General features: G+C 40.4%; 441 protein-coding genes, 1 tRNA gene, 5 pseudogenes and 1 riboswitch (2 of these 448 running past the window's edge). Of the genes and pseudogenes, 283 read left to right on the top strand and 164 right to left on the bottom strand.

The window, feature by feature from the left end; translation table 11 throughout:
* Window positions 1–454, bottom strand: the 5' portion of a protein-coding gene (locus NG55_RS03450; RefSeq protein ID WP_005204696.1) for a glycine zipper 2TM domain-containing protein. The gene continues 59 nt to the left of window position 1, outside the view; the window shows 454 of its 513 coding nt (coding positions 1–454); its start codon is at window positions 452–454; its stop codon lies off the left edge, out of view.
* Between the two features lie 247 nt (window positions 455–701).
* On the opposite strand from NG55_RS03450, the gene NG55_RS03445 reads away from it, so the two are divergent.
* On the top strand, window positions 702–1,424 hold the full coding sequence (locus tag NG55_RS03445; RefSeq protein WP_065342341.1) for a pseudouridine synthase: 723 nt from the start codon (window positions 702–704) through the stop codon (window positions 1,422–1,424).
* Here the strand turns inward: NG55_RS03445 and NG55_RS03440 are convergent.
* The 4 genes from NG55_RS03440 to NG55_RS03425 all read right to left on the bottom strand — a co-directional run bounded on the left by NG55_RS03440 (window position 1,416) and on the right by NG55_RS03425 (window position 3,599).
* Entirely contained in the window at window positions 1,416–1,859 is a 444-nt protein-coding gene (locus NG55_RS03440) for a GNAT family N-acetyltransferase (RefSeq protein WP_004654380.1), read from the bottom strand. The two genes, NG55_RS03445 and NG55_RS03440, sit on opposite strands and share 9 nt — an antisense overlap.
* Window positions 1,860–1,957: 98 nt before the next feature.
* A complete protein-coding gene (locus tag NG55_RS03435) occupies window positions 1,958–2,266 on the bottom strand; it encodes a type II toxin-antitoxin system RelB/DinJ family antitoxin (RefSeq protein ID WP_016540979.1) in 309 nt (102 codons plus the stop codon).
* A gap of 61 nt (window positions 2,267–2,327) precedes the next feature.
* On the bottom strand, window positions 2,328–3,287 hold the full coding sequence (locus NG55_RS03430; RefSeq protein WP_065342340.1) for a pseudouridine synthase: 960 nt from the start codon (window positions 3,285–3,287) through the stop codon (window positions 2,328–2,330).
* 18 nt (window positions 3,288–3,305) lie between these two features.
* Window positions 3,306–3,599 (bottom strand): hypothetical protein, encoded by a 294-nt coding sequence (locus tag NG55_RS03425; protein ID WP_023270252.1) that lies wholly within the window; start codon window positions 3,597–3,599, stop codon window positions 3,306–3,308.
* 120 nt (window positions 3,600–3,719) lie between these two features.
* Here NG55_RS03425 and tsaE point away from each other — a divergent pair, with 120 nt between their 5' ends.
* From tsaE to NG55_RS03400, 5 genes are all read left to right on the top strand, one after another.
* A complete protein-coding gene (tsaE, locus tag NG55_RS03420; protein WP_023270251.1) occupies window positions 3,720–4,196 on the top strand; it encodes a tRNA (adenosine(37)-N6)-threonylcarbamoyltransferase complex ATPase subunit type 1 TsaE in 477 nt (158 codons plus the stop codon).
* The gene (gene mutL / locus NG55_RS03415) at window positions 4,186–6,126 is read left to right on the top strand and encodes a DNA mismatch repair endonuclease MutL (RefSeq protein WP_065342339.1); all 1,941 of its coding nucleotides are present in this window, start codon (window positions 4,186–4,188) and stop codon (window positions 6,124–6,126) included. The genes tsaE and mutL overlap by 11 nt, the downstream gene beginning before the upstream one ends.
* Window positions 6,127–6,132: 6 nt before the next feature.
* Entirely contained in the window at window positions 6,133–7,077 is a 945-nt protein-coding gene (miaA, locus tag NG55_RS03410; RefSeq protein ID WP_065342338.1) for a tRNA (adenosine(37)-N6)-dimethylallyltransferase MiaA, read from the top strand.
* 91 nt (window positions 7,078–7,168) lie between these two features.
* Complete coding sequence (gene hfq, locus NG55_RS03405; protein ID WP_016540984.1) at window positions 7,169–7,684, top strand: RNA chaperone Hfq; 516 nt, start codon at window positions 7,169–7,171, stop codon at window positions 7,682–7,684.
* 81 nt (window positions 7,685–7,765) lie between these two features.
* Window positions 7,766–8,626, top strand: coding sequence for an EamA family transporter (locus tag NG55_RS03400; protein WP_065342337.1), 861 nt, complete (start codon window positions 7,766–7,768; stop codon window positions 8,624–8,626).
* Window positions 8,627–8,666: 40 nt separating this feature from the next.
* Here the strand turns inward: NG55_RS03400 and nfsB are convergent, their stop codons facing one another.
* The 6 genes from nfsB to NG55_RS03370 all read right to left on the bottom strand — a co-directional run bounded on the left by nfsB (window position 8,667) and on the right by NG55_RS03370 (window position 12,742).
* Window positions 8,667–9,320 carry an oxygen-insensitive NAD(P)H nitroreductase gene (gene nfsB / locus NG55_RS03395; RefSeq protein WP_065342336.1) on the bottom strand — a complete coding sequence of 218 codons (654 nt, stop codon included), beginning with the start codon at window positions 9,318–9,320 and terminating at the stop codon, window positions 8,667–8,669.
* Between the two features lie 168 nt (window positions 9,321–9,488).
* Window positions 9,489–9,926, bottom strand: a complete 438-nt coding sequence (locus NG55_RS03390; protein WP_228704149.1) for a hypothetical protein — start codon at window positions 9,924–9,926, stop codon at window positions 9,489–9,491.
* Entirely contained in the window at window positions 9,913–10,197 is a 285-nt protein-coding gene (locus tag NG55_RS03385; RefSeq protein WP_016540988.1) for a hypothetical protein, read from the bottom strand. Before NG55_RS03385 ends, NG55_RS03390 begins: the two co-directional genes overlap by 14 nt.
* Before the next feature lie 235 nt (window positions 10,198–10,432).
* Window positions 10,433–11,329 (bottom strand): S1 family peptidase, encoded by an 897-nt coding sequence (locus NG55_RS03380; RefSeq protein WP_228704148.1) that lies wholly within the window; start codon window positions 11,327–11,329, stop codon window positions 10,433–10,435.
* 165 nt (window positions 11,330–11,494) lie between these two features.
* Window positions 11,495–12,211, bottom strand: coding sequence for a UDP-2,3-diacylglucosamine diphosphatase (locus NG55_RS03375; RefSeq protein WP_065342335.1), 717 nt, complete (start codon window positions 12,209–12,211; stop codon window positions 11,495–11,497).
* A gap of 21 nt (window positions 12,212–12,232) precedes the next feature.
* On the bottom strand, window positions 12,233–12,742 hold the full coding sequence (locus NG55_RS03370) for a peptidylprolyl isomerase (RefSeq protein ID WP_004661403.1): 510 nt from the start codon (window positions 12,740–12,742) through the stop codon (window positions 12,233–12,235).
* Between the two features lie 167 nt (window positions 12,743–12,909).
* Here NG55_RS03370 and NG55_RS03365 point away from each other — a divergent pair, with 167 nt between their 5' ends.
* Entirely contained in the window at window positions 12,910–14,637 is a 1,728-nt protein-coding gene (locus tag NG55_RS03365; protein ID WP_016540991.1) for a glutamine--tRNA ligase/YqeY domain fusion protein, read from the top strand.
* 139 nt (window positions 14,638–14,776) lie between these two features.
* Here NG55_RS03365 and NG55_RS03360 read toward each other — a convergent pair whose 3' ends face one another.
* A complete protein-coding gene (locus NG55_RS03360; protein ID WP_065342334.1) occupies window positions 14,777–15,685 on the bottom strand; it encodes an alpha/beta fold hydrolase in 909 nt (302 codons plus the stop codon).
* A gap of 90 nt (window positions 15,686–15,775) precedes the next feature.
* Between NG55_RS03360 and NG55_RS03355 the strand changes: the two genes are divergently transcribed.
* Entirely contained in the window at window positions 15,776–16,189 is a 414-nt protein-coding gene (locus NG55_RS03355; protein ID WP_023270241.1) for a MarR family winged helix-turn-helix transcriptional regulator, read from the top strand.
* 12 nt (window positions 16,190–16,201) lie between these two features.
* Window positions 16,202–16,627 carry a hypothetical protein gene (locus NG55_RS03350; protein ID WP_016164150.1) on the top strand — a complete coding sequence of 142 codons (426 nt, stop codon included), beginning with the start codon at window positions 16,202–16,204 and terminating at the stop codon, window positions 16,625–16,627.
* Between the two features lie 87 nt (window positions 16,628–16,714).
* Here NG55_RS03350 and NG55_RS03345 read toward each other — a convergent pair whose 3' ends face one another.
* The 5 genes from NG55_RS03345 to exaC form a co-directional block, all read right to left on the bottom strand.
* The gene (locus tag NG55_RS03345) at window positions 16,715–17,425 is read right to left on the bottom strand and encodes a glutamine amidotransferase (RefSeq protein WP_065342333.1); all 711 of its coding nucleotides are present in this window, start codon (window positions 17,423–17,425) and stop codon (window positions 16,715–16,717) included.
* Window positions 17,426–17,541: 116 nt separating this feature from the next.
* On the bottom strand, window positions 17,542–18,354 hold the full coding sequence (gene eutC / locus NG55_RS03340) for an ethanolamine ammonia-lyase subunit EutC (RefSeq protein ID WP_065342332.1): 813 nt from the start codon (window positions 18,352–18,354) through the stop codon (window positions 17,542–17,544).
* 15 nt (window positions 18,355–18,369) lie between these two features.
* On the bottom strand, window positions 18,370–19,755 hold the full coding sequence (locus NG55_RS03335) for an ethanolamine ammonia-lyase subunit EutB (RefSeq protein ID WP_065342331.1): 1,386 nt from the start codon (window positions 19,753–19,755) through the stop codon (window positions 18,370–18,372).
* A gap of 23 nt (window positions 19,756–19,778) precedes the next feature.
* A complete protein-coding gene (gene eat, locus NG55_RS03330; protein WP_016540995.1) occupies window positions 19,779–21,209 on the bottom strand; it encodes an ethanolamine permease in 1,431 nt (476 codons plus the stop codon).
* A 208-nt stretch (window positions 21,210–21,417) separates the two neighbouring features.
* Window positions 21,418–22,929, bottom strand: a complete 1,512-nt coding sequence (gene exaC / locus NG55_RS03325; protein ID WP_016540997.1) for an acetaldehyde dehydrogenase ExaC — start codon at window positions 22,927–22,929, stop codon at window positions 21,418–21,420.
* A gap of 127 nt (window positions 22,930–23,056) precedes the next feature.
* Here exaC and NG55_RS03320 point away from each other — a divergent pair, with 127 nt between their 5' ends.
* Window positions 23,057–24,235 (top strand): transcriptional regulator, encoded by a 1,179-nt coding sequence (locus NG55_RS03320; RefSeq protein WP_065342330.1) that lies wholly within the window; start codon window positions 23,057–23,059, stop codon window positions 24,233–24,235.
* A gap of 30 nt (window positions 24,236–24,265) precedes the next feature.
* Here the strand turns inward: NG55_RS03320 and NG55_RS03315 are convergent, their stop codons facing one another.
* Window positions 24,266–25,231 (bottom strand): alpha/beta hydrolase, encoded by a 966-nt coding sequence (locus NG55_RS03315; protein WP_065342329.1) that lies wholly within the window; start codon window positions 25,229–25,231, stop codon window positions 24,266–24,268.
* A 194-nt stretch (window positions 25,232–25,425) separates the two neighbouring features.
* Here NG55_RS03315 and NG55_RS03310 point away from each other — a divergent pair, with 194 nt between their 5' ends.
* The 18 genes and pseudogenes from NG55_RS03310 (at window position 25,426) to NG55_RS03225 (ending at window position 44,904) form a co-directional block, all read left to right on the top strand.
* Window positions 25,426–27,138 carry an AAA family ATPase gene (locus NG55_RS03310; RefSeq protein ID WP_016660291.1) on the top strand — a complete coding sequence of 571 codons (1,713 nt, stop codon included), beginning with the start codon at window positions 25,426–25,428 and terminating at the stop codon, window positions 27,136–27,138.
* Between the two features lie 13 nt (window positions 27,139–27,151).
* Complete coding sequence (locus NG55_RS03305; RefSeq protein WP_065342328.1) at window positions 27,152–27,514, top strand: 5-carboxymethyl-2-hydroxymuconate Delta-isomerase; 363 nt, start codon at window positions 27,152–27,154, stop codon at window positions 27,512–27,514.
* A 239-nt stretch (window positions 27,515–27,753) separates the two neighbouring features.
* Window positions 27,754–30,951, top strand: a complete 3,198-nt coding sequence (locus tag NG55_RS03300) for a type VI secretion system Vgr family protein (RefSeq protein ID WP_065342327.1) — start codon at window positions 27,754–27,756, stop codon at window positions 30,949–30,951.
* Between the two features lie 70 nt (window positions 30,952–31,021).
* A complete protein-coding gene (locus NG55_RS03295) occupies window positions 31,022–35,866 on the top strand; it encodes an RHS repeat-associated core domain-containing protein (RefSeq protein WP_065342326.1) in 4,845 nt (1,614 codons plus the stop codon).
* 2 nt (window positions 35,867–35,868) lie between these two features.
* A complete protein-coding gene (locus NG55_RS03290) occupies window positions 35,869–36,300 on the top strand; it encodes a hypothetical protein (protein WP_065342325.1) in 432 nt (143 codons plus the stop codon).
* A gap of 4 nt (window positions 36,301–36,304) precedes the next feature.
* The gene (locus NG55_RS03285) at window positions 36,305–36,736 is read left to right on the top strand and encodes a hypothetical protein (protein WP_065342324.1); all 432 of its coding nucleotides are present in this window, start codon (window positions 36,305–36,307) and stop codon (window positions 36,734–36,736) included.
* Window positions 36,720–37,172, top strand: a pseudogene (locus NG55_RS03280) (hypothetical protein). The gene NG55_RS03285 and the pseudogene NG55_RS03280 overlap by 17 nt, the downstream one beginning before the upstream one ends.
* A 756-nt stretch (window positions 37,173–37,928) precedes the next feature.
* Window positions 37,929–38,807: a tetratricopeptide repeat protein gene (locus tag NG55_RS03275; RefSeq protein ID WP_228704147.1), complete on the top strand. Its 879-nt coding sequence runs from the start codon at window positions 37,929–37,931 to the stop codon at window positions 38,805–38,807.
* Window positions 38,808–38,921: 114 nt separating this feature from the next.
* Complete coding sequence (locus tag NG55_RS21200) at window positions 38,922–39,110, top strand: hypothetical protein (RefSeq protein WP_228704146.1); 189 nt, start codon at window positions 38,922–38,924, stop codon at window positions 39,108–39,110.
* Window positions 39,111–39,331: 221 nt separating this feature from the next.
* Window positions 39,332–39,643: a hypothetical protein gene (locus NG55_RS03265; protein WP_065342321.1), complete on the top strand. Its 312-nt coding sequence runs from the start codon at window positions 39,332–39,334 to the stop codon at window positions 39,641–39,643.
* 163 nt (window positions 39,644–39,806) lie between these two features.
* A pseudogene (locus NG55_RS03260) lies at window positions 39,807–40,289 on the top strand (tetratricopeptide repeat protein).
* Between the two features lie 183 nt (window positions 40,290–40,472).
* Window positions 40,473–40,652 carry a hypothetical protein gene (locus NG55_RS03255; protein ID WP_065342320.1) on the top strand — a complete coding sequence of 60 codons (180 nt, stop codon included), beginning with the start codon at window positions 40,473–40,475 and terminating at the stop codon, window positions 40,650–40,652.
* Between the two features lie 105 nt (window positions 40,653–40,757).
* Window positions 40,758–41,207: a hypothetical protein gene (locus NG55_RS03250; RefSeq protein WP_228704144.1), complete on the top strand. Its 450-nt coding sequence runs from the start codon at window positions 40,758–40,760 to the stop codon at window positions 41,205–41,207.
* Between the two features lie 57 nt (window positions 41,208–41,264).
* A complete protein-coding gene (locus NG55_RS03245) occupies window positions 41,265–41,732 on the top strand; it encodes a hypothetical protein (RefSeq protein ID WP_065342319.1) in 468 nt (155 codons plus the stop codon).
* A gap of 179 nt (window positions 41,733–41,911) precedes the next feature.
* Window positions 41,912–42,370: a hypothetical protein gene (locus tag NG55_RS03240; RefSeq protein WP_065342318.1), complete on the top strand. Its 459-nt coding sequence runs from the start codon at window positions 41,912–41,914 to the stop codon at window positions 42,368–42,370.
* A gap of 51 nt (window positions 42,371–42,421) precedes the next feature.
* Complete coding sequence (locus NG55_RS03235) at window positions 42,422–42,865, top strand: hypothetical protein (protein ID WP_228704143.1); 444 nt, start codon at window positions 42,422–42,424, stop codon at window positions 42,863–42,865.
* Between the two features lie 281 nt (window positions 42,866–43,146).
* A complete protein-coding gene (locus tag NG55_RS03230; protein ID WP_065342317.1) occupies window positions 43,147–44,127 on the top strand; it encodes a hypothetical protein in 981 nt (326 codons plus the stop codon).
* A gap of 72 nt (window positions 44,128–44,199) precedes the next feature.
* On the top strand, window positions 44,200–44,904 hold the full coding sequence (locus NG55_RS03225; protein WP_065342316.1) for a GAD-like domain-containing protein: 705 nt from the start codon (window positions 44,200–44,202) through the stop codon (window positions 44,902–44,904).
* A gap of 98 nt (window positions 44,905–45,002) precedes the next feature.
* Here NG55_RS03225 and NG55_RS03220 read toward each other — a convergent pair whose 3' ends face one another.
* Window positions 45,003–45,854, bottom strand: a complete 852-nt coding sequence (locus tag NG55_RS03220) for a tetratricopeptide repeat protein (RefSeq protein ID WP_065342315.1) — start codon at window positions 45,852–45,854, stop codon at window positions 45,003–45,005.
* Window positions 45,855–45,988: 134 nt separating this feature from the next.
* Between NG55_RS03220 and NG55_RS03215 the strand changes: the two genes are divergently transcribed.
* The 6 genes from NG55_RS03215 (at window position 45,989) to NG55_RS03190 (ending at window position 51,436) form a co-directional block, all read left to right on the top strand.
* On the top strand, window positions 45,989–46,987 hold the full coding sequence (locus NG55_RS03215; RefSeq protein WP_065342700.1) for a tetratricopeptide repeat protein: 999 nt from the start codon (window positions 45,989–45,991) through the stop codon (window positions 46,985–46,987).
* 108 nt (window positions 46,988–47,095) lie between these two features.
* The gene (locus NG55_RS03210) at window positions 47,096–47,479 is read left to right on the top strand and encodes a hypothetical protein (protein WP_065342314.1); all 384 of its coding nucleotides are present in this window, start codon (window positions 47,096–47,098) and stop codon (window positions 47,477–47,479) included.
* Window positions 47,480–47,498: 19 nt separating this feature from the next.
* On the top strand, window positions 47,499–48,323 hold the full coding sequence (locus NG55_RS03205; protein ID WP_065342313.1) for a tetratricopeptide repeat protein: 825 nt from the start codon (window positions 47,499–47,501) through the stop codon (window positions 48,321–48,323).
* Between the two features lie 267 nt (window positions 48,324–48,590).
* Window positions 48,591–49,028 (top strand): hypothetical protein, encoded by a 438-nt coding sequence (locus NG55_RS03200; RefSeq protein ID WP_228704142.1) that lies wholly within the window; start codon window positions 48,591–48,593, stop codon window positions 49,026–49,028.
* A gap of 88 nt (window positions 49,029–49,116) precedes the next feature.
* Complete coding sequence (locus NG55_RS03195) at window positions 49,117–50,064, top strand: RDD family protein (RefSeq protein WP_065342311.1); 948 nt, start codon at window positions 49,117–49,119, stop codon at window positions 50,062–50,064.
* Window positions 50,065–50,251: 187 nt separating this feature from the next.
* Window positions 50,252–51,436, top strand: coding sequence for a porin (locus tag NG55_RS03190; protein WP_065342310.1), 1,185 nt, complete (start codon window positions 50,252–50,254; stop codon window positions 51,434–51,436).
* Window positions 51,437–51,488: 52 nt separating this feature from the next.
* On the opposite strand, the gene NG55_RS03185 is transcribed toward NG55_RS03190, so the two are convergent.
* Together NG55_RS03185 and NG55_RS03180 are read right to left on the bottom strand one after the other, a co-directional pair.
* On the bottom strand, window positions 51,489–52,322 hold the full coding sequence (locus NG55_RS03185; protein ID WP_065342309.1) for an EamA family transporter: 834 nt from the start codon (window positions 52,320–52,322) through the stop codon (window positions 51,489–51,491).
* A 75-nt stretch (window positions 52,323–52,397) separates the two neighbouring features.
* On the bottom strand, window positions 52,398–53,378 hold the full coding sequence (locus tag NG55_RS03180) for a LysR family transcriptional regulator (RefSeq protein ID WP_005217117.1): 981 nt from the start codon (window positions 53,376–53,378) through the stop codon (window positions 52,398–52,400).
* A 100-nt stretch (window positions 53,379–53,478) separates the two neighbouring features.
* On the opposite strand from NG55_RS03180, the gene NG55_RS03175 reads away from it, so the two are divergent.
* From NG55_RS03175 to cntB, 6 genes are all read left to right on the top strand, one after another.
* Window positions 53,479–54,591: a tartrate dehydrogenase gene (locus NG55_RS03175; RefSeq protein WP_065342308.1), complete on the top strand. Its 1,113-nt coding sequence runs from the start codon at window positions 53,479–53,481 to the stop codon at window positions 54,589–54,591.
* 39 nt (window positions 54,592–54,630) lie between these two features.
* Window positions 54,631–56,286, top strand: coding sequence for a BCCT family transporter (locus NG55_RS03170; protein ID WP_171257932.1), 1,656 nt, complete (start codon window positions 54,631–54,633; stop codon window positions 56,284–56,286).
* Entirely contained in the window at window positions 56,283–57,236 is a 954-nt protein-coding gene (locus NG55_RS03165; RefSeq protein WP_065342306.1) for an alpha/beta hydrolase, read from the top strand. Before NG55_RS03170 ends, NG55_RS03165 begins: the two co-directional genes overlap by 4 nt.
* 64 nt (window positions 57,237–57,300) lie before the next feature.
* Window positions 57,301–58,416 carry a carnitine monooxygenase subunit alpha gene (gene cntA / locus NG55_RS03160; RefSeq protein ID WP_005274384.1) on the top strand — a complete coding sequence of 372 codons (1,116 nt, stop codon included), beginning with the start codon at window positions 57,301–57,303 and terminating at the stop codon, window positions 58,414–58,416.
* A 75-nt stretch (window positions 58,417–58,491) separates the two neighbouring features.
* Window positions 58,492–59,943 carry an NAD-dependent succinate-semialdehyde dehydrogenase gene (locus NG55_RS03155; protein WP_065342305.1) on the top strand — a complete coding sequence of 484 codons (1,452 nt, stop codon included), beginning with the start codon at window positions 58,492–58,494 and terminating at the stop codon, window positions 59,941–59,943.
* Window positions 59,944–60,047: 104 nt separating this feature from the next.
* Window positions 60,048–61,004 carry a carnitine monooxygenase, reductase subunit CntB gene (cntB, locus tag NG55_RS03150; protein WP_065342304.1) on the top strand — a complete coding sequence of 319 codons (957 nt, stop codon included), beginning with the start codon at window positions 60,048–60,050 and terminating at the stop codon, window positions 61,002–61,004.
* Window positions 61,005–61,082: 78 nt separating this feature from the next.
* Here the strand turns inward: cntB and NG55_RS03145 are convergent, their stop codons facing one another.
* From NG55_RS03145 to pcaU, 3 genes are all read right to left on the bottom strand, one after another.
* Window positions 61,083–62,684, bottom strand: coding sequence for a bifunctional aspartate transaminase/aspartate 4-decarboxylase (locus tag NG55_RS03145; protein WP_065342303.1), 1,602 nt, complete (start codon window positions 62,682–62,684; stop codon window positions 61,083–61,085).
* Window positions 62,685–62,738: 54 nt separating this feature from the next.
* On the bottom strand, window positions 62,739–64,424 hold the full coding sequence (aspT, locus tag NG55_RS03140) for an aspartate-alanine antiporter (RefSeq protein ID WP_016542898.1): 1,686 nt from the start codon (window positions 64,422–64,424) through the stop codon (window positions 62,739–62,741).
* A 561-nt stretch (window positions 64,425–64,985) separates the two neighbouring features.
* On the bottom strand, window positions 64,986–65,810 hold the full coding sequence (pcaU, locus tag NG55_RS03135; RefSeq protein WP_065342302.1) for an IclR family transcriptional regulator PcaU: 825 nt from the start codon (window positions 65,808–65,810) through the stop codon (window positions 64,986–64,988).
* Between the two features lie 248 nt (window positions 65,811–66,058).
* Here pcaU and NG55_RS03130 point away from each other — a divergent pair, with 248 nt between their 5' ends.
* From NG55_RS03130 to NG55_RS03070, 13 genes and pseudogenes are all read left to right on the top strand, one after another.
* Complete coding sequence (locus tag NG55_RS03130) at window positions 66,059–66,742, top strand: 3-oxoacid CoA-transferase subunit A (protein ID WP_065342301.1); 684 nt, start codon at window positions 66,059–66,061, stop codon at window positions 66,740–66,742.
* Between the two features lie 2 nt (window positions 66,743–66,744).
* Window positions 66,745–67,400, top strand: a pseudogene (locus NG55_RS03125) (3-oxoacid CoA-transferase subunit B).
* A 213-nt stretch (window positions 67,401–67,613) separates the two neighbouring features.
* Window positions 67,614–68,822, top strand: a complete 1,209-nt coding sequence (pcaF, locus tag NG55_RS03120) for a 3-oxoadipyl-CoA thiolase (protein ID WP_065342300.1) — start codon at window positions 67,614–67,616, stop codon at window positions 68,820–68,822.
* Window positions 68,823–68,830: 8 nt separating this feature from the next.
* A complete protein-coding gene (locus NG55_RS03115; RefSeq protein WP_065342299.1) occupies window positions 68,831–70,180 on the top strand; it encodes a 3-carboxy-cis,cis-muconate cycloisomerase in 1,350 nt (449 codons plus the stop codon).
* Window positions 70,181–70,184: 4 nt separating this feature from the next.
* Entirely contained in the window at window positions 70,185–70,970 is a 786-nt protein-coding gene (gene pcaD / locus NG55_RS03110; RefSeq protein WP_065342298.1) for a 3-oxoadipate enol-lactonase, read from the top strand.
* A 41-nt stretch (window positions 70,971–71,011) separates the two neighbouring features.
* The gene (locus NG55_RS03105) at window positions 71,012–72,364 is read left to right on the top strand and encodes a 4-hydroxybenzoate transporter PcaK (protein WP_065342297.1); all 1,353 of its coding nucleotides are present in this window, start codon (window positions 71,012–71,014) and stop codon (window positions 72,362–72,364) included.
* Window positions 72,365–72,396: 32 nt separating this feature from the next.
* Window positions 72,397–72,810 (top strand): 4-carboxymuconolactone decarboxylase, encoded by a 414-nt coding sequence (pcaC, locus tag NG55_RS03100; protein ID WP_023270418.1) that lies wholly within the window; start codon window positions 72,397–72,399, stop codon window positions 72,808–72,810.
* 10 nt (window positions 72,811–72,820) lie between these two features.
* Window positions 72,821–73,546, top strand: coding sequence for a protocatechuate 3,4-dioxygenase subunit beta (gene pcaH / locus NG55_RS03095; RefSeq protein ID WP_004806145.1), 726 nt, complete (start codon window positions 72,821–72,823; stop codon window positions 73,544–73,546).
* A 12-nt stretch (window positions 73,547–73,558) separates the two neighbouring features.
* Window positions 73,559–74,188, top strand: coding sequence for a protocatechuate 3,4-dioxygenase subunit alpha (gene pcaG / locus NG55_RS03090; protein ID WP_065342296.1), 630 nt, complete (start codon window positions 73,559–73,561; stop codon window positions 74,186–74,188).
* 419 nt (window positions 74,189–74,607) lie between these two features.
* Window positions 74,608–75,396, top strand: coding sequence for a type I 3-dehydroquinate dehydratase (gene aroD, locus NG55_RS03085; protein WP_407638696.1), 789 nt, complete (start codon window positions 74,608–74,610; stop codon window positions 75,394–75,396).
* A 21-nt stretch (window positions 75,397–75,417) separates the two neighbouring features.
* Complete coding sequence (locus NG55_RS03080) at window positions 75,418–76,878, top strand: right-handed parallel beta-helix repeat-containing protein (RefSeq protein ID WP_065342294.1); 1,461 nt, start codon at window positions 75,418–75,420, stop codon at window positions 76,876–76,878.
* Window positions 76,879–76,896: 18 nt separating this feature from the next.
* Window positions 76,897–78,225: a carbohydrate porin gene (locus NG55_RS03075; protein ID WP_065342293.1), complete on the top strand. Its 1,329-nt coding sequence runs from the start codon at window positions 76,897–76,899 to the stop codon at window positions 78,223–78,225.
* A gap of 16 nt (window positions 78,226–78,241) precedes the next feature.
* Window positions 78,242–80,665 (top strand): glucose/quinate/shikimate family membrane-bound PQQ-dependent dehydrogenase, encoded by a 2,424-nt coding sequence (locus NG55_RS03070; protein ID WP_065342292.1) that lies wholly within the window; start codon window positions 78,242–78,244, stop codon window positions 80,663–80,665.
* A gap of 61 nt (window positions 80,666–80,726) precedes the next feature.
* Here NG55_RS03070 and NG55_RS03065 read toward each other — a convergent pair whose 3' ends face one another.
* Entirely contained in the window at window positions 80,727–81,851 is a 1,125-nt protein-coding gene (locus NG55_RS03065; RefSeq protein ID WP_065342291.1) for a linear amide C-N hydrolase, read from the bottom strand.
* A gap of 346 nt (window positions 81,852–82,197) precedes the next feature.
* On the opposite strand from NG55_RS03065, the gene uraD reads away from it, so the two are divergent.
* From uraD to NG55_RS03040, 5 genes are all read left to right on the top strand, one after another.
* Window positions 82,198–82,698 carry a 2-oxo-4-hydroxy-4-carboxy-5-ureidoimidazoline decarboxylase gene (gene uraD, locus NG55_RS03060; RefSeq protein WP_065342290.1) on the top strand — a complete coding sequence of 167 codons (501 nt, stop codon included), beginning with the start codon at window positions 82,198–82,200 and terminating at the stop codon, window positions 82,696–82,698.
* Window positions 82,698–83,033, top strand: coding sequence for a hydroxyisourate hydrolase (gene uraH, locus NG55_RS03055; RefSeq protein ID WP_065342289.1), 336 nt, complete (start codon window positions 82,698–82,700; stop codon window positions 83,031–83,033). The genes uraD and uraH overlap by 1 nt, the downstream gene beginning before the upstream one ends.
* Before the next feature lie 50 nt (window positions 83,034–83,083).
* Window positions 83,084–84,451 carry a nucleobase:cation symporter-2 family protein gene (locus tag NG55_RS03050; protein WP_065342288.1) on the top strand — a complete coding sequence of 456 codons (1,368 nt, stop codon included), beginning with the start codon at window positions 83,084–83,086 and terminating at the stop codon, window positions 84,449–84,451.
* A gap of 200 nt (window positions 84,452–84,651) precedes the next feature.
* Window positions 84,652–85,947 carry an OprD family outer membrane porin gene (locus NG55_RS03045; RefSeq protein ID WP_065342287.1) on the top strand — a complete coding sequence of 432 codons (1,296 nt, stop codon included), beginning with the start codon at window positions 84,652–84,654 and terminating at the stop codon, window positions 85,945–85,947.
* Between the two features lie 17 nt (window positions 85,948–85,964).
* Complete coding sequence (locus NG55_RS03040) at window positions 85,965–87,338, top strand: 8-oxoguanine deaminase (protein WP_065342699.1); 1,374 nt, start codon at window positions 85,965–85,967, stop codon at window positions 87,336–87,338.
* Window positions 87,339–87,388: 50 nt separating this feature from the next.
* On the opposite strand, the gene hpxO is transcribed toward NG55_RS03040, so the two are convergent.
* Together hpxO and NG55_RS03030 are read right to left on the bottom strand one after the other, a co-directional pair.
* Window positions 87,389–88,546 (bottom strand): FAD-dependent urate hydroxylase HpxO, encoded by a 1,158-nt coding sequence (gene hpxO / locus NG55_RS03035; protein WP_065342286.1) that lies wholly within the window; start codon window positions 88,544–88,546, stop codon window positions 87,389–87,391.
* Between the two features lie 181 nt (window positions 88,547–88,727).
* Window positions 88,728–89,444 (bottom strand): FadR/GntR family transcriptional regulator, encoded by a 717-nt coding sequence (locus NG55_RS03030; RefSeq protein ID WP_065342285.1) that lies wholly within the window; start codon window positions 89,442–89,444, stop codon window positions 88,728–88,730.
* 164 nt (window positions 89,445–89,608) lie between these two features.
* Here NG55_RS03030 and alc point away from each other — a divergent pair, with 164 nt between their 5' ends.
* From alc to NG55_RS03015, 3 genes are all read left to right on the top strand, one after another.
* Window positions 89,609–90,622, top strand: coding sequence for an allantoicase (alc, locus tag NG55_RS03025; RefSeq protein ID WP_065342284.1), 1,014 nt, complete (start codon window positions 89,609–89,611; stop codon window positions 90,620–90,622).
* Between the two features lie 199 nt (window positions 90,623–90,821).
* Window positions 90,822–91,358 carry an ureidoglycolate lyase gene (locus NG55_RS03020; protein WP_065342283.1) on the top strand — a complete coding sequence of 179 codons (537 nt, stop codon included), beginning with the start codon at window positions 90,822–90,824 and terminating at the stop codon, window positions 91,356–91,358.
* Window positions 91,359–91,508: 150 nt separating this feature from the next.
* Window positions 91,509–92,300: a hypothetical protein gene (locus NG55_RS03015; protein ID WP_065342282.1), complete on the top strand. Its 792-nt coding sequence runs from the start codon at window positions 91,509–91,511 to the stop codon at window positions 92,298–92,300.
* Between the two features lie 93 nt (window positions 92,301–92,393).
* On the opposite strand, the gene NG55_RS03010 is transcribed toward NG55_RS03015, so the two are convergent.
* The gene (locus NG55_RS03010; protein WP_065342281.1) at window positions 92,394–93,407 is read right to left on the bottom strand and encodes an isopenicillin N synthase family dioxygenase; all 1,014 of its coding nucleotides are present in this window, start codon (window positions 93,405–93,407) and stop codon (window positions 92,394–92,396) included.
* A 365-nt stretch (window positions 93,408–93,772) separates the two neighbouring features.
* Here NG55_RS03010 and NG55_RS03005 point away from each other — a divergent pair, with 365 nt between their 5' ends.
* The 6 genes from NG55_RS03005 to NG55_RS02980 all read left to right on the top strand — a co-directional run bounded on the left by NG55_RS03005 (window position 93,773) and on the right by NG55_RS02980 (window position 99,728).
* Window positions 93,773–94,228, top strand: a complete 456-nt coding sequence (locus NG55_RS03005) for a hypothetical protein (protein WP_065342280.1) — start codon at window positions 93,773–93,775, stop codon at window positions 94,226–94,228.
* A gap of 440 nt (window positions 94,229–94,668) precedes the next feature.
* Window positions 94,669–95,661 carry an ABC transporter substrate-binding protein gene (locus NG55_RS03000; RefSeq protein WP_016542925.1) on the top strand — a complete coding sequence of 331 codons (993 nt, stop codon included), beginning with the start codon at window positions 94,669–94,671 and terminating at the stop codon, window positions 95,659–95,661.
* Window positions 95,662–95,738: 77 nt separating this feature from the next.
* Window positions 95,739–96,560: an ABC transporter ATP-binding protein gene (locus NG55_RS02995; protein ID WP_065342279.1), complete on the top strand. Its 822-nt coding sequence runs from the start codon at window positions 95,739–95,741 to the stop codon at window positions 96,558–96,560.
* Window positions 96,553–97,347 (top strand): ABC transporter permease, encoded by a 795-nt coding sequence (locus tag NG55_RS02990; protein WP_065342698.1) that lies wholly within the window; start codon window positions 96,553–96,555, stop codon window positions 97,345–97,347. Before NG55_RS02995 ends, NG55_RS02990 begins: the two co-directional genes overlap by 8 nt.
* A complete protein-coding gene (locus tag NG55_RS02985; protein ID WP_065342278.1) occupies window positions 97,344–98,798 on the top strand; it encodes an amidohydrolase family protein in 1,455 nt (484 codons plus the stop codon). Before NG55_RS02990 ends, NG55_RS02985 begins: the two co-directional genes overlap by 4 nt.
* A gap of 282 nt (window positions 98,799–99,080) precedes the next feature.
* On the top strand, window positions 99,081–99,728 hold the full coding sequence (locus tag NG55_RS02980) for a DUF5710 domain-containing protein (RefSeq protein WP_065342277.1): 648 nt from the start codon (window positions 99,081–99,083) through the stop codon (window positions 99,726–99,728).
* A gap of 240 nt (window positions 99,729–99,968) precedes the next feature.
* On the opposite strand, the gene puuE is transcribed toward NG55_RS02980, so the two are convergent.
* Both puuE and NG55_RS02970 read right to left on the bottom strand, forming a co-directional pair.
* Window positions 99,969–100,919: an allantoinase PuuE gene (puuE, locus tag NG55_RS02975; RefSeq protein WP_065342276.1), complete on the bottom strand. Its 951-nt coding sequence runs from the start codon at window positions 100,917–100,919 to the stop codon at window positions 99,969–99,971.
* A gap of 127 nt (window positions 100,920–101,046) precedes the next feature.
* Entirely contained in the window at window positions 101,047–101,979 is a 933-nt protein-coding gene (locus tag NG55_RS02970; RefSeq protein ID WP_065342275.1) for a LysR family transcriptional regulator, read from the bottom strand.
* Between the two features lie 165 nt (window positions 101,980–102,144).
* Here NG55_RS02970 and NG55_RS02965 point away from each other — a divergent pair, with 165 nt between their 5' ends.
* The 22 genes from NG55_RS02965 to NG55_RS02865 all read left to right on the top strand — a co-directional run bounded on the left by NG55_RS02965 (window position 102,145) and on the right by NG55_RS02865 (window position 125,096).
* Window positions 102,145–103,200 carry an aromatic ring-hydroxylating oxygenase subunit alpha gene (locus NG55_RS02965; protein ID WP_065342274.1) on the top strand — a complete coding sequence of 352 codons (1,056 nt, stop codon included), beginning with the start codon at window positions 102,145–102,147 and terminating at the stop codon, window positions 103,198–103,200.
* A 274-nt stretch (window positions 103,201–103,474) separates the two neighbouring features.
* Window positions 103,475–106,564 (top strand): type VI secretion system Vgr family protein, encoded by a 3,090-nt coding sequence (locus NG55_RS02960; RefSeq protein WP_081408950.1) that lies wholly within the window; start codon window positions 103,475–103,477, stop codon window positions 106,562–106,564.
* A 70-nt stretch (window positions 106,565–106,634) separates the two neighbouring features.
* Window positions 106,635–111,611 carry an RHS repeat-associated core domain-containing protein gene (locus tag NG55_RS02955; protein WP_065342273.1) on the top strand — a complete coding sequence of 1,659 codons (4,977 nt, stop codon included), beginning with the start codon at window positions 106,635–106,637 and terminating at the stop codon, window positions 111,609–111,611.
* A gap of 9 nt (window positions 111,612–111,620) precedes the next feature.
* On the top strand, window positions 111,621–111,884 hold the full coding sequence (locus tag NG55_RS02950; protein ID WP_065342272.1) for a hypothetical protein: 264 nt from the start codon (window positions 111,621–111,623) through the stop codon (window positions 111,882–111,884).
* 12 nt (window positions 111,885–111,896) lie between these two features.
* Complete coding sequence (locus NG55_RS02945) at window positions 111,897–112,163, top strand: hypothetical protein (protein WP_065342271.1); 267 nt, start codon at window positions 111,897–111,899, stop codon at window positions 112,161–112,163.
* Between the two features lie 3 nt (window positions 112,164–112,166).
* Complete coding sequence (locus tag NG55_RS02940) at window positions 112,167–112,439, top strand: hypothetical protein (RefSeq protein ID WP_016542105.1); 273 nt, start codon at window positions 112,167–112,169, stop codon at window positions 112,437–112,439.
* 79 nt (window positions 112,440–112,518) lie between these two features.
* Entirely contained in the window at window positions 112,519–112,749 is a 231-nt protein-coding gene (locus tag NG55_RS02935; protein WP_065342270.1) for a hypothetical protein, read from the top strand.
* 9 nt (window positions 112,750–112,758) lie between these two features.
* Window positions 112,759–113,022: a hypothetical protein gene (locus NG55_RS02930; protein WP_065342269.1), complete on the top strand. Its 264-nt coding sequence runs from the start codon at window positions 112,759–112,761 to the stop codon at window positions 113,020–113,022.
* A gap of 1 nt (window position 113,023) precedes the next feature.
* Window positions 113,024–113,287, top strand: coding sequence for a hypothetical protein (locus tag NG55_RS02925; RefSeq protein ID WP_065342268.1), 264 nt, complete (start codon window positions 113,024–113,026; stop codon window positions 113,285–113,287).
* A gap of 36 nt (window positions 113,288–113,323) precedes the next feature.
* On the top strand, window positions 113,324–113,566 hold the full coding sequence (locus NG55_RS02920) for a hypothetical protein (RefSeq protein ID WP_065342267.1): 243 nt from the start codon (window positions 113,324–113,326) through the stop codon (window positions 113,564–113,566).
* 3 nt (window positions 113,567–113,569) lie between these two features.
* The gene (locus NG55_RS02915; RefSeq protein ID WP_065342266.1) at window positions 113,570–113,845 is read left to right on the top strand and encodes a hypothetical protein; all 276 of its coding nucleotides are present in this window, start codon (window positions 113,570–113,572) and stop codon (window positions 113,843–113,845) included.
* A gap of 115 nt (window positions 113,846–113,960) precedes the next feature.
* Window positions 113,961–114,125 carry a hypothetical protein gene (locus tag NG55_RS20460; RefSeq protein ID WP_228704141.1) on the top strand — a complete coding sequence of 55 codons (165 nt, stop codon included), beginning with the start codon at window positions 113,961–113,963 and terminating at the stop codon, window positions 114,123–114,125.
* Window positions 114,126–114,134: 9 nt separating this feature from the next.
* Window positions 114,135–114,398 (top strand): hypothetical protein, encoded by a 264-nt coding sequence (locus tag NG55_RS20955; RefSeq protein WP_065342265.1) that lies wholly within the window; start codon window positions 114,135–114,137, stop codon window positions 114,396–114,398.
* Window positions 114,399–114,605: 207 nt separating this feature from the next.
* A complete protein-coding gene (locus tag NG55_RS02905) occupies window positions 114,606–114,857 on the top strand; it encodes a hypothetical protein (protein WP_016660085.1) in 252 nt (83 codons plus the stop codon).
* Window positions 114,858–115,237: 380 nt separating this feature from the next.
* Window positions 115,238–115,990: a histidine utilization repressor gene (hutC, locus tag NG55_RS02900; protein WP_004654214.1), complete on the top strand. Its 753-nt coding sequence runs from the start codon at window positions 115,238–115,240 to the stop codon at window positions 115,988–115,990.
* Complete coding sequence (locus NG55_RS02895; RefSeq protein WP_065342264.1) at window positions 115,987–116,568, top strand: HutD/Ves family protein; 582 nt, start codon at window positions 115,987–115,989, stop codon at window positions 116,566–116,568. Before hutC ends, NG55_RS02895 begins: the two co-directional genes overlap by 4 nt.
* 238 nt (window positions 116,569–116,806) lie before the next feature.
* Window positions 116,807–118,483: a urocanate hydratase gene (gene hutU, locus NG55_RS02890; protein ID WP_016542108.1), complete on the top strand. Its 1,677-nt coding sequence runs from the start codon at window positions 116,807–116,809 to the stop codon at window positions 118,481–118,483.
* Window positions 118,484–118,567: 84 nt separating this feature from the next.
* Window positions 118,568–120,106 (top strand): histidine ammonia-lyase, encoded by a 1,539-nt coding sequence (hutH, locus tag NG55_RS02885; protein ID WP_016542109.1) that lies wholly within the window; start codon window positions 118,568–118,570, stop codon window positions 120,104–120,106.
* A 64-nt stretch (window positions 120,107–120,170) separates the two neighbouring features.
* Window positions 120,171–121,583: an amino acid permease gene (locus NG55_RS02880; protein ID WP_065342263.1), complete on the top strand. Its 1,413-nt coding sequence runs from the start codon at window positions 120,171–120,173 to the stop codon at window positions 121,581–121,583.
* 52 nt (window positions 121,584–121,635) lie between these two features.
* A complete protein-coding gene (gene hutI / locus NG55_RS02875; protein WP_065342262.1) occupies window positions 121,636–122,841 on the top strand; it encodes an imidazolonepropionase in 1,206 nt (401 codons plus the stop codon).
* A gap of 30 nt (window positions 122,842–122,871) precedes the next feature.
* The gene (gene hutG, locus NG55_RS02870) at window positions 122,872–123,792 is read left to right on the top strand and encodes a formimidoylglutamase (RefSeq protein WP_065342261.1); all 921 of its coding nucleotides are present in this window, start codon (window positions 122,872–122,874) and stop codon (window positions 123,790–123,792) included.
* A 32-nt stretch (window positions 123,793–123,824) separates the two neighbouring features.
* Window positions 123,825–125,096 carry a Glu/Leu/Phe/Val family dehydrogenase gene (locus tag NG55_RS02865; protein ID WP_016542113.1) on the top strand — a complete coding sequence of 424 codons (1,272 nt, stop codon included), beginning with the start codon at window positions 123,825–123,827 and terminating at the stop codon, window positions 125,094–125,096.
* A 67-nt stretch (window positions 125,097–125,163) separates the two neighbouring features.
* On the opposite strand, the gene NG55_RS02860 is transcribed toward NG55_RS02865, so the two are convergent.
* Window positions 125,164–125,991 carry an SDR family oxidoreductase gene (locus NG55_RS02860; protein WP_065342260.1) on the bottom strand — a complete coding sequence of 276 codons (828 nt, stop codon included), beginning with the start codon at window positions 125,989–125,991 and terminating at the stop codon, window positions 125,164–125,166.
* A gap of 36 nt (window positions 125,992–126,027) precedes the next feature.
* A complete protein-coding gene (locus NG55_RS02855; protein ID WP_065342259.1) occupies window positions 126,028–126,744 on the bottom strand; it encodes an enoyl-CoA hydratase/isomerase family protein in 717 nt (238 codons plus the stop codon).
* 119 nt (window positions 126,745–126,863) lie between these two features.
* On the opposite strand from NG55_RS02855, the gene NG55_RS02850 reads away from it, so the two are divergent.
* Window positions 126,864–127,946 (top strand): AraC family transcriptional regulator, encoded by a 1,083-nt coding sequence (locus tag NG55_RS02850; RefSeq protein ID WP_016542116.1) that lies wholly within the window; start codon window positions 126,864–126,866, stop codon window positions 127,944–127,946.
* Here the strand turns inward: NG55_RS02850 and NG55_RS02845 are convergent.
* Genes NG55_RS02845 through NG55_RS02835 form a run of 4 tightly spaced genes read right to left on the bottom strand, consistent with a single transcriptional unit; the run spans window position 127,907 to window position 131,975 of the window.
* Window positions 127,907–129,337, bottom strand: a complete 1,431-nt coding sequence (locus NG55_RS02845) for an aminotransferase-like domain-containing protein (RefSeq protein WP_065342258.1) — start codon at window positions 129,335–129,337, stop codon at window positions 127,907–127,909. The two genes, NG55_RS02850 and NG55_RS02845, sit on opposite strands and share 40 nt — an antisense overlap.
* A gap of 59 nt (window positions 129,338–129,396) precedes the next feature.
* A complete protein-coding gene (locus NG55_RS21345) occupies window positions 129,397–129,519 on the bottom strand; it encodes a hypothetical protein (RefSeq protein WP_005154018.1) in 123 nt (40 codons plus the stop codon).
* A gap of 13 nt (window positions 129,520–129,532) precedes the next feature.
* Window positions 129,533–130,537: a cytochrome d ubiquinol oxidase subunit II gene (cydB, locus tag NG55_RS02840; protein ID WP_065342257.1), complete on the bottom strand. Its 1,005-nt coding sequence runs from the start codon at window positions 130,535–130,537 to the stop codon at window positions 129,533–129,535.
* Window positions 130,530–131,975 (bottom strand): cytochrome ubiquinol oxidase subunit I, encoded by a 1,446-nt coding sequence (locus NG55_RS02835; RefSeq protein ID WP_065342256.1) that lies wholly within the window; start codon window positions 131,973–131,975, stop codon window positions 130,530–130,532. Before NG55_RS02835 ends, cydB (NG55_RS02840) begins: the two co-directional genes overlap by 8 nt.
* Window positions 131,976–132,322: 347 nt before the next feature.
* Here NG55_RS02835 and NG55_RS02830 point away from each other — a divergent pair, with 347 nt between their 5' ends.
* Both NG55_RS02830 and NG55_RS20800 read left to right on the top strand, forming a co-directional pair.
* A complete protein-coding gene (locus tag NG55_RS02830; protein ID WP_065342255.1) occupies window positions 132,323–133,147 on the top strand; it encodes a hypothetical protein in 825 nt (274 codons plus the stop codon).
* A 42-nt stretch (window positions 133,148–133,189) separates the two neighbouring features.
* Window positions 133,190–133,363 (top strand): cbb3-type cytochrome oxidase assembly protein, encoded by a 174-nt coding sequence (locus NG55_RS20800; RefSeq protein ID WP_016542121.1) that lies wholly within the window; start codon window positions 133,190–133,192, stop codon window positions 133,361–133,363.
* Window positions 133,364–133,468: 105 nt separating this feature from the next.
* On the opposite strand, the gene NG55_RS02825 is transcribed toward NG55_RS20800, so the two are convergent.
* Window positions 133,469–134,488 (bottom strand): helix-turn-helix transcriptional regulator, encoded by a 1,020-nt coding sequence (locus tag NG55_RS02825; protein WP_407638667.1) that lies wholly within the window; start codon window positions 134,486–134,488, stop codon window positions 133,469–133,471.
* A gap of 159 nt (window positions 134,489–134,647) precedes the next feature.
* On the opposite strand from NG55_RS02825, the gene NG55_RS02820 reads away from it, so the two are divergent.
* From NG55_RS02820 to NG55_RS02795, 6 genes are all read left to right on the top strand, one after another.
* The gene (locus NG55_RS02820) at window positions 134,648–135,649 is read left to right on the top strand and encodes a putative solute-binding protein (RefSeq protein ID WP_065342254.1); all 1,002 of its coding nucleotides are present in this window, start codon (window positions 134,648–134,650) and stop codon (window positions 135,647–135,649) included.
* A 53-nt stretch (window positions 135,650–135,702) separates the two neighbouring features.
* Entirely contained in the window at window positions 135,703–136,614 is a 912-nt protein-coding gene (locus NG55_RS02815; RefSeq protein ID WP_016542124.1) for a metal-dependent hydrolase, read from the top strand.
* Window positions 136,615–136,695: 81 nt separating this feature from the next.
* The gene (locus NG55_RS02810; protein ID WP_065342253.1) at window positions 136,696–137,703 is read left to right on the top strand and encodes a putative solute-binding protein; all 1,008 of its coding nucleotides are present in this window, start codon (window positions 136,696–136,698) and stop codon (window positions 137,701–137,703) included.
* Between the two features lie 166 nt (window positions 137,704–137,869).
* Window positions 137,870–140,278: an FdhF/YdeP family oxidoreductase gene (locus tag NG55_RS02805; RefSeq protein WP_171257931.1), complete on the top strand. Its 2,409-nt coding sequence runs from the start codon at window positions 137,870–137,872 to the stop codon at window positions 140,276–140,278.
* A 32-nt stretch (window positions 140,279–140,310) separates the two neighbouring features.
* Complete coding sequence (gene fdhD / locus NG55_RS02800; protein WP_016542127.1) at window positions 140,311–141,099, top strand: formate dehydrogenase accessory sulfurtransferase FdhD; 789 nt, start codon at window positions 140,311–140,313, stop codon at window positions 141,097–141,099.
* Window positions 141,100–141,183: 84 nt separating this feature from the next.
* Entirely contained in the window at window positions 141,184–142,125 is a 942-nt protein-coding gene (locus tag NG55_RS02795) for a Dyp-type peroxidase (RefSeq protein WP_016542128.1), read from the top strand.
* Window positions 142,126–142,169: 44 nt separating this feature from the next.
* On the opposite strand, the gene NG55_RS02790 is transcribed toward NG55_RS02795, so the two are convergent.
* The 5 genes from NG55_RS02790 to NG55_RS02770 form a co-directional block, all read right to left on the bottom strand.
* Window positions 142,170–142,565 carry an acyl-CoA thioesterase gene (locus NG55_RS02790; protein WP_065342251.1) on the bottom strand — a complete coding sequence of 132 codons (396 nt, stop codon included), beginning with the start codon at window positions 142,563–142,565 and terminating at the stop codon, window positions 142,170–142,172.
* A gap of 78 nt (window positions 142,566–142,643) precedes the next feature.
* Window positions 142,644–144,149, bottom strand: a complete 1,506-nt coding sequence (locus NG55_RS02785) for a flavin-containing monooxygenase (RefSeq protein WP_065342250.1) — start codon at window positions 144,147–144,149, stop codon at window positions 142,644–142,646.
* A gap of 56 nt (window positions 144,150–144,205) precedes the next feature.
* Window positions 144,206–145,102, bottom strand: a complete 897-nt coding sequence (locus tag NG55_RS02780) for an alpha/beta fold hydrolase (RefSeq protein ID WP_065342249.1) — start codon at window positions 145,100–145,102, stop codon at window positions 144,206–144,208.
* Window positions 145,103–145,109: 7 nt separating this feature from the next.
* Window positions 145,110–146,057: a metal-dependent hydrolase gene (locus NG55_RS02775; RefSeq protein ID WP_065342248.1), complete on the bottom strand. Its 948-nt coding sequence runs from the start codon at window positions 146,055–146,057 to the stop codon at window positions 145,110–145,112.
* 23 nt (window positions 146,058–146,080) lie between these two features.
* Window positions 146,081–147,121, bottom strand: coding sequence for an NAD-dependent epimerase/dehydratase family protein (locus NG55_RS02770; protein WP_065342247.1), 1,041 nt, complete (start codon window positions 147,119–147,121; stop codon window positions 146,081–146,083).
* Between the two features lie 166 nt (window positions 147,122–147,287).
* On the opposite strand from NG55_RS02770, the gene NG55_RS02765 reads away from it, so the two are divergent.
* On the top strand, window positions 147,288–148,310 hold the full coding sequence (locus NG55_RS02765; protein ID WP_065342246.1) for an AraC family transcriptional regulator: 1,023 nt from the start codon (window positions 147,288–147,290) through the stop codon (window positions 148,308–148,310).
* 73 nt (window positions 148,311–148,383) lie between these two features.
* Here the strand turns inward: NG55_RS02765 and adeC are convergent, their stop codons facing one another.
* The 3 genes from adeC to NG55_RS02750 all read right to left on the bottom strand — a co-directional run bounded on the left by adeC (window position 148,384) and on the right by NG55_RS02750 (window position 154,122).
* Complete coding sequence (gene adeC, locus NG55_RS02760; RefSeq protein ID WP_065342245.1) at window positions 148,384–149,787, bottom strand: AdeC/AdeK/OprM family multidrug efflux complex outer membrane factor; 1,404 nt, start codon at window positions 149,785–149,787, stop codon at window positions 148,384–148,386.
* Between the two features lie 79 nt (window positions 149,788–149,866).
* Complete coding sequence (locus NG55_RS02755; protein WP_023270472.1) at window positions 149,867–152,977, bottom strand: efflux RND transporter permease subunit; 3,111 nt, start codon at window positions 152,975–152,977, stop codon at window positions 149,867–149,869.
* On the bottom strand, window positions 152,977–154,122 hold the full coding sequence (locus NG55_RS02750) for an efflux RND transporter periplasmic adaptor subunit (protein ID WP_023270473.1): 1,146 nt from the start codon (window positions 154,120–154,122) through the stop codon (window positions 152,977–152,979). The genes NG55_RS02755 and NG55_RS02750 overlap by 1 nt, the downstream gene beginning before the upstream one ends.
* 143 nt (window positions 154,123–154,265) lie before the next feature.
* On the opposite strand from NG55_RS02750, the gene adeR reads away from it, so the two are divergent.
* The 17 genes and pseudogenes from adeR (at window position 154,266) to NG55_RS02665 (ending at window position 172,400) form a co-directional block, all read left to right on the top strand.
* The gene (gene adeR / locus NG55_RS02745) at window positions 154,266–154,997 is read left to right on the top strand and encodes an efflux system response regulator transcription factor AdeR (RefSeq protein ID WP_065342244.1); all 732 of its coding nucleotides are present in this window, start codon (window positions 154,266–154,268) and stop codon (window positions 154,995–154,997) included.
* 44 nt (window positions 154,998–155,041) lie between these two features.
* Window positions 155,042–156,121 carry a two-component sensor histidine kinase AdeS gene (gene adeS, locus NG55_RS02740; RefSeq protein ID WP_065342243.1) on the top strand — a complete coding sequence of 360 codons (1,080 nt, stop codon included), beginning with the start codon at window positions 155,042–155,044 and terminating at the stop codon, window positions 156,119–156,121.
* Window positions 156,122–156,342: 221 nt separating this feature from the next.
* Window positions 156,343–157,698, top strand: a complete 1,356-nt coding sequence (locus NG55_RS02735; RefSeq protein WP_065342242.1) for an LLM class flavin-dependent oxidoreductase — start codon at window positions 156,343–156,345, stop codon at window positions 157,696–157,698.
* An 89-nt stretch (window positions 157,699–157,787) separates the two neighbouring features.
* Complete coding sequence (locus NG55_RS02730) at window positions 157,788–158,837, top strand: NADP(H)-dependent aldo-keto reductase (RefSeq protein ID WP_065342241.1); 1,050 nt, start codon at window positions 157,788–157,790, stop codon at window positions 158,835–158,837.
* Window positions 158,838–159,302: 465 nt separating this feature from the next.
* Entirely contained in the window at window positions 159,303–160,802 is a 1,500-nt protein-coding gene (locus NG55_RS02725) for a porin family protein (protein WP_065342696.1), read from the top strand.
* A 24-nt stretch (window positions 160,803–160,826) separates the two neighbouring features.
* The gene (locus NG55_RS02720; protein ID WP_065342240.1) at window positions 160,827–161,894 is read left to right on the top strand and encodes an ABC transporter substrate-binding protein; all 1,068 of its coding nucleotides are present in this window, start codon (window positions 160,827–160,829) and stop codon (window positions 161,892–161,894) included.
* A gap of 77 nt (window positions 161,895–161,971) precedes the next feature.
* Window positions 161,972–163,226 (top strand): annotated as a pseudogene (locus NG55_RS02715) (MFS transporter).
* 1 nt (window position 163,227) lies between these two features.
* A complete protein-coding gene (locus NG55_RS02710; RefSeq protein ID WP_065342239.1) occupies window positions 163,228–164,067 on the top strand; it encodes an ABC transporter permease in 840 nt (279 codons plus the stop codon).
* Between the two features lie 13 nt (window positions 164,068–164,080).
* Window positions 164,081–164,869, top strand: a complete 789-nt coding sequence (locus NG55_RS02705; RefSeq protein ID WP_065342238.1) for an ABC transporter permease — start codon at window positions 164,081–164,083, stop codon at window positions 164,867–164,869.
* 12 nt (window positions 164,870–164,881) lie between these two features.
* Window positions 164,882–165,967 (top strand): ABC transporter substrate-binding protein, encoded by a 1,086-nt coding sequence (locus tag NG55_RS02700; protein ID WP_065342237.1) that lies wholly within the window; start codon window positions 164,882–164,884, stop codon window positions 165,965–165,967.
* Entirely contained in the window at window positions 165,964–166,794 is an 831-nt protein-coding gene (locus NG55_RS02695) for an ABC transporter ATP-binding protein (protein WP_065342236.1), read from the top strand. The genes NG55_RS02700 and NG55_RS02695 overlap by 4 nt, the downstream gene beginning before the upstream one ends.
* A gap of 36 nt (window positions 166,795–166,830) precedes the next feature.
* A complete protein-coding gene (locus tag NG55_RS02690) occupies window positions 166,831–167,688 on the top strand; it encodes an ABC transporter permease (RefSeq protein ID WP_065342235.1) in 858 nt (285 codons plus the stop codon).
* 13 nt (window positions 167,689–167,701) lie between these two features.
* Entirely contained in the window at window positions 167,702–168,721 is a 1,020-nt protein-coding gene (locus NG55_RS02685) for an ABC transporter substrate-binding protein (protein ID WP_407638666.1), read from the top strand.
* 138 nt (window positions 168,722–168,859) lie between these two features.
* The gene (locus tag NG55_RS02680) at window positions 168,860–169,987 is read left to right on the top strand and encodes a sigma-54 interaction domain-containing protein (protein ID WP_065342233.1); all 1,128 of its coding nucleotides are present in this window, start codon (window positions 168,860–168,862) and stop codon (window positions 169,985–169,987) included.
* Window positions 169,988–170,184: 197 nt separating this feature from the next.
* Window positions 170,185–170,400, top strand: a complete 216-nt coding sequence (locus NG55_RS02675; RefSeq protein WP_004654121.1) for a TOBE domain-containing protein — start codon at window positions 170,185–170,187, stop codon at window positions 170,398–170,400.
* 70 nt (window positions 170,401–170,470) lie between these two features.
* Window positions 170,471–171,295 carry an ABC transporter ATP-binding protein gene (locus NG55_RS02670; protein WP_065342232.1) on the top strand — a complete coding sequence of 275 codons (825 nt, stop codon included), beginning with the start codon at window positions 170,471–170,473 and terminating at the stop codon, window positions 171,293–171,295.
* 172 nt (window positions 171,296–171,467) lie between these two features.
* On the top strand, window positions 171,468–172,400 hold the full coding sequence (locus NG55_RS02665; RefSeq protein WP_065342231.1) for a TauD/TfdA dioxygenase family protein: 933 nt from the start codon (window positions 171,468–171,470) through the stop codon (window positions 172,398–172,400).
* A gap of 28 nt (window positions 172,401–172,428) precedes the next feature.
* Here NG55_RS02665 and NG55_RS02660 read toward each other — a convergent pair whose 3' ends face one another.
* Entirely contained in the window at window positions 172,429–173,046 is a 618-nt protein-coding gene (locus tag NG55_RS02660) for a TetR/AcrR family transcriptional regulator (RefSeq protein ID WP_016542161.1), read from the bottom strand.
* 490 nt (window positions 173,047–173,536) lie between these two features.
* Between NG55_RS02660 and NG55_RS02655 the strand changes: the two genes are divergently transcribed.
* From NG55_RS02655 to NG55_RS02635, 5 genes are all read left to right on the top strand, one after another.
* Window positions 173,537–174,496, top strand: coding sequence for a metal-dependent hydrolase (locus tag NG55_RS02655; RefSeq protein ID WP_016542162.1), 960 nt, complete (start codon window positions 173,537–173,539; stop codon window positions 174,494–174,496).
* A gap of 192 nt (window positions 174,497–174,688) precedes the next feature.
* Complete coding sequence (locus NG55_RS02650; RefSeq protein WP_065342230.1) at window positions 174,689–175,663, top strand: metal-dependent hydrolase; 975 nt, start codon at window positions 174,689–174,691, stop codon at window positions 175,661–175,663.
* A gap of 38 nt (window positions 175,664–175,701) precedes the next feature.
* A complete protein-coding gene (locus NG55_RS02645) occupies window positions 175,702–176,526 on the top strand; it encodes an SDR family NAD(P)-dependent oxidoreductase (RefSeq protein WP_065342229.1) in 825 nt (274 codons plus the stop codon).
* 93 nt (window positions 176,527–176,619) lie between these two features.
* On the top strand, window positions 176,620–178,140 hold the full coding sequence (locus tag NG55_RS02640) for a flavin-containing monooxygenase (RefSeq protein WP_065342228.1): 1,521 nt from the start codon (window positions 176,620–176,622) through the stop codon (window positions 178,138–178,140).
* 94 nt (window positions 178,141–178,234) lie between these two features.
* Window positions 178,235–179,113: a class I SAM-dependent methyltransferase gene (locus tag NG55_RS02635; RefSeq protein ID WP_016542166.1), complete on the top strand. Its 879-nt coding sequence runs from the start codon at window positions 178,235–178,237 to the stop codon at window positions 179,111–179,113.
* A gap of 59 nt (window positions 179,114–179,172) precedes the next feature.
* On the opposite strand, the gene NG55_RS02630 is transcribed toward NG55_RS02635, so the two are convergent.
* Window positions 179,173–179,952, bottom strand: coding sequence for a M48 family metallopeptidase (locus NG55_RS02630; protein WP_016542167.1), 780 nt, complete (start codon window positions 179,950–179,952; stop codon window positions 179,173–179,175).
* A 197-nt stretch (window positions 179,953–180,149) separates the two neighbouring features.
* On the bottom strand, window positions 180,150–180,857 hold the full coding sequence (gene crp, locus NG55_RS02625; RefSeq protein WP_016542168.1) for a cAMP-activated global transcriptional regulator CRP: 708 nt from the start codon (window positions 180,855–180,857) through the stop codon (window positions 180,150–180,152).
* Window positions 180,858–181,005: 148 nt separating this feature from the next.
* Between crp and NG55_RS02620 the strand changes: the two genes are divergently transcribed.
* Window positions 181,006–181,428, top strand: a complete 423-nt coding sequence (locus NG55_RS02620) for an OsmC family protein (protein ID WP_016542169.1) — start codon at window positions 181,006–181,008, stop codon at window positions 181,426–181,428.
* A gap of 71 nt (window positions 181,429–181,499) precedes the next feature.
* Here the strand turns inward: NG55_RS02620 and NG55_RS02615 are convergent, their stop codons facing one another.
* On the bottom strand, window positions 181,500–182,300 hold the full coding sequence (locus NG55_RS02615; protein ID WP_065342227.1) for a peptidoglycan DD-metalloendopeptidase family protein: 801 nt from the start codon (window positions 182,298–182,300) through the stop codon (window positions 181,500–181,502).
* Window positions 182,301–182,563: 263 nt separating this feature from the next.
* Between NG55_RS02615 and clpB the strand changes: the two genes are divergently transcribed.
* Both clpB and NG55_RS02605 read left to right on the top strand, forming a co-directional pair.
* On the top strand, window positions 182,564–185,143 hold the full coding sequence (gene clpB / locus NG55_RS02610) for an ATP-dependent chaperone ClpB (protein WP_016542171.1): 2,580 nt from the start codon (window positions 182,564–182,566) through the stop codon (window positions 185,141–185,143).
* 167 nt (window positions 185,144–185,310) lie between these two features.
* On the top strand, window positions 185,311–185,751 hold the full coding sequence (locus NG55_RS02605; RefSeq protein ID WP_016660091.1) for a hypothetical protein: 441 nt from the start codon (window positions 185,311–185,313) through the stop codon (window positions 185,749–185,751).
* On the opposite strand, the gene rlmKL is transcribed toward NG55_RS02605, so the two are convergent.
* Entirely contained in the window at window positions 185,744–187,948 is a 2,205-nt protein-coding gene (gene rlmKL, locus NG55_RS02600; protein ID WP_023270486.1) for a bifunctional 23S rRNA (guanine(2069)-N(7))-methyltransferase RlmK/23S rRNA (guanine(2445)-N(2))-methyltransferase RlmL, read from the bottom strand. The two genes, NG55_RS02605 and rlmKL, sit on opposite strands and share 8 nt — an antisense overlap.
* Before the next feature lie 285 nt (window positions 187,949–188,233).
* Between rlmKL and NG55_RS02595 the strand changes: the two genes are divergently transcribed.
* The 10 genes from NG55_RS02595 to NG55_RS02550 all read left to right on the top strand — a co-directional run bounded on the left by NG55_RS02595 (window position 188,234) and on the right by NG55_RS02550 (window position 200,403).
* Window positions 188,234–188,605, top strand: coding sequence for a hypothetical protein (locus tag NG55_RS02595; RefSeq protein ID WP_016542174.1), 372 nt, complete (start codon window positions 188,234–188,236; stop codon window positions 188,603–188,605).
* A gap of 249 nt (window positions 188,606–188,854) precedes the next feature.
* Window positions 188,855–189,871, top strand: coding sequence for an aspartate carbamoyltransferase catalytic subunit (locus tag NG55_RS02590; RefSeq protein ID WP_016542175.1), 1,017 nt, complete (start codon window positions 188,855–188,857; stop codon window positions 189,869–189,871).
* Between the two features lie 12 nt (window positions 189,872–189,883).
* Window positions 189,884–191,116: a dihydroorotase gene (locus NG55_RS02585; RefSeq protein ID WP_016542176.1), complete on the top strand. Its 1,233-nt coding sequence runs from the start codon at window positions 189,884–189,886 to the stop codon at window positions 191,114–191,116.
* 197 nt (window positions 191,117–191,313) lie between these two features.
* Window positions 191,314–191,886, top strand: a complete 573-nt coding sequence (locus tag NG55_RS02580) for a hypothetical protein (protein ID WP_065342226.1) — start codon at window positions 191,314–191,316, stop codon at window positions 191,884–191,886.
* Between the two features lie 235 nt (window positions 191,887–192,121).
* Window positions 192,122–193,549: an OmpA family protein gene (locus NG55_RS02575; RefSeq protein ID WP_065342225.1), complete on the top strand. Its 1,428-nt coding sequence runs from the start codon at window positions 192,122–192,124 to the stop codon at window positions 193,547–193,549.
* A gap of 181 nt (window positions 193,550–193,730) precedes the next feature.
* Window positions 193,731–194,777 carry a hypothetical protein gene (locus tag NG55_RS02570; protein ID WP_065342224.1) on the top strand — a complete coding sequence of 349 codons (1,047 nt, stop codon included), beginning with the start codon at window positions 193,731–193,733 and terminating at the stop codon, window positions 194,775–194,777.
* A gap of 83 nt (window positions 194,778–194,860) precedes the next feature.
* Window positions 194,861–195,634: a Rossmann-like and DUF2520 domain-containing protein gene (locus NG55_RS02565; protein WP_065342223.1), complete on the top strand. Its 774-nt coding sequence runs from the start codon at window positions 194,861–194,863 to the stop codon at window positions 195,632–195,634.
* An 87-nt stretch (window positions 195,635–195,721) separates the two neighbouring features.
* A complete protein-coding gene (locus NG55_RS02560; protein WP_065342222.1) occupies window positions 195,722–198,853 on the top strand; it encodes a type VI secretion system Vgr family protein in 3,132 nt (1,043 codons plus the stop codon).
* 2 nt (window positions 198,854–198,855) lie between these two features.
* Window positions 198,856–199,605 (top strand): hypothetical protein, encoded by a 750-nt coding sequence (locus NG55_RS02555; protein ID WP_023270223.1) that lies wholly within the window; start codon window positions 198,856–198,858, stop codon window positions 199,603–199,605.
* Window positions 199,606–199,620: 15 nt separating this feature from the next.
* Window positions 199,621–200,403: a tetratricopeptide repeat protein gene (locus NG55_RS02550; RefSeq protein ID WP_065342221.1), complete on the top strand. Its 783-nt coding sequence runs from the start codon at window positions 199,621–199,623 to the stop codon at window positions 200,401–200,403.
* On the opposite strand, the gene NG55_RS02545 is transcribed toward NG55_RS02550, so the two are convergent.
* Window positions 200,400–200,930, bottom strand: coding sequence for a hypothetical protein (locus NG55_RS02545; protein ID WP_065342220.1), 531 nt, complete (start codon window positions 200,928–200,930; stop codon window positions 200,400–200,402). The two genes, NG55_RS02550 and NG55_RS02545, sit on opposite strands and share 4 nt — an antisense overlap.
* A 623-nt stretch (window positions 200,931–201,553) precedes the next feature.
* Between NG55_RS02545 and NG55_RS02540 the strand changes: the two genes are divergently transcribed.
* Both NG55_RS02540 and NG55_RS02535 read left to right on the top strand, forming a co-directional pair.
* Entirely contained in the window at window positions 201,554–202,201 is a 648-nt protein-coding gene (locus NG55_RS02540) for a hypothetical protein (RefSeq protein WP_065342219.1), read from the top strand.
* Window positions 202,202–202,413: 212 nt separating this feature from the next.
* Window positions 202,414–203,121, top strand: a complete 708-nt coding sequence (locus tag NG55_RS02535; RefSeq protein WP_065342218.1) for a hypothetical protein — start codon at window positions 202,414–202,416, stop codon at window positions 203,119–203,121.
* 644 nt (window positions 203,122–203,765) lie between these two features.
* Here the strand turns inward: NG55_RS02535 and NG55_RS02530 are convergent.
* The gene (locus NG55_RS02530) at window positions 203,766–204,338 is read right to left on the bottom strand and encodes an HD domain-containing protein (protein WP_065342217.1); all 573 of its coding nucleotides are present in this window, start codon (window positions 204,336–204,338) and stop codon (window positions 203,766–203,768) included.
* 83 nt (window positions 204,339–204,421) lie between these two features.
* Window positions 204,422–205,411 carry an adenosine deaminase gene (add, locus tag NG55_RS02525; protein WP_065342216.1) on the bottom strand — a complete coding sequence of 330 codons (990 nt, stop codon included), beginning with the start codon at window positions 205,409–205,411 and terminating at the stop codon, window positions 204,422–204,424.
* A 297-nt stretch (window positions 205,412–205,708) separates the two neighbouring features.
* On the opposite strand from add, the gene NG55_RS02520 reads away from it, so the two are divergent.
* Window positions 205,709–206,395: a Crp/Fnr family transcriptional regulator gene (locus NG55_RS02520; protein ID WP_081408948.1), complete on the top strand. Its 687-nt coding sequence runs from the start codon at window positions 205,709–205,711 to the stop codon at window positions 206,393–206,395.
* Between the two features lie 209 nt (window positions 206,396–206,604).
* The gene (locus NG55_RS21195) at window positions 206,605–206,802 is read left to right on the top strand and encodes a hypothetical protein (RefSeq protein WP_016660685.1); all 198 of its coding nucleotides are present in this window, start codon (window positions 206,605–206,607) and stop codon (window positions 206,800–206,802) included.
* Between the two features lie 319 nt (window positions 206,803–207,121).
* Here NG55_RS21195 and trmB read toward each other — a convergent pair whose 3' ends face one another.
* Window positions 207,122–207,838, bottom strand: a complete 717-nt coding sequence (gene trmB / locus NG55_RS02510) for a tRNA (guanosine(46)-N7)-methyltransferase TrmB (protein ID WP_004654068.1) — start codon at window positions 207,836–207,838, stop codon at window positions 207,122–207,124.
* Window positions 207,839–208,020: 182 nt separating this feature from the next.
* Here trmB and NG55_RS02505 point away from each other — a divergent pair, with 182 nt between their 5' ends.
* Complete coding sequence (locus NG55_RS02505; RefSeq protein ID WP_065342215.1) at window positions 208,021–210,459, top strand: ExeM/NucH family extracellular endonuclease; 2,439 nt, start codon at window positions 208,021–208,023, stop codon at window positions 210,457–210,459.
* A gap of 206 nt (window positions 210,460–210,665) precedes the next feature.
* Window positions 210,666–211,277, top strand: a complete 612-nt coding sequence (locus NG55_RS02500; RefSeq protein WP_016542190.1) for a glutathione binding-like protein — start codon at window positions 210,666–210,668, stop codon at window positions 211,275–211,277.
* A gap of 53 nt (window positions 211,278–211,330) precedes the next feature.
* Here NG55_RS02500 and NG55_RS02495 read toward each other — a convergent pair whose 3' ends face one another.
* Both NG55_RS02495 and ahpF read right to left on the bottom strand, forming a co-directional pair.
* Window positions 211,331–211,675 carry a hypothetical protein gene (locus NG55_RS02495; protein WP_016542191.1) on the bottom strand — a complete coding sequence of 115 codons (345 nt, stop codon included), beginning with the start codon at window positions 211,673–211,675 and terminating at the stop codon, window positions 211,331–211,333.
* Between the two features lie 157 nt (window positions 211,676–211,832).
* Window positions 211,833–213,408, bottom strand: a pseudogene (ahpF, locus tag NG55_RS02490) (alkyl hydroperoxide reductase subunit F).
* A 231-nt stretch (window positions 213,409–213,639) separates the two neighbouring features.
* On the opposite strand from ahpF, the gene NG55_RS02485 reads away from it, so the two are divergent.
* Together NG55_RS02485 and NG55_RS02480 are read left to right on the top strand one after the other, a co-directional pair.
* Window positions 213,640–213,858, top strand: a complete 219-nt coding sequence (locus NG55_RS02485) for a DUF1653 domain-containing protein (protein WP_023270230.1) — start codon at window positions 213,640–213,642, stop codon at window positions 213,856–213,858.
* 41 nt (window positions 213,859–213,899) lie between these two features.
* Entirely contained in the window at window positions 213,900–214,487 is a 588-nt protein-coding gene (locus NG55_RS02480; protein WP_016539764.1) for an O-methyltransferase, read from the top strand.
* Here NG55_RS02480 and NG55_RS02475 read toward each other — a convergent pair.
* Window positions 214,464–215,513 (bottom strand): helix-turn-helix domain-containing protein, encoded by a 1,050-nt coding sequence (locus NG55_RS02475; protein ID WP_065342214.1) that lies wholly within the window; start codon window positions 215,511–215,513, stop codon window positions 214,464–214,466. The two genes, NG55_RS02480 and NG55_RS02475, sit on opposite strands and share 24 nt — an antisense overlap.
* A gap of 122 nt (window positions 215,514–215,635) precedes the next feature.
* On the opposite strand from NG55_RS02475, the gene NG55_RS02470 reads away from it, so the two are divergent.
* Complete coding sequence (locus tag NG55_RS02470) at window positions 215,636–216,829, top strand: alkane 1-monooxygenase (protein WP_065342213.1); 1,194 nt, start codon at window positions 215,636–215,638, stop codon at window positions 216,827–216,829.
* A gap of 53 nt (window positions 216,830–216,882) precedes the next feature.
* On the opposite strand, the gene NG55_RS02465 is transcribed toward NG55_RS02470, so the two are convergent.
* Both NG55_RS02465 and ahpC read right to left on the bottom strand, forming a co-directional pair.
* Window positions 216,883–217,092: a KTSC domain-containing protein gene (locus NG55_RS02465; RefSeq protein WP_003652651.1), complete on the bottom strand. Its 210-nt coding sequence runs from the start codon at window positions 217,090–217,092 to the stop codon at window positions 216,883–216,885.
* 254 nt (window positions 217,093–217,346) lie between these two features.
* Window positions 217,347–217,910 carry an alkyl hydroperoxide reductase subunit C gene (ahpC, locus tag NG55_RS02460; RefSeq protein WP_016539767.1) on the bottom strand — a complete coding sequence of 188 codons (564 nt, stop codon included), beginning with the start codon at window positions 217,908–217,910 and terminating at the stop codon, window positions 217,347–217,349.
* A 477-nt stretch (window positions 217,911–218,387) separates the two neighbouring features.
* Here ahpC and hrpA point away from each other — a divergent pair, with 477 nt between their 5' ends.
* The 3 genes from hrpA to NG55_RS02445 all read left to right on the top strand — a co-directional run bounded on the left by hrpA (window position 218,388) and on the right by NG55_RS02445 (window position 224,164).
* Window positions 218,388–222,323: an ATP-dependent RNA helicase HrpA gene (gene hrpA, locus NG55_RS02455; protein ID WP_065342212.1), complete on the top strand. Its 3,936-nt coding sequence runs from the start codon at window positions 218,388–218,390 to the stop codon at window positions 222,321–222,323.
* A gap of 45 nt (window positions 222,324–222,368) precedes the next feature.
* On the top strand, window positions 222,369–223,475 hold the full coding sequence (locus tag NG55_RS02450) for a beta-ketoacyl-ACP synthase III (protein WP_004654045.1): 1,107 nt from the start codon (window positions 222,369–222,371) through the stop codon (window positions 223,473–223,475).
* A 62-nt stretch (window positions 223,476–223,537) separates the two neighbouring features.
* Window positions 223,538–224,164 carry a hypothetical protein gene (locus tag NG55_RS02445; RefSeq protein ID WP_065342211.1) on the top strand — a complete coding sequence of 209 codons (627 nt, stop codon included), beginning with the start codon at window positions 223,538–223,540 and terminating at the stop codon, window positions 224,162–224,164.
* Window positions 224,165–224,224: 60 nt separating this feature from the next.
* On the opposite strand, the gene lipA is transcribed toward NG55_RS02445, so the two are convergent.
* Window positions 224,225–225,238 (bottom strand): lipoyl synthase, encoded by a 1,014-nt coding sequence (gene lipA / locus NG55_RS02440; RefSeq protein ID WP_016539771.1) that lies wholly within the window; start codon window positions 225,236–225,238, stop codon window positions 224,225–224,227.
* Between the two features lie 189 nt (window positions 225,239–225,427).
* Between lipA and sthA the strand changes: the two genes are divergently transcribed.
* On the top strand, window positions 225,428–226,843 hold the full coding sequence (gene sthA, locus NG55_RS02435; protein WP_004654041.1) for a Si-specific NAD(P)(+) transhydrogenase: 1,416 nt from the start codon (window positions 225,428–225,430) through the stop codon (window positions 226,841–226,843).
* A 79-nt stretch (window positions 226,844–226,922) separates the two neighbouring features.
* A complete protein-coding gene (locus NG55_RS02430; RefSeq protein WP_065342210.1) occupies window positions 226,923–227,396 on the top strand; it encodes a DUF3465 domain-containing protein in 474 nt (157 codons plus the stop codon).
* Window positions 227,397–227,498: 102 nt separating this feature from the next.
* On the opposite strand, the gene NG55_RS02425 is transcribed toward NG55_RS02430, so the two are convergent.
* The 12 genes from NG55_RS02425 to NG55_RS02370 all read right to left on the bottom strand — a co-directional run bounded on the left by NG55_RS02425 (window position 227,499) and on the right by NG55_RS02370 (window position 236,663).
* Window positions 227,499–227,837 carry a hypothetical protein gene (locus NG55_RS02425; protein WP_228704140.1) on the bottom strand — a complete coding sequence of 113 codons (339 nt, stop codon included), beginning with the start codon at window positions 227,835–227,837 and terminating at the stop codon, window positions 227,499–227,501.
* Window positions 227,838–227,888: 51 nt separating this feature from the next.
* Window positions 227,889–228,341: an Mpo1 family 2-hydroxy fatty acid dioxygenase gene (locus NG55_RS02420; RefSeq protein ID WP_004654035.1), complete on the bottom strand. Its 453-nt coding sequence runs from the start codon at window positions 228,339–228,341 to the stop codon at window positions 227,889–227,891.
* Between the two features lie 135 nt (window positions 228,342–228,476).
* The gene (locus NG55_RS02415) at window positions 228,477–229,088 is read right to left on the bottom strand and encodes a septal ring lytic transglycosylase RlpA family protein (RefSeq protein WP_016539775.1); all 612 of its coding nucleotides are present in this window, start codon (window positions 229,086–229,088) and stop codon (window positions 228,477–228,479) included.
* 289 nt (window positions 229,089–229,377) lie between these two features.
* Window positions 229,378–230,379: a lytic murein transglycosylase B gene (gene mltB, locus NG55_RS02410; protein WP_016539776.1), complete on the bottom strand. Its 1,002-nt coding sequence runs from the start codon at window positions 230,377–230,379 to the stop codon at window positions 229,378–229,380.
* A gap of 19 nt (window positions 230,380–230,398) precedes the next feature.
* Window positions 230,399–231,541, bottom strand: a complete 1,143-nt coding sequence (gene rodA, locus NG55_RS02405; protein WP_016539777.1) for a rod shape-determining protein RodA — start codon at window positions 231,539–231,541, stop codon at window positions 230,399–230,401.
* A 154-nt stretch (window positions 231,542–231,695) separates the two neighbouring features.
* The gene (locus NG55_RS02400; RefSeq protein WP_016539778.1) at window positions 231,696–232,355 is read right to left on the bottom strand and encodes a hypothetical protein; all 660 of its coding nucleotides are present in this window, start codon (window positions 232,353–232,355) and stop codon (window positions 231,696–231,698) included.
* A gap of 33 nt (window positions 232,356–232,388) precedes the next feature.
* A complete protein-coding gene (queF, locus tag NG55_RS02395) occupies window positions 232,389–233,204 on the bottom strand; it encodes an NADPH-dependent 7-cyano-7-deazaguanine reductase QueF (protein WP_016539779.1) in 816 nt (271 codons plus the stop codon).
* Complete coding sequence (locus NG55_RS02390; RefSeq protein WP_016539780.1) at window positions 233,201–233,974, bottom strand: ABC transporter permease; 774 nt, start codon at window positions 233,972–233,974, stop codon at window positions 233,201–233,203. Before NG55_RS02390 ends, queF begins: the two co-directional genes overlap by 4 nt.
* On the bottom strand, window positions 233,971–234,906 hold the full coding sequence (locus NG55_RS02385) for an ABC transporter ATP-binding protein (protein WP_005204396.1): 936 nt from the start codon (window positions 234,904–234,906) through the stop codon (window positions 233,971–233,973). The genes NG55_RS02390 and NG55_RS02385 overlap by 4 nt, the downstream gene beginning before the upstream one ends.
* Window positions 234,907–235,045: 139 nt before the next feature.
* Window positions 235,046–235,121 (bottom strand) — tRNA-Arg (locus NG55_RS02380).
* 121 nt (window positions 235,122–235,242) lie between these two features.
* Window positions 235,243–235,830 carry a hypothetical protein gene (locus NG55_RS02375; RefSeq protein ID WP_016539781.1) on the bottom strand — a complete coding sequence of 196 codons (588 nt, stop codon included), beginning with the start codon at window positions 235,828–235,830 and terminating at the stop codon, window positions 235,243–235,245.
* A gap of 149 nt (window positions 235,831–235,979) precedes the next feature.
* On the bottom strand, window positions 235,980–236,663 hold the full coding sequence (locus NG55_RS02370) for a putative quorum-sensing-regulated virulence factor (protein ID WP_016539782.1): 684 nt from the start codon (window positions 236,661–236,663) through the stop codon (window positions 235,980–235,982).
* A gap of 254 nt (window positions 236,664–236,917) precedes the next feature.
* Here NG55_RS02370 and NG55_RS02365 point away from each other — a divergent pair, with 254 nt between their 5' ends.
* Complete coding sequence (locus NG55_RS02365; protein ID WP_032860322.1) at window positions 236,918–238,156, top strand: alpha/beta hydrolase family protein; 1,239 nt, start codon at window positions 236,918–236,920, stop codon at window positions 238,154–238,156.
* Window positions 238,157–238,398: 242 nt separating this feature from the next.
* A complete protein-coding gene (glyA, locus tag NG55_RS02360; protein WP_065342209.1) occupies window positions 238,399–239,652 on the top strand; it encodes a serine hydroxymethyltransferase in 1,254 nt (417 codons plus the stop codon).
* A gap of 62 nt (window positions 239,653–239,714) precedes the next feature.
* Here glyA and NG55_RS21190 read toward each other — a convergent pair whose 3' ends face one another.
* From NG55_RS21190 to NG55_RS02325, 7 genes are all read right to left on the bottom strand, one after another.
* Window positions 239,715–239,897 (bottom strand): SCO4402 family protein, encoded by a 183-nt coding sequence (locus NG55_RS21190; protein WP_228704139.1) that lies wholly within the window; start codon window positions 239,895–239,897, stop codon window positions 239,715–239,717.
* A gap of 311 nt (window positions 239,898–240,208) precedes the next feature.
* Complete coding sequence (locus NG55_RS02350; RefSeq protein WP_065342208.1) at window positions 240,209–240,445, bottom strand: hypothetical protein; 237 nt, start codon at window positions 240,443–240,445, stop codon at window positions 240,209–240,211.
* 54 nt (window positions 240,446–240,499) lie between these two features.
* A complete protein-coding gene (locus tag NG55_RS02345; RefSeq protein WP_228704138.1) occupies window positions 240,500–240,721 on the bottom strand; it encodes a hypothetical protein in 222 nt (73 codons plus the stop codon).
* Window positions 240,722–240,802: 81 nt separating this feature from the next.
* Window positions 240,803–241,072 (bottom strand): hypothetical protein, encoded by a 270-nt coding sequence (locus NG55_RS02340; protein WP_065342207.1) that lies wholly within the window; start codon window positions 241,070–241,072, stop codon window positions 240,803–240,805.
* 172 nt (window positions 241,073–241,244) lie between these two features.
* Complete coding sequence (locus NG55_RS02335) at window positions 241,245–241,502, bottom strand: hypothetical protein (protein ID WP_065342206.1); 258 nt, start codon at window positions 241,500–241,502, stop codon at window positions 241,245–241,247.
* A 514-nt stretch (window positions 241,503–242,016) separates the two neighbouring features.
* The gene (locus tag NG55_RS02330) at window positions 242,017–242,955 is read right to left on the bottom strand and encodes a hypothetical protein (protein ID WP_065342205.1); all 939 of its coding nucleotides are present in this window, start codon (window positions 242,953–242,955) and stop codon (window positions 242,017–242,019) included.
* A 91-nt stretch (window positions 242,956–243,046) separates the two neighbouring features.
* Window positions 243,047–247,525 carry an RHS repeat-associated core domain-containing protein gene (locus tag NG55_RS02325; protein WP_065342204.1) on the bottom strand — a complete coding sequence of 1,493 codons (4,479 nt, stop codon included), beginning with the start codon at window positions 247,523–247,525 and terminating at the stop codon, window positions 243,047–243,049.
* A 517-nt stretch (window positions 247,526–248,042) separates the two neighbouring features.
* Window positions 248,043–248,144, top strand: a riboswitch (guanidine-I (ykkC/yxkD leader).
* Between the two features lie 46 nt (window positions 248,145–248,190).
* Here NG55_RS02325 and NG55_RS02320 point away from each other — a divergent pair.
* The 5 genes from NG55_RS02320 (at window position 248,191) to NG55_RS02300 (ending at window position 255,058) form a co-directional block, all read left to right on the top strand.
* Window positions 248,191–248,928: an urea amidolyase associated protein UAAP1 gene (locus tag NG55_RS02320; RefSeq protein ID WP_065342203.1), complete on the top strand. Its 738-nt coding sequence runs from the start codon at window positions 248,191–248,193 to the stop codon at window positions 248,926–248,928.
* A 16-nt stretch (window positions 248,929–248,944) separates the two neighbouring features.
* Window positions 248,945–249,589 carry an urea amidolyase associated protein UAAP2 gene (locus NG55_RS02315; RefSeq protein WP_016539793.1) on the top strand — a complete coding sequence of 215 codons (645 nt, stop codon included), beginning with the start codon at window positions 248,945–248,947 and terminating at the stop codon, window positions 249,587–249,589.
* A gap of 9 nt (window positions 249,590–249,598) precedes the next feature.
* A complete protein-coding gene (gene uca / locus NG55_RS02310; RefSeq protein ID WP_065342202.1) occupies window positions 249,599–253,204 on the top strand; it encodes an urea carboxylase in 3,606 nt (1,201 codons plus the stop codon).
* Window positions 253,205–253,502: 298 nt separating this feature from the next.
* Window positions 253,503–253,943 (top strand): CopG family ribbon-helix-helix protein, encoded by a 441-nt coding sequence (locus NG55_RS02305; protein WP_065342201.1) that lies wholly within the window; start codon window positions 253,503–253,505, stop codon window positions 253,941–253,943.
* Between the two features lie 83 nt (window positions 253,944–254,026).
* Entirely contained in the window at window positions 254,027–255,058 is a 1,032-nt protein-coding gene (locus NG55_RS02300; RefSeq protein WP_065342200.1) for an ABC transporter substrate-binding protein, read from the top strand.
* 122 nt (window positions 255,059–255,180) lie between these two features.
* Here NG55_RS02300 and NG55_RS02295 read toward each other — a convergent pair whose 3' ends face one another.
* From NG55_RS02295 to yiaA, 8 genes are all read right to left on the bottom strand, one after another.
* On the bottom strand, window positions 255,181–256,056 hold the full coding sequence (locus tag NG55_RS02295; RefSeq protein WP_065342199.1) for a hypothetical protein: 876 nt from the start codon (window positions 256,054–256,056) through the stop codon (window positions 255,181–255,183).
* Window positions 256,053–257,069 carry an isopenicillin N synthase family dioxygenase gene (locus NG55_RS02290; RefSeq protein ID WP_065342198.1) on the bottom strand — a complete coding sequence of 339 codons (1,017 nt, stop codon included), beginning with the start codon at window positions 257,067–257,069 and terminating at the stop codon, window positions 256,053–256,055. The genes NG55_RS02295 and NG55_RS02290 overlap by 4 nt, the downstream gene beginning before the upstream one ends.
* A 53-nt stretch (window positions 257,070–257,122) precedes the next feature.
* Window positions 257,123–258,001: an ABC transporter ATP-binding protein gene (locus NG55_RS02285; protein ID WP_065342197.1), complete on the bottom strand. Its 879-nt coding sequence runs from the start codon at window positions 257,999–258,001 to the stop codon at window positions 257,123–257,125.
* Window positions 258,002–258,003: 2 nt separating this feature from the next.
* Window positions 258,004–258,939 carry an ABC transporter permease gene (locus NG55_RS02280; protein ID WP_065342196.1) on the bottom strand — a complete coding sequence of 312 codons (936 nt, stop codon included), beginning with the start codon at window positions 258,937–258,939 and terminating at the stop codon, window positions 258,004–258,006.
* Window positions 258,940–259,109: 170 nt separating this feature from the next.
* Window positions 259,110–259,364: a YfhL family 4Fe-4S dicluster ferredoxin gene (locus tag NG55_RS02275; protein WP_065342195.1), complete on the bottom strand. Its 255-nt coding sequence runs from the start codon at window positions 259,362–259,364 to the stop codon at window positions 259,110–259,112.
* A gap of 1 nt (window position 259,365) precedes the next feature.
* On the bottom strand, window positions 259,366–260,733 hold the full coding sequence (trhP, locus tag NG55_RS02270; protein WP_065342194.1) for a prephenate-dependent tRNA uridine(34) hydroxylase TrhP: 1,368 nt from the start codon (window positions 260,731–260,733) through the stop codon (window positions 259,366–259,368).
* A 144-nt stretch (window positions 260,734–260,877) separates the two neighbouring features.
* On the bottom strand, window positions 260,878–261,306 hold the full coding sequence (locus NG55_RS02265) for a hypothetical protein (protein WP_016539803.1): 429 nt from the start codon (window positions 261,304–261,306) through the stop codon (window positions 260,878–260,880).
* A gap of 237 nt (window positions 261,307–261,543) precedes the next feature.
* On the bottom strand, window positions 261,544–262,011 hold the full coding sequence (yiaA, locus tag NG55_RS02260; protein ID WP_016539804.1) for an inner membrane protein YiaA: 468 nt from the start codon (window positions 262,009–262,011) through the stop codon (window positions 261,544–261,546).
* A gap of 238 nt (window positions 262,012–262,249) precedes the next feature.
* Here yiaA and prfA point away from each other — a divergent pair, with 238 nt between their 5' ends.
* The gene (gene prfA, locus NG55_RS02255) at window positions 262,250–263,338 is read left to right on the top strand and encodes a peptide chain release factor 1 (RefSeq protein WP_005212840.1); all 1,089 of its coding nucleotides are present in this window, start codon (window positions 262,250–262,252) and stop codon (window positions 263,336–263,338) included.
* Window positions 263,338–264,153 carry a peptide chain release factor N(5)-glutamine methyltransferase gene (gene prmC / locus NG55_RS02250; protein ID WP_065342193.1) on the top strand — a complete coding sequence of 272 codons (816 nt, stop codon included), beginning with the start codon at window positions 263,338–263,340 and terminating at the stop codon, window positions 264,151–264,153. The genes prfA and prmC overlap by 1 nt, the downstream gene beginning before the upstream one ends.
* Here prmC and NG55_RS02245 read toward each other — a convergent pair.
* The 4 genes from NG55_RS02245 to NG55_RS02230 form a co-directional block, all read right to left on the bottom strand.
* Window positions 264,150–264,995: an ABC transporter permease gene (locus NG55_RS02245; RefSeq protein WP_065342192.1), complete on the bottom strand. Its 846-nt coding sequence runs from the start codon at window positions 264,993–264,995 to the stop codon at window positions 264,150–264,152. The genes prmC and NG55_RS02245 overlap by 4 nt on opposite strands.
* A 3-nt stretch (window positions 264,996–264,998) precedes the next feature.
* Window positions 264,999–265,973, bottom strand: a complete 975-nt coding sequence (locus NG55_RS02240; protein WP_065342191.1) for an aliphatic sulfonate ABC transporter substrate-binding protein — start codon at window positions 265,971–265,973, stop codon at window positions 264,999–265,001.
* A 194-nt stretch (window positions 265,974–266,167) separates the two neighbouring features.
* A complete protein-coding gene (locus NG55_RS02235) occupies window positions 266,168–266,800 on the bottom strand; it encodes an FMN-binding negative transcriptional regulator (RefSeq protein ID WP_065342190.1) in 633 nt (210 codons plus the stop codon).
* Between the two features lie 15 nt (window positions 266,801–266,815).
* A complete protein-coding gene (locus NG55_RS02230) occupies window positions 266,816–267,874 on the bottom strand; it encodes an AraC family transcriptional regulator (RefSeq protein WP_065342189.1) in 1,059 nt (352 codons plus the stop codon).
* 143 nt (window positions 267,875–268,017) lie between these two features.
* On the opposite strand from NG55_RS02230, the gene NG55_RS02225 reads away from it, so the two are divergent.
* Both NG55_RS02225 and NG55_RS02220 read left to right on the top strand, forming a co-directional pair.
* Window positions 268,018–268,788, top strand: coding sequence for a 3-hydroxyacyl-CoA dehydrogenase (locus NG55_RS02225; protein WP_065342188.1), 771 nt, complete (start codon window positions 268,018–268,020; stop codon window positions 268,786–268,788).
* A gap of 149 nt (window positions 268,789–268,937) precedes the next feature.
* The gene (locus tag NG55_RS02220) at window positions 268,938–269,507 is read left to right on the top strand and encodes a hypothetical protein (protein WP_016539811.1); all 570 of its coding nucleotides are present in this window, start codon (window positions 268,938–268,940) and stop codon (window positions 269,505–269,507) included.
* Between the two features lie 42 nt (window positions 269,508–269,549).
* Here NG55_RS02220 and NG55_RS02215 read toward each other — a convergent pair whose 3' ends face one another.
* Window positions 269,550–270,125, bottom strand: coding sequence for a flavin reductase family protein (locus NG55_RS02215; protein ID WP_065342187.1), 576 nt, complete (start codon window positions 270,123–270,125; stop codon window positions 269,550–269,552).
* Between the two features lie 56 nt (window positions 270,126–270,181).
* The gene (locus tag NG55_RS02210) at window positions 270,182–271,201 is read right to left on the bottom strand and encodes an AraC family transcriptional regulator (RefSeq protein ID WP_065342186.1); all 1,020 of its coding nucleotides are present in this window, start codon (window positions 271,199–271,201) and stop codon (window positions 270,182–270,184) included.
* A 278-nt stretch (window positions 271,202–271,479) separates the two neighbouring features.
* Here NG55_RS02210 and NG55_RS02205 point away from each other — a divergent pair, with 278 nt between their 5' ends.
* The 9 genes from NG55_RS02205 to NG55_RS02165 all read left to right on the top strand — a co-directional run bounded on the left by NG55_RS02205 (window position 271,480) and on the right by NG55_RS02165 (window position 278,572).
* The gene (locus NG55_RS02205) at window positions 271,480–272,496 is read left to right on the top strand and encodes a lipase family alpha/beta hydrolase (protein ID WP_016539814.1); all 1,017 of its coding nucleotides are present in this window, start codon (window positions 271,480–271,482) and stop codon (window positions 272,494–272,496) included.
* A gap of 84 nt (window positions 272,497–272,580) precedes the next feature.
* Complete coding sequence (locus NG55_RS02200) at window positions 272,581–273,612, top strand: lipase secretion chaperone (RefSeq protein ID WP_065342694.1); 1,032 nt, start codon at window positions 272,581–272,583, stop codon at window positions 273,610–273,612.
* A 57-nt stretch (window positions 273,613–273,669) separates the two neighbouring features.
* A complete protein-coding gene (locus tag NG55_RS02195; RefSeq protein WP_065342185.1) occupies window positions 273,670–274,113 on the top strand; it encodes a hypothetical protein in 444 nt (147 codons plus the stop codon).
* A 299-nt stretch (window positions 274,114–274,412) separates the two neighbouring features.
* Complete coding sequence (locus NG55_RS02190) at window positions 274,413–275,219, top strand: HesA/MoeB/ThiF family protein (protein ID WP_407638665.1); 807 nt, start codon at window positions 274,413–274,415, stop codon at window positions 275,217–275,219.
* 56 nt (window positions 275,220–275,275) lie between these two features.
* Window positions 275,276–276,574, top strand: a complete 1,299-nt coding sequence (locus NG55_RS02185; protein ID WP_065342183.1) for an ABC1 kinase family protein — start codon at window positions 275,276–275,278, stop codon at window positions 276,572–276,574.
* Window positions 276,575–276,600: 26 nt separating this feature from the next.
* Complete coding sequence (gene folB / locus NG55_RS02180; protein ID WP_016539818.1) at window positions 276,601–276,981, top strand: dihydroneopterin aldolase; 381 nt, start codon at window positions 276,601–276,603, stop codon at window positions 276,979–276,981.
* A complete protein-coding gene (locus NG55_RS02175) occupies window positions 276,938–277,372 on the top strand; it encodes a 2-amino-4-hydroxy-6-hydroxymethyldihydropteridine diphosphokinase (protein ID WP_016539819.1) in 435 nt (144 codons plus the stop codon). Before folB ends, NG55_RS02175 begins: the two co-directional genes overlap by 44 nt.
* 43 nt (window positions 277,373–277,415) lie before the next feature.
* Window positions 277,416–277,967 (top strand): DUF2799 domain-containing protein, encoded by a 552-nt coding sequence (locus NG55_RS02170; RefSeq protein WP_023269538.1) that lies wholly within the window; start codon window positions 277,416–277,418, stop codon window positions 277,965–277,967.
* A gap of 143 nt (window positions 277,968–278,110) precedes the next feature.
* The gene (locus tag NG55_RS02165) at window positions 278,111–278,572 is read left to right on the top strand and encodes a hypothetical protein (RefSeq protein WP_065342182.1); all 462 of its coding nucleotides are present in this window, start codon (window positions 278,111–278,113) and stop codon (window positions 278,570–278,572) included.
* A 59-nt stretch (window positions 278,573–278,631) separates the two neighbouring features.
* Here the strand turns inward: NG55_RS02165 and coq7 are convergent, their stop codons facing one another.
* Window positions 278,632–279,267, bottom strand: a complete 636-nt coding sequence (gene coq7, locus NG55_RS02160) for a 2-polyprenyl-3-methyl-6-methoxy-1,4-benzoquinone monooxygenase (protein ID WP_023269540.1) — start codon at window positions 279,265–279,267, stop codon at window positions 278,632–278,634.
* Between the two features lie 3 nt (window positions 279,268–279,270).
* A complete protein-coding gene (locus tag NG55_RS02155) occupies window positions 279,271–280,593 on the bottom strand; it encodes an MFS transporter (protein ID WP_141669875.1) in 1,323 nt (440 codons plus the stop codon).
* A 159-nt stretch (window positions 280,594–280,752) separates the two neighbouring features.
* Here NG55_RS02155 and NG55_RS02150 point away from each other — a divergent pair, with 159 nt between their 5' ends.
* The 7 genes from NG55_RS02150 (at window position 280,753) to NG55_RS02120 (ending at window position 294,710) form a co-directional block, all read left to right on the top strand.
* Window positions 280,753–283,467, top strand: coding sequence for an autotransporter assembly complex protein TamA (locus NG55_RS02150; RefSeq protein ID WP_065342181.1), 2,715 nt, complete (start codon window positions 280,753–280,755; stop codon window positions 283,465–283,467).
* 50 nt (window positions 283,468–283,517) lie between these two features.
* Window positions 283,518–288,023, top strand: a complete 4,506-nt coding sequence (locus tag NG55_RS02145) for a translocation/assembly module TamB domain-containing protein (protein WP_065342180.1) — start codon at window positions 283,518–283,520, stop codon at window positions 288,021–288,023.
* 248 nt (window positions 288,024–288,271) lie between these two features.
* Window positions 288,272–288,757: a DUF4124 domain-containing protein gene (locus NG55_RS02140; RefSeq protein WP_065342179.1), complete on the top strand. Its 486-nt coding sequence runs from the start codon at window positions 288,272–288,274 to the stop codon at window positions 288,755–288,757.
* 102 nt (window positions 288,758–288,859) lie between these two features.
* Complete coding sequence (locus NG55_RS02135) at window positions 288,860–289,219, top strand: hypothetical protein (protein ID WP_004806476.1); 360 nt, start codon at window positions 288,860–288,862, stop codon at window positions 289,217–289,219.
* A 260-nt stretch (window positions 289,220–289,479) separates the two neighbouring features.
* On the top strand, window positions 289,480–292,119 hold the full coding sequence (locus NG55_RS02130) for a bifunctional aconitate hydratase 2/2-methylisocitrate dehydratase (protein WP_065342178.1): 2,640 nt from the start codon (window positions 289,480–289,482) through the stop codon (window positions 292,117–292,119).
* 322 nt (window positions 292,120–292,441) lie between these two features.
* On the top strand, window positions 292,442–293,869 hold the full coding sequence (locus NG55_RS02125) for a formylglycine-generating enzyme family protein (protein ID WP_065342177.1): 1,428 nt from the start codon (window positions 292,442–292,444) through the stop codon (window positions 293,867–293,869).
* 115 nt (window positions 293,870–293,984) lie between these two features.
* Window positions 293,985–294,710, top strand: a complete 726-nt coding sequence (locus NG55_RS02120; protein ID WP_065342176.1) for a hypothetical protein — start codon at window positions 293,985–293,987, stop codon at window positions 294,708–294,710.
* Between the two features lie 69 nt (window positions 294,711–294,779).
* Here NG55_RS02120 and NG55_RS02115 read toward each other — a convergent pair whose 3' ends face one another.
* Entirely contained in the window at window positions 294,780–296,237 is a 1,458-nt protein-coding gene (locus tag NG55_RS02115; protein WP_065342175.1) for a DASS family sodium-coupled anion symporter, read from the bottom strand.
* A gap of 268 nt (window positions 296,238–296,505) precedes the next feature.
* Here NG55_RS02115 and NG55_RS02110 point away from each other — a divergent pair, with 268 nt between their 5' ends.
* The 6 genes from NG55_RS02110 (at window position 296,506) to NG55_RS02085 (ending at window position 302,106) form a co-directional block, all read left to right on the top strand.
* A complete protein-coding gene (locus tag NG55_RS02110; protein ID WP_065342174.1) occupies window positions 296,506–297,489 on the top strand; it encodes an ion transporter in 984 nt (327 codons plus the stop codon).
* A gap of 292 nt (window positions 297,490–297,781) precedes the next feature.
* Complete coding sequence (locus NG55_RS02105) at window positions 297,782–298,738, top strand: ABC transporter permease (protein WP_065342173.1); 957 nt, start codon at window positions 297,782–297,784, stop codon at window positions 298,736–298,738.
* Complete coding sequence (locus tag NG55_RS02100; protein ID WP_065342172.1) at window positions 298,728–299,684, top strand: iron chelate uptake ABC transporter family permease subunit; 957 nt, start codon at window positions 298,728–298,730, stop codon at window positions 299,682–299,684. Before NG55_RS02105 ends, NG55_RS02100 begins: the two co-directional genes overlap by 11 nt.
* Window positions 299,675–300,439: an iron ABC transporter ATP-binding protein gene (locus NG55_RS02095; protein WP_065342171.1), complete on the top strand. Its 765-nt coding sequence runs from the start codon at window positions 299,675–299,677 to the stop codon at window positions 300,437–300,439. The genes NG55_RS02100 and NG55_RS02095 overlap by 10 nt, the downstream gene beginning before the upstream one ends.
* Window positions 300,440–300,448: 9 nt before the next feature.
* On the top strand, window positions 300,449–301,402 hold the full coding sequence (locus NG55_RS02090) for a siderophore ABC transporter substrate-binding protein (RefSeq protein WP_065342170.1): 954 nt from the start codon (window positions 300,449–300,451) through the stop codon (window positions 301,400–301,402).
* Between the two features lie 95 nt (window positions 301,403–301,497).
* Window positions 301,498–302,106 (top strand): DUF2238 domain-containing protein, encoded by a 609-nt coding sequence (locus NG55_RS02085; protein ID WP_065342169.1) that lies wholly within the window; start codon window positions 301,498–301,500, stop codon window positions 302,104–302,106.
* A 21-nt stretch (window positions 302,107–302,127) separates the two neighbouring features.
* Here the strand turns inward: NG55_RS02085 and NG55_RS02080 are convergent, their stop codons facing one another.
* The gene (locus NG55_RS02080) at window positions 302,128–303,348 is read right to left on the bottom strand and encodes an MFS transporter (RefSeq protein WP_065342168.1); all 1,221 of its coding nucleotides are present in this window, start codon (window positions 303,346–303,348) and stop codon (window positions 302,128–302,130) included.
* 194 nt (window positions 303,349–303,542) lie between these two features.
* On the opposite strand from NG55_RS02080, the gene NG55_RS02075 reads away from it, so the two are divergent.
* A complete protein-coding gene (locus NG55_RS02075; RefSeq protein ID WP_065342167.1) occupies window positions 303,543–304,334 on the top strand; it encodes a DUF4198 domain-containing protein in 792 nt (263 codons plus the stop codon).
* Window positions 304,335–304,385: 51 nt separating this feature from the next.
* Here the strand turns inward: NG55_RS02075 and NG55_RS02070 are convergent, their stop codons facing one another.
* Entirely contained in the window at window positions 304,386–305,072 is a 687-nt protein-coding gene (locus NG55_RS02070; protein WP_065342166.1) for an epoxyqueuosine reductase QueH, read from the bottom strand.
* 251 nt (window positions 305,073–305,323) lie between these two features.
* Here NG55_RS02070 and NG55_RS02065 point away from each other — a divergent pair, with 251 nt between their 5' ends.
* Window positions 305,324–306,244: a LysR family transcriptional regulator gene (locus tag NG55_RS02065; protein ID WP_167539922.1), complete on the top strand. Its 921-nt coding sequence runs from the start codon at window positions 305,324–305,326 to the stop codon at window positions 306,242–306,244.
* 87 nt (window positions 306,245–306,331) lie between these two features.
* Here NG55_RS02065 and NG55_RS02060 read toward each other — a convergent pair whose 3' ends face one another.
* On the bottom strand, window positions 306,332–306,787 hold the full coding sequence (locus NG55_RS02060; protein WP_004653942.1) for a DUF441 domain-containing protein: 456 nt from the start codon (window positions 306,785–306,787) through the stop codon (window positions 306,332–306,334).
* Window positions 306,788–306,969: 182 nt separating this feature from the next.
* On the bottom strand, window positions 306,970–307,824 hold the full coding sequence (locus tag NG55_RS02055; RefSeq protein WP_016539840.1) for a hypothetical protein: 855 nt from the start codon (window positions 307,822–307,824) through the stop codon (window positions 306,970–306,972).
* Window positions 307,825–308,271: 447 nt separating this feature from the next.
* Here NG55_RS02055 and NG55_RS02050 point away from each other — a divergent pair, with 447 nt between their 5' ends.
* Window positions 308,272–308,832 (top strand): TetR/AcrR family transcriptional regulator, encoded by a 561-nt coding sequence (locus NG55_RS02050; RefSeq protein WP_065342165.1) that lies wholly within the window; start codon window positions 308,272–308,274, stop codon window positions 308,830–308,832.
* A 51-nt stretch (window positions 308,833–308,883) separates the two neighbouring features.
* Here NG55_RS02050 and NG55_RS02045 read toward each other — a convergent pair whose 3' ends face one another.
* Window positions 308,884–309,807 (bottom strand): hypothetical protein, encoded by a 924-nt coding sequence (locus NG55_RS02045; RefSeq protein WP_065342164.1) that lies wholly within the window; start codon window positions 309,805–309,807, stop codon window positions 308,884–308,886.
* A 64-nt stretch (window positions 309,808–309,871) separates the two neighbouring features.
* On the bottom strand, window positions 309,872–310,651 hold the full coding sequence (locus NG55_RS02040) for a ferredoxin--NADP reductase (RefSeq protein WP_005153604.1): 780 nt from the start codon (window positions 310,649–310,651) through the stop codon (window positions 309,872–309,874).
* A gap of 118 nt (window positions 310,652–310,769) precedes the next feature.
* Here NG55_RS02040 and tsaA point away from each other — a divergent pair, with 118 nt between their 5' ends.
* The 5 genes from tsaA (at window position 310,770) to NG55_RS02015 (ending at window position 315,867) form a co-directional block, all read left to right on the top strand.
* A complete protein-coding gene (gene tsaA, locus NG55_RS02035; protein WP_171257928.1) occupies window positions 310,770–311,483 on the top strand; it encodes a tRNA (N6-threonylcarbamoyladenosine(37)-N6)-methyltransferase TrmO in 714 nt (237 codons plus the stop codon).
* 47 nt (window positions 311,484–311,530) lie between these two features.
* Window positions 311,531–313,309 (top strand): type IV pilus assembly ATPase TfpB, encoded by a 1,779-nt coding sequence (locus NG55_RS02030; protein WP_065342692.1) that lies wholly within the window; start codon window positions 311,531–311,533, stop codon window positions 313,307–313,309.
* Window positions 313,310–313,397: 88 nt separating this feature from the next.
* Window positions 313,398–313,763, top strand: a complete 366-nt coding sequence (locus tag NG55_RS02025; RefSeq protein WP_004653936.1) for a NirD/YgiW/YdeI family stress tolerance protein — start codon at window positions 313,398–313,400, stop codon at window positions 313,761–313,763.
* Window positions 313,764–313,865: 102 nt separating this feature from the next.
* Window positions 313,866–314,525: a response regulator transcription factor gene (locus NG55_RS02020; protein ID WP_065342162.1), complete on the top strand. Its 660-nt coding sequence runs from the start codon at window positions 313,866–313,868 to the stop codon at window positions 314,523–314,525.
* Window positions 314,526–314,529: 4 nt separating this feature from the next.
* A complete protein-coding gene (locus NG55_RS02015; RefSeq protein ID WP_065342161.1) occupies window positions 314,530–315,867 on the top strand; it encodes a sensor histidine kinase in 1,338 nt (445 codons plus the stop codon).
* A gap of 77 nt (window positions 315,868–315,944) precedes the next feature.
* On the opposite strand, the gene hemP is transcribed toward NG55_RS02015, so the two are convergent.
* Entirely contained in the window at window positions 315,945–316,115 is a 171-nt protein-coding gene (gene hemP, locus NG55_RS02010; protein WP_004653932.1) for a hemin uptake protein HemP, read from the bottom strand.
* 177 nt (window positions 316,116–316,292) lie between these two features.
* On the opposite strand from hemP, the gene NG55_RS02005 reads away from it, so the two are divergent.
* Window positions 316,293–317,204: a thiamine phosphate synthase gene (locus tag NG55_RS02005; RefSeq protein ID WP_065342160.1), complete on the top strand. Its 912-nt coding sequence runs from the start codon at window positions 316,293–316,295 to the stop codon at window positions 317,202–317,204.
* Window positions 317,205–317,206: 2 nt separating this feature from the next.
* Here the strand turns inward: NG55_RS02005 and NG55_RS02000 are convergent, their stop codons facing one another.
* Together NG55_RS02000 and mrcB are read right to left on the bottom strand one after the other, a co-directional pair.
* Complete coding sequence (locus NG55_RS02000; protein WP_065342159.1) at window positions 317,207–317,752, bottom strand: tetratricopeptide repeat protein; 546 nt, start codon at window positions 317,750–317,752, stop codon at window positions 317,207–317,209.
* Window positions 317,753–317,771: 19 nt separating this feature from the next.
* On the bottom strand, window positions 317,772–320,180 hold the full coding sequence (gene mrcB, locus NG55_RS01995) for a penicillin-binding protein 1B (RefSeq protein WP_016539849.1): 2,409 nt from the start codon (window positions 320,178–320,180) through the stop codon (window positions 317,772–317,774).
* Between the two features lie 234 nt (window positions 320,181–320,414).
* On the opposite strand from mrcB, the gene NG55_RS01990 reads away from it, so the two are divergent.
* On the top strand, window positions 320,415–321,323 hold the full coding sequence (locus tag NG55_RS01990) for an NAD(+) kinase (RefSeq protein WP_016539850.1): 909 nt from the start codon (window positions 320,415–320,417) through the stop codon (window positions 321,321–321,323).
* Window positions 321,320–321,592, top strand: coding sequence for a YeaC family protein (locus tag NG55_RS01985; protein WP_016539851.1), 273 nt, complete (start codon window positions 321,320–321,322; stop codon window positions 321,590–321,592). The genes NG55_RS01990 and NG55_RS01985 overlap by 4 nt, the downstream gene beginning before the upstream one ends.
* A 91-nt stretch (window positions 321,593–321,683) precedes the next feature.
* On the opposite strand, the gene NG55_RS01980 is transcribed toward NG55_RS01985, so the two are convergent.
* Window positions 321,684–322,103, bottom strand: coding sequence for a hypothetical protein (locus tag NG55_RS01980; protein WP_016660304.1), 420 nt, complete (start codon window positions 322,101–322,103; stop codon window positions 321,684–321,686).
* Between the two features lie 57 nt (window positions 322,104–322,160).
* Entirely contained in the window at window positions 322,161–322,619 is a 459-nt protein-coding gene (locus NG55_RS01975; RefSeq protein ID WP_228704137.1) for a tetratricopeptide repeat protein, read from the bottom strand.
* 298 nt (window positions 322,620–322,917) lie between these two features.
* On the opposite strand from NG55_RS01975, the gene NG55_RS01970 reads away from it, so the two are divergent.
* Window positions 322,918–323,328, top strand: coding sequence for a hypothetical protein (locus tag NG55_RS01970; RefSeq protein WP_065342691.1), 411 nt, complete (start codon window positions 322,918–322,920; stop codon window positions 323,326–323,328).
* A gap of 59 nt (window positions 323,329–323,387) precedes the next feature.
* Complete coding sequence (locus NG55_RS01965; protein WP_228704136.1) at window positions 323,388–323,897, top strand: hypothetical protein; 510 nt, start codon at window positions 323,388–323,390, stop codon at window positions 323,895–323,897.
* Window positions 323,898–323,954: 57 nt separating this feature from the next.
* On the opposite strand, the gene NG55_RS01960 is transcribed toward NG55_RS01965, so the two are convergent.
* On the bottom strand, window positions 323,955–324,953 hold the full coding sequence (locus NG55_RS01960; RefSeq protein WP_065342689.1) for a glycosyl transferase family protein: 999 nt from the start codon (window positions 324,951–324,953) through the stop codon (window positions 323,955–323,957).
* A 247-nt stretch (window positions 324,954–325,200) separates the two neighbouring features.
* On the opposite strand from NG55_RS01960, the gene NG55_RS01955 reads away from it, so the two are divergent.
* Window positions 325,201–326,346 (top strand): acyl-CoA dehydrogenase family protein, encoded by a 1,146-nt coding sequence (locus NG55_RS01955; RefSeq protein WP_016539856.1) that lies wholly within the window; start codon window positions 325,201–325,203, stop codon window positions 326,344–326,346.
* Window positions 326,347–326,399: 53 nt separating this feature from the next.
* Here the strand turns inward: NG55_RS01955 and NG55_RS01950 are convergent, their stop codons facing one another.
* Together NG55_RS01950 and NG55_RS01945 are read right to left on the bottom strand one after the other, a co-directional pair.
* Window positions 326,400–327,026: a hypothetical protein gene (locus NG55_RS01950; RefSeq protein WP_065342158.1), complete on the bottom strand. Its 627-nt coding sequence runs from the start codon at window positions 327,024–327,026 to the stop codon at window positions 326,400–326,402.
* Window positions 327,027–327,142: 116 nt separating this feature from the next.
* Window positions 327,143–328,078: an alpha/beta hydrolase gene (locus NG55_RS01945; RefSeq protein WP_065342157.1), complete on the bottom strand. Its 936-nt coding sequence runs from the start codon at window positions 328,076–328,078 to the stop codon at window positions 327,143–327,145.
* A gap of 191 nt (window positions 328,079–328,269) precedes the next feature.
* Here NG55_RS01945 and pheA point away from each other — a divergent pair, with 191 nt between their 5' ends.
* The 4 genes from pheA to NG55_RS01925 all read left to right on the top strand — a co-directional run bounded on the left by pheA (window position 328,270) and on the right by NG55_RS01925 (window position 333,942).
* On the top strand, window positions 328,270–329,379 hold the full coding sequence (pheA, locus tag NG55_RS01940; RefSeq protein ID WP_005153565.1) for a prephenate dehydratase: 1,110 nt from the start codon (window positions 328,270–328,272) through the stop codon (window positions 329,377–329,379).
* Window positions 329,380–329,454: 75 nt separating this feature from the next.
* Window positions 329,455–331,704 carry a bifunctional prephenate dehydrogenase/3-phosphoshikimate 1-carboxyvinyltransferase gene (locus tag NG55_RS01935; protein ID WP_023269567.1) on the top strand — a complete coding sequence of 750 codons (2,250 nt, stop codon included), beginning with the start codon at window positions 329,455–329,457 and terminating at the stop codon, window positions 331,702–331,704.
* Between the two features lie 290 nt (window positions 331,705–331,994).
* Window positions 331,995–332,378 carry a hypothetical protein gene (locus tag NG55_RS01930; protein WP_004653914.1) on the top strand — a complete coding sequence of 128 codons (384 nt, stop codon included), beginning with the start codon at window positions 331,995–331,997 and terminating at the stop codon, window positions 332,376–332,378.
* A 103-nt stretch (window positions 332,379–332,481) separates the two neighbouring features.
* Window positions 332,482–333,942 carry an aminoacyl-histidine dipeptidase gene (locus tag NG55_RS01925; RefSeq protein WP_065342156.1) on the top strand — a complete coding sequence of 487 codons (1,461 nt, stop codon included), beginning with the start codon at window positions 332,482–332,484 and terminating at the stop codon, window positions 333,940–333,942.
* Window positions 333,943–333,960: 18 nt separating this feature from the next.
* On the opposite strand, the gene NG55_RS01920 is transcribed toward NG55_RS01925, so the two are convergent.
* From NG55_RS01920 to NG55_RS01895, 6 genes are all read right to left on the bottom strand, one after another.
* Window positions 333,961–334,530, bottom strand: a complete 570-nt coding sequence (locus NG55_RS01920) for an RNA 2'-phosphotransferase (RefSeq protein ID WP_016539861.1) — start codon at window positions 334,528–334,530, stop codon at window positions 333,961–333,963.
* Window positions 334,531–334,542: 12 nt separating this feature from the next.
* Window positions 334,543–335,562 (bottom strand): RNA 3'-terminal phosphate cyclase, encoded by a 1,020-nt coding sequence (gene rtcA / locus NG55_RS01915; RefSeq protein WP_065342155.1) that lies wholly within the window; start codon window positions 335,560–335,562, stop codon window positions 334,543–334,545.
* Window positions 335,559–336,638, bottom strand: a complete 1,080-nt coding sequence (locus NG55_RS21080; protein WP_065342154.1) for a hypothetical protein — start codon at window positions 336,636–336,638, stop codon at window positions 335,559–335,561. Before NG55_RS21080 ends, rtcA begins: the two co-directional genes overlap by 4 nt.
* 253 nt (window positions 336,639–336,891) lie before the next feature.
* Window positions 336,892–337,350 (bottom strand): DIP1984 family protein, encoded by a 459-nt coding sequence (locus NG55_RS01905; protein ID WP_016539863.1) that lies wholly within the window; start codon window positions 337,348–337,350, stop codon window positions 336,892–336,894.
* Between the two features lie 27 nt (window positions 337,351–337,377).
* On the bottom strand, window positions 337,378–337,935 hold the full coding sequence (locus NG55_RS01900) for a hypothetical protein (protein WP_065342153.1): 558 nt from the start codon (window positions 337,933–337,935) through the stop codon (window positions 337,378–337,380).
* Between the two features lie 29 nt (window positions 337,936–337,964).
* Complete coding sequence (locus NG55_RS01895) at window positions 337,965–339,236, bottom strand: RtcB family protein (RefSeq protein ID WP_065342152.1); 1,272 nt, start codon at window positions 339,234–339,236, stop codon at window positions 337,965–337,967.
* Between the two features lie 537 nt (window positions 339,237–339,773).
* Here NG55_RS01895 and NG55_RS01890 point away from each other — a divergent pair.
* Window positions 339,774–340,064 carry a hypothetical protein gene (locus NG55_RS01890; RefSeq protein WP_065342151.1) on the top strand — a complete coding sequence of 97 codons (291 nt, stop codon included), beginning with the start codon at window positions 339,774–339,776 and terminating at the stop codon, window positions 340,062–340,064.
* A gap of 910 nt (window positions 340,065–340,974) precedes the next feature.
* On the opposite strand, the gene NG55_RS01885 is transcribed toward NG55_RS01890, so the two are convergent.
* Window positions 340,975–342,588, bottom strand: coding sequence for a TROVE domain-containing protein (locus tag NG55_RS01885; protein ID WP_065342150.1), 1,614 nt, complete (start codon window positions 342,586–342,588; stop codon window positions 340,975–340,977).
* 256 nt (window positions 342,589–342,844) lie between these two features.
* Window positions 342,845–343,807 (bottom strand): ribonuclease Z, encoded by a 963-nt coding sequence (locus tag NG55_RS01880; protein WP_065342149.1) that lies wholly within the window; start codon window positions 343,805–343,807, stop codon window positions 342,845–342,847.
* A 113-nt stretch (window positions 343,808–343,920) separates the two neighbouring features.
* Here NG55_RS01880 and NG55_RS01875 point away from each other — a divergent pair, with 113 nt between their 5' ends.
* Window positions 343,921–344,244 carry a hypothetical protein gene (locus NG55_RS01875; RefSeq protein ID WP_065342148.1) on the top strand — a complete coding sequence of 108 codons (324 nt, stop codon included), beginning with the start codon at window positions 343,921–343,923 and terminating at the stop codon, window positions 344,242–344,244.
* The gene (rtcR, locus tag NG55_RS01870) at window positions 344,241–345,836 is read left to right on the top strand and encodes an RNA repair transcriptional activator RtcR (protein ID WP_065342147.1); all 1,596 of its coding nucleotides are present in this window, start codon (window positions 344,241–344,243) and stop codon (window positions 345,834–345,836) included. The genes NG55_RS01875 and rtcR overlap by 4 nt, the downstream gene beginning before the upstream one ends.
* On the opposite strand, the gene NG55_RS01865 is transcribed toward rtcR, so the two are convergent.
* Together NG55_RS01865 and NG55_RS01860 are read right to left on the bottom strand one after the other, a co-directional pair.
* The gene (locus NG55_RS01865) at window positions 345,837–346,907 is read right to left on the bottom strand and encodes a DUF2157 domain-containing protein (RefSeq protein WP_016539870.1); all 1,071 of its coding nucleotides are present in this window, start codon (window positions 346,905–346,907) and stop codon (window positions 345,837–345,839) included. It lies immediately after the preceding gene.
* Window positions 346,908–347,000: 93 nt separating this feature from the next.
* Window positions 347,001–347,630, bottom strand: coding sequence for an alpha/beta hydrolase (locus tag NG55_RS01860; protein ID WP_023269578.1), 630 nt, complete (start codon window positions 347,628–347,630; stop codon window positions 347,001–347,003).
* A 125-nt stretch (window positions 347,631–347,755) separates the two neighbouring features.
* Between NG55_RS01860 and yaaA the strand changes: the two genes are divergently transcribed.
* The 4 genes from yaaA to NG55_RS01840 are packed head-to-tail and all read left to right on the top strand — an operon-like array spanning window position 347,756 to window position 350,162.
* On the top strand, window positions 347,756–348,538 hold the full coding sequence (gene yaaA, locus NG55_RS01855; RefSeq protein WP_065342146.1) for a peroxide stress protein YaaA: 783 nt from the start codon (window positions 347,756–347,758) through the stop codon (window positions 348,536–348,538).
* 21 nt (window positions 348,539–348,559) lie between these two features.
* Complete coding sequence (locus tag NG55_RS01850) at window positions 348,560–348,823, top strand: hypothetical protein (RefSeq protein ID WP_005313397.1); 264 nt, start codon at window positions 348,560–348,562, stop codon at window positions 348,821–348,823.
* A 9-nt stretch (window positions 348,824–348,832) separates the two neighbouring features.
* Window positions 348,833–349,453 carry an HD domain-containing protein gene (locus NG55_RS01845; protein ID WP_065342145.1) on the top strand — a complete coding sequence of 207 codons (621 nt, stop codon included), beginning with the start codon at window positions 348,833–348,835 and terminating at the stop codon, window positions 349,451–349,453.
* A 16-nt stretch (window positions 349,454–349,469) separates the two neighbouring features.
* Complete coding sequence (locus NG55_RS01840) at window positions 349,470–350,162, top strand: hypothetical protein (protein WP_065342688.1); 693 nt, start codon at window positions 349,470–349,472, stop codon at window positions 350,160–350,162.
* A gap of 66 nt (window positions 350,163–350,228) precedes the next feature.
* Here NG55_RS01840 and NG55_RS01835 read toward each other — a convergent pair whose 3' ends face one another.
* From NG55_RS01835 to NG55_RS01815, 5 genes are all read right to left on the bottom strand, one after another.
* A complete protein-coding gene (locus NG55_RS01835) occupies window positions 350,229–351,014 on the bottom strand; it encodes a thiazole synthase (protein WP_004653899.1) in 786 nt (261 codons plus the stop codon).
* Window positions 351,015–351,037: 23 nt separating this feature from the next.
* Window positions 351,038–351,235, bottom strand: coding sequence for a sulfur carrier protein ThiS (gene thiS, locus NG55_RS01830; protein WP_004911577.1), 198 nt, complete (start codon window positions 351,233–351,235; stop codon window positions 351,038–351,040).
* Between the two features lie 9 nt (window positions 351,236–351,244).
* Window positions 351,245–351,610: a DUF423 domain-containing protein gene (locus NG55_RS01825; RefSeq protein WP_065342144.1), complete on the bottom strand. Its 366-nt coding sequence runs from the start codon at window positions 351,608–351,610 to the stop codon at window positions 351,245–351,247.
* Between the two features lie 107 nt (window positions 351,611–351,717).
* Entirely contained in the window at window positions 351,718–352,587 is an 870-nt protein-coding gene (gene rpoH, locus NG55_RS01820) for an RNA polymerase sigma factor RpoH (protein WP_004653896.1), read from the bottom strand.
* Between the two features lie 131 nt (window positions 352,588–352,718).
* A complete protein-coding gene (locus NG55_RS01815) occupies window positions 352,719–352,958 on the bottom strand; it encodes a sulfurtransferase TusA family protein (protein WP_032860420.1) in 240 nt (79 codons plus the stop codon).
* Window positions 352,959–353,315: 357 nt separating this feature from the next.
* On the opposite strand from NG55_RS01815, the gene NG55_RS01810 reads away from it, so the two are divergent.
* From NG55_RS01810 to fba, 3 genes are all read left to right on the top strand, one after another.
* A complete protein-coding gene (locus NG55_RS01810; protein ID WP_004653893.1) occupies window positions 353,316–353,528 on the top strand; it encodes a cold-shock protein in 213 nt (70 codons plus the stop codon).
* 111 nt (window positions 353,529–353,639) lie between these two features.
* Window positions 353,640–354,791, top strand: a complete 1,152-nt coding sequence (gene rhlB, locus NG55_RS01805) for an ATP-dependent RNA helicase RhlB (protein WP_016539877.1) — start codon at window positions 353,640–353,642, stop codon at window positions 354,789–354,791.
* Window positions 354,792–355,001: 210 nt separating this feature from the next.
* Complete coding sequence (gene fba, locus NG55_RS01800; RefSeq protein WP_004653891.1) at window positions 355,002–356,039, top strand: class II fructose-bisphosphate aldolase; 1,038 nt, start codon at window positions 355,002–355,004, stop codon at window positions 356,037–356,039.
* Between the two features lie 109 nt (window positions 356,040–356,148).
* Here fba and NG55_RS01795 read toward each other — a convergent pair whose 3' ends face one another.
* Window positions 356,149–357,462 (bottom strand): peptidylprolyl isomerase, encoded by a 1,314-nt coding sequence (locus NG55_RS01795; RefSeq protein WP_065342143.1) that lies wholly within the window; start codon window positions 357,460–357,462, stop codon window positions 356,149–356,151.
* Complete coding sequence (locus NG55_RS01790) at window positions 357,462–359,936, bottom strand: LPS-assembly protein LptD (protein WP_016539879.1); 2,475 nt, start codon at window positions 359,934–359,936, stop codon at window positions 357,462–357,464. The genes NG55_RS01795 and NG55_RS01790 overlap by 1 nt, the downstream gene beginning before the upstream one ends.
* A 118-nt stretch (window positions 359,937–360,054) precedes the next feature.
* Between NG55_RS01790 and NG55_RS01785 the strand changes: the two genes are divergently transcribed.
* The 13 genes from NG55_RS01785 to NG55_RS01725 all read left to right on the top strand — a co-directional run bounded on the left by NG55_RS01785 (window position 360,055) and on the right by NG55_RS01725 (window position 371,071).
* The gene (locus NG55_RS01785) at window positions 360,055–361,068 is read left to right on the top strand and encodes an aminoglycoside phosphotransferase family protein (RefSeq protein ID WP_065342142.1); all 1,014 of its coding nucleotides are present in this window, start codon (window positions 360,055–360,057) and stop codon (window positions 361,066–361,068) included.
* Window positions 361,068–361,757, top strand: coding sequence for an N-acetylmuramate alpha-1-phosphate uridylyltransferase MurU (murU, locus tag NG55_RS01780; RefSeq protein WP_065342141.1), 690 nt, complete (start codon window positions 361,068–361,070; stop codon window positions 361,755–361,757). Before NG55_RS01785 ends, murU begins: the two co-directional genes overlap by 1 nt.
* A gap of 174 nt (window positions 361,758–361,931) precedes the next feature.
* Window positions 361,932–362,567 (top strand): 16S rRNA (guanine(527)-N(7))-methyltransferase RsmG, encoded by a 636-nt coding sequence (gene rsmG / locus NG55_RS01775; RefSeq protein ID WP_065342140.1) that lies wholly within the window; start codon window positions 361,932–361,934, stop codon window positions 362,565–362,567.
* Between the two features lie 17 nt (window positions 362,568–362,584).
* Window positions 362,585–363,367: a ParA family protein gene (locus NG55_RS01770; protein WP_016539883.1), complete on the top strand. Its 783-nt coding sequence runs from the start codon at window positions 362,585–362,587 to the stop codon at window positions 363,365–363,367.
* Complete coding sequence (locus tag NG55_RS01765; protein ID WP_016539884.1) at window positions 363,364–364,251, top strand: ParB/RepB/Spo0J family partition protein; 888 nt, start codon at window positions 363,364–363,366, stop codon at window positions 364,249–364,251. Before NG55_RS01770 ends, NG55_RS01765 begins: the two co-directional genes overlap by 4 nt.
* A gap of 98 nt (window positions 364,252–364,349) precedes the next feature.
* The gene (locus NG55_RS01760) at window positions 364,350–364,979 is read left to right on the top strand and encodes a MotA/TolQ/ExbB proton channel family protein (protein ID WP_065342139.1); all 630 of its coding nucleotides are present in this window, start codon (window positions 364,350–364,352) and stop codon (window positions 364,977–364,979) included.
* 14 nt (window positions 364,980–364,993) lie between these two features.
* Window positions 364,994–365,422, top strand: coding sequence for an ExbD/TolR family protein (locus tag NG55_RS01755; protein WP_004806616.1), 429 nt, complete (start codon window positions 364,994–364,996; stop codon window positions 365,420–365,422).
* Entirely contained in the window at window positions 365,419–367,146 is a 1,728-nt protein-coding gene (gene msbA, locus NG55_RS01750; protein ID WP_016539886.1) for a lipid A export permease/ATP-binding protein MsbA, read from the top strand. Before NG55_RS01755 ends, msbA begins: the two co-directional genes overlap by 4 nt.
* Window positions 367,147–367,148: 2 nt before the next feature.
* On the top strand, window positions 367,149–368,156 hold the full coding sequence (gene lpxK, locus NG55_RS01745) for a tetraacyldisaccharide 4'-kinase (protein ID WP_065342138.1): 1,008 nt from the start codon (window positions 367,149–367,151) through the stop codon (window positions 368,154–368,156).
* A 9-nt stretch (window positions 368,157–368,165) separates the two neighbouring features.
* Window positions 368,166–368,927, top strand: coding sequence for a 3-deoxy-manno-octulosonate cytidylyltransferase (kdsB, locus tag NG55_RS01740; RefSeq protein WP_016539888.1), 762 nt, complete (start codon window positions 368,166–368,168; stop codon window positions 368,925–368,927).
* Window positions 368,928–368,929: 2 nt separating this feature from the next.
* Entirely contained in the window at window positions 368,930–369,913 is a 984-nt protein-coding gene (locus NG55_RS01735; protein ID WP_016539889.1) for a DNA polymerase III delta prime subunit, read from the top strand.
* A 184-nt stretch (window positions 369,914–370,097) separates the two neighbouring features.
* Window positions 370,098–370,403 carry a hypothetical protein gene (locus NG55_RS01730; protein ID WP_065342137.1) on the top strand — a complete coding sequence of 102 codons (306 nt, stop codon included), beginning with the start codon at window positions 370,098–370,100 and terminating at the stop codon, window positions 370,401–370,403.
* A gap of 158 nt (window positions 370,404–370,561) precedes the next feature.
* Window positions 370,562–371,071: a hypothetical protein gene (locus NG55_RS01725; RefSeq protein ID WP_016660311.1), complete on the top strand. Its 510-nt coding sequence runs from the start codon at window positions 370,562–370,564 to the stop codon at window positions 371,069–371,071.
* Between the two features lie 54 nt (window positions 371,072–371,125).
* Here the strand turns inward: NG55_RS01725 and NG55_RS01720 are convergent, their stop codons facing one another.
* Window positions 371,126–371,629, bottom strand: a complete 504-nt coding sequence (locus NG55_RS01720) for a hypothetical protein (RefSeq protein WP_016660312.1) — start codon at window positions 371,627–371,629, stop codon at window positions 371,126–371,128.
* Window positions 371,630–371,965: 336 nt separating this feature from the next.
* On the opposite strand from NG55_RS01720, the gene NG55_RS01715 reads away from it, so the two are divergent.
* The 16 genes from NG55_RS01715 (at window position 371,966) to NG55_RS01640 (ending at window position 383,525) form a co-directional block, all read left to right on the top strand.
* Entirely contained in the window at window positions 371,966–372,310 is a 345-nt protein-coding gene (locus NG55_RS01715) for a PilZ domain-containing protein (protein WP_004806631.1), read from the top strand.
* A 24-nt stretch (window positions 372,311–372,334) separates the two neighbouring features.
* A complete protein-coding gene (locus tag NG55_RS01710) occupies window positions 372,335–373,108 on the top strand; it encodes a TatD family hydrolase (RefSeq protein WP_065342136.1) in 774 nt (257 codons plus the stop codon).
* Window positions 373,109–373,149: 41 nt separating this feature from the next.
* Complete coding sequence (locus NG55_RS01705; protein WP_016660313.1) at window positions 373,150–373,758, top strand: TetR/AcrR family transcriptional regulator; 609 nt, start codon at window positions 373,150–373,152, stop codon at window positions 373,756–373,758.
* A gap of 11 nt (window positions 373,759–373,769) precedes the next feature.
* Window positions 373,770–374,318, top strand: a complete 549-nt coding sequence (locus NG55_RS01700; RefSeq protein ID WP_065342135.1) for a pilus assembly FimT family protein — start codon at window positions 373,770–373,772, stop codon at window positions 374,316–374,318.
* A 262-nt stretch (window positions 374,319–374,580) separates the two neighbouring features.
* Complete coding sequence (gene gspI / locus NG55_RS01695; protein WP_228704161.1) at window positions 374,581–374,985, top strand: type II secretion system minor pseudopilin GspI; 405 nt, start codon at window positions 374,581–374,583, stop codon at window positions 374,983–374,985.
* Window positions 374,982–375,626: a type II secretion system minor pseudopilin GspJ gene (gene gspJ, locus NG55_RS01690; protein WP_065342134.1), complete on the top strand. Its 645-nt coding sequence runs from the start codon at window positions 374,982–374,984 to the stop codon at window positions 375,624–375,626. The genes gspI and gspJ overlap by 4 nt, the downstream gene beginning before the upstream one ends.
* 5 nt (window positions 375,627–375,631) lie before the next feature.
* On the top strand, window positions 375,632–376,591 hold the full coding sequence (gene gspK / locus NG55_RS01685; protein ID WP_065342133.1) for a type II secretion system minor pseudopilin GspK: 960 nt from the start codon (window positions 375,632–375,634) through the stop codon (window positions 376,589–376,591).
* 108 nt (window positions 376,592–376,699) lie between these two features.
* Complete coding sequence (locus NG55_RS01680) at window positions 376,700–377,296, top strand: 6-pyruvoyl trahydropterin synthase family protein (RefSeq protein WP_016539899.1); 597 nt, start codon at window positions 376,700–376,702, stop codon at window positions 377,294–377,296.
* Between the two features lie 44 nt (window positions 377,297–377,340).
* Window positions 377,341–378,054, top strand: a complete 714-nt coding sequence (gene ung, locus NG55_RS01675; protein ID WP_016539900.1) for a uracil-DNA glycosylase — start codon at window positions 377,341–377,343, stop codon at window positions 378,052–378,054.
* Window positions 378,051–379,175 (top strand): enoyl-CoA hydratase/isomerase family protein, encoded by a 1,125-nt coding sequence (locus NG55_RS01670; protein ID WP_171068284.1) that lies wholly within the window; start codon window positions 378,051–378,053, stop codon window positions 379,173–379,175. The genes ung and NG55_RS01670 overlap by 4 nt, the downstream gene beginning before the upstream one ends.
* A gap of 5 nt (window positions 379,176–379,180) precedes the next feature.
* Entirely contained in the window at window positions 379,181–379,690 is a 510-nt protein-coding gene (tadA, locus tag NG55_RS01665; RefSeq protein WP_016539902.1) for a tRNA adenosine(34) deaminase TadA, read from the top strand.
* 66 nt (window positions 379,691–379,756) lie between these two features.
* Window positions 379,757–380,197, top strand: a complete 441-nt coding sequence (locus NG55_RS01660; RefSeq protein WP_004653858.1) for an SRPBCC family protein — start codon at window positions 379,757–379,759, stop codon at window positions 380,195–380,197.
* 9 nt (window positions 380,198–380,206) lie between these two features.
* On the top strand, window positions 380,207–380,887 hold the full coding sequence (gene cmk / locus NG55_RS01655) for a (d)CMP kinase (RefSeq protein ID WP_065342132.1): 681 nt from the start codon (window positions 380,207–380,209) through the stop codon (window positions 380,885–380,887).
* Between the two features lie 115 nt (window positions 380,888–381,002).
* Entirely contained in the window at window positions 381,003–382,685 is a 1,683-nt protein-coding gene (gene rpsA / locus NG55_RS01650) for a 30S ribosomal protein S1 (RefSeq protein ID WP_016539904.1), read from the top strand.
* A 157-nt stretch (window positions 382,686–382,842) separates the two neighbouring features.
* On the top strand, window positions 382,843–383,145 hold the full coding sequence (locus NG55_RS01645) for an integration host factor subunit beta (protein WP_004653854.1): 303 nt from the start codon (window positions 382,843–382,845) through the stop codon (window positions 383,143–383,145).
* A 14-nt stretch (window positions 383,146–383,159) separates the two neighbouring features.
* A complete protein-coding gene (locus NG55_RS01640; RefSeq protein WP_016539905.1) occupies window positions 383,160–383,525 on the top strand; it encodes a lipopolysaccharide assembly protein LapA domain-containing protein in 366 nt (121 codons plus the stop codon).
* An 84-nt stretch (window positions 383,526–383,609) separates the two neighbouring features.
* On the opposite strand, the gene NG55_RS01635 is transcribed toward NG55_RS01640, so the two are convergent.
* A complete protein-coding gene (locus NG55_RS01635) occupies window positions 383,610–383,936 on the bottom strand; it encodes an AzlD domain-containing protein (RefSeq protein ID WP_065342131.1) in 327 nt (108 codons plus the stop codon).
* Window positions 383,933–384,589, bottom strand: a complete 657-nt coding sequence (locus NG55_RS01630; RefSeq protein ID WP_065342130.1) for an AzlC family ABC transporter permease — start codon at window positions 384,587–384,589, stop codon at window positions 383,933–383,935. The genes NG55_RS01635 and NG55_RS01630 overlap by 4 nt, the downstream gene beginning before the upstream one ends.
* 89 nt (window positions 384,590–384,678) lie before the next feature.
* On the opposite strand from NG55_RS01630, the gene NG55_RS01625 reads away from it, so the two are divergent.
* The gene (locus tag NG55_RS01625) at window positions 384,679–385,227 is read left to right on the top strand and encodes a helix-turn-helix domain-containing protein (protein WP_016539908.1); all 549 of its coding nucleotides are present in this window, start codon (window positions 384,679–384,681) and stop codon (window positions 385,225–385,227) included.
* 112 nt (window positions 385,228–385,339) lie between these two features.
* Window positions 385,340–386,020, top strand: a complete 681-nt coding sequence (pyrF, locus tag NG55_RS01620; RefSeq protein ID WP_065342129.1) for an orotidine-5'-phosphate decarboxylase — start codon at window positions 385,340–385,342, stop codon at window positions 386,018–386,020.
* 16 nt (window positions 386,021–386,036) lie between these two features.
* Here pyrF and NG55_RS01615 read toward each other — a convergent pair whose 3' ends face one another.
* Window positions 386,037–386,954: a LysO family transporter gene (locus NG55_RS01615; RefSeq protein ID WP_065342128.1), complete on the bottom strand. Its 918-nt coding sequence runs from the start codon at window positions 386,952–386,954 to the stop codon at window positions 386,037–386,039.
* A 215-nt stretch (window positions 386,955–387,169) separates the two neighbouring features.
* On the opposite strand from NG55_RS01615, the gene NG55_RS01610 reads away from it, so the two are divergent.
* Complete coding sequence (locus tag NG55_RS01610) at window positions 387,170–387,739, top strand: TetR/AcrR family transcriptional regulator (protein ID WP_065342127.1); 570 nt, start codon at window positions 387,170–387,172, stop codon at window positions 387,737–387,739.
* Between the two features lie 34 nt (window positions 387,740–387,773).
* Here the strand turns inward: NG55_RS01610 and NG55_RS01605 are convergent, their stop codons facing one another.
* Window positions 387,774–389,000, bottom strand: a complete 1,227-nt coding sequence (locus NG55_RS01605; protein WP_065342126.1) for a multidrug effflux MFS transporter — start codon at window positions 388,998–389,000, stop codon at window positions 387,774–387,776.
* 200 nt (window positions 389,001–389,200) lie between these two features.
* Complete coding sequence (locus NG55_RS01600) at window positions 389,201–390,715, bottom strand: flavin-containing monooxygenase (RefSeq protein WP_023269604.1); 1,515 nt, start codon at window positions 390,713–390,715, stop codon at window positions 389,201–389,203.
* A gap of 155 nt (window positions 390,716–390,870) precedes the next feature.
* Here NG55_RS01600 and NG55_RS01595 point away from each other — a divergent pair, with 155 nt between their 5' ends.
* From NG55_RS01595 to NG55_RS01570, 6 genes are all read left to right on the top strand, one after another.
* Entirely contained in the window at window positions 390,871–391,890 is a 1,020-nt protein-coding gene (locus NG55_RS01595) for an AraC family transcriptional regulator (RefSeq protein WP_016660316.1), read from the top strand.
* A 118-nt stretch (window positions 391,891–392,008) separates the two neighbouring features.
* On the top strand, window positions 392,009–393,154 hold the full coding sequence (gene zapE, locus NG55_RS01590) for a cell division protein ZapE (protein WP_065342125.1): 1,146 nt from the start codon (window positions 392,009–392,011) through the stop codon (window positions 393,152–393,154).
* A 290-nt stretch (window positions 393,155–393,444) separates the two neighbouring features.
* Entirely contained in the window at window positions 393,445–395,607 is a 2,163-nt protein-coding gene (locus NG55_RS01585; RefSeq protein WP_016539916.1) for a malate synthase G, read from the top strand.
* 70 nt (window positions 395,608–395,677) lie between these two features.
* The gene (locus NG55_RS01580; protein ID WP_065342124.1) at window positions 395,678–396,187 is read left to right on the top strand and encodes a hypothetical protein; all 510 of its coding nucleotides are present in this window, start codon (window positions 395,678–395,680) and stop codon (window positions 396,185–396,187) included.
* A gap of 65 nt (window positions 396,188–396,252) precedes the next feature.
* Window positions 396,253–396,873, top strand: a complete 621-nt coding sequence (locus NG55_RS01575) for a 2OG-Fe(II) oxygenase (RefSeq protein WP_016539918.1) — start codon at window positions 396,253–396,255, stop codon at window positions 396,871–396,873.
* A gap of 76 nt (window positions 396,874–396,949) precedes the next feature.
* Complete coding sequence (locus NG55_RS01570) at window positions 396,950–397,612, top strand: SOS response-associated peptidase (RefSeq protein WP_065342123.1); 663 nt, start codon at window positions 396,950–396,952, stop codon at window positions 397,610–397,612.
* 70 nt (window positions 397,613–397,682) lie between these two features.
* Here the strand turns inward: NG55_RS01570 and NG55_RS01565 are convergent, their stop codons facing one another.
* Both NG55_RS01565 and NG55_RS01560 read right to left on the bottom strand, forming a co-directional pair.
* On the bottom strand, window positions 397,683–398,147 hold the full coding sequence (locus tag NG55_RS01565; protein ID WP_016539920.1) for a MarR family winged helix-turn-helix transcriptional regulator: 465 nt from the start codon (window positions 398,145–398,147) through the stop codon (window positions 397,683–397,685).
* 695 nt (window positions 398,148–398,842) lie between these two features.
* On the bottom strand, window positions 398,843–399,700 hold the full coding sequence (locus tag NG55_RS01560; RefSeq protein ID WP_065342122.1) for an alpha/beta hydrolase family protein: 858 nt from the start codon (window positions 399,698–399,700) through the stop codon (window positions 398,843–398,845).
* Window positions 399,701–399,835: 135 nt separating this feature from the next.
* On the opposite strand from NG55_RS01560, the gene NG55_RS01555 reads away from it, so the two are divergent.
* The gene (locus NG55_RS01555; RefSeq protein WP_065342121.1) at window positions 399,836–400,291 is read left to right on the top strand and encodes a hypothetical protein; all 456 of its coding nucleotides are present in this window, start codon (window positions 399,836–399,838) and stop codon (window positions 400,289–400,291) included.
* Window positions 400,292–400,303: 12 nt separating this feature from the next.
* Here NG55_RS01555 and NG55_RS01550 read toward each other — a convergent pair whose 3' ends face one another.
* Entirely contained in the window at window positions 400,304–400,564 is a 261-nt protein-coding gene (locus NG55_RS01550) for a hypothetical protein (protein WP_016539923.1), read from the bottom strand.
* Window positions 400,565–400,971: 407 nt separating this feature from the next.
* A complete protein-coding gene (gene brnQ / locus NG55_RS01545; protein WP_016539924.1) occupies window positions 400,972–402,273 on the bottom strand; it encodes a branched-chain amino acid transport system II carrier protein in 1,302 nt (433 codons plus the stop codon).
* A gap of 360 nt (window positions 402,274–402,633) precedes the next feature.
* Here brnQ and map point away from each other — a divergent pair, with 360 nt between their 5' ends.
* Window positions 402,634–403,428, top strand: coding sequence for a type I methionyl aminopeptidase (gene map, locus NG55_RS01540; protein ID WP_016539926.1), 795 nt, complete (start codon window positions 402,634–402,636; stop codon window positions 403,426–403,428).
* 27 nt (window positions 403,429–403,455) lie between these two features.
* Here map and NG55_RS01535 read toward each other — a convergent pair whose 3' ends face one another.
* Complete coding sequence (locus NG55_RS01535) at window positions 403,456–404,376, bottom strand: LysR family transcriptional regulator (protein ID WP_004653784.1); 921 nt, start codon at window positions 404,374–404,376, stop codon at window positions 403,456–403,458.
* A 55-nt stretch (window positions 404,377–404,431) separates the two neighbouring features.
* A complete protein-coding gene (locus NG55_RS01530; protein WP_065342120.1) occupies window positions 404,432–404,860 on the bottom strand; it encodes an HD domain-containing protein in 429 nt (142 codons plus the stop codon).
* A gap of 80 nt (window positions 404,861–404,940) precedes the next feature.
* Between NG55_RS01530 and NG55_RS01525 the strand changes: the two genes are divergently transcribed.
* The gene (locus NG55_RS01525) at window positions 404,941–405,264 is read left to right on the top strand and encodes a hypothetical protein (RefSeq protein WP_016539928.1); all 324 of its coding nucleotides are present in this window, start codon (window positions 404,941–404,943) and stop codon (window positions 405,262–405,264) included.
* Between the two features lie 51 nt (window positions 405,265–405,315).
* Here NG55_RS01525 and grxD read toward each other — a convergent pair whose 3' ends face one another.
* Entirely contained in the window at window positions 405,316–405,657 is a 342-nt protein-coding gene (gene grxD / locus NG55_RS01520; RefSeq protein ID WP_004639270.1) for a Grx4 family monothiol glutaredoxin, read from the bottom strand.
* Between the two features lie 163 nt (window positions 405,658–405,820).
* On the opposite strand from grxD, the gene NG55_RS01515 reads away from it, so the two are divergent.
* Window positions 405,821–407,035: an aspartate aminotransferase family protein gene (locus NG55_RS01515; protein WP_065342119.1), complete on the top strand. Its 1,215-nt coding sequence runs from the start codon at window positions 405,821–405,823 to the stop codon at window positions 407,033–407,035.
* 61 nt (window positions 407,036–407,096) lie between these two features.
* Here NG55_RS01515 and NG55_RS01510 read toward each other — a convergent pair whose 3' ends face one another.
* From NG55_RS01510 to NG55_RS01500, 3 genes are all read right to left on the bottom strand, one after another.
* Window positions 407,097–407,528: a CBS domain-containing protein gene (locus tag NG55_RS01510; RefSeq protein ID WP_016539930.1), complete on the bottom strand. Its 432-nt coding sequence runs from the start codon at window positions 407,526–407,528 to the stop codon at window positions 407,097–407,099.
* A gap of 138 nt (window positions 407,529–407,666) precedes the next feature.
* Window positions 407,667–408,044: a DUF2750 domain-containing protein gene (locus NG55_RS01505; RefSeq protein ID WP_016539931.1), complete on the bottom strand. Its 378-nt coding sequence runs from the start codon at window positions 408,042–408,044 to the stop codon at window positions 407,667–407,669.
* 227 nt (window positions 408,045–408,271) lie between these two features.
* Window positions 408,272–408,505, bottom strand: a complete 234-nt coding sequence (locus tag NG55_RS01500; protein ID WP_004653777.1) for an SEL1-like repeat protein — start codon at window positions 408,503–408,505, stop codon at window positions 408,272–408,274.
* A 226-nt stretch (window positions 408,506–408,731) separates the two neighbouring features.
* Here NG55_RS01500 and NG55_RS01495 point away from each other — a divergent pair, with 226 nt between their 5' ends.
* From NG55_RS01495 to NG55_RS01465, 7 genes are all read left to right on the top strand, one after another.
* On the top strand, window positions 408,732–409,091 hold the full coding sequence (locus tag NG55_RS01495; protein ID WP_016539932.1) for a hypothetical protein: 360 nt from the start codon (window positions 408,732–408,734) through the stop codon (window positions 409,089–409,091).
* Between the two features lie 111 nt (window positions 409,092–409,202).
* Window positions 409,203–409,532, top strand: coding sequence for a hypothetical protein (locus NG55_RS01490; RefSeq protein ID WP_065342118.1), 330 nt, complete (start codon window positions 409,203–409,205; stop codon window positions 409,530–409,532).
* A gap of 118 nt (window positions 409,533–409,650) precedes the next feature.
* On the top strand, window positions 409,651–410,766 hold the full coding sequence (gene ftsY, locus NG55_RS01485; protein WP_065342117.1) for a signal recognition particle-docking protein FtsY: 1,116 nt from the start codon (window positions 409,651–409,653) through the stop codon (window positions 410,764–410,766).
* 90 nt (window positions 410,767–410,856) lie between these two features.
* Complete coding sequence (locus NG55_RS01480; protein ID WP_065342116.1) at window positions 410,857–411,672, top strand: tetratricopeptide repeat protein; 816 nt, start codon at window positions 410,857–410,859, stop codon at window positions 411,670–411,672.
* Window positions 411,673–411,807: 135 nt separating this feature from the next.
* Complete coding sequence (locus NG55_RS01475; RefSeq protein WP_016539937.1) at window positions 411,808–412,404, top strand: nitroreductase family protein; 597 nt, start codon at window positions 411,808–411,810, stop codon at window positions 412,402–412,404.
* 223 nt (window positions 412,405–412,627) lie between these two features.
* Complete coding sequence (locus NG55_RS01470; protein ID WP_065342115.1) at window positions 412,628–413,311, top strand: YccT family protein; 684 nt, start codon at window positions 412,628–412,630, stop codon at window positions 413,309–413,311.
* A gap of 62 nt (window positions 413,312–413,373) precedes the next feature.
* Entirely contained in the window at window positions 413,374–413,892 is a 519-nt protein-coding gene (locus NG55_RS01465; RefSeq protein WP_065342114.1) for a GNAT family N-acetyltransferase, read from the top strand.
* 54 nt (window positions 413,893–413,946) lie between these two features.
* On the opposite strand, the gene NG55_RS01460 is transcribed toward NG55_RS01465, so the two are convergent.
* Genes NG55_RS01460 through NG55_RS21415 form a run of 3 tightly spaced genes read right to left on the bottom strand, consistent with a single transcriptional unit; the run spans window position 413,947 to window position 416,155 of the window.
* Window positions 413,947–415,608, bottom strand: a complete 1,662-nt coding sequence (locus NG55_RS01460) for a PepSY-associated TM helix domain-containing protein (RefSeq protein WP_065342113.1) — start codon at window positions 415,606–415,608, stop codon at window positions 413,947–413,949.
* 1 nt (window position 415,609) lies between these two features.
* Window positions 415,610–415,897, bottom strand: a complete 288-nt coding sequence (locus tag NG55_RS01455) for a hypothetical protein (protein WP_016539941.1) — start codon at window positions 415,895–415,897, stop codon at window positions 415,610–415,612.
* Window positions 415,898–416,155, bottom strand: a complete 258-nt coding sequence (locus tag NG55_RS21415) for a hypothetical protein (RefSeq protein ID WP_081408946.1) — start codon at window positions 416,153–416,155, stop codon at window positions 415,898–415,900.
* Between the two features lie 170 nt (window positions 416,156–416,325).
* Between NG55_RS21415 and NG55_RS01445 the strand changes: the two genes are divergently transcribed.
* Window positions 416,326–418,599, top strand: coding sequence for a TonB-dependent siderophore receptor (locus tag NG55_RS01445; protein WP_065342111.1), 2,274 nt, complete (start codon window positions 416,326–416,328; stop codon window positions 418,597–418,599).
* Window positions 418,600–418,657: 58 nt separating this feature from the next.
* Here the strand turns inward: NG55_RS01445 and NG55_RS01440 are convergent, their stop codons facing one another.
* From NG55_RS01440 to NG55_RS01405, 8 genes are all read right to left on the bottom strand, one after another.
* Entirely contained in the window at window positions 418,658–418,954 is a 297-nt protein-coding gene (locus NG55_RS01440; RefSeq protein WP_004806745.1) for a cyd operon YbgE family protein, read from the bottom strand.
* Between the two features lie 4 nt (window positions 418,955–418,958).
* Window positions 418,959–419,060 (bottom strand): cytochrome bd-I oxidase subunit CydX, encoded by a 102-nt coding sequence (gene cydX, locus NG55_RS01435; protein WP_004653762.1) that lies wholly within the window; start codon window positions 419,058–419,060, stop codon window positions 418,959–418,961.
* Window positions 419,061–419,074: 14 nt separating this feature from the next.
* Window positions 419,075–420,220 (bottom strand): cytochrome d ubiquinol oxidase subunit II, encoded by a 1,146-nt coding sequence (cydB, locus tag NG55_RS01430; RefSeq protein WP_005212610.1) that lies wholly within the window; start codon window positions 420,218–420,220, stop codon window positions 419,075–419,077.
* A complete protein-coding gene (locus tag NG55_RS01425; protein WP_016539945.1) occupies window positions 420,217–421,794 on the bottom strand; it encodes a cytochrome ubiquinol oxidase subunit I in 1,578 nt (525 codons plus the stop codon). Before NG55_RS01425 ends, cydB (NG55_RS01430) begins: the two co-directional genes overlap by 4 nt.
* A complete protein-coding gene (gene cydP / locus NG55_RS01420) occupies window positions 421,794–421,985 on the bottom strand; it encodes a cytochrome oxidase putative small subunit CydP (RefSeq protein WP_004653758.1) in 192 nt (63 codons plus the stop codon). Before cydP ends, NG55_RS01425 begins: the two co-directional genes overlap by 1 nt.
* A gap of 554 nt (window positions 421,986–422,539) precedes the next feature.
* On the bottom strand, window positions 422,540–423,151 hold the full coding sequence (locus tag NG55_RS01415) for an OB-fold-containig protein (RefSeq protein WP_171257927.1): 612 nt from the start codon (window positions 423,149–423,151) through the stop codon (window positions 422,540–422,542).
* A 22-nt stretch (window positions 423,152–423,173) separates the two neighbouring features.
* Window positions 423,174–423,479, bottom strand: coding sequence for a Rieske (2Fe-2S) protein (locus NG55_RS01410; protein ID WP_141669874.1), 306 nt, complete (start codon window positions 423,477–423,479; stop codon window positions 423,174–423,176).
* A 16-nt stretch (window positions 423,480–423,495) separates the two neighbouring features.
* Window positions 423,496–424,509 (bottom strand): adenosine kinase, encoded by a 1,014-nt coding sequence (locus NG55_RS01405; protein WP_016539947.1) that lies wholly within the window; start codon window positions 424,507–424,509, stop codon window positions 423,496–423,498.
* A 117-nt stretch (window positions 424,510–424,626) separates the two neighbouring features.
* Here NG55_RS01405 and NG55_RS01400 point away from each other — a divergent pair, with 117 nt between their 5' ends.
* The 4 genes from NG55_RS01400 (at window position 424,627) to NG55_RS01385 (ending at window position 429,869) form a co-directional block, all read left to right on the top strand.
* Window positions 424,627–425,076, top strand: coding sequence for a GNAT family N-acetyltransferase (locus tag NG55_RS01400; protein ID WP_081408945.1), 450 nt, complete (start codon window positions 424,627–424,629; stop codon window positions 425,074–425,076).
* A 132-nt stretch (window positions 425,077–425,208) separates the two neighbouring features.
* A complete protein-coding gene (locus NG55_RS01395) occupies window positions 425,209–428,148 on the top strand; it encodes an insulinase family protein (protein WP_065342108.1) in 2,940 nt (979 codons plus the stop codon).
* A gap of 23 nt (window positions 428,149–428,171) precedes the next feature.
* A complete protein-coding gene (locus tag NG55_RS01390; RefSeq protein ID WP_016539950.1) occupies window positions 428,172–429,341 on the top strand; it encodes a phospholipase A in 1,170 nt (389 codons plus the stop codon).
* Window positions 429,342–429,869: a cysteine peptidase family C39 domain-containing protein gene (locus tag NG55_RS01385; RefSeq protein WP_065342107.1), complete on the top strand. Its 528-nt coding sequence runs from the start codon at window positions 429,342–429,344 to the stop codon at window positions 429,867–429,869. It begins immediately after the preceding gene.
* On the opposite strand, the gene NG55_RS01380 is transcribed toward NG55_RS01385, so the two are convergent.
* The 3 genes from NG55_RS01380 to ilvA all read right to left on the bottom strand — a co-directional run bounded on the left by NG55_RS01380 (window position 429,857) and on the right by ilvA (window position 433,549).
* A complete protein-coding gene (locus NG55_RS01380; RefSeq protein ID WP_016539952.1) occupies window positions 429,857–431,194 on the bottom strand; it encodes a TrkH family potassium uptake protein in 1,338 nt (445 codons plus the stop codon). The two genes, NG55_RS01385 and NG55_RS01380, sit on opposite strands and share 13 nt — an antisense overlap.
* Before the next feature lies 1 nt (window position 431,195).
* Entirely contained in the window at window positions 431,196–431,846 is a 651-nt protein-coding gene (locus NG55_RS01375; protein ID WP_016539953.1) for a potassium channel family protein, read from the bottom strand.
* 158 nt (window positions 431,847–432,004) lie between these two features.
* Complete coding sequence (gene ilvA / locus NG55_RS01370; RefSeq protein WP_171257915.1) at window positions 432,005–433,549, bottom strand: threonine ammonia-lyase, biosynthetic; 1,545 nt, start codon at window positions 433,547–433,549, stop codon at window positions 432,005–432,007.
* A 98-nt stretch (window positions 433,550–433,647) separates the two neighbouring features.
* Here ilvA and rpiA point away from each other — a divergent pair, with 98 nt between their 5' ends.
* A complete protein-coding gene (rpiA, locus tag NG55_RS01365) occupies window positions 433,648–434,319 on the top strand; it encodes a ribose-5-phosphate isomerase RpiA (RefSeq protein ID WP_016539956.1) in 672 nt (223 codons plus the stop codon).
* The gene (locus NG55_RS01360) at window positions 434,319–435,011 is read left to right on the top strand and encodes a M48 family metallopeptidase (protein ID WP_065342105.1); all 693 of its coding nucleotides are present in this window, start codon (window positions 434,319–434,321) and stop codon (window positions 435,009–435,011) included. Before rpiA ends, NG55_RS01360 begins: the two co-directional genes overlap by 1 nt.
* A gap of 6 nt (window positions 435,012–435,017) precedes the next feature.
* On the opposite strand, the gene NG55_RS01355 is transcribed toward NG55_RS01360, so the two are convergent.
* Complete coding sequence (locus NG55_RS01355; RefSeq protein ID WP_065342104.1) at window positions 435,018–435,629, bottom strand: CDP-alcohol phosphatidyltransferase family protein; 612 nt, start codon at window positions 435,627–435,629, stop codon at window positions 435,018–435,020.
* Window positions 435,630–435,825: 196 nt separating this feature from the next.
* Window positions 435,826–437,343: a hypothetical protein gene (locus NG55_RS01350; protein ID WP_065342103.1), complete on the bottom strand. Its 1,518-nt coding sequence runs from the start codon at window positions 437,341–437,343 to the stop codon at window positions 435,826–435,828.
* A gap of 274 nt (window positions 437,344–437,617) precedes the next feature.
* Here NG55_RS01350 and argC point away from each other — a divergent pair, with 274 nt between their 5' ends.
* From argC to NG55_RS01320, 6 genes are all read left to right on the top strand, one after another.
* A complete protein-coding gene (gene argC / locus NG55_RS01345; RefSeq protein ID WP_065342687.1) occupies window positions 437,618–438,667 on the top strand; it encodes an N-acetyl-gamma-glutamyl-phosphate reductase in 1,050 nt (349 codons plus the stop codon).
* Window positions 438,668–438,748: 81 nt separating this feature from the next.
* Window positions 438,749–439,498 carry a DUF6776 family protein gene (locus tag NG55_RS01340; protein ID WP_016539961.1) on the top strand — a complete coding sequence of 250 codons (750 nt, stop codon included), beginning with the start codon at window positions 438,749–438,751 and terminating at the stop codon, window positions 439,496–439,498.
* Between the two features lie 22 nt (window positions 439,499–439,520).
* Entirely contained in the window at window positions 439,521–439,934 is a 414-nt protein-coding gene (gene clpS / locus NG55_RS01335; RefSeq protein WP_171068280.1) for an ATP-dependent Clp protease adapter ClpS, read from the top strand.
* A 472-nt stretch (window positions 439,935–440,406) separates the two neighbouring features.
* Complete coding sequence (locus NG55_RS20785; protein WP_065342102.1) at window positions 440,407–440,706, top strand: ATP-dependent Clp protease adaptor ClpS; 300 nt, start codon at window positions 440,407–440,409, stop codon at window positions 440,704–440,706.
* Entirely contained in the window at window positions 440,663–442,948 is a 2,286-nt protein-coding gene (gene clpA, locus NG55_RS01325; protein ID WP_004806787.1) for an ATP-dependent Clp protease ATP-binding subunit ClpA, read from the top strand. The genes NG55_RS20785 and clpA overlap by 44 nt, the downstream gene beginning before the upstream one ends.
* The gene (locus tag NG55_RS01320) at window positions 442,948–443,310 is read left to right on the top strand and encodes a YnfA family protein (protein ID WP_005204046.1); all 363 of its coding nucleotides are present in this window, start codon (window positions 442,948–442,950) and stop codon (window positions 443,308–443,310) included. The genes clpA and NG55_RS01320 overlap by 1 nt, the downstream gene beginning before the upstream one ends.
* 50 nt (window positions 443,311–443,360) lie before the next feature.
* Here the strand turns inward: NG55_RS01320 and NG55_RS01315 are convergent, their stop codons facing one another.
* On the bottom strand, window positions 443,361–444,935 hold the full coding sequence (locus NG55_RS01315) for an ATP-binding cassette domain-containing protein (protein WP_065342101.1): 1,575 nt from the start codon (window positions 444,933–444,935) through the stop codon (window positions 443,361–443,363).
* 617 nt (window positions 444,936–445,552) lie between these two features.
* Here NG55_RS01315 and NG55_RS01310 point away from each other — a divergent pair.
* Window positions 445,553–446,596, top strand: coding sequence for a 3-deoxy-7-phosphoheptulonate synthase (locus NG55_RS01310; protein WP_065342100.1), 1,044 nt, complete (start codon window positions 445,553–445,555; stop codon window positions 446,594–446,596).
* 53 nt (window positions 446,597–446,649) lie between these two features.
* Here the strand turns inward: NG55_RS01310 and NG55_RS01305 are convergent, their stop codons facing one another.
* Entirely contained in the window at window positions 446,650–447,570 is a 921-nt protein-coding gene (locus NG55_RS01305; RefSeq protein WP_016539966.1) for an alpha/beta fold hydrolase, read from the bottom strand.
* Complete coding sequence (locus NG55_RS01300; RefSeq protein WP_065342099.1) at window positions 447,570–448,130, bottom strand: PadR family transcriptional regulator; 561 nt, start codon at window positions 448,128–448,130, stop codon at window positions 447,570–447,572. Before NG55_RS01300 ends, NG55_RS01305 begins: the two co-directional genes overlap by 1 nt.
* Before the next feature lie 124 nt (window positions 448,131–448,254).
* On the opposite strand from NG55_RS01300, the gene NG55_RS01295 reads away from it, so the two are divergent.
* The 4 genes from NG55_RS01295 (at window position 448,255) to NG55_RS01280 (ending at window position 452,622) form a co-directional block, all read left to right on the top strand.
* The gene (locus NG55_RS01295; protein WP_065342098.1) at window positions 448,255–450,279 is read left to right on the top strand and encodes an NADPH-dependent 2,4-dienoyl-CoA reductase; all 2,025 of its coding nucleotides are present in this window, start codon (window positions 448,255–448,257) and stop codon (window positions 450,277–450,279) included.
* 71 nt (window positions 450,280–450,350) lie between these two features.
* The gene (locus NG55_RS01290; RefSeq protein WP_065342097.1) at window positions 450,351–450,758 is read left to right on the top strand and encodes a nuclear transport factor 2 family protein; all 408 of its coding nucleotides are present in this window, start codon (window positions 450,351–450,353) and stop codon (window positions 450,756–450,758) included.
* A gap of 39 nt (window positions 450,759–450,797) precedes the next feature.
* Complete coding sequence (locus tag NG55_RS01285) at window positions 450,798–451,517, top strand: SGNH/GDSL hydrolase family protein (protein ID WP_065342096.1); 720 nt, start codon at window positions 450,798–450,800, stop codon at window positions 451,515–451,517.
* Between the two features lie 19 nt (window positions 451,518–451,536).
* A complete protein-coding gene (locus NG55_RS01280; RefSeq protein WP_016539971.1) occupies window positions 451,537–452,622 on the top strand; it encodes a YheT family hydrolase in 1,086 nt (361 codons plus the stop codon).
* A gap of 59 nt (window positions 452,623–452,681) precedes the next feature.
* Here NG55_RS01280 and NG55_RS01275 read toward each other — a convergent pair whose 3' ends face one another.
* The gene (locus NG55_RS01275; protein ID WP_065342095.1) at window positions 452,682–453,134 is read right to left on the bottom strand and encodes an internalin; all 453 of its coding nucleotides are present in this window, start codon (window positions 453,132–453,134) and stop codon (window positions 452,682–452,684) included.
* Between the two features lie 370 nt (window positions 453,135–453,504).
* Between NG55_RS01275 and NG55_RS01270 the strand changes: the two genes are divergently transcribed.
* From NG55_RS01270 to NG55_RS01245, 6 genes are all read left to right on the top strand, one after another.
* Window positions 453,505–455,136, top strand: a complete 1,632-nt coding sequence (locus NG55_RS01270) for a CTP synthase (RefSeq protein ID WP_065342094.1) — start codon at window positions 453,505–453,507, stop codon at window positions 455,134–455,136.
* Between the two features lie 33 nt (window positions 455,137–455,169).
* Window positions 455,170–456,027, top strand: coding sequence for a 3-deoxy-8-phosphooctulonate synthase (kdsA, locus tag NG55_RS01265; RefSeq protein ID WP_016539974.1), 858 nt, complete (start codon window positions 455,170–455,172; stop codon window positions 456,025–456,027).
* Between the two features lie 45 nt (window positions 456,028–456,072).
* Window positions 456,073–457,362, top strand: coding sequence for a phosphopyruvate hydratase (eno, locus tag NG55_RS01260; protein ID WP_016539975.1), 1,290 nt, complete (start codon window positions 456,073–456,075; stop codon window positions 457,360–457,362).
* 126 nt (window positions 457,363–457,488) lie between these two features.
* Entirely contained in the window at window positions 457,489–457,860 is a 372-nt protein-coding gene (gene ftsB / locus NG55_RS01255) for a cell division protein FtsB (RefSeq protein WP_004653719.1), read from the top strand.
* The gene (gene ispD / locus NG55_RS01250; RefSeq protein ID WP_065342093.1) at window positions 457,844–458,542 is read left to right on the top strand and encodes a 2-C-methyl-D-erythritol 4-phosphate cytidylyltransferase; all 699 of its coding nucleotides are present in this window, start codon (window positions 457,844–457,846) and stop codon (window positions 458,540–458,542) included. The genes ftsB and ispD overlap by 17 nt, the downstream gene beginning before the upstream one ends.
* A 156-nt stretch (window positions 458,543–458,698) precedes the next feature.
* Window positions 458,699–459,175: a DUF6438 domain-containing protein gene (locus NG55_RS01245; RefSeq protein ID WP_065342092.1), complete on the top strand. Its 477-nt coding sequence runs from the start codon at window positions 458,699–458,701 to the stop codon at window positions 459,173–459,175.
* Between the two features lie 530 nt (window positions 459,176–459,705).
* Here the strand turns inward: NG55_RS01245 and NG55_RS01240 are convergent.
* Window positions 459,706–460,602, bottom strand: a complete 897-nt coding sequence (locus NG55_RS01240; protein WP_065342091.1) for a LysR family transcriptional regulator — start codon at window positions 460,600–460,602, stop codon at window positions 459,706–459,708.
* 128 nt (window positions 460,603–460,730) lie between these two features.
* Here NG55_RS01240 and NG55_RS01235 point away from each other — a divergent pair, with 128 nt between their 5' ends.
* Window positions 460,731–461,373, top strand: the 5' portion of a protein-coding gene (locus tag NG55_RS01235) for a zinc-dependent alcohol dehydrogenase family protein (protein WP_065342090.1). The gene runs 338 nt beyond the window's last position; the window shows 643 of its 981 coding nt (coding positions 1–643); it begins with the start codon at window positions 460,731–460,733; the stop codon falls past the right edge of the window.

The raw sequence follows: 461,373 nt of genomic DNA, 5'->3' as shown, positions 1-461,373 counted from the left end.
AATTATAATAACGACGGTCATCATAAGAACGGCGGTTGTCATAACGGCGGTCGTAACGACGATCATCATAACGGCGATCCGCATCGCGGTCTTGACCTACCTTTTGACCTAAGGCAGCACCACCAGCAGCACCGAGTGCAGCACCAATATAGCCACCATTGCTTCCACCCATATTACGGCCAACGGTATAACCGCCCACGCCACCTAAACCACCACCAATAGCAGCTTCAGTGCGATCACGTCGATTACTTGAAGCAGCTGCGCCACCCGCACCGCCAATGGCTGACCCAATCATGGCACCAGTATCACCACCGAGTTGTTTACCTAGGGCAGTACCCACTACACTACCTAGGGCTGAGGTTGCTGCAACACGTGTAGTATTGTCGGCATGTGCAACAGTCATCATTGAAGACGCTGCTAAGATAACGCTACATAACCACATATTCGATTTCATGGTGAAACTCCTTATCCATTCTTTTGGACAATATTCTTTTTGCTTGCGACAAATGTAACAAGACTTTTAAGCGAAAATATGGAGTGCAATATCTGGATTGAGAGAGTTTGACGATGGTTTTGTATGGGTTGTATTACAAGTGAAGAGATTGTGAATAAATTATAAAAATAAAGAATGAATGCGTAGTAGCCAACGATGAACGTGGGAATCGGGTACAATAGCCGTAGTTTAGAATTAGGGCGTATGTATGCTGCTGGAAAAAATTTTGCAATCACAAGGTTTTGGTTCACGTAAGTATTGCCAGCAGTTAATAAAAAATGGTTCTGTTCAGATCGATAATCAGATCTGCGACAATCCCAAGCAGAATATTGCCACGGATCAACTTCGCTTTCAGGTATTCGGCGAAGAATATCAATATCGAGAGCATGTCTACATTGTTTTAAATAAACCTCAGGGTTATGAATGTTCGCATCAGGCCACGCATCATAAGAGTGTCTTTAGCCTTTTCCCTGAAATTTTGCTTCATCGTGGTATTCAATGTGTCGGTCGTCTGGATCAGGACACGACGGGTTTATTGTTACTGACTGACGATGGTCAATATCTACAAGCATTGACTCATCCACGTAAACATGTGCCGAAAGTCTATCATGTCACCACTGCTGATCCTGTCACAGCTGAGCAGAAGATTGGATTAGAGCAGGGCGTTGAACTTCGAAATGAAAAAGGGGTGTATGCTGCAACAGATGTCCAGCTTTTCTCAAACCATCAATTGGCGATGACCATTCATCAGGGGGTCTATCACCAAGTCAAAAGAATGTTGGCTGCGGTAGGTAATAAGGTTGAAACTTTACACCGTCATCAAGTGGGTTTACTTGAGTTGCCTGAATTAAAACAAGGTGAATGGATGTATCTTACGCCTTCGCAAAAAAAGTTAAGCCAAAATATTGCGCTTGAGCAGCCGTCACTTTAAAAAACAATGAAAGGTTTTGAACTCACTGTCTTGGATAAAGCCCATTTGTTCATAAAGACGGTGAGATTGATAATTGTTCTTTTGCGTTTCAAGACTGATGCGTTGTGCATTTTCATGGCGTGCAAACAAAATAGCTGTATCAATCAATTGTTTTGCGGAGCCTTGTTTGCGGTAAGATGGCGTGACATAAACATCATCGAGGATGTAATAAGTTTCACAAGCCACTGAAGAAAAAGCCAGATAGAGCAAGACAAAGCCTGTAAATACGTCATCTTTAACATGAATAAAAATAACACTGTCTTTGTTGTCAAAGCGATGTTTTAAAAATTGATACGATTGTTCAATATTTGATGATGCACCGTAGAACTGACGGTATTCGTCAAACAAGACAGCAAGTTGATGAAGATCTTCCTTTGTTGCTCGCTTAACAATCATTCCTGTCCATCCTTACACTTATAATTTTATTAGGACTGTCAGGATAGCGAAAAAAATTCAGCTTAAAAAATAAAAACTTGTTTATAAATGCAACATTGTTAAGTTTTGTCACTCTCACCAAGCAGTGCATTCAACTCTTCAAATAAATCTTCATGATCATCTTCAATCTCGGTTAGAGATGGATTTTCAGCATTGGCTGCGGCTTTAGATTTACGCAGTTTAAGCAACTGTTCCATGTTGATGTTCTGGTTTTCAATCGCAAAAGGAATTGACTTGGTCAGCACCACTTGTTTGAAGAAAAGGCGAACAGCTTGAGCAGGGGAGATCCCTAGCTGTTTAAATACAGCAAAAGCTTGCTTCTTTTCCTGTGAATCGAGGCGAACCTGATAAACTTCTGTTTTTCGCATGAAGAAAGTAACCACATATTTTTAGTTATCGTCATGTATTTTAAACCATTGCAATGTAATTTCAATATTTTTGAAGTGAAAAAATAGAATTTTTGTCATTACGTTGTGGTGGCAATGCAAGTTCAAAGTGAGAGCTAAAGCGCATTTCCTGTTTTAAAATTGGGTCAAAAAATTGAATTTCTTTGGCCAGTAATTGTAAAGGTTGGCTAAAATCATCTTCTGCTTTATGTTGAATATTTGGGTAAAAAGAATCATTAAGTATTGGAATATTCAGATAATTTAAATGAACACGCAATTGATGTTGTTTGCCTGTTTTAGGGCTGAGTTTATATTTGGCATAGCATTGATCATGCATCAATAATTCAAGCAAAGTTTCAGTATTAGCTGGTTTTTTTGGATCAATTTGCATGGTGTAAAAAGGCTGACTTTTTTCTAAATGGAGCTGCAAAATTTGCGGAAAATGCAGTTCAGAGCGATAAGCTGCGATTGCATGGTAGGTTTTTTGCACTTTTCTGTCGGCAAAAAGTTGTTGATAGATGCCTCTTGAGCTTGCCTTTTTACAGAATAGAACCACACCTGCAGTTTCACGATCAAGTCGATGAATGGGGGTAAGGTCGACGTAGCCTGTTTGTTTTTTTAGTCTGACCAAAAGGGTTTCTTGCACATATTGACCTGTCGGACTCATGGTTAAAAAGTGCGGTTTGTCGACGACAAGTAGATCATCATTTTCAAATAAAATTTCATGCTGAAATGGCACATGAATTTCGTGAGCAAGGAAACGATAGTAGAAAATATGCGTATTGGGGGTATAGGGGCTGTCAAATTTGAGTTTGGTCCCATCTGCTGCATAAATTAGCTCATCTGCAAAACGCTGTTGCCATTCGCTCGCTAGAATATGGGGGAAGTGTTGGCAGAGATAATCAAAAATGGTATGTACCGAAACATCATGAGGTAAAAAGACTTTACTGGCGCTGACACCATTGATGAGCGGGGGATGGAAGAGAATTGTAGAATCAATCATATTTAGTAAATAGCAGCTTTATGAAGATTGCAGAACTGGGTAGATATCATGTTTACTCTTTATCTCGTTATAGCATTGAGTGCATACAACAGTCATTTTATTAAAATTATGAAACTTATCTGTCATACCATTTTCTTGAGTAAAAACATATTCACATGCTAAACACCATCCTTGCAGATTTGTTGGGTTTGAAACATTTTCAATAAAGCCTAGAGGTTGATTATTGTTATTACGAATCAAATGTCCACATACAACTGCAGCGTAATTTTGACCATGACATTCACACTCTATATATAAAGATTCGGAAGACATTTCTATCCTTTAAAATTGAAATAGTAATTGGATTAAAAAGTAGCAACTTCTTTCTATGGATTAGGCTTTAAAGCAGGGCAATGTTATCATAGCTGCCATTCCAATTTTGTTTTATTTGCCATGTCATCTTCAGTGAAATTTACTCTAAATCATGAACAAGACACTCAACATTTTGCACAAATACTGTCTCAGCATGTGCACTCAGGCATTATTTATTTAATTGGTGATTTGGGTGCAGGAAAAACCACATTTACCCGTTATTTTCTACAAAATTTAGGGCACCAGGGTTCGGTCAAAAGTCCAACTTATACCTTGGTTGAACCTTATACCATTCAAGGTAAAGAGATCTTTCATTTTGACCTGTATCGTTTGAATGATCCCTATGAGTTAGAGTTAATGGGTATCCGTGATTATTTAGATACACCTGATGCTTTATTTTTATTTGAATGGCCATCGAAAGGTGGTGATGAAATTCCAAAACCAGATATTGTGATTGATATTCAAAAATCGGAAGATGAATTGACTCGATTCGTGACTTTGACCACGGCGTCTGATGCTTTATCTCAAACTTTGCAGGAACAATTGAATGGCGCATGATTCAACTCGTCGTATTCATACCCTAGATGCTGCCTTAGCCAACCAGATTGCTGCGGGTGAGGTGATTGAACGTCCCTCATCAGTAGTCAAAGAATTATTAGAAAACTCGATTGATGCTGGTGCAACTGAACTGATTATTCGAGTGGCACAAGGCGGCTCGACCCTGATTGAAATCATTGATAATGGTAATGGTATTCACGCTGAGGATTTACCTTTGGCTGTGATGCGTCATGCCACCAGTAAAATTCAAACTGCAGATGATTTACATGCCATTGTTAGTTTAGGATTCCGTGGTGAGGCATTAGCATCAATCGCAGCTGTATCACGCTTAACTTTGACCAGTAGCCAAGATGAGCAGGGTGTAGGATATCAGGTTGAAGTGAATGGTACGGCATTCGATCATCAACAGATCCAAGCAGTGGCTGCTCAAAAAGGCACGCATATTCGTGTCCAAGATCTTTTTTTTAATGTACCAGCGCGTCGTAAATTCTTAAAAAAACCAAGCACTGAATTTAATCATATTGAAGAAATTGTGCGCCGTTTGGCATTGACGCATTTTGATATTCGCTTTGTACTGGAACATAACGATAATATTCGTTTAAATCTGCCTGTGGCGGATAGCGGTGAGTTACGTTATCAACGTGTTCAGCAATTATTGGGTCAACAGTTTATTCAAAATGCCTACTGGATTGATGCTGAAAGTATCAATATGCGTTTGTCGGGCTGGTTGGGACATCCTTCTGATGCACGTGCGCAAGCTGACATGCAATATGTCTATGTGAATGGTCGTATTGTCAAAGATAAAACCATTTCACACGCTTTACGTATGGCCTATGAAGGGATTTTGCATGGTCATCAACATTCATCTTATTTATTGTTTTTAGAAGTTGATCCTGAAAATATTGATGTGAATGTACATCCGACCAAGCATGAAATTCGTTTTTTAAATCAGCGTGAAGTACATGAATTTGTACGTCACTATGCTAAAGCAACTTTGTCTCAATTTCAGACCGCCAGTGCAGATTTAGCACAGGCAATGAAAACAGATGAGGGTGCAACAGAACACTTTAATTATCAGCCTCAACCTAAATACCAAGAACAATTTAATTTGCATCGAGCAGTCGCTGAGCCTGAGCGACAAGCCAATCAGCAGGTTGCTGTTTCGACAGATTTATTGACTGAGTTTAATCAAAGCCGTCCACAAGCAGTGCAGTATAATTCAACACCACAAGAACCACGTTATAACAGCTCTGCACAGTTAAATAATGCACTCAAAAGCTATTTAGCGCCTTTACGTGAAGAAACAGAAGATGGAAATGATCAAGGACCATCACGTGTGGATGAGTTTCCTTTAGGAATCGCAATCGCACAACTGCATGGCATCTATATTTTGGCGCAAAATACTGAAGGCCTGATTATTGTGGACATGCATGCAGCACATGAACGTATTTTGTTGCAGCAGATGAAGTCGGCATGGGATAAACCTGAATTCTGGACCTCACAGCAACTATTGATTCCTAAAGTTGTTTCGATTACGCGAATGCAAGCGACTCGCGTTGAAGATTTACAACCACAATTGCAGCGTTTAGGTCTGGAAATTGATCAGTATGGCGATGAGCAGGTGATTGTGCGTGGTGTACCTGCGATTTTGCATAAAGCTGATTTCGGAAATTTAGTTCCTGAATTGTTAAATGATCTTGATCCGAATGACGAGGCGCGAGGTTTATTGCAAAAACGTGATGAGCTACTTGCGGGTATGGCGTGTCATGGTGCTGTACGTGCACATCGCCAGTTAAGCCTATCTGAAATGAATGCTTTATTGCGTCAAATGGAACAAACCGAATTTGCCAGTCAATGTAATCATGGTCGTCCGACTTGGCGCGCATTTCCACTTCATCAATTAGATAAATTATTTGCTCGAGGAGAGTAGTTTTACATGTCAAATCAATTGCCCGTCATCAATTTAATGGGGCCTACCGCAAGTGGTAAAACTGCATTGGCATGTGAACTCTATGAGCGTGGTAATTTCGAGCTGATTTCGGTAGATTCGGCTTTAGTGTATAAAGATATGGATATTGGCACAGCAAAGCCAACCAAAGTAGAGCAACAACAATATCCGCATCATTTGATTGATATTATTACGCCTTTAGAGGTTTATTCAGCAGCACAATTTGTTGAAGATGTCTGCCCATTGGTCGATGATATGCATGCACGCGGTAAAACCCCGATTTTAGTCGGTGGCACAATGCTATATTTTAAAGCACTGTTAGAAGGGCTAGCGAATAATTTGCCAAATGCTGACCAAGCAATCCGTGATGCAATTGTTGCTAAGGCTGATCATGAAGGCTGGCAAGCGGTTTATGATGAGTTAGTAGCTGTTGATCCTGTTGCAGGGCAAAAATTTAAAGTCTCAGATAAACAACGGATTATTCGAGCATTGGAAGTCTATCGAATTACAGGCGAGCCGATAACAAAACTACAAGCTGAACAGCCCAAAAATCAACCATATCGTTACATATTTCATAACTACGCATTGATGCCAGATCGTTTAGAATTACATCAACGCATTGAGCAAAGATTAAGCAAAATGTGGAACATTGGTTTTTTAAATGAAGTAGAGGAATTGATTAAAAAATACGATTTAAATGATAATTTACCGTCCATGCGGTCCGTCGGTTATCGTCAAGCTTTGGATTTTTTACTAAAAAGTGACCTAAGTCTCAAAAATAAAGTAGAAATGGAGAACAAAGCCCTTTTTGCGACGAGGCAATTAGCCAAACGTCAATACACTTGGTTACGTTCTTTGCAAGAATTACACGATTTTAAAACTTACGTGACGATAAAGCAGGCGAAAGAAGACTTGCGAAACTTCTTTGGATAAAGCAAAATTCGCAGGCTGTCTTTTTATAATTTTTAGTTGAAAAATAAAGATAGTTTTTTTGCGCTGATTTAAAAATTTTTTGGAGTTAAAAATGTCTAAAGGTCAAACTTTACAAGATCCGTTCTTAAATTCTCTCCGTAAAGAACGTATTCCAGTTTCTATTTTCCTTGTAAACGGTATCAAATTGCAGGGTCATATTGAGTCATTTGACCAATATGTTGTTTTGTTGAAAAACACTGTAAGTCAAATGGTTTATAAACACGCGATTTCTACAGTTGTTCCTGCGCGTAACCCACGTCCAGCTGGTGCTCAAGGTACTGCTGGTGGCTTCCCTGCACAAGGTGCGACTGGTGGCTTCGGTGGTCAAGGCGCTGCTGGTGGCTTCGGTGGTCAAGGTGGCGGCTTCGGTGGTCAAGGCGGCTTCGGCGGTCAAGGCGGCGGCTTCGGTGGTCAAGGTGGCTTTGGTGGTCAAGGTGGCTTCGGTGGTCAAGGCGGCGGCTTCGGCGGTCAAGGTGGCTTCGGTGGTCAAGGTGGCTTCGGTCATCAAGGTGGCTTCGACGGCGAAACTAAATTTGAAGATGGTCAAGAAGACGAAAACAATCGTTAATTGATCGATGATCTTTAATAAAATGCCAGTCTTAGAATAGACTGGCATTTTTTTGTCTATGAGAAAGCTAGAATAAATACTATGGAAATGATTGTAGCCGCGGCATGTTGTAGTGTATTGGTTTCGATTTTACTGAAATACCTAAAAGCAAAGGGATTCGATGTTTTTCAAATGATTGCGTGGAATTATTTAAGCGCAAGTCTCTTATGTTTTTATTGGTTTAAAACTGATATTACACATATCTCTTTAAATAATACCCCATGGTGGTTAATTCTCACTTTAGCCGTGTTATTGCCCAGTATATTTTTATGCTTAGCAAAGTCTTTGCAATTTGCTGGGATTCTGAAAACGGAGATTGCTCAGCGCTTAGCCGTGATACTTTCGTTATTAGCAGCCTATTTTATTTTTGGCGAGCAGTTTAGCCAATTAAAATTAATTGGAGTGGGGCTAGGAATCATCGCGATTTTAGCGATTATCATCGGTCAAGCCACGGAACAGGCAAGTAAAGGCGTGAATTTAAAATCAGCCTTGTTTTTGTTTAGTGTCTGGGCGGGTTATGCTGCGATTGATGTATTGCTAAAATATAGTAGTAGCTTAGGTTTACAGTTTGCGGTCACGCTGAATTTAACGTTTATTGCAGCCTTCATTCTATCCATTGCTTATATCGCAATTACTCAGCCGAACTGGCAGCCTAAAAACATTTTTACCGGTTTGTTTTTAGGTGTGCTGAATTTTGCCAATATCGCCTTATATGTAAAAGCCCACATGCTATTTAAAGAAACTCCTGCGATTGTTTTTGCGGGCATGAATATTCTTGTCGTGGTATTGGGGGTACTCAGTGGCGTGGTACTATTTAAAGAACGGTTAAAGGCCTATACCTGGATTGGATTGATCAGTGGGATGGTCGCAGTTCTGTGTTTGGCCAAAGCAATGATGAAATAAAATAAGGGAGTAAGCAGCGTTACTCCCTGAGAATAAATCATTAGAGACGGGTAAAAACAACCTCATCTGGGAGTCGTGATTTAGGTAGTTTGGCATTGAAGTCCGTTTCGCTGCGATAACCTAAAGCAACAACCACAGAGGCTTTTAGCCCTTTTTCGGTTAATCCAAACTCTTGATCAATCAGTGTTCGGTCAAATCCTTCCATTGGGGTGGCATCAATGCCTTCTAAACCTGCTGCAAACAACAGTTGTCCGAGTGCAAGGTAAGTCTGGTTTTCCATCCATGCAGGAAGATTTTTAAGTTCATTACGATAAAACTCAACATAACCAGAACGGGTATCTCGCTGGCCTTGTTTTGCTGCTTCATCTTTAAAGCGACCACTGAGATCATCTTGCTGTAAGAGTTGCTCTAGGTACTCAGCAGAAATATCAGTACGGGTACAAAATACGAGCGTATGTGAAGAGTTGAGAACTTTGGCAGCGTTATAGATGTAATTGCCTGTCAATGCTGATGCGATACGCTGCTTTGCTTGATCAGATTCAGCAACCAAGAAGTGCCAAGGTTGAATATTTACCGAAGAAGGGCTGAAACGTAAAATTTCGAGTAGTTTTTCAAACTGCGCTTGAGGAATTTTTTTCTCTGCATCATAAGCTTTTGTGGCGTAACGTGTTTTTGCTGTAGCTAAAGTATCCATCCGTCATTTACTCGATTTTAAAATTTAAGGCTGTACTAGATTAGCATAATGCAAATCTAGTACAGCCTTAAATTTTTATGAAACAAAGCTACTTATATTGAATAACTTGGCAGGAACATGATCTTGACATCATGTCCTGCCATTGTTATTTACCCTATGTTTATAAATTTATTGTCCATAGATCCAAACGATTTCTTTTTTATTTAAACAATCATAATAAGGAATGTTTAAAGTAGAGATTGCATTATCTACTGAAGTTACATGTCCTATTGCCATGATTTTTTGGCCAATTTCAAGTTCGATATTCCCATCTGAAATAATATTATTTTTTACTTTAAAACTATTTGGAAAAATAATAGGGATATCTCTCTGTCCAGTGGAAATATAGATACACTTATTTATATCCTTCTGAAGTACACCCAAAATAAAAGTGAGTCGGGACCCTTTGCCCATTTTCTGGTATGTCATTAAGTTGATTTCATTCTGTGAAATATTTTCTACCTGAGGTATAGGTGTGCTTGCAGATTTCGATTTAGTGGTACAGCCACTAAATACAAAACAAGAAAGCCCTATTATGAATAGTTGGGGTAATTTATTGTGTAACAATGGCAGTACCTATAGAATTTAAATAATCGAGACTTGTATAGATCGCTATAGTCACTGGTGTAGAAGAGTTATTTTGTGTTTGCCATGCACAGCTATGCATGATTCCATACCCAGTGGTTAATGCAAACCAAGGACCGCCGCTGTCTCCAGGATAGCAACGTAAAGAACCTTGTCCAGTTGTATGATCATGCCCTGCATTCCCATTGGTATTTTTTACAACAACAAATGTATTGCCATTACCATCTGCATTCGAGCTATTTATACTATCCACCTCACCACAACTTTGTGTAAGTGTACTTACAAGTTCACCTGTTTTGCCCAAATGGCAAATATATGCACCATTAACTGTACCATTATCATATGGAGTTCCTGTACGAGTTTTTGTCGCTGTTAACTTTCGAAAATTGACACTTGAATCTGCATAAAATTCGGCTTTAGCGGCTTGGGCTGTAGATGTTCCTGCTGGAAGAAATCCAAGGTCGGCAACACTGTCATCACGCCATCCACTAGTAATGGGCTGATTCGCAGGTAGGGTGTTTATTGAATATGTCGTCCCATCTTTTATCAGTATATTGATAATTAGAGTAGTTTTTATCATTTGCACAATGACCAGCTGTAATTATGCCCAACTTATTATCAGAAAGGCGTTTACCTATAAAGCCACTAAAACAAACAGGAATATTCGAGCTTTTTAAAGGTGACCCTCCTCGAGTAGCCACTCTTCCCCCAAAAGGAACAACACTAATCTCAACAGGAACAGCTAAAAGATCTTCTGCTATTTGTTTTGCATTGCCTTTATCAGATTTAACATAGACTTTAGCATGTCCTGTTTTCTCATCGTCATAGACTAATTGTAGTTCTGGGAGTGATTTTTTTAGCTGCTCTCGTTTAGATTCAATATTCTTTAAACGTTGTTCTTTTGTTTTATAATTTTGTTGACTGAAATTAATAGGAGCAGACAATGGTTGTGAATATTGTGTAGCCACTGTTCTGATGTCTGCATCGCTAATATTAAATTGTTTTCTTAAATTAGAATTGCCTTTACTAGATATAATGCTTTGGACTGCTTGTGAAGTCTTAGGTTTAACCGTTAATGACGTTGGTAAATTTTTAGCATAATTCGCGACATTCACTTTTAAAGCAAAGTCATTTTTACTGTTGTCAAAATACATTCCTTGTAGATCACCTTTTACATTGTTTCTAATATTGGAAATATCAGAAGATGTCCCATGCATAATCAATAATCTTCGTATGGCCTCATCATAAGGTACATCATATGAAGCTGCATAGAATTTTGCATCAATTGCTAAAGCTTCTGCCTCATTTATGAGATTTGAGTCATCTGCGAAAGCAGAGTTGGTCGAAATAATTAACAAAGTGAGAAAAGACATTCTTTTTAGCATCGAAAATTCATCCTGAATTGTGTAGTATAAATTCAATATAGGTGAATATTGTTAAGTTATGCTAAATAAAATGAAACTAAAAATTGCAGCTATGTGATATGGATAGTAAATTCTATTTAAATAAATTTATATTAATTTATTGATTTTACTTACATTTCTTGTGTATTAATAATGCCACTGTTTAAAATCTAATTGATAATTTTCTTGTGGGTTGAGTTCTAAAATCCAAGCTGAATCTGCTCGCCAGTCCCCCAAAACAATACGTTGTTTATTCAGGACATGATGAATCTCTGGACGATGGGTATGACCGTGAATTAAATAATCAACGCGTTCAATCACGGATTCGACTGCTTGAGCATTGACATCCATAATGTCATAGCTTTTCAGCTGTTTGGTTTCGCTACTTTTTTTCCGGAAACCATTGGCCAGTTTTTGTCTAAAGCTGAGTGGCAAGCTTTTCAGAAAGCCGAGTAGTAGAGGGTTTCGAATCACTTTACGAAAACGTTGATAAGCAACATCATCGGTACAGAGCGCATCTCCATGTTCCAGTCGGAACGTATGTTGCTGAATATTTAAGGTATAAACGTCAGGCAGTAAGATGCCATCGAATTGTTTTAAGAATTTTTGACCTAAGGCAAAATCACGATTACCCACTTGGAAATAAACTTGGTTATTCGCTGCGGTGAATTTTTGCAAAGCGCTGACAATTTCATCTAACCATGGGGCGGTGTAATCATCCCCAATCCAAGCGTTAAACCAATCACCCAAAATATAGAGCTGCGTGTTTTTATCCTGATATTGTTTCAATAAAGCTAAAAACCCTCGAACGAGTCGAGGGTGATCAGGTGACAAGTGTAGATCTGAAATAAACAGATAAGTCACAAAGAATCCTGTTGGATAAAATTATTCAGAGATAATTTTAGCAGATTCAATAACAACGTTCTCTAAAGGAACGTCTGCGTGATAACCACGGTTACCTGTACGTACGCCTTTGATCGCTTCTACGATATCAAGACCTTCAACAACTTTACCAAATACTGCATAACCCCAGCCTTGTGCTGTTTTACCAGTGTGGTTTAAGAAAGAGTTGTTTTTAACATTGATAAAGAATTGAGCAGATGCAGAGTGCGGAGCTTGAGTACGCGCCATTGCAATTGTGCCTTCATCGTTGCTTAAGCCGTTGTCAGCTTCGTTTTCGATTGAATCACGGGTTGCTTTTTCTTTGAAGTTTTCGTCCATGCCACCGCCTTGGATCATAAAACCATCAATCACGCGGTGGAAAATTACGCCGTCATAGAAACCGTCACGTACATATTCTAAGAAATTTGCAACCGTTTTTGGTGCTTTTTCAGCGTTAAGCTCAAGAACAATACGACCTTTGTTGGTGTTTAATTCGACTTGAGGAAAACTCATTACATTAATCTCCTAAACATGGGCAAATTGACCATGGGTTTTTGGTTGAGAGAAGCATAAGCAAACTGTAAACTACAAGGCAAGTAAAAAACGTTAAAATCTTTCATAAATAGCAAAGATTGCGTTTTTATTTCCCATTTTTAACTGTAAGAAGTGATTTACACCCTATGAAGCCAAATGATGTTGTTTCTGAACTGCCAAAGACCCCGACGCCGAATACCCATGCCTCTGTCGATGCCGCGCAGCAAGAACAACAGGCAGGCTTAGACTTTGTTCGTCAAGTGATTACCGATGATCTTAAAGAAGGTCGTACCCAAAAAGTAGTGACACGTTTCCCGCCTGAGCCAAATGGTTATCTACATATTGGTCACGTGAAAGCGATTTGTTTGAACTTTGGTATCGCTGAAGAGTTCGAAGGTTTATGTAATTTACGCTTCGATGACACGAATCCAGATGCCGAAGAGCAAGAATACGTTGATGGTATTGCCAATGATGTGAAATGGTTGGGCTTTAACTGGAATGGTGAGCCTCGTTATGCATCAGGTTATTTCGATCAACTTTATACATGGGCTGTTCAATTGATTGAACAAGGGGATGCTTATGTTGATTTGCAAACCCCAGAAGAAATCAAGCTGAACCGTGGTAATTTCGTTGAGCCAGGTAAAAACTCGCCGTATCGCGATGCAACCGTTGCAGAGAACCTTGCGCGTTTTGAACAAATGCGTAATGGTGAAATTCAAGAGGGTGGTGCTGTCCTCCGTGCCAAAATTGATATGGCTAGCCCGAACGTGCATATGCGTGATCCGATTCTTTATCGTGTATTGCATTCAGAGCATCACCAAACCGGTGATAAATGGAAAATGTACCCAATGTATGACTATGCTCATCCATTGTCGGATGCGATTGAAGGTATTACTCACTCATTGTGTACTTTAGAATTCCAAGACCATCGTCCATTCTATGACTGGATTGTAGAGAAAGTGCATTCGCAAGCCGTACCGCGTCAGTATGAATCTTCACGTTTAAATATTGACTATACAATTACTTCTAAACGTAAATTGCGTAAATTGGTTGAAGGCAATTATGTACAGGGCTGGGATGATCCACGCATGCCAACGGTTGTGGGAATGCGTCGTCGTGGTTTTACCGCTGAAGGTCTGCGTGATTTCTGTAAGCGTGTTGGTGTTTCTAAAACGGATGGTATTGTCGATGTGGCAATGCTTGAGTTCTGTATTCGTCAGTCATTGGAAAATACCGCCGCACGTGGCATGGCAGTACTCAATCCATTGAAAGTAACCTTGACCAATTTACCTGAAGAATTGGATCTCACTCATGCACGTCATCCAAACGTGGATATGGGCGAACGTATTATTCCGTTAACGCGTGAACTTTATATTGATCGTAAAGATTTTGAAGAAGTACCACCAAAAGGTTTCAAACGTTTGATTCCTGAGGGTGAAGTGCGTTTACGCCATGCTTATGTGATCAAGTGCGATGAAGTGATTAAAGATGCGAATGGTGAAGTGGTTGAGTTGAAGTGTTCAATCGACCCTGAAACTTTAGGTAAAAACCCTGAAGGGCGTAAAGTGAAAGGTGTGGTTCATTGGGTCTCTGCGAGCAAAGGTGTACCTGCGGAAGTTCGTATTTACGATCGTTTGTTTAACGAAGCAGCACCAGATGCAGATGATGATTTCTTGGTACATTTAAATCCAGAATCGCTGCAAGTGGTACAAGCGGTGATTGAGCCTGCTTTAGCCCAAGCAAAACCTGAAGATCGTTTCCAGTTTGAACGTGAAGGTTATTTTGTTGCGGATCAATATGATCATCAAACGGATAAGCCGGTGTTTAACCGTATTTTGGATCTGAAAGATAGCTTTAAAGCTGACAAGAAATAAGTTTTGAATTTATTGTCTTGATCTTAATAAAGCCGATTTGTTTTCAAATCGGCTTTTTATTTCTGCTGCTAATGGGTTTTTTAAGCATTTTATTTTAAATCGGTGTATCGCATTGTGCGATTGTTGGTCGGTCGGTTTGTTACTGATCTTGGTGATGCCTTGCTTGTTGGATGTGGGCAGCAATCGCATCGATGATGAATTGATAGAGATCAGTTGGCAAATCATGTCCCATACCCTCAATTTTTAACAGCTTTGCGCCAGAAATAGACTTTGCGCTATCTTGGCCGCATGCAATCGGGATTAATAAATCCTCTGTGCCATGAATCACCAGTGTCGGGGCAATGATGCAGGCGAGGTATGAGCGAATATCACCGGTTGCTGCAATTGCAGCAATTTGCCTTTTTAGTCCATCTGGATCGTAATTGCGGTCATATTCCTCCGAAATAAGTTTTAAATATGCATTTTCGTCAAAACTAAATCGAGGGCTCGAGATATATTTTGCAAAATGCAGTTTATGCAGAAAAAAATCAGTTTTATTCAAATGTGGATCTGGACTGGGGCAGGTGAGCAGCGCCATAACATCAGCTTGGGCACTTGGAAGCGCTGGGTTTCCTGTACTCGACATAATGGATATCAAGCTCTTGACTCTTTTAGGGTAAGTACTTGCCATCAGTTGGGCAATCATCCCACCCATAGAGCGTCCAATAATGTGGACTTGATCAATTGCTAAAGCATCAAGTAATCCCACTGTATCTTCAACCATATCGTGAAGCGTATAAGCAATCTTAATGTTCTCGCCATTTTGGCTAGCATGGATCAGATCATTCAATTCTGGAGCGGGTTGATCATGCAAATGTGTTGACAAACCAACATCTCGATTATCAAATCGAATGACTCGAAAGCCTCTTTGAGCAAGCATTTGACAGAATAAATCACGCCAATGAATCATCTGAGTACCTAATCCTGAAATTAATAGAATGGTATTTTCATGCTCAGCGCCAAAGATATCGTAGTGGAGATAGAGATTGTTTGTAGAGACCTCATTCATGCTTCATCTCAAAAAAGTAAGATACAATGCTTGCAATATACTTGAGTTGTCAAGTATATTGCAAGCATTGTGTCGGTATTGAAATTAGTTATGAATAAGCTTGAATTATTACTGGATCAACACCTTGTTGGTTCTTTATTGAGTAAAAAACTTGATCTGGCGCTTAGCGTACACGGAATTAATCTGACGGAATTCATTCTGATGTATCACCTTGGTCTGGTGCCTGAGGTGGGATTAAATCGAATCTCATTGGCCCATAAAGTTGCACTAACAGCTTCTGGTGTCACCAGAGTGTTACAACCTATGGAAAAAACTGGACTGATCGTAAAGACGGTTCATCCACGCGATGCGAGACAAAGCTTTGTTGTACTGAGTGTAAGTGGTCAAGAACTTCTTAGCAATGCGATCACGACGGTCGAGCATACGGTTGATTCTATCTTTGCATTATTCAATCAAGAGGAAATCAAGACGCTACAGCTTTTGTTAAATAAATTAAAAGTTTAAAGGGGAGGCAAAATGAAAGACGCGTATATTTTTCCAACACAAGAGGATGGAATTCGTTTATTTAAGCGACATCTTCAAGGGGAGGTCGTCATGTTGAACTTGCTTCGATTGAAGCAAGTGGCGGATTATTCAGATTGTCCAGATTTAGCACCAGCAACCCCAATTACAGGGCGAGAGGCTTTTCAGCGCTATATCGACCATACACGTCCATTTCTACAGCAAACGGGTGGCGATATTTTACTGCTTGCCAATGCAGGTGAATTTTTTATCGGCCCCTCTGATGAGTATTGGGACATTGTGATGTTGGTAAAACAAACATCCATTGATAGTTTTATGTCGTTTGCACAGAACCCAGAGTGCATGAAGGGAAATGGACATCGTATTGCAGCAATTCAGGATTCTCGATTACTGCCAATGCAGACAACAACACAGCTTTAACATTGGTGCAACAGACTTTATGGATGAACCATCAAAAAGCCCAGCGATTTAATGTTGGGCTTTATTACAGTTCTAAAATAGCAAGCTTTAAACATTCAGATGGTCTAAGAATGTTTGAATGACCAATCGGCACTGCTGTTCCAACTGTGCTGCATAAGCTTGATTATCTTGACGCAATTGAGGAATGGATAAGCCTGCATGGCGTATTTCACAGGTATGCCCGATCAGCCATTTCTCAAAACTTTGCCCAACCACCTCAAGATGAAATTGCAGTGCCAAAATATTGTTGCCAATAGAAAAAGCTTGGTTTGGATAAATTGCAGAACTTGCTAATAAAGTTGCATTTGGAGGCAAATCAAAGGTATCGCCATGCCAATGCAGGACTTCGACATTTTCCAGTGCAGTTAAAGGATTATGTTCAACTACTTTAATGTCCAACTGACTCCAACCGATTTCTTTTTGGTGTCCTGCATAGACTTTTGCACCCAATGCATGCGCAATCAGTTGTGCACCTAAGCAAATCCCAATCGTTGGTTTATTGGCTTTTAAACGTTGTTTTAAACCTGCAATTTCATCTACTAAAAATGGATAGTCCTCGGTTTCATAGACGCCGATTGGACCGCCAAGAATTACGGTTAAGCCTTCATAATTAAGTGCAGGACTCAGATCATCGACACCCGCTTCGAAATAACGGACACGGAAACCGAATTGATAAAAAATATCTTCTAATGAGCCTAGGTCTTCAAAAGCAAGATGTTGAATGGCATAAACAGTTTTGAGATGAGCGGCGAGGGTCATAACCGAGTACCAATTGGATAAAAATTATGTTGTATCTTAAATCATTTTTAAGACAGATGTCTTGATGTTGTACGCTGTGGGCGGCGCTTAAAAATAGTATTGCCCACATCGCCATTTTAAAAAAGCAGTTTAGGTTGATGATTGTCTTCTAGAGTTGGAATAACATGTTCATCCTTCAAGTCAACGCCAGAAAGCCCCAGTCGTTTGGAGTTATGCATTAAAGCCAATAAGCGTTGAGTAGCAATCGGAATACTTAATCCTGCGGGACGAATATTGGAAATACAGTTGCGTTGTGAATCCAGACAGCCACTGAATGCATCCAAGGTGTAATAGAGCCCCATGCTATCAGGCGAACTGAGACCGGGACGCTCACCAATCAGCATAATCAGCATACCTGCCTGAAAAATTTCAGCGACTTCATCACCTAAAGCAACACGACTGCCTGTGGCAATCACAACGGGTGCTAAAGACCATTGTTGTTCTGCAAAAGGCTGGATTAGTGCCTGTATAAAAGGCAGTGCATTTTCTTCAATGGCGCGGGCAGATAAACCATCACCAATCACGATGCAGACATCATAACTCTGCTGAAGTTGTTGCATCTGCTGAAGTTGTTGCATCGAATCGGTTGAAAGTAAACGTCCTAAATCAGGTCGTTTTAAATACAGCTCTTTATGTTCTGCCTGACTTTGCACATGGATGGGATTGAGCCCCAATTGCTGTAATTGCTCAGTCAGCAATTCAACATTTAAGCACTGAAAAACCGCATCTTTGGCCTGAGCATGGCTGAGTTGGAAATCCAGTAAAGCGCGGGTTGGGATACTGCAACCTGCACGTCCAATGGCAATACGGGCATCGGTAAACTGTTTTAGGGTTTCCCACGGGTCTTGATGCGCCTGTGCAGGAAATTGAATGTCTTTGGAAAGTTTCATTTGATTCTCCTCAATTCAATGCATCAATAACTTGGAGAATTGAGCAGGCATCTGTTCTGCCCAATGAATATGCTGTTGTTGCTGTTTTAAAATACCTTGCTGTTCTAACCAAGATGCAAACTCAGGTGCAGGCTGTAGCCCAAGCAGTTGTCTGAGGTATAGTGCATCATGGAAGGAAGTGGTTTGATAATTCAGCATCACATCGTCTGAACCCGGAATGCCCATAATAAAATTAATTCCCGCCGTACCAAATAGGGTCAGCAGCACATCCATATCGTTTTGGTCGGCATCAGCATGATTGGTATAGCAAATATCACAGCCCATCGGCAGACCGAGCAGTTTGCCGCAGAAATGATCTTCCAGACCCGCACGGATAATTTGTTTGCCGTCATACAGATATTCAGGGCCAATAAAACCAACTACGGTATTGACCAATAAAGGATTGTATTTACGCGCCACGGCATAGGCACGCGCTTCAATGGTTTGTTGATCTACGCCGTGGTGTGCATTGCTGGACAGGGCACTGCCTTGGCCTGTTTCAAAGTACATCACATTGTTGCCGAGCGTACCGCGGTTTAAAGCCAACGTCGCTTCATAACCTTCTTGTAGCATGGCAAGAGAAATACCAAAACCCTCATTGGCTTTCTGTGTACCTGCGATGGATTGAAACATCAGGTCAATTGGAACATTTTTTTCTGCCAGTTGAATGCCTGAACTGATATGGGTCAGAACACAAGACTGGGTCGGAATTTGATATTCCTGAATGACGTGATCGATCAGTTTTAACAGTTCAGATAAATTATGCAGATTATCGGTTGCAGGATTAATCCCGATCACCGCATCACCATTGCCATACATTAAACCATCCAAAATACTGGCGGAAATGCCCAGTACATCATCGGTAGGATGGTTGGGTTGCAGTCGGGTGGATAAATGTCCCTTCAAGCCAATAGTATTACGGAACTTGGTCACCACTTCACATTTGCTTGCAACATAAATCAAGTCTTGATTGCGCATAATTTTACTGACAGCTGCAACCATTTCAGGTGTGAGACCTGCTGCAAGTTGTTGCAGTTTGTCTGTAGTTGCATCTTCACTTAGTAACCAGTTGCGGAAATCACCCACTGTAAAATGTGCAATCGGTGCAAACAGATCAGCACGATGTTCATCAATAATCAGACGGGTAATTTCATCGCTTTCGTAGTCCACCACGGTTTCATTTAAAAAGTTTTTTAAAGGCACATCTGCCAGCGTAATTTGTGCAGCAACACGTTCAGTTGCATCCTGTGCCGCAACGCCTGCTAGTTGATCGCCAGAACGTAAAGGGGTGGCTTTTGCCAGCAAGGTTTTAAGATCAGCAAACTGATAGTGTTGTTGGGCGACGATTTGACGGTAACGCATGCGCTTCTCCTTAATCTTCCTGATTATTGCTTTTCATCTGCGGTGATCTGGGCAAACTCTTCTTCTGGCGTTCCTTGAATGAGTTGATGGCGGCTATAAAAGATAAAATAGGCAATAAAGACCATATAAATGCCTGCTGCAATACACCACACTTTAGGATTGACCAGAAAACCTGCGACAACTGCGATGGCAGCTAAAATTAAGGCAATGCTCGAGGTTACGATACCACCAGGTGTTTTATAGGGGCGGTGCATTAAGGGCCGAGATACGCGGAGCTTAATATGTGACAGCATCATCAAGACATAAGAAATGGTCGCACCGAAGACTGCAATTAAAATCAGTAAATCTCCTTCTTTAGTTAAGGACAAGAAGAATCCAATAATGCCAGGAATAATGATGGCTAAATAAGGGGCATGATTTTTATTGGTCAATGACAGCGATGTAGGTAAATAGCCGGCACGGGAGAGGGCGAAAATTTGGCGTGAATAAGCATAGATAATCGAAAAGAAACTGGCGATGAGTCCAGCAAGGCCGACAAAATTGACAAAGTTTGCCAACCATGTGCCTTGACCATAGACTTTGACGAGCGCATCGACTAATGGTGCACTGGAGTGTTGCAAGGTACTGGCACCGGCTGCACCTGCGCCCAAAAATAAAATCAGTAGGGCAAATGCGGTTAAAATTAACATCGCACCAATCAGTCCGCGTGGCAGTGATTTGGCCGGATCTTTAGCTTCTTCTGCGGCTAAGGGCACACCTTCAACAGCCAAGAAAAACCAAATTGCATAGGGAACAGCTGCCCAAATGCCTAAATAGCCATAGGGTAAAAAGCTGCTTGCGCCAAATTGTTGCCCCGCAGGAATATCAAACAAATTCTGCGAATTAAAATGAGGCAGCATCGCAGCAATAAAAACAGCCAGTGCAATTGCCGCAACCAATGTGATGGCAAACATAATTTTGAGGGCTTCACCAGCACCTTTGAGATGAATACCCATAAAAATGAGATAACAGGCTAAATAAACTTGCCAGCCGCCAATGCCAAATAACGATTCACAATAGGCACCAATAAAGACCGCAATCGCTGCAGGTGCAATCGCGTATTCAATCAGAATTGCGGTACCTGTTAAATAACCACCGAGTGGGCCAAATGCGATACGCGCAAAACTATAACCGCCACCCGCTGTTGGCAGCATGGTCGCCATTTCAGACATGGCAAGGCATAGGCACAGATACATCACGGCAACAACTGCGGTGGCAACAAACATGCCACCCCAACCGCCTTGTGCAATACCAAAATTCCAGCCAGCGAAATCACCTGAAATGACATAGGCGACCCCTAAACCGATCAGTAATAACCAGCCCACGGCACCTTGCTTGAGTTTTCTTTGGGCAAAATAGTCTTCGGAAGATGTTGTTGATGCTGAAAGTGCAGAAATAGGGTCTTGATTGTTCATACAAAGCTCCGTGTATGGGTCTCATCAGCAAGATGCAAAAGCAATGCCGATGTTGCACACCTTGTGCCAAAATTTAATTTTTATTCGCTTGGATCATCCAGTTTTGTGGGGGAAAGAGCGTGTTTATTGAGCAATGAACATCAGGTTGTCGAATACCGTATAAGCTCTTTTCGCAAGACTTATACGGTATTTTTATCGTTCGACAAACTTAGAAAAAGCCCATCGCTTTGGTTGAATAACTCACCAACAAGTTTTTGGTTTGTTGATAATGATCGAGCATCATTTTATGATTTTCACGGCCTACACCTGACTTTTTATAGCCTCCAAATGCAGCATGAGCTGGGTAGATGTGATAACAATTGGTCCAAACTCGACCCGCTTCAATGGCTCGACCAGCACGATAGGCGGTATGGGTTGAACGTGACCAGACCCCAGCACCTAAACCATACATGGTGTCATTGGCGATCTGGATGGCTTCATCAAAATCCTTAAATGTAGTGACAGACAGCACCGGACCAAAAATTTCCTCCTGAAATACTTGCATCTGGTTATGACCTTTGAAGATGGTCGGTTCGATGTAATAACCATTACCTACCTCGTTACGACCATGCCCACCTAAGAGTATTTCAGCACCTTCTTGTCGGCCTGTATCAATACAACGTAGAATTTTTTCTTGTTGTTCTAAGGATGCTTGTGCGCCGACCATGGTGTCGGTATCGAGTGGATGTCCAAGCTTAATTCGCTTGACCCGTTCGATGGCTTTTTCCATAAATTGATCGGCGATACTTTCTTGAATCAAAGCACGAGATGGGCAGGTGCAGACTTCACCCTGATTCAGCGCAAACATCGCGAAACCTTCAAGGGTTTTATCAAGAAAATCATCATCATGATCCATCACATCGGCAAAGAATACATTCGGTGATTTTCCGCCGAGCTCCAAAGTCACAGGAATAATGTTTTCCGTGGCATATTGCATAATCAATTGCCCAACTTGGGTTGAGCCAGTAAACGCAATTTTGGCAATGCGTGGGCTGGTGGCCAGTGGGCGACCAACTTCAGCACCATAACCATTGACGATATTGAGGACACCTGCTGGTAATAGATCCTGTATCAGTTCCGCCACCAATAAAATACCGACTGGGGTTTGTTCGGCAGGTTTGATTACTACACAGTTACCTGCTGCCAATGCGGGGGCCAGTTTCCATGCCGCCATCAAAATCGGGAAGTTCCAAGGGATGATTTGCCCCACCACACCGAGTGGCTCATGAAAATGGTAGGCGATGGTATCTTCATCAATTTCGGAGATACCACCTTCCTGAGCACGGATACAGCCTGCAAAATAACGGAAATGGTCAATGGCTAATGGGATATCTGCTGCTAGTGTTTCGCGGACTGGCTTACCGTTATCCCAGGTTTCAGCAACCGCCAACATTTCCAAATTGGCTTCCATGCGGTCTGCAATTTTTAGTAGCAAATTAGAGCGTGTGGTCGGAGAGGATTTGTTCCATTCTTTTTTGGCTTTATGGGCAGCATCCAGTGCCAGTTCAATGTCTTCGGCACTGGAGCGAGGAATACGGGTAAAACTTTTGCCATCGACAGGGGAAATATTGTCAAAGTAAACTCCTTTGACTGGTGCAACCCATTGCCCACCGATAAAGTTTTCATACTGGTCTTTGAAATGGATTTTTGAACCAGATTGATTGGGATCAATATAGCGCATAGACATACTCCTTTATGTGTTGTGATATTTTTAAATAAAGTACCAAGTACGTTATTAACACTGAACATATCGCGGCAAAGGTTGGAAAAAGGTTGGAATTGCATGTCAAGGACGTAGGGAATTACAAATGCATACAAAAAAGGAATTATTGCAACAGCGCAAGCAGGTTGAACAACTGAGAACGCAAAGTAGCCTCAACCCGCAGCATGCTGAAAAAATGGAACAGAGTATTGCCAGCTCATGGGAGCGTTCGAGTTTGGCTGATATTCCTAAAGAACGTCTGGCTGCCCCTTTATCTAATCAATTGACTGAACCAAGAAGTTCACTCAGCTTGGCCTTGCAAGCTTGTCGGGAAGATCTTAAACATATTGCAGAACAGTCTTCAATGGTGCTTGCTGTCGGTGATATGGGCAGTACCATAATCTGGACAGCATCTTGCACACAGATGCGCAATGCTGCTGAACAAGTTCACTTTGTTGCAGGGGGGCAGTGGCAGGAAGAGTTGGTTGGTACCAATGCTTTGGCACTTTCACTCAAAACCCGTAAATCGAGTTGTGTATTTTCCAATGAACACTATATGGCATCGGTGCATGATTGGGTTTGTTATGCTGCACCGATTATTGACCCTTATTCCAAGCAGGTTTTAGGTGTGGTGGATTTATCGACCACATGGGAAAACCACAATAGTTTAGGGCTATTAGCGGTCGAGCGTTGTGCCGCAATTTTGCAAATGGCGGTGCAGGAGTTACAACAGCAGCATCTGTATTTTCGGACTTTAAATACGGCACAGGTCTTGCTGAACGGACGGAATTTAACTTTAACTCCAAGACAAATTGAAATTCTGGTGATTTTGGCCTTGTGCCCGCAGGGATTGAATTTAGAGAATTTACATCAGGCTCTCTATGGTGAGCGTAAAGTTAGTATTGGGACCTTAAAGGCAGAAATGTCGCATTTAAGGGATCGTTTGGGTGATGCACTTGGTTCACGACCTTATCGTCTCAACGTTGCCATTGAGGCAGATTTCTTGCAACTTGAGCAAGCCTTGGATGCCGGTTATATCAGTACCGCACTGCAATGTTATACGGGCATCTTTTTGGCCAAAACTGAAAGCCCATTTTTATGTGCATGGCGAGATGGCTTGGAATCCCGTTTGAGTCATGCGATTTTTCAGACACAGGGCAGTGACGTTTTATTGAAGCATTTGGCCTATTCACCTGAAGCGGTGGATGCCGCTGAACGTTTACTGGAATTACTGCCAGCTTCGCATCCTGCTAAAAATATGCTCAGCAAGTACCATGACCACTGAGCATCCTGATATTGAGAAGGGTCGTCAGTATTACTGGATTTTTTCTGCTAACCAAGCAAACAGATCTTTATAAACCTGTGCACGCACAGGCGGTGCGGATAACACCAAATCATGCAGACCATTTTGAATGGACAGGGTTTGTACATCACCTTTCATTTTCTTGGCATTCTGGGTCATGTCTTTGACATCGAGAATCACATCGCTTTGTTGAGCGTCGATTCCCCATTTTCTTGGATTATTGGATTGATGTGAATGCATGATCAAAGTCGGTACATTTAAAGTCACACCTTGATGAATTTCTTTTTGCGCTTCGTGAATCGCCGTCACAAAAGACAAGTGCACAAAAGGCATGGTTTTTGGTTTCCAATCCAGATTGAAATCCCACTCACCATAAAAATCTTTATGTAAGCTTGGGGTATACCATTGGTTTAGACCACTTGGAAATTTGCCATTCGGTAGGCGTTTGCCTACTTCGCTCAAGAGTGGAATCCCCACTTTTTTCTCAAGCACACTTTTATAGAAATCATAGAATGGACTGTTGTTCCAGACTGCTTTGATTAAGCGATGGTCTGGATAATGTGCAGCATATAAGGTGGCAATTAGACCGCCAGTTGAATGGCCTGCCAGTAGCACTTGATTGTGATTTTCTTGACCGATAATTTCCAGTGCTTTGCTGATCTCAGCATCGTATTCACGTAAATCAAGCACATAGTAAAATTTTTGGTGAGGGAGGTGAGAGCGACCATATTTTCTCAGGTCAAGAGCGTAAAAATCGTAGCCATGCTGATTAAATTGTTCAGCCATTTCTTTTTGGAAAAAATAGTCTGCAAAACCATGAATATATAAAACCGCTTTTTTGGTCGCTTCAGCAGCCTTCTTGCGAACCAAAGTAGCAACAACTTTTCCATCATAATCATCAGCGAAATTTAAGGTCAGTTGCTGATAATCTTGGCCTAGTATATCTGTTTGATATGTATAGAGATTTGAAGTAGTCATTTTTATAGATCAAGTCTGAATTCATTAACAACCACATTAAATGAAATCATCTGTATGTCAATGCAATTATGCGACATCAAGCGTTCAACAATGTTGGAGATTAGGTAAGGAAATTCGGTGAGATTTCGCTTTGCATTTTTATTTTGGGTAAAAAATCGTTAAGCTATGCGCTGTTGATTTTGACTGAAGAAATTATGAAACAAGAGACTGCACTCAAGTTACTTAAAGCTGGCGAAAATGTTTTTTTAACGGGCTCAGCAGGTGCAGGAAAAACCTATACGCTTAATCAATACATCCATTATCTCAAAGCGCGTAAAGTACCTGTGGCAATTACCGCTTCGACAGGGATCGCGGCAACCCATATGAATGGTATGACTATTCACACTTGGGCAGGGATTGGAATTAAAGATCGTTTGAGTGATGATGACCTCAAGCGAATGAAAGAACGTAAATATTTAAAAGAGCATTTAGAAAATGCCCAAGTTCTGATTATTGATGAAATTTCCATGTTGCACGCCAAGCAACTGAATCTGGTCAATCAAGTCCTGAAATACTTTAAAGAAAGTGACGAAGCCTTTGGTGGGATTCAGGTGATTGTGGCAGGTGATTTCTTTCAGTTACCGCCCGTTGGTAAAAAGGATGAAAGCAATCGCGATAAATTCTGCTTTATGTCTGATGCATGGGTCGAAGCTAAATTCCGTGTCTGCTATTTAACGGAACAGCATCGTCAGGATGATGAAATTCTCAATCAGATTTTAAATGCGATTCGTGCCCAGAATATTCAAAGCAACCATATTAGTGCTTTGCAGCAATCGCGCCAGCACGATATTGGCGAGACCTTTACCCGTTTATATACGCACAATATGGATGTCGATAATATTAATTATCAGCATCTCAATGAAATCGACAATGAAAGCCATCAGTTCAATGCGGTTATCGATGGCAATGAAAAGTTGATGGAAACCTTAAAATCATCGGTGCGTGCGCCTGAAGAACTGACCTTAAAGAAAAATGCCAAAGTGATGTTTGTCAAAAACAACTTTGATATGGGTTATATCAATGGCAGCTTGGGTGAAGTGATTGGTTTTGAAGAAGATGATAAACAGGGAATCTTGCCTAAAGTGAAATTGACCGATGGCACAACCTTCTTGGTTGAGCCTGAAACATGGTCGATTGAAAATGAAGCAGGGAAGGCGATTGCCAGTTTCCAACAAATTCCTTTGCGTTTGGCTTGGGCGATTACGATCCATAAAAGTCAGGGAATGACTTTGGAAGCCGCAGAGATTAATCTGACTCATACCTTTGAAAAAGGTCAGGGCTATGTCGCTTTATCACGTTTAAAATCACTGACGGGGCTGAAACTACTTGGCTTTAATGAACAGGCACTTGAACTAGATAGCTTGGCGATTAAAGCAGATCGCCGTTTTCAGGAATTATCGACTGAAGCAGAAACCAACTTTGAAAATATTGATTTAACCACCCAGCATAATGCTTTTATTCGACATTGTGGTGGCACATTGAATGCCACTGAAATTGCCCGTAATGAAAAGAAAATTGCCAAGGGTGCCAAACAGAACTATGCCGCAGCGACCTTGGATGAAACCCGTACTTTATTTGAAGAGGGTTATGAAATTGAAGATATTGCACATGAGCGTGGTTTAACCCCTGCAACGATTATCAATCATCTAGCACGTCTGCATAAAGAGCAGGGCTTGGATATTTCGGTGGCCAGTCCAGGCGATGAAGTGATTGAAGAAGTGCGCAAGATTTATAAGCGTCTGCATAAACGTAAAAATCCTGAACATTTTACTGATGATGGTGCAATTAAATTACGTCCTATTGTGGAAGCTACTAGTCCGCGAATGGCGTATGATCAAGTCCGTTTAGCCTTATTATTTATTGAATAGGAATGATAAAAAAATGCCGCATTTGATTGCCAACTATTCAGCCAATTTAACTGAATTAAATCCGCATCAATTATTAAAAGATGCGAATATTGCATTGGTTGAAACGGAATTGTTTATCGCAAATGATATTAAATCCCGTGCATTTAAGGATGACGTATTTTTAATTGGTTTGAATGAAACAGAAGAGGCCTATATTCATTTAAAGCTGTATATATTGAGTGGACGAACGCAGGCGCAGAAGCAAGCAGCGGGTGCGGCATTGTTGCGTCAACTACAGCAAAAAAGCTATATGCAATCTGAGGTCAGCTATCCCGTTCAACTCTGTGTTGAAGTGATTGATATGCCCAAAGAAGATTATTTTAAAGCGACAGTTTAGTTTTGAAAACATCGCTGTTTTATCAAATAGGGAGAATTGGCCTTATTTGATAAAACATATTGATTGATGTGTGTCTTTGTTTAATGATCTTTAAAAAAATATTGCTAATTATTCTAATCGTTTATATTAAAATAAAGGGCTTATTTCGATATTCGTTGCAGAACATAACATTAAAAATATAGACAGATTTGTATGCTGTTTATAAAATGACGTAAATTTTAGTTAATATTTTTAAAATAATGTTGAGTAATATATTTCAGGCCTTGGACAGTTTGGGCCTTACAGCACAAAAACGTGCAATCCATATTCAGTTTTCCAATCAAGATTTAAATACTCAAGTCTTCCTACAACGCATTGATGGACAGCATCAACTGAATGCGGGCTTTAAAGCAGAATTAATTTGCTTGTCGACCAATGCGACCATTCCACTAAAACAATTTATTGGTAGCCAAGCGGCAATTGATACGGTGACCGATAATGGACAATTGACCCGTGTCACAGGGATTATTACTCAAGCCTTACAAGGGCAATCGGATGGTAGCCTAACTGTCTATAAGCTGACTTTAGAAGATCCCACCGCATTGTGGAAACAACGCCGTAACAGCCGCGTGTTTATGAACAAGAGCGTGCCTGATGTCGTGCAACTTATCTTCAAGGAGTGGCAGCAGAAGAGTTCTTTATTTGCGTCAAGCTTAACTTTGGACTTAAGTGGACTGCGTCAAGATTACGATATCCGTCCTTTTATTATGCAATATAATCAATCAGATGAAGAGTTTTTAACATCTTTGATGCGTAGCGAAGGGATTAGCTGGTTAATTGATGAAGCCGAGCGAATTGTTCCGCAAAGCAGTGTCGCGATTCAGCCGCAAAAACTACGCTTGATTGATGACAATAGCCAATACCAAGCGCTAGACAGAAGAATGATTCGTTACCACCGTAGCAGTGCCACCGAACAATACGACAGCATGACCAGTCTGGTCGGGCAACGCAGCTTACAACCGAGCAGCGTGCATGTACAGCGTTGGCAAGCTGATGTACTGGAACAAGAAGATGGCGCAGGCAGCGTCCAAAGTACACATAAACACAGTGCTCAATATGACAATGCCAGTTTAGGGCTGGAACAGGCATGGCATTTTTCACCCGCGTGGATGCAAGACCTGAATGGTGAAGATGGTGCAACCCCATCGGGCAATGCCCAAATTGAAAAGCTGAATCGGAACTTGGGTCAATACTACGACTTACAATCCAAACAATTTACAGCCCATACCACCGTCCGCGATACCCATGTGGGTTACTGGTTTGAATTGGTTGAACATCCTGAAATTGATCAACATGCTGGCAGCGATAAAGAATTCCTGATTACAGGCAAAAACTTCTATAACCAAAACAACTTGCCTAAAGATCTACATCAGCAGATCAATCAATTATTAGCACAAAGCAATTGGCAGCCAACTCAATCTAATAACACAGAAGAACGCCAAGCCAATCAACTGACACTACAACGCCGCAGCATTAAAACCGTACCCGAATTTAATCCCTTACAACACCGTCCAACAGCCTCACCGCAACGTGCCAAAGTGGTTGGGCCAAGCGGCGAAGAAATTCATGTCGATGAATGGGGTCGAATCAAAGTCCGTTTCCTATTCACCCGTAACGATGACCACAGCCATGATGGTGGTGCGGGTGCCAATGACAATGACACCGATTCAGCTTGGGTTGATGTACTGACCCCTTGGGCAGGTGAAGGCTATGGTGCACGTTTCTTACCGCGTATTGGAGAAATCGTAGTCATCGACTTCTTTGATGGCAATATTGACCGTCCATTTGTAGTGGGAAGAATTCATGAAGGCCAGCGTAGTCCAACCAAGTTTGATCATGTAGGTAAGCTGCCAGACACCAAGAAACTGGCAGGGATCAAATCGAAAGAATATCAGGGCGAAGGCTTTAACCAACTGCGCTTTGATGACACCACAGGACAGATCAGCGCCCAGTTGCAAAGCAGTCATGCCGCCAGCCAACTGAATCTGGGTAAACTCAGCCATCCCAAAGACAAGGCTGAAAGTGAAGACCGAGGTGAAGGTTTTGAGCTACGTACCGACCAATGGGGTGCAGTGCGGGCAGGCGATGGTTTATTGCTTTCCACCTATAAACAGGATCAAGCGCAAGGTGAACACCTCGATGCCCAAGTTGCTAAACAGCAGCTCGAAGGCAATCAAAACAATGCCAAAGCCTTAAGTGAAGTTGCCAAGAACCAACAGACCGATGAAATAGAATCGCTGGATCAACTTAAAGAGTTTGCGGAGCAGATCCAAGAGAAAATCGCACAATTTAAAAAATCATTATTATTGCTGAACTCACCTGCGGGTATTGGTTTAAGTAGCAATGAAGATATTCATCTCTCTGCGGATGGACAGATCAACCAGTTTGCAGGCGATAGTATCAATCTAAGTACGCAGAAAAATCTGATTACGCATGCGCAAAATAGAATCAGTGTGTTTGCTGCGCAGAATGGCATTAAACAGGTGGCTGCCAAAGGTAAGTTTGAAGTCCAAGCGCAGTCGGATGGCATGGATTTACTTGCCAAGCAAGGCATCCAGATTATTTCGACTGAAGATCGCATTGAGATCAGTAGCCCAAAAGAGATTGTGATTACTGCGGGTGGTTCTCAGATTAAGCTGAATGGTTCAGGTATTTTCCCTGTGACCAGTGGCAAGTTTGAAGCAAAAGCAGGGCAGCATTTACTGGCCTCAGGCGCGAGTGCAAGCCGCAATGCACCCCAGTTACCACAAGCAAAATCACTGAAAGGCGCGCTACAGTTATTAAGAAGTTATGGGGGAGATAATTTCTTTAAGCAGAACAGCTATAAAGTGATTGACTCTTTAGGTAAGCAACTGACTGGCAAACTGGATGGAAATGGTTTTGCTCAAGTGACAGGCATTGCACCAGGCGCAGCTAAGGTTATTTTTGAAAAAGATGAGACCAGTGCATGGGCAGCAAGTAGTGACTTTAAACGTGATTATACTTGGGCAGAGCCGGTAGAAAAAGTTACCGCCTCATTAAGCAGTGCATTGGGACAGAACATGAAGCAACAGCTAAGCAGCAGTTTGCTTTCGATGGATAAAAATAGTCTTAAAAACATAGGTAAAAACACCTTAAATGGTTTGGTTGAGCAGACGGTTGGACAAATCAAGGATCAAGTTAGCAATACCGCTTTAAGTGCTGTTTCAAAGCAACTGAACCTTAATATTTCTCCAGATCAAATGAAAAGTCTGGCACAACTCGCCATGAATCCGAGCCAGTCGGTTGACATGGTCAAAGCACAGGGTGTGGGTTTTGTAAAAGATCAAGCAACTGCAAAATTGGCGGAGGCCACCCAAATGGATTCGATCCTTCAACAAGGCATCGTTGATCGTTTTCATGGTCAAAACAAGGGCTAGGACAGATTTTAATTCACGCGCAGCAATTTAAAAAATAGATGTATTGAAATAAATTAAGGGTTTGAGATTGATGGCTACGGAAAAAACACAACAGGCAACAGATCAAAAAGCGTCGAAGGTTGAACTTGCTGTTTTTAATTTGGACAGCGTACACACGGTAACTGACCTGCAAATGATTGCCAAGCAAATCCAGCTTTATTTACAGGTGTGTGGGAATACCAGTTTAGAACAATTACAAGGCAGTACGAATACGGCAACGGTAGCCAATATTTTTGCTTTAACAGGCAGTGTGCTGGATTTAATTCTATACGCGACTGATATTAAGACAGAGGATGCTGCGGTACAACAGGGTGCATTGCTCGCTGCAAATTTAATTGGGTTATTTGCAGAACCAAACAATGAAGCACATGCGCGTATGGCATTACGTCCGATGTTTGGTCTAATGTCGCAATGTTTATATCCAGAAAATGGAAAGATTAAAGACGCGGATATTAAACGCTTGGGTCTGCATCTGAATGCGATGGTCGCAGGTGATTTAGAAAAGTTTTTACAAGAAACACAAGCCAAATTAGCGACCTTACTCTCACAGGCAACGATCTTAGGCAGCAGTATTCTTACGAGCTTGTCTGTGCCTACGACACCAATAAGTGCGAACATGGCTGCAACGTCGGCAGCTGCAACAGCAGAGAAAAGAGACCCCAAACTCAAATTTAGCAATTGGGCTGCACCTCTCATTGATTTAATCGGTAAACCGAGTCAGGCAGATTTAACCCCTAAACTACAACCCGATATTCAAACACGCCTGCAACAGAAAGCAACACAAGCAATTGCAACTTTAAGCCAGACTTTACAGCAGCAAGCCAATGCAGGGCAGAAATACAGCTTGGCTTGGTTATTACAACAAACTTTAACTGCGATTCAGGCCAGCGAAAATAAAGGCAATGCCAGTGTGCCGATTAATCAGACGGGAGAATATGAGCGCCATACCAAAGGGGATACCTTGGAGTTTGTGAGCTTACAGGCGGATGCGTTGAATGCACCACCTTGTGAAGGTGATGGTTCAGAGACTAGTAAGAGTATCAGTTATTCAATTGGTGCAGAGCGGGTTCAGCATGCTGATTTCTATTTACCGAAAGTTGGTTTTGTATTTAGCCGTCAATATAACTCGCAAATGGATGAGTTTGATCAGGGGATGATGGGCGCTCGTTGGATGATGCCTTTTTCCAATGTGATTCTGCCAAAAGAACAAGGCTATATCTTCATTGATGCGAAAGGTCGTAAACATGCCTTACCATCCACGATTTTGCAACAGGCTTACACTGTGCCTTATGAAGGAATGACGGTTCACCCAATTGAAAATGGGGATTTACTGTTAAATTTTGGTGGTGACTGGAGTTTTCATTTTCATCAATTTAGTTTTGGTCAGCCCTATCATTTAATTCAACAATTCAATGAAAACACCAAGGACAAAATTAGCCTAAGTTACCTTTTGGCAGATGGTGTTGCTTATCTTCAAGCCATTGATTTTCAATTTGAACAGGCTCAGCATCAACTAAAATTTGCCTTTAATGAGCAAGTTAAGATTATTGCTGTATTTGTGGATGATCAAGTTGAGCCTTGGGCGCGCTATCACTATGATGCACAAGGTAACCTGATCACAGCTTTTGATCAAAATGGGCACGCACGTCAATACGAATATAATCAGGCGCATCAGCTAACGCGCTATACTGATCGTACAGGCCGAGGACAAAATATCCGTTATGAATCGACGTTGCCAAAAGCCAAAGCCATTGAAGAATGGGCGGATGACGGCAGTTTCCATACCAAGCTAAAATGGCATCCACGTTTACGCCAAGTTGCGGTTTACGATGCTTATGATGTAGCAACCTATTATTATTTTGATTTGGATGGTTTTACCTATCGGACTCGTTTAGCCGATGGTCGAGAGTCTTGGTATTCTCGTGATGGTGAAAAACGTATTACCCGACAAATTGACTTTGAAGGTCGAGAAACTCAACAAGAATATAATGATCAGGGCCAACTGGCGAAAATTGTACAGCCGAATGGTGGTGTGATTCGCTTTGCATATAATAAGAATAACAAGCCAATTGAAATTAAGGATCCAGAAGGTAATATCTGGAAACGGGAATATGATGCACAAGGTAATGTCAGTAAAGAAATTAATCCTTTAGGTCATGTCACTCAATATAAATATAACAATGACAATCAGTTGGTTGAAGTGATCGATGCCAAGGGTGGTGTTAAGAAAATCCAATACAACGATCAAGGACAAATGCTGTCTTATACCGATTGTTCAGGTAAAAGTAATACATGGAAATATGATGAAGAGGGCATATTACTTTCTCAAAATTCTGCTGATATGCAAGAAGTGCAATTTCTCTATAGTACTAATGGCAAAGACAAAGGACAGCTAAAGACAGTTGCTTATCCAGATGGGTTAAAAGAATATTTTGACCATGATGAAGAGGGACGTTTACTTAAATATACTGATACGAAAGGGCAAGTTACTCAATATCATTACAATCCTACAGGGCTGCTTGAACAACGAATTGATGCAAATCAAAATCGTATCGGTTATCAATGGGACAAACAAGGGCGCATTCAGAAACTGATTAATCAAAATCATGCGGAATATTTATTTGACTATAATCAATATGGTCAATTGATTAAAGAAAAAGCCTTTGATGGTGAAGAGCGGTATTTTAAGTACAATGAAGAAGGTTATGTGGATGAAACTCGCCAAGGTAATTTATTGACAAAATTTGGTTACCATGCTGATGGACAAGTTGCATCTAAGACATTCACTCATTTACAAACAGGGTTAAGTCAAACAGAAAAATTTGATTATAATCTTAATAATCAGCTGATTCGTGCGAGTAATACACTTAGCCAAATAGATTTTTACCATGACTCACTTGGTCAATTGGTTAGAGAACACCTAAATTATAAAATACCAAATCTAACGTCTAGTACAGCGGTACTTCGTTATGAGTATGATGAGCTTGGTAATTTAAGCAAAACGATCCGACCTGATGGACAACAGCAGACGAATCTGAGCTATGGTTCAGGACATATCTACGGAATTGCGTTTAACCAGCAGGATGTTGTTTCTTTCCAGCGTGATGATTTGCATCGTGAAACGGTACGTTTCTTGGCAAATGGTTTGATGCAAACTAAGCATTATAATGATGTCGGACTACTGATTTCTCAACAGATTGAGCCTGAGCAAGAAAGCTCAGATCGACTCCGTTACCAAGCGCATAGACATTATCAATACGATAAAAATTATTTGCTCACCCAAGTTGAAGACAGTCGTTTAGGACAGCTGAATTATCAATATGATCCGATTGGACGTTTGATTTCAACCCAGAGCCAGCACAAAAACGAAAGTTTTAAGTTTGATCCTGCTGGTAATTTAATTGATCCTGTTTCAGTATCAAGCACAGTTCAAATTAAAAATAATCTTATTAAAAGCTATCAGGGGAAACATTACCAATATGATGCACAAGGTAATGTCGTTGAAACCCGTAAAGCAGGTAAAACACTTAAGCTAACATGGGACAATCTTAATCGCTTGGTTCGTAGTGAAAATAATGGAAAAGTGACTGAGTATGGCTATGATGTCTTTGGCCGTCGTTTATATAAGAAATCATCAAACCAAGATTTCACTTTATTTGGTTGGGATGGTGATTTGATGATTTGGGAATCCAGTCAAAATTCGAACCATCCCGAGAATAGCTATACCAAACATTATGTTTATGAGCCTGACAGCTTTATACCGTTAATACAAGCGGGATATCAGGGCTTTATTCAATTGATTGAAACCCCAGATTATAGCGAATACCTCAATAAACCTTATTCAGTTTATAAAGATCCGATCTGGAGCAGTGATACACGTAAGAACCGAGTGGCTTTAGAACAAACTGTTTTTTATCATTGTGATCAGGTGGGAACACCGCAAACACTGAGTAATGCCGCAGGTGAATGTGTTTGGGAAATTACTCAGGATACATGGGGGACTGCACTCGAGATTCAAATGCTCAATAAGGACAATCCATTTGAGCAGAGTAATCTTAGATTCCAAGGTCAGTATTACGATAATGAAACAGGACTGCATTATAACCGTTATCGTTATTATGAGCCGTATAGTGCAAGGTATATAAGTAAAGATCCAATCGACTTATATGCAGGTTTGAACCATCATGCTTATGTGATTAATCCGACATTGTGGGTGGATGCACAGGGTTTATCTCCAGCTTATGGAGGAGCATTTTTGGGATATAGTCAACAAGCCTCTCAAAACATAGAATATCGAGGCTATGTTGATCATGATTGTTGGTTAAAAACAGGAGAAATATGTAGGCTTAAAGCTGCCCCTTTATTTGATTATGTGTATTGCTCAGGAGGTGTAGGTCCTTTTGCCTATGCAGAGATCACCAATTTACATAATGGTAAAGTTTTCCAAGTTGGCGCACTTTCAACGCCCGAGGTTAAAGGGGCTAAAGCAATTGGACGTAATGCAATTGCTATGATAGATGGTAGTCGAAAACTGGGTGCATCGGATCTTTCTAAGTTGAAAGGTAAGTTCTCAGCAAGTTGTATGGCGGGTTATATTTTTAATAAACCAACTAAAGAAACATTAGCAGACAGTACTGATCAATTTTTAACAGGGTTAGCTGGAAGTGCTAGCGGAGGAATCTGGGGGATACGAGCGGGTGTTGTACTTCCTCTTGATACTGGTCCAGATACTATTTATAAAAAGGTTCTAAAATATTTTTCAGCAAGTACAATGAAGGGGTTAGAAGTGGGTGTAGGTACACCAGGTGCAGATTTTAATGCTGGCTATGGTGTTGAAGCACAAGGTCGGACAATTACAGGAACTATTAAGGACTAAATATGAGTGTAAGTAAATTCGGTCTAAGTATTGCTATTATATCACTATTAATAGGTTGTAGTCATCGTGTTTATGAGCAACCTTCAGATAAGTATCCATTTGAAGCGAAAATGAAAGAACTATTAGGGGATGACCTTCAAATTGTAAACTCGTTGAGTAAATCAGAAGTAGAAATTTCTTCTTTTGATTTACCAAAAAAAACTAATGAAATAGATAGAGTACTTAAGCAATTACAAAGGGATGGTTGGGTATTAAAGGGGAAAGGAATAGGGGTTGATACCTACTGTTTAGGTCGGAATAATAAAATAAATATTGTCGTTCCAATATCAAAAGGTGTTTATGATTACAAAGGAGGGCAGTTGAATATAACAGACTATAGTATTGATGGTATTTCTTATAGCTATAATAAATGGGGATTAGATATGTGTGAGTGATTTTATGATAAACCTATTTAAACCTATAGTCTTATTTGCTTTGTTTTTACAAGTCGGTTGCACTGATGCTATTTATGAGCAACCTTCAGATAAGTATCCATTTGAAAATAAAATGAAAGAATTGTTAGGTAGTGATATAGAAATTGTAGACTCATTACACAAAGCTGAAGTTCAGATTTCTTATTTTGAACTACCAAAGAACTCGAATAAAATAGAAAGCGTAGTAAATCTGCTAAAACAGGATGGATGGGTTTTAAAAGGAAAAGGTCAAGGAGTTGATACTTATTGTTTAGGTTTAAATAATAGAGTTAATATTGTTGTTCCTGTCTTTGGCGGACTGTATGATTTTAAAGGTGGGAAATTAAGTAGAACTGATTATAGTGTTAATGCTGTTTTATATTCTTATGATAAGTGGGGCGATGATCTGTGCGAATGATTTTATGAAAATTCTACTTAAATCCATAGTCTTATTTATTTTATTTTTGCAAGTTGGCTGCACTGATGCTATTTATGAGCAACCTTCTGATAAATATCCATTTTAAAATAAAATGAAAGAATTGTTGGGTAGTGATATAGAAATTATAGACTCATTACACAAAACTGAAGTTCAAATTTCCGTTTTTAGATTTGAAAAAGACCCTGAAAAATTAAAAAAAGTAATTAGTCAGTTGGAAAAAGATGGCTGGGTATTAAAAGGACATGGGCAAGGAGTAGATACCTACTGTTTGGGAGCTAATAATAGTATTAATATTGTTAGTCCTAATATAATAGGTGTTTATGATTTTCAAGGAGGAAAGCTAAATATAACAGATTATAATTCTGATGCGGTATCTTATAGTTATAATAAATGGGGCGATGATATATGTGAGTAATTTTATGATAAATCTATTTGAACCCATAGTCTTATTTTCTTTGTTTTTACAAGTAGGTTGCTCTGATAAGATTGATGAGCGACTCTAGGATAAATACTCTTTGAAAAAAATTAACAAATGCTTTCTTAATAGTTATATTGCTTTTGAGGGGTTAGGGTAAATGTCAGATGGGTTTGTTTTATTTTTATTTTTATCCTCATTAATTTTATATGTTGTTTTGTTTTGCATAGTTAGATTTTATTTGTTTAAATATTTTGTTAATAAAAGCATTGTGAGTGATTATTTTGGTTTTAACTTGAAAAGTTATAAACATACTAAATATCTTTATAGGATAGTATTTAAAAATTTTGACAATTGTGATTTTTATGCAAAGAGAATAAGGTTTTTTTATTTTATACAAATTGCTTTTTTGTTTTTATTTGTTTTTTCATTTTTCTTAATGTTGAGATAATTTATGAGATTTAATATTTGTTTTTTTAATTTAGTCTATTTTTTAAATGTTCAATGTGTTAAGTTTTGATGGTTTGAAATAAAAATGTGAAAGATAGCTATTGTGTGGGTTATTATTGTGGGGGTTCATATTTGATTGCAAAATAGAATCAGAAATTGTGACCTTACTAATTTTTATTTAAATAGGGCTGCTAATTATTTTTATCCAACTTATTAGTCACTAGGTCATTTATACTATTTGCAAGAAGATCTAATGAATTCTAAAAAATTTTTGTTTCGGCTGGATTTTCAAGAGGTTTTTATAAGGTGCTGAAAAATAAATTATTGTTGAGTCTAACGGTAAGTATTTTCATTACTGCATGTAATGCTTCAAATACATCATCTGATTTAAATATGACATTTGAACAAGCAGAAGAATTAAGGTCACAAGCAGAAGCAGCTCCATCAAATTCAGATGAAAAGAAAAAATATTATAAAAGACTCGAAACTATTTATGAAAATTTAGCAAAAGAAGGGAATAGTGATGCTCAACTCATATTGGCTGATATTTACTTTAAAGCGCTGAGTGGAACTTATGATGCTGAAAAATCATTTGAGTGGACAAAAAAATCGGCAGATAATGGAAATATTTCTGCTATGTATAATACGGGTTTTAAATACTATACTGGGGTTGGAGTCCAAAAAAATATAGAAAATGCAAAAAAATATTATCTTAAAGCTGCTAAATTGAATGATGTTGATGCAATGGGCTCTATAGGTTCTATTTATATTGAAGAAGGAAATACTGAAGAAGGGTTGATTTATTTAAAGAGGGCTGCTGAAAAGAATGATGCACTTTCCCTGTTTGAGTTAGGGTTGATATATTGCGATGGTGTGGTTGTAAAAAAAGACTATAAACTTTGTAATGATTATTGGGAAAAATCTGCATTATTAAATAATGCAGAAGCTGCTCTAAATTCAGGTATTAACTTAATGAATGGTAAGGGTGTCCCTAAAGATGTGGATAGGGCTATTAAGTATTTTGAAATAGCTAGTAAATTGAGTAAAGGACAAGCATCTTACAACTTAGGGGTTATATATTCATCTCCAAATTACAATAAGTTAAATGAAAGCTTATCTCAGTTTTATTTTAATAAAGCATATGAGCAAGGCATATCAAATGCTAAAGAAAAGATAAAACAGTAAGTATTAATATGATTAAATATTGTTGTACAAGAGACAATGTGGGAATAATCATCGGAGAAAATATGTTCCATAATTATGCTCCTATTAAATTAATTAATACTGGGAGAGAAAATAATGAGTGAAAATGTTAATGAGAGACTAAGAAGTGTAGCCAAAAAAGTTGTTGCTTACCAGTTTTTTTCTATAATAATACTTATACTTTTTACAGTAGTTGGTAGTGAATATGATCTTAATGTTTTAGTGTTTTTAGGTTTTTTTATTGTGGCAGTATATAGTATATATATTAAAAAAATTGATTTTTGATGAAAATATTTACCCGAATTGTAATAAAAGTTTTTTTAAAAAAGAAGGTAGTTTATCTAATCTTGGGTTTAGTATTTATACTAAAAAGTGTACTAATTGTGGGTACAAGCTTCAAAAATAATTTTAGCTTATTTTTTAAATTTTACTCAGAGAAAATCTTATTTTGCATTCTTTTTAACTATTTTTTGTAAATATTCAGGTAGAGAGGAGAGTAATGCTTTATGAAAAAAATGGTTTCAATGTTATTAGTGGTTTTAACAGGTTGTAGTTCATCGGTATATAAACCTATTGATGAAAGATTTTTAGATTTTGAGAAGATTTCTAATGAGTTTTTTTCAAAATATGATTTTGATTTTGAAAGCCGTTTAAATAAAAGTAATATTGTGACAAGTAATGTTTTTATTAGAGGAGATGAATTTTTAAATTCTGATTTTGAAAAGGTTAAACTAAAAATAGATAAGACTTGGAGGTTGGTTTACTCATCACAAGATCAGTATGTTTACTGTTATAATAGATACAATGAATGGCAATAATAAATCCAAAGCATTTGAATTATTACAATAAATTTTCAGAGAAATTATATCTTACTAGGGAGGATGTTGGAAATTGGGTGGTTTTATTTACATATGATGAGGATGGGACAGCTTATTGTAAAGATGAAGAATTTAATTAACTCTATAGGTTTCAGTGGTTTTTATGTTTGATTTTCTTAAATGTAGTCAGTTGTTTGGTTTAAGTCTACTTTTTTGTGCTTGTACAAATAGTGCCCCGTACGAAAATAGTCATGAATTTAAATTAGCAGAAACTGGTAATGTTGATGCGCAATATAATGTTGCAATAAATTTTTTAAATGGTGATGAAGGTTACCCAAAAGATTATGATCAAGCTAAGCGATGGCTTGAAATGGCTTCTGAACAAGGTGATACTTCTGCGCAAAATGCTTTAGGCATTATTTATTTTAGAGGCCTAGGTTGTGATAAAAATCTAATTAAATCAAAGTATTATTACAGATTAGCGGCAAATAAAAATCATGAAAATGCACAATTACAATTAGCTCTCATTCTATTAAATAATAAAAAAGATGGGGGAGTAAAGTAAGCTAAAGAATGGTTAGAAAAGGCTAGCTTACAAGGGAATACTGAGGCAAAGGATAAGCTGAAGGAGTTAGAAGGCAGGTAATTTATTCTTAATATAGTAATATGGATTTATTTTTATAAATATTCTCCATTTTACCATAGGAGTAATCCATTCTTTTGATAAGTCATAAGTTTGTAAATGGAGATGAATATTCATTTGGTGTAGTATTTTTAATCTTACTGCTAGATATAGGTGTAGATGGCACATATATATACTTAAGTAGATATGCAAGGAATAATAAATGCCGATGTAGATATTAAGAAAATATCTCAATTACTTGGTTGGCAATGTAGTTTAGGGTTTATTTATAATGGCAGTGGAACAAGTGCTGGAGACAAAGTTGATAATTTTTTAAGAGGCGGTACTGGTGGAGTAGGAGAAACATTTTTGGTGATCGGATCTTAGATAGACATTCATTCTCATCTTATAATGCAGATAGGTTAATATTTAAAATCCATAGTATTGATAGTTAGTATTGTTTTAATATGGTTTTAATATGGTTTTAATTTGATGATAAAATTTATAAAACTGATGTCTATCTTTGCTTTTAGCATCGGTTTATTTGGATGTAATAATGACAGTAATGAGATTGATGTTAAAATGGAGGTCGAGCGAATTTTTAAAAACTATAATTACGATTTCAAAGAAGGAATGAAGAGGGGCTCTGTTAGTTATTACAATATTTTTGTTTCAAAGCAAGATTTATCACTAGATGAATTTGAGATGGTTAAAAGAGTAATTGAGAAAAAATGGAAATTAGTCTATTTTTCGGAGGATCAATACGTATTCTGCTATGATAATTATAATCAAATGACTATTCTGTATCCAAGAAAAGTTGAATATTTTGACAAATTTGGACAGAAACTTTATATTAAATCAAGTAGTCTTGATAAGTGGGGAGTTAGTTTGAAATATATTCAAGATGGTACCTCTTATTGTAAGGATGAAAAATTCAATTAGTTCTATATGTTGTATTGATTTAAGTGTCTGTTTAAGCTTGTTTTGTGATTGAAAATAATGAAATTATTAAAAATAAATTACTTTTTAATTTTTACTATATGCCTTTATTCTTGCACTAGCGTTGACGAAACTCAACAAGGTAGGTATTTTACACATGTCATTAATCAATACTTTGGGGAATATCAACCAAATGAAAAAAATTGGGTTGATAAGCCAGAAAGTAAATATTCAATTACTAAAATAAAAAAATCAAATCTTTCTTTAAATGATTTTTCTAATATTCGTAAGAAGTTGGAAGTTGATGGTTGGAAACTTATTTCTGATCAAGATAGTTACTATGAGTATTGTTTGGGTAAGAAAATACATATAGGTATACTTTATCCAATACGACCACATCATTACAACTCTGAAGGGCGTGAAGTTAAATATACAGATATTAATGACTGGTTAGTAGGGTTATCTTATGGAGAAAGTGGAGTGAATCAATGTAGAAAAGATGAGATACCCGTAATTAAATTAGATTAATTTAAAAAGATAATTTGAACAAGTTTTTAAATTCTGTCTTTAGACATATTCTAATATTTTCTTAGAGATAATATCAGCATATATAAAACAATAGAAATAGATTTTGGCTGAGAAATAGATGCTGGTGCTTCGATTAGTGTTTTATTTTTAAATATAGATTAAATATTAAGAGTAAATTTATGAAAGTTATTTCAATATTGTTTTTATCTGTTTTACTGACTGCATGTTCTAGTACTGAGGAAAAACAGCAAAATCAATATTTTTATAATGTAGTTAATAAATACTTTGGGAAGTACAGCCCGAAAGAGAAATTTTGGATTGATAAGCCTGTGAATAAGTATGCAACGGCAGAGGTGGAAAAATCAAAAATGTCATTTGGTGATTTTGAAAGTATTCAAAAAAAATTGCAAGATGATGGTTGGGTGCTAATATCAAGTCATGATAGTTTTTTTGAATATTGTTTTGATAAAAAAATATACATGGGAGTGTTGTATCCAATAAATGCAAAACACTATGGTTATGATGGTGGGGAAATAAAATATGAAAATATAGATGAGTGGTCAGTTGGATTGTCATATAGTGAAGCAGGGGTTAAGCATTGTATTAAAGATGAAATTCCAGTAATTAAGTTGGACTAAATGTGTTTTAATATTCTAAATGTATGTTTTTTTAGTATAATGGTTACTTGAGTGAAGAAATTTATTAAAATAAATCTTTTATTGGTTCTTGTTTTGTCTGCTTTATCTTGTACAAGCGAACGAGAAAATTCTAAAATTGTGGATTTTGAAGATATCATATCTAAATATTTTAAATCTTATGATCCTGTTTTTGAACCATCTATTAGGCGCTCTGGAAATCATGCCGGAACAATTTTAATTGATAAGAAAAAACTATCAAAGATAGAAATGAATGATATAAAAAATAAAATAAAATCAGATGGGTGGGGTGAAATAGAGAATTCTGAGAACTATTCGCTGTATTGTCTCAGTCATTATCAGCTTATTGGGATTTTGTATCCTAATGATTTGATTGATAGAAACAAGAAAGGTGAGGAAATTACTTATGAGGATATAAACTCTTGGAATATAGGGTTGTACTATAACAAAAATGGTGTGAATAGTTGTGAGAGATAGGTTGGATAGCTTTACTTAAGCTAACTAATTTTTTATTTTTTAATCTTATTTTACACCATTACCATAATTATAAGCTTGACCTAAAATAAATTGTCCAGAAAAATTAGCAAACCTAATTAAGAAATTTTGTATGTAGAAATTACTTTTGTCATTGAGAATTTATCATTGGCTAAAATTACCTAACTAGGAATGTAGCTACGAAGCCAGTGGTAGAATGTAAGAATTCAATCTATAAATATCCTTCGATCAGGAATCAAAGAGTTGTATCTGAGTATTATGAGATGAAAAAAAGATCTATTACTTTTACTACAGGGTGTGCAATTAGTGCCAATAATTTCTGTTTATCGGCAAATATTGATGAATTAGATACATGGGATTACTTTAGTAAAATAATTATTTATAAAAATTTAGAACAACAAAAATGGTCATGTTTGGACTTGAAGGGGTGGAAAGTTATTTCAGTTGCTTATCAGGACAGAGATGGTCATCCTTCCATTATATCACTTGATCAAGTGGGTGATGTTGGCATATTTCAAAAGAATAATAATGAACATCAAGAGATTAGACATAAAATAGAAGATAAAATTTATGGACAATTTAATCGTATACGTATAATTAACGGTGATTTATATGCTTGTGGTGATGGCAGCCAAGTGTATAAAAATAATCAGAATCAATGGAAGCCTATTGGTTTAGAGTTTATAGAAGCTCCACTTGAAGTAAAAAAAATAGATAGATCATTCTTAGAAGATAAATATGATCTATCATTCGATAGATGTATATATGATATCAATGGATTTGATAATAATAGTATATACATATGTGGAGTGAAGAGTGATGAAGGATTTATTGCATTTTTTAATGGACATGAATGGGTAGAGGCTCAAACACTTACTACATCATTCTTATATGGAATAACATTGTGTCCAGACGAGACCAATGTTTTAATTTCAGGACAATTCGGTACGCTTCTGAAAGGAAATATGTATGAGGGATTCAAGAACTTAAAGGATATACATATAAATTCGACTTTTTATGGTACAGCATTTTATCAAGAAATTATATACATAGCCTCAGAGCAGGGGCTATATAAATACGAAAATTCAGAGTACTCAATTGTTCCTGAATTAAGTGACCTACAAGGAATTATTGCTGTGGAGGAAAAAGAAGGAGCACTTTGGATTCTTAGTCATAAGTATTTGGTTCGGTTTAATGGAAAAACATGGGATAGAATCAATCATCCAGATAATAATGCAATATGATGAATAGTAAAGCCTCGGTTGAAGTGTTGCATGCTTAACTAAAATTACTATGGAATTAGAGAGATATACATAATGTTATCTGATGAGATGCTCAAGCTAATTAATGATCATCTAGTTTTTTTTAATATACGCTTTAGGAATATTAAAGTAGCTAGAAAACCAACCACTGAATTTATAGCTCAATATCAACAAACTTATCCTAACTATTTATTTTATATTTGGGATAATCTAGGTTTTGCTGGTTTTGAAGATGGTGGTTTCTGGTTGGTCAATCCAGCTGACTATATTGACATTTTGAATTTGTGTTTGAAACATACTGATTTTACTAATCATGATGACTTTTATGTATTTGGTAGGTCAGCATATGGAAATTTGTACGTTATGAATAAAAAAACGAGTTCAAAATTGACAATAGATATCGTAAATTTGAGAATTTATCCAAATATTGATGTGCATAGTTCATTCGATGAAATGGATCATGTTAAGACTTTCCTTGCAACGATCGTTACTAGAGCGAAAAATGAAGATATTGATATTTATGATAATAACGAAAATTTTCTTTTTGAACGTTGCTTAGCGAATTTTGGTGAGCTAAAAGACCATGAAATCTATGCGTTCGAACCACCTGCAGTATTAGGTGGGCAGAAAATGCTTGAGAATATGAAAAAAGCAAATCTATTCGAATATATTCCATTTGTAGCTAATTTAGATAATTTTCAAGTGATGTTAGATATTTGCAAAGAATTAGATCGTTTAGAGATTAAACCAATAAATTAAAGTATTACAATGAATTGTGAATAAAATAAAAGTATGAAATCACACTTTTATTGTCGTAAATTATATTTTATATACTTTAATTCTTCTGATGATAAAATTTATTCTGTTTTATCTGGATTTCTATCGTACTTGTTTTTCCAGAGTAAAAACTCCTTTTCATTCTTTTGTTCTTTATAGGCTATAGCTAAATTATACTGAGCAGTGGCATTACCATCTTCAGCTATTGGTTTGAGTAAGCCAATCGCTTTGTTCAAATCTTTTGATGTGCCTTTAGCATTTGCGTATAAATTTGCTAACTGTATTGATGCTGTTTCATAGTTTTGATCTGAAGACTTTGTGTACCATTCAAAGGCTTTTTTATAATCTTTTTTTACACCATGACCATAATAATAAGCTTGACCTAAATTAAATTGTCCAGAGGCATTGCCATGGTCCGCTGCTATCCTAAATTTTCGTACTGCTTTGACTGAATCTTGTGGAAAAAGAATACCATTAGCATAATATATGCCAATAAAATTAACAGCCTCATAAGAATCAAATTTTGCTGCCTTTTCGAAAAAATTCAATGCTTTTCGATAATCTTCCTCATTTTTTGCTTTATTAAATTCTATTAATCCTAAGTTATGTATAGATGCAGCATGATTTTGCTTAGCAGCTAAAGTGTACCAAGAGATCGCTTTTTCTTCATTGGTTTCACCATTAAATCCATATTGATAGCTTGCGCCAATATCATTTTGTGCAGTGGGATTTCCTTGATTGGCAAGCTTCAAGAGTATTGAAAAGGCCTTATCATATTGATCATTATCAATAAAGTATTCTGCTTGTTTAAGTTTTTTATTGGTTTCTTCGTCATAGATATATACTTTTTCTGTATTTGAACTAGGGTCTTTGGTGGTATTGCCACAAGAAGCTAAAAAGATAAGAAAAGAAAGAGCGAAAATATTTTTCATCAAAATTGAAAGTATTGCTATAACATATGGTTTCTTATTTTATTGTTAATTTATATAATTAACAATAATTAAAAGATATAATAATTGTTCGCTAATGTTTTTCATAAAATATGTCTTGGGCTATAGGACTAAGAATGAAATTTTTGTTTTCTGTATTTGTATTAATGTTAAGTTTGACAGGGTGTGATGTAAAGGCTGGTCAAGCTCATGATAAAAAAATAAGTATAGATTTATCTAAAATAAATGAGGTAATGAAGCGTAATGATGAAAAGGAAAAGAAACAATTCTTTAGCGGATTAGTCATTACAGCTGGAAAAGACGATGCTATCGCTCAAAACTTGATGGGCGTGATATATGAGAATGGATATTTAGATCAAAAAAAAGATATGAACAAAGCAATTTACTGGTATACGCAAGCAGTTAAAAATAATAATGGTTTTGCCGAAAATAATTTAGGGAGTTTATATGCACATGGTATCGGTGTGGAGCAAGATTATAGAAAAGCATATGAATACTATAAAAATGCTATGGAGAAAAATATACCTGAAGCAATAAACTCGATTGGTTTTATGTATTTCAATGGATTCTATCTCAAACAGGATTTAAAGAAAGCATGTGAATATTATCAAAAAGCTGCAGATCTAGGGCATCTACTTGCTCAGGCAAATGTAGCGAACTGCTACTACAATGGTTCAGGTGGAACAAAAAGCCTCAATAAGTATTTTGAATATTCTCTAAAAGCAGCAGAGCAGGGATATGCCCCATCACAATTTAATGTTGCAGCGATGTACAAGAAGGGGGAAGTTATTGATAAGTCAATTGAGAAATCTGTGTATTGGTATAAAAAAGCAATAGAAAACAGTGAACCTCGTGCTGCTTATAATTTGGCATCATTATATGAAAAAGGTGATGGGGTAAAGCAAGATTTTGATCTTGCATATGCTTATTATACTTTAGCAAAAGAGTTTGGATTGGGTGCAGCTCAAAAAAAATTACTGGAACTAGATAGTAAAGTTTTAAATGGGAATATTAGAATTTTAAGAACTGATGAGGGTATTAAAATTGCTGTAGATGACTCTAATCATAACAGAGGGGTTGTGGAAGTTAATGATTTTTTGAATTTAAATAATTAATTTTATTATCTTTTTTAAAATTTTTTAAAATTTTTTAATTTTTTTATAAGTTGTCTTGAGTGCGACCTTTTAATTAGACTTTTATAAATATTTTGGATAGTTGATGCTATGCTCATTAAAAAATTATTAATGATTTATTTAATAATATCTATTGTACTATGGGCTATATTCCATCAATTAGCATCGAGATATGTGAATAAAAATGAAGATTTAAAAAGTATTTTTTATGGTGACTTGTATAAAAACAAAAAAATTAATGTTGCTAATATTGAAACGATAATTTTAGCTATTATTTTTGTTAATACTATTTTCTGGTTTTCATATAAAAATTTAAAAAATTTTTTTGAAGAAAGGAGGTTATTCTATGGCTTAGATTTTAAATCCGCAATGGTGGTGATAGAGCAACATAAAAAATTATGGTCTTATGTTAAGTTATCAATGTTTTTTGGCTTTGTGATAGTTGTAAGCTCATTCATGATGTTTTTTCTTTAAATTTTATACGGTTAAACTTATGAAATATCAATTTTGTTTTATTTTAATTATTGTTGTAGCTGGTGCTTGTAGCTCGAACAATGAGAGAAGTATTTCTAAAGTAGAAGAAAATAAACTCATTTCAAAATATGAAAAAGAAATGAGTCAATCAAATTATAAAGAAGCATATAATACGCTTAACAATTTGGTTCATTATAAAAGTGATTTTGCAAAAAATGAAATGGGCTATTTTTATGAAAATGGTCTACATGTCAACAAGGATATGAAGAAAGCAATTAGCTTATATGCTGAAGCGGGCAATAATGATTACACTCCTGCTGTATATAATATAGGTAGATTAAGACTCGAAAGTAATCATGGGGCTGAAGCTTTTTCAATCTTAAAAAAAGCAGCATCTAACGATTATGCCCCAGCAATCAATCTTATAGGTGTTATGTATAACAATGGAGAATATGTTGCGAAAGATTTAAATAAAGCACTTTCTTACTATAGTAAAGCTGCTAGTTTAGGAAATCCAGATGCTCAATTCAATTTGGGGCAAATGTACTTTTATGGTGAGGGAGTGAAGCAGAATTATAAAACATCTTTTTACTGGTACGATGCTTCTGCAAAACAAGATTATGATTTTGCTAAAATTCAGTTAGCTACCTTATATTACAAAGGCTATGGTGTTAAAAGAGATGTTGGGAAAGCTATAGATATTATTCAGGAAATGGCAGAAAATGGCGACACCAATGCAATCTACAATATTAGACTCTATTACAAAGCGGCCGATGATCTTACTGGCTATGAATATTGGGATAAAAAATGCCAGAGTAATATAGCCTGTACAAAAGTTGATTAAGAAAGCTATCCTATAATTATAAATATTTAAGGATTGATTGTTTTGAATTTTCTTTTAATTTTTCTAGTATTTTCTTTATCTACTATTTTATTAAATAGAGATAAAATTGAAGTGTTAGCAGAAGCTAAAGCTTAGTTATGGAAAGCTCATCTTCTTAGAAATATTGAAGCAAAAACTAAGTTTGATGAGCTAAATGATGAAAATTAATTTTATAAGTTATTGTATTTTATGTTTAATTTTCTGTTAGAGAAAGAAATACCAAAGCACATGAAGATATTACTCATTGTTCTAATGTTTGTTCCTCTGTCAAGTTGTTCTTTATTAGAGGAAAAATCATGCATCCATAATTTTAATAAGCGAGTGGTGGAACTCAGCTATGATATAAAAGTACAGCAAGCAATCCGTCGTATTGATCAGAATATTTTTTGTGGAAACCTAACTTATACTGAGTTCTATAATCACGTAGATGTGTTACTAGAGGATTTGAGTGATACTCAAAAACAAGATTTTTATACAGTTTTATTTTTTGCTGAATTCCATCGCAATGAAAATGGCGGTGAGTATGTTGAATTTTTGAATAAAAATAATATTAATATATATAAACAGTATAAACGAAAAATCAGTGATCAAAATTTATTGGCTAAAATGAAATATACAGATGAAGAGTTTTTGAATATAAAAGCCTTGGGTGAGATGCTTCATTAATGTATTTTATTCGGATTTATTATATAATCTTGAAATTTTAGTTTGATAGCTAAAGTTAAAAATTTTAATTAAATATAAAGGGTATGTTTTGTCTTCTGTAAAATTTTCTTATATTGCTGGTTTTTGGCGTCGATCATTCGCTTTTCTTATTGATTTATTACTGGTAGGAGGTTTCTGCTGGAGTACGATTCGACTTTTATCTAATTTTTTGCATCAATTCCCAGTTATATCTATTTTTATTGGATATTTCTTTGTTGTTTTATATTTTGGTTTGTTAAACAGTCATTTACACTCTGGACAAACTTTTGGCAAACAGCTTTTAAAAATCAGAGTGGCTGGCATACATGGGAAAGATCTTGCTGTAATCCCATCATTGCTTCGTTCAGCCATCTTGTTCGCGCCATCATGCCTTATGTCATTAAGTGGTTATTTTCCGATTTTACTATTATCTGAATTATTCAATCTGTTGTTGGCCTGCTTACAAATTTTGCTTATTTATTTTTATATTTTTAACCGACAAAACCGCCGTTCCATTCATGACTTCGTTGCGGGTTCAATGGTGATTAATTTTAAAAAAGATGATCAAGAACAGCAAGTTCCAGAGATGTGGCCTAAGCATAAGATTTTTGCAGCATTGATTACGTTGGTGGGTTTAGGTATTGGAATTTCGTCTTTCAATTTGTTTGACCGTAATAATACTGTTGAAATTAAAAAGTTTAAGAACAGTCAACCAGAAATTATCCATGTAAAACGGATTTCAGAAACGGAAGAAGAATCAGAGGCTCAACTCATTTTATTCGATGTGCAGATCAATGATCTAACAAAGCTTAATAATTCATTTTTCGCACAAGAGTTCGCAGATCATCTACAGATACTCGAGCCACAGTTAATAAATGACAGCAGTAACATTTCAATTCTTTTGAGCACGCGGCTTCAATTTGGCTTAGCCTCATCAATGGATTTGAATATGTACTCGGTTAAAAAAACGCAGCAAGGATTAAAGGTTGTAGAAGAGATTTCTACTGTAAATTTCTAAACCATAAAAAAGAGCTAAAGCTATCTATTGCATGAATTAAACCTTTAGATTTACGTGTAGATAGCTTCAGCATTTCTAAACCTGTTTCATTAAACACACTCTGTAAAGACCGACTTTATAGTTTAAGCGTTGTTTGTCTGCATGAATTTCTTCATTTTCTTATGAGGTTAAACAAGGACGTACAACAATGAAAAAAGCACTATTTCTCTTGGGTTCAATGGGTATCTTGGCAAATACGCCAGTCTTGGCTGCCGATTTCAGTATCGGTGATCCGAAAACACAAGCGGGTGAACTGAAACTGACAGGCGCAATCCGTACCCGCTATATCCATAAAGACTATATTGTCGAAGCCAATGAAGGTTCCAAAAACGATGACTGGCGACTGGCAGATATCAAAGCGGTACTCAGTTATGAAAACCCAGACTGGATTGCATCGATGGATGTGCGTTGCTACCAATATGACCGCTTATGTGATGCACTCTTTTTAAAAGATGCTTGGGCAGGCTATAAGTTTTCAGATCAGCAACGACTGACAGTCGGTTTTCAGTCGGTTGATTTTGGCTTCGGGCGACTCTGGGGTAATAGCTATTATGAAACTTTGCTGAATACCGTTGGACTGGAAGATATCCAAAATCTTGGAGTGAAGTATCAGTTTAAGGACAATCTGTATAACTTCATTCTCGGTTTTTACCCGACTGATGGTGGTAATTACAAAGGCACCTCCAAAGATTCAAGTCGTTATAGCGGTAACTTTGTTCGAGCCGATGATTTGACCCAAGGTACCGATATTGATGAAAAGAATATGTGGGTGACGCGCTTATCTCGAAAGTTTGAGCTCGATCAATCTCAGAATTTCTCCACGGAAATTGGCGGCTCTTACTGGTATTCGGAATTGGAAAATAATCGTACCAATAAAGACGGGCATCGTAGTACATGGAGCATTTTTAGTACCACCAACTATCAGGCATGGCAATGGTTGTTCTTGGCAGGAGAGCAGGACATTAAAAATGCAGATGACCTTTTACCAAAAAGTTCGACCATTGGTGCATTTGATTATCCCTATCAGGTGGCCAACAAAGGCAAATATATGGCCAATGAAATTAATTACACCTTTGCCAAGCCATTCCATCAGTTAGAAAATATTAAACCCTATGTCTCGTATAGCCGTTTTTATAAAGATGAGTCAGGTTATCAAGATTCGGATCGTTTAATTGCAGGCTTGTATTTTAATTATAAAAAAGTCGGCATACAGGGTGAATATATCTGGAGTCGAAATGACCCAATGACGGGCAGTGGTGCGGATGGCCTTGCTCAAGGTGACAGCAATCAATGGAATAAATTGTTCTATTTATCGTTGGGTTATTACTTCTAAACTCAGCGTTGAAAATGAGCCAGTCTGTTTGCGATAGACTGGCTTTTTTCGTTTAGGCGGTTCTTAAGATTAAAGCACCAACTAAAATGAGACATGAGGAGATAATCCGTACCGCATTGATGCGTTCTTTTAGAATAAAGATTGAGATCAGTGTGGCAAATAGAATTGAGGTTTCTCTTAGTGCGGCAACAATCGCAACAGGTGCAAGCGTCATTGCCCATAGCGCCAAACCATAAGAGAAAAATGAACCGATGCCACCAATTAAGCCCAAATGCCAATTACGACGGAAATATGCACCCATCTGACGATATTGCATTCTCAATGCAAACATAAAAAAGATCAGACCAGACAGCACGAAACTCCACAGGATATAAGCAATTGGCGAACCAGACAGGCGAATCCCATGACCATCCAGCAAGGTATATCCTGCAATCAAGACGGCATTCAGCAAAGCCAGACCAATACCTTTACGTCCCGTTTGGGGAGCAGCCAGAATCATCGATAAAATGCCGATGGAAATGGTGATGATGCCAAGCCATGCATTGAACTGTAGTTTTTCATGCAGCAAAAATGTACCTAGAATTGCCACAATCAGCGGCGCTGTGCCACGCATTAAGGGGTAGGTCAGCCCCATATCGGCAACGCGATAGATTTTAGCCACCATGCCAAAATACAGAATTTGTATTGCCGTTGAAGCCAGAATATAAGGCCAGCTATCGCTGTGCGGCATTGGGAAGAAGGGCAAGAGCAGCGCTGCTAAAACTGCTGCTGATGCAGTGACCAATACCGTGGTTAAAAACTTATTTGTCCCTGCTTTTACAATGGCATTCCATGTGGCATGGCATACCGCTGCGATTAAAATAAGGACAAATATTGCCGTGCTCATAGGCTGCCTGCTGATTCATGATCTCGCTAATGTGCATGATGTTGGTGAAAAAAGAAAGCAGGCAGCTTATCGCGATTATAAAAAGACTTTTTCCGTATTCGGATTGATTGGCTCAATCGGCTGGATCAACTGACCTCGAGTCAGATTCTGAACATGTTGTAAGCGGTTGATCAATTCATTCTGAATAAACAAGATACAGGTCTGTAGTTTAGACGAGCTTTTTAAGCGCGAAGGATACACTGCCCAAACATCGGCATCTTGCCAGTATTCAGGCAAGATATGCTGCAATTCACCGCTAATTAGTTCATCGGCGACATCCCAGATTGAACGTAAGATAATGCCATGTCCTTCAATGGCCAGTTGATGAATAATCTCGCCATTATTGGAGATAAAGCGCGGCGTGACATGTACCGACCGATCTTCCGAAGGATGACGTAATTTCCATAATACTGAGGATTGGTCACGCTCACTGATGGTCAGGCAATCGTGGTTGCGTAAATCTTCCAGACTTTCAGGCATGCCATGTTTTAACAGATAACTGGGTGCTGCGCAGAAAATTCGAAAATTTGAGACCAGTTTTTTCGCGATCATATTCGGGGCAATGTCGTTGCCAATGCGAATATCTAGATCAATGCTATGTTGAATCAGGTCTTTGGTGTTGTCGATGGTATCGAATTGAATTTCCAGTTTGGGATACATGGTCATCAATTTAGACAAGATGGGCGCAACATGTTTACGGCCAAAACCAAAGCTGCTGACAATGTCGAGATGACCTGTGGGCGTGCTTAAGGGGTTATTCACCAGCTCACTGATTTCATCAAACTCATCCAGAATATTCGAGACTCGATCCAAAATCAGTTTGCCATCTTCGGTCAAACTGACATGGCGGGTGCTGCGATGGAACAGTTTGCAATTTAGGTTGGTTTCTAAAATGTTGATGCGTTTACTGATAAATGCAGGTGAAGCACCCAGCTCCTCAGCTGAATCGACAAAACTCTTGCGTTTTGCGACTGTGCAAAAAACCTTTAAATCCGATAGGTTAGGTAGATTATTCACGATCCGTGTCCATTGGGGTGATAGTTTTCTTATTGATCATTGTTGCTGAAAACAGCATGTTTACAGCTAAGGATATTAACCAAAGGTGTAAGGGAGCGTTATGGCAAAAAAGTATAAAGTTGCCACGATTGCGGGTGATGGGATTGGTTTAGAAGTTCTACCAGAAGGCATCAAGGTTGTAAAGGCAGCAGCAGACAAATATGGCATTCAAGTTCAAATGGATAGCTTCGATTGGGCCAGCTGTGATTACTACCTTGAACACGGCAAAATGATGCCGGATAACTGGTTTGAGGTCCTGCAGGAATATGATGCAATCTTCTTTGGTGCGGTGGGATGGCCTGAAAAGGTGCCTGATCACATTTCACTATGGGGATCATTGCTGCAGTTCCGTCGTCGTTTTGATCAGTATGTGAATTTACGCCCTGTTCGGTTAATGCCTGGGGTGAAATGCCCACTTGCTGGCAAACAACCCGGCGATATCGATTTTTATGTGGTACGTGAAAACAGCGAAGGTGAATATTCAGCGATTGGTGGTAAAGCTTTTGAAGGCACCGATCGTGAGTTTGTGTTGCAGGAAGCGGTGTTTACCCGTCATGGTGTCGATCGTATTTTAAAATATGCGTTTGAATTTGCGGATCAGCGTGAGGCTAAAAAAATCACGGCTGCAACCAAATCTAATGGTATTGCAGTCAGCATGCCGTATTGGGATGAACGTGTCGATGCAATGGCCAAAAATTATCCGCAGATCAAGGCAGATAAGCAACATGTTGATATTTTAGCGGCACGTTTTGTCTTACAGCCTGAGCGTTTTGATGTGGTGGTGGCATCGAATTTATTTGGTGACATCTTGTCGGATTTAGGCCCTGCATGTACCGGCACCATTGGTTTGGCGGCTTCAGCCAACCTCAACCCTGAACGTAAGTTTCCTTCGCTATTTGAACCTGTACATGGTTCAGCACCAGATATTTACGGACAACAAATTGCCAACCCAATTGCGGCGATCTGGTCGGGTGCCATGATGCTGGATTTCTTGGCAGATGGAGATGAGCAGGTGATTCAGGCAGGACAAGAGATTATGCAGGCGATTGAGCATGTGTTGGTACATGGCCCGAAAACGCCTGATGTCGGTGGTACTGCCAAGACTTATGAAGTGGGTGATGCGATTGCATCCTGTGTGACTCAGCAAAAAATGGATTTATTCGCGATGGAGTAAGTACCCCTGAGGGAATAGTCACTATCCGAGATGGATTGAATAGATATGGATAATCAAATTACAAAGCCTTATACAGATAAGACGCTTGCGATCACCAGTCTTGCCGTTGTATTTATTTCGGTGGCTGGGTTAGCAATCTACTCCTCTGAATCAATACAACTGGCTGCAAAATGGATGCAGTGGACCACGTCGGTGTTTACCACGCCAGTCCTATTATTTGCTTTTTTATCAATTATTTTTACCTTCGGTTTGGCCTTTAGTAAATACGGCAAAATCAAGCTTGGTGAGGGGAAGCCCCAATACAGCACCATGTCATGGATTTTCATGTTCATTTTGTCGGGGATTGGATCTTCAACCCTGTATTGGGGCTTTTTAGACTGGGCCTATTATTATCAGACCCCGGGTTTGAATTTAGCCCCTGAATCGGCAGAAGCCCTGAAATACAGTGTGGCTTATTCCTTCTTTCACTCTGGTCTAAGTGCGTGGTCGATTTATGCCTTGGCATCGATTTCACTGTGTTACAGCTACCATGTCAGAAAGAATAAAGGCCTGAGCTTAGCCTCAATGGTCGAAGCGGTCACTGGCTTTAAAGCGACAGGTCCCGTTGGACGTGTGGTCGACTTGATGTTTTTGCTGTGTATGTTTGGTGCTTTGACCATTTCACTGGTACTGACAGCGGTCACTTTTACCAACATTCTGTCGCAACTCACGGGTATTCCGAATACCTTCATGACCAAAGTCATCATTATCTTGGCGGTGTCGGTACTATTCGCACTCAGCTCTTATGTTGGTATGGATAAAGGCATGCAGCGTTTGAGTCATATGGTGTGTTTGGGCGTGGTGCTGTTTGCGATCTATGTGCTGTGCTTTGGACCAACTCAATTCATTATGAATAATTCATTGATGAGCTTTGGCCTGATGGCGACCAACTTTGTCGATATGAGTCTGTTTACCGATCCGATGGGCGATGGAAAGTTCACCCGTGAATGGACTGTATTTTATTGGTTATGGTGGATTTCTTATGCACCTGGTGTGGCGTTGTTTGTGACTCGTGTATCTAAAGGACGCACCATTAAAGAAGTGATTCTTGCCATGGTCATCGGCGGTAGCGTTGGTTTATGGTTCATCTTTGGGGTGTTTGAAAATTACAGCGTTCACAGCTTCATTCACGGCATGGTCAATGTGCCGCAAATCTTGAGCCAACAGGGCGGTGAAGTGGCGATTGGTCAACTGCTCGGTTTATTGCCAGCAGGTAAGCTGATGATGTGGTTGTTCCTTGGCATTATGGTGATTTTCCTTGCAGCACATATGGATGCGGTGGGCTATGCGGTTTCTGCAACCTGTACCCGTGGCCTAAGTGAAGGGCAAGATCCATCTCCGAATGCGCGTTTGTTTTGGTGTCTGATGTTAACTCTAGTGCCGATTGCGATGATTTTCTCTAAAGCACCTTTAGATACCATGAAAACTGCCACCATTGTGACTGCCTTACCGTTTATTGTGATTATTCTGGTACAGACCTATGGCTTGGTGAAATGGTTGATTGAGGATTATTCCAAAGTGCCATCGCATTTGATCGAGCAGAATAGCTTTAATGACTTGGAAGCGCTTGAGCATACTGACCCAAATCAACAGATGCAGATTGATATTGCGGCAACCGCACTGGCACATAAAAGTAGTCAAAAGGAATTGTCATGACACAGCAACCGAACATGCGCTATGAATTAAGTGAAGAAATGCAAAGTCTGGTGTACTGGTGCAGCATTTATTCAGCAGCGGATAACGATATTGATTCAATTCGTGCAGCCTATGATGCCATGTGCCAGCACTACACTTTACCTCGCGATGGTACGGTGAAGATTGAAGATAAAACCGTTGTGCATGCCACCCATCCCGTCAATGTTCGGTTGTATTCACCCTTGGGTGAGGCCCCTGTTGCTGGTTGGCCTTGCGTGCTGTTTATTCACGGTGGTGGCTGGATGCTGGGAAATCTGGATTCACATGAATTTATCACTCGCTATTTATGTCGTGATCTGAATGTTGCAGTCCTGAGTGTGGATTATCGGTTGGTGCCAGAACATCATTTTCCAGCCGCTTATGAAGACTGTGAAACGGTCTATCAATGGCTACGTGAGCATGGCGCAGACTGGAACATTGATCCAACGCAGATTGCCTTAGCAGGAGATAGTGCAGGCGGCAATTTAGCTGCAGCACTGGCAGTTCAGCTACAGCATACAGGTGTGCAGGCCTGTGGTTTGGCCTTGATTTATCCCTGTTTGGGCAGCAGTTTTGATACCGCGTCTTGCGAGCAGCATGCACAGGCGCCGTTATTGACACTCGAGGAAATGCATTATTACCTGAAGGAATATGCACCGAATACAAGCGATTGGCAGGACACACGTTTAGCACCGCTGTTGGCAGAAGAGTTCAGTGATATGCCACGTAGCTTTGTTGCGGTGGCTGAATACGATCCACTAAGTGATGACGGACGTATTTTTGTGGACAAGTTAAAGCAAGCCAATATTGCCGCCGAGTTTTATCTCGGCAAAGGATTACTGCATGGCAGTTTACGTTTAGTACGGGACTGTCCTGTAGTGCAGGATTTATATCAGCACATGCTGAGTTCGTTAAAGCAAATGTTCAAGTGATTTGAACATCAGCCAATTTTGATAAAACGGTCGTTAGGACAAAACAGTTTAATGGAGTAAAACCATGAATGCAGTTGAAAAATTACCAGAAGATTTCTGTTCAAACCCAGATGTGGCATGGACCTTTCCAAAAGTGTTCTATACCTCATCTCAGGTATTTGAGCGTGAAAAAGAAGAAATTTTTGCGAAAAGCTGGATTTGCGTGGCACATGGCAGTGAAGTTGCCCAAGCGAATGACTATATTACCCGTAAGGTAATTGGTGAAAATATTATCGTGATTCGTGGCAAAGATAGCGTATTACGTGCCTTTTATAATGTCTGTCCGCATCGTGGTCATGAATTGTTAAGTGGTAGTGGTAAAGCGAAAAACGTGATTACCTGTCCGTATCATGCATGGACGTTTAAGCTGGATGGTAGTTTGGCATTGGCACGTAACTGTGATCATGTTGAGTCTTTCGACAAGCAAAACTCCAGCATGGTGCCATTAAAAGTGGAAGAATATGGCGGTTTTGTCTTTATCAATATGGATGAAAATGCCACTTGTGTTGAAGATCAGTTGCCTGAGTTTGCACAAAAACTGAATGAAGCTTGTGCAGTCATCAAAGACTTGAAACTGGCTGCACGTTTCGTCACGGAAACACCTGCCAACTGGAAAGTAATCGTGGATAACTATTTAGAATGTTATCACTGTGGTCCAGCACATCCGGGTTTTGCTGATTCAGTACAGGTGGATAAATACTGGCACACCACGCATCAAAACTGGACGCTGCAATATGGTTATGCACGTTCTTCAGAAAAATCATTCAAGCTTGATCCATCGGTTAAAGACCCGACCTTTAGTGGTTTCTGGACGTGGCCGTGCACCATGTTTAACGTACCACCGGGTGCAAACTTCATGACCGTGATTTATGAGTTCCCGATGGATGCGGAAACTACTTTGCAGCACTATGACATTTTCTTTACCAATGAAGAGTTGACCCAAGATCAGAAAGATTTGATTGAATGGTATCGCAATGTCTTCCGCCCTGAAGATCTTGAACTGGTTGAAAGTGTACAACGTGGTTTAAAATCACGGGGTTATCGTGGTCAGGGGCGTATCATGACCGACAAGCAACGTTCGGGAATCAGTGAACATGGTATTGCTTATTTCCAGAATCTGGTTGCGCAACATCACAAGTAATTCTGTCTCAGGCATCAGATAATTTAAGGTGCGGTGATCAGGCCGTACCTTGCTTTCAATCGATAGGAACATGACATGTCAAGTTTGCAAGCAAGTCCGTTATTTCAACAACGCGGACTGATCAATGGTCAATGGGTGAGTGCACAATCCGATGCCACCATTGCTGTGACCAACCCTGCAACAGGTGAAGAAATTGGCGTTATTCCCAATATGGGGGCAGACGAAGCCACCGAAGCAGTCGAAGTGGCGTATCAGGCTTTAGCTGAATGGAAAGGCTTGACTGCACAAAAACGTGCAGACCTGTTATTGGCTTGGTATCAATTGGTTTTGTCACATGCCGATGAACTGGCGCGAATCATGACCATTGAACAAGGTAAACCCTTAGCTGAAGCTTTGGGTGAAGTGAAATATGCGGCTTCATTTATTCAATGGTTTGCCGAAGAAGGCAAGCGTGTTTATGGCGATGTGATTCCAACCACCAATAGCCAACAGCGTTTTATTATCACCAAAGAACCTGTCGGTGTGGTGGCTGCGATTACGCCGTGGAATTTCCCGATTGCGATGATTACCCGTAAAGCAGCACCTGCGTTAGCTGCGGGCTGTACCATCGTAATTAAGCCTGCCAATGAAACGCCGTATTGCGCACTTGCGCTTGCCAAACTGGCGGAAATGGCTGGCATCCCAGCGGGTGTCATTAATGTTGTTACAGGCAAATCACAAGACATTGGTTCGGTCTTTAGCAGCCATGAAAAAGTCAAAAAATTGACCTTTACCGGTTCTACACCAGTGGGGCGTTTATTGATGCAGCAATGCTCAGGCACCATTAAGAAGTTGGCGTTGGAACTGGGTGGCAATGCACCATTGATCGTATTTGATGATGCAGATCTGGATAAAGCGGTACAAGGTGCAATCTTTGCCAAGTTCCGCAATGCAGGTCAAACCTGTGTCTGCGCTAATCGAATCTATGTGCATGACAAGGTTTATCAAGCATTTACCGAGAAATTTGTGCAAGAGGTACAGAAATTCAAAATCGGCAATGGTCTGGAACAGAATGTACAGATCGGACCGTTAATCAATGACAAGGCGGTACTGAAAGCAAAACAATTGATTGATGATGCCTGTGGCAAAGGTGCAAAAGTCGCTTGTGGTGGTCAACAGCATTCTTTGGGTCAGACCTTCTTTGAACCGACAGTTTTAACTGATGTGTCTCGTGAGATGGATATTGTTCAGGAAGAAATTTTTGGGCCTGTGGCACCGTTGATTCGCTTTACTGAGGAAGCCGATGTGGTAGCGCAAGCCAACGATACCATATTTGGTTTGGCCGCTTATGTGTATAGCGAAAACATTTCACGGATTTGGCGTGTCGCTGAACAGCTGGAATATGGCATGGTCGGGATGAACTCAACCGCGATTTCCAATGAAGTGGTGCCATTTGGTGGCGTTAAGCAATCTGGTGTTGGCCGTGAAGGTTCAAAATACGGTTTAGAAGAGTTTATGACTATTAAATATATGTGTTTAGGGTTATAGCAACAATGCCTGTGAGGACTCTCTTCACCGAGGGTCAACAGGCAATATGCACTTAAAATTAGAAAATGCTTAGATGAGCAGCAGGCGGTAAAGAGGATTTAGACATGGCTAGTCATTATGAAATGTTTGCATCAGTGGTCACACGGGTAGAACAACTAACACCACTGATCAAACGGTTTACATTTAAACGTCAGGACGGACAAAATTTCCCTCAATTCAATGGTGGCAGTCATATCATTGTGAAAATGAATGATCAACTGTCCAATGCCTATTCACTGATGAGCTGTGCTCAAGATCTATCAACTTACCAAGTCTGTGTCCGTAAAGATATTGAAGGTAAAGGTGGTTCAGTCTATATGCATGATCAGTGCAATGAAGGCTGTGAAATTCTGATTTCTGAACCCAAGAACCTATTTCCATTGGCGGCAGATGGTGAGAAACATATTTTGATTGCGGGTGGAATTGGGATTACGCCATTTGTACCACAAATGGATGAGTTGGCTGCGCGTGGTGTCGACTATGAATTGCATTATGCCTACCGTTCACCAGAGCATGCGGCACTGTTGGAAGAACTCAAGCAAAAACATGCTGAACATATTTTTAGCTATATCGATTCGGATGGAAAATGTCTGGACCTCGATCAACTGATTGGCGCTCAACCGAAAGGCACGCACGTCTATGTGTGTGGACCTAAACCAATGATTGATGCGGTGATCGATCGTTGTAATTACCATCGTTACCGCGATGAATATATCCATTGGGAACAGTTTGCATCTACGATACCCGAAGAAGGTGAAGCATTTACGGTGGTCTTGGCAAAATCCAATCAGCAAGTCGAAGTGCAAGGCAATCAAACCATTTTACAAGCAATTGAATTGCTCAATATTGATGTGGAATGTTTATGCCGTGAAGGAGTCTGTGGCACGTGTGAAACGACGATTCTGGAAGGTGAAGCTGAGCATTTTGACCAATATCTGAGCGATGATGAAAAAGCCTCACAGCAATCGATGATGATCTGTGTATCGCGGGCTAAAGGTAAAAAGCTGGTACTTGATCTTTAATTTAAAATTTTGATTCTGAAAGTATAAAAAAAGCAGCTGAAGCTGCTTTTTTTATTGATCATGAACATTGATTCGGATTTATTTTTTGCCTTTCTTGGTTTTTAAGTACTCTTGATAGGCTTCTTCGGCAAAACGTCTTAACGAGTCTCCAATGGCAGCATATTGGTATTCATTCAGATTGGCCAATGACGCACGGGCAGAAGGATGCTGTACCCCAAAGCCAGAACCAGGTAAGAGCACCACACCTGTTTCATCAGCAACGCGGAATAATAATTCGGTCGGATTCTTATTTTTCATGACCCAATCTGCAAACTCATCGCCATAGAGGGTTCGAGAGGTATTTTCTAAATTCACCAAAGTATAGTAATCGACTGAGTTTGGATCAGATGGGACTGCAACCCCCAATTGACGATATAGAGCCGCATCACGTTCACGCACCACGGATTTGACTGCTTTTTTATAGTTCTGTTGCGAATCCATCATATTGAACAGGGCAAACAGGATCATTTGTACTTGCTGTGGTGTAGAAAGACCCGCCGTGTGGTTGAGGGCCACATTGCGGCTATCCGCGACCAGACGATCAATAAATTTGATCTTGGCTGGATCGGTAGTTAAAGATGAATAGCGTTCTTCCAGTTCTTTCTTGTCTTTTTTCGACAGTGCCGCCAGTTTTTGATCCAGAATATTATTGTTTGAGAGCGCAATCACGCCCAATCTCCAACCGGTTGCCCCAAAATATTTCGAGAATGAATAGACCAAAATGGTATTGTCTGGGCAGATCGCAAACAGTGATTTGAAATTGTCTGCAAAAGTACCGTACACATCATCCGTTAAAATAATCAGGCCAGGTCGTTTTTTCACGATATCAGCCAAGATTGCCAAGCCTTCATCACTCAGCTTTACTGAAGGAGGGTTACTTGGATTGACGAGGAAGAAGGCTTTAATCGATGGGTCTTCCAGTTTTCGTAGTTCAGATTCAGGATATTGCCAACCAAGGTTTGGATCGGCTTCAATGAGGACTTCTTCTAGCTGATAGTCGTTCAGTTTTGGAATTTCTAGATAGGGTGTGAAAATGGGGCTGCCAATTGCAATCCGATCGCCATTGGCAATAATTTTATTCTCTTTTAAAGAGTTAAAAATATAGGCCATTGCCGCCGTTCCACCTTCGACAGCAAACAAGTCCAAACCCTCTTTAGGCATCCCTTGGACGCCCATTTCACGCAATATATATTCTTTGATAATTGATTCGCTGATGCGCAACATTCGGTCTGGAACAGGGTAGTTACAACCTAAAATTCCCTCGACCATTTCCAGTAGAAAAGCATCTGGGTCTAAGCCAAGCTGATCTCGGACATAGGAAATGGCTTTGCCGAGAAAGACCACACCAGGTTTATCCCGATTGTGCATAATGAAGTTATCGAAGCGAGATTGCAGACCAACTGGGCGAGGGAAGCCGCCTAAGCCTTCAGGCATATAAGAGAACGAAAACTCTGATTCGGTGGTTGAAAATAGCCCCAATTGGAAGAATGCCCGACGTGGAATGGTGGCTAAAAAGTTCGGATTGCCGCGTCCTGCATTCAGCATCATTCTGTCTGTTTTGCTTTGGGCAAGTTCGATTAAATTATCCTTGAGTTCGAATGGACTGAGTTTTGAGTATTTTGAATAATCAACGTTCCCCATGGGAAGTCTCCTTAATTATAGTTGACGCAATAAGTGATTGAATACAAATTATCTTTAGGCAAGGCCGACGATGAGGGGGCCAAGCAAGGTCAAGAATACGTTTGCCAGTGCATAAGTAATGGCGAATGGAACCGTGGGAATGGAATTTCCTGCTTTATCTAAAATCGCACCAAAGGCTGGGTTGGCACTGCGTGAACCTGATAATGCCCCTGCCATAACCGCAACGTTGTCATAACGCAGCACGTAGCGTGCGAAAAGCATGGACAGAATCAGTGGAACTAAGGTAACCACAACACCAATCATAAATAGGGACAGACCACTATCTTTAATGGTTTGAATGGCTTGTAGACCTGATTGCAAGCCAACTGCAGCCACGAATCCTGCCAGACCCAAATCTTTAAGCAGTTGTGATGCGGCTAAAGGCATGTTGCCATGAACCTGATTGCGACTGCGTAACCAACCAAATAGAAGGCCTGAGAGTAGCGCACCGCCACCTGCACCCAGTGTTAGAGGGACATCGCCAATACGCATTACAAACAGACCGATCAGTAAGCCGACAACCAGACCTGCACCATGGAAAATCCAGTCGGTTTTTAAGCTTTCTGGCAGTGCTGTACCTGCTTCTTTGACTAAACGATCAAGGTCACTTTTGGTGCCATAAACGGTGATGACATCACCTTGTTGCAGCACGGTATCATCACTCAAGCTTTGGGTTTCATCGTTACGTTTAATCGCCAGTACGTAAATCCCATGCTTTAAATAGGCAGGCGTATTGGCTTTGATATCACCCAAACTACGATTGATATATTTGGAATTTCGCAGGATCACATCGGTGGTGTCCATAATCATTTCCATGCCTTGTGAGGACTGTAACTCAGGACCAATTTGGTCTGAAACAGCCACCACACTGGCACGACGTCCGACCAATAACAGTACATCATCGGTTTGCAAAATAACTTCGGGTGCAACATCCACAAACTGATCTTTACGTTTTAGTCTTTCTATGGTGATGCTGCTTTGTTGAGCTTCAAGCTCTGCCACTGTTTGCCCATTGGCTTGTTTGACTTTATAGATGCGACCAACAATTTCAGGCATTGCAAGTTCTTGACCAGGCGCTAATTCAAAAGCACCCTTGAGACGTTCAGACTGTGCTTTTAAAGCATCATCGTGAATTTCTTTGCCCATAAATTTAGGCAGGATATTCACACAGACAATAATGGCACCCAGTGAACCAAAAATATAAGTCACGGCATAGCCGATGGCGACATTGGCTTGCAGCTTTTGAATCTCAGCTAAAGGGAGATCGAGGCGGGAAATCGCATCACCCGCAGTACCGATAATTGCAGATTGGGTCATGCCACCAGCGGCCAGCCCAGCTGCTAAGCCTTTATCAAGGTGGAACAGCTTTGCCATCACCAATACCGTAATTAAGCCACTGACTGCCATAAAGACAGCTAACAGAATTTCTTTAATTGATTGGGGACCGAGAGATTTAAAAAACTGGGGACCGCTTTCAAAACCAACTGCATAAATGAATAATGCAAATAGAATGGCCTTAACCCCATTATCAACAGGGACACCGATTAGACTTAACACGACTGCAACAAGTAGGGAACCTGCTACACCACCGAACTGAAATTTTCCGAATTGAAATTGACCAATCCAGAAACCGATTGCCAAAGATAAGAACAATAAAATCTCTGGACTATGTTTTAATTCGCCTTGTAACCATTCAATCATTTTTCGATCTCACTTTTATTATTCGATCTATCTTTCTTTAGGTTTGAATTTATTTATTTTTCATGTTTTTTTAAAATACTATGCTTCTCTAGCGAATACAAATGAATAGGTTTTCAAGGTATTGTTTTTATTAAATTATTTATATATCAACAAGTTGTTTAGTTATAAGAGGATATGCGTGATGCATAAACTTCAAATTTAATGTGTTTGTTACATGATGTTGTTTTTTTATACAAAAAATAACATTTAAGGCCAAGCTTTATATTGTGTGAAATACATATCAAATAAGGTGAATAGTGTTAAATATTAGTTGGATCTAAACCTTTTTTCTAAAAATTATTTAGTTTAAAACGTGTGTCGCTTCATTTCTGAATTTAATATTTTGCTGACATAAGCTTGTACTGAAAAATTGAAATATCGATGTACTAGTAAAAAATATAATGAATGTTCACTAAATTAATGTTCATTTAAGCAAAGGTGATTAATTTAAAGATACGGACATAAGCCGTAGCAGCAATACACCTTTCGCCACATTTCCAGATGTGGCTTTTTTTTGTCTGATTAAATCACTTGACGTAAGTCACGAGCTGTTTCTTGTAGTAAAGGTAAAATATGGGCAATTAAATAATCTTTGGTGGTGCGCATAGTGGGGGATACGATATTTAAGGCAGCAACAACGGCTGCATTGGAATCATAAATCGGTACGGCCACAGCATGCACGCCCAATTCGTGTTCTTCACAGGAATAGCACCAGTCTTGCTCTTTGATTTCATGCAGTAATTCTAAAAATAGACCAGTTTCGGTATGGGTATATTTGGTTAGACGTTTTAACGGGTATTTTTCTAACCATCGCTTTTGTGCTTCAGGGGTTAAATGAGCCAGTAAAATCTTTCCGGCAGAGGTTGCATGGGCAGGAAGGCGATTGCCTAAGTGTAAACCGTACGGATTGACCCGATCGGTTTGTTGATGAGCGGCACTACGGGCAATGGTAATCGCTTCATAACCATCTAAAACCATCACCGAATAAATCAGCGAAGTTTGATTGGTTAAAAGGTTTAATAAAGGCTGACAGATTTTAGGAAGTGGGGAGCCATCTAAATAAGCCCCAGAGAATTTAAGGATCTTGGGCGATAAATAATAATAATGTCCGTCGAAATCCAAATAGCCTAAGTATTCTAACGTCAATAAATGCCGTCGCGCAGCAGCACGTGTCATGCCTGTTTTTTCTGCTGCGGTACTCATGTTGAGACGATGACGGTCAGGCCCAAAGCATTCCAAAATTGCTAAGCCTTTAGTGATTCCTGCAATAAAGTCTTCATGCCGAATGGTCTTTTTACTTTCGTTATGATGAATCAAACGTGGATTCTTTTCCTGATCATTTTCCATAATTTAGACATCCTTGCTAAAACGGGTTCTGTATAAAACATTCTAAGCGAAAGATGACTATTTTACTTGGATAATGTTCGATCATCGAACATAAAAATTAATCATCGAACAAAATGCACTTTTAAACCTAGAACTCAGCACAGAATTTATCAAGAATAAATAGAAGAAATCCGAACAAAACACTCGACTTAATTTCATCGGTTTTCAGGATGAAAATACGAGTGATGCATCGTACAGGAAGTAGGTAGATGATTGATAAAAGTAAGCTCTCATTGACTGAGGCATTGTCACAAATCAAGGATGGCGCCACCATCATGATTGGTGGCTTTGGCACCGCAGGACAAGCCGCTGAATTGATTGATGGATTAATCGAACTCGGGATCAAGGACTTGGTCATCGTCAATAATAATGCTGGTAATGGCGATTATGGTTTGGCCAAACTGCTTAAAACAGGTGCGGTACGTAAAATCATCTGTTCCTTCCCACGTCAATCTGATTCATGGGTCTTCGATGAACTGTACCGTGCGGGCAAGATTGAATTGGAGTTAGTGCCACAAGGCAATCTGGCGTGTCGTATTCAAGCGGCAGGTATGGGACTCGGTGCTGTGTTTACCCCAACAGGTTTTGGAACACTCTTGGCGGAAGGCAAAGAAACCCGTCATATCGAGGGTAAAGACTATGTACTGGAATATCCGATCAAAGCCGATTTTGCTTTGATCAAAGCACACAAAGGCGATCGCTGGGGCAATTTGGTCTACAACAAATCTGCGCGTAACTTTGGCCCAATCATGGCGATGGCGGCGGATGTCACTATTGCTCAAGTGTCTGAACTGGTCGAACTCGGTCAACTTGATCCTGAACATATCATTACCCCAGGGATTTTTGTCCAGCATGTGGTCGCTGTTGATGCGACGATTGGTGCAGGAGCATAAACATGAGCTATCAAAAACTAAGCCGTGACCAAATTGCTGAACGTGTGGCACAAGATATTCCTGATGGCGCTTATGTCAATTTAGGCATCGGCCTACCAACCAAGATTTCCAATTATCTTCCTGCGGATAAAGATGTATTCCTGCATTCGGAAAATGGCTTGCTGGCATTTGGGCCACCGCCTGCCAAAGGTGAAGAAGATCCTGAGCTGATCAATGCAGGTAAAGAATACGTCACCAATGCTCACTGGTGGGCAGCTTTTTCCATCATGGCGACTCCTTTGCCATGATGCGTGGCGGGCATTTAGATATCGCGGTATTGGGTGCTTTCCAAGTGGCAGCCAATGGTGATCTGGCCAACTGGCATACTGGTGCAGCAGATGCGATTCCTGCAGTCGGTGGTGCCATGGATTTAGCAGTAGGTGCCAAGAAAGTATTTATCACCACCGATCACAACACCAAGCAAGGTGAACCGAAGATTGTTGAAGCGCTTTCATATCCAGCAACAGGATTGAAATGTGTCGATCGAATTTATACCGACCTGTGTGTGATTGATGTGACTGCTGACGGTTTAAAAGTGATTGAGAAAGTAGACGGTCTGAGCTTTGAGGAATTGCAAGCTTTGACGGGTGCAAAACTGATTGATGCAATTGATCCATAAAACCAGCACTGCCACAAATTATGGTCATGCTCAAAAGCTTTTTGTATAGGCGAGATCTTACTTTTCAAAGATGAAAAGTAACAAAAATCTTTGTTGGACTGATGGTATATCCATATACCACAGTCCAACAGGCGACATCCATGTCGCCGCCGCGAAACACTTAGAGCGAAATTGAGTCTAAATGAGCCAGACATGGATTAAAGGGAAAAACACATGAAAAACGCTTATATCATTGATGCTATCCGTACCCCATTCGGTCGTTATGCTGGCGGTCTTGCACTTGTACGTGCTGATGACTTGGGTGCCATTCCAATTCAGGCTTTGATGCAACGCAACCCAAGTGTCGATTGGCAACACGTCGATGATGTGATCTATGGCTGTGCCAACCAAGCGGGTGAAGACAACCGTAATGTGGGACGTATGTCTGCACTATTGGCAGGCTTGCCTTATCAAGTGCCCGCCACCACAGTGAACCGTTTATGCGGTTCATCACTGGATGCCATTGCCATGGCTGCCCGTGCCATTAAAGCCAATGAGGCTGATCTGATTATTGCGGGTGGTGTGGAAAGTATGAGCCGTGCGCCCTATGTGATGGGTAAATCTGACAGTGCTTTTGGACGTAGTCAAAAGATTGAAGATACCACCATGGGTTGGCGTTTTATCAATCCAAAACTGAAAGAACGGTATGGTGTGGATAGCATGCCACAAACCGCGGAAAACGTGGCGGAACAATTCAACATTAATCGTGCCGATCAAGATCAGTTTGCTTTAAACAGCCAGCAATGTACTGCAACTGCACAAGCCAAAGGCTTCTTCAGCAATGAAATCGTGCCTGTCAGTATTCCACAGCGTAAGGGTGATGCGATTGTGGTAGATGCAGATGAGCATCCACGTGCATCAACGACTTTAGAAGCACTAACTAAACTTAAGGGTGTGGTTAAAGCCGAAGGTACCGTCACGGCGGGCAATGCCTCTGGAATTAACGATGGCGCTGCTGCCTTGCTCATTGCTTCGGATCAAGCGGTGGAAAAATATCAATTAAAACCCCGTGCCAAAATCATTGCAGCCACCACTGTCGGTGTTGAACCACGGATTATGGGTTTTGCACCTGCGCCTGCCATCAAGAAATTACTAAAACAGGCCAATCTCACGCTAGAACAAATGGATGTGATTGAACTAAACGAAGCTTTTGCAGCACAAGCTTTAGCCGTCACTCGTGATTTAGGTTTGGCGGATGATGATGCACGAATTAATCCGAATGGCGGTGCGATTGCGTTAGGTCATCCTTTAGGTGCCTCTGGTGCGCGATTGGTGACAACCGCCTTGAATCAACTTGAACAAATCAAAGGTCAGTACGCCCTGTGTTCGATGTGTATTGGTGTTGGTCAGGGTATTGCCTTGATTATTCAACGTGTTGAGTGAGGTCTGTCATGAGCCAGTTATACGCCAGCTTATTTTATCAGCCTGAAGTCACTACCATTTTTAGTGATCAAGCTTTATTGAGTTATATGATTCAAGCCGAAGTGGCTTTAGCCAAAGCTCAGGCACAGGTCAATGTGATTCCTGCTTCAGCGGCAACGATGATTGAACAGGTCGGCCAAAATGCCGTAACACAAATCGATTTGGATGCGTTGGCTACAGCAGCAGGGCTGGCAGGTAATGTGGCGATTCCATTGGTCAAGCAATTCACTGCTTTGGTGAAACAGCAGGATGAAGATGCTGCTCGCTATGTGCATTGGGGTGCGACCAGTCAAGACATCATTGATACGGCAACGATTTTGCAGAGTCGTGATGCTTTGGCATTGATCGAAAAGCAACTGCAACAGGCCTATCAAACGTCCTTAACGCAAGCCCAGCAATACCGCCATCAGGTCATGATTGGACGGACTTGGTTACAGCAAGCGTTGCCGATTACTTTGGGACATAAATTTGCGCGTTGGGCAGCAGCCTTGAAACGTGATCTTGATCGCTTACAGGCAATGAAAAGTCGTGTATTGACTGCACAACTCGGTGGTGCAGCAGGCTCACTGGCATCTTTACAAGATCAAGGTTCAGCGGTAGTTGAAGCTTTTGCTGCGCAACTTCATTTAACCGTACCAGAATGTACTTGGCATGGTGAACGCGACCGTATGGTTGAACTTGCCAGTATGCTTGCTTTGATCGTTGGAAATGTTGGCAAGATAGCGAAAGACTGGTCATTGCTGATGCAAACTGAAATCGCAGAAGTTTTTGAACCAGCAGCAAAAGGGCGTGGTGGTTCATCAACCATGCCGCATAAGCGTAATCCTGTTGCCGCAGCCTCAATTCTTGCCGCAGCCAATCGTGTGCCTGCCTTAATGGCGAGTGTCTATCAAAGCATGCTGCAAGAGCATGAGCGTGCTTTGGGTGCATGGCATGCAGAATGGCTGGCAATCCCAGAAATTTTCCAGTTATGTGCGGGTGCTTTAGAACGTAGCTGCGATGTGCTTGAGCATCTGCAAGTCAATGCAGAGGCAATGCAACGCAATCTTGAATGTACACAAGGTTTGATCATGGCCGAAGCGGTAATGATGGCGTTGGCACCAAAGCTTGGGCGTATGAATGCGCATCATCTGGTTGAGCAAGCATGTCAGCAGGCGGTTGCTCAACAGCAGCATTTAAAAATCGTGTTATCCAGCATGGATGAAGTCAACACTCATTTTAATGATCAGGCCTTGGATGAGCTGTTCCAGCCAGCAACTTATCTGGGAAATATTCAGGCGCAAATTGATGCCGTGCTACACGCAGCAAAAGGAGAGTAGGCACATGATCACGCATATCAATAATCGCCAAGGACATCCGCTTGCCGTTCAAGTGCAAGGTTCGAAAGATGCACCTGTGATTATGTTCTCTAATTCTTTGGGAACTGATCATGGTATGTGGCAGGCGCAAGTGACAGCTTTGGCTGAGCATTATCAGGTCATCACCTATGACACACGTGGACATGGTGCAAGCGCAGTCATTGCCGATACGACCTTGCAAAACCTAGCAGAAGATGTGATCGATATTCTAGATGCCTTAGCCATTGAAAAAGTTCATTTCTGTGGCATTTCAATGGGCGGGATTACTGCATTGGCTTTAGCGATCTATCATGCAGAACGTTTTCACAGTATTAGCGTGGCAAATTCAGCTGCAAAAATTGGTACTGCCGAAGCGTGGAATAGCCGTGCAGAGAGTGTTGAACAAAACGGCTTGGCCGAAATTGTAAAGACCACGCATACACGTTGGTTTAGTGAACATTTTGATTATGCGCATGATGTTTTAGCGCAAAAGACGATTCAAAGTCTTGCGCTGACACCTGCACCGGGTTATGTCAATGCATGTCGTGCTTTAGCGGATGCTGATGTTCGAGATCAACTGCTTCAAATTCAGATTCCCACTTTAATTATTGCAGGGCAGTACGATCCTGTCACAACGGTTCAAGATGCAGAGTTTACGCATCAACTCATTGCAACCAGTCAGCTTGAAATCTTGGCGGCGTCGCATTTATCCAATATTGAACAACCGCAAGTGTTCAATCAGACATTGTCCAAGTTTATTCAAAACATATAACCAGAAGGGTTAGAAAGGAATTCGCCTACAAGGAGGCAACTATGGCACAGGAATTTGCTGCCCAAAAAAACAGTATGGATGCACAGGCACTGATTAATGAGGCACCTGTGAGCAAGTATCAATGGATGATCGCAATTATTTGTTTTCTCATTGTATTTGTCGATGGAATCGATACTGCCGCAATGGGTTTTATTGCACCCGCGTTGGCTCAGGATTGGGGCATTGATCGCTCTCAACTCGGGCCAGTCATGAGTGCTGCACTCGGTGGCATGATCATTGGAGCACTGGTTTCAGGACCAACAGCGGATCGATTTGGACGAAAAATCGTTTTAACCATCTCTATGTTGATTTTTGGTGGTTTTACCTTGGCTTCGGCTTATGCGCCAGACTTAAATAGTTTGGTGGTATTGCGCTTTTTAACAGGTATTGGTTTAGGCGCGGCGATGCCGAATGCGACCACTTTATTTTCAGAATATTGCCCGCAACGGAGTCGCTCTTTACTGGTGACCTGTATGTTCTGTGGCTATAACTTAGGTATGGCAACAGGCGGTTTTATCAGCAGTTGGCTGATTCCGACTTATGGTTGGCATAGTCTGTTTTTATTGGGTGGATGGACGCCATTAATTCTGATGGTCTTGGTGATTTTCTTATTACCTGAGTCCTATCGTTTCCTCATCGTGAAAGGTCAAGACCCTGCAAAAGTCCGCAAAATTTTAAGTCATATTGCTCCTGAAAAAGTTCAAACAGTCGAACATTTCCATATTCCAGAAGAACAGTCTGCTGTTGCAGAAAAGAAAAATGTATTTGGCATGCTGTTCTCCAAACAATATGCCAAAGGCACGGTTTTATTGTGGTCGACCTATTTTATGGGCTTGGTGGTGATTTATTTGCTGACCAGTTGGTTACCAACTTTAATGCGTGAAACAGGTGCAACCATGGAGCGCGCTGCGTTTATCGGCGGATTGTTCCAATTCGGTGGCGTACTCAGTGCCTTGTTCATTGGTTGGGCAATGGATCGTTTTAATCCAAATCGCATTATTTCGGGCTTCTATTTTATTGCAGGTTTATTTGCCGTTGCTGTTGGGCAAAGCCTGAGCAATCCAACTTTATTGGCTGTGTTGGTGCTCTGTGCAGGCATTGCCATTAATGGTGCGCAATCGTCTATGCCTGCCTTAAGTGCACGTTTCTATCCAACCCAATGTCGTGCAACGGGTATTGCGTGGATGACTGGGATTGGCCGTTTCGGTGCCGTGTTTGGTGCATGGATTGGTGCAGTGTTATTGGGCAATGACTGGTCGTTTACCGCCATTCTTAGTTTATTGATGATTCCTGCTACGGCAGCGGCCATCGCAATTTTTGTTAAATCTCTCGTTGCTCATACCGATGCAACTTAAGGCTCATATTTTCAAAATGAGGAGCAACCTTCATGAATGATGAACAACGTTATCAACAAGGACTGAAAGTCCGTACTGAAGTACTGGGTGAAACACATGTCGGCCGCTCTTTAGCGAACCTCAATGATTTCAATCAGGATTTCCAGAATTTTATTAGTCGTTTTGCGTGGGGCGAAGTCTGGTCACGTGAAGGCTTGCCACGTCATACCCGTAGTTTGGTCACGATTGCCATCTTATTGGCTTTGGGTCGTGAAGACGAACTCAGAATGCATTTACGTGCCTGCTTCAATAACGGTGTGACTAAAGATGAATTAAAGGAACTGATTTTACATAGTGCTTTATATGCTGGTTTGCCCGCAGCCAATGCGGCGATGCATATGGCCGAAGAAGTCTTTAAAGAACTTGGCATCGACGTGCAACCCGTTGCAGCACAACCACAGGATTAAGGAGACAGGCATGTTAAAGCATACATTAGGGGCATACCCACAACGTAATACCGATGATCATCCGCCAGCATATACACCTGGTTATAAGACCAGTGTATTACGCTCGCCCAAGAATGCCTTGATCTCAATTAATGAGACCTTGACTGAAGTCACATCACCGCATTTTTCACCGAGTATTTTTGGCCCTAAAGATAATGACCTGATCTTGAATTACGCCAAAGAAGGTCTACCTGTTGGTGAACGGATTATTGTGCATGGATATGTGCGTGATCAGTTTGGTCGTCCTGTGAAAAATGCCTTATTAGAAGTGTGGCAGGCCAATGCATCAGGCCGTTATCGTCATCCAAATGACAAATTTATTGGTGCGATGGACCCTAACTTTGGGGGCTGTGGTCGTACCTTAACTGATGAAAATGGTTTTTATATCTTCCGCACCATTAAACCCGGCCCTTATCCTTGGCGTAACCGGATTAATGAGTGGCGCCCAGCACATATTCATTTCTCCCTGATTGCAGATGGTTGGGCTCAGCGTTTGATTTCGCAGTTCTATTTTGAAGGCGATACCTTGATTGATACTTGCCCGATTTTAAAAACCATTCCATCTGAAGACCAACGTCGTGCCTTGATCGCACTGGAAGATAAAAACAATTTCATTGAAGCAGATAGTCGTTGTTACCGCTTTGATATTCATCTTCGTGGTCGTCGTGCGACTTATTTTGAAAATGATTTGACTTAAGGGAGACATACGATGAATGCATGGAATTTTCAGGAATTGAAGGAAACCCCATCACAAACGGGTGGTCCTTATGTACATATCGGTCTACTACCGCAACAAGCCAATATCGAAGTATTTGAGCATAATTTCAATCACCAGTTGGTGGATGAGCAAACTCAAGGTCAACGGATTCGTCTGGAAGGTCAAGTGTTTGACGGGCTGGGTTTGCCATTACGAGATGTATTGCTGGAAATCTGGCAGGCGGATGCCAATGGGGTTTATCCAAGTCAGGCTGATACCCAAGGTAAAACAGCCGATCCGCATTTTCTAGGTTGGGGTCGTACAGGAGCCAATTTTGAAACAGGCTTCTGGCGATTTAATACGGTAAAACCGGGCGCTGTTGCAGGCCGTAAAGGCTCAATTCAAGCACCGCATATTGCTGTCGCAGTTTTTGCCCGCGGTATCAATATTGGTTTGCATACCCGTATTTATTTTGAAGATGAAGTGGATGCCAATGCCAATGATCCAATTCTAAACAGCATTGAATGGGCGGTACGTCGCCAGACTTTAATCGCCAAACGCAGTGAAGTGGATGGTGAAGTGGTTTATCGCTTTGATATTCGTATTCAGGGTGATGATGAAACCGTGTTTTTTGATATTTGAGGGTTATGGCTAATAGCGGAGTCTTATTGAGTTCTCATCTTATCTTAGGATAAGCCGTCGGCTCGACCTGAGAAGCGTTTAAAGCTTCGTAAGTATTTCGGGATGAGGAGCGAAGCTACGCAAGGGCAACCATCTTGCGCAGCTAAATCGCTGCTCACCGCAAAACTCGTTCCAGACCAGCACGTCTCGATGCTATCGCAGAAAATGCATTTTATTGGTTTGGTCCTGATTCAGACAGTTGCGGATGACGTCTCCGAGTATCAGATATCACACAAGTGTTTATGTGGAAAACCTATTAAAGAGTTTGAAACACCATACTCTTTGGTTTCCATATCTATATAGGGACATATTAAAAAAGGAAAATCTTCATGGATAGGAAAAAAATTGCAGCATTCATCTTTGCATTGAGCCCCTTATTGATGGTTCAAAGCGTACAAGCGCAAGATCATCAACAAAAGCAGGTCGAGTTAGCTGAACTGGCAAAGCTGCCTGTCAAAACTATTGTACCCATCACAGCCAAAACCAAAGAGCAGGCAATTGCTCAGGCAAAAGTGATTGCCGCGAATCCTGATGCTGATCTCGCGGAGTTTCGGATTGATTTACTCAATTTTGCCAATGATAGCAAGCAAGTGATTGCCTTGGGCCAAGAGCTAAAACAGATTCTGGGCGCTAAGCCGATGATTGCCACGATTCGTACTCATAATGAAGGTGGACAGCTAACCATTAGCGATGCAGATTATGGCAAGACCTATCAAGCGTATTTACAGCAGCCATTTATGGACATGCTTGATGTGGAAATGTTCCGTGATCAGCAAGTTGTGAAGAATACGGTCAAATTAGCGCATGCAAAAAAAGTGCTGATTGTGATGTCCAATCATGATTTTCAAAAAACACCACCTGAGGCCGAAATCATCCAGCGCCTACTCAAGCAGGATGAGTTAGGCGCAGATATTCTTAAAATTGCAGTGATGCCGCAAAGCAAACAAGACGTATTTACCCTGATGAATGCGACTTTAAACGTCAGTCAACAATCTAAAAAGCCATTGCTCACTATGTCGATGGGTAAACTCGGGACAATTTCTCGGATTGCCACTGCAAATATGGGTGGCAGTTTCAGTTTTGGCATGATTGGCGAAGCTTCGGCACCTGGTCAGATTGACGTCACGCAACTGAAACAGTTTTTAAAAACGGTTCAACCGACACAATAATTTAAAAAGGATTTTTTAGACATGAAAACAACTTATGTACGTTTAAGTACTTTAGCCATCGCTATGGCCGTTTCGGGTTGGGCAGCAGCAGAAACTTATATCGTCGATCGTTATCAAGATGACAATGATAAAGGTTCTTTACGTTGGGCGATTGAACAAGCCAATCGCAAACCGACAGAAGCCAGTGAGATTCTGATTCAAGCGGTAGGGAAAGCACCCTATGCAATCAAGGTCAACAGTCCATTACCTGAAATCAAAGCGCCTGTAAAATTGATCGGTACACAATGGGCAAAAACGGGTGAATTTATCGCGGTCGATGGATCAAATTATATTAAAGGCACAGGGGTAGAAGCTTGCCCAGGTGCAGTCGAAGGACAATTCGGCACCAATGTCCGTACAACCACTTTGCCGGGCATCGTATTACGCGACATTAATGGGGTCACCATCCAAGGCTTAGAAATCCGTCATTTCTGTATTGGGATTTTGATGAACCGTGCCAGCAATAGCCTGATTCAAAACAACCGTATTATGCATAACTATGGTGGTGCAGGGGTGATGCTGACAGGTGATGATGGCAAGGGTAATCCTACAGCGACCACCACCAATAACAACAAAGTATTGAACAACTACTTTCAGGACAATGGTGACGGGCTTGAACTGACTCGTGGCGCAGCATTTAACTTGGTCGCCAATAACCATTTTATTTCTACAGCAGCAAATCCTGAACCATCACAAGGGATTGAGATTCTGTGGGGCAATGACAATGCCGTGATTGGCAATAAATTTGAAAATTACTCAGATGGTTTACAGATCAACTGGGGTAAGCGCAACTACATTGCCTATAACGAACTGACCAATAACTCCAATGGTTTTAACCTGACCGGTGAGGGCAATATTTTTGACAGCAATAAAGTACATGGCAATCGGGTGGGAATCGCGATCCGCTCTGAAAAAGATGCCAATGCCCACATTACTCTGACCAAAAACTTAATCTGGAATAATGGCAAAGACATTAAACGTTGTGAGGCGGGTGGAAGTTGCGTACCGAATCAACGCGTTGGTGCGATTATCTTCGATATTCCGGGTTTAGAGCATGCACATTTCGTCGGTTCACGTGGTCATGGGGTCAAGATTGATCCTGCCAATTTGCAAAAAACCTGCAACACACCCGATGAGCAAGGCTGTAATGCTCAACCCAACCAGAATATTCAGGCACCGAAATTAAGCTTGTCCAAAGGACAAATTTCAGTCGAGGTCAAAGGCCAGCCGAACAAGCGTTATCAGGTCGAGTTTTTTGGCAACACATCAGTAAATTCAAATGAAGCAGAGCTTTATTTAGGTTCAGCGGTTGCTGCAACCAATGCACAAGGAACCGCAATGCTGACTTGGAAACCAACAATCCAAGTGGCTTCAGTGACAGCAACGATCACTGACCGTGTAGGTGCAACATCTGAACTCAGTTCAGCTGTAAAACTGAAATAAACGGCAAGGAGGCCGAATATGAAGTCGAATGCATTATTGCTCAAAATGAGCTGTCTGGCAGTTGCTATCTGTGCTGCTCAATCTAGTTTTGCGGATCAGCCGTGGTCACAGGATCGTCAATGGTTACTCGGTGATTGGAATGGTCAGCGTCAGCAATTGGAAAAAGAAGGCTATAAATTTACTGCCTCGATCATGAGTCAAAGTGCCACCAACTTGGATGGAGGCTATAACGATGACAATGCCTTTAAAAATGCTGCACAACTGTCGTTAGGTGCTAATTTCGATTTAGAGAAAATTGCGGGCTGGAAAGATACCAGTGCCAGCCTTTTAATCACCAAACGTGATGGTAATGCCGTAACCTTGGATCGAATTAAAGATCCGCGTTCTAGCGCACTAGGCAATTCACAGGAAATCTATGGTCGCGGCAAAATCTGGCGTTTGAGTCAGGCATGGGTGAAAAAGGGCTTTGTGGATAATACGGTGCAGTTCAAGATTGGCCGTATGGGCATGTCAGAAGATTTTAATGGCTCGCAATGCGAATTTCAGAACCTGTTACTGTGTGGTGGTCAGCTTGGGAAGTCGATTGGTTCAATTTGGTACAACTTACCTGTTGGATTATGGGGTGCCAATGTTAAATATCAATTTGCACCTGAATGGACGTTAGGTGTCGGTGTCTACGAAGTTAATCCAGATAATATTAAAACTGATCGCAATCGTGATGGGTTTAATCTGGATATGGACCATGTCAAAGGTGCGACTATTCCTGTCGAACTGGCATGGCGACCAAAACTTGCAGCCTTTAATGGCTTATCAGGCGAATATAAAATCGGTGCATTGTATTCAACAGCCCAAGCCAATGATATTGCGACCCTGGGCAAGGTACATGATGGTAAACATAGTTTCTGGATAAATGCACAACAACAACTGAGTCAAACAGGCAATGATCCAAAGCGTGGTTTGTACGTCAGTTTCAATGCCGTAATTAATGATAAAGCCACCACAGCAGTTCAAAGTACGCAGCAATTAGCTCTCTGGTACAAAGGACCTTTTGATGGTCGTCCAAATGACTCATTTGGTTTTGGTATTGCCAATTATCTCGTCAATGATCGTTATAAAAATCGTCAAATTGCACTCAATGAAACTCGCGGTTATCAGCAATACGATGCGCTTGCTGCAGATTATGTACCCGTTCAGCGTGATGAGCTCAATGTTGAACTGAATTACACCTATCAGTGGTCACCTGCGGTGATGTTGAGACCGAACTTGCAATATATCCATCAACCTGCGGGTGTTAAAGAGGTCGATGATGCATGGGTTGCAGGCCTGAGCATGCGCGTGAATTTCTAATATAGGAGAATGAGCGATGACTGAAACTTCAAGTTCACAGACCATACTCAAAATATGGTGCTTTATTTTGGCCTTAGTTTTGTTACTCACGGGCTTGTTTTTTACAGTCGGTGGGTTTCAACTCGCGACGTTGGGTGGATCATGGTATTTCGTGATCTCGGGTGTATTCACGCTGATCTCTGCTGTTTTTATTTTTAAGAAAAAAGCGCTGGGTGTCTGGTTATTCAGTCTGGTTTTTGTAGGAACGATCATCTGGTCATTGATTGATGCGGGTTGGGAATTCTGGCCTTTATTTTCAAGACTGATGTTCCCAGCAGGCTTATTTGCCGCGCTGATGTTTACTTTACCTGCCATTCGCCGTTATCAATTTCAGCCGAGTGCAGATCTACCTGCTTATGGTTTGGGAATATTGACGGTTATCGGCATGGTGATTGGTTTTTATCAGATGTTCCAGCCACATCCAACGGTTGCTGCCTCTGGTCAGGCCTTGCCTTTGGTTGCTGTGAAAACTGATATGAAACAGACCAACTGGCAGCATTATGGTCAAGATTCAGGGGGGAGCCGTTTTGCTGCATTGGATCAGATCACACGAGATAATGTACATCAATTAAAAGAGGTCTGGCGTTTCCGAACGGGTGATTTCACCACAGGTTCGGGAAATGGTGCAGAAGACCAAATGACACCATTACAAGTGGGTAATAAGATTTTCTTATGTACGCCGCATAACAATATTTTTGCCTTGGAAGCGGACTCTGGTAAACAACTTTGGAAAGCAGAAGTCAATTCCAAGTCGGATGCATGGGAACGTTGCCGTGGTGTTGCTTATTTTGATTCTACCCAAGCCTTGGTTCAGCCGACTCTGGCTGGAGCGACACAGGTAAAAGCGGTGGCAAATAATACTTCATGCTTACGTCGAGTCTATACCAATACACCAGATGGTCGCTTAATCGCAGTCAATGCAGATACTGGCGAACGTTGTAAAGATTTTGGTGTAGAGGGAACAGTAGATCTTCTGAAAGGTCTAGGTGAGGGCACCACTGCACCACGTTTTGAGGTGACATCTGCGCCAACCATTGCAGGAACTGTAATTGTGGTGGGTAGCCGTATTGCCGATAACTTTGCCGCCGATATGCCGGGTGGGGTGATTCGTGCATACGATGTCATTACAGGTGAATTACGTTGGGCTTTTGATCCACGTAATCCTGATCCAAACCATGTGTTAAAAGAAGGCGAAACCTATAAACGCAGTTCTGCCAACTCTTGGGCAGCCATGTCTTATGATCCGCAGATGAACACGGTATTCTTGCCAATGGGTAGCTCATCTGTGGATGTATGGGGCGGTAATCGTCAACCTTTAGACCATAAATATAATTCTTCTGTTCTGGCTTTAGATGCGACCACGGGGAAGGAAAAGTGGGTCTATCAGACCGTTCATAATGACCTTTGGGATTTTGATTTGCCAATGCAACCCAGCTTGGTGGATTTCCCAATGCAAGATGGCAGCAATAAACCTGCTGTGGTGATTGGCACCAAATCAGGTCAGTTCTTTGTCTTGGATCGTGTCACAGGCCAACCACTCACCAAAGTGATTGAGCAGCCAGTGAAACCTGCCGATATCAAAGGTGAGCAATACAGCCCGACTCAACCACGTTCGGTGGAAATGCCACAGATTGGCAATCAAACCTTAACCGAATCGGATATGTGGGGTGCAACACCATTTGACCAGTTGATGTGCCGTATCAACTTCAAATCAATGCGTTATGAAGGCTTATTTACTGCACCAGGTACCGATAAGTCATTGAGCTTCCCAGGTTCTTTGGGCGGCATGAACTGGGGCAGTATTGCCTTTGATCCAAGCCATCAATATATGTTCGTCAATGACATGCGCTTAGGCTTATGGATTCAGTTGATTGAACAAACCCCAGAAGACTTGGCTGTTCAGGCCAATGGTGGTGAAAAAGTCAATACGGGTATGGGTGCGGTGCCAATGAAAGGAACACCTTACAAAGTCAATAAAGATCGTTTCTGGTCGAAATTGATGATTCCTTGTCAAAAACCACCATATGGCACCATGACGGCAGTGGATATGAAAACCCGTCAGGTGGCGTGGCAAGTACCTATGGGAACCGTGCAGGATACTGGCCCAATGGGAATCAAAATGGGTTTACCTGTTCCAATTGGCATGCCGACCATTGGTGGTCCAATGGCAACTCAAGGTGGGGTGGTCTTCTTTGCTGCGACTCAAGATTATTACTTGCGTGCATTGGATTCATCCTCGGGCAAAGAGCTTTGGAAAGCGCGTTTACCTGTGGGTAGCCAAGGCACACCGATCAGCTATGTATCGCCTAAATCAGGTAAGCAGTATGTACTGATTACCGCGGGTGGTGCACGTCAGTCGCCTGATCATGGTGATTATGTGATTGCATATAGTTTGAATTAAGCTGAAATTGAAATAAACAAAACGGCAATCTTAGTGATTGCCGTTTTTTATTGATTTGATCTTAAGCCGTCGCCTTTAACACGGGCATATCTGTCGCATCAGAAATCACAGCAAATTGTAGTTGAGCATTTTGCCCCAGTTGGTAATCCGAGAAGTTAATTTGCCAAAAACCTAAGCTTGCGGTTGTTGCGATATAGAAAACCTGATTGCTGTGATCACGAATAATTTCCCATTGAGTATAGTCACCTTTGATATTGCCACTTTGGTCAATGCATTGTTCGCGAGTAACATAGATGCCTTTAATCACATTCATTACATGGGCAATCGCGGCAGTATTACTTGGGCGTTGTGTTTGGTTTAACCAAGGAATAGAGTAATTCAGGGTGAAGGCTGTACGTAAGAATCGATCAGAAGGTAATGCAGAAGAAGAGAGCCCGATTGAACCCCCACCATTACCCGCTTTATTCACATTGAGACCAATGATGGTCTGGCTGTTCGTTTCAACATTGGTAACGCCCAGATAATTTTCCAAGTTGGTACGATGCCATTCAATAAATGGGGTATTGGTCATGACCCCAATATCGGTATTGTCGGTAATTGATAATTGCCCATCACGAAATTCAAGTACCAGACTCGCCCCAGTTTTATCGTGAAACTGGAAATGAATCGGGATTAAATTTTTGAGTTCATCCGTGTGATTAAACTCGCTGTGCTCAGAAAATTGTAGCGGATCCCAAAAATATAAGACTTCCCCTAGCGAAGTGGGCTGTCCTTGTTGAATGGCGTATAAATCTTTTTTTAAGGTTTCAACTGAGTTGTAGTTAGACGCAGCCCAGCCACAAATATCCAACGCGGAAATCAATTTGGCATTTGGTGGTGCATCAGTTTTTTTAGGATAACGGGAAGGTGGTAACCAAAGTGCAGCTGCCGAAAATCCTTCTGTATTCATGGCATCACATAGTTTGGTATCAAGCAGATTTAAAGGGAGCTTAATCCCAATCCCCATAAAACCATATTTTGCAGTCCAGTGATAAGCAGGTGCATTGGGGCTTAAAGTATCAATTGCCTTTAAGGGTGTTGCCAATGGGATTGCAGCCAGTTGCCAAGTAAAGGTGGCGGCAAAATCCATAGTACGTCCAGAGATGCGATAGCCTGTTGCTTGAGGTAGAATAAACTCGGTACACATATTATTTTCTCTTTTGATTATTAGAATAAATCATGATTTTTGGTTTTTATTTGATCTTAAATTATTATGTAAGTGCTCTAAATACATAAGATCGTCTGAGCATTTAAAAAACTAGCAGAGGATATTTTGATAGTCAAATAGTTTTAATATAAATATAGGGTTCTATTTTTAAATATTATTTTAAATAAAAATAAATAATTAGATGCTGTATTTTCTAGTTTAAATCATTCGTACATTACAGTCAGAAAGTCGATATTGCGTGTGGGTAAGTAGAGTTGGCATATTCATTGCTTAATTTATGATATCTGGTCTGACCAGTCAGACAATGCGTTAAATTGGAGCAGCGATGCAACTCGAAACATTCAATCAGCTAGATTCAGATACGGCCAAACGGGTTTTGCAAGGCTGTGTGCACATTCCCAATTGGATTTCTGAACTGCTACAGCAACGTCCATACAGCTCTAAAGAACAGCTTTATCAAACTGCGCTTGCACAAGCGCAAACCTGGCAATGGCCTGAAATTTCTGCGGCCTTGGCGCAACATCCACGTATTGGTGAGAAAAAAGCGGCAGCGGTGTTGTCTGAAAAAGAACAGCAGTTTTCTCAGCAAGAGCAAGGGCAGATCCAAACCGATGCAGTGCTGCAACTGGCACTTTATCAGGGCAATTTAGATTATGAGCACAAATTTGGGCATATCTATCTGATTCGTGCAGCAGGTCGTTCCGGGCAACAGATACTGTCTGAGCTGCAACGCAGACTCAAAAACACAGCAGAACAAGAGCAAGCCGAAGTGAAGCAGCAATTAGGGGAAATTGCACTGCTTCGTTTAAATCAGGAGATTCAATAATGGCGGGTATCAGCACACATATTTTAAATGCATCACTGGGTCAGCCTGCGTCAAAGGTTCTAGTGAAATTACTGCAGCAAGTGGATCAAGGCTATGTGTTATTAGATCAGCAAGTTACCGATGCCGATGGTCGTATTAAAACATTCAACCTCGAGGTATTTGTGCAGAGCAATTACCAATTAATTTTTGAAGTTGCCGATTATTTTCAAGCTTTAAATACCGCAAGTTTTTATCCACGCGTATGTATTGATTTTAAGGTCATGGATATTCAACAGCACTATCACGTGCCGTTATTAATCAGTCCGTTTTCATATTCAACCTATCGTGGCAGTTAAACCAATTCAAGCAATGTGGACATTATGAATTTAATTTGAGGAATTAACCCATGCAGCAAGACAACCTAGACCGTGAGGCTCACGGATCAGCAGAACATCAATATTTAGGCATGAACAAAAACCTGATTTATGGTTTGCAACATGTCTTGACCATGTATGGCGGCATCATTGCACCGCCGCTCATTATTGGTGCTGCGGCGGGCTTGCAAGCCTCTGAAATTGGACTATTGGTGGCGGCTGCATTATTTGTTGGGGGAATTGCCACCGTTTTACAAACCGTTGGTTTCAAGCATTTTGGGGCGAAATTGCCGATTGTTCAGGGCGTCTCTTTCGCAGGTGTCGCCACGATTCTCGCCATTGTAACCACAGGTGGTGGTTTGGCCTCGGCGTTTGGTGCTGTGATTGTGGCGTCGATTATTGGCCTGTTGCTTACGCCATTTTTCGCAAAAATTATCCGTTTCTTTCCACCGGTGGTGACGGGTTGTGTAATTACCATGATCGGTATTTCGCTGACGCCTGTGGCAATCCGCTGGATTATGGGCGGCAATCCAAAAGCTGAAAACTGGGGGGATCCAGCCAATGTCGGTTTGGCATTAATGACCTTAGCGATTGTGATTATTTTTAGTATGTTACGCAGTCAAATCTTGCGTCGGCTTGCGATTTTGATTGCCATTGTGTTGGGAACCGTGCTGGCTTATTTTGCAGGATTCACTGATTTTTCCAATGTCGGTTCAGGTTCTATTTTTGCTTTACCGAGCTTTTTCCACTTTGGTTCTCCTGTCTTTGACTTTTCTGCCATTCTGTCCATGGTGATTGTGACCTTGGTGGTGATGACGGAAACCACCGCAGATATTATTGCGATTGGTGAAATCGTGGGCAGCAAAGTCGATTCTAAACGGATAGGGGATGGTTTACGTGCCGACATGTTATCGAGTGCAATCTCACCGATCTTTGGTTCATTTATGCAAACGGCATTTGCACAGAATGTTGGACTGGTGGCGATTACTGGAATTAAAAGCCGATTTGTGGTGGCAACTGCAGGCGGAATTCTGATTGTTTTAGGTTTGCTGCCGATTGTGGGGCGTTTAGTCGCATCCATTCCGATGCCCGTATTAGGCGGAGCGGGGATTGTCCTGTTTGGAACAGTCGCAGCCAGTGGAATTCGCACTTTAGCGAAAGTGGATTATAACGAGCATAAGAACCTGATTATTGTCGCGACCTCATTGGCGATCGGCATGATTCCGATTGTAAACCATGAGTTTTATGCACAATTTCCTGTTTCTGTGCAGATGTTATTACACTCTGGGATCAGTTCGACCTGCATCACTGCAATTCTACTCAACATCATTTTCAATCATCTTCCATTCACTAAAAAATCAGTGGAAGTGGCAAGCTTGCCCTTGAACTCAGGGCATTAATCATCACGGATTCAGGCTTGAATGTTCAAACTGAATCCTGCTTTTTACCTGCACATCGTTAAAAGTCGCTTATTTAATTTTGAATAGGTCTGGGGGCGTTTTTGGCTTTAAAAAAGTGCAAAGCAAGATTTTTAAAGCATCAGCAGGTCGGTTTTAAAGGTTTTAAATCAATTTTTAGATCAAAGATCTAGGGGATAACTATGCAAAAAATTCGCTTAACATCGGTTGCTTTCGCAGTCGCTATGGGGACAACATTACCAGCATGGGCTGCCGATACCAGCTTAAATGCTTTATTTAATCTGCAACAAGATTGTCAGCCTCAGGACAATTCAATTGAATCGATCTCTGCTGTATTGGCCTGTGGCAGTGTGCATGGCGTGGTCAAGTCTACGTATTATTCACTCAATAATGGTTATTTTGTGAATAATTTAAATCAAGATACCACGGTGATTGGCGGCTATATCAAATATGAAACAGCGCCTTTTTATGGGGTACAGGCAGGGGTTGGCTATGATATTCAGCGTCGTTTGGATGAGAAAAACAAGAATGATGAAGTCTCTGAATTAAAAGAAGATCGTGATGGTTTAGCAGAAGCCTATCTGACGTGGAAAAATGATTTGGCGCGGGTGACCGTCGGTAATCAGCGTCTCAATTTGCCTTTTATGGGAGATTATGCGGACCGCCGTGTCTTGATGTTCTTATATCAAGCTGCGGATGTACAGATCGGGAATAACAATGATTTCCTACGCCTGACCAAAGTGAATAAATATAAAAGTTATGCAGAAGATGAGTTCACCAAAAGCTCACGTCAAAACCCAAACTTGCAAACTGATGGGGTCTGGTCGATTGGTGCAGGGAAACGTTTTGCATTAGCGGATGATAAGACCCTAAAAACCCAACTGTGGTATCAGGATTATGATGATTATCTGCGTTTGATCTATACCCAAGCGGATCTGACATTTCCAAGATTGAATTATGCTCCTGAATTGTCACTGCAATATATGTCTGGCAAGGATCAGGGCAAGGCACTTGCAGGCGAGATCAATAGTCAGGTTTGGGGTGTTCAAGCTGCGTTGAAAGTTTTACCGGCTGCCAGTTTGAAGCTGGCCTATAACTATATTAAGCCCGATCAAAAGAGCTATTTAAATGGTGCGCTGCTTATGCCTTATGCCAGTCAGACATCGTCTGGTGAAATCTTTGCACAACCTTTTTTTACCAGTACCCAAGATCTAGGCGCGGGCAATGCCTTGATGCTGTCTTTGGAGGGCAAACTCACCGATCAAGTGATTGCTGGGGCACGTTATTCATTTATGGATTTAAAGGAGGCAGAGAATGTCGCCAGTCGAAACCAATCTGAATACATGCTGTTTGGCATTTATAACTTCACGGGTGCTTTGAAAGGTTTTAGTGTCAGTAATTTTGCGGGGATTCAGACATCACCGCGCTATGACAAGAATTTCTTACAAAACCGTTTTGCACTGAGCTACAAATTTTAAAGGACGAGGTAATGACAATGATGGCCAGCTTAAATAGCCGTTCAAGAATCTGGATTAAACAACCACTCGCAATTTATACCGCGAATCAACTCGATGCGAGTAATGGCTTGGTGATTGAAAATAATAAAATCATTGAGGTTTTGGCAAAGGACCAGCAACCCAGTCAGCCCTGTGATGAGGTATTCGATGCCAAAGACCTGGTGGTGATTCCTGGCTTGGTAAATAGCCACCATCATTTTTATCAAACCTTGACTCGAGCTTGGGCACCTGTGGTTAATCTCCCTTTATTTCCATGGTTGGTTAATCTGTATCCGGTATGGGCACGTCTAAATCCAGAGCAGTTACATGTCGCGACTCAAGTGGCTTTGGCCGAGTTGTTGTTATCGGGTTGTACCTTTGCTGCGGATCATCATTATTTATTCCCGCAACAATTGACCGATGCGATTGATATTCAAGTTAATGCCGCACAGCAATTGGGAATGCGGGTGATGTTAACCCGAGGTTCGATGAGTCTTGGACAAGAACAGGGTGGTTTACCGCCACAGCATACCGTGCAAAGTATGGAGGTCATTTTAAGGGACAGTGAACGCTTGGTGCAGACCTATCATCAACGCGGGGATAATGGCATGGTCAATATTGCCTTAGCCCCATGCTCACCTTTTTCGGTGACACAGGAGATTATGCGAGAAAGCGCGCAACTCGCTCAGACACTGGATGTTCGATTGCATACACACCTCGCAGAAACCTTGGATGAGGAAAGCTTCTGTCTGGAAAAGTTTGGCATGCGCACGGTGGATTATTTAGAACACGTGGGTTGGCTAAATGAACGGACTTGGTTAGCACATGGTATTCATTTTAATGCAGATGAAATTCAGCGTTTAGGGCAGGCGGGTGTGGGAATCTGTCATTGTCCACATTCCAATATGCGCCTCGCCTCAGGGATTTGCCCAACCCTCGATTTAATGCAGGCAGGTGCCAATGTGGGGCTGGGCGTTGATGGTTCCGCCTCTGGAGATGCTTCAAATTTAATTCTGGAAGTTCGTCAGGCCATGTATTTACAACGTTTAAAATACGGTGCTGAAAGGATTACTCCTGAGTTGGCCTTGCATTGGGGAACCCACGGTTCCGCACAGCTATTAGGGCGTGGACAACATTTAGGACAATTTGCACCTGATTATCAGGCCGATTTGGCCTGTTATAAGCTCGATGAATTGAAATTTTCAGGCAGTCATGACCCGATTGCAGCCTTACTCTTGTGTGGTGCCGATAAAGCGGAACATGTGATGGTTGCAGGCCAGTGGCAAGTTAAACATGGCGAGATTCATGGACTTGATTTAGAAGAACTGAAAGCAAAACATCGTGCTGCAGCAAAAGCCTTATTGGCGGCTTAAGAAATCGTGATTGATTTAAAGGAGGGGGCTGATAAGCGCCCCTTTTTAATTTAATCGAGTGGATTGCCAATAATATTACTGATAATCCCTTGCATGATATGTGAGCCTTGTTCTTGGTACAGCGATTGATACCATTCTTCAGTCACTTGAGGATCTTTCATATGGGTGACATCGCAACGCTTACGGGCTCGGAGCACCATTTCTTTGGTGCGATCATTGCGCTTGTTTTGATAACGCGCCAATGCATCCTCTAAACCAAAGGTATTGATTTGTAAGGCGCGGGCGAGGTAAATCGCATCTTCCATGGCTTGACAGCCGCCTTGTCCGATATCAGGGGTGGTGCTATGCGCTGCATCACCGAGTAGCACCACACGTCCTCTATAAAAATCCATAAACGGTTCAATGTCATGAATTTCGACACGATTGGTTTTTTGCGCATCTAAACGTTCAATCAGTTTTTGTACAGGTTCACACCAACCGCTGAAATGGGATTTCAGGTCTTGTTGATATTGTTCACGCTGATTTTCCAAACCAGCCGCTAGCGGCACATCAAAGAAAAAATAGAAACGATTTTGGGCAACGGGCATCAGTGAAACACGCTTACCTTCACCGATATACGTCGTCCATTGCATGGCAGGTGCAATCGCTTCATCAATATCAACCAAACCATTCCAATTCACATAACCTGCATAGCGACGTTCAACTTGGTAACCGAGGACAAATTTTCGGGTGAGCGAATGTGTGCCATCTGCACCAATCAGTAAATCGGCTGTAATTTGTGAGCCATCCTGAAAATGAAGGGTGACATCATCTTGATGGCTTTCAATCTCGGTCATTTTCATGCCCAGCTTGATATCTGCCAGACCAAATTGTTGCATTAATAATTGTTGTAGATCAGCTCGGGCGACAGGATAGGCATGTTGTCCGACTTCTTTATATAATGGTGATAAGCTAAATTGAGTCATGGTTTGTTGGCTCAGTCCATCCACATAGGCCAAAGATTCCATTTGTCCACCAAGCGCCTGAATTTGATCGGTTAAGCCAAGATAGTTGAGGCACTTCACCCCATTTGACCACAGTGAAATAGCGGCGCCGACGGGTAAGATTTCGGCAGCTTGTTCATAGATCGTGACCTGATGACCAAATTTTTTTAAAGCGATACCAGCAGTCAAACCGCCCATACCTGCACCTACAATCGCAATATTCATCGTTCAGACCCTAAAATATAAATAAGTTTCTAAACAGTTCTAAGCGAGAAGTGTGCCAATTTTAGCAACTGGTTTTACTGGTCATACCAGATAATTTGCTTTATTAAAAAGCAAAAATAGAAAGGCTGCATGGATATGGTTCAAAGCATGGGGCAAAGTGGTGCAGATTTAATTTTCGTGTTTAGATTGAGCTGTTATGCCGAGAAAAGTACACACCCGCCCGTTGTGCAGCACCAATAATATGCGCTTGCATGGCTTTTTCAGCCGCAGCTGCATCCTGATGAAATAAGGCTTGCAGAATTAACTCATGTTCTTGAATAGTTTTAAATGCCAGATTAGGTTGAACAAAAGGTAGGATCTGACTTTTTTTAATCCATTCAGTATGCATTTTAAGTGTTTGAATAATTGATTGATTATGGCTAAGTTCAATAATGTGCTGATGAAAAGCATAATCAAATTCAGAGGCTGCCTGCCAGTTTTGTTCTTTGATTGCACTGGCAAGGGACTGGTAGTGTTGCTGCAGGGTCGACTTATCCTGTTCGGTTAAATATTCACATGCAAGCAGGGCACAGAAACCTTCCAGTACATAACGTAATTGATAGAAATCTTTAAGCGAAACACGGTGTTCGCCATCCCATTGTTCTGCGGCTTGGCTATGCTGTGAAATCACATAAACCCCTTTACCCGCCTTGATTTCCAATAAGCCTAAAGCGGCAAGACGGGTTAATGCCTCACGTAAAGAAGCACGACTGATTCCCAACTGGAGCGCAAGATCACGTTGCGAGGGTAAGGCAGAGCCGACTGCATACGTATTTTGTTGAATGCGTTGATGAATCACTTCCACCGCTTGCTCAGTCACCTGAGATGATTTTCCATTGAGCATCGCCTGTGGACTCATCAGCAACACACCTTAAATATAAAAATAAACAGTTTGATTCTACACAAAATTTATCTTTTTGTTGGCGCTGTTGATTAAAAATAGCTATATTTTTAATAACAGGTCAGACCAGTTGGACTGGATCTTGCATAATAGAATAGAAATGAAACCTTCAGGAATGATCAATGACAGTGCATGTTGCTAAAACCGTAGCTTTACCGACCCATTTGCAGGCGTCCACCAATCTTGCTGATGCCAGAATTGGTGCAAGTATCGTCAGTTGTTCTGATGAGTTTTTTGCAGAAGCGGCAAGAATGTTGCAAAGCACACCCGCTCAATTCATTGAAGGAAAATATGATGACAATGGCAAATGGATGGATGGGTGGGAAACGCGACGTAAACGTGAGTCTGGTTATGATTGGTGTATTGTTCGTTTAGGTGCAACAGGGACTGTATCTGGATTTGATATTGATACCTCATTCTTTACAGGTAATTATCCAGCCTCTGCTTCTATTGAGGGCTGCTATGCACCAGATAATCAATTAGAAGGTATCACTTGGACGACGTTATTAGAAAATTCGGTTTTATCTCCAGATCAGCATCATTTTTTCGACTGCGCTGCTCAGAAAATTACCCATATTCGCATTAATATTTTCCCTGATGGCGGTATTGCCCGTTTAAGAGTCTATGGCCGTGTACTGCTCGAAAATGTCGATACAACCCAGCAGATGGATTTGATTGGTTTAAAAAATGGCGGGCGTATTGTGGCCTTTAGCGATGCGCATTTTGGCCATCCGAATAATTTACTCAGCCCTGATCGTGGTTTAAATATGGGCGATGGTTGGGAGACCAAACGTCGCCGTGCTCCTGGTTTTGACTGGTGCATTATTGCCTTGGGACAAACCGGGCAGATTGAAAAAATTGACGTCGATACCGCGTATTTTAAAGGGAATTTTCCCGCTTTTTGTTCGATTCAAGCCGCTTATGTTGAAGATGCGACTGATGCGCAACTTATTCCGCAGAGTATGTTCTGGCCTTTTGTATTGGAACAGCAGCCTTTGAGCATGGACAATATTCATGAATATGTTGCAGAAGTGCTTCAACATCAAAAAGTGAATTATATTCGCGTCAATATGATTCCCGATGGCGGTATTAGCCGGATTCGTTTATGGGGGAAAGCGGCACTGGTTGCAAAATGATTTTTCAGGGGTTTAAGGGGCGAAGCCCCTTAGCACACCCTCAAAAACCAATGGCGCAGCCATTGGTTTTTGAGCTTTTGATTTTAATTTGATTGCATAATCTGTAGTTATTTTTAAGCAAAATAAAGCAACAGCGCAAAAGTTGCCTTGCGCGACAGTGTTGCTCACGCGATGCAACTGATCTAAAGAGAATCAACCTATGCATGAAAAAAATATTGAAATTCGGCCTTTAACTCAAGACAGTTTTGCTGCTTTTGGTGATGTGATTGAAAAGAGCAATAAAGACTTTATCCCGATTAATCAAGGACTCACTGAACGCTATCATGCCTTATCGTTTGCACAGGTGTCAGGCGATCAGGTCGCCGTAGGGATGAGTATTTTTCATAATCTGTTTGCAACTCCCATTCCATTTCAGATTGAGATCTTAGAACGACATCCTTATGGTTCACAGTCTTTTATTCCATTACAGCAACAGAGGTTTATTGTTGTTGTGGCGTTGCCTTTTGATCAAACACGACCTGATGAGCAACGGATTCAAGCTTTTATCAGCAATGGGCAGCAGGGTGTTACCTATCATCAAGGGGTATGGCATCATCCTTTAATTACTTTGGAAGCAGATAGTGATTTTCTGGTCGTAGATCGTATTGGTGGTGGCAGTAATTGTGATGTCCATCATTTATCTCACATCTGTTGGATCACTGAAGCTTTAGTACAGTCAGAGATTGTGAATCTCTGACTGTATAAATTTTATAAAAAGAAGATATGTACATTTAAAATGTTGGAGGGTTGCTCATTTTAATTTAGAATTCTCGACTCTATGAATATTCGCGTATCTTTATTATTTTCTAATTAAGATTATTATATAAAACATAAATATTGATTTTCTATGTCAACAAAACGTTATGTAGCAAGAGAATTGCTTGAACAGCACACAAAGCAAAAGAAGCAAGAAAAATTAGAACAAAGGCGCTTAGCGCTTGAACAACGAGCTAAAGAAAAAAGAAAAGCGAAAGTACAGATTGCTTTTTTGATTATCGTATTCATTTTACCGTTATTTTTATTTCCAGCATATCCACGCAATCAGTGGCAGTATGAGATTTATCGTTATATTACAGAGCAGATGTTGATTACGGTGGGAACCAAAGGTCCTCTGCCATTTTTTACTATTCTTTCAAGTATTTATTATACGATTATAACATCTGTTTTCGGCGGTTATTTGTGTTTTCTATTTATTAAGAGAGTGGGTTTGGGCAAGGTGTTTCAGGAAAAAATTTATAGTAAATTTTTTCAGGCCGAGTTTGATGCATCGAAGAAATATCCATGGCTGGAGAAACCATTAATTAAAAAAACGATTGTTTCAGGGATGTTTTTCTTATTCCTCTTAATCGGTATCCTACATTTTATCCATGATGAAATTTCCTTTCAGGATGGTAGCCGTAGAGGTGCATTCATCCAGTTAAGTTATAATTATCGGATTGGTGTACTTTTTTGGGAAGCATGTATTAGCACTATTACGATATTCCCATTTTTCTATTTCGGTTTTTTATTCATTTATCTTGTTAACTATTTTTTCCGAGGATTAGGTACTGGAAAAATTATTATGCCCCCAAAAAAGACACCTAAAAAAACCAAGAATAGATCTAGAAAAAGATCAGAAACGAGAAAAATCAATCGATAATTTTTTAATAGCAGACAGAGACAATTTGCCTCTGTCTACAATGAATTAACGATTAGATAGGATTCGAAAATTACTTCAACTCTATCTAAATCATTAGTATTTCCCTTTAAAATTTGCACTAATTCTTTGTTTTAAATATTCCTTCGCTGTAATTGCTGGATATTTCTGTTGTGGGCTTTCAATCAGCACATCTTCATTGGCTTGGCAGAAGAAGGCGAGGCTATAACGTGCGCCTTGATATTCATCTGCTTCTGGATTTTTGACACGGTGGAAATTAGATGGCAATTGATCATCACTCCAACGCATCAACATATCGCCGATATTACAGGTGATGACATCATCCCGTGGTTCGATACTGGTCCATTGCTGTTGTTCCATATCTTTACCTGGACAGACTTGCAGACCACCTTGACCATTCCGTTGGAATAATAAGGTTAAACAATCAAAATCGGTATGTGCGCCTGCACGCCATAGACCTAATTGATCTTTTAAAGCTGGATCAATGGCATAGTAATGCAGCATTCTTAAAGTGCTTTGATAACTGTCTTGTTCAGGATCATGGGCAAGGCTAAAGAAGTTATCAGCAAAACCCAGTTTATAAGCAAAACAGGAGAGTATTTTCATACCCACATGCCAACACGCCTGTTCAAATTCAAGCATGGTATTTTTAAAGTCAGGTAGCTCTTGCTCTGTTGGATAAAGCCCATCCATACGTGGACGAGTAATTTGGTAGGATTCTTTTTGGTCTGGGGTACTGGTCGATGGACGGACTTGGGCCTTACTTTCCCAACCTGCATTTCGATGGAGTGGGTAGCGTGCTTTGACCGGCTCAGGCAGAGCAAAAAACTGTTGTGTCATGTCAAATGCAGTTTGAATCTGCTCAAGTGGAATACCATGATGCGAGACCTGAAAGAAACCAATATCAGTGGCAGCCGCCCAGAGTTGTTCCGCAATTTCATATTTACGTTGTTCAAAGTCAGATAAATCAATCACTCGAACTTCGCGTTCAAAGGTTTCTTGACCCAAAGCTCCCATACGCGCTTCTTTTTGCAGTTCTTCTAAGCTGTAGTCATGTTCAGCGATTGGAGTCATATTGGCGCTATTCATATTTCAACCTCATCTTTTGGATAAACCGTGACCCAATCAAATAGATTGAAAGAGACGGGGCCACATTCAAAAAAGAGCCGCACTTTTTCCATAAGAGAAAGCATTATAAAAAAGTGAGCTGATTTCTGAGCAATGACCCACATAGCAGTCGATGTAACTGACTATGCTGAACGCTTCTACTCTGACAGAAAGAATGAAGCACTTTTTGTGCCAGTTTATAAAGTGAAATAGATTGATGCTAAGATTGGTCTGAATTTTGAGCTATGTTGAATGGTTTAGTTCGGGGTGTGTTTCATTTAAATATAAGGCGTCAATCGGGCGTAGAATAAAACCAAGAGCTAGGCTATCTGCAATACAGGACAGTAATGAGTGTATTTAATCGGCATACAATAAATTGCCCACCATTTGGATTATTGAAATATGGCAGTGCACATTGGCTGGGAGAGGTTGAACTTGATGCATTCGAAGGGATGCTTCGGGTTATTGTTCGAGCAAAACGTGATGGTCCAACAGATGTGCAGATTGCAGCAATGACGCGTTTGCTTTCTGATGTTGCGACCATCAAGACATTGGCAAGTAAGGCAATGGTTGATGTTTTTGTGGATTGTGAACTTCTTCCAAGCGACTTTGGTTCTGATGTGCATCATATCTGGCAGTATCTTTCCCCTTGTGAAATAGAGGTCTCCGATGAAAATTATTTTGGCGGTGGTGATAATCGGATCAATATAATGATTCTTTTTGAGTCACCACAACATTTAGATTTTTTACCCGCTATAGTGACGATTGATGGGTACTTTGAGGAATGTATTTCGGGAACTTGATGGCGACTTATTTTTTTAAATCTAATTTCAGAATGATTGTCGACATGTAACCTCGTTATTTAAAAGATCAATTTATTCGGTCGCATAGTTCATTTAGAGTGCATCTGTACTTACTTAACGCACCATTAAACTGCATACAAAACCAAAGACTCAATGCAGTTGATTCATCTAAAAACAACTAATAATAAATCCAACCTAGAGAATTGCTATAAAAAACAAGATCAAATCAATCTTGGCACAGAGCTTGCTAAATCATGATTGAGTATAAGCGGTCAGTATGTTGCAAACATACGGGACATTGCTCTACAGCGTTTGCTGTTCCTCTTTTGGGGACAAAGCCAATTGATTTTTTGGTTTTGAGAGAAATGTGTAGCTTATACATTGATTGACCCCCTAAAAAGAACAGCAAGATGAATCCATACAGATTTAGGGGTCTTAATATGAATATTCAGCACTATGTGGGCAAAGGGCGACGTACTGTTATCGCGGGCGCGTTATTGGGGCTAGGTACAGTGCTCAGCTCAACCAGTTTTGCAGCCGATAAACTGGTTTTACAAACCACTTGGTTTGCACAAGCCGAGCAAGGGGGATATTACCAAGCATTGGCACAAGGAATTTATAAAAAATACGGGCTTGATGTCGATATTAAAATTGGTGGCCCACAGGTCAATAACATGACCTTATTATTGTCAAAACGTGCCGACATTATTATTAATTATGATCTACAGGTCTTAAAAGGCATCGAAAGTAACTTTCCCATCAAAGCGGTGGCAGCACCATTTCAATTTGATCCACAAGGTGTGTTAACTCACAGCGATGTAAAGTCTTTGGCCGATCTCAAAAGCAAAACCATTCTAGTCTCGACCAGCGGACAAGCAAGCTGGTGGCCTTGGTTAAAAGGCAAATATAAATTAGATGCCGCGCAGGCACGCCCTTATACCTTCAATATGCAGCCATTCTTAGCAGGCAAAAATGTAGTCCAGCAAGCCTATGCCACCTCGGAAGTGTTTCAGGCGAAAAAAGCAGAACCTTCGAGTAATTTCTTTTTATTTGCTGATGCGGGTTATCCAGCCTATGGCGGCATTTTAGTGACTCGCAATGATGTCATTCAAAATAAACCTGATGTACTGCGCCGTTTTGTTCAGGCATCGATGGAAGGATGGAAAAACTATTTAGCCGATCCACGTTTGGGCAATAGCATCATTAAAAAAGAAAATCCAAATATGAATGATGAACTACTGACTTTTGCAGTCGGGCAAATGCGCAAATTAAAACTGATTGATGGTGGAGATGCTAAGACCCAAGGCATTGGCGTGATGACAGATGCACGTTGGAAAGCAACCCGAGATTTTATGGTGAACGCAGGTTTACTCAAAGCCCAAACCAATTGGAAAGCCGCTTATACCACGCAGTTTGTTAAAGCTGCCAAATAATCTTAGATACTTGCCTGAAAAGTAAGTCAGGGTGAAAGGGTGAACAAAATAGGGCACTCGCACGAAGGGGAAACCACATGAATTCTGCTTTACCAATTGATACGCCAATACATGAATCTTCAACCTTTATCACGCCGATGATTATGGCGAGAGGGGTTGAAAAAACCTATCCCAATGGCACCAATGCCTTACAGCGACTGGATTTAAATATTGCCCGCGGTGAAATTGTTTCATTACTGGGACCGTCAGGCTGCGGTAAAAGTACCTTGCTAAAAATGTTTGCCGATCTGGAACAGCCTTCAGCAGGTTTGGTGCGCTGGAATGGCAAGGCTGAAATGCAATCTCAATGCAAAATGGCCATGGTATTTCAGGAAGCAACACTGATGCCGTGGGCCAATATTGAAGACAATGTGCGTTTACCTTTGGATTTACAGCATATTGCCAAATCAACCAGTACGCCCAAAGTCCAAGCTGCTTTAAAAGCCGTTGGTTTAGAAAAATTCGGCAAAGTTTATCCGCGTGAACTTTCGGGTGGCATGCAAATGCGTGCCTCTTTGGCTAGAGCCTTGGTGACTGAACCTGATCTATTACTGATGGATGAACCTTTTGGCGCATTGGATGAATTTACCCGCCATAAACTCGACAGTGATATCCGTCAATTATGGTCTGAACGAGATCTCACGGTGGTATTTGTTACGCATAGTATTTACGAAGCGGTGTATCTGTCTTCAAGGGTCATTGTGATGGGTGCACGACCAGGACGTGTAGTGGCGGATTTAAATATTAATGGGCCTTATCAACGCGATGAGTCTTTCCGAAGCTCAGACATTTTTATTCAACAATGTTCGCATCTATCGCAATTATTGGCTGAGGCAAGCGGAGGGCATGCTCATGATTAAACCATTGCTACAACATCCAACCGTACAACGTATTGCCGCTCCACTTGGGCTTGGTCTGATTTTTCTCATGTTTTGGCAACTGAGTTTTCAACAACTGGAAGTGCCTGTTTATGTCGTACCTAAACCTAGTGATATTGTCATGGCGCTGATTAATCAGTCTAGTGTGCTATTCAGTAGTTTATGGGTAACTTTAAAAATCACTTTATTGGCTTTTGTCTGCGCTGTGATCATTGGCACATTGATCGCTTTTGTATTTGTACAAAGTCGTGTGCTCGAAGCCTGTTTTATGCCGTATGCCATTTTATTTCAGGTCACACCGATTGTTGCAATCGCACCTCTGGTGATCATCTGGATTCAAAATACCACTTTGGCTTTGGTGGTGTGTGCCATGTTAGTCGCGGTTTTTCCAATACTGACCAATACCACCTTGGGTCTGCGTAGTGTCAATAAAGGGTTGCTTAATCTTTTTCAAATCAATAAAGCCAGTCGATGGCAGATTTTGATGCGTTTACGTCTGCCGAATGCTTTGCCTTATTTCTTTGGTGGCTTACGAATTTCCTGTGGCTTGGCGCTGATTGGTGCTGTGGTTTCCGAGTTTGTTGCAGGTGCGGGTGGCACCAGTGCGGGCTTGGCTTATCAAATCTTACAAGCAGGTTTTCAGTTGGATTTACCCTTGATGTTTGCTGCATTATTCCTGATTACTTGTACGGGTCTGGGCTTATTTGTATTGATGTCTTTATTAAGCCAGTTGTTTTTAAGCAAATGGCATGAGAGTGAGCAAGTATGAGTTCAGTGTCTTTAAATAATAGTTATTTAATTCAAAATGCCCATGCCATTTTGACTGGTTTAACTGGTGAAGCAGCGCGCTGCACATCCACCGATATCCGTATCCAATCAGGAAAAATTACGGAAATAGGGCGGCTAATCGCTCAGCCGAATGAACAGGTTGTGAATGCCAAAGATTGCGTGATTTACCCAGCATGGGTGAATACCCATCATCATTTATTTCAGTCTTTACTCAAGGGTGAACCACAAGGGCTGAACCAAAACCTGACCTCATGGCTTGCCAGTACGCCGTATCGGTTCCGTGGCGCATTTGATGAAGCGACTTTTCGGATTGCTGTACGTATTGGTTTGATTGAATTATTACGTTCAGGTTGTGCAACGGTAGCAGACCATCATTATTTATATTGGCCACAAATGCCGTTTGATGGTGCTGCAATTTTATTTGATGAAGCCGAAAAATTGGGTATGCGCTTTGTGTTGTGTCGCGGTGGTGCAACCTTAACGCGTGGTTTGGAAAGTGAGTTACCTCAAGCCTTACGTCCAGAGAAATTTGAAGACTATATAGCGGATATTGAGCGTTTGGTGCAGCACTATCATCAGCCAGATTCAAATGCTTTCCGAAAAATCGTGATGGCACCCACTTCAACTTTGCATTCGACCACAGCACAGCAGTTGCGTGAAAGTGCCAAAATCGCCAGACAATTGGGGATTCGGATGCATAGTCATTTATCCGAAACAGTGGATTATCTGGATGCAGCTAGAGCCAAGTTTGCTATGACCCCAGTCCAATTCTGTGCTGAACAGGACTGGATTGGCAGTGATGTGTGGTTTGCCCATTTGGTAAAATTATTGCCAGAAGAAATTCAGTTGTTGGGCCAAACTCAAACAGGAATCGCACACTGTCCGCAGAGTAATGCTCGTTTGGGTAGCGGTATTGCTGATCTGGTTGCTCTGGAACAGGCAGGCATGACTATTTCGATTGGGGTGGATGGGGCGGGTTCCAATGAAGCCGCAGATATGTTGTCTGAAACCCATGCCGCTTGGTTGTTACAACGAGCCAGGAAGGGGATGTTGGCCACACCACAATATGAAGGAGGACTATTTGAAGGTGGTGCAGATGCTGCCAGTATTGAGGATGCGATTCGTTGGGGAACGGTGGGTGGTGCGAAAATCTTGGGACTTGATCAAGTCGGTACAATTGAGGTGGGGCAACAGGCTGACTTGGTCATTTATCAGTTAGATGACCCTCGTTATTTTGGCTTGCATGATATGGCAATTGGGCCTGTGGCAAGTGGCGGACGAGCGCATATTAAGGCCATGTTTGTAGCAGGGAAAATGGTGATGGAAAATGATCAGATTCCTGATCTGGATATGATGGAGTTGGCTTGGCAAGCCGCGCAAGCGGTGAAGCTGTTACAACAGCGGAGTGTAGAAATGGCAAAAATAGCCTAAATTTTATTATACAAATTTAGGCTTCTATTCGTATTTAGAGGTTAAAAGGATCAATATTCATAGAGTATTTCTACTTAATATTCAGTCCAGCTTAATTAGAGTAATATAAATGAGTAATTGAGATAAGGACTCTAGCGATTAAAAAGCGATAGCTCTTGTATAATCACTTTTTTGATCAGCTAAAAATATTAGAGCTATGATATATTCTTCTTAGTAATGCAGCTCAGATTTTAGTAATGTCTGAAAACTAGGATCGATATTATGGGTTAAAAGGATAAAAAAATGGCAAGAACGGATTTAAAAGTACCCTTTGCTGAGAAAGATCAAGCCAAATCACTTGGTGCCAAATGGGATGTTCAAAATAAAGTTTGGTATGTGCCAGAAGGTATATCTCCAATAGCATTCCAAAAATGGTTACCACAAAATAATTATAACATTCAAGCAGACAAATTTTATATTGCAATATCAAATTGCAATTGTTGGAAATGTGCAGAACTTACCTCCGTTTATTGTTTTGCTGTTCCAGCAAATGCTATATTCCGAGAATATCAGGATGATGAAGATGAACTAGAATGGGTAAGTAATGTGCATGATCAGCATACTTTTATTAGCTATCTAAAGGAAGTAACTCCTAATGCTGAGCGAGCACTAAAAGCTGTAACGACGAAATACTTCTCTGATTTCAGTAAAACTATTAATTCGTCGTATTGGATGAATCACTGTGAACATTGCGGTATGAAACAAGGTGACTTCGAGCTGCATAGTGAATCAGATGCTATATTCTTTCCAATTTACTCAGAAACTGCAGAACTCATAACATTATTAGAAATAAATGAACCATTTGCTGGTAATGGAGATGGTTATGGAAATGTCACTTCCAATATGGATGATATTTTTCCATTAATGAAGATTATATCTACATTAACCTGAGTTTAGGATAAGAAATAAGATGTCCTAGCGCATACCTGAACTTAAAGTTATTGAAGTTTGATTAAGGCTGTCAGGTTATATTTGAGCGAGTACACAATAAATCCATCTAGTGTACTCGCTGCAAAATATTGTACTTTCATCCTGATCATCTCCTTATTTTAAAGGAGTATCTTAGAACTTATTTCCTTTGGAAAAATTGTTTAAATCGGATATACTACACGTGATGACGTTTTAAAAAGCCTAAGCTTGAAAAGGATGATGTCTATACCAATGCTCGGCAATCTGCTGACGGGTACAAATCCAGACCCGATCATGATTTTGTACATAATCCAAGAAGCGTTGCAGCGCCTTAAAGCGGGCAGGACGTCCTAAAATGCGGCAATGCATACCAATAGACAACATTTTCGGATGAGTTGCTCCCTCTGCATAGAGAACATCAAAAGCATCTTTTAAATATTCAAAAAAATCCTCACTACGATTAAAACCCGTAGGAGACGCAAACTTCATATCATTGGTATCAAGTGTATAGGGAATAATTAAATGCGGACGGATTGCACCCGCTGCATTGCGGAGTGTTGTCCAAAAAGGTAAGTCATCGCCGTAATAATCACTGTCATATTGCACCTGATCATATTCCGCCAATAACTGACGGGTATTGGGGCTATCGCGGCCTGTATACCAACCCGTTGGCATTTCACCAAACAAATCTTTGAGGGTATGCATGGCTTCATGCATATGTTGTTTCTCAGTTTCAATATCCATATTTTGATAATGAATCCAGCGCAAGCCATGCGATACCACATCATAGTGATGCTGTTTGATCGCTTCGACCACCAATGGATTCCGTTGCAAAGCCATTGCCACAGCAAAAATGGTCATGGGTAATTGGCGTTTGGCAAATTCCTGCTGAATGCGCCAAAAACCGACCCGTGAGCCATATTCATAAATCGAGTCCATCGAAAGATGCCGCGCAGGATAACTTTCTGCACCACTGATTTCAGACAAAAACTGCTCTGATCCTTCATCGCCATGCAAAATATGTTTTTCACCACCTTCTTCATAGTTCAGCACAAACTGCACCGCAATTTTCGCTTGATTGGGCCATTGGGCATGGGGGGGGTGATCGGCATAACCGACCATATCACGTGGATAATCTGCTGTTAAATGAGTGTCTGTATTGGGCCAAACCATAGCAATGCCTAAATCGTAAAAAGGTGAATCTTCACATCAACTTACCCGATTAAATCTTTGAGTGTCAAACATTATATTGATTTAAATCAACAACTTGTTTGTTTTATTTTGGTGCAAAAGTACCATGTTATTGATGAATGTTCTTTAACATGCGCGATTTTAGTGCTTCCATCTCGATAATGATTTGATTCATCATGATTTGCGCAATCCGAGAAAGTTGCCGTTTTGGTGCAACACAAAGTGCTACCGTAATTGGATGTAGGCCATGGTCATTGATTGCTCTAAATTCAAACTCACCATTTTCAATATAAGGGGCTGCATCCAGATAACTCATAATGCTGATGCCTAAGTTTTGTCTGAGCAAGGAGATCATCATATGGATATCATTGCACTCGATAGTATGACGTGGGTGAAAGTCCTGCTTTTTATATAAGGCCGTAACATGGTCATGAATGACCAAAGGCTCGGCGGGAATAATATGATTGAATTCCAGTGTATCGGAGAAGTAGATTTTTTCTTTATGGGCTAAAGGATGCTGTTTGGGAATCACGAAACCCAAGGGCATTTCAATAAAGGCGCTGATTTGTAATTGGTGCTGATGTTTAGGGTTCAGAATCAAACCAAAGTCGAGTTCAGCATTGATCACCAGATCCGCGATACGATCACTGTCCAAGACACGAACCTTAAAATTAATCCACGGATATTGCTCAATAATGGACTGCATCACCGCACTGACAAAGCTTTCACTCAGTGCTGCAATCATCCCAAAATCAATTGAACCGCGTTGTATGCCTTGGATTTCATTCAAACGTTTCTGGGTGATTTGAAACTCTTTTTGCCAGCTGCGTAGATCGGCATAGAGTAATTCGCCAGCCAAAGTCAGCTTGAGTCCACTGGGTAATCGTTCAAATAAAGCCACGCCGAGTTCTTCTTCTGCCAGCACGATCTGCCGATGCACGGCGGAGACAGAAATAAACAGTTGATCGGCCGCTTTTCTTAAACTGCCTGTTTTGGCAACGGCAATAAAATAATCGGCAAAACGTGAAAATGGCAGCGCCATTGTAAACTCACTTGAGATAAAGCAGGTTTCAATACAAAAGCAATTTTAGTGCCTAGACTGTTCTAATTTTTAGAATGAGTCATGTAAATCATTCTAATAGACGAAAATAATGATCTATTCCACACTACAAACAACAGCGGAAAGACGAAATCACGAGCACAGGATATGAACGCAATTCCATTCATCAATCTTCCAAATAAGCCATGCCATAGCCAATTTGATGATCAGGATTGGCAGATTCTTGCACAACATTGGTATCCCGTGGCACGTATTGAAGATGTGAGCAGTAAACCGCAGCAAGTGACCTTATTGGATATGAACCTGGCTTTGTATAAGACCGAAACAGGGCAGATTCACTTGGCTCGAGATATTTGCCCACATCGTGGTGTGCCTTTGAGTAAAGGCTGGGTTGAGGGAGACACTTTGATCTGTCCTTATCATGGACTTCATTTTAATGAGGATGGCAAATGCACTAAAATTCCAGCCCAACCTGATTTAACTAAAATCTCGGAGCGTTTTTCCCTGACCAAGTTTCCTGTTGTTTTAAAATATGGATTGGTCTGGACCAGTATTCTCGGCAGAGATGAAAGTTTGGCGAATTTTCCCGTGTTAGAGACATGGGAGAGTGCGGCACATCAAGCCATCTTGCCGCCGTCAGTCGATATTGCAGGTTCAAGTGGTCGTCAATTGGAAGGCTTTATTGATGTGGCACATTTTGCTTGGGTGCATCATCAGGCTTTTGCCGATCGAGATAATCCGGTGGTACCTAAATATTCGACTGAACGCACCGATTATGGCTTGCATACAAACTACACCAGCAATGTCAGCAACTATCCGCATGGCATGCAGCATTTAGCACCCGATGATTTTTTATGGGAACGGATCTTTGATGTTTATCCGCCATTTTCAGCCGTGCTGACCATTCATTTTCCGAATGACGGGGTACTCAAGATTTTAAATGCCTGTTGTCCCATCTCGCATAATAAGACCCGTTTATTTGTACCGTTAACCCGTAATTTTGATACCACAGGTGATTTACAGGCAGTGTATGATTTTAATGCGCAGATTTTTGCCGAAGATCAAGAGATGGTAGAGGCGCAAAAGCCAGAAGAATTACCTCTAGATATTAGTATGGAAGCGCATTTTGAAGCTGACCGTTCTTCGACCATGTATCGCCGTATCTTGGCGGAGTGGGGGTTAAGCAAACGATATACGGTATAGACTTCAATCCCATTTTAGCTAGAAACGGATAATATACTTAGAAAAGTAAGGGTTGAAATGGGAGAAAGATAAGAATACATAATTTATGTGTTAGCACTCTATTTTTAAATCTTAGATACGAAAACTATTACGAGTTAGAAATATATTTTCAACATGAAATATTAAAATGCTAAACACATTATGACAATCTTATATGAATAGACAGAATTGTATGGACGATAAAATTGCATTCTGATTAATATGCATTAAATTTAATCAAATATTCTATGTACAGATGCTGAATAATATCTATCAAGCTTTAGAGAGTCTCGGCCTTACAGCACAAAAACGTGCAATCCATATTCAGTTTTCCAATCAAGATTTAAATACTCAAGTCTTCCTACAGCGTATTGATGGACAGCATCAACTGAATGACGGATTTAAGGCAGAACTGATCTGTCTATCGACCAATGCGACCATTCCACTTAAACAATTTATTGGCAGCCAAGCGGCAATTGATACGGTGACCGATAATGGACAATTGACCCGTGTCACAGGGATTATTACTCAAGCCTTACAAGGGCAATCGGATGGTAGCCTAACTGTCTATAAGCTGACTTTAGAAGATCCCACCGCATTGTGGAAACAACGCCGTAACAGCCGTGTGTTTATGAACAAGAGCGTACCTGATGTTGTGCAACTTATCTTCAAGGAGTGGCAGCAAAAGAGTTCCTTATTTGCGTCAAGCTTAACTTTGGACTTAGGTGGACTGCGTCAAGATTACGATATCCGTCCTTTTATTATGCAATATAATCAATCAGATGAAGAGTTTTTAACATCTTTGATGCGTAGCGAAGGGATTAGCTGGTTAATTGATGAAGCCGAGCGAATTGTTCCGCAAAGCAGTGTCGCGATTCAGCCGCAAAAACTACGCTTGATTGATGACAATAGCCAATACCAAGCGCTAGACAGAAGAACGATTCGTTACCACCGCAGCAGTGCTACAGAGCAATATGACAGCATGACCAGTTTGGTCGGGCAACGCAGCTTACAACCAAGCAGCGTGCATGTACAACGTTGGCAAGCCGATGTACTGGAACAAGAAGATGGCGCAGGCAGTGTGCAGAGCACACATAAACACAGTGCTCAATACGACAATGCCAGTTTAGGGCTGGAACAGGCATGGCATTTTTCACCGGCATGGATGCAAGACCTGAATGGTGAAGATGGTGCAACCGCATCGGGCAATGCACAAATTGAAAAACTGAATCAGAATCTCGGTCAATATTACGACTTACAATCCAAGCAATTTATCGCCGATACCACTGTCCGCGACACGCATGTGGGTTACTGGTTTGAATTGGTTGAACATCCTGAAATTGATCAACATGCTGGCAGCGATAAAGAATTCCTGATTACAGGCAAAAACTTCTATAACCAAAACAATTTGCCTAAAGATCTACATCAGCAGATCAATCAATTATTAGCACAAAGCAATTGGCAGCTCACTCAATCTAATAACACAGAAGAACGCCAAGCCAATCAACTGACACTACAACGCCGCAGCATTAAAACCGTACCCGAATTTAATCCCTTACAACACCGTCCAACAGCCTCACCGCAACGTGCCAAAGTGGTTGGGCCAAGCGGCGAAGAAATTCATGTGGATGAATGGGGGCGGATTAAAGTCCGTTTCCTATTTACCCGTAACGATGACCATAGCCACGATGGTGGTGCGGGTGCCAATGACAATGACACGGACTCAGCTTGGGTTGATGTACTGACCCCTTGGGCAGGTGAAGGCTATGGTGCACGTTTCTTACCACGTATTGGAGAAATCGTGGTGATTGACTTCTTTGATGGCAATATTGACCGTCCCTTTGTAGTGGGAAGAATTCATGAAGGCCAGCGTAGCCCGACCAAGTTTGATCAAGTAGGTAAGCTGCCAGACACCAAGAAACTGGCAGGGATTAAGTCCAAAGAAGTTCAAGGTGAAGGTTTTAACCAACTACGCTTTGATGACACCACAGGACAGATCAGTGCTCAACTACAAAGCAGTCATGCCGCCAGCCAACTGAATCTGGGTAAACTCAGTCATCCTAAAGACAAGGCTGAAAGTGAAGACCGCGGCGAAGGTTTCGAGTTACGCACCGACCAATGGGGTGCAGTACGTGCAGGCGAGGGTCTTCTCGTTTCCACCTATAAACAGGATCAAGGTCAAGGTGAACATTTAGATACCGAAGAAACTCAGATACAACTAACAAGTAGTTTGAATAATGCCCAAGCTCTAAGTGAAGTTGCTAAGAACCAACAGACTGATGAAATTGAATCAGTTGAACAGTTAAAGGCATTCGCTGAGTACTTAGAAAAAAATGTAGCAAGTTTTAAAAAATCACTTTTATTACTCAATTCACCAGCAGGCATTGGCCTAAGCAGTAATGAGGACATTCATGTCTCTGCAGATGGGCAAATCAATCAATTCGCAGGTAACAGTATCAACCTGAGCACACAAAAAAACTTCATTGGTCATGCCTTAAATAAAGTCAGTTTATTTGCAATTCAGGGAAATTTTAATCTTGTGGCTGCACAGGGAAAGTTTAGTATTCAGGCCCAATCCAGCGCATTGGATGTATTGGCAAAACTTGGAGTTTGCATTGCGTCAACTGAAGATCGGATTGAAATTAGCAGCCCTAAAGAGGTGTTAATTACAGGAGCATCCTCACAAATTGCTTTAAATGGTTCGGGTATTTTTCCGAAAACTGGGGGGAAGTTTGAGAGCAAGGCAGGGCAGCATATGTTTATGGCGGGTGAGAGTGCAAATCAAATGGCCCAACTCCCACAGGCAAAACCATTAAAAGGTGCACTTGAACTTTTGAAAAGTTATGGTGGGCAAGACTTCTTTCAAGATACGAGCTTTAAAGTTTTGGATTCACTCGGTAAACAGGTGTTAGGAAGACTGGATAAAAATGGATATGCAGTTGTAACTGGTATTGCACCCGGCCCTGCAAAAGTTGAGTTTGAACGAGATCTGCGAAGTGCTTGGGAAGAGAAAAGTCATTTTAGTGAGCGTGATTATACATGGTCAGATGAAATCATTAGTGGAATAACGGCTCATGTACAGAATGCACTTGATGGCATAGGACAAAATATGATGTCACAACTAAAAACTCAATTATTCTCAGGCCAGATCAGTAATCTCAAAGAAATGGGTAAACATGCATTACAGGATTTAGGTCAGCAGACCATCGCGCAATTTAAAGATCAGACGAGTCATTATGTTCTGAGTGCCATTTCATCTCAACTTAATGCCAATTTATCCCTTGATCAGATCATGATGATGAAACAGATCGGAATAAACCCCAAAAGTTCCGTACAAGATGGATAAAAAACGAATTATCAAATTAAAAAAGCTCTATGACAAAGATGCGTCCGCATAAATAAAAGGTTTTAGTTTTATGACGACAAAAAATATTGAACAGATCAAAGAACAAAGACAATCTGTAGTTCAACTGGCTATTTTTAACTTAGAAAGTATTACAGATGTGGCGGATTTGCAAATGACTGCAAATCAAATCCAGCATTATTTAAATGTTTATGGAAATACCAGTCTTCAACAATTAAAAAGTGGTGCAAATATCCCAACAGTGGCAAATATTTTTGCTTTGACTGAGAGTATTTTAGGCTTATTGCACTATACAAGAGAAACAGAGAGTGGAGATGTAGGTGTTCAGCAAGTTGCAATACTTGGCGCAAACTTAATCGGTTTATTTGTGGAGCCTTATCATCAAGCGCATGTGCGTATGGCCTTACGTCCGATGCTTGGATTAATGGCGGATAGTTTATATTCTGAGAATGGCAAAATTACATCAGCACAAATTAAACGTTTGAGTTTGCACTTGAATGCCATGATTGCGGGGGATTTAGAAAAATTCTTGCATGAAACACAAATGAAGCTTCCTGAGTTGTTAGAGCAAGCCAGTGTTTTAGCCACCACAATTTTACAAAGTTTTGTCACAGCCCCATCGGGAACGTCATTTGAAAAAAAGATTATAGCGACTGGCGTAAGTGCGGAAAAAAGAGACCCTAAGCTTAAATTTACGAATTGGGCAGTCCCTTTAATCCATTTATTAGAGGCCCCAACTCAAACGGACATAAGTACAAAAATCGAAACTCAAAAGGGTAGCTCGCTCATTCAGGGCGTAACACAAGCACTTACGACTTTAGATCGTGCTTTGCAACAACAAGCAAATGTAGATCAAAAATATACCTTGGCTTGGTTAATACAAGAATGTTTAAACACAATCCAAACTCAAAACAAAAAAACAAATGCGAGTGTACCTGCCAACCAAACTGGAGAACATGAACAACATACCAATGGGGATATTTTAGAGTTTTTAAGTTTACAGATAGATGCAATCAATGCACCTCCATGTTCAGGTACGGATTCGCAATCTGAAAATAGTATTCGTTACTCGATTGGAACGGAACAAATCCAAGATATTGATTTCTATTTAACTAAAATCGATTTTACTTTTAGTCGTCAATATAATTCACAACGAGATGGCTTAGATCTCGAGATGATAGGAGCACGATGGATAACCCCCTTTTCTTATGTGATTACACAAAATACGCAAGGTTATTTGTTTATTGATGCAATGGGGCGTAAACACCAACTCCCATCTTCAATTATAACGAGTCGCTATAGCATGCCTTTTGAGCGCTTTAGCATAGAGCCGTTGGAAGATGGAGACTTAATTTTAAACGTTGGTACAGACTGGGATCTTTATTTTCATAGTTTTAATCAAGGTAAAAGCTATCAATTGATTCAACAGTTGAATCAAAAAACAGAAGAACGTATTCAGTTCAATTATCTGTTGATTAATCAACTTGCATATTTACAGGCTGTAGATTTTCAATTTAAAAGAGCCAAGCAAACACTCAAGTTTGCTTTTAATGATCAAGTCAAAATTATAGCTATATTTGTAGATGAACAACCTGAACCTTTAGCTCGTTATGAATATGATATAAAAGGTAATTTAGTCAAGGCTTATGATCAAAATGGCTATTTCCGTCAGTATGAATATAATCATGCTCATCAACTAACACGTTATACGGATCGTACTGGACGTGGGCACAATATTCGTTATGACTCAACCGCTGCAACTGCAAGAGCCATTGAAGAGTGGGCAGATGATGGCAGTTTTCATACCACACTAAAATGGCATCCCCGTTTAAGGCAAGTCACTGTTTTTGATGCTTATGATACACCGACGTATTATTATTTTGACCTTCATGGTTTTACCTATCGTATCCGCTTAGCTGATGGGCGGGAATCGTGGTATTCCCGAGATAAGCAAAAACGGATTACCCGACAGATCGATTTTGAAGGACGTGAAACTCAGCAGGAATATAATGATCTTGGTCAACTGGCAAAGATTATACAGCCAAATGGTGGTGTGATTCGTTTTGCTTACGATGTGCAAGGGCATCTAAGCGAAATTAAAGACCCCGAAGGAAATATTTGGAAGCGTGAATATGATACGCAAGGTAATTTGAGCAAAGAAATTAATCCACAAGGGCTGGTGACTCAATATAAATACAATAACGATAACCAACTGATAGAACTAACCGATGCCATAGGTGGAACAAAAAAATTTAAATATAACGATTTAGGACAAATATTGTCTTATACAGACTGCTCAGGGAAAAGCAGTCATTGGGACTATGATGAAACAAGTCAGCTCAAATCACAACAGTCTGCTGAAGAGCAACGTATTGAATATCAATATAGTACACAGGGTAAAGATAAGGGGCAGTTGCAAACGATCGTTTACCCTGATGGGTTGAACGAGCATTTTGAACATGATGAAGAAGGTCGCCTACTTAAACATACTGATACCAAGGGATTAATCACACGATATCAATATAATGCTGTGGGGCTGCTTGAACGTCGGGTTGATGCTAATCATGATCAGATACGTTACCAATGGGATAAAAAAGGGCGTATTCACAGGCTTTTCAATCAAAATCAAGCGGTGTACCAGTTTGACTATAATCATTATGGTCAGCTTATTCGTGAACAAGCGTTTGATGGTGAAGAAAAACATTTTATCTATAATGAAAATGGACAACTTTTCCAGATTCAGCAATCGAATATCCAGACGCAGTTCTATTATCATGCAGATGGACACATTGCATCTAAAGATTATATTGATCTGGAAACAAGGCAACCTTATACAGAGACTTTTGAATACAATTTAAATCAGCAGTTGAGTAAAGTAAGTAATGGTCTCAGCCAAATTGATCTTTATTATGATGCTTTAGGGCAATTGGTCAGAGAACATCAACATTATAAAATACCAGATCATCCAGCATTAACAGCAGTCTTGCGTTATGAATATGATGAATTGGGACATTTAATCAAAACGATTCGACCCGATGGGCAAATTCAAACCCATTTAAATTATGGGGCTGGGCATGTTTATGGGATCGCCTTTAATAAACAGGAAATGGTAGCTTTTCAGCGAGATGGTCTTCATCGAGAACGTGTGCGTTTACTCGCCAATGGGTTAATTCAAACCAAGCAATATAATCAGGTTGGATTACTTTGTTCACAGCGTATTGATACTGAGCAAGACTCAGATTCTTTCAATCAACTTTCTACAGCCAAATATCACGCTGAGCGCCATTATCAATATGATAAAAATTATCTAATTACAGAAATAGATGATAGCCGATTGGGAAAATTTAACTATCAGTATGATCCTGTTGGTCGTTTAATAACGAGTTTAAGTCCTTTTAATACTGAGCGCTTTAATTTTGACCCAGCAGGTAATTTGATCGAGTCTGGTCAAACCCAAGTCAATAATAATCTGATCAGACAATACCAAGGGAGATATTATCAATATGACGCCAGAGGAAATTTGATCGAACTACAACAAAAAGGGAAGTCACTCAAATTGACATGGGATCACTTGAATCGATTAATCCAGAGTGACCATAATGGGAAAATTACTGAATATGGCTATGATGTCTTTGGTCGTCGTCTATTTAAGAAAAACCAAAACAGCCTGACTTTATTTGGTTGGGAGGGCGATGTGATGACTTGGGAGGCAGAGCAGAATTTCGAAACAGGGAAAAGCTATACCAAACATTATGTCTATGAACCCAATAGTTTTACACCCTTATTTCAAACTGGTTACTCAAATTTTATCCGTTTGGTTGAAACACCTGATTACAAGCGCTATCAGACCGAGGCTTATTCCATTGCAAAAGATCCACTCTGGAAAAATGATACGAGAGTCAATAGAGCCGAACTGGAACGAGTTGCTTTTTATCATTGTGATCAGGTTGGCACACCGCAATGTTTAACAAATGAGCGTGGAGAGGCTGTTTGGGAAATTACCCTGAATACTTGGGGCAAGACACTCAATGTAAAAGCGTTTCATCCAGATAATCCATTTGAACATACTCATCTGAGATTCCAAGGTCAGTATTTTGATCAGGAAACAGGCTTACATTACAACCGGCATCGCTATTATGAGCCATTCAGTGCTTGTTATATTAGTAAAGACCCGTTGGGTCTAGAGGGTGGAATCCATACCTCAGCTTATGTCCGTGATCCAAATCAATGGGTTGACCCAATGGGGTTGATGGCAGAGAAAAATAAGAATGCGAATCAGTCAAAATATGAGCGTTACTCTCAAGATTTTAACCGTAGGAATGCACCGATTGTAGAGCGCCAGCGCAATACCAATGAGCAAGCCAAAGTTGCACGCGGTATGGGGCGCAATGATTTCCCTGTCATGAATAATAAACCGACGCCAAGTCCTGGTTTATTGGGGAATCTATTTCCGAATACCATGAGTGCTTTTGCGAAAGACCCTGCATTACGCAGAGATTTAAGAAATCAGGGTGCGATTAATAATACTGTTTTAGGAGCTGCTGTCGTTGCTGGATATGGGCCTTATGTTGTGGCTGGGGCAGCAACAGGCGGAGGAGCGGTTGCTGCACCGATTGCGCGGAAAGCTGCACCTTATCTTGGTAATGGTGCCACGTTGCCTAGTGCAGGTTTGTCGGCTGGAACTGTTGGTAAGGCTGCAGGAGTTTCAGCTTTGGTTGGAGGCGGAATGGATGCGGGCTTACAAGCATACAGTTGTAATTGTATAACTGATATTAATCTGGTCCGTACAGGTGGTGTGGCAGCAACAAGTGCGGTTACAGGGGCTTGGGGAGCAAGTACATCAGCGGCAGCTGGTTTTGGTCAAGTGGGTTGGAGTAGCATTGCATTAAACGCTCCTAAAGCAGGAAGTTTCATTAAAAACAATGCATCTGGTTTCCTTATATTTGCCAATGAACAGGTAATAGGTCAAGCAAGTTCACGTGCAGTGAAAGCAGCAACTGCCCCTAAAGACGAACAAAGTAAAAAATAAGGTGAAATGATGTTAACGATTTTAGTTGAAATAATAATGAGTGTATTTATAGCCAACTTTAAGGCATCTGAGCATCCAATTATTAATGTTGTTGTTCGGGGGGTTATAATTGCTATTGTGATGTTTTCCTTAATGATTTTTTCAGATTTTTCGAATAATAAAGAAAGCTCAATTGGATTAGCCCTTAGTATAAGTATTGTAGGTGGTATAGTAATTAGCATTTTAGCGCTCATAATTGAGATTTTCTTTAACTACATAGATAGAAATAAGTAGAAAGACTCTGTTGTGTTAACGATTTTAGTTGAAATAATAATGAGTATGTTTATAGCTAATTTTAAGGCTTCTGAACACCCTATAATAAATATAGTGGTAAGAGGAATTTTAATTATGATAACAATTTTTTTTATTGGATTGTTTTCTTCCCTTGTAAATGGGCGAGAAATTTCAGTCGGATTCACATTGATGGTTGGTTTTGTAGGAGGGCTAGTTATTAGTATTTTAGTGTTTTTAATTGAGTTTATCTGTGATTATATATGGGGTAAGGAGAAATAAATTATGTTAACAATTCTTGCAGAGGTAATTGTTGCATTTTTTGTTTCTAATTATAAGTCAGAAGAATATCCATATTTAACTAGTTTTGTTAAAGGAATGGTCATTGGATTTTTTGCATTTGTCATTGGCAATATTTTAGATTTAATCAAAGGTAATCTAATGAGTTTTCCTCAGCAAGTTTTGTTTTTTTTACTTTCATTTGGATTAGGTTTAATAATGTTTCTATTTTTTTCACTTTTCAGATGGTTAGAGAGAACAGATTTTGGTAAAAAATAAAGAATTATAATTTTTAATAAATAAGTTTTATAGAAATAATTAAATTATAACCGATATCAATCTGGTTCGTACAGGTGGTGTGGCGGCAACTAGTGCGGTTACGGGAGCTTGGGGGGCGAGTACATCAGCAGCAGGTTTTGGTCAAGTGGGTTGGAGTAGCATTGCATTAAACGCTCCTAAAGCAGGAAGTTTTATTAAAAACAATGCATCTGGTTTTCTTATATTTGCCAATGAACAGGTAATAGGTCAAGCGAGTTCACGTGCAGTGAAAGCAGCAACTGCCCCTAAAGACGAACAAAGTAAGAAATAAGGTGAAAATATGTTAACCATTCTAGTTGAAATAATGATGAGTGTATTTATAGCCAATTTTAAAGCTTCAGAGCATCCAATTATTAATGTTGTTGCCCGTGGTTTTATAATCATGGTTGTTGGATTTTGTATAGGGGTGTTTTCTTGTGTACTGGAGGGCAATGAAATTCCTTATATTTGGGGGCTTAAGATTAGTTTTATAGTTGGTTTTATTGTTAGCTTTTTAATTTATTTTATAGAAATATTTTTTAATTATATTGATGGAAAAAAATAAAATGTTAGCCATACTGGTTGAAATAATTGTGAGTGTATTTATAGCCAATTTTAAGGCTTCTGAACATCCAATTATTAATGTAGTGGTAAGGGGGATTATAATTGCTATTGTGATGTTTTTCTTAATGATCTTTTCAGATTTTTCGGATAATAAAGAAAGTTCAATTGGATTAGCCCTTAGTATAAGTATTGTAGGTGGTATAGTAATTAGCATTTTAGCGCTCATAATTGAGATTTTCTTTAACTACATAGATAGAAATAAGTAGAAAGACTCTGTTGAGTTAACGATTTTAGTTGAAATAATGATGAGTGTATTTATAGCTAATTTTAAGGCTTCAGAACATCCAATTATTAATGTTGTTGCCCGTGGTTTTGTAATTATGATTGCAGGTTTTTTTATAGCATTATTTTCATCAATAATAAATGATTGGAAGTTTTTTATATTTTTTACATTATTAGTTGGCTTTATTGGAGGAGGTGTTGGAACTATACTTATTTTTTTAATTGAAGTTTCATGTGATTGTATTTGGAGGAAGGAGAAATAAATTATGTTAACAATTCTTGCAGAGGTAATTATTGCATTTTTTGTCTCGAACTATGAGTCAGAAAAACATCCATATCAAATGAGCTTTGTTAAAGGAATAATTTTAGCTGGTGCGGGTTTTATTTTAGCAATGATAAGTGGTTATTTAAATAATGATAGATTGTCACTTTCACAAACAGTAATTTTTTTCTTCCTTTCATTGGGAATAGGATTAATAGTATCATTGTTTTTTATGTTATGTGTATGGTTTGATCATCAAGTAGAAAAAGACAAAAAGTAGATTTAGATTGAATCTATAGTAATGAAAGGGATTTTATTAAGTAAGGCGATTAAATTTTTATAATTCTAAATATATTAAAGGTAAGTATACATCTGCGGCAGCTGGTTTTGGTCAAGTGGGTTGGAGTAGCATTGCATTAAACGCTCCCAAAGCAGGAAGTTTTATTAAAAACAATGCATCTGGATTTCTTATATTTGCCAATGAACAGGTAATAGGTCAAGCGAGTTCACGTGCAGTGAAAGCAGCAACGGCTCCTAAAGACGAACAAAGTAAAAAATAAGGTGAGATAATGTTAACGATTTTAGTTGAAATAATAATGAGTGTATTTATAGCTAATTTTAAGGCTTCAGAACATCCAATTATTAGCGCGGTTGCGCGTGGCATTTTAATTATGGCAACAATTTTTTTTATGGGATTATTTTCTACTTTTTTTAATGGTAATGAATTTTCATTAAAATTTGCCTTAATAGTTAGTTTTGTTTTAGGTCTGTTAGGTTCTATTTTGTTATTTTTAATAGAGGTTTTTTTTAATTATGTCGATAGAAGGAAATAAAATTATAATCATTCTAGTTGAAATGATTATGAGTGTATTTATAGCCAATTTTAAAGCTTCATAACCCCCTTGTGAGCATAGCTGGATGGCTACACCAGTTTTTTAGTTTCTAAACGTATTCTTTTTCCATGATTTAGATTTTTGGAAAAATTAGGTAGAGTGTTTTTAGAAAAAATCTATGAGAAAATTTGATTAGGTAACTTTGATATGGACGATGTTTCATCTAGTAAGAAAAAATTAAAATTTAAAGTGTATGTGATGTGTGGTTGGCCGCTTATCTTGGTCCTCATTGGTGGAGCCGTTGGAGGTGGCTTAGGAGGAATCGCTTATCTACTTAACTTAAAACTATATAACTCTAATTTATCAAATATCGTTAAAATAATTTTGAATATATTAGTTGGGTCCACAGCTATTTTTTTGTGGTCTGTTATAAGAGCATATATTCAATCAAGTTTTTGAAATTAGATAATTATTTTGAAAGATTTTTTATGTATATAGTAGGAGGACTGAAGAATGTTCTTTATCTCAAGTTATACAAAAATTTGCCTATTTTCAGACATAAGCTGAATAAAGATAAGACTTTTCTTGAGGTCATTAATATTGTTCATGATGCAAGCAACATCATTAAATCTCATCCCGATAAGTTAATACATTGCCGATGCTGATCAGACTCACATCATAAAATCATATAAGCTAAAACAGATTGTATGTTTTTAAGGACAAAACGGAATGCTTTGTATGTTATTTGGCCTAAATTGTTTATTTGTATAGGCTTGTATATACAATTTCGCTAAATTCAATATACTATGACTTATAGTATTTAGTATGAGTTTTAGCCAATGTCAAGAGCGACAAAGCAAAACGATTTAGATTTGTCTTTAGAAGAAGACAGTCCTGTTCCTTTGTATTTACGTGTGAAACAAATGATTTCGCAAAAAATCTATGAAGGAACATGGACGGTCAATAAAAAGATTCCTTCAGAAAGTGAATTGGTCAATTTACTCGGCTGTAGCCGCATGACCGTGAACCGTGCCTTACGCGAACTGACCAGTGAAGGTTTATTAGTACGTATCCAAGGTGTTGGTTCTTTTGTTGCCGAAGGGCAAGGACGTACTGCTTTATTTCATGTCAATAATATTGCCGAAGAAATCATTGCCCGAAATCATAAGCACCATGCCGAAGTCTTGGTACTGGAACAGATTCAGGCCAATGCGGAACAAAGCATGTTGATGCAGATTAGAGAAGGACAAAAGCTCTTTCACTCGATCATTGTGCATTATGAAAATGATGTGCCAGTACAGATTGAAGATCGATTGGTCGATCCGATGTTGATTCCAGATTACTTGGCACAAGATTTTAAAAGTATTACACCCAATGCATATTTAATGTCGAAAGCACCTGTGACCGAAGGCGAACATGTGGTGACAGCAATTTTGGCTTCCGCACAAGAATGCAAATGGCTGAAAATCAATAAGACTGAACCATGTCTATTGATTCGTCGTCGAACATGGTCGAATAAACAACTTATTTCTAGTGCGCGATTGATCTATCCCGGTAGTCGTTATTATCTGGAAGGTAAATTTACTCAATGATTCAACACTTAGGCACAGCTGATTATCAGCAGATGCTGTGGAAGAATGGCGCAGGTAATACCATTGAGCTTGCCCGAAGTGACGGTGATAGTCTGGATACGTTTGATTGGCGTATTTCCATGGCGGATGTCAAAACTTCAGGTGATTTTTCCAAGTTTAATGGCATGCAGCGCATCCTCACAGTATTGGAAGGTGCTGGCATCATACTGAATATTGACGATGATACTGAACATCTGAAAACCTTACAGTCCGCACAATTTAGCGGGGATAGCACGACCAGTTGTGAACTCAGCAATGGGCCGATTCGGGACTTTAATCTGATTTATAATCCTGAAAAATGGAATTCTCGCTATCAATGGATGTGTGAGACGACTATTACTGAAATTTTCAGTACAGCCGATCTGATTTTTATTTTTAATCACAGTCAAGAATCATTAGAAATTGAAGTAAAGCAACAGATTTTCTGTTTAGCCCAGCATGAAAGTCTTCAAATTCAGCAGCCAAAATCATTGAAAAAACTGGTTTTAAAATCACAACGTTTACAGCGAGCTTGTCTAATCGAACTTACAAAAAATTAAGTTTTTCACATTTTCTTAAAACACATACAGCCTCAGGTTGTATGTGTTTTTTATTGCTAATATAAAAATAAATCCATTTATTTCATAAACTTGTAAATTATTTTCATAAAAGAATTGAAAAGCATCTTTTCAAGATAAAAGTTTTGTGTAGTATATGGATGTATATACAAGTTAATACATTGCTATACAGTAAAGCAGGTTAATTTGCTGATTCAAACTCAATGGAAGGAGTCCGATTGTGACAACAACGACAACAAAATTTCGTGATGTAGAAATTCGCGCACCACGTGGTACAAAGCTCAATGCAAAAAGCTGGTTAACAGAAGCGCCTTTACGCATGCTGATGAACAATCTTGACCCTGATGTTGCAGAAAATCCAAAAGAGCTTGTTGTTTACGGTGGTATCGGTCGTGCTGCACGTAACTGGGAATGTTTTGACAAAATTGTTGAAACGCTTAAAAACTTAGAAACAGATGAAACCTTGTTGGTTCAATCAGGTAAGCCTGTTGGCGTATTTAAAACGCATAAAGATGCACCGCGTGTTTTGATTGCGAACTCGAATCTTGTACCACATTGGGGAACTTGGGAGCATTTCAATGAATTGGATGCCAAAGGTCTTGCAATGTATGGTCAGATGACAGCGGGTTCTTGGATTTATATTGGTAGCCAAGGCATTGTACAAGGCACTTATGAAACTTTTGTAGAAGCAGGTCGTCAACATTATAACGGTGATTTAACAGGTCGTTGGGTGTTGACTGCTGGTTTAGGTGGTATGGGTGGTGCACAACCTTTAGCTGCAACACTTGCAGGTGCATGTTCACTTAATATCGAATGCCAACAGACCAGTATTGATTTCCGTTTACGTACTCGTTATGTCGATGAGCAAGCAACTGATTTAGATGATGCTTTGGCGCGTATTGAAAAATACACCAAAGAAGGTAAGGCAGTTTCGATTGCACTGCATGGCAATGCCGCTGAAATTTTACCTGAGTTAGTTCGTCGCGGTGTACACCCAGATATGGTGACTGACCAAACCAGCGCACATGATCCGTTAAATGGTTATTTACCAATTGGCTGGACATGGGAAGAGTACCGTCAGCGCGCTAAAACTGAGCCAGAAGCGGTGGTCAAAGCGGCTAAACAATCAATGGCGCAGCACGTTCAAGCGATGTTGGATTTCCAGAAAATGGGTGTTCCGACCTTTGATTATGGCAACAACATCCGTCAAATGGCACAAGACGAAGGCGTAAAAAATGCCTTTGATTTCCCAGGCTTCGTTCCTGCTTATATCCGTCCATTGTTCTGCCGCGGTATTGGTCCATTCCGTTGGGCGGCACTTTCAGGTGATCCAGAAGATATCTATAAGACAGATGCCAAAGTAAAAGAACTCATTCCAGATGATGAACATTTACATCGCTGGTTAGATATGGCGCGTGAACGTATCAGCTTCCAAGGTTTACCAGCACGTATTTGCTGGGTGGGCTTAGGCTTACGTGCAAAATTGGGCTTGGCATTCAATGAAATGGTGCGTAGTGGTGAACTTTCAGCACCGATCGTGATTGGTCGTGACCATTTGGATTCAGGTTCAGTATCGAGTCCAAACCGTGAAACAGAATCAATGAAAGATGGTTCAGATGCTGTATCTGACTGGCCATTATTAAATGCCTTGCTCAATACGGCAGGCGGTGCGACTTGGGTGTCATTGCATCACGGCGGTGGTGTAGGTATGGGCTTCTCGCAACATTCAGGCGTGGTCATCGTGTGTGATGGCACCGATGAAGCAGCAGCACGTATTGCACGTGTACTGACCAACGACCCTGCAACAGGGGTGATGCGTCATGCCGATGCAGGTTATGACATTGCGATTGATTGTGCCAAAGAGCAAGGCTTGAACTTGCCAATGATCACACAATAAACAGACAAGGACATTACGATGCTTTTTGCAATTGTGCATCCAGCATCGTAAGCGAACAATAGAGTGCAAAACAGGACGCCAATAATGGAACTTTTAATTCAAGCCGGCAAACTCACCTTAGCAGACCTCCGTAAAGCCTATTTCAATCCAATTAAAGTCAAGTTGGACGACAGTGCTTCAGCAGGAATCGATGCCAGCGTTGCTTGTGTGGAACAAATCGTCAATGAAGGTCGTACCGCATATGGTATCAATACCGGTTTTGGCTTACTCGCTTCGACTAAAATTGCACCAGAAGACTTAGAACAATTACAACGTTCTTTAGTACTTTCACATGCAGCTGGTGTAGGCGAGCCATTGGATGATGCCATGGTGCGTTTGATCATGTTGCTAAAAGCAAATAGCTTGGCACGTGGCTTTTCGGGGATTCGCCGCAAAGTGATTGATGCATTGTTGGCTTTGATCAATGCAGAAGTGTATCCACATATTCCATTGAAAGGCTCTGTTGGTGCTTCGGGTGACTTGGCGCCGCTTGCACACATGTCTTTGGTGTTAATTGGTGAAAGTAAAGCACGCTATAAGGGTGAATGGTTACCTGCGGTTGAAGCACTCAAAATTGCAGGTTTAGAGCCGATTTCTTTGGCGGCAAAAGAAGGCTTGGCACTGCTGAATGGCACACAGGCATCCACTGCTTATGCATTACGTGGTTTATTCGAAGCTGAAGATTTATTTGCCGCAGCAACTGTCTGTGGTGGTTTAAGCGTTGAAGCGATGTTGGGGTCTCGTGCGCCATTCGATGCACGTATCCATGAAGTGCGCGGTCAACGTGGTCAAATTGATGTGGCAGCTGCCTATCGTGACTTATTGACTGAATCAAGTGAAATTTCTCATTCACATGAAGATTGCAGTAAGGTTCAAGACCCGTACTCACTTCGTTGCCAGCCGCAGGTCATGGGTGCTTGCTTGACTCAAATTCGTCAAGCTGCAGAAGTATTGGAAATTGAATCAAATGCTGTTTCAGATAACCCATTGGTCTTTGCTGCTGAAGGTGATGTGATCTCAGGCGGTAATTTCCATGCAGAGCCTGTGGCAATGGCTGCCGATAACCTTGCATTGGCAATTGCAGAAATTGGTTCACTGTCTGAACGTCGTATTTCGATGATGATGGATCGTCATATGTCACAATTGCCGCCATTCTTGGTTGCCAATGGTGGAGTCAACTCTGGCTTCATGATTGCTCAAGTAACAGCCGCTGCGTTAGCAAGTGACAATAAAGCACTTGCACATCCTGCCAGTGTTGATAGTTTACCGACTTCTGCAAATCAGGAAGACCATGTTTCCATGGCACCGAATGCAGGCAAACGTTTGTGGTATATGGCTGATAACGTTCGCGGCATTCTTGCAGTTGAGTGGTTAGGTGCATGTCAGGGACTTGATTTCCGTGAAGGATTGAAGAGTTCTCCAAAACTTGAGCGTGCGCGTAAAGTGTTACGTGATCAAGTGCCTTATTACAGTGAAGATCGTTTCTTTGCACCCGATATCGAGCAGGCGAGTGAATTGCTTGCAAGTGGTTGTTTGAACGAACTACTCATTCCAAAGCTATTACCAAGTTTGTCAGAAGTGTGATCAATAAATCGGTCACATGGAGTGGCCGAATCTAACTAAATTTCCTCAAGGATTGGAGATTATAATGTCACAACACTCCACATTACAGCGGGGCTTAAACACCCGCCATATTCGTTTTTTGGCATTGGGTTCAGCCATTGGGACAGGACTCTTTTACGGTTCAGCAACAGCCATCAAAATGGCTGGTCCATCCGTATTACTTGCTTATATCGTTGCAGGGATTGCAGTCTATATCGTCATGCGTGCATTGGGTGAAATGGCTGTACGCAATCCAGTTTCGGGTTCATTCAGCCATTATGCCTCTCAATATATTGGCCCACTCGCGGGTTTTACCACGGGATGGACCTACGTTTTTGAAATGATTATCGTAGCCTTGGCTGATGTCACTGCCTTCGGGATCTATATGGGCTTCTGGTATCCCGATGTCCCTCGTTGGATCTGGATTCTGTCACTGATCATGTTTCTCGGGGCAATTAACCTGATTCATGTCAAAGTCTTTGGTGAACTTGAATTCTGGCTTTCGATTGTCAAAGTCACTGCCATTGTTGCCATGATTATCGGCGGCTTAGGTTTGATGTTCTATGGTTTTAACGCTGATCATACTGGCTTTACCACAGGTGTCCAAAATTTATGGATTCATGATGGCTTTATGCCAAACGGGATTGCTGGATTAATTGCAAGTTTAGCCGTTGTTGTGTTTGCCTTTGGTGGAATTGAGATCATTGGCATCACGGCAGGTGAGTCAAAAGACCCGAAAACGTCGATTCCTAAAGCGATTAATGCTGTACCTGTACGTATCTTGTTGTTCTATGTTTTGACGATTTTCGTATTGATGTCGATTTTCCCGTGGAACCAAATTGGTAGCCAAGGTAGTCCATTTGTACAAATTTTTGAAAATCTCGGGATTGGATCAGCTGCAACAATTCTGAATATCGTCGTAATTACCGCAGCAGTGTCTGCCATCAATAGTGATGTATTTGGTGCAGGACGGATGTTGTATGGCATGTCGAATCGTAGACAAGCACCACAAGTATTCCAAAAAGTCTCTAAAAATGGCGTGCCATGGATGACGGTTGTAGTGATGGCAGGGGTGTTATTGGTCGGTGTATTACTGAACTACCTGATTCCTGAAAATGTATTCATCATCATTGCTTCGATTGCAACATTTGCAACAGTTTGGGTGTGGTTGATGATTTTACTTTCTCAGGTTGCAATGCGTCGCAAGTTGTCGAAAGAAGAAATTAAAGCTTTGGATTTCCCTGTGATTGGTTGGCCATATGCTCCAGCATTTGCAATTGCGTTCTTAGTCTTTATTTTGGGGATGATGGCATATTTCCCAAATACCAGACCTGCAATTTATGTCGGGGCAGGTTGGTTAATCTTACTTTGGATTGCTTATAACATCTGGGTAAAACCTAAACAAAATACAGTCAAAGAAAATCAGACCTTGCAACAAAATATCGAAATGGAAAGCTAATGATCAAACTGCTCAGGTGTTGATTATGCCTGAGCAGTGAGAGGAGTTTTAAATGAAAAAGCTTTGGAAAAACTGTCATATCGCCACCATGCAAAATGGGCAATATTCCAGTATTGAACATGCTGCAATGGTCACTTCAGGGCAGCATATCCACTGGATTGGAACATTTGAAGATCTTCCTGCCGATGCTTATTCCGAAACCATCGATTTGAATGGCGCATGGGTCACACCAGGGCTAATTGATTGTCATACCCATAGTGTATTTGGTGGCAACCGTAGTGTTGAGTTTGAAAAACGCTTGCAAGGTGTTAGCTATGCTGAAATTGCAGCAAGTGGCGGTGGTATTGCGAGTACCGTTCGTGCAACCCGTGAAGCGAGTGAACAAGAGTTGCTTGCATCGGCTTTGAAACGAGTTCGCTGCCTGCTTAAAGATGGTGTAACCACCATTGAGATTAAGTCAGGTTACGGTCTGGACTATGTCAATGAGCGGAAAATGCTGCGTGTGATTCGTCAGATTGCAGAAACTTTGCCGATGACGGTTCGCAGTACTTGTTTGGCAGCGCATGCTTTGCCACCTGAGTATAAAGATCAAAGCGATGCCTATATTGAGCATATCTGTAATGAGATGCTGCCTAAACTCCATCAAGAAGGGCTCGTCGATGCAGTCGATGCATTCTGTGAATATTTGGCCTTTTCTCCTGCACAAGTTGAACGCCTATTTAAAACGGCTCAGTCTTTAAATTTACCGATCAAACTGCATGCGGAGCAGCTTTCTTCACTCGGTGGCTCTAGCTTGGCCGCACGGTATCAGGCTTTATCGGCAGATCATTTAGAGTTTATGACTGAGGATGATGTGAAGGCAATGGCTGCGGCTGGAACGGTAGCAGTGTTATTACCTGGCGCATTCTATTTCTTGAGAGAAACCAAATATCCTCCTTTAGAAAGCTTGCATCAACATGGCGTACGGATTGCCTTATCGAGTGATTTAAATCCAGGTACCTCACCAGCATTATCTTTACGCTTAATGATGAATATGGGCAGTACCTTGTTCCGTTTAACCCCAGAGCAAACTCTAGCGGGCGTAACCACGCATGCGGCATATGCATTGGGTTTACAAGAGACTCACGGCACTTTAGAGACTGGTAAAGTTGCAGACTTTATTGCGTGGGATATTGAGCATCCATCCGAGATCGTTTACTGGTTGGGGGGAGATTTACCAAAGCGGATTATTCAGCATGGCAATGAAATCTCAATCTAGTTTTAGGCTTATTTTAAAAGAGTTTGCAGGATGAATCATTCATTTACATGGCAAGGGCGTAAAGATGGCGAAGGTGCTGAACATCTGCGTATTCATCAAGTCATCAATACTACGCCAAGAGCGGATTATGCCTTAATTGGATTTAGCTCGGATGAAGGGGTTAAGCGCAATAAAGGTCGATTGGGTGCAGCAGATGCGCCTGATAGCATTCGTGCGCAGTTAGCCAATTTACCTGTACATCAAGCTGTCACGATTGCAGATATTGGAACCGTAGTATGTGACGGTTCAAAACTGGAACAAGCACAGGCTGAATTGGCAGAGCAGGTTGAAAGAAGTTTAAAGCAGGGTATGAAGCCGATTGTGTTAGGCGGTGGTCATGAAGTGGCTTTTGGCAGCTTCTCTGGCTTGTTTCAATATCTGCAGAACAATGAACCAAATAAAAAAATTGGCATCATCAATTTTGATGCACATTTTGACCTGCGTGAAGCGGAACAGGTGACCTCTGGTACACCATTTCTGAATGCAGCCAAACTGTCTGAACAGCATCAGCAAGAATTTCATTATTTGTGTATTGGCGTGGCGAAACATTCAAATACCAAGGTTTTATTTGAAACCGCAGATCGGTTGAATTGTACTTATATTTACGATCATGAGTTACAGCAACAAAATGTTGAAACTTTAATCGAAAAGTTGGCAGCTTTTATCGGAAAAGTTGACTATTTGTATATTACAGTTGATCTTGATGTATTTAGTGCTAGCATTGCGCCAGGTGTAAGCGCACCTGCGGTTAAAGGGATTGATTTATCCGTCTTTGACCCATTACTAGAGGCCATTAAGGAAACCGGAAAGATTAAAGTTTTTGATGTGGCGGAATGTAATCCACGGTTTGATTTGGATAGTAGAACTGCCAAATTAGCCGCTTATATAATTTTTAACTACATATTTGATTGATGGATCATGTGAATTCATCAAAAGGTTAAAACATGTCTAATTTATCTTATGTCTCTCAAAATGACGGTCCATGGGCAACTTATCTTGAACAGATCGAGCGTGTTGCTCCATATCTAGATGGTTTAGAAGACTATGTGGACACATTGAAGCGCCCAAAACGTGCTTTGATTGTCGACGTGCCAATTGTTATGGACGATGGCACAATTCGTCATTTTGAAGGTTATCGTGTACAACACAACTTGTCACGTGGTCCGGGTAAAGGCGGTATTCGCTATCACCCAGATGTAGATTTAAATGAAGTAATGGCTCTTTCAGCATGGATGACAATTAAAACTGCGGTGGTAAATTTACCATTCGGCGGTGCAAAAGGTGGCATCCGTGTTGACCCGCGTCAACTTTCACCACGTGAATTAGAGCGTTTAACACGTCGTTATACCAGTGAAATCAGCCATATCATTGGCCCTCAAAAAGATATCCCTGCTCCAGATGTGGGTACTAATCCAAACGTCATGGGTTGGATCATGGATACTTATTCATCGGGTCAAGGTCATACGGTGACGGGTGTTGTAACGGGTAAACCGGTACACTTAGGTGGTTCTCTTGGTCGTATTAAAGCGACAGGTCGTGGTGTATTTATCACGGGTCAACAAGTGGCTGAAAAAATCAAATTACCTTTAGACGGCGCGAAAATTGCGGTTCAAGGTTTTGGTAACGTTGGTAGCGAAGCAGCATACTTATTTGCTGACTCGAAATCGATCATTGTGACGATTCAAGATCACACTGGTACGATTTTCAACCCAGAAGGGATTGATCTCGCTGCGTTAAAAACTCACATGCAAACTCACCAAGGTGTGGGTGGCTTTGAGGGTGCACAAGCGATCAGTGATGAAGAGTTCTGGAATGTAGAGATGGATATTTTGATCCCTGCTGCATTGGAAAGCCAAATCACAGTGGAACGTGCTCAAAAATTAACTGCGAAGTTAGTACTTGAAGGTGCGAACGGTCCAACATTCCCAGAAGCGGACGATGTATTGGTTCAACGTGGTATTACGGTTGTGCCTGACGTAATCTGTAATGCTGGTGGTGTAACCGTATCTTACTTTGAGTGGGTTCAAGATATGTCGAGCTACTTCTGGTCTGAAGAAGAAATTAACGAAAGACTGGACAAATTGATGATTCAAGCCATCAATGATGTATGGCATAAATCAAGTGAGAAAGAATGTACCTTACGTACCGCTGCCTTCATTTTAGGCTGTGAACGTATCTTAAAAGCACGTAAAGAGCGTGGTATTTTCCCAGGTTAATACTGGCTGGATATCATCACAGCGACCTTAAGGTGTAAACTTTAAGGTCGTTTTTCTTATTGCTAAATCAATCCAGAAAGAAATCTTTCTGTAATTTGGTATTGCCGCTAACACAGGCATATTGCGCAAAATCAGTGATCCCGATCCGCGCCAACGCTTGTTCATCAGTTAAGCTCTGTCCCGTCAGTTCACCTTTGACCGTACTATAAATCGCAAAAGCCGCGTCCGCCATGATCTCAGGTTTACGGCTGAGTTGCCGTGTATTTTCCTCACCTAGGTTCTTCGAAACCGCTGTTGTTGCGATATAAGTTTCAGGCCAGAGGGTATTACAGGAAATACCATAGTGCCGAAATTCCTCTGCCATACCCAAAGTCAAAATGGTCATGCCATATTTAGACAATGCATAAGGCGAGAGCATACCTAACCATTTCGGTGACATATTCACAGGTGGTGATAGACTCAAAATATGCGGATGCTCTGCTTGTTTGAGATAAGGTAAAGCAGCCTGCGCACAAATAAAAGTGGCACGGTGATTAATGCTTTGGATCAGGTCATATTGTTTTAATGAAGTCGCTTCGACGCCTGAGAGTGCAATCGCACCTGCATTATTAATCAAGATATCAATGCCACCAAAGTTTTTGGCTGCTTGTTGCATAGCAGCATGAATCTGCTGTTCATCTCGCACATCTAAAAGTAGGGGCAGTGCTTTGCCGCCAGCAGCTTCAATCTCTTCAGCCACACTATAAATTGTGCCTGTTAATTTGGCTGTTTCCACTTCAGTTTTTGCTGCAATGACCACATTTGCCCCAGCTTGTGCTGCTTTCAGCGCAATGGCTCGGCCAATTCCTCGGCTGCCACCCGTAATAAAAATAGTTTTTCCTTGCATATTACTCATGTCGATGTCCTATATTTAATTTTTATCAATATGTCGTTAAATCATAAAAGGATGCGCAAATTTTTCTGGATTGTAGAGCTGTCGTTGTTTGGCAATTTCTACAATGCGATGGCGCAACTGACGTTTGATCACGGCATAGGTTAGGCGATGCTTTTGTGACATCTCTTCGGCAAACCTAAATACTTCAGTATTTAAAGTTTCAGCGGGATGAATCTGATGCACTACTTGTGCATCTAAACACTCGAGGCCAGTCATAGATTTACCTGTTAAGGACATCTCCCAAATCGCATGCTGATTGGGAAGGAGTTGCACAATTTCTGCAATACAGTCGGTAAAGGGAATGGTCAGTTTGACTTCAGGAAAGCAAAAACGTCCTTTGTCTGCGCGCATTAAGCGGAAGTCACAGGCAGATGCCAAAATTGCACCACCAGCATAAGCATTGCCATTAATTTCAGCAATCACAGGGAGATTGAGCAAGGCCAAACGCAGCAGCATATTTTCCAGTTCTAAGGTAAAGGCTTTTTTATCTTGCATGGACTGCTGCATCAGCCACGCAAGGTCTAGACCATTACAAAAGGTCTTGGGGTGGTCACTTTGAATCACCAGACAGGCGTTATGCGAATCACGCTCAATTTCATCAAAGATCTCGATATATTCATTCAGCACATCTTGATTTAAGACATTGTCCTGATCGCCATTGGTTAAGGTGAGAACATAAATGGACTGCTGTTGATCAAGCGTCATGGTGGTCATTGAAGCGCTTCCTGATTGTGCGTTAGTTTTTTGATTGCAGTCATTATTCCCAATAAAACACTCGCACAATAGGTGGGACTATGCCATATTGATGATCATTTTAGGACAGTGGGTGTTCGATGCGAGATCCGTTTGGATTGTTTCAGGAAACCATTTCCGTTTCTTATGCACATCTATTATTAGAAATTGTGCATGATTATGCCATTGATACTGAAACAGTTTTGTCTGGTACGGGATTAAGGCTCGCAGAAATGAAACAAGCCGATGCCAAAATGAGTGCGCACCAGTGGTCAAAACTGGTGGTCAATGCCTTAAAGCTGACGGGTAATCCACGTCTAGGCATTGAATATGGCTTTAAATTACGACCGACGTCGCATGGGGCTTTAGGTTTTGCATTTCTCAGCTGTACCGATGTCGAAACTGCTTTAAGCCTTTGCCAGCAGTATTTCTGTACCCGCATCCAAAATTTTATCCCTGAATTAAATATTCAAGAAGATTTTGTCTATGTACATTTGGATGATGTACATCCTGTTAAATTAGGTAATGCACAGCAATCTGATCAATTAAGATCCTTCTTAATTGAGAGCTTACTGTTTGGTGCCATTCATTTTCTTAGTTTATTTTCTAAAAAAATTGCAGAAAATTGTGAAGTCTTTGTCGACTGGGCGGACGCACAGAATTATAAAAGTGTTGATCTTGCTCAAATCACCATTCATTTTAATCAGCAACGTAATGGTCTGCGTTTTCCCAAGCACTATTTACTGTGTAAAAATCCAAATGCAGATCAAACGGCCTTTCAGCAAGCGCTGCTGTATTGTGAAAATGACAAACTTAAATTACTTAAAGAAGCAACGCGTGACCTTCAGAAAAGCATTCGTTCCGAGTTGCTCTATAAAGCAGGCAATGCCTATCCAACCTTGCCCATGATTGCACAGCGTTTGAATATGTCTGAGCGCACCATCAAGCGGCATTTGCAAGCACAAGGGACAACGTTCTTGCAGATTTTAGCGGAGGTTCGTTTTAATCAAGCCAAGAAATTATTGCAACAGCCACAATACAGTATTCAAGATGTTGCCAGTCTTGTGGGCTATGAAGAAGCCACTAATTTTATCCGTGCTTTTAAAAAGATGTTTGGCGAAACACCGAGTCAGTATCGGAAAAGCTATTTGTCCAAGGCTGATTCATCTAACATCGCATTTTGAATGGTTTGAATAAAGGATTCCAGCGCATGCTGAATTTGATCGGTCCATTCAAAGGAACAATTCATGCGAATAAAATGTTGATGTGAAGGCAGTACATTAAATAACGGACTTGGCGCAACACCCACCTGTTGCTGAATCAGTTGTTCATAGACTTGCATGCTGCTGACTTTTTCAGGCAGTTGAATCCACAGAAAATAGCCACTTGGATAGTTATACACCTTACAGTCTTTAGGCAGATGCTGTTTCAGATATTGAAAGAACTGCTTTTTATTCTTTTCCAAAGCCCGTCGAAGCGTTCTTAAATGTTTTTCATAATGATGATGAGAGAGGAACTCCACCAGTGCATTCTGGATCAGTGCATTGGCAGAAATGGTACTCATCAATTGCAGATGCTGAATATGCTCGGAAAATTTACCTGCATAGACCCAACCCATACGAAAACCTGAACCCAAGGTTTTGGAAAAAGAAGAGCAGTGCAACACCAGATTCTGTTGATCAAAATACTTCATTGGCAGCGGTTTTTGATTGCCATAAAACAGCTCTTCATAGACATCATCTTCGATTAAATGAATTTGATGCTCATGCAACAATTTGGCAATTTTATATTTAATCTCATCGCTGACGGTAAAGCCAATCGGGTTATGCGCATTCAACATAAACCAACAGACCTTGATCGGATAGCTTTTAATGACTTGTTCAAAGGCTTCGATATCAAAGCCATGCTGTGGATGTTCTGGCAGCGTAATTACTTTCAGCCCCAAACGCTCAGCCGCCTGCCATGCACCATAGAAAATGGTTTGCTGTAACAAGATATAATCACCCGGTTGAGTAATCGCTTGTAAGGAAAGGTTTAAGGCTTCTAAGCCACCCGATGTAATGACAATGTCATCCGCATCAGTTGGAATCCCTTGCATACAATAGCGTTGCGCAATCAATTTTCTGAGGGCTAAATTCCCAGGTGGGAGGTTGGTGGTCTGATCATAACTATGTCGATTACGGGAAAGCTGTCCCATGATCTGGATCAGCTTGGGAGGATAGAGTAACTGGCTATCTGGAAAAGCCGAACCTAGGGGACTGACCTGTTTCGACTGAATCGATTTAAGATATTTAAACACCAAGGAGTTGATTTCAATTTTGGGATTTAAAGACACCACTGAATAGGCTTGTGGAATCTGAATATTATTTTGCTCAGCCACAAAATAACCTGACTTTTCTTTGGAATAAATCAGTCCTTGTGCTTCCAGCTCTTGGTAAGCATTCATCACCGTAATTAAGCTAAAGCCTGAGCGCTGTACTTGTTCACGCAAAGATGGCAGTTTGGTGTGCGGTTTCCATGACCCATTCTCAATGAGAAGTTTGAGCTGGTGTGCTAACTGTTCTGATTTATACATAAACTCAAGTGAATCCGTATAGATGGAACAGCTTTTATGCTAGCTGTTCCATCTCTTTTTTAATAAGCAAACATCAATAACAGTCTAAATAAACCTGCAATGATGGCAAGTGCAAAAAAACCGACTAACCATAAGATTATAAACCATTGTGTTTGGCTTAAATGCAGAGATTTTATTTTCATGCAAAGCTGCTCCTTAGTGATAACCTGTATCTCCAACCCGTACTTTATCCCTAAACACCCAGTAAGAGAGGATGGTGTAGGCAATAATGATTGGGATTAAAACTACAGCCCCAACCAAGGCAAACTTTTGACTAGAATGCGGTGCAGCTGCTTCCCAAATCGTGACGGATGGCGGAATAATATTCGGCCAGAGGCTGATGACAAATCCAGTAAAGGCCAAGAATACGAGTGCCAAGGTATAGATAAACGGCTTGAAATCCTGACGTTGCTTACATGCTTTTAAAATCAGGAAGGTAAACAACAACACCAAGATCGGCACTGGGCTAAAGTACAGCAGATTTGGCAAGGCAAACCAACGTGCTGCAATTTCAGGATGAGTGAGAGGGGTATATAGACTCACCCCTGCAAAGACCACAAACAGTAAGATGATCAGTTTAGGCATCAATCCATACATTTGATCTCGTAGCTCATGGTCGGTTTTCATAATTAACCAGCCACAACCAAGCGCGGCGTACATCGCAACCACACCCAGCCCTGTAAATAGAGCGAATGGGGTCAGCCAATCCAAGCCTGAACCTGAGAAAATACCATTGGTGGTTTGGATGCCTTGAATATAAGCCCCTAAAATCACGCCTTGCAGGAAGCTGGATAGAATTGAACCCCAGATAAATGCTTGATCCCATAAATATTTGGTGCGATTGGCTTTAAAACGAAACTCAAAAGCAACACCACGGAAAATCAGTGCAATCACCATGAGGGTAATTGGCATATACAAAGCTGAAAGCACCGTTGAATAGACCAATGGGAAGGCAGCAAATAAGCCAGCACCACCGAGTACCATCCACGTTTCATTGCCATCCCAGACTGGTGCGACGGTATTCATCATCACATCACGTTCTTCGCTGCTTTTAATGAACGGAAATAGAATACCAATGCCGAGATCAAAACCATCCAGAATGACATAGATCAGAACACCAAGGCCGATAATGCCAACCCAAATCAGAGATAAATCAATCATGGTGCTTCTCCTTGTTTGGGTCTTGCTGATCAATGCTTTCATCAACTGCACTTAATGGACGCATTGGGGTTTTGAAATGTCCAGGACCTGCAGGTTCAAGATCAATGGCTTCAATAAACTCAGGACCTTTTTTCAGTAACTTCAGCATGTAATAAATACCGCTACCAAACACGATGGTATAGACCACCACAAAGATAATCAGACTGATACCGACTTGATCCGCAGTGACTGTATGCGATAAACCATCTTTGGTACGCATCACCCCATACACCACCCAAGGTTGACGGCCTACTTCAGTAGTGACCCAGCCTGCAAGTAGCGCAATATAGCCTGTTGGTCCCATGACAAAAGCGAATTTATGAAACCAAGAGGAACCATACAATTTGCCTTTTTTACGTAACCACAAAGCAATGAAAGAGAGCAGTACCATTAACATGCCAAGCCCAACCATGACACGGAAACTCCAGAACACAATGGTCGAATTTGGTCGGTCTTCAGGGGCAAATTCTTTTAAGCCTTTCACTGTGCCATCCATGGAGTGGGTCAGGATCAGACTACCTAAATTGGGAATGGCAACGGCGTATTTAGTCCGTTCTTCTTGCATATCTGGAATACCAAATAAGTACAGTGGCATCCCTTCATCATAATTGGTCTCCCAGTGACCTTCCATTGCGGCCAATTTTGCGGGCTGATGTTTCAATGTATTCAAACCATGATTATCACCAATGACCACTTGCAAACACGAGGTGACGAGTACCATCCATAGCCCCATGGAAAAGGATTTTTTCACTAACTCATCGCGTCGGCCTTTAATCAGGTGCCATGCAGCAGTACCCACCACCAGTAAGGAGGACACTAAAAATGCAGCGGCTGCCATATGGGCAAAGCGATAAGGGAAAGAGGGGTTGAACACAATGGCCCACCAGTCGGTTGGCACAATAATCCCGTTTTCAATGGCAAAACCTTGAGGTGTTTGCATCCAACTGTTGGAGGACAAAATCCAGAACATGGAAATACAGGTGCCGATCGCAACCATTAGGGTGGCAAAGAAATGGGCTTTGGGGCTGACGCGTCCCCAACCAAAGAGCATGATGCCCAAGAAGCCTGCTTCCAAGAAGAAGGCACTCAGGACTTCATAGGTGAGTAATGGGCCTGTAACACTCCCCGCAACACGGGAAAATTCGCTCCAGTTCGTCCCAAACTGGTAGCTCATCACTACGCCAGAGACGACTCCCATCCCAAAGGCAACCGCAAAGATTTTAATCCAGTATTTGAATAGATCTTTATAAATCGGGTTTTGGGTGCGTAGCCATTTCCATTCCAGCATGGCAAGAAAACAGGCGAGACCAATCGAGGTGGCGGGAAAGATAATGTGAAATGAAACAGTAAATGCAAACTGTATTCGGGCTAATTCTAAAGCAGTGAGACCGAGATCCATATATCCTCTCCTATAACAGACTTAAACGAGTCGCTAGGAAAATGTGAAAGAACGGACTTAAACCCTTAAAATAAGCAGAACCTAAAAACGGTATTGGAATATTTCAAAGTAATTTAAGTTTTATTCATCATCCAATCTTCTGTTGTATATGAGTAGATACAATTTCTTTTTGTTTTTTTATAACAGATGAGCATTTCAACCATGATCTGTTATATTTTTTTAAGTAAACTCTGTAGCTATTCAGCAATTCAGACCTGATTCAAAATAGCATAAGCAACGATGCAGTGTGTTTGAATATTGATCAATCATTGTAAGTTGTCTAAGCAAAACTTCTGACTGAATGGCGTATGACTATGTTTGTAACCGAAGAACTCAATGCGATGATTCGACTGTTTAAAGACAGTTTACCTTCGCAATCAGTACAAGAACAGCTACGTCTTGAATATGTAAATCTTGAAGCAACACTATTGAGAGGCAAAGTGCTGAGAGATTTTTCTAAAGAGCAGGTCGCTTATATTGCTCAAGCTGAGATTGTGAAGAATGACAATAATCTAGCCTACTTATTCGCACCATTGATTATTGCCAATTTAAATCAGCCTGTGATTTACACAACACCGATCTCTTCACCTGTACTTCAGATTTTGAATCAATATTATCAGGCGGAGAAAAGCGTCACGCTCAAAATCGAAGATGTGATTCAGAGTCTCAAACTCTATATTGATCTGGTGAATCATGCCAAAACTGAAGAAGATTTTCTGTTTCGCTGTCTGGTCAAGGCGCTGTGTCGAACGGATATCTTTCATATCTTCTTGATCACACATTTGCCGATTGATCATCAACAGATAAGGGTCTTAGAAGATTATTTTGATGTGAAAATTGATGTCATTCATGCGGATAAGACTGAAAGCATGCTGAATGATGAATTGATCAATACCCGAAAGTTATTATTTAAAAACAAAGATGAATGGCACAAAAAAGTCTGCACTTTGTTAGCACAGTTAAATGCCCAACTGATCGCACAAATTGGTCAATTTAGTCCAGCTCAAGCAGCGCATTTAATTGAAGATATGTTTTATTCAGAACATATTTTTGAAAAATTATCGGTGTATGCAGAATACATGCAAACTCGTATTCAAAATGGTGCCAGCTTTAAAACCTTGTCCACAATGTGATTGTATCGAATTGAATTTTAATATTTGAATAGGAGCAGAGCGATGTCTCAAGAGCAATCGAAGTTTCCCTACCTTGCGGTTGGAATCAGTATTTTATTGGGTTGTTTATTTTTGGTCTTTTTCTTTCTTGCAGTCAGTAATCAGCCAGATTATATGCCATCACAGCAGAAGCAAAATGCGTCCCAAGTACAGTCAGCCACACCTAGTAACAAGTAAATAATGCATGCTGATAAAAAATAACCTCTCACTTTTTCTCTCTTACTGGTGATCCGAGCACTTGCCAGTAAGTTTTTTTATTGATTGCTGAAGTACCGAATCATTCTAGCTCGCATGATAAAGTGAGTAACGACGTGGCGAAGTACCTGTCCAGCGTTTGAAAGCCCGTGAGAAGTTTTTAGTATTGCTATAGCCGAGATGGTCTGCAATATTTTCGAGGGATAAATGGGGATTTTTCAGCAGTTGAATGGCTTTTTCACATCTGACTTTTTCGACCAGTTCTCTAAAACTGGTGCCTTCACTTTCTAGTTTTCTCTGCAAAGCACGTTCAGTCATATGCAACTTTTTTAAAACTTCCGTTAAGGGACTAATGCCCATTGCTTCGTCATAGATTAAATCTTGTATGGTGCGGTTAAAACTATTCTGTTCCAATAGTTTACGCAACTGTGATTTACATTCCTCACGGGCTAAACGTTCCGCAATTGCATCTGAGTGAAGTAAGGGAAGATCTAAGATTTCTTTTTGAAACTCCAAACGAGTTGCAGGTTGATCAAATCTCACTTCACCTGGAATTAAGGGCAGTAATTTATCAAAATAATCGGGTTTGCTGAATTGCACATCGGCATAACCTGTTAATGTTTGCCCTGAAATAGTTTTCCCCATCTGTGCAAAGCCAAGAATGAGTGCAATTTGAATCACTTCATCCAGATAGTAGGCCTCGGTTTGTTCAAATAAGATCAGCGCACGTTCATCGACGACATCAAGCTGAATGGTGTGAATGCTGGATTGGAGTGAAATAAATTCTTGTGCAATATTGAGTGCTTGCTTTACATCTTTGGCGAGCATCGCTGCCATGCCCATCAAACCATGACAGGTAATGGTCATTTGCATGCCCAGATAAAAACCGAACTCTAAAGCAGGCACTCGTGTCAGTTCCAATGCGCGCCGTAGGATCGCCATCACGACTTTGGCATCAGCCCGCCATAACGGTTGTACCAATTGTTGTTGAGAGATACCAGAGCCATTCAATAATTCAACTGCTGAAATATCCCAACGCGAAACCACATCGACCATCAGTGCGATATAAGTGCCTGGAACTGTTTTTTCTAAATCTTTGCTGACCATAATAATGATGTCGGAAAATGATACCAAAATGGCGTACTAGGAACTATTACAGCATTTTTTTTTATTTAAAAATAGCCACATCAACACTAGTAGGCCGCTTATATTTGAGTTTTGCTGCTTGAGTGTCCAGATGAGTTAAAAATAACACTAGGATGGGTAATGAAAAAAGGAATTTTGATTACAGCCTTTATCTCGGCATTTTCAACGGCTACACAAGCGAAAGTTGATATTTGTGTCTTTGATTTACTTGGCAAGGCAGGTGAGTCCTACAAAATTGTAGAAGAATGGGCATTAGCTGCTAAAACGTGGAATGCGGAGCTTAATCTTATTGCCTATCAAGATGAAGCCAAAGCCCAAAGTGATTTTGAAGCTGGAAAATGTGATGGGGTATCGATGACCTCCATGCGCGCACGTAAATACAATAAATTTGCAGGTTCGATTGATGCTTTAGGCGCGATTAGCAGTCCTTCGATTGCACAAAAAGCCATTCGCTATGTGTTAGACCCACGCAATAGACACCGTTTAGTCACCAATATTGGGGCTGAGCAATATGAGGTTGCTGCAATTGCCCAAATTGGTTTGGCCTATGTCTTTGTCAGAGATAAAACCATTAACACTATTGAGAAGGGCAAAGGCAAGAAGTTTGCTTATTTACATTATGACCAAGCCCAAAAAATGATTGTTGATCGACTGGAGCTGGTGGGAGTCCCTTCAGAAATTTCCGACTTTGCAAAGAAATTTAATAACAAACAGGTCGATGTGATTGCTGCACCTGCTTATGCATATCGTCCCCTAGAAATTGCTAAGGGTTTGGGGAGTAATGGTGCCATGTTTGATTTTCCAGTGATTAATTTAACGGGTGACATCATTATTCGTCCAGAAAAATTTCCAGCAGGTTTTGGGATGAAATCGCGGGCTTGGGCGACCAAACAATTACCGAAAAATTTTGCCACGATTGCCCGTTTAGAAGCTGAAATCCCGGCGAAGTATAAACAAAGCTTATCTAATGAAGATAAGCGTCGTTACCAACAAATGTTACGTGATGGCCGAATGGAGCTGACCAAACTCGGGGTGTATGACCCCGTCATGATGGGGGTGCTAAAACGTGCTCGCTGCACAGTTGAACGCACCAATTTTGAATGTTCATTGAGTGGTGAATAGCTCAAACGTTGCTTTAAATATTGAAAATGCTACAAAGAAAAGCTGAGGTTAATATGAATGCACACACGCAGCATCACAAACTGGTTGCACGATCTGTAAAGTTTGATTTTTCCAATTCACCTGTGCAATGGATTCCAAATGATCCAATCTGTTCGCATTTGATTAATGGGATTAATTTAATCTTACCCGCAGGTGAGTTTTGGTTTTGTCGTGTCTATAACAAGGCCTTGGTTTATGTGAAAGATCCTGTTCTAACCGATGATGTAAAAGGCTTTATTCGTCAAGAAGCCACTCATGCACGTGCACATCAAAGTGCTCAGGCGTTCTTGAAACAGCATGATTATGATTTGGAACCTGCGCTTAAAAAAATTAATTGGATTTTTGGCGTATTACTCGGAGAAAGTCCTTTAGGAATCAAAGCATTGGAGATTCAATCTTTAGCGCATTTTTGGTTGATGACCCGTGTAGGGGTAGTTGCCGCCATTGAGCATTTTACGGGTGTGCTGGGGCAATGGTGTATGGATAATACATCATGGGACAAGGCTGACCCAGTGATTGCGGATATGTTCCGATGGCATTTGGCTGAAGAAGTCGAGCATCGCTGTGTTGCATTTGACTTATTTAAACAACTGCTGCCAAATCCGGTATTTTTTTATCTCTATCGTCAGTTTTTAATGCTGCTGGTTTTTCCTATCTTCATTTATTTGTTGGCAGATATTGCACGTGACTTAGGTAAACAAGATCCAGATATTAGCATTCGAAAAATTTTTAATCGAAATTTTTGGCGATTATTGCCGATTTATCAAAAACAGGCGAAAGCAACTGACAATGGCCCCACATTGACGTTTTTAACTCAAGCAACCATTCGCTGGATTTCCCCTCGTTTTCATCCAGAAACAGAAGGCAATACACAACAGGCTTTAGATTATTTAGCACGTTCAGCCGCCGTTCAGGCACTGAAATAATCATATGGGTGTGGCAAAAATAATGACTTTATTGGACGTTTTATAAGGAAACAGACGTAGTGTTTGTTAAAGGAAGGAAATATGAAAAAAATTGCACTTGCGATCACCATAACTTCAATTTTGAGTGTCTCGACCTCAAGCCAAGCGGCAATTGATGTCTGTGTTTTTGATATCTTAGGTAAATCAGGTGAAGCGTATAAAATGATGCAAGATTGGGCATTGGCTGCCAAAGGCTGGGGCGCTGATGTTAACCTGCTTGCTATCACGGACGAACAGGTGGCAGACAATAACTTTAAAGCAGGGAAATGTGCGGGTGTGGCAATGACGTCGATGCGTGCTCGTCCTTATAATAAATTTGTAGGTTCGATCGACTCTCTTGGTGGTGTACCCAGTGATGAGATCGCGAAACGAGCCATTACCTTTGTTTCTGATCCACGTAATGCAGCGAAAATGACCACCAATCTTGGGGGCAATAAATATGAAGTGGTCGGCATTTCGCCCCTAGGTTCTGCTTATATTTTTGTCCGTGATAAAAGTATTAACTCAATTGAAAAAGCCGCAGGTAAAAAGTTTGCGGTATTGGGCTATGACGATGCGCAAAAACTTATTGTTCAGCGGGTGGGTGCACAAGCAGTACTCTCCGATATTTCCAATTTTGCCGCCAAATTTAACAATGGTCAGGTGGATATGATCGGTGCGCCTGCTTATGCTTATAAACCATTAGAGTTGAGTAAAGGCTTAGGCAGCAATGGGGTTATGTATAATTTTCCTGTTTTACAGGTAACGGCAAATCTGGTGATTCGTCCTGAAAAATTCCCAGCAGGTTTCGGTCAAAAATCACGAGATTGGTCGGTTAAGCAATTACCGAAAATCTTTGCAACCATTAAGCGCTTGGAAGCAGAGATCCCCGCCAAATATAAAATGAATTTAACGGCTGAAGATAAATTGAAGTATCAGAAAATGATGCGAGATGGCCGGATTGAATTAACTCAGCGTGGTATTTACGATGCGGGCATGATGTCCGTCTTGAAAAAAGCGCGTTGCTCAGTCGATAAAGCCAATTTTGAGTGTGCTTTGGCAGGAGAGTAATTGCATACTTTTTATCAAATGATCAATAAAGCTTAGATTCTTCTAGGCTTTATTTTTTGCGTTCTAAATACAGGGATAAGACAAATCAGGAATAGAAAATAAGCACAATTCATGTTAATCCTATCTGTAGCAAATGTTAAAAAATAGCTCAGATGAGGGCAACATGATGGATAACTCAGAACAAACCATACATAAGCAAGAGAACACCAGTTTTGCACGAATTGAACCCTATACCCAACCTGCGGGAGGATGGGGAGCATTACTCAGTGTTGCTCGCAATCTGAAAAGGCAAGATATCTTAAAAAAAGGTTCAATTACCTTACTGAATATTAATCAACCCACAGGCTTTGATTGCCCAGGTTGTGCATGGCCTGAGAAAAAAGATGCACATGCTTTTAACTTCTGTGAAAACGGCGCCAAAGCCGTGGCTTTTGAAGCAACCAGTAAAACGGTAACGCCTGAATTCTTTGCGCAACATACCGTCAGTTGGCTGGCTGAGCAAAATGATTTCTATCTTGAGGATCTTGGGCGATTAACGGATCCAATGCGATATGACCCTGTTTCTGATAAATATGTCCCAATTTCTTGGGATGAAGCCTTTCAATTGATTGCTCAGCATTTACAAGCACTTGATCATCCTGACCAAGCGGCTTTTTATACCTCTGGTCGTGCCAGTAATGAAGCGGCATTTCTGTATCAACTTTTTGTTCGCAGCTTTGGTACCAATAATTTCCCTGACTGTTCTAATATGTGTCATGAAACCACCAGTGTCGGTTTAAAAGATGCGATTGGTTTGGGTAAAGGCACCGTTATTCTGGATGATTTTGATCAGGCCGATGCGATTTTTAGTTTTGGGCATAATCCAGGCACCAACCATCCACGTATGTTGGCAACCTTGAGAGAAGTCTCTCGAAGAGGCGGTAATATTGTTGCTATTAACCCAATCAAAGAACGTGGGCTGGAACGTTTCCAAGATCCGCAAGCGCCATTGGAAATGATGACCAATGGCAGTACCCCAATCAGCCGCTATTACTTCCAACCTAAAATTGGGGGTGACTATGCACTGATGTTTGGGGTGATGAAGCATTTGTTGGAATGGGATAAAAAGGCACTGGCTAAAGGAAAAGCAAGTGTTTTTGATCGTAGCTTCATTGAATTGAATACCATTGGTTTTGATGAAATGCTGGCTGAGATTGATGGCACAGCATGGGCAGAAATTCATAAACATACGGGACTGTCACCTGAACATTTAGAATCAATTGCCAAAATGTATCTAGATGCGAAAACCGCTATTTTCTGTTGGGGGATGGGGATTACCCAACACCGTCACGGGACAGCCAATATTCATATGCTGGCAAACCTGATGCTGGCAAGAGGGCATATCGGTCGTCCGGGTGCAGGTCTCTGTCCAGTACGCGGTCATAGTAATGTGCAGGGTGACCGAACTATGGGTATCAATGAAAATCCAAGTGATGCACTTCTGGATAGTATTGATCGGGTCTTTGGGATCAAGTCGCCGCGTAAACATGGTTTTGGGGTGGTCGATACCATCAAGGCGATGTATGAAGGCGAGGTCAAAGTCTTTATCGGTTTAGGCGGAAACTTTGCGGTTGCCACTCCTGATACGCCCTATACTCAAGAGGCGTTACGCCGTTGTGATTTAACTGTCAACATTACCACCAAGTTGAATCGTAGCCATTTGGTCTGTGGCAAGACGGCCTTGATGTTACCGTGTTTGGGGCGGACAGAAGTGGATATGCAGCTTCATGGTGCTCAGGCCATTTCAGTCGAAGATTCGATGAGTAATGTGCATCTTTCTGCAGGTCGCAATCCGCCGATTTCAGAAAATATCTTATCCGAGCCTGATATTGTTGCGCGTATGGCGGAAGCAGCTCTGCCTGACAGTACCGTGAAATGGCGTTGGTATATTGAGAGCTATGATCGTATTCGCGATTCCATTGCTGATGTTTTTGATGAATTTCATGATTTCAACCAACGGGTTTATCAACCGAGCGGTTTTCATTTAGAGCATCCAGCCAATCAGCATGTTTGGCATACGCCTAGCGGCAAAGCCCAGTTTTTGATTACACCTTTGACAGAAGTCTACGAAGACAAAGAAAATCAATATGCTGCGGCTTATACTGAGCAGCAAGTTTATACCTTGATGACCACACGTTCACATGACCAGTACAACACCACTTTATATGGTTTGGATGATCGCTACCGCGGTGTATTCGGACAGCGCCGTGTTTTGTTTATGAATCAGGCGGATATTGATGCCGCAGGTTTTGAAGCAGATCAATGGGTTGATATCGAAAGTGTGTTCTCGGATGGGGTAAAACGAATCGTGCATAGTTTCCGTATTGTGCCGTATAACATTCCGCAAGGTAGTCTGGCGGCCTATTATCCCGAAACCAATCCATTGGTGGCTTTGGGCAGCCATGATAAATATGCCAAAATCCCAGCATCAAAAAGCATTCCTGTGATTCTACATGCGGGGAATGCACCAGCGCATTTCAATCTGAATGTGGAAGTTGATCCTGAGCATGCTAATGAACGCGTCAGTAACGCATAGTGTATGACTGCAATCGTATAAAGAGGTTGGGTGTGGACACCAAAACACATGGCTATGAAACGGTGCAAGTGCATCGTTTTCAGCATGATCGCTGTGAAAATGAAATCGACTATATCGTGCAGGAATATCCTGTTGCCTTGGTCTATAACGGGATCTCTCATGCGGTGATGATGGCGACGCCGTCAGATCTTGAAGTCTTTGCCAAAGGCTTTAGCCTGTCTGAAGGGATTCTGCATAGCTTAAGTGAGCTATATTCACTGGATATTCGTCAAAATGAACTGGGGGTTGAAGTGGATATGACCATTTCGACCCGTGCTTTTGTCGCGTTAAAAGAGCATCGTCGTATGATGGTGGGACGCACAGGCTGCGGTCTATGCGGGATTGAAAGTTTAAAACAACTTTATGCTGATTTACCTGTGGTCAGTACCCAGGTGCCATCAACATGGTTAAATCAGATCCCCAATGCGATTACCCAACTGAAAGTCAGACAAAAAATCACAGCGCTCACGGGAGGGGCGCATGCGGCAGCTTGGGTCGTGAAAGGGCAAATCGTAGCGTTATTTGAAGATGTTGGACGGCACAACGCTTTAGATAAGTTATTGGGTTATCTGGCGGAGCAAAAGTTCAATGTGGGTGATGGTTTTGTGGTGATGACCAGTCGTGCCAGTTATGAACTGATTCGTAAGTGCGCACAATCCAATATTGCTTTACTGGCAACCATTTCTGCACCGACCAGTATGGCCATCGCAATGGCAAAGCAATCGAATCTGACTTTAGCAAGTTTTTGTCGGGGAGATAGCTTTGTTTTATATACTGAATAATAGTAAAAATTTGTGATTATGTTGCTGACTCATGCTTTGATTTGTGTAGGATATGAGCACTAAGTTCTTCTATTCCTAAAAATTATGAATCTACCTTTAAGACCACAGCCAGTCATCAATAATCTTTCGGGTGAGAATGCCTTATTTATTGTGCTTGGAATCAATACCCAACCGGATCATTCTGGGATTATTGATTTTCTTGCTAATTTTTCAGCATTGGTGCGTAGTCTGACCAATCGCTTTCCCAACGGTAATTTTAGTGCTTCTGTGGGAATTGGTTCTAATGCTTGGGATTTACTCTTTCCTGAATTAAATAAACCAAAACAGCTTGCGCCATTTCAGGAAATCAAAGGGCCAAGACATACCGCAGTCGCAACAGCAGGTGATTTGTTCTTCCATATCCGTGCCAATCAAATGGCCATTTGCTATGAATTGGCCGCAATTCTGCATGAGCAACTCAAAGACGATACCTATTCGATTAGTGAAACCAAAGGTTTCCGTTACTTCGATGGTCGCGCCATTATTGGTTTTGTGGACGGGACAGAGAATCCTGAACATGAAATTGCCAAAGAGATTGCCTATGTCGGTGAAGAAGATGCTGAGTTCCTTGGCGGTAGTTATGTGTTTATTCAAAAATATTTGCATAACATGGAAATGTGGAAAGGCCTCAGCACAGAAGAGCAGGAAAAAGTCATTGGTCGTAAGAAATATGATGACGTGGAACTTGGTGATGATGTAAAACCGCAAAGTGCGCATAATGTGGCCAGTAAGGCACATGATGCTGACGGCAATGAACTCAAAATTTTAAGAGCCAATATGCCATTTTCCAATCCAACTGAAGGAGAGTATGGTACCTTCTTTATTGGCTACTCTCGTTCTTTTAATATTACCAAAACCATGCTTGAAAATATGTTCTTGGGTAAGGAAACAGGACATGTTGATCGCTTATTGGATTTTAGTACACCCGTTTCAGGCAGTTTATTCTTTGTGCCCACCTTTGACTTTCTCGAAGACTTGGGTGAATAAATTGAATCAGCTGAAATGGAAGATTTCATTTCAGCTGAACATCATTATGCTGCAATCAGATATTGCTGTAACAAGGTGCGGAACTGATCTGGAATACGCCCCGATTTCTGTGTGCTGAAATCAAAATAAACCTGAACAGCCTTTCCGCGTGCTACGCAGTGCTCATTTTGCCAAGCTTCATGCGCAACAATGAATGAAGAATTGCCGATATGCTCAATCCACGTTTTGATTTCAAGATCCGCGCCGTAATAAATTTGCGCCACAAAATCGACCTCGACACGAGCCAGAATCAAAGGTAGATTTTTGATCTCCATACTCGGATTAAAGAGACGAAAAACCGGTTCGCGTGCGGTTTCAAACCAGCCTGTAATCACGGTATTGTTAATATGTCCAAAGGCATCAGTTTCATAGAATCTTGGTGTAATCGAAAGTGTAAACATAGTTAAGCAATTATTTTCTGATTTAAACTCACCTACTATAAAGGCTGACGCTTACATACGTCAGCCCTGATAATAGACTTAGGCGACTACTTTAAGCACTTTACTTTCGATACGGTAATCCTTCAGATTGACATGGTGCAGTTTGCGCTTTATTACAAAGCCAAACTCTGGCCAGATAATATGATTACGACCTGCGTCATCTAAATAATAGCTCTTACAGATATCAGGCCGAACGGGCATTTTCGCCAAACGTTTATCAATGCGGGCATTAAATTGTTTTTGCACGGCTTCTTTCACTTCAATGTAGTCGATACGCCGTTGTTGCATGAGTTTAATGGCTTTGGAAATATAGACGGCCTGTTGTTCTGCCGTCCACATGACCGAACCAACCGTATTTTGTGAGTTTGGGCCTAGCATCATAAACATGTTGGGAAAACCATAAATCGACATGCCCATATAGGCCCGTGGTTGGCGTTGCCATATGTCACTTAAACTGCGACCATCGGCTCCTTTAATCATTTTATAAATGGCTGGTTCGGCGACGGCATAGCCCGTACCAAAAATAATGGTATCCACTGCAATTTCTTTACCATCTTCACCCACCACACCATGTTCAGTGATATGCGATAGACCTTGAAACAACACCGATACATTGGGTTTAACCAAAGCAGCATACCAGTTGTTGGAGAACATCGGACGTTTACAGCCCAGCGTATGTGTTGGTGTAACGGCCCGACGCATTTCAGGATCTTTAATACTGAGGTTGATATTCAGTTTACCCAGCGCATGCAACTTTTCCATGATCTTGATGTTCATGAAGACGGGGAGTGAGGGCTCTAGACTCCATAAAGCACTTTCACGAATGATTCTCTCTAACAACGGTGCTTTTTTGAAAACCGTTTTCACAATATTTGGCACAGCAAAATCAGGTTTAGGCAGTACCCAAGATGGGGTGCGTTGGAAACTGTATAAATGCCCAACTTTTGGCTGAATTGCAGGTAAAAATTGAATTGCTGAAGCACCGCTGCCGATCACGGCAACACGTTTAGCCGTTAAATCGTATTCGTGGTTCCATTTTCCTGAATGGAACATGGTGCCTTTGAATTGTTCTTGTCCAGGAAAGCTGGGCATTTTGGCTTCGCCAATGAAGCCTGTCGCAGGAACAAAAAATTTTGCACTGTAACTTTGACCATCCGCTGTACTGATCATCCAGCGATTCAGTCCTTTGTCCCATCGTGCTTCGGTCACTTCTGTGCCAAGCTGAATCTGGGGAACAATATTAAACTGATGCGCCACATCTTCTAAATATTGACGAATTTCAGCCTGAGGGGCGTAAGTTCGAGACCAATTGGGATTGGGTGCAAAGCCCAGAGAATACATTTCACTTGGAACATCACAAAACAGGCCTGGATAATCATTCAGTGCCCATGTACCCCCAATACGGCTGGCCATATCCAGAATCACGACATTGTTAATACCTTGTTGCTTTAATTTGATACAGGTACTTAGTCCAGATGGACCTGCACCAATGATCAAGACATCAACCCGTTGAGTGGGTTTGGATGATTTAACTGCTTTATTCATAGAAAAATCCTGAAATGAAATATGGAGATAACTCAACAAAAGGGGCGAGTCAGTGTTTAGACGGTAGTCTGTTGAAAATGTTCAAGCAGCAATTCGGCAACACGCTGCGGTTGCTCTGCCTGCAAGAAATGCCCACAGTTGGGTAAATAAATGCGATTCAAGCCTTTAGGGAAATATTTGGATTGAGCCAACGCTCGATGTAATTGAATACTCATGCAGCCATCATCCAGTCCAGCCAAAGCTAATGTTGGAAGCTGGATTGGATGGAGTAAATCTCTGTTAGCTTTCAAGTTGATAAGATGATGAATTGCAAATAAGCTACGGTAGTAGCGTGTAGCCGCCCATGCGATTTGCGGATGGCTAAATAGCTCACGCGTGGCTGCAAAATCTGCTTGTGTAAATGGCCATGTGGGTGACCATTTTTTCCAGATTTTCGCAACAAATTCAGCTTGATTTTGCGATAGTAATGTTTTGGCAAAATGCGATTGCATCAGCAACATATAAGAAGATAAATAGAGTTGTTTCGGAAAGTATTTTAAATTGGTCAAAATATTCTGCATGGCAGGAATCGGAGGAACAGCCAGTAAACTCACACTACAGAGCGACGCCGGATATTGACTGGCATAGCTCATGGCAATGGCTGCCCCCCAATCGTGTCCAACCAAATGAAATTTTTGAGCACCGTGCATTTCTAACCAAGCTTTCAAGTCAGCAGTTGCAGATGCCAAACCATAATGAGCATTGCTGCTTACTGAATCGAGTGTATAACCCCGTAACCAAGGCACCAGAACTTGATAGCCTGCATCGACAAGCACAGGGTAAACCTTGTCCCAGCAATGTGGTGTATCTGGAAAGCCATGTAGCAACACCACTAAAGGATGATCAGGGTGACCATACAGATTGGCATGTAAGCTTAATCCGTCACGTTGCAGGATGAGATGAGCACTTTTCATAATGGCCTCAGCGATTCATTTTGGCTGCAAGCGCTTGAGCATAGGCTTCAGCAACTTGTTGGGCAGCAGGAGAATTCGCGATATAAGCCAGTGCCTTTTTCACATCACCATCATGTTCTGGATGATAGTTAAATTTGCTCCAGCCTTTCAGTGCGGTCAGAATCATCACTAGATCGGGGAGACTTTTTTTCTGCTTTGCGGTTTGCTGAAATTCCCAAATCAAAGCCAATGGATTCTTGCGGGAAATTCGTTTTGCTTCTGTTGTATTGTCCAACTTACATAAATAGACAGATGCACCTAACCAGAACCCGACCATTGCAATAAAGGCCACACTCATACTGAGCTGGCGGCCTAAATAGCCTTTGAGATGATCGCCGGCCAGCGCACGATAAGCATCATACCCAACAGTACGATGTTCAACTTCTTCTGCACCATGCCAACGTACAATATCCAGCATCGCAGGATCAGCGTGTTCCAGACCTTCAGCATCTAGCACCCAAGTGCCGAAGAAGCAGAAATAATGTTCTAAACCCGCTATGATGCCCATACGAAAGGCAAGCCACTGTTTTGAATATCGTTTAAAAGGTCCATAAATTCCAAAGGGGGTATCGCCCATAAAACCATCTTTAAACATCCACTCTAAAAATTGTTTAAAAGGCGTTGGGTCTATACCATGGGTTTGGAAATAGATTTCAGCGCCCTTGTGTGCATTGGCATGGGCGGCTTCCTGAGCAATAAATCCGCGAATATCGGCTTTTAGATTTTTGTCATCGACATAAGGCAAGGTTTTATTGGCAAGACGGCAGAACCAGTGCTCAACAGCAGGCAACAACACATGCATGCTGTTGAGTACATGAGTTGCCAATACATCATTGGGAACCCAATGACGAGGTGTTTGGGAAAAATCAAAATGTACTTTACGGGCAATAATCTGATGATCAATAAACTTATTCATCGTTCGACTCCTGTCTGTTTGGTTCAGATTGAAATCGCTTCAATTTTCTTGATCAAGCTGCGGGACTGGATATAACCGTTGGCAGCAAACCATAGCAGTGAATCTCGAATGGCAATCTCGACTGGTGTTTGTGGTAAACCCAATTGCTGTACCGCTTTGGCACAATTAAAAGAGGTACCTAATTGCCCAATTTTTGCGGCTGATGGAGTAACCAGAGGTGCTTTATGGGTAATATGCTGGGTCACCCATAACGCGGCATGTCCTGCTAGTTGGGAGGAAACACCTTCAATCAGGTTTGGAATGGTGATCACAGGTCGCCAAATACCCAATAAATGATGAACAGTTTTCGCCATGCTTACACCATCCAGATCTTTATTTCCCAGAATATAGGTTTCACCTGCTATGCCTTTTTCTGCAGCCAGTACATGACCTTTGGCAACATCTCTGACATCAATCATATTGTTGATCGCATCTGGCACAGCCAACGCTGGCATCTGGGCAATTGTTAACAGTAATTTTCCTGTTGGAGTTGGCGCGATATCTTGGGGTCCAATTGGGCCTGTTGGACAAACGATCACCACATCTAGACCACCTGCTGCAAACTGTAAGGCAATTTGGTGTGCTTCAAATTTGGTCAGCACATAAGCGTCGCCTGTTGCACCTAAAGCAAAAGGACTCTGTTCTGTGGCCTGAATGCCTTTAGCTTGTCCCGCAAAACATGCACCTGTGCTGGTGTAAACCACCCGTTTAATGCCAGCTTTTTTCGCAGCATTCAGAACAATACGTGTACCTTCTACATTGACCTTGCGCATCAGTTCAGGTTTTGGCAGCCATAAGGCATAGATAGCAGCGGTATGAAAGACTAAATCACAGCCTTCAACAGCTTCATCCATTTTGATCGAGTCGGTAATATCGCCTGCAATCAGTTCAACATCTAGACCTTCAAGATTGGTGAGTTTTTCCTGAGGCAAATGTAAGACCCGAACTTCATAATTTTCATTTAGTAACGTGCGTACGATATGTGAACCAATAAAACCAGCACCACCTGTAACTAGAGCTTTCATCATTTACCAACCTTAATGAGATTTTTATCCAAAGGAGAGGTGGATAAAAATGCGACAATTTTGTTGTTGGTACTATGCCGAATCACTGCAATGTGTCATAGTTCTTGAAATGACAGTTTTGACCATTTTACGACATTTTATATAAAGCATTGATGAGATAACGACAGTGAATCCGTCTTTACCTGGAACTTATGTCAGTCTGATGGCTGATGTGGTACAAAAATTAAATATTCCTGCAGAGACATTACTGGAAGGAAGTGGTGTTGAGGTTGAACAACTTTCACAGCCATTTTGGTATTTAGATTTTGATATCTTTAATCAATTACTGAATCGGGCGGTTGAACTGACCAACGAACCTGCATTGGGCGTCTATCTTGGTTTACAAATGACGGTGTCATGCCATGGTTCAGTCGGCCTAGCTGCGATGGTTTCACACAATCTGGGTGAAGCACTAAATGTCATGGAACAATTTATAGGCCTGCGTTGTCCAGCATTAAAACCACGTTTAGAAATTGAAAATGGATTTGCCTCACTTTATTTAGATCAACCCATGATCAACTTTAAGATGGGGATTGTGGGCATGACATTTCTGATGGTGGGTTTTGCCCAAATGTCCAATGCCATCACAGGAAATAAATTAGAAATTAAGGCTGAACTGAATTATTTCGAACCTGCATTTTTAGCACAAGTCCAAGAATTATTACCCTGTGAAATCAGTTTTAATCAGCAGAATAATCGCCTTATTTTTCCTGAAAGTTATTTAGCACTTCCACTGATTATGGCTGATCCTCTCGCGGCCAGATTGGCTAGAGAACAATGCAAACACGATTTGAACAAGCTGGTGGCAAAACGAGGAGAGAAACGCCCGCTAACAGCTTTGGTCCGTGAATTGCTTTTTGATGAGGTTGAAGGTTTTTTCAAAATGAACGAGGTTGCAGATAAGTTGCATTTGACAGAGCGGACATTACAGCGTCAATTGGCAAAAGAGGGAACCACTTTTCAGCTTCTCCTGGATCAAGTCCGAGAGCGATATGCCAAAAAATTACTGAATCATCATGAATATAGTATTTCCTCTATTTCAGAAAAATTAGGCTACTCCGATGTGACCCATTTTACCCGTGCATTCAAGCGCTGGGCCAATCAGACCCCGAAGCAATATCGCAATTTACGAGAGTCGGTCTCTAGTTAACATCAGGCTGTTTATTTAAGACAGAGAAAGGCGAGATAGCTTAACTAGAGATCGAGTGCAAAAAAGTTGAAATCTACACTGCTGGTTGAGATAAACCACCACCGAGCGCTTTATATAATTCGATCTGATTATTTAACTTAGTTTGCTCTAGCATCAGTAAACCTTGCTGTGCCGCATAAGCAGAACGTTGAGCATCCAAAACCGTTAAGTAACTATCAATCCCCGCTCTAAACCGAGCCGTCGATAATTTATAGGTGGTATCGGTTGCAGAAACCAAACGACGTTGAGCACTCAAACGATCCTCAATGTGGGCACGGGCAGCAAGAGCATCATTGACTTCACGAAAAGCGGATTGGATGGCTTTTTCATAATCTGCAACAGCAATTTTTTGCTCTGTTTCAGAAATTTTAACGTTGGCTTTACGTGTTCCCCAGTCAAAAATTGGAACATCAATACTTGGTCCAACGGACCAAGAGAAGCCTCCTGATTTAAATAAATCTTTGAGATCAGTCGATGCATATCCCGCTGAACCTGTCAGACTAATGGTCGGGAACATGTGTGCTTTCGCTGCGCCAATATTTGCTCCAGCAGCAAGTAGCTGATATTCAGCAGCTTTTAGGTCTGGACGATGATTGAGTAAATCACTGCTTAAGCCTGTTGCAAAAGTACTTTCAGCACTAATACTTTTCACGGCATGATTCGGTAGGAGATTTTGAGGAACAGCTTGGCCAGCCAATAGATCCAGTAGGTTTTGTGCTTGTGACACTTGGGTCTTATAGGTCGCCACATCATTTCGGGCTGTTTCAACCGAAATCTGAGCCTGACGTAATGGAACTTCACTATCAATCCCGACATCAAAGCGTTTTTTGTTGAGGTTATAGGAATCGAGTTGTGCTTTTAAGGTCTGCTCAGCCAGATTTAAATTGGCCTTTGCATAGGCATAATTCAACCATGCTTGGCTGACCTGACTCACTAGACTAATTTGAGTGGCATCTCTGGCACTTTGGGTGGCAAGGTAATTGTTTAGCGCAGCATCTTTTAAACTTTGTACACGACCCCAAAAGTCTAACTCATAAGCAGTTATGCCAAGGCCGACCTGAAAGGTGGAATAAGGATTATTCGGATTTACCGTAGGGTTGACTTGTCGTACAGCACTGCCAGTTGCTCCAATAGTAGGCAACTGGTCATTTTTACTGATTTGATATTGTTGCTGTGCACGTTGGATATTCAGTGTTGCAGTACGTAAGTCACGATTGTGATTTAAACTGATGTCGATCACTTTTAATAAACGAGAGTCTGAAAAAAATTGTTGATAACCCTGATTGGCAATTGAAGTTCCAGCCGTGGTTTGAGAAAAATTTTGTGGAATATCAGATTGAATCACAGGTTTTGGTGCCTGCATATTCATACACGCCGTCAAGGCCATTGAAAGCGTAGAGACAAGTAGGCCACGAGATAAGACAGTCACATTAGACATGGTCTTCTCCAAATAATATAAGGATAAATACAGAGGAGGAGTCAGAGGAAATCCGTTGATTCCCTCTGCTCAATGTCATTTAAGATGGATTTTTTTGCTTCGAAGAAAACAGCTTTTCAACTGCACCCAGAATAAAAATGAAGAAGACTGGGACAAAGAAGATCGCTAGAATTGTCGCTGAAATCATGCCACCAAATACACCTGTACCTAAGGCATGCTGTGTTTCCGAACTGGCACCTGAAGCGATGACCAATGGAATCACACCACAGGTAAAGGCGAGTGAAGTCATCAGAATCGGGCGTAAACGAAGTTTAGCTGCGGCAACGGTAGCCTCGACTAAACTCATGCCTTCTTCTTTCAGCATCTTGGCAAATTCGACAATCAGAATCGCGTTCTTGGCGGATAAACCAATAATGGTAATCAGGCCAATTTTAAAGAACACATCATTCATCAAGCCTCGAGACATAATCGCAACCACCGCACCAAAGATACCCAAAGGCACAACCAGCATCACCGAAAGCGGAATTGCCCAACTTTCATAAAGCGCAGCCAGAACAAGGAATACCACCAGCATAGAGAGTGCAAGTAAGAACGCCATTTGTGACTCAGACTGTTTTTCCTGTAAGGAAATACCTGTCCATTCATAGCCGATGCCTTTCGGTAATTTGGCAATCAGGTTTTCCATTTCACGCATGGCATCACCTGATGAAGTATCAAAGTTCGGAATACCTGCAATACTCAACGATGGACGTCCGTTATAGCGGTTATATTGCTGTGGTGCTTTATTCCATTGCGGTGTGACCACTTCCGATAAAGAGACCAATTGTCCATTTGAACCCATGACTTTCAGATTCAGAATATCTTTTAATTGCATCCGCGATTTGGCATCGACCTGTACAATCACTTGTTGCATACGTCCCTGATTCGGGAAGTCATTGATATACATTGAACCCATTGAAGTAGAAATGATGTCTGAAACATCTGCGAACTTCACACCAAGAACATTCAATTTTGCACGGTCAATTTTTAAAGAAATATTGTCACCTTGTGGTAAGCCTTCATTCCAGACCATATAGAACTTTTTATTCTTGGCTGCCATTTCCATTAACTGGTCTTGTGCAGCTAAAAGTGCAGGCATCCCTAGGTTGGCACGGTCTTGTAAGCGTAAGCTGAAACCTGAAAAAGTCCCAAGTTCATCAATGGCGGGTGGAAGCACCGCCATGGTTGCGCCTTCTTGACTATGTGCCATCGTTTCATTGACAGCATTGGTCATTTCGCTTGCACTGGAAGTACGCTCTTTAAAATCTTTGAGCGTGGTAAAGGCAATCCCCACGTTTTGACCTGCACCACTGAAGCCCCAGCCCATAATCGTGGTGTTACTTTTTACATTCGGATTGTCTTTTAAGCTACTTTCAAATTCATTTACCACATTGCGTGTTCTTTCAGCAGTGGCGTCAGAAGGCAACTGGAATGAAGTCAGGAACCAACCTTGATCTTCTTCAGGCATAAATGCCGTTGGCCAATACTTCATACCTGCGAAGGTAAGACCTGTAATCACCACAAAGATCGCCATCATTGGAATGCTATGTTTGATCACTTTCAGCAGGATCAATTCATACTTTTTGGTGACTTTATCGAAGCTACGGTCAAACCATGCAAAGAAACCTTTCTTTTGATGATGTCCATCAATCGGTTTGAGGATGGTGGCACATAGCGCAGGGGTTAAAATCAACGCCAATAATGCCGAGAACAGAATTGACACTGACATAGTTAAGGTGAATTGTTGATAGATAATACCAACCGAACCACTGGCAAAGGCCATCGGTAAGAACACCGCTGCTAGGACTAAGGTAATCCCAATAATTGGGCTAGTGATTTCCTTCATCGCTTTGGAGGTGGCTTCTTTCGGTGGCAGACCTTCAGTTGCCATAATCCGTTCGACGTTTTCCACCACCACAATCGCATCATCGACGATAATCCCGATAGCGAGCACCATACCAAACATGGTCAGTACGTTAATCGAGAAGCCTGCAAGCAACATCACCGCAAAAGTACCCAACAGTGCAATCGGTGCAACAATGGCTGGAATTAAGGTATAGCGAACATTATGCAAGAATAAATACATCACAATGAACACCAGAACCATGGCTTCAAGTAAGGTATGAATTACTTTTTCGATTGAAATTTTAACGAAAGGTGCAGTGTCATAAGGGATACTAAATTGCATGCCTTCAGGTAAATTGAGTTTTAATTCTTCAATTTTGGCTCTGACACCTTCAGCCGTTTTCACTGCATTGGCACCCGGGCTGAGCTGAATTGCAGCAGCCGTTGCTGGTTTACCATCTTCTAAAATCGCAAAGTTATAAGCCTGTGAACCCATTTCTACATGGGCAACATCAGATAGTTTAATGACACTACCACTGGTCTTACTTTTGAGACTGATATTTTTAAATTGTTCAACATCACCCAACTGACCTTCAGCAGATAGGGGGATCGTGATTAATTGACCTTTGACTGCAGGTAGATCACCGAGTCGACCAGGTGCAATCTCGACGTTATTTTCACGGATCGCATTATTGACATCACTAATCGACAGACCGTAAGACACCAGTTTGTTTGGGTCGACCCAAATCCGCATGGCTTTTTCTGCACCGAAGGATTGAACTTTACCTACGCCTTCAACACGTTTCAGTTCTTCGACTACGTTACGGACCAGGTAATCACTCAAGTCAACTTCAGAATATTGTCCATTCGGTGAGTTGATTCCAACCAGCATCAGGAAGCCTGATGAAGAGGCTTCAACCTGCAAACCTTGCTGGCGAACCACTTGAGGTAGACGTGCTTCAACAGCCTTGATCTTGTTTTGTACATCAACCTGCGCCATTTCAACATCTGTACCTGGTTTAAAGGTCGCAGAAATCTGGGCTGTACCAGAGGTATCTGTAGTCGCGCTATAGTAAAGCAGGTTTTTAACACCAGATAGTTCTCGTTCGATCAAAGTCACAACGCTGTCATTGATCGTCTTTGGCGTCGCACCTGGATATACCGCGCTAATGTTGACCTGAGGCGGCGCCACACTTGGAAAGCGGGCAATCGGTAATTTGGGAATACTCAGGACCCCAAATAAAATAATGAAAATCGCAATCACCCAGGCGAACACAGGGCGGCGAATGAAGAATTGTGACATCATCATTGAGCTCCTTGTATTGCAGGGACTTTCCAGTTGCTGATTTCAAGTTTTTGATTCGGCTGAATACGGTCAACGCCTTCTACAACGACTTTATCACCCGTTTTTAGGCCTTTATTGGCGATATAGAACTGATCATATTGTTGTCCCAATTCAATTGGGCGAATATCTGCTGCACCTTTGCTATTGATTACATACACTTGTGGCTCGCCATTAATGTTGCGTTGTACCGCTTGTGCTGGAATTAATAGCGCTTGTGGAACAGAAGCACGATCAATATTGACACGCACGTACATACCTGGAAGTAACTTTCTTTCAGGGTTTTGAACTTCGATACGAATGGTGACATCGCCAGTTTCTGGATCGACATTAATGTCTTCAAATAGCATTTTGGCGGTGACGTTATACGCCTGACCATGGCTATTTGAAATACGCACGGTTTTTTCATTATTGGCGGATAGCTCACCACTTTGTAGCGCAGCCTGTAAACGTTCGTATTCACTAATCGACTGTTTTACATCGACATAGACTTTATCAATTTGTTGTACGGTTGCCATGGTATTGGCATCACCTTGGCTGACCAATGCACCTTCAGTGACAAAGGATTGTCCGATCCGACCCGAAATCGGGGCACGCACAGTGGCGTATTGCAGATTTAGGTTTTGACGTGTAAGTAAGGCTTTCATCTGGGCAACATCAGCTAAGGCCTGACGATATTCAGCTTGGGCATTACTGACTTCTTGCTTACTGATCGCATTGCTTGGTAATAATTGTTCATAGCGTTCTAACTGAACTTTTAAACGTACTACTTCTGCTTCAGCCTTATTCAGTGAGGCACGATTACTGTTCACATCTGCTTGGAAGGTTTCAGCATTAATTTTATACAGTGCTTGTCCTGCTTTAACTTCACTGCCTTGTCGGAATAACACTTTTTCAATAATACCGCCGACTTGAGGGCGAATCTCAGCAGTTCTGAAAGCCTGTACACGCGCTGGTAAGTTTTCGCTAAAGTTGACCGCTTGCGGTTGAAGATTTAAAACACTCACTTTTGCAGGGGGCGTTTCAGCTGGCTTTGCCTCATCAGAACCACAGCCTTGTAATACAAGTCCGATGGATAAAAATAATGGAAGTAATAGATGCTTTTGCATTCTGTCTAAACCTTGGGAGTTTTTGATGCTGACATTATTTTCCTGCTTTGTGTAACCAACATCGGGGAAGTGTGGAAAAAGTGTGGAGATTGACAGATAAATCATCGTATGATGAATAGATTGTATTATTTGCCTAGATGGTTATGTTTGAGCATTCTTTTTCTTTTGATTGTCATGACAAACTTATTCTCGTCGTAGAAGATGAATATGAGATTGGTGATATTATTGAGCACTATCTCAAACGTGAAGGCATGCGTGTCATTCGTGCCATGAATGGTAAGCAAGCGATTGAAACGCATACTGCACAACCGATTGATTTAATTCTGCTGGATATTAAATTGCCTGAACTGAATGGTTGGGATGTGCTAAATAAAATTCGTCAAAAGGCGCAGACCCCCGTCATTATGTTGACTGCACTTGACCAAGATATTGATAAGGTGATGGCATTACGGATTGGTGCGGATGACTTTGTGGTTAAGCCTTTTAATCCCAATGAGGTGGTCGCACGGGTGCAGGCTGTGCTACGACGGGCTCAGCAAAACAGCCAAACAGTCAACAAGAATCTCATCTATAAAAACCTCGAAATTAATACCGATATACATAGTGTCTATGTTCATCAACAAGACAAAAAAGTCATGCTGAATCTTACCCTGACCGAATATAAAATATTGCTGCAAATGATTGATCATCCTTACAAAGTTTTTACGCGAGGTGAGCTTTTAAATCACTGTCTGCCAGATAGCGATGCTTTAGAACGCACAGTCGACAGCCATGTCAGTAAGCTGAGAAAGAAACTGGAAGAACATGGTTTACAACAGATGCTGATCAATGTGCGTGGTGTCGGGTATCGCTTGGATCATCCGCAAGATATATAAGCTTGAATGAATCAACACGGAAAAGAACTGATCTGGAAATTGAAATGAAAAATAAGTCAGGCATTAGTAAACAGCTCTTTATTGCATTAAGTATCGTGAACTTGAGCGTGACACTTTTTTCAGTTTTTCTGGGCTATTTTATTTATAACTATGCCATTGATGTAGGGTGGATTACCTTAAGCTCTTTGCAGGAAGATTGGACTGAATTCCATTTTGTCGATTGGATTTGGCTTTCTACAGTGGTTTTTTGTGGTGCTGTTATTTCTTTAATTATTGGGATGTTTCTAGCACAACGCTTTATTAAGCCGATTAATTTTTTGGCTGAAGCTGCAAAAAAAATCAGTCAAGGCGACCTTTCTGCAAGGGCAGATGATAGCCAGATTCATTCCACTGAAATTGCTGAGTTGATGCATCATTTTAATGACATGGCACAGCAGTTGGAAAGCTCGGTCGAAAATGCTCAAGTCTGGAATGCCGCGATTGCCCACGAACTCAGAACACCTATCACTATTTTGCAAGGGCGCTTACAAGGTATTTTAGATGGCGTGTTTAAACCCGACGAAGCTTTATTTAAAAGCCTGCTTAATCAGGTTGAGGGTTTATCGCATTTGGTCGAAGATCTACGTACTTTGAGTTTAGTTGAAAATCAGCAACTCAGATTAAATTATGAAAAGATTGATTTTAAATTGCATGCGGAAAAAGTTTTAAAACTGTTTGAAGATCGCTTGGTAAAAGCTCAAATTATCCCAGTACTGGATGTCAGGGCCGCATTGATTAGCTGTGATCGTCGTCGTCTTGAACAAGTACTGATTGCTCTGATCGAAAATGCAATTCGCTATGCAAATGCAGGAACACTTAAAATTTCTACGCAGTGGGTGGCAGGTGATTGGGTACTGAAGATTGAGGATCAGGGGCCAGGTATTGCGCCTGAGTATCAACAAGATCTATTTGATCCTTTTTTCAGATTGGAACAGTCTAGAAATAAAGAATTTGGTGGAACGGGTTTAGGTCTCGCCGTTGTTCACGCCATCGTCGTTGCGCACAAAGGTTCAATTGAATATAGCAATCCGAATCACAATAGTGTGTTTACTATCAAACTACCTATAACTAACTTCTCTGAATAAATCCAAAATGTGGATGACAGTAGATTCACTTGAATGAAGTTGCATAGACAAGAATTGTTGAATTTCCAGCACCCCCTCAACAGAATCATGCTGTTGTTGAAGCATGGACAAAATGAATATTTTTTAATTTATTGATATTTATAAATAAAAAACTGGCATCCAATTTGTATTAAAGCATAGTGAAAGATGAATTATGTTGAATAACAAATGTGGAGCAGAACATGAGTAGAAAAATTCGATTAGGTGCGTTTATCCCAGCGACTGGACAACATGTTGCCGCATGGCGACATCCTGAGTCTCAACCGAATAAAGCAGTAGATTTTGATTTTATTAAAGAACAGGTACAGTTAGCTGAAAAAGGCTTATTTGATGCTTATTTCCTAGCTGATGGTTTAGCGGTGAATTTCGGACAAGCAGAAAAAACTGGCTATAGTGATAAAGTGGCGGGCTTTGAACCTGTCACCTTGTTTGCCGCTTTATCGACAGTAACCAAACATATTGGTTTTATTGCCACGGCCTCGACTACGTATGAAGAACCGTATCTATTGGCACGGAAGTTTGCTTCTTTAGATCACCTCAGTCACGGTCGAGCGGGCTGGAATGTGGTGACTTCCGCTTCGGAAGCGGCCGCTGCCAATTTTGGCTATGAGCAACAGATTCCGCATGCAGAACGTTATGAGCGTGCCCAAGAATATGTTGAGTTGATTAAAAAACTGTGGGATAGCTGGGAAGATGATGCTTTTATTCACGATAAGGCATCAGGGGTGTTTTATGATCCTGAAAAAGTACATAACCCGAACCACAAAGGCAAATACTATGCGGTGAAAGGTGCGTTGAATGTACCTCGTACACCACAAGGCTATCCTGTGATTGTGCAGGCGGGGCAGTCAGGGCCAGGGCGTGATCTCGCAGCCCGTTATGCTGAAGTGATTTTCACCGCTAATCAAAAATTGGAAGATGCACAAGAGTTCTATCGTGATGTAAAAAGCCGTTTAGCGAAATATGGACGTGCAGCTGACGAACTTTTAATTTTACCGGGCGTTTCTGCCTTTGTGGGTCGTACCGAAGAAGAAGCACGCGCTAAATACCAGCAACTCACAGATTTGATTCATCCAGAAGCAGGACTTGCTTTACTCAGTGGTCTAAGTGGCGGCTTTGATTTCTCAGGCTATGATCTGGATGGCCCATTCCCAGAGTTGAGCGAGGGGCAGGGTATGGTGAGTCGTCCTGCACTCATTGCTGATATTGCTAAGAAAAACAATTTCAGTATTCGTCAACTGTATGAATGGGTGGCGGGGGCTCGTGGTCATTGGCAATTGATTGGTACGCCAGAACAGATTGTCGATCAATTACAGCAATGGTTTGAGAATGAGGCAGCTGATGGCTTTAATATTTTGCCTCCAAGTACACCTGCTGGCTTAAATGATTTTGTTGAGTTGATTGTGCCAGAGCTACAGCGTCGAGGCCTATTCCGTACTGAGTATGAAGGCACAACCTTACGTGAAAACTTAGGTCTGGTACGTCCAGAAAATCAATATGTATTGGCGCGCCAAGCTGAAAAAAACAAAGCCAGTTAAATTCATGTTAAAACTGAAGCATAAATTAAACAAACAAGGGTGATCTTTAACAGTCGCTCTTGTGTCATCACAATTGAATTGAGTGAAAAATGCAATATAGAAAATTAGGTCAAACTGATATTGATGTCAGTGTGATTGCCTTAGGCACCATGACATGGGGCGAACAGAATTCTGAATCCGAAGCACATTCACAATTGGATTATGCGGTTGAACGCGGGATTAATCTGATTGATACCGCTGAAATGTATCCTGTTCCGCCTAAGCCTGAAACGCAGGGGCTAACTGAAAAATATATTGGTACATGGTTAAAGCAGTCACAGAAACGAGATCAAGTCCTGATTGCAAGTAAAGTGGTCGGCCGTTCAGGGAAATTAACTCAAGCCTCGCATTTTCGTTCAGGTCAAACCAAGTTAGATCGCGTTAATATTGAATCTGCGTTGCATGATAGTTTGCAGCGTTTGCAGACGGACTATATTGATCTCTATCAACTGCATTGGCCAGACCGAAGTACCAATCATTTTGGTGAATTGGGCTATAACCATGTTGAAGATGAAGAGACCGTTCCAATTTTGGAAACGCTGACAGTTTTGGCAGATTTAATTCGGGCAGGCAAAATTCGTCATATTGGTCTATCCAATGAAACACCGTGGGGTGTGAGCCAGTTTTTAAAATATTCCGAAAGCTTAGGCTTGCCACGGGTCGTGTCTATTCAAAATCCGTATAACTTATTGAACCGTAGTTTTGAAATTGGCAATGCAGAAATTGCAATCCGAGAACAGGTGGGCTTACTGGCGTATTCACCTTTAGCTTTTGGTGCATTGACTGGAAAATACCTAGATGGCGCACAACCAGCAGGCGCACGCTTAACGCGGTGGGAACGTTTTGCTCGCTATAAAGGACAAGCATCTGAAGATGCAATCCGTCGTTATGTGGCATTGGCTAAACAATATGATTTAGATCCTGCTCAATTGGCATTGGCCTATGTGAACAGTCGCCGTTTTGTGACCAGTAATATTATTGGGGCCACCAATTTAACCCAACTGAAAACCAATATCGAGAGTATTGATCTACAACTCTCAGATCAAGTGATTCAGGGGATTGAGCAAATTCATCAAGCGCATCCTAATCCTGCACCTTAAGGCCTAGAGCATATTCTTTAATTTAATGTCTTCTTTTGTTCAAGACAGCTGAGTTAATCCAGCTGTCTTTTTTTATTTTGAGAGAAACATATCGCTGCATTATTCCTATATCTAAAAATAAGAAATAAACACCTGAAAATAAGCTGTTTTGGTATAAGCAGGGTGTTGGAAAATCAGCAGTGCTTCAACAGGGGAAATGGAAGTGTTTCTTGAAATAATAATAAAAAACAACTACTTAATAGTTGGCATGCTGCTTGCAAATATCTCGGTAGATGAATCAAAGATTGGTTTTATGCAGGCTGAGGAGCACAGAATGAAGATGTTGCGTTGTTGTATGGCAAGTTAAGTTCTCTCTTATTTTTTAATTTATTTGGTTGGGATTTTTTTGAAGTGTGATTGCAGATTCAGTCGCACACAGGATTTTTTGACTCAAATTTTAGTATTTTCGTTTTAGGGGTTTTATTGGTGAAAAAGCATCATCTCTCTTTATCGGTTGCATTAAGCATGGCAACGCTTTTGGGAAGCGGCACAGTTCAGGCAGCAGAAGATATAGATACTACATTAGCGCAGTTACAGGCGCAGCTGACGGCTTTGCAACAGCAAGTCAATGCATTAAAGCAAAAGAAACAAGCTTCAACTGAGATTGTTGAAACAGAAGCAGTGAATGCCCAACAGGAAACAGCAGCAGGCATTCAGGAGGAAGAAAATACCGAACATAGCTTTGCCACCCAAAGTGAATTGGCAGGTTTCCGTAGTGATCTGGAAAACTACAAATATGATCAGTCTCGTCAGTATGAGCGGACGTCAGTGAAGTCGACACGAGATGCCACCTTATATGGAACCGTTCAAGTTCGGGCACAGGGTCAGAGCCGAGACACAGCATCTGGAAATCCAGCACCGGTTACACCACGTCGTAATACTTTTGATGTTCCAACCGCTTTATTTGGTGTGCGAGGAAATTTATATCGAGATTATAAAGAAGGCAAAAACCTAGATTATCAACTTTCTTTTAGTTATGGCAAACGTGTTGGCACAGCAGGTAGCGCCAGTGACCTGAATCTGGCAGATGCCTTCTTACGCTATAACTTCACCTCGACCAATGGTGGGCCAGAAGTTCCTCGTTTGAATGTGACCTTTGGTCAGCAACTGATTCCATTTGGTTTAGATCCACAATCACCTGAGGATTTACGACCGACCATCAATGTTGCCACAGGTCTTGCTCAATTGGGCTTATTCAACCGTCAAACTGGTTTGATTGTGCGAGGTGACGTCAAACCATTTGTCGATTATTCATCGAATTACCGTGCGCCCTTATTTGAATATGCGCTGGGTGTCGTCAATGGCAATGGCACCAATAAAGTCGATGACAATGACAAGAAAGATTATATCGGACGGGTCGCTTTCACTTTACCTGTTGATTATGCCAGTTGGTTCCGTGAGCTGAAATTTGGTGCTTCGTATCTCAAAGGCAGTAAAAACGTCATCGCAGGCAGTAATGTTCTCGATGGTAACGGTCGCAATGATCGTGTGGGACTGGATATCTACTATAACCATGCACCGTTTGGCGTGACTTATGAATATGTCAAAGGACTTAGTGACTATGCAACGGTCACAGGTTCTACCTCCGAAGTAAAGTCTGAAGGACATACCGCAACCCTGTTTTATACCTTTGGCGATCAATTTTATAACAGTGTGAAATCTGTAGCCAAGTTTGATGATTTTTGGCCGAAATCGATTCAGACCTTCTATCGCTATGACAGCTATAACCCAAATAAAGGTGCAGATGTCATCGGTATTGCAGGGCATGGACTTGGCAAAGTCGATATTCATACCTTGGGCCTCAATTTCTTCTTCGCCCAAACCACCAAATTCCAATTAGGGCTGAATCGTTGGAGTTATGACCACGAGACAGCAGCGCAAAAAGACTTCTCGGAAGTACAAGCGCAATTCCAATACACCTTTTAATTTTCCAATATGAGTAATGACGCAATGAAATTTTTAACGAAACATTTATTTATTGGTGCAGCGGCTGGTTTGCTAATTGCCTCCAGCTTCTCGGTTTTTGCTGAAAGCAATCCCACCGAAATTCGACTGGGTGTACCTGGTGCTGGTGTAGGTGGAAAACCCAAGGTTGGTGGCAGTGCGTATGCAAGTGCGAACTTACGCGGCATTTTGGAAAAAGAGTTTGCCAAAGACGGCATCAAGGTGAAATGGAGCTTTTTCCCCGGTGCAGGCCCCGCATTAAATGAGGCCTTAGCCAATAAAAAAGTTGATTTTGGTATCGGGCATGGTGATTTACCGTCAATTGTCGGACGTTCAACGGGTTTGAAATCCAAACTGTTATTTGTGACTGGACGTTTTGGACCAGTCTACTTTGCAGTGCCATCGGATTCAGGCGCGAAAAGTCTGGCGGATTTAAAAGGCAAAACCATTTCTGTATTTAAAGGCACCAACCAACAGCTGATTTTGGGACGTTTATTGCGTAAATACGGATTCACTGAAAAAGATTTCCGTGTGATTAGTCAGGACTTTTATTCAGCTCAAACTTCACTCTCAACAGGTGATATTGATGGCCTGATTACCAGTCCGTGGACATTGGAAGCACGTGGTGTGGCAAAGCGTATTTTAGAAGTGCGTAAAGATCCAAATCTGAATGGTCCATTGGTGGCATGGGTCAGCGAAGATTTTGAGAAGAAATACCCACAAATTGTGCAGCGTGTGGTGACCACATTTATTAAGGATAACGTGTGGAGCTCGGATGAAAAGAACCGTGATACGCAGTACAAGTTATGGGCGCAAAGTGGTGTGCCTTATCTTGACTATAAAAAAGACTGGGATGATTACTCGCTGAAAGATCGTAACTCACCATACTTTGATGATTATGCAGTCAACTCTTTAAAGAAATCAGTTCAGCAGTCGCTTGATTACAAACTGATTCGCCGTCCAGTAGATGTGGATTCTTGGATTGAACCGAAGTATCTCAATACCGCGATTCAAGAACTGAAACTGGAAAATTTCTGGCCAAAATTTGATGTAAACGGCAACCGTAAAAAGTAATTGTGATTTGGTTTTGGCCAAGGGTATGTATGACTTTGGCTAGCCAGTTTATTTGTTCAGCATTTTAGGAATGACCTATGCGTCAGGAATCGGTTGCTCAGGCTGAATTGGGTCAGTGGCGCTTCGTATTGGGCTTTATCGGCTTGGCATTGTGTGCCGGCTTGGGCATTGGTATAGCGAAAATCGTGACCTCGTTATATGCGGTGCAGTTAGCTGCAAATGAGTTTGAAATGGGAGTGATTGCTGCAGTACAGAGTCTCGGTATTTTATTGATCGGATTGCCAATTGGTTTGTTAGTACAGCGACACGGACCTAAGACAATGTTTGTGTTAGGAAGTTTTCTCGCAGCAGTGGTGTATGTCACGGTGCCGTTTTATCCAGCGGTTTGGTACCTGATCTTATGTACTTTCCTTGTTGGACTATGTATGCCAATGCGGTTTGTTTCACTCAACACGGTTTATATGCAGCATTTAAAAAGTATAGGTGCTGCTCGGGCGGGATGGTTTAGAGGTACGCATATGATGGGCTTCTTTCTGGTTGGTCCGCTATTGGCCGTGAGCTTAGTGAGTGGAGCTGGATTCTCAGGCGCATTTTGGTGGATTGCGGGACTTTTTCTGCTACCGATAGTGTTTGCACCCTTGGCCTTTGGATCTAATTCAATACAGATCAGGCAAGTGCAGCAGAACGAAGTCTTTAGCCTAGCTTTAATTGCCAAGCAATTGGTTTTATTAAAACAAGATCAGGCTTTACGGCGTACCAGTCTGATTGAAATGGCAAGCAACGCCGTGATGGCGTACTACGGGTTTTTCATTATTGAGATTGCGATTAAAGACTATGGCTTGAGTGAAACCATTGCTGCCAGTTTGGTGACACTACAGGGCGCTGTCTTTGTTGCAGCTTTGTTTAGTACAGGGACGTTGCTGGCTCGTTGGGGGATAAAACGCTTTTATCAAATGGGCTTTGCATCAATTGCAGTGGCATCTGTGGCCTTGGGTATTCCCAAAGTTCCAGCGCTGTTGTGGGGGGGGGGCTGTGATTTTGGGTTTGGGGCTTGCAATGTTGCATATCGTCAATTTCACCATGTTTGCTAATGTCGGTGAACGACTCGGAATGGCAAAGGTTTCAGGGTTGAGCGCGATGGCAGGTCCTGCGGGGGCTTTGTTGGGCAGTATTGTCGGAGGCTGGTTAGGTCATTACTGGGGCTTACAGTCGATATTCCTAATCGCCGCAGTTTTATTTGCTGGGCTGATCGGCTTTGCTCAACATCTCACCCATGTATTTATCGCGCCGCCTGTAGAAATTGAAATGTATTCAGAAATAGAGGGGCAATAAAATGAGTAGCATCGAAACTCAATTAGAAAATGAACAGACATGGCAGCGGATCAATTTAGGCCCTTATTTAAAACAGTTTGGGTTCTGGATTGCCCGTATTGTATTGGCATTGATTGTACCTGCGATTGGATTAGCAGCTTGGCAGTATGCGGTACAAAAACAATGGTTACCTGAACAGATTTTGCCAAGTCCAGTCTTGGTTTGGCAAACCACCTTGGAACTGATCGATACGCATGAGTTGCAGGATAATTTATGGATTAGTTTAAAACGGGTGGCTTGGAGTGTCTTGGTGGGCGGCAGTATCGGGTTGTTATTGGGTTTTCTCATCGGATTATCGCGTATTGCGCATCGATTTATTTATCCAACTTTTAATTTAATTGCTCAATTTCCCGTGATTGGCTGGATTCCATTACTGATGATTTTCTTAGGCATCGATGAAAGCCTAAAAATTGCAGCAATTTCACTTGCGGTATTTGTTCCTGTGCTCGTTGCGACCTATCGCAGTGTTTTGAATGTGCCTCCGCATTTATTAGAAGTTTCGCAGGTGTATCGCTTTAGTGCATGGCAGCGATTTCGTCGTGTCATTTTGCCTTCTGCTTTGCCCAATATTGTCAGTGGTTTACGACAAGGGATTATGCAGGCGTGGTTGTCTCTGGTGTTCGTCGAGCTATTAGCAAGCAGTGAAGGTATTGGTTATTTGATTGTGTGGGGACGACAACTGATTCAACCCGACATTATTTTTATGGCTGTCATTGTGATTGGCATCGTAGGTTTTGTCCTCGATCACATTTTGGGTTGGGTTGAACATAGTTTTAGCCATTGGCAACGTCGTGCATTTTAGGGGGGGATTGAATATGTCTATTACTTCTACATCCAAAACAAGATTTAATTTCAATTATTTAAACGTTTATGGTTTGGTCCTCCCAATTGTTTTTATTGTGTTATGGGCGATCGCATCCAAGTTGAATTGGGTCAATCCTAAACTCATTCCAGCACCATTTGAGGTGGTGCAGATTGCAATTCATCAATTTCAGCAGCAAGAGTTTTGGACTGGTTTAGGTGCGAGTTTATTTCGTGATCTGGCTGGTTTTGTGATTGGAAGCATCTTGGCCATCATTTTTGGCATTGTGATTGGTATCTCACGCTGGGCCAATTATTTATTTTTGCCAAGTTTTAATGTGCTGCGTCAGATTTCCTTATTTGCATGGCTTCCTCTGATCACGACCTTCTTGGATTATGGCAATAGTGCAAAAATCTTATTTATTGTACTTTCGGTCTTTTATCCCGTGGCCTTACACACTATTGATGGGGTCAGACAAATCCCGCTGCAGCAATACGAAGTCGCCAAGGTTTATCAATTCAATGCTTGGCAGACTTTGAGCAAACTAATTTTACCCGCAGCTGCAACTCAAATCTTTTTAGGTTTACAACTCGGATTGATCTTCGCTTGGGTTGCCACTATTGGGGCAGAATTTCTGCTTGCCAATTATGGGGTTGGGCTAGGCAATATTGTAATCCGTGGGCGGGTTGCCTTAGATGTCGGCTTGATTGTATTTGGCTTGATCATCATTGGCTTTATTGGGGTGGCGTGGAATTACTTCGCCAATTGGGCAGAGCGCCGTATTTTGGTTTGGCGACGTTAGGAGAAGAATAAAATGAAACAACAACGTTTTCAGCAGTATTTCAAACGTCGCTTTAAATGGCTGCGTCAGCTCAGCATCTTCAGTTTAACTATGTTGGCTTTGGTCGCTTGTAGTAAAAACTCAGACGCACCTGCTAATCAAGTACATGAACTCCGTTACCAATCTTTAACCAGTGTGGTTTCACTACCAGAACTGGCTGAAGACTTGGGCTATTTAGGTGATTTAAAGCTGAAATATGTAGGCAGTGTGCAAGGTGGTCCACAAGATTTACAGGCCTTAACCACAGGCGATGTGGATGTTGCCACTGCTTTCGATGGTGCAATCATTAAATTAGCCGCTGCGGGAATTAAGATCAAAGCCGTAGTTGCTTCTTATGGCAGTGATGACAAAAGCTGGGTGGGGTATTACGTTCCCAATAATAGTCCGATTCATTCAGCGCGTGATTTGATTGGAAAAAAAGTGGCCGTAAATACATTGGGTGCACATTATGAGTTTGTTTTAAAAGACTATTTGGCGCGTCAAGGTTTAACTAATGATGAAATCAATCAGGTTGAGTTTGTTGTTTTACCGCCGACCAATACTGAACAAGCTCTACGTGCAGGACAAGTTGATGCTGCTGCACTGGTGTCTATTTTTCAAGATAAGGCCATGGAACGTGGCGGTTTAAGAAAACTGGTCTCAGATACGGATCTGTATGGCAGTTTTACCGCGGGCAGTTATGTCTTTACTGAAAAATTCATCCAGCAACATCCAGAAGTCGTGAAGCAGTATGTAACGGGTGTAGCGAAAGCCGTGGAATGGACTAAGCAAACGCCGCGTGAACAAGTGCTCGCCCGTTTTAACAGCATTATTGAAAAAAGAAAGCGCAATGAAAGCGATGTGCTGATGCAGTACTGGCGCAGCTATGGTGTGGTGAGTCAAGGTGGCTTGTTAAACGCAGCACAATATCAACGTTGGATTGACCTATTTGAAAAACGCGGTGAGCTCAAACCGAATCAGGTCAAGGCAGATGCTTTATTTAGCAATCAATTTAATCCCTACGCAAGTGAAAACAAAAATGTAGCTGACGATCAGCGCAGTAAGGAGCATACCCAATGACAATTAAATTAAAAATTGAAAATGTTTATAAGTCATTTGCCGCCAAGAAAGTCAAAGGTGCAAAAGACCAAGCAGAAGATTTTGTGGCAGTCGAAAATCTATCTTTGGATGTTAAGGCAGGTGAGTTTGTTGCCATTGTAGGGCCAAGTGGATGTGGTAAATCAACGCTCTTGGATTTGCTCGCGGGTTTGACGACTCCGACCACAGGTCAAATTCTGATTGATGGGCAAGCTATAAAAAAGCCTGGGTTGGATCGCGGTATCGTCTTCCAACAATATGCACTGTTTCCATGGTTGACCGCGCTACAAAATATTGAGTTTGGTCTAGATGCCAAGGGTGTCAGCAAAGAACAGCGTTATCAAACTGCAAAGTATTTTTTAAATTTGGTCGGGCTGGCTGAATTTGAACATCATTATCCAAATGAGCTTTCAGGAGGAATGAAGCAACGTGTGGCAATTGCTAGAAGTTTGGCTTATGACCCTGACATTTTATTGATGGATGAACCTTTTGCCGCACTGGATGCACAGACCCGTGAAACCTTGCAGGCTGAATTGGTGAAAATCTGGCAACAGACTCAGAAGACCATCATTTTTATTACCCATAGCATTGATGAAGCAATCTATTTGGGGCAACGCATTGCCATTATGACCTCTCGACCAGGGCGTATTAAACAGGTGATTGAGGTGCCAGCTGCATTGCGAAGTGATCAGGAGGATGTTCGTTCCAGTCCTGAGTTCAACCAGTTGCGTCATCAAATCTGGAGCTTATTACGAGAAGAGGTCTTGAAAGCACAAGCGCAAGAAAAACAAAAGCAACTGGTGGCTTAAGCTAACCATTCATGGATTAAAAAATTAGAGGTGATTATGTCGAGCTCAAAAGATACCTTAACCTTTCCAAAGACGATTCAGCAGCGATCGATTCGCTCAACTCAAAAGCCCCATTCTTTATGGGCGGAATTAAATTTGGTTTGGCTGTCTAAATCGCTTAAGCGTTCAGCCGCGATTTTATTATTTTTAGCTGTTTGGGAAATTGTGCCAAGAGTTGGTTTGGTCGATTCCGCTTTCTTGCCCGCATTTTCAACGGTGTTGCTCAGTGGCTGGAATCTGATTCAGAATGGTCAGCTACTCACGCATATACAAGCCAGTCTAATTCGCTCGTTAAGCGGATTTATTTTCGCGATCCTGATTGCGATTCCGCTTGGTTTAGCCATCGGTTGGTATACACGCTTTTCCGAATTTCTGAACCCATTGCTTGAAGTGTTCCGTAATACGGCGGCTTTGGCCTTATTGCCCGTATTTATCTTGTTTCTAGGTATCGGTGAAAGCTCAAAAATTGCTTTAGTCACCTATGCCTGCACATGGCCAATTCTATTGAATACCATTAGTGGTGTTCGTAATGTTGATCCACTGTTGATTAAGTCAGCACGGACCATGGGACTGAGTCCAGTGCAGTTATTCCGTAAAGTGATTTTACCCGCTGCGATTCCAACGATTTTTGTGGGTGTACGCTTGGCTGGCTCATTCTCGGTGCTGATGCTGATTGCTGCTGAAATGGTCGGGGCGAAAGCTGGTCTAGGCTATCTGATTAACTATGCACAATATAACTTCCAGATTCCTGAAATGTTCTTTGGCATTATCAGTATTACCAGCATTGGCTTGCTGTTCAACTACAGTCTGCTTGCGATCGAAAAGCGTTTAACTGCTTGGAAAACGGAACGATAGTCAGGAGAAGCTGATGCAGCAAGACTGGAAAAAATATCTAGGCAGAATGAGTTCTGTGATTGCGATATCGGTGCTGTTGTGGGGATGTAGCAAACCAGAGTCGAAAGTGGTACGCAGTGATGGACTCGAATCTCTAGAATTCAAATATTTAGGTTCACCAGGTGTGGTGACACCTTTGGAACTGGCTGAAGACTTGGGCTATCTTGCACCAATCAAATTAAGCTATCAGGGTGTTTCTACAGGTGGTCCGCAAGGTATTCAATCTGCTTTGTCAGGAGATAGTGATATCAGCAGTCCAAGTTTTGCAGGTTCGGCCGTCAAAATGGTGGCCAGTGGCGTACCGGGAACCGTGGTGATTGCTGCATACGGCACTTTTGATGATCCTTTTGCAGGCTATTATGTACTTGGACATAGTCCGATTCATTCTGCCAAAGACTTAATTGGCAAAAAGGTCGGCACCAATATTCTGGGTGCACAAGTGGAATACATGCTCAAAAGCTATTTAAAAAAAGGAGGACTCAGCCCTGAGCAAATTAATCAGGTCACGCTTGTGGTTTTGCCGCCTGGTTCCGCCGAGCAAGCCTTGCGAAGTGGTCATGTTGATTTGGCACCATTGGCAGGCCCAGCGATAGAACGTGGTGGTGTACGCCGTCTTTATCGGGACTATGATTTGGTTGGTGATCTGACCACGGGCAGCTATGTCATGGCGAATCGTTATATTGCAGAACATCCCAATACCACCCGTAAAGTGGTTACAGGGATTGCCCAAGCGATTGAATGGTCTAGACAACAACCTAGAGATCAGGTCATTGCTCGCTTCGAGCAGATTTTGCAAAAACGCAAACGGCCTGAAAACGGTGCGATGTTGAAATATTGGACCCAGTGGGGTATTCCAAGCAGCGCTGGTAAATTTCAAGATAATGATTTTAAAATATGGGTGGATGATCTGATTGAAGAAGGTCAATTAAAAAGCAATCAGATTGATTATAAAAAGATATATAGCAATCAATATAATGAATATGGCCGAAATTAAATATGATTTTTAGCTGAATTAATAATGGTTTGTTTCTATTTTAATAAATAGAAATAACAAAGGTGAATTATTGATTTCTATTTAAACCAATAGTCATGCAAGATAACTTCTCTTTTCGAACAATAGGGAAGTAAATGCATGTCATTCATTACTTATCCACAAAATCAGACTTTAACGCGGACTGAGCGTGCGACAGCCATGGTTTTTGAAGATCAAAAATCAAGAGATTTGCTGGATCGTATTGAACAGATTGCACCGAGCGAGGCCAGTGTCCTGATCATTGGAAATACAGGAACGGGTAAGGAGTTGGTTGCAAGGCAAGTGCACATGATGAGCCAGCGCAGTCGTGGTCCTTTTGTGGCAGTAAATTGTGGTGCATTTACCGAATCACTGGCTGAAAGTGAATTATTTGGACACGAAAAAGGCGCATTTACTGGGGCAATCAATAGCAAGGCGGGGTGGTTTGAAGCAGCTAATCACGGTACCTTGTTCTTGGATGAGGTGGGTGATTTGTCTCCTGCGATGCAGGTCAAATTATTAAGGGTATTGCAAGAACGCGAGATTGTTCGGGTAGGGTCACTTAAGCCGATTAAGCTCAACGTTCGTGTGATTGCCGCTACCAATGTGCATCTGGATGAAGCGGTACAGGCCGGAAAATTTAGAGAAGATTTGTTCTATCGTTTGAACGTGGCATTGCTGAAAGTATCACCCTTGGCAGAACGTCCAGGTGATATTCTACCTCTAGCAAACTTCTTTATTGCACAGTATTGCAAACGTTTGGGTTATCCAGTTGCGAGCCTAAGTCCAAGTGCGGTACAGAAATTGTTGAGTTATAACTATCCGGGCAATATTCGTGAATTGGAAAATGCGATTCATCATGCTTTACTGGTTTGCAAGAACCATCAGATTCAGCCCACCGATTTTTGCTTTGCGTCCTTATCCAGTAGTTTGAATTTAAGACAAATTTCCGACTTGGAAAAAAGTACCCAAACTATTCCACGGACAGATTTGCTGCCTAAGCAAATGTTGCAGCATGCATTGTTGAATCTTTTTGAATCCTCACATGCATTGAAAAATGAAAATCTGGATCGTCTGATTGAAGAGGCGAGTATTCGTATTGCCTATGAATATTGTCACCGTAATCAGGTGCAAACGGCAAAGTTATTGGGGATTAGCCGTAATATTGTGCGTGCAAGACTGGTCAAATATGGATTGGTGGGAAACGATAAAGTGGTGAATATTATGTTAGAGGAATTATTAAGTTAATCAGAATAGATAATCAGGTGGCAGGTGTTCACCTTTTTATTGCTTAAAAATTGCTTTGCGGAAAAAATAATAATCAATGATGTAAAATAAATATAACTTTTTAATCAAAAAATATTAAAAAATAATAGTTCTAAATATCGATGCTTTGCCTAATATAACAAACACAATTTATTGAAATCGTTATTAAGTGGTGAAAAATGAGTATTCCTCAAATTAATGTGCGTAATCAGTTTCGTGGTGTAGTAAAAGAAATCATTGAAGGAAGTGTTGTTTCTGAGGTAGATGTGGAAACACCTGCTGGAGTATTTACTTCAGTGATTACCACACGTTCTGTTAAAAATCTAAACTTAGAACTGGGTAGTGAAGTGATTGTATTAATTAAGTCGACAGAAGTTGCTTTGGCAAAATTGTAGGAAATGATGGATAAATATAATAAATCTGATTTTTATTATATTTTAATTCCTAGATTTTAGGGGGCATAAAATGGCATCACTCAATGTCGGAACTGTAAAAATTAATCATCTCAATAAATCCTATGGTCAATATCAAGACCATGAACTCAAGGTTTTGGATGATGTTTCTTTAGATATTCAAGCAGGAGAGTTCGTCAGTATCGTTGGTAGTAGTGGTTGTGGAAAATCAACCTTGCTCCGTTTGCTTGTTGGCTTAGATGATCAATTCGAAGGAAAAATTCTGGTTGATGGTCAGCCGATTAGTGGCACCAGTTTGGAACGAGGAATTGTGTTCCAAGATCACCGTTTATTTCCTTGGTTGAATGTACAGGATAATATTCGGGTTGCACTCTTAAACAGTCAACTCACACGAAAGGAGCAGGATCAACTGATTGATGAGCATATTGAACTGGTTGGGTTAAGCAAGTTCAAACAGGCTTATCCCGCACAGCTTTCAGGAGGGATGAGCCAACGTGTTGCTATTGCCCGAAGCTTGATTAATCGGCCTAAAATTTTATTGCTGGATGAGCCATTTGGCGCCTTAGATGCGCTAACCCGAGCAAACTTGCAAAAGGAATTACAACGGATTTGGCAGGCTGAAAAAATTACCATGATTATCGTGACACATGATGTTGAGGAGGCGGTATTTCTTGGTGATCGTGTGGTGGTGATGCAACCGAATCCAGGCCGAATCAAGCGGGTTGTTCCCGTTCATCTGGCACATCCACGGCTACGTGAGGATGTGCGATTGTCTGCAATTCGAAATGATATTTTGACTGATTTTAGTCATGTGGATGATGATCATTTAGTTATTCCACCTGCGAAAGAATTTAATCAATTTCAGTTTGCTTGGTAAACCCAAGTAAACTGATTTTTATAATCATAAAAATGAATAAATTAATATAAAAATATTGCTTCTTAAAATGATTGGTTTGCATATATTTAAGTTAGTCACTGCATAGAGTGATTGGGGAAGATTGAATAAAGCATAGCGCTTTTAAAATAATGAATGATGAATAGGAACGACAATGACCGTACTCACACAACTCTCAGCTGCGATCGAAAGCGCACCACGTTGGCATGAATATAAAAAACATAGTTTGGACACTGTACAAATCACACCAATCAATGGGGCTTTAGGCGCAATCGTAACAGGGCTAGATGCCAGTCAGCCACAAAGCTCGGAAGTGATTTTGAAGCTTAAGAAGGCTTTACATGAGCATTTAATTTTAGTGTTTAAGTCACAAGACCTTGAAGATAATGATTTACTTGCTTTTGCGAGCTATTTTGGTGGTATCTTCCGTCCACCTACAGATGTTCCCGTATTGGCAACCAATCATGATACGCATGTACCACCAGATATCGTGCCAGTATCCAATGCCGTTGGTGAAGGAGATTATACTGGCCATGGTGAACTGACCCCGCATAGCGACCATCACTGGACGCCACAACCTTCCAGCGGTTCTTTACTTTATGCGATTGAAATTCCTAAAGATGGTGGAGCAACCAGTTGGTACAATACAGTACAGGCCTATGAAGACCTTGATCAAACAACCAAAGATGAAATTGAAGGTTTACAGCTCATCACCTATAACCCTTTCTTGCGTCTCAAAGACAAGAGCCCAATTCCCAAATATCGTTTTTCAGATCAACCGACCTTAGGGTCCGCTTTCCCACATCCGTTGGTGCGGACGCATTCAGAAAGTGGCCGACGTGGTATTTATTTAGATGCACAGACCGAGGTTGAAGTGGTTGGCTATGATGATCAGAAAGGTGCGGCATTGATTGAACGTTTAAGAGCTCATATTGTGCAACCGCAGTATCGCTATGAGCATCAATGGGAAATTGGCGATATCGTGTATTGGGATAATCAGTTAACCCTACACTCACGTACCGCTTTTCCTGCCGAACAGCGTCGCTTACTGAAACGTGTCAGTCTAGCAGGTGCAAGACCTTTTTAAGATTTTAGCAGCCAGCGAAAGCTGGCTTTTAATTTTCTGCTTTTGCCAATTCTGCTTCGATATAACTAATAATCATGGTACTTAACCCTTTCACCATTTCATCAAAGCTGATTTGCGGATTCGGTAAGATTAAATGACGAGCCACATTGAAGATACTACTATTAATACTGATATAAGCAGTCACGCTGAGATTATTGACCTTTAAGTAACGAGGATGGCGAATCATATATTTCATCAAAACCTCCATCAGTGCCATTTCAATTTGACCTATATATTTCTCGTATTTGAGTTCAGTTGCATAACGCAGGCAAATCAGATATCGGTCATCATCGCGAGTCAGTAAATCACGGAAGGTATAGAAGATCATCTCAAATAGCGGTTCTAACTCTTGTTCGATAATGATGGGGGTCAGCTCTTTCACCATGTCCAAAACTTCTTTGACGAAGGTTCGGGCCATTGCATCATAAATTTCTTCTTTATTTTTAAAATACTCATATAAAGAGCCAACACTCACTCCTGCAATATCTGCAATATGCCGTGTGGTGGTGCCGCTAGTACCGTTGGTGGCAACGGCAATAAAGCCTGCTTCAATAATCGTATCAACAGTCACTTTAGAGCGTGATTGACGTGGTTTGCGAGTAGTCATAATGCTTTATTATTAAAATCCGAACATAACGTCAGATTAACATGCCGCTGAAAGTGATGAAAGTAGCTATAAATTAATCCGAACAAATAAAATTACTTAGTTGGTCATTTAAATTTTTTAGCGGTCATGATTTTATCTATAAGGCCAATCTTTTATATGAAAATAAAGCGTTTATTTAGAAATTGATTTATTTATATATTTGATTTATATGTTTAAATTTTATTAAAATGCGATATTTGTACAAATTTAAAAATAAGAAGATTGCCCTTGGATTGATCCCTGAAAGTTCAAAATATTTGAATAAATTACCCGAATTGAATCCGAACATAAGATCGGTTTACAGTGGGTCTAGAAGAGGAACTGGTTCATAAAAATCTCCCGAATGTTTTTTCGTAGATCAGATGCGATTGGAATTACGAAAAAGAGATGAACCAAGTGCAACGCATGTAAAAGGGCAAAAGACGCTCAAGTGAAGTAGGTAGGTGTAGCCATGATTAGCAGCACATTAAAGAAAGGTTTAAGTCTATTTAAATCTAACCCAATAACTGAGCAAATTGACTTTGCGAGTAAAAAAACCATTCCTATTCGTCATTTGGCTATTGGATTTGAAGGCAAACAAGTTGACTTATCTTTCTATATGAATAATCAGTTTGCCACGATTTTCTTTGCGACACTTTCAGTATTCTTAACCTATGGCGAAGATTTAGTGATTGAAACTGCTCGTCATCATCGTGATCAACTGAAAGATCCGATTTTAAAACAACGTGTGACTTCATTGATTGGTCAGGAAGCGATTCATTCAAAATTACATAATGAGTTTAACGATGCAATTGTTGAATTAGATTATCCAGTAAGACTCTATCGTTTTTTGGGTGAACAATTTTTTGATCATATTTTCTTGAAATTCCCGCAACCTTTGAAGTTGTCATTGATGGCTGGGATTGAGCATTTTACTGCTGTATTGGCAGAGTACATGATGGCGCATGAGCAGAATTTCTATTTCTCTGATGATGCCAAAACTCGTGCATTATGGATGTGGCATATGCTTGAAGAGTCAGAGCATAAAGATGTGGCCTATGATGTTTATCAAACATTGAATGGTAATTATGCCTTACGTATTTCAGGTTTCTTTTTGGCTTATTTCACTATTCTTGGTCTGATTCCTTTCTCGGCAACCATGGTCCCGATTTTACGTAAGCCACAAGAAATGCTGACTTCGAAATTTTGGAAAGATGCACGTCGTGGCGTCAAGCTAATTTTTAGTCCGAAGGATGGAGTGTTTGGAAGTACCCAAGGACGTATTTTTGATTATTTGCGTACTGATTTCCATCCAAATGATCATGATGCATCTGCGTATTTCGAGTATTACGAAAAGAAACTTTTATCAGAGGGTGGGGCTTTATATCCATTCTTCGTGAAGGAATTTACACCAAAGGTACAAGCGGCTTAATGCTGAATTAAGTATGTACAGTATGCATGTCATTGCGCGCTGAATTGGCAAAAAAGCTCAGCGTGTGATGAGCAGTTTAGTTCTTGTTGCCTATATTGCAGTCATGCACTATGCAAGCGAAGCAATCTTATCCAGTGGCTGTAGCATTGGCTAAGCCTTTTAAGTTGTAGTGCCGTTTTAGGGGATCAAGCTATGGTCGCTCACGTTCTTCGTAATGTTTTTTCAGAAAAACTCAGTACCAAATATCAAGGGCTCGTTCAGAACCTTGCGAGCAAGTCACCGATTCCAATTCGCCATTTTGATTTCAAGTTTAATCCAGCAGAATTGGATGAAAAGTTTTTTTTAAATAAAGAACTCGCAACCTCCTATTTTCATGCTTTGTCCATTTTCTTAACCTTTGGTGAAGACGTGGTGATTGAAACAGCGCGTCATCATCGTGACTTTATTGCAGATCCGATTTTGAAACAAAGATTGACCTCACTGATTGGGCAAGAGGCGATTCATTCAAAAATCCACAATCAATTTAATGATGAAGTGCTGAAGGAAAATGGTTATCCCGTTGAATTGTTGCGCGCCATTGCGGGGAAGGTCTTTGATTATGGTATTTACAAGCTGCCGCAATCGTTACAGCTTTCATTGATGGCAGGGATTGAGCATTACACAGCAGTGTTGGCTGAATTTATGATGCAACACGAAGACTACTTGTTAGGTTCACAAGATGAGCGTCAGCGCGCCATGTGGATGTGGCATATGCTGGAAGAATCTGAACATAAAGACATTGCCTATGATGTCTTCCTTGAGCTTTCAGGCAATTACTGGCTCAGAATTACAGGCTTTTTGTTGGCGAGCTTAACGATTCTTGGTGGGGTGTCATTGGGTGGTTATCTGATGCCGTTTGTGCGTAAACCAAGCAACTTGGTCAATCCACGCTATATGAAAGATATTGTAGAAAGCACAGCTTTACTGTTCGGTAGCGAGCGTGGGGTATTTGGCAGCAGTTTTATGCATATTCTTGAATATCTGCGTCCAAGCTTCCATCCCAATGATCATGATACCACTGCATATATGGTCTATTACAAAGAGCGTTTATTAAACCCTGAAACCGGTTTATTAAGTCCGTATTTCCTTAAAGAATTTGTGCCACCTGTACGTGCAGCGACTGCATAACTGGGTGTTTATAAATACAAGATTGCTGGAAAATAAAGATGAAATTATTTGGGAAAAAAACCAAGCCAAGCCAAAAAGCATTCGCTGTGGTGACTGGTGCAGGAAGTGGTATTGGTCGTAGTTTTGCGCTTGAATTGGCAAAACGTGGCGGCACAGTCGTGTGTTCGGACATTAACCTTGACGCAGCAAAAGAAACGGTCAGCTTGGTTGAAGCGCTTGGTGCAAAAGCCTTTGCTGTGCAATGTGATGTCGCTAAGGAAGAGCAAGTCAATCAGTTGGCTGAGCAGGCTCAGCAATTGATGCAGAGCCCAGTCACATTGGTGATTAATAATGCAGGGATTGGTCTTGGCGGCAAGTTTGATGAAATGTCTTCTGAGGATTGGCATTGGTGCATGAATATTAATTTATGGGGCGTAATCTACGGTTGTCGTGCTTTTGTACCGAAGTTTAAACAGCTTGGTCATGGCGCAATTATTAATGTTGCATCAGCTGCATCGTATACGGCAGCACCAGAAATGACCGTCTATAACGTTTCTAAAGCGGGTGTCCGAGCCTTATCGGAAACACTGTCAGCTGAATTGAAAAAATCGAATATTAAGGTCAATGTGCTTTGCCCAACCTTAGTGCCGACCAACATTATTAAAAACGGCAAGGTTCCACATAAAGGGCTGTTGGATTATGCGCTCACCCATTTGGCATTTACCACCAGTGACAAGGTCGCCAAATTAACGCTAGATCGTTTGGATAAAGGTGAGCTTTATACCATTCCACAAATTGATGCCAAGTTGTTTTGGTTCTTAAAACGTACTGCTCCGAACTTATATGCCAAGTTCTTAGGCACATCGTATCGATTAATGAAGTAACTCCTGAATAGGGAACGATTTTAATAACTGAGATCAACCACAATTCCAGAATTGAATTGCAGATCTTGGTGAATAAGTGAAAGGATATTTTAAATGACAGCTCAAGCAAAAAAATTAAATTCAGCTGAAGGAAAAGCACTCCCACAACATATCTATGACACCTTTATTGTGGGTGCGGGTATTTCAGGGATTGCGACTGCAATTCGTCTTGATCAAGTGGGTTATAGCAACTACAAGATTATTGAAAAAGCAACACGTGTGGGGGGGACTTGGCGTGAAAATACCTACCCAGGGTGTGGTTGTGATGTGCCATCAGCGCTTTATTCATATTCTTTTGCGCCAAGTGCAAAATGGAGCCATTTATTTGCTCGTCAACCTGAGATCCTGAATTACTTAGAAGAAGTGAGCCAAGATTTTGGGGTGAGTTCAAAAATTGAATTTGGTACAGAGCTGCTCAATGCGGCATGGGACAATGAACGTAATTTATGGGTGATGGACACCAATAAAGGGCAATTTCTGGCACGGACCACCATTTTTGCCACAGGGCCAATTACTGAAGCCCAAATTCCTAAACTTGAAGGTTTAGAGACCTTTAAAGGGGAAATGTTCCATTCTGCGAAATGGAATCATGATTATGATTTGACCAGTAAGCGGATTGCGGTGATCGGGACAGGTGCATCAGCAATTCAATTTGTGCCACAAATCCAACCTCTAGCCAAAGAGCTTTATGTCTATCAACGTACAGCACCTTGGGTGGTGCCGAAACCTGATACCGACTTAGGTGATGTGAGCAAAGCCCTGATTGAAAAATTCCCACTGATTCAAAAAACATGGCGCAAAACAGTTGCTCAGTCTTTAAATGCGATTAACTTTGGTTTACGTAATCCAGCAGTGTTAAAACCTGTGGGTGAATTAGCCAAACTGATTTTACGCTTCCAAATCGAAGATCCTGAATTACGTAAAAACGTTACTCCAAACTTTACCATTGGCTGTAAACGTCTTTTATTCGCTAACAACTATTATCCAGCCTTACAACAGCCGAATACACAGTTGATTCCACATGGATTGGTGAAAGTAGAAGGCAATACTGTAGTATCGGCGAATGGTGAACGTCATGAAGTCGATGTGATTATTTGGGGAACTGGTTTTGAAGTCTCTCATCCGCCAATTGGTAAGCGTGTAACCAATGAAAAAGGTCAGATCCTCAATGATCTTTGGAAGAGCAGTTCACCTGAAGCTTATTTGGGGACCAGCATTGAAAATGTACCGAATGCATTCTTGGTCTTAGGACCAAACGTATTGGTATATGATTCTTTTATTGGTTTGGCAGAAGCACAGCTCGATTATATTGTGGATGGTTTACTCAAAATCAGAGATAAAGGCATTGCCAAGTTGAACATTAAACCAGAAGTCATCAAGCATCATAATGAGCTGGTGCAAAAACATCTAAAAACTACCGTGTTTAATGCAGGTGGCTGTAAGAGTTATTATTTAGATGCTAATGGTCGTAACTTTGCTGCTTGGCCTTGGTCATTGAAAAAGTTAAAACAACGTTTGAAACGTATGGATTTGAATGATTACCAAGTGACTTATCAGACTGAAAAAACCAACTGATTTTGAGTTGAATCATTCAAAGCAGCAAATTTTATCTTAGGGTAGAATTTGCTGCTTATTTTTTGCAAGATAGGAATAAAAATGGGGAATAAAAATGAAACAAGGACAATCGAGCCGAACAGCTGAGGCAGCGGCAGCATTGCGCGCCAATCATTTTCAAAATGCAGAAAATCCAGTTTTTGTAGATCCTTTTGCATTTGAGTTAACCAGTAAGGGCTGGAAGAAACTGTTAACCAGTGCGTTGACTGTAAAAGTCATGAACTCCTCTGTGTTTAATCGCACTTTGGGCTTATTAACAGGGCAAGTAGTAGGGCGTTCAAGATATGCAGAAGATTTACTTGAGCAAGCAATCGCGAAGGGGATTCAACAGTATGTACTGGTAGGGGCAGGCTTAGATTCATTTACGCTACGACATGCTCAGCAGTATCCACAGTTAAAAATCTTTGAAGTGGACCATCCAGATACCCAAGCAGCAAAACAAAGGAAACTACGTCAATTTGGTGAGCTTCCTGCTAATGTTGAGTTTGTCGCGATTGATTTTGAAAAAGAGTCGATTGCAGATGCTCTGGCGCGCAGTACGTTTAAGCAGGATCAAGCTGCTTTTTTCTCATGGTTGGGAACCACGCATTATCTTGAGCCTGAAACGACGTTAAAGACTTTGGCAAGCATTGCACAGATTGCTGCGCAAGGAAGTGAAGTGGCATTGGACTATTCGATTGATTATCGAGAACTAGAGGGTGTAGAGCGCTTAGGAAGTTTGTTTGTGTCGCAATTTACCCGTTTTTTAAAAGAGCCATTAAAAGGGCAATTCAGACCCAAGGTATTGCACCAAGCGGTGGAGCAAATGGGTTATCAAGTCACTGAGGATTTATCAGGAGATGGTTTGAGTGAGCGTTATTTTCAAGCTCGACCCGATCATCTCCGTCATACCATTGCAACACATATGTTGCATCTGCGTTTGCAGAAGCATTGATTCGAGGTGCAAAAAGAAAAAGCCCTTAAATACACTTGAGCATTTAAGGGCAGTATGAATTAACGGCGTTGGTTATAAACTGCTAAAGCTGCTGGCAAGTTTTTACGCATGTCGCTAATACGTTGAGTATTCGATGGGTGAGTCGACAGGAACGAGCCACCAGCACCAGCGCCATCTAAACGATTCATTTTTTCCCACAGGCTGATTGCCGCATTTGGGTTATAGCCAGCTTTTGCCATGAGCATTAAACCGCCGTAATCCGCACGACTTTCCAAGTTACGTGAGTACGGTAAGCCGATACCCACTTGGCTACCTAAATCAATTGCAGCACTGCCTAGATCGCCGATGCTGTTGCCTGCGTATGATTTACCAATACCAATTGCAAGATTAGTTAAAGCCTGAGCACCGATTTTACTTTTTGCATGCTCTTCAAGTGCATGGGTCATTTCATGTCCCATAACAGCAGCAATTTCATCATTGGTTAAATTGAGCTTGTTCACGATACCCGTATAGAAAACAACCTTACCACCAGGGGCTACATAGGCGTTAACGGTATCTGATTTGAGTACTGCAAGTTGCCATTGAAAGCGTTGACCAGTCTGGTTCATTTGATCCGCATAAGGTTTTAAGCGGTTGAATACGGTATTAATACGTTGATAAGTACTTGAGCTGCTATCCAGCTGATTTTTGGCACGCGCTTCTTGAGTCATTTTTGAGAAGCTTTGTGCTGATTGAGCATTTAAAGTTGCGCTGTCTGCGCCAGCCATGTCTGCGAAAGATGCGCAGCCAGAAATTGTCATTACGGTCACAGCACACAGGCTCAAAGCTAATTTCTTCATACTTATTCTCTCCAAATCAGTATCTTATGAATATAGTCGTGATCAGGGTGGATTATAGAAAATGTTGACAGCAGTTAATATTCTGAATGCCTCTATAATCATTGTAATTATGTAATCAGCAACGTGTATTCCGTGTAAAAAATCAAAGCCAGTGCTGAGCACTGGCTTTGTTCGAGTCAATCCGATCTCAGATCAAATTAATCCTCGTCATCGTACTCGTCTTCAGTGAAAGTGTTTTCTTCTAAAGATGCATCAAAAATCAAGATTGCTTTACCGTCAGTCTGAATCATACCTTGATCTTCAAGTGTCTTGAGGACACGACCAACCATTTCACGAGAACAACCGACGATACGACCAATTTCTTGGCGAGTAATACGAATCTGACGGCCATTCGGTAAAATCATTGCTTCTGGCTGAGCAGATAAGTCAATTAGACAACGTGCAATACGACCAGACACATCAATGAAGGCTAGATCAGTCACTTTACGTGTTGTATTTTTTAGGCGACGGACCAATTGAGCAAACACAGCGTAACTTAAATCTGGGTATTGCTTGCTTAACTCATGAAAATTGTCATACGAAATTTCTGCAATTTCACAGACATCTCGCGTACGTACTTCTGCGGTACGTTGAGGGTTCTTTTCAAAAAGACCCATTTCACCAAAGAAATCGCCAGGATTGAGGTAAGCGACAACGATTTCTCGTTCGTCATCTTCACGTAAGATAATTGACACTGAACCTTTTAATATTAAATACAGTGATTTTGATTCCGTTCCAGCGTCAACAATCGTGGTGCGTTTAGGGTATCTGTTAATATGAGCACGTTTTAGCAAAGCTTTAACTGATTCAGGTAGTTGACCTGGAGACAAAGCATCAGTGCTAAGTTGTGAAAAATTTGAAGTCATGCTTAAAATTTCCGAATTTGGATAAAACCGATCGCACAGACTCTTGTAAGAGCCTTTTCTACACAGAAGAGATGAAATTCCTTATCAACTCATTTTATGTTAGTGTACAAGAACAGAGTAAATTTATAACGTTTTTCGGGTAGTTGCAATGCAAACAAGTGTACATTGGTTAGAGAATGTTGCTTTTGAGGCAAAATCAGAAAGTGGCCATACTGTGGTGATGGATGGTTCTGCCGAATATGGTGGTGAAAACCGTGGTCCACGTCCTATGGAATTGATTTTAATGGGACTTGGTGGGTGTGCTTCGTTTGATATTGTGACCATTTTAAAGAAATCCCGCCAAGATGTGACGAATGTTGTATGTCAGCTGAAAGCAGAAAGAGCGGATTCAATTCCTGCGGTATTTACTAAAATCCATTTGCACTTCATTGTCACGGGTAAAGCGGTAAAAACCAAGCAAGTTGAAAAAGCAGTTGAGCTTTCTGCTGAGAAATATTGTTCAGCAAGTAAAATGCTTGCCGATGGTGGTGTTGAAATTACCCATGATTTTGAAATTGTTGAAGCTGCTTAAAAGTTAAAATTATTAAGTTTTACTAAAAAGTGACCTGTTTTTACAGGTCACTTTTTTTTAAGTTTTTCTTTTTATTTTAGAAATAATTGTGGGTCTACCCGCGCATTATTCAAACTCATTCCCCAATGCAAGTGTGGCCCAGTGACACGACCAGTTTTACCAACCAATCCCAGTGTTTCACCCTGACGAATCTGTTGTCCCTTGACCACATTAATTTTACTCAAATGACAGAACATGCTGATCAGACCCTGACCATGATCAATCAGAACTGTATTACCATTAAAGAAATAGTTGCCTGTTTGGACCACGACACCACCAGCAGGTGCGATAACATTCTGTCCCACAGGTGCTGGGATATCTAAACCAGAATGTGGTGCTCGCTCTTCGCCATTAAAGAAACGTTTTCTGCCGAATGAATTACTGAATTTGCCTGCGGTTGGGCGGATAAAATTGGGAAATTCTGTCCATGTACTAGATGTAAAGGAACTATAAATATCATTTTGCTCTTTCGCTTCTCGTGCATAACGGTCGAGTTGCTCTTGGTTCGGGTTGACATAATCCTGATTTTTAACGGTTAAACGTTGCTCAGCATAGCGATAGGGTGTCACTTCGACTTGAATCGGCTTATGATTGGTGGCTAAAGTCAAGGTACCTAATGGGGCCGAAAGTGGAATACCAAACACGGCATAGCGTTGGTTGCCTTGTTGTGTAATCAAAACAGGCTTTTGTTCATACAAGACTTGGGTGGTTTCAGTCGAAAGTGGAATCACGGCAATACCGCCAGCTCGTCTTGAGTCTTGGGGGAGTTGTGCAAAAGCAGTATGAAGCGGAAGGAGGGACGCAACGCTGAGCAAAATTGTTTTTAAAGACATGATGAGCATTTCTAATTGAAGCAAAGCCTTAAGCTAAAACGTTCACCTTAAAATCACAATAAGGATTTTGTGCAAAACAGAATAGACAGAAAAATTATACAAAATATACTTGAAATAGATCGTTTATACACCCATATTAATACTGAGTTTTATACATTGATATTTTTATAAAATATTGAAAAATATATAAATTTTATTTGAAATTTTAAAAAGCGTTCCCATCTAAGTGATAAGTTAAAAATTTGTTGTGAGGAATAACAAGAATGCGATTTGAAAAATTTACAAACCGCTTACAGCAAGCACTCTCAGATGCACAATCATTGGCTATGGGTAAGGATCACACTTCGATTGCAGGTGTGCATATCTTATCCACTTTACTTGAAGAACCGGCCAATCTGAGTTTATTGCAACAAGCGGGTGCACGTTTACCTGAGTTAAAACAGAAACTTGAACAAGCCGTGCAAAATGCACCGACTTTGGCAAATCCTACAGGTGATATCAATCTCAATCCTGAAGCGGTAAAGGCATTGAATTTAGCTGACCGCTATGCGCAAAAGGCAGGAGATGAGTTTCTGTCGACTGATTGGGTGCTGTTAGGTTTGGCGGAAACAGGTGAAACAAAAACAATATTGAATAGCGTGGGTGTGACACCAGAAAGCTTACGTAAAGTAATTGAAAATATTCGAGGAAACGACAAAGTCATGAGCAATAATCACGAAGATCAACGTGACTCACTCAATAAATATACCATTGACCTAACTGAGCGTGCTTTAGCGGGCAAGCTTGATCCTGTGATTGGTCGTGATGATGAAATTCGCCGTACCATTCAGGTTCTCTCACGTCGAACCAAAAATAACCCAGTTTTAATTGGTGAACCTGGGGTGGGTAAAACTGCAATTGTTGAAGGTTTGGCGCAACGTATTGTCAATGGCGAAGTACCTGAAGGCTTGAAAAATAAGCGCGTCTTATCATTAGACTTAGGTTCATTACTTGCAGGTGCGAAATATCGCGGTGAGTTTGAAGAGCGACTAAAAGCAGTTCTCAAAGACCTTGCGAAACACGAAGGCGAGATCATCTTATTTATTGATGAGTTACATACGCTTGTAGGTGCAGGTAAGGGCGATGGCGCAATGGATGCAGGTAATATGTTAAAACCTGCCTTAGCGCGTGGTGAATTACGCTGTGTCGGTGCGACGACCTTAGATGAATACCGTCAATACATCGAGAAAGATGCTGCACTTGAACGTCGTTTCCAGAAGGTATTGGTTGATGAGCCAAGTGTTGAAGACACCATTGCGATCTTGCGTGGTCTAAAAGAAAAATATGCGACCCACCATGGGGTGCAAATTTTAGACTCAGCCATTATTGCAGCGGCGAAGATGTCACATCGTTATATTACCGATCGTCAGTTGCCTGATAAAGCGATTGATTTGATTGATGAGGCAGCATCTCGTATCAAAATGGAAATCGATTCCAAGCCTGAGGCTTTGGATAAACTTGATCGCCGTTTAATCCAGTTGAAAATGCAATTGGAAGCGGTGAAAAAAGATCAAGATGCAGGCAGTAAAGCCGAAGTCAATCATCTTGAGCAGCAAATTGCTGAAAAGCAAAAAGAGTACAACGATCTAGAAGAAATCTGGAAGGCTGAAAAAACCTTGGTTGAAGGGGATAAGAAAGCACAAGTTGAACTCGATCAAGCACGTGTTGCTTTGGAAAAAGCCAAACGTGAAGGTGATTTGGCAGAAGCGGCGCGTTTGCAATATGGTGTGATTCCAGAGTTGCAGAAACGCTTGGAACAAGCCGAAGTGGCTGAGGAAAATGAAGAACCGAAGCTGATTCGTACCAAAGTCACTGAAAACGAAATTGCAGAAGTGGTCAGTGCAGCAACGGGTATTCCTGTGGCGAAAATGCTACAGGGTGAGCGTGAAAAACTGCTGAATATGGAAGAGTTTTTACATAATCGTGTGGTTGGACAAGATGAAGCGGTGGTTGCTGTTTCCAATGCAGTCCGTCGTTCACGTGCAGGTTTATCTGACCCGAATCGTCCAAGTGGTTCATTCTTGTTCCTTGGACCGACAGGTGTGGGTAAAACTGAGTTGACCAAAGCATTGGCAAACTTTTTGTTTGACAGTGACGATGCCATGATTCGTATTGATATGTCTGAATTTATGGAAAAGCACTCTGTCAGTCGTTTGGTGGGTGCACCTCCGGGCTATGTAGGTTATGAAGAAGGTGGTGTTTTAACTGAGGCCGTACGTCGTAAACCTTATAGTGTAGTGTTATTTGATGAGGTGGAAAAAGCCCATCCAGATGTGTTTAACATCCTGCTACAAGTGTTAGATGATGGGCGCTTAACGGATTCACAAGGTCGTGTGATTGACTTTAAGAATACTGTTATTGTGATGACTTCTAACTTAGGTTCACAAGATGTGCGTGAACTGGGTGAAGGCGCAACCGATGACGAGGTGCGTACTGTGGTCATGAATGCTGTGACACAACATTTCCGTCCAGAGTTTATTAACCGTATTGATGAGTTAGTGGTTTTCCACTCACTGCAAAAGGCGCAGATTCGTGGTATTGCGGATATTCAGTTAGATCGTTTACGTTCACGCTTGAGTGATCGTGATATGGGCTTAACAGTGGATGATACCGCTTTCGATCTATTGATCGATGCCGGTTTTGATCCTGTATATGGTGCACGACCATTGAAACGTGCGATTCAGCAGCAAGTTGAAAATAACTTGGCTCAGAAAATCTTATCTGGTGAGTTTCAGCCAGGGGATAACATTTTGATCAAAGGTGAAAGTGGTCATTTGGTCTTTGATAAAATGAAACTAAGTTAAACGCAATTTGAATGTTTGGCGAAAAAGATGGTGATGTAAATCACCATCTTTTTTTGTATCAGTGCAACTGGTCAGATTTTTGCAGGAATATTACCAATGACATTGCGACTTTGAGAAAAACTTGATAGTTTCGGAACAAATAAGAAAAAAATTCAGGATGAATTGCAATGGAAAAGAACAGACATCATTGCACAAATATGTGTGTAATTTTGTTGATGACTGCCTTATCTTCAATGGTGCATGCTGCACAACCATTGAGTGAGGGGACGCTCGCCTTACAAACTGCTATGTTAAACAACGCACTTCCCAGTATTCTTATTAAAGCGCAACAAGATGCCCTAAAGCCTGAAGAAGAGCGCTGGCGCTCACAACGACTCTTGAGTGATAAGTACTTAGGTGAGATTCGTGTCAGCACCATCTTAGGTGGTGTATTGTCATCTCATGAAGAGCAAAAGAAAGTGATGGCTGTTGACCCCAGAGATAAGAGGTCGGCCACGATCAAGCCGCACGAACAACCACCTGATCGCTATATGATTTATGAGTTCCAATCAGGTGATGTTCATGTGACTTATAACAATGATGTTAAAGCCGAATTGGTGGTTAAATAGCAGGGTGCTGAATTTTCCAAGCACGGTGAATTTTTTGATTACGTTTAAAATCTAGACCAATGGTCTCAGAGGTGATTTCTTCGACTTGATACATCGCCTCGATTTCTTCGTCTAATTCAAAGCCTCGATAGTTATTTGAGAAGTACAAGGTCCCATCACTGGTTAAACGATTCATTGCACGTTTGAGTAGGGAAACATGGTCGCGTTGTACATCAAAAGTTCCATAGAACTTTTTCGAATTCGAGAACGTTGGTGGATCAATGAAGATCAAGTCATATTGTTCATGACCTTCTTTTAGCCATTCAAAACAATCGCTGGCAAAGAACATATGTTGTTCATCAGCATGGTCTACAGTCAAACCATTGAGGACAAAGTTTTCTTTAGACCAACTCAAATAGGTATTGGATAGATCTACACTGGTGGTACTTGCTGCACCACCAAGCGCGGCATGTAGACTTGCAGTTGAAGTATAGCTGTAAAGATTAAGGAAGTGTTTGCCGCGCGCTTCTTTGGCAATTCTTAAGCGCATCTGACGGTGATCCAAGAATAAACCGGTATCTAAATAATCAGTTAAATTCACCAAGATACGTGCTTTGCCTTCCTGAACGATAAAACGTTTAGACGCTGTACTTTGTTTGGTGTACTGGTTTGCACCCGCTTGTTTTGCACGCGTTTTAATAAAGATGGCATCACGACCTAAACCGGTCACAGCACGAATCGCTGCAAGTGCTAAGTTAAAGCGTTTTTTTGCTTTTTCTGGATCAATGGTTTTTGGTGGTGCGTATTCTTGAACATGCAAACGATCTCCATATAAATCGACTGCAACGTTAAAGTCTGGTAAGTCTGCATCATATAAACGTAGGCAGAATACATTCTCTTTCACCGCCCATTTTTTCAATGTTTGCATATTTTTTTGCAAACGATTGGTAAAGTCTTCGGCACCTTCAATTTTCTCAAATTGTTGTGGTTGCCAAGTCGCAAGGAAAGGTTGTGTCACTGTCGCAGGCTTGACTGTTCCAAAGCGGGTGTAAATTGGCAGTTTGCCATTCATCAAACGTAAGGTTTGCGGATCATTAAATGCCAGTACGTCTGCTTGCTCAATTTGCGCGGCAATAATCGCAGCACGTTGATTTGGGAAATGTTTTTGCAATAAAGCAGATAGGCCAAGATATAAAGAACGGTTCGATGCTTTATCGCCCAAGCGTTCGCCATACGGTGGGTTGGTCACGATAAAGGCCTTTTTACCTTCAGCATGAAAATCATCCCAATCTGCCAGCGTACGTTCTTCAATTTGAATTTGATCGAGTAACTTTTCAAAACCCGCAGCAATAATGTTTTGGCGCGTTGCTTTGACTGCTTCCCAGTCAGCATCGTAAGCATAAAACTTAGGCAGGGGTTGTTCTAATGCTTTTTCATGACGTTCTGCGGCTTCGGCTTTGAGGGACAACCACAGTTCACGATCATGACCATGCCAGCCATTGAAGCCAAAGCGGCGCACTAAACCGGGTGCACGATCAGTTAAAATCAATAAAGATTCGATAATGAATGTGCCTGAACCACACATTGGGTCAAGAATAATATCGGGCTGATATTGCGCCAGTTGTGCTTTTTGTAGAATCGCCGCTGCCAAGTTTTCTTTAATCGGTGCATCGGTCATAAAACGACGGTAACCGCGTTTATGCAAAGAATCACCTGATAAGTCTAAGCAATAGGTATGTTCTGTTTTACCTGCTAACACATAAAGCGTGATCTCAGGTTGTTTAATATCAATGCTTGGGCGTTTGCCAACGGCTTCCATAAAGGAATCGACCACGCCATCTTTTACGCGTAAGGTTGCAAATTGCGTATTAACCTTAATTTCACGTTCCACATGTAAGCGGACTGCAAAGGTACTTTGTGGTGCAAAAATCAGTGACCAGTCAAAGCTAATCGCGCCTTCATAGAGCTCTTCTGCTACGTCACGTGCGTCATGGGTATGTTCAAGTTCATGCGTATGAATTGGTAATAATACCCGAGAGGCTAAACGAGACCACATACAAACCCGATATGCATTTTCGAGCGTGCCTTTAAAAACCAATCGTCCAGCAAAACGTTGGATATTTTGAATGCCTAAATCTTCAAGCTCTTGTTGTAATAAGGTTTCAAGCCCGTCCGCACAGGTGACCCAATAGTCTGTTAGACGTGGTTTAGCGTTCATTCAAATTTCCAAAACATTTTTAGCAATTGGCTATTTTAACTGATTTTTGTTTGTTCTGTCGGTGCATATTTGTGTGATTGTTAGCTTTATCAGCGATTCATCGCATTTTTTTGATGAATTATTCTTGGCCTGATCTGTTTTTAATGTGATGAGATTCATTATTGATGCCAAATTTATTGAATAGTTGGTACATCTTTTGCTTCTAAATTAGTAGCACATCAGTGAACTATTTGACTTAAAGCTGATGAAATTTAAGAATTTTAATTTGATGGCTGTGGGGATGTTATGAAAGAAAGCATGAAGAATGAAGTCGTGGTCAACGCCGAAGCTTTTACGATTGCAACTCAAATGTATGTTCGTTTAAGACGTGTCTGTGGTCGTGTGATCGATGTGATGTATCTGGTCAATAATAAAGACTATGCCAAGCATATACTTGAACTTGCTTTGGCAACACAAGACCCAGAATTGGAACGTTTTGTGCTTCGTTTAAGTCCATTGATTGATTTATATCCAGAACCTGCGACATTGGTGAACGAAACAAAAGTTGAGGAGAAAAAGCAAGCTGTTGAAGTTTTAGAAAGCTATTCAATGGAAGTGACCGAAGAAGAGATCTATCAAGCCCAAGTGCACCATCACTACATTGGTGCATTGAGATAGATTATAAGTCATTCAAAAATAGAGAAGGAGTAAAGGATGTAGCCAAGCTGTTTACATCCTTATTAGTATTGCTTAGGCATGAGATTCGAACGCAATATTTAAAGTATAGCTGTAATCTTCGCTATACCCATTAAAAAATAAGATGATGAAAAAAATCTAAAAGATTTTTACTTAAGTGCTGAAAAGTTCAACTGCGAATGAAATCCAAAGTCTGTATAATGCGTTAACTTAACGTGTTAGGAATCTCTTATGCACTTGGCGGCATTGCATACTTTGAGTCAGATCCAGCTCAATCAACAAGGAAATCTCAAGCACTTTTTAACTATTGAAGGTCTTTCCAAAGAAACCTTAACCAAGATTCTAGATACAGCGCAAAGCTTCTTAGATGAAAATAATAATTTGATCAATCGTCCGTTGCTTGAAGGACTGACGGTGATGAATCTTTTCTTCGAAAACTCCACTCGTACCCGTACTACTTTTGAGGCTGCAGCAAAGCGTTTGTCTGCCAATGTCTTGAATATTGATATTGCACGTTCAAGTACCTCTAAGGGTGAAACCTTACGTGATACGCTTTGGAATTTGGAAGCCATGGCAGCGGATATCTTTGTGGTACGTCATTCATCGTCAGGTGCAGCGCATTTTATTGCCAAAGATGTCTGTCCTAAAGTTGCGATTATTAATGCGGGTGATGGTCGTCATGCACATCCTACCCAAGCCATGCTGGATATGTTGACTATTCGCCGTGAAACCAAGAAGCCATTTGAAGACTTAACAGTGGCGATCATTGGAGATATCAAACATTCGCGTGTTGCGCGTTCGAATGTGGCAGCATTGCAAACATTGGGCTGCAAAGACATTCGCGTGATTGCACCTAATACCCTGTTGCCAGTCGGCTTTAATGAATATGGCGAACATGTGCGTCTGTTTAACAAAATGGATGAAGGGGTAACAGATTGCGATGTGATTATTGCCTTACGGATTCAAAATGAACGTATTGATTCACCAGCTTTATCTTCACAAGCCGAATTCTACAAAATGTACGGCTTAAACAAAGAGCGTTTAGCTTTGGCAAAGCCTGATTGTATCGTGATGCATCCAGGCCCAATGAACCGTGGAGTTGAAATTGACTCAAGTGTTGCCGATGGTGATCAATCTGTCATTTTGAAGCAAGTTACCAATGGGATTGCGGTTCGTATGGCAGTGTTGGCACTCGCGATGCAAGGGCAGTTACAAGAACAAGGTTTAATTGAAGCGATTGCGCTGTAAGGGATAGATCACATGAGTATTGTAAAAATTGAAAATGTCCGTGTGCTCGATCCAATTCAAAAAACTGATCAAGTGAAAACGGTATATATCGAAAATGGTAAGTTGGTTGATGCGGTTGATCAAGTCAACGAAACCATTGATGGTCAAGGCAAATGGTTAATGCCAACCATGGTTGATCTTTGTGCACGTTTACGTGAACCTGGGCAACAACAGCATGGAACGTTAAAGTCTGAAGGTAAAGCAGCACGTGCCAATGGTATTTTGCATGTGATGACACCCCCTGATTCAAAACCAATTGTTCAAGATAATGGTGCTTTAATTCATGGCTTGATCGAAAAAGCACAATTGGATGGCGGAATTTACCTGCAAATTATTGGTGCGCAAACCCAAGGCCTCAATGGCAAACAACCTGCCAATATGGCGGGGTTGAAGAAAGGTGGATGTACCGCTGTTTCAAATGCCAATGCAAGCTTTGAAAATGATGATGTGGTGATTCGTACTCTAGAATATGCGGCAGGTTTGGGTTTGACCGTGGTGTTCTATGCCGAAGAGCCTCAAATTGCCAAAGATGGCTGTGCACACGAAGGTTTTATTGCATCTCGTCAAGGTTTACCGATGATCCCTGCGATTGCTGAAACTGTTGCAATTGCCAAATACTTGATCATGATTGAAGCAACAGGCGTGAAAGCACACTTTGGTTTACTGTCTAGTGGTGCTTCTGTTGATTTGATTCGCGCTGCAAAAGCCAAAGGTTTACCTGTAACTGCCGATGTTGCCATGCATCAGTTACATCTAACTGAGCAACTGACGGATGGCTTTAACTCACTTGCACATGTACGCCCACCGCTACGTTCTGAGCAAGATAAAGCCTTATTGCGTCAAGGGGTGAAAGAAGGGGTGATTGATGCAATTTGTACGCATCATGAACCACTTAGTAGCTCGGCAAAAATGGCTCCATTTGCTGAAACACAGCCAGGGATTACTGCTTTTGATACCTATGTGGGTTTAGGTGTGCAATTGATTCAAGAAGGTGTGTTTGAACCTTTGGAATGGGTGGCGAAAGTGACCTCTATACCAGCACAAGTCGCCAATATGACTGATCGTTGGTTGCAAGAAGCTGGTTGGGTTTTAATTGATCCAGAATTACAGTGGACTGTGTCTAAAGACAGTATCTTATCCCAAGGTAAAAATACGCCATTACTGGGTCAACAACTGACTGGTAAGGTGGTGAGCACCTTCGCATAAATGAGATGAAAACAGCAGAATAAGGCGATCAAGTCTTATTCTGCTTTGTAAACTGTGATGTAGATATTGTATTTAAATTTTACAAAGCCGATAAAAATTAAAAAACTAGATTAAAGTAACGATATAAATGAGATGTGCTTTACATAAAATTATAAAAAATGAGAATTAAACAGTTTAAATAATTGGAGCTAAATCATATGGCTATTAATCCAATGGAGTTACTTAAGCAAAAGGTATCCTCTATTATTGTCAATGATCAAACTTGTTTGGTAAATGAAAAAAATGATGTTTTATCAAGATTTTATCCTATTTTTTTACATCGTTTTTTAGAAAAACCTGAATTGGTTGATCAATTAAAAGAAAAACTTACGCCCTCTATTTTTGATTTATTAGAGCAAAATGAACGTGTAAAAAATGAATTGTTGTTGAGATTGGCGGCAGGCAAAGTTGCTGTGGCTGAAGTTGAAATTACATTAAATCGGGCCATTCCTAAAAGCTTAGCTGTGCTTTCAAATGAGGTCGGAAATGATGCGATCAGCATTATTCATTATCTCCGTGAACATAAACAGTCTATTCATGCCTTATTGCCAAACTGGTCAGATGAGGTATTGCTACATTTAAATGAAGTTCCTGAACCTGAGCCCGTATTGGAAGAAGTCATAGCACCTGCAGAAGAGCCAATAGAAAAGAAATCCTATAAATTATTTCCTTTTTTAACTTTGGTTTTTGCCAGCTTTTCTTTGCTCTTTCTTTATCATTTAAGTAAATAAAATCTGTCATTTAGATGGTATTGCGCTGGATCACTTTGTAATTGATTTCGTGCTAGCTAGCATCATGGCAAACAGATGTTTTGTAAACTGTGATGTAAGTATTGTATTTAAATGATATAAAAACGAATAAAAAATACACAAATGTTTAGAATGAAAATGCATCAGTTTGCTTGTACTTCGCATTTTTCTTAAGCGATCTGAATATTATAAATTTAATGTGTTGGAGAGAATAACAATGTCAATAAACCCAATAGAACTGTTAAAGCAGAAAGTGACTTCTGTGCTTGTGAATGGTCAAGACGGATTGGCGAACGAAAAAAGTGCGCTGTTATCTAAGTTTTACCCGATTTTTCTTTCGATTTTAGCCGCAAAACCTGAACTGATTCAGAAACTAAAAGAGTCGATTTCACCTTCATTATTCGATTTATTTGGTCATAATGATCAAGTTAAAAATACTTTATTATCCAATCTTGCTAGCGGTCAGCTTTCCACAGCTGAAGCAGAACAAACTTTAAATCAGTCGATTCCGATCAGCCTTGCTGCTTTAACCAGTGAAGCCGGCAACGATACCCAAAGTATTGTCAATTATTTAAAACAGCATGCCGATTCAATTCGTGCTCTGTTACCTGCATGGGCGGTCGGTTTACTTGCGCCTTTAGGGCTGGTTTCAAGTGCTTCAGCCTCTGTATCAAATTTGGCAAATAATACAGCAGCAGGTGCAGCAACTAAATCACGTGCATGGTTACCGATTGTGGCGCTGATTATTTTGGCTCTTCTGGTCGCATGGCTGTGGAAGTCATGTCAACATAAACAAATGGAAGTGCCTGTAAATAATGCGGATTCTCCAGCATCACAGGTTGGTACAGTCATTGCACCAGCGAGTTTAGCATTAACCACCGATGCCAGTGGTCATCTTGCACAGTGTCAGGTTATGGTGGGTGATCAAGGATTTTTGGCCAGCATTCAGGCCAAGGTCAAAGAAATTTTTTCTTCTACTCAGGATTGTATGGTAGATACTGCTGGTACGGCTGCAACACATGCAGGCAAGTTTACTGATAAAGCAGGACTTGCAGGTGTGTTGGGATTGCTTAAAGGGGTTCCAAATGTTTCCTTGGAATGGGTCGGTGATAAGATCACCTTAAAAGGTACAGATGCAGTTAAACTCAATGAGTTGCTTGGCAAGATCAAAGGATTAGTACCAAATACCGAGGTGGTTGTCGAAGCACCTGTGAGTGCTGCTGATTCGGTAAGTAATAGTCTAAATGCAGCACAAGATGCATTGGCGAGTATTGATGCCAATCAGGTTGATATTAATGCTGTGATTAAAGCACTTAATCTACAGATTATTAATTTCTCAACGGGATCTAATCAGATTCCAGATGAAAACAAAGCCATTTTGGATAAAGCCGCTGGCTTAATGAAAAATACCAAAGACGCAAAACTAACCGTTGCGGGCTATACCGATTCGACAGGTAATGCCAATAGCAATAAAACGCTGTCACAAAAACGTGCACAGGCTGTGGTCGATTATTTAGTTGGTCAAGGTGTAGATGCTGCTCAACTCACAGCGGTGGGACATGGTGCTGATAACCCTGTTGCAGATAATACAACTGAGGAAGGGCGCTTTAAAAATCGTCGAATTGAGTTTTCAATTAGTCCTTAATTGATGCTTTGTTGAAGTTTTAAAGGAGTTATTGAGAAAATAACTCCTTTTATTTTAATTATTTATTTGAGTAAATATCATTTTAAATGACGTTGTTTAAATAAAATCAAATAAAAGACTCGAAAGTATAGATTTAAATTGAGTAGAATACGCTCGAAAAACAAGATAATAGAGTATTAATATGAATAAGTTTTTGATATTCACAACATTAACCGCAGCTGTGTTATTAACAGGATGTGATAAGTTCAAACCGAAAGATAAAGTTGAAAATACCGATGCGGCAGTCGCAGAGTGGAGCTGTACCAATCAAGATAACTTGAATAATATTCAAGCGGCACTCAAAAAAGACTATTTAAAGCAAATCGAGCGTAGCCTCAGAGAAAGTCAGTATCAGGCAGATTATGATGTTTTGGATAAAATCAACAAAGGTCTAAAATTCGAAATTAAAAATGTGCGTACGTTGGATACAGCAGAAGGTGAACAAACATCAAAAACACAATTAAGCTGTGAAAGTCAGTTAATTGTTCAATTTCCAAAAGGCTTACAAAAGCGTGCGGAAAATGCCTACGCTGAGCAGCAGAAAAATTGTGAAGAGTGTGAAGGCGATTATAGTGCCAGTACTTTAGGTGATTATTTTGCAGATAATGAATATTCATTGACTTTAGAAGATGACAAGCTCAAAGGTAGTTTCTTCTATGACATTACCAAGACTGATAAAGATGGTTTAGTATTCAATATCCCTGATCAAAATACAGTGATTGATGGTGTGGTCTTTATGGCGACCAAAGCTGTGCAATATGTAGCCTATTTAAAAGAAAATCGCCTGATTGAACAAAGCAATGAACAAGCTCAGCAGCAATATGATGCAGAAGAATCGGCTCAAATGGGTTTGGCTCAAAAAGCAATGGATATTCGCAAAAAAGAGTTGGATGCTGAAAAAGCACAACAAGTTGAGCGTTTAAACCAAACGTGGGACAAGTTTAGCCCAGAGCAGAAAGCACAGTTGCAGCAAGACCAGTCTGATTGGTTTGAAAAACGTGATGTCGATTGTAAAGTACTTGCTCAGAAGCATGTATCTGACATTCCAGAAAAAGATTTGGAAACCTATCAAAAGCAATCACGCTATTGGAATGATGCGATGCGTCAACAAGACCAAGATATGCAGTACACCAAGTGTTTCACCCAACGTACTATTGAGCGCATTGTCTATCTCAATAATGTCAATTAAGTAAGCAACAACTAGAAGGACGAATTGATTCGTCCTTTTTTTATTGGCATGCTTAGCACAGCGATGGTTTTAAGATAAATATTATGCGAATTACATTGATTGGGGCAGGTCGTGTTGCAACCCATTTAGCCAAAGTATTGCAATTGCGGCATCAGATTGTGCAAATCTTGAGTCGGAATCTACAACATGCTCAGACCCTTGCAGACCAAGTCAGTGCCCAAGCAATTGATGATGAGCAGCAGCTAGATGAGCAAACCGATTTAGTGATTATTGCAGTCAGTGATCAGGTGATTCGTAGCGTGATTGATTCGATCGCGCCATATCTCCCTGAAAATCTGATTGTACATACCTCGGGGAGCACTGCTTTATCAGTCCTGGAACAAAGACATCCACGCGCGGGTGTGTTCTATCCTTTGCAAACCTTTAGTATGGAAAGGAATGTGAATTGGGCAGACACCCCTTTGTTTGTTGAGGCAGTACAGCAACAGGACTTAACCTTATTAACCGAATTAGCCAACAGTTTAAGCCAACGTGTCTATCAATATAGTTCTACACAACGTTTGACCTTGCATTTAGCAGCGGTATTTGCTTGTAATTTTAGTAATTATTGTTATGACATGGCGAAGCAGATCGTTGATGCAGAGCAGGTTGATTTTAGTTTGCTCTATCCACTGATTTTAGAGACCGCAAATAAAGCCACAGCCAATAATCCCAAGGATATGCAGACAGGCCCTGCGATGCGCGGTGACCAAAATATATTAAGTATGCATAGCCAGTTATTAGCAGATTCTAATCGTCCAGACTTGCAGCATATCTATGGTCTTATCAGTGAATCTATTTTAAAACGCCATCATTAAATTAATTTAACAATAAGTATACAAAATAGACAAATCAGTCTGTTTTGTATACCATGACTAAAATTTGATTCAATTCTATATAAAAAGATGTTGGCTAATATATTTCAAGCTTTAGAGAGTCTCGGCCTTACAGCACAAAAACGTGCAATCCATATTCAGTTTTCCAATCAAGATTTAAATACTCAAGTCTTCCTACAGCGTATTGATGGACAGCATCAACTGAATGACGGATTTAAGGCAGAATTAATTTGCCTATCAACCAATGCAACCATTCCACTCAAACAATTTATTGGTAGCCAAGCGGCAATTGATACGGTGACCGATAATGGACAATTGACCCGTGTCACAGGGATTATTACTCAAGCCTTACAAGGGCAATCGGATGGTAGCCTAACTGTCTATAAGCTGACTTTAGAAGATCCCACCGCACTGTGGAAACAACGTCGTAACAGCCGCGTGTTTATGAACAAGAGCGTGCCTGATGTCGTGCAACTTATCTTCAAGGAGTGGCAGCAAAAGAGTTCCTTATTTGCGTCAAGCTTAACTTTGGACTTAAGCGGACTCAGCCAGAACTATGATATCCGTCCTTTTATTATGCAATATAATCAATCAGATGAAGCATTTTTAACATCTTTGATGCGTAGCGAAGGGATTAGCTGGTTAATTGATGAAGCCGAGCGAATCGTTCCGCAAAGCAGTGCCGCGATTCAGCCGCAAAAACTACGCTTGATTGATGACAATAGCCAATACCAAGCGCTAGACAGAAGAACGATTCGTTACCACCGCAGCAGTGCGACAGAGCAATATGACAGCATGACCAGTTTGGTCGGGCAACGCAGCTTACAACCGAGCAGCGTGCATGTACAACGTTGGCAAGCGGATGTACTGGAACAAGAAGATGGCGCAGGCAGTGTGCAGAGCACACATAAACACAGTGCTCAATATGACAATGCCAGTTTAGGGCTGGAACAGGCATGGCATTTCTCACCGGCATGGATGCAAGACCTGAATGGTGAAGATGGTGCAACCGCATCGGGCAATGCACAAATTGAAAAACTGAATCAGAATCTCGGTCAATATTACGACTTACAATCCAAGCAATTTACAGCCCATACTACCGTGCGCGACACGCATGTGGGTTACTGGTTTGAATTGGCTGAGCATCCTGAAATTGATCAACATGCTGGCAGCGATAAAGAATTCCTGATTACAGGCAAAAACTTTTATAACCAAAACAATTTGCCCAAAGATCTACATCAACAGATCAATCAATTATTAGCACAAAGTAATTGGCAACCCACTCAATCTAATAACTCAGAAGAACGCCAAGCCAATCAACTGACACTACAACGCCGCAGCATTAAAACCGTACCTGAATTTAATCCCTTACAACACCGCCCAATAGCCTCACCGCAACGAGCCAAAGTGGTTGGGCCAAGCGGCGAAGAAATTCATGTGGATGAATGGGGGCGGATTAAAGTCCGTTTTCTCTTCACTCGGAATGACGACCATAGCCACGATGGTGGTGCGGGTGCCAATGACAATGACACCGATTCAGCTTGGGTTGATGTACTGACCCCTTGGGCAGGTGAAGGCTATGGTGCACGCTTGTTACCGAGGATTGGTGAGATTGTGGTGATTGACTTCTTTGATGGCAATATTGACCGTCCATTTGTGGTGGGAAGAATTCATGAAGGCCTGCGTAGCCCAACCAAGTTTGATCATGTAGGTAAGCTGCCAGACACCAAGAAACTGGCAGGGATCAAATCGAAAGAATATCAGGGCGAAGGCTTTAACCAACTGCGCTTTGATGACACCACAGGACAGATCAGCGCCCAGTTGCAAAGCAGCCATGCCGCCAGCCAACTGAATCTGGGTAAACTCAGCCATCCCAAAGACAAGGCTGAAAGTGAAGACCGCGGTGAAGGTTTTGAGCTACGCACCGACCAATGGGGTGCAGTACGGGCAGGCGAAGGTCTTCTCGTTTCCACCTATAAACAGGATCAAGCCCAAGGTGAACATCTGGATGCACAAGTTGCTAAACAGCAGCTTGAGGGCAATCAAAACAATGCCAAAGCCTTAAGTGAAGTTGCCAAGAACCAACAGACCGATGAAATAGAATCGCTGGATCAACTCAAAGAATTTGCGGAAGAAATTGAATCTGATATTGCCAAATTTAATAAGGCGATGTTGTTGCTTAGCTCACCTGCGGGCATTGGTTTAAGTAGCAATGAAGATATTCATCTCTCTGCGGATGGACAGATTAACCAGTTTGCAGGCGATAGTATTAATCTAAGCACCCAAAAAAATCTGGTGGCACATGTGAGTGGTAAAGCCAGTCTGTTTGCCGCACAAAATGGCATTAAACAAGTCGCAGCCAAAGGCAAGTTTGAAGTTCAGGCCCAAGGGGATGGCATGGATTTACTTGCCAAGCAAGGCATACAAATTACTTCGACTGAAGACCGTATTGAAATCACCAGCCCCAAAGAGATTGTGATTACTGCGGGTGGTTCTCAGATTAAGCTGAATGGCTCAGGGATTTTCCCTGTGACCAGTGGCAAGTTTGAGGTGAAGGCAGGGCAGCATTTGTTTATGGGCGGTGCGAAGTCAAATTATATTTTACCTGAATTGCCAAACATTCAATATGCTTATAGTAATAAATTGGATGTTTTTAATCTCTTTAAGCAGTCGGAATTAAAAAATATCGAATATTCAATATTGCATAATAATGGGAAAGTTAAAAAGGGGACGCTTGATCAATATGGTAGAACTGATCGAATAAGATCGCATGAAAAAGAAAAAGTTAAAATCTTAATTGGAGGAGATGAGTGGCATTACTATATTGAAAATTTTGGAGGAAGCAAAGATGAGAATACTTTTATTCAATTTTTAGACTTTTTAGGTGCAGCTATTCCTAATTTAATATTTCAGTTGAGTGATGAAAATAATAAGATTATTTTAACAGGCACAACTGATAAAAATGGTGAGGCTGTCTTTAAATGTCCTAATGTTAATTTTCCTTTACTTTCAGTAAAAAGTATTATTGATAATGAGTTTAAGCCTATTATTAGAATTGAGAATAATTATGTAAGAGAAATTACATTGATTAGCCCTAAAATTTTAAAAGATATAGATTTGTTTCAAGATTCTGAGGAAAAGGGAGCTTATAGACGAAGTAATTATTCAGAAGAAACATCATTCAATGAAGGAGAGAATTAAAAATGGTGGATGAGTCTAAAAAAGATCAGCAGATGAAGAACCAGAATGGTAGATCTGTACTTGTAATTTCGGCTGAAGATGTAAAAGATGCAGCTAGTGCAAGTCAAACAGCTTCTGATTGGTTGGGTTATTTGACAACAGGTACGAAAGTAGTAGAAAAGAATAACTTTGCATGGGGCGTCTTACACTCTAAAAATTCCCCAGGATTTAGTCTAGAAAACTTAAAAAAAATTAAAATGTATTCTCATAATCCAGAAACAAATAGAGTATTTCAGGGAAATAAGCACACTAAAGTTACAAATATTGGAAAAGTGGCTGGTAAAGTTGATAAAGTTGGTGGAATGTTAGGAAATGTTGGGGATGCTGCAGAGATTGTTGTGGCAATAAAGCAAAAAGATGCGAAAGCTCTCGCATCAAAATCTTCGACAATGATTTTATCAAAAAGTGGCGAAACTGCGGGTTTGGCTGCTGCAGGGAAATGTACAAAGTTTGCAGTGAAAAAATTAGATCCGAAGAGAGTCGCTATAGCAGGTACAGCTTGTTATATAGCATTTAACTATGGTGGAAAGTATGTAGGTGACAAAGTAGGTACAGCCGTTGGAGAAACTGGTCCTGCTGTAGAAGTAGCTAAAGGTATTATTAAAGCGATTGATATAATGGATGAGCAAGATAAAGCTGCTGAGGAAAAAAGGAAGGCAATAGAAATTAAAAAAGATCCTATGCTAGAATGGCATGTAATTGGTGCAGATTAATTACAAGGTTTTTATATGAAATTAAAGTTTTTAACAGTTTTTATTTTATTAGGTTTTAATCCTTTAGTTCTTTTAGCTTGTTCTAAACCTACAGTTGAATCTGTAACAGTTTCACAAAATGCAGAAAAAATTTACCAAAATGGTGAAAAATATTATTTAGGTAAAGGAGTGTCGCAAGATTATCAAAAAGCTTTTCAATTGATTGAGCAAGCCGCTAATATGGGCTTAGCTGAAGCTCAAAATGATTTAGCTAGTATGTATTTTGAGGGGCTAGGTACAAAACAAGACTACGAAAAAGCTTTTTTTTGGTTTGGTAAATCGGCGAAACAAAACTTTCCTGAAGCTGAATACAACTTAGGGTTAATGTATGCTCATGGAAATTTTGTGCCAGTAAGTAAATCAAAAGCATTAGAGCTATATTCTAAAGCAGCAGAAAAAAACTTTCCTCAAGCACAATTTAATTTAGCTAATGCTTATTTAAATGGTGATGGATTACCTAAGGATGAGGCTAAAGCATTAGAGCTATACGCTAAAGCAGCAGAACAAAACTTTCCTCAAGCACAATTCAATTTAGCTAATGCTTATTTTAATGGTGATGGATTACCTAAAGATGAGAAAAAAGCATTGGAATTATATACTAAAGCAGCAGAACAAAATTTTCCTCAAGCGCAATTTAATTTAGCTTATATATATCAACATAACTTTAATGATATAGAAAAAGCTAAGTATTGGTTCAAAAAAGCTTATGATAATGGTATTGAAGAAGCTGGAGCAGCATTAATGCAATTGGAAGATTAATTTTTTTTTATAAATAAGTATAAAAATGTGCATAAAATAAGTGCAGAAATGGTTATAATGATTCCCTGTAGCTCTAGAACTATTAATGATAACCAAGATGTTTTTAAACTAATTTGGTTTTCATTAATATGTATTTCCCCTATATTATTTTCTTTGGATATATAAATTTTTATATCTCCGTTCTTTTTGTGGTTATTCCATAGTTGTGTGTTTTTATTTTTTAAATTTTCACACGACTCAAAAAAACTTGTTCTATAATAGTTGAAAATTTTATCCTCATTAATATAGTAGTTTTTTTTATCTATAGTGTATTTATATTTTATAGAGCGGTATGCTGCTCTATTAATACCTCTATAAAATGGTTTGTGTGAACAGTAAACTTCTGATTCTATAATTTCAAATTTGTCTAGCTTCACCCAGTTTTTATGTGTGAAACTAAATAATGTATTTTTAATACAGAGAAATAGTAAGCTAGCTGAGAGGAGTAAAAATAAAGTAATTATTGTATATAATACTGTTTTTTTCATTTAAAAAAAGTAGGCAATGTAAATACATGATTTTATCAATTTTTTTTCAACTTATTGTTTTATTGTGTTAGTTAGGTCTCGAAAGGAACATCCTGGATTTATTACTTATGAATTTCTTAAGAATTTTAGGGGGATTAATCAATGTCTGATGCAGAATTATTTATTGTGGCAAACTATGAACACAATTCGGATGGTTCATATACGACCTGAAGCTACTTGACAGACTGTTGAATATTGGTGACACAGCGTACTCTATACAAACGATAAGTCATTTTATTCTCTTCATTTGATTCTGGGGGTTGCTCTTACAATATTGAGTCTATCATACGTATTTGTTGAAGAGGAACTGCACAATACCTTTTTAGTTTCAGACCTAGCTCTTGTTGGATTCTCAACAGACGGATGCTTATAATTGTAATTATAATTTTTTGATTGACTAATATTATTTTTGAAGAAGGGAGTATAGGTTGTTAGTAATGTTGAGTGGGGAGTCAAATAAAATTATAGAGAAGGTTTTGGAAACTACATTTTTAATCACAATTTTTGATCAGTTAGGATGGTTTTAATGATTGTGCAGAAACTTAAATCTATTGTTTTTAGCTGCATATGGAATTGGAAATAAAATGAAAAAATATGAACTGATTCATAAATCTTTTCTTGCTTTATTAATATTTGTTATTTCCCTGAGTTTTATTTATATTTTTTCAAATTTTATTTTTTGTTTATTCATATTTTTATTTTTTGGTGTGCTTTTTACTTTACAAGGAAGAGCTGCGTTAGGTGTGAGTGGTCAAAAATACTTTATGTATATCACATTAAATGCTTTTCTTTTATTTGCTTTTTCTGCCTTTACCCTGGTTTTGTCTTTGAAGGGTCATGCCATATTTGTTCTTTTTCCAATTTTTATATATATTATTTTGGATTATATTGTTTTCAGAATTAAGTTGGAGGGGATTTTAATAGAATTCTCGAAAGATAGTTTGGTGATTGTTGATAATAATTATGATGATTTTTCAAGTGAATTTGAACTTAAATATGGTAAGGTTTGGGGTGTGGGGCTTGAAATATTTACTATGGTTTATGTTTTATATATGTTCGTAGTTGGGCCATACTTCTTTATTTTTAAATTTAAAAGTTATTTTGATGTGGATAATATTGCAATGGGGTGGAAGGTTGGTTTTGTTGTGTATGCCTTGGTTCTTTTGTTTTTAATACTATGGGAGTATACCTTTAAAAGGCTAATTTTTTTTAAAAGATTACTTTCTAATTAACCTTTTTGAACTTAGCGTGATAAGGGTTTTAGAAGAGCTTTAAGTAATAGGATGTTGGGTTTTAATTTTTTTAGTAAAAAATAATATCTTATTTCTTTCAATAGCTTGCATAGTTCTGCTAGGGAATATTTGTGTGATATGATTAACCAGGGAAATTAGTTGATTAAATTAAGTTGGGAATTATTATTTAGGTTTGTAGTTAAGGGTTTTAAATGTCTTTGAAATTGTCTGGTTTTGATTGTAAATATTTTGTTAAAAATCATTTTATTATGAATTTGGTGTTAGGGTTTTTAACTTTTTTAATATTTTTTTCATCAATTTCTGCGAATTCGGATTTAATTAATTTTCTACTAACATTAGCTTTTGTTTTTTATTTTTCATTTTGTGTTTATATAAGAGTCAAAAGTAAGTCTAGCATCTTGGATTATGCTCGTCATCGTTATTTAAGTTGCTATCTGAGTTCCTTTTGCTTTTTTCTTCTCTCTTTGTTGGTTGCTTTAGATTTGGGTGATTTTTATTTTTTTGGTTATATTTTTATTTATTTTGTTTTGTTTGTTTTTATTTGGTTTTATAATAGGATCGAGTTGCGCTCTAATACGTATTGGAGTCTTTTAGATGAGGCTTTTTTTTCAAAAGATGACATCGAACTATATGATTTCTTTTTTTTAATTAGTAAACATAAGTATAAAACTAGCAATTTGTCTGTTATTGCTGCAATTGTTATTTCGCAGATTGCATTTGTCTTTACGATGAATGGTTTTTTAAAAATTTCCCCTGCTTATGAGTCTTCTATTTTGCCAGGTGTTTTTTTATTCATTTCTTGCTTTATAATAATCAATATGAGGTTACATGTGATTTTTCCATATTATTTCTTAAAAAAATATGAAGATGATGAAAGTATGAGAAACCTACACAACTAAGTTCCTCAACAGCTATGCTGAAATTAAGACTGTTTTATCGAAATGGCAATGAGGGGTAGCCCTTCTGTAGTTTACAATGTTAGGTTGAAATATTATATGCATTTAAATCCAAAATAGGAGAGAGTGAAATTATTTTAGATTTTTTATGTGTAATCAGGCTTTATAGAGTCCAGATGGTTGTAGCAGCTCGATTATAAGCTTGTGATGGAGTTCAAACAGATCTCAGTGGAACTTTTTGATAGTTATTAAAAGATGCCAAACTGTAAGTGATATTGAGTCATAAAACCAAGTAGAGCTTTGTTGTGAGTAAGGAAGGGCGTTTTAAAGAATCAATTCAAGCACTCGTTTGTTGCAAGTTGCAGTAGACAATGAGTATGTTGAAGCTCAATATAACATTGCATTTAATTGTTATATTAGAAGTCATGCTAACCAAAATTTAAGTGGATTAGTTGAGTATGTGGGAAATAACAAATAAATCATATTTTAACTTTTAATCAATCTTTAATTGGGTGTAAAAATCCTTAATTATTATACTGAAAATGTTTGAAATTTAAGCTTAATATTCAGTGCTTTAATTGTTGTATCTATAAGGAAATTTACGGTAGTAAGTTTTATAGAGAATTTAGTCAAATAAATGTTGTCTATTAATAGCCAGTATTTATTTTTTGCATTGTTTCCGTATCTAAGAGTGCACGGATACTTTTAAACAAAGGATGTTTGTTCGTATATTTCTCACCATAAGTAAGGTTAAACTCATAATCAAAATCATCGGGATTAATGCCTTGGTTATGCTGTAAAATCGTTTCTAACTTATCTAATGCTTTTACAGCAATTGCTTCTTGCGTTTGACCAGCCTCATATTCTTCCCACAGTCCAAGTAGCGAGCTTCTTAGCGGATCATCTAATGACTGGGTAAGGAATAAGAGATCATTACGTTCTTGGGCATTTTTATCAGGATGATTTTGCTTTTCGATCGCAGGAATATCACCATGAATTGTCTCGCCCAAATCATGAACAAGACACATCTTTAAGACTCTTGAAAAGTCGAGGTATGTCAATTCATCTTCAAATACCAGTGCTAATAAGGCAAGTCTCCACGTATGCTCAGCAGTACTCTCATTTCGGCCATTAGACGTGTGGGATGAACGCATGATATTTTTTAGATTTTCAGCTTCTTTTAAAAAGAGTAAACGACCTTTAATAATGTCGGTATTCATTCAGCTTTCCTGTTATTTTCAAAATGATAGAACTCTACGTTCACAAGGTTATAGAGGTATTAAAAATAGTTGTAAGGTCTGGTTTAATATATTTGAACTAATTGCAGCAATTTTTCTCTGCTTTCTGCTGAGATAAAACTTGCATTTAAAGCATCAATATTGGTTTGTATGAAGTCTTCATCCTGCCAACCAAACCGATCATGTAATAATTGATATTCTTGATTTAAAGTTGTATTCGCCACCGTTCGAGCATCCGTATTAATATTGAGCTTTACACCAGCTTGCTTAAGCTTATCGACTGAATGTTTTTCAATGTTTTCAAAAACATCACATACGATATTACTGCTTGGGCATACTTCAAGTAATATATTTTGCTGCTTTAATCTTGCAACGACAGCATCATTTTCTATACTACGTACGCCATGGCCTATACGAGTTACGCTTAATTTATCTAGCACTTCGGTAACACTATCAGCTCCTTTGGCTTCTCCTGCATGCGCTATGACATTGCCGCCCATACCTCTAACATGTTCAAAAGCTGCGATGTGATTGTCTAATGAATACCGTGCTTCGTCAGCCGCTAGGTCAAGTCCAACAACGCCATCATTCATAAAGTTAGTCACTAATTTTGCAGTCTTCATACTATCTTCAAAACTAAAGTGCCTGAGCGTGCATAAAAGTAGTCCAGCTTTGATATTGTATAATGCCGATGCTTGCTGCATTGCTTTTAGGACTGTTTCAGTCACTTCTTCTACTGTTAGTCCTAGTCGTGTATGTAATAGGGGAGCAAAGCGAAGTTCTGCATAAATAACATTGTCTGCCTTCAGTTGATCAAATAGATCATCGACTGCAAGCGCAATGGCTGATTTTGTCTGTAGAATATCCAGAGTAGGCGCTATTTTACTTAAAAAATCCCCTAGGTCTTTACATTTGTTCGGGGCAATAAAAGTGTCATTAAACGTTTTTAGTCTTAAATCTGGCAGAATTTGCCTCGCACAATAATAGCTCAGGGAGGTGTCTAAATGAACATGCAGCTCAACCTTGGCTAATTTTTTAGAATCAAATAAATTCATACTTCTCTCAATTTACAAAGAGTGACGGGCTCAATATTGCTTCATCAGATGCTGTATCAGTATCAATCAATACATGTCTCACTGTGATATGACAATACCGTTATTCTTGAGGTGTGCTACAGCTTATGTTTCAATTTAAATTAGAAAAAGGACATATGTCCCTTTTTTGATATTTGATAAAGTGTGCTGACCGAAGAATATAATTTAGCTCTATCACATGGATGCCTAAGGTCAACTTAAAACATAGAGCGAAACTGTGTATGTCTGATAGATGCGCAGGCTAGAGAAGAGTCGTAAATGATGAAGAATATGAGTAAAAATGAATTAATGCAGAACTATGTGGATACATTTTCATTGTGTAACTATTTCTCTCCAGCATTGTTAGAAAATCTACGATTAAAGCAAATAGAAGAGGGTGAATACCTTGTTGCACAAGGAAGTTCATTAAATAATCTCTACTTACTGGTGGATGGAAAGTTGCAAGTAGAACATTTTCATCAAGATGGAAGTTATGCTGTATTTTCTATCGAAAAGGCATTCTCGGTGATTGGTGACTTAGAGCTTTTTTTAGATATCGATCTGTATACGGTGAGTACTGTTAGGGCAATTTCAAAGGCAGATATTCTTGAAATACCTTTGGGTAAGATTCAGCAATATGGTTTTAATGACCCTAATTTTCTACGTTTTATTTGTACTCACCTGAGTAAAAAACTATATGCTTCGACTCAATTGCTGACGAACGTATCACTTCCTGCATTTGTGAAAGTACGGAAGTACTTGGCAATTAGAGCTGAAGCTGAAGGAACCGTAATTCAGTTAGAAAAACGTGATTCTATTGCCGCTATGCTTGGAATTTCAACTCGACAGCTCAATCGTGTTCTTAAAGATTTAGCGGAGTTAAACATTATTCAGTTCAAAAATAAAACAGTGAAAGTGCTGGATAGTGATTACCTGCTTGAAATCAAGAAGACAGATTTTTTCTAACCTACAAGAGAAGGGTTGGATAGCGATTACGATCTATTTTTAATTTTCAGAATTGATCAGTTTTCTTGAATAATATTTACACTTTATTTAAGGAGTATATTGCAGACATTTCTTAAATTTGTAATCCTTATCAAAAGGGTGTCTAGTTTTGAACTTAGGCAGGTGTTTGTTGTAGTCGGGCCGCTATAACGTAACGAAAGAGCACCTGTATGTTTAAGCTAAAGATTTTTGACTCAATCTCTACGGAAGTATTGACTTTAAAAAGTGATCTGGAACTGAATACTGAAATTCAGCTGATCACAAAATATAAAACATCTCACTCGGAAGCTTATAAAAAAGCGATCGTTTTAATATTTAAAGAACGAGGTTATTCTAGCCTAGAAATAGGGCAACTATTAGTGTCCTGATGCTTATATTTGTTTTAAAATTAAGGTGATATAAGCCTATATATTATTAGCTCTCGCTATTTTTATTCTCCCTGTCCTTGGGTTATGGGAGATTGGAAGGGCAATGATAGGACATATTCCAAATGGAGTATGTCCTTAATCTGTTTTATTCTTTGAGGCTAATTCAAGATATTTTTTTCTTGATCGGTTTTTGAGAAAGATGTATCGCGCTGCTAACAATATTTTGAATACGACTGAATGATAAAATAGCACTAAATATATGATATTTAATGCTATAGTTTGTTTTTAAAAGAGGGTTTGCTAAGACAATAAAGATTCTTTACTTTATTTTCTTAAAGATAAAGTCATTAATCTTATGACCAGATTCCAGACCACGACGCTCAAATTTAGTCACTGGACGCCATTCTGGACGAGGGTAACTATTGCCTTTACCTGCCAAGTTTTCCATATCAGGACGATTATCTAGGATATCAAGCATCCACTCTGCATACGGTTCCCAGTCAGTTGCTGAGTGGAAAGTACCACCCAACTCAAGCTTTTGCTCAACTAGTTGCATACGCTCATGAATCACAAAGCGGCGTTTAAAGTGACGCTTCTTCTGCCACGGATCTGGGAAATAAAGCTGTACACAGTTAATACTGTTATCTGGCATTTCACGTAATACTTGGATTGCATCGGCATCTAGTACAAACAAGTTCTTTAAACCTGCCATACCCGCTTCATAGACACACTGTGCGATACCAGGCACATGCACTTCGATTCCGACAAAGTTACGTTCAGGATTGGCTTTTGCCATTAATACCAAAGAGCGACCCATACCAAAACCGATTTCAACAGTTAATGGACGTTCAGGATGTTCAAAGTGTTGACGTAAATCACCAACAGGGTATTCCAAAATTAAATCACGATAATCTTCTAAAGCAGTACGTTGTGAAGTATTGAGCGGAGCTGAACGACGCATAAACGTCACAATTTCACGGTGCTCAGGCAAATTGTCGAGTTCCGTAATTTGCGTTTCTAACTGATCGTTTGACATGATTCTGGAGATATAAATATAGAAATGCCGTATTTTAAGTGTTCAGGTGGTCAAGTCAAACTTTAAGTGATTTTATTTAGCCAGTCATTTCTAAAATTGCTTAAAATTTGTCAAAAAAACTTCATGTAGCTGTCACAGAAATTGCATAGCCTAATTACAATTTTAACACTAAGTAAAAAACCATGAACAATTTTAAATATCATTCGATCGCCATTTGTTTAGGTCTGTTAGGTGCATCTTCAATCTTTTCTGCTGCACATGCACAATTGATGTTTAGTCAATATGTCGATGGCAGCAGCAATAAAAAAGGACTGGAAATCTATAACCCCGATGCCACAACGGTGAATTTAGCTGATTATGAAATCCAGCAGTTTAATAATGGTGGCACAGTTAAAACAGTTACCTTCCCATTACAGGGAACTCTAGCCAGTAAACAAAAATTCCTGATAGGTCGTTCAGAACTACAGGCGCAATTGGGCGATAAGGTTAATCAAGTTGCGGGATTATCTTTTAATGGTGACGATGCCATTGTATTGCTGTATCGCGGTACGCCTGTAGATCGTTTTGGTCGTATTGGTGAGCGTCCAACGGCAGGTTGGGGCACAACGGTATTCAGTACTGCGAATAGCTTTAAGCGCATTCAAACGGACAATCCTGTGGTGAGTGTTGACCCGACCAGCCCATTTGACCTTGACCAGTCTTGGCAGGCATGGACAGATCGTAATGACTTTTCGAATTTAACTGGTTCAACCACCACTCCACCTGTTGATGCAGTCAGCTGTAGCAGTAGCGATACGCCGATTGCCAGTCTTGCGCAATCGACTCAAAATCAAAACTACACCATTCGTGGTGTGATTACAGCGGATTACCGTTATAGCAATGGTTTCTCAGGTTTTTATGTACAAACCCCTGACAGCAAAGCAACGCCAAATGTCAGCAATGCCATCTTCGTCTATATACCTGCGAGCAGTGCAGTCAAAGGTGGGCAAGTGGGTGATGAAGTAATTCTGCGTGGTCGTTTAACCAGTTATCAAAACCAACTTCAACTGGATCAGTTACAACAGGATATTAAGACCTGTAACCAGAACATGGCATCGTTGATTCAACCATTGGATTTAAACTTACCCTTTAGCAGTTTGACTGATACAGCGGGGAACTCACCGAAACGCTATCAGGGCATGCTGGTAAAATTACCGCAAACGTTGACGGTAAGCGAAAATTATAACTTTGGTCGTTATGGTGAACTTTCTCTAAGCCTTGGTCGCTTATTCATTCCAACCAATCTTTATCCTGCACTTTCAAATGAAGCGAAAGCTTTAGCACAGCAGAATCTACTTTCAAAAATTATTTTTGATGATGGTTATAACAATCAAAACCGCGCACCATGGCTGCCACAAAACTTTAGTGCTTTAAATACATTACGTTCTGGTTATCAGTTAAAGAATGCACAAGGGATTCTAGAATATCGTTTTAATGCTTGGCGTGTACAGCCCATTGCAGGGGCGAACTTGCCAGAAGTCGTGACCACTACTAATCCGCGCCCAACTATTACGGCTAAACAAAGCAAGCATATTCGCGCTGCGGCATTTAACGTCTTGAACTATGACAATGGTAAGAACGGCTTCCCAACCGAACGTGGTGCCAATAGTCAGGCTGAATTTGATAAGCAACATGCCAAAATCGTCAATGCATTAAAATCAATTGATGCAGATGTTTATGGACTGATGGAGATAGCCAATAATGGTTATGGCAGTGACAGCGCAGTTGCCAATCTCACCAAAGCTTTAGGACCAGACTGGAAATATGTAATTCCAGAAGGCTTGAACCAGTTGGGTACTGATGTGATTGCAGTTGCAATTATCTATAACAGCAAACGTGTACAGCCAGTGAATAAACCTGCGGTATTGGACCTAGGCGATAAGAGCCGTTCGATCATTGCACAATCCTTCAAGCCTGTACAAGGCGGACAAATCTTCACCGTGATTCCAAATCATCTTAAGTCGAAGAGCTGTCGAGGTGTCGATGAAAGTTCTCTCGATGCGGATCAACGTGATGGGCAGGGCTGTTGGAACCCAACCCGAGTGAAAGCGGTTGAGCAACTCACCCAATGGATTGCCAAGAATCCGACTCAAGTAAAAAATCCGAATATCTTGCTTTTGGGGGATATGAACAGTTATGCCAAAGAAGATCCGATCCTGACCTTTGAGAAAGCCAACTACAAAGTTTTGCTGAATGACAGCAAAGTCGGTGAGGGCAATAAGGCGTATAGTTATGTGTTTGGTGTTGCGAGTGATGCCGATGGTTATGGCGGTGCAGGTAATCTTGATCATGCCATTGCCGATGCCAATCTGTATAAACGTGTAATCAAGACCTTTGCATGGCATATCAATGCCGATGAGCCAACAGTATTGGACTATAACGAGGAATATAAAACCGATGAGCAAAAGGCCTTGTTCTTCTCGGCAGATGCTTATCGTTCCTCGGACCATGATCCTGTGATTGTAGATTTGGATATGAAAAGCTCGGACTCGCAACTTGAACCAAACAATCCGAAAAATATTATCGTTGAATTTTTAAACTCATTATTTGAGTGGTTAGGCAAGCTTTTTGGTCGAGCATAACCCGATTTCCGTGACATTGTTTAGTTTGTTTTTTCATAAATTAATCAATCGTCACGGAATATAACTTGCAAGGCAGAAAAAAATTCATTAATAGTAGTGGTGTAGATGTTCTTAGCATGAAAGCGATTATAAATTTTAGTTATTTCTGTTCTCGAGTTTCGTAGGAACGTCCTAGAGCATAAGTTGTTAGATAACAAGGATCAATTATGAAGTTGTATTATTCCCCTGGTGCTTGCTCATTGGCTGCCCATATTATTTTAAATGAAATAAACGTTGATTTTGATTTAGAACGAGTTGATCTAAAAACACATAAAACTTCAAAAGGTGCAGATTATTACGAGATTAATCCAAAGGGCTATGTCCCTGCATTGGAAATTAATCCAGGTTTAATTTTAACTGAGAATGTAGCGATTTTACCGTTTTTGGCGCAGCATGACCCAAAACAGGATTTAATCCCACCATCGGGGATGGGGCGTGCTAAAGTCCTTGAATGGTTAGGCTATTTGAACTCAGAACTGCATGACGCTTATTCAGTGTTCTTTGGTGGTAAGCTCACTGATGATGAGAAAGCCAAAGCTTATGCAGAAGTTGATCGTTTGCTTAAATATATCGACAACTATTTAGCTGAATCCGATTGTGATTATTTAGTTGATGACAACTTTGGTCCTGCGGATGCGTATTTATTTGTTCTCACCAATTGGTCCAACCATATCGAACATGATTTAACCCCTTATATCAACATTATCGCATTGCGTAACAAAGTGGCTGAACGTCAGTCGGTACAAATTGCGATGCGTGATGAAGGTTTGTTAAGTTAATTCAAATCAATAAAAAAGCCTCTGTTGATAGAGGCTTTTTTATTTCAACTCAATTATTGTTGAGCTTTTTCTTTCACATCAGCAGCAGTTGACTCTACAGCACCAGCAACTTTAGCAGTTGCATCACGTGCAGCAGCTTCAGTTTTTGCAGCAGCTTCAGCAGTTGCAGTCGCAGTGTGATCAGCAGCAGCATCAATTTGATCACCCGCTGTATCTACAGCAGTTGCAACATTGTTAGCAGCAGAATCAGCAGCATTTTGAACATCAGCACCAACTTGGCTAGCGGCATGTTCTAAATGCTCACCTGTAGTTGCACCAGTTTCAGGTGCTTTATCTTTATTACAGCCTACAAGCGCAACAGTAGCAGCAAGACCTAAAGCAACAAGTAATTTATTCATTGTCTATTTCCTTTTCTTTGTGGCATCCAATAGGAATGGATACCGAAAATATAAACATAAACTTGATGAATAATAAAGTTGAATATTTGTTGATAACTTGTAAAAACACGCACTTACATCGGAAAATGTAAGTGCGTGCACATGTTGGCGGATGAGTTTAAACGCCAGAACGGATCATATAATCAAAAGCAGACAGCGAGATGCTTTCGCGCCTTCGCGCCTTCACCTGTGGCAATGATGATTTGCTTATATGGCACTGTAGTACAGTCACCTGCGGCAAAGACACCTTTGACATTGGTTTCATTACGATCATTAATCACGATCTCACCACGATTACTCAGTTCAACCGCACTATTCTTCAAGAAATCTGTGTTTGGTAATAAACCAATCTGTACAAAGATCCCTGCAAGTTCTACTGTGTGTTCAACATCAGTGGCGCGGTCTTTGTATTTCAAGGCCGTTACTTGAGCGCCATCACCCACGACTTCGGTACTGAGTGCATTCAAGATCACAGTGGTATTCGGTAAGCTATTTAATTTGTCTTGCAACACTTGGTCAGCACGAAGTTTGGTATCAAACTCAACCAAAGTTACATGCTCTACAATGCCTGCAAGGTCAATCGCTGCTTCTACACCCGAGTTACCACCACCAATCACGGCAACACGTTTGCCTTTGAATAATGGACCATCACAGTGTGGGCAGTAGGCTACACCACGAGTACGGTATTCTGCTTCACCCGGTACATTCATTTCTCTCCAACGCGCACCTGTAGACAGAATAATGGTTTTCGATTCAAGTTTGGCACCATTCTCCAGTTCAACCTCAACCAGACCATTGGCTGTTTGATCTGCACCAGTGATCTTGCTGACACGTTGCAGGTTCATAATGTCCACACCGTACTCACGCACATGTGCTTCCATGTCTTGAGCAAACTGTGGGCCTAGGGTTTTTTGAACGGTCGTGAAGTTCTCAATGTCCATGGTGTCCATGACCTGACCGCCAAAGCGTTCAGCGACGATCCCAGTTTTAATCCCTTTACGTGCTGCATAGATTGCAGCAGTACCACCTGCAGGACCACCGCCAATCACCAATACATCAAATGCATCTTTGGCATTGATTGCGGCGGCATCTTTCTCAGCTGAATTGCTATCCAGTTTGGCTACGATTTCTTCCAAAGTCATACGACCTTGACCAATATGCTGGTTGTCTTGAAACACCATTGGTACTGCCAAGATTTTGCGTTCTTCAACTTCGTCTTGGAAGAAGGCACCATCAATCATGGTTGCTGTGGTATTTGGATTGTTGATCGCAATTAAGTTTAAAGCTTGTACGACATCTGGACAGTTGTGGCAGCTTAAAGATACAAACACATCAAAGTTTGCGCTTAAGTTGAGACCTTTGATCTGAGTGAGTACTTCATCAGACACTTTAGGCGCATAACCAGACACTTGTAATAATGCCAAGATCAAAGAAGTAAACTCATGTCCCATCGGTAAGCCAGCAAAGAACACCCGTGGTTGTTCACCTGCTTTGGCCACACCGAAACTAGGACGGCGAGCGTTTGAACCGTCAAAACGCGCCGTAACTTGGTCAGAAAGTTCAGCAATTTCAGTCACGAGTTCTTTGATTTTTGCAGCTTTGTCTGATTCATCTAAAGCAGCAACCAACTCGATTGGACTTTCTAAACGTTCTAAGTAAGCTTTTAATTGAGTTTTAATATTTTGATCTAACATGTATTTCTCCAAAGACTAAGGCTTTCAAATCAGCTAAATTCATTCAATGAGGCTATAGTACGCAAAAGCGCTGAATAGGTAAAACAGTATGTTTTTATGAGTTTGATCGGTTTTTTGAATTTTTACTGGTTTTGTCACTTTTTTGAACATATCTTTCAGTAAAAATTTGAGTACAATCAAAGTTGTTATATAACTGCAATCATTTCGTGGCATAAATAAAGGGTAACGAACATGACTTTACAACGTGGCATCTATCAGCATTATAAAGGACAGCTATATCAAGTCTTTAACGTGGCTCGTCATAGTGAAACAGAAGAACAGTTGGTGGTCTACCAATGCTTATATGGGGATTATTCGATGTGGGTACGCCCATTGACAATGTTTAGCGAAACCGTTCAGCTTGAAGATGGGCAAGTCCTGCCGCGTTTTAAATTGATACAACCAACTTAAATTCATTTAGCTTTTAAACAGCCTGTTTGAGGGGATCAGACATGACCAGCACGGTATTTTTACAACGTATTTCTGATTTATATGATGAGTTTAAACAACACGATGCTCGACAGTCTGATCGTTTAAGACGCTATCGAAATATTGAAGCAGAGTCTGCCAAACTGCTGGCAATGCTAGTTCGTAGCCAACGCTCAAAACGGATTTTAGAAATTGGTACCTCGACAGGTTATTCAACACTTTGGCTGGCAGAAGCTGCAAAAGCAGTTGCTGGGGCGGTGCAAACCTTAGAAATTAATGCTTTTCGTAGCGCACAAGCAAGAAAGTATGCTGAGGAATTTGGCTTAGAGGCTTTGATTGATTTTTGGGTGGGTGATGCAGCAGATTATCTGGCCCAAGCGACTGAACCTTTCGATTTGATATTACTCGATGCTGAGCGTGGTAGTTATGCTGGGTATTGGGAAGACTTAAAGCGTTTATTGCAATCTTCAGGTAGCACTTTAATTGTTGATAATGTGATTTCCCATGCCGCAGAGGTGAAGGAATTTCTTGAACTGATCAAAGATGATGAAGACTATATGAGTACGATCTTACCTGTCGGCGCTGGCTTATGTATGGTGGTCTTGAAATAAGTTGATTTTATGAAGATGTGCTTGCCGATAAGCCTGCGGACTACAACCCTGAACTTTATTAAATGCGCGGGTGAAATTGGCTGGATTGGAATAGCCTAATTCATAGGCAATAGCAGTAATGGTAAAGCTAGAATTTTCTAATAAATCAATGGCACGCTCAGTGCTGATCTGCTGTTTTAAAGCTTGAAATTCAACGCCTTGTTGCTGCAAATAGCGTTGCAAGGTTTTGGTGGAAATATTTAATACTTTGGCACATTCCATGAGGGTTGGGACTTGATTGGCTTGTCGCAACATCATGCTGACCCATTCCACAATTTCGCCTTGATGGTAGATTTTCTGGATTTGTTCCTGACAGCGTTGTTCAACTATTTTTAAACTATGTGCATCTGCCAAAGGTAAGGGTAGTGCCAATTGTTGCTGATCAATCACCACACGGATACCTGAAAGCCAAGTATAGTTAAAGTGAAAATTGGCTTTCACCAAGGCTAAATAACGTTCTTGATAGCTTGGCTCTGGAATACTTAAATAGACTTGGTAGCGTTGTAATTGCTGACCTGCCAATTCTAATAGACTGTAGTAGAACGCTACGGCAATCGCTTCAATATGAAAGGCCAAACACTGCTTATTCATCTGCAAAATTGGTTCAAATAACAGTTCAACTTTTTGTGAGTCTGATGGAAACTGAATACTCAGCTTAAAACTCGGCATAATCAGTCTAAAATATTGTGCAATCAGCCTAAGTGCATGTTCTAGATTTGGGCTGGTCATCAGTGCATAGCCGACGAGACTGTGTGAGCTGAGCTTTATATTTTTACCCAGTTCAAAGGCCAAGTCTCGGGTATTGGGCAGGCTTAAACCAATTTCTATGAATTGCTCAATTTGTTGAATCGATAATAATTCTGTTTTTGCTAATTCTTGCTGTACTGCTATCAATAAATCATTATCGTATTGATGCGTACCGATTAAAATTTCAATCAGTCGTAAATAATAACGTGATGGAATAACAGGGATCTGTTGCTTTTGCACAAGAAAAACTCAGTAAAGTCTTAAAATGATAATATCAAGTCTTAAAATGATAATATAGAGGGGCGATGAAGGAACACAATCAGTTCAAGCAAAACATTTTGTGTTTGATTGAGGAGTTTCTAATGAATATGCATACTCAACTGGATGTCGAGCAAGCGACAACAACATTTAAGGATAAAAAACGTCACTTATGGCTATTGGGTTTGGCTGTACCAACCATTGCAATGGGGGGCTTGGCGGGCTATCAATTTGGTCCTAAAAAAACGAAAAAGTTCTTCGCTTCATTTGGGCCATTATTTATTCATGGTGTGATCCCAACATTAGATAAATTGATTGGCGAAGACACCGAAAACCCACCATTAGATGCAATCGCAGATTTAGAAGCCGATCCGTATTACGCTCGTATTGTGAAGCTTTTTATACCATTACAATACGCGACCAATATTTATGGGGCCTATTTAGCCAGTCGTAAAGATACACCCGTCGCGGATCAAGTTTTACTAGGAACTTTGGTAGGCATGGTCAATGGTATTGCAATTAATACTGCACATGAACTCAGCCATAAGACAGGGCGCTTAGAGCATTATCTTTCGCATTTGGCTTTGGCGCCGTCAGGTTATAACCATTTCCGCATTGAACACCCATATGGGCACCATCGTCGTGTTGCGACACCAGAAGATCCTGCCTCTTCACAATTTGGCGAGACTTTCTGGAAGTTTTTGCCACGTACTGTGATTGGTAGCTTTAAATCTGCAATTGAAATTGAAAAGAATCGTTTAGAACGTAAAAAGCTGCCTTTCTTCTGTAAGGAGAATGAGTTGATTCATGGCTGGGCGATGTCTGCTGCATACCATGCTGCCATGTTTACGAAGTTTGGTCTGCGCTCAGTACCGTTCCAAGTCACGCAAGCGGCCTATGCGATCACTTTGTTTGAGTCGGTGAATTATATTGAACATTATGGTTTGAAGCGTGCAAAGAAAGACAATGGTCAGTATGAGCGAACGCTACCAGAACATAGCTGGAACAATAATAATGTGGTAACCAATCTGTTCTTATATCAGTTGCAACGTCATTCGGATCATCATGCTAATCCAACCCGAAGCTTCCAAACTTTGCGACATTTTGAAGATGCACCACAACTCCCTGCTGGTTATGGTGCGATGATTTTGCCAGCATTTATTCCATCGTGGTGGTCAAAAATTATGGATGATCGAGTTGTACAGCACTATAAAGGCAACTTGGACAGGATCAATGTCTATCCTGAAGCCAAGCAGAAGATGTTAGAGAAATATGCTAAACAGCAAGATGTGGCTTAACGTTAAAGTTAGATTCATTGAAAATCAGCCCAACGGGCTGATTTTTTTATTTTCTAAGCCGAAATACAGAGTCGTTTAAAATGCAGATCAAACTCAAGATATTTATGCACAAAGGCTGTTTTATCATTGGTGCGAAGTAAATTATTGTAGATAAACTCTGGAACGGGATGATAAAGCTCACCTGAGCCATTGCTATAAAAAATTTTTAAATAGCGTGAAGAAACATCATATTTCCAAGAGGTTACAACAACAGATTTTTCCATATAACGACTCCTATTTTTGTTTGATCTTTTAGTACATATCTAAAAACTCTTTTGTTTCATAATTTGACAGTACTCCAACTGGGGCAGTCTGACAATTCATAAATGAAGCTGGCTATAAATTTATAAGTATAAGAATTGTAAAAAATTAGCTATAAATTTTCGGTGTGGAATAGGACTTGGATTGATAAAAATAATCAATAAAAAAACCACCCTAAAAAAGGGTGGTTTCAAACCGATTGGTCTAATCTAAAGAATTAGATTTTACCAACTAAGTCGATAGATGGAGCAAGTGTAGCTTCGCCTTCTTTCCATTTAGCTGGGCAAACTTCACCTGGGTGAGCGTGAACATATTGAGCAGCTTTAACTTTACGAAGAAGTTCAGATGCATCACGGCCGATACCACCAGCGTTGATTTCAACGATTTGGATTTTGCCTTCTGGATCGATTACGAAAGTACCACGGTCAGCAAGACCAGCAGCTTCGATTAATACCTCGAAGTTTTTAGAAAGTGTCCAAGTTGGGTCACCGATCAATGGGTATTGGATTTTACCAATCACTTCTGAAGTGTCGTGCCAAGCTTTGTGCGTGAAGTGAGTATCAGTAGATACGCCATAGATTTCAACGCCTAATTTTTGGAATTCAGCATAGTTGTCAGCAAGGTCGCCTAACTCAGTTGGACATACGAATGTGAAGTCAGCTGGGTAGAAGAATACAACAGACCATTTGCCTTTAAGATCTGCTTCAGATACGTCAACAAATTGACCGTTGTGGTACGCAGTCGCTTTAAATGGTTTAACTTCAGTATTAATTAAGCTCATCATTGTCTCCATGATTGAGGTTTTATTGAGAGGCTAACGCCTTACTTGTTTACGAGGTCAAGAATAAATAATTTTTAGTTATTGGGGAAATAGTATTTTTACATGACTAGAATCGGAAAATTGAATAACTCAATAAAAACGACTTTCACCCAAGAATATCTGTCCTATTTGACTGCATCGAGATGAAGCAAACATGACAAAAGATCCAGAACTAATGTGCATAACAACATGAAGTCTACGCCATCAAAATTCAAGGGTAAAATTGAAAAAATCTAAAATTATATAAAAAACGGAGATATACGATTAAATTTTCTGCATTGCGAGACTCATTAACACGACTCAATAATACTGAGCAGCGCTAAGCATCTAAAAATGATTAATCGGAGCTAATGCAAAGCATTTGAAAAGCTTTCTTTGCATAGCAAGATTTTAAGGCGTAAAATAGCCGATTCTTTTTATATTCAGGAAAGCTGTTCAGTGCAGAGTCATTTAAATGTAGATCAATGGGTTATGGCACGTGACCGTCACCGTTTAAATCGACTGCGCAAGGATAAGAAAACAGAAACAGCAGAAATTGAAAAACTATTTGAACAGTCTAACCATAAAGTCAAACAACGTTTAGCCCGTATTCCGCAAATCAAGCTCAATCAAGACTTGCCTGTTACCCAATATGCAGATCGTTTAATTGAGGCGATTCAAAAGCATCAGGTGATTATTGTTGCTGGTGAAACGGGTTCTGGTAAAACCACACAGCTTCCACAAATTGCCATGCTGGCAGGTCGTGGACTCACAGGCATGATCGGTCATACTCAGCCCCGTCGATTGGCTGCACGGAGTGTTTCACAACGTATTGCGGAAGAAGTGGGACAGAAGCTAGGTGATGCCATTGGTTTCAAGGTTCGTTTTAATGAGCAAGGTTCGCAAGATTCTATCGTCCGTTTGATGACCGATGGTATTTTGTTGGCAGAGCTCACCAACGACCGTTTTTTATCAAAATATGACACCATCATTATTGATGAAGCGCATGAACGCTCACTCAATATTGATTTCATCATGGGCTATCTCAAGCAGCTTTTGCCAAAGCGCCCTGATTTAAAAGTGATCGTGACCTCAGCAACTTTAGATGTAAATCGTTTCAGTCAATATTTCAATGATGCACCGATCTTCGAAGTGGAAGGGCGAAGCTTCCCCGTGGAAGTGCGTTATCGTCCCATCTCCGAGATGAGTATTGTCGGTAGTGATGATGATGAGTTCGATGACTTTGAAGAAAATCTACCACGTGCTGTGGTACAGGCAGTCGAAGAATGTTTTGCTGATGCAGAAAGCCGCGGTCATCCTGAACATGCCGATATTTTGATTTTTGCCAGTACTGAACAAGAAATTCGTGAGTTACAGGAAACTTTGCAGAAGTTTGGTCCTCGTCATACTGAGGTTTTACCTTTATATGCACGTTTGGCGCTGGCTGAACAGCAAAAGATTTTTAGTCCGAGTGGCAAAGGGCGACGTATTATTATTGCGACCAACGTGGCGGAAACGGCGTTGACGGTGCCCAATATTCGCTATGTGATTGATAGTGGTTTTGCTCGTATTTCACGTTATAACTACCGTTCGCGGGTACAGCGCTTACCAATTGAAGCGATTTCACAGGCAGCAGCCAATCAGCGTAAGGGGCGCTGTGGTCGTATTGCTGCAGGTGTCTGTATTCGGCTATACAGTGAAGAAGATTTTTTAAGTCGTCCAGAGTTTACTGAACCTGAGATTAAACGAACCAACTTGGCTTCTGTAATTTTACAGATGCAAAGTTTAGGTTTAGGTAGTTTGGAAGATTTTGACTTTATTGAGCCGCCTGATTTCCGTTTGGTCAATGACGGTCGCAAACTCTTGATTGAGTTGGGTGCATTATCATCCCTCTCCTCTAACTCCTCTCCCAAAGAGAGAGGAGAACTCCTTCTCCCAGTGGGAGAAGGTTGGGATGAGGGCAAAAGAAAAGCTAGTGGAGGACTAACCAAAGTCGGTCAAATGATGGCGCGTATGCCGATTGATCCACGACTGGCTCGAATGCTGATTGGTGGTGCGCACTTTGGTGTACTTAAAGAAACACTGATTATTGTCAGTGCCTTGGCGATTCAAGATCCGCGTGAACGTCCAGCTGATAAACAAATGCAGGCCGATCAAAAGCATGCCTTATTCAAGGAAGCAGATTCAGACTTTTTATTCTATCTGAAGCTTTGGAATACGATACAAACCAGTCCTGATACACAAACCGAAAACAAGCGCCGACAATTTGCGCGCCAACATTTTTTAAGTTGGTTACGTCTGCGGGAATGGAAGCAAACCCATCAGCAGTTAGTGGAACTGGCAGAAGGTTTAAAGCTGAGTTTTAATGAAAAAGGTGCGAATTACGAAAACCTGCACCGTGCACTTTTAACCGGGCTACTTTCATTTATTGCCAATAAAACAGATGAACGTAATACTTTTATGGCGGTGCGTCAGCAGAAAGCCAAAGTGTTCCCAGCCAGTACCTTACACAAGACCAATACCGCTTGGGTCATGGCCTTTGAGATGGTGGAAACTTCTCAGGTGTATTTACGGACTTTAGCCAAAATTGATCCTGAATGGATTCTGTTGGCAGCTCGTGATTTATTGAAGTACCACTATTTCGAGCCACACTGGTCGAAAAAAGCGGGTATTGTAAATGCCTATGCACAAATATCACTATTCGGTTTAATCATCGAGCCAAAGCGAATGATTAATTTTGAGAAAGTGGATCAAGCTGCGGCACATGAAATCTTCTTACGTGATGCTCTGACCACGGGTAATTTAGGTGTTACACCGCCGTTTTTAAAGCACAACCTACTGAAACTCGAAGAAGTTGAACGGGTAGAAGATAAGTTGCGTCGCCGCGATTTAGTGGTCGATGAGGAAACCATTTACCAGTTCTATGCCGAGAAAGTGCCAGAGGAAATTGCCAGTCGTCGTAGCTTTGAAGATTGGCGCGCAACAGTAGAAACAGACAATCCACGCTACTTGTTCGTTGAAGATGATGCTTTGTGGATGAATGATCGTCCCACCACGCAACAATTCCCTGATTATTTACATAATGGTCAGTTACGTTTGGCTGCAAGCTATCGTTTTGATCCAAGTCATGATGAAGATGGGGCAACGGTTAAAATCCCTGTGCAGGCTTTACCGCAAGTCGATGAAAAGCAATGGTCTTGGGGAATTCCTGGGTGGCGACAAGATTTAATTGAAGCTTTGCTCAAAGCTCTTCCTAAAGATAAACGTCGTAATCTGGTTCCGATTCCAGATACCGCGAAAAAGTTGATGCAAGGCATTGATGCGGTGCATTTACGTGAGCATCTATTTAATTATTTAGCCTTTGCGTTACGTGGTGAACAGATTACGGAAAAAGACTTTTCTTTCGAGAGAATTGATCAATATCTGGTGCCTTTTATTAAGGTATTGGATGAAAAAGGTAAACTGATTGCCCAAGGTCGTGACTTAGATGAGTTAAAAGCACGTTGTCGTGTTGAAACTCATCGTCCAGTGAAACAGCAAGCCGGTGAGTTCCAGACCTTCCCTGAAAACTTTGTATTTGAAGCATCGCAAAAAGTGACGGGCGTGATCGTCAAGCAATATCAGGCTTTGGTTCCTACCAAGCGATTTGCTGAGCTTGAAGCCAAAGATGAAGCGGGCGTGGTGATTCAAACCTTTAATGATCAGGATGAAGCGATTAAGCAGCATCGTGAAGGGGTAATCCGTCTGGTACATATGCAATTGGGGGATTTAATCCGTCAATTGAAAAAACAGATTTCCAAGCCTTTAGCTCTGGCCTATTCACCGCTGGGTGATCGTGCCAAGCTGGAGCAAATGCTGGTCTATGCAACCTTACAGATTTCGATTCAAGAACTGCCTAAAAATGCCACTGAGTTTCAGCAGTTACTGACTGAAACTAAAAAGCAATTTTTAGCAAATGGTCAACAGACATTAACTGATTTAACTGAAATATTTACTCAATGGCAGCAGATTCGCCGTGAACTATTGGTCTTGGATCAGAGTATTTTTGGCCGAAGTGTCGATGACATAGAAGATCAACTTGATTTAATGTCATTAGCCAACTTTGTTTATAGCCAATCACCCGAAATTTGGCAGGAATACCCGCGTTATTTGAAAGCGCTGCTATTGCGTTTAGATCGTTTGCCCAATAATCTACAACGAGACCTTGCTGCAATTGATGATGTCGATCCATGGATGGACAAAGTATTTAAATTTAGAAACGATCCTAAAATCAAAGAACTGTATTTGATGTTGGAAGAACTGAGAATTTCCTTGTTTTCTCAACCGATGAAAACAAAGCTGCCTATTTCACCAACTAGATTACAAAAACTATGGGATCGATTAGCAATCGGTTAAACTGAGAAATATGAAAGTTAGAAGCATTCTTTACAGGAGTTTTACATGGGCATCCGTATAACAGGTACTGGGTTATTTCACCCAACCGAATCTATTTCCAATGAAGAGTTGGTTGAAAGTTTAAATGCTTATGTAGAACAGTATAACCAAGATCACGCAGCGCAAATTGAAGCGGGCGAAATTGAAGCACTTCGTGGCTCAAGCCCTGAATTTATCGAAAAAGCATCGGGTATCCAACGCCGTTATGTGGTCGAAAAATCGGGTATTCTTGATCCAACCCGTTTACGTCCGCGTTTGCAAGAGCGCAGCAATGATGAATTGTCACTTCAAGCAGAGTGGGGCGTGATTGCTGCAAAACAAGCGATGGAAAATGCAGGCGTGACTGCAGAAGATATCGATGTGGTGATTTTGGCGTGTTCAAATATGCAACGTGCCTATCCTGCAGTTGCGATTGAAATCCAGTCTGCTTTGGGTATCCAAGGTTATGCTTATGACATGAACGTGGCATGTTCTGCTGCAACATTTGGTTTGAAGCAAGCCTATGATGCCGTGAAATGTGGCGCGCGCCGTGTGTTATTACTCAATGTTGAAATTACATCGGGTCATTTAGATTACCGTACTCGTGATGCACACTTTATCTTTGGTGATGTTGCGACTGCATCAATTATTGAAGAAACTGAAACTAAGTCGGGTTATGAGATCTTAGATATCCATTTGTTTACTCAGTTCTCAAATAATATCCGTAACAATTTTGGTTTCTTAAACCGTAGCGAAGATGCAGTGGTTGACGACAAGTTATTCCGTCAAGACGGTCGTAAAGTCTTTAAAGAAGTTTGTCCTTTAGTTGCTAAAATCATTACAGCACAATTGGAAAAACTGGAGTTAAGCGCTGAACAAATCAAGCGTTTCTGGTTGCATCAAGCCAATGCCAATATGAATGAACTGATTTTGAAATTGGTTGTGGGTAAAGAAGCTGATTTAGAGCGTGCACCGATCATTTTAGATGAGTTTGCCAATACCTCGTCTGCTGGCGTGATTATTGCAATGCATCGTACTGGTGAGCAAGTGAATAACGGCGAATATGCGGTGATTTCTTCATTCGGTGCTGGCTATTCTGTTGGTTCGATTGTGGTACAAAAGCATATTGCTTAAGTGTTTAGCATAATCAAAATTAAGGAGCAAGAATTTGCTCCTTTTTTGTATTAGGAAGATTGATGAATCAAGAAATTTTGGCTTTATTAACGGATATTCCTGATCACGCAGATTATGCATGTGCTGCTGAAGAATTGGACTTGGTAGATATTTCTCAAGATCGAATCGATCGGGTTGTTGAGCTGCTTCATCATACAGAAGATGTTGTGGTTTTTGATGCCGCTAAACTGTTAACCCATTGGGGGCAGGATGAGGGCTTTAATGCACTGACACACTTATTTGATACAAATCAATTGAGTGGCTGGATAGACCATCGCTTACAGGGTTATGATGATACTTTGCAACATGTATTAAGTGCATTTGTCAGTTATTGGGCAGAAAAGTCGGATGCGGGTTTAAGTGAGTTGGCGAGAGGGAAAATTTTTCCTTATGTTGCAAAAATTATTGAGCAATCGAATACTGCGCCTTTTGAAATTAATAGTATTTTTTGGGTGATCGAAAAGAAACAATATAGGGAATATATTCCCTTATTAAAGACGCATCTGGATAAAATGATGGATGACCCTAAATTATATTTTTGGAAAATTCATGATGCAATCCAGTTGATGCTTAAGTTCGATACTGATTTTGTCTATCATCTGTTGCAAGAAAAGGGAAAAAGTTTAAAGGATTTTAGGATTGAGTGTTAATTCTCAATGACTTGCTAAGAATACAATCGAGGGGCGCACCGAAGTACGCCCATCTCAACATTAAGCTTCAATCGCCTGAACTGCAATTTTCTTGGCAGGATCGACTTTACGGCGTACCGCTGGAACAGGTTCACCATGGTATTGGCGATCAGCAAAATAGCTTGAGCGAACCATTGGCGCAGACCAGATATTTCTAAAACCAAGTTTACGACCATGCTCAGCATAGCGTTCAAACTCTTCTGGTGTGACAAAGCGATCGATTGGTGCATGTTGCTTAGACGGCTGTAGATATTGACCAATAGTAATGTAGTCAACATCATGTGCTCTAAGATCATCGAGCAGGGCGATCACTTCTTCTTCTGTTTCACCGATACCGACCATCAAACCACATTTTGTTGGTACATCAGGGCAGTATTCTTTAAACATTTTTAACAGCGTTAAAGAGTGCTGATAATCAGAACCTGGACGCATCGCTTTATACAAACGCGGCACAGTTTCAATGTTGTGGTTGAACACATCTGGTGGACATTCAGTCATAATGCGTAAGGCAATATCCATACGACCACGGAAGTCAGGAACCAGAATTTCCAATAAAGTTTTAGGGCTTAATGCACGTGCTTCTTTGATACAATCAACGAAGTGTTGAGCACCGCCATCCAAAAGGTCATCACGGTCAACTGAGGTAATTACCGCATATTTGAGGCCGAGATTAGAAATCGTCTCTGCCATATGGCGTGGTTCATCTGGATCTAAAGCATTTGGACGACCATGTGCAACGTCACAGAAAGGGCAGCGACGGGTACAGATATCACCCATGATCATAAAGGTTGCTGTACCACCACCGAAACATTCAGGTAGGTTAGGACAAGCAGCTTCTTCACAGACAGTATGCAGTTTTTGCGAGCGCAAGGTTGTTTTAATACGCTGAACTTCTTCTGGAGCGGTCATCTTGACTCGAATCCAGTCCGGTTTGCGAGGTACTTCAACCGTAGGGATAACTTTTACAGGAATTCTTGCGACTTTTTCCGCGCCACGAAGTTTTATACCCTGTTCAGGTTTACGGTGTTCAGACATATAAGTTCTACAGCCTTTGACTTGAGATATCCTGTTATTATAGTCAAATTTACCGTAATAAAGCATGAAAAGTGGTATTCATTTTGAAAATGTAAATATATAAAAATATATAGTTGTGAAATACATCATCTGGCTGCATATTGGTTATCATATATAAAGCAAAAACGGTTAGAAACAAAGGAGCTTTGAATGCCACGTAAGAAAGAGGTCGTTGGTGGGAATATTGTTAAGTATGATGCAGTAATTCTCGGTTCTGGCCCAGCTGGCGAAGGCGCGGCAATGAAGCTTGCAAAAGCAGGTAAACGTGTTGCAATCGTTGATGTTCGTGATCAACTCGGTGGTAACTGTGCACACGTAGGAACAATTCCAAGTAAAGCATTACGTCAAACAGTTTCAAGTATTATTCGTTATCAACGTGATCCAATGTTTCAAAAAGTCGGTGAGTGGAAACAATTCACCATGAAACAGGTGTTGCGTAATGCGCATAAAGTGATTCAACAGCAAGTTGATACACATACACGTTTTTATGACCGTAATAAAATTGAAGTTTTTCACGGTCGTGCCTATATCCAAGATAAAAACACTGTGCTGATTTTTGGTCAGGATGGCATTAAAGACACCATCATTTGCAAGCAAATCGTGATTGCAACCGGTAGTCGCCCATACCAACCCCAAGGTTTAGACTTTAATCATCCACGCGTATTTGACTCAGACAAAATTCTTGATCTTGATTATTCAATCCAAAAAATCATCATTTATGGTGCGGGTGTAATTGGTTGCGAATATGCATCTATTTTCATCGGGCTTGATCATAAAGTTGATTTGATCAACACTCAGCAGAAGCTTTTAAGCTACCTTGATGACGAAATTGCCGATGCATTGTCATATCACCTGCGTGAACAAGGTGTATTGATTCGTCATAATGAGCAAATTGATCGTTTAGAAACTTTTGATGATCATGTGGTCTTACATTTACTCAGTGGTAAGAAAATCAAAGCTGATGCGATTTTGTGGTGTAACGGTCGTTCAGGTAATACCGATGGTCTAGGCTTGGAAAATGTAGGCTTAGTGCCGAATGGTCGTGGTCAGTTGATGGTCAATGATCAATATCAAACTGAAGCTGAAAATATTTATGCGGCAGGTGATGTGATTGGTTGGCCATCATTGGCATCAGCGGCGTATGACCAAGGTCGCTGCGCGGGTGCAAACATGGTGGGTGAAAAGAATGTGAAGCCAATCCGTGATGTACCAACAGGTATTTATACCATTCCAGAGATTTCTTCAATTGGTAAGACTGAGCAGGAATTGACAGAAGAGAAAGTACCTTACGAAGTAGGGCAAGCTTCTTTCCGTCATTTGGCTCGCGCGCAGATTACCGGTGATACTGTTGGTGAGTTAAAGATCTTGTTTCATCGTGATACTTTGGAAGTTTTGGGTATTCACTGCTTTGGTAACAATGCCGCAGAGATTATTCACATTGGGCAAGTGGTGATGCACAGTCCAAACAATACCTTGAAGTACTTTGTTGAAACCACATTCAACTATCCGACCATGGCAGAAGCCTATCGCGTTGCAGCGTTGAATGGTATGAATCGTTTGTTCTAAGTGCTAGATACGTTGTATGATCAAAATGCCAATCAATTTGATTGGCATTTTGCTATCTTGTGTTTGATAACAGGTCACTATGAAAACTCAAAAAAATAATCTGATTCTGGTTGCTATTGTTGTTTTAGCGGCAGCTTATTTTGGTCTGGATTTTAAGCAAAAACAAAATACCAGTAATTCTTCCTCTATACCCAGTGCAAGTAATGCTGTTGCTGCCGATGATCAAAACAAGATTATGCAAGCTTATCAGCAGCAGCGAAGTAATGTGCAGGTACAAGCGCAGGGTATTGTAAAAGCCATTTTGCCAGATGACAATGAAGGTTCAAGACATCAGAAAATGATTCTTAAACTGGAGAATGGTTTAACCGTATTGATCGCACACAATATTGATTTGGCCCCAAGAATCGAAGGGCTGAAAAAGGGTGAGATAGTGGAGTTTTTTGGTGAATATGAATATAGCCAAAAAGGTGGGGTGATTCATTGGACCCATCATGATCCGCGTGGAAAACATATTGATGGGTGGCTGAAATATCAAGGAAAAATGTACCAATAATATAAGAGGGTTAAGGAGAAAGAATTATTTATTCATCCCAGAAATTTCGATCAAATGGTTTAAATTGAAGGGCATCTTTCTCTGAGATGCCAAATTCATTCATTAAATCGATATAAACTCTCTCAACATTTTCAGTGCTGACTCTTCAATTGGACCATATATTTCACCATTTTTGATAATAAGTGCATAAATATAGTCAATTGAGCCGCCAAAACACACATATTCAATAAAAAGCCATTGTCTAACATGATTGATATTCATCGCGCTAAAAAGAGCTTTTATGTCATCTGGTGATGATGGCGTTTTAATTGATGGGGATAGCTTTATCCCAATGCCATGGAATGGATCTTTGATATCTTTCCAAGTAGTCCCGTCAATAGGATAAAAGGGGCTTTTCATTTGCTCGGTTAATGCAAAAAAACCTACAAATTGATATGACATTTAAATCCTATTCCTGAATATTCAGAGATTTGTTGCAAGATATGCGCTAAATTAGCTTGTAATCGCTGATTTTTGACGAAGTTTCCATTTAGGTAGGACTTTAGCTAAATAAGCGTCCATGCACCATACTGGGCCAATCAGAAGGAATTGTAAGTCTTTAAAGAATGACGGCTTCTTACCTTCAACTTTGTGCCCATAAAACTGCCCGATCCATGCAATCACAAATACGCCAATATAGAATCCGACGCCGACAGGTAAAATCACAATCAGCCACGCCATGACGGCTAATAAAGCAGCCATTGCAATCGCAAGTACGATGTCTAAACGGGCATAAAAAACTAAAGTTAAAACCAGCAATAGTGCGGTGAGTAAGGTGCTAAAGTGCGCCAGAATACCAATGATTGAAAAGAGAATGGCAGGCACACAGACCCAATGGATTTTTTTGTTGGTTTGGTTTTGGTGACTGTCACTATATTCGTCAAACCATTCGTCAATCGATTTCACAGCACACTCCTTGCAGTATTCATTTTTATTGATTCAATATACCGAAGAATAGGATAGGGCGTAAAGTATTAACAAATGTAATAGATGAAAATAAAAAAAGCCGCATAAGCGGCTTTTTAGTTGTGGTCTTAATGATTAAGAATTAGGACCATCAACACGTTCAATGCTCACATTACCTGTACCTGCGCTAGACATACCCAGTTGCTTTGCAGCACCATAAGATAAGTCTAATACACGGTTACCATGGAAAGGACCACGATCGTTAACTTTTACAACAACACTTTTACCATTGTCTTTGTTTGTTACACGGATATAACAGTTCAAAGGAAGGCTACGGTGTGCAGCAGTCATTGCATTCATATCGAATGTTTCACCACTTGCTGTTTTACGGCCATGGAATTGACGACCATACCATGACGCAACACCACTTTGGCTGAATTTACGAACGGTGTTCGAAGCAACAGTATTCAGTTTTTCAATCACTGAAGGCTCTTCTTCAGGGATATCGATCTTAGCAGCAATCGTTTGGCGACGGACTTTGTCACCTGAACTCTCAGTGATTGAAAGACTATTAACGTTAGAGAAACGAGAATTAAAATTTTGAGAATCTTTGCTTAGAACGCGGGCAGCCAAATTAGAACCTTCCACATCATTGGTTAATGATGAAGACTGTACCATTTCAGCATGTAACGGGCTTAAACTTAAGCCTGCCGTCAGCGCTAGAATATATTTTAGCGAAAACTGCATTGTATAAACTCCTAGAGAACATGCTTTTCTATTTCAATAAAAACACCTTGAAATATAGTGCACATGTCTAATTATTCACTTTTGCAATTACTTTATCTTGCGGCGATAATATTCATCGCTTACGAAGTGTGTCTAGTCTTTAACGATAAATAGTTACAAAAAGGGCAAAAACTTACAGTTTCTGGTTATAAATTAATCAATATTGTAACAATTTATGAATTTTGCCGAATATATGTACTTTTTAAATAAAAAATTTATTGACTTTTCATAATCTTGTAAAAAAGCTAGCCTATCGGCTAGCTGCTTCTGTGCCCAATAACCACACTGCAGTGGCATACATTCTGCTTCTGTTGTAGGTGGTAATCACTTGGAAATTTGGATAAGTAATATAGTAAATTGGACCAAATTGGTCTTGTAATTGAATAACATTGACTAAATCAAGGTCATCAATTTTTACCAAAGGGTCAAGTGGCGCAATCCCTAATCTTTTCAATTCACCATAAGGTGTTGGTTGGGTTAAATCCTTAGCAATCACGCTATCTGGATTGTTACCAGAGTAACGAGCAGGGAAGCCAATTGGACGATCGCGTTCCCATCCGTGCTGAGCTAAATAGTTTGCAATTGAACCAATCGCATCTGCAGCAGAATTTCTTAAATCGATATGTCCATTGCCGTCGTAATCCACACCTAACTTTTGGATATTACTTGGCATAAACTGTGGGTAACCAATTGCACCCGCATAAGAGCCTACAATGCTGTTAGTTGGATAACCTTCTTTATAGGTCCAAGAAATCAAAGCAGCGAGTTCGTCACTAAAATAGTCAGCACGGCGTGGATAACCAAAGGCAAGTGTTGCTAGGGCATCTCTGGTGATGAAAGAGCCTTTATTGGCGCCATAACCTGTTTCTACACCTAAAATGCCGAGAATCACCGATTTAGGCACACCGTACTGCTGTTCAGCACGATTCAGTACGTCTTCATATTGGCTTTTAAAACGTGCACCACGTTGAATGGTACCTTCTACTAGAAACATTGAGCGGTATTGATACCAAGGTTTACTTTCACCAGGACGAGTCATGATGTTTAAAATGTTGGGTAAATTGCGCGCACCACTCATAGCTGCATCAATCTGTTCGCCACTTAACCCGTAGGTTGTCATTGCTTTTTGTTTGAATGCAGGGTAATTGGGATGAGTGTAAAATTCATTGGCTTGTGCCCAATTACTACTCAAAAATAAACCAGCGCTTAAAGTTAAAAATTTAAAAGTTTTATTCAAAGTAGGAAGAAACATAAGTTTATAAAATTCCTCATTATCGATGTGTATGAATAGACATAACCAGTCCAAAAGTTGACATAAGAGTAATAATTGCAGTTCCGCCATAACTCATGAACGGCAAAGGCACACCTACTACAGGTAAAATACCACTGACCATGCCTGCATTTACAAATACATAAACAAAAAAAGACAAACCAAAGGCACCAGCAACCAAACGACCATAGTTATGGAAGCTTTGTAAGCCGATTTGGAATGTTCTAAAAATGATTGCACAATAGAGAAGAATCAGCAGAGTGACGCCAATCAAGCCAAATTCTTCTGAATAGGCGGCAATAATAAAGTCAGTATGACCTTCTGGTAAAAAGTGTAGATGGGATTGGGTTCCCTCTAAAAAGCCTTTACCAGAAAAGCCACCAGAACCAATCGCTGTTTTAGACTGAATAATATTCCAACCTGTTCCGAGTGCATCGGCTTCTGGGTTAAATAAAGTCAGAACGCGCTGACGTTGATAATCATGCAGTAAAAATTCCCATGCAATTGGAATAATAATGCCTGCAATACCTGCTGCGCCTGCAATCAATTTCCATGACAGCCCACTGAGGAACAGGACGAAAATACCACTGGCAAGAACCAATAACGACGTCCCTAAGTCGGGTTGTTCTGCAATCAGTAGAAAAGGAACAACAATCAGCAATAAAGACAGAATGACTTGTGAGAAGCTTGGTGGTAGGGCTTTACGTGACAAGAACCATGCCACCATCATTGGCATGCCAATTTTCATAAATTCACTAGGTTGTACGCTACCAAAGCCAGGAATATCAATCCAACGTTGCGCCCCCATACGGACTTCACCAAAAACCACCACAGCAAGCAGTGACAACACCCCAAATACATAAAAGTAGGGAGAAAATGCCTGATACACTTTTGGTGGAATTTGAGCCAAAGTAAACATCACCACAAAGCCAATACCAAAGCTCATGGCTTGTTTACTGACCAGCCCGACATCTTGCGCTGATGCACTATATAAAACAGTCAGGCCAAGTAAGGCATTGAGAATCAGAAATAGGCATAGCCATGGGTCGATATGCAGTTGTTGCCAACGAGATGGCTGATTGGCAGTGCTCAAGCCATCACGAGGTGCTTGACGTAAAAATTTGTATTGCGGGCTTGGAGACATGCGATTCTAAATCAGGTAAATCAACGCTTCGCGAATGCTAACATAAACGCTGATTTAGACAATGCAAATTTAGAAATTGTGACATTTATAAGCGATTAATTTGGCATAAAAAAAGCGACGATTTGGTAATCGCCGCTTTCTTATCATTCTAAACTTATTTTTGTACCAAAAGTTGGTCGAAGTGCTTGGTAAAGACTTCAAGTTCCACTTGGCTTAAGCTCGGAATCAATTTTTTAATCACGATATGAACAGCAGTTTCTACGCCGCTGGTTGCAACGCTGGCTACGCCACGTTTCACCATACCTAGACCAAGGGTTTTGTTAAATTCAGTCATAAAGTGGTGAATCAATGCATCTGCAAACTTTTTAAACTGCTGCGTTAAAGCATCACGTTGCTCTTTACCGTTTCCAGCAGCCACTTCTGCAAAGCTTTTTTTCATGTCATTGACAAGATTGTCTGGTAATACCGTACCGATACGTTGTTTACCATCATTATCAATAAACAAGCTTTTTTCCATGAATGCGAGTGATTCAAGCACTTGTTCATTAGAGGCTTTGCCTAAGAGCTGTTTCATTAGGGTTTCAACAATGCCGCGAATTTTAATCGCAAGACCTTCAGTCGTATCACGTTTGTCACTTGGTGGAAATTGTTGAACCAAGTGAACCAACATAGTGTCAATTAACTCATCAGTTAGCTGTAGAGAAATTTTGTCACGTAAAGGGTATTGAGGCTCTTTACTGTCACGGTTGGCTTGCGCAAGTTGAATGTCCTGACTCAAACTTGCTGACGGAAGAATCCCGAAATAACTGGTCATTGAAGAACGTCCTCTATATCAAATTTATTCGTTTTATTGTCGTGCCAAGCGAATTGGCTCGGGCATCCATGACAAATCTGATACTCGGCATGGGTTAATATCCAAGCCCCCACGGCGAGTATAAGTTGCATAGACCATCAGCTTTTCTGGCTTTAACAGTTGCCAAATATCCGCAAATATTTGCTCAACACATTGTTCATGGAAACCATTATGCTGACGGTACGAGATAATATAAGCTAAAATGCTGCGATAACAAGGTTTTTTACCTTGCAAACGAATAAAAACAGTGCCCCAATCTGGCTGGCCTGTCACAGGACAATTACTTCTTAATAAATGCGAGTACAACTCGATTTCGACATCGTCTTCTGTGGTTGTATCCAATTGTAACAAGGTTGAGTCAGGATGCTCTGATAAACGCTCAGGAATGAGATCATCAATACAAATCCCTTGAGGTTTAGATATCTCTAAATCATCAACTTGGAACAGTTGTAATTCAACTTTTGCACCAGCAGCATGGGATAAATCACGCTCAACGGTTTCAACAAAGGCTTGCTGAGACTCAAATTGAGTGAAGTTCATGCTGTTGAAATAAAGTTTTAATGACTTTGATTCAATTAAATTAGGTGAGCTGGCAGGTAAGGTTAAGCGACCAATTGCCACTTGCGGTAAACCAAGATGATTCAGCCATGAAATTTCAAATACATGCCACCAGTCTTTACCTTGAGTAATGCCTTCAATATGCGCATATTGTTGACGAGACTCAGCACGCGCAATTGGAAATAAAACATCTGGCTGATATTGAGTAGGGTATTGGGTATCTTTACCCAATAAAGAATGTTCAACACTCATTCACGCATTCCTGAACCACGAGCTAATAAATGATAGGCGATTGCATAAAGGACAACACAGCATAGCGTCACGATGCCTAATGATAAGGACACATTGACATCGCTATGACCTAAGATACCGTAACGGAAGGCGTTGACCATATATACAATTGGATTAACTAAAGACACGTTTTGCCAAAATGGGCTGAGTGCACTAATGGCATAGAACACACCACCTAAATAGGTAAGAGGTGTCAATACGAAAGTTGGGATAATTGAAATATCATCAAATGACTTGGCATAGACCGCATTGATGAAACCGCCCAATGAAAATAATAATGAAGTAATAATGACTGTATATATAGTCACAAATACATTATAAATTTCTAAGTGAGTAAAGAATAGGCTCATTATCGTGACGATCAAACCGACCAACACACCACGGCTAACACCACCAATCACATAACCCCATAAGATTAAGTGTAAGGGTACTGGGCTCATAATGAGTTCTTCAATACTTTTTTGGAATTTGGCACTAAAGAAACTTGAGGAAACGTTGGCATAGCTGTTGGTGATTACAGCCATCATAATCAAGCCGGGCACAATAAACTGCATATAGCTAAAGCCGCCCATTTCACCAATACGGGAACCCACCAAGTTGCCAAAAATCACAAAGTACAAACTCATGGTGATGGCGGGTGGAAGCAGGGTTTGTGGCCAAATTCGCATAAAGCGACGAATTTCTTTAACGACTAAGGTCCACAGGGCGGTTTGTAATTGACTAAAATTCATTGATCCGCTCCTGCAAGATTCTTCTCGACCATTTTCACGAACAATTCTTCTAAGCGATTCGATTTATTACGCATACTGCTGACTTGGATATTCTGTGACTGTAATAACAGGAAGAGGTCATTCATGCTATGCGCCTTATCCATGGTGACTTCTAGGGTAACCGGATCAATCAGATTAAATTTAAAACCTATAATATTCAGGTCGAAAGTTTCGATTGGTTCAGCTAAATCACAGATAAACGATTCTTCATTCAATTGATTGAGGAAACCTTTCATTGAGGTATCTTCCTTAATCACTCCGCGGTCAATAATTGCGATACGACGACACAGCATTTCTGCTTCTTCTAAATAGTGTGTGGTCAGGATGATCGATGTGCCATTTTCATTCATTTCGGTGAGGAAGTCCCACATCGAACGACGTAACTCAATATCAACGCCAGCAGTCGGTTCATCGAGGATCAGCAGTTTAGGTTCATGCATCATCGCACGTGCAATCATTAAACGGCGTTTCATACCACCTGAGAGCATACGCGATTGAATATTGCGTTTTTCCCATAAGCCAAGCTTTTCTAAATAGTGTTCAGCACGTTGTTCAGCCAATTTCTTCGGAATGCCGTAATAACCCGCTTGGGTCACTAAAATATCGAAAGTTTTTTCAAATTGACCAAAGTTAAATTCTTGAGGAACAACACCAAGACATTGTTTTGCATGTGAGGGATGGGTATCTAAGTTATGCCCAAAAATCTCAACAGAACCAGATGTTTTTTTGGTTAAAGAGCTGATGATACCAATCGTTGTCGATTTTCCTGCACCATTAGGTCCTAATAATGCATAAAATTCACCTTCAGGTACGGTAAGGTCAATCCCTTTTAACGCCTGAAAACCATTACGATAAGTTTTGGACAAACCGCTCAACACCAAAGCATCAGTCATAAACGTCTCACGTTGTTAAATAGATGGGGTATTTTGAGCGATATGAAAAAATAAACCAAGTAGAAAAATAGGTTTATGGCGTGTTAAAAACAGAACGATTATAAAAATAAGAGGGTAGAGAGAAGGTAAGGAGATGCAATGGTGCGCTCAGCGGGACTCGAACCCACGCCACAGGCTTCGGAGACCTGTACTCTATCCAGTTGAGCTATGAGCGCATGCGTGCCACATCATAGGCAAAAAACACAGGCAGGTAAATATATACCTTCCAATAAAGCTACTTCTTGTTTATTAAAACATCAATTTTATTCTCAACTTATCGATATTCTACATATCCAACTATAAATGCTGCACTGAATAATTGATCAATTTTAAAGTTTGATTGAGTTGAGCAGGTGGAATTCGTGATTCTTGCAGTGAGGTTATCCATTGCATTTGGCAGACTTTGAGTTGTTGTAAAGAACTAATCGACTGAATTTTTTGTATCAAAGGACGCGCCATTAGACCGCAATAGGTCGTGAGTGTTTGAATCATGACTTGCTGGATTTCAACAAAGGGTAATTTTTCTAATTCAATAATTTCAGGTTCGATTTCTGGTTCTGGTTTTAGTTCAGCCGCACTAGGTCTTGGTGCGATTGTTTCTTGTGTTATAACGGGCTCTGATGCTGTTTTGAGATCATGAACTTTTAATTCGGGTACTGGATTTGCTTTTTGAACGATAGGTGTTGCTTGTTCAGCCAGTAGACCCATATCAATCAGTTGTTGAACCAGTTCAGTTGGTGCAATCCTTTCCTTATAGTCTTGATCCAGTTCTTTAAAATCTTCATGGTCAATTAATAGCAGTAGACGACGTTGACGTGCAGTCAATGCAATACTGCGTTGTTGTAGGGCTGTTTGCCCAAGCTCGGTTTTAAAAAAATGTGACATCTCTTAATCTCCCCCAAATCAAGATCTAGACGGAGATTAAGATAAGGTTAAAAAATGACAATAATGTTAACAATTTATTAAATATCATTGCCTTGTTTAAAGTAAGTGGCAAATAAGCTAAAAATTGAGAACGTTATCCTTTATTTCACTCATTTAGTTTCTAAAGCTTTGCGTAAATACGGGTCAAGATCTTCCTGACGCATGAGCCATTGAATGTAATCAGCAGGGAGGTCTTGAATGGCAGTACCTTTATGTTTACCAAAAGTAATGCTTTTAGGAATACGGGCATCTTCAGATGCAAGATAAAGCTGTTCAATATTTTGAATGTTCAACTGATGAATGATATGCATCAGAATATTAGCGGTTAAGATAATGTCCGCATCTGCACGATGCGCGCCTTTCAACATTTCTCGTGCTTTATCACTGCCTTTTGAGATCAGATAAATCAGGGCGGAAATATTGTGCGCTTCGGCATCTTCCCATACGTGACGTGCTAAGGCCAAAGTACAAATTGGTTTTAGTTTTGAGGTATCAATGCCACAACGTGCAATAGCTGCAATATCATAATCAACGTTGTGCCCTATGATATAAGTCGTTTCAACAGGAAGTTGAAATTCATTATAAAAAGGTTGGTCTACGAGATCGGATTCTAAAATATGATGGACCGCCATTGCCGCGAAGGAAATAGGCTGACCAACTTGGTAAAGCTGATCAAAAATTTGTTTTTTATCGAGACTGAGCTTTCCATTTTCAATTTCAATTGGGGCATAGGCAATTTCAATCGGCAACCCATTCAACGTATGTGTTTCAGTATCTAAAATGATTGCTTGCATAACATTGGCCTAGCTTGAGTTGAGAATTTCAATATCTTACAAGAAATTCTTCATAAGCTGTGCTGAATAAGGCAGATGCAGTTTAGTTTTTTTAAAATTTAGAAAAGAGTTTGACTAAAACTGCGCAAATAAACAGCAAAATAAAAAAATACTTGAACAATTTGGGATTTAGCGCATTCTTATGGAATTATTTGCCTTCGTAAAAGAAATACTAAGTACTAAAATGAAAACGATAAAAATCAGGGAAACATGACATGAACATGAAATTATTAACGGTTGCACTGCTGAGCTCAAGTGTATTGCTTACCGCGTGTAATGGCGATGACGACAATATTTCGTTTGTACCGAAGCCAGGCATTCCAGAAAACAACATTAAAAATCCTGTGGTGGGTATTCCAGTTGCTTATACTAAAACAGACTTTAGCGCCGTGGCTGCTGAAAGTTCGGTCATGACGTATAAAATGTTAGGACAAAATGGCAAAGAGACCATGGCGACCTCACTATTATTTGTACCTGGTGGGCCAACACCTGCTGGCGGCTGGAAAATTGTTGCATGGGCGCATGGCACGACTGGCGTTGCTGATCAATGTGCACCAAGCCGAAATGCAACCAATATGTATATTCAAGGTATGATTACCCAATTTCTGGCAGCGGGCTATGTGGTGGTTGCACCTGATTATGAAGGTTTAGGTGAGCCAAGTGGTCGCGAGTTGCATCCGTTCCTAAATGTAAAAAGTGAAGCCTATTCGATTACCGATGCGGTGGTTGCTGCGCGATCTTATTTAGCAGGGCAAGGTAAATTGGTTTCACGGCAATGGATGACAGTTGGGCATTCTCAAGGTGGGCAAGCCGCATTGGGGGCAGCACAATATCAAAGCCGTGCTAAGCTTGACTATAAGGGGACAATTGCTGTTGCACCTGCCTCTAATTTAGCTGCAATTTTGGTGAATGGTAATGCGTCAGTTGAGAATGCACCTTTAGCGCAAAAAATTGCGATGTATGCCCAGCTAGATACATTTACCGCTTTGATCACTGCAGGTTTAAGAAATCTTGAACCAAGTTTTAATTACGCTAATGTTTTTAAAACGCCAACTGATTTGATAGCGAAACAGGCTGAATCAGATTGCTATGATGTATTAGGTCAGAAATTTGGAGCAGCGATGCAGGATTATGCGAGTAAAAACAATAATAGTTTAACCAATTATCCAAGAACACAAACCAATTTTATGGCTGTGCCTTTGGTAAAAACGTTCTTGGAAACTGATTCTCAGCCAGCTCAGGTGAAATTGAGTCAGCCTGTAGTAATTTATCAAGGAGCAAAAGATACAACGGTTCCTAAAGCTGCAACGGATGCGTTGGTATTAATTGCACAAAACAAAGGGTCAAAAATCCAGTACATTACCAATACTGAATGGGATCATGGCTCGGCGTATGTCTTGAATATAGGTGAGATTGTCAAGGATGTAAAAGCGGCGATGCCTGCCAATAATTAAGAGAAGAGAGTAGCCCGATTTTCCATTTTGCGAAGATTGGGCTTTTTCAATGCAAGTCTCTAAGATGTAAAATGTATAAAAAATAGCTTGTTGATTTTGGCCTATCAAAACCCCTGCTAAGAATGAATAAAATTCACGAATAATTAAATAAATATCAATCTGTGAAACCATAAACTTCGTGCTACAATATGCACCAATCTTTAGCACGGCTTAAAAGCCCTAATTCATAGGACCCTCCGCTAATGTTTGCCAATATCTCTATTGCTGAATTTGATCCAGAATTAGCTCAAGCGATTGCTTCTGAAGGCGTACGCCAAGAAGCACATATCGAGTTAATCGCATCTGAAAACTATTGCTCACCAGCTGTAATGGAAGCACAAGGATCAAAACTTACGAATAAATATGCAGAAGGCTATCCTGGCAAACGCTATTATGGCGGTTGTGAATATGTGGATGTGATTGAACAACTTGCAATTGATCGTGCAAAAGAGTTGTTCGGTGCAGACTATGCGAACGTTCAGCCACATGCGGGTTCACAAGCAAACTCTGCGGTTTACCTAGCACTTCTTAACCCAGGTGATACCGTTCTTGGTATGAGCTTGGCTCACGGTGGTCACTTGACTCACGGTGCTAAAGTAAGCTTCTCTGGTAAAACCTATAACGCTGTTCAGTATGGTTTAAATACTGAAACTGGCGAAATTGATTATGAAGAAGTAGAGCGTTTAGCGTTGGAACACAAGCCGCGTATGATCGTTGCTGGTTTCTCTGCTTATAGCCAAATTGTTGATTGGCAGCGTTTCCGTGACATCGCTGACAAAGTAGGTGCATACCTTTTTGTTGATATGGCGCATGTTGCTGGTTTAGTTGCTGCGGGTGTTTATCCTAACCCAGTGCAAATTGCAGACGTAACAACGACAACAACGCATAAAACACTTCGTGGTCCACGTTCAGGTTTAATCCTTGCTAAAGCAAACGAAGAAATCGAAAAGAAACTTCAATCTGCTGTATTCCCAGGCAACCAAGGTGGTCCTTTGATGCATGCGATTGCTGCTAAAGCAATCTGTTTCAAAGAAGCAATGTCTGATGAGTTTAAAACTTACCAGCAACAAGTTGTGAAAAATGCGCAAGCAATGGCTGAAGTGTTAATTGCACGTGGTTATTATGTTGTTTCTGGCGGTACAGAAAACCATTTATTCTTATTGTCTTTAATCAAACAAGACGTAACGGGTAAAGAAGTTGATGCTTGGTTAGGCTCAGCGCACATCACTGTAAACAAAAATGCGGTTCCAAATGACCCGCGTTCTCCGTTCGTAACTTCTGGTATCCGTATTGGTACGCCAGCCGTGACGACTCGTGGTTTTGGTGAAGCTGAAGTACGTGAACTTGCAGGTTGGATCGCAGACGTGATCGACAGCAAAGGTGACGAGAAAGTTATCGCTGATGTAAAAGCTAAAGTAGAAGCTGTTTGTGCAAAATTCCCTGTATATGCAAACTAATTTGTATATCTAAAAAAAGCGCCGTAAGGCGCTTTTTTTATGGATATTTGTTCATTTATGAATTAGCCAATAATATTAAGTGCATTCTTGGCTGCTGCAACAACATTTTGCCATTCGGGTTTTTCAATATACTGAGTATCAAGTAAATGGGTACCATATTTGTTTAATAAAATATCTATCATATTGGTAAGTTCATGAATGGCTTCGGCTTCTTCTACAGACTTTAAAAAACCATCCAATTTCATGATGTGTGTTATATGCCAATTCAGTATCGTCAAAAAGAAAATGAATAATGTCATTTAAGTCTATATTTAAAATAGGATTGCTATTTTGAATGACTACTTGGTAGGGGAATGCGGCCAAATCCGTTAAGAATATAATCAGATTTTGTCTTCGTTCTGGATGCTTTAGCATAGTCAAACCTTTAAAATTGAAACTGTTTTGGCGGGGCGGTGAAGAACTTATACTAAATATAGACTATTGTTTGCTAAGATTTTATAAAATACAATGAGACCAATAGTAATTTCTCTCCTAGTGAATTTATTGTAAATATATTTTATAGGACTTCTTTTCCATTTTCATAAATTCGAATGATACTTCCTTGCCATCCATAAATAATCACCGTGTGATGGTCATATTCAAACTCCAAGTAACCTAAAGAATGATCTCCATCAATGATAATATCTATTTCAGAGTTTGGAGATATGATGGTTTCACCTCCCCAAGGCTCAAGTATCAACTTAAGATCGTCCTTGCTCGTATTTCTATACACTATTTTTTGCTTAGAGTTCATCTTTTCTCTCATTTAATTTTATGTAAAAACTTAAATCATTATTTGATAAATACCTTAATTCGCCAGTTTTTGAAACAAAAAAGGAACATTCCCAGCTAAGCAGTGCGAAATTTTATTATATTTTATAAAAGCTTCTGTATTATAGCCAAAAATCCAGCCATCATCTTTTAATTCATTAATACTTGCAATCACACATTTTTCACCAGACTCTTTTGAGATCTCAATCAATTTAGTTTCAATGATTTCTTTTGCTTCATCTAGATTGATGTTTTTCATAGAATTTCCAAAAATATAATAAGTTTATCTTGACGATGAATTTTTATTTAATGTAACGCAATTAGAAAATTTTTGACGCTATTACTTAAAGAAAATGTGATTTTTTTCAAGATCAAGATATGAAACAGCACCAGAACTATGACGGATAATATAGTTTCCTAAATAATCCTCGGCAATAATACTTATATATTTCCCTATCCAGCAATCTAATTTTATTTGTCCACCACAACCTAAACCTATACGTGGATATATTTTGACAATGATGATATCTAAATTTCTAGATTTATCATAAAAAATATGTTTTTTAGCAAGATTTTTAATTGATCTTTGTACTAATTCATCAAGTGACATGGTTAACTCTTTTAATTAAATTTTAAAAATAAAATTATTATGTATTCAAGCTGATAGTTGCTTTAATTATTTATCCTTGAAATATTTTTCTGTGTAATTTTAGATCAATATTTAATATGATTTCTATGGTTGTTAATTAAATTAGTGACTCATAATGTATCATTTTAAATGTTTAATCTTTAATTTTATTGAGAGGGTATAGCGAAGTAATATCCTTATCATCCAATACAACTTGTATTTGATCGAAATCAAAGTAAATATTTATTGAATTGTCGCTAGATCCTGTAATTTCAAGCTTCCTTTCATTACTTGTGTAAGTAAAAACAATAATTGATAATGGTCTTATTTCATAAATTAATAACCAAGGTTCTACTATTATGTTAATTATTTCTTTACTATGATTTTTATATGAAAATATATGTTTTTCCATAATTTTTCATTCTCCTGTTAATTTTTTGAGTGAAGTTGGTGTAACTAAAACTTTATCTTTAGCTATCTAATTAGATATTCTGAAATAAGAGCCTCTCATTGCTACTATAGAATTTCAGGTATTTTTTAAGATCGATTTAGCTTTGTAAAATGTCATAAATCAAGTTATGGCACTGTTAAGTTAACTCATCATTACTCAAGTATAGCTTTCGCCTTGTGCTCGGGTAGAGCAGTGCTCTGCTGATCCTTGTTCTGAACACTTGGAACACCTACACCAAAAGCCTTTGCGCAATTGCAAAGCTTCAAACGTTTTATTTATCATTGCTCATCCCAAGCCATCAATCAAACGGCATGGGGGCAGCGATTACAATCAAGTAGGTTTTGCTGGTTACACCAGAGCCATAAATTGCAAGGAAAGGTTTATCACTCATCCATACATATCGATCGGTGGAACACCATCAGCAGTATACTCACCAATCAAGTGACTATACCTATTATAAGCAGAATGAAAACATTCACTGTTCAAATTTACAATCCTTATCTTCTGATGGTTTTATACTATTTAATATTTGTAGGATGGTTAATCCATCATCATCTGATCTTATTTCAGAAATGATTGTTGAGTAGTATTGATTCTCATTAAATTTAAAAGGAATTGTTATAATATTTTTGTAGTATGGGTGCTCCTTGTCTGATAGGTTTAGTGTATTAATATTTATTTGCTGGAATTTAGTTTTAAGATTTTCAAAAAAAGGAAGAAAATCAATAGATGTGTTTTTTTTAAGCTCTTCTTGCTGATGGGTTGTAGTGTTTTTTATTGTTATAAAACCAATTCTATCTGTTTTTTCAATTTTTGATGGTATATTTCTTATTAAATGGCTACTTATCGTAGTGTTTTCTGTATTTACTAATCCATTTATTTGAAGATTTTTTGGGATGGTAATATTGAAACAAGGATATAATGGGAACTCTGTATTATCAGTGGTTGATACTAATGTATCTAATTTAGTTATTATCTTAGGGGCTGCTAAGCTTTTTATAATATTGTTTGAAGTTTCCATATGTTCTTTTTTTGTTTTGTAGAAAAATTGTATTGTGGTTGCAGGTCCACTATTTGAAATTAATAATTCCTCTCGTAAACAAACCTCTGTCTTGAGATTATTGCAAAACCAATAAGGGATTTTTACATTTGGTTGGTTGTTTAAATTAAATTCTTGATATTTTATTGGCTTTTCCAGTATGCTCTTATTGGGGAAATTGCCAATATACATATTTAGAATATTGTCATTGTTTTTGTAGAAGTAGTACAGTTCAAAATCTGGTCCTACATCTTTTTTGAAAAATATATCATCAGGTGTAACTAATGATATATTATGTATATTTATTGTTTTAGCTTGGATACCAGTAGAAGATGCTAGAACAATACTAGATATTATAAAGATGTTTTTTTTCATAAAATTATTCACTGTTTACCTTTTAATATATCAATAGCAAGTAGAGTACTTGCTATTGAAAGTTAATTAATAGAAGTTTGAGTTCTTAGCATTATTTTTTAAATAGAGCTGTATTTCCATTTTTAAGGATATACGACCAACTTTTGTTAGTAACACGCCCACTACTAGTATTGCCCATAATATCTTGCTCCCACCCAGCTTTAGGAATAGAAAAAGGATGACCTGAAGGGGTATAGTACATATCTTCATTAAATCCCATTATGTGGCCAAATTCATGTACGATAGATCCTAATTTAGTATCAGAAAAAAATAGTCCTCGATTCCAAATTCCTGGTTTATCAGCATCATCGGAAATATAGGCTGCACACCCACCTAAACCTCTGGAACCGGTACAGTTCATTTGACGCTCAGACCCCCATTTTACATCAATAATATTTATATTTTTGTATATAGTAGAACTAGGCTGATCCAGTATGTCAAGGACAACATTAATATCATATCCTGCATACGATCCAGACCAGGCTTTCTCGACCTCTTTTTTCCATTGATTGATAACATTAGGAATAGCGTTTGCTTGACCAGTAAAATATACAGGAATAGTAACTCTAGCATTTGAACCACTATATTCTATTTCTGCGTATTTTCCATAACGATCTATTTTGTTGGTTGGATTTGAGTCAACATAAATATAAGGATTCAATCCACCTTCAAGCCCGATCGGGTCAGGTTCAACATAACGCCCCAAAGCAGGGTTATAGAAACGATTGTGGTTGTAGTGCTGTTTAGTCACTTCATCATAATACTGACCAGGGAAGCGAAGGTTAAACTTCACCGTCTGAACACTTGGAACACCTACGCCAAAAGCAGTACTGTCCCAAGCCCATACAGTTGTTGAAGCATCCGCTGCATTAATCAAACGGCGTGGCGTATTTTGCGCATCAGTGACGATCCAGTATGTTTTGCTGGTTGCACCAGAGCCATAAATTGCAGCGACAGGTTTGTCACCCATCCAAACATATTCAACCAGTGGCACACCATCAGCGCTATATTCACCAATCAAATGACTGTTTTCATCATAAACATACTGAACAGCATTGGCTTTCCATGCTGAACCATTGGCTTGATAACCACGAACAGTCCGCTCATTTTTGTGGTTATAAGTCATATAGTACTGAGGAGTCGTTGCAGCACCACCTGTGGTTTTATCCTCACGGCGATTACCTGCATTGTCATAGGTCGGAGTAAATCCACCATAGATCAATTCGGCATTGGCAGTATGCGTAACTGCTGCACCCGCAATGGTCGCTAACTTATTGCCTGTATATGTATAGGCCACACTCGCCTGAGGTTGTTGATGTGTCCCTGTCGCGGCAAGACTTAAACGGTTACCATTTTTGTCATAAGTATAAGTAATCCCGAAAACATTGGTACTGCCATTAACACGAGTTTCGGTAAGCAGGCGATCCGCATTACTATAACTAAAGCTATCAACCAAACCATTGTTACGAGTGAGTTTATTAACACGACCATCGTTATCAAAAGCATATGCCAAGCTATAGTTGACAGCACCCGCATTATTTTTGTTGCTAATGGACTGAACAGCACCATTCTTGACCGCATCATAGCTCCACGTATAACTTGCGGCTCCAGCACCCCAGTTCCAACCTGTCATTTGACCGCCTGCATCATACGTGATTGCTCGAATCAGCGCAGCGCCATCTAATGTGATATTGGTGAGTAAGTTCTTCTTGGTCACATCATAGCTATACGCCAACTTACGCCCAGAGGGTAAGGTCAAACTACTTAATTTATCACCAACAGTATAGGCATAAGCGACAGCTAAGCTTGGTTTGGTTCCTGTCCACGTGGTGATGGCCTTGTTGGTTTGAGATTTACTGATGATACGGTCATAAGCATCATAGCCATAACTGGTATCTACGCCATAAGCTGTGTCATTAGAGCTGACTTTATCCAAGCGACCAAAACGAGTTTGGTCATAAGCAAAGCTCAGATTACTCAACAGGTTGGCAGGTGTCGTTGTGGTTGAATGCGTACAGGCTGTTTGCCCAACACGTGCCAAAGCATCGATATTCAGATTGTCACATTTACGTGTTCCGTACACAGACTGAGTCAGTAGATCTGCTTCGTTGTAGCTATAGCTCTTGGTGCCATAATCTGTATTGATCTCTTTGGTTAAGACTTTACCATTGCGATAAGCATAGGGATTGGTTCCTGCATTTAAGGCATCAAGTGCTGTGAGTGTATTGTCCTGTAGGTCATAGGTCTTTTTATCAATATTGCCAAGGCCATCGGTATGGGTTAGGACACGATTTAAAACATCATAAGACCATTTTTCGGTAATTCCCAAGGCAGAAGCCGTTTGGGTGAGATTCCCATTGAGGTCATAGCTGTTCGTGACCCAGTTTTTAGCGGCATCTGTACCACTGACGGTTTTAAGTGGACGGAAATTGGCGTCCAATGTTGTGGAACTTTGATTAAAGATCGTTGCACCAGTACTATCGGTCAGTTTTTCTAAAGCAACGATCCCATTACCGTGATAGCTCTTATTGAGCAAACTGCCATCTGCTAAGGTGGTTTTAATGAGGCGTCCAGCGATATCATAAGCATATGCGGTTTTTTCGCCATCGGGATTGGTTTCCGTACTTAAGCGCTTCAACGTATCATAAGTATAACTGGTGGTTTTACCGGTGATAGTCGTCGTCGCAGTTCCCGTACCTGTGGTTTTGCTGGCAACAGTACCATCCGCATTATAGACAAACTTATCGACTAAGCCAGTTGGGTAAACAATACGTTCAGGCTGACCAAGCGCATTATAACCGACATAGCTGGTGGTACGGGTTGTACCGTTTACGACCTGAGATTCTGAGGCCTTATTGCCGTATGCATCGTAGCCAAAAGTCACCTTATCAATCGTGCCTGTGCGCGGCCCATCCACAGTCGAAACCAGACCATTGCTCAGATAGGTATAGTCTGTGGTTTTGGAGGTGCTGCCAGCCTGAGATGAACTTAGAACAGATTGAGTAATCTGACCAGCCGTGTTAATGCTGTTGGTTTGAGTCTGATTGCCGCGTTGAATGCTTGACGGAATATCAAATGCCGTGCTGTAACTTGCGGTTGTGGTACGGGGACTGGCTGAACCCACGGCTTCGGCGAGAGAGGTTAAGCGATTATTAACATCAAAACCGAGTGTGGTTTTATTACCATTCTTGTCTACAACCTCACTGAGGCGGCGAATTTTCTTGGAAAAAACCAGATTCTTAAGTGGTTTGCCGTTATAACTCAAGCACGGAAAGCCACTGGTCGAATTATAGAACAGGCGATTAGAACCATCTGTGCTATTGGCCAAACTAAAGACTTCAGTTGCAACCGATGCGGTGGAAGGGTGTGGGCCCGAAAGAGTCAGCGTACCACCATCTACATTTTCATTAAAACGCAATGAGGCGTAATCTAAAGCTTTATCGCTATAGCTGGCGATGCTATCTGCGGTTGTCTCCCAGTTAAATAACGCCTGTCCAGATTTGGCGTATTTACTTAAGATCGGCAGAATAACCCCAACATCTGTTTTGGCTCTGTCTTTAAATAAGCCATTATGGGTATAGTCTGTATAGGTATAGTCTTCAGTACCATTAGTTGTTGATATCACTTTTACTAATTTAGGCAGATTTTTTGTCGTACTGTTCCAGACTACAGGCTGAATTACATAGCTATAATTGGCAATTTGTTTATTCAGTGCATTTGGAGAGGATTCAACACTGCTAATCATGCCTTGCAGTTGTAAGCCCAATGTCGAGGTATCAGACCCTGTCATATTATTTCGGCTTATTTTCAAGCTATTGCCGCGATTGTCTGTAACGCCCGTCAGCAAATAACCTGCAACGGCCCCAGAACGTGAGACTGGAGAATAGGTCATATTGATGACTTTGCCACCAGGATATTTGACCTGAGTCGCTTGGAAATTCTGCAACAGTCCTCTTGAACCTGACAGTGCTTGGAAAGTAATTTCTACACCGTTGATGTTCACAATGACAGAAAGGTTATTGTCAGTAATTTTGTACTCGGTATCCGTGGTAATCGGTACCAGACTCGTATTGGACATTTTAATCGAGCCATCACTTTGTTTGGCAAAAGTCATGGGTAAGCCGCCACCAGGCATATTTAAGGTATAAGCCTGGGTACCGATAGTATTTAAACGGAAATCATAATTATGACTCCAACCCGCGCCAAAAAGTGCTCTGACTTCCAGATAAGTCACAGCAAATGCTTCATCGAGGACTTTGGCATCATTTGAGCGGTAGCTCGGATTGAAACCTAATTGCAGCGCGGTTTCATAGCTTCGGGTAAAGGCTAAGGGGCCAGTAATATCGGTACTGCCCGTCGTAATTTGTCGGGAGATTGCATCGATCCCAGGGGTACAGGACTGAACATTTTGGGCTTGTGCGGTCAATGCGGTGAGTCCATAGCGCTCATCTTGATAAGCGGCATGGGTATAGATTGAGGAGACTAAAAAGGGGGTTGCTAACATGTGCAGCAACAGCTTATTCATTTTCATATCATTACCATCTTATAAAAAATTATTGGTTTTCATTATTTGAAACACGGATAAAAAAACACCGTATTCATAAAAAGAATCATGGGAAAGCAGGTGAAATATCACGATGCCTGCCATGCTTCTTTAAATTCATTTTGTGATGAATAAGTTGTGAAATACATCAATGCTGTTTCTTGAGCGACAAACTGTGACGCACAAGGGGGTGCGGATTTTTATTTTAAACTTATATTATTCAAAGGTTTGAATTGTTTTCTTTGTCGTGAAAAATGTAGGATAAATAAAAAATATAGCTAAAAAGTGGTCGTTACTTTTATCTAAATGAACTTGATACATTTTTCTTATCTACCATGCTGCAATTCGATTTAAAAATAAAAAAGTGATGGTGAACCCACAGCATCAAATTGGTGCTTTGTTTTTTAAAATGCACTCTGAACAAGCTAAAAATGACCTTTTGAGTATTACGAATATGCAAAATCGTATTACTAAATTGGCATGTCTTTTGCTTCATAACAACATAGATAAAGTTGTCTAGGGTTCCGATGTATCCGCATGGAGACATGACTGGTCCGAGAGATAACGGTTCGATAGAACTACACGGAGGGATAAAAGCCCGGGAGGTCAGGCATATTGCCATAACGAGGTTAAGTATCCGCAAGGGGTTTGTTATGAATCAATCGTTCTATCACGACAATAAAATACTGTGGCAAGAAACATTGCCTGGTGGGCATCATTGGTCGGGTCGGATTCAACGAGGGGCAGTTTTACAGCTTGAAGCGCTGGGGCAGCAGGCCAATGTGTCTTTGTTCTGTGTCAATGCTGATGACAAGCTGGAGCGTTTTAATATGCCCGATAGTCTAAAAGCACAGCATACGGCTTTTCTCTCGACAGGGCATGTTTTGTACTCAGATCTTGGCCGTGTGATGGCCTCCATTATTCAAGATGAGCATGGCTGGAATGATGTGTTTTGCGGTCCAAGTACCGCACAGCAGATTGCACAAAATTTTGGCAAAAAAAACTTTCAGGATGCGCGTAATGACATGCATCAAAATGGTCTAGATAGTTTATTGGTGGAATTGACCAAATTTGGTCTAGGCCAAGCCGATTTGAGCGCAACAGTAAATTTATTTTCAAAAGTCCAGCCCGACGATCATGGTCGATTAAGTTATGTCACAGACGACAATCAACAGCAAAAGATTGAACTGCGCTTTGAAATGGATTGTCTGGTTTTTCTTTCTGCGGCACCACATCCACTCGATTTATCTACACAGTATCAACCCTCCGATATCCAACTTCGTCTATTCAAAGCCAATGCCTTAACTGAACAGGATGTTTGTCGGGATTCATGTGCTCAAAATCAGCGTGGTTTTGCCAATAACACACGCTATTACGCATTGTCGAATTAAGGTGGGGAGCGAGAAAATGACAGCATCAGCAAAAATTGAACAGATTGTTTTAGACCAGATTTGCCTTGCAGGTGAAGCATGGATGGGTGAGGTGAAACAAGGTCAGTATTTCCGCATTATTGATCTGGAAGGAAACCAAGCTGTTGATACCTTATTTATCAGTGCCAACAACGCTGAAGAACGTTATAGCGCAACCGATACCTTGGCGCAAAATCAGCAGCTTTATCTGGAAAAAGGCACGATCTTATTTAGTAATTTTGCCCGCCCAATTGCCACTATTATCGATGACAATTGCGGCAGACATGACACCTTAGGTGGGGCATGTTCATGTGAAAGCAATACCGTTCGTTATGCACATGATAAATATCCGATGCACAGTTGCCGCAATAATTTCATGTATGCCTTGGCACAACATCCGATCGCCAAAAAGCATCAGCTCAATGTGCGTCATATTGGTCCCAATATTAACTTTTTTATGAATGTACCTGTAACCGCTGAAGGCCATTTAAAGTTTGAAGATGGGGTGTCTGCAGCGGGTAAATATGTCGAGATCAAAGCCGAAATGGATCTGATCGTCCTGATTTCAAATTGTCCGCAATTGAATAATCCTTGTAATGCCTATAACCCGACCAAAATCCAACTTGTTATACGTGACGCGTGAGGTGGCATAATGTTTAAAAAAGTACTGATTGCCAATCGTGGGGCGATTGCCTGTCGTGTCATTCGTAGCTTAAAAAAACTTGGGATTCAATCGGTTGCGGTCTATTCCGAAGCGGATCGGGACTCCTTGCATGTCAGTTTAGCCGACGAAGCGATTTTTATCGGCGATTCAGCTGCACAACAAAGCTATTTAAATATTGAAAAAATTCTGGCTGCAGCACAGCACACTGGGGCTGAAGCAATTCATCCAGGTTATGGTTTTTTATCAGAAAATGCCGCATTTTGTGATCTGTGCGAGCAACACGGTATAGCCTTTATTGGTCCGACCTCACAGCAAATGCGCGATTTTGGTCTAAAACATACCGCACGAGCATTGGCGATTCAGAACCATGTACCCTTGCTACCAGGTAGTCAGTTGCTTATCGACTTGGATGATGCATTGCTTCAGGCCGATCAGATTGGCTATCCCGTGATGCTGAAAAGCACCGCAGGCGGTGGCGGTATTGGCATGCGTCTGGTCTGGAATGAACAGGAATTAAAAGAAGCCTATCAAACTGTTTCCTATCTGGCGCAAGCGAACTTTAAAGATGCAGGACTGTATCTGGAAAAGTTTGTCGAAAATGCCCGTCACATTGAGGTGCAAATTTTTGGCGATGGTCAAGGCCATGTCATTGCACTTGGTGAGCGTGATTGTTCGGTACAACGCCGTAATCAAAAAGTGATTGAGGAAACACCCGCACCACATTTGAATGATACGCAACGCACTTATATTCAACAGGTTGCCATTCAATTGATGCAGTCGGTGCAGTATCGTTCTGCAGGTACGGTTGAATTTGTGATGGATACCGATACACAACAGTTCTACTTTTTAGAAGTGAATACACGCTTGCAAGTGGAACATGGGGTGACGGAACAGGTGTATGACGTTGATCTGGTTGAATGGATGGTGAGCTTGGCCAGTGGGGATTGGCAAGCACCGCAACAGATTGCACCGCCCAAAGGTCATTCGATTCAAGTGCGTTTATATGCCGAAGATCCGATTAAGAACTTTCAACCCAGCGCGGGCTTATTGACCAGTGTCAAATTTGACCCGCAATCACGGGTGGAAACATGGGTCGAAACTGGCTCAAATGTTTCCTCATTCTATGACCCGATGATTGCAAAAATTATTGTGACGGCAACGGATCGAGAGCAGGCCATCGTTGCTATGCAAAATAGCCTAAGTAATACAGAGATTGCAGGGATTGAAACCAATCTCGAATACTTACAGGAAATTATTGCGGGGGAGGTATTTGGGCAAGGCACACAAACCACCCGTTTCTTGAATCAGTTTGAATGGAAAACCCAAAAAATAGAGGTGTTACAGGCAGGGATTCAAACTGCAGTGCAAGATGTAACAGGTCGCTTGGGCTATTGGGATGTGGGTGTTCCGCCTTCAGGTGCGATGGATGCATTGAGCTTGAATGTTGCCAATCAATTGTTGGGCAATGCATTTAACAGTTCGGGACTAGAATGTACTTTACTTGGACCGACTTTAAAATTTCATTGTGACAGTCAGATTGCCATCACAGGTGGTGAGATGGAGGTCAGTCTGGATGGTCAGCCAGTCGCGATGTGGTCAACCATTAATGTGCGTAAAGGTCAGGTGTTAAAATGCGGTCGTATCAGTACGGGTTGCCGTAGTTATATTGGGATTAAGCATGGATTTAATCTGCCTGCGTATTTGGGCAGTTTAGCCACGTTTACCTTAGGGCAATTTGGTGGTCATGCAGGGCGTAATTTACTGATGGGCGATATGTTGCCAATCACGGAGGCGAAAACCGAGCAAACAGTTGCATTAAAACCTGAACAAATCCCAAGTTTTAAAACCGAATGGGAAATCGCGGTCATGTATGGTCCGCATGGTGCACCTGATTTTTTTACGCCGAATGATGTTGCCATGTTTTTTGATCAAGACTGGGAGATTCACTTTAACTCGAGTCGTACCGGTATTCGTTTGATCGGCCCGAAACCTGAATGGGCACGGATTGATGGCGGCGAAGCGGGCTTACACCCATCGAATATCCATGACAATGCCTATGCGATTGGTGCCATTGATTTCACTGGGGATATGCCAATTATCTTGGGGCCTGATGGCCCGAGTTTAGGCGGCTTTGTTTGCCCTGCGGTGGTGATCAACTCAGAGTTATGGAAATTAGGTCAACTCAAAGCAGGTGATAAAGTGAGATTTATCCCTGTCAGTTATGCACAGGCGCAACAGTTAGAACAGCGTTATCAATCGGCCTTACAGAATGAAACGGCATCACAGATTAATTTTGAACCTATATTCAAAGCAGAGCCTGTCACTTTAAAAAATGCCGTGTTGGCGACTTTGGATCAGGGTGCCGACAAACCCAAAGTGAGCTATCGCCCCGCAGGTAACCAATATCTGTTAGTAGAATATGGTGAATTGGTCTTAGATCTCAATTTACGTTTTCGTATTCATGCCTTAATGCAATGGATGCAGCAACAAAATATTCAGGGCATCATTGATTTGACCCCAGGCATTCGTTCATTGCAGATTCATTATGATTCAATGGTTCTAGAGCAACTGGATTTACTTCGCTTGTTACAGGTGGCTGAAAGTGAATTACCCGATATTGAAAATATGCAGGTACCGTCTAGAACTGTGTATTTACCACTGGCTTGGGAAGATTCGCAAACCCAACTTGCCACCGAAAAATATACGCAATTGGTTCGTCCAGATGCACCATGGTGTCCAGATAATATTGAGTTCATTCGCCGTATTAACGGTCTTGCATCAAAGCAAGCCGTTAAAGATGTGGTCTATGACACGGCGTATTTGGTAATGGGCTTGGGAGACGTTTATCTGGGTGCACCTGTTGCGACACCGCTAGACCCGAGACACCGTTTAGTTACCACTAAATATAATCCTGCTCGAACATGGACACCTGAAAACGCCGTCGGAATTGGTGGGGCTTATATGTGTGTTTATGGCATGGAAGGGCCGGGTGGCTATCAGTTTGTAGGACGTACCACACAGGTGTGGAGCCGTTATCGTCAAAATCCGAATTTTGAAGCGCACAAACCGTGGTTGCTCAGATTCTTTGACCAAATCCGTTTCTATGAAGTGTCTGAGCCTGAGCTGTTGGAAATGCGGGAAGACTTTAAAGCAGGACGTTTGCAACTGCGGATCGAAGAAGGGGTGCTGAATCTCAAAGACTACAATGCTTTTCTAAAAGACAATCAAAGCAGTATTCAGGCTTTTAAACAGATTCAACAAAGTAATTTTGAAGCGGAACGCCGTCGCTGGCATGAAGCAGGCTTGGCTGAATATGTTTCTGAAAGTATGGATGCAGTACTGGATGATTCAGAAATCATAGTTCCGAATGGTGGCATGATCGTGGAGTCACATATGCCGGGTTCGGTCTGGAAAATTGAATGTACCGTAGGCGATATTATTGAAGAAGGTGAAACCTTGGCGGTAATTGAAGCAATGAAAATTGAAATTCCAATCCTTGCGCCTGCAAAAATGAAAGTCGATAGTATCTTGATTGATAAAGCGCAAACGGTAAAAACAGGACAGGCATTGTTTACGCTTGCACCTGCTGGATAGCAATCAAAATCCATGATGCAGAAAAGGCCCTATGATGAAACATCGGGCTTTTTTTGTGTGCATTTATTCAGCAATTCACACGGGTTTTCTACTTTATTTGGCTAAAAAATTGGCATAGATACTGCATTAAATATTACGAATTATAAATTTGGTATTACTAAGACTGAGGTGGTTATGAAAACGCAATCAATCCTAATTCAGTATTTCAAAGTTGCAGCGCGCTGTTTTGCCAATTTACTTACGGTCCGAGCAGGTCTGTATGTAAAGCAAAACCAAGTTTCTAAACAATAGACTGATCATGATAAATGCACGTCCTAAACTGACTCGAATCAGTATTACCGTCCCTGAAAAAACGGTTGAAGCCTTAGATCAAACCATTGTCGAAGAGCATTATGAAAGTCGCTCTCAGGCGATTGTCGACATGATCAATAAGCATCTCATTGCTGAACAGGCACAGCAAAATGCAGTCATGGTCGGCACACTAACCTTGTTGTATGACGCCAGTTGTATGCCGTTACGTATGCAACTCTTAGACTTACAACAGAAATTTTTAGAACAGGTGATCAGTTCATTACATATTCAACTGGATCAACAAAAAATATTGGAAGTCATGCTGTTACAAGGTGGCAGTAATGATCTTAAACAAATTAGTCAGCAATTTACTGCTTTAAAAGGGGTGATTAAAGGACATCTGGAACTCATGGATGCCGTGATGCCACCCTTACAGCAAAACGATTAGGACGCAGCGGCATCGGTAGTGTCGCTCAACACGTAATTTAGATGTGCTCTGAGCAAAATTTTCAAAAAAGATATGGGGTGATTATGAAGCAAGCAATAGCAACGTTATCTGTTTCAGTGCTGTTCGGGCTGGTGCTTAGCGCGTGTGATAATTCCGCAAAAGTGCCAACGGCGGAAAAAGCAACCGAGGCCAAAGAGCTAACGACAACCACGCCTATTACAATTGGATATAGTGATTGGCCAGGTTGGGTGGCTTGGCAAGTGGCGATTGAAAAAGGTTGGCTCAAAGATGCAGGGTTGAATGTTGACTTTAAATGGTTTGATTATTCAGCCTCAATTTCTGCTTTTGCTGCCAATCAACTCGATGCGGTGTTTATTACCAATGGCGATAATTTGGTCAATGCCTCGGGCGGGAGCAAGGGCATGATCATTATGGTGACGGATTATTCTGCGGGCAATGATGTGATTATTGCCAAGAATGGCATCAACAGCATTCAGGATTTAAAAGGCAAATCCATAGCAACAGAAAAGGGTTTGGTCGATCACCTGTTATTATCGACGGCTTTGACCGATGCCAAGATTCCATTCTCAGATATTAAACTGGTCAATTCAGTAACCAATGAACTTCCTCAAGTGTTTGGCAGTCAGGATATTGCTGCGATTGCAGTATGGCAACCCGTTGCCAATCAAGCGTTAAAAGTAGTGGCGGGTTCCAAGATTATTTATAGTTCCAAAGATAAGCCAGGTTTGATCTACGATACGCTTGCGGTGAATCCAGCTCATTTATCGGCGCATCAAGAGGACTGGAAAAAGCTGATCCAAGTGTGGGATAAAACGGTGAAATACATCCAAGACCCTGCAACCCACGCTGATGCGGTAAAAATCATGGCCAACCGTGTTGGTGTTGATCCTCAACAATATGAGCAATTTATTGAGGGGACACATTTACTGGATATCGCAGCGAATAAGAAAGTGTTTCAGAAGGGAACAGGCTTTGATTCGATTTATGGTTCGACCTATCACGTCAATCAATTCAATGTCAGTAATGGGATTTATAAAACTGAAGTGGATGTGGATGGCTTGATTTATCCAGCTTTGGTGGATGAGTTGAAATAGCTAATTTATAAAAAAAATCGTTCTCATAGAACGATTTTTTTATTTCTGGATTTTAAAATTTTAAGGACAATCTTTTTAAAGAATTGATTGTCCTTTTTAGAATCAATCAGATAGAAACAGTATTAGTAAGTTCGCGTGGCATTTTTTAATAAATGCTTTTGTTCAGCAGCCAGCCATTGTTGTGTATCCGTGGTGGTTGCGGTTGTGGTATTAAATACAAAATCAGGTTGATAGATATCCACGTGAAAATAAAGTCGATACAGCTCACCTTCAATCTGTTTTAGTTGAGTCAGAGTGTTGGCATCTTCTATTTCAAAATCATCGAGTGAAATCGATTGCTGCAAACGACTGCTGATTGTACTAAAACCAATAGAAGAACCATTTAAAGCAACTGAAACTTCATAGCTTTCAATTGCTTTTAGATCATTTTCAGGATGATCAATCCGGCTATTCTTCAGTTGCTTTTGTTGTTGAGGAAGGCGTGATTGAGCATAAGCCATGTGCTGATCGCTGATCATCAAGCCACCATCCATAGCTATCATCTGTTGTGTTGCCACATTTTGCATCTGGAATAATCGTAAACCAAGCAATAAGCCCTGCTGAGCCTGTTGCCGCCAATCCTCTACATAGGCATGGGAAGGTGAAAACTCTAAAATACTGTTGCCGATCGGGTAGAGTTTCGCTGGTTCAGGCCATTGAATATGATTCTGATAGTTTTGATGCACCTGCCAAGAGAGTAATTCACGCTCTGAATCCCATAAGGTATCGCCAATCCATCCTTGTCGCTCATGCACTGCAGTTTGATTGGCATCGATCAGTCGGAGGTCAATGCTGAAAGATTTGGACTGAAACCAATACACAATGGTCTTTTCGTCCGTCATGCCATTGAAGAAACTGATACTTTTACGTCTAAAACATCCCAATAAATAGCGGGGTAAGGGCAAGTGATCATCAATTGCAGTTGGCTCTAGTTGCGCGAGTAAGCTGATTAGATTCATTCACCTGCTCCTTGTTCATTTAAACCAAAGGAGTACAGCGGGCGGGCATTTTCAAGTACCAGCTCACCTGATTGAATGCGTTGCTTGAGGTACATAAAAGTTTGAGCGGTTTGATTAAATAGATGCTCACCGCCTTTCATAGGCGGGTATAACGGTGCTTCATTGGGAATCAGTGGCTGAATCAGATAGTCATAATCACAGGAGAAGAACAGCGGAAAAGAGTAACGTTCTTGCTGTACTCGTCTTACACGATGTTTGGTTGCCAAATAACGACCATTAGATAAGATCTCCATCATATCGCCAATATTCATTACCATGGTGTTTTCAATTAAGGGAATATCGATCCATTCACCTTGTTTATTGAGTACTTGTAAACCTTCTGCTGTTGGAAATAAAAGGGTAAAACATTCATAGTCGGTATGTGCACCAATGCCTGATTGATCTTGTGCCTCGGGATTGTAAGGGTAGTGAATCAGCCTCAATTGGCTTGGTGCATGCTTTGAATGTGGTTCAAAAAAGTCCTCATTCAAATCAAGTGCTAAGGCAAAAGCTTTAAATAGCTGATTGCCGATGGCTTTGATATGCTGATAATAATTTAAGACGGTGTGTTTAAAGCGGGCATCTTCAGGCCATAGTGTTGGGCCGAGTAAAGGACGACGATACAGCTCACCGAGATAGTCATAATTGATGTCATAGGATTCTTTTAGATCATAGACATTGGCTTTAAACTGTTCTTCACCGATTGGCACATAACCACTATGATTTTCGGAAAGACCAATATAATGTTGCATTTTAGTGGCATGGTCTTGGCTAAAATAGTGTTGTGCAACTTGTTTTAACTGATCGAACAGTTCGGGCTGAAATTGTTCCCCTTGAATGTATAAGAAGCCAACCTCTTTACAAGCTTGATCAAGTTGCTTCACCACCTGTTTGCGATCTTCTAAACGCTCACTGTTGAGGAGTGAAATATCAATTAAGGGCAACACATAATCATGGTTCATGAGATTCACCATTGGCTGGTCGTCCAGCAATAAATGAAGCAGATTGGGTCGTCCCAAACGCTATTTTATTTCTGTGTACTCATTTGGGTCATACGTGGAATTTTAGGTAAATCTTGTAGTGCAGGGTCGAGTTGTTCCTCTTGGTGATGTACCAACAGATCAACCCGTTCCCGTAGTTGTTTAAATTCAGGCGAATGCATCAGCTCAATTGTCCGTGGGCGTGGTAAATTCACCTCGATAATCTCTTTGATCTCGCCCGGATTGGCTTTTAAGGCCACAATACGATCTGCCAATAAAATAGCTTCATCCATATCATGCGTGACAAATAATATGGTGATATCAATGTTTTGCCACAAGTCCATCAAATGCTTCTGCATTTTTTGTCGGGTGTAGGGATCGAGCGCGCCAAAGGGTTCATCCATGAGTAATATCTTGGGTTCATTGACTAAAGCACGGGCAATGGCGACACGCTGTTTCATCCCACCAGAAAGTTCATGTGGGAACTGATTTTCATATTTTTCTAAGCCAATAATATTGATCCATTCACGTGCCATTTCTTCGGCACGGGTTTGACTGATGCCTTTCATCAAAGGGCCAAACATCACATTTTCTTTAACGGTTTTCCATGGAAATAAGGTATAGCCTTGAAACACCATGCCACGTTCTGAACTTGGGCCTTTAATCTTTTGCCCCTCAACCAGAACCTCGCCACTGTGGTAGTCATCTAGACCTGCAACCACACGACTTAAAGTTGATTTTCCACAGCCAGAAGGACCAATCACACAAACAAACTCACGTTTATGAATACGTAAATCAATTTGGTTCAGCACGGTTCGTTCTGAATCACCATGCTGAAAAATTTGTGTTAGTTGCTTAGTTTCCAACATTAGGGGACGCGTATAAATATGCTCAAAATAGGCTTTGGCATCAAAATTATCCGCCATATTTATACTCCTTTTTTCCATTTAAACAGGGAACTACCCAGTTTCATTAAAATCAAATCACACAACAGTCCAATTACCCCGATAATCAGGATGGCGGCATAGACATTGTCAAAGTTCTGATAACGCGCTTGTTGAGTAATGAACCAGGTAATTCCTGATGTGGCACCAATCAGTTCTGACACGATCAGATAGGTCCATGCCCAACCGAGCAACACCCGTTGATCTCGATAAATGTCGGGTAGTGCCGCAGGAATCACCACATGGAACAGGCTTTTAAGCTTATTGGTGCCTAGGGTATAGCCTGCCTCAACCAAGCCGCGGTCAACCATTCGAGTGGTATTGGCAATGATCAGAATTTGCTGAAATAAGGTACCAATCACGATAATGGCAATTTTCGGGGCATCATTAATACCTAAAATCGCCACTGCTAATGCCCCAAAGGCAGGTGCTGGTAGGTAGCGAAAGAACTCGACAAAGGGTTCAGTCAGCTTAGAGATAGTATTGGAAAAACCACACAGGATACCCAACGGCACACCGATCAATGAAGAAATAAAAAACGCCGTAAAAACAATCTTGATACTGTGCCATAGACTTTGATGTAACCACGGCGCATCGGCCTGTTGAGGTGGAGTGGTAAAGGACGTAAATAAGGCTTTCGCCACTTGATGCGGTGCAGGCAAATAAATGGGATTGACCAGAATACCTGTAGGCGGTGTTTTGCCTTGATTGACGGCATCTTGTGCCTCTGCATAATAAGCCTGCTTATCTATTCGGGTGCCTGCCTGTAGATAAGTGGCTGAGCCTGCATTGGTAATTTGAACTTGTGGATGCCAGATAAAGGGTAAGTAACTGACACAGCTCCAGATCAGGATGGGAATTAGAAAAGACCCCAAACTCAAATAAAGCTTTTTGCTTTTTGACAGTACTGAATGATGCATAGGTGCACACCCGTAGTAATACTAATTAAATAAAACGTAATACTAATTAGCAATTTTGATGCCAGTGCGGATGCTGAATAGCAAAATCAGGATCAAGTGCAATCAATTAAAAGCGAGATAGGCACTTTGTAATTTGATAGCGATGCTTGTGCCTATCTTTTAGTGAGTCCTTAATGCTTGAATAGATTCAGGTTATGGAATTTAATCAGCAGTTGATCAGGAGATTCCAGCCACGCTGGGTCAGGCTGAATACAGTCGATGGGACAGACAGCAAGACAGGTGGGTGCTGTGTAGAAACCGATACATTCAGTGCAACGTTGTGGATCAATTTCATAGACTTTTGCACCTTCATTAATCGCTTGATTGGGGCATTCAGGTAAGCACATATCGCAATTGATACATGCGTTAGTAATCATTAGTGCCATCTTAATCTGCCGAATAGGCCAAAGCCGTAGATCGTAACTCGGTTGTGGCATGGGGCAAATTACGAATCAACAGTGCATATTCAATATCGACTTCTGGGGAAAATGGAATTTCTACGATATGCCCTGAACCCTTGGCACTTTCAATGGTATTGCCTTTAAGATCACGCATCTGTTCTAATTTGAAGTGGATATTGCCTTTGGGTGTCATAAGCTCAAGTGAATCACCAATCACAAAACGGTTTTTAACCTCAATGCGAATATGGTCGCCATGACGTGCAGTGACTTCACCGCAAAATTGTTGATAGTCAAAATGCGATGAACCATCGACATAATTTTGATAATCGCTATGCACATGGCGGCGCAAGAAGCCTTCGGTATAACCACGGTTTGCTAAACCTTCCAGTTGAGTCATCAAGCTAGGATCAAATTCATTACCTACCAGTGCATCATCAATGGCTTTACGGTAAATCTGTGCAGTACGGGCACAATAAAAATAAGATTTAGTCCGACCCTCAATCTTGAGCGAGGCTACACCGATCTGAGTCAGACGATCTACATGTTGCACTGCGCGTAGATCTTTAGAATTCATAAAATAAGTGCCGTGCTCATCTTCTTCAGCGGCAAACATCTCTTCATCATGACGCTGCACCAAAACAGTTTGCGCCGTATTAGTGCTGTTTGATGTTTTTGAGCAACATTGCTGCTGAGTATTGGCTGGTTGAACAGGGGTGACATCTCCATTGGCATCTTCTTGCGCTGTGTGGATTTTATAGTCCCAACGACAGGCATTGGTACAGGCGCCTTGATTGGCATCACGTTTATTCATATAACCCGATAACAAGCAACGACCAGAATAGGCCATACACAGTGCCCCATGCACGAACACTTCCAGTTCAATGTCTGGGACATGGTTCTGGATTTCTTCGATTTCTTCCAGTGAGAGTTCTCGTGACAAGATCACCCGACTTAAACCATAGTCTTGCCAGAATTTTACCGTGGCCCAGTTAATGGCATTGGCTTGTACCGAGAGATGAATCTGCATCTCAGGAAAATGTTCACGTACCAACATAATCAAACCGGGATCAGACATAATCAGCGCATCGGGCTGCATGGCAATAATCGGTTCAATGTCGCGGATAAAGTTTTTCAGTTTGCTGTTATGCGGCTGGATATTCACCACCACATAAAACTTTTTGCCTAAGGCATGGGCTTCATCAATCCCGATTTTTAAATTGTCATGGTCAAATTCATTGTTACGGACGCGTAAGCTATAACGTGGCTGGCCTGCATAGACCGCATCAGCCCCATAGGCAAAGGCATAACGCATATTTTTAAGGGAACCAGCAGGAGAGAGTAATTCAGTATTCATGATGCAGCATAAAAGGCATATAAAAAATAAGGGATTATTCTAAAAAGTTCAGATTAAGGATTCAACCTAGTGTTTTACTCAGGATTTTATCTATGTTTAGGGAAAATCTAGGCCATAAAAAAGCACCCGAAGGTGCTTTTGGAATTAGTGATGACGATGCTTTCTTTTCTTCTTGTATTTTTTCGATTGGTAATTGTCATAGTCGCGGTCTTGTCCGACTTTACGGCCTAGAGCAGAACCACCCGCTGCGCCAGCAGCAGCACCGATATAACCACCAGTCGTGCCCCCTAGGTTTTTGCCGACAGTATAACCACCAACACCACCTAGACCACCACCAATGGCAGCTTCAGTACGGGTACGTTTGCTACTTGCAGCTGCAGCGCCGCCAGCACCACCGAGAGCAGAACCAATCATTGCGCCGCTGTTTCCACCCATTTCTTTACCAATCGCAGTACCGACGACGCTACCAAGCGCAGACGTTGCAGCAACACGGGTTGCATTATCAGCATGAGCAGCAGTAACCAATGATGAGCTCGCAAAAATAGCAGCACATAACCAAGCATTTAATTTCATTTTTGACTCCGTGTCCGAAATAAAGCGGACCTCTTTTTCATGGCTGCAAATGTAACAAAGTTTCAGTATGAAAGTGTGGAGAAGCTTTTCTGAATTATTACTCTTTGGTGTCTGGATTGTAGTGTTATGTTGCTGAGCTTAGAGGATAATGCGCGTAAGATACGATTAAACAATAAGATCGTTAAACCTTGCACAAAAAAAATGAAACCTTATTTTAAGGCTCCATTCATTTTTTAATTAATCTAAGGATTCATCTTTCGCAGTTTGCTCTTCGTGTTTGAACTGACGTGGATTGAGTTCAGTTTGCAGACGCTGATAGTTTAAGTCACGAATATTCTTTTGGGTTGCCACCACGCCAAACAGACTCAATAAAAAGGACATGATGTAAAAGCCTTTTTCACTCATGCTCAGTTCGGCATTCCATAAGCTCACCAATAAAAGACCAATACATAGGGCCATCGAAGCCCAACAGAGTCCATAATAAATCGCCGTAACAGGAATCCCTTCCAGTTGATCACGCACGGTTTTCTGCAAAGAAGCTGCGGAAAAAAGCCCATACAGCAAGATCACGAGATAATAGCCTTTTTCATGCAAAGGCATATTGGCATTCCAGAGGCCGATCATAAAGCCTACACCACCTGCGAGTAATGCCACCCAACTCGCAGCGATAAAGGCAGAGGTGGGACGGTTTATAAAATTATTCATAAATTATCCTATTGTTTTATCTTTCTATTTGTCTTGCATTATTTATATATAAGCCTTAGTCAGAGAACAAGCATTGAGAACTAAAACTGAACAATTTGTGATGAAATGGGTGTGGAATAGTAAGTTCCCCTGATTCTCTATGTCTTTTAAGCAGTAGAGTCTGTAAACTATGCGCAATTTTTTGATTTTGCTCGTGCTTCGTCGGCACTGAGTCTTTAGATTTTGAGATATTCCGCCCATGAAAGCATCACTCCGTTTAAGACTCGATCAACTTTGTGATCGTCACGAAGAGCTGACTGCATTACTCGCTGATGTAGAAGTAATTTCGGACAATAAACGTTTTCGTAAATTGTCTCGTGAACATAATGATTTAACTGAAATCACTGAGGTTTGGAGCAAATATCGTCAAGCGGAAGAAGATATCGAAACGGCTGAAACGATGAAATCAGATCCTGATTTTAAAGACATGGCCGAGGAAGAAATCAAAGAAAATAAAGCACTTTTGGTTGCGCTTGAAGAGCAGTTAAATGTGTTAATGATTCCGAAAGATCCAAATGACGCCAACGCAGCCTATCTTGAGGTTCGTGCGGGTACAGGCGGTGATGAAGCAGCGATCTTTTCGGGCGATTTATTCCGTATGTATAGCAAATACGCTGAAACACAAGGTTGGCGTATTGAAGTGCTTTCTGAAAATGAAGGTGAGCATGGCGGTTATAAAGAGATCATTTGCCGTATTGATGGCGAAGGTGTTTATGGTCGTTTGAAATTTGAAAGTGGTGCACACCGTGTACAACGTGTTCCTGCGACTGAGTCACAGGGCCGTGTACATACTTCGGCTTGTACGGTTGCGATTCTGCCAGAAGTCGATGTAGACACTACAGTAGAAATTAATCCTGCCGATTTGCGTATTGATACTTACCGTGCATCAGGTGCAGGTGGTCAGCATATTAACAAAACCGATTCAGCGGTGCGTATTACCCATATTCCATCAGGTGTAGTGGTGGAATGTCAGGAAGAGCGTTCACAGCACAAGAACAAAGCCAAAGCGATGGCGTTGTTAGTCTCACGTTTAGAAAATGCCAAGCGTGCAGCGGCTGATGCAGCAACTTCAGAAATGCGCCGTGACTTGGTCGGTTCAGGTGACCGTTCAGAGCGTATTCGTACCTATAACTATCCACAAGGTCGTATGACTGATCACCGTATCAATCTCACTTTATATAAGTTAGATGCAATTATGGAAGGTGATTTAACTGAATTGTTAGATAGCTTACATCGTGAATATCAGGCAGATCAGTTGGCGATGCTTGCACAGGAAAATGGCGGCTAATGAATATTGCTCAAGCCTTAGAAATCAAAGGTGAAATTGATAGCTATGAACGTCAAGAGGCGGCATGGCTACTCGAACATCTTTTGGGTATTAACGCCTTAGAACTTAAATTGAGGCTTGAGCAAGAGTTGACCGAAATGCAGGAGCAAGCTTATTTAGATGGGCTGGCTCGTATCGAACAAGGTGAACCTTTGGCCTATGTCACTGGTTCACAACCGTTTTGGACGCTCGATTTAAAAGTCACCCATGACACTTTGGTACCGCGTCCAGATACCGAAATCCTTGTGGAAACGGTATTAAAACTGCCATTAAGTTCACAAGCCAATATTGTTGACCTAGGGACAGGCACGGGTGCAATTGCTTTGGCACTTGCGAGTGAACGTCCACAATGGCAAGTCACTGCAACTGATATCTATGCGCCGACTTTAGAGGTAGCGCAGGACAATGCGGTTCGACATGGTCTCATGCAGGTGAGGTTTGCCTGTGGGGCTTGGTTTGAGGCTTTAGAACAACAACAATTTGATTTGATTGTATCCAATCCGCCGTATATTGATCCTGACGATGTGCATATGCAAAAGCTCAAGTCAGAACCTGAGCGTGCATTGATTGCAGCTAAGCAGGGCATAGCGGATATTGAAACCATTATTACCCAAGGTAAAGACTGGCTTAAACCGAATGGCTGGATTGTACTTGAACATGGTTATGACCAAGGCCAAGCAGTACGTGATATTTTTGAGCAGCATCATTTTAGCCAGATTAAAACAATTCAGGATTATGGACAAAATGACCGTGTGACCTTGGCCTGTTGGATTTAAGCCTGTTTGTGAATGCTATCGCGCCAACGGAGTAAACGATTTTCGAGTCGTTTCATCAAGGTGTCGCTAATTTTGCCTAACAATGCCAATAGAATAATGGCAATGATTACAATATCTGGACGTGAAGTTTCTCGCCCATCACTGAGTAGATAACCAATTCCTTGGGTTGCTGCAATTAGTTCGGCTGCAATCATAAACATCCACGATAAGCTTAAGCTATTGCGTAAACCGGTCAATATTCCAGAAGAAGCGGCAGGTAAAACAATCGAGATAACCCGTTGCAATGCATTGAGATGGTAAACCTTACCCACCTCAATCAGCTTTCGATCTACATTATGGATGGCGGCAACGGTATTGGTATAGGTCGGGAAAAATGCACCTATCGCAATCAATGTGATTTTAGACGATTCATCAATCCCTAACCAAAGCAATAATAACGGAATCCAAGCAAGGCTTGGAATGGATTTGAGTGCAGAAAAGCTAGGTTCTAAATAGGCTTCTACTTCTTTGCTTAAGCCGACCCAAATCGCAAAAATCAAAGCTAAGCCACTACCGAGGGCAAAACCGACGAGCACCCGCCAAGTACTGATGTAAATGTGCTGGAGCAGATCAGATTGAGCCAAATCCAAGAAAGATTGCCACAAGCTACTGGGTGCAGGGAGTAAATACGCTTCGATATAGCCATTCCTGACCAAAAACTCACACAATATCAGCAGCAGGATTGGAATGAGCAGTGCTTTTAGCCAACCACTCAAAGTCCTATTCAAGCGTTTTTTATCTGGCTGTGCGTTTTGTTGGGCCAGAAAATTTGTTAGCCCCGCATGATGACTTGAATTGCGCATCGCTTATTTCACAACTTTTTGCGCAAAACGTGGATCAAGCAGTTGATCAACCACTTGATTGACATCAGTTCCTTTTCTGACCAGATCTTCTTCTGTTAGGATTTTTCCTGATCGTTTCAGGGCTTGGATTTGTGTCGCTGAAGGAATGTTTTGCTCAAAGTTGGTACGGCTCAACTGCAATTGAGCAACAGGTAAAGGTAGTTTAGCTTCGCGGGCCAACAATGCCGCAACTTTATCTGGATTGGCTTTTGCCCATTTTCGTGCTTGTTCGTAGGCTTTAATTACCGCCTCAATCGCTTCAGGACTTTGTTTACTAAACTCATCTTTGACACTCAAGACGCTATAACTATTAAATCCAACATTGCGATACAGCAATTTAGCCCCAGATTGGATTTGTGCAGACGCCATTAAGGGGTCTAGTCCCGCCCATGCATCCACTTGACCACGTTCCAAGGCCGTTTTTCCATCAGGGTGTTGTAAATGCACCAGTTGAACATCACGTTTATTCAATCCGACCGTATCTAATGCTTGTAGCGTAAACAGGAAAGGATCTGTGCCTTTGGTTGCAGCAATTTTTTTGCCTTTGAGATCTTTTAAGTTTTTGATTGGAGAGTTTGCAGGAATAACCAATGCCGTCCATTCAGGCTGGCTTTGAATATAGACCGTTTTGATTGGGCTACCATTGGCGCGACTGAGTACCGCAGCCAAACCCGCGGTTGAAGCGAAATCAATGCTATTGCTATTTAAATACTCTAAAGAACGGTTACTACCTTGACTGAACACCCATTTGATTTGCGTGTTTGGCAGTGCTTTTTCTAACAGTTTTTGATCTTTGACCACTAAACTGGTCGGCGCATAGTAGGCGTAGTCAAGTTTGAGCGTGGTTGAGATGGCAGCAAAACTGGAGGATATAAATATCGTAGAGAAGCCTAAAGCGAATAAAGTCTTAGAGAGAGGTAATTTAGAAAAGAAAGACATGAGCTAAATCAGCGCCGTATAATCAAATATCAGCGATCTTTACATGTATCACAGAGCATCCCAACTGAGTTATTTTGATTTAGAAATCATGATAATAGATAAAAATCAAATCAGTCTCAAAACATTGTTTTTATTCACCAACAATGTTGATTATTGCGTTGGGCTGCTATTGAAAATATAGTGATATCCTCAGCTTATTCCTTGATATATTGCTGTACTGCATTGGCTAAGCGGCTTTCACCTTGTTGTTGTAGTCCATTCACTACGGCCAAAGCATCTGGCTTTTCCCGATTTTGGCTGAGTTTAAACTTAGCTGTGATCTGTGAAATCGGAATTTCGATCCCGACAATACCTTGCAGCTCCTGAGCAATATATTCGCTGGGTGCATCTGACATTTTCCAAGGTGTTGCTTGTTTGGCTTCATGAGTACGTGTCAGTCTGGCCAAGATACCGCGTAAAGATTTTTCGTCATGCAGGAAATTGATGCTTCCTTTGACATGGACGACTTGATAGTTCCATGTGGGGACATGTCGATGGTGTTGTTGTTTGCTTGGATACCAATTCGGTGAGATATAAGCTTGCTCACCCTGAAAGATCATCAAAACTTCTGTGCCGCTTTCAATTTGGGTATGCAGCGGATTATTTTTAGCAATATGTGCAACCAGTGTTGCTGTTTGATTTTGCTTATCACGTAATAAATGAAAGGGCAAATGATTGGCCTCCAAACCTTCCGCACTATAACTAATTAAAGTCGCAAAAGGATAGTCTTGAATCAATTGATATAGTTTTTCAAGATCTGTTTCTTCAAATATTTCAGGTAAATACATCCTTTACTCCTTCAGTTATTCTGAGTGGCCCAAAAGTTTTTTGTTATTGGGTGATGATTTTCTATAACTGCCTGGACTGACTCCCGTCCATTTTTTAAAGGCGCGATGAAATGCACTCGGATCATGAAAATGTAGATCATCACTAATCGTTTGAATTGAATCATTACTTTTACTGAGTCGTTCAATAGCGATATCACAGCGAATATCATTTTTAAGCTGCTGATAACTGACGCCCTCTTGCTTTAAACGACGTTGAATGGTCGCAGTCGACATATTCAGTTGCTGTGCAATCTCTTTTAGTTCATCCCATTGTGATGGTGGTTGTAGCAGCAGTTGACGGCGGATCTGTAAGCTTAATGAGTTCTCATTTTTAAAGCGTACTATCAGGTTATAAGGCGTGTGTTTGAGAAAATCTTTGAGCGCTTGTTTATCTTTTTTGATTTTATGCTTGAGATAATGCGCGTCAAACTCGATTTGGTTTTGCTCGGCATTAAATTGAATGTTCTCGCAAAAACGCACTCGATAATCTTGTAGTTCCACAGGTGGGTGGCATCGAAAACTCATTTTATGGAAGCCAATCCGTTGATCACTCAACCAGCACATTAAACTATGCACCAGCATCAGATAAGTTGAATAGGTAAACATGCGCTTTGGATGCTCACGATCATGCAAGATCAGATAAGCCTTGGTGCCACGTTGTACCAATTCACCACGAATATCATCCAGTAGCAGACTTAGGAATTTTAAAATTTCGTGGATGGCTTGCTCAAGGGTTTCGGCATTAAACGCTAATTTTGCTAATAGGCTATAGCTGCCTCGGCGCATAGGATGGCGATCCATGCCCAAGAATTCATCATTCATACTTTCTGCAAGTTCGACCCATAACTGCGCACATTGTGTCACGGGCACTCGTGCCTTAGACGAGGTCAATAGTTCTGCTGAAATACCTGCTCGATTGGCGATATTGACAATATTTAAACCACGACTTGCAGCAACACTTAATGCTTCACGAATTAAAGCATTTGAAATGGTGTCCTTAGCCGAATTAAGATCGAGGTTGAGGTTTTTGTTCATATATCAATAAAATACAGGAGAAGAATGAAATCGAATGCTCAAAAGCCGCAGCAAATTTGCTACTTTTTGAAATTGTATCGGAAAAAACTTGCCTTTAGGCTTAGTTATAAAAATTTATATCTTTAATTTGCTAGGAAACGTAAATGAAAATTCAGGGAAAACATTTTGTTATTACAGGTGGCGGTTCAGGCCTAGGTGCAGCAACAGCAGAATATTTAGTTGAAAAAGGTGCTTCTGTGACACTCGTCGATATGAATATCGAAGCTGGCGAACAACAAGCACAGACCTTGGGCGCAGCAGCAGAATTTGTAAAACTAGATGTGACCGATGAAGCGGCAGCAGAACAGTTCTTTAAAGCTGTATTGGCCAAACATGGCAGCGTATATGGCCTGATTAACTGTGCAGGCATTGGTCCATCTGCAAAAGTCGTCGGTAAAGAAGGCGTACATGATTTGGCCATGTTCTCAAAAACCTTGCATATCAATGTCACAGGTACATTCAATATGTTGCGTTTTGCAGCAGATGCCATGAGTAAAAACACGGTTGCAGAAGGTGATGAAGATCGTGGCGTGATTGTGAATACTGCTTCAGTGGCTGCCTTTGATGGTCAGATTGGACAAGCGGCTTATTCGGCATCAAAAGGGGCTGTGGTAGCGATGACCTTACCGATTGCTCGAGAACTGGCCCGCCATGCAATTCGTGTTATGACCATTGCCCCAGGGATTATGGAAACGCCAATGTTGAAAGGCTTGCCTCAGAATGTGCAAGATGCCTTAGGACAAATGGTGCCTTATCCATCACGTTTAGGTCGCCCAGAAGAGTTTGCACGTTTAGTCGCGCATATTGCTGAAAATTCCTATTTGAATGGTGAAGTGATTCGTTTAGATGGTGCAATCCGTATGGCACCAAAATAAGTTGAGCTTTCATTCAAACGCCGTTATGGAGATCATTTCATAACGGTTTTTTATACTTTGATGTTTGTGCTATTGAATATTGTTTCTAGAGCAATTTCGATTTAAGGTCGAAGAATAATAAAAATGATTTAACAAGAAGGATCAGACCGATGAAACCCATGATTTTTTTATCCATGACATTGGCACTGACCTTAACAGGCTGTGTCGGTAATATGAACCCGACAGGTGGCAACTCAAGACCAAATTATCCGTATTACGTTACACAACAACCGATGCTGGTTAAAAAAATCCATGTTCCAGCAGGAACCACCTTGGTTTATAAGGAACAGTACTTCAAAAAAGGCAAACAAGACCAGATTATGTCAGAAAATAAACTGACCGATATTCGATTGCCCATTGGTCAAAGCATCGATTGGGGTGGTGTACCAGTTACCATGATTTCGCAGTTTTTTAATTCATCTATGCGCGGCTATTCTGTGTATGCCGATTTTAAGAAGTTAGATGCAGATAAACGAACCAGATTTTCTCAGCTATGGCAGAGTTGTGATGATGATCTAGGCATCAGTATCAAAGATCGAAAGGATTGGTCATTTAATAAAGCCAATATTGCTGATGTACAAAGCTGTAGTGGTCTTTATCAACGTTATTTTAAAAATGACCAAGAACAGCAGCAGTTCTTGGATCTTTTATATCGTGAGTTGATGAAAATCAATGATTAGTAAAAGAGGCAAAGCCTGTTTGGCCTTGCCTGATATCCAAGATTATTTGGCCTTAACTTCTTCACCAATCAGATAAAATGTCCCACCTGCAATATAATGCAGGCTACGCAAATCTTTGCTGGCTTCTTGAAAGTGCCAATGTCCATCGCGGAATACGCGTGAATCTGCCCAAGCACCGACCACCGAACCGATAAATAAATCATGCGCTTGTTGATTGTGCGGTTCTGGAATCACTTTACAGATCAACCAAGCCAGACTACCTGCCACCAGTGGGACGGGAAAGTCATCTTGGTAAAACAATTCAGTTTTGCACTCTTCTAATTTGTTTGGATGCTCAAACTGACTGATGGTTCCAAGTTGATGCACCAGATCAAGTTGCGCATAGCAGGGTACTTGCAAGGCAAAATAACCACTTTGCTCTACCAGTTGACGAGTTTTGGTACTTTTATCCAAGACTACAGTGACCTTTGCAGGCGTTAATTCTAAAGCACAGGCCCAAGCCGCAGCCATGACATTACGTTCTTGTCCGTATTGAGCAGACACTAAAACCGTCGGGCCATGATTGAGTAGGCGATAGGCTTTGGAAAGTTCAACAGCCTTCATGTCTGGGTGATTCATATAACATCCAAAAGGTTGAAACATCATCCTATTGTTGCATAAACTTTCGTAAAATTTTATTCAATTTCCCAGCGTTTAAAAGCACGATTGAAACTGGAAATGGAAGAGTAACCAAGTTTTTTAGCCAACTCATCTTTGGTCAGAAAAGGATTTAGCATCAGTTGTTTGGCTTTTTCCTTGCGCACGTCCTCATAGAGTGTTTGAAAACTGACGGCTTTTTCTTGCAGCATGCGTTGCAAAGTCCGTTTGGTCAGGTTCAACTTTTGTGCCACTTGTTCAATACTGAGTAAACCTTCGGTCTTATCGTCAATCAGATATTTAATCCGCTGTAAAATATCCTGAGTGGCAACCAGTTCATCTAGCTCTTTTTGGCACAAGGCTTTAAATTTTTCTGCGCTAAGCGGATCAGCCATACTTAAAGGTGCATTTAAAAAGGTTGCGGGTGTGATTAAGCGGGTGTTGGGTTGTTGATAACGTATTTCAGCAAAGCTGGAAGTTAGGATATCGCTAAAACGAGCGAAATAGTCAGGGCGTTTACATTGCAGATCAATGCTGGGTTTAAAGTCTGGAATGAAGAATCGAACCAAATGGACAAAACCTGTTAGAAAGAAAATACAGCTAAATTCATAGGCTTGAGTATCTAATTCATCATTAAAATTCAGCAGGGAACTGTCATAGGTAATACTGTAATAGGCAGTTTGATCTTCAACTTTGAAGTTGAATGCAACAAATGAGCATTGCAAACTGGCAAATTGATTGATGGTTTCAATCGCCTCCAAGGCATTTTTGGAAATGGCAACGGTAAAACCAAGTAAGCCATGTGAGCTGATTTTTAACTGCGTGCCTGCATAAAAACCGATGCCTTGTTCCTGTGTCAGTTCAATCGTTCGTGCAATCACTTTTTTAAAGGCATTTAAACTAATTTTATAACTTAGCTCATGCAACTTTTCGATCTCAACACCAGTACCCCAAAATAAGGTTTCAGCAGCAATATCCCATCGTGATACCACCTCACTCAGTAGGTGAGCATACGAGCTACTAATAAAGTGCTGATTTTGAAGACGGGGAATACTCATAGTGCGCAGCAAATTCCATTTTAAAAGCAGATCCAGTTTATTCAGAACTTAAAGCAGTGAGTATGATTTGGAAATGTGCATTCATCGGAATTTATTCAATCTAGCGTAATTTTGGCACGAATTGTTATGATTTTGGCACAGTTTGTTTTAGTCTAAAAATCACACAAAATTTCCAAGGAGTATAATTTTGCCAGTCGTTTGTATGCTCGGAATGATTCCAGATACGAAGAAAAAGACTAAATCGTTGTAATAAAAATGAAAAATGCTAGGAGCAAAACGTGAAGAAAAAATATTTAAATGTCATGGCGCTGATGGCAGGCATGGTGGTGAGCAGCGGATCTGTGGTACACGCAGGTTTGTTTGATTTTTTTGCACCCAAGGCATCATGGCAAAACTGTAATGTGAACTCTTGTTCAGTCGGCGGTAGCACCAGTGTTACATCAAGTTATGCGAAAACCAAGTATCCAATTCTCTTGGCGCATGGGATGGCAGGTTTCTCAGCCGTAGGTCCTTTGCAATACTGGAACGGAATTACTGAAGACTTGGTCGGTAATGGTGCAAATGTATTTGTTGCACAGCAAGCCTCGTTTAATTCTTCGGAAGCACGTGGTGAGCAATTATTGCTACAGGCAAAACAAGTGTTAGCGATTACAGGTGCAGAGAAAATTAATTTGATTGGCCATAGTCATGGCTCTCAATCAGTTCGTTATGTCGCGAGTTTGTTGCCAAACAAAGTTGCGTCAGTCACAGCAGTCGGTGGGCCTACCAAAGGATCTGATGTGGCTGATGTAGTCGATTCAGTGGTTAAATCACCTGCGGGGCCAGTCTTGGCACCTGTAATCGCAGCAGGGGTGAATGCCTTCTTCTCGCTAGTGGGGATTGGTTCAGGACATTATTATGATCAAGATGCACTGGCGGGCTTAAATTCATTAACCACTAGCGGTTCAGCCAACTTTAACCAACGTTTTCCAGCAGGTGTACCAACCACAGCATGTGGTTCGGGTACTGAACTGGTCAATGGTGTACGTTATTATTCTTGGAGTGGAACCAGTCCATTTACCAATGCATTAGATCCGATGGACTATGCATTAACTGCAACATCGTTACTGATTTCAGGGGAAAATGATGGCTTAGTGCCGCGTTGTTCGAGCCATTTGGGTACTGTGATTCGTGACAATTACGCATTTAATCATTTGGATGAGGTGAATCAGATCCTCGGTTTAGTTGGATTCTTACAAAATCCAGTCACCCCTTATCGGACTCAGGCAAATCGTCTGAAAAATCTAGGCTTATAATTCATTGATGACAGGAGCAATCCGTTGCTCCTGTCATGTTTAACGGTTCAAACAAAGAAAGAATGATAAATAGAGCAAGGGATGATGAACGGTAAATTTTTAAATAATAAAACCATTAGCTTAGTTTTGATTGTATGTTTATTGCTCTTGTTGGCTTTAATCTACTGGATATTTAAACCAGATGCTCAAAATACGCCACATGAGCCAAGCCAACAGGCTCAATCACAGCTTATAGGCAATGGTTTTGAAGCTGGCCAGCAAAATAATCAAAAAGGCAAAATGCCAGAATTGGCTGCTTCATTACGCGGTACAGAAATTGATTGTCCAATTCAGGTCGATGCCAACGGTAAATTAATTTTGACGGTCGGTATTCGTAGCTGTTTCGACTATTTCTTTTCCAGTTTAGGTGAAAAAACTGAAACTGAACTGATTGCCGATATTCGACAGTATCTCACTGCGACTTTACCTGACACAGCTTCGAGTTATGCAAGTTATCTGTTAGATCAATATGTGGCCTATACCCATGCCTTAAAAAATATAAAACCAACGGGCAACTTTAAGACGGGTGATATTGAAGGCTTTCAGAAAGTGATTGATCAGATGTATAAAGTACAGCAGCAGTTTTTTAATGCAGCTGAGATCAATGCCTTATTTGGCAATGAACGTAATCTGAATCAGTTTAATATTGATCAAATGCGTATCCATGCCAATAAAACCCTGAACGCTCAGCAAAAGGCAGCTGAATTGGCGAAACTGATTGATCAACTTCCGAGCACACTGGCGGATGGCGTTCGGGTTTCGATGCAATTTGCTGAATTGCAGCAATTAACCCAAGAGGTGCGGGAAAAGGGTGGTTCTGCTCAAGAGCTACGGAATATGCGTGAAAGTTTACTAGGGCCAGAAGCGGCGGATCGTTTAGAGAAAGTTGATCAAGAAGAAGCAGGATGGCAAACACAGGTCAATGGTTACTTGGCAGCACGTGACCAGATTTTAAAGAGTGATGCCACGGATGCCAGTAAACAGCAGGCAATTGATCAGTTGCGTAATCAATCCTTTGGAACTAAAGAGGATTTATTAAGAGCGCAGTCATATGAAATGATGCATGATCGGAAGTAGGGCAAAAGGAATAGATGTAAATATAATCAGTAATAATTTTATTAGGTAAGTTTGAATATGTATGTGGCTGATTATATTGGTTTAGCATTGATCCAAGATATGACAGATAAGAGTTTGCCCCAGTCGGAAGTCGTGATTAAGGGAAAAAAGACAGGGGTTGTGGTTGAGGGTAAAGTGTTAGAAGGTGTGGTTTGTGTATATTCTCACTGCTATCTGCTTTTCCTTACTCATGATTGTATCTTTGAGGAAACTTTAACTTTGGCGTTAGTCGATCTGGATAAAAATAGCTTGTTGGAGTCATTGTGGATAGGGTTGGTTTATCAGACAGATATCTTTACTGGCCCGAGGATATGTGGTGATAAGATCTTATTTGAATTTTTAGCCGAAAAAACGTGGGTTCTTCAAGTATTACAAACTGCAAGAATTCGATTTCCTATTTCTTTCAATTCTTTGGTACATCGTGGTTTTCAGTTTAAATCTTATCTCCAGTTAGAACATTAATTTATGTGACGTATGCCGTCATGAACATTCTTTGATGATCTTTCCGTCTTTGCGCACTTTTCTAAATGACGTATGCCGTCATGAACTATAAAATAATGAAAATAACATAAGCTAAAACATGAAGTTATACTCAAAAAGGCTTTAATACCCAAAATTTCTAACTGATGTAGTAACTTATTGATTTTATTAAACTGTTAAAGAGTAAGAAAAATACTGGGGTAAAAATAGCTTTTTGTCAAAAGAAAACAGTGTTGGTTCTAATTTATTACTTTCCTCAGAACCTACATCGACTTAAAATCATGAACACTCTTGATGATAAAGAAGTAAGTCCCGTGTCAGACCATTTAGAAAACGAATTTGAGCTAAGTAATGAGGAAATGCATCTCTATAGTCGTCAGATTTTATTAGATGGTTGGGATATCGAAGCACAAGAAAAACTAAAACTTGCCAATGTGCTAATAATCGGCGCAGGCGGTATCGGCTGTACCAGTGCTGAGCTGTTAGCACGTGCAGGTGTAGGTAAAATTACCATTGTCGATGCCGATATCATTGAAATGAGTAATCTGCAAAGACAAATTGCCTTTACGACAAAAGATTTAGGTCGATACAAAGCAGAAATACTGGCAAAGCATCTAAAAGACATTAATCCGCATATACAGGTCAGTTATCAAAATATACGATTCGATGAAACGAATGCTGATGAACTCGTACAGCATCAAGATGTAGTCTTAGATGGCTGTGATAACTTTGCCACCCGTTATCTGGTTAATGCAGTATGTAGAAAACATCAAGTACCTCTGATTAGTGCGTCAGCAATAGGTTTTGAAGGGCAGATGTTTATGGTGGATGCTGATTCAGCCTGTTATGAATGTTTATTTCCGAAAGAAGATCATGCCAATGAAGGGCTACGTTGTGCGGAGTCGGGTGTATTAGCTACCACTCCTGTAATGATAGCGTCATTACAAGCACATCACACTTTACTGTTTTTAGGCTTAGGTTTGACCCCACTCAAGCAAAAACTATTGCTTTGGAATGGCTTAAATTTAACGCAACGTATTCTTAAATTTGAAAAAGATATAAATTGTCCTGTTTGTCAGGCAACTTGATCGGTAAATTGAGCAAAATTTGCTAAACTAATGCCATCTGTGAGGCAAGAAAGATTATGAAAAGAAATATTTTATTCGATGGATTACGCTCTGTTGCACGTATTGGTGAAACAGTGGTGGTTGCAGCACAAGCAGGTGTGAGGTATGCAACTGAAAAACCAAGCAACGCCAAACTGATGCGTGAGACCTTTGAGTCGCTTGGTTCGACTTATATCAAACTGGGGCAATTTATTGCCAGTACGCCGTCTTTATTCCCACGTGAATACGTTCAGGAATTCCAAGGTTGTTTAGATCAAACGCCAACCTTACCATTTAGCTATATCCAAAAAGTTTTGGCAGAAGAGTTTGAAGGGCGCAATCTCAATGAAATTTTCAGTTTTATTGATGAAAAGCCTTTGGCTTCGGCTTCAATTGCACAAGTCCACGCCGCTCGATTGGTCACGGGCGAAGATGTGGTTTTAAAGGTGCAAAAGCCAGGTGTTGAAACCATTCTTTATACCGACTTGAATGTGGTGCATTGGGCAACAAAGTTGCTTGAAAGAGCTGTTCCAAAAATCAAGTTTGCCTCGTTGTCTGAAATCGTAGATGAGATCAAAACACGGATGGTTCGTGAAGTTGATTTTATTGAAGAAGCTCAGAATCTGGATGACTTTATTCAGTACTTGAATGTGTCAGGTAACCAAGCGGCAACTGCGCCAAAAGTTTATCACCAGTTTTCAACGCGCCGTGTGCTGACCATGCAGCGTTTATATGGCGTGTCATTGACTGACTTTGATGTGGTCAAACAATATGCCAAAGACCCGACGCAAGTCTTGATTACAGCCATGAATACTTGGTTTGGTAGTTTAATGCTGTGTAAGAGTTTCCATGCTGATTTACACGCTGGCAATTTGATGCTGCTGGAAGATGGTCGTATCGGTTTTATTGATTTTGGTATTGTTGGTCAGTTAAACCCGGAAGTTTGGACCGCATGTATGGCGTTTATGGATGCTTTACAGCATACCAATTACAACGCAATGGCTGAGAACATGCTGAAAATGGGCATGACCCATCAGAAAATTGATACTCAAGTCTTGGCTGATGATTTAGAACGTTTATTTAGTGGTGTGTTATTGGCAGATCCACAAGAAATTCTGAGTTCTAATCCAGCAGATTTGAATGACATCATGATGGATATGGTGGCTGTCGGTGAGCGTCACGGTATCAAATTCCCGCGTGACTTCGCTTTGTTATTCAAGCAAATGCTATATTTTGATCGTTTCATGCGTGTTCTCGCACCATATACCGATATTTATGCTGACCAACGTTTAAAAATGGTTCACAATATTGAACCTGCTTCGTTTTTAAAGCATTAATTTATTTATCGGTTCATTAGGTCATTATGGATGCCATTATAATTGAAGGGTTGAAGGTTGATACTGTCATTGGTTGTTTCAGTTGGGAACGCCAAATTATTCAACCTTTAATGCTAGATCTCACTATTCATAATGATCTAACGCAAGCTGCACAATCAGATGAGCTAGAAGATACGCTCAACTATGCGCAAATCTGTGAGCTTGCAGCACAGGTGATTCAACAAGCCAAACCCAAACTAATTGAGCATGCAGCACAATTGGTACTTGAATGTCTATTTACCACCTTTCCCTCGATTGAATCGATCAGTATCACCATTCGCAAACCCGCCATCATTGCACAAGCCAATGCAGTAGGAATTCGCCTTGAACGCAACAGAAACAATTTTTGCGCTCGCACTGGCGAGTAATCTCAAGCAACAACAGAATTTCACTTTTGCTTATCAACAAATCGCAGGTTTAGGCACAGTGGAATTTTCTCCAATTTATGAAATTCCATGTCGGGATGGAATTGGTGCTGATTATTGGAATTCAGCCTGTTTATTAAAAAGCCGACTCAGTGTTGATGAGGTGACTGAAATCCTGAAAAAACTAGAAGCGCAATCTGGTCGGGTTCGCCCATCGCATCAGATCAGTTTGGATATTGATGTGATTGCATGGGGTGAAACTTTAGACCGTATGCAATTTAATCCCAAAAAGCTACCATTGGCTTTGGATGTCAAAATTCCTTTATATGATTTATGGCAGCATGCAGATTTAACTTATCTTCAAAGTATGCATTATCCTGTCATTACAATGTAATTGTTTGAGTGGCTAATGCGATAATAATTAGGAAGAATTCTTGATGAAAATAGTTTTACTTTTATCAACTTTAACGGTTTTACTTTCGGGCTGTGCGACCATGAGTGTCGAGCAATGTAAAACAGCAAATTGGTTCAATGTAGGTGAAAAAGATGGTTCAGAAGGACGTGATTCACGCTTAGATAAATATTATTCTTCCTGCCAAAAAGCCAATATTGTGCCGAATCAAAAGCTGTATGAACAAGGTTATCAAAAAGGCTTGGGCTATTATTGTCGACCAGAAAATATCTTTAATGAGGCTTTAGAAGGTCGTGGTGATATACGCGTTTGCCCAATTGAAAAGCGTGAATCCTTGCGTAGTTACTATCAGGTCGCCTATGAATACTATCAGGCAGATTCAGAGTTTAATCGCTCCCAAAATGATATGAACCGTTATTTAAAAGAGCTGGAGCGTAAAGATCTGCCGACCAAAGTTCGGGAAGAGTATAAAAAAAGTTTATACGATCTACGCATCAATAGCAGTTGGGTACAGTCACGTTATCATCAAGCTGTCAGAGATCTAGAGCGTTTTAAGGCAGAACATGGTTTATATTGAACCGTTCAGTTTTAACATCTGATGAAAAAAATCCATGGTTGCAATCCATGGATTTTTGTTTGTGACGAAACACATTTGAGTTACATACGCCCGTATACAGGGATGTTTAAATAGATAACAAGCGAATAATGAAGGAATTATTTATGCAAGCCAAGTTACTTATTGCTCTAGGGATTATTCTCTGTGGCAGCATGAACTCAGCCTATGCAATTGATGCCAAATATAGACAACAATTAGAACAATCAGGTTGTACTCAAGTCAGTGAAGCACAAGGTTGCGATATTAGCAAAAGCAAAGCGGAAAATAGCAAGGCGGGTTTTGTCGAGCAAACGGTAGATGTAGCAAGTCCGAGTGCATCAATAACACAGCAACCGCAGTGGATTGCAGAAAGATCAGATGGCACGGCTTTGGCTGTAATTAAAATTGATCAGCAACAGCGAGTTTGGGTGAATGATACGCGTGTTATTGCGGTGAAGAAGAATGACCAATTGAGTTTTAGACAAGGTAAAATTGATTACACTATTTTTACCGATTTGGACAAGCAGTCGCAAAGCTTTTGGAGTGACCGTTATTCGACCGATAAAGGTAAAATTGTGTTTCGTTAATTTTGATGATGTAAGCTAAATCAAAAGGGAATTAGCTTTCGATAATTCCCTTGGATAAGTTAAAGATAATAACTGGTTTTAGTCATTAGTTTCGAAATAGCGGTCATAGTAATCCGTACAGGCGCGGGTAGGTTCACGCCACCAGCTTCTAAGGCAGTATCACGATGATGTAACTCGTCTTCATTCATTTGTACGAGGATTTTCCGTGAACGTTCATCATGAGCAGGTAGTTGTTGAATATGCTCTTGCAAATGCTGACTCACTTGGCGTTCAGTTTCAGCTACAAAACCCAAGCTGTATTTGTCGCCTGCAATACCTGCAATTGCACCCATCCCATAAGATAGGCCGTACCAAATTGGATTTAATACACTGGTGTGGCTATCCAATTCTTTTAAGCGGTCTTCGCACCATGCCAAATGGTCTTGTTCTTCAATTGCTGCTTGCTGCATTTCTTCACGCACATGCGGTAGTTTTGCGGTGAGTGCCTGCCCGTGATAGAGCGCTTGAGCACACACCTCACCACTATGATTGACGCGCATCAAGCCAGCAACATGACGGGCATCACTGACACAGAGTTGTGATGGTTCTTCATCGGCTGGATTGCTGCGCTGCGCACTAGTCGCACCAGGAACTAAACTACGTAAGGCTTGATCAAAGGAATTAATAAGTTTATCGAGACCGGTGTAATGACGCATATATTAATCCTCTAATGTATTGGGTGCATTTTTTAATAAAGGTTTTAGGCGTTTTAATAACCAAAATGAAAAAATCGCACTTAAAACAGCGGTAATGGTAAATAAGATTTTAATATCAATTTTTAAAAAGCTTAAGATTAAAATAGAGAAAACTGCAGAAGAGACCATAAATACAGCATTTAAAATGTTATTTGCTGCGACAACACGCGCACGATGTGAGCGTGGTGAATAGGCCTGCATCATGGCATAGAGTGGCACAATATAAAATCCACCACTAATGCCCAGTAAAGTCACTGCCAGCATGACATGGTAATAGACAGCACCGAGCGTAAACATATCTTTTAAGTTGAGTAATTCACCTGTACGCTCAGGGACAAAGGCAAGGCTTGCTGCTAGATATAGCGCAAAAACTGTTAAACCAATTGCGCCATAGGGCACCATCTTGATATTAATATCCGAACCCCCGATTTTTCTGCAAAGTAAAGAACCGACGCCAATACCAACCGAGAAAAAGGTGAGTAATAGACTCACTACATTTTCTGAGGCATGTAGGTTTTGTTGCGTCAGTTGCGGAATCTGGGTTAAATAGGTTGCACCATAGAACCAGTACCAAGAGTTACCCAACAAAATTACAAATACAACGGGGATACTTTTGGCATATTGGATAGTCTGAAAACTGGTACGAATAAAGTTCCAGTCAATTTTTAAATCAGGTGCGGCGACTTTCTGCGGCAAGATAAAACGGCTACACAAATAGCCTAAGCAAGCAATAGTGATAACAGTGACACTGATCCAAAGTAGATTACCTTCTGAAGTGGCAATCACTGCACCACCTAAAATCATCCCCAGCAAAATTGCAATCGATGTACCTGACTGAAACAAGGCATTGCCTGACATCAACTCTTGCGGCTTTAAAATTTCAGGCAAAATGGCATATTTGATTGGACCAAAACAAGTGGAATGGGTGCCCATTAAAAACAAGGCAAATAATAGTAACCACAAATTCCCAAGCAGGAAGCCAGCAGTACCAATCAACATGATCACGATTTCTAATATTTTAATAAAGCGAATCAGTTGTGAGCGTTCGTATTTATCTGCGATTTGGCCGGCAGTCGCTGAAAAAAAGAAGTAGGGCAAAATGAACAATAAGGCTGCTAAATTGTTTAATGTGCTGATTGATGCACTTTGTTGTTGAATCCACCCATAGGTAATCACTAGCAGTAGCGCTTGCTTATATACATTATCATTCAGTGCGCCAAAGAACTGTGTGAAAAACATCGGGGCAAACCGACGTGATGTCATTAAGTGCTCATCTTGTTTCATCATGTGTTCACTTCATTGTGATTTATAAAAAAATGTGACGAACTGTAAAAATGTGATGAAATGCATGTATGATACCTAGGTCTGATTGGATGAAAAATCAAAGATTTGAAGTTATTTCACCCATCAAAAACGATAAATTAAAAAACAAATTTAGAGTTTTACATGCCATCTAAAACGAAGTTTAAACAGTCGACACTGGTTCATTCTATGCATTTAATTTTTAAAATGCAGGGTTTTCCTAAACTTATTTGTAGTGGTTTTTTAATTAGTTCTTGCATATCAGTTGCTTATGCACAAGAACAAAAATCGGCTGTGCCTGAAAATCAAGCGCTTGAGCAGACCGAACCAGCCATTGAACTGGCAGCTCCTGCATTAGCACCAACAGCGCCAGCAATCAATCTTGCGGATCAAGGTGTATTGCCTGGGCAAGACAGTTTGGCAGCGCTAAAAGAACAAGAACAATCCACTAATCAAATTAACGAATTAAAACCGATTCAGTTGGATGACAATTTAGAAAATCTGCCTGTAATTCCTGTCGATCAAAACATGGCAAATGAAATCTTCCGTGTTGCTGAAGATGCAAAAAATCAAGCACAAGCGTATCGAGAAAACACCGCAAGAAATCCTGAGCCGATCATCGCTGATGCATCACAGACTGAACTGACTGAAATTAAACAAGCACCACTGAATATTGATCAACTGATGGGTGAGATTCAAGCAGACAGTAAAATCGTGGTGGAGGCCAATGAAACAGGTAAAACTTTAGCTGAATTGCAGCCTAAGTCTGATCAACCGCAGGAAAAGGTTGGATTCTTTAAACGAATTGTAAATCGTTTCCGTCCAGATAATTTACTCAATACCGATAAAATTCCGCGTATTTCCGCAGATGTGACTGGCGCACCTGCGATTTTGGCATTAAATATCAAAGCTAAATTGTCTAGCTTCACCCAAGAGTCTTTTGAGGATTTTAATGTTGCCTTACCGCAATTGCGTGCTTTGACCAATCAGGCGGCGCAAGCGGTAGGCTATTACAATGCCACTTATACCTTTGTGAAAGAAAGTGATAGCAAAGTGAAGGTGATTGTGGTTCCAAATGAACCCGTCAAAATTAAAGAACAAAATATTGAATTTACGGGTGCAGGCGCTAATACACCTCAATTCCAAGTGATTCGATTAATTCCAGAGCAAGATGTCGGTGATATTTTTAATCACGGCGCTTATGAAGCAACCAAAACTAAAATTACTACGGTGGCTTCGGATAACGGTTATTTCGATGCATTTTGGCGATTGCATGATGTCAAAATCACTCAACCAGAAAAAACTGCTGAAATTAATTTAAATTATGAAACGGGCGAGCGCTATAAGTTAAAGAAAGTTGAGTATCGGATGAGTGATCCGAGTAAACCATTGCCGCTCACCCAAAAGGTTCTCGACAGTTTAGCACCTTGGAAAGAGGATGATGATTATGCTTTCTGGCGTGTCAATGCATTGGCAAATAATTTAACCAATAGTCGTTATTTTAACTATACCTTGGTTGATACGATCAAACCTGATGCGATTCAACCCCCTCTAGATTTACCACCTGACCTACAGGCTTTGGTTGATCAACAACGTGTGCAAGAATCGCAATTGATGAGCAGTCAACAGAAGGCAGATCTGGCTCGTGCAAAAGTTACCTCTGCGCAAGAGGTGACACAGGACGTGGTGGATGAATCACAGTTCTCTGGTGCAGAACCAGCGCAACCTGCTTTGGCGCGTTCAATGCCAGTGTTACCAGCACATGACGACGACGATGAAGAACGTCAGAAGCTCGAAGAACAAGCACGGGCAGAGCGCAAAATTCCTGTGGTCGTGACGCTAAATGCTGATCGTTTAAACAGCCTTGAAACCGGTATTGGTTATGGTACCGATACGGGTGCACGTATTCGTACGCAATACCGTCGTGCCATTGTCAATAAATATGGTCACTCTTTTGACGCGAACGTTGAGGTCTCTGAAATCCGACAGTCGATTGATGGTCGTTATAGTATTCCTTATAAACACCCGTTAAATGACTATTTCAACCTTGTTGGTGGTTATGAGCGTGAAACTCGCGATGACATTGGCCCAGATGTCAACTTATTGGTTGAATCTGCGGTACTGGGTGGTGAACGTGTCATTAAAAATCCATTGGGTGATTGGCAACATACTTTTGGTTTGCGTTATCGTTTAGACCGCCTCACCAAAAAAGGTGATGTCAATGTCGATGAGTTGCCAGATGCTTTTAAAGTTTCAGGAATTGATTCTGAGCAAGAATCTTTGCTCTTAGGTTATGAAGCATCTAAAACCAATAGCAATACCCGTTTGAATCCAACCAAAGGTTTTAAACAAACCTATAAAGTTGAACTGGGTACAGAGTCTTTACTCTCAGATGCCAATATGGCAATCGTAAGTGCAGGTTGGCGTTTTATCTATTCATTGGGTGAAAACGACAATCACCAATTTGTCGGTCGTGGCGATGCAAGCTATATTTTTACCGATGACTTTAATAAAGTTCCTTATAACTTACGTTTCTTTACGGGTGGTGATCAGTCTTTACGTGGTTTCGACTATAAAAGCCTATCACCTGAAGAAAACGGCTATAAGATCGGTGGTCAAGCCTTAGGGGTTGGCTCCTTAGAATACAATTATCAATTTAAAGATGGCTGGCGTGCTGCAGTGTTCTCGGACTTTGGTAACGCTTATGACAAACAATTTAGTAACCCAACAGAATATAGTGTGGGTGTTGGTATCCGCTGGAGATCGCCAATTGGACCAATTCGATTAGATATCGCATCGGGCATTTCTAATGATAATAATCCAATTCGATTACATTTCTTTATTGGGCCACAGCTTTAAAACTTTTTTAGCCCTGTATTTAATCAGGGCAAAACAATCTCGGGTTGATTATGACGGAAGTAGAACAGCAACTTACCCCTCCAACAAAACCAAGACCACCACGGCGCATTGCTCGAAATATTGTGCTGATTGTGCTGATCATTCTTTTATTACTGGTCAGTTCTTTGCTTGTGATGATGTCAACGGATAAGGGTAGCCGTTTTCTATTAGACCGTGTACTTCAAAGCCAGAAAACCATTAAATACGAATATGAAAGTGGTAATCTGCTTTCAGGCATTATTTTAAAAAATGTGTTAGTGCGACTGGAGGGAATTGATGTTTCTTTAGATCGTGCCGATGTGTCTTTGGGGTGGCGAGCGATTCTAAAAAAAGAAGTGCATCTTAGCCATGCTGATGTTCGTAATCTAAAGATTCTTGATAAGAAACCACCATCAGGCAAACCGTTTGGATTTGATCCGATCAAACTTCCTTTTGTATTACGGGTTGATGAAGCCAAGCTCGACCATTTGCAATTGCAAACCACTACTTCGAAAGTCGATTTTAGCGATATTTATCTAAAAGATGCTTTATGGTCAGAAACCAAATTAAAGTTCGAAGACTCACGCATGAAAATGGAGTTTTTAGCAGTTAACAATGCTTCAGGAGAGATGGATTTTAGTGGTAAATATCCACTCAATGCGACTGCTGATCTGATCATTCCTGCACTTAAAAGTTTGGATATTGATGTCATTAAAGTTGCAGCCAGAGGGTCTCTAGATACCTTAAAAGTTGGCGTGGCAACTCGAACTCCAGACCTGCTCACAGGTTGGGCAGTCGTCCATCCTGTACGTGAACATGTGCCGATGAATGGTGAGCTGTTCTTTAAAAACTATCATTTGCCATTACTCAAAGATCAAAAGCTGTTTGCAAAAGATGGTATTGCAAAATTTAATGGCGACATCCAGAAACTGATTTTAACGTTGAATACAGACCTTAAAGGCGAGCAAGTGCCAGAGGGGCAATATACAGCACTGATGGATACTGATTTAACTCATCAATTGAATATCCGTGAGTTTAATGGCCAATTGATGGGTGGGGTGGTCAGCTTGCTCGGTTTTGTAAACTGGCAGGATCATGTGTCTTGGGATATCAAAGGTCGTTTAGAAGGCTTGGATTCGAAAGACAAAACCGTACCGCAAATTGCACAAGATTTTTTACCTCCGAACTTGGATGCGAGCCTGAACTCGACAGGTTCAATGGAAAAAGGTTTGGCGCTGAATGCACAGCTTGCATTTGATAAGTTTGAGACTTGGGCGGTTCAACTGGACCAAGCGGAAGAAAAAGACCATAAAGTACAACCAATGCTATTGGATGTGTCATGGAAAGGGATTGATCGTGCCATGCCTTATATCGGCTGGCTCAGTAGTGAAGAAGGTCATACCAATCTGACTTTAAAAGAAGGTCAGCAAGACATTTACCTCACTACAACGGTTCGTCCTCATGAGCAGGCTTTATTGCCAACAGGAAAATATGATGCGCGTTTAGATGTAAAAGGCGATCTATTAAATGTGGAAAGTTTCCGCTATGAAGCGGAAAAAGGCAGTTTGTCGGGTCAGGCCAAAGTTAAGTTACCAACCGAAAAGCAGCAACTTTCGTGGCAAGCTCAGCTCAAAGCACAGAATTTTAATCCGCAAAGCATTGCTGCGGCCGCCCCAATCAATCTATTGAATGGTGAAATCAAAGCCATTGGTTATGCCAAACCAAATCAACAAATCATTCGTTTTGAACAAATTGATTTAACTGGTCAGTTACCTCAAGAAAATAAAGCTGAAACAATTGCCTTAAAAGGTAAAAGTTCGACAGCTCTGATTTTCCATGATGAAAAAGCTGGTGGTGGATTTAAAAGTTTTGCCGTGGATTATGATGGTTCTTTGAATGCCTTGAATCAAGCTAATGGCATTTTAAAGATTAAGGTTGCAGGTACGCCTGATTACATCAAGATTAATGAACTTAATCACGATGGGGTTGCTGGAAAGATCTTCGCAACGGGTGCGGTCAACCTCAAAGATAAACTGGGTTGGGATATTGATGCTTCATTGGTACGCTTTAAACCTCAATATTTTGTTTCAAGTGTCAAAGGTGAAGTTTCTGGACGGGTTAAAACACTTGGTGTTTGGTCGGATAAACTGAAACGGATTGATATCCGTCAGCTCAATGTTGCAGGCTTCCTGAATAACAAACCAATTCGTGGTCGCGGTAATCTGAGTTTATTGCTTGATTCGAATCAAACGGGTTTCTTACCACAACAATTTGAAGCCAATGACTTATTCTTTGCCTATGCACAGAACCAGTTACAAGCCACAGGCAATGCCCAAAACCTACGTATTAAGTTGAATGCACCTGCCTTATATGAGCTTTATCCGGGCTTGCGTGGTCGTGCCTATGGCAGTTTAAATGTACAGTCACAGCCACGCCTAAAAGCAACAGCGAATATGATGGTTGATAATTTCGCCTTTAATGATCTGGTGACGATTCGTTCATTAAAAGTGCAAGGTGAATTGCCAACTTCTGAAACCACACCTACTCAGCTGACTGCAACTTTAGACCGTTTGCGTAATGGCAATCGTGAAATCGAACATGCAACCGTGAATCTAGCGGGAACGCGCAAGGCACATGTGTTAAAGGTAGAGAGTAAAAACCGTCAATCGAATTTCTATTTACAACTGGCAGGTGGTTTTAATCCGAAGAACGACTGGTTAGGCCAATTGCAAAAAGGTAACTTTACTTCGCGTAATATCAGTTTGGTACAAAACCAAAGTGCGCCGATTATCTATACCACGGCACAACAGGAATTGTATGTCGGTCAGCATTGCTGGCAGAGTTCGAGTAGCCAATTATGTCTAGATCAGCCTGCGCGCCTTAGCAAAGCTAAAGGTAGCTTCTCCTTTATTACCAAAAATCTAGATTTAAAAGACTTTACCGCCTTCATGCCTGAAGGTTTAGCGGTCACAGGCCAACTGAATGGCTATGCCAAAGCGTCTTGGGCTCAGGGGAGTCATCCGAAGCTGGACGCGCGTTTAGTCACCCAGAAAGGTGAAATTGGATTGGCGGCGGATGATCCACAAGATCCTGCTACAACGGTCACTTATGATGAATTGAGTTTGATTGCGAAAAGTATCAGCGAAGGTTTGTTGTTACGTGTCGATATGAAAACACCAGACATTGGGACAGGTTATGCCAATGTGATTGTTAATCCATATCAAGCCAATATGCCAATGCGCGGTGAAGTTGCATTTAATGATGTGCAGTTGAAAGTGTTTAAGCCATTTATCAAAGATGTACGCTCAATGTCAGGGACTCTGGCCTTGGCAGGTAAAATGAATGGAACTTTAACTCAACCTGAGTTTGTCGGTGAGATGCGCTTGAAAAATGGTGCAATTTCGATGATCTCTCTGCCAGTGAATTTAAGTAATATTCAGCTGTATTCTTCTATACGTCAGCAATCTGCTAGTATTGATGGCGCATTTAATAGTGGTCAAGGTGTTGGACGTTTGAAGGGTAATTTTGATTGGAAAAATGACCCACATTTAAATCTGACCCTGAAAGGTGAAAACTTATTGGTACGCCAAGCACCAATGATCACGGCGATTGTAGAGCCTGATTTAAGCTTGGATGTTTATCCTTTTGCGCAGCGCTTAAGCTTGAAAGGGAAAATTGATGTGCCGCGTGCGCGTATCTCGATGCCAGAAAGTTCTGCGACGGTGGTGAACTTATCACCTGATGTGCGTGTGGTTCAACAAGGTCAAGACTTGCTGGCAACTTTAAAAGCAGCTAAACCGTGGGATATTCGCGCCGATATGACCGTAAGTTTAGGCAACCAAGTCATTTTCCAAGGTTTCGAAAGTACCATTCCATTGGTCGGTCGTTTGCACTTATCGCAGCGTGGTTTAGAAACAGCCATGCGTGCCAATGGTGCGATTGGCGTCAGTCAAAAGGTGAAGATCGAAGCCTATGGACAAAGTCTTGATTTGAACCGAGCAATTGCACGTTTCAATGGGCCGTTGGCCAACCCGACACTGGATATTGATGCCAATAAACCAGTTCAGGGTAGCATGGTTGGTGTGCGTGTCACAGGAACAGCCACTGTACCGAATATTCAAATTTATAACGATGCAGGCTTGTCTGAACAAGAAGCATTAAATGCCTTACTGACAGGTCGTATTAATGAAGGTAACAGTGGTTTAAGTAATACCGAAGGCTTTAAGTCTGACGTAAATAACACTATTGCTGCTGCGGGTATTAGTATGGGCTTGGGCGGTACGCGAGCCTTGACTAACCAGATTGGTCGAACCTTTGGTTTGAGTGGTTTGGCATTAGACGCACAGGGTACAGGTGATGATACGCAAGTGAGTCTGACAGGCTATATCACGCCAGATCTGTTTATTCGCTATGGTATTGGTGTGTTTACCCCAGTAAATAAATTGACCTTGCGTTATCAGATGAACCGTCGTTTATATCTGGAAGCGAGTCAGTCCTTAGAACGTGCGATTGACGTATTCTATAACTGGAGATTCTAAGCCGACTCTAAGTTTGGTTTAGCATCACAAAGAGGAATTATTTCTCTGAAATAGTTCCTCTTTTTTTATGAGTGTAAAACAGCCCGAACCTTCAAAAAGCATTCACATAAAATTAATGCGGACTAATGGTTTGAGGAAACTTTTTAAACAGATTTTATAACCAATGATTTTAGAAAATTAAAAATGTGATAGAATTAATTTAAATCATTGAAAATAAACGATTTTATGACATTTTTTGGAGAAAATAAATGAAATCTGTCACTTTTGGTCAGCTTTGGGCAGTGTTTGGCTTAGTGCTCCTCAGTTCGACACTCCAAGTCAATGCCAAGGAATACTATAAGTGGGTTGATGCCAAAGGGGTCACCACTTATTCCGCAACACCGCAACCTGTACAAAGACAAGAACCTCAACTTGATCCTGTAAAAAAGAATGCCAATACTACGGTCGCGCAACAAGCAAATGTACAAACGGTGACTACGCCCAAAGAGCCAAAAATTACAACAGTAACCGCAACTGCCGCAACAACATCGACTAAGCCTGTCACTGCGACCACGGCAGCAACAAGCAATCTTAGCGCGACAAGTGACATGCTTATCCCTGTCAAAAACTGCAATGGGGTTAGATGTTGGGATATGAAAGGTAAGTCCTATAATCTCGTCGCAGGAACGACATACCTCTCTGCCAATGGTGGAAAATGTCAAAAGTTAGGCAATAACATGCGCTGTAGCAAATGATTTGTATGTTTTTATTACGGAAAGCCTTGTTTTAAAGGCTTCCTTTTGCAAAATCAACAAGTTTCAGTATGATGTGTGCATCAAATTAGCCGCAGTATGATGATGAAAAAAGTTTTGTTTATTGCAATAGGTTTAGTTTTGGCTGGTTGTGCTGAGAAAAAGCCGTTAACCCCTGAAGAACAATGGCATGGCTATTGCGTCAGTGTGGGCAACGCAGCACGTTCGATTACGCTAGATCGTCAAAATGGAATAGAGCAAAAACAAGCAACGGAATATGCGGCAAAGATTGAAGATGAGATGACACGTAAATTTATCTTTAAAATTTTGGATACAGTTTATGCACTTCCTGTTGATCAATTGAAAAAAGATCCAGAAGCATTACGTGAAAATTTAAAGAAACAGTTTATGGAAGAATGCTTGGTTACCCCACATGACAAGCTGCCAAACTATAAACTTTTTTAATGTGTATATAAAAAAGACAACACCGTTTGTCTTTTTTTATGGATGTAATTTATTGTTTTATTAGACTTTAACCTAAGACCAAAGCGGTATTTCAAAGGGATGAACATTTCGCTATAAAATAATGGGCATCACGTAGAAATACGGTAGTTGCATTAACATTTAACGCGAAGTCTAGTAAAATTTTACTTGTCCACATTACTTGTAAAGCTTGTAGCAAGCTGGAACTTACAAGTAATTTTTTAGAAAAGAGGAATAACACTGTGCTAGAAGCTTACCGCCAACACGTTGAAGAACGTGCCGCACTCGGAGTCCCACCGAAGCCACTTGATGATGCTCAAACAGCTGAACTCGTAGCCTTATTAAAAAATCCACCAGCAGGTGAAGAAGCTTATTTAGTAGATTTACTAGAAAATCGTGTTCCAGCAGGTGTTGACCAAGCTGCATATGTAAAAGCTGCTTTCTTAGCTGCTGTTGCAAAAGGCGAAGCAACCTCTCCACTCGTATCTAAAGAACGTGCAGTTTACTTACTAGGTACAATGCTTGGTGGTTATAACGTAGCACCACTTGTTGAACTTCTAGACAATGCTGAGCTTGCAGAATTAGCGGCTGAAGCGTTAAAGAAAACACTGCTTGTATTTGATGCATTCCATGACGTAGCTGATAAAGCAAAAGCAGGCAATGCTGCTGCGAAAGCGGTATTACAATCTTGGGCTGATGCAGAATGGTTCACAAGCCGTGCTGACGTTCCAGAAGAAATCAAAATCACTGTGTTCAAAGTAACAGGTGAGACCAATACCGATGACTTGTCTCCAGCGCAAGACGCTTGGAGCCGTCCAGACATCCCATTACACGCAAACGCAATGTTGAAAAACGAGCGTGATGGTATCAACCCTGAAAAACCAGGTGAAGTTGGTCCATTAAACCAAATCAAAGACTTGATCGCGAAAGGCAACCAAGTTGCTTACGTGGGTGACGTTGTTGGTACAGGTTCTTCGCGTAAATCTGCAACGAACTCTGTTCTTTGGTTCTTCGGTGACGAACTTCCACACATTCCAAACAAAAAAGATGGTGGTGTGTGCTTAGGTTCTAAGATTGCACCAATTTTCTTCAACACAATGGAAGATGCAGGTGCATTACCTGTAGAAATCGACGTTGCCAACATGAACATGGGCGACGAAGTTGTATTGAAAATTGATCACGCTGCTGCAAAAGTAACTGCATTCAAAGACGGTGCACAAATTGCAGAAGCTGAGCTTAAAACGCCTGTACTTTTAGACGAAGTACGTGCTGGTGGTCGTATTAACTTGATCATTGGTCGTGGTTTGACTGCAAAAGCGCGTGAAGAATTAGGTCTTGCACCATCAGCATTGTTCCGTACACCAGTACAACCTGCTGACACTGGCAAAGGCTTTACACAAGCGCAGAAAATGGTTGGTCGTGCATGTGGTTTAGCTGAAGGCCAAGGTATCCGTCCGGGTACTTACTGTGAACCGAAGATGACCACTGTTGGTTCTCAAGATACAACAGGTCCGATGACACGTGATGAGTTAAAAGACTTGGCGTGCTTGGGCTTCTCAGCTGACTTAGTGATGCAGTCTTTCTGTCACACTGCTGCGTATCCAAAACCAGTTGACGTAACAACTCACCATACATTACCTGACTTCATTATGAACCGTGGTGGTGTATCTTTACGTCCAGGTGACGGTATTATCCACTCTTGGTTAAACCGTATGTTACTTCCAGATACTGTTGGTACTGGTGGTGACTCGCATACTCGTTTCCCAATCGGTATTTCTTTCCCAGCGGGTTCTGGTCTTGTTGCATTCGCAGCTGCAACTGGCGTTATGCCACTTGATATGCCTGAGTCTGTACTGGTTAAGTTCAAAGGTAAAATGCAACCTGGTATCACTTTACGTGACCTTGTACATGCAATTCCTTACTACGCAATTCAAGCGGGTGACTTAACTGTAGAGAAGAAAGGTAAGAAAAACATCTTCTCTGGTCGTATCCTTGAGATCGATTTATCAGAAATGGAAAATGACTTGACGGTTGAGCAAGCATTCGAACTTTCTGATGCATCTGCTGAGCGTTCTGCTGCTGGTTGTTCAATCACACTTTCTGAAGAGAAAGTTGCTGAATACTTACGTTCTAACATCACCATGTTGAAGTGGATGATCGCAGAAGGTTATGGCGATGCGCGTACAATGGCGCGTCGTGCTGAAAACATGCAGAAGTGGTTAGATAACCCAAGCTTGTTGAAAGCAGATGCTGATGCAGAATATTTAAAAGTTTACGAAATCGATCTTGCTGACATCAAAGAACCAATTCTTTGCTGCCCGAACGATCCAGATGACGCGAAACTTCTTTCTGATGTTCAAGGCGACAAGATTGATGAAGTATTCATCGGTTCTTGTATGACTAACATCGGTCACTTCCGTGCAGCGGGTCAGTTACTTGACAAAGTACCTGGTGGTTCATTGTCTACTCGTTTATGGTTGGCTCCACCAACTCGTATGGACGAGCATCAATTGATGGAAGAAGGCTTGTATAACATCTATGGTCGTGCTGGTGCGCGTACAGAGATGCCAGGCTGTTCATTGTGTATGGGTAACCAAGCACGTGTAGCACCGAACACAACATGTGTATCGACTTCTACTCGTAACTTCCCGAACCGTTTAGGTCAAGGTGCAAACGTTTACTTAGCTTCTGCTGAGCTTGCATCTGTTGCTGCGGTTCTTGGTAAATTACCAAGCCCAGAAGAATATCAACAGTACGCGTCACAAATCGACAGCGCTTCTGCTGACATCTACAAATACTTGAACTTCGACAAGATGAGCGAATATACAAAAGAAGCTGATCAAGTTGATACCAAGAAAATCCAAGCTGCTCAATTGACCTAATACGTTAGTGAGCTAAAAATAAGGGCTGAGTAATCAGCCCTTATTTTTTTGATATTGTGCCTAATCGTTATGCCAGATGTGACTTAACAATTTAGGCAAAGTGAATGTATTAAAAATGAAGATTTACTTTTCAGAATAACTTTAATCTGTATTTTTTCTTGAGCAATTTCAAATTTGCTTCTTTTCTATGCTAATTAAATCATCAATACATTTTAATTATTCATGAACAATAAACTTTACTGTTTATGCTCAAGCTCAGTGTCTACTGTGTTTAGCGTAAACATACAGGGTTTTATTCAATCATATAAAAAGGAGTTTGATGATGGAAACTTTAGCCAAAGCTTATGCTAAAGCAGCAGGAATTGTGCTCGCAGGGTGCCTATTGGCAGCCTGTAATGATGATGATAAGAAGAAATTAAATTCTGACATTAAGCTGCAAACAACAACAATGGCCTTAACAGCTTTAAGTCAGCACCTTGTTTGGAAAAATGACCAATGTGATGCGGTATATCGAGATGCGATAGAACAAAATCATAAAGCATTAACCGCCTTGCAAGATTTAAGAGCGTCATTAACCACGCAGCAGAACAATTTAGCCGCTTTTATTGATCAGCGTATGTTGCCTAAGCTCACTCAGTTGGGTTCTGAGGCCACTTTTATCCGTGAACGTTGTAATGCGCCAGATTATGACGGTACGGGCGTGAGTATGGAACGTCCTGCAATGCTGCGTGAAATGCTGAATGAATGGCGGGGAACGATTGATTTATTAACAAAACAGCTCAGTAAACCGCCACAAATGAATGTATCAATTCAACCCGCACGTTTAACCAATGTCGACGTTAATGCAGATACCGTTGCAGCATTCAAATTTAAAGATTGTTCAGATGGCTTTTGTCCTGAGTTGACGGTAATTCCTGCTGGAAGCTATCTAATGGGTGGCACATTGGAAGAGCAGGAGCGAGAGGGCGTGCCAGCTCAGGCAAGACCCTATGAACTACCTCAACATCAAGTCAATGTTACACAACCATTTGCAATGGCCTCGCATGAAACCACGGTCGCTCAATTTCAGCAATTCCAGAAAGAAACAGGCTGGGAAGTGCAAGGATGTCGAAGTTGGGAAACACGAGACGGTGAGTTCAATATGTGGTATCGCAATGACTTAACTCCGAGTAATCCAGGGTTTGCACAAACGGCTCAAGATCCCGTTGTGTGTGTACGTCGTGAAGATGGTCAGGCTTTTGCAGCATGGTTATCTGAAAAAACAGGAAAAACCTATCGTTTGCCTACTGAGGCTGAATGGGAATATGCAGCACGGGCGGGGACATCAACTGCATTCTATTGGGGCAATGACCCTGAGCGTGATCAAGCCTGCAAGTATGCCAATGTTTTAGATGTCAGCACGACGACCACAGAAACCAATACAGCCACATGGCGGGCATTTAACTGTAACGATGCTTATGCATATACCGCACCTGTGGGCTCATTTTTACCGAATGCTTTTGGTTTATATGATGTACTCGCCAATGCACGTGAATGGGTAGATGATTGTTGGCATGCCAATTATCAAGGTGCACCAACGACACAAGTGCGTTGGGGTGCAGAAAATAATGGTCTGTGTAATTTCCCTGTATTACGTGGTGGTGCATGGATTTATAACGTACATAATGTACGAACGGCTTACCGCAATGCATATTATTCGTCTCAGGCACGTTCAACCATGTGGGGTTTCCGTGTTGTAAGGGAAATATAGACTTATAAAGAGATTTGATGTTTAGAAAATCTAATAAGTTACTCAATTGACTTAATTTTTTGATTTAGCTAAAAATAAGGGCTGAGCAATCAGCCCTATTTTTTGAGCAATTAGAATGAAAAACTTTAATGTTTTAGAACAAGAATATTTAAAATTACTCTCTAAAGTTGATGAGTCTTTTTTTAATGTAGTACATGAATATAGTAAATGGAAAGAGGGATTATCTGGTTTATTCCTTGCAAGTGAGCCTGATAATTATTGGATAGCTAAAAATAGAATCATGATAGTGGGGGCTGAAACACGAGGATGGAACATTAAGTTAGATCAAGTGTATGCTTTAGACCATTACATCCTTAAATCGATTGAAAAGAATAAGAATTTTTTCCAAAAAATGATGCTTGAACCTAGAACGAAAAAAATTACTTTTCATGATTTTACTCGCGCAGTTGCTGATAGATCTGGGGTGGAAGGCTTAATCTACAGCAATTTATTTTGCTTTGCATGGAAGGAAAAAAGTCCGATAAAATCAAAGTATTTTGAGCAAATAAAAGATATTTCATTTGAATTATTGAATGCACAAATTGAGTACTTTGAGCCTAATATTATTATTTTTGCAAATGGAAGTCAGAATACCACTTATAGAAGGGCGTTTTTTAATCCTGACTTATATTCAAAAGGACAAGACTATAGAGAACATGGAGTTGATAAAACTCAGCTTTATAAGTTCATGTATGATGAGAAATATTTATGTTACAGAATACAGCATCCATCCACAATTAGAGGAAAAAGAGCAGCTCTTACTGCAAGGAACAAGTTATTAGAATTACTTCCTGAATTATAAAATATTAATAAAAACAATTTTTAGCTAGAAAGGCACTTCAATTAGCTTGAAGTGCCTGCTTAAATTAAATCACCAATAACCCAACATTTTCCACCAAAGTCCGCCAATCACCACAAAGATGATGATATTGACCACACTCATGACAAAGCCCGCTTTCCACCATTCACCCAGTGTGGTGTAACCTGAACCGAATACCACAGGTGATGTGCCCGTTGCATAATGGGTTAAGGTCATCATGATGCTCGAAGCCGCTGCCATCATTAAGGCAAATAACATCGGTGGCGCACCTAATGCCAGTCCAGCCGTATAAAAGGCGGCAAACATGGCGGTGATATGTGCGGTGGTACTGGCAAACATATAATGTGCATACAGATAGGCGAGCATTAGCAATAAACAGGCAGGCATCCAGCTCAAGCCCAAATGACCAATCCCTGTTTCTAACACACCTGAGAACCACGTGATTAAACCGAGCTTATTTAAATAAGTCGCCATCATCACCAAGGCCGCAAACCAAGTGATGGTATCCCATGCGCTTTTTTGCGTCAGGATATCTTCCCAAGTCAGTACACCCGTAATCAGCAGCAAGCCTAAACCAATAAAGGCTGTCGTGGTGGGATCAACCGCCCAAGCCGAACCGAAAATCATGGCAGGAATGCCGGCCCATAACAGTAGTAAAATCCCAAATACGCCCAGCATAATGATTTCATTTTTGCTGACAGGGCCCATTTCTTTTAACTTGGTTTTGGCAAACTGAGCTGCATTTGGGGTTTCTTTGACTTCAGGTGGATACATCCAATACATGATCAATGGCATGATGATCAAGGCAATTAAACCCGGTAATAACATCGCCAGCGCCCATGTACTCCAACTCAAGGAAATCTGACTGTTGGTTGCTTTCGCCACCAGATCAACCACCAGTGGGTTAGGGGCGGTTGCGGTAATAAACATGGCAGAAGTAATCGGGTTGGCTTGGTAGTTGACCAAAGCTAAATACTTCCCCATACGACCTTCAGTCTCTTTAGCAGGGTCAGAGTCATAACTGGTGGAAATTGCACGGACAATCGGGTGAATAATCCCGCCACCACGTGCGGTATTACTTGGGGTCACAGGTGCAAGAATCAGTTCAGACAGCACCATGCTATAACCGATACCAATGGTTTTCTTGCCCCAAACGGCGATAAATAAATAGCCTAGGCGTGCACCCAATCCAGTTTTTTGCAAACCTTTGGAGATCATAATTGAAATACCAATCAACCAGATCAGCGGGTTGGCAAAACTGCTGAGGGCATCTTGAATAGCACCACTTGGACTGTTATTAGTCACACCTGTCACGGCGACTAAAGTAATGGCAATAATCGCAATTGCACCAATCGGCATGGCTTTACCGATAATGGCGGCAATCACACCAACAAACATTGCCAATAAATGCCATGCATCAGGATCAACACCAGTCGGTACAGGAATGACGAACCAGATCAGTAATGCAATAAATAAAGAGATCAGCGTCGGGAGAGCTTTAAATCCCATGTAATTTCCCCTTGTTGTACGGGTTTAATAAAATTTATAGTTCTTTATGAATGAATCGTTAAAGAAAATAACCACTAAGCTTTTATTATCGTTGAAGCAAGCGCCAAACTGCAAAGAAAGTTTTGTTGAAACAGCGTGATATAGGCCAATCAATTGGTGAATGCTTTTGTTTTAAACGAGAAAATAGAGCTTCAGCTTAAAATCCCTTATTAAATACGAGAGCAACGTGCTACATTTTTGGCTTGCTTGATTAAACAATAAGTATGGTATGACTCAATTTTCATGGCAGCAATTAAGACGTTTTGTTTATGACAATCTGCATAATGATGACTATAAAAGTACGGTAAGTACCTGCCTAAACTATCTATTGATTGCCTTGATTATTGGCAACGTTGCTGCGGTTTTGTTGGAGTCCGTCAACGAATTTTATCAACTGTACAAGCCTTATTTCGATATCTTTGAAAATCTCTCGATCATGATTTTTAGTGGCGAATACCTGCTTAGGCTCTGGAGTATTGTTGAGGAGGAGCCACAAGAGGCTGCGTGGAAACAACGGGTTCGCTGGATGAAAAGTGGCGGGGCAATAATCGATTTATTGGCGATTTTACCTGCTTATCTCAATTTCATTGTGCCGATTGATTTACGTTTCTTACGCGTCTTACGTTTGGTTCGTTTACTCAAGCTAACCCGTTATTTTGTTTCGCTACAAATTTTATTGCGCGTGATTCAACGCGAAAAAGGCTCATTTCAAGCGGTTATTTTTATCTTGGTGATTATGATCGTGATGACGGCTTCTGCGATTTATGTGGTTGAGAATAAAGCCCAGCCTGAGGCGTTTAGCTCAATACCGCAATCGATGTGGTGGGCAGTGGTTACCTTAACTACAGTTGGTTATGGCGATGTGACCCCTGTGACTAACTTGGGGCGGATACTCGGTGCATTTATTACCATTCTCGGGGTAGGTATTGCCGCTTTACCAGCGGGTATTTTGGCTTCTGGTCTTGCCAATGAATTGAATATGCGTAATCAGCGATTGGAGCAAGAGTTTCGGGAAGTACTACAGGCCAAAGGTTTAGACCTGCTGCATGATCAAGTGGAAATTGAACGGATTCGCAAAAAGGTCGGTTTACCCAAAGAGCAGACCCATGAAATTATTATGCAACTGGTCAGAGAAAAGTTGCTTGAAGATCAGGAGCAGGAAAAGAAGCTGTGCCGTTACTGCCCACATTGTGGCGAAAAACTTCCTGAATAACTTGAAATTTATTATAAAAATGTAGCTTAAGGCTTCAGCATAAGCGCCTAATACTCAGTTATTTATTCTGATTAAATAATACTTAATTTGGCTCTAAAGCTCGGTAACACTGAGCCTTAGGGCATTTTTATTAAAAATTAAAAGTTCTGTTAATTCAGTGGTACTTCACATCGATGATATTTCATTTAAAAAAGTTAACAATAATCTTTATCATTTGTGATAATTTCTTGTTATCTATTTTGTATTTTTTAAGCTTATTTTAAGTTTGCGCATCCTATGAAGTTCTCCCAACATGATTAAGCGGCGTTATCTGATTTTATTATTGCTTCCATTGGCATTTATTTCCTTATTTGTTGGTGTCGGTGAGATGAGTCTTGCGGGTTTGTGGGCTGGTAATCCTCATGAATGGCAATTGTTCTGGACCAGTCGTTTACCGCGTCTCATGGCAATTATTGTGGCAGGTGCGGGCCTGAGTGTCTGTGGCTTGATTATGCAATCCCTTAGCCGCAACCGTTTTGTTTCTCCAACCACTGCTGGTTTATATGACTGCGCCCGTTTGGGGGTACTGGTTTCGATTATCTTACTGCCAAGCGCTTCAATCTTTGTCAAAACTGGCTTTGCGATTGCCGTGACACTGATGGGTGCAATGGCATTTATGAGCATTCTGGCGACCCTCAAGCATCGAGATACGGTCTTTGTTCCACTGGTGGGCATGATTTTCGGCAGTATTATCTCGGCCTTTACCACCTTTATTGCCTTGCAAATGGATCTATTACAAAACTTGGCTGGGTGGTTGCAAGGGGACTTTTCCACCATTTTAAATGGTCAATATGAGCTGATCTATCTCAGTGTGCCTGTATTGATCCTGATCTATGTCTTTGCCAATCGTTTTGTCTTGGCAGGCTTAGGACAGGATTTTGCCACCAATTTAGGGCTGAATTATAAACAGACCTTATTTCTGGGTTTGTTACTTGTCTCGGTGATTACAGGTGTGGTGATTGTGACCGTTGGCGCAATTCCTTTTCTTGGATTAATCGTACCGAATTTGGTCAGTCTGTATTTAGGTGATCATATTCGTCGAACCTTATCACATACGGCGCTCCTCGGTGCTTTGCTGGTATTGCTTTGTGATGTTTTTGGCAGGGTGGTGATTTATCCCTATGAGGTCTCAGTGAGTTTGATTATGGGTGTTGTCGGCAGTGTGATTTTCCTGTGGTTATTGCTCAGGAGATATCGCTATGCCTCATAAAACCAAACTGATTGTTTTAGCCCTCTTGATGCTGCTGAGCATTGCCTTATATCTGGGCTGGAATTTAGGGGTGGCATGGCAATATGCTCTCGGTCTGCGTTTAAAAACCGTTGCTGCCATCATCGTCGCTGGCGTCGCCGTTGGTGTTTCAACTTTGGTCTTTCATACCATTGTGAATAACCGAGTGGTGACACCGCAGGCTTTAGGGTTGGATAAATTATATGAATTGTCCAAGACAGCGATGATCTATTTCTTTGGTGCGAGCACTTTACTGTCACTCAACTTTGTTACCGATTATTTGATCAGTTTGCTGCTCATGGTTACGTTTGCCTTGTTGCTATATCGGTTTATTTTCCAAAAAGTTGCACAGCAAAATATTTATTTTCTGTTGTTGGTGGGGCTGATCTGTTCGACTTTATTCGACAATATGACCACCTTCTTTCAGGTCTTGCTCGATCCTGATGAATTTCAGATTGCAGCCTATGCCGGTTTTGCCAGTTTTAATGCGGTGAAAATGGAAACGGTTGGACTGTCTTTGCTGACCATTGTGCCGATTCTGTTTTATAGCTTAAAGCACTATCACAAGCTGGATGTGATGGCGCTGGGACGCGATCATGCTCTAAATTTGGGTCTGGATTATGACAAGACCAGTCGCGTGTTATTGATTCTGGTGGTATTGGCGCTGGCTTCAGCAACTGCTTTGGCAGGCCCGATGATGTTCCTTGGCTTGTTGGTACTCAACATTACCCTCGAGTTGTTCAAGACCCATCAGCATCACATCTTATTACTCGGCATTATTCTGGTCAGCATCCTATGTTTGATGATCGGGCAATTTATCGTATTGCATCTATTGAATTTCAAAACCACGTTGAGTGTGATCATTAATTTTGTCGGTGGAATTTATTTCTTCTGGATCTTACTGAAGGAAAATAAAAAATGGCAATAGAGCTAAAGAATTTAAGCAAAAGCTATCAGCAACAGCAGGTGGTACATGAGCTTTCACTAAGTATTGCCAAAGGACAGTTTACGGCGTTCATTGGCCCGAATGGTGCGGGCAAAAGTACCGTACTTTCGCTGATGAGCCGCCTAATCGAGGCTGATCAAGGGCAAGTGTTGCTGGATGGGCAAGATTTACACCAGATGAAAAGCGCCGAGATTGCGAAAAAACTGGCCATCTTAAAACAGTCCAACCATACCGAGTTAAGGCTGAGTATTGAAGATTTGGTGGCATTTGGTCGTTTTCCATATTCACAAGGACGCTTGACCGCAGAAGATCGTGAAGTGATTGACCGTTCCATTGCCTATATGGATTTAGAGGCACTGCGCCATCGCCAACTCAGTGAGCTGTCTGGTGGCCAACGTCAGCGTGCTTATATCGCCATGATTCTAGCACAAGACACCGATTATATTTTGCTCGATGAACCTTTGAATAATCTGGATATGAAGCACTCTTCACAAATTATGAAGGTGCTAAAAGATCTGGCTGAAAATCACGGTAAGTCGATCATTGTAGTGATTCATGACATCAATTTTGCCTCAGTGTATGCGGATCACATTATTGCCATGAAAGAAGGGCAATTGGTCTATCAAGGTCATCCACAGCAGATGATGGATGAACGCATTCTCAAGGATATTTTCGATTTTCATATCCCGATTCAACAGGTTCAACAACACAAATTAGGTTTGTATTTCATTAGTTAGGAGTTCGTTATGCTTTTCAAAAAAACATTGCCAGTCATGATGCTGAGTGTGGTCTTGGCTGCATGTGGTAATTCCAACACACCTTCTGCAACACAGGAAGGAAATACGGCTGCTGCACAGGATACGCATAGCTTCGACAGTAAGGCGGGTCAAATCACGATTCCTGCAAATTTATCTCGCATTGCGGTATTGGATACCAGTGCTTTGAATACCATCCATGCTTTAGGCGCGGATGACAAAGTGGTGGCTTTACCCAAAGGCACCCCGTTGCCAAAAGTGCTGCAAGACTTTAATGAGGGTAAATATCTGGATGTCGGTACAGTCAAAGAACCAAATCTGGAAAAAATTGCAGCCAGCCAACCTGAATTGATTTTGATGAGCGGACGAATGGAAAATCTGGTGGCACAGATTAAACAGATTGCACCGACTTATTTTGTTGATGTGGACTATAACGATCAGTTCAACTCATTTAAGCAGCAAACCCTGAATATTGCCGAGATGGTGGGCAAAAAGCCAGAAGCGGAGCAACAATTACAAACTTTGGAAAAAGATATAGCCGCATTAAAAGCCAAAACTAAAGCTAAAACTGCTTTGGTGGTTCTGGTCAATAACAGCAAAATTGCGGCTTATGGACCAGGTTCACGCTTCGGTAATATCCATGACCTCTATGGTTTTACTCCAGCAGATCCTTCAATCAAAGTCGGCTTGCATGGTATGGCGGTGTCGCATGAATTTATTGCTCAGAAAAATCCTGATTATCTGTTTGTGATTGACCGTGGTGCTGCGATTACTGAAAATCAGCAAGGTGCCAAGCAGGTCTTGAATAACAAGATTATTAACCAGACCAAAGCAGCGAAAAATGGCAATATTGTTTATCTGGATTCAAGTAACTGGTACTTGATGAATAATGGCTTGGATGGCATGAAGGCCATGTTAAAAGAAGTGGCAGATGCGGTGAAATAAAAATTCAATCTGCTGATTTTATAACAAAAACCCGAAGGACTTCCTTTGGGTTTTTTATATGATGGAATTTAATAAATCACTACTTTTATAACATCATGCGTATTTCTTTATTGTATTTGGGCACGGCGATTTTAGCCATTTTGCTGCTGATTTCTGGAATTCAGCCTTTCGATCGAACCACGTGGTGGCTTGAAATCATCCCCGTATTGATCGTGGTCCCGTTATTATTTACGACCTATAAAGCTTTCCCGCTCAGTCATTTGTTATATGTACTGATTTTCTTGCATGCCGTTGTGTTGATTGTCGGTGGCGCGTATAGCTACGCACGCGTGCCTTTGGGTTTTGAAATTGCACAATGGTTGGGTTTAAAACGGAATCCATACGACAAGATCGGACATTTTATGCAGGGCTTTGTCCCTGCCATAGCTGCGCGTGAAATTCTGATTCGAAATCGTATTTTAAGCAAAGGCAAAATGCTCAGTTTTATTGTGATCTGTATTGTAATGGCGATTAGTGCGGGCTATGAATTGATTGAATGGGCCGCTGCATTGTCTTTGGGCCAAGGAGCCGAAGAGTTTTTGGGTACGCAAGGGGATGAGTGGGATACACAGTCAGATATGTTTTTTGCTTTGATTGGGTCGATCAGCGCCTTATTATTCTTATCAAAATGGCATGATCGACAGATTGCAAAATTAGTGCATTAAAATCAGTGCATGAATCTGCCGTTAAGATACGGCAGATTCATTTTTTTGTGAATATTTGGCATAAGCCAGTGCAATCAATAGAATCGCCAGACCGCCCAAACTTAATACAAAACCCACCCAGATCGGTGCTAACCAACCCATATTGTGGCTGAGGACCCACCCCCCCAAGAAAGCACCAAGTGCATTGGCCAAGTTAAACGCAGAATGATTCAGTGATGCCGCTAAGGTTTGTGCATCACCTGCGATATCCATCAAATGGGTCTGTAAAGCACCACCAAGACCGATCACGGTAAAGCCAATCAAGAATAAGGCGGCAATTGCGGTATAGAGATGAGACATCATAAAGCTGGCAGCGACAAAGGCGAGTGCCGAACTGATCAGAATGCCAATAATGGTTTTAAATAGATTTTTATCTGCCAACCAGCCGGCAACCAAGCCACCAATCACCATACCAATGCCCCAAATTGCGAGCGCTACAGGTACTACACGAATATCAGCATGGGTATATTCGGTTAGGATTGGTGAGACATAGCTATACACCGAAAACATGCCGCCAAAGCCAATTGCACCAACGGCAAGGGTCAGCCACATATTGATATTTTTTAAACCCGCCAACTCCGCTTTGATACTGGCAGTTTTCTGCAATGGGATATTGGGAACAAATAAACTGACACCAATGAGGGTAATAAACGCAATCACCGCAGAAAACTCAAAACCTGATTTCCAGCCAAATTGTTGACCCAGCCAAGTGGCAATCGGCACGCCAATGACATTGGCAATGGTGAGCCCCATCATCACCTGTGCAATCGCAGTTGCACGGCGCTGTTTACCCGCCAGTTCAGCCGCAACTAAGGCCGCTACGCCGAAGTAGGCACCATGTGGAAAACCTGCAATAAAGCGAGACAACAGCATGGCTTCTGGTGTGCTTGCAAAAGCCGTCGCAGCATTGGCCAAACCATAAAAAAGCATCAGGCTAAGTAAAAGCGTCTTACGCGGTACTTTTGCACCTAAAATCGCAATAATCGGTGCACCCACCATGACACCGAGGGCATAGGCGCTGATGAAATAGCCTGCATGCGGCACACTGACATTTAAATCGGTGGCGATTTCCTGAATCAAACCCATGGCCACAAATTCGGTGGTGCCAATACAGAAACTACCAACAGCAAGGGAGAAAATAACCAGAAATAAGGAATAATTGTGTGAAGGTGTGGAATCTAAGGGAGAGCTTGGTGAGGACATAATATTTCGAGTTAAAAAGTACCACCGTATTATATTCGACTCGCATTCAGAAAAGTGAAATAGAACACAATTTTTATCTCAACTGATTTGGAGAGACAGCATAAAAAATGATTAATTGAATGATAATTATTTTCATTTATGTATAATGCAAAACAGACGTTTTTTAGCTGAATTTTTATAAGGGTGGAAAGAGAGTGAAAAAATTATTGATCAGTTCATTGTTGCTTGCTTCAGCTTATAGCTTTGCTCATGAACCCTATGTTGCGCCACTTGCATATACAACGGAACAAACCCAAGTTGCAATTATCTCGGGTTATGCAGAAGAAGCTTTGCAAAGTGAATATGCATTAAAAGATGCGAAGTTTGAGATTACCGCTCCGAATAAAACTAAAACCACGATTGAGCCAGATTCTAAGCTCAGTTCGGCAACTGTATTTGACTTGAAATTGCCTGAAGCAGGCACTTATACGGTCAAAACCAGCGTCAGTTATCCATTGAAATATGTGCAAGATCAAAAAGAATGGAAAATGTTCTTTGATATGCCAGCAGACAAAGCGCCTGCAAAAGCTGAACGTGATTTTGTGATTCCTTCAGATTTAAAAGCGAAAAAATTTACACCTGTTGAAATTACCCGTGAATGGACATTTTTGACTTATGTATCTAAAGAGAAGAATACGCCAGTGCAGGCAAGCACAGCACCGATTCAAGTTGAGTTTTTAACCCATCCAAGTGAGCTAAAGGCCAATCAAACCGTGAAAATTAAAGCATCGAAAGCCAATCAAGCATTGATCAATGCTAATGTGGTCATTCGTGCTAAAGGTGCAACCGATAAGCAAGGCATTAGCTTGAAGACCGCCGCAGATGGCAGTGCTGATTTAGTCTTTGCTCAAGCAGGTGAATATCTGATTGAAGTTAGCGAAGCAGTCGATGCGAAGCAAAAGCCAAGCAATCAGTTCTATAGCATCATCAGTGTTGCTGTAAATTAAGAAGCGGAAAGGCTAATTCATCTGAATTAGCCTTTTATTTCGAGGTCAATTTTATTGATTTGACTCATCATCCATTGCATTACTATAAAATTTCACACCCAATTGAATACGGTCACGACCATTGCTCATACGCCAGCGATTACTATCTCTAAGCGAATAAACACAACCACAGTATTCCTGTTGATAAAATTCTTCACGTTTGCTGATCTCTAGCATCCGTACTGCGCCGCCATGTTTACGCCAGTTATAATCCCAATATTGAATATTTGGATAATGTGCAGCGGCACGCAGACCACAGTCATTAATTTGCTGCATATTCTTCCAGCGAGAAATGCCCAGTGAACTACTGATCAGACTAAAGCCATGTTCATAGGCATATAGCGCTGTTCTTTCAAAACGCATATCAAAGCACATGGTGCAGCGAATGCCTTTTTCAGGCTCATTTTCCATGCCTTTGGCACGGGCAAACCAGTTGTCAGTGTCGTAGTCACAATCGATAAAAGGAATATTATGCTTTTCGGCAAAGCGGATATTTTCCTCTTTACGAATCAAATATTCTTTCACAGGGTGAATATTTGGATTATAGAAAAAGATCGAAAAGTCGATGCCAGACTCAATCAAGGTTTCCATCACTTCACCTGAACACGGCGCACAGCATGAATGCAGCAACAGTTTGTCGTGCCCTTCGGGTAGGCTGAGCATTTGACGTTCAAGCGTCTTTTGACTTTGTCGTGTCATCGTTAGCGTGGTCTGCAAAAGTGAATCGTCTATTGTAAAAGTTTTAAATGTTTATGGCAGTTCAATTCCATGAAATGTTCTCAGCTCAAGCTGAAAATTTTTAAATACCAAAAGCATTCGTGTATTAACAGCAATTGGTGTGTTGAGTTTTTAAACGAGTGTGAATGGGTAAATCATGAAATAAAGCCTATGTTGAGACAAACTAATTAATATCATGTTAAGATGAATTAAATTCAATAATGGTTGTGGTCGTGTTAGAACTTCGTCATTTAAAAACTTTAATTGCTTTAAGAGAGCACGGTTCCTTGGTATCTGCTGCAACAGATTTATGTCTTACGCCATCTGCAATTTCACATCAATTAAAAGAATTGGATCACTGGTATGGGGTAGAAGTGGTTAATCGTCGTAGTCGTCCGGTGAGCTTCTCCAATGTAGGTGAACGCTTACTTAAACTGGCAGATGATGTATTGCCACAGGTACAAATTGCGCAAACCGATATTACCCGTATCGTACATGGGCAAACGGGACGAATTATTTTCTCATCGGAATGCCATAGCTGCTTTGATTGGCTCATGCCATTACTCAATCAATATCGCCTGCAATATCCTGATGTGGACCTAGACTTTGCAGCAGGTTTTGAATCCAATCCGCACGAGTTATTGCAAAATGCGGAATTTGATTTATTGATTACGGCTGACCCAATTGCGCTAAAAGGGATTGAATACTTCCCGATCTTTGAATATGAATCTCGTTTAGTACTTTCCAATACCCATCCATTGGTGCGTGCTGAGCAGGTTTCAGTCGAAGATTTGGCAGAAGAGACTTTAATTACCTATCCTGTCGATAAGCATCGTCTTGATATCATGGCGCACTTGTTTATTCCTGCCAATATTCAACCCAAACATATTCGTACCACCGATTTAACTCAAATGTTGATCCAATTGGTTGCCAGTGGGCGTGGTATTGCCGCATTGCCTGACTGGGTGGTGAATGAGTATGAGCAAAAAGGCTGGGTGGTGAGTCGCCGTTTAGATTGTGTTTCGCCACAAGGTTTAAGACGAAAGCTCTACGCGGGTTATCGTAGTGAAGATAAGGAAAAGAATTACTTTGAAGGTTTTATTAAGCAGCTAGAAAAGTTTTCCAAGTTACGCACCGTATATTATGAACAGTAAGCAGCGATTGTTGGTTATCAGGTAGTGGCAGCACCACTACCTATTTACTAACGCGTGAGAAGCCTCTCTTTTTTTTAGTTTATCCGTTCATGATTTACCAATCAGCAAGGACAATATCCCTGCGGCAATCAGTGGACCAACAGGAACACCTCTCAATAGCGCAACGCCTGCCACGGTTCCAATCAAAAGCCCTGCAACCACATCGGGTTGATTACTCATCAGTTTAACGCCACGACCACCCAGCCAAGCCACCAATAATCCAACTGCAATTGCAGCTAATGACTTAATACTAATAAATGATTTGAGGATGCTTTCACCACTGATTTTGCCGCTTGCGATGGGTGCAAGGACACCGATGGTCAGGATGATAATGCCAATATTCAAACCATGATTTTGAATATAGGGGAAAAACTGATTCAGAGGAGTCAATTTAACCAAGATCAGACAAGCAGCTGCGATCGTTACTGCCGTGTTTTGACTAAAGATACCGCAGCCCAATAAAACAAGCAGAACCAATAAGTTGACATCAAATTGTGAAAACATGTGCGAAACGTTTGCGGGGAAAGAAAGTTGAATTATATCGTAAATAGTCGCTAACTTCGGTTAAATTCATCTTAATAGCAGAGGAGAAGGTTTTAACATTGATGCCTTTGCAGATTCTCCAAGGCATTAAAAGAGCCATCTTTCAACTAAAAAGTTGAAGATGGCTCGTTGTGCGAAAGAAATTAAGCCAGTTTTTTGAATGTTCCATAATAGGCAATTTGTTCATCCCAGAACTGTTCCCATAAATCACAGTATTCAAGACAGATTTGGCGGATCGACGCATATTCAGATTCAACACAAGCTTGCGCCAACACGAACCATAAATCGTCCTCATGATCATCATCTGCAGCTTCTGCTGAGGCATCATGTGAAACACCATGTACATAGTAATAACCGCTGTCGACATCAAACCCAACAGCTTTGGTTGCCTGACGTAAGGCTGGGCTAAATAAAATTACTTCTTCTTCGGCCACAGCCAATAATGCTGAAACGGCTTGATAGCTATGGAATGCATTTTCCAGATAACTACGAACACGTTGCGAAATGAGCGACGGTTGATAGTCATTACGTTCTGCTTGACTCAGTTCAAAGTCATTTAACACGTCTTCAAATAGTGGATAATGGGCATATTCAGGGTTGCCTGAATAGTATCCTTCTTCGTCTAAACCTGGGCGGAAACCGAACTCATCCAGAATATTAAGATTAAGTAAAAAACGAGGGAACATTTTAGAACCTGATAATAAACGCGGCTCTAGTTGTTTGGTTTGAAATTGTGCCATCAATAATGCATCCGTAAATACTTGTACGATGGCATGGCGATATTCTAAATGAATGTGTTTTAAGGTTTCTTTATCAATAACACCGTCATTTAGAAGTTGAATAGCTGGATGACGTGAAACAGGGTGATTTGAAATTTCTGCACGTAATTGTTTCAGAAAGTTCAAGTTCTTGTTCCATTGTTCAGTAGAAATACTATTCTTCATTCCTTCAATAGCTTTCTGTCTTGGGTCGTTAAAGTTTTCAAATTTTTTAGGCATAGTTTTGTACTCGATGAATTAATAATATTATTGCTTTTCCAATTATTTACTTAGATTTTCTTTGGTTGCTTATGAATATAACTATTAGTTCAACCAAACATCTTTTTATTGGATGATTTAAATATAAAATGAATTTTTTGTGAAATCAATTTATTAAGTCGGCTAAAAAATAGTAAGAAAGTTTATGAATTAACTTAACTGTAAGCAAACAGTGAATTGCTTCACGTTAAAAAGAAATATTTTAAAAATAGAAAGATTTTTTTACAAATGATCTTGTATGTAGACTAATTTTTACATACCCTATAAGAGGAACAATAAAGAAAATGCGACTTTTCTATAATGCTCTTAAAATAACATAACATACATAGTGGCCAGAACTTTCCAGCATGTAAACTATGTCTAAATAATGCATTAAGTTTTTTGATAGAATTCTACAAGGATAATAAAATGTCAAAAAAAGAAGATATTATTGCAACGGCTCTAGACCTTTTTAACCGTCATAACTACAGCTCTGTGGGTGTGGATCGAATTATTAGTGAGTCGGGTGTTGCCAAAATGACTTTCTACAAATACTTTCCATCCAAAGAGAACTTGATCGAAGAATGCTTGTCTCGAAGGAATAAAAGTATTCAGGCGGCTATTGAGCATGAAATTAGCTTAATCGCAGAAGAGGATTATTTAGGGAAAATTAAGGCAGTGTATTTTTGGCATTTGTCTTGGTTTAATTCAGATGATTTTCATGGTTGTATGTTCCAAAAAGCTTCTTTAGAAATTCTACAACAATATCCTTCTATTATTGGGCCAATTGTCGAATATCGAGAGTGGTTAATGGCTTTGGTGGAAGATTTGTTTGAAAAGGCTCAAGTATTTCAACCTCACGTGCTGACTGCAATGTATATAAATATTTTAGATGGTATGACCGCTTATGCAAAAGTGAATAAGGATCATGCTCAAATCGAAGAGTGTTGGTATTATATTGAACGTTTGATTCATTTAGAAGCAGCTTAGCTTAAATAACAGTGTCATCCTTATAAGTTATAAAAAGATGACACTGTTTTATCATTGGTCCTTAACAGTAATGAGAGGTATTTTTCGAAAATTACGCCACCAGCGAAATAAGAAAAAATGATTCCATGTTCTTTGGAAGAATAAACTAAATTCTTCGGCTAATATATTTTCTTGTATTTCATTTTTTTCTAATTGATCTAAATCTAAAATTTGTAATGAAAGTTCAGAATCTTTTATAACTGCTGATAACTCCAGTGTTAATAGCTGTTTATATTGTTTGAAACACGAAGATGGGCAATCAAGTGTGATGTAAAGTATATTCCCAAGACCCCAACACCAAATTTTTTCAATTTCGGGGTGCTCTAAGCCAAAACTATAAATGAACTGTCTAAATTGGCGGTGATTTAAGTGGCGTGACCAGAGTTCTTCACTTAAATTGGAATCTTGGCTTGATAATGCGGTAAATGCTATTTTTCTTAAAATCTCAATATCATCCTTAAATAAACTAATAAATGCACTCTCTTGTCGGTCTAAAAAGAACTGTTGATGAATATCATTAGGAAATGAAATAGAGATGATGGTATTTTCATATTTTTGTTGTATCGCTGGAAAAATATTGAAAATAATTTTGCCAAGTTCAAGATTGATACATTTAAACTCAGCGTTTGAGAGCGGTTCTTGCATTTCAACAGTGGGTTGAAATGCATAAGTTGCAATCACATAGGTTGGATGGGAGATACCCTGATCATCTTTTAGCTCTAAAATATGAATGTGAGGGCTAATGTGACTTTCGTTGATACCTTCTATTGCTTGTATGGATAAATAGAGGGGAAATGATAAGACCAATTCAAAGTTTTCATAAAACCAAACCAGTGCCTGACTACGTTTTTCAGTGTTCTCATCATTAAAGTCATAAAAAAACTGCATGATATTTTTATAGTCTTCAATATTTATCGTTGAATCTTGAGTTGTCATCAATGGATTTTCCTTTTTTTAATTATAAAAAAAGGTGCTTAAAGCACCTTTTCAATGAAAAAATTTATTTTTCAACAAATGCACGTTCAATCACATAGTCACCCATCACGCCCATACGAGGTGATTCAACCAGACCATGTTCATCAAGCAGTGCTGCAACATCTTTAAGGAAGGCAGGACTACCACACAGCATGGCACGGTCAGTTTCACGGTTAAAACGTGGTAAACCAATTTTTTCAAAAAGTTCGCCAGTTTCAATGGCTGTGGTCACACGGCCTTGAGTGTGGAACGGTTCACGTGTCACCGTTGGGTAGTAAACTAATTTGTCTTTGATGCCGAGTTCTTCAAAGAACTCGTGGTTCGGAAGTTCATTTAAGATCAAATCTTGGTAAGCAAGTTCTGATACATAACGTGTACCGTGAACCATAATTACTTTTTCAAACTTTTCGTAAGTTTCAGGATCACGAAGTAGAGAAAGGAATGGAGCAAGGCCAGTACCAGAAGATAAAAGGTATAAATTTTTACCTGGTAATAAATCATCGTGTACTAAAGTGCCTGTAGGCTTTTTAGAAATCAGGATTTCGTCGCCCACTTGTACTTTTTGTAAGATAGAAGTTAATGGACCGTCTTGTACTTTAATAGAGAAGAATTCGAGTTCTTCTTCATAATTCGCACTCGCGATCGAATAAGCACGCATTAAAGGCTTACCATTCACTTCAAGGCCGATCATCACAAACTGACCATTTTTAAAACGTAAGCTGGTGTCGCGTGTAGTTTTAAAACTGAAAAGCGTGTCATTCCAGTGGTGAACATGAGTAATGCGTTCAACGTTAAAAGCAGCCATTAAAGGTCTCGATCACAGTTAAAAGAAACAGATCGCTATTCTAATCTAAAATCATTCTCGATAAACTGAATATATTTAATTGTGTTTATAAGAAAAAGTGATGAGCAACTCAGTAGTCATGCCGATCATTGGCCGTATGCATTCTCCTTATCGGGAGAAATTTGGTATCCCACGCCAGCCAAACCTCGTACAAGTCGAGTCCTATATAGAGATGGCGGAGCCTTATAATGATATCTTGGCTTTTGAAGGGATTGAAGATTTTAGTCATTTGTGGCTGCTATGGCAGTTTCATGAAAACAAAAATCAAGATAACTCTTTGAATCAAATGTCTAAATTTCGTCCACAGGTGCGTCCACCACGACTGGGCGGTAATCAGAAAATAGGTGTTTTTGCGACACGTAGCATGTATCGGCCATCACCCATCGGCTTGTCGGTGGTACGTTTTCTACGTGTTGAAAAGCAGGCTAAAGCCGTTCGCCTGTATATTATGGGCAGTGATTTATTACATGGCACACCGATTTTAGACATCAAACCGTATATCCAATATTCCGATTCGATTGAAGATTCGGTCAGTGGTTATGCCCAACAAGAGCCAGTACGGAAAATAGTCGTGTGGACGGAAACTGCACAGTCACAGCAGCAACAGTTATTAAATGATGGGATTTTAAATAAAAAGATATTCGATGAACTGGAACAAGTGTTATCTTTAGATCCACGACCTGCGTATCAAGATGATGCTGAGCGGGTCTATGGGATGTGTTTTTCAGAATTGAATATTCGTTTTACAGTGGATGACCGGACTGTCACCGTAGTGGCTGTAGAGCAAAGCTAAAAACTTTAAAAAAATAATTGAGTCATACATTTGGGGAACTGACGGTGATACAAGCGCAGGCAAAATTTGCAAACTTTTCGTTTACGATTGATGTGACGTGGTGCTTAGAGCAACTACTGAAAGATGGTCGGATTACTGAACGGGATAAGTTACTTATCCAAACCACACATCGTCAGAAAGATCAGTTGAAATGGCATCCTTTGCAGTGGATTGCCAATTTTAATTTAAAAGATCAACTCAATCAGGGTTCTACACTAGCGATGAATCGCTTGTGTCAGTGGTTGGCTGAAAAAGCAGATATTCCTTTATTTGTGATTGATCCACTCAAAGCCGATGTCGCTGCTCTAACCAGTGTGATGTCACAAGAGTTTGCGGTTAGAAACCATATTTTAGCGGTTGAAGTGCATGCGGATCGGATTTTGATTGGGACGGATCAGCCCTTTACCACCGAATGGCTCAACAACTTGGAGCGGAGTTTAGCACCAAAGAAAATTGAGAAAGTGCTGCTCAATCCCGAACAACTGCAACGTTATCTGATTGAATATTATCAAGTCAGTCGGGCCGTGAGTTCATCGCAAAATGCCAGTATTTATGATCGAGAAAATAAAGGGGTTGAGGCTTTATTACAGTTAGGCGATACCCAAAACCCAGATGCCAATGATCAGCATATTGTGAAATTAGTGGATTGGGTGCTGCAATTTGCATTCGAGCAAAGTGCCAGTGATATTCACTTAGAGCCAAGGAAAGATAAAGGTAAGGTACGTTTCCGTATAGATGGTGTTTTGCATACCATCTATAACATGCCTGCCAATACACTCACCGCGGTAATTTCACGCATTAAAATCTTGGGCCGTATGAATGTGGCGGAAAAGCGAAAACCGCAAGATGGACGCTTAAAAACGCGTACACCGAAAGGGCAAGAAACAGAATTACGTCTTTCTACCTTACCTACCGCTTTTGGCGAAAAATTAGTAATGCGTATCTTTGACCCAGAAGTGTTGGTCCGTAGTTTCCAGCAATTGGGTTTTGAAGGGCATTTATTGCAGAGTTGGCAGCAACTCACTCAGCATAGTCATGGCATTATCTTGGTGACAGGCCCGACAGGTTCAGGTAAAACCACAACGCTGTATTCATCATTAAAACAACTGGCAACCGAACAGGTCAATGTTTGTACCATTGAAGATCCGATTGAAATGCTGGAACCAAGCTTTAACCAAATGCAGGTGAATCCAAACATTGAATTAGGCTTTGCGGATGGGGTTCGCGCCTTAATGCGTCAAGACCCTGACATTATCATGGTCGGTGAGATTCGTGATCACGATACCGCAAATATGGCGATTCAAGCGGCATTAACAGGTCATTTAGTCCTTTCTACGTTACATACTAACGATGCGCCATCGAGTTTGACTCGCTTACATGATCTTGGAATCCAGCCCTTTCTTACTGCAGCAACAATTTTAGGGGTATTGGCACAACGTTTGGTACGTCGCCTTTGTCCGCATTGTAAACAGCAAACCGCCATCAATGAACAAGAATGGGAACATCTCACCTTTGACTATATGATGGACATGCCGACTACGATGTATAAAGCGGTTGGGTGTGAAACGTGTCGCCATACGGGGTATAAAGGCCGTGTCGGGATATATGAGTTTATGCCAGTGAGTTTGGAGCTTAAATCACAAATCAGTGCAAACGCTACACTCAATGAATTAAGAGCACAGGCCAAGAAAGAAGGCATTGAACCTTTGCGTATCGCAGGGGCACGTAAAGTTATTGAAGGGGTGACAACGTTGGAAGAGGTTTTACGTGTCGTCCCTTTAAGTTAAACAGAAAATTTGAATCTTCAGATTCACCTCATCTTCATTTGTTTTAATGCCTACATCGAAATGAAGAAGCCAAAATGAGGGTATCAAGATGAACGTTATTTCTAAAGTTGCAGTAATTGCTGGTTTGGTTGGTGTGACAACTTTTGCAGTTGCAAATACAAATGCTGTGAATCAACAGGCGATAGCGCCCACTCAAACGACGACCGTTAAACAAGCATTGACGATGAAAGATGATACGCCAGTGCAATTAAAAGGTTATGTGGTGAAGGCGACTGGCGATGAGAAATATCAGTTTAGCGATCAAACTGGTTCAATCACCGTCGATATTGATGATGATTTATGGCAAGGTAAAGCTGTATCGGCAAAAACACCTGTAACCTTGATTGGTGAAATTGATATTGATTATAAACCAGCCAAACGTGTTGAGGTTGATGTAGATCAAGTTCAATTCTAAGCAAGCTGATGATCTCAAAAGACCACATGACAATCATGTGGTTTTTTGCTTATGCTTTATTCCCAGAAAAATGTTATAGATCAAGAGAGAGGATTATTTTTTATGCGAATTTTATTGGCTGAAGATGATGCCTCTCAGGCAGAGAGTATTAAAGACTGGTTAGAGATGGATGGCTATAGTGTCGATTGGGTGGAACGTGGTGATCATGCGATCTTGGCGGTCGAACAGCATCAATATGATTGCATCTTATTGGATCGGGGCTTACCACAGGCTACAGGTGACGACATTCTAAAATGCATTCGCCGTCAGGATAGTAAAACTCCAGTTATTTTTATTACAGCCAAAGACCATATTCATGATCGGGTCGAAGGTTTGGATTTGGGCGCCAATGATTATTTGGTGAAACCATTTAATTTAGAGGAACTCTCGGCACGGGTTCGTTCACAATTACGTCAGCATCAAGCTCAAGCGGGACAGTACCTGAATTTTTCCGATTTACAGCTGGACCCACAAGCCAAAACACTGAGCAAAGCAGGGCAGGCCATTAATCTGACCGCGAAAGAATTTCAGATTTTGCATAAACTCATGCAAAAGCCCGATCACATTTTGACACGGGAACAACTGGAAGAATCTTTATATGCATGGGGCGATGAAATTGAAAGCAATGCCATTGAAGTATTTATTTATCAAATTCGAAAGAAAATTGGTGGACAATATATCAAAACCATCCGTGGTTTAGGCTATCGCATGCATCAGGAATAACAGAATGAAAGTGCTGTCCTTACAAAGTAAACTGGTCAAAACTTCGTTAATCAGCTCCATCGTTGCTGGATGTGTGGCATTGCTTTTATTCGCGGTCATTTCTGTTTACCAAACCATGCAAGTACAAGACGAAATCATGGATGAGATTTCAGATATGCTGCTTATCGCAGATTTAACCAGCCCCTCTGGGCAGCAAATTGATGAACTCAGTGATCAGTTTGATATTCAATATCGTTTAAGCAATCAGCAGCAAGTGCTCACCCAGTCAGAAGACTTTCAACTCGATCAACAGTATTACAGTTTGATTGAGGCCGCACATGGCGACTACGGCTTGATTTGGCAGAAAGGTCAGCTATGGCGAAGTTATGCGGGTGAAGATGAAAATTCGCATATGCAAGTGTTGATATTGCAACCTTTAGAAGAGCGTTTTCAAGATTTGCTGCATAGCTTTATGGGATATGCACTGGTCTTAATTTTGCTGTGGTTAATGCAGTGGATCATGCTGCATTTCCTGATCAAGCGCCAATTTAGTGTGATTCATCAATTATCAAAACAAATTTCGGCCAAGAATGCGGATGATCTTAGGCCCATCTCCTCTGGTGAAGTTGAGTTAAAAGAACTGCAACCGATGTTGGCTCAGCTCAATCGGCTACTGCAGCGTCTAGATCATTCTTTGCAGGCTGAACAACGTTTTACTGCAGATGCATCGCATGAGTTACGCTCGCCATTGTCCGCAATTCAGATGCGTTTACAGTTGTTACAACGTAAATATCCAGAACGTACTGCCGATTTTTCACAAATGCAGCAAGACGTGAGTCGGGGAATTCAAACTTTAGAAAATCTATTGTTATTGGCGCGATTAGATCCTGAGCATGCGGAAAACTTACCCAAAACTTATTTTTCGATGCAGGAGATTGTTGAAGAGGCAATACAGGCACTTCACTTATTTGCCAAGGAAAAGCATATCCAATTGCATTGGCAGGATGTGGCAGATCTGCAAGGTCAGATTCTTGCCAATCAGCAGCTCATCTTTACCTGTGTTCGAAACCTTGTGGATAATGCCATTCGGTATACGCCAGAACATGGACAAGTCTATATCACTTTACAGCAACAGCAGCAATATTTGGCTTTGATTGTAGAAAATGAAGGGCAAGGGATGGGTGCAGAAAGTTTGGCACGTTTGGGTGAGCGTTTTTATCGGGCTTTGGGAAGCAAAACACAAGGCTCTGGTTTGGGTTTATCTATTTGTAAAAAAATTATTGAACTTCATCATGGGGAAATTGAGTTCGCACTGTCTCAATATGGTGGTCTAAAAGTCAGCATATGCTTTAAATCTTTGTAATTTGAAAATTAAAAAAGCAGTATGCGCTGACATACTGCTATTCCCACGTTTTTTATTGTTGTGCGATTATTATTATATTACTTCGTTAAAATCAGACGATTATTACGGGTTAAACGTAAACGATACTCCTCACCAGCATGCATGATGCGGATTTCGCGACCTAAGGCAAAAAGGTTATTTGAATGCAACATTGGCAATGATTGAGCTGCATCAGTACTGCGGGTAAATAGGCTAAATGGTGCGTTCATTTGTTATGCTCCGTGGTGTGTTTTTTAATGTTTTAAATGATAATCATTATCGAATAGACCTGTCAACGGAAATTTTAAGAATTTACAAAATCCTCTATTAATTTTATTTTTTGACATGGGAAAGCGATTATAAATTCCTTAAAATAAAACTGAAAAGATGAGAGATTTTAAACGGTTATGACAAAGGCTACAGTTGATGTTGCGATCGCAATTTTATTACATAAAAGCAAAGTATTGGTAGGTTGGAGACAAGCCAGTCAGCACCAAGGCAATAAACATGAATTTCCAGGTGGAAAAGTTGAACAAGGGGAAAGCCCTGAGCAGGCTTGTCGCCGTGAAATTTATGAAGAAGTTGGTATTGGTTTAAAAGAGTGGCATGCTTTTGATCTGATTCATCATGAATATGATGATCTCATTGTCAATTTGCATTTATTCCATGCTTATGTACCTGATGAATTATTAGGGCTTATTCATCAACCGTGGGCTTGGTATAGCCGAGATCAATTGGCAAATTTAAATTTCCCTAAAGCCAATGCTGCAATTTTAGAGCGCTTAAGTTGGTCGCATTTGATTCAAATTAGTGACCAACTTGCTCAAATATCACAACAGCATGCTTTGTTTTATTGGCGTACATCTTTAGAAGATCAAGCACAGATTGAATCACAATTGCAGCGATTAAGCGATGCAGAATATTCGCGGCTGGTTGTCAATTATGCGCTTTGGCAGCAATTGAGTAACGACCTACAAGCAAAAATTCAAACCATCCACCTAAAGCAATCACAATTGATGCATTTAAACAAAGCTGAATTGATCGTAGGGAAACGTTTTATTGCGGCCTGTCATGATGCAGTGTCATTACAGCATGCACACCAGATTGGCTGTGATGCGGTCTTTTTGAGTCCTGTACATGCAACCGCCACACATCCTGAAGCACAGGGCTTAGGTTGGCACAGTTTTGCAGAACTGGCACAAAACAGTGATATTCCTGTATTTGCCTTAGGTGGTGTTGCACCAGCAGATTTAGAACAAGCCCAAAAACATCATGCTTATGGGCTTGCTGGGATTCGTCAATTTATTTCAGCTGACTAAAGTCAAAGTGCCTGAATGGCTTTACGCGCTTCTTGAGCCTTAACGGTATGGCCACGGGCTTCACTGGCTTTCAGAATAATCAACCAGAGCTGTTTCTTCATGGCATTGCTTTGTGCATAACTTAAGCCACGACGTGCCAATGCTTCGGCATTGGCATACTCTTTGCGCTGATCGGCAATCATGGCCAAATACAAATAAGTTTCAGTCGCTTGTGGTGCAATCCGTTGTGCTTGTAGGGCATAACGTTCAGCTTCCGCCAATTGCTGCTGTTTATAAGCGACTTGTGTTTTTTGCATTAAGGTTTTAAATGCGGGCAGTTGACTGCCATCATTAAACTTTTGCTGAACTTTTTGCTGCGGCACCACTACAGGCACACTTTGGCGCTTAATCTCTTTTTGTTCATAAGGCGTAATTTTCACCCCAGAAGAAGGTTCAGTCACTTTCTTCGGCGGGTGAGCCGGTGTTGTTTTGGTCGGCGTTTTTTCAGGCGCTGTGGTACAGCCTGCAAGTAGCAACATACCAACCAAGACTGCAGTTTTCTTCATCATATCCAATTATCCTTTTGACTTAGTTGTCACCGCTATAGCTGCCGCTCGAAATAACGCGGCTGGGTTGGCGATTGGATAAATCTGTATCCATTTGGTTTTCACTTTCACGAATATAGTTGCTGATCCCGTCATTATGATCATCGGCAGGGGTTTCTTCGGACTGTGGAATATAGGTAGGTTCTACTTCGTAATGAGATTGTCCACAAAGGGTTGCACGACGGGGTACAGTTTGACGTAATAATGGAATATACAACGCTCCATCACAGCCTTGCGCTGATAAGTCACCCGTTGCACTATCAATCCATTGCCATTGAACATTGTCGGTTTGACGTAGGTTCACAGGTTCTTGGCGTAATTGACGCATCACATTGGTCCAAACGGGTAATGCACCTGAAGAACCTGTTAAGCCCGTCACTTTATTGTCATCCAGACCTAACCACACCACTGCAACGTGATTGCCTGAATAGCCAGCAAACCATGAGTCACGCGTATCATTGGTTGTGCCTGACTTACCTGCTAAATTCAATGATTCAGGTAAGCTGTTATAAGCAGAGCGACCTGTACCAGAACGCATCACTTGCTGTAAACCATAGTTAAGAATGTAGGCCGCAGCAGGATCAATAGTCTGTTGAACATTTAAGCCATAACGATCTAATAAATGTCCTTTGGCATCGACCACAGTACGAATCGAGCGTGGTGGATACTTGAAGCCACCAGTCGCAAAATTGCCGTAAATGCTTAAAACTTCCATCGGCGACATATTTACGGCACCAAGGTAAATCGAAGGGTAGGCAGGAATGTCTGAACTTACGCCAAACTGCCTTAATTTATTGCTGAACGCGGATAAACCAAACTCATTGGCTAAACGTACGGTCGAAAGGTTATACGAGTTGGCCAATGCTTGTTGCATCGGAACAACACCATGTTCACCACCACTATAGTTTTTCGGTGTCCAGCTCTTATCCCCATCTATTGGAATATTCACTGCACTATCTTCAATCGGGCTTGCCCAAGTATAGCGGCCAGATTCAATCGCATTTAAGTAGATGATCGGTTTTAACAGAGAGCCGACTTGACGCTTGGCATCCAGTGCACGGTTAAAACCAGTAAAGTCTTGAGTTGAACCGACGGCAGCGACTAATTCACCATTTTCAGGATGTGCAACCAGAACAGCGCCTTGCAAGTTTTTCAAACGGGCAGGGTTGGCTTTGGCTAAACGGTCCACAGTGCTCTTAAAGGCATTTTGGACTTGGGTTTGTGCAATCGGATCCAGTGTGGTAAAGATTCTTAGACCTTGATTGGTGATATCACTTTCTTGATATTCAGTGCGAAGTTGACGACGCACGATATCAAGGAAATCTGGGAATTTTGCAGGGCCTAAGGTTGGTTTACTCACCACATTTAAAGGGCGGGCAATTTCGTCTTGGTATTCAGCTTCGGTTAAGTAACCCATGACTTTCATGTTGTTTAATACAACATCACGGCGTTTTTTGGCTGATTCTGGATTACGCCAAGGGTTATATAAAGAAGGACCTTGAACCAGGCCAACTAAATATGCCTGTTGTGAGATATTCAGTTCACGTAACGGTAAGCCAAAGTAAAATTGTGATGCCAAACCGTAGCCATTGATTGAATAGCTGCCGTTTTGTCCCAAGTTTACTTCATTGAGATACGCTTCCAGAATTTCATCTTTGCTGTAATGCAATTCAATCAGTAGAGCCATTAGGGCTTCATTGACTTTACGTTTTAACGTTTTCTCTGGAGAGAGATAGAAGTTTTTAACCAGCTGTTGCGTTAAGGTTGAACCACCTTGACGGCGACCACCGGTGGCGTTACTGACCAAAGCACGTGCCGTACCACGGATTGAAATACCATGATGGTGATAGAAGTTACGGTCTTCGGTTGAAATTAATGCTTCAATCAGGGTTTTTGGTACTTTATTCAGTTTAATGAGGACACGGTCTTCATTATGCTGTGGGTAAATACCGCCAATCAATAAAGGTTCTAAACGTGCAATTCCTGTATTTGAAGGTTTAGTCGAGCGAATTTCGCTAACTTGACCATTCATAAAGGCAAGTTCGAGTACTTGTTCAGGCTCGGTGCTGTCACCATAGTCAAAACCACGAGTATGCACATACAGTTTATTACCCTGTACCACATAACTACCTGACTTATCGTAATTCGCCGTGTTTTTATAACCCAGTAATTTTAACTCTTGGGTAAAATTCTCTTGGGTAATCGGTGCATTAGAATAGATTTCTAATGGGCGAGCGAACACCTTGGCAGGAATGTCCCAACGCTGACCTTCAAACTTGTCACGAATAATATTATCCAAGCGGATCAGATAGATACTAAAAGCAACAAAGACACCTATCACTAACATTGAGAAAATGAGTGCTAGAAAACCAATACCACGTTCAAACTTCATAGATTTGCGTTAAAACCAAAACAATGTCGGTAATGATGCGATAGCTTATTGTCATTTTGCAATCATAAAACTGTGAATAAATAGCAACATGCAATAAAAAGTTTAAGAATGTGTTGACATTAATCGTATAAAAAAACAACGGATAGACATTTTTATACTTTTTAATCAATCATCAACGCAACATTGGTTGTTAATGATATGATAGTCAGTAATCGCGACGGAGCTGAATTATTCGTGCAAATTTCACATAAATCCTTTCGAAATATTGGTCTAATTGGACGACCAGACAAATATTCTGTAGTAGAAACGTTATGTTTAATTCATGATCATCTGATCACTTTAGGCTTAAACCCCGTTTTTGATCAGGAAACAGCCAAATTGGTGCCTTATAGTCATGGGCAGACCGTTAGCCGAAATTTGCTTGGAGAAGTGGTCGATTTAGTTGTGGTCGTTGGTGGGGATGGTTCATTATTGCATGCTGCTCGTGCATTGGTTCGACACAATACCCCAGTCATCGGCATCAACCGTGGTCGACTGGGCTTCTTGACCGATATTAAGCCAGCAGAGGCTATTTTTAAGCTTGATCAGGTCTTGCAAGGTCAGTTTCAATTGGATCGCCGTTTCTTATTGGAAATGGAAGTCAGAACCAATGGTGAAACGATTTATGATGCGATTGCATTGAATGATGTGGTGCTACATTCGGGCAAATCGGTCCATATGATCGATTTTGAACTGAATATTGATGGACAATATGTCTATCGTCAGCATAGTGATGGTTTGATTGTTTCGACGCCAACGGGTTCAACCGCATATTCACTGTCAGGTGGTGGGCCAATTTTGCATCCGAGTATGGATGCGATTGCACTAGTTCCAATGCATCCGCATACGTTGTCATCACGACCAATCGTAGTCGGTGGGCAAAGTGAGGTGAAGATTACCATTCGGGAAAACCGTGTTTTGCCGATGGTCAGCGCCGATGGTCAACATAGTGTTGCATTAAATGTCGGTGATACTGTGCATATTCGCAAACATCCGTTTAAACTAAGCTTATTACATCCACCTGGTTATGACTTCTATATGGCATGTCGTACCAAATTGGGGTGGAATCAAGATTTTGAATCTTTTCAACAGGATGACTCATGAATATTGAACAAATGCTCGCTATTTTAAATCCTGAAATTGTTGAGCGTCTTCGTACTGCTGTTGAAATTGGTAAATGGCCAAATGGTATTGCATTGACCAAAGAGCAGCGTGAAATTTGTATGCAAGCGGTGTATGCATGGGAAATGGAACATTTGCCAAAAGAACAGCGTAGTGGTTATATCGACCGTGGTACTAAAGAGGAAGGCGAAGAGTGTGATGATGATCATCACAAACACGAGCCTGAATTTAAGCCAATTCGTTTTGTTTAATACCACTGGAATGAATAAAAATGCTCCTATGGAGCATTTTTATTGCGTATGAAAATTTAGCAAGATTTTAGTTATAAAATGAATAAACTGGTTATTCAAGATTATGGTACTCCTCAAAGCAAGAGACTAGTTTTAAATTCTCAAGAAGATCAGGGTATTGCTTTCTTATAAGTTCAAGGCATTTAGGATTTGCAGTAACGACAATTAAAGGGTCACGAGGATAGGTGAGGAACATTGGATAATTCTGAATAAGCCGATAAATTGCTTGTTCCAGTTTGATGTCACCGCATGGTTTATAAATTGTGATACTTTCCACAGTACTATTATTTTCATGAAAGTTTATCGAAAAATGACATTCATTATTCAGGATTAGATTTTGAAATTGTGTGTTGCCATAATTTAAAAGATAATAATTGTGTTCTATTTCTACCCAATAGGGACTAAAGATATTTAAGAGATCATCTTTGCTCGCTGACTCATCCATTGCGATAATAAAATACTCGATTCCCATCTTTTTCCTCGTTAATATTTTTTTCTCTATGCCGTTGAGATTGGAAAAGGGTTAATTTTATCGTATTAACTCCTCTAACTCGATTTGGGCTTGAGTAGAATTATTTATAGCCGCCTTGTCCAGCCAATATTTCGCTTTTTGGGGATTCGCTTTCAAAAAATCATCCCCATCTTGATACCACAAACCTAATGCAAATTGTGCTTGAGATAAATTGTTATATGCTGATTTTTCTAGATATTTAAAAGCAAGCTGCTGATTAATATTGGTTCCTTCGCCTTCAAGGTACATCATCGCAAGTACATATTGAGCTTCTGCATGGTTTTTCTCTGCAGCCAAAAGATAATATTTGAGTGCTAATTTATCATCCATTGGGAAACCATTTCTCCCCATGTAATATGAATTTGCAATATAAACTTGGGCTGCGGTGTTGCCCTGATTGGCACGTTCTAATTGATTGGATACGGTTTGTGTGAGGTCATTTTGTGCGTATGCTGAAGGGTAGCTGAATAGTGTCATGGCTAAGACCATTCTGATATAAAATGGTTGCTTAAAACGAATTTTTCTATATTTAGAGATTGTTTTTTTTTATATTGCTTGTTTGAGAGTCTTGATCCAACATTTATTCTTACTTTATCTGTTTAACAGATATATCGTATTGCGAACTATAAAATTAATTTGGGTAGTGTTTACTATTCAGTTCAATAATAACAGCTCATTCAATAAATTTTGTTAGAAAGACGTATAATGGTGAAGCAGTTGCACCAACAGGCTAGCAATGGAAAATAGTCATGACGATATTTGGATGAGAAAAATAATGAATAGGACTTATCTTAAAATCACTTTAACTGCACTTGTTATATTTAATACAAGCATAATTTTTGCCAAACAGCCCATTGAATGCCGCCTTAAAGTAAATGTTGTAGCTAGTCAAAAATATAGTTCGCCACGAACGAAATATACAACTATCAAGAATGATGGTTATCCTATGTTATTGATTGGGATTCAGGTGATAGAGGCGCAAACTATGCAGAACTCCCAAAAGATTAAAGCGCATGATGCTTATTGTAATAAGTTGATAGGTCAACAGCGAGATGCTTATCTGTCTGGTCCTTATGACGCCAATAAAATTACAATTAAAATAGGTGATCAATTGAGCCTAAGAAATATTCATTCTTCAGGTCAAGAATATCCATTCTGGCCAGATTTTTATTATGTTGAAGACTAGGGGGAAAATGACTTTTTGTACTGTATTTAGAATATGTGGGTTTCTTGGGTTGGGCAAACGTGAAACGTGAGATTAGTCAATTGATGCTTAAGCTGATCGTACTATTCAGTTTTGTTCTTGTAGGATGTAGTTCTCCTAGCAATGAAAAGAGTAAAATAGTTCAAGATGTCCAGTTAGGAAAAATAACCTATTCTCGACTTGATGGGATCAGTGGGGACTTGTTCAGTTTTGAGATGATGACGAAGAATAACTTAAGCGATTTGTATCTTAAGGAAAACTATAAATATTCACATTTTAAATGCAAGCCAATACAAGATTATGTCGTCATAGGCTCCGTTTCGATTGATGAGGGGCGTGTTGAACATGGGATGTATATTTCAGCGGGTTCTTTTAAAGTCTGTGAAGATGAGGCAATGAATATCTGCCTCAGAAAGAAGCAGATTGAGGCGTTATTAACAGATAATCTTTCTTGCCGGCTTGTTATGGGGGGACTGTTCAGAAAAAGTAAAGTTGTTGCAGATACTATCGTTATCCCTAAAGCTGCGATGCTTGAATCTAAAGTTCGATAGAGCAATATATGCTGTAAAGATCATGGCGATTTCTTTTACTTGAAATCGCCATTTGGCTTAGTTTAGACGCTTTTCCCATAGCGCTTTGGCTTTATCCATTGCTTCATCATAGCTATTGACTACACCCATGGTATACAACGCGATTCCCATGGTTTCAACGACTGCCAATTCACCATATTCATGCGTCTGTTCACCTAGCCACACCGCTTTAAACACAGCAAGATTAAGCTCTTCTTCAATCGGGCTACGATCAGGTGTTAATTTTGGTAGTTCATGTTCATACAACGCACCATTTTTAATACCACAAATCAAAGTTTTGGCATCAGGATTACGTTCAAACTCTCCACCTTCACCTTTAATCACGGCACTGTTCTGATAACCTAAACGGAATGCGGTCTGTTGATGTGAAGTGCGATAAGCTGGATGGAAGATTGCTTGTAAGGTCGCTTTGGCATTAAATGGATTAATCAGGCGTGCCAAGGTGTGGATTGGGGAACGCAACCCCATTACATTTCGTAGCGAGATTAATTCACTTAGAATCGGTGAGATTGCTTCAAGAGGGAGGTACGCAAAGTTGTGCTGTTCAAGTTGTTCACGGACATCTTGTTGATTTTGACAAATTGAATAGCCTAAAAACTGTAAAACTTGTTCGGTATAGACACGGTTAATGGTATGCCCCGATGCACCATGCATCACAATTTTGTAACCATGATGGGCTAAAGTGAGTGCTGCCAATAAAAACCATGGGTAGTGTTTACGTTTGCCCGCGTAAGAAGACCAATCTAAATTAACATCAAGTGGCTGAAAATTGAGTTGATCACGGGTGGCTTGGACAAAACCCGCTAATTCATCGACAGACTCTTCTTTAACACGTAACAGCATCAAGAATGCACCCAACTGCACATCAAGTACTTCGTCTTTTAAAATCATGCTAAAAGCTTGATAGGCTTCTTCATAACTAAGCGAACGAGAACCTGTTTTGCCCTTACCTAAAATACGAACATACTGAGCAAAGGGATGTTCTGCGGTTTTATAGATATTACGTTTTGTGTTCATGGTCGTATTGAAGATTGTCACAAAGAATAAAATGAATATGACATAAAATTGGGCGGCGTAGCATAAAAAAACCAACACGCTGTTTAATCAATAAGCAATTGTGATTTAGAGATTGGCGATGCAAACAAAATTATTGACCGAATCAGTCTAGTGATTTGATGTAAACGGGACATGACATCCCATCTAAAAGTTATTAGCATGACTGCGAACAAATTTTTAAGAACAATGAAAGCGAAAGGAAATAATGATGTTAGCTTATGATTCAGATTTGGAACTCTTCCGCGATAACTTTAAACGCTTTATGAGCGAGCAGATTGCACCGCATTATGAGCAATGGGAACGTGAAGGGATTATGCCGCGTTCAGTCTGGAACGCATTGGGCGAAAATGGATTCTTATGTGTCGATGTTCCAGAAGAATATGGTGGTTACGGTGTACCAACGCATTATTCACTCATGTTGGTTGAAGAGTCTGCGCGTGCAGGCTACTGTGCATTATCCACCGCGATTTCATGTCATTCTGAAATTGCTGCGCCGTACATCCAGCACATTGCGACAGAAGAACAAAAACAGTACTGGTTACCCAAAATGGTATCGGGTGAAGTGGTTGGTGCCATTGGTATGACTGAACCAGGTGCTGGCTCGGACTTACAAGCAATGCGGACCAGCGCCATCCTGCAAGATGATCACTATCTGTTAAATGGTTCAAAAACTTTTATTTCCAATGGTCAGCATGCAGATCTTGTGGTTCTGGCAGTAAAAACTGATCCACAAGCGCGTGCCAAAGGTGTGTCACTCATGTTGGTTGACACACATTTAGAGGGCTTTAAAAAGGGTACTAACCTCGACAAAATTGGTTTGCATTCACAAGATACTTCAGAGCTGTTCTTTGATAATGTCAAAGTACCGAAAGATCAATTATTGGGTCAAGCAGGGCAAGGTTTTGCTTACTTGATGCAAGAGCTTCCGCGTGAGCGTACCGCGATTGCGTCTACTGCATTGGGCGCAATCCGTGGTGCAATTGATTTAGCAACAGCATATGTAAAAGAACGTCAGGCCTTTGGTCAGGCAATTTCACAATTCCAAAATACACGTTTTGTCTTGGCGCAAGCGAAGATTGATGAGTTGGCAACAGCCGCTTTTTATAACCAAAACGTAGCTTTATATAATGAAGGCAAGTTGGATGTGGAAACAGCTGCCGCATTGAAGAGCTTTAGTACCGATATGCAAATGAAAGTAGCCGATAACTTGCTGCAATTATTTGGTGGCTACGGTTATATGACTGAATATCCAATTTCACGTTTCTTTGTTGATGCGCGTATTCAACGTATCTATGGCGGTACCAATGAAATCATGAAAGAAATCGTGGCGCGTGGCATTATCGGTAAAGCTTAATCCGCATTTATCGAGTCAAACAGCCTGCTTTCGAGCAGGCTGTTTTGTTTTCACTATTTGCTTGATCGTTGGATGACAGGGTAGCTCTGTTGTTTAGGTAATTGTTGCAAGGCTTGATTGATCTTGCGTAGAAACTCATCAGCTTCGTCTTGCCGAAAACTGTCTTCCGTATATGCACTACGTTGTTGAATATTAATTCCACAGCCGCGTATCTCCATATTAGATGGATTAAATGTCCAATCATTTGGGTTTTTTAAGTAAATGCTTAAATCGCTTTCACAACTTTTCCATAAATTTAGAAATGCATTAGATTGTTCTGATTTAAAGCCTCTTGCTGGATAGACAAAAAAACCCTTCATTGCGGGATCGATATATTGAATAAATTGCTCAACGGGCATGCCGCCCCAAAGGATGGCGGTATTTTCAGGAAGGGCGATGCCTGTTAGGTTTTGTTCTTTTAAAGCATGAGTTTGCTGATGGGTCTGTCTAAAGTGTTGTGATTGATAGGTGAGCTTGGTTTGAGGGGGGATCGGAATTCCCCGAGCCTGACTGCTCACTGGGCTGATAAAGTAAGGTGAGCGATCAGTACCATTGCAACCCGCAATCAATGGGCAACCACCACATGCACTTAAACCGATACTAAATAAGCTTAATAAAGCTAAGCTGAAAATCTTATTCATTGTATTTACTGTTGTTATGACATCTTCAGACAGTATAACCAATCTATCCTACTGAAAGGTTCAAATTTAAGCGGAGAGAATCGTCCGCTTAAATGTAGCGGTGTTTATTCAGGATTTTATGGTGTTGGTTCATCAAAGAGATTTGAACAACTTTGCGGTTGACAACCTGCCAACATAATCGCTTTCGGTAAGCTAGCATACATATTGGTGAGATGCTGCTCAGCAGGATGTCGATAATTCCAGAACAAGAAATGCGGTGAACGTTGCTGATTAAAAATTTGGTAAAAGTCATTCTGCTTTTGTAAGGATTCAGCATCTGGTGTTGGGCTACGACCATGCTCATGTGTACCCACTGTGGTCATCAGCATAAGATCTTGAGTTTTATTTTGGTTCTTTAACCAATCTGTCTGACGGTTTAATAGGGCATAGTTGTCAAACCAGAGTGAAGGGCTGGCAGCGATATAACGTTGGAACATTTGTGGTTGGCTAAAGAAAGTATGTAAAACAAACAGTCCGCCAAAGGAATGTCCAAACAAGCTTTGTTGCTGTGGATTGACTTTGATTTTTGCATGAACGGCAGGTTTCAGTTCTTTTTGTATAAATTGAATGAATTGGTCTGCACCACCATAGCTGTACTTGGCTTGTTTTTGAAATTCAGCCGATGCTTTAGGTGTGTAGTCTAAAGCCCGTTTTTCTACATCAAAACTGTTTTGCTGCGGGTAGCCAATCGCAACAATGGCGACAGGACTCAAACCCAAGCGATTGGCACCACCACCCACTGATTTAGCAATATTGGCAGCACTCTCAAAAGCAGCATTACCATCCAATACATACAGAATTGGAAAACCTTGCTTTGGAGCTTCACCAGCAGGAACAGAGATCTGAATCAGATAATCATGCTTTGTATATTTAGATGCGATTACAAAGCTTTGTTGAATATTGGTTTGTGATTTGAGAGGTGCTTTATTTGAACTAGAGGTGTTGGGTTGAGCAAAAGCCAAGGGTGTAGCCATGAGCAGAGCAAAAGTCAAAATACCAAGTCGTTTAAACATAATTTATTCGCAAGCAGTGAAATTTTGCTAGCAATATATAATGAAAATCATTATCAATAAAGTTTGGTAATAAAAAGAGTTAAAACTCAGCGTGTTTAATAGCTTAAAGTGTTGCTATACTAGCTCGGATAATCAATTCACAGATGAATTGTAATCCATTCTTATAGATGATTTTGCTGAGGCTGCATTCAATGGTAAACGATGGACAAAACACATCGAATTCACTTAATTTAGACCAAATTCGTAACGATATTGATAGTGTTGATCAACAAATCCAAGAGTTACTCAACCGCCGCGCCACGCTTGCAGAAGCGGTAGCCAAAGCGAAATTTGCATCCGAAGAAAATCCGCTGTTTTATCGCCCTGAACGTGAAGCGCAAGTGCTACGTAAAGTGATGGAGCGTAATCAAGGGCCTTTGTCTGATGCAACCATGGCGCGTTTGTTCCGTGAAATCATGTCAGCATGTTTGGCACTTGAAGCACCACAAAGTATTGCATTCCTTGGGCCTGAAGGCACTTATACGCATTCCGCTGTATTAAAGCATTTCGGTAAAGATGCGGTTGTGCGCCCATTACCAACCATTGATGAAGTATTCCGTGAAGTTGAAGCGGGCAGCGCACATTATGGTGTAGTTCCAGTGGAGAACTCATCAGAAGGGATTGTCAACCATACCCTAGATTGCTTTAAATCATCGACAGTGAATGTGATTGGTGAAGTTGAGCTGCGTATCCATCACCAGTTCCTGGTATCTGAAAATACCCGTAAAGACAGCATTAAGCAGATTTATGCACACCAGCAAACCTTGGCACAATGCCGTAAATGGTTAGATGCACACTATCCAGGGGTTGAGCGTGTTGCACTGAACTCAAATGCAGAAGCGGCGCGCCGTATTCGTAACGAATGGCACTCAGCAGCGATTGCATCTGATATTGCAGCAAGCATGTACAACCTTGAGATTTTACATAGCAATATTGAAGATAACCCTGAAAATACCACACGTTTCCTTGTGATTGGTCGTGAGAAGATTCCTCAAAGCGGGAATGATAAAACTTCGCTACTCATCTCTGCGCATGATCGTGCCGGTGCTTTACTGGAAATTCTTGCGCCATTTGCCAAGCATCAAATCAGCTTGACCAGTATTGAAACGCGTCCTGCCTTACCTGAGAAATGGGCTTATGTGTTCTTTATTGATTTAGAAGGACATATCGGTCAGGAAAATGTTGCAGCGGCATTGGAAGAAATCCGCCCAATGGTGAAAGAGTTACGTGTCCTCGGTTCGTATCCAATCGCTGTTTTATAATCCCGTTTTATCGTATGGATAGATGACTTCGGTATCTATCCATATCAAAGTCGTCTCATTAGGCAAATATGTTTTATGTCTCAACCATTATTTAAGAAAGTTGCATTTATTGGGCTTGGACTGATTGGATCGAGTCTTGCTCGTGTGATTGTGGCAGAACAACTTGCAGCTCAAATTGTGGCTTCAACACGCTCAAAAAAAACATTAGAAGATGCTAAGGCACTCGGTCTTATTCAACACGGTTATGCAACACCTGAAGAAGCAGTTCGGGATGCAGATTTAATTGTTTTAGCACTGCCTGTTCGTGCGACACAAAAAGTGCTGGAACAGATCAAGCCTTATCTTGCAGACAATGTCATTATTACCGATGTGGGTAGTACCAAAGGTAATGTCGTTGAAGCAGCAAAAGCAGTATTTGGTGAAAATCTACCAGTCGGTTTTGTACCAGGTCATCCGATTGCGGGTGCTGAACATACTGGTGTACATGCAGGAAAAGTTGACTTATTTGTCAATCATAAAGTGATTTTGACACCACTTCCGACCAGTGCTGATTGGGCTGTTGAAAAACTGATTCAACTTTGGTCTGCGGCAAAAGCCGAAGTGATTTGCATGGATGTCACCAAACACGATGAAGTGTTGGCACATACCAGTCATTTACCACATTTGATGGCATTCAATCTGGTCGAACAACTGGCAAATCGTGAGGATAATTTAGATATTTTCCGCTATGCTGCAGGTGGTTTTCGTGACTTCTCGCGTATTGCAGCCAGTGATCCACAGATGTGGCATGACATTTTCTTTGCCAATAAAACCGCAATTTTGAATGCGGTTGATGGTTTTGAACAGCAATTGTCAGTTTTAAAGAAATTGATTGAACAGGAAGATTCGCAAGCGTTGATGGGACTGCTAGGGCATGCTCAAGCAGCACGTCAGCACTTTAACCATATGTTGGCCAAAAAACCTTTGATGGAGAAAAACAAGGTGACACAGCAATTTACCATTTTACCGGGAAAGAAAACATTTACAGGTAAATTCACCGTACCGGGTGACAAATCTGTGTCACATCGCTCCATTATGTTTGGTGCGATTGCAGAAGGCACAACGCATGTGACAGGCTTCTTGGAAGGGGAAGATGCACTTGCAACTTTGCAGGCTTTCCGTGATATGGGTGTGAGCATTGAAGGACCGAAGAATGGTGAAGTCACTATTCATGGTGTAGGCATGCAAGGCTTAAAAGCGCCAGCAAGCGCTTTGTATATGGGTAACTCAGGGACTAGTATGCGTTTGCTGTCAGGCATGTTGTCTGCACAGAAGTTTGATTCAGTGATGACCGGTGATGCGTCATTGTCTAAACGTCCAATGGAGCGTATTGCTAAGCCATTACGTGAAATGGGGGCACAAATCCAAACCACTGGTGAGAAAGGTACACCACCCGTCAGTATCACAGGTAGCCAAGCCCTTAAAGGGATTCAATACGATTTACCAATGGCATCTGCTCAAGTGAAATCAGGTATTTTGTTGGCGGGTTTATGGGCTGCGGGTGAAACTTCGGTGACTGAGCCAGAACCAACCCGTGACCATACTGAGCGTATGTTGCGTGCTTTTGGTTATGATGTGAAAACCGAGGGCAATAAAATCTCGCTTGTGGGTGGTGGCAAGTTAGTCGGTACTGATATTCAAGTGCCTTCTGATATTTCATCTGCTGCATTCTTTATGGTCGGTGCTGCAATTACTGAAGGTGCAGATGTCATTCTTGAAGCGGTTGGGATTAATCCAACGCGTACAGGTGTGATTGAAATTCTTAAGCAAATGGGTGCTGATCTAACTGTAGAAAATGAACGTATTGCAGGTGGTGAACCTATTGCAGATATTCATATCAAAGGTTCTCGTACACTAAAAGGCATTCATATGCCTGAAGATCAAGTGCCGTTAGCAATTGATGAATTCCCAGCATTATTCATTGCGGCTGCTTGTGCAGAAGGCCAAACGGTTCTGACTGGTGCGGCTGAGCTGCGTGTTAAAGAATCTGACCGTATCCAAGTGATGGCAGATGGTTTAAAAACTATGGGCATTGACTGTACCCCAACCGACGATGGCATCATCATTGAAGGTAAGGGTAAGTCTGGTGACTGGTCAGCCATTTTCACTGGCGGTGAAATTGAATCACATCATGACCATCGTATTGCCATGAGTTTCAGTATGGCGGGTTTACGTACTTCAGGTAACATCACCATTCATGGTACAGAAACTGTGGCAACCAGTTTCCCAACCTTCACCGAACTTGCAAATACAGCAGGTTTGGATTTACAGGTTGTGAATCCATAAGCTGATCTGGAAAGGCAGTGTTTAGCTTGATTAATTAAGTTAAATGCTGCTTTTTTTATAAGCATATTCATAAAAACAATTGGCTAAACATAAGGCGAAAACGCTTAAATAATAAAAAGGCTGAGTTTATGGATGTACATATCTAATCGGGTCTAAATTTATCAATTTAGCTATAGAACTAAGACAATCAGCTAATCTATTAAAGACAATTGTATATATAATAATTCTTACCGTTCGCGTCGGATTTACTCTGTGATCCAGAGTTAAAACATAAAAATAGAGGGAATAGCATGAAAACGTTGCAATTTATAGCAGATTGCCCAAAACATGGGGTGGTTGATCATCCACCGAATGAATGCTATATCACGCAAGAGTACGTGGCTGCATTGCTGTATAAACAATTAGAACAATATGGCTTTGATGCACAACATATTCGTCATGAACATGAAAAAATTGAAGTGCGTATCGACAATCATCAATTACCGCTTTCAATCTTATGCTCACAGCAAGATACCGAAGGACATATTCTCTGTGAAATCTCAGCCAATCCACAGCAAGAACAAGCTTGGTTTGAGCGTATTGAAACACAAAGCATAATTCGCCAATTGGCTCAGGCTGTCGAAAATAGCTTAAAAGCGGAACATAGTTTTTCTCAGTTTGTGTGGAAAAGCTAAGTTCATTTTGCGAATACAATTTTAAATGAAGTGATTTAACAGCATCGCCGTTTGGGTGTATGGTGTATATTGGTTTAAACGCTTTATTTGAGAGTATAGGTGCATGATACAGGTCGATTTTTCTAAATTATCACCCCAAATGGTTTGGCAACATTTTGAGACCTTATGTACGATTCCTCGACCATCCAAACATGAACAACAACTCAGACAACATTTAAAAGATTGGGCGGAACAGCGCAACTTGGAAACCTATGTCGATGACATTGGTAATTTAATTATTCGAAAAGCCGCTACAGCAGGTAAAGAGCACGTTGCAGGTGTGATTTTGCAGGGACACTTAGATATGGTGACTCAGGCAAATCGTGGTACCCAACATGACTTTTTTAAAGATCCCATTCAACCTGTATTAAAAGACGGCTGGCTGATTGCTGAAAATACCACATTGGGTGCAGACAATGGTATTGGTGTTGCACTGGCGCTGGCCGTATTAGAATCCAGCGATATCGCGCACGGACCGATTGAAGTTTTGCTCACCATTGATGAAGAAGCAGGAATGAGCGGTGCTCGTTTACTCGAGTCAGGTGTGTTAACTGGACAGTGGCTTTTTAATATTGATACCGAAGAGTGGGGCGAGTTGTATCTTGGCTGCGCAGGTAGTATTGACTTAGAAGTACAGCAATCACCTGAATATGAACCAGCACCTGCAAATTTGATTTATGTTGATCTGTTGGTATCAGGTTTAAAAGGTGGTCATTCAGGGGTTGATATTCATTTGGGTCGTGGTAATGCCAATGTGATTCTAGCTAATTTCCTCAATGACTATTTAGTGCAATCCAATGGTCGACTGGTTGAATTTGTCGGTGGATCGGCTCGAAATGCTATCCCACGCGAAGCTGTGGCAACCATTGCAATTAAAATAGATCAATTGGCTGATCTAGAAAAAGCAGTTGCAGCAACACAAGTGGAATGGCAGCAAAAGCTACAGGGTATTGATGATCAGCTGCAAATCACCGTACAACAAAATGCCAATCAGATAAACGAAGTTATTACTTTACAGCAGCAACAAGCTTGGTTACAGGCCTTGGCAACGTGTCCTTATGGTATTGCACAGTGGAGTACTGCTTTACCCGATGTGGTTGAGACCTCGAATAATATCGGTGTGGTCAAACTCACAAAAGATGAAGCCAAAACTTTGATTATGGTTCGTTCGATGGTGAACCAAGAAGCAGTGACATTTGCACAAAACATTCAACAACACTTCGCCAATTTCCAGATTCAATCTGAATTAACGCCGTTAGTGTCGGGCTGGACACCAAATCCAGATTCGGCTGCATTGAAATGTTTACAACAAGCGTATCAGTCTGCATTTAAGATTGAGCCAAACTTGAAAGTGATTCATGCTGGTTTGGAGTGTGGCATTATCGCTGAACATTATCCGAATTTACAGATGGTATCGTTTGGCCCTGATATTCAAGGGGCGCATGCGCCAGGTGAGAGGGTTAAAGTAGATACGGTCGAGAAATGTTGGGAGTTATTGGTGACAGCTTTGGAAAGTGTGCGTTAACTGAATCTTAGAATCAGATCAGACCAATGATCCTGTCTTGGTCTGATCAATCAACGATAAATATTGTGTTGGTACATGTATTGTTAGCCAAACACCATTTTCTGCTTGATAAAACTCAAAGCCATCTTTATACATTTGCGGTGTGTTAATTAAGAAGAGTACAGGCTTACCGTAGCGTTGGCCTACATTCAAGGCCGTTTCTTTATTTTCACTTAGATGCACATAATGGCGCTGTCCTGCGATTAGGCCTTGCGTCTGAATTGAATCTATAAATCGACTCGCTGTGCCATGAAATAAATATTGTGGTGGCTCAAGCGCAATCATTTGCCGTTGTACGGTATGTGTTGAGTGGCCTTGAACAGCTCTGATCATCAAATCATCGTCTGAGATTTGGAAGCGTTTTTTATCATTTTGTTCGACGATTACATGGAGTAATGCTTCATCTAGACGAACGTCGTGTTGTTGCGCAGCTTCAATGAGCTCAGCAATTTTTGCCCAACCTTCTTGATCAAGCTGAAGTCCAATTTGTTCAGGCTTATGTCTTAATATGAGGCTTAAAAATTTGCTTATTTGAGTATGTTCTTTCATATTTAATATTCACTATTCTACGTTTACTTTGACCTGAAATAGCGTTTTATCCACCTCAATAAATTCAATTTCACAATCAATAAATTTTTCAATCATAGCTGCCTGAGTACGGGTGTGTTCACTAATACATTGTGCAGTAAATTCACCGCCTTGACCCAATGCCATAGGCAATAACAATTGATCTGCTAAATATTCATCGACTGCAGCATTAGATTCCAGATATTGCTTCACCTGTTTAGCCAAATGATTGGCAATTTGTTCTGCACTTTTACGCATTTCACCTAAAGCAGTAAATAGCTGAGAGTGGTGTTGATGCTCAACTTTGACATACGCCGTATTGCCTTGGCTAATTCCATTTAAATGGAACTGCTGCTGTGTATCCAGCTTTAGTCTTTTATCTAACGTTGCCAATTCCCGTTGTGCGATTTGTGCTTCTTCTGAAAGATTCAATACCGCTGCAAAAGCCTCAGTACTTTGTAAAGCGCCACGATCTAATAGATTTAACTTGTTTCGATGTAGCCATGGCTGAATCTTGATTTGAATTTCACCTGCACCAATTGGGAAGAAGCCTGCTTTATTTAACTTAAATTCGCTTTCGATCCCCAGCTTTGTGAGCGTAGGCAAAAAGCAATGCTCAATAAAATCAGCTGTTGGTGCAAGCGGATTGTGAGTACCACCTGTGATGGTGAGTTCACTGGCGTCATTTTGCAATAACAAAGCAGGCAACAGGGTTTGCAAAACCAGTGTTGTACTTCCTGCCGAACCAATCTGAAATTGGTATTTTCCACTTTGCACATGCTGTGGTGCAAAGTACAAGCGCTGGCTATGCAGTTCAGCACCTTCTATATAGGCTTGGCTAATCTGTTGAGATGCCTGTACACAGACTAAGTGTTGACGCATTAAGCCTGGTTTTTTACGCCCAGCACGAATGTTGATTAATTCAAATGCCTGACCTGTAATCATCGAAAGGGCAAGGGCGGTTCTTAAAATTTGCCCACCACCTTCACCTTGTGAACCATCAATTTTTATCATTTTCTGTTCATTTTCCAAGAAGTAATATAGTCAGAAGGAATTGATATTCTTTGATTGTCAAATTCGAGATAAGATTCTGCGCCAATTCTCGATAATATTTTCGCATTTTTAATTGAGCATATATCTTTCTTATCTTTATCTTTATCTTTATCTTTATCTTTATCTTTATCTTTATCTTTATCTTTATCTTTATCTTTATCTTTATCTTTATCTAAAGGAATATTATAACCTCTTAAAATTTCACAACCCTCTTTTTTAAGTAAAATTTCTGCGGCTGTGAAGTTACCGACTTTTAGTATTTCCATAATTTTTAAAGGAATTAGATTTGTCTTGTTAAATGATATTAATAAGAAAAATAAAAATGAAAATCCTAAGGTTAATGAAATAAGAATTCTACTTTTAGCATTCACTGTTTTTGATAGTGAAATGTTTATTGTGTTAAAAAATATTATTATTCCAATTAGGGTAATGGTGAATATAGTGTTTGTTAGCTCGTCTGACTTTTCATTTGTTAAGGCGAGAAGGAAGATTAGATAAATAGGGAAAATAAGCATAAATGATGAAACTATATTTCCTATTTGAAGTTTAAATAATTCAGACAAAAAGCTTTTAAATTCTAAGTTTAAATTATTGATATGCTTGTAACAATAAGAAAAATATAAAAGATAAGATAATAGCGGTAATAAAAATAAATATTTAATAAAGAAGCTATGTAAAATTGAAAGGATAATTAAAGAAGTTAAGATTGAACTTGGTAGGCTATACCAAATGAATATTTTTTTAAAACTTATATCATTGTTTTCCTCTAAGAGCTGATTGGCTTTAGATTCTTTTAAAAATAGTTCATACCATGATACAGATGGAATGATATTCATAAAAATGATTGAGCTGGTAATTGTTAGAAATAGAAAAGCTATTGAGACGACAACTATCAAAAAAGATTGGATATCAAATAATGGTAAGTATTCGATGGATGTGTAATAAAAAATCATAACAATTCCACCAATAGATAGTAATATACTCCATACGGTTGTAATTAAATTATCGAAAACATAATTCTGAATCTTATTTAACATAGTTTTTCCATTTATAATTTAATGAACATACTGTCAGTACATGGTAATGCGAAGTAACGCGTGACTTTGCTTTCGGCAAAGGTTTACTCGGTACGTGGTGCTGAGCCTAATCTGTGAAGATTGATGCACGGCTCACATGCTGCCATAGCCGCCTGAATTATTTTCAATCCCTCAGATCGGAGTAAAGCGGGATCTTGTACTCGCCCAGTATGCCCAAACTGTGATTGTGAACTCAATTCACAAAATCTGTTGTTTATTCGACTAAATCAATTTGCCAATTGGCAGCCTGAATTTTGATATTTAAATCACGTAATTTCGCGCTGATATCATCGGCTTGTTTTTGCAAGCTAGAGACAGGGATAACCTTCTGCCATTTGATCTCGCGTGAACTATAACGATCAGGTTCACGATGGGTATTGGCAATCGCATCAATGAGAATCTTATGCTGCTCAGCATAACTATCACGTAAGCTTAATAGGGACAGCAGGATTTTGCCATCCTCTAATTTTGCTTGTGCATTGGTCAAATGAATACGACAAATCAATTGATTGCTTTCTTGGGTTAAAGCAAACACCTGTTTGATCAGTTCATTTGGATCTTCACTCGGTTCATCGCCGTCTTGTACCAATACATTGGCGTTGATCCGTTGTTTTAATGAAGCGAGCTTTTTTTGTTGATCGCTTCGCAGTAAAAGTGCTTCTGCAAGTTTCATCTTTTATTTTCCTAAAAAATTTATTCTTTAATCTGTCGAGCTTGCAAGTAGTAAACAGCCTTTATTTTGCTGTGGTGAATAGATGGTTAAGCACCAATTACCCCACCATTCTCGACCGGGTTCAAAATAATCATTCCATTCAGAATCATTATCTCGACCACTACCTGGGTAGCCAACCCAATCATATATTTCACAGTCTTTTTCAGTTAAAAGACATAATTGCGTGAATTTTTTGAAGAATGCGACTCGATTAGAATGGGCAAGGGTTGTTCCATATGGTGGATCAATGACTGACTCTAACAAGTTCAAAAACCAATTATGTCCAGAGAATAAATTAGGTTTGTCTAAACTATCAATATCTACAAGAGTGCTATCTAATTTCTCAATGATTAAAGTGTTTAAGTCCAACGCTTTTTCTATTGCTAAACGTTCACAATTCAATAGCATCTGTTGATGAATAGCGAGTGTATTCGAAGATTCCGTTTGATCTGCGATATCAAACAAAGAAACTTCAAATACGGCGTGTATGGCATCGAGATCAGATTGTAATTCTTTGCTCTTCAAATGATTTAATTGGACAAACATATGTTCACCTTCTGCTTATGCTCAGGTATTTAACCCTTAACACAAACCACTTGTCTTAATGTATACACCACTTCAACCAAATCCTGCTGTGCTTTCATCACATCTTCAATCGGTTTATAAGCTGATGGAATTTCATCAATTACAGCAGCATCTTTACGGCATTCCACGCCTTCAGTCTGCACGATCTGATCTTCCACGGTAAAACGTCGTTTTGCTTCAGCACGGCTCATTACGCGACCTGCGCCATGTGAACATGAGCAAAATGATTCCTGATTTCCAAGCCCGCGAACAATAAAGGACTTGGCACCCATGGAACCTGGGATAATTCCATACTCTCCTAAACGTGCACGTACAGCACCTTTACGGGTCACCATCACTTCTTCGCCGTAATGTTCTTCCTTTTCCACATAGTTATGGTGGCAATTCACGGCTTCTAATCGTGCTTGGAATGGTTTTGGAATAATCGTTGCCAAGGCCTTAATCGCAGACTGCATCATGATTTCACGGTTTTTCATGGCAAAACGTTGAGCCCAACCCACAGCAAACCAGTAATCATCAAAATGCTCAGTACCTTCAACTAAATAGGCCAGATCTTTATTGGGTAAGTTAATAAAGTGCTTTTGCATATCTTTACGTGCCAGCTCGATAAAATGATTACCGATGGCATTACCCACACCACGTGAACCTGAGTGCAACATAATCCAAACATGGTCATGTTCATCTAAACAGATTTCTACAAAGTGATTTCCTGTTCCTAAAGTTCCCAGCTGCTTACGGTTATTGGTATTTTTTAGGCGAGGATGCTTCGCACAGATGAACTCAAAATCTGCAACTAAATCAGCCCAAGCTTGATCGACCATTTCAGGTGGCGTTTCCCAAGAACCTTTATCTCGTCCACGGCCTTTGGTCATTCCATGTGGAATCAAGCGCTCAAGCTCAGTACGTAAAGCATATAGGTTATCGGGTAAATCCGACGCGGTTAAGTTGGTACGCGTCGCCATCATTCCACAGCCGATATCGACACCTACGGCGGCAGGGATAATCGCACCTTTGGTAGGAATCACACTTCCGATGGTTGCACCTAAGCCAAAGTGAACGTCTGGCATCACCGCCATCCATTTATAAATAAAGGGCATTTGTGCGGTTTGCAGCAATTGTTGTTTTGAGTTTTCATCGACTAGTACGCCATTGGTCCACATTTTCACAGGCATACTTTTGCCATTTTGTAGAACCTGATAGGCGCGTTGTTGCTGTTCTTGTTCAAATTGAGCTTGTTGGTTGATTTGTTCAACGACAGACATTTTCGTTTTCCTTTCAAAGCCTGCCTGCCAAGCGTTTGCAGGCAGGTGATATTCACAAGATCCCAATGATATTGTGTGCTTATACTATTGCAGCGACTGTGCCAACTTTTTAAATGCATCTATTAAAACATTTTATTTTATTGATAATAAATAAGATATTTTATTTTTCTTAGATTCTCTGGATTGTTTTTTGGTATATGGTTTAATGAATTTTCTATTATTTTAGATATTTTTGTATCTTAAAAGATATTTTAAATTTATAAAAATTCTTAATTTTTCGAGCGAATTTTAGCTCGTTTGCAATTTGTTGTCATAAGGTATTGATGAATGCATGATTTAAGAGAGAAATGCTGGTTTCTATTTGATATCCAGCGTCGTCATTTCTCATTTGAATTCTATATTGCTGCTTTAGCAAATAGATGGGGTGTTGTTTGATATATTTCAGATGAAAATCTGTTGTCTGGTTTAGATGTGAGTATGTCTTTGTTTAAGGTCATGCTATAAACATAACAAAACATCAATAAATTGCTAAATCTCATGGATCTTTTTCGTTATTTAGTCTCGATTATTTTATTTGTTGCAGGGGTATTTTGTGTTGTGCAATTCCTGTTGGAGGATTTTAATCTCGTATTTCTTGCGCTAAGTACTGTTTGTTTCCTATTTGCTTATTGGGTGAAACCAAAGCGAGAAAACCGAGGTGGTAGAAGTGATGCTTGGGATTGGTTCGATTTGATCGATATTTCTATTGAACTTATTTATCGGATCATCACCTTACCAGTTCGCCTAATACGAAGAATATTTGATTTCTTTTCGCCTGATATTCCATAAGGAGGGGGGATCTCAATCAACAAGGAGGATAAACACTTCTTTTTCCTTAGCTGCCCTATCTATAAAAATAGATATACAACTACGCACGATTTTGCTATGTAGTGCTTATCGCATTTGATTGAGATTAAAGAGGATCATCACAACAAAAATAATGAGACTTTCCTTAAAAAAGGATTAGAGATTTGAACTCTATGCTTTCGCATTCACCATGTAGTCCCATTGGCATTTGTGATGATGCGACATAAACAAAATTATCTAAGACTTAAACCATTATGTCTTAATTTAGACGACTGCATACACTGTAGATGCAGGTGAGAGTGGTTACTCACATTTATGGGGTAGGATGTAGTCCTAAACGCATTTTATGCCGTACCATAAAAAATATGCAAACAATTAATCGCCAAGACAACTCTTCCACTGCGTTTCCCTTTCCGCCATTGATCGAGGTCGATCAAGATGGACTCGAACCATCAAGTTATTGCTAACGGTGAACCCCTTATTGTAGTCCTGACTGCATTTTGCATAGACCAGTAAACAAAAATGATAAGACCTTTTATACATGGCTCTACCCAATTGAGCTACAAACTGATTTGCATCAATTTGAAGGGACTTGAACCCTCAACAAATGTAGTCCTATCTGCATTTTACTGGTTGGTTGTAATAACAAGGTGTAATGAAACGTTTTATCTACAGGATGTAGTTCCATCGGCATTTATTACAACCATTCCTCGCACAACAATAATGATGAAACATCGAGCCAGCTTTCACTGAGCTATCTTAGAAGGATAGTGATGTAGTTCCATCTGCATTTGTGCAATTTTGATTATAGGGTAGCAAGTTGAATCTAGAAACAAAAACATTGGAAAGATGTAGTTCCTAAAGCATTTACCCTATTTACAGACCTGACCAATCAAGTCGGTAATTTACTTTGTTCAATTTCATTGATCCAGTGATCAGCGTGCATTTTACCCTGCGAAAATAAATCAATCAGCGTAAATACATGGTCACTAAAACCACCAATATTCATCACATCAGTACGTTCAGGTACTTGAGTGTGTGTATAAGGCTGTAAATCTACGCAGACCAATTTTGCTTCTGGGCAGCGTTGTTTTAAAATATCCCATTCATACAACATGCCTGTTTTATGGCGTGTGCGTAACTGGTCAGCCCAAGACTCATTGTCTGAAAAATAAATCATCAAATCGACAGCTGCCTGATCTCGATTGAGTCGATTTAATGGAATGCTGCAATCCGTTCCACCGCCACCAAGCGAAGCAAATTGTTTGGCGACTTCAAAAATAGAGCGTGTTTTACCGCCTGTAAAAACCTGTTTTAATCGACCAAATAAGCTTGCTTGATCAGATTCATTTTCCACAATATTCAATGAATGAAGTTGTGTATCAAACGGCATAATTTCAATGTCAGGATTTACTTGCTTTAACGCACAAGCAAATAACGATGCCACATCGACACAACGTAAAGTTGATGTTGCACCTTTGCGATAGCCTGTCACAGGGCTTGCCATTGAACCTGAGACATCAATCGCAACAACCACGCGACCAGCGAGGCGAGGTACATTTTGCAAAGCGGCCTGCATTACCTGTTCTAAAGCTTGTTTTACAATTTGTGGGACGGTGTCATTCAGCGCAGACCAAGTTGTCATTAATTGATAGGGCAAAACTCGGCTTTTGCGAATCATATCCTGATCTTGTAATTTATTTGCAATGATTTCATCCATGCCTTCGATTTGAAATACACCATGACGAGCAAAAGTATTCAAGTTCATTCTTAACATCTGCCAACCTCCATTTTTAGCAATCTCAGCCCATTGTTGTGCTGAAAGCTGTAAATTGGTGAGAAGTTGCATTGGCAAGTCAGGAACATCTTGGCTTAAACCTTGACGGAATTTTTCTAAGGTTTGAACTTTGGCAGGCAACTGCTCAAGCTCGTATTTTTTACCTAGCACATAAGCAAAGAATGCCTCCTGAGCGACATCTTTAGGTTTTGGATGAGTCATTTTTAATACATCTGCTAAAGAAGGTTGATTGCCAATATTAGCTGCCAGCAATTGATTTTCATTGGCATTGATCAACCATTGATTGATCATTTTCTTTGGCAAGCTACCCAAAGATTTGCGTTGTATCACACCTGAACGCATGATTTGTACAAAATTACGCAACTGTTTGCCATTATCAATCACCAATGGAAACACGGCTTTAAATAAGTTTTGATCACGTTGTGATAAAATGGCCAATAATAAAACAGGCATGTCTTTCATGTAGTTATTTTGGCGGGTATAAACTGCCGTTTTAGCAATAAATTCTGCATCAATATCTTGTGTTAGTACCAATACCTGATCCAACTGCATTTGTGCCGTTTGATAAAAGGTGTGATTCAATGTACCTGTTGCTGCAAGTTGAGCTAAGGCTTGACGGTGATTTAGTTGAAATGCACGACCGCCAGCTTCATTGTTGATCAATTGTTTTTTAGTTGCCTGAGAGGCAAAAATTGTCTGGTTTACCATGACCCATCCTCTATGAATTTTAAGTTGTTGTCTCTTGGATGTGTTATTGCAGTGTCTGTGCCAACTTTTTAAAAAACAAATATAAATTATTTTAAGATATTGATAATTAAATAAAATAAAATTTTAAGTATTTTTCTGTAGTAGATGTATTGTTGATTTTATCGATATTAATATATCTTTTGGGATATATTAATATTTTAAAAGATATATGATCTGTGCTGAGATTTTATTGATAGATCATATATCAGGGGATCTATTAGGATTTGTCGATTTTTGAAAGTTGACCTGTCTCATCTAAGCTAAATTGATCGAAATCATGGGCTAAATAGAAGTTTCCTTGATAGAAAACTTGTACTTCCTCTGCAATGGCTTGCTGTCCAGCATTATCTTGATGTCTTGGACTAAAGTGCGTCAGGATTAGATTGCTTAGACCTTGTTGTTGAGCGAATTCTGCAACTATCTTTGCTGAACTATGCATTGGGCCTGAACCGACTTTATCTAAAGCGGCTTGCGTGTAGGTGCTTTCGTGAATCAAAAGTTGAGCATCTTCGCAAGCCTGTGCCAATAATTCAGGACAGTCATTATCGCCGCCGACGATGGCATGTGCGCGTTGTATCTGTAACTGGGTAAAATCGGCTGCTTTTAAAGTTTGTCCATTAAATTGAATGTCCAGACCTTGTTGTAAATCGCCCCAAGCTTTACCTTTTGGTACGCCGAGTTGAATTAAAGCCTGCGTATCTAATTTTTTTTGAGTGTATTGCACAATCATACTAAATGCGAAACTGGGTACACGATGACTGAGTGGGTGAGCTTGAATTGAAAGATTATCCGTCAGTTGCTGTATTTGGGTCGCTTCATTTACATCAATAAAGTGGAGTGGGTAAGGTAAATGTAAATCGGTCAGTTGTGCTGTGACTGCAATCCATTGTTGAATTTCTTTGGGAGCGATAATGGTTAAAGGTGCAGTACGGGCATTCATACCTGCACTTGCAAGTAAGCCAACTAGGCCATAACAGTGATCGCCGTGAACATGGCTAATGCAGATCGCGATTAAGTTTTGTAATGAAAGTTTGGCCTGTTGAATGCGATGCTGTGTGCCTTCACCAGCATCGACCAATATCCAGTCTTTATTCTTGCTGTTGCGGACGGCTAAACCAGAAACGTTGCGTGTCAGTGTGGGTACACCAGATGATGTGCCTAAAAAAGTAAAATGAAGCATCTTGTTGGTATTTTTTAATGAAAAGGTTATTGTATAGGAAACTATAAAATTTTATAGAAAATGATGTGCAAAGATCATAAGATCAATAAAAAGATTTAAGGGCATAGCCTCAAATGAGTAAACTAGGATGTGTATGTGGTCATGTGATTGTTGATCAGACAGATCAAATTCCATACAAAGCTTCTTTTATTACTGATGTTGATTTATTTGATTTTTATAATGCAGTCGATGGCACGATGAATACGCCTTTAAATCATAAACAGACATTTTCTGAGCAGTTTATAGATAGGTTTATACGATATTCTGCAGATATGTATGAATGTACGCAATGTGGGCGATTATGGATAGGTATTGGAAATAATCAGTTTAAGGCTTTTCTTCCTGAATCAGGGAAATATCAAGCTATTTTAAATATTCAACATGATAGATTTAAATGAATAAAAAAACCGTTGTGATTGGCTTTGTAGGTTCTACTTTAGATCAAGGAAAGCGTCCTGATCGATGGCAACGCTGGCGTCCGACTTTGAGCCTTCTGATGCATGAAGATTTGATTGTGGATGAATTGGTACTATTGCATGATCGACAACATCATAATTTAGTTAAATTTATTGCTGAAGATGTGCAGGATGTGTCGCCATCGACTACCGTGTCAGGTCAGCGAGTGAGTATCCGTGATCCTTGGGATTTTGCCGAGGTCTATGGTGCGCTGTATGACTTTGTAAAAACCTATCCATTTGATATTGAAAAAAATAACTATCTTTTGCATATCACGACAGGCACACACGTTGGTCAAATCTGTTGGTATCTATTAGTCGATGCCAATTATTTGCCTGCCAAGCTGATTCAAAGTGCACCCAATCAACAAAAAACACCAGAAGGTGAATATCGTATCATTGATCTGGATTTGTCTCGCTATGATGTTCTCAAGCAGCGTTTTGAAGATGAACAACAACAAAACTGGCAGCAACTAAAAGCCAATATTTCAACTTATAACCCTGAATTTAATCAACTGATCACTGAAGTTGAATTGGTGGCAACACGTTCCAGCGCACCGATTTTGATTATGGGTGCAACAGGGGTTGGAAAATCGCATTTAGCCAAACAAATCTTTCAATTAAAGAAAGATAAGTTTCATTTGAATGGTCGCTTTATTGATGTCAACTGTGCGACCTTACGTGGTGACAGTGCCATGTCGAGTTTGTTTGGTCATATCAAAGGAGCATTTACAGGTGCAGCGGCTTCGCGGACAGGTCTATTAAAAAGTGCCGATCAGGGTATTTTGTTTTTGGATGAAATTGGGGAGCTTGGGCTAGATGAGCAAGCGATGCTACTCAAGGCGTTGGAGGATAAATCCTTTTTTCCTGTCGGAAGTGACAAAGAGGTTCAGGCAGATTTCCAACTGATTGCAGGGACAAATCGAGATCTAAGAACTGAAGTGCAGGCAGGTCGTTTCCGAGAGGATTTATGGGCGCGATTGAATACATGGACTTTCTTTTTACCCAATCTTAAGGATCGAATTGAAGATATTGCTCCGAATATTGAATTTGAGTTGCAACGCTTCGCGGCAAATCAGCAACGCCAATTACGCTTTCAACGTGATGCACTCGATGTGTATTTGAAATTTGCTAAGTCTAAAGAAGCATCATGGCAAGGCAATTTTCGTGATTTAACTGCCAGTGTGACGCGGTTAGCGACATTATCCAGTGGTGAGCTGATCCGTTCAGAAACAGTTGAAAAAGAGATTCAGCGTTTAAAGCAGTTGTGGTCGATTCAAACCACACAAAGTGAATTTAAGGAAAAGGATGTTTTACTCAAGTATTTAGATCAAGCGCAGTTGAGCGAGATCGATGAGTTTGATCAGATTCAACTGCGTGGGGTGCTGCAAGTCTGTGAAAATGCCAAGTCGATGGCGGATGCTGGACGTCAATTGTTTGCAGCTTCACGCCAACAACGTAATACCACCAATGACAGTGACCGAGTCAAAAAGTATTTGGCTCGGTTTGGCTTAAGTTGGGGGGATTTTCAGTAATCATTCAACTGGATGGTTTTTCTTTATTTGGGGTTGGTTAGGTAGAAATTCTAAGTTCCAGAGCTTTTCGGCATGCCGACCAATCCACCAGAACGACACAGCGAGCAAGATAAAGAAAATGGCTTTGTGCATGCCATTCCAGAAGAACTCAAAATACTTGGTGTAGAGGTTAATAAATAAGAAGGTGATACCAAAACCACGTGAGGTGGCATCATCATGTTTTAAACCATAGACAATCGCGATGATGGCAATAAACGCGAATAAAACACCCCAATGCAACAGCTCATATTGTTTAACGCTATACCAACTACTCAAATCCCCATAATTGCCAAAGATCGAGAGGATCCATAAGGCAATAAACAGGTAGAGTAGGCCCATGACATAAGTTGAATGTGCAAAGTCTTTAAAATGCGCATAACGTTTAAACAGCAAGCTTAGTCCAATCAGTGCGCCACCAAACAAGACAAAGCGTAAAGGAAAGTTCATCCCAAGATAATAAGCACCCCAACCTGACATATAGCCTGTTTCCGTCCCAAACCATGAGCCGAGTGATAGCAGCGAAAACACCCAGATCAGTTTAGAAGGGAACCAGAAGGCAAGTGCTGCATAAATGATGGTGGAGAGCAGAAATAATAAAGAGAAATGTCCACTACCAGTATCAATGGCTTGGCCAAAATAGGCGACAGACGCTGCGGTAGAGAGCACGCCTGCAAAAATAATCGCTTCATTGCTAAATTGATGCAGCGGTTTGGTTTTGCGTCGATGATAGGCAAAGCCATAAAAGGTTGCTGCAACCACAGCAAAAATCAAACAAGGAATGATTTTGGAATCAATAAAGATTTTTTCAATCAATTCCATCAAGAATTTATCGGCGGTAATTGCAGCAATGGCAATTACGGCACAAATCATTGAAATCCAGAATGAGTATTTTGCTAAACGTTCCCAGTCAAAAGGCCGAATCGAAAAACTTTGATTTAAATCATTGGCAACATCGGGCGTAATCGTGCCTTGTTGTTGCCATTGCTCAATGGTTTGCTTTAAAAAAAGTCCCTGTTTTTTATTTAATTTCATTATGAAAGAACCCGAATGTCTGTACATCTATACTGATATAACAGACATTGGATTCAAAACACGTATATTTTTCTTAGTAATTTGTTGTTAAGTCTACAGTTTTAAAAAACGAGCAATGACTTGGCGCAACTGTTTTAGATAACCTGTAAAGAAATGATTGGCGCCTGGCAAAATTGTGATCGGATGTTTTTGTGGTTTTGCCCACGCGATCATATCTGAGAGCAGGGTAATATCATCCTGCTCACCATGAACAAAGAGAATGTCGCCGTCAATTGCAGGGGTTTTATAATGACGCAAATCAACCACAGAGCCTGTAGGTAAGCCACATAATACCAACTGTTTAGGACGTAATTCATCGCTGAGTTGTGCTTGGCATTTTGCCAGTACATGTGAGCCAAAGCTAAAACCACCTGCATAGAAGGTTAAACCTGCATGCTTCTCACGGGCATATTCAATCACAGCCATAATGTCATCAGTCTCGCCGTGCCCTTGGTCATGTGTGCCTTCACTGCCAGCTAAGCCACGGAAGCTAGGGCGGTAAACCACGCACCCCATCTCATTAAAAATCTGAGCCAGTAAAACAGGGACTTTATGATGCGGTGTACCACCTTGTAAAGGATGTGGATGGCAGACGACAGCAAAACCTGTGATTTCACCTTGGGGTTGATCAACAAACATTTCGATTTGACCAACAGGACCTTGGATGAATAATTGCTCAGACATAAGATACGCAATGGATAATGGAAGAATCCACTATTTTACCGATAAAACTGAACGAGAACACGAATTGGCATTAAAAATTATCAACTGTTATAGTTTCACCAAGATAAATTTATTTTTGATTGATTATGCTTGCTTTAATTTCTCCTGCTAAAACACTTGATTACACCACAGCACTCCCTACAGATACCTATACTCAGCCACGTTTATTGGCACAATCTCAACAGTTGATTGATGTTTGTCGCAAGCTTTCTGCGAGTGAAATTGCATCGTTGATGACCGTGAGTGAAAAAATTGCCAATTTAAATGTAGAGCGTTTTCGTGACTGGAATGCTGATTTTGATTTTTCCAATGCACGTCAAGCCTTGTTTGCATTTAAAGGCGATGTGTATACCGGTTTAGATGCTTATCACTTAAAAGACCAAGATGTTAATTTTGCCCAACAGCATTTACGTATGTTGTCTGGTCTGTATGGTTTATTGCGTCCGTTGGATTTGATGATGCCGTACCGTTTGGAAATGGGGACTAAATTGAAAAATACCCGTGGCCATAATCTATATGAATTTTGGGGCAGTATTATCACCGATCAAATTAACCACGATTTAGCTGAAATTGATGCAAAAGTATTGGTAAATTTAGCTTCTGACGAATATTATAAATCTGTGAATGAAAAGAAAATTCAGGCAGAAATTATCAAGCCTGTATTCTTGGATCAGAAGAACGGAAAATATAAAGTCATTAGTTTCTATGCGAAAAAAGCGCGTGGTCTGATGGCAAGATACTTGATTGAAAATAAATTAAGCCAAGTAGAACAATTAAAAGCATTTGATAGTGAAGGGTATTACTTTGATGCTGAAAGTTCATCGAATAAAGAATTGGTCTTTAAGCGAGATGAACAACACGCAGCTTAGTTTTGCCCTAGGCAGGGTGGGATGTTAACCAAAGAACATTTATTAAAACATGCGATATCGTCTGATCAAGTTTGTGTCAAAGGACACCTGACAGAACCTCGTAGTTATGGGGTGTATGCATTGCCGCTTGATCGAGATGGTACTCGACGATTCCGATTTGGTAATCATCCTATGCGCCAACAGGAACTGAAACATGAGTTTGGTTCCTGTACTTTGTATCAGCTTTTTTTAGAGCGTAAAGATGCTGAATCATTGGCAAAGTGGCTGAATAAAGAAATCCAATGAGGATGAGCAATGCCACAATATTTAACTTCATTAGAAAAATCATGGTTTGAGCTGCAGCAGCATTATTATTTTTCTGAACCGCAGAAAGTTTTTAATAAGTTGATTGCTGCCTACAGTGAAAAGCGGCGGGCTTATCATACGCTGCAGCATTTGTATGAATGTTTGGCTTTATTTGACACGATTCGAGCTGATTTAAATGATGGGCATGCAGTTGCATTGGCGCTCTGGTTCCATGATGCAGTTTATGATCCGCAAGCGAAAGATAACGAGTTGAAAAGTGCTGAGCTGTTCGAGCAGTATTTGGCTCAAGATTTACCAAACGATATTGTTCAAAAGATAAAGCGGTGGATTGTTGCCACGCAAAAGCATGCATCGACAGATGAGTTGGATTTACAGTTTTTACTGGATATTGATTTGGCGATTCTAGCGGCTTCACCTGAGCGTTTTGCGCAATATGAACAGCAGATTCAGCAGGAATATGCTTGGGTTGATCCAGATGTCTATTTGATTAAAAGAAAAGAAGTCCTAGTGCATTTTTATCAGACAGAACCGCTGTATCAAACTGAATATTTCCAACAGAATTTTGAGCAAAGGGCGAAAGGGAATTTAAAGCAAATACTAAATGGTTAGTCGTATTGAGAGAAGTATGGATAAGTTGATTCAGAAATTGAAAGAGCTGGCAGTACAGCATCCGCTCGAGGAATACTTTAGATGGGGGCTACCAGAAAATAATCCGTTAAGAATCCCTTTAAATCTGACTTCTCAGTTTGAACAAAATATTTATTTAAAGCATAACTTTCATTCTTTGTTGGCATCTGATGATTTAACAGACCACTATTGGTTGATTCAGGAATGGGGTGGTATTCGTTCATTTAAGCAAAATGATAAAAATGATGATTTACTCCGTAAGTTTGAAAACGAATTAAAAGGAAGTACTTTAACAAGATCTACTTTCTCCGTTATCTCATCCTTATCAAAAGTAGCTTCATTTATGGATCATCAGGCTTATGCAATTTATGATTCTAGGGTTATTTACTCTTTAAACTGGTTGTTGTTTAGGCATACAACATTAAAGGAATTCTATCCCCAGCCGATAGGAAGAAATGCGGATATCACCCAATATGAACTCAATACGATTTTTAATTTAGTCAATGGTCCTGTGAAGTATAAAACACATCGCATTGCTTATCATGATTATTGTCAGTTGATGCAGACATTGTCGCTAGAAGTTTATGCTAAGAATGAGCCGTATTGGGTTGAAATGCTCCTGTTTATTCTTGCGCCCAAATATATTGTGGCAGACATAAAGAACTCATTATCGATTTCATTAAAATGCTAGAAAGAAGTGAACGTTTTAGCAATTAAAAAAAAGGGAGCCAAAAAGCTCCCTTTAATCGTTCATTTCTTACTTAAAGAAATACCCAGTCTCTGGTGAGCTGGCATTCGCCATACGCTTACGTGGCATACGACCTGCTAAAAATGCTTCACGACCTGCTTCAACCGCTTTCTTCATTGCAGAAGCCATTAAAATTGGATTTTGCGCAGCCGCAATCGCTGTATTCATGAGTACGCCGTCGCAACCCAATTCCATTGCAATGGCAGCATCACTGGCTGTACCAACACCAGCATCAACTAACACAGGAACTTTGGCATTTTCTTTGATGATTGAAATGGTATGTGGGTTCAAAATACCGAGACCAGAACCAATTAAGCTACCCAAAGGCATGATTGCAACACAACCCATACTTTCAAGTTCTTGAGCAACAATAGGGTCATCTGAGGTGTAGACCATGATTTCAAAGCCATCATCAATCAAGGTTTGTGCTGCTTTAAGCGTTGCAGTGACATTTGGATATAAAGTTTTTTCATCACCAAGGACTTCTAACTTCACCAAATTGTGACCATCAAGCAGTTCACGGGCTAGCATACAAGTCCGAATCGCGCTATCTGCATCAAAGCAACCTGCGGTATTTGGCAGGATTGTGTATTTCTCAGGTGGAATCACAGAAAGCAGATTTGGTTGATCGGCATGCTGACCAATGTTTACACGACGAATTGCAACGGTGACAATTTCAGCACCACTGGCTTGAATGGCTAAATCAGTTTCATTGAGATCTTTATATTTACCAGTTCCGACCAATAAACGAGATTGGAAAGTACGTGAACCAACAATTAAAGGGGAATCTTGCATGGGCTTACTCCATTTTTAGCCGATTAGCCGCCACCAACAGCTTGAATAATTTCAATACGATCTTCAGGAGCAATTGTTGTTTGCTCAAGTCTACTTTTCGGAATAATCTGTTGGTTCTTCTCTACAGCAAAGCGTTTGCCTTCTAAGGCTAAGCTTTGAATCAATTGCTGTAGATTTTCACAAGACGTGTCTGTTGACTCGCCATTTAAATAGATGTGCATGATCAATCCTTATTTCGCATGCTTGATTGCTTGCCATGCGAGTAACAGCCAGCCTGCTATCATAAACGCACCGCCAATCGGTGTAATCGCACCTAAAATACGAGGTAGGCCGAGCGCCATAATGTATAACGAACCGCAGAAAAAGATGATACCAATTTGCATCAAAATAAAAGGAATTTTTATTGGGAATGTTGCTGTGGTTTTATGCAAAGCACCTAAAATCAGTAAGCCGAGCCCATGATAGAAAAAGTATTGAGTTGCTGTTGCCCACCAAGCGAGTTGCTCTGGGGTTGCAAATGATTTGAGTCCATGAGCACCGAAAGCACCCAACATAACTGCAAGCGCAAGGTTAAGCGCCGAGATAGCTATCCACATAATGGCAATGGAACTGGAAATTTGATGAACAAAGTTAACATATTCGAGGGCTTAAACAAAGCCAGATAAAACAAAAGGGCATTAAAGCCCTTGTGTTTGGTTTGATTTTAACTTGCAGACATCGCAGTTTTGATCTTTTCCATTGCATTTTTTTCAAGCTGGCGAATACGTTCTGCGGAAACATTATATTCTGCAGCTAGTTCATGCAAGGTTGATTTGTCATCATCTAACCAGCGACGTTGTAAAATATTCCGTGAACGATCATCTAGCTGATCCATTGCCTCATGCAAGGCCGTAGTGCTTTGTTCTTCGTAGTCTTCTTCTTCAACTAATCGAGCAGGATCGTAACGATTGTCCTCGAGATACAGTGCAGGTGCTGTATGTGGTGTATCGTCATCGTCATCGCCTTGAGCTTCAAAAGCAGCATCATAAGCGGTTAAGCGACCTTCCATTTCGAGCACTTGCTCTGGTGTGACATTCAAATCATTGGCAATTGATTTCGCTTCTTCCAAAGTGAGTCGTTTGCTTGATTTTTTTAGACTACGTAAGTTAAAGAATAATTTACGTTGTGCCTTGGTCGTTGCGATTTTGACAATACGCCAGTTACGAATCACATATTCATGTATTTCGGCTTTAATCCAGTGCACTGCAAAAGAAACTAGGCGAACACCCATATTTGGATCGAAGCGTTTGACCGCTTTCATTAATCCAAGGTTACCTTCTTGAATGAGATCGCCTTGTGGCAATCCGTAACCTGCATAGCTACGTGCAATATGTACCACAAAGCGTAGGTGTGACATTACCAATAGTTTGGCAGCATCAAGATCTTGGTCATAATAATAACGCTCAGCAAGTTCTTTTTCCTGCTCGGCCGTTAGAATTGGAATTTGATTGACAGTACTGATATATGCACCAAGGTTTACGCCTGGCGCAGACAATGACAGGGGCATCAATTGATTGCTGCTGTCAGTAGTCATGGAGTCTCCTTATAGGATGGTATTTAAGTCAACAATTTCATCTTAATGCGAATGTTCTTCATCACTAAGGAAATTTGAGTATAGAAATGTAAAGTTAACTATTTTATCTTTACCAAGAGTTTAGCAAAGAATCACATAGATTCAATTAAATAGTGAAATTCATTGTCTGAAATTTTTTGTGTCTGGCATTGAAGTTGCTGAATTTGGCAATATCGTGTTACATCAATTTCACTGTGCGGGTCAGAAGATTTCAATAGATATTGTTGTATGCCGTTGGCTTTCTTTAGTGCGCGCTTTAGCATGAGCAAAGGCATGGGGCAAGGTTGCCCCAAGGCATCAATAATGATGAGAGTATCGGGTGTGTCGGTCATATTCATTTAAATCACTTTATTCAGAATTATCTTAACAAATTTTTGCGTAATTTTTGAGAGGAAAATTTCATTAAAAAATTAGCTAAATTATTGAAAAAAACAGATAGAAATATCCTTAATAACTAAAAAAACTTCTATTAATTGTGATAAACCCATGATAAGCTCGATGCGTTTTAGAAAGTTGTTTAATGCAATTTAATTGTTTTAAACTCTATAACAAATGGATGTAACCGGAAATTGTTGATAGTTTTACAGAATGATTACAAGCTTTAAAATTATAAATATTTTAAAACCTTGTTGGCTCTGCTGTTTGCAACACCGGAAGGTCCTTATCTTTCAATATCTGAGGATTGACTTATGACAGCTCGTGAACAAGGCGTAGTAAAGTGGTTTAACGACACTAAAGGCTTTGGTTTTATTCAGCGTAATGGTGGTGATGACGTATTTGTTCATTTCCGCGCAATTATGGGTGATGGCCACCGTTCTTTACGTGACGGCCAACGCGTAGAATTCAGTGTTGTTCAAGGACAAAAAGGTTTCCAAGCTGAAAACGTTCAGCCTTTAGACTAATTTGTTGCCTTAACGCAATATAAAAACGCTCCAATGTAATTTGGGGCGTTTTTGTTTTTTATGGTTTATAATAGCGACTTTCTTTTGGTCGTTGATGGTTTGAGAGCATATATGACATCTGGTTTTGAAACCTTAAATTTACATCCGCAGCTGAAGAAAGCGATTGATGCTTTGGGTTTTACAAAAATGACCCCAATTCAGCAAAAGGTTTTAAAATATACATTAGCAGGGCATGATGCCATTGGTCGAGCGCAAACAGGTACGGGGAAAACTGCTGCCTTTTTGATTAGTGTGATCAATGATCTACTCAATAATCCAGTGCAAGAGCAGCGTTTTCGCGGTGAACCACGTGCATTGATTTTAGCGCCGACCCGTGAGTTGGCATTGCAGATTGAGAGTGATGCGCAAGCATTGACCAAGTTTTCAAATTTGCACCTTGTGACCTTACTCGGTGGTGTGGATTTTGAAAAACAAAAGAAAATGTTGGATCGTAACTTTGTCGATATTATTGTTGCTACGCCTGGACGCTTAATTGATTTTGTTGAGCAAAAAGAAGTGTGGTTGGATAAAATCGAATTCTTAGTAATCGATGAGGCTGACCGTTTGCTTGATATGGGCTTCATTCCTTCTGTCAAAAGAATTGTTCGTTACTCCCCGTTTAAAGAACAGCGCCAAACTTTAATGTTCTCTGCAACATTTAGTTATGATGTACTTAATTTAGCGCGTCAATGGTTGTTCGAGCCAGTTACAGTCGAAATTGAGCCTGAGCAAAAAACCAATAATGACGTTGAACAGCGTGTCTATGTGGTTGCTAAACAGGATAAATACAAGTTACTGCAAGATATTTTGCGTGAAGAGCCAATTGATAAGGTCATGATCTTTGCCAATCGCCGAGATCAGGTGCGTCGCTTGTACGATCACTTAAAGCGTGATGGATATAAAGTAGGCATGCTATCTGGTGAAATTGCACAAGATAAGCGTTTAAAGATGTTAGACCAATTCAAACAAGGTAAGAACAATATTATGATTGCAACAGATGTTGCGGGTCGTGGTATTCATGTCGATGGTGTTTCGCATGTGATTAATTTTACCTTGCCTGAGCAGTCGGATGACTATGTGCATCGTATTGGGCGTACAGGGCGTGCTGGCGCGCAGGGCGTTAGTATTAGTTTCCTGTCAGAAGATGATGCATTCTATTTACCAGAAATTGAAAAAGCGATTGGTAAAAAATTACCGTTAACACGTTTAGAAGGTTATTGCTAAATTTTGATCCATTTTATTGGATCTAATTAAGCGCAATGTCTTTTGAGAAAAAGGTCAAATCATGCTGTGATTTGACCTTTTTGATTATTAAGTCAGAATAACTACTCAAATTACACAAAAGATTGAAGATTTTTTTATAATTACTGTGATTAGTTGCTGAATTGAAATAGATCAGCATGTAGAATATGGCGCATTACCTGGGAGGATATTATGGCTCTAATTTCAATGCGCCAGCTCTTGGATCACGCTGCAGAACATAACTACGGCGTACCAGCGTTTAACGTAAACAACTTAGAACAAATGCGTGCAATCATGCTCGCTGCGGATGCAACGAATTCACCTGTTATCGTGCAAGCTTCGGCTGGTGCGCGTAAATATGCGGGTGCACCTTTCTTACGTCATCTTATTTTAGCTGCGATTGAAGAGTGGCCACATATTCCAGTGGTAATGCATCAAGATCATGGTACAAGCCCTGATGTTTGCCAACGTTCAATCCAATTGGGTTTTAGCTCAGTGATGATGGATGGTTCATTGGGTGCGGACGGTAAAACACCTACAACTTATGATTACAATGTTGACGTAACTCGTCGTGTTGTAGCAATGGCACATGCGTGTGGCGTTTCAGTTGAAGGTGAAATCGGTTGCTTGGGTAGCCTTGAAACTGGTATGGCAGGTGAAGAAGATGGTGTTGGTGCAGAAGGTGTGCTTGACCACTCTCAACTGTTAACTTCTGTTGAAGAAGCAACTCAGTTTGTGGCAGATACCAATGTCGATGCCTTGGCGATTGCTGTCGGTACTTCACATGGTGCGTACAAGTTTACTCGTCCACCTACAGGCGATATCTTGGCCATTGACCGTATTAAAGAAATCCATGCTGCTTTACCAAATACGCATCTTGTGATGCATGGTTCAAGCTCTGTACCACAAGAGTGGTTGGCTGTGATTAACCAATACGGTGGTGATATTAAAGAAACTTATGGTGTGCCTGTAGATCAGCTAGTGGAAGCGATCAAACATGGTGTGCGTAAGATTAACATTGACACTGATTTACGTTTGGCTTCTACTGGCGCAATGCGTCGTATGATGGCTGAAAAACCAAGTGAATTTGACCCGCGTAAATTCTTTGGTGAAACAGTTGAAGCAATGAAGCAAATCTGTGTAGATCGTTATAATTCATTTGGTACATCAGGTAATGCCGATAAAATTCGTCCAATTTCTTTAGAGAAAATGGTTGATCGTTACAAATAATCAATTTGTAATGGGTAAAAAAAATAGCGGCAATTGCCGCTATTTTTTTTACCTTTAATTTGGGGAATAAAAAATGCCAGCGGATTGCTGGCATTTTTCTTAAGCGGATTTATTTCTGTTGTGCTTTTGAGTCAAGGCTCGCATCTTTAATTTCCACATAAGCATTGGTACGAAGCTCACGCATCCAGCTATCAACTTCGGTATCGAATTGGCGTTCACCCAAGATTTGACGTGCCATACGTTCTTGCACTTCTTTGGTCATGTCTTGTTCACGAGTATCTGTGACTTGCAAGATATGCCAGCCGAACTGGCTTTGGAAGGGTTGGCTGATTTGTCCAACCGGTGTTTCTTTCATGACTTTTTCAAACTCAGGAACCATTACACCAGGACTCACCCAGCCTAAGCTACCGCCATCACGGGCAGAACCTGTATCGTTGGAGTAGGTTGCAGCGAGTGTTGCAAAATCATCACCTGCTTTAGCGCGGTTGTATAAGCTATCGATCATTTGTTTTGCACGATCTATGCTTACCACTTCAGATGGTTGGATTAAGATATGGCGGGTCTGATATTGAGGAACTAATGCTTTTTGTTCGTTTTGCTTGCGTTCAAGTAATTTTAAGACATGCACACCATCACGAACATTGATCAGCTCAGTGGTTTGTCCAACTTGAAGGGGGGCAATACGTGCTGAAAGCTCAGTTGGAATTTCTGAGAGTGAGCGGAATCCCATATCAGCGCCATCAACTTTCACGGAAGCGGTGGATAGTTTAGAGCTAATTGATTTAGTGTCATCACTTGTAGTAAGGGATTGTTTTACTTGTTGAGCGACTTGCTGTACATCATTGGCATTGTCACCTGAAATACGCATGTGAAGGACGTGCACCTGAGTCCCGAGCGCAGCTTGACCTTCTGGTGACTTAAGGAAGTTGTCAACATCATGATCACTGATCTTAATACGTGACATAACTTGTTGTTGGCGTAAACGACCAATCGCTAAATCTTCAGCAACACGGTTACGCAAGTTTTCGTATGTACCAGGCGCAATCGCATCTAACTTTTGTTGAAATGCTTCAAGTGTATTGGCCCCTGATTGGTTTGCGACTTTTAATACCGCAGCATTTAAGCTTTTTTCATCAGGTTTGATGCCATAACGCTTCACTTGCTCTAATTGAGCTTGGCGAATGATCAATTGATCAAGCACTTGCATTTGCAAATACTGTTGCGGCGGAACAGTTTTATTCTGTGCTTTTAACTGGTGTTCTGTTTCAGCAATCCCTTGTTCTAAATCACTTTTAAGAATGACACTACTATCTACAATGGCAACAACCTCATCCGTAGGTTGTGCAAAGCTTTGCATTGATGAAGAAATTAGGGTAGCGAGAACAGTCGCTTTAAAGATATGTTGAAAAGATTTTATCTTCATTAACGTTGTGTCCAAGATTGATTAATTTTGTTGAAACCTAAAACTCTGTTTTCAAGGAGAGAAGCAAGCTTGTTGTTTAAAGCACCAAGACCTTTCAGGGTGAATTCAGCCATCACCGCATTCTTTTTACGAACATCTGGAGAGTTTGGATCATCCAAATCGTTATAGTAAGAACGGCCATAGACTGAAACAGCCCAACAGCATGATTCGTAATTTACACCAAGTAAGTATTCACGCATCACATTGTTGTCAATGTCGTATTGAGCATGACCCATAATACGCCAATTGTCTTTTACAGGTTGTATAAAGGATGCAACAACTTGGTCATAAGAATCCTGTCGATCAGGGATGTGCTTACGATAAAAATAGCCTAAGTTATAAAGATTACCTTTGTCGCCTGTATAGTAAGCTTGAAAGTCCCGCTGTGCGTTTTCACCATTCGACATCCAAGCAGAGTTGGAGGTGATAGTGAAGTTCTGATTAAGCTGGCTCGATAAGCTTACAATCGGTCCTGTACGACGCTGTGTGTCAAACTCATCGAGTTTTTCATTTAGGCTGACACGACGATCACTGAAATAATAGCTTTGACCAATGCTAGCCTTAATGCGCTCAAGACCTTCAGTGTCCAATAAGCTATAGGTTACGCCAAGCGACAAAAAGTTATTGTCATCTAGACGGTCATGCCCATAGAAGCGATATGGATTGAACAGTTGATCATAGTTGATCGATGCTGTGGTCGAATCAAAGTTTGGATGATCATCTTGGTTTTTATAAGGTGAATAAGCATAAAAGGCACGAGGGGAAATACTTTGTAAGTATTTACCATCTTTCTCAAATGTTAAACCAGTCGATAATGTGAATTGTGGAACGACAACTGATTTCTCTAAATCATCAGAAGCAGATAGTCCACGGCCTTCTTTTGAATCTTGATCGTAGAAGGTATTAATGCTGCGGACAGAGACTTCTGGAACGACATAGAACCAAGAAGGAGTTAAGTAGTTATAACGAACTGCAAACTGATTGTAGATACGGGTACCGCTTGATTCTAATGCAGATCCATCATTTACAGATTTTTTGAAATAAGCAGTATCGTTATTAAACTCGTATTGTAGGCCTTGTGGATCACCCGTAATGTAGTTTAATAAAAATTGCGGAAGACGAGCGTAGGGCTTATCGACATCTTTGATTGTCTTATCCAAAGTTTGGAAGTCTTCAACTTTCAACTGAGCTCTCAGGCCCGGAATTCCATTTTGGTAATTCAGTTCCCAAGCACGGCGTAAATTTAGATCTGTTCGTGTGTTTGGATTATTGTTGAAATCCGCGAAGTAATCTTTATCTGATGCGTAGTTGTATTCTAAATTGGTCGACCATTGATTATCGATCTTCCAATTGTGAACAAAGTGAAGATCATCACGTGCTTCATCACCATATTGATTGTCTTTGGCAATATAACCACCCCAAATACGACCTGAACCAAAGTTTTCAGTCATATAGCGGAAGTCAGCATCTAATTTCGGGCCACGTTTGCTCATGTAGCTCGGCGTGAGTGTGAGGTCATAGTTTGGCGCAAGATTGAGATAGATGGGGGTGATTAATTGTGCACCACCATCATTGCTATAACCAAAATTTGGGCTCAATAAACCCGTCGTACGTCGGTCATCAATTGGAAAGTTGAAATAAGGAACTGCAAGTACAGGTACATTTTTGACATAGAGCTTGGTACCGCGTGTTACGCCACGACCTGTATCTTGGTTGAGCTCAATTTCTTTGGCCTGAATTTTCCATGCAGGCTTTTGCTCAGGAGGACAAGCAGTATAACTCGCATCCTTCAACACGACTAAGTTCTGATTGGCCCGTTTGATCTGGCTGGCATGACCATGTGCATGCTGCTGTTCTGAGATATAGAAACTATTATTTAGATCACCCGTTTGTGTCTTTAAATTATAGTTAATTGTATCGCTTTGGGTGAGTAAACCTGATTGAGCAACTTGAACACGACCTTCGGCGTTGGCGTAGGTCTGTGTTGAATCAATGGTAACTTGATCGGCACGAATGGTGCGGCCTTCTTGGTCAATGACGACATTGCCTTGTAGGACTGAATCACCCGCTGGGTTATAATGCCCATAATCTGCTGTGAGTACAGAGGTGGTCGTATCCGCAGTGCCAGCTTTTGTTTCTGGGTTGATTGGAGTCACCCAAGTCCCTTGGCAAAAGGAGGAGCTTAAATAGCGATTATCACGTAACTGTGCTTCAGGTGCGGATTTATCCACATAATATTGCTGGAAGAAACTTTCCCCAGGATAACTTTCTTGATTTTGCTGTTCTTGATTCTGTCGAATGGCAGCTTTGAGCTGTTTATTGTCAAGCGTAGAGACAGCATCAGCTGGTGCCGCGAAACTTGATTGGATCGAGCCGCCACATAAGAGTGTCAAAATAGCTGTTGCTAAAGGATTAAATTTAAACTGATGTTTCATTGTCTCATTAACCAGTACGCTAATTCACAATTAATTATTGTCGCATCATAGAGAAAAAGTTGATAAGTGGCTACACTTAAGCTTTCAAAATCTCAGCTAGTTTTAGATTTTATTGCAAATGAATACACAACGTGAACAATTGATACAAACTTGGCTTCAAGCCACTCTACAATCTGATCAATTTGAGATCAGCTTTCTGGCTGGAGATGCAAGCTTTCGTCGCTATGCGCGAATTAAGTTACAAAACAAAACATACATGCTAATGGATGCGCCTCCTGAAAAAGAAGATTGTGTACCATTTGTCAGTATTGATGAGTTTTTTGACAAAAATGGTGTGCGTGTTCCGCACATTGTTGCGAAAGACTTAACTTTGGGACTGCTGTTATTGGAAGATTTTGGGGATGTGGTGTTATCAACACTACTCAATGATCAAACAGTAGATCAATATTATGCTCAAAGTTTTAAGCAGTTGATTGAATTGCAGCAGGTCGATGGTGATGCACAATTGCCAGCTTATTCTTATGAAAAGTTAATGACTGAAATGCGTTTGCTTACAGATTGGATGTTGCCTTCATTGAACATTCAACCGACAGAGCAGCAATTGGAAACAATCGAACAAGCATTCGATTTTCTTGCGATTGAAGCAACTCAGCAGCCACAAGTGATTGTACATCGTGATTTTCACAGTCGTAATTTGATGAAAATCGAGAATGAGCAAGAATTAGGTGTGATTGATTTTCAGGACGCAGTAATTGGTGCGGATACTTATGACTTAATTTCAATTACACGTGATGCCTATGTACAGTGGAATGCTGAGCGTGTATATGAATGGTTTGAGGTGTTCTATAACTTATTACCTGCATCAGCAAAAGAAAACCGTAGTTTTGAGCAATTCAAGCGAGATGCGGACTTGATGGCAATTCAGCGCCATTTGAAAATTTTAGGTATCTTTGTACGCCTGTTTGAACGTGATGGTAAATCTGGCTATTTAAAAGATTTACCACGTGTGATGTGGTATTTACTTGAAGAAAGCCAAGGCTACGATGAGTTGAATGACTTTATGCAGTTTATACGTGATGTGGTCATGCCGAAGTTTATTGCGAAATATGGTGATTACGAGGTTGCAGCATAATGAAAGCCATGATTCTTGCGGCAGGTCTTGGTAATCGTATGCGACCATTGACCTTGCATACGCCAAAACCTCTACTTGAGGTGGGTGGAAAACCACTGATTGTTTGGCATATTGAAAAGTTGAAAGCAGTGGGTGTGACTGAGATCGTGATTAATACGGCTTGGTTGGGAGATAAGCTTGTTGCTGCGCTGGGTGATGGCTCTCAATTTGGTGTGACTATCTTGTGGTCACATGAAGGTGAGGGTTTGGAAACGGCGGGTGGTATCATTAATGCTTTACCGTTGTTGGGTGATCAACCTTTTATCTTGGTAAATGGTGATGTTTGGACCACAATGGACTTTTCATCACTTTTAAGTGTTCAGTTGGAGGATAAACAAGCCCATTTGGTCTTGGTAGAGAATCCACCACAGCATTTGAAAGGTGACTTTATCCTTGCGAATGATTTGGCTTACACCTTTGAACAAGAGCAACTTGGCGAAGCATTAACTTATAGTGGCGTTGCGGTATTGGCACCGCAGATGTTCGCTGGTTTGGAAAATGGCAAGCGACCTTTAGCGCCATTGTTGAAACAAGCGATGCAACAACAGCAGGTTTCTGCTGAAAAAATGCAGGCAATTTGGGTGGATGTAGGTACGCCTGAGCGTTTGCAACAGTTGGATCAGCAAATCAAGCAGGGCACGTTTGCATAATAAAAAATGCTTTGTCTATCTGTGATTTGCATAAGAACAGACAAAAACTTAGCGGATTGTGCAGTTTATCATGCTTGTAAATGTTTAACTGCATAATCGTTCAACAAGTCCTACTGTGCCTTGTATCAGAAATCGGTATACTGCACAGCAAATTTATCGAGATGTTGCACTGTTATGCATCCTTTTTTTCAAGAATTAAAGCAAGGTAGTCAAGCGCTAGGTCTGAACCTGAGTGAGGACGCCCTAATACTCTTATTGAAATATCAAGATGCTCTCGTGCTATGGAATAAGGCCTACAACTTGACGGCAATTCGTGAGCCGAAAGAAATGTTGGTTAAACATTTATTAGATAGTTTAAGTATCTTAAATGATTTACCACAAGGTCGCCTATTGGATGTGGGTACGGGCGGTGGTATGCCAGGCATGATCATTGCATTATGCCAACCAGAACGTTCTTGTGTACTATTAGATTCAAATGGGAAAAAGATTCGTTTCTTGAAGCAATTTATTGCAGATTTAAAACTGAAAAATGTTATTGCTGTGCAAACACGTGTAGAGAATGAAGATAGTATCGGTGAGCTTGGTCAGTTCGATGTCATTACCAGTCGGGCATTTGCTTCTTTGACAGACTTTGTGGACGCAGCGCAACCTTATATGCACCAACAAAGTATCATTGCCGCAATGAAAGGCTTAATCCCAGAGGATGAAGTTGAGCAGATGAAAGATCAGTATTCATGTAAGATCATTGAACTGCGTGTGCCAAGATTGGATGAACAGCGTCATTTACTTTTACTTCAACGTATTCAATAAAAATATTAAGGGTAGTCATGGCTCAAATTATTGCGATTGCAAACCAAAAAGGTGGTGTGGGAAAAACCACGACAGCAGTCAATCTTGCTGCTTCTTTGGCGATCTTGAAGAAACGTGTCTTGTTGGTCGATATGGACTCACAAGGGAATGCCACCATGGGGTCTGGCATTCAAAAGAATGATTTACTTTATTCAGTTACAGATGTGTTGTTGGGTGAAGTGCCGATTGAAACAGCTATTCAAAAAGCTGAAGTAGGTTATAAGGTTTTAGGTGCAAACCGTGAGCTTGCAGGTGTGGAACTTGCCATTGCAGAACAGGAGGGACGAGAGTTCATTCTTAAAAATGCATTGCAAGAAGTCGATTCCGCATTTGATTATATTATTGTGGACTGTGCGCCAAGTTTAAGCCTGATCACTGTGAATGCCTTGGCGGCTGTCAATGGTGTGATTATTCCAATGCAATGTGAATACTATGCTCTGGAAGGCTTGGCTGACCTTACACAAACCATTGACCGTATACAAAAAGCCCTTAATCCAAACTTGGAAATTGTTGGGGTATTACGTACCATGTATGACGCTCGTAATGCATTGACACGTGATGTGTCAGCTGAATTAGAGCAATATTTTGGTAAAAAACTCTATGAAACGGTCATTCCGCGAAATATTCGTTTGGCTGAAGCACCTGCACATGGTTTGCCTGTGATTTATTTTGAGAAAAGTTCGAAAGGCGCTGTTTCATATTTGAATCTCGCTGCAGAAATGTTGAAGAAAAGTAAAGTGAAAAAAGGAAGTGCTGTATGAGCATCAAGAAACGCGGATTGGCTAAAGGTCGTGGTTTAGATGCGCTATTGGGTTCAATTCAAAAAGAGAAATTGCAACTTGAAGCACAAGCCTTGGATCATGGTCAACTCAAGCAAATTGATGTTAACTTGTTGAAGCGTGGTGAATATCAGCCACGTCGTTTCATCCAAGAGCAGGATTTACAAGAGCTTGCAGCATCAATTGAAAAACATGGTGTGATGCAACCGATTGTGATTCGTCCTGTAGATGATGAACAGCATCCATATGAAATTATCGCGGGTGAACGTCGTTGGCGTGCAGCACAATTGGCTGGTTTGGCTGAAATTCCCGCGATTGTACGTGATTTAAATGATCAAGTCGCAATTGCCTTGGCTTTAATTGAAAACATTCAACGTCAAGATTTAAACCCGATTGATCAGGCGGTTGCTTTACAACGGTTCCATGATGAGTTTGGTTTAAGTCATCAAGAAATTGCAGATACGGTCGGCAAGGCACGTACTACAGTGAGTAATTTGTTACGCTTGTTGAGCTTGGCTGATCCGATTAAGGACTTAATGCAACAGGGTCAGATTGATATGGGGCATGCCCGTGCGATTTTGACATTGAAAGCAAAAGATCAGATTGCGGTTGCACAAATCGTGATTGAAAAAGGTTTGTCGGTACGCCAAACTGAACAGTTAGTTCGTGAGTGGAGTGAACCAAAACCTGAAAAGGAAAAGGCTCAGATTTCTCCAGATATTGAACAATTGACTCAGAAACTTTCGGAGCGTTTCGGGGCAAATGTGAAAATTGACCATAATCAGAAAGGTAAAGGGAAAATGGTCATTCATTACCACTCATTGGATGAGTTGGATGGAATCCTCAATATTTGTTTGCCGAACTAATATCAAGGATGGATTCGTTGAGTTTTTCGCAAAATTGCTAGAATGATCAATGAATCCAAGTCCATCCTTTTATAGTTTAAATATTATTGGGGAATAATATGTGGGAACTTGTGAAAGCGGGTGGCTGGTTAATGCTGCCCCTCATTCTCTCATCAATTTTTACGGTTGCGATTACACTTGAACGATATATTCGTTTAAAACGGTCACAAGTTTTACCGCAAGCGTTGCTTGTCAATGGTTCGGATGTAGAGTCGGTTATTACGCAGTTACAACAAGATGAAGCATCAAAAAGTCCTTTGGGGCGTATTCTTAAAGCGGGTTATGAGCATCAAGACCAAGGCGAACAATTTGCACGTGCTCAGATGGAAGCTACAGCTTCTCAAGAAATTAGTTATCTCGAAAAAAACATCAACTTCTTAGGGACCTTGAGTGCAATTGCACCTTTATTGGGTTTACTTGGAACAGTACTCGGGATTATCGAATCATTTTTAGTGATAGATGTGGGGTCGGCTGGTAATGCCAGTATGATGATGCCAGGTATTTCTAAGGCTTTAATTACCACTGCTGTTGGGATGTTAATTGCGATTCCTGCCATGATTGCATATCGTTATTTTCAACGCGTGGTACATGAATATATTGCTGAATTAGAGCAGCAGTCGACCTTGTTTCATGCCGCGCTTTTTTACAAGAAAGCAGGACATGTACAAGAACATCGTCGTGCCAGTTAAGCCGAGGTGTTCGCATGAAGTTTAAGCGTTCTCAGGTTGAAGATATTCATATCAATTTGACACCAATGATTGACTGTATGTTATTTATCTTGGTGTTTTTATTACTTTCTACGACATTTAGTCAGCAAAGTCGTATAAACCTAACATTGCCAGATGCGCAGGGTGTACCGCCTAAACAATTCGATCACAAAATTGAAATCATGGTAGACTCCACAGGGCATTATTCTGTCAATGGTCAGGCTTTATCAAGTAAAGATATTGCTGACTTAAGCACAGCAATTAAGCAGGTTGCACAAGATCGTCGTGATTTTATGTTTATTATTGCTGCTGACGCCAAAGCTGCACATCAGGATGTCATTCGTGTGATGGATGTGGCAGGTCAACTCGGATTTGTTAACGTCAATATCAGCACCAAAGTTCCAACGAGAGGTTTTACTGAGTGAATCAGGATTTTAAGGTTTATGTCCGTTTAATATCGTATTTAAAATCTTATTGGGGCGTAGCCTTACTCGTCTTACTTGGTTTTGGAATCAACGCTGCGACGGAAGTTTCTGTCGCAAAGTTGCTGAAATACATTATTGATGCCATTCAAGAAGGTAGTCGTACAAACTTGGACTGGTTTCCAGCCCTCATTGTCTTATTGATGTTCTTCCGTGGCGTCGGTCTATTCCTTGGTGGTTATTTCTCTGCTGTTATTTCGCGTAGTTTAGTGTTTAGCATCCGTCAGGAAGTCTATGCAAAGCTACTAAGACTGCCAGCGCAATACTATCTTGATAATAGCGCAGGGCATATTAGTGCCAAATTGATGTACAACGTAGAGCAGTTAACAGCAGCTTCTTCTGAGTCTTTACAGACGCTCATCAAAGATGGTTTGATTGTTATTGGTTTGTTGAGCTATTTACTCTATACCAATTGGCGTTTAACACTGTGTATCGTGGTTTTCATGCCATTTATTGGTTTGCTGGTCAGAGTCGCATCAAAAAAGATGCGTAAACTGTCGATTCAAGTGCAAAATACCATGGGGGATGTGAACCATGTGGTACAAGAGACGATTACTGGAAACTCTGTTGTAAAGAGTTTTACGGGTGAAGCTTTTGAACAGAAGCGTTTTTATAAATCTTCTGAAGAAAACCTTCGTCGTGGTTTGAAAATGGTCGTCGTGCAGAATATTAATAGTCCGATCATTCAGCTGTTATTGTCGATGGCAATGGCGATTATTCTTTGGTTGGCTTTGCGTCCTCAAGTTTTTGGTGATACGTCTGCAGGTGAGTTTATATCATTTATTACCGCTGCAGGTTTGATATCAAAGCCAGTAAAGAACTTAACCGATATCAATGAAAAACTTCAACGTGGTTTGGCAGCTGCCCATTCAGTTTTTGAATTGCTAGATATGCCTGAAGAAGTGAACAACGGGCAGCTTAAACCTGTGTTACATGGCAATATTAAATTTGACCATGCAAACTTGCGTTATGAAGATGGTACACATGCAATAAAAGACTTTTCTTTAGATATTAAAGCAGGTCAAACCATTGCATTGGTTGGGCGCTCTGGTGCAGGGAAAACTTCTTTAGTGAATATGTTGCCACGCTTTCAAGAGTTAAGTGAAGGGCAAATTTACTTTGACGATATCCCTGTTCAGGATATTGAGTTGGCTTATTTGCGATCACAAATTGCGACAGTGAATCAGCAAGTCGTGTTATTTAACCGCTCAGTACGCGATAATATTGCTTATGGTCAGTTACAAGACTCGAGTGATGAGCAAGTGATTGCTGCGGCTAAAGCTGCTTATGCGCATGACTTTATTATGAACCTACCACAAGGTTATGACACGATTTTAGGTGCTCAAGGTTTAAATCTATCTGGTGGTCAGCGTCAGCGTATTGCGATTGCAAGAGCAATTTTAAAAGACTCTCCAATTTTAATTTTAGACGAAGCGACCAGTGCCTTGGATAATGAATCTGAATACTTTATTCAGCAAGCATTTGATGAAGCTATGCAGGGCCGTACCACCATTGTGATTGCCCACCGTTTATCTACAGTTGAAAATGCAGATGTCATTGTCGTGATGGATAAAGGTCAGATTATTGAACAAGGTACCCATGCTGAGTTACTCGAAAAACATGGCATGTACTATCAGCTACACCAACGTAACTTCGAGGAAAACTAAGTATGTCGATGGCGCAACGAATACAGGATGCTTGGAATGAACAAGCTTCGTGGTTAGTGGTGTTGCGCCCCCTGTCTTGGTTGTATCGCTTAGGTTTTTGTGCCAATCAGGCTTTGTATAAACACGGAATTAAACCTGTTTATACGGCACCAGTACCTGTCATGGTCATTGGTAATATTACCGTTGGCGGCAGCGGTAAAACGCCATTGCTGATTCAATTGGTCAAATATTTACAACAGCATCAGATTCGTGTGGGTGTCATTAGTCGGGGATATGGCGGCGAAGGTCCATTCCCACTTTTGGTGACGCAACGATCTGAACCCGATACTGCCGGTGATGAACCCTGCCTTATTGTTCAATCGACCCATGTCCCGATGGCGGTTGGGCCGAATCGACAAGCTTCGATCGAGTTGTTACTCGAACAGGAAAAACTTGATCTCATCATTAGTGATGATGGCTTGCAACATTGGGCTCTGGCACGTCAAATTGAATGGATCGTATTAGATCAAAATCGCGGTTTGGGTAATGAAAAGCTATTACCAGAAGGCTATTTACGTGAGCCTAAATCACGCCTAAAAGATAGTACTGTGATTGAACATAGCAAAACTGCACAAGCGCAAAGAAGTATGCATTTGGCGGTGGGGCAACCTTATCTTTTAAATACCAATCTTGAAGAAAGCTGGTTTGATGTGGATCAGTATTTTAATGCAGTGGTTGGCATTGGTTTTCCGCAACGTTTTTATCAAACACTCAATAGTTTGAATGTACAGCAGTATCAGGCACATGAATTTCCAGATCATCATGATTATGAAATCGGCGATTTAACATTCGACAATCATGATGCGATTATCACCACTGAAAAAGATGCAGTAAAATTTAAAACTTTATTAAAACAACATCCTGAATTTAATACACCGATTTGGGTGGTTCCTGTTGAGGCTGTATTATCATCCGATTGTTATGACTTGCTGAAACAACAATTACAGCATGTCGGTATTCAATTTTCTTAGAGAGCGTCCATGAAACATATTGTCATTCCTGCTCGTTTTGCGAGTTCTCGTTTGCCAGCAAAACCGTTACTCCTGATTCATGGCCGTCCAATGATTTTGCGTGTGGTCGACCAAGCCAAAAAAGTTGCAGGTTTTGATGATCTGTGTGTCGCTACGGATGATGAGCGTATCGCAGAGGTGTGTCGTGCGGAAGGGGTTGATGTGGTAATGACCCGTGCAGAACATCCTTCAGGCACTGACCGTTTAAGCGAAGTCGCACGCCTGAAAGGCTGGGCTCAAGATGATATTATCGTCAATGTGCAAGGTGATGAGCCATTGTTACCAGCACAATTGGTTCAGCAGGTGAGCCAGCTTTTAGTCGACAATCCGCAATGCTCAATGTCTACGCTGTGTGAGCCGATCCATCAGTTAGATGAGTTTCAGCGAGATAGTATTGTTAAAGTGGTGATGAGTAAGCGTAATGAGGCGTTATATTTTAGCCGTGCAACCATTCCGTATGATCGTGATGCTGCGAAACAGAGCGAAGCAACATTGCATGATCAAGCTTTTCGTCATTTAGGTCTATATGCCTATCGTGTGAAATTGCTGCAAGACTATGTCACTTGGGAACAAGGTCATCTCGAAAAGTTGGAAAGTTTGGAGCAACTCCGTGTGCTCGAAAACGGTCACCGTATCGCGATTGCTGTGGCAGAAGCTAATTTACCGCCAGGCGTTGATACTCAGGCAGACTTAGATCGTTTAAACACTCTGCCTGTGAGTGCATTTGAATAACTATGGTCGATACTCAATCTACAGTGATTTATCCTTGGCATGCTCAGACATGGGAATTGTTAACAACGCGGTTCCCTGAACTTGGCCATGGTCTTTTGTTTTACGGAAAGAAAGGTTGCGCCAAGCAAGAGTTTGCAGAGCGATTTGTGGCTTGGGTGCTGTGTCTAAATAAACAGGCACAACGGGCCTGTGGTGAGTGTACCAGTTGTCAATGGTTGAAGTCCGATACACATCCAAACTATGTGCATATCACCACGGATGAAGACAATAAAAAGCAAAATGCAAAAATTAAAATTGAAAAAATCCGAGACTTACTTCCGTTTGTTCAGCAAACAGGAGAGGGTTGGCGTGTGGTGGTTATTGAGCCTGCTGAAGCCTTAAATACGGCCTCTGCCAATGCACTGCTCAAGACCTTGGAAGAGCCTGGCGAGAAGGTTGTACTGATCTTATTGGCCGACCATTACCTAAAACTTCCTGCAACGATCCGAAGTCGCCTACAGCATTTTGCTTTAGACCGATTAACGATTCAGGAGGCACAAACATTTGTACAACAGCAAATTCCTGAGATTAATGCCGAGCAAGTTTCATTATTGTTAAATCTTGCCAATGATATGCCGTTGACAGCGATTGAGATTGAAAAGAGTGAATGGTTACAGAAACGTGCATTATTCTTGAATGATTGGTTTAAGTTAGTGGCTGAAAAGAATATGCCTTTAAACTATTCAAATAAGTGGTCTAAAGAATTAAATTTCTCTGAATTGATCACCATGTTTGAATATCTTTTAGGGGATTTGATCAGTTTAAAGTTGAATCAATCCTTAAAGAATGATGATTTGGACTTTAAAGCACTTGCTGAGTTCTACAGTTTGGAAGCGCTGTTTACGATTTACTCTGACTTACAGCAGAAAAAGTTAATGATTGAGCAAAATGTTCAAACCCAACTGGTGCTGGATGAGTTATTTATTCAGTTGATGAATGTTGCTTAAGTAGATTTTAAAAATATTTTAATTAAATTTATAGACTTAGCCTTCTAAATCAAAGATGAGGGCTAAGTTTTATCATGTTTATGTAAAGTTTGTATATAAATTGTTCGGCACTCTTCAAACCTGATTAAAACTATATAAAATGTGAGTTACTTCACAATAATATTAAAAAATAAGGAATATAGAGATGAAAATAACATTTATAGCGATTGCTTTATCATTTGCAGTAATGCCAAATATCGCAATGGCTGAACCGAAATTTGTATCCAATATTAATGGCTCCTCATTTGCGATTAATGCTTCAAATGTAGGCTCTCAAGCATATGAATGTGTATATAGCTATTCATTTAATCATGCTCAAGGTGTGGTCATGAATCAGTTCAGTGGTACGCTTTATATAGAAGCTGGGGTGAGTAATATTTCTGTGATTTCAAGACATACAGATCAAATGATTAGTGCGTTGAATTTTGATTATAAATGCACTGAAAAATAGTCATTCATGACGTGAATGTTGAGTAAAGAAGCCGCTTACAAGAGCGGTTTTTTTATGGAAAAAATTTCCCTTATGGTGAATGTTAAAAATTCACATATTTTAATAAATATGTTATTTTTTCACATGTCATTTTGCTCGATATGCTAGGGAATTGAAATATGCACGTAAAAACACTTTTGGTCGCTTTCAGCTTTTTGTCATTAAGTGCTTGTCAGACATTGGATTCAGCAATGTCTGCAACGGATGGAATTTTAAATAAAACTGGAGATATCCTCAGTGGGGACTTTCGTGGTTTGGGGCCTGCGAAGAAAGCAACGCTTTCTGAAATCTGGAGGGATTGGCAACAAAATGAAATTACTGCAAAACGGAAATGGGATGCTCAGCGTCTTGAAGTACCAGGAATCATTACTCGTATTACTAAAACTGGTGAGGTGATTTCTCAAAACCAGATTGCGATTATTTTTAAAGATCCAAGTAATAGTAAATGTAAAGGACAAGGCTTGACACGTGACGATTTAAAAGTAAATACAGACAAAATTAGCAATCTAAAAGTTGGTGATCGGATTACCGTGACGGGTGTGCTGGGTACAACTGAATCAAAATGGGCAACGCAAGGTGAATGCTGGTTCTCATTTGATAAAGCTGAGATTGTCAAAGCAACAAAATAATCTATTCGGTCGAGATATTAAGCCGGCCTTACTATCTCGATCAACCTAAATTATTTATGGATTTAAGGTGTTATCATCATCTTCACTTCCTGTAGGAAGTGGAGTGTAATAAACCAGTTTCAATTGGTTGTTTTTGAGGAGGTAAAATTTTTTAGCATAGATATCTTTTTCATTGATTTGAACGGAACCATGGCTCACCAATAATAAGCTATTGGGGCGGATATCAATTAACTTTTCTCCAGTTTCACCACCGAATACGTTGAGAATTTTTCCTGTTCTTTTACTAATTAAGGTCAGGCTAAAACACATCGCACCACAACCCCAACCAACTGCGACATATTCTCCTGCATAGTCAGGTTTTTCTTTTAATCCTTCTGATAATCGTGTTCTAAACAAACGAGCATCAGCATCACTCTTGTCTAATTGTGCAGTGGGCCCTTTATAAATCTGCACGGGGTAGTCAGTGAATTTGGGTTGAGTGTTCAAAGTCTTCGCATAGAGCATGGATGGACTGAATAGGTAAGCACTACACAAGATGACCAGGTTCATTCTTTTCATTCAAAACTCCTGTTGATCTGCCTCTTTATGCTTTAATCGAGTGGGTTCAGTCAATTTTGATAAATTGTCATCTTGGTTTAAACAATCTTATCTAGAATGCTTGGCTTGTTTAAATAAGACTCAGGTTGGTGGCTTTGTTCTGGTTTTATTTAAACATTATTTGTTGTTTGTTCGATTGTTTTCTATAATCAAGCCATAAATCGAGTATAGATTTTTTATTAGACAGTCACCAATGAAAATTCTCTAACATGATGCGGGCTAGTAATATTTTTAAGATTTATCAATGGTATAAAATTATTAATGTGTTAATGAATTAGTATTTGACAGGGGAATGTTATGCAACCACAAATGATGGGCGGAATTATACAGGTCAATATTCCAGATAAAACCACATTGCAATCCAGCTATATGCCTTTTGTTGTGGGCGGTGGTCTATTTGTACCAACGAAACAAGCCGTTAAAATGGGGCAAGAGGTGTTTGTGCTGGCAACCTTACCTGAGCAATCACAAAAGATTCCTTTGACCGGAAAGGTGATCTGGATTTCACATAAACAGACGCATTTTAAACCACAAGGTTTTGCAATCCAGCTTGTTGGTGAAAAAGGTGTGTATTATAAAAATGAAGCTGAAAAATTATTAGCGGGTATGAAAGGCTTGGATCGTCCAAGTTATACCATGTAGTCGTAAAGAGAATAGGAAGAAAGAGTGTTTGTTGATACGCATTGCCATTTAACCATGTTAGATCTAAGTCCTTATCAAGGGGATTTAGATCAAGCACTTGAACAAGCGCGACTTGCAGGTGTGTCCAAGTTCATGGGTATTTCAGTTGATCTTGATGATCATGTTAAATTGGCTGAAATTGCTGCTCGACATGAAGATGTGGGCTATTCAGTGGGTGTGCATCCTTGTGAAGACGAGCATATCATGGCGCGTGCAACAACGGATTATCTGGTTCAACTTGCTCAGTCAGACAAAGTCTGGGCCTTAGGCGAAACGGGTTTAGATTATTATCATAGTACCGATTTTGTTGCTGAGCAAAAACGTTGTTTTGCACGTCATATTGAAGCATCTAAGATTGTTAAGAAGCCTGTGGTGGTGCACACCCGAGCAGCGAAACACGATACTGTCGATATTATTCGGGCAGAACAATCTACACATGGCATTCTGCATTGTTTTACTGAAGATTGGGAAACGGCAAAAGCGATTCTGGATTGTGGTTATTACATTTCCTTTTCTGGTATTGTCTCTTTTAAAAATGCACAAGACTTACGTGATGTTGCGAAGCAGGTACCACTTGATCGTTTGTTGATTGAAACGGATAGCCCTTATTTAGCACCTATGCCGTATCGAGGTAAAACCAATGAACCGAAATACGTTCCTTTTGTAGCAAAAGCATTAAGTGATGTATATGATAAATCGGTTGAAGAGATTGGCATGATTACAACACAAAATTTTGAGAATCTCTTAAATTTGAAGTAAACGGTTTTTGATGTACTAGGAAAGAGAGTTATTACGTGAAAATGGATCGTCAGGCTCAGTTCAGAGCACGAGAAGTATTAATTTTTCAAATCGCGGAGCAACTCCTATTAGAAAATGGTGAAGCTGGCATGACGCTAGATGCTTTGGCAGCAGAACTGGATCTTGCTAAAGGTACGCTATATAAGCATTTTCAAAGTAAAGATGAACTATACATGCTGCTCATTATCCGTAATGAGCGTATGTTGTTGGAGATGATTCAGGATACTGAAAAGGCTTTTCCCGAGCATTTAGCATTCTTTATGTTGCATCATTTACATCACCCTGAACGTACAGCATTATTTCACCAGATTGAAGAGCGCCTTTCGACAACGGGTCAGGGTATTCAATTGCTTTTTAGTGAGTTATATAAAGTACGTCGACAGCGTTTACGTATCATCATTCGGATGACCGAAAGTTATTTATTGAGTATCAATAGCACCATGACTACTCGTGATTATCTCGCCTCAATTTGGTCGTTGACCTATGGTGCGGCGGTAATTTTGAACTCGAGTTTCTATCAACGTTATTTAGGTTCTCGAGATACCTTACGTGTTGCCTATATCGAGCAAGCTTTAGCATTACCTAAGTTACTCGAACCTGTACTCCCATAGTTGAAATGATAATGAGATCACCACCACATTCGCAAAAAGCCTTTACCCTGATTGAGGTCATGGTGGTGATTGTTATTATGACCATCATGGCATCTCTGGTGGTATTAAATATTGGGGGAGTCGATCAACGCCGAGCAATGCAGGCTAGAGAAATGTTTGTTCTTGATCTGAAAAAAATCAATAAAGAAGCAACAGATCAGGCCAAAGTTTTTGCTCTAAATACTCGGAATGCCACAGATGTAGCACCGTTTAGTTATAACTTGTTTGAATACCACGATCAAAGCCGTGAGCAGATTCAGCAGGCAGACCGTACTTGGCAACAGTATAAAGAATTTAAAACTCGCCAATTACCTGATCATGTGTCTTTTAGTATTCAAAGTCTTGACACAGCGAACTATAACAAAGCAAAAAATGAAGACTTATTAGGTGGTAAAGCGCCGCAATTGATTTGGTTTGGCAATGGTGAAGTGAAGCCTGTTCGGATACAGTTCTATTATGAGCAACAACCGATTGGTCATGAGTTAGAGCTAGATCATTTGGGTAAAATAAATGAAAATTAAATATTCAGATGAAAGCGTTCCATCTTGTGCTTGGGTGAACAATTCTAATAATCGAAGCATCGCTTCTCGCCTTGCAGCAGGGCCGAGCGGTGCTCGGCGGAGACCTGCTCACTTCGAGCATAGCTCTTCGTCTTGCGCTCGGGTGAAACGTTGTTTCACTTATCCTGCAACTCAAAGCATAGCTTCTCGTCTTGCGACACGATCGAGCGTTGCTCGATTTAACCGTGTTCACGTCGAGCATAGCTCTCCGTCTTGCGCTCAGGTGAAACGTTGTTTCACTAACCCTCGCTCAGGATTTACCTTACTCGAAGTGATGGTCGCTTTGGCGATCTTTGCTGTAGCAGCAATTGCCTTAACTAAAGTTGCGATGCAATACACGCAGTCAACCTCAAATGCGATTTTAAGAACTAAAGCACAATTTGTCGCAATGAATGAAGTGGCGATGATGGAAATCAATCAGGAATGGCTGGATGGAACACAATCCAAGCAAATTACTTCACAAGGTGAAACTTGGCAAATTGATAAAAAAGCACAATCGACGATAAGCCCGAAAATTCAACGTATCGAGTTGCAAGTCAGCTTATTTAATAATGAACAAGGTAAGGTCGAAGCGGGTGTTACGAATCTTGTGTTCTTTAACTATCCTGCAAAGGCGAGAACACAATGACATATCATGCTGAGCATCGCTCTTTGCGTCAATCAGGCTTTACTTTGGTTGAATTGTTGGTTGCAATTGCAATTTTTGCTGTGCTTTCAATGTTGGGATGGAAGGTCTTTGATTATCTACTAAAAGTAAAAGATCGAAATGCAGAGCATGAAACGTATCTATTTGCCTTGCAAGATGCCTATCAACAGGTTTTAAGAGATAGCTTGCAGATTATCCCTGTGACGGCAAATGATGGGCGACAATTGCAAGCGGCCATTGTATTGAATGATCAACACTTTGCATTTAGTAAGGCTGGGGTTTCAGACCCATTGAAACAGGGACTTTCACCCTATGAGCGCATTGAATATCGCTATGATTCAGCACAAAAGAAAGTATATCGATTAAAGTATTCGAATTTGAATATTCCAAATCGCGTACAGCCGATTTCAAGTACGTTGCTGGATAATGTGGATCAATTTAAGGTGATGGTTCTGAATCCGCAGGAACTGACGCAATGGCCTGAAAATATCAGTGATCCAAACAATATCGCTGAGCTGAAAAAACTACCTTTAGGGTTAAAAATACAATTGACTGTTGCAGGGACAGATTATGAATGGGTATATAGCCTGTTAACTCCGAATCAGGGGGCAGGAAATCCATGAGAACAATGAAAATCTCTTCCTCTCAGCGTGGTATCGCATTACTCACGATATTGGTTATGGTGGCCTTGGCAACGATTTTAGCGGCGACGATAGCCAAAAGACAAACCAATACCTCTGAAAATACAGGCTATTTGATGCGTCAAAATCAATCGCTGCTCTATGCGAAAAGTGCAGAAGCCTTTTTCTCCGAACTATTGATCCAAGACAGCGATAATGGCGGTACGATTGACCATTTGCAGGAAAACTGGGCCAAGCCGATGCCACCGTTTCCTGTGGAGGATGGTCTGGTATCTGGCCGCTTGATTGATGAGTCGGGAAAATTTAACCTCAATAATTTGGTCAAAGCAGATGGCAATCAAGTTGATGATTCGGCACGGCGCTGGTTTGAAAAATTGTTACAGCGGGTAGGTTTGCCTGCTGAGTTGAGTCAGGCAGTTATTGACTGGCAAGATAGCAATGAAGAAGTAACTGGCGCAATGGGGGCTGAGAGTAGCTATTATCAAGGTTTAGACCCTGCATATTTAGTACCCAATACAAAGTTTCATAGTGTTGAGGAGCTTAAGCTGGTGAGGGGCTTTGAAGGTAAAAACTACGATTTGATTAAACCTTATGTCACGGCTTTACCTGAACAAACCAAAGTAAATATCAATACGGCACCAGCATTATTGCTTGCTAGTATTGATCCAACAGTGGATGTTAAAACAGTCGAGCAGGAGCTAAAACGTAAACAAACAGAGCTCACTTATTTCAATAATGTGGAAGATTTATGGAAGTTAAGTGTTTTTTCTGGAATAGAACAACAAAATAAAACTGATGCGGCCGCTTTACTGGATAGTAAGTCCAATTATTTTACCGCACAAATTGAGGTTGTTTTAAGCGAACGGAAGCGTCAATTTAGCAGTGCTTTGGTGCGTAAAGATAAGCAAGTATCTGTTTATTCAAGAAGTCTTGCACCATTTGAGTGACTTTGAAGATTGATTTATCAAATGGTGACAAGATTTAAAATCAATCCCAATGCACGTTTTTTTGCTTTATAATAAAATTCGTTTGCAGATAAAAGATTAGCTTGGTGCATGTTAATTCGTAAATTATTTAAGTTTGAAAATGCTCATATTGTACGTAACTGTACATCGGACCGCTGTAAGCGTTCGATCCATGGGCATAGCTATAAAGTTGAATTATTATTAAAAGCGTCAAAGTTAGATCATGGGCAAATGGTCTATGACTTCGGTCTGTTAAAAGGCGTTATTAAAGAGTTGTATGATAGTTTTGATCATGCGATCTGTTTTTGGCAGAAAGATGATCCTGCTTATATTGAGGCATGTAAAACATTTAGTGCGCGTTGGATTGCTTTACCTGTTTCGCCATCGGCTGAACAGTTTTCTCGTATTTTCTTTTATCTTGCTCAGCAGGTATTGAACTCAACCACAACTCAAAACGGCGAGGGTGATGTTGAAGTGTATTCTGTGATTGTGCATGAAACAGATACGGGTTATGCACAGAGTTTTCAGGAAGATATTGATAATGCACAAATGGGTGCATTAAGTTTGGATCAAATTGTGTTTTCAGAGCAAGTACAGGCTGAATGGAGTGATGTTCAGATGTATGAAAATCTGAAAAAAGGAATGAAGTTCCAAAATCCAAACGTAGAATTACAAGTTAATATTTGAGTGCTTTTGCACGTATTTGAGTGAATTTATTTCAAGGAATGTGGATGCAATTTACTGAACAGCAGCAGGACAAATTAAGTAAAGTTCAGTTGGACGAGTCTTGGAAAATCTCATTATCAGAGTTTTTGCTTAGTCAAAAAATGGATAATTTACGTGAGTTTTTACAGCAAGAAAAAGTTGCTGAAAAGACGATTTATCCACCTAGTAAACAGATTTTTAATGCGCTGAATACCACACCGCTTGGTGAAGTTAAAGTCGTTATTTTAGGCCAAGATCCATATCATGGTCCAAATCAGGCCAATGGTCTAAGTTTTTCGGTACAAAGAGGGGTTGCATTACCGCCATCTTTACGTAATATTTTTCACGAATTACATACCGATCTGGCTGTACCGATTTCACGTCATGGTGATTTGAGCCAATGGGCAGCACAAGGGGTACTGTTACTCAACAGTGTACTCACGGTAGAAGCAGGACAGCCGACTTCACATCAAAAACAAGGATGGGAAGACTTTACCGATACTGTTATTGACGTATTAAATGAACAACGTGAACATGTGGTGTTTATTTTATGGGGTGCGTATGCACAACGTAAAGGTCAACGTATTGATCGTAATAGACATCTTGTGCTAACGGCAGCGCATCCATCACCACTTGCTGCGAATCGTGGTGGCTTTTTTGGCTGTAAAGTATTTTCTAAAACCAATCAATATTTGAAACAACATGGCATTGAGCCTATAGACTGGCAATTGGACGCATAATGACTTCTCCTGATTTAAATAGCTATCATCCAGATTTAGTTATTGAACACGCAAAAAATGGTTGGCGAATCATTCGTCTTAATCGCCCTAAATCTTTGCACGCTTTGGATGAATCCATCGTCAGTGCATTGCTTCAGGTTTTTGAAGATTTTCATGTCGATGAGACGGTGAAAGCAATCTGGTTTGATTCAACCACACCGAAAGCATTTTGTGCAGGTGGTGATGTACGTAAATTACGCCAGTTGGTGATAAATCAGGAAGTTGATGCGGCCAATCAATTCTTCCAGCAAGAATATGCGCTTGATCTATTGTTACATAATTATGCTAAACCGATTGTAGTGTGGGGCGAAGGTTATGTGATGGGTGGTGGGCTCGGTCTGTTTATGGCTGCGCCATTCCGTCTAGTCACCCCTTATTCACGTTTGGCGATGCCAGAAATCAATATTGGTTTGTATCCAGATGTTGGTGCGAGCCGTTTCTTGGCAGATCGTGGTCAAATTGGCCTGTTTACAGGATTAACGGGTTCAATCATGACCGCCGCAGGTGCATTCAGTATTGGTTGGGCGACACATATTTGTGAAGCGCAACGTGATAATGTCTTGCAGAAAGTTTTGAATGTAGACTGGAACCATTATCCAGCAGGTGCATTCAGAGCGATTGATGATACTCTAAATAGTTTACATCGCCCAGTCGCTTCGGGTCCGTTGCAAAACTCAATTGATGTAATTCATAGTGTATGTCGTGGACAAAGCTTTGAATATGACTACCAGTCAATTATTGGATTGAGTGATGCAAGTAGTGACTGGTTGCGCCAAGCCAGTGAAAACTTGCAGAAAGGTTCTCCAAGTACAGCTGCAATTACTTGGTTATTATGGCAGTGGGGCAAACAAGGTCATGCTTGGGATGAGGTTTTTGCACTAGAAGCCCAAATCTCTGATTGGAAGATTCGTCATCCAGATTTTGTCGAGGGTGTGCGTGCTCGTTTAGTGGATAAAGACTTATCTCCAGAATGGCAGGCAACTGAGCAGCTTAGCTTGAAAGGTATCTTGGGGGATTGTCCTCCAGTTACTAATATCGAAAGCTGGAATGCATTGTTAAAGCAATATGGTGTTATTGCCTGAGCCGTATGAATTCTGAAAATCGTAATGATGAATATTGGATGCAGCTTGCCTATGAGCAGGCTGCATTGGCCGCAGCCCAAGGTGAAATCCCTGTGGGGGCAATTTTAGTGAGTAATGGGCAGGTGATTGGTGCTGGATATAATGCGCCGATTAAGCTTTCCGACCCAACTGCGCATGCCGAGATACAAGCTTTACGTGTTGCGTGCCAGTCATTAAATAACTATCGTTTGCCTGAAGATACTACCCTCTATGTCACCCTTGAGCCTTGTACCATGTGTGTAGGCGCTTTAGTACATGCACGTGTTCAGCGCGTAGTCTTTGCTACAACCGAACCAAAAGCGGGTTCTTTAATCAGTGCCAGACAACTACTTGATAGTGGTTATTACAATCATAAATTTGTCTTTGAGCAAGGTTGCTTACAAGCACAATGTTCACAACAATTGAGTGATTTCTTTAAACAGAGGCGGGATGAAAAGAAGAAAATTCGGTCATCAAAAACGTCCTTAAATGATTAAAAGTGTCTTTAAGATTATGGCAAACTAAGCCTCCAATGATTTTGGATCACATAAAAAGGCAATGTTATGCGTAATGCAATTACTGTAAAAAAAGAATTTAATGCACCGATCTCAGAAGTTTTTGACTTGTTGTCAAAACATGCTACTTACAATAAGGCGTTTGCACCTTTACAAGTTGTTCGTGTAAAGGACTCGGCTGACCCAAAACGTCCTGATGGCATTGGTTCGATTCGCCGTATGGGGTTTGGTCCAATCAAACCATTACAAGAAGAAATTACCCTGTTGGAAGAAAATAAGCGGATTGAATATAAACTGATTAATAATCCATTGGTGAAGCATCATTTAGGACAAATCGATTTTAAAGAAATTACTCCTTATATTACTTTGGTGACCTATAAGATTGAATTTACGGCAAAAGCCCCTTTAGTTAGTAAATTAGTTCTTGCACAACTCAAAGCAGCGATTACACTAGGCTTTTCAAAATTAGCCAAATCAGTTGCTTCATAAGAGATGGAAATGACAATTCATATTATTACGATCGATGGCCCTAGTGGTTCAGGTAAGGGTACATTAGCCGCCAAAATAGCCGCACATTATCAATATAATTTATTAGATTCTGGAGCGCTATATCGTTTACTTGGATTGTCACTCTTTCAACGTGGCTTGCTTGACCAAATTGACTCGAACTTAGATCAATGCGTTGAGTATGCAACACATTTAGATATCGAATTTAAAACCACTGAAGCAGCGACATTGATTTTACTTGAGGGGGTCGATGTCACTAATACCATTCGAACAGAACAAGTTGGAGAGTATGCTTCTAGAGTTGCCACTGTACCCGAATTAAGAAAAGCATTATTTGAACGTCAACGTGCTTTTATTCAGGCGCCAGGTTTAGTAGCTGATGGGCGAGATATGGCAACATCGATTTTTCCAGAAGCCCAAGCCAAGATTTACTTAACTGCATCGGCTGAATCTCGCGCAGAGCGACGTGTAAAACAGTTGCAGGGTATGGGTCTTGATGCTAAAATAAGCGACATTTTATCTAACATACAGGCTAGAGATAAAAGAGATATGGAGCGTTCGGTTGCTCCACTCAAGCCCGCTGAAGATGCGTATATCATTGATAGTTCTACAATAGGTATCAATGAAGTGTTTCAGTTAATGGTGAGTTATATCGATAGTCGTATTCAGTAGATACACAAATTTTTTATCAGTTGAAGCATTGCTTGATCAGATTTTTTGGACAATGTAACAACTTAACTAAACCGGCCTTGTCTGATCCAAGACCGCGGACTTTATCAGGTATATCATGACCGAATCTTTTGCAGCCCTCTTTGAAGAAAGTGAATTAAACCTCAACGTTGAAAAGGGTGCAGTCATCCAAGGTACTGTTGTTAGTATCGATTCTGACTGGGTTACTGTTGACACTGGCCTTAAATCTGAAGGCGTTGTTGACCGTGCTGAATTTTTAAATGAACAACGTGAACTTGAAGTTCAAGTTGGCGATACAGTTGACGTAGTTGTTGAAGCGCTTGACAACGGTATGGGTCAAACAGTTTTATCACGTGAAAAAGCGAAACGTGCTGAAACTTGGACTAAACTTGAGAAAATCTTTGAAGACGGCGAAATCGTTACTGGTGTTATCTCTGGTAAGGTTAAAGGCGGTTTCACTGTTGACATCGGTCCTGTACGTGCATTCTTACCAGGTTCTTTAGTTGACACTCGTCCTATCCGTGACACAACTCACCTTGAAGGTAAAGAGTTAGAGTTCAAAGTAATCAAACTTGATGCTAAACGTAACAACGTTGTTGTATCTCGTCGTGCAGTTATGGAAGCTGAATCTTCAGCTGACCGTGAAGCATTACTTGCTCAACTTGAAGAAGGTCAAACAGTTACAGGTACAATCAAGAACCTTACTGATTACGGCGCGTTCGTTGATCTTGGCGGTATTGATGGTCTTCTACATATCACAGATATGGCTTGGAAGCGTATCAAGCATCCTTCAGAAGTTGTTGAAGTTGGTCAAGAAGTTACAGTTAAAGTACTTAAATTTGACCGCGAGCGTAACCGCGTATCTTTAGGCCTTAAGCAATTAGGCGAAGATCCATGGTTAGCGATCATGAGCCGTTACCCTAAAGGTTCTATCGTTAAAGCACGTGTTACTAACTTAACTGACTACGGTTGCTTCGCTGAAATCGCTGAAGGCGTTGAAGGTTTAGTACACGTTTCAGAAATGGACCACACAAACAAAAACATCCACCCATCTAAAGTTGTTCAGATCGGTGATGAAGTTGATGTTATGGTTCTTGAAGTTGATGAAGAACGTCGTCGTATTTCATTGGGTATCAAACAAACTCGTGCTAACCCATGGGAAGAGTTTGCTAAAGCAAATGAAAAAGGCGAAAAAGTTTCTGGTACAATCAAGTCAATCACTGACTTCGGTATCTTCATCGGTTTATCTGGTGGTATCGACGGTTTAGTACACTTGTCTGATATTTCTTGGAACGAACAAGGCGAAGAAGCGATTCGTCGTTACAAGAAAGGTGACACAGTTGAAGCGGTTATCTTATCTGTTGACGCTGAAGGCAACCGTATCAGCCTTGGTATCAAGCAATTAAACAGCGATCCATTCAATGACTTCTTAGCTGCGAATGAGCGCGGTGCTTTAGTTAAAGGTACTGTAACTGCTGTTGATGCTAAAGGTGCTACAGTTAAATTAGCTGATGACATCGAAGCAACACTTAAAGCTTCAGAAATCAACCGTGACCGCGTTGAAGATGCGACTAAATTCTTAGAAGTTGGTCAAGAAGTTGAAGCGAAGATCATCAACGTTGATCGCAAATCTCGCTCTATCAACTTGTCTATCAAAGCGAAAGACGAAGCTGAAGAGAAAGAAGCTGTGAACAATGCTCGCCAAGCTGCTGCAACTCAAGTTGCAGAAAGCAATGGTCCTAAGACTATTGGTGACTTAATTAAAGCTCAAATGAAGTAATTTGTTAAAAAGTACGTTTCTTGTAACTGAGACGTACTTTTTTATACAAAAATACTGTAAACGGTAGCGTAGTAATCATGTACTGCGCTACCGTTTTGTATTTAAACAGGTTATTATTAAAAACATTGGAAAGTAGCAATAATTAAAGAGGTCATCAATGACTACTGAAGCACTTAATAAATCTGATTTAATTGAACGGATTGCACTTAAAAACCCACACTTAGCTGAGCCTTTGGTTGAAGATGCAGTTAAGATTATGATTGATCAAATGATTGAAGCGCTTTCAAGCGGCGATCGTATTGAGATCCGTGGTTTTGGTAGTTTTGCATTACATCACCGTGAGCCACGTTTAGGGCGTAATCCTAAAACTGGTAAGTCTGTAGATGTAGCTGCAAAGGCAGTCCCACATTTTAAACCTGGTAAGGCACTTCGTGACGCAGTAAACGAATCTGCCGAATAAGAATTGAGGTGTTTATGCGTTATGTATTAATTGCATTACTCGTTGCCATATTTGGTTATTCGCTTGCTTTAGTGCTTCAAAACCCAGCTGAGTTACAAGTAGATTTACTATTTACTCAAGTTCCAGCAATGCGTTTGGGCTTATTGCTTTTACTGACCTTAGTCTTAGGTGTGGTGGTTGGTTTGCTTCTCGGTGTGCAAGTTTTCCGAGTATTCCAAACCAGTTGGGAAATTAAACGTCTTCGTAAAGATATTGACCATCTTCGTAAAGAGCAGATCCAGCTTGCACAACAGGCTGCCGCAGAAGCTGCTGCAAGTGTCAGACATGAAAAAACAGTGCTGGATATTCATCCAGAGAGTCAAACACGTACACCACTGTAATTAAGAATATCTTCTACACGATTAACTGTTAACGTTTTATGGCGAATAAAAATAGCCCTTTTAATAAAGGGCTATTTTTTTGCCTTAAGGAATGCCGAGGTATCTCAGGCTTGCAGTGATCAGCATCGCCACAAGAATAACCACGATCAGTGAATATTTCTTCCAAGCAAAGATAAGGGCTATAGCAACGCCCACGATTTTACTCATTCCACTAAAATGAGTTTCAGAAAAAAGTGTATTGAATATGGCTAAGGTAAATAGAAGAACACAAGCAGAATCAGCGAGAAGTTGTTTGTGATGCTCTCTAAACGTTATACGATCAGCTAAATAGAATCCTGAATAGCGAATGAGATACGTGCCCAGTGCAAGTATGACAATCCCTATGAAGATATAACTCTCACTATATTTCATTTTGATTTACCTTTTAGCAACAGACCAAGCATTGATACGAGAACAGGTAAACCTGTTGGTAGTAGGGGGATAGATGCTAAAGACAATGTCGTGCCAAGAAATACTCGATTTCGTGTGGTTTTATTTTTGAGCATCGGCAAGATTAAAGCAAAAAGAATGGCGGGAAATGCGGCATCAATACCGAAGACATAAATATCAGGGATATTTTTACTAAGCAGATAGCCAATAAACACGCCAATTGGCCAAAGAATGCAAATCCCTAATCCACACATCCAATACGCCCATTTCTTGGCTTGATCATTGTGTTGGCTTAGTCCAAACATCACACTTTCATCATTCATGATGTGACAAGCGATAAAACGAGATGCATTTTTCTCAATAAATGTCGCGACGGATAAACCAAATGGAAGATGACGTAGATTAATCAATATGCCAGTCAATGCGGCAAAAATAGGATTCGCACCTGTCGCAATCATACCAATGAACGTAAATTCAGCCGCTCCAGCCAATACGGTCAAGGAAAGCAATATGGGAATCCACATGGGTACATTGAAGCTTGCTGCAACTGAACCGAGTGAAATTCCGACTATTCCTGTCGCAATAGAAATGAGACTAATGGCTTTGATGAGGTTAAATCGCTCTATATCTTGCATCTTTCTTTTCTATATCAAACGAACGTACGATATAATAGATTAAATTTATACCGTTCGTCAAAACGAACATTCGTTTTTTATGGTGAAATATGGCATTGCCAATTGAAATTGTTGCTAAAGGCTTACAAAGAGAAAGACAAAAGGCAGGGCTGTCCTTGGCAGAAGTGGCTCGCCGCGCAGGAATTGCGAAATCGACTTTGTCACAATTAGAAGCGGCACAAGGCAACCCGAGTCTGGAAACCTTATGGGCCTTGTGTGTGGCTTTGGATATTCCTTTCGCAAAGTTGATGGAAAGTAATATCACACAAACGCAAGTGATTCGCTTTGGCGAAGGGCCTTCGGTTTCATCCGAGATTGCTCATTATCAAGCGATTTTATTGGCCAATTGTCCTACAGGTGCTAGACGGGATGTGTATATCTTGGTCACCCAGCCGGGTGAGCCGCGCTGTAGCCAGCCCCATTCAATTGGCAGCATTGAGCATATTATTATTATGCAAGGCAAGGCTAAGGTTGGCTTGATTTCGGAACCTGTGCTGCTGAGTGAGGGTGATTATATTTGTTATCCAGCTGATCAAGCGCATATTTTTGAAGCACTGGAACCGAATACGCGAGCGATTTTGATCTCAGAGCAAAGATAAGGATGTTTGAGTTGGTTGGTAAAGCTTTTTTTCAATATGCTGGTTTTCTTGCTTTGTTCATACGCTGAATCACTTTATAATTACTCGATTTTTATGTGATGGAACTAGATTCGTGAGTATTATTGTTGCCCTAGACGCAAAAAGCCAATATGACGCCTTAACAATTGTTGATCAGCTAGATCCGTCACTTTGTCGTGTTAAAGTGGGTAAAGAGCTGTTTACGCATGAAGGTCCATCCATTGTGAAAAACTTGCAAGACAAGGGTTTTGAGGTTTTTCTAGATTTAAAATTCCATGATATTCCAAATACGACGGCTCAGGCGGTATGTGCTGCAGCAGACCTTGGGGTGTGGATGGTCAACGTGCATGCATCTGGTGGTCGTAAAATGATGGAAACCTGTGTTGAGCGTCTGAAAGCTGGAAATTATCAAACCCAGCTGATTGCGGTGACGGTTTTGACCTCAATGGGCCGTGAAGATTTACGTGATCTTGGCTTAGATATCGAACCAGTTGAGCAGGTAAAGCGTTTAGCGAAACTCACTCAGGAAAGTGGTTTGGATGGTGTCGTTTGTTCAGCACAAGAAGCGAAAATTCTTCGTGAACTATTAGGACAAGATTTTGCTTTGGTTACACCAGGGATTCGCCCAGAAGGTTCAAATGCCGATGACCAAAAGCGTATTGTGACCCCTAAACAAGCCATGCTGGATGGTTCAACGCATTTGGTTATCGGTCGTCCAATCACCAAAGCAGAAAAACCAACTGAGATGTTAAAGTCAATTTTGGCTTCGATCTAATTGGGTTTGGCTTGGTCTAGAACTTTAGATTCAAAAATAAGCTGATGAGCAATGGTGCGAGGAGGGATAGAATCAATCCACTCATCATTGCATGTGGTACGTAATGCGTACCACATGATTGTTTGACCATGGCAAGTGTGACATCCATCGAGGTTGCACCAGCACTTGAAATTGCAGAGCGCGGAAAGCGCCAACCCAAACAATACATTAATAAAATTGCAAAAATCTCTCTAAATAAGTCTGTTAACAGTGCTATACCGCCGAGCTTGGCGGAGTGTAATTCAGTAAATAGAATCCCTGACATGGAGTACCAGCCATATCCTTGGGCTAAGGCCATGACTTCATTTAAGCTGTAATGATTGGATAGAATAAAATAATTAAAGATTGCAGCTAAGCAGGAGCCGACAAAAGCCGCGATAGGCACGAGTAGAATTCTCCAACTCAACCAGCTACGATCAAATTGAGTGAAGGCCAGTTCGATCCCAATCAAAAAGATAAAGATCAACAATAAATACCAACTATTAAAGCTAATCGCTAAACCAGCACTATTGACCACGATGCCCAATAGAATACCAACGCCCAAAGCCAAAAATGCTTTGGCAATATTCTTGAGTGCATTGAGAAATAGGTGCAGGGAAATCTTTCCTTGTACACTTTGGCGATCAATCAGTTTGTAAGTGATCAAGCAAATAAAAAATGAACCAATTGAGGTGGTAAATGCAATCAGTAACGCTGGCGGTAGAATAGCAGCAGGATTTTGAACGTGATTTAAGGCTTGAGTCAGCTCAAATGCGACACTAATCAGTAAAATATAAGAAAAATAGGGCAGTATTTTAAATACAAATTGTTTTATTGACTGTGACAAATGTGGTCCAACAAAATAGCCTAAGCTAATGCAGACAAAAATTTGGAAGATCAAAACAAAAGAGGTCATACAATCAGAGTGTTTATAGTGCTGATTTATTATGCAGGGAAATCTGATACTTGGATAGATTTATATATCATTTGATATAGAATGTTTTGCAATAAAAATGCATTTAAATATATGAGAAGCAGCTAACGTGGTTGATTCACTTCATTGTTATTATGCAGCTATGAATATCATGTTGGCTGAAATATACTTTTGTAAGACATAGAGGTAAATGATTTGTGACAGCAGCTAAGATTCAAAAATTTGCCTTGGAGCGTTTTGCAAAACAAGGCTTTACCGCAACCTCCTTAAATGAAATAGCGACCGATGTTGGCATTAAAAAGCCTTCAATTTATGCACATTTTAAAAATAAAGATGAACTGTATCTGAGCTTGATCCCGATTATGATTGATGAAGAGTTGGGGCATGCTCAAACCGTTCTGCAAGGTGGTACTGGAATTCAGCAGCAATTACATGCTTACTTCATGAGTATTGAACAACGCTTTGATGCCTCTTATGGGGTTCAGTTCTGGATGAATGCATTAATTAGTCCACCTGTACATTTATATAATCAGGTGATTGAGCCAATGCATATCTTTATGGCTGAATTGGAACAGGTATTTTTACAGGCAATACAACAGTCGGTTTTGAAGGAAAACAAGCACCAACTGGAGAGTATGGTTTTGGCGCGGGTCTGTATGAGCTTTGTCGATGCTTTACAAAGTGAATTGATCTACGGAGGTCGAGATAAGTTCAGGCTTCGACTGGATGCCATTCTCAAAACCTTAGATGTTCTGATCAGCCCTTAATGGTAATCAATTGCTGACCAGTGCATGAGATTTGTTATTCTGTTTCCATTGTCGAAAATGTGTCAGCTTGTCTAAGTGCTGCATAAATACATAAGCCCAGTGCAATCATTCCGCAAAGGAATAGACTGGCTGGAAGTAGGCTGATGTTAATTTCAAACAGGCTTACGATAAAGCCAATTAGCGAAGCAAAGGCATATTGTAGTAGACCCATCAAGGATGAGGCTGCGCCGGTTAAATGTTGAGGGCTTTGTTGCATGGTCAGTGCAGTCAAATTACCAAAAATAAAACCTGTGGACCAGATACTCAGTCCCAGCAGCACAATGTATTGCCATAAACTTAAATGATAGAAACTGACACTGAGCATTAGAATGAAACTGGCGCCACTAAATATACACATGCCCAGTACTAATAATTGCTGCGCTGTCCATCGTTTTAATAACAGGATTGAAACTTGTCCAAGGATAATCAAGCCTACGGCGTTGGCTGCAAATAGGCTGCTAAAACTTTCATTATGAATATGATAATGCTGGATAAAAATAAATGGTGATTGGCTCAGATAAACAAAAAAACCACCCAAGATAAAACCGCCTGCCAAGGTATAAGCCATAAAGCCTTTATTTAGGGCAAGTGTTTGATAGCTTGTTCGAATCGCTGCAAATTGGAGTGGTTGACGATATTGAGGCTTTAGGGTTTCTGGGATGGCGTGATTACCCCATAACAAGAGAATGGCCCCTAGTGCAGCCAGAGTATAGAAAATCAAATGCCAAGAGCCGATCCGTAAGATCAGGCTTCCAAACAAGGGGGCAATGATGGGTACAATCATCATGACCTGCATCAAAATAGAAAAGTTTTTGGCACTGGTTTTGGCATCACAGACATCAGAAATAATTGCTCTTGGCACGACTAAGCCCGCAGATGCACCAATGGCTTGCATGAAGCGTGCTGCCAGCAGCCATTCAATACTTGGTGCAATTGCAGCCAATAATGAACCCAGAATAAATATTGCGATACCAATCAGTAGGGGTTTACGTCGGCCAAAACGCTCAAGCAATGGGCCGTATAATCCTTGACCGATTGCGAGTCCAATGAGAAACACCGAGAGTGTGAGTTGTATATGACCTGGTGAAGTTGCAAAACTCTCTGCAAGCAGTGGAAACGCAGGCAAATAAATATCAATTGCCAGTGCATCTAAGGCGGTAAAAAGGGAGAGTAACAGCAGTAAAGACCAACTGATCTTTGTGATGTGGGTAGCAGCGTTCATGTTTTGTGTACTCTTTCGAGGGAAACAATATTTATTTTAACTACCTAACGGTAGGTAGTTAAAATATTAGCATGATTACTTATGTTTTGCATAGGGAAGAACAGGGAGATTTAAATCAGGTCCATAAAGCGTTGCAATAAAAAACACCTTTGAGCGTTCAAAGGTGTTCTTGATATTAGGAGGAGTTCAGCTATTTCAGCTTAAGCGGCATTATTTTTTGCATGCGTTGCTGTGTTGATAAAATTATAATCAGCAACATTTACTTTACGGGTTTCTAACCAATATCGCCATGTGTAGGTTGGCCATAAAGAAAAGTTCTTACCATCTGCTGCTTGATACCAACTGCTACAGCCACCTGCTTGCCATACGGTTCCTTTCAACTGATCTTGAACACGCTCATTGAATTGATCTTGAACTTCATGCTTGATCTCAACCGCTTGAGTGCCTGTTTTATCAACGGTTTGGATCAACTGTAGAATGTAGTTCACCTGAGACTCAATCATGAAGATCACTGAGTTATGACCAAGAATGGTGTTAGGGCCTAATAACTGGAATAAATTCGGGAAGTTCTTGGTGCTAATACCATAGTAACTTTCAGCACCATCTTTCCATGCTTGTTTCAGTTCTATGCCATGACGACCAACACAATCGAAATGTTTTAGATAAATACGAGGGTCGGTAATGAAGCCAGTCCCGTAAATCAAACAATCGATTTGACGTTCTTTGCCATCTTTTGTGATGATGCTATTGGCTGTGATTTCTTGAATAGCATCTGTCACCAATTCAACGTTTTTACGATTGAAAGTCGGAAAGTATTTATTTGAAATCAAAATACGTTTACAACCCATGACAAAATCTGGTGTCAGTTTTTTTGCGAGTTCTTTATCTTTGACTTGGAAGCGAATAAAGGCTTCAGCCAGTTTTTGACCGTACTTCATGATCTGAGGTTGAACAATCGGAACAACACGAGATTCATTGGTCCAGTACAAACGGGTACGGTGAATCTGACGGTAGATATTTGACGCTTTGAATAATGATTTGCTCAGTTGCGAATATTTGCGTTCATCACGAGGAATCACCCAAGCTGCAGTCCGTTGTAATACATATAACTGCTTCACCTCGGGTGCAATTTCAGGAATATACTGAATCGCACTGCCGCCAGTTCCAATCGATGCAACAGATTTACCTGTTAAGTCGTAGTCATGGTCCCATTGTGATGAATGGAACACTTTGCCTTGGAACTTTTCAATACCTTTAACATATGGAACTTGTGGTACATGCAGTGGGCCAGATGCAAAAATAACAAATTGTGCTTCTAGTGTTGGCTGATCTTTGAAAGTTAAAGTCCACACATTTCGGCTTTCATCAAATTCCGCATGGGTAACTTCATGATTGAACTGACAGTAGTCTTTTAATTTGTATTGTTGAGTAATATCTTGAATATAAGCGAAGATCTCATCTGCCTCGGCATAACGCTTTGACCAGTCGGTCTTTGGTGCAAATGAAAGCGAATACATATGTGATTGAACATCACAGGCTGCGCCAGGATATTGGTTTTCGCGCCATGTACCACCAACATCGTTGGTTTTTTCTAAAATTACAAAATCATTGATTTGACTTTGCAATAGTCGAATCGCCATTGCTAAACCACCAAAGCCTGCACCAATAATTGCAACTTTTGTTTTTTGAATCGCATTTTTGGTTTCATCACGCATAGTCTATGTCCTACACAGCTAAATTTTGTGCAAGTTTAACGGTTTTAGCGAGATTAAATATGATTGTATAGACGCAAAACTTGATCATTTCGGCAATTCATTTGTGCATGCTTTTATAGTAAAACATTAAAGTTTTGAGCATCGCATTCGGACTTATGAAAAGATCTATCCTCGGATTGATGTATTTAATTCAAGGCATGCGGCATGTTGGCATTGATGTGGACGCGCGTTTAGCGAATATGGGAATACAGGCCGATGCATTAGATCCAAGCTCGATTATCCCTGATGAAATTGAATGGGATATTTTGCAGCATATTAGTCAGGATATCTCACCTGAACAAGGCTTATTCATCGGACAACATTATGCATTGGCTGGTTATGGTCCATTTCTGATGTTATTGGTGACCAGTGATACGTTGCATCGTGCTTTACTCAATGGTGTTCAATTTCAGCAGTTAACTCATCTCTTTGGGTCGCTGCAGTTAAAGATTGAAACTAATCTGATCTATTTGTTCTATCAACCCATTGATTTAAGTATGCATCTCGGCCAACTCAGGGCGCAGTGTGAGATTTCAGGTACCTATAAGTTCTTACAAGATATTTTTAAAATGATGGGCTTAGAGGTACCTAAAATTCAGATTGAATTGCCATTTCAGCGACCTAAAGATCTAGGTTTACTTGCTGCTTATCAGGACTATTATGGGCTGGATGTCAAATTTGGATGTGCGCAAGCGGCCTTCATTTTAGAAAATACGCAAATTTTAAATACAAAAATACCCTCTGCCGATATTTTGACGTATCGTATTTATGAAGAAAAATGCCTACAGGATATTCAACATTTAGAGAAAAGTGCGGCAGCTAAATTAACTATTGTTGAGTATGTGCAGGATTATCTGGAAATGCAAAATGGGGTCATGCCAACCATGGCGGAAACCGCCTGTGCATTGAGTATTCCTGAACGAACGTTAAGACATCAATTGCAGCAAATGCAGACCAGCTATAAAGAAATTCGTGAAAAGCTGATCAAACAGAAGGCAATAAAGTTTATTGAAAACAGTTCTTATTCAATTGAACAGGTGGCCGAAATGTTGGGGTATTCTGAGCCCGCTGCGTTTAATCATGCCTTTAAAAGGTGGTTTGGATTGAGTCCAAGGCAATATCATCGAAATCATTAAATGATTAAAAATGGTACATTTTGATGTTTAAACTCTATGATAATTAAGCCTAAAATCTAATGCCATTGAACAGAATGTTCGATATAATTTTCATCAATTAAAATTGCAATAACACCTTATGTCAAATTCTAAACCAGACTCACATAGCACTGCATATATCCCAACATCACCTGCTGAGCGTTATGCTCAAGCACTTGAGTCAGGACAATTCATGCCAGATGAGGCTCAAGCACAAGCTGTGCAAGAGTTGGATCGAGTATGGAAAGAGTTACTCACTCGCTATAAAGCATCTAAGAAAGCGTTTCGACGTTTCCGTCGTCAAACCTATCCAAAGGGCGTTTATATGTGGGGGGGTGTCGGCCGTGGTAAAACGTGGTTAATGGATCAATTCTATGAATCGGTACCATTCCGCCGTAAAACACGCATGCATTTCCATCACTTTATGCAACACGTCCATAAAGAGTTGAATAAACTTTCTGGTCAACGTAACCCTTTGGATTTGGTTGCAGATCAAATTTATAAAGATGCCGTTGTGATTTGCTTTGACGAATTTTTCGTATCGAACGTGACTGATGCGATGATTTTGAGTGATCTATTCCAAAAGCTATTCGAGCGCGGCATTACTTTGATTGCGACATCGAACATTGCACCAGATGGTCTATACAAAAACGGAATTCACCGTGATCGCTTTATCCCAACAATTGAATTGGTCAAAAAGAACTGTACCATTTTGAATGTAGATGCAGGTGTGGATTATCGTTTGCGTGTATTGAAGCAAGCGCAATTATTTAAATATCCATTAACCGATGATGCACAAGCATGGTTATCTGGTCGTTTTAAAGCATTAACCCAAACACAGACTCAATCTAATTCACCGATTATGATCAATAATCGCGTGGTGGAAACCTTAGGTCATACTGAAGACGTATTGTGGTGTGAGTTTTCAGAACTATGCTTTAAGCCTCGGAGCCCAGCAGACTTTATTGAAATCGCCAACATTTACAATACCGTTTTGGTCAGTAATGTTCCGCATTTGACCGATTTCTTGTCTGAAGGAACACGCCGCTTTATTTATTTGGTCGATGAGTTCTATGACCGCGGGGTAAAATTGATTCTCACTTCAGATGATTCAATTATTGATCTATATGAAGGCGAGAAATTAGCATTTGAAATTGAACGGACGCGTTCACGTTTATTAGAAATGCAATCGGATGATTATCTACATTCGGAGCATCGACAAATTCAGGTCGCACAGACTTCATAAATGAAAAGGCATTCTTCGAAATGCCTTTTTTTATAAACTTATAGGGATAAGGCTTTATTCTTGGTCGAATTTTGTTATAACTAGATGAGTTTGAAAAAGGGAGTATGTTGCATAACTAGACAAGAAGCACACATCATTTGATATTTTGATAGGTATAAAAAAATATGTTTGTCAATACTTCTAATGGGGAAAATGCTTACTATTTAGGAATGTGATATTACTATTCAGGCTAGTATAAATCAGTATACTAGAATTCTTGTTATAAAAAGTTAGCACCATCAGGAAAGACAATGACTGTACGTATTCAAAAAGGCAAGCTAGCGATTGCTAAAGAACTTTACGATTTCATCGAAAATGAAGCTTTACCAGGTACTGGTTTAGAGAGTGAAACTTACTGGAAGAACTTCGAGCAAGTCGTTGTCGACCTTAGCCCAAAGAACAAAGCATTATTGGCTAAGCGTGATGAACTTCAGGCAAAGATTGATGAATGGCATCGCAACAATAAATTTGAATTAAATGCTTACAAGGCATTCTTAACTGAAATTGGTTATCTCGTACCAGAAGTTGCTGACTTCCAAGTGACGACTGAAAATGTGGATGAAGAAATCGCATTATTGGCTGGTCCACAGCTGGTTGTACCTGTGCGTAATGCGCGTTATAGCTTAAACGCAGCCAATGCACGTTGGGGTTCTTTATATGACGCGCTGTATGGTACAGACGTTATTTCTGAAGAAGGTGGTGCAGAGAAAGGCAAAGGTTATAACCCAGTTCGTGGTGATAAAGTTATTGCTTTCGCAAAAGATTTCTTAAACCAAACGTTCCCATTGGCTCAAGGTTCGCATGCGGATGCAACTCAATATGCCGTGGTGAATAACGGTTTAGCTGTAACGTTAAAAGATGGTTCAACAACTTCTTTGGCACATGAATCACAATTTGTTGGTTTTAACGGTGAAGCTGCAAGCCCAACTGAGATTGTTTTATTAAATAATGGTTTGCATGTGATTATCGAAATCGATGCAAACAGTCCAATTGGTAAAACAGATGCGGCGGGCGTTAAAGATTTAACTCTTGAAGCTGCAGTAACCACAATTCAAGATTTGGAAGACTCGGTTGCAGCGGTTGATGCTGAAGAGAAAGTGGAAGGCTACCGTAACTGGTTAGGTCTCATGAAAGGTGACTTGCAAGAGTCAATCGAGAAAAATGGTAAAACCGTTACTCGTACCTTGAACAAAGATCGTACTGTACAGAATCTGATTGGTGGTACAACGACATTACACGGTCGTTCATTAATGTTGCTTCGTAATGTGGGCCACTTAATGACTAACCCAGCAATCTTGGTTGACGGTGAAGAAGTGTTCGAAGGCATTATGGATGCTTTAGTGACACCTTTACTCACAGTTGCTGATATTCGTGGTCAAAACGAGAACAAAAACTCTCGTAAAGGTTCAATGTATATCGTTAAGCCGAAAATGCATGGTCCAGAAGAAGTTGCATTTGCAGTTGAATTGTTTGAGCGTGCTGAACAAGCGATTGGCTTACCAGCAAAATCACTCAAAATCGGGATCATGGACGAAGAACGCCGTACTTCTGTGAACTTGAAAAACTGTATCGCTGCTGCGAAAGACCGTACCATTTTCATTAACACTGGCTTTATGGACCGTACGGGTGATGAAATCCATACCTCTATGGAAGCTGCACCAGTTGTGCGTAAAGAAGCGGTTAAAACACAAAAATGGATTGCTGCTTACGAAAACCGTAACGTTGCCATTGGTTTAGCATGTGGTTTACAAGGTAAAGCGCAAATTGGTAAAGGCATGTGGCCGAAACCAGACAGCATGAAAGATATGTTGGCGACGAAGACTGCACATCCAAATGCAGGTGCAACTTGTGCGTGGGTTCCATCACCAACAGGTGCGGTACTACATGCATTGCACTACCATCAAATCAATGTAAAAGCACGTCAAGATGTATTGGCTGCTGAAGACATGCTGACGTTAGATGACTTGTTAACGCCGCCATTTGCACCAGAAACAAACTGGTCTGCAGAAGAGTTAAACAACGAACTTGAAAATAACTGTCAAGGGATCTTGGGTTATGTGGTTCGTTGGGTAGATCTTGGTGTTGGTTGTTCTAAAGTACCAGACATTAATAACGTTGGCTTAATGGAAGACCGTGCTACTTTACGTATTTCATCTCAACACGTTGCAAACTGGTTGCGTCACGGTATCGTAACGCGTGCGCAAGTTGAAGAAGTACTTAAGCGTATGGCTGTGATCGTTGATCAGCAAAATGCCAATGATCCATTATATACACCAATGGCACCAAACTTTGATGGTATTGCATTCCAAGCCGCTTCTGACTTGATCTTTAAAGGTGCAGAGCAGCCATCTGGTTATACAGAGCCATTGTTGCATGCTGCGCGTTTAAAATTAAAAGGTTATACAGGTGATTAAGATCGCCTGTTAGGCAAATGAGAGGTATCTATTTATTAGATACCTCTTTTTTTATAATTAGAGGGATAAAATGTATTTCTGGAACACAAAAAAATTAATTGATGATTTAAAAAATGACCGTTTAACAGAGCAAAACTACAAAAATTACTATTTGATTAGTAGTGCATTTATGCTCATCATGATGTTTGCTATGCGTTTTGCCCCTATAGATGATGTGCTTCCAAATCTTATTGATGCGGTGCTGAGTATTATAATTCTTATTGCTGGTGTCAATTTCTGTTTTAAGGCAAATGGTGGCAATCAAGGAAAACAATTTCTTAACCGTTTAATTTGTCTCTTTTTACCGATTGGTGTGAGATTTATCTTGGTATATTTACTGTTATTTACCGTCTTTATTCTTGCCTTTATTGTTACTGCACGATTTATTGATGCCACTCAAATTCCTGCTTTAATTGAACCTTATCAAAAATGGGTTGGGTTTTCTATTTCAGTTATAATGCAGGTAATGATGTATTGGCGTTTTTGTGTCGCACTTAGAGCCATTAGCCGTATAGACAATGAGGTCTTAGAAACAGGATAAAACATCATATAACTAAAAATTTTGTTATAATTATCATAGTTTGATCATTTAGCCGAATCATAACGATGTCACAAATTTTAAAATTAGATGCTTTAAAACAAGCGCAAGTTTCGACTTCGCCATATCCTTACTTCGTTGTTAAAAATTCGATTGTCGATAGTGAAGTGAACGCTGTTATTCAGGATTTTCCAAAGATTGAACAGGGTGGTAGCTATAACATTGAAGATGTTGAGATTAAGCCTAATTTTGATCGCTTTCTAAAGTCTTTAGACACCAAAGAATTTCGTCAAATTTTAACTGAAAAATTTGATGTGGATGTGATGGAGCATCCGATGATGATCACCTTGCGTGGTTATTCACGTCAAAAAGATGGTCGTATTCATTCTGACTCAAAAACCAAACTGCTGACCATCCTGATTTATTTGAATGAATCTTGGGATGCACCGACAGGTCGTCTACGCATCTTGAATGATGAAAAGAATATGGATGACTATGTTGAAGAGATTGATGCGGGTCCAGGTACTCTAATTGCATTTAAAGTGACTGATAATGGTTGGCATGGTTATGTACCCTATGAGGGGCAACGCCAGTCGATTCAGATTAACTTTTTAACCAGTGATAAAGCCAATGCCAAGCACCGTTTTATCCACGGTTTAAGCGCAAAAATGAAAAAATTATTTGGCTAATTTTTGCAATTACAAAGAGGAGGGTTAATACCTCCTTTTTTTAACTTTGCTTTTAAGGATAAATACTCAGCGAACTATGTGTGCCAACTATAAACCATTGACAGTCGAGCAAGTTCAACAACTTGGTTTACCTTTGATTCCATTTGAATATGGGGGAGAAGTTTACCCAAGTTATAAAACGCCGTTGCTATTTAAATCGGAGCAAGGGCTGGAGTGGCGGGAAGTGTTGTTTGGTTTGGTACCAAAGTGGTCGGAAGATACTAATATTTCCAAGCATACTTATAATGCACGGCATGAAACCATTTTTCAGAAACCTAGTTTTGTAGAAGCAGCAAGCAAGTGTAAGTTTGGCGTGATTCCAGTAACTGAGTTTTATGAAAGTAAGTATATCGACAATAAACCTCAACGTTGGGGTGTACGTCGCAAAGATGGACAAGCTTTTTATATCGCTGCATTATATGAAATCCGTAAGTTAAATGATCAGATCATTCGTTCGGCAACGATGCTTACGATGGACGCTATAGACCATCCGATGATGAAAGATTTCCATGAACCTGGGGATGTGAAGCGTTCAGTTGTTGTTATCCCACATCAGCGTTTAGACGAGTGGTTAAGCTTGAAGCAGCCACATGAGCTTTATGACTTTATGCAAGCTTTTCCTGTTGAGGAATTTGAGTGTTCACATGTTCCGAAACCGAAGATTGAGAAAATAACACCACAACTGAATATGTTTGATTGAAATGAATATTTGCGTTGATGAGATCAAAAAAGGCTTCCTATAGGAAGCCTTGCTATTTTAAACCAGTTACTTAGCGCGCAAGATTTTTAAACATATGGCGTAAAATTTCCATGGTTTTTTCAATTTGCAATGGTGTTAAGCCATCAAATGATTGTTCTAGGATAACAGAAGTTAGGTCATTTATTTTTGTGATCATTTCTTGACCTTTTTCGGTCAGGTAGACGCGTGTGATACGGCCATCTTCTTTACATGAATAAGTATCGATATAACCTTCATCTTTAAGACGATAAACGATTTTGGTTGTGGTCGACATTTTAGAGATGACCATGTCTGATAACTCAGACACGCTTGCATGAGGTTTGACATGCAATGCGATTAAAATGCGGCGGCGAGAATTGTCTAGACCATATTTTTTGAGTACGTTATCAATATTTTGAACGTATTGAGCATTTACTTGAGAAATCCAGTAAAAAGGGAAGTCTTCCAGGTTAAATGAATCGGCTGTAGGTAAAAAACGCGCATATTTTTTTGGCATCACTTATTTCCTATACTTGCACAAGAAACTACGCCTCGTAGTTCCTAGATTCCATGAAATGTCTCTAACTTTCCTGTTAAAAAAATCTCTTTTCTGATTTTTTTAGCATTCCATTTTTTAACAAATCTGTCCAAAGATAACGGTGAAATTATCTTTATTCTGAATGAATAAGTCATCATAAAATTCACATAAATCAGCTATTAATGATGTACTATCCAGTCGTCTTTCCCTTAAGGTTGTTCTACAGCTTTGCATCACTGCTGATTTGTAGAATAACTCTATTGTAGAAAAAAAATACGATTTTTGACGTGACATTTTTATAATAATTTCTGTCTAAAATGTCATAAATATACGAAATCAATATATTTATAAAATAAATAAAGATTAAAAAAATAGCGAATACAGATATTTGTATTGATCATTTGGTTAAAATATAACACATAAAAATTTTAAAAAAAGTTGAATAAATACATTCTTTATCACATTTTTCCGATGAAATTTAATCATTGCTCGTTTGTAGGACACCAGAATTAATTTTTAAATTGCTTAAGAAGTATTGCGATAACTGCAATGAAGCGGTGTGAGGGAAAACAAAATACGAAGAAGATGCTAGATTTGAGGCAAAAAAAGACGCATCTAAACAGGATTACAGGTTTAGATGCGTAAAGTGCAAAGCAAGGCAGTGATGACTTGATTTAAATGTGGAGTTCACTTTCCATCAGTGGCCATAGTTTCTGATGCGATTTTTTAAACATCAGCATGTGCCCAATTTGCTTATAGCCGTGCTGTTGAGGGTTGAGCTCAATCAATTTGGTTGGCGCATTCGGGTATAAACGTAGTAGATCTTTGACATTTGTCTGCGTAGCAATTTCATCATCACTGGCCCAGAACGATGTGATTGGGCATTGAATTTCTTGGTGATAATCTTCAAAGATGGTTTTGCCAATTGCATTCATGACATAACCGGGTTTGCTACAAAACTCAGCCCATTGTTTGGCAACATTTTTGGGTAGATTTTCACCCATGCCAATGAATTGAGTTGCACCATAGCCTTTAAAGAAGCTAGAAACAGGAAAAATAACATTGAACATCACAGGCGCAAGGATTTTGGTTTTCCCTTTCAAGCCTTTAATATGTCCAGTTGAACCTGCAATAGCTAACACTTTAGCAACTTTCTGATAATTCGATGTAATCCCGAGTAACTGTCCGCCCGCGCTATGTCCAACAATAATGACTTTTTCAGCTTGAGTACGATCTAATAAAGTCTCGATGGCAGCTGGAATATCATAAATTCCCCAGTCATTAATGCTGGCAGTCGAGTCTTTCAGTGGGCCATGTAATGACTCGCCAATCCCTCTAAAATCAAAGCTTAAAACATCATATCCTTGCTGGCTAAGCCAATCTGCGAAAGCATGATAGAAATTTTTGGTTATCCCTGTTGCTGGGCAAATCAGAATCGGATATGACTTGCTCTGTTCTTGCGCAGGATAAAACTGAGCAGCAAGTTGATAATCATCTTTGCATGTGATCCAAAAAGATTCATAGCGATTCATTTGAAAGATACTCTTATATATGCATGGTTCTACTTTACACAAGTTCTAAAAAGAAACTCGTTTAAAAAATGACTTAAAAGTCAAATTTTATGTAATATACGCACACAAAAGGAATATTTTAATTTCGGGGATGCTATGTACGTTTTAAATACTGCAACACAACTTGCGATTGTATTTAGTGGAATTTTTCTATGGGTGGGGATGCTGACTGGAGTTTGGAAATATTATCAAATTAGACAAACAGCGCAAGCAAGAGCACATTATTATGTGGATATTGCGCATCGGAGTAGTTTGCTTTATGCCGCTGCCAGCCTCATTTTAGCCGCCTTGAGTTTCTTTACGGTTCTGTCTGATGCTTGGGCATTGTTTTGTGTAATAGCAAATTTATTCTTTTTTGCGATGTCGATCTTAATATATATCTTGCATGGATTATTAAAAGATACAACCAATCAATTTAAACAGCCGCATCAGGTGGGAAAGTGGACTTTACCAGCATGGTGCATGACATTGATGATGCTAAGTTTAATTATTGTTGAGTTGGGGGCTACAGGTATTTTAGTCGTCGGAACCATTGTTCGGTTTATGCATTAAAAAAATGGATGATCACTCATCCATTTTTCCTGAAGAATTTTTTTGGCGCGCTGCACTTAACTGTCGAAACTTTCGATCGACGATCGCCCACATACAAAAGGCCAGAGATACAACCAATGCATAAGCAAAATATTCGGGTTTTAAATTACCTTTAATCGTGCCTTGAAATAACAACGTGACCATCAAGGCAAGCGTTGTTGTTGCATATAAGATCGAATCATTCGCCTTCAGAGCGTTAATGAAGACTTGCTTGTTGAAATGTATTGATAACATCTCCATCCCTCCTTGTTGTGACGACAAAACCATGCGTTTTTGTCTGAATTGTTTTTTAAGTTGTACTGCTATTTTCTGAGCATTTCAATAGCAAAAGGGGGTATTTTGAAAATAAATTTATGAATGTATTGATTTATATAACTTTTAAGTATTTTTTATATTAATTTATACTATTTTTTAGTTAAATATTACTCATTATTTTTACATTTTGAAAAAATTGGCCATCAAGATACCCTGCGGAAATAGTATCTTTTAAATGGGATATCAATAAGAAGTAAAGGGTGGCATAGACTGCCCCAAGAAAAGAAAGATTTGTCGTAAACAAAAAATGAACGTTGGATAAAAGAACATTTTCTGTATAGCTAAAATCATGTTTGGGTAAAACATCATTTTAACGACAAATCATTTTAATCTTTAGATGCTGTTACGCGATCAACTACAATTGCAAAAACCAGAACGATGAGCGACGGAAGTAACCATGCAAGATTCTGTTCGTTCAATGGTAAATGTTGAATGAATGTTGGTAATTGTTCAGTAAAGCCGGCTGCTTTAATTGCTTCAATAATGCCGAATAGGAATGCAACCGCAGTCACAGAGCCAACCACGATAGAAGGGTTGTTCCAACGCTTCCAGAAAAAGCTCAGCATAATCACAACAATTGCAGGGGGATAAATTGCACTGAGTACCGGAACTGATACTGCAATCAGCTTGGTTAAACCTAAATTGGAAATCAATAATGAAAAACCAGTCAGGATAAAAACAAGTAATTTATAAGACCAGCCTGTCAATTCGGTAAAATATTCAGCACATGCACAGGTAAGGCCAATTGCGGTCACCATACAGGCAAGGAAAATCAAGATCGTTAAGAAATAAGATCCGTAATCACCAAAGGCGTGTTGTACATAAGCATGCAGAATGATTGCACCATTGGCTGCATTCGGCGCAACTTCATGACTACCTAAGCCAAGTTTAAATAAACTGATATAAACAAGTGTGAGTCCAACACCAGCGATTAAGCTTGCGATAATGGCATATTTGGTAATTAACTTAGCATCCGTTACACCGCGTGATTGAATCGCTTGAATAATCACAATACCGAATACCAAAGCGCCTAAGGTGTCCATGGTCAAATAACCACTTACAAAGCCTTCAGAAACCGGACTTGCGATATAGTTATTCACTGGCGCAGAGATTAAGCCAGTTGGAATAGCAAATGCTGCAATACCTAAAATAGCCAGTGCAACAATTTTTAAAGGTGCCAGTACATGACCCACGGTATCGAGTAATTTGTTTGGATACAGTGAAACTGCAGTCACAAAAGCAAAATAAACAACACTATAGATAAACAGGCTGCTGCCTGATGTACCGAAGTAGGGAGCAAAACCAATTTCATACGAAACGGTTGCGGTACGAGGTGTCGCAAATAGTGGGCCTACAGATAAATAGCAGACAATCGTTAACAGCAGGCTAAAGAAACGTCCAAGTGGAGAACTGATGATCTCGATTGAGCCTTTCATACGAGATAAGGCCATAATCGTAATGACAGGCAGACCAACTGCGGTAATTAAGAAACCGAAAGCGGCAAGCCAAACATGTTCACCAGCCTGCTGAGCAACGATTGGAGGAAAGATAATATTGCCTGCGCCAATAAATAACGCGAAGGTCATAAAACCTAAAGCAATGATATCTCCTGTACGAAGTTGATTCATAAAGAGGGAGGCATAAAATAAAAGTGCGAATTTTAGAACAAAAAAGCGTTCTTTTGAAACTAATTTATGTGAAATTTGGTTGATTTTTGACTAAAAAGAAATGATTAAAATCATATAATTAGTAATGGTAAAGCTAATATGTTGAAAAGCTTTCTAAAACTCGAAAAATACAGAAGGACGTGAATTTACCCAGATGCGGTCAATCGAGTTTAAATATAAAAATAAAAATGGTCTTTTAGTCTTAAATAGATTGAAGATTTCAATGGGAAGGCGTACAAATATTGAAATACTTTATGCAGTCCCCATATTAATTTTTCTGCATGTGATTTTAATCTGATTGATGAATAAGGAAAATCTCGAATGAGAGCTTCTACTGTGACCATTAAAACTGAACAAGATATCGAGAAATTAAGAATCTCGGGTCGTTTAGCGGCACAAGTGCTGGAAATGATTGGCGCCTATATCAAGCCAGGTGTTTCAACTGAATATTTAGATGATATCTGTAATGATTATATTGTGAATACCTTGCAGGTGATTCCTGCCAATGTGGGCTATCACGGTTTTACCAAGACCACCTGTATTTCAGTCAATGAAGAAGTTTGTCATGCAATTCCTTCTGCAAAAAAGATTTTGCAGGACGGTGATATTTTAAATATTGATGTTGCTGTGATTAAAGATGGTTATTTTGGTGATACTAGTCGTATGTACTTCGTGGGTGAGCCGAGTCCCGAAGCCAAGAAACTGGTGGAAACAACCTATGAAGCCATGCTTGCGGGGATTCATGCAGTCAAACCTGGTGCGACATTAGGTGATATTGGGCATGCGATTCAGTCCGTTGCGCATCGTGACGGTTATAGCATTGTGCGTGAATACTGTGGACATGGGATTGGCCGTATTTACCATGAGCAGCCAAATATCCTGCATTATGGCCAAAAAGGTCAAGGTATGGTCTTGAAAAAAGGCATGGTGTTTACCATTGAACCGATGGTGAATGCGGGTAAACGTTATGTGAAAGAACTCAATGATGGCTGGACTGTAGTGACACAAGATAAGTCTCTATCCGCTCAATGGGAACATATGGTTGCTGTAACAGATGACGGTTTTGAATTATTAACGCCATGGCCAAATGGCACAGGGCATTATCCTGCTGTTTAGGCTACTCAAAAAGAAAAGCGCGATTTGTTAATCGCGCTTTTTTCTGGTTGAACATTGGGTTAGTTGCTCGACCAAATAATCAATGAAGACACGTACTGCAGGAAGTAAACCACGACGAGATGGATAAACAGCATGGAATATACCATGTGGCGCAGTCCATTCTGGTAGTACCGTAACTAATTGCCCAGATTTCACAAAATCTTGGGCAATACTGTCTGGTAGTAACGCAATGCCACAGTTTTGTGTTGCTAACTCAGCCAACATCAAAAGATTTGATCCCATAATCACAGGATTGACTTTAATTTTTTTCTGTTGTTGATCTGGGCCTGTCAGTAAGAACTGTTGATCCAGATGTTCTTCCGACATACTAATAATGCGGTGTTCAGCCAGTTGTTCTGGACTGTTAAGATGACCAAACTCATTTAAATAAGCTTGACTGGCAAAAAGACGTTGTTCAATCGCTTCAAATTGGCGTAATACAAGGTTCGGATCATCATCCAATTTAGAACGCACTCGTAAAGCAAGATCAATTCCTTCGTTAATGACATCAACACGACGGTTGCTGATCATCATCTGAACCCGAACTTCAGGATATTTTTTTAAAAAGGCGGGTAGGATTTTTGCCATCTGGTTTTGTGCGATATCAACAGGCACACTTACTTTAATCACGCCACGGGGCTGGCTGCTTAAATGATTGACCACATCGTGTGCAGCTTGCGCGGCATTCATCATCACTTGCGCATGGCGGTAGACATCCATGCCGATGTCTGTAACAGCAAAGTGACGCGAACTACGTTGAATCAGACGTACACCCAGTTGTTCTTCAAGATTATAAACTCTGCGGCTGAGTTTAGATTTAGGAATGTCAGTTGCACGTTCTGCGGCACTAAAGCCACCGTGCTCTACAACGAGCGCAAAGCAATAAAAATCATCTAAATCCGTTAGCATTAAGCTATAAACTCCAGCTTCTTGTCATCAAGTAAAATTCATACACACGTAATTATTAAACATTTTGGGCCAATAAAATATCTCTAACCTGTTTATATTCGTTCAATCGCTCAAAATCTTTGGCGGTTGGCAATGAAATTCGAGATAAGTCCATATTGTCAGTGATATCTGCCAATTTCACAACACGTGCCAAAGGGTTTTGTACGGTTCGTTGCGCGGCCTGTATTCGAGATTCACCCTGTTGTTTCGTTAGTGCGAGGATGGCCTCGATAATGTGCGCTTGAAATCCCAGCATTTGTAAGTCTTCGATACGGGTATTGGTATCTTCCAAAACATCATGTAAAACAGCAATGATTTTGTGTTCGATACTGGGTACATTCAGCATCACTCTGAGCGGGTGTAAAATATAGGGTGCATTGGCTTTATCAACTTGGCCCTCATGTTGTTTTGCTGCAAATGCAATGGCTTGTTCAAGTGTTGCCATCAGCTAAATCCTCCTATGCAAGATAGATTAGCGCGTCATATTCTTTTAAACTAACTGAAATTTTTAACGCTTTATTATATATGTCATATCAACTTATCAACATTGTCGATGCGACCCAAAACATTGTATGTCCTTTTTGCCAACATGCAGTTTTAGACTGGGATCAGGAGCAATATATTCAACCGTGTGAGCATACGGTATTCATGGCAATGGATTTGGGCTTTGAGTTTATCGCAGATCGCTTTGAAGATGTTTTACCACAATCTGTCGATGAAATTCATGAAGACCCCAATATGAATATTTTTGCTAGTGTGACCCAAGCAAATTATCCTGATTTACAGATTTATAAAGCTGATTTGGGTGTAGAAGGGATGTTCCGCTATGTTGGTTTTAGTCCAAACTAAAATTCTTCCAATAAAAAAGCCAATCATTTGATTGGCTTTTTGCTTTACAGCTTATGCTTCAGGCGCTGGGCTGTACTGTTCAACTAATGGCTTTAATTCGCCATTTTGGAACATTTCAAGCATGATATCGCTACCACCGATTAACTCGCCATTGATCCATAACTGTGGGAAAGTAGGCCAGTTCGCAATTTGTGGTAAAGTTGCACGAATATCTTGATTTTCCAAAATATTTACATAGGCAAATGGACGACCAATTTGGCTAAGTGCTTCTACTGCTCGAGCAGAAAAACCACATTGCGGGAATTGTGGAGTGCCTTTCATGTAAAGTAAAACAGGGTGTTTCGCAATTTGATCACGAATTAACGCTACTGTATCACGCGCTTGTTCCGTCATAGATAGATCCTCTACTAATCTCCCTGCATTATACCTAAAAAAAAGCGTGACGGAGGATTGCAGAAGATTTTTCTTATATAAATGTGACTTTAGGCTTTCAATCTATGCAAGTTTTTGCTTATATAACTTTTTTCACCACAACTAATGATAGATTGAGTTTGTTATGACTAATATCACTCTTGCTCCTGTGCAACCTGATCAACCATCACATCTTATGGCGACTTATGGCCGTCAAGCGATCAGCTTTGTACGAGGACGAGGGGCGTATGTATATACGGCAGATGGTACAGAATATTTAGATGCACTCACAGGCATTGCCGTATGTGGCTTAGGCCATGCACATCCTGTGATTGCAGCGGCAATTGCTGAACAAGCTGCGACATTGGTGCATACCAGTAATTTATTTGAAATTCCTTGGCAAACGGCAGCAGCACAAAAACTAGCTGAAGTTTCAGGTATGGAAGAAATTTTCTTTTCCAACAGCGGTGCAGAATCAAACGAAGGTGCGATCAAAATTGCACGCAAATTTGGCGCACAACAAGGCATTACCAATCCTAAAATTTTAGTTGCTGAACAATCATTCCATGGGCGTACTTTGGCAACCTTGTCTGCAACAGGTAATAAAAAAGTTCAGGAAGGTTTTGCCCCTTTGGTTGAAGGCTTTATTCGCGTCCCTTTTGGTGATGTTGAAGCGATTCAAGAAGCCGCCATCAACCACCCAGATATTGTTGCGATTTTGATTGAGCCGATTCAAGGTGAAGGTGGAGTCAATACTGCACCACAGGGTTTTAGCTATCTGGAAGATGTTCGTGCGCTATGTAATCAGCATAACTGGCTGATGATGCTGGATGAGATTCAAACAGGAAATGGCCGTACAGGTAAATACTTTGCCTATCAGCATACCAATATTGTTCCTGATGTGATGACCACGGCCAAAGGTTTGGGGAATGGCTTTCCAATCGGTGCAGTCATGACCCAAGGTAAAGCAGTAGGCTTACTTGGTGCAGGTAGTCATGGTTCTACTTATGGTGGAACAGTGTTGGGTTCACGTGTGGTATATACAGTGCTTGATACACTAGAAAAGGAAAATGCAGTTGAAAACGCTGCTACTGTGGGCGCTTATATTGTTGATCAGTTAAGCGCACAATTGGCTGATTACAGTGTAAAAGTACGTGGTTTCGGGATGATGATCGGTATTCAATTACCAAAAGACTGCGCTGAATTGGTGGCGATTGCACGTGATGAATATCAATTGATTATCAATGTTACTGCAGGTTCAGTGGTGCGTTTATTGCCGCCGCTAAATATGACACAAGCACAAGCAGATGAATTGTTAAAACGCCTTGTGCCTGCCATTCAAAACTTCCTCAAGGCTTAATTAAGTAATACCTAATAAAAAAGGGCAAATTCATTGCCCTTTTTTATGTCTGGTTAAATCTTTAACCAGAGATATATTGTTGAAGTTGTTCAATCAGAATACGTTGATCATCCATTGCAGCTTTAACCAAATCACCAATGGAGATAAAACCGACTAGCTTCTCTTGATCAAGTACAGGTAAATGACGTAAATGACGATCAGTCATAAGGTTAAGGCATTCTTCTACTGTATGGTTTAAACCAACTGAGATTACTTTTGAAGTCATAATATCCGCGACAGGGGTATTATTTGAAGAGCGCTCCATCAAGGCAATTTTACGGGTATAGTCACGTTCAGAGAAAATCCCGACGACTTTCTCATCTTCAGCAACGACTAAAGCACCTACACCTTTGTCTGCCATAATTTTAATTGCTTCAAGTACAGTCGCATTCGGTGAAATGGTGAAAATTGATTGTACTGCTTTATTCTTGATGACTTGAGCAACGATTGTCATTGTTTATCCACCTGTGTTGTATTGTCATTTTCATTTAACTTAACGGTATTTTTTTTAATTGCAAAGCCCTAATTTCTCTCCAACGATAACTTTTTCTCATGAATGTCTAAAAAGTCATCATTGGGATGATGAGAATGATTAAACGGCCACTGCCGTCGGGTGTGGCATAAAGAAAAAGTGCTGCATTTGCTGAGTTGAAAGTTTAAATTTTCGGTGAGAAGAGTTGAATAACGCCGGTTCAACCTGTAAACGGGTTAAGGTCGGAAGCAATGACTCATGAAAATCTTTCGGCGTAATTTTACGTGGCGTGTAGTTTTTCCAGTGTGCTTTTGCATAGCGATGAGCTTGAACGCCGTTGAGCCAGAAAGGGAATACGTGACCGTCTTGATCTGATTTGATGGCCCAACCTTGATGGTACAGACCCCAAAGAACACCACAATACATCATTGTTTTAAGAATTGAAATTTTAAACATCAACTCACGCGAGACTGGTTGGAAATGGTTGAAACGGTACATGTTATTAAACTAATATTCTTAAACTTATGTTTTATTATAAGAAATATAGATGGCAGTTATGTTTAAACAATTGATCTAAATCGTAAGCAAATATTGTTGCGACTTGGAACGCCACCTGAGCAAGACAAAGCGACTAAGCTTTGACGTAGCGCAAGTCAGAAATGTGAAAGGATAATGTTAATACGTTTTACACAGGTATTAAAAAACGCCACCTAAGTGACGTTTCTTTATGCTTGTAAGGTTGCCATTTTCTGCCAATACTGGGCTTTCAAGGAATCACGTTCGACTCGGAAGCCTTGATAATACAATTCTGCTAAAAATAATGCCGCTTTACCGTGACCTGCTTTTGCTACTTCCTCTAGCTCTTTTACTGCATCTTGGAAGTTTTTTTGCGATTGAATTGTATTGACCGCATTTGCATATACATGCTCTAGTTCATGGTGTGTAAATTGTTGAATCATATAATAACTCCTTATTTTAATTATGATTACCGCAAATTCTATTCAAAGATACTCTACTTTGAATTTAAGCTACTTTAACTCTGAATTATTAAAGTAATATGACAAATTGATGGAAATGTCAAATATATTAAGTATCTTTGCTTAAATAAAAGCTTACACGATTAAACATTAACCACAAATAATTTTAAGTAAAATCAAAGTGAGAATAATAGAAAAGGAGAATAACATGTCAAATGTCATTGATGGCGTAACTGTGGATGTTCCACCATTAGAAAGTCAAATTATTGCTTTAGCTCATCATCATCGTCAATTGCTTGATGAAGCCATTTTCCATCAAGAAATTCACTTAGGTGATTACTGCTTGGCACAGCGTAAACGCGTGTATGACTTTGCTAGCCATTTAAGCCCAGAGCAAAAAGATCAGTTCTATCGGATCTATGATGGAGAGTTAAAAAATATTGCAGATGACGATGACTTGCATCCTGCCGATGCTGAAAGTGGTGTAGGGATGTTTGCCATTTTTATTACCTTAGTCATCATTGCATTTATTCTGTATTTCTCTTTTGTCCGTACATTGATTAGTTAGTCATTGTTAAAGTGATTTACGTTCAATAAGTTGTGGAATTGTGACTTATTGAACGTTGCACTTGTCCTAAGCGAATCAGAGACATACACTACCTCTAATTCGAGGTAGGTTATGTTGTCTATAATTTCTAAGCATAAAGTGATGCAATCCAAATTAGGATTCAAACTAGACCAATTTTATAATGTTTTGGTCGGTATTATTATTTTGTCTATTTTTATACTCGCGTATAACGCATTACAGCGTCCAATCAATACAGTGCAATATCAAAAAATAGTTCAATACGCGCAGCAAGCCAGTCATCCAAGAACACAGCATTTGGCAGAAGAGGTGTTAACACACAGTTCAATTCGCCGTGTGGACTACCTCAAGTTGTTAAATGCGTATCAATTTGAGTCAAATCGGATTAAGCAATATCCTGCAATGGCAAAAGAAGATGAATGAGTTTTAATCGACTCATTTCTATTGATAAATGAATGACTTGCCATGGTCGGGAAAACCAAATCAATTTATGCTAGACTGACCATCTTTTTTAAAGCTGCTTTAATCTCAAGGAATCGACATGCAACAGCAATCGAATATGCAAAATAAATTCTTGATAAATGCTGATATCGGCGATGACGATGTCACATTACCGAGTTTACCTGCTGTCGATGTTCCCATTATTGAGCCAGTTGTACAGCCAGCAGTTGAAACAGTTGTAGCGGCACCCATTGTCGATCAACCTATGGCCGCTGAAGAAGAGACCAAATCAACGGGTTTCTTTGGTCGTATGAAGGATGGGTTGACTAAAACTCGTCGCAGTTTTACCGATGGCATGGTCAATATCTTAATTGGTGGTAAAGAGATTGATGATGAATTACTAGAAGAGGTTGAAGAGCAGTTATTGGTTGCAGACATTGGTGTCGATGCAACTAAAACCATTATTGCGAACTTGACTGAGCGAACAGCACGTGGTGATTTGATTTATTCACATGCTTTGTATAAAGCATTGCAAGAAGAATTGGTGGCTTTGCTTGCACCGCGTGTTAAACCCTTACATATTGATCCAAATAAATCACCGTATGTGATTTTGATGGTCGGTGTAAATGGTGTGGGTAAAACCACAACCATTGGTAAATTGGCAAAGCGTTTACAAGGCGAAGGTAAAAAAGTGATGTTGGCGGCAGGTGATACCTTCCGTGCAGCAGCCACAGAGCAGCTGCAAATTTGGGGTGAGCGTAATGATATCCCTGTGGTGGCTCAAGGTCATGGTGCGGATAGTGCTTCCGTGATTTTTGATGCTTTTGAAAGTGCGCGTGCTAAAGGCATTGATGTCTTGATCGCCGATACTGCAGGACGTTTGCAGAATAAAGCCAACTTGATGGAAGAGTTGAAAAAAGTAAAGCGTGTAATGCAAAAGATTGATGCAACTGCGCCACATGAGATTATGTTGATTGTAGATGCAGGTACGGGTCAAAATGCAATTAACCAAGTTCAACTGTTTGACGAAGCGGTTGGCTTAACAGGGATTACCATTACCAAGCTGGATGGTACGGCAAAAGGCGGCGTGTTATTTAATATTGCAAGTCGTACTCATGTCCCGATTCGTTATATCGGTGTCGGTGAGAAAATTGATGATTTGCGTCCTTTCTCAGCAAAATCATTTGTTGCTGCATTATTTGAAACCGATAAGTAGTTTTTAAGATGCATAAAAGCCGATTTTTCGGCTTTTATTTTTTTACAAAGTTATTTTCTAAAAAATTAATAATTTAAAAGAGCATTTAAGATGAAATTTTTATTAAAACCTATCGCACGCCTCATTTTAATCTACTCATTCGCAATAACAACGGTCAGTGCATTTACAGAGGCTGTAGGAATAAAAGCACTCACAGAGGATGCCGAACAAGGTGATGTTGAAGCACAATATAATTTGGGTGCGATGTATGCAGACGGCGATGGGGTTGAGCAAAACGATGCGAAAGCTTTTGAATGGTTTCAGAAAGCTGCCAATCAAGGAGAAGCATCCGCTCAATATAACTTGGCAGTGATGTATGACAATGGCCGTGGGATTGAAAAAAATGAGCTGGAAGCCGTTAAATGGTATAAGAAAGCGGCTGACCAAGGTGTTGCTTATGCTCAATATAATCTAGCGAATATGTATGCAAACGGACGTGGTATCGCACAAGATGAAGCAAAAGCAGTTGAATGGTATAGCGTAGCTGCGAATAAAGGAAATGTAAAAGCTCAGAACAATTTAGCCTGGATGTATCAAAATGGCAAAGGCGTACCAAAGGATGATCAAAAAGCTTTTAAGTGGTATCAGGTCGCAGCCAAGGAAGGAAACGGCAATGCTCAATACAATCTGGGAGTGATGTATGACAACGGGAAAGGCATCGAAAAGGATGTAAAGCAAGCTTATTACTGGTATTTTAAGGCAGCTGAGCAAGGGGATTTGGATGCACAGCATCATTTAAGAATGTCTTATTTACTAAAACAACTCGATCAATCTGTACAGAAAAGATATAAAATGATTTCAAAAGACTGGGTGATTCCTGTTGTTGATGCTGAGGAAGCGAGTGAGGTAGATTCTGAGGCATATTAGTTTGAGGTCGCTTCAACTGTTTCAAAAATAAAACGATCTGTCATGTTTTTTAGACTATTCCTAAAAAATGCGTCGTTATACACTACATTCAATCCAAGATAACGGTCCAAAGGCCACATAGGTAGGAATAACAACATGAGCAACTTCTTAAATAGCATTAAATCACGCCGTACCATTTATGCGATTGGTAAAAACCTTAGTGTTGACCAAACCAAAGTTGAAGAAACCATCCGTGAAGCGGTAAAACAAAGCCCATCATCATTCAACTCACAAACTTCACGTGTTGTGACTTTATATGGTGATTCTCATGTTAAATTTTGGGAAATCGTACGTGAGACTTTACGTAAAATGGTACCAGCAGAAGCGTTTGCGAATACAAGTGCAAAAATTGATAGCTTTTCAGCTGGTTTTGGTACAGCGTTATTTTATGAAGATCAAGATGTTGTAAAAGGCTTACAAGAGCAATTTGCATTATATGCTGATAACTTCCCTGTATGGTCAGAACATTCAAGTGCAATCGCTCAGTTCGCAACTTGGACAGCTTTGTCAGAAATTGGTGTAGGTGCATCATTACAGCACTACAACCCAATTATTGATGCAGAAGTTGCAGAAACTTTTGATATTCCTGCAAACTGGAAATTACGCGCTCAGCTTGTATTCGGTTCAATTGAAGCAGCGGCAGGTGAGAAAACATATATGGATGATGCTGCACGCTTCAAAACTTTTAATTAAGTTAAAAGCAGCATCAATAAAAGAGCACTTTTGAGTGCTCTTTTTTTATGTGAATTGGAATATTCGCCAAAAGAAGTATGGTGCTTATAATCAAAAATGATGTATATATCTTAAATAAACTAAATTGTTGCAATAGACAGTTTTAATTTTTGTCATAAAATGGTCATAATCGCAGAGCATAGTGCTTACGATTTCATAAATTGTTTATATCGAGAAGAGTCTAATGTCTTTAAGAGTTGGTGTTGCTGCTTTCGGTTTGTTATTAAGTAGTTCAGTTTTTTCTGCAGTCACGATTACTGCCCCTGAAGAAATTGTGATTCTTGCTGTAAATGGTCAAGAAGTAAATACTGGATTAATTCCATCAAAAAAGAATAACTATCAAGTTGATCCGGGTAATTTAACCGTCAATGTTCGTTATCGAGAATATTTTGAACATTTGAATGGTGAGCATGACATCATTAAATCAGGCGTTGTCACGATTCAAGCGCCTGATCTGCAAGACAACCAATCTTATACTTTAGGTCTCGTAAATGCCCCTAAAGATTTTGAAGCAGCAAAAAAATATGCGGATCAACCAACGGTTGCGTTATACGATCAAAATAAAAAATTGGTGGTACAGCAAACAGGTGCAAATAATGAAGCACAGCCATGGTTTACTGGCAGTAATTTATTAAGCCGTACTTTGGATTTAACGCAAAAGAATAAAAATAATGCTGTGAATCAACCTGCACCTGTTTATGCAGGAACAACATCACAAGTAGCTGCAACCGCACCTGTAGCAGTAACAACGGCAGCAACAGTCGGTACAGCAAAAACTACAGATCAACAATTGGTAGAGTTATGGCAGAAAGCGTCTAAAGCAGAGCGCCAAAAATTTATGGCTTGGTTAGCTGGTCAAACAAACTAATCTAAAATTTAATAAGAAAGCCGATGTTATCATCGGCTTTCTTATGTGTGGGGTAAAATAAAATGTCTTTAAAGATTAGAAAAGCAAAGAATAGTGATTTGGAGCAATTGGTTAAGCTGATTAATATTGCTTATAGAGAACAATCAGAACGTAGTTGGACAACTGAAAAAGCGTATGTGCAAGGTGATCGCATTCGGAAATTTCAATTAGAACAAGAATTGCAGCAACCAAATTTCGAATTATTGGTGGGTGAGTTAGACAAGGATGAGATCATTGCTTGCATAGGGTTAAGCGTGAATGATAATTGTATAGAGATTGGTACTTTTGCTGTTGATCCGAGCATACAGAATCAAGGTTATGGTCGTGAAATGCTAAATTATGCTGAATTATATATTCGTAAAACCTATCCAAAGCTTCGTGATTTAGTCATGCATGTTTTAGATGTCCGTACTGAACTGTTGGCCTATTATCAGCGTCGTGGTTACCAAATAACGGGGCGGAAAAGTGAATATCCACTTGAGGCAAATGTAGGACAACCGCTTGTGTCTATTCAGCTGATTGAAATGAAAAAATCTCTTTAAGGCATAAAAAGAGCCATGATGGGTGGAAACAATCATGGCTCTAAAAATAGGAGGTTATACTTGGTTTTCAGTAAGAGATGGCGCGTGGTCAACTTTTTGCGTAGACCAAATTGAACCAACTGGTGCAGCTTGAGCACGGTCTCTGGCTTGTTGATAAAAACGTATAAATACCAAAGCAAATACCAAAGCAGTGATATCAATCCAAATCAAACGGCCTGTTGAATACCAAAGCCCTTGAATTGGGAATAAATAGGCAAGTACAGACGTCGCAGGAATGAGCAATAAAACCACAGCAATTGCGAAGAACAACTGAGTTAAAGCTTTTGCTGCGCCAATAATGAAGCTGTATGTAATACACGCAATAAATACAAAATAGTAGCTATACATAAATACATGGTTATGACTTTGTAATTGCAATGGAATGACATAAGCCCATCGACCAATCAACATACTGGTAAATATCGCCAGCATACAACCTAGACAAGCGCCGATGGTCAGGTTAGCAATAAACATCACGTCCTTGCGTTGTTGCGGTACTGGTAAGTTCGGATTCTTTTGCTTACGCAAGCGCGTTTCAATCCACAGAATATTGCCTGAATAAAATAGATATGCGCCACCTAAGCCGAAGATCAAATAAATCCAGCGAATTGGCTCACCACCATAATTACCAAAGTGTAAGGCAAACATTGAACGAATCAGAGACGCGGCTGAACTTTCTTCAGTGGATAGGGTTTTGGTTGGGTAAGGTGTGTTTTGATACGGATTGAATGACATATAGTCGAAGGTATCACCACGAAGCATACGATCAGGATGATATAAAGCGACAAAGGCAGATGCACGTTCAGGATGATCTAGTTGGTTAAAACGAATGCCATCAATCCGATAATCAGGTGCTGCTTTTTGAATGTTGAGAAAAACCTTTTCCACATCTAGCTGCGGGTTTGGCTCAACAATTTTAACCGCTGGTGGACGTTCAAATAGTGGCTTATCTTTCGATACCAGTTGGGTCAATGCGGCATAGAAAATATCATGAAAAGCAAAAACCACCACACTTACACTAATAATGATATGAAAGGGTAAGCTGGTAATGCCAATGACATTATGTGTATCTAACCAAAACCTTTTTTTATTTTTACCTTTGCGTACGGCAAAATAATCGTTGATCAGGGTGGGTAATAACACAATTAAACCCGACATAATGGCGAGAAAGTATAGAACTGCCACAACGCCCATCACCATTACACCTGCGGTATGGTGCCCCATCATACCCGGGATACCTGCTGTTTCATGCAGTTGTTCAATTAGCCAACCGAGTTTTGACACATTTTCTTGTTTGGCAATCAGTTGTCCATTTTGATCCAGAGTTGCTAGCATGCTTGTTTGGGTAATATCAATGCCATGATGATCTTCAGCCTCCGCATGAGCAGCTTCCCATTGGATCGGTGCATTATGTCCTTCTGGCGAGCTAAAGCTTAAAGTGAATGCCTTTTGTGTTTCAGGGAATTTGGCCTGTACTTGCTCAACCAGTTGATTATATTGATTAGGCTGAATTGCAGCTAATTTTTGTTGGGGAGGCGTAGCCCATTGGCTGAGGTGATGCTGGAACATGGTTAAACCACCAGCAAAAAAACAGATAAATAATAAAATACCTGCACTGATGCCCACCCATGTATGTAGGTTTTTGCCAGTTTTAATGATGTCTGCGCGAATTTTCATTTTAGCCCCTGATCCAAAATAACAAGGCATAAGCGAGAATATTGGCAATGCTATAAATTAAAAAACTTTGCCAACCTTTAGGTATGAAATAAGCAATAAAGAACACGCAGAGCCAAATCCATGGGATGGACCACATACCTAATTGTGGAGCGATTGAAGTGTCTGCATTGGATTTACTGAGTAGCAGAATAATTGCTCCCATCGCCATCGAGAAGCTGAGGCCGAGAACAGCGCCAACAAATGTTTTGGTCCACCAGTCTGGTTGGAGTTTTTGCTTAAGCATGTTCATTTAAGCAGACCTTTTCATGAGCATAATGAAGGGTGCAAATGACCAAACGAGGGTGGCAATTGCAAGCCAGATCAAAATAGCAACCAAAAGCGGTAAACAATAAATCAAGATGCTTAACCCGAATATGAAGCTCACCAGCGCCATATAAAAAAATGGTCGAGGCAGTTGCTTGTTGAGGAAAATTTGATTGGGATGGCTGAGATAAACACTCATACAAGCGAGTAGTGAAACCATGATCCCAAAGAGTTTTAAAGTCATGTTGAGAGTCTGTTAACATTAATGATAATAATTATTATTTAAATTCAATAAAAATTAAAGCATATATTCAAAAACTTAATTGATTTGGGTAGAACATGATGATTTAAATGCTATTGATAATTGTTATCATTTGTGTATTATGTAAAAAAATATTTCATCTCGGGGGAGTAATGAAGCACCATAATTTATATACAGCGATGATGTTAAGTCTGATTGGCACATCAACAACGATGGCTTGGGCAGAAGATCAGTCAGAAAACTCAAAAAAATCGGATGTTTTACCGATTATTCATCTTAAAGCTGATCAAGATATACCAACCTATACCGTAAAAAAATCTAAGGCAGCTACAAAATTAGATTTGTCTTTAAAAGAAACGCCACAGTCAGTGAGTGTGATCACTGAACAACAAATGAAAGATCAGAATTTAACAAGTGTATCTGGGGTGCTTGATCAGATCCCTGGTATTTATCGTCAAAGTTATGGAGCGACGTCTGCTTGGGGAACGGGTGGTGAATATACTTCGTATTATTCGCGTGGCTCTAAAATTATTAACTTTCAGATTGATGGATTGTTGTCGAGTCCTGCGATAGAAGGTCGTAGCAACACGGCATTGAGTAATATTGATACCGCTATTTTTGAGAATATTACCGTTGTAAAAGGTGCAACAGGCTTATTAAATGGCAGCGGTTTGCCAAGTGCCAGTGTCAATTTTAACCGCAAACATGCCACACCCAATGCACAATCAACGGCTAAGATGAGCTATGGCTCATGGAATACGTGGCGTAGTGAAATTGATGCCTCTCAAGCATTGAATGAATCAGGAAGTATTCGTGGTCGTGTCGTTGCAGCACATCAACAAGGTGATAGCTGGCAGAAATGGGGAGATGCTGCCTCAACCATCTTATACGGTGTAGTCGATGCCGATTTAAGTGATAAAACAGTTTTAAGTATTGGTACATCGTTAAGTCGTAATGAAAGTGATGGGCAAAGTATCCATGCGTACGCAAATTTCGATGCGAAAAATATTCTTTCTCCAATGGGGCGTAAAGACAATTCAGCTCCACGATGGGCTTATACCCATACTGATAGTCTCAATGCATTTGCTCAGTTGCAACATGAGTTTGAAAACCGTTGGAAGTTGAATGCGAATTATAATTTTGCAACAACCGATACAGAAAGCATTTATGGGGTAATTGGGTCAAACACATCAGGCGTTTATAAGATGCAAGATGGGAAGCGTGTACAAGTCATCGGTGCTGATGGCAAACCTGTTTATTATACTGATTATGAAAAAAATACATCAACTGTGACAGCGGGTTATCAACATACTAAGCCTGTTGAACATTCTGTTGATTTAGGTGTGACTGGACCATATCAACTTTTTGGCCGTGAACATGAATTGATGCTCGGTGCAAACTTTCAGGATGTAGACCAAAATGATCCTTATTACAACCGGGTAATGGGTGAAACTGGGGCAATTAATATCAAAAGCTGGAATGGTTATAGCGCACAGCCCGCTGGTCTATATACTGCGGCAACTGCAGGAAATTCTGTACTGCAATTTAGACAATATGGCGGCTATTTAACAACTCGCTTAAATCTTCTTGACCATTTGAAAGTCATCTTAGGTGGGCGTGCTTCGAGCATTGATTATTATGCCGAGTCTGGTAATAAAAATAATGGAACAAAAATTAAAATTGATGATCAGTTTACACCTTATGCAGGGATCGTTTTTGATGTCACGCCTGAATGGGCAGTTTATGCTAGCTATACCAGTATTTTCTCGCCACAAGCGAATAAAGATTATCAAATGAAATTGCTGGATCCTAAAGAAGGTGATAGCTATGAGCTAGGGGTTAAAGGCGAGCTTTTGGCAGGTCGTGTGAACACCAGTTTGGCTTTATTCCAATCGAATATGGATAATGTCGCTGTGGAAGCTGGTAAATATGCGACCAGTGAAGAAGTACCAGGAGCGGTTGCTGGAACATCTTATTACCGTTCTGCAAAAGGTGCGAAGACTAAAGGCTTTGAGGCTGCGATTTCAGGAGAAGTGCTGCCTAATCTGAATCTGAATGGTGGATATACTTATTCAGAGACCAAAGAGAAAGGCGATCGTATCAATACCGATATTCCAAAAGATCAGTTTAAGCTCTTTGCTACTTATAAGTTTTCTGGCGATTTAGAAAAGTTGAGTGTGGGGGCTGGGGTGACATGGCAGAGTAAAATTTATAGTAGCTATGACATGGATGGTTTTGCTCGTAATAACAATGGTCAAAAAGCTTTTACATTGGTTGATGCAATGGCGAAGTACGAACTTAGTCCAGCGTTAACAGTGGGATTAAATCTCAATAATATTACGGATAAAACGTATCGTTTAAATACATCGAATCAAACATATGGTGCACCACGTAGCGTAACGGGATCTGTATCGTTTAAGTTTTAATGGTTATATAAAAAAGAGGAAGCAATATTGCTTCCTCTTTTTTTAGTTACATCAGAAATTAATTTCCAATCCAAATAAAATAGCCCAACACCATTAAAGGCCAAGCGATATAAGGACTGAATAACCACTTCCATAACCAGAATCTTGGTATAAATCCGACCCCATGCACGAAACCACCAGAAATTCCAATCATCACCAGCATTAGCAAGCTATGATTATAATGTCCGTTGGCATCCAACATCAGTGAAGGGTGTACCAGTAAAATAGCAGCAAGCGGCAATGCCAACAAAAACGAAATGGTCATTGCAAGTACTTGCGCTTTACTATTCTTCGGTGTTGTCATTGCTTCAGCCATTCTATTATTCCTCATCTAAATCTTGATGATGTTCGATATAAAGTGCACTGAGTACACCTGCGAAACATGCCATCAAAACACCTAGAATCCATGCAAAATACCACATGTCATATCTCCTAATTAATACAAACTATGTGAATTTTCTTCGATATGTTTGTTGGTGATGACCCCCCACATTTTGTAATACGACCAAGAGGTATAGATCAAAATGAGCGGAACGAAGATACATGCAGCAACGGTCATTACACCAAGGGTTTTATGACTAGAAACCGCATCCCACATGGTCAAGCTTGAAGTTGGATCAATGCTTGATGGTAATAAGAATGGGAACAAGGCAAAACCAGCAGTAAGAATTGCGCCGACAATCATTAAACTTGTACCCGTAAAACTCACCGCTGCTTTATGTTTTGCTGCGCTGACAATCACCAATAACGCACCTAAGATTGCAGCGATTGGCGCAGCCATAGTGATTGGATAGGTTGCATAGTTGTTTAACCAACCATGATTGGCATTGGTCACCACATCTTTCGCAAGCGGATTCAGAGCAGCATTGGTATTGACCGCAGTTGCATAGCTATAACCAGAGATATTGCCAAATAATAACCATGCACCCGCAGCCAAGAAGCACACAAGGAATACGATTGCCATGATTTGTGTTGCTTTGGCAGAACGGTTATGCAAATTGCCATCGGTACGTAGCATCAACCAAGCACCACCATGCGCACATAGCATAGATAAGCTGACAATACCGCAAATTAATGCAAATGGGTTTAAGAGTGCAAAGAAGCTACCAGTATATTGCGAACGTAAGGTGTCATCTAAGCTAAAAGGTACACCGAGGAACAAGTTCCCAAAGGCTACGCCAAACACCAGCGCAGGAACAGCGCCACCGATACATAAGCCCCAATCCCAAGAGGTACGCCATTGGGTATTCTCTAACTTAGAGCGATAGTCGAAACCGACAGGTCGCAGGAATAGGGCAAATAGAACCAGCAGTAAGGCCCAGTACATGCCAGAGAAGGCAACTGCATAGACCATTGGCCAAGCAGCAAAAAGTGCACCACCGGCTGTAATAAACCAGACTTGGTTACCGTCCCAATGTGGTGCAATCGTGTTGATTGCAGCACGGCGTTCAGAGTCAGTTTTACCTACAAATGGCATCAGTGCCATTGAGCCCATATCGAAACCATCGGTAAGTGCAAAGCCAATCAGTAGTACACCGACCAATACCCACCAGATGATTTTTAGCAGTTCATATTCGATCATGATTGAGCCTCCCCAGTTTTTGCATCTAGTTTTTCAAAATGGTATTTACCAGTGTGCAAAGAACTTGGACCTAAACGAGCAAATTTGATCATTAAGTACATTTCAATAATGAGTAGTACTGTATAGAACGCTGCAAGCGCAATAATCGAGCCCCACACATCGCCAGTACTTACACTTGAAGCAGACAGATGTGTTGGTAGAATTTCACCGATTGACCACGGTTGACGACCACCTTCAGCCACATACCAACCTGTTTGAGCTGCAATCCATGGGAGCGGGAGAGCAAACAAAGCAAATTTGAGTAACCAAGGTTTATCTTCGGCATTACGTTTTGCTACAGCCCAAGTCGCGAATAGGAATAACAACAGCATGAGGAAGCCAGAAGCAACCATTGCACGGAAAGAGAAGAACAGTGCAGCAACGTTTGGAATCGTATCTTTAGTTGCAGCTTGGATATGCGCTTCAGTGGCATCAACTACATTTGGAGAATATTTTTTCAATAACAGACCATAACCCAAGTCTTTTTGATTTTTCTCAAATGATGCCAACAATTCTGGAGAGCGGTCACCAGCACGAAGTTTCTCTAACTCGCTGTAGGCCACCATACCGTTACGGATACGGACTTCATGTTCTTTCATCAAGTCACGTAAACCAGTGACTTCTTTATCTGTAGAACGTGTTGCAATAATCCCCATCACATAAGGAATTTTAACCGCATAGTCGGTACGCATTTCCTGCTGATTTGGCAGACCAAATAGAGTAAATGCAGCAGGTGCAGGTTCGGTATGCCATTCTGCTTCGATTGCAGCAAGTTTGGTTTTTTGAACATCGCCTAACTCGTAGCCTGATTCATCACCAAGTAGAATGACAGATAACGTGGATGCTAAACCGAAGATTGCAGCGATGGCGAATGAGCGACGCGCAAAAGGTAAGTCACGTTTTTTTAATAAATAGTAACTTGAGATAGCAAGGACAAAGATCGCACCTGTGACATAACCCGCAGAAACTGTATGTACAAATTTAACTTGAGCCACAGGGTTAAAGATCAGCGCACCAAAGTCTACCAACTCCATACGCATGGTTTCGTAGTTAAATGCAGCACCGACGGGGTTTTGCATCCAACCATTGGCAATCAAAATCCACAAGGCCGACATATTCGAGCCAATCGCCACTAACCAAGTTACACCTAAGTGTTGGACTTTAGAGAGGCGATCCCAACCAAAGAAGAACAAGCCAATAAAGGTTGATTCAAGGAAGAAAGCCATTAAGCCTTCAATTGCAAGCGGTGCCCCGAAAATATCGCCTACATAGTGAGAATAATACGCCCAGTTGGTACCAAACTGGAATTCCATAGTCAGACCAGTAGTTACGCCTAAGGCAAAGTTAATCCCGAAGAGTTTGCCCCAGAACTTGGTCATGTCTTTATAAATTTCTTTACCTGAAATCACATACGTGGTTTCCATAATGGCAAGAATAAAAGCCAGACCTAAAGTTAGAGGGACGAAAAGAAAGTGATACATTGCGGTCATTGCAAATTGGAACCGCGAAAGATCGACCACGCTTTCAGAAATCATCAACGTGTCTCCTGAGTTTTGGACATGTCACCAGCAATACGCTCGGCAACTTCATTGTTAAAATCTTTTGGGATCGTTGGCGCATCAAACCAGATGTGTTTAATCACCAAGAGAAGTGCAACTTTAATAATAAGAATAATCGTGATTTCTCTGATGAGTCGCCGATTTGGATCTTGAGAACTCGTGTTCATAGAACCTAGCCTCATATTTAAAGAAGATGTAAAACATTATTAAATAAAATTCATTGAAAATAAACCTTTAGGTTTTTTAAATAATTTAAAATAAAATAATTGTTTTAAATCAATGTATTAATTAATTTTTGTTAAAAAATTTAAAATATTTGTTTTAACCAACTAAAATAATATGAATTAATTTAAAAATCTGATTAAAACAGTTGTATTTATATTTTTAAATCCGATTAAAAAGATCTGGTTTATATTGAATTAAATAAAAATTAAACCAACTAAAATAGTATGTTTATAAAATTAACAATATATACAGTGACTTATCGTTTTAAATACAACATTAAATACTTCTCGTAATCAAGTCTTTATAAAACCGAGTGTATAGGTGGGGATTATTCTAAAAAATGTGATAGCGATCACTGTTGTATTTTTTGTGCCAGTGAGATCATGAAAACAACAAGAAGGGAAGAGCTAAATTTAAAACTTTTGCGCTATATATTTGTAACAAAGTGTAAATTGTTGGGATTTTATACATAAAGGCGTTTTTTTGGGGGGGAAACTCAGTCTGGTGTAAACAGATTATTGGAAAGTGAGATTTTTTTGGCGAGATAATGTGAGTTCGATTTTTGACTAATCAACAACACTTGTGATTGTAATTCGAGTTCGCCGTATTCAGGTTCGACCTGTACATAATACAACTGACCAAATTCATCACGGACACGTGCTTGGGCAGAAAAGCCAGGACGTGCATTGCCCGTTGAAATTGTGGCTAAACGTCCGACTAAATTGGTATGGGTATGGATCACCTTCGGTTTGATGACTTGGTCCAAGCAATGAATCATAAATACAGTAAAGAAAATATCAATGACTAAAGCAGGAACAAATAAATAATAAGGTGAAATGAAATAGTGTTGTAAAGCAAAGAAGGAGAGTTCTAGGAAATAACCTGCAAAACTAAAATTGATCAGTAAAAAAACAAAGATCAGATATTTGGAAAATTTCACATCGAGTAGGGGCGAATTCAGTAACCAATCCGGGGTGAGCTTTTGAACCAATTGACTCGGTCGTAAGCCAATTACAATCCCGATGGTTTCTGCAATGCTGAGCACAATTAAAGCCACAACGCTCATATGAAATGGCATTAGGTAGTAATTGAGGAAAAACTCAGTCATCGCAGCATTCATGATTTAGGGCTTAATCAATATAGATACCACCATCTGAGTGGACTTCCAAATTTACTTTTTCAAGGAAATCACCCAAACACGGCCCAGAAATACATTCGCCTGTTTCGACTGAAAAAAGTGCACCGTGCGTAGAGCACTGAATGTATTCTTTATCTTGATCTAAGAATTGATTCTCTAAATACTCAAGTTCAGTTTGTAAATGTGGGCAAACATTTTGATAGGCATAGAAGCTGCCGTCTTTTTGAGTAATAAAAATCGTGGTTCCTTTCATGGTGTCGTATGCACGAGACTCACGCTCAGGAACTTCCTCAGTCATGCAAATCTTTTCCATGTTATGCACATTCCTGTTGAGCTTTTTGAAACTGTTCGAAGAGTTTAGCGTAGTTTTCGACACTTAAACGGGGGCCGAATTGCGCAACGACTTCACTTGAGATCAAAATAGCAAGTTGCGCTGCAGCTTCCAAGCTCAAACCTGCATTAATTGCATATAAAAACGCACCTGAGAATGCATCACCGGCACCATTGGTATCCACAGCTTCAACAGCACGGCCATTCACATGGAAGTGGTGTGCACCATCTACAATCACAGCACCTTTGGCGCCTTGGGTGATCACCACCTGTTTGTTTTTAAAGCTTAGGCTTTCAATCGCCGCTTCAAGGTTATCAGTTTCTGTAAACATCAGTGCTTCTTGTTCATTACAAAACAATAAGTCCACACCATCATCTAATAGTTCTTCTAGACCTTGACGTGCGTATTGCACCATTGCAGGGTCAGACAGCGATAAGGCAATTTTAACACCCTGTGCCTTTGCAAGTTCACGTGCTTGTTTCACCGCAACACGTGCAGTATCACTGGTCGATAAATAACCTTCGATATACAGCCATTTTGCAGTGTTAAGTGGTGCAAGGTCGATTTGTTCAGTGGATAATTCAGCGGTAATACCGAGGTAGGTTTGCATGGTACGTTCTGAATCTGGGCTGATCAGAACCATACAGGTGCCTGTTACACCTTCACTAATCGATTGCGTTGTGGTTTTGATGCCTGCTTCGTTTAAGCCATCTAAGTAAATTGTACCGAGTTCATCATTGCCCACGCGACAACCATAAAATGCAGTTCCGCCAAGAGCACTAAAAGCAACAGTGGTATTGGCTGCTGAACCGCCACTGGCTTGACCTTTATAAGTTTGAGTTGCTTGTAATTTTTGATATAAATCTGCTTGTGTTTCACCATCGGCCAACTGCATTGTGCCTTTTTGCAACGCATGTTGCGTTAAAAACTCATTTGAAACCTTAAATTCTTGGTCAATGAGTGCATTACCAATTGCAAAAAGATCAACAGTTGCCATGTTTGTCATCACAGTAAAAATCAAAAAGCAAAGTTTACACGAATGCTACGGATTACAGTAGTTTGTTGAAAAAAATTCAGCAAAGTGTTGGGTTGTAAAGAAATGAGGATAATTAAGGTGGGGCAAGATTCATTTAGAATCGAAAGAAGCTTGGAATTGCCTGCGCAAATTGATGAGCTAATTCAATATTCAGAATGTGAGGGGTTTCGCTTCTTAAATCGATTAAAACAAGATTTTCAATCAGGTGAGAATTGTTTTGATCAGATTGGGGAAGCACTTTTTGTTGTATATGCTCAACATAATGGTTTGATTGCTGTGGGTGGTTTGAATCAAGATCCTTTTGCCGAATCGAAGAGAGTTGGGCGCTTACGTCGTTTCTATATCCATCCAACGTACCGTCGTAATAGGGTCGGGACTTATTTGCTGGATTGTATTGAACAATATGCACAAATCTACTTTGATCGGCTTGAGCTATTCACAGACACAATGCAGGCGGCTCATTTTTATCAAACAATGGGGTATCAGCCTATGGTGTCAGCGCACAGTAATTTCTATAAAATTTTCTGAAACGCTATTTTGGCTTAGCCGCTGCATTTTTCTACAAAAATAGAGTAATTTACATGGATATCGATACGTATTCTTCGGTAGACTCTCTATAATCAATTGTAATGAATTTAATAGAGATAAATTGGAGATCACATGACTGTAGATGTTACTGAAAGCATTACTCAAACCACACATCCCGCGTTTCAGCTATTACGTCAACACCATGTAGAAGCACTCGATATTCAAGTTTCAGAATATAAGCACAAAGTGACTGGTGCAGTTCACTACCATTTAGCCACTAGCCATGACGAAAATGTATTCTTGGTGGCATTCCGAACTCAACCGATGGACTCAAAAGGAACGGCACATATTTTAGAACATACAGCACTCTGTGGTTCTGAAAAGTTCCCAGTACGTGATCCGTTCTTTTTGATGATCCGCCGCTCGTTGAATACATTTATGAATGCATTCACAGCAGCGGATTGGACAGCTTATCCTTTTGCAACACAGAACAAAAAAGACTTTCAAAACTTATTGTCGGTGTATTTAGATGCTGCCTTTGCTGCCAATTTGAATCCTTTAGATTTTGCACAAGAAGGGATTCGCATTGAATTGGAAAATGATCAAGCAGTATATAAAGGCGTAGTTTTCAATGAAATGAAGGGTGCAATGAGTTCGCCTTCAGACCAGCTATACCATCAGTTGGCCTATCATTTATTCCCAGAAACAACCTATCACTATAATTCTGGTGGTGATCCAAAAGATATTCCTGATTTGAGTTATGAGCAATTAGTCGATTTCTATAAAACGCATTATCACCCGAGTAATGCTGTATTTATGACATTCGGTAACCAGAATGCTTATGATCTACAAGAGCAATTTGAGAAATTAGCACTGCATAAATTCTCACAAGGTACTACCCTGTATTCAACGCCAGAGAAACGTTTGACTGCACCAGTGGAAGTGACTGAAAGCTATGCAGTCGATAGTGAAGATCTAAAAGATAAAACTTATCATGTAATGTCATGGCTATTACCTGAAACCAGCGATATCAAACTACGTTTGGGGATGCGTTTGGTTGAAGGGATTTTATTGGAAAATTCTGCTTCTCCTTTGCGTCAGTATTTAGAAACCTGTGGCTATGCACAATCAACAGGCCCACTCATGGGGGTGGATGATAGTAACTTTGAAATGACCTTCTACTGTGGTGTGCAAGGTTCAAATGCTGAACATGCAGAAACATTTAAAACAGGTGTTTTAGATGTACTAAAAGAGGTTGCCTCTCAACCTGTTGATACAGATTTGGTGGATGCGATCCTGCATCAGATTGAATTGCATCAGCGTGAAATCAATGGTGATGGCACACCGTATGGCTTGAGCTTGATCTTGAATGGTTTAGGTAGCGCGATTCACCACAATGACCCTATTCATGTTTGGGATGTAGATTCAGCGATTGAGCAAGTCAAAGAAGAACTCAAAGATCCAATGTGGTTGTCGAATCTGATTCAAACCCATTTATTGGATAATCCACATCGGGTGCAAATGACTTTAGTTCCTGATGCAACTAAATCTGTGAAAGAACAGCAAGCCGAACAAGCGCGTTTGGCTGAGATTACTGCAAATTTAACTGACGAACAGGAAGTTGAAATTCAGGAAAAAACAGAAGCACTGAAAAAGCGTCAAGATACACCAGATAATCTCGAATTGTTGCCTAAAGTGGGCTTGGAAGATGTGCCAGCAGAATTACAGATTGTACAAGGGCAATTACGCGAGATTATTTGCAATGGGCTAGATACGCCGTTGAATCTTTATCATGCGGGCACCAATGGTATTTACTATCAACAAGTGCTGATTCAGATTCCTGATGAGATCGTACAATCACCTTACTTTAATTTACTCTCAATTCTGATGGGTGAAGTGGGTGCGGGCGAGTATGATTATCTCGAATTGCAGCAAATCCAAACTGCGGTCAGTGGCGGTCTTGGTATGGGGGCATCTTTACGCAGTAAAGTGGATGATAAAGACCGCATTAGTGCGTGGTTAACTTTAACCACCAAGTCATTAACCCAAAAGTTGGATGCAATTCAGCTGCTTAAACTTGCTTTTGAACAACTCCGTTTTGATGAGAAAGATCGCATTATCGAGTTATTACAGCAACGTAAGACCCGTTGGCAGTCACGTTTGTCTGGCTCTGGTCATAGTTATGCGATGCAAGCTGCATCTCGACAAATGAGTGCACTAGCTCGCCGTGATTATCATAATACCGGTTTAGGCGCATTAAATTGGCTTAGTGAGCTCGTTACGAAAATTGATCAGGATGACAGTGCTTATCAAGCACTCATTGCTGAATTACAAGCGATTCACCGCAAGTTAATGCAGGCGCCAAAACAATTCTTGTTGGTCTGTGAAGAGCATCAATCGGATCGTTTGGTTGAAGAGGTGCAAAACGTTTGGGATAAGCTCGTCGTTGATCAAGCACCTGTCATTTTGACGCAAGTAGAACAGGTCAATACTTCAGATGATGAAGCATGGTTGATTCAAGCCAATGTTCAATTCTGTGCCTCGGCTTATCAGGCTGTGGATGTCGCACATCCTGATGCTGCACCATTGATGGTATTGGCTGCTTATTTACGCAATGGTTTCTTGCATAGTGCCATTCGTGAAAAAGGTGGTGCGTATGGGGGTGGTGCAAGTTATGATGGCAATGCCTGCTCATTCCGCTTCTATAGCTACCGCGATCCGCGTTTAGCAGAAACGTTTAATGATTTTGAAGCCAGTGTGCAATGGTTGCTCAATACAGAACAACAACCACATCAACTCGAAGAAGCAATTCTTGGTTTGGTTGCAAGTATGGATAAGCCAGGTTCACCGGCTGGGGAAGCAATTACGGCGTGTTATGCTTTATTGCACGCACGTACGCCAAAATTCCGCAAAATCTTACGTGAGCGTTTACTGAACGTGAACTTGGATGATTTACAGCGTGTGGCGAAGCAATATCTATTGGCTCAAAAACCTGTGAAAGCCGTGGTTGCGCCATTTGCGAAACGTGAAGAATTGCAGAAACTTGGATTTAATATCCAGCAGGTCAATTAATAAAATAAAAATCGGAGAAATCTATGGCGTTCAAATCTTTTGAACGTAGTCATTTGGAGCTGAGTGTCCTTGCGATACTTGGCTCTTTAGCGACCTCGTTGTCACATGCTGAATCAACAGCACCTACAAGCCCCGCGACCGTTGATGCCTGTGTGGCTTTGGCTGCAAATGCTGAACGTTTAGCATGTTATGATCGCCTGTTTAAAGCGCCGACCATTATTCCAACACAAGCTCAGACAGATGCAGCACCGATACTTGCAGTAGCTACGCCTGTGGTTGAATCCAATGAAAAAGCTGAACCTGAATCTTTGAAAGACAAAGTGGTGCAAAAGGTCAGTGATTTGCATATTTTGGGGGCTGCACCAAAATTTGATCCAAATGTCTCGTTACTTGATCGTCGCTGGGAGCTTTCAGAAGAGAGTAAGTTGGGGGTATGGAATATCCGTGCTTATCAACCCGTTTATTTACTTCCCGTATTTTGGACTAGTGATAAAAATGAGTTTCCAAGCAGTCCAAATCCTGAAAATACGGTTAAAGATAAGCAAGAGTTAACGTCGAGCGAAGCAAAGTTCCAGCTTTCATTTAAGACCAAAGCTTGGGAAAACATTTTTGGTAATAATGGTGATCTCTGGTTGGGCTATACCCAGTCCTCACGTTGGCAGGTTTATAACTCTGAAGAATCACGACCATTCCGTGAGACCAATTATGAACCAGAAGCGAGTTTGATGTTTAGAACCAATTATGAAATTTTAGGTCTAAATGCACGTCTGCTTGGGGTGACTTTGAACCACCAATCCAATGGTCGTTCAGATCCGTTATCTCGTAGCTGGAACCGTGTGATCTTTAATCTTGGTTTTGAAAAAGATAACTTCGCACTCATGTTACGTCCTTGGTATCGAGTAGAAGAAGATGCCAAAGATGACAATAACCCAGACATTAAGGATTATATTGGGCGTGGTGATTTAACTGCGTTTTACCGCAAAGGGAATAATGATTTTTCCTTAATGTTACGTCATTCATTGAAAGGTGGTGATCGTTCGCATGGTGCGGTTCAGTTTGACTGGGCTTTCCCAATTAAAGATAAATTACGTGGTCATTTTCAAGTGTTTGATGGCTATGGCGAGAGCTTGATTGATTATAACCACCGAGCAACCTATGTCGGCTTGGGCGTATCTTTAATGAACTGGTACTAAATGAGTTTAAATATTCCAGAATCTCTATTGCAGCTTGAAGCAAATTGTGGCGTCTTTGCACTCTGGTTAATTGTGAAGCAATATCATACCCATGTTGATATTGCTGATTTAATTCGCTTGTCTGGACATGACCAAGAAGATGGGACATATACCATCGCTTTGGCTGTGGCGATGAAGAAATTAGGTTTTGAAGTGTCGTTCTATACGGCGCCTGATCCAAATATTGAGGCAAAAGAGCAGCAAAGTTATCTGGAGGCACAAAATCTCCAGATTCCAATTCAAGCTGCTTTAACATATTCAGAGATTCAACGCGCTTTTGAACAAGGTAACTTTGTCATTGTGTTTTATGACACATTACAAGGGACGGGAAACCAATCCTTGGTTTACTCCATCGACCCGCAAGAAATTAGTTTCTGTGATCATTTTGATGTGATGTCTAAAGCTGTCTTTGAGCAACAACGCCAAGCTGACGGGATCTGTCAGCAAGTGATTGTGATTGAGCAGCCTTTAGAGCATTACCCAATCTGAATATTGGCATTGGCATGTTTTAAGCGGCTCTTCTTCGGTGTTGCAATCAGATAGGCCAGTGTTAAAGGCCCAAGCCGTCCTGTAAACATCAGCAGGCTTAGGACGAATAAACTGCCGTCATGTAACTCTCCTGTCACACCTCTCGAGAGTCCTACTGTGCATGCGGCAGAGACCACTTCAAACATTAAGTCGAGTACATCTAATTTCGGTTCAAGCAAGAAAATAATAAAGCAGCCGACAAAGACCAACATGCCTGTAATCGCGGTTACAGCAAGTGCTTTATAGGTGGTTTCTTGTGACACTGAATGGTTAAAAATACGGATTTCTTCATTGCGTCTTAAAAATGAAATCACGCAGAGCAATAAAATCACAAAAGTGCCGACTTTTATGCCGCCAGCTGTACTGAGCGAACCACCCCCAATAAACATAAGTAACATGGTCAGTAAAGCCGTACTATGTTCCATCGAGCCGGTGTCAATGGTATTAAAGCCTGAAGAACGCGGGACGGTGGCTTGAAACCATGCGTTCATGGCTTGTTCCCCCAAACTCATTGAGCCAAGGGTAAGTGGATTGTTGGATTCCAAAAGCCAGATCAGCACGAAGGCAACAAGGTTTAATATGGCGATGGTGCTGAGGATCAATTTACTGTTTGCTGTTAACTTGCTCCAGCGTTTATTCTGTTTCACATCAATTAACACCAAAAAGCCGATGCCACCCAAGGTATATAAAATACTGATAGTGAGACAAATCAAATAATGGCTTTGAAAGTTAATCAGACTGTTATCAAATAGGGAAAAACCAGCATTGTTGAAGGCCGAAACACTATAGAAAACCGCATAATACAGTCCACGGGCAAAACCATACATAGGGGCGAAGGAGGCCGTTAGGATAATCACGCCAATCAGCTCAAAGAGCAAGGTGTACATGACAACACCCTTGGCAACAAATGTGACTTTGGATAGGCTGGTTTGGCCTAAACTATCTTGTGCCATCATCTGTTGTTTTAAACCGAGCTTGGGTGCAAGACTCAATGCCGCCAAAATGGCAAAGGTCATGAAACCTAGGCCGCCAGATTGAATCAGTAAAAGAATAATAAACTGTCCGAGATGATTAAAAGAGTCATTCAGATTGACCACTGATAAGCCTGTAATGGTCACAGCGGAGGTGGCTGTAAATAAGGCATCCATCCAGCTGACATTGCCTTTATTGGCAATCGGCAGTTTCAGTAATATTGTGCCAATAATAATAAAACTGAGAAATCCAATTGCCAGTAAAGAGGGTGGACTGAGGTTAAAAATCTTCTGGGAGTTTATTTTGAGTGCCATATTATGCGAAACATCCTGAAAGTTTTCTAAGATGACTGAGAGAGCCTTCTAGAATCAGAACATCATCCGTTTTTAGCGTGAAATTGGCATCTGTTTCATAGAGAATTTGCTGATCTCGTTTTAATAAAAGTAATTTGATATTGGGTTCTTGTTTTAAGATCCCAGATAAATTCACATTATTGAGATTTTCATTGACTGGAACTTTTACAATGTAGTGATCATCATCCAATGCCATATAGCGACTGACCATCGGATAATTGAGGGCTTGGGCAACGCGAACCCCCATATCCTCTTCAGGATGAATAATTTTACTAACATTTAAATGGGACAGAATAGTGTGATGTGCTTTGGTTTTGGCTTTAACCAAGATTTTTTCCACACCAAGGTTTTTTAGATTTAAAACACAGAGAATACTGGCTTCAATATCTTCACCAATAGCCACGACCACTGCATCACAATTCTGGATATTGAGTTCTTCTAAAACATGTTCGTCGGTAGCATCCGCAATCACCGCATGGGTAATGCGATCTGCAAGACTTTCGACATTGCGTTTGATGGTATCAATACCAATGACATCATGATTAAGTTTGGTTAGCTCCAATGCAACAGTTGCCCCAAAACTCCCTAACCCGATGACTGCAAACTGTGCCATAACTGTCCTTAACTAAATGATAAAAATGTCTTTTTATCCATTTTAAAATGGAATGCTTTTCGATGTGTAATGATTTTGTTTGCGATCACAGATAAAAGATCAAAATCATCAGATAAAAATAAAGCCGACATGAGGTCGGCTTTAAGTGATGAGACGGTTTATTTAAGGAAACGTTTGTAACCTGTATTGTCACTGATCTCAGCATAAGGATAAGTAATTTTCTCTAATGTTTCGATCAACCCATCTGGATTTTGTTTTGCATCAGTTGCTTCTAGACCAACAAGAACACGGCCTTCTGCTGCACCATGGTTACGATAATGGAATAGGGTGATATTGTGGGTTGGTCCTAAACGCTCCAAGAAAGTGAGTAATGCACCTGGACGCTCAGGAAACTCAACGCGGAACAAGCGCTCATTTTCAATATTGGCATGACCACCGATCAGATAACGAATATGCAGTTTAGCCACCTCATCGTCAGACAGGTCATCGACTTCATACTGTTGTTTTAGCATCTCATGAATTTCATGACGTTCAGTTTCACCGCCTTTGAGGCTAATCCCGACAAAGACTTGTGCCAGACTACTGTCACTGGCACGGTAATTAAACTCGGTGATGTTACGACCTTGCAAGGCACGACAGAAATGCAGGAAAGCGCCTTTCTGCTCAGGAATGGTCACCGCATAGATGGCTTCACGGCGTTCACCCAACTCGGTACGTTCAGCAATATAGCGTAAGCGGTCAAAGTTCATATTGGCACCACATACAATGGAGACCATGTTCTTACCGCTAAGTTGATGCTCAGCTACATATTTCTTGATACCCGCCAAGGCCATTGCACCTGATGGTTCAACAATGCTGCGATTTTCATCAAAGGTATCTTTAATTGCAGCACAGATTTCATCGGTATTGACGGTGACAATGTCAGGGTCGACGATTGGGCCAGAGTTATCTGATTTGCGTAGGCGGATAATATCGAAAGGTAACTCACCAATTTGTGCCACTGCGGTACCGTCAGCAAATAGCCCTACATGTGGCAAAATCACACGTTCATTGGTTTCAAGTGCTGCTTTTAAGCAGGCAGATTCTTCGTATTCAACACCAATCACTTTAACGTGCGGTGCAACTTCACCTAAGTAGGCTGCAACACCTGCAATGAGACCGCCACCACCAACAGCAACAAAGACGTATTCAACATCACGCCACTGGCGTAATAATTCGTTCGCGATGGTTCCTTGACCTGCAATGACCAGTTCATCGTCATAAGGCGGGATAAATACCAAGCCTTCATCTTCGGCACGCTGTTTTGCATATTTGTTGGCAACATCGAAACTATCGCCATGTAACACGACTTGACCACCTAAGCTTTTTACGGCCTGTACTTTAATATCAGGTGTGGTGCTTGGCATGACAATAATGGCATGAATGCCTAATTTTTTTCCAGATAGTGCAACACCTTGAGCATGGTTGCCAGCAGATGCACAAATTACACCACGTTCCAGTTGGTCTTTGGGCAATTGGCTAATGCGGTTATAAGCACCACGTAGCTTGAAAGAGAAAACGGGTTGTAAATCTTCACGTTTAAATCGAATGTTATTATTAATTTTGTGACTAATTCGTGGAGCTGCTTCAAGCGGTGTTTCAATCGCAACATCGTAAACCGTTGCTTGTAAAATTTGTCGTACCACACGAGACAGCATGTTCATCTTCCCTATAACAGTTTAAAATAGGCAATCATTGTAGCAAACCCCTGTGCATTTGCGCTGTTTTCTTGCAGCAAATGTCAAAATAGTTGAGTGAAGTCATGAGTCTATATGCAAGCCAAGATGAAAAGAAACAAGCTGCGGCCAAAGCAGCTTTGAAACATTTGCCTAAAGGCGGCATTTTGGGCGTAGGAACAGGAAGTACCGTTAATTTTTTAATTGATTTATTACCTGAATTGCAATTAGAAGCAGCAGTCGCAAGTTCAAATGCAACCGCAGAGCGTTTACAAAAGCTCGGGATTGAAGTGGTTGATATGAACTCAGTGGGTGGGTTAGATGCCTACGTGGATGGCGCTGATGAAATTGACCGCCATATGCATATGATCAAAGGTGGTGGTGCGGCATTAACCCGTGAAAAAATTGTGGCATCAATTGCAAAGAAATTTGTATGTATCGTGGATGACTCAAAATGGGTGGATCAATTAGGGCGTGATTTTCCGCTTCCTGTTGAGGTAATTCCAATGGCGCGTTCTGCAGTTGCCCGTAAGATTGTTGCCTTAGGGGGTGATCCTGTTTACCGTGAAGGCGTAGTAACGGACAACGGTAATGTCATTTTAGATGTTTTTAATCTGAATATTTTAAATGCACTTGAATTGGAGAGAACACTGAATAATATTCCTGGTGTTGTGACCAATGGTATTTTTGCCTTGAATCCAGCAACGATCGCGGTTGTTGCCACGGATAATGGTATTGAAGAGCGTACTGCACAATAATGCAATTAGTTTCATTAGAAACGCTGTTACCTGAAATTAAAGTTGTTCGACATGCAAGGGCGAGAAATTTGCGCTTGCGTGTTGAGCCAACAGGTATTCGCCTCACAGTTCCATTGTTTTGCAGCAAAAGACAGATTCAGCAATTTTTGCATCAATCAGAACCATGGTTGATCGAGACATGGGCTAAACAACAACAGCAATTTAATCAAGTTGCGGTATTTCCTGAACAGCTGACTTTATTTTTTCATACGCAAGCATTTCGAATTATTCCGCAACAGCAACGTCATATTTTTAAATTTGATTTTGATCAGTACATCATCTGGGTAAGAGATGAACAGTCTGAACACGCTTTGCAAGCAGCAGTTTTGGCCTATGCAAAGCAGTTTTTACCTGAATATTTGGCTCAAGTGAGTCAACACATCAGTTTGCCGTATCAGCAATGTAGTATCCGAAAACCTAAAACACGCTGGGGGAGTTGTAGCTCCAAACACGACATCATGTTAAATGCGGCATTGGTGCTGATGCCTGCGCATATTGTACGATCTGTTTGTGTACATGAGTTGGTACATACCAAACATTTTGATCATAGTGCAGCATTCTGGAATGAGGTCGCAAAGCACGATGCGCACTATCTTGAGCATCGAAAACAGCTGAAACAGACGCAATTGCCCAATTGGTATTATAAAAAATAAAATCGCCTAGCCATTAAAAAGACGATTTTGCTGGACTGGCAAGCCTTTACAAATACGAAATGCCTGTTTCAGGCTAGGTACATCATTCTGCCATTGTTTGAGTACCAAAATAATAGCGATGATCTCAGTCCGCGTCAAAATACCCAGCCAAAAAACAATCCAGAATAAAATTTGACTTTGGCCTGTGAGTGTCACTTGTACCAATAAGGCAAAGAGAAATAAGGTCCAAATTTTTGCACCAATACTATGAGTGGCCACTTCTTTACGGAACTTAATCCAGCTAACTATATAAATCGCCACTTCAAATAAAATCAGAATCAGAATTGGCCAAATGTATTGTTGAAAAAAATGAGGTTGTTGTAAGTAAATTGATACGATTGCACAAATAAAGAAGATTTGATCAATATTGGAGTCTAAGCGACGCAATTTTTCATTTGATACACCTAAATATCTTGCAATGATGCCATCAAAGATATCACTGATAAGTCCCAGCGTTAAAAATACCACGGTATAAATAGGGAAGAGCTGAGGTTGTAGCAGGGTCACAATGACAATGAGAAAACCCAAGAGTAGTCTTGAATAAACAAGTAAAGTTGGAATTTGATATTTTAAAGACATTAAAACAGGAGTAATAAATAGATTTGCTATGAGTATAGCAGTGGTCATTGAATATCAGGATGGCAAATACATATTTCATAAAAACAAAAAAGTCTGTTGTATTGCTTAGCAATACTCAGATTATTTTCTCATACTGAAATCGCGTTTTGTAAGCAATGACATCACTGTGCCATTGCTTACATGAGTGGCATAAATCTTAGAAATTGCACTGCAACTGTGTTGTTTGCAATTGATCCGGTGCTTTGCGGTTATCCAAACCAGCGCTTGCACTTAATACCTGATTTGCTTTTACTTTCACTTGGATAAAAGTATATTGCAGTGTGCTATTGTTTGGCTCGGCAGAACTACTGTTAAGTAAATATTCGAAATTATCTTTGTTTACCTGCAATAAGTTATCAGTACTGTCAGCATCTAGTTTTGAGCTATAAGTTCTTCCATCTTTGATGAGCTCTAAGTTTCCATCCCCGCGAATATTGAGTTGACAGTTACTGTTTGGGTCTTTGTAATTTCCAATTAAGTATTCAATCGAGGGTAAGTTTGCGTTGACAATATTAATTCCTGTAATGCCTTGTTTGCAGGGGTAAATAGAGCCGTGACAGGTTGCAGTCGTGTCAGAAAAACCTACGGCACGGCGATAATCACCAGCACCAATGACTCGGAAGGCATTTGCTGCGTTACCTGTAGGGCCATTTCCAGCATAGGACTTTTGTTGTAACAGGGCATAGGCTTGAGGGTTTAATGCAGCTTGGTTAAAAGTATCTGCTAACTGTAGTACAGCTTGTTTTAACGAGGTTGCAAACGTGTCTCTTGCGTTCTTTTGATTTGCTGCAATAAATACCAAGTTATTTTTAGATGGGTCAATATTATCTGGTGTTGGAATCACCAAAGAGGTAAGAGTGTTTTGATCCCCACGTAATTTTTTAGCATCAAGATAACCATCTTTTAAGTCAACGGCTAAGTTCTTGGTGAATTCAGCGAAGTTATTGTTAGGGTATAAGTTGGCCCATTGCTGCATAAAACCAAAACTGAGATAACTATTGATGTATAAATTTGACTTTAAAGTCGCATTTACTGGTGAAAGAACATTGAGAAGATACGATGGATTTAGATTAGGGATATCCAACTGATAAAAAGCACTGGTCAGTGCTGTATTTACATCGGCGGTTGCTAAATTTAATTGTAATGCACTAATTTGTGTTGGGTTAACATTGATATCTGTCGGGAGTACCCCAGAACGAACTAACGCGCGTTGATAAATAGCTTCTGAGTTAGGATTGATATAAATCGTTTGTGTAAGATTACTGGTATTGACTTCAATCAAACTATGCAAAGTCATAGAAACATTTTGATATTGATAGTTCTGAAAGTCATAAATTGATGAGTTAGGGGTGGTCGAAATTTCTATGCGATATAAACGTTCTTTATCTAGCGTCCGGGGTAATGTGATATTGATCTCTGATGTGGTACTTAAGTTTTGTTCGAGAACCAGTGTATTATCAAAATTGTCGAATACTTTTAGTACAACATCTCGCATCTCAATAGCAGCTTTGATATTGAAACTCTTTGGCTTCGGTTCTTGCACTGTTGGGGTGGTCTCTATGTCTGCTTTACTTTCACCGCTTCCACAGCCAATTAATGCAGAGCTGAGTAGAAGTGTACTTAGCCCTAAGCAGATATGATGATGTAATCTTTGTTTTGACATCAAAGAAGGCATTCCAGCTCTCCAAAAAATTTTGCATCCATGAAATTTATTATTACCGCAATTTTTTTATTCTATTCGAATAGTGAAATGATTCAATAGTATTTCTTGACCAATGGTAGAATCAATTCAAATATAATCCGTTTATTTGTATCCAATTATAGTTTTTTCACTGCATAAGGATGATGGATTGTCCTGTTATTTTCTTAAATGTTAGGCACTTGAAGATTGTGTAAAATGGGGCAAACTGCCATACTATTTATCTAATTGAACGCTTGAGGTGTTACACGTGATTTCTGTTGGTATTGTTGGTGGAACTGGATACACTGGGGTTGAGCTATTACGTCTTTTATTAAGACATTCACAAGTTCAGGTTCGTATTCTCACTTCTCGTACAGAAGCAGGAAAGCGTGTTGCAGATATGTTCCCTAGTCTACGTGGACATACAACACTCGAGTTTTCTGATCTGGATTTAGATCAATTAGCACAATGCGATGTTGTATTTTTTGCAACGCCACACGGCGTCGCAATGCAATATGCTGAAAAATTGATTGCTGCTGGTACAAAAGTAATTGATCTTGCAGCTGATTTTCGCCTGCAGGATTTGGTTCAGTTTGAAAAATGGTATGGTATGCAACATAGTTGTCCAGCCTTATTAAAAGATTCTGTTTATGGCTTAACTGAGTTAAATCGTGAGAAGATCAAGCAAGCACAAGTGATTGGTAATCCTGGCTGTTATCCAACAACAGTACAATTAGGTTTGGCGCCATTGCTAAAATCGGCAACGCAACTAATCAATACTCAGAGTATCATTGTGGATGCAAAGTCAGGGGTATCTGGGGCGGGGCGTAAAGCAAGCTTAGGTATGATTTACAGTGAAAACGCTGATAATTTCAAAGCATATGGTGTTGCTGGACATCGTCATCATCCCGAGATTGTTGAAGCGCTTGAAAATATCTCAGGGCAAAAAGGGCAGTTTGATCAGCTTATTTTTGTGCCACATCTCGTGCCAATGATTCGTGGCATGCTGAGTACGATTTATGTTGACTTAAGCGAACAAGGTCAGCAACTTGACTTGCAAGCACTTTACGAAGATTTCTATAAAAATGAACGTTTTGTTGATGTTATGCCTGCAAATAGTTCCCCAGAAACACGTAGTGTTCGTGGTGCCAATGAGCTCAGAATTGCACTCTATCGCCCACAACCGAATAAGCTGATTATCTTGGTTGCTCAAGACAATCTAGTGAAAGGCGCTGCAGGTCAGGCGATTCAAAATATGAACTTAATGTTTGGTTTTGATGAGGCCGCAGGCTTGGAAGGTATTGGTTTATTACCATAAAAAACGCTTTTTTACTTCACACACATTTAAATTTCGATTTTAATGTGTGCTTTGATGCAGATCATAACGATAGAGATGATGATGGAAAACGCTGAACCGACTACTTCACCAGACAGTTCCGTTGAAAAAAATAAATTCTTAAAAACGAATTTACCTTTGATTATTGGTGCTACTGTTCTTATCGGTAGCAGTTTTTTGCTTGGTTATACTGTCGGCCACCGTCAAGGTTTAACAGTGGTTGGTTATGATGCAGATGCTGAACAATTGGTTGATGTGGTTCAGAAACAAAAGACTGCATTGGATTCAGTCAGCAAGAGTTTAAATGCTGCTGTTCAAGAGCGTGATATGGCTGTGGGTAATGCAGATGACTTATTCAAGGCAGTGAATCAAGCCAATGCGGATAAGACCCAATTTGAGGGGATGAATGCGATTTATCGTGATATTTTGAGACAACGTGGTGGTGTAAGCTTAACCATTCAAAATATGGCAATTAAATCTTTACCTGAAAATGCCTTTGAATATCAGATTGATCTTGTTCAAGTCAGTCCAAATAAGCGCAGAGCTTCTGGTTCGGTTGAATTGCGCTTAATCAAAGATACTGAAATTTTAGTTGTGCCTTTAGAAGATAAAAACTTCAATTTTGATGATTTTGAGCGTCTAACCGGGCGTTGGACAATGCCTAAAGGGTTTACACCTCAATTCATTGAAGTTCGTTTAACAGGATCAGGTACGCCTGTAATCAAACGTTTTAGCTGGCAACGTGGTAAGCCTGTAGATGTAGGCTCTGCTTTTGTGTCAGAAATTCCTCAAGCCGAAGCAAACGCCCAATAATTTTTTAGATTAAGAACCCAATATGCGAAGATACAAACGTCAGATGAATTTAAGTGAAGTGAAAAACTCTTTTCATCAATCAGGTTATGTCGATTGGCACTTAAATCCACGTTTAAGTGATTCGCAAGAGGATCATGAAGGTGAGGTGGTTGTACAAACTGCCCCACCAGAGTTAAAACGGCCGCCTTTATATGCGGTCGTGCTTATGAATGATGATTACACACCAATGGACTTTGTGATTGAAGTCCTACAAAGTTTCTTTTCTATGGATTTTGATCAGGCCAGTCAGGTCATGTTAACAGTTCATTATGAAGGTAAAGGTACTGCTGGTATTTACCCACGTGATATTGCTGAAACCAAAGCGAATCAAGTGAATAATTATGCCCGTTCGCAAGGCCATCCGTTGTTGTGTCAGATCGAACCTGAGCAGCGTTAAGAAAAGCAACGCTTTTTAGCTGCGCAAGTCGAACAGCTATGCTGTGAGTGAAGGCGTTAAGAAAAGCAACGCTTTTTAGCTGCGCAAGGCGAGCAACTATGTTGCGAGTAAAAGCGTTAAGAAAAGCAACGCACTTGCGGAATGTTATTCCTCATGCGCAAGACGAACAGCCATGCTGTGAGTGAAAGCGTTAAGAAAAGCAACGCTCTTGCGGAACTTCATTCCTCATGCGCAAGACCTTGCGCCATGAGGTGGCTCATATACTATGGGTGAAATAGTACATACGTTGTTCATAAAAGTATAAAGTCTGGCCTTTCGATTCGATGTATATATCAATGTATATCTTGTTTTGTGCTAAAAACATGAAACAATATACTGAGTATCAATATATTAAACTTATGGATGATTTGTTAGGCTTTAAGCAAGATCATGCAGTATTACAATTTTTCATAGATTTAATATTGTTTCATAAATGAATAACAAGTTCGCTGACTTTTTGAACGATTGGATCAGTCTAATTCTCTTTGTAATTGAATTTTTACAACAATACTTTGTTTTGAATCTTGACCAAGATAGTCAACTAATGCTAACAGTAGATTATGAAGCAAAGAGACTTGTAGACGTATATCCAATCACGATTACAGAAGCTCAGCAGATCAAGTCAATAATTCGCTTTTTCATTAAAAGATTTTCTTTTTTTGACAGAGCCCAAGATATAAGGGGGTTACATGCTCAGTCGTCAATTAGAAGTATCGTTACGTTTGGCTGTTAGCATGGCTCGTCAAAAGAGACATGAGTTTCTGACAGTTGAACATTTGTTGCTTGCCTTGCTTGATAATGATTCTGCCGTAAATGCATTAAAAGCATGTGGTGCAGACATCGTTACTTTGCGTAAAGAATTAGAGGAATATGTAGAGCAACATACCCCAAAACTTGGTGATAATAGTGAACAGGCCCCTCATCCAACTGAGAGCTTTGATCGAATTTTGCAACGTGCAATTTTCCATGTTCAATCGAGCGGTGGTGACCGCACGGTTGAGGGTGCAGATGTTCTAGTCGCGATGTATTCAGAGCGAGATTCATTCGCGGTTTATTTGCTTAAACGTCATCAAATTAATCGTTTAACTTTGACTCAATACCTGTCTCATGGCACACGTAAAGATGAGATTCAAGTTGAGGAAGAGGTTGAAGATATTGAAGGTGAAAGTGCTGCTTCAGCAAATGCTGGACCACTTGAGCAATATACACTGAACTTAAATATCGAAGCACAAAAGGGTAAAACAGATCCTTTAATTGGCCGTGAAAAAGAAATTGAGCGTGCGGCTCAGATTTTATGCCGTCGTCGTAAAAACAATCCACTTTTAGTGGGTGACCCAGGTGTGGGTAAAACGTCGATTGCAGAAGGTTTGGCATGGTTAATCGTCAATGGTAAAGCACCTAAACCACTTGCCAATGCTGAAGTCTATAGCTTAGACATTGGTGCTTTGGTTGCAGGGACTAAATATCGTGGTGACTTTGAGAAGCGTTTAAAACAATTGTTAAATGCTTTGAAAAAGAATCCAAATGCGATCTTATTCATTGATGAAATTCATATGATTATTGGTGCAGGCTCAAGCATGGGCAGTACCATGGATGCATCGAATTTGATTAAACCTGCTTTGGCCAATGGCAGTCTACGTTGCATTGGTTCAACAACTTTCCAAGAGTATCGCCAGGTATTCGAGAAAGACCATGCTTTATCGCGTCGCTTCCAGAAAATTGACGTGAACGAGCCAAGTATCAATGAAACGATTGAAATTTTACGTGGCTTGAAAAACAAGTTCGAAGATTTCCATCATGTTGAATACGATGATAAAGCATTAGTTGCTGCAGTTGAATTGTCAGCTAAATTTATCAATGATCGTTTCTTGCCAGACAAAGCAATTGACGTGATTGATGAGGCAGGTGCACAGCGTCGTCTAAAAGCTGAAGTCGATGGCACAACCATCTCAGTTGAGAATATTGAAGACATCGTTTCTAAGATTGCGCGTATTCCGCCGAAAACTGTCTCTAAAGATGACAAGTCTGTACTTGAAAATCTGGAACGTGATTTGAAACGTGTGGTATTTGGTCAAGATGAAGCGATTACAGCACTTGCATCCGCGATCAAATTATCTCGTGCAGGCTTAAAAGCACCAGATAAACCAGTGGGTAGTTTTGTTTTTGCTGGTCCAACAGGTGTGGGTAAAACCGAAGTCACTAAGCAATTGGCTAAATTGCTAGGCGTAGAGTTGGTTCGTTTCGATATGTCTGAGTATATGGAGCGTCATGCGGTTTCTCGCCTGATTGGTGCGCCTCCAGGTTATGTTGGTTATGATCAAGGCGGTTTGCTAACCGATGCGATTCATAAAAATCCGCATTGTGTATTGTTGCTGGATGAGATTGAAAAAGCGCATCCAGATGTATTCAACTTGTTATTACAAGTCATGGATCATGGTGCTTTGACTGACAATAATGGTCGTAAATCTGATTTCAGAAATGTGATTATTGTGCTCACCACCAATATTGGTGCAGAAAGTATTGTCCGTGCAAGTATTGGTTTCACTGAACAAGATCACAGCGCAGATAACCAAGATGCAATGAAACGTGCATTCTCTCCTGAATTCCGTAACCGTTTGGATGGTGTGATTCAATTTAAAGCACTTCCGACGACAATCATCGATTCAGTGGTAGACAAATTCTTAACCGAGTTGCAAGCACAACTCGATGAGAAACAAGTGGTACTTGATGTTGATCAAAGTGCTCGTGACTGGTTGTCAGCCAATGGTTATGACCGTCTCATGGGTGCTCGTCCTATGCAACGCCTGATCCAAGAGCATTTGAAAAAGCCATTAGCTGAGATGATTTTGTTTGGTGAGCTTGCTGAGCATGGTGGTAATGTTGCAGTTTCTGTGAAAACAGAGAATGGCAAAGATGTTGGCTTGAAGTTGGAAGTCTTTGAAGATCATATTAACCCGAGTGCTGAACCTGCTTAATGTTTGAATTGTCTTTTTCAATAACCCAAGTACTTAAAGTATTTGGGTTATTTTTCGTCACAGCAATTGCTGAAATTCTTGGTTGTTATTTTCCTTATCTCATTTTGAATCAAGGAAAATCACATTGGTTGTGGATTCCGACTGCTTTAAGCTTAGCGGTTTTTGTTTGGTTGCTGACTTTGCACCCTGCAGCATCAGGTCGTATTTATGCGGCTTATGGTGGGATCTATATTTTTACTGCCTTATTGTGGCTGCGTTATGTTGATCAAGTGATGCTGACACGTTGGGATATTCTAGGTGGTCTTGTGGTTTTATGCGGAGCGGGCTTAATCATTTTGCAGCCGCAAGGTTTAGTGCGTTAAGGATTCAGCATGATACGCATTGTGATCATGCTGAATACATCATTTAAAGATTAACTTAGTAAATAACTTGTTTTGATCCCGCATGCTTCAACAAAAGTTTCGTCATGCGACACCAGTATCACCGCACCGCTAAAAGAATTAATTGCTTGAGCCAGTAATTCACGAGATTCGATATCGAGATGATTTTCTGGTTCATCCAAAAGTAATAGCGCAACAGCCTGTTGTTTCAAAGCAAGCAAGGCTACTTTTAAACGTTCGCCACCACTTAGGATGGAGATGGGCATAAGTGCTTTATCTCTTCTAATTTGAAGGTTTCCTAATAAGGTTCGCCCTTGTTGTTCAGTTAGTCCAGGATCAATATGTTGTAAATATTCAAGTGCTGAAATAGTGTCATCAAGTAGCGAAAACCTCTGGTCAAGATAAGTAGAAGTTACTTTGCAATAAACCTCACCTGTAAGTGGTGGAATTAAACCTTGAAGAGTTTTCAATAAGGTTGATTTGCCAGTTCCATTTGCGCCACGTAAATGCAATTTTTCTCCAGCTGTAATTGCAAGATCAATCGGTTGTGTCTTCGCATAAGCGAGTTGTAATTGGTGACAACGTAAGATTTCTCCTGACTTTCTGGCCGTAAGTGCAAATTCGAAAGACTGGGTTTTAAGATGTTCCAGTTGAGTTTGCTTCTGTTGCAGTTCATCTTTTGCATTTGCAAGCTGTTTGATTTGTTGTTTACGCAGATGGGCCTGAGACTGCTCTGACTGTTCCTTTTTAGCATCCAATAAGATAGGGGCTTGCGAACCAGAAGCTCTTAGCTTTTCACCTGCTTTTTGACGTTTCTGCGCTTTCATCTGGCTGTGATGTTGCTGTTCTTTCAGTTGTTTTAACTCACGCTTTTCTTGCTGTACTACGTGTGATAATGCGTCGACTTGTAACTGATGTTGCTGCTGATATAGCGCATAATTGCCACCGTAATAATGTAGCCCTAGCTGATTTAAAGAAAAAATACCCTGTACATGAGACAGCAGTTGTCGATCATGGCTGATTATCAACCCGCCTGTAGGGTGTTGAGACATTTGCTGGATCAACCATTCACGACCCTGTGTATCTAAGTGATTACTGGGTTCATCTAGTAATAGATAATGATCTTTGAGTAGAAATAGGCGACACAGTGCAAGTTTGGTTTTTTGGCCTTCACTTAAATGCTGAGTGGGCGTATCAAGATCTATGGGTAAATCCGCACTTTGTAAAAGCTGTTGCCATTCTGTGGGTAAATGCCACAGATGTTCGACTTGATCATAATCGGCAAAAGATGCAGTGCCTTGTCGGATACGTTCAAAGCATCCGTTTAAATTATCAATATGCAAAGCTTGAGCGATTGTATCTGCTTGTACACGCTGGTGCTGGGCCAGATATTGATGTGGAGTTTGCCAAGTGATCTGACCTGAGTAGGGTAACGCTGTTGTCATTTGCGCTTGCAGAATAGACATCAGCAATGATTTGCCTTGACCATTGCGCCCGATCAATCCGGTGAACTGATGCAGGGGAAGTTGAAAACTCAGATGCTCAAACAGTTTTTGCTGTGCTAACTCAAGGGATAGGTTGGAAATAATACATGCCTGTTGGGTCATATGAAACCTCATAAACAGGATATGCAAAATAGAGAGATCGAGATAAGTTTTAGAATAAAGAAGCGCTAAACGATAGCTAAGTCTATTTTGCACATCAAAAAGAAAAATGAACTTTGATGATGGAAATAGAACTTACTTCATTGGCGTAATCTCAAATTGGTTTATTTTTACACTATTCTATGGGGGAACTAGCGAAAGGTCAAACTTTAAGGTTTTGAAGATAGGAATAAAAAAATATAAAAAGTGCTTGTCAAATGCTGAAATAGTGCGTAATTTAATAGTTAGACACCGTTTTTTAGATATTTGAAATAAATATGTTAAAGCATACTGTAAACACCAACGCATACTTTTACTTTTGGCAATATTGATCGTTGCCTGATGCGTTTCGGGCAGCAAAAGGGTTGCCCAACCAGTTAATACCTGATCGGCAACACCGATCAGGTTTTTTTATGCTTTAACAATCATGATTTTAGGAGAAATACCATGCATACATTTAATTATTCATATTTTAGCAAGATTTCTTGGTTTTACTTTGCAAAAAAATCAACATCGCTTAGATCACACTTGCTCAAATAAATGATAGGACTGCGAAGAAGGCCAGTCCAAAGGAATTGAAAATGAATGCTTTAAATACTGCTTTGACACAACCACAATCACATACAAAAGAATCAATGCTTAGCTTGCCATCACAACTCAAAGCGCAGTATCCCTTGTCTGCAACTTTAGCGCAGCAAATTTCAAAACATCGTCAAACGATTCAGAATATTTTATCTGGACATGATCATCGCTTAATGGTGATTACAGGTCCTTGCTCGATTCATGATCCTATCGCAGTACTCGAATATGCTGATCGCTTACAACAATTACAAGAACAGGTCAAAGATCAGATTTTCCTTGTTATGCGTGCATATATTGAAAAACCGCGTACCACGGTAGGCTGGAAAGGTTTCTTATATGATCCAAATTTAGATGGATCATCAGACTTACAACTCGGTTTAGAAAAATCTCGTCAGCTTTATATACAATTGATTGAAAAAGGTTTGCCAATCGCAAGCGAAATTTTAAGTCCAATGGCAACTGGTTATTTCGATGACTTATTAGCTTGGGGCGCAATTGGTGCGCGAACCAGTGAGTCGCAAATTCATCGTGAAATTGCCAGCCATATGCCATACAGTATTGGCTTCAAAAACGGTACCGATGGTTCGATTCAAATTGCGTTGGATGCGATTCAATCAGCACAGCATGGCCATCAATTCTTGGGGATGACTCAACAAGGTCTACCTGCAATTTTGCATAGTGAAGGTAATCCATTACCACATTTAATTTTACGTGGTTCAAATCATGGGACTAACTATGATTTAGCTTCGATTCAAGCGATGCATTTCAAACATAAACAATTACCTGCACTGGTAATTGATTGTAGTCATGGTAATAGTGGTAAAGATCCGTTATTACAGCCTCAGGTTTTACAGCAAATTATCGCAGAGCGTACTGAGTCAAAAGTGCGTGGTGTAATGATTGAAAGTCATTTAGTTGATGGCAATCAAAAAATTTCTTGTGATATGACCTATGGTCAATCAGTCACAGATGGTTGTCTAGGTTGGGATAAAACTGCACAAGTGTTGTTGGATGTTGCTAAAAACATGCGACACAAAAAATAAAGTAGACAGAAAAAAGCCAATCTTAACCGATTGGCTTTTTTATGATGCTAGAACTAAGCGGCTTGCGTTGAGAGCGCGCTCAGAAAATACCCAATCTCTTGACTGAATTTTCTTGGTTCAGTAATCAGTGGTGTATGTCCAGAACGTTCAAAATAAATTGCTTTTGCATTGCTCAAGCTATTTGCAATCAGGGTTTGTCCTGTTTCTGGGTAAAGTGAAGATTCACGACCAATAAAGAAAGTGGTTGGGCAATTCAGCTGACTGATGGCTTCACGATAGTCTTCATCATGATTGAGATAATTTTCGACATACCAAAGTAGATAGTCTAAACGCTGAATTGGCAGTAAGTATTTTTGTAAGAATGGGCGATGCAAAGCAAGTTTAACGATTTTAGGCGTGTAGTTATTGCTGCCTTGCAGTTCAATAAAATCACCCCATAAGCTCACAAGGTTATAGCGAACATCATTGGGTAGATCCTCTAATGTTTGTGCGTTTTTATAATCGAGCAATAAGGTTTGGATATCAATTAACAGTTTTTTAAATTGAGGGTGCTTTGGACCAAATAACCCGTATTGCCAAGAATCATCAACCGCAATTTTAGGAGTTTGATCAATATGAAGATAGGCCTTAAGTTTTTCAGCTAAACCACCATGCTTCATGCCATGCATGGCTGTGGTTGCACCCATGGAATAACCCATCAAGATGAATTGATCGAGTTTTAATTGTTGGATCAGTGAGTCTACATCATTCCAATGACTTGAGATTGCATCGAGCTTTGGAATCGCGCAATTTTTTGAACCACCAAAACCACGCCAGTCGGGAATGATAAATTCATATTGTTTGCGGTTGGCAAATAAGAAAGGGAGCCATTGCCAGCTTTGCATGCCCAGTCCGGATAAGACGAGTACAGGTTCGCCTTCACCAACGCGTCGCACAAATAATTTTTCTTGATCGGGCATACTATAAAACGGCATTATTTTTCTCCACGATTGTTGGCTTCTTCAAACTTTTTCAGTTGAGGAATCATTTGTTCCAACCATTTTATCCATTCATTTTCCTTAATGATACCAAGTTCCAGAATCATCTTATGGATAAACAAAATGCGATTGGTTGGTTCGTTATCTTTAAAATCTTTATCATGAATGGCTTGATAAAGGCTTAATTTTTCCTTATGTAACGACAAATGGCGTTCTAATTCAGGCAAAATATTATTGCCACCGAGTTGAGCTTCTGCTCTTAGCCTGACCATGAGGTCATCGCGCAATTGCGCGGGTTCACTTTGTTGTTCAATCCATGACGCCAGTTGTATTCTTCCAAGTTGTTCAACTTGATAAGTTTTTTTACGGCTGTTGGCAGCTTGTTCTTCTAATGTCGAAATCCATCCTTTTTTCAGCATCCCGTTGAGTTCACGATAGATTTGCTGATGAGTCGCATTCCAAAAGAAGCCCATTGAACGGTCAAAGCGACGAGCCAAGTCAAAACCTGTACTTGGTTTTTCCAATAAGCTGGTCAATAAAACATGGGCTAGTGACATGATGTTCCATAATAAAAAATGACTCATCAGAATTATGCAATATGTTGCATAAAAATCAAATCTTGTTTATAACTTTATGCAACAAGTTGCATTAGCTAGCAGAGTGCGAGCCAAAGGAGAAACCATGTCAGCTTATCCACATTTATTAAAGCCACTTGATTTAGGCTTTACCACCTTAAAAAACCGTGTCCTCATGGGGTCTATGCATGTTGGTTTAGAAGAAGCACCCCAAGGTTATGAACGTATGGCTGCATTTTATGCAGAGCGTGCTAAAGGTGATGTGGGATTAATCGTAACAGGGGGTATTTCTCCAAACGATGCGGGTCTGACATTCGCACATGCATCTAAGCTGGATAGCATTGCAGAAGCAGAAAAACATAAAGTGATCACCCAAGCAGTGCATGATGCGGGTGGTAAGATTGCGATGCAGATTTTACATACAGGGCGCTATTCTTATCAGCCTGAGATTGTTGCACCTTCTGCGATTCAAGCACCGATTAATCCAATTAAACCTAAAGCATTAAGTTCAGCTGAAGTACAGCAAACCATTGATGACTTTGCCAACTGCGCCAAGCTGGCACAATACGCGGGCTATGATGGTGTCGAAATCATGGGGTCGGAAGGTTATCTGATTAATGAGTTTATTGCAGCACGTACCAACCATCGTGATGATGAATGGGGGGGTAGCTATGAAAATCGTATCCGTTTCCCGATTGAAATCGTTAAGCGTACCCGTGATCTAGTCGGTGAAAACTTTATTATTATTTATCGCTTGTCGATGCTGGATTTGGTTGAAGGGGGTTCAAGCTTAGAAGAAGTCATTCAACTGGCGAAAGCAATTGAAAAAGCCGGTGCGACCATTATCAATACAGGAATTGGTTGGCATGAAGCACGTATTCCAACCATTGCAACCAAAGTACCGCGCGCTGCATTTACATGGGTAACTGAAAAACTAAAAGGTCAAGTTTCAGTCCCATTGATTACCTCGAACCGTATTAATACCCCTGAAATGGCAGAGCATGTATTGGCCTCTGGTCATGCCGATATGGTGTCTATGGCACGCCCAATGTTGGCCGATCCTGAGTTTGTATTAAAAGCCAGTGAAGGTCGTAGCGATGAAATTAATACTTGTATTGGTTGTAACCAAGCTTGTTTAGACCATATTTTCTCAATGAAAATTGCAACATGCTTAGTCAATCCACGTGCTTGTTACGAAACTGAGCTGATCTTTAAAGACGCGAATGCGGTTAAAAATATTGCAGTGATTGGTGCAGGCCCAGCGGGTTTGAGCTTTGCAGTATATGCAGCAAGTCGTGGGCATAAAGTTAAAGTCTTTGATGCAAGCAATCAAATTGGTGGTCAATTCAACATTGCCAAGACCATTCCAGGTAAAGAAGAATTCTACGAAACTTTACGCTACTTCAAACGTCAAATCGAATTACAGCCGAATATTGAGTTGGTGCTGAATCACACAGCGACTTATGAAGAACTGAGCCAAGCGGACTACGATGATATTGTGGTTGCAACAGGCGTGACGCCGCGTCAATTACAATTTGAAGGCATCGATCATCCAAAAGTTTTGAGCTACATCCAAGTGCTAAAAGAACGTGTACCTGTCGGCAAACGTGTTGCCATTATTGGTGCGGGTGGTATCGGCTTCGATACGGCAGAATATTTAACCCATGAAGGTGATAGCGGCAGCTTAAATCCTGAAAAGTTCTATGCAGAATGGGGTATTGATACCTCTTATACACATGTAGGTGGTTTAAAAGCAGCTGAGTTAGAAAAGTCTGAACGTGAGATTTATTTATTGCAACGTAAGAGTGCGTCTGTTGGTGCAGGTCTGGGTAAAACTACAGGCTGGATTCATCGTACAGGCTTAAAACATCGTGATGTAAAAATGATTGCTGGCGCCAGCTACGACAAAGTGGATGATCAAGGTTTACATATTACCGTTGACGGTCAAATTCGTGTACTTGAGGTGGATAATGTGGTGATTTGTGCAGGTCAGGAATCGTATACCGCAATGTTTGATCAACTTAAAGCGGATGGTAAAAGTGTTCACTTGATTGGTGGCGCCAAAGAAGCGGGTGAGTTAGATGCAAAACGTGCAATTCGCCAAGGTGCTGAGTTAGCGGCAACGTTGTAAAAACTACAGGGAGCATTTGCTATTGAGGAAATGCTCCTGACGTATCGATTAAATCTCAAGGGAGAATAACAATGACATTGGAAATGACAAAACAAGCTTTAGAAAACTGGCATCAGATGATTAAAACAGGTGACCTATCCAACTTAAATGATTTATTGGCAGACGATGTGGTGTTTCGTTCACCAGTTGCTTATAACCCTTATGAAGGGAAACACGTGGTTTTCTTTATTTTGACCAATGTGATTCAGGTTTTTGAGAATTTTACCTATCACCGTGAATTTTATACCGAAGATGGTGCAAATGTGGTGTTGGAATTCAGTGCCAATGTCAGCGGAAAATCACTTAAAGGCATCGATATGATTCGCTTTAATGAGCAAGGCAAAATCATTGATTTTGAAGTGATGATCCGACCAATGAGCGGTTTGGCGGCATTGGCAGAAAAAATGGGTGCACGATTTGCCAAGTATCAACCGAATTGATGTCTGAAAAATAGCCTAAGTAATATTAAGAGAATGAAAATGTGGTTAAAGCTTTCAACTTTTGCATTATTGCCTGTATTAGTCGTACAGGGTATGAAAGTTCGTCACAATACACCACGTCTTTCGGAAGCACGTGGTGAGCGTAATGGACGTGTTGGTCAAGGTCAGCCACTTTCTTTACTCATTCTTGGCGATTCAGCTGCAGCAGGTGTTGGGGTTGAAACCCAGCAACAAGCTTTGTCAGGAGCGATTATCGCAGAGTTGCAGGATGAATATCTGTTGCAATGGAAACTACATGCTAAAACAGGTGATACCACGCAACAGGTTTTTCAAGCGGTACAACTATTAGAACAGCAGTGTTATGATGTTGTTATCACTTCAATTGGTGTCAATGATGTGACTAAACTGACTTCTGCCAAATCTTGGCTTAAACAACAAAAAAGGCTATTCACTTATATACAGCGTCAGTTTCAACCTAAACTCATTATTGTATCGGGTGTGCCACCAATGCAGCATTTTCCAGCTTTGCCTAATCCTTTGGCTTGGTTGTTTGGAAAATACGCAGAGCAAATGAATCAGGCATTACAATTATGGTTGGCACCACAATCACAATTTCGATTTATTCAATATGATATTGAAGCTTTTCAAGCAATGGATTTGCCGATGGCAAGCGATGGTTTTCATCCAAGCAAAGAAATCTATGCCATCTGGGGACAACAGGTCGCGGCTTTGGTGCGACAAACATTTACTCATGCTTAGATAGAGGCGGTTATTGAATATGGGTATATCTGCTTTAGATAAAATCAAAGTGTTAGGCTCAGAACTCCTTGATTCAGTGCTTGGTGCTGAGCAACCCAAAATGTACTATGACCCGAAAGGGAAAATTAAAGATGTTTTAGAAAAACTACCCCAGTTAAAGCAAAAATATCGTCCTACGCCTTGGCTCAGTAATACCCATATGCACTTGTTGTATTTCGATGTCATTCGTAAGAAGACTATCAAACTTGAATATGATCGCGTTGATCGTTTGATTATGCAAGATGGAGGTATCACTGCGGTTGCGTGGTATGGATATGACCTACCAGTAGAAACACCAACCATTGTGATTATGCATACCATTACAGGGACTCCTGAAAGTATGCGTGAACTGGTCAAAGATTTGCATGAATATAATGGTTGGCGAATTGCACTATGTTTGCGCCGTGGTCATGCTGGATTACCAATGCCCGTGCCTCGTATTTCACTGTTTGGTTCAACCAGCGACCTAAAAGAACAGCTTGTGCATATCCAAAATCTGTTTCCACAATCCGATCTATATGCTGTTGGTTCCTCAGCGGGCACGGGGCTTTTGGTGCGCTATTTAGGCGAGCAAGGTTTAGATACACCATTCAAAGCGGCTTTTGCAATGTGTCCTGGCTATAACACTGAAATCGGTTTTAAAAATGTACATCCTTTTTATAGTAAAATGATGACCAAGAAGTTATTTAAATACTTCATTTATCCGTATCAGAATACATGGAATCAAATTGCCTCTGTCGAAAAAGTGCTGACGACAACAAGTTTGGAAGCGTTTGAAAAAGAATATTTTGAAATGGCTGGATTTCAGGATTATCAGAGTTATTGCCAGGCCATTAATCCAATCTATGTTTTTGAAAATGTGAAAATTCCATTGATGATTCTCAATGCAGAAGATGATCCGGTTTGTTCAATTAAAAACTTAGAACCTTATAAGGATGCCATTCAGCAAATGGACAATATTGCTGTAGTAACGACGAAGAAAGGCAGTCATTGTGGTTTTTATGAGAGTTTAAGAGTGAAGTCTTGGGCCTCGCGTTTGATGGCGGATTTTTTTAAGAATTACTAAATTTATTGAGATAAAAAAGCCAGTTGATTTCAACTGGCTTTTTTACTGCAACTGAAACCTTAGTTATTTAAAGCAGGGGTTGCAGCAGCAATTGCAGCAGCAACAGCGTCATCTTCACTTTGAGCTGGTGCAGATGGTTTTGCAGCTTTCACAGGTTGTTCTGCTTTAGGCTGTTCTGTCTTTGCTGGTTTCTGTTCAGCATTTACAGGTTTTTGCTCTTCTGCTCGTGGAGCTTCAGTTGGTGTTTCTGTTTGAGCTGGACGAGTCTCACGACGAATCTCAGTCGTTGTATTTGGTGTTTCTTCACGCGTTGTTTCTACAACTGGCGCTGGAGCTTCATGCTTATCGACACTTTCTAAAGACTCGAACTCTTGGATTTTTTCAGGTTCAGGCTGAGCTTGAGTCTCAGTTGCAGTCTGCTCTTCGCTTTTAGGTTCTTCTTTTTTCACACAAGCAGTTAATAAAAGACCAGTCGCAAGTGCTGCACAAATTAAAAGTTTTTTATTCGCCATTGCTAAAACAACATATTAAAAAAGGACAGCAGCAATTATAACAGTAAATCTATGTGAAGAAATCACTACGCATTGTTGAGTTTGTTGATATTTTATAAATGCTTGCAAAGAGGTTTAGGGTTTGAAGCTGATTCGTCTGTGATGCAAACCTGATTTTTAATTCATTTGTTGATGAATTTGATTGATGAACGCTCATTTATGGATGAAAAATCCACAAAACCCTTAAATTTTTATCGAAAATGCTGATAGAATAACCAGTTGTTTATAGTTCTTTGAATTGATGCGGTTTGACTTTGCTTTATAGGGGCAGAGTACAGTAAAATTGCCCAACATTGTAGGCCGATTTCGGCTCGATTGTACGAGAAACTCAATGACCCATTTTATTTTTGTCACTGGTGGTGTGGTTTCATCACTAGGTAAAGGTATTTCTGCTGCTTCTGTTGCTGCACTTTTGGAAGCTCGTGGCTTAAAAGTCACTATGGTAAAAATGGATCCATACATTAATGTCGATCCAGGTACCATGAGCCCATTTCAGCACGGTGAAGTTTTCGTCACAGAGGATGGTGCTGAAACTGACTTAGATTTGGGATATTACGAACGTTTCTTACGTCGTGCGAAAATGACCAAACTGAATAACTTTACCAGTGGTCGTGTATATCAAGACGTTTTGAATAAAGAACGTCGTGGTGACTACTTAGGTGGTACGGTTCAAGTTATTCCACATATTACAGACAACATTAAAGAACGTGTACTTCGTGCTGGTGAAGGCTATGATGTTGCAATCGTTGAGATTGGTGGTACGGTTGGTGATATCGAATCACTTCCGTTCATGGAATCAGTACGTCAATTGATGGTTGAGCTTGGTCATAAACGTACCATGCTCATGCATTTGACCTTATTGCCATACATCAAATCAGCGGCTGAACTCAAAACCAAGCCAACGCAACACTCAGTGAAAGAGCTTCTTTCTATCGGTATTCAGCCAGATATTTTAATCTGTCGTACTGAATATGATGTCGATGTCGATACCAAACGTAAAATTGCATTGTTCACCAATGTGGAAGCGCGTGCCGTTGTGGTCTGTAAAGATGCAAAAACGATTTATCAAATTCCACGTACATTCTACGAACAAAATGTTGATGATTTAATTTGTGAACGTTTTGGTTACAACGATCTTCCAGAAGCAAATCTTGAAGATTGGGACAATGTGGTAGAAGCATTACTCAACCCAGAATACACAGTACGTGTGGCGATGGTAGGTAAATATGTAGAATTGCCAGATGCTTATAAATCTGTCAATGAAGCGCTTTTACATGCTGGCATTCAAAACCGTGTCAAAGTTCAGATTGATTATGTCAATGCTGAAGAGCTTGAACAGCAAGATATTAGCATTTTAAATACTGCTGACGCGATTTTAGTTCCAGGTGGTTTTGGTGAGCGCGGTACTGAAGGCAAAATGAAAGCCATTCAATATGCACGTGAAAACAAAATTCCATTCCTTGGGATTTGTTTAGGTATGCAATTGGCTGTAATTGAGTATGCACGTAATGTAGCAGCAATGCCTGAAGCAAGCTCAACAGAATTCAACCGCTCAACCAAATACCCACTCATTGGTTTAATCACTGAATGGTTAGATGAGCGTGGTGAGTTACAGCAACGCAGCCTTGAGTCTGACTTAGGCGGTACCATGCGTTTGGGTGCACAAAAATCTGAATTGGTTGAAGGCACGAAGACACGTGAAGTGTATGGTAAAGCTGAAATTACTGAGCGTCATCGTCATCGCTATGAAATGAATGATCGTTTTATTCCTGCACTTGAAGAAGCAGGAATGAAAATTTCAGGTTATTCATCAGTACAACATTTAGTTGAAACTGTAGAAATTCCTGAACATCCTTGGTTTATTGCTGTACAATTCCACCCGGAATTTACAAGTTCACCACGTGATGGACACCCATTATTTGCTAGTTTTATCGGGGCTGCTAAAAATCAGCACCAAAAGTAAGTACTGAGTTTTAAATAAACTGGGAAAGTTTAAATGTCACAATTAAAACCACAAGAAGTTGTACGTTTAGGCGATATACAAATGGCAAATCATTTGCCATTTGTATTATTTGGCGGAATGAACGTACTAGAGTCAAAAGATTTAGCATTTGAAATTGCTGAAACTTATGTTGATATTTGCAAGCGCTTAGACATTCCTTATGTATTTAAGGCGAGCTTTGATAAAGCAAACCGTTCAAGCCTGAACTCATACCGTGGACCAGGTTTGGAAAAAGGCATTGAATGGCTAGCTGACATTAAAAAGCATTTTAATGTGCCGATTATCACTGACGTTCACGAGCCGTACCAAGCAGCACCAGTTGCTGAAGTTGCCGACATTATCCAACTTCCTGCCTTCTTAAGTCGTCAGACTGATCTTGTTGAAGCAATGGCGAAAACCCAAGCCATTATCAATATCAAAAAAGCACAGTTCTTAGCACCACACGAAATGCGTCATATTTTGCATAAGTGTTTGGAAGCTGGGAATGACAAACTCATTCTTTGTGAACGTGGTTCAGCATTTGGTTATAACAACTTGGTTGTCGATATGCTTGGCTTTGACACCATGAAAGACATGAATGTGCCGGTATTCTTTGATGTGACCCATGCATTGCAAACCCCAGGTGGGCGTGCTGATTCTGCAGGTGGTCGCCGTGCCCAAATTACGACTCTAGCGCGTGCGGGTATGGCAACAGGGTTAGCAGGCCTGTTCTTGGAAGCACATCCTGAACCTGAAATTGCAAAATGTGATGGACCATGTGCATTGCGTTTATCTCAGCTTGAGCCATTCTTGGCGCAATTAAAAGAATTGGATACTTTGGTTAAAGGATTCAAAAAGTTAGACACCCATTGATGCAATCATTTGCATCTTGTTTTTCATTCAACAGAGGAATTGTTCATGAGCCAAATCGTTGACATCCGCGCACGTGAAATTTTGGACTCTCGTGGTAACCCAACCATCGAAGCAGACGTTATTTTAGAATCTGGGGTTGTTGGTCGTGCATGTGCACCATCTGGTGCTTCAACTGGTTCTCGTGAAGCTTTAGAACTTCGTGATGGCGACAAAGCACGTTATTTGGGCAAAGGTGTTAAAACTGCGGTTAATAACGTCAATACCATTATCCGTGACGCTTTAGTGGGCAAATCAGTATTCGAACAAAAAGACATCGATAATACGATGATCGCGCTTGATGGTACTGAAAACAAAGAAAAATTAGGTGCTAACGCAACTTTAGCAGTTTCATTGGCTGCTGCACGTGCTGCTGCCGATGAAAAGAAAATCCCGCTTTTCCAATATATCGCTGATCTTCGTGGTCAAACGACTTTGACCATGCCTGTACCAATGATGAACATCATCAATGGTGGTTCGCATGCTGACAATAATGTTGATATTCAAGAGTTTATGATTGAGCCTGTAGGCTTCACGTCATTTGCTGAAGCATTACGCGCAGGCGCTGAAATCTTCCATTCTCTAAAATCAGTTTTAAACAAAAAAGGTTTAAACACTGCTGTGGGTGATGAAGGTGGTTTTGCGCCAAACTTGCGTTCAAACGAAGAAGCAATCACTGTTATTCTTGAAGCAATTGGCCAAACGGGTTACAAAGCTGGTTCTGATATTATGTTGGCACTTGACTGTGCTTCTTCAGAATTCTACAAAAATGGTCAATATGTTCTTGCTGGTGAAGGCAATAAAGCATTCACAAGCAACCAGTTCTCTGACTATTTAGCGGGTCTTGTAAACCAATACCCAATCATTTCGATTGAAGATGGTTTAGATGAATCTGACTGGGAAGGTTGGAGCTACTTAACCTCAATCCTTGGTGACAAAATCCAATTGGTTGGTGACGATTTATTCGTAACTAATCCTAAGATTTTACAACGTGGTATCAATGAGAAAGTCGGTAACTCTATTCTGATCAAATACAACCAGATCGGTACATTGACTGAAACTCTAGATGCCATCTACCTTGCGAAAGCAAATGGTTATAGTACTGTGATCTCACACCGTTCTGGTGAAACTGAAGATTCAACAATTGCTGACTTGGCAGTTGGTACCGCAGCGGGTCAAATCAAGACCGGTTCACTTTGCCGTTCTGACCGTGTAGCAAAATATAACCAATTACTTCGCATTGAAGAATTAACGAATGCAGCTTACCGCGGTAAAGCTGAATTCAAAGGTCTAAAATAAGGTCAATTTATCTATGTTGAATACTTCTGATCATCTTTCTTTACAAAAGAGAGAAACTCTGCAAATTCATAATCATATAGAATTTGCAGATGATCTTCCTTGTAAGAAGGATGTAGGGAATTTTTCATGATAGAGATGTTTCGATCGACCTCGAGTAAATTGATTCTGGTGCTTGTCATCGCTTTGGTGGCAAGCTTGCAGTATCAGTTTTGGCTAGGTGAGGGGGGCTATTTTCCTCACCAAGCTTTAACTCAACAAATTACGCAGCAAGCAGAAATTAATACTGAGCTAAAAGAACGTAATCGTATTTTAGCGGCGGAAGTTTTTGATTTAAAAAATGGCAGCGAAGCCATCGAAGAGCATGCTCGTTTAGATTTAGGTTTGATTAAACCGAATGAGACGTTTGTGCAAATGAGTACCATTAGTACCCATTACAAACCGATTTATATCGATCCTAACGCAAAAGAAGACACTGCAACCAATGAAAACCCAGACTAAGCTGTGGGCGGTTGTACCAGCAGCGGGTTCGGGCAGTCGTTTTTCAAAAACTGAATTAAAACAATACCAGTATATTCAAGAGCATACTGTACTTGAACACACTGTCAATCGACTGAATTCCTTAGATTTAGCAGGTTGCGTACTTGCCATTGGTGTACAAGATAATTTTGCAAAAACCCTGTCTTTTCAGCATAGTGATAAACTGCATTTTTGTTTGGGCGGTGCTGAGCGGGTACATTCTGTTTTAAATGCCTTGATCTATTTATCTGAAATTGCCCATGAAGATGATTGGGTATTGGTCCATGACGCTGCACGGCCATGTGTGACAAAAGAATGTCTTACTCGGTTAGTTCAGACTGCAGAGCAGCACAATCAAAGTGCCATTTTGGCTATTCCAGTTCGTGATACGCTAAAACAAGTAGCTCACCATAATCAGATCGAGAAAACTGTAAGCCGTGAGTTGTTGTGGCAAGCACAAACGCCACAAATGGCGAAACTCGGCGTTCTTAAAAGTGCAATTGAAAAGGCTTTGGCCAATCACATCGTGATCACTGATGAAGCAAGTGCTTTGGAATATGTGGATGAACCTGTACAAGTGGTGCAGGGACGTTCAGATAATATCAAGATTACTTATACTGATGATTTAGAACTTGCTCGCTTAATTCTTCAAGCTCAAGACTAAGCTTAAATAACTCATGTACAGCTCTTATTTTTTTCTCTGATTCCAAATAGCCTAAGCAAATTTAAGTGATTTTTCCATTTTTTTTACATCAATCTAAATGACAAAATTTCTACGATTTGTTAAATTTGAATAACATACTTTATAATGGATCAACAAATGAAAAAATTATTCATTGCGGGCCTTTTTACTTTTTCTTTAGTTGGTTGCGCAACCACTCCTCAACAACCTCAGGATACGGCGCAAGAAACAATTCGCTATTCGTCTAGTCCATGTTTTGGTGCATGCCCAATCTATTCTGTTGAGATTACACCTGAAGGAGCTGTTCATTTTGATGGTAAACAATATACCAAGGTGACAGGAACTCAGGATTTAACGGTTGATCCTTCTGTTTATAAGAAATTACAACAAGAGCTAAAAACCTATCGTCCTGCTACGGGCGCAAATGTCAAAACAACAGGTTGTGAAGAAACAGCAACTGACCAGCCAAGTGCTTATTTTTCTTGGAAAAAGCCTGATGGTACTGTAACAAAACTGAGCCATTACACTGGATGTATTTCTCCAGCTAATGCCGAGTTAAATAAAGTAATCGATAAATTACCAAAACTGATTGGTATTGAAGATCTCGTTCGTTAAGCTTGTCGTTAAAAAATAGATAAAGTTAACCTTCTTGTGCATAAAGGTATCAGCAAAATCAGTTGTTTATACCTTTATTACAGCACTGCGGACGCTATTAAAACCTAAAAATAGGCTGTTGTGTAAGTCAATACAACAGCCTACACCTAGAGTTTGCATGGACTGAATACTTATGGAAAAGTATCATGAAAGAATTTTTATCTTCTCGACATATTTCGATGTAGATGAACTTGCAAAAGCAGTATTATAAGTCCAAATGTTGGGCTTAATACGCGATCACGAGTCCTTAGATATATTCAAACTGATGATTTTTAGAAAGAAGAGACTTAATCAAAAATCTATAATTTATTCAACCAAGAGTCAGAATTGCTGGAAGAACATCAAATTCGTTTTGCTACACAACATATAAATTCACATCTTGCTGCTCCAATTATTAAAGTTATCACTTAGAGTATCTAAGTTTAAAAAGTTAAACTTTTTATGAACTTAGTTGCCAAGGTGATGATGAATGTATAGGTTGCAAACAGCAATTATTCTTTTTTTAACAAATTTTCAATGAGATAGTTATAAAGTAATTTTATTCGTTTAGGTGTTGGTCCTAATTGTGGGCGATATAAATATAAACCCCAAGGAGATGATTTCATATTTTGCATCACTTCAACAACAGTACCTTGTTTAATCATCGGTAATGCTAGAAAGTCGGGAATATGACCAAAACCAATCCCATCAATTAATGCTTGGCAATAAGCATCAAGATCATTGGTTGAAAAAAGAGGTAAATTGGGCATAAAAGTCTGATCATATTCAAATCCCCAGAACCAATATTGATTTGAAGATAAATTCTCGAATGCAATAATTGGAAAATGATTCAGATCCTCAATCTGTTGTGGTTGTCCAACTCTTTTTATCAGTGATGGAGCACCGACGACGCGAAATCCCATGTTCATGATTTTACGAGAGACAAAGCGATTGTCATTCAGAAAGCCAATCCGAATACCAATATCTATTTGATTCGTAATGACATTGCTGTGTTCATCAGTCAGCATACAGCTGATTTTTATCTCTGGATAATCAATTTGGAACTTTGAAATTAAGGGGATAATGATATGCCGACCAAATGTGGTTGGCATGGTCAGACGGATATGACCTGCAACATCTTCAATCGTTTCAGTGGCACTGTTCTTGACTAACTCATTAATTTTGTTAATTAATGGCTGGGCCTGTTTTAGTAGTTCTTCACCTTCACGGGTGATTTTATGACCTCGTGTACTTCGATAAAAAAGAATCTCACCCTTCTGATCTTCCAGTTCCTGAATCGCACGTGTAATGGATTGTGGGGATTTTCCTAACTGTATCGCCGCTTTTTTGAAATTTTCTGCGTTTGCAACTGTGCAGAAAATTTTAATCAATTCGAAATAGTTATTCATAGATTATTCCAAATTATGGAATTAAGAAATCCGCATTCTATCATTTTTTTTGATTTGATTTTTCAGTACATTTCTTTATCAGCCCCGATTGTTCGGCGATTTTTTTTTCATGAATAGAGGTAAATAAAATGAAAGCGCAAATCCTGAAAAGTTATGATGTAAAGGAATTTAATCTTATTGAAATTCCAATTCCTGAGATTAATGCAAATGAAGTTTTAGTAAAAATTCATAGCAGCGGTGTGAATCCAATTGATTATAAAATCCGTGAAGGTGCTGCACCTTATGCAGATCCAGTCCTACCTGCAGTATTAGGAACAGATCTGGCAGGTGAAATTATTGAAGTTGGGAACAACGTGACAGCTTTTAAGGTCGGAGATGAGGTCTATGGTCTTGCCGGTGGTGTCCGAGGGCTACAAGGCACTTTAGCCGAATATATTGCTGTAGATGGCGATTTGCTTGCTATTAAGCCCAAAAATTTATCTATGCGTGAAGCCGCGGCTTTACCGCTAGTTTTCTTAACTGCTTGGGAAGGCTTGATTGATCAGGCTCGAATAAAAGAAGGCGATACGGTTTTAGTACAGGGTACTGGTGGTGTTGGTCATATGGTTGTCCAACTAGCGAAAGCGAAAGCTGCACATGTGTATGCGACTGGTTCAGCAAAGCGTCAGAAAATGATTGAGGGGCTAGGTGCTACAGCAATTGATTATGCAACACAAAGCGTTGAAGATTATGTGCAGAAATATACTGGAGGTCAGGGGTTTGATATTATTT

This window comes from Acinetobacter gyllenbergii (genome assembly GCF_001682515.1).
Classification (GTDB): domain Bacteria; phylum Pseudomonadota; class Gammaproteobacteria; order Pseudomonadales; family Moraxellaceae; genus Acinetobacter; species Acinetobacter gyllenbergii.
This window is presented reverse-complemented; position numbering and strand designations above follow the sequence as displayed.

Excerpts from the sequence above, each read along its gene's own strand:
- NG55_RS03445 (WP_065342341.1), top strand. The coding sequence starts at position 702 with ATGCTGCTGGAAAAAATTTTGCAATCACAAGGTTTTGGTTCACGTAAG.
- NG55_RS03440 (WP_004654380.1), bottom strand. The coding sequence starts at position 1,859 with ATGATTGTTAAGCGAGCAACAAAGGAAGATCTTCATCAACTTGCTGTC.
- NG55_RS03435 (WP_016540979.1), bottom strand. The coding sequence starts at position 2,266 with ATGCGAAAAACAGAAGTTTATCAGGTTCGCCTCGATTCACAGGAAAAG.
- NG55_RS03430 (WP_065342340.1), bottom strand. The coding sequence starts at position 3,287 with ATGATTGATTCTACAATTCTCTTCCATCCCCCGCTCATCAATGGTGTC.
- NG55_RS03425 (WP_023270252.1), bottom strand. The coding sequence starts at position 3,599 with ATGTCTTCCGAATCTTTATATATAGAGTGTGAATGTCATGGTCAAAAT.
- tsaE (WP_023270251.1), top strand. The coding sequence starts at position 3,720 with ATGTCATCTTCAGTGAAATTTACTCTAAATCATGAACAAGACACTCAA.
- mutL (WP_065342339.1), top strand. The coding sequence starts at position 4,186 with ATGGCGCATGATTCAACTCGTCGTATTCATACCCTAGATGCTGCCTTA.
- miaA (WP_065342338.1), top strand. The coding sequence starts at position 6,133 with ATGTCAAATCAATTGCCCGTCATCAATTTAATGGGGCCTACCGCAAGT.
- hfq (WP_016540984.1), top strand. The coding sequence starts at position 7,169 with ATGTCTAAAGGTCAAACTTTACAAGATCCGTTCTTAAATTCTCTCCGT.
- NG55_RS03400 (WP_065342337.1), top strand. The coding sequence starts at position 7,766 with ATGGAAATGATTGTAGCCGCGGCATGTTGTAGTGTATTGGTTTCGATT.
- nfsB (WP_065342336.1), bottom strand. The coding sequence starts at position 9,320 with ATGGATACTTTAGCTACAGCAAAAACACGTTACGCCACAAAAGCTTAT.
- NG55_RS03380 (WP_228704148.1), bottom strand. The coding sequence starts at position 11,329 with ATGCTAAAAAGAATGTCTTTTCTCACTTTGTTAATTATTTCGACCAAC.
- NG55_RS03370 (WP_004661403.1), bottom strand. The coding sequence starts at position 12,742 with ATGAGTTTTCCTCAAGTCGAATTAAACACCAACAAAGGTCGTATTGTT.
- NG55_RS03365 (WP_016540991.1), top strand. The coding sequence starts at position 12,910 with ATGAAGCCAAATGATGTTGTTTCTGAACTGCCAAAGACCCCGACGCCG.
- NG55_RS03360 (WP_065342334.1), bottom strand. The coding sequence starts at position 15,685 with ATGAATGAGGTCTCTACAAACAATCTCTATCTCCACTACGATATCTTT.
- NG55_RS03355 (WP_023270241.1), top strand. The coding sequence starts at position 15,776 with ATGAATAAGCTTGAATTATTACTGGATCAACACCTTGTTGGTTCTTTA.
- NG55_RS03350 (WP_016164150.1), top strand. The coding sequence starts at position 16,202 with ATGAAAGACGCGTATATTTTTCCAACACAAGAGGATGGAATTCGTTTA.
- NG55_RS03345 (WP_065342333.1), bottom strand. The coding sequence starts at position 17,425 with ATGACCCTCGCCGCTCATCTCAAAACTGTTTATGCCATTCAACATCTT.
- eutC (WP_065342332.1), bottom strand. The coding sequence starts at position 18,354 with ATGAAACTTTCCAAAGACATTCAATTTCCTGCACAGGCGCATCAAGAC.
- NG55_RS03335 (WP_065342331.1), bottom strand. The coding sequence starts at position 19,755 with ATGCGTTACCGTCAAATCGTCGCCCAACAACACTATCAGTTTGCTGAT.
- eat (WP_016540995.1), bottom strand. The coding sequence starts at position 21,209 with ATGAACAATCAAGACCCTATTTCTGCACTTTCAGCATCAACAACATCT.
- exaC (WP_016540997.1), bottom strand. The coding sequence starts at position 22,929 with ATGCGCTATATTGATCCCAATCAATCTGGTTCAAAAATCCATTTCAAA.
- NG55_RS03320 (WP_065342330.1), top strand. The coding sequence starts at position 23,057 with ATGCATACAAAAAAGGAATTATTGCAACAGCGCAAGCAGGTTGAACAA.
- NG55_RS03315 (WP_065342329.1), bottom strand. The coding sequence starts at position 25,231 with ATGACTACTTCAAATCTCTATACATATCAAACAGATATACTAGGCCAA.
- NG55_RS03310 (WP_016660291.1), top strand. The coding sequence starts at position 25,426 with ATGAAACAAGAGACTGCACTCAAGTTACTTAAAGCTGGCGAAAATGTT.
- NG55_RS03305 (WP_065342328.1), top strand. The coding sequence starts at position 27,152 with ATGCCGCATTTGATTGCCAACTATTCAGCCAATTTAACTGAATTAAAT.
- NG55_RS03300 (WP_065342327.1), top strand. The coding sequence starts at position 27,754 with ATGTTGAGTAATATATTTCAGGCCTTGGACAGTTTGGGCCTTACAGCA.
- NG55_RS03295 (WP_065342326.1), top strand. The coding sequence starts at position 31,022 with ATGGCTACGGAAAAAACACAACAGGCAACAGATCAAAAAGCGTCGAAG.
- NG55_RS03290 (WP_065342325.1), top strand. The coding sequence starts at position 35,869 with ATGAGTGTAAGTAAATTCGGTCTAAGTATTGCTATTATATCACTATTA.
- NG55_RS03285 (WP_065342324.1), top strand. The coding sequence starts at position 36,305 with ATGATAAACCTATTTAAACCTATAGTCTTATTTGCTTTGTTTTTACAA.
- NG55_RS21200 (WP_228704146.1), top strand. The coding sequence starts at position 38,922 with ATGAGTGAAAATGTTAATGAGAGACTAAGAAGTGTAGCCAAAAAAGTT.
- NG55_RS03265 (WP_065342321.1), top strand. The coding sequence starts at position 39,332 with ATGAAAAAAATGGTTTCAATGTTATTAGTGGTTTTAACAGGTTGTAGT.
- NG55_RS03255 (WP_065342320.1), top strand. The coding sequence starts at position 40,473 with ATGCAAGGAATAATAAATGCCGATGTAGATATTAAGAAAATATCTCAA.
- NG55_RS03250 (WP_228704144.1), top strand. The coding sequence starts at position 40,758 with ATGATAAAATTTATAAAACTGATGTCTATCTTTGCTTTTAGCATCGGT.
- NG55_RS03245 (WP_065342319.1), top strand. The coding sequence starts at position 41,265 with ATGAAATTATTAAAAATAAATTACTTTTTAATTTTTACTATATGCCTT.
- NG55_RS03240 (WP_065342318.1), top strand. The coding sequence starts at position 41,912 with ATGAAAGTTATTTCAATATTGTTTTTATCTGTTTTACTGACTGCATGT.
- NG55_RS03230 (WP_065342317.1), top strand. The coding sequence starts at position 43,147 with ATGAAAAAAAGATCTATTACTTTTACTACAGGGTGTGCAATTAGTGCC.
- NG55_RS03225 (WP_065342316.1), top strand. The coding sequence starts at position 44,200 with ATGTTATCTGATGAGATGCTCAAGCTAATTAATGATCATCTAGTTTTT.
- NG55_RS03220 (WP_065342315.1), bottom strand. The coding sequence starts at position 45,854 with ATGAAAAATATTTTCGCTCTTTCTTTTCTTATCTTTTTAGCTTCTTGT.
- NG55_RS03215 (WP_065342700.1), top strand. The coding sequence starts at position 45,989 with ATGAAATTTTTGTTTTCTGTATTTGTATTAATGTTAAGTTTGACAGGG.
- NG55_RS03210 (WP_065342314.1), top strand. The coding sequence starts at position 47,096 with ATGCTCATTAAAAAATTATTAATGATTTATTTAATAATATCTATTGTA.
- NG55_RS03205 (WP_065342313.1), top strand. The coding sequence starts at position 47,499 with ATGAAATATCAATTTTGTTTTATTTTAATTATTGTTGTAGCTGGTGCT.
- NG55_RS03200 (WP_228704142.1), top strand. The coding sequence starts at position 48,591 with ATGAAGATATTACTCATTGTTCTAATGTTTGTTCCTCTGTCAAGTTGT.
- NG55_RS03190 (WP_065342310.1), top strand. The coding sequence starts at position 50,252 with ATGAAAAAAGCACTATTTCTCTTGGGTTCAATGGGTATCTTGGCAAAT.
- NG55_RS03185 (WP_065342309.1), bottom strand. The coding sequence starts at position 52,322 with ATGAGCACGGCAATATTTGTCCTTATTTTAATCGCAGCGGTATGCCAT.
- NG55_RS03175 (WP_065342308.1), top strand. The coding sequence starts at position 53,479 with ATGGCAAAAAAGTATAAAGTTGCCACGATTGCGGGTGATGGGATTGGT.
- NG55_RS03165 (WP_065342306.1), top strand. The coding sequence starts at position 56,283 with ATGACACAGCAACCGAACATGCGCTATGAATTAAGTGAAGAAATGCAA.
- cntA (WP_005274384.1), top strand. The coding sequence starts at position 57,301 with ATGAATGCAGTTGAAAAATTACCAGAAGATTTCTGTTCAAACCCAGAT.
- NG55_RS03155 (WP_065342305.1), top strand. The coding sequence starts at position 58,492 with ATGTCAAGTTTGCAAGCAAGTCCGTTATTTCAACAACGCGGACTGATC.
- cntB (WP_065342304.1), top strand. The coding sequence starts at position 60,048 with ATGGCTAGTCATTATGAAATGTTTGCATCAGTGGTCACACGGGTAGAA.
- NG55_RS03145 (WP_065342303.1), bottom strand. The coding sequence starts at position 62,684 with ATGGGGAACGTTGATTATTCAAAATACTCAAAACTCAGTCCATTCGAA.
- aspT (WP_016542898.1), bottom strand. The coding sequence starts at position 64,424 with ATGATTGAATGGTTACAAGGCGAATTAAAACATAGTCCAGAGATTTTA.
- pcaU (WP_065342302.1), bottom strand. The coding sequence starts at position 65,810 with ATGGAAAATGATCAGGAAAAGAATCCACGTTTGATTCATCATAACGAA.
- NG55_RS03130 (WP_065342301.1), top strand. The coding sequence starts at position 66,059 with ATGATTGATAAAAGTAAGCTCTCATTGACTGAGGCATTGTCACAAATC.
- pcaF (WP_065342300.1), top strand. The coding sequence starts at position 67,614 with ATGAAAAACGCTTATATCATTGATGCTATCCGTACCCCATTCGGTCGT.
- NG55_RS03115 (WP_065342299.1), top strand. The coding sequence starts at position 68,831 with ATGAGCCAGTTATACGCCAGCTTATTTTATCAGCCTGAAGTCACTACC.
- pcaD (WP_065342298.1), top strand. The coding sequence starts at position 70,185 with ATGATCACGCATATCAATAATCGCCAAGGACATCCGCTTGCCGTTCAA.
- NG55_RS03105 (WP_065342297.1), top strand. The coding sequence starts at position 71,012 with ATGGCACAGGAATTTGCTGCCCAAAAAAACAGTATGGATGCACAGGCA.
- pcaC (WP_023270418.1), top strand. The coding sequence starts at position 72,397 with ATGAATGATGAACAACGTTATCAACAAGGACTGAAAGTCCGTACTGAA.
- pcaH (WP_004806145.1), top strand. The coding sequence starts at position 72,821 with ATGTTAAAGCATACATTAGGGGCATACCCACAACGTAATACCGATGAT.
- pcaG (WP_065342296.1), top strand. The coding sequence starts at position 73,559 with ATGAATGCATGGAATTTTCAGGAATTGAAGGAAACCCCATCACAAACG.
- aroD (WP_407638696.1), top strand. The coding sequence starts at position 74,608 with ATGGTTCAAAGCGTACAAGCGCAAGATCATCAACAAAAGCAGGTCGAG.
- NG55_RS03080 (WP_065342294.1), top strand. The coding sequence starts at position 75,418 with ATGAAAACAACTTATGTACGTTTAAGTACTTTAGCCATCGCTATGGCC.
- NG55_RS03075 (WP_065342293.1), top strand. The coding sequence starts at position 76,897 with ATGAAGTCGAATGCATTATTGCTCAAAATGAGCTGTCTGGCAGTTGCT.
- NG55_RS03070 (WP_065342292.1), top strand. The coding sequence starts at position 78,242 with ATGACTGAAACTTCAAGTTCACAGACCATACTCAAAATATGGTGCTTT.
- NG55_RS03065 (WP_065342291.1), bottom strand. The coding sequence starts at position 81,851 with ATGTGTACCGAGTTTATTCTACCTCAAGCAACAGGCTATCGCATCTCT.
- uraD (WP_065342290.1), top strand. The coding sequence starts at position 82,198 with ATGCAACTCGAAACATTCAATCAGCTAGATTCAGATACGGCCAAACGG.
- uraH (WP_065342289.1), top strand. The coding sequence starts at position 82,698 with ATGGCGGGTATCAGCACACATATTTTAAATGCATCACTGGGTCAGCCT.
- NG55_RS03050 (WP_065342288.1), top strand. The coding sequence starts at position 83,084 with ATGCAGCAAGACAACCTAGACCGTGAGGCTCACGGATCAGCAGAACAT.
- NG55_RS03045 (WP_065342287.1), top strand. The coding sequence starts at position 84,652 with ATGCAAAAAATTCGCTTAACATCGGTTGCTTTCGCAGTCGCTATGGGG.
- NG55_RS03040 (WP_065342699.1), top strand. The coding sequence starts at position 85,965 with ATGATGGCCAGCTTAAATAGCCGTTCAAGAATCTGGATTAAACAACCA.
- hpxO (WP_065342286.1), bottom strand. The coding sequence starts at position 88,546 with ATGAATATTGCGATTGTAGGTGCAGGTATGGGCGGTTTGACTGCTGGT.
- NG55_RS03030 (WP_065342285.1), bottom strand. The coding sequence starts at position 89,444 with ATGAGTCCACAGGCGATGCTCAATGGAAAATCATCTCAGGTGACTGAG.
- alc (WP_065342284.1), top strand. The coding sequence starts at position 89,609 with ATGACAGTGCATGTTGCTAAAACCGTAGCTTTACCGACCCATTTGCAG.
- NG55_RS03020 (WP_065342283.1), top strand. The coding sequence starts at position 90,822 with ATGCATGAAAAAAATATTGAAATTCGGCCTTTAACTCAAGACAGTTTT.
- NG55_RS03015 (WP_065342282.1), top strand. The coding sequence starts at position 91,509 with ATGTCAACAAAACGTTATGTAGCAAGAGAATTGCTTGAACAGCACACA.
- NG55_RS03010 (WP_065342281.1), bottom strand. The coding sequence starts at position 93,407 with ATGAATAGCGCCAATATGACTCCAATCGCTGAACATGACTACAGCTTA.
- NG55_RS03005 (WP_065342280.1), top strand. The coding sequence starts at position 93,773 with ATGAGTGTATTTAATCGGCATACAATAAATTGCCCACCATTTGGATTA.
- NG55_RS03000 (WP_016542925.1), top strand. The coding sequence starts at position 94,669 with ATGAATATTCAGCACTATGTGGGCAAAGGGCGACGTACTGTTATCGCG.
- NG55_RS02995 (WP_065342279.1), top strand. The coding sequence starts at position 95,739 with ATGAATTCTGCTTTACCAATTGATACGCCAATACATGAATCTTCAACC.
- NG55_RS02990 (WP_065342698.1), top strand. The coding sequence starts at position 96,553 with ATGATTAAACCATTGCTACAACATCCAACCGTACAACGTATTGCCGCT.
- NG55_RS02985 (WP_065342278.1), top strand. The coding sequence starts at position 97,344 with ATGAGTTCAGTGTCTTTAAATAATAGTTATTTAATTCAAAATGCCCAT.
- NG55_RS02980 (WP_065342277.1), top strand. The coding sequence starts at position 99,081 with ATGGCAAGAACGGATTTAAAAGTACCCTTTGCTGAGAAAGATCAAGCC.
- puuE (WP_065342276.1), bottom strand. The coding sequence starts at position 100,919 with ATGGTTTGGCCCAATACAGACACTCATTTAACAGCAGATTATCCACGT.
- NG55_RS02970 (WP_065342275.1), bottom strand. The coding sequence starts at position 101,979 with ATGGCGCTGCCATTTTCACGTTTTGCCGATTATTTTATTGCCGTTGCC.
- NG55_RS02965 (WP_065342274.1), top strand. The coding sequence starts at position 102,145 with ATGAACGCAATTCCATTCATCAATCTTCCAAATAAGCCATGCCATAGC.
- NG55_RS02960 (WP_081408950.1), top strand. The coding sequence starts at position 103,475 with ATGCTGAATAATATCTATCAAGCTTTAGAGAGTCTCGGCCTTACAGCA.
- NG55_RS02955 (WP_065342273.1), top strand. The coding sequence starts at position 106,635 with ATGACGACAAAAAATATTGAACAGATCAAAGAACAAAGACAATCTGTA.
- NG55_RS02950 (WP_065342272.1), top strand. The coding sequence starts at position 111,621 with ATGTTAACGATTTTAGTTGAAATAATAATGAGTGTATTTATAGCCAAC.
- NG55_RS02940 (WP_016542105.1), top strand. The coding sequence starts at position 112,167 with ATGTTAACAATTCTTGCAGAGGTAATTGTTGCATTTTTTGTTTCTAAT.
- NG55_RS02930 (WP_065342269.1), top strand. The coding sequence starts at position 112,759 with ATGTTAACCATTCTAGTTGAAATAATGATGAGTGTATTTATAGCCAAT.
- NG55_RS02925 (WP_065342268.1), top strand. The coding sequence starts at position 113,024 with ATGTTAGCCATACTGGTTGAAATAATTGTGAGTGTATTTATAGCCAAT.
- NG55_RS02920 (WP_065342267.1), top strand. The coding sequence starts at position 113,324 with ATGATGAGTGTATTTATAGCTAATTTTAAGGCTTCAGAACATCCAATT.
- NG55_RS02915 (WP_065342266.1), top strand. The coding sequence starts at position 113,570 with ATGTTAACAATTCTTGCAGAGGTAATTATTGCATTTTTTGTCTCGAAC.
- NG55_RS20955 (WP_065342265.1), top strand. The coding sequence starts at position 114,135 with ATGTTAACGATTTTAGTTGAAATAATAATGAGTGTATTTATAGCTAAT.
- NG55_RS02905 (WP_016660085.1), top strand. The coding sequence starts at position 114,606 with ATGGACGATGTTTCATCTAGTAAGAAAAAATTAAAATTTAAAGTGTAT.
- hutC (WP_004654214.1), top strand. The coding sequence starts at position 115,238 with ATGTCAAGAGCGACAAAGCAAAACGATTTAGATTTGTCTTTAGAAGAA.
- NG55_RS02895 (WP_065342264.1), top strand. The coding sequence starts at position 115,987 with ATGATTCAACACTTAGGCACAGCTGATTATCAGCAGATGCTGTGGAAG.
- hutH (WP_016542109.1), top strand. The coding sequence starts at position 118,568 with ATGGAACTTTTAATTCAAGCCGGCAAACTCACCTTAGCAGACCTCCGT.
- NG55_RS02880 (WP_065342263.1), top strand. The coding sequence starts at position 120,171 with ATGTCACAACACTCCACATTACAGCGGGGCTTAAACACCCGCCATATT.
- hutI (WP_065342262.1), top strand. The coding sequence starts at position 121,636 with ATGAAAAAGCTTTGGAAAAACTGTCATATCGCCACCATGCAAAATGGG.
- hutG (WP_065342261.1), top strand. The coding sequence starts at position 122,872 with ATGAATCATTCATTTACATGGCAAGGGCGTAAAGATGGCGAAGGTGCT.
- NG55_RS02865 (WP_016542113.1), top strand. The coding sequence starts at position 123,825 with ATGTCTAATTTATCTTATGTCTCTCAAAATGACGGTCCATGGGCAACT.
- NG55_RS02860 (WP_065342260.1), bottom strand. The coding sequence starts at position 125,991 with ATGAGTAATATGCAAGGAAAAACTATTTTTATTACGGGTGGCAGCCGA.
- NG55_RS02855 (WP_065342259.1), bottom strand. The coding sequence starts at position 126,744 with ATGACCACCATGACGCTTGATCAACAGCAGTCCATTTATGTTCTCACC.
- NG55_RS02850 (WP_016542116.1), top strand. The coding sequence starts at position 126,864 with ATGCGAGATCCGTTTGGATTGTTTCAGGAAACCATTTCCGTTTCTTAT.
- NG55_RS02845 (WP_065342258.1), bottom strand. The coding sequence starts at position 129,337 with ATGTATAAATCAGAACAGTTAGCACACCAGCTCAAACTTCTCATTGAG.
- NG55_RS21345 (WP_005154018.1), bottom strand. The coding sequence starts at position 129,519 with ATGAAAATAAAATCTCTGCATTTAAGCCAAACACAATGGTTTATAATC.
- cydB (WP_065342257.1), bottom strand. The coding sequence starts at position 130,537 with ATGATTGATTTATCTCTGATTTGGGTTGGCATTATCGGCCTTGGTGTT.
- NG55_RS02835 (WP_065342256.1), bottom strand. The coding sequence starts at position 131,975 with ATGGATCTCGGTCTCACTGCTTTAGAATTAGCCCGAATACAGTTTGCA.
- NG55_RS02830 (WP_065342255.1), top strand. The coding sequence starts at position 132,323 with ATGACTATGTTTGTAACCGAAGAACTCAATGCGATGATTCGACTGTTT.
- NG55_RS20800 (WP_016542121.1), top strand. The coding sequence starts at position 133,190 with ATGTCTCAAGAGCAATCGAAGTTTCCCTACCTTGCGGTTGGAATCAGT.
- NG55_RS02825 (WP_407638667.1), bottom strand. The coding sequence starts at position 134,488 with ATGGTCAGCAAAGATTTAGAAAAAACAGTTCCAGGCACTTATATCGCA.
- NG55_RS02820 (WP_065342254.1), top strand. The coding sequence starts at position 134,648 with ATGAAAAAAGGAATTTTGATTACAGCCTTTATCTCGGCATTTTCAACG.
- NG55_RS02815 (WP_016542124.1), top strand. The coding sequence starts at position 135,703 with ATGAATGCACACACGCAGCATCACAAACTGGTTGCACGATCTGTAAAG.
- NG55_RS02810 (WP_065342253.1), top strand. The coding sequence starts at position 136,696 with ATGAAAAAAATTGCACTTGCGATCACCATAACTTCAATTTTGAGTGTC.
- NG55_RS02805 (WP_171257931.1), top strand. The coding sequence starts at position 137,870 with ATGGATAACTCAGAACAAACCATACATAAGCAAGAGAACACCAGTTTT.
- NG55_RS02795 (WP_016542128.1), top strand. The coding sequence starts at position 141,184 with ATGAATCTACCTTTAAGACCACAGCCAGTCATCAATAATCTTTCGGGT.
- NG55_RS02790 (WP_065342251.1), bottom strand. The coding sequence starts at position 142,565 with ATGTTTACACTTTCGATTACACCAAGATTCTATGAAACTGATGCCTTT.
- NG55_RS02785 (WP_065342250.1), bottom strand. The coding sequence starts at position 144,149 with ATGAATAAAGCAGTTAAATCATCCAAACCCACTCAACGGGTTGATGTC.
- NG55_RS02780 (WP_065342249.1), bottom strand. The coding sequence starts at position 145,102 with ATGAAAAGTGCTCATCTCATCCTGCAACGTGACGGATTAAGCTTACAT.
- NG55_RS02775 (WP_065342248.1), bottom strand. The coding sequence starts at position 146,057 with ATGAATAAGTTTATTGATCATCAGATTATTGCCCGTAAAGTACATTTT.
- NG55_RS02770 (WP_065342247.1), bottom strand. The coding sequence starts at position 147,121 with ATGAAAGCTCTAGTTACAGGTGGTGCTGGTTTTATTGGTTCACATATC.
- adeC (WP_065342245.1), bottom strand. The coding sequence starts at position 149,787 with ATGTCTAATGTGACTGTCTTATCTCGTGGCCTACTTGTCTCTACGCTT.
- NG55_RS02755 (WP_023270472.1), bottom strand. The coding sequence starts at position 152,977 with ATGATGTCACAATTCTTCATTCGCCGCCCTGTGTTCGCCTGGGTGATT.
- NG55_RS02750 (WP_023270473.1), bottom strand. The coding sequence starts at position 154,122 with ATGCAAAAGCATCTATTACTTCCATTATTTTTATCCATCGGACTTGTA.
- adeR (WP_065342244.1), top strand. The coding sequence starts at position 154,266 with ATGTTTGAGCATTCTTTTTCTTTTGATTGTCATGACAAACTTATTCTC.
- adeS (WP_065342243.1), top strand. The coding sequence starts at position 155,042 with ATGAAAAATAAGTCAGGCATTAGTAAACAGCTCTTTATTGCATTAAGT.
- NG55_RS02735 (WP_065342242.1), top strand. The coding sequence starts at position 156,343 with ATGAGTAGAAAAATTCGATTAGGTGCGTTTATCCCAGCGACTGGACAA.
- NG55_RS02730 (WP_065342241.1), top strand. The coding sequence starts at position 157,788 with ATGCAATATAGAAAATTAGGTCAAACTGATATTGATGTCAGTGTGATT.
- NG55_RS02720 (WP_065342240.1), top strand. The coding sequence starts at position 160,827 with ATGAAATTTTTAACGAAACATTTATTTATTGGTGCAGCGGCTGGTTTG.
- NG55_RS02710 (WP_065342239.1), top strand. The coding sequence starts at position 163,228 with ATGAGTAGCATCGAAACTCAATTAGAAAATGAACAGACATGGCAGCGG.
- NG55_RS02705 (WP_065342238.1), top strand. The coding sequence starts at position 164,081 with ATGTCTATTACTTCTACATCCAAAACAAGATTTAATTTCAATTATTTA.
- NG55_RS02700 (WP_065342237.1), top strand. The coding sequence starts at position 164,882 with ATGAAACAACAACGTTTTCAGCAGTATTTCAAACGTCGCTTTAAATGG.
- NG55_RS02695 (WP_065342236.1), top strand. The coding sequence starts at position 165,964 with ATGACAATTAAATTAAAAATTGAAAATGTTTATAAGTCATTTGCCGCC.
- NG55_RS02690 (WP_065342235.1), top strand. The coding sequence starts at position 166,831 with ATGTCGAGCTCAAAAGATACCTTAACCTTTCCAAAGACGATTCAGCAG.
- NG55_RS02685 (WP_407638666.1), top strand. The coding sequence starts at position 167,702 with ATGCAGCAAGACTGGAAAAAATATCTAGGCAGAATGAGTTCTGTGATT.
- NG55_RS02680 (WP_065342233.1), top strand. The coding sequence starts at position 168,860 with ATGTCATTCATTACTTATCCACAAAATCAGACTTTAACGCGGACTGAG.
- NG55_RS02675 (WP_004654121.1), top strand. The coding sequence starts at position 170,185 with ATGAGTATTCCTCAAATTAATGTGCGTAATCAGTTTCGTGGTGTAGTA.
- NG55_RS02670 (WP_065342232.1), top strand. The coding sequence starts at position 170,471 with ATGGCATCACTCAATGTCGGAACTGTAAAAATTAATCATCTCAATAAA.
- NG55_RS02665 (WP_065342231.1), top strand. The coding sequence starts at position 171,468 with ATGACCGTACTCACACAACTCTCAGCTGCGATCGAAAGCGCACCACGT.
- NG55_RS02660 (WP_016542161.1), bottom strand. The coding sequence starts at position 173,046 with ATGACTACTCGCAAACCACGTCAATCACGCTCTAAAGTGACTGTTGAT.
- NG55_RS02655 (WP_016542162.1), top strand. The coding sequence starts at position 173,537 with ATGATTAGCAGCACATTAAAGAAAGGTTTAAGTCTATTTAAATCTAAC.
- NG55_RS02650 (WP_065342230.1), top strand. The coding sequence starts at position 174,689 with ATGGTCGCTCACGTTCTTCGTAATGTTTTTTCAGAAAAACTCAGTACC.
- NG55_RS02645 (WP_065342229.1), top strand. The coding sequence starts at position 175,702 with ATGAAATTATTTGGGAAAAAAACCAAGCCAAGCCAAAAAGCATTCGCT.
- NG55_RS02640 (WP_065342228.1), top strand. The coding sequence starts at position 176,620 with ATGACAGCTCAAGCAAAAAAATTAAATTCAGCTGAAGGAAAAGCACTC.
- NG55_RS02635 (WP_016542166.1), top strand. The coding sequence starts at position 178,235 with ATGAAACAAGGACAATCGAGCCGAACAGCTGAGGCAGCGGCAGCATTG.
- NG55_RS02630 (WP_016542167.1), bottom strand. The coding sequence starts at position 179,952 with ATGAAGAAATTAGCTTTGAGCCTGTGTGCTGTGACCGTAATGACAATT.
- crp (WP_016542168.1), bottom strand. The coding sequence starts at position 180,857 with ATGACTTCAAATTTTTCACAACTTAGCACTGATGCTTTGTCTCCAGGT.
- NG55_RS02620 (WP_016542169.1), top strand. The coding sequence starts at position 181,006 with ATGCAAACAAGTGTACATTGGTTAGAGAATGTTGCTTTTGAGGCAAAA.
- NG55_RS02615 (WP_065342227.1), bottom strand. The coding sequence starts at position 182,300 with ATGTCTTTAAAAACAATTTTGCTCAGCGTTGCGTCCCTCCTTCCGCTT.
- clpB (WP_016542171.1), top strand. The coding sequence starts at position 182,564 with ATGCGATTTGAAAAATTTACAAACCGCTTACAGCAAGCACTCTCAGAT.
- NG55_RS02605 (WP_016660091.1), top strand. The coding sequence starts at position 185,311 with ATGGAAAAGAACAGACATCATTGCACAAATATGTGTGTAATTTTGTTG.
- rlmKL (WP_023270486.1), bottom strand. The coding sequence starts at position 187,948 with ATGAACGCTAAACCACGTCTAACAGACTATTGGGTCACCTGTGCGGAC.
- NG55_RS02595 (WP_016542174.1), top strand. The coding sequence starts at position 188,234 with ATGAAAGAAAGCATGAAGAATGAAGTCGTGGTCAACGCCGAAGCTTTT.
- NG55_RS02590 (WP_016542175.1), top strand. The coding sequence starts at position 188,855 with ATGCACTTGGCGGCATTGCATACTTTGAGTCAGATCCAGCTCAATCAA.
- NG55_RS02585 (WP_016542176.1), top strand. The coding sequence starts at position 189,884 with ATGAGTATTGTAAAAATTGAAAATGTCCGTGTGCTCGATCCAATTCAA.
- NG55_RS02580 (WP_065342226.1), top strand. The coding sequence starts at position 191,314 with ATGGCTATTAATCCAATGGAGTTACTTAAGCAAAAGGTATCCTCTATT.
- NG55_RS02575 (WP_065342225.1), top strand. The coding sequence starts at position 192,122 with ATGTCAATAAACCCAATAGAACTGTTAAAGCAGAAAGTGACTTCTGTG.
- NG55_RS02570 (WP_065342224.1), top strand. The coding sequence starts at position 193,731 with ATGAATAAGTTTTTGATATTCACAACATTAACCGCAGCTGTGTTATTA.
- NG55_RS02565 (WP_065342223.1), top strand. The coding sequence starts at position 194,861 with ATGCGAATTACATTGATTGGGGCAGGTCGTGTTGCAACCCATTTAGCC.
- NG55_RS02560 (WP_065342222.1), top strand. The coding sequence starts at position 195,722 with ATGTTGGCTAATATATTTCAAGCTTTAGAGAGTCTCGGCCTTACAGCA.
- NG55_RS02555 (WP_023270223.1), top strand. The coding sequence starts at position 198,856 with ATGGTGGATGAGTCTAAAAAAGATCAGCAGATGAAGAACCAGAATGGT.
- NG55_RS02550 (WP_065342221.1), top strand. The coding sequence starts at position 199,621 with ATGAAATTAAAGTTTTTAACAGTTTTTATTTTATTAGGTTTTAATCCT.
- NG55_RS02545 (WP_065342220.1), bottom strand. The coding sequence starts at position 200,930 with ATGAAAAAAACAGTATTATATACAATAATTACTTTATTTTTACTCCTC.
- NG55_RS02540 (WP_065342219.1), top strand. The coding sequence starts at position 201,554 with ATGAAAAAATATGAACTGATTCATAAATCTTTTCTTGCTTTATTAATA.
- NG55_RS02535 (WP_065342218.1), top strand. The coding sequence starts at position 202,414 with ATGTCTTTGAAATTGTCTGGTTTTGATTGTAAATATTTTGTTAAAAAT.
- NG55_RS02530 (WP_065342217.1), bottom strand. The coding sequence starts at position 204,338 with ATGAATACCGACATTATTAAAGGTCGTTTACTCTTTTTAAAAGAAGCT.
- add (WP_065342216.1), bottom strand. The coding sequence starts at position 205,411 with ATGAATTTATTTGATTCTAAAAAATTAGCCAAGGTTGAGCTGCATGTT.
- NG55_RS02520 (WP_081408948.1), top strand. The coding sequence starts at position 205,709 with ATGATGAAGAATATGAGTAAAAATGAATTAATGCAGAACTATGTGGAT.
- NG55_RS21195 (WP_016660685.1), top strand. The coding sequence starts at position 206,605 with ATGTTTAAGCTAAAGATTTTTGACTCAATCTCTACGGAAGTATTGACT.
- trmB (WP_004654068.1), bottom strand. The coding sequence starts at position 207,838 with ATGTCAAACGATCAGTTAGAAACGCAAATTACGGAACTCGACAATTTG.
- NG55_RS02505 (WP_065342215.1), top strand. The coding sequence starts at position 208,021 with ATGAACAATTTTAAATATCATTCGATCGCCATTTGTTTAGGTCTGTTA.
- NG55_RS02500 (WP_016542190.1), top strand. The coding sequence starts at position 210,666 with ATGAAGTTGTATTATTCCCCTGGTGCTTGCTCATTGGCTGCCCATATT.
- NG55_RS02495 (WP_016542191.1), bottom strand. The coding sequence starts at position 211,675 with ATGAATAAATTACTTGTTGCTTTAGGTCTTGCTGCTACTGTTGCGCTT.
- NG55_RS02485 (WP_023270230.1), top strand. The coding sequence starts at position 213,640 with ATGACTTTACAACGTGGCATCTATCAGCATTATAAAGGACAGCTATAT.
- NG55_RS02480 (WP_016539764.1), top strand. The coding sequence starts at position 213,900 with ATGACCAGCACGGTATTTTTACAACGTATTTCTGATTTATATGATGAG.
- NG55_RS02470 (WP_065342213.1), top strand. The coding sequence starts at position 215,636 with ATGAATATGCATACTCAACTGGATGTCGAGCAAGCGACAACAACATTT.
- NG55_RS02465 (WP_003652651.1), bottom strand. The coding sequence starts at position 217,092 with ATGGAAAAATCTGTTGTTGTAACCTCTTGGAAATATGATGTTTCTTCA.
- ahpC (WP_016539767.1), bottom strand. The coding sequence starts at position 217,910 with ATGAGCTTAATTAATACTGAAGTTAAACCATTTAAAGCGACTGCGTAC.
- NG55_RS02450 (WP_004654045.1), top strand. The coding sequence starts at position 222,369 with ATGGGCATCCGTATAACAGGTACTGGGTTATTTCACCCAACCGAATCT.
- NG55_RS02445 (WP_065342211.1), top strand. The coding sequence starts at position 223,538 with ATGAATCAAGAAATTTTGGCTTTATTAACGGATATTCCTGATCACGCA.
- lipA (WP_016539771.1), bottom strand. The coding sequence starts at position 225,238 with ATGTCTGAACACCGTAAACCTGAACAGGGTATAAAACTTCGTGGCGCG.
- sthA (WP_004654041.1), top strand. The coding sequence starts at position 225,428 with ATGCCACGTAAGAAAGAGGTCGTTGGTGGGAATATTGTTAAGTATGAT.
- NG55_RS02430 (WP_065342210.1), top strand. The coding sequence starts at position 226,923 with ATGAAAACTCAAAAAAATAATCTGATTCTGGTTGCTATTGTTGTTTTA.
- NG55_RS02425 (WP_228704140.1), bottom strand. The coding sequence starts at position 227,837 with ATGTCATATCAATTTGTAGGTTTTTTTGCATTAACCGAGCAAATGAAA.
- NG55_RS02415 (WP_016539775.1), bottom strand. The coding sequence starts at position 229,088 with ATGCAGTTTTCGCTAAAATATATTCTAGCGCTGACGGCAGGCTTAAGT.
- mltB (WP_016539776.1), bottom strand. The coding sequence starts at position 230,379 with ATGTTTCTTCCTACTTTGAATAAAACTTTTAAATTTTTAACTTTAAGC.
- rodA (WP_016539777.1), bottom strand. The coding sequence starts at position 231,541 with ATGTCTCCAAGCCCGCAATACAAATTTTTACGTCAAGCACCTCGTGAT.
- NG55_RS02400 (WP_016539778.1), bottom strand. The coding sequence starts at position 232,355 with ATGACCAGTTATTTCGGGATTCTTCCGTCAGCAAGTTTGAGTCAGGAC.
- queF (WP_016539779.1), bottom strand. The coding sequence starts at position 233,204 with ATGAGTGTTGAACATTCTTTATTGGGTAAAGATACCCAATACCCTACT.
- NG55_RS02390 (WP_016539780.1), bottom strand. The coding sequence starts at position 233,974 with ATGAATTTTAGTCAATTACAAACCGCCCTGTGGACCTTAGTCGTTAAA.
- NG55_RS02385 (WP_005204396.1), bottom strand. The coding sequence starts at position 234,906 with ATGACTGATGCTTTGGTGTTGAGCGGTTTGTCCAAAACTTATCGTAAT.
- NG55_RS02375 (WP_016539781.1), bottom strand. The coding sequence starts at position 235,830 with ATGTCACATTTTTTTAAAACCGAGCTTGGGCAAACAGCCCTACAACAA.
- NG55_RS02370 (WP_016539782.1), bottom strand. The coding sequence starts at position 236,663 with ATGCAAGCAATCATTTTAGATACTGAAACACATACGTTGAATGGGTTG.
- NG55_RS02365 (WP_032860322.1), top strand. The coding sequence starts at position 236,918 with ATGAACATGAAATTATTAACGGTTGCACTGCTGAGCTCAAGTGTATTG.
- glyA (WP_065342209.1), top strand. The coding sequence starts at position 238,399 with ATGTTTGCCAATATCTCTATTGCTGAATTTGATCCAGAATTAGCTCAA.
- NG55_RS21190 (WP_228704139.1), bottom strand. The coding sequence starts at position 239,897 with ATGAAATTGGATGGTTTTTTAAAGTCTGTAGAAGAAGCCGAAGCCATT.
- NG55_RS02350 (WP_065342208.1), bottom strand. The coding sequence starts at position 240,445 with ATGAACTCTAAGCAAAAAATAGTGTATAGAAATACGAGCAAGGACGAT.
- NG55_RS02345 (WP_228704138.1), bottom strand. The coding sequence starts at position 240,721 with ATGAAAAACATCAATCTAGATGAAGCAAAAGAAATCATTGAAACTAAA.
- NG55_RS02340 (WP_065342207.1), bottom strand. The coding sequence starts at position 241,072 with ATGTCACTTGATGAATTAGTACAAAGATCAATTAAAAATCTTGCTAAA.
- NG55_RS02335 (WP_065342206.1), bottom strand. The coding sequence starts at position 241,502 with ATGGAAAAACATATATTTTCATATAAAAATCATAGTAAAGAAATAATT.
- NG55_RS02330 (WP_065342205.1), bottom strand. The coding sequence starts at position 242,955 with ATGAAAAAAAACATCTTTATAATATCTAGTATTGTTCTAGCATCTTCT.
- NG55_RS02325 (WP_065342204.1), bottom strand. The coding sequence starts at position 247,525 with ATGAAAATGAATAAGCTGTTGCTGCACATGTTAGCAACCCCCTTTTTA.
- NG55_RS02320 (WP_065342203.1), top strand. The coding sequence starts at position 248,191 with ATGAATCAATCGTTCTATCACGACAATAAAATACTGTGGCAAGAAACA.
- NG55_RS02315 (WP_016539793.1), top strand. The coding sequence starts at position 248,945 with ATGACAGCATCAGCAAAAATTGAACAGATTGTTTTAGACCAGATTTGC.
- uca (WP_065342202.1), top strand. The coding sequence starts at position 249,599 with ATGTTTAAAAAAGTACTGATTGCCAATCGTGGGGCGATTGCCTGTCGT.
- NG55_RS02305 (WP_065342201.1), top strand. The coding sequence starts at position 253,503 with ATGATAAATGCACGTCCTAAACTGACTCGAATCAGTATTACCGTCCCT.
- NG55_RS02300 (WP_065342200.1), top strand. The coding sequence starts at position 254,027 with ATGAAGCAAGCAATAGCAACGTTATCTGTTTCAGTGCTGTTCGGGCTG.
- NG55_RS02295 (WP_065342199.1), bottom strand. The coding sequence starts at position 256,056 with ATGAATCTAATCAGCTTACTCGCGCAACTAGAGCCAACTGCAATTGAT.
- NG55_RS02290 (WP_065342198.1), bottom strand. The coding sequence starts at position 257,069 with ATGGTGAATCTCATGAACCATGATTATGTGTTGCCCTTAATTGATATT.
- NG55_RS02285 (WP_065342197.1), bottom strand. The coding sequence starts at position 258,001 with ATGGCGGATAATTTTGATGCCAAAGCCTATTTTGAGCATATTTATACG.
- NG55_RS02280 (WP_065342196.1), bottom strand. The coding sequence starts at position 258,939 with ATGCATCATTCAGTACTGTCAAAAAGCAAAAAGCTTTATTTGAGTTTG.
- NG55_RS02275 (WP_065342195.1), bottom strand. The coding sequence starts at position 259,364 with ATGGCACTAATGATTACTAACGCATGTATCAATTGCGATATGTGCTTA.
- trhP (WP_065342194.1), bottom strand. The coding sequence starts at position 260,733 with ATGAATACTGAATTACTCTCTCCTGCTGGTTCCCTTAAAAATATGCGT.
- NG55_RS02265 (WP_016539803.1), bottom strand. The coding sequence starts at position 261,306 with ATGAAATTAAATGCTTGGTTATGTGCTGCTATTTTTGCGAGCTCATCA.
- yiaA (WP_016539804.1), bottom strand. The coding sequence starts at position 262,011 with ATGAATAATTTTATAAACCGTCCCACCTCTGCCTTTATCGCTGCGAGT.
- prfA (WP_005212840.1), top strand. The coding sequence starts at position 262,250 with ATGAAAGCATCACTCCGTTTAAGACTCGATCAACTTTGTGATCGTCAC.
- prmC (WP_065342193.1), top strand. The coding sequence starts at position 263,338 with ATGAATATTGCTCAAGCCTTAGAAATCAAAGGTGAAATTGATAGCTAT.
- NG55_RS02245 (WP_065342192.1), bottom strand. The coding sequence starts at position 264,995 with ATGCGCAATTCAAGTCATCATGCGGGGCTAACAAATTTTCTGGCCCAA.
- NG55_RS02240 (WP_065342191.1), bottom strand. The coding sequence starts at position 265,973 with ATGTCTTTCTTTTCTAAATTACCTCTCTCTAAGACTTTATTCGCTTTA.
- NG55_RS02235 (WP_065342190.1), bottom strand. The coding sequence starts at position 266,800 with ATGTATTTACCTGAAATATTTGAAGAAACAGATCTTGAAAAACTATAT.
- NG55_RS02230 (WP_065342189.1), bottom strand. The coding sequence starts at position 267,874 with ATGAACAAAAACCTCAACCTCGATCTTAATTCGGCTAAGGACACCATT.
- NG55_RS02225 (WP_065342188.1), top strand. The coding sequence starts at position 268,018 with ATGAAAATTCAGGGAAAACATTTTGTTATTACAGGTGGCGGTTCAGGC.
- NG55_RS02220 (WP_016539811.1), top strand. The coding sequence starts at position 268,938 with ATGAAACCCATGATTTTTTTATCCATGACATTGGCACTGACCTTAACA.
- NG55_RS02215 (WP_065342187.1), bottom strand. The coding sequence starts at position 270,125 with ATGAATCACCCAGACATGAAGGCTGTTGAACTTTCCAAAGCCTATCGC.
- NG55_RS02210 (WP_065342186.1), bottom strand. The coding sequence starts at position 271,201 with ATGAGTATTCCCCGTCTTCAAAATCAGCACTTTATTAGTAGCTCGTAT.
- NG55_RS02200 (WP_065342694.1), top strand. The coding sequence starts at position 272,581 with ATGAACGGTAAATTTTTAAATAATAAAACCATTAGCTTAGTTTTGATT.
- NG55_RS02195 (WP_065342185.1), top strand. The coding sequence starts at position 273,670 with ATGTATGTGGCTGATTATATTGGTTTAGCATTGATCCAAGATATGACA.
- NG55_RS02190 (WP_407638665.1), top strand. The coding sequence starts at position 274,413 with ATGAACACTCTTGATGATAAAGAAGTAAGTCCCGTGTCAGACCATTTA.
- NG55_RS02185 (WP_065342183.1), top strand. The coding sequence starts at position 275,276 with ATGAAAAGAAATATTTTATTCGATGGATTACGCTCTGTTGCACGTATT.
- folB (WP_016539818.1), top strand. The coding sequence starts at position 276,601 with ATGGATGCCATTATAATTGAAGGGTTGAAGGTTGATACTGTCATTGGT.
- NG55_RS02170 (WP_023269538.1), top strand. The coding sequence starts at position 277,416 with ATGAAAATAGTTTTACTTTTATCAACTTTAACGGTTTTACTTTCGGGC.
- NG55_RS02165 (WP_065342182.1), top strand. The coding sequence starts at position 278,111 with ATGCAAGCCAAGTTACTTATTGCTCTAGGGATTATTCTCTGTGGCAGC.
- coq7 (WP_023269540.1), bottom strand. The coding sequence starts at position 279,267 with ATGCGTCATTACACCGGTCTCGATAAACTTATTAATTCCTTTGATCAA.
- NG55_RS02155 (WP_141669875.1), bottom strand. The coding sequence starts at position 280,593 with ATGATGAAACAAGATGAGCACTTAATGACATCACGTCGGTTTGCCCCG.
- NG55_RS02150 (WP_065342181.1), top strand. The coding sequence starts at position 280,753 with ATGCCATCTAAAACGAAGTTTAAACAGTCGACACTGGTTCATTCTATG.
- NG55_RS02145 (WP_065342180.1), top strand. The coding sequence starts at position 283,518 with ATGACGGAAGTAGAACAGCAACTTACCCCTCCAACAAAACCAAGACCA.
- NG55_RS02140 (WP_065342179.1), top strand. The coding sequence starts at position 288,272 with ATGAAATCTGTCACTTTTGGTCAGCTTTGGGCAGTGTTTGGCTTAGTG.
- NG55_RS02135 (WP_004806476.1), top strand. The coding sequence starts at position 288,860 with ATGAAAAAAGTTTTGTTTATTGCAATAGGTTTAGTTTTGGCTGGTTGT.
- NG55_RS02125 (WP_065342177.1), top strand. The coding sequence starts at position 292,442 with ATGGAAACTTTAGCCAAAGCTTATGCTAAAGCAGCAGGAATTGTGCTC.
- NG55_RS02120 (WP_065342176.1), top strand. The coding sequence starts at position 293,985 with ATGAAAAACTTTAATGTTTTAGAACAAGAATATTTAAAATTACTCTCT.
- NG55_RS02115 (WP_065342175.1), bottom strand. The coding sequence starts at position 296,237 with ATGGGATTTAAAGCTCTCCCGACGCTGATCTCTTTATTTATTGCATTA.
- NG55_RS02110 (WP_065342174.1), top strand. The coding sequence starts at position 296,506 with ATGACTCAATTTTCATGGCAGCAATTAAGACGTTTTGTTTATGACAAT.
- NG55_RS02105 (WP_065342173.1), top strand. The coding sequence starts at position 297,782 with ATGATTAAGCGGCGTTATCTGATTTTATTATTGCTTCCATTGGCATTT.
- NG55_RS02100 (WP_065342172.1), top strand. The coding sequence starts at position 298,728 with ATGCCTCATAAAACCAAACTGATTGTTTTAGCCCTCTTGATGCTGCTG.
- NG55_RS02095 (WP_065342171.1), top strand. The coding sequence starts at position 299,675 with ATGGCAATAGAGCTAAAGAATTTAAGCAAAAGCTATCAGCAACAGCAG.
- NG55_RS02090 (WP_065342170.1), top strand. The coding sequence starts at position 300,449 with ATGCTTTTCAAAAAAACATTGCCAGTCATGATGCTGAGTGTGGTCTTG.
- NG55_RS02085 (WP_065342169.1), top strand. The coding sequence starts at position 301,498 with ATGCGTATTTCTTTATTGTATTTGGGCACGGCGATTTTAGCCATTTTG.
- NG55_RS02080 (WP_065342168.1), bottom strand. The coding sequence starts at position 303,348 with ATGTCCTCACCAAGCTCTCCCTTAGATTCCACACCTTCACACAATTAT.
- NG55_RS02070 (WP_065342166.1), bottom strand. The coding sequence starts at position 305,072 with ATGACACGACAAAGTCAAAAGACGCTTGAACGTCAAATGCTCAGCCTA.
- NG55_RS02060 (WP_004653942.1), bottom strand. The coding sequence starts at position 306,787 with ATGTTTTCACAATTTGATGTCAACTTATTGGTTCTGCTTGTTTTATTG.
- NG55_RS02055 (WP_016539840.1), bottom strand. The coding sequence starts at position 307,824 with ATGCCTAAAAAATTTGAAAACTTTAACGACCCAAGACAGAAAGCTATT.
- NG55_RS02050 (WP_065342165.1), top strand. The coding sequence starts at position 308,272 with ATGTCAAAAAAAGAAGATATTATTGCAACGGCTCTAGACCTTTTTAAC.
- NG55_RS02045 (WP_065342164.1), bottom strand. The coding sequence starts at position 309,807 with ATGACAACTCAAGATTCAACGATAAATATTGAAGACTATAAAAATATC.
- NG55_RS02040 (WP_005153604.1), bottom strand. The coding sequence starts at position 310,651 with ATGGCTGCTTTTAACGTTGAACGCATTACTCATGTTCACCACTGGAAT.
- tsaA (WP_171257928.1), top strand. The coding sequence starts at position 310,770 with ATGCCGATCATTGGCCGTATGCATTCTCCTTATCGGGAGAAATTTGGT.
- NG55_RS02025 (WP_004653936.1), top strand. The coding sequence starts at position 313,398 with ATGAACGTTATTTCTAAAGTTGCAGTAATTGCTGGTTTGGTTGGTGTG.
- NG55_RS02020 (WP_065342162.1), top strand. The coding sequence starts at position 313,866 with ATGCGAATTTTATTGGCTGAAGATGATGCCTCTCAGGCAGAGAGTATT.
- NG55_RS02015 (WP_065342161.1), top strand. The coding sequence starts at position 314,530 with ATGAAAGTGCTGTCCTTACAAAGTAAACTGGTCAAAACTTCGTTAATC.
- hemP (WP_004653932.1), bottom strand. The coding sequence starts at position 316,115 with ATGAACGCACCATTTAGCCTATTTACCCGCAGTACTGATGCAGCTCAA.
- NG55_RS02005 (WP_065342160.1), top strand. The coding sequence starts at position 316,293 with ATGACAAAGGCTACAGTTGATGTTGCGATCGCAATTTTATTACATAAA.
- NG55_RS02000 (WP_065342159.1), bottom strand. The coding sequence starts at position 317,752 with ATGATGAAGAAAACTGCAGTCTTGGTTGGTATGTTGCTACTTGCAGGC.
- mrcB (WP_016539849.1), bottom strand. The coding sequence starts at position 320,180 with ATGAAGTTTGAACGTGGTATTGGTTTTCTAGCACTCATTTTCTCAATG.
- NG55_RS01985 (WP_016539851.1), top strand. The coding sequence starts at position 321,320 with ATGAATATTGAACAAATGCTCGCTATTTTAAATCCTGAAATTGTTGAG.
- NG55_RS01980 (WP_016660304.1), bottom strand. The coding sequence starts at position 322,103 with ATGGGAATCGAGTATTTTATTATCGCAATGGATGAGTCAGCGAGCAAA.
- NG55_RS01975 (WP_228704137.1), bottom strand. The coding sequence starts at position 322,619 with ATGACACTATTCAGCTACCCTTCAGCATACGCACAAAATGACCTCACA.
- NG55_RS01970 (WP_065342691.1), top strand. The coding sequence starts at position 322,918 with ATGAATAGGACTTATCTTAAAATCACTTTAACTGCACTTGTTATATTT.
- NG55_RS01960 (WP_065342689.1), bottom strand. The coding sequence starts at position 324,953 with ATGAACACAAAACGTAATATCTATAAAACCGCAGAACATCCCTTTGCT.
- NG55_RS01955 (WP_016539856.1), top strand. The coding sequence starts at position 325,201 with ATGTTAGCTTATGATTCAGATTTGGAACTCTTCCGCGATAACTTTAAA.
- NG55_RS01950 (WP_065342158.1), bottom strand. The coding sequence starts at position 327,026 with ATGAATAAGATTTTCAGCTTAGCTTTATTAAGCTTATTTAGTATCGGT.
- NG55_RS01945 (WP_065342157.1), bottom strand. The coding sequence starts at position 328,078 with ATGTTTAAACGACTTGGTATTTTGACTTTTGCTCTGCTCATGGCTACA.
- pheA (WP_005153565.1), top strand. The coding sequence starts at position 328,270 with ATGGTAAACGATGGACAAAACACATCGAATTCACTTAATTTAGACCAA.
- NG55_RS01935 (WP_023269567.1), top strand. The coding sequence starts at position 329,455 with ATGTCTCAACCATTATTTAAGAAAGTTGCATTTATTGGGCTTGGACTG.
- NG55_RS01930 (WP_004653914.1), top strand. The coding sequence starts at position 331,995 with ATGAAAACGTTGCAATTTATAGCAGATTGCCCAAAACATGGGGTGGTT.
- NG55_RS01925 (WP_065342156.1), top strand. The coding sequence starts at position 332,482 with ATGATACAGGTCGATTTTTCTAAATTATCACCCCAAATGGTTTGGCAA.
- NG55_RS01920 (WP_016539861.1), bottom strand. The coding sequence starts at position 334,530 with ATGAAAGAACATACTCAAATAAGCAAATTTTTAAGCCTCATATTAAGA.
- rtcA (WP_065342155.1), bottom strand. The coding sequence starts at position 335,562 with ATGATAAAAATTGATGGTTCACAAGGTGAAGGTGGTGGGCAAATTTTA.
- NG55_RS21080 (WP_065342154.1), bottom strand. The coding sequence starts at position 336,638 with ATGTTAAATAAGATTCAGAATTATGTTTTCGATAATTTAATTACAACC.
- NG55_RS01905 (WP_016539863.1), bottom strand. The coding sequence starts at position 337,350 with ATGAAACTTGCAGAAGCACTTTTACTGCGAAGCGATCAACAAAAAAAG.
- NG55_RS01900 (WP_065342153.1), bottom strand. The coding sequence starts at position 337,935 with ATGTTTGTCCAATTAAATCATTTGAAGAGCAAAGAATTACAATCTGAT.
- NG55_RS01895 (WP_065342152.1), bottom strand. The coding sequence starts at position 339,236 with ATGTCTGTCGTTGAACAAATCAACCAACAAGCTCAATTTGAACAAGAA.
- NG55_RS01890 (WP_065342151.1), top strand. The coding sequence starts at position 339,774 with ATGGATCTTTTTCGTTATTTAGTCTCGATTATTTTATTTGTTGCAGGG.
- NG55_RS01885 (WP_065342150.1), bottom strand. The coding sequence starts at position 342,588 with ATGGTAAACCAGACAATTTTTGCCTCTCAGGCAACTAAAAAACAATTG.
- NG55_RS01880 (WP_065342149.1), bottom strand. The coding sequence starts at position 343,807 with ATGCTTCATTTTACTTTTTTAGGCACATCATCTGGTGTACCCACACTG.
- NG55_RS01875 (WP_065342148.1), top strand. The coding sequence starts at position 343,921 with ATGAGTAAACTAGGATGTGTATGTGGTCATGTGATTGTTGATCAGACA.
- rtcR (WP_065342147.1), top strand. The coding sequence starts at position 344,241 with ATGAATAAAAAAACCGTTGTGATTGGCTTTGTAGGTTCTACTTTAGAT.
- NG55_RS01865 (WP_016539870.1), bottom strand. The coding sequence starts at position 346,907 with ATGAAATTAAATAAAAAACAGGGACTTTTTTTAAAGCAAACCATTGAG.
- NG55_RS01860 (WP_023269578.1), bottom strand. The coding sequence starts at position 347,630 with ATGTCTGAGCAATTATTCATCCAAGGTCCTGTTGGTCAAATCGAAATG.
- yaaA (WP_065342146.1), top strand. The coding sequence starts at position 347,756 with ATGCTTGCTTTAATTTCTCCTGCTAAAACACTTGATTACACCACAGCA.
- NG55_RS01850 (WP_005313397.1), top strand. The coding sequence starts at position 348,560 with ATGTTAACCAAAGAACATTTATTAAAACATGCGATATCGTCTGATCAA.
- NG55_RS01845 (WP_065342145.1), top strand. The coding sequence starts at position 348,833 with ATGCCACAATATTTAACTTCATTAGAAAAATCATGGTTTGAGCTGCAG.
- NG55_RS01840 (WP_065342688.1), top strand. The coding sequence starts at position 349,470 with ATGGATAAGTTGATTCAGAAATTGAAAGAGCTGGCAGTACAGCATCCG.
- NG55_RS01835 (WP_004653899.1), bottom strand. The coding sequence starts at position 351,014 with ATGCAAGATTCCCCTTTAATTGTTGGTTCACGTACTTTCCAATCTCGT.
- thiS (WP_004911577.1), bottom strand. The coding sequence starts at position 351,235 with ATGCACATCTATTTAAATGGCGAGTCAACAGACACGTCTTGTGAAAAT.
- NG55_RS01825 (WP_065342144.1), bottom strand. The coding sequence starts at position 351,610 with ATGTGGATAGCTATCTCGGCGCTTAACCTTGCGCTTGCAGTTATGTTG.
- rpoH (WP_004653896.1), bottom strand. The coding sequence starts at position 352,587 with ATGACTACTGACAGCAGCAATCAATTGATGCCCCTGTCATTGTCTGCG.
- NG55_RS01815 (WP_032860420.1), bottom strand. The coding sequence starts at position 352,958 with ATGACCGACACACCCGATACTCTCATCATTATTGATGCCTTGGGGCAA.
- NG55_RS01810 (WP_004653893.1), top strand. The coding sequence starts at position 353,316 with ATGACAGCTCGTGAACAAGGCGTAGTAAAGTGGTTTAACGACACTAAA.
- rhlB (WP_016539877.1), top strand. The coding sequence starts at position 353,640 with ATGACATCTGGTTTTGAAACCTTAAATTTACATCCGCAGCTGAAGAAA.
- fba (WP_004653891.1), top strand. The coding sequence starts at position 355,002 with ATGGCTCTAATTTCAATGCGCCAGCTCTTGGATCACGCTGCAGAACAT.
- NG55_RS01795 (WP_065342143.1), bottom strand. The coding sequence starts at position 357,462 with ATGAAGATAAAATCTTTTCAACATATCTTTAAAGCGACTGTTCTCGCT.
- NG55_RS01790 (WP_016539879.1), bottom strand. The coding sequence starts at position 359,936 with ATGAAACATCAGTTTAAATTTAATCCTTTAGCAACAGCTATTTTGACA.
- NG55_RS01785 (WP_065342142.1), top strand. The coding sequence starts at position 360,055 with ATGAATACACAACGTGAACAATTGATACAAACTTGGCTTCAAGCCACT.
- murU (WP_065342141.1), top strand. The coding sequence starts at position 361,068 with ATGAAAGCCATGATTCTTGCGGCAGGTCTTGGTAATCGTATGCGACCA.
- rsmG (WP_065342140.1), top strand. The coding sequence starts at position 361,932 with ATGCATCCTTTTTTTCAAGAATTAAAGCAAGGTAGTCAAGCGCTAGGT.
- NG55_RS01770 (WP_016539883.1), top strand. The coding sequence starts at position 362,585 with ATGGCTCAAATTATTGCGATTGCAAACCAAAAAGGTGGTGTGGGAAAA.
- NG55_RS01765 (WP_016539884.1), top strand. The coding sequence starts at position 363,364 with ATGAGCATCAAGAAACGCGGATTGGCTAAAGGTCGTGGTTTAGATGCG.
- NG55_RS01760 (WP_065342139.1), top strand. The coding sequence starts at position 364,350 with ATGTGGGAACTTGTGAAAGCGGGTGGCTGGTTAATGCTGCCCCTCATT.
- NG55_RS01755 (WP_004806616.1), top strand. The coding sequence starts at position 364,994 with ATGAAGTTTAAGCGTTCTCAGGTTGAAGATATTCATATCAATTTGACA.
- lpxK (WP_065342138.1), top strand. The coding sequence starts at position 367,149 with ATGTCGATGGCGCAACGAATACAGGATGCTTGGAATGAACAAGCTTCG.
- kdsB (WP_016539888.1), top strand. The coding sequence starts at position 368,166 with ATGAAACATATTGTCATTCCTGCTCGTTTTGCGAGTTCTCGTTTGCCA.
- NG55_RS01735 (WP_016539889.1), top strand. The coding sequence starts at position 368,930 with ATGGTCGATACTCAATCTACAGTGATTTATCCTTGGCATGCTCAGACA.
- NG55_RS01730 (WP_065342137.1), top strand. The coding sequence starts at position 370,098 with ATGAAAATAACATTTATAGCGATTGCTTTATCATTTGCAGTAATGCCA.
- NG55_RS01725 (WP_016660311.1), top strand. The coding sequence starts at position 370,562 with ATGCACGTAAAAACACTTTTGGTCGCTTTCAGCTTTTTGTCATTAAGT.
- NG55_RS01720 (WP_016660312.1), bottom strand. The coding sequence starts at position 371,629 with ATGAAAAGAATGAACCTGGTCATCTTGTGTAGTGCTTACCTATTCAGT.
- NG55_RS01715 (WP_004806631.1), top strand. The coding sequence starts at position 371,966 with ATGCAACCACAAATGATGGGCGGAATTATACAGGTCAATATTCCAGAT.
- NG55_RS01705 (WP_016660313.1), top strand. The coding sequence starts at position 373,150 with ATGGATCGTCAGGCTCAGTTCAGAGCACGAGAAGTATTAATTTTTCAA.
- NG55_RS01700 (WP_065342135.1), top strand. The coding sequence starts at position 373,770 with ATGAGATCACCACCACATTCGCAAAAAGCCTTTACCCTGATTGAGGTC.
- gspJ (WP_065342134.1), top strand. The coding sequence starts at position 374,982 with ATGACATATCATGCTGAGCATCGCTCTTTGCGTCAATCAGGCTTTACT.
- gspK (WP_065342133.1), top strand. The coding sequence starts at position 375,632 with ATGAAAATCTCTTCCTCTCAGCGTGGTATCGCATTACTCACGATATTG.
- NG55_RS01680 (WP_016539899.1), top strand. The coding sequence starts at position 376,700 with ATGTTAATTCGTAAATTATTTAAGTTTGAAAATGCTCATATTGTACGT.
- ung (WP_016539900.1), top strand. The coding sequence starts at position 377,341 with ATGCAATTTACTGAACAGCAGCAGGACAAATTAAGTAAAGTTCAGTTG.
- tadA (WP_016539902.1), top strand. The coding sequence starts at position 379,181 with ATGAATTCTGAAAATCGTAATGATGAATATTGGATGCAGCTTGCCTAT.
- NG55_RS01660 (WP_004653858.1), top strand. The coding sequence starts at position 379,757 with ATGCGTAATGCAATTACTGTAAAAAAAGAATTTAATGCACCGATCTCA.
- cmk (WP_065342132.1), top strand. The coding sequence starts at position 380,207 with ATGACAATTCATATTATTACGATCGATGGCCCTAGTGGTTCAGGTAAG.
- rpsA (WP_016539904.1), top strand. The coding sequence starts at position 381,003 with ATGACCGAATCTTTTGCAGCCCTCTTTGAAGAAAGTGAATTAAACCTC.
- NG55_RS01645 (WP_004653854.1), top strand. The coding sequence starts at position 382,843 with ATGACTACTGAAGCACTTAATAAATCTGATTTAATTGAACGGATTGCA.
- NG55_RS01640 (WP_016539905.1), top strand. The coding sequence starts at position 383,160 with ATGCGTTATGTATTAATTGCATTACTCGTTGCCATATTTGGTTATTCG.
- NG55_RS01635 (WP_065342131.1), bottom strand. The coding sequence starts at position 383,936 with ATGAAATATAGTGAGAGTTATATCTTCATAGGGATTGTCATACTTGCA.
- NG55_RS01630 (WP_065342130.1), bottom strand. The coding sequence starts at position 384,589 with ATGCAAGATATAGAGCGATTTAACCTCATCAAAGCCATTAGTCTCATT.
- NG55_RS01625 (WP_016539908.1), top strand. The coding sequence starts at position 384,679 with ATGGCATTGCCAATTGAAATTGTTGCTAAAGGCTTACAAAGAGAAAGA.
- NG55_RS01615 (WP_065342128.1), bottom strand. The coding sequence starts at position 386,954 with ATGACCTCTTTTGTTTTGATCTTCCAAATTTTTGTCTGCATTAGCTTA.
- NG55_RS01605 (WP_065342126.1), bottom strand. The coding sequence starts at position 389,000 with ATGAACGCTGCTACCCACATCACAAAGATCAGTTGGTCTTTACTGCTG.
- NG55_RS01600 (WP_023269604.1), bottom strand. The coding sequence starts at position 390,715 with ATGCGTGATGAAACCAAAAATGCGATTCAAAAAACAAAAGTTGCAATT.
- NG55_RS01595 (WP_016660316.1), top strand. The coding sequence starts at position 390,871 with ATGAAAAGATCTATCCTCGGATTGATGTATTTAATTCAAGGCATGCGG.
- zapE (WP_065342125.1), top strand. The coding sequence starts at position 392,009 with ATGTCAAATTCTAAACCAGACTCACATAGCACTGCATATATCCCAACA.
- NG55_RS01585 (WP_016539916.1), top strand. The coding sequence starts at position 393,445 with ATGACTGTACGTATTCAAAAAGGCAAGCTAGCGATTGCTAAAGAACTT.
- NG55_RS01580 (WP_065342124.1), top strand. The coding sequence starts at position 395,678 with ATGTATTTCTGGAACACAAAAAAATTAATTGATGATTTAAAAAATGAC.
- NG55_RS01575 (WP_016539918.1), top strand. The coding sequence starts at position 396,253 with ATGTCACAAATTTTAAAATTAGATGCTTTAAAACAAGCGCAAGTTTCG.
- NG55_RS01570 (WP_065342123.1), top strand. The coding sequence starts at position 396,950 with ATGTGTGCCAACTATAAACCATTGACAGTCGAGCAAGTTCAACAACTT.
- NG55_RS01565 (WP_016539920.1), bottom strand. The coding sequence starts at position 398,147 with ATGCCAAAAAAATATGCGCGTTTTTTACCTACAGCCGATTCATTTAAC.
- NG55_RS01560 (WP_065342122.1), bottom strand. The coding sequence starts at position 399,700 with ATGAATCGCTATGAATCTTTTTGGATCACATGCAAAGATGATTATCAA.
- NG55_RS01555 (WP_065342121.1), top strand. The coding sequence starts at position 399,836 with ATGTACGTTTTAAATACTGCAACACAACTTGCGATTGTATTTAGTGGA.
- NG55_RS01550 (WP_016539923.1), bottom strand. The coding sequence starts at position 400,564 with ATGTTATCAATACATTTCAACAAGCAAGTCTTCATTAACGCTCTGAAG.
- brnQ (WP_016539924.1), bottom strand. The coding sequence starts at position 402,273 with ATGAATCAACTTCGTACAGGAGATATCATTGCTTTAGGTTTTATGACC.
- map (WP_016539926.1), top strand. The coding sequence starts at position 402,634 with ATGAGAGCTTCTACTGTGACCATTAAAACTGAACAAGATATCGAGAAA.
- NG55_RS01535 (WP_004653784.1), bottom strand. The coding sequence starts at position 404,376 with ATGCTAACGGATTTAGATGATTTTTATTGCTTTGCGCTCGTTGTAGAG.
- NG55_RS01530 (WP_065342120.1), bottom strand. The coding sequence starts at position 404,860 with ATGGCAACACTTGAACAAGCCATTGCATTTGCAGCAAAACAACATGAG.
- NG55_RS01525 (WP_016539928.1), top strand. The coding sequence starts at position 404,941 with ATGTCATATCAACTTATCAACATTGTCGATGCGACCCAAAACATTGTA.
- grxD (WP_004639270.1), bottom strand. The coding sequence starts at position 405,657 with ATGACGGAACAAGCGCGTGATACAGTAGCGTTAATTCGTGATCAAATT.
- NG55_RS01515 (WP_065342119.1), top strand. The coding sequence starts at position 405,821 with ATGACTAATATCACTCTTGCTCCTGTGCAACCTGATCAACCATCACAT.
- NG55_RS01510 (WP_016539930.1), bottom strand. The coding sequence starts at position 407,528 with ATGACAATCGTTGCTCAAGTCATCAAGAATAAAGCAGTACAATCAATT.
- NG55_RS01505 (WP_016539931.1), bottom strand. The coding sequence starts at position 408,044 with ATGTACCGTTTCAACCATTTCCAACCAGTCTCGCGTGAGTTGATGTTT.
- NG55_RS01500 (WP_004653777.1), bottom strand. The coding sequence starts at position 408,505 with ATGATTCAACAATTTACACACCATGAACTAGAGCATGTATATGCAAAT.
- NG55_RS01495 (WP_016539932.1), top strand. The coding sequence starts at position 408,732 with ATGTCAAATGTCATTGATGGCGTAACTGTGGATGTTCCACCATTAGAA.
- NG55_RS01490 (WP_065342118.1), top strand. The coding sequence starts at position 409,203 with ATGTTGTCTATAATTTCTAAGCATAAAGTGATGCAATCCAAATTAGGA.
- ftsY (WP_065342117.1), top strand. The coding sequence starts at position 409,651 with ATGCAACAGCAATCGAATATGCAAAATAAATTCTTGATAAATGCTGAT.
- NG55_RS01480 (WP_065342116.1), top strand. The coding sequence starts at position 410,857 with ATGAAATTTTTATTAAAACCTATCGCACGCCTCATTTTAATCTACTCA.
- NG55_RS01475 (WP_016539937.1), top strand. The coding sequence starts at position 411,808 with ATGAGCAACTTCTTAAATAGCATTAAATCACGCCGTACCATTTATGCG.
- NG55_RS01470 (WP_065342115.1), top strand. The coding sequence starts at position 412,628 with ATGTCTTTAAGAGTTGGTGTTGCTGCTTTCGGTTTGTTATTAAGTAGT.
- NG55_RS01465 (WP_065342114.1), top strand. The coding sequence starts at position 413,374 with ATGTCTTTAAAGATTAGAAAAGCAAAGAATAGTGATTTGGAGCAATTG.
- NG55_RS01460 (WP_065342113.1), bottom strand. The coding sequence starts at position 415,608 with ATGAAAATTCGCGCAGACATCATTAAAACTGGCAAAAACCTACATACA.
- NG55_RS01455 (WP_016539941.1), bottom strand. The coding sequence starts at position 415,897 with ATGAACATGCTTAAGCAAAAACTCCAACCAGACTGGTGGACCAAAACA.
- NG55_RS21415 (WP_081408946.1), bottom strand. The coding sequence starts at position 416,155 with ATGACTTTAAAACTCTTTGGGATCATGGTTTCACTACTCGCTTGTATG.
- NG55_RS01445 (WP_065342111.1), top strand. The coding sequence starts at position 416,326 with ATGAAGCACCATAATTTATATACAGCGATGATGTTAAGTCTGATTGGC.
- NG55_RS01440 (WP_004806745.1), bottom strand. The coding sequence starts at position 418,954 with ATGGCTGAAGCAATGACAACACCGAAGAATAGTAAAGCGCAAGTACTT.
- cydX (WP_004653762.1), bottom strand. The coding sequence starts at position 419,060 with ATGTGGTATTTTGCATGGATTCTAGGTGTTTTGATGGCATGTTTCGCA.
- cydB (WP_005212610.1), bottom strand. The coding sequence starts at position 420,220 with ATGATCGAATATGAACTGCTAAAAATCATCTGGTGGGTATTGGTCGGT.
- NG55_RS01425 (WP_016539945.1), bottom strand. The coding sequence starts at position 421,794 with ATGATTTCTGAAAGCGTGGTCGATCTTTCGCGGTTCCAATTTGCAATG.
- cydP (WP_004653758.1), bottom strand. The coding sequence starts at position 421,985 with ATGAACACGAGTTCTCAAGATCCAAATCGGCGACTCATCAGAGAAATC.
- NG55_RS01415 (WP_171257927.1), bottom strand. The coding sequence starts at position 423,151 with ATGACTGAGTTTTTCCTCAATTACTACCTAATGCCATTTCATATGAGC.
- NG55_RS01410 (WP_141669874.1), bottom strand. The coding sequence starts at position 423,479 with ATGACTGAGGAAGTTCCTGAGCGTGAGTCTCGTGCATACGACACCATG.
- NG55_RS01405 (WP_016539947.1), bottom strand. The coding sequence starts at position 424,509 with ATGGCAACTGTTGATCTTTTTGCAATTGGTAATGCACTCATTGACCAA.
- NG55_RS01395 (WP_065342108.1), top strand. The coding sequence starts at position 425,209 with ATGACTGTAGATGTTACTGAAAGCATTACTCAAACCACACATCCCGCG.
- NG55_RS01390 (WP_016539950.1), top strand. The coding sequence starts at position 428,172 with ATGGCGTTCAAATCTTTTGAACGTAGTCATTTGGAGCTGAGTGTCCTT.
- NG55_RS01385 (WP_065342107.1), top strand. The coding sequence starts at position 429,342 with ATGAGTTTAAATATTCCAGAATCTCTATTGCAGCTTGAAGCAAATTGT.
- NG55_RS01380 (WP_016539952.1), bottom strand. The coding sequence starts at position 431,194 with ATGGCACTCAAAATAAACTCCCAGAAGATTTTTAACCTCAGTCCACCC.
- NG55_RS01375 (WP_016539953.1), bottom strand. The coding sequence starts at position 431,846 with ATGGCACAGTTTGCAGTCATCGGGTTAGGGAGTTTTGGGGCAACTGTT.
- ilvA (WP_171257915.1), bottom strand. The coding sequence starts at position 433,549 with ATGAACATGCTGTCTCGTGTGGTACGACAAATTTTACAAGCAACGGTT.
- rpiA (WP_016539956.1), top strand. The coding sequence starts at position 433,648 with ATGAGTCTATATGCAAGCCAAGATGAAAAGAAACAAGCTGCGGCCAAA.
- NG55_RS01360 (WP_065342105.1), top strand. The coding sequence starts at position 434,319 with ATGCAATTAGTTTCATTAGAAACGCTGTTACCTGAAATTAAAGTTGTT.
- NG55_RS01355 (WP_065342104.1), bottom strand. The coding sequence starts at position 435,629 with ATGTCTTTAAAATATCAAATTCCAACTTTACTTGTTTATTCAAGACTA.
- NG55_RS01350 (WP_065342103.1), bottom strand. The coding sequence starts at position 437,343 with ATGCCTTCTTTGATGTCAAAACAAAGATTACATCATCATATCTGCTTA.
- NG55_RS01340 (WP_016539961.1), top strand. The coding sequence starts at position 438,749 with ATGGAAAACGCTGAACCGACTACTTCACCAGACAGTTCCGTTGAAAAA.
- clpS (WP_171068280.1), top strand. The coding sequence starts at position 439,521 with ATGCGAAGATACAAACGTCAGATGAATTTAAGTGAAGTGAAAAACTCT.
- NG55_RS20785 (WP_065342102.1), top strand. The coding sequence starts at position 440,407 with ATGAATAACAAGTTCGCTGACTTTTTGAACGATTGGATCAGTCTAATT.
- clpA (WP_004806787.1), top strand. The coding sequence starts at position 440,663 with ATGCTCAGTCGTCAATTAGAAGTATCGTTACGTTTGGCTGTTAGCATG.
- NG55_RS01320 (WP_005204046.1), top strand. The coding sequence starts at position 442,948 with ATGTTTGAATTGTCTTTTTCAATAACCCAAGTACTTAAAGTATTTGGG.
- NG55_RS01315 (WP_065342101.1), bottom strand. The coding sequence starts at position 444,935 with ATGACCCAACAGGCATGTATTATTTCCAACCTATCCCTTGAGTTAGCA.
- NG55_RS01310 (WP_065342100.1), top strand. The coding sequence starts at position 445,553 with ATGAATGCTTTAAATACTGCTTTGACACAACCACAATCACATACAAAA.
- NG55_RS01305 (WP_016539966.1), bottom strand. The coding sequence starts at position 447,570 with ATGCCGTTTTATAGTATGCCCGATCAAGAAAAATTATTTGTGCGACGC.
- NG55_RS01300 (WP_065342099.1), bottom strand. The coding sequence starts at position 448,130 with ATGTCACTAGCCCATGTTTTATTGACCAGCTTATTGGAAAAACCAAGT.
- NG55_RS01295 (WP_065342098.1), top strand. The coding sequence starts at position 448,255 with ATGTCAGCTTATCCACATTTATTAAAGCCACTTGATTTAGGCTTTACC.
- NG55_RS01290 (WP_065342097.1), top strand. The coding sequence starts at position 450,351 with ATGACATTGGAAATGACAAAACAAGCTTTAGAAAACTGGCATCAGATG.
- NG55_RS01285 (WP_065342096.1), top strand. The coding sequence starts at position 450,798 with ATGTGGTTAAAGCTTTCAACTTTTGCATTATTGCCTGTATTAGTCGTA.
- NG55_RS01280 (WP_016539971.1), top strand. The coding sequence starts at position 451,537 with ATGGGTATATCTGCTTTAGATAAAATCAAAGTGTTAGGCTCAGAACTC.
- NG55_RS01275 (WP_065342095.1), bottom strand. The coding sequence starts at position 453,134 with ATGGCGAATAAAAAACTTTTAATTTGTGCAGCACTTGCGACTGGTCTT.
- NG55_RS01270 (WP_065342094.1), top strand. The coding sequence starts at position 453,505 with ATGACCCATTTTATTTTTGTCACTGGTGGTGTGGTTTCATCACTAGGT.
- kdsA (WP_016539974.1), top strand. The coding sequence starts at position 455,170 with ATGTCACAATTAAAACCACAAGAAGTTGTACGTTTAGGCGATATACAA.
- eno (WP_016539975.1), top strand. The coding sequence starts at position 456,073 with ATGAGCCAAATCGTTGACATCCGCGCACGTGAAATTTTGGACTCTCGT.
- ftsB (WP_004653719.1), top strand. The coding sequence starts at position 457,489 with ATGATAGAGATGTTTCGATCGACCTCGAGTAAATTGATTCTGGTGCTT.
- ispD (WP_065342093.1), top strand. The coding sequence starts at position 457,844 with ATGAAAACCCAGACTAAGCTGTGGGCGGTTGTACCAGCAGCGGGTTCG.
- NG55_RS01245 (WP_065342092.1), top strand. The coding sequence starts at position 458,699 with ATGAAAAAATTATTCATTGCGGGCCTTTTTACTTTTTCTTTAGTTGGT.
- NG55_RS01240 (WP_065342091.1), bottom strand. The coding sequence starts at position 460,602 with ATGAATAACTATTTCGAATTGATTAAAATTTTCTGCACAGTTGCAAAC.